Annotated in this window: 412 protein-coding genes, 4 tRNA genes and 5 pseudogenes (1 of these 421 cut by a window edge); 242 read left to right on the forward strand and 179 right to left on the reverse strand. The window is 74.0% G+C overall.

Annotated elements, in window-relative coordinates; all coding sequences use genetic code 11:
* Positions 1–577: 577 nt before the first annotated feature.
* The 14 genes from CP974_RS17605 to nuoN are packed head-to-tail and all read left to right on the forward strand — an operon-like array spanning position 578 to position 16,703.
* Complete coding sequence (locus CP974_RS17605; RefSeq protein ID WP_031129910.1) at positions 578–937, forward strand: NADH-quinone oxidoreductase subunit A; 360 nt, start codon at positions 578–580, stop codon at positions 935–937.
* 20 nt (positions 938–957) lie between these two features.
* Positions 958–1,512 carry a NuoB/complex I 20 kDa subunit family protein gene (locus CP974_RS17610; RefSeq protein WP_031129909.1) on the forward strand — a complete coding sequence of 185 codons (555 nt, stop codon included), beginning with the start codon at positions 958–960 and terminating at the stop codon, positions 1,510–1,512.
* Entirely contained in the window at positions 1,509–2,330 is an 822-nt protein-coding gene (locus tag CP974_RS17615; RefSeq protein WP_051839183.1) for an NADH-quinone oxidoreductase subunit C, read from the forward strand. The genes CP974_RS17610 and CP974_RS17615 overlap by 4 nt, the downstream gene beginning before the upstream one ends.
* A complete protein-coding gene (locus tag CP974_RS17620) occupies positions 2,327–3,661 on the forward strand; it encodes an NADH-quinone oxidoreductase subunit D (protein ID WP_031129907.1) in 1,335 nt (444 codons plus the stop codon). Before CP974_RS17615 ends, CP974_RS17620 begins: the two co-directional genes overlap by 4 nt.
* A 26-nt stretch (positions 3,662–3,687) precedes the next feature.
* Positions 3,688–4,530 carry an NADH-quinone oxidoreductase subunit NuoE gene (nuoE, locus tag CP974_RS17625; protein WP_051839181.1) on the forward strand — a complete coding sequence of 281 codons (843 nt, stop codon included), beginning with the start codon at positions 3,688–3,690 and terminating at the stop codon, positions 4,528–4,530.
* Complete coding sequence (gene nuoF, locus CP974_RS17630) at positions 4,527–5,876, forward strand: NADH-quinone oxidoreductase subunit NuoF (protein WP_031129905.1); 1,350 nt, start codon at positions 4,527–4,529, stop codon at positions 5,874–5,876. The genes nuoE and nuoF overlap by 4 nt, the downstream gene beginning before the upstream one ends.
* A complete protein-coding gene (locus CP974_RS17635; RefSeq protein WP_031129904.1) occupies positions 5,873–8,398 on the forward strand; it encodes an NADH-quinone oxidoreductase subunit G in 2,526 nt (841 codons plus the stop codon). Before nuoF ends, CP974_RS17635 begins: the two co-directional genes overlap by 4 nt.
* Positions 8,395–9,762: an NADH-quinone oxidoreductase subunit NuoH gene (gene nuoH / locus CP974_RS17640; protein ID WP_031129902.1), complete on the forward strand. Its 1,368-nt coding sequence runs from the start codon at positions 8,395–8,397 to the stop codon at positions 9,760–9,762. Before CP974_RS17635 ends, nuoH begins: the two co-directional genes overlap by 4 nt.
* Positions 9,752–10,405: an NADH-quinone oxidoreductase subunit NuoI gene (gene nuoI / locus CP974_RS17645; protein WP_031129901.1), complete on the forward strand. Its 654-nt coding sequence runs from the start codon at positions 9,752–9,754 to the stop codon at positions 10,403–10,405. The genes nuoH and nuoI overlap by 11 nt, the downstream gene beginning before the upstream one ends.
* On the forward strand, positions 10,402–11,229 hold the full coding sequence (locus tag CP974_RS17650) for an NADH-quinone oxidoreductase subunit J (protein WP_031129899.1): 828 nt from the start codon (positions 10,402–10,404) through the stop codon (positions 11,227–11,229). The genes nuoI and CP974_RS17650 overlap by 4 nt, the downstream gene beginning before the upstream one ends.
* Complete coding sequence (gene nuoK, locus CP974_RS17655) at positions 11,226–11,525, forward strand: NADH-quinone oxidoreductase subunit NuoK (RefSeq protein WP_031129898.1); 300 nt, start codon at positions 11,226–11,228, stop codon at positions 11,523–11,525. Before CP974_RS17650 ends, nuoK (CP974_RS17655) begins: the two co-directional genes overlap by 4 nt.
* A gap of 14 nt (positions 11,526–11,539) precedes the next feature.
* On the forward strand, positions 11,540–13,480 hold the full coding sequence (gene nuoL / locus CP974_RS17660; protein ID WP_031129897.1) for an NADH-quinone oxidoreductase subunit L: 1,941 nt from the start codon (positions 11,540–11,542) through the stop codon (positions 13,478–13,480).
* A 5-nt stretch (positions 13,481–13,485) separates the two neighbouring features.
* Positions 13,486–15,057 (forward strand): NADH-quinone oxidoreductase subunit M, encoded by a 1,572-nt coding sequence (locus CP974_RS17665; protein WP_031129896.1) that lies wholly within the window; start codon positions 13,486–13,488, stop codon positions 15,055–15,057.
* Positions 15,054–16,703 (forward strand): NADH-quinone oxidoreductase subunit NuoN, encoded by a 1,650-nt coding sequence (gene nuoN / locus CP974_RS17670; protein ID WP_031129895.1) that lies wholly within the window; start codon positions 15,054–15,056, stop codon positions 16,701–16,703. Before CP974_RS17665 ends, nuoN begins: the two co-directional genes overlap by 4 nt.
* Before the next feature lie 184 nt (positions 16,704–16,887).
* Here nuoN and CP974_RS17675 read toward each other — a convergent pair whose 3' ends face one another.
* Complete coding sequence (locus CP974_RS17675) at positions 16,888–17,436, reverse strand: hypothetical protein (RefSeq protein ID WP_031129893.1); 549 nt, start codon at positions 17,434–17,436, stop codon at positions 16,888–16,890.
* 404 nt (positions 17,437–17,840) lie between these two features.
* Here CP974_RS17675 and CP974_RS17685 point away from each other — a divergent pair, with 404 nt between their 5' ends.
* Together CP974_RS17685 and CP974_RS17690 are read left to right on the forward strand one after the other, a co-directional pair.
* Entirely contained in the window at positions 17,841–18,755 is a 915-nt protein-coding gene (locus CP974_RS17685) for a helix-turn-helix transcriptional regulator (RefSeq protein WP_031136647.1), read from the forward strand.
* A 212-nt stretch (positions 18,756–18,967) separates the two neighbouring features.
* Positions 18,968–19,795: a dioxygenase family protein gene (locus CP974_RS17690; RefSeq protein WP_031136645.1), complete on the forward strand. Its 828-nt coding sequence runs from the start codon at positions 18,968–18,970 to the stop codon at positions 19,793–19,795.
* Between the two features lie 120 nt (positions 19,796–19,915).
* Here the strand turns inward: CP974_RS17690 and fahA are convergent, their stop codons facing one another.
* Positions 19,916–21,151, reverse strand: coding sequence for a fumarylacetoacetase (gene fahA, locus CP974_RS17695; protein WP_031136643.1), 1,236 nt, complete (start codon positions 21,149–21,151; stop codon positions 19,916–19,918).
* Positions 21,152–21,834: 683 nt separating this feature from the next.
* On the opposite strand from fahA, the gene CP974_RS17705 reads away from it, so the two are divergent.
* Together CP974_RS17705 and CP974_RS17710 are read left to right on the forward strand one after the other, a co-directional pair.
* Positions 21,835–22,845 carry a polyprenyl synthetase family protein gene (locus CP974_RS17705; RefSeq protein WP_031136827.1) on the forward strand — a complete coding sequence of 337 codons (1,011 nt, stop codon included), beginning with the start codon at positions 21,835–21,837 and terminating at the stop codon, positions 22,843–22,845.
* Positions 22,846–23,078: 233 nt separating this feature from the next.
* Positions 23,079–24,410: a LolA family protein gene (locus CP974_RS17710; RefSeq protein WP_031136825.1), complete on the forward strand. Its 1,332-nt coding sequence runs from the start codon at positions 23,079–23,081 to the stop codon at positions 24,408–24,410.
* Positions 24,411–24,565: 155 nt separating this feature from the next.
* Here CP974_RS17710 and CP974_RS17715 read toward each other — a convergent pair whose 3' ends face one another.
* The 8 genes from CP974_RS17715 to CP974_RS17755 form a co-directional block, all read right to left on the reverse strand.
* Entirely contained in the window at positions 24,566–25,960 is a 1,395-nt protein-coding gene (locus CP974_RS17715; protein ID WP_086731655.1) for a M28 family metallopeptidase, read from the reverse strand.
* 207 nt (positions 25,961–26,167) lie between these two features.
* Positions 26,168–26,623, reverse strand: coding sequence for a VOC family protein (locus tag CP974_RS17720; protein WP_031136821.1), 456 nt, complete (start codon positions 26,621–26,623; stop codon positions 26,168–26,170).
* Between the two features lie 310 nt (positions 26,624–26,933).
* Entirely contained in the window at positions 26,934–28,034 is a 1,101-nt protein-coding gene (gene rarD, locus CP974_RS17725; protein WP_085921301.1) for an EamA family transporter RarD, read from the reverse strand.
* 295 nt (positions 28,035–28,329) lie between these two features.
* Positions 28,330–29,382, reverse strand: a complete 1,053-nt coding sequence (locus tag CP974_RS17730; protein ID WP_031135986.1) for a 2-oxoacid:ferredoxin oxidoreductase subunit beta — start codon at positions 29,380–29,382, stop codon at positions 28,330–28,332.
* Positions 29,372–31,246: a 2-oxoacid:acceptor oxidoreductase subunit alpha gene (locus tag CP974_RS17735; protein ID WP_037939474.1), complete on the reverse strand. Its 1,875-nt coding sequence runs from the start codon at positions 31,244–31,246 to the stop codon at positions 29,372–29,374. Before CP974_RS17735 ends, CP974_RS17730 begins: the two co-directional genes overlap by 11 nt.
* A 598-nt stretch (positions 31,247–31,844) precedes the next feature.
* Entirely contained in the window at positions 31,845–32,504 is a 660-nt protein-coding gene (locus CP974_RS17740) for a response regulator transcription factor (RefSeq protein WP_506405961.1), read from the reverse strand.
* Positions 32,505–33,001: 497 nt separating this feature from the next.
* On the reverse strand, positions 33,002–34,333 hold the full coding sequence (locus tag CP974_RS17750) for a sensor histidine kinase (RefSeq protein WP_086731725.1): 1,332 nt from the start codon (positions 34,331–34,333) through the stop codon (positions 33,002–33,004).
* A 79-nt stretch (positions 34,334–34,412) separates the two neighbouring features.
* Positions 34,413–35,528: a sensor histidine kinase gene (locus tag CP974_RS17755; RefSeq protein ID WP_159311442.1), complete on the reverse strand. Its 1,116-nt coding sequence runs from the start codon at positions 35,526–35,528 to the stop codon at positions 34,413–34,415.
* Positions 35,529–36,036: 508 nt separating this feature from the next.
* Between CP974_RS17755 and CP974_RS17760 the strand changes: the two genes are divergently transcribed.
* The 12 genes from CP974_RS17760 (at position 36,037) to CP974_RS17815 (ending at position 47,614) form a co-directional block, all read left to right on the forward strand.
* Positions 36,037–36,429, forward strand: a complete 393-nt coding sequence (locus CP974_RS17760) for an NADH-quinone oxidoreductase subunit A (protein ID WP_031137128.1) — start codon at positions 36,037–36,039, stop codon at positions 36,427–36,429.
* A complete protein-coding gene (locus CP974_RS17765) occupies positions 36,420–37,022 on the forward strand; it encodes an NADH-quinone oxidoreductase subunit B (RefSeq protein ID WP_031137130.1) in 603 nt (200 codons plus the stop codon). The genes CP974_RS17760 and CP974_RS17765 overlap by 10 nt, the downstream gene beginning before the upstream one ends.
* Positions 37,019–38,239: an NADH-quinone oxidoreductase subunit C gene (locus CP974_RS17770; protein WP_150485827.1), complete on the forward strand. Its 1,221-nt coding sequence runs from the start codon at positions 37,019–37,021 to the stop codon at positions 38,237–38,239. The genes CP974_RS17765 and CP974_RS17770 overlap by 4 nt, the downstream gene beginning before the upstream one ends.
* A complete protein-coding gene (locus tag CP974_RS17775; RefSeq protein WP_031132302.1) occupies positions 38,236–39,204 on the forward strand; it encodes a complex I subunit 1/NuoH family protein in 969 nt (322 codons plus the stop codon). Before CP974_RS17770 ends, CP974_RS17775 begins: the two co-directional genes overlap by 4 nt.
* A complete protein-coding gene (locus CP974_RS17780; protein WP_031132304.1) occupies positions 39,204–39,767 on the forward strand; it encodes a NuoI/complex I 23 kDa subunit family protein in 564 nt (187 codons plus the stop codon). The genes CP974_RS17775 and CP974_RS17780 overlap by 1 nt, the downstream gene beginning before the upstream one ends.
* The gene (locus CP974_RS17785; RefSeq protein ID WP_051839497.1) at positions 39,764–40,549 is read left to right on the forward strand and encodes an NADH-quinone oxidoreductase subunit J family protein; all 786 of its coding nucleotides are present in this window, start codon (positions 39,764–39,766) and stop codon (positions 40,547–40,549) included. The genes CP974_RS17780 and CP974_RS17785 overlap by 4 nt, the downstream gene beginning before the upstream one ends.
* Positions 40,549–40,998 carry an NADH-quinone oxidoreductase subunit NuoK gene (gene nuoK, locus CP974_RS17790; protein ID WP_031132308.1) on the forward strand — a complete coding sequence of 150 codons (450 nt, stop codon included), beginning with the start codon at positions 40,549–40,551 and terminating at the stop codon, positions 40,996–40,998. The genes CP974_RS17785 and nuoK (CP974_RS17790) overlap by 1 nt, the downstream gene beginning before the upstream one ends.
* Entirely contained in the window at positions 40,995–42,986 is a 1,992-nt protein-coding gene (locus tag CP974_RS17795) for an NADH-quinone oxidoreductase subunit 5 family protein (protein ID WP_031132310.1), read from the forward strand. The genes nuoK (CP974_RS17790) and CP974_RS17795 overlap by 4 nt, the downstream gene beginning before the upstream one ends.
* Before the next feature lie 27 nt (positions 42,987–43,013).
* On the forward strand, positions 43,014–44,567 hold the full coding sequence (locus CP974_RS17800; RefSeq protein WP_031132312.1) for a complex I subunit 4 family protein: 1,554 nt from the start codon (positions 43,014–43,016) through the stop codon (positions 44,565–44,567).
* Complete coding sequence (locus tag CP974_RS17805) at positions 44,564–46,153, forward strand: NADH-quinone oxidoreductase subunit N (RefSeq protein ID WP_051839499.1); 1,590 nt, start codon at positions 44,564–44,566, stop codon at positions 46,151–46,153. The genes CP974_RS17800 and CP974_RS17805 overlap by 4 nt, the downstream gene beginning before the upstream one ends.
* Before the next feature lie 205 nt (positions 46,154–46,358).
* Positions 46,359–47,222, forward strand: a complete 864-nt coding sequence (gene htpX, locus CP974_RS17810) for a zinc metalloprotease HtpX (protein WP_031132316.1) — start codon at positions 46,359–46,361, stop codon at positions 47,220–47,222.
* On the forward strand, positions 47,219–47,614 hold the full coding sequence (locus CP974_RS17815) for a YccF domain-containing protein (protein ID WP_031132318.1): 396 nt from the start codon (positions 47,219–47,221) through the stop codon (positions 47,612–47,614). The genes htpX and CP974_RS17815 overlap by 4 nt, the downstream gene beginning before the upstream one ends.
* Positions 47,615–47,950: 336 nt before the next feature.
* Here CP974_RS17815 and CP974_RS17820 read toward each other — a convergent pair whose 3' ends face one another.
* From CP974_RS17820 to CP974_RS17835, 4 genes are all read right to left on the reverse strand, one after another.
* Entirely contained in the window at positions 47,951–49,204 is a 1,254-nt protein-coding gene (locus CP974_RS17820; protein ID WP_037938066.1) for an APC family permease, read from the reverse strand.
* A 304-nt stretch (positions 49,205–49,508) separates the two neighbouring features.
* The gene (locus CP974_RS17825; protein ID WP_051839501.1) at positions 49,509–50,204 is read right to left on the reverse strand and encodes an alpha-ketoglutarate-dependent dioxygenase AlkB family protein; all 696 of its coding nucleotides are present in this window, start codon (positions 50,202–50,204) and stop codon (positions 49,509–49,511) included.
* Positions 50,201–50,704, reverse strand: a complete 504-nt coding sequence (locus tag CP974_RS17830; RefSeq protein WP_031132324.1) for a methylated-DNA--[protein]-cysteine S-methyltransferase — start codon at positions 50,702–50,704, stop codon at positions 50,201–50,203. Before CP974_RS17830 ends, CP974_RS17825 begins: the two co-directional genes overlap by 4 nt.
* A 116-nt stretch (positions 50,705–50,820) precedes the next feature.
* A complete protein-coding gene (locus CP974_RS17835; RefSeq protein ID WP_031132326.1) occupies positions 50,821–51,309 on the reverse strand; it encodes a YajQ family cyclic di-GMP-binding protein in 489 nt (162 codons plus the stop codon).
* 189 nt (positions 51,310–51,498) lie between these two features.
* Here CP974_RS17835 and CP974_RS17840 point away from each other — a divergent pair.
* Positions 51,499–51,580, forward strand: a tRNA-Tyr gene (locus tag CP974_RS17840).
* Between the two features lie 225 nt (positions 51,581–51,805).
* On the opposite strand, the gene CP974_RS17845 is transcribed toward CP974_RS17840, so the two are convergent.
* From CP974_RS17845 to CP974_RS17860, 4 genes and pseudogenes are all read right to left on the reverse strand, one after another.
* Entirely contained in the window at positions 51,806–52,276 is a 471-nt protein-coding gene (locus tag CP974_RS17845; RefSeq protein ID WP_158100742.1) for an HNH endonuclease signature motif containing protein, read from the reverse strand.
* A gap of 39 nt (positions 52,277–52,315) precedes the next feature.
* Positions 52,316–53,244 (reverse strand): annotated as a pseudogene (locus CP974_RS17850) (SRA domain-containing endonuclease); the annotation flags it as partial.
* A 54-nt stretch (positions 53,245–53,298) separates the two neighbouring features.
* Entirely contained in the window at positions 53,299–53,955 is a 657-nt protein-coding gene (locus CP974_RS17855; RefSeq protein WP_031132332.1) for an SDR family oxidoreductase, read from the reverse strand.
* 650 nt (positions 53,956–54,605) lie between these two features.
* Entirely contained in the window at positions 54,606–55,838 is a 1,233-nt protein-coding gene (locus CP974_RS17860) for an amidohydrolase family protein (protein ID WP_031134757.1), read from the reverse strand.
* A 341-nt stretch (positions 55,839–56,179) separates the two neighbouring features.
* On the opposite strand from CP974_RS17860, the gene CP974_RS17865 reads away from it, so the two are divergent.
* The 8 genes from CP974_RS17865 (at position 56,180) to CP974_RS17900 (ending at position 60,824) form a co-directional block, all read left to right on the forward strand.
* A tRNA-Thr gene (locus tag CP974_RS17865) sits at positions 56,180–56,252 on the forward strand.
* A gap of 47 nt (positions 56,253–56,299) precedes the next feature.
* Positions 56,300–56,372, forward strand: a tRNA-Met gene (locus CP974_RS17870).
* Positions 56,373–56,461: 89 nt separating this feature from the next.
* On the forward strand, positions 56,462–56,626 hold the full coding sequence (gene rpmG / locus CP974_RS17875; protein WP_003948671.1) for a 50S ribosomal protein L33: 165 nt from the start codon (positions 56,462–56,464) through the stop codon (positions 56,624–56,626).
* 111 nt (positions 56,627–56,737) lie between these two features.
* Positions 56,738–57,193, forward strand: coding sequence for a MaoC family dehydratase N-terminal domain-containing protein (locus CP974_RS17880; protein WP_031134759.1), 456 nt, complete (start codon positions 56,738–56,740; stop codon positions 57,191–57,193).
* A gap of 8 nt (positions 57,194–57,201) precedes the next feature.
* A complete protein-coding gene (locus CP974_RS17885; RefSeq protein ID WP_031134761.1) occupies positions 57,202–57,630 on the forward strand; it encodes a MaoC family dehydratase in 429 nt (142 codons plus the stop codon).
* A 282-nt stretch (positions 57,631–57,912) separates the two neighbouring features.
* A complete protein-coding gene (locus tag CP974_RS17890) occupies positions 57,913–58,968 on the forward strand; it encodes a UDP-N-acetylmuramate dehydrogenase (protein WP_031134763.1) in 1,056 nt (351 codons plus the stop codon).
* A 267-nt stretch (positions 58,969–59,235) separates the two neighbouring features.
* A complete protein-coding gene (locus CP974_RS17895) occupies positions 59,236–59,769 on the forward strand; it encodes a SigE family RNA polymerase sigma factor (protein ID WP_051839832.1) in 534 nt (177 codons plus the stop codon).
* Positions 59,766–60,824 carry a hypothetical protein gene (locus CP974_RS17900; RefSeq protein WP_031134767.1) on the forward strand — a complete coding sequence of 353 codons (1,059 nt, stop codon included), beginning with the start codon at positions 59,766–59,768 and terminating at the stop codon, positions 60,822–60,824. The genes CP974_RS17895 and CP974_RS17900 overlap by 4 nt, the downstream gene beginning before the upstream one ends.
* 305 nt (positions 60,825–61,129) lie before the next feature.
* On the opposite strand, the gene CP974_RS17905 is transcribed toward CP974_RS17900, so the two are convergent.
* Positions 61,130–62,152, reverse strand: a complete 1,023-nt coding sequence (locus CP974_RS17905) for an adenosine deaminase (protein ID WP_031134769.1) — start codon at positions 62,150–62,152, stop codon at positions 61,130–61,132.
* Positions 62,153–62,308: 156 nt separating this feature from the next.
* Positions 62,309–63,535 carry a pyridoxal phosphate-dependent aminotransferase gene (locus CP974_RS17910; RefSeq protein WP_031134771.1) on the reverse strand — a complete coding sequence of 409 codons (1,227 nt, stop codon included), beginning with the start codon at positions 63,533–63,535 and terminating at the stop codon, positions 62,309–62,311.
* 753 nt (positions 63,536–64,288) lie between these two features.
* Here CP974_RS17910 and CP974_RS17915 point away from each other — a divergent pair.
* The 10 genes from CP974_RS17915 to CP974_RS17965 all read left to right on the forward strand — a co-directional run bounded on the left by CP974_RS17915 (position 64,289) and on the right by CP974_RS17965 (position 77,705).
* Positions 64,289–64,361, forward strand: a tRNA-Trp gene (locus CP974_RS17915).
* A 102-nt stretch (positions 64,362–64,463) separates the two neighbouring features.
* Positions 64,464–64,751 (forward strand): preprotein translocase subunit SecE, encoded by a 288-nt coding sequence (gene secE / locus CP974_RS17920; RefSeq protein WP_031132838.1) that lies wholly within the window; start codon positions 64,464–64,466, stop codon positions 64,749–64,751.
* Between the two features lie 77 nt (positions 64,752–64,828).
* Entirely contained in the window at positions 64,829–65,719 is an 891-nt protein-coding gene (nusG, locus tag CP974_RS17925; RefSeq protein WP_031132836.1) for a transcription termination/antitermination protein NusG, read from the forward strand.
* Between the two features lie 180 nt (positions 65,720–65,899).
* Complete coding sequence (gene rplK, locus CP974_RS17930; RefSeq protein WP_023587070.1) at positions 65,900–66,334, forward strand: 50S ribosomal protein L11; 435 nt, start codon at positions 65,900–65,902, stop codon at positions 66,332–66,334.
* Between the two features lie 79 nt (positions 66,335–66,413).
* On the forward strand, positions 66,414–67,136 hold the full coding sequence (gene rplA / locus CP974_RS17935; protein ID WP_031132834.1) for a 50S ribosomal protein L1: 723 nt from the start codon (positions 66,414–66,416) through the stop codon (positions 67,134–67,136).
* A gap of 146 nt (positions 67,137–67,282) precedes the next feature.
* Positions 67,283–68,284, forward strand: a complete 1,002-nt coding sequence (locus CP974_RS17940) for an SCO4651 family lipoprotein (protein WP_031132832.1) — start codon at positions 67,283–67,285, stop codon at positions 68,282–68,284.
* A gap of 406 nt (positions 68,285–68,690) precedes the next feature.
* Complete coding sequence (gene rplJ / locus CP974_RS17945; RefSeq protein ID WP_023587065.1) at positions 68,691–69,221, forward strand: 50S ribosomal protein L10; 531 nt, start codon at positions 68,691–68,693, stop codon at positions 69,219–69,221.
* Between the two features lie 111 nt (positions 69,222–69,332).
* Positions 69,333–69,716 (forward strand): 50S ribosomal protein L7/L12, encoded by a 384-nt coding sequence (rplL, locus tag CP974_RS17950; protein WP_031132830.1) that lies wholly within the window; start codon positions 69,333–69,335, stop codon positions 69,714–69,716.
* Positions 69,717–70,226: 510 nt separating this feature from the next.
* Entirely contained in the window at positions 70,227–73,712 is a 3,486-nt protein-coding gene (gene rpoB, locus CP974_RS17960) for a DNA-directed RNA polymerase subunit beta (RefSeq protein ID WP_031132828.1), read from the forward strand.
* Positions 73,713–73,808: 96 nt separating this feature from the next.
* Positions 73,809–77,705, forward strand: a complete 3,897-nt coding sequence (locus CP974_RS17965) for a DNA-directed RNA polymerase subunit beta' (protein ID WP_031132826.1) — start codon at positions 73,809–73,811, stop codon at positions 77,703–77,705.
* A gap of 145 nt (positions 77,706–77,850) precedes the next feature.
* On the opposite strand, the gene CP974_RS17970 is transcribed toward CP974_RS17965, so the two are convergent.
* The 11 genes from CP974_RS17970 to CP974_RS29690 all read right to left on the reverse strand — a co-directional run bounded on the left by CP974_RS17970 (position 77,851) and on the right by CP974_RS29690 (position 89,364).
* A complete protein-coding gene (locus CP974_RS17970) occupies positions 77,851–78,114 on the reverse strand; it encodes a hypothetical protein (RefSeq protein WP_031132824.1) in 264 nt (87 codons plus the stop codon).
* Positions 78,101–78,334 (reverse strand): hypothetical protein, encoded by a 234-nt coding sequence (locus CP974_RS17975; RefSeq protein WP_031132823.1) that lies wholly within the window; start codon positions 78,332–78,334, stop codon positions 78,101–78,103. The genes CP974_RS17970 and CP974_RS17975 overlap by 14 nt, the downstream gene beginning before the upstream one ends.
* A 273-nt stretch (positions 78,335–78,607) precedes the next feature.
* Positions 78,608–79,519 (reverse strand): peptidoglycan-binding protein, encoded by a 912-nt coding sequence (locus CP974_RS17980; RefSeq protein WP_031132297.1) that lies wholly within the window; start codon positions 79,517–79,519, stop codon positions 78,608–78,610.
* 185 nt (positions 79,520–79,704) lie between these two features.
* On the reverse strand, positions 79,705–81,150 hold the full coding sequence (locus CP974_RS17985) for a hypothetical protein (RefSeq protein ID WP_031132295.1): 1,446 nt from the start codon (positions 81,148–81,150) through the stop codon (positions 79,705–79,707).
* Positions 81,151–81,603: 453 nt separating this feature from the next.
* Positions 81,604–82,320 carry a hypothetical protein gene (locus CP974_RS17990; RefSeq protein WP_031132293.1) on the reverse strand — a complete coding sequence of 239 codons (717 nt, stop codon included), beginning with the start codon at positions 82,318–82,320 and terminating at the stop codon, positions 81,604–81,606.
* A 3-nt stretch (positions 82,321–82,323) separates the two neighbouring features.
* Positions 82,324–83,430, reverse strand: a complete 1,107-nt coding sequence (locus CP974_RS17995) for a hypothetical protein (RefSeq protein WP_031132291.1) — start codon at positions 83,428–83,430, stop codon at positions 82,324–82,326.
* Positions 83,431–83,438: 8 nt separating this feature from the next.
* On the reverse strand, positions 83,439–84,641 hold the full coding sequence (locus CP974_RS18000; RefSeq protein WP_031132289.1) for a hypothetical protein: 1,203 nt from the start codon (positions 84,639–84,641) through the stop codon (positions 83,439–83,441).
* Between the two features lie 236 nt (positions 84,642–84,877).
* Positions 84,878–85,813, reverse strand: a complete 936-nt coding sequence (locus tag CP974_RS18005) for a phage distal tail protein (RefSeq protein ID WP_031132282.1) — start codon at positions 85,811–85,813, stop codon at positions 84,878–84,880.
* Between the two features lie 112 nt (positions 85,814–85,925).
* Positions 85,926–87,221 (reverse strand): phage tail tape measure protein, encoded by a 1,296-nt coding sequence (locus CP974_RS18010; protein ID WP_031132279.1) that lies wholly within the window; start codon positions 87,219–87,221, stop codon positions 85,926–85,928.
* Positions 87,218–88,417: a phage tail family protein gene (locus tag CP974_RS18015; protein ID WP_031132278.1), complete on the reverse strand. Its 1,200-nt coding sequence runs from the start codon at positions 88,415–88,417 to the stop codon at positions 87,218–87,220. The genes CP974_RS18010 and CP974_RS18015 overlap by 4 nt, the downstream gene beginning before the upstream one ends.
* Positions 88,418–88,437: 20 nt before the next feature.
* Positions 88,438–89,364, reverse strand: coding sequence for a hypothetical protein (locus tag CP974_RS29690; protein WP_031132276.1), 927 nt, complete (start codon positions 89,362–89,364; stop codon positions 88,438–88,440).
* Between the two features lie 113 nt (positions 89,365–89,477).
* Between CP974_RS29690 and CP974_RS18025 the strand changes: the two genes are divergently transcribed.
* The gene (locus CP974_RS18025; RefSeq protein WP_031132273.1) at positions 89,478–89,864 is read left to right on the forward strand and encodes a DUF3592 domain-containing protein; all 387 of its coding nucleotides are present in this window, start codon (positions 89,478–89,480) and stop codon (positions 89,862–89,864) included.
* Here the strand turns inward: CP974_RS18025 and CP974_RS18030 are convergent.
* The 4 genes from CP974_RS18030 to CP974_RS18045 form a co-directional block, all read right to left on the reverse strand.
* Complete coding sequence (locus CP974_RS18030) at positions 89,857–90,228, reverse strand: hypothetical protein (RefSeq protein WP_037938047.1); 372 nt, start codon at positions 90,226–90,228, stop codon at positions 89,857–89,859. The genes CP974_RS18025 and CP974_RS18030 overlap by 8 nt on opposite strands.
* A gap of 65 nt (positions 90,229–90,293) precedes the next feature.
* Positions 90,294–90,584, reverse strand: a complete 291-nt coding sequence (locus CP974_RS18035; protein ID WP_031132270.1) for a hypothetical protein — start codon at positions 90,582–90,584, stop codon at positions 90,294–90,296.
* 94 nt (positions 90,585–90,678) lie between these two features.
* Entirely contained in the window at positions 90,679–91,275 is a 597-nt protein-coding gene (locus tag CP974_RS18040; protein WP_031132269.1) for a phage tail tube protein, read from the reverse strand.
* Positions 91,276–91,446: 171 nt separating this feature from the next.
* On the reverse strand, positions 91,447–91,854 hold the full coding sequence (locus CP974_RS18045) for a hypothetical protein (protein ID WP_031132267.1): 408 nt from the start codon (positions 91,852–91,854) through the stop codon (positions 91,447–91,449).
* Positions 91,855–92,220: 366 nt separating this feature from the next.
* On the opposite strand from CP974_RS18045, the gene CP974_RS18050 reads away from it, so the two are divergent.
* A complete protein-coding gene (locus tag CP974_RS18050) occupies positions 92,221–92,505 on the forward strand; it encodes a hypothetical protein (RefSeq protein WP_223844394.1) in 285 nt (94 codons plus the stop codon).
* A gap of 257 nt (positions 92,506–92,762) precedes the next feature.
* Here the strand turns inward: CP974_RS18050 and CP974_RS18055 are convergent, their stop codons facing one another.
* The 3 genes from CP974_RS18055 to CP974_RS18065 all read right to left on the reverse strand — a co-directional run bounded on the left by CP974_RS18055 (position 92,763) and on the right by CP974_RS18065 (position 94,281).
* On the reverse strand, positions 92,763–92,960 hold the full coding sequence (locus CP974_RS18055) for a hypothetical protein (protein WP_031132265.1): 198 nt from the start codon (positions 92,958–92,960) through the stop codon (positions 92,763–92,765).
* A 23-nt stretch (positions 92,961–92,983) separates the two neighbouring features.
* Complete coding sequence (locus CP974_RS18060; protein ID WP_051839496.1) at positions 92,984–93,775, reverse strand: hypothetical protein; 792 nt, start codon at positions 93,773–93,775, stop codon at positions 92,984–92,986.
* 179 nt (positions 93,776–93,954) lie between these two features.
* Positions 93,955–94,281: a WhiB family transcriptional regulator gene (locus CP974_RS18065; protein WP_223844393.1), complete on the reverse strand. Its 327-nt coding sequence runs from the start codon at positions 94,279–94,281 to the stop codon at positions 93,955–93,957.
* Positions 94,282–94,481: 200 nt separating this feature from the next.
* Between CP974_RS18065 and CP974_RS18070 the strand changes: the two genes are divergently transcribed.
* The 6 genes from CP974_RS18070 to tuf all read left to right on the forward strand — a co-directional run bounded on the left by CP974_RS18070 (position 94,482) and on the right by tuf (position 101,147).
* Complete coding sequence (locus CP974_RS18070) at positions 94,482–94,922, forward strand: helix-turn-helix domain-containing protein (protein WP_031132262.1); 441 nt, start codon at positions 94,482–94,484, stop codon at positions 94,920–94,922.
* A gap of 440 nt (positions 94,923–95,362) precedes the next feature.
* Positions 95,363–96,265 carry a hypothetical protein gene (locus CP974_RS18075; RefSeq protein WP_150485828.1) on the forward strand — a complete coding sequence of 301 codons (903 nt, stop codon included), beginning with the start codon at positions 95,363–95,365 and terminating at the stop codon, positions 96,263–96,265.
* A gap of 515 nt (positions 96,266–96,780) precedes the next feature.
* Complete coding sequence (gene rpsL / locus CP974_RS18080) at positions 96,781–97,152, forward strand: 30S ribosomal protein S12 (protein WP_003948652.1); 372 nt, start codon at positions 96,781–96,783, stop codon at positions 97,150–97,152.
* 2 nt (positions 97,153–97,154) lie between these two features.
* The gene (rpsG, locus tag CP974_RS18085; RefSeq protein WP_023587042.1) at positions 97,155–97,625 is read left to right on the forward strand and encodes a 30S ribosomal protein S7; all 471 of its coding nucleotides are present in this window, start codon (positions 97,155–97,157) and stop codon (positions 97,623–97,625) included.
* Positions 97,626–97,664: 39 nt separating this feature from the next.
* Positions 97,665–99,791: an elongation factor G gene (gene fusA, locus CP974_RS18090; protein ID WP_031134101.1), complete on the forward strand. Its 2,127-nt coding sequence runs from the start codon at positions 97,665–97,667 to the stop codon at positions 99,789–99,791.
* A 162-nt stretch (positions 99,792–99,953) separates the two neighbouring features.
* Positions 99,954–101,147 (forward strand): elongation factor Tu, encoded by a 1,194-nt coding sequence (gene tuf / locus CP974_RS18095; protein ID WP_031134103.1) that lies wholly within the window; start codon positions 99,954–99,956, stop codon positions 101,145–101,147.
* A gap of 394 nt (positions 101,148–101,541) precedes the next feature.
* Here tuf and CP974_RS18100 read toward each other — a convergent pair whose 3' ends face one another.
* On the reverse strand, positions 101,542–103,716 hold the full coding sequence (locus CP974_RS18100; RefSeq protein WP_037938601.1) for a PIG-L family deacetylase: 2,175 nt from the start codon (positions 103,714–103,716) through the stop codon (positions 101,542–101,544).
* Positions 103,717–103,915: 199 nt separating this feature from the next.
* Here CP974_RS18100 and CP974_RS18105 point away from each other — a divergent pair, with 199 nt between their 5' ends.
* Positions 103,916–104,506 carry a winged helix DNA-binding protein gene (locus CP974_RS18105; protein WP_223844392.1) on the forward strand — a complete coding sequence of 197 codons (591 nt, stop codon included), beginning with the start codon at positions 103,916–103,918 and terminating at the stop codon, positions 104,504–104,506.
* Positions 104,507–104,569: 63 nt separating this feature from the next.
* On the opposite strand, the gene CP974_RS18110 is transcribed toward CP974_RS18105, so the two are convergent.
* The 3 genes from CP974_RS18110 to CP974_RS18120 all read right to left on the reverse strand — a co-directional run bounded on the left by CP974_RS18110 (position 104,570) and on the right by CP974_RS18120 (position 110,763).
* Entirely contained in the window at positions 104,570–107,746 is a 3,177-nt protein-coding gene (locus CP974_RS18110; protein ID WP_150485829.1) for a poly(A) polymerase, read from the reverse strand.
* Positions 107,747–109,504 (reverse strand): RNA ligase family protein, encoded by a 1,758-nt coding sequence (locus CP974_RS18115; RefSeq protein ID WP_150485830.1) that lies wholly within the window; start codon positions 109,502–109,504, stop codon positions 107,747–107,749. It lies immediately after the preceding gene.
* Between the two features lie 116 nt (positions 109,505–109,620).
* The gene (locus CP974_RS18120) at positions 109,621–110,763 is read right to left on the reverse strand and encodes an FAD-dependent monooxygenase (protein ID WP_031137005.1); all 1,143 of its coding nucleotides are present in this window, start codon (positions 110,761–110,763) and stop codon (positions 109,621–109,623) included.
* Positions 110,764–110,943: 180 nt separating this feature from the next.
* Between CP974_RS18120 and CP974_RS18125 the strand changes: the two genes are divergently transcribed.
* On the forward strand, positions 110,944–112,023 hold the full coding sequence (locus CP974_RS18125; RefSeq protein ID WP_069977631.1) for a TetR/AcrR family transcriptional regulator C-terminal domain-containing protein: 1,080 nt from the start codon (positions 110,944–110,946) through the stop codon (positions 112,021–112,023).
* Here the strand turns inward: CP974_RS18125 and CP974_RS18130 are convergent.
* Entirely contained in the window at positions 111,989–113,164 is a 1,176-nt protein-coding gene (locus CP974_RS18130; RefSeq protein ID WP_051840013.1) for a hypothetical protein, read from the reverse strand. The genes CP974_RS18125 and CP974_RS18130 overlap by 35 nt on opposite strands.
* Before the next feature lie 140 nt (positions 113,165–113,304).
* Complete coding sequence (locus CP974_RS18135; RefSeq protein ID WP_031136185.1) at positions 113,305–113,859, reverse strand: ATP-binding protein; 555 nt, start codon at positions 113,857–113,859, stop codon at positions 113,305–113,307.
* A 134-nt stretch (positions 113,860–113,993) separates the two neighbouring features.
* Between CP974_RS18135 and CP974_RS18140 the strand changes: the two genes are divergently transcribed.
* The gene (locus tag CP974_RS18140; protein WP_051840011.1) at positions 113,994–114,872 is read left to right on the forward strand and encodes a helix-turn-helix domain-containing protein; all 879 of its coding nucleotides are present in this window, start codon (positions 113,994–113,996) and stop codon (positions 114,870–114,872) included.
* Positions 114,869–115,078, forward strand: coding sequence for a DUF397 domain-containing protein (locus CP974_RS18145; protein WP_031136181.1), 210 nt, complete (start codon positions 114,869–114,871; stop codon positions 115,076–115,078). The genes CP974_RS18140 and CP974_RS18145 overlap by 4 nt, the downstream gene beginning before the upstream one ends.
* Positions 115,079–115,136: 58 nt before the next feature.
* Here the strand turns inward: CP974_RS18145 and CP974_RS18150 are convergent, their stop codons facing one another.
* The 3 genes and pseudogenes from CP974_RS18150 to CP974_RS18160 all read right to left on the reverse strand — a co-directional run bounded on the left by CP974_RS18150 (position 115,137) and on the right by CP974_RS18160 (position 116,929).
* Positions 115,137–115,601 (reverse strand): hypothetical protein, encoded by a 465-nt coding sequence (locus CP974_RS18150; RefSeq protein WP_031136180.1) that lies wholly within the window; start codon positions 115,599–115,601, stop codon positions 115,137–115,139.
* A gap of 160 nt (positions 115,602–115,761) precedes the next feature.
* Positions 115,762–115,902, reverse strand: coding sequence for a hypothetical protein (locus CP974_RS30335; RefSeq protein WP_159029473.1), 141 nt, complete (start codon positions 115,900–115,902; stop codon positions 115,762–115,764).
* Positions 115,903–116,058: 156 nt separating this feature from the next.
* A pseudogene (locus tag CP974_RS18160) lies at positions 116,059–116,929 on the reverse strand (hypothetical protein).
* A gap of 211 nt (positions 116,930–117,140) precedes the next feature.
* On the opposite strand from CP974_RS18160, the gene CP974_RS18165 reads away from it, so the two are divergent.
* A complete protein-coding gene (locus CP974_RS18165) occupies positions 117,141–118,115 on the forward strand; it encodes a tyrosine-type recombinase/integrase (RefSeq protein WP_031135767.1) in 975 nt (324 codons plus the stop codon).
* 43 nt (positions 118,116–118,158) lie between these two features.
* Here the strand turns inward: CP974_RS18165 and CP974_RS18170 are convergent, their stop codons facing one another.
* Complete coding sequence (locus tag CP974_RS18170) at positions 118,159–118,935, reverse strand: isoprenyl transferase (RefSeq protein ID WP_031135770.1); 777 nt, start codon at positions 118,933–118,935, stop codon at positions 118,159–118,161.
* A 232-nt stretch (positions 118,936–119,167) separates the two neighbouring features.
* Here CP974_RS18170 and CP974_RS18175 point away from each other — a divergent pair, with 232 nt between their 5' ends.
* Complete coding sequence (locus CP974_RS18175) at positions 119,168–120,205, forward strand: methyltransferase domain-containing protein (RefSeq protein ID WP_031135772.1); 1,038 nt, start codon at positions 119,168–119,170, stop codon at positions 120,203–120,205.
* 170 nt (positions 120,206–120,375) lie between these two features.
* On the opposite strand, the gene CP974_RS18180 is transcribed toward CP974_RS18175, so the two are convergent.
* The 4 genes from CP974_RS18180 to CP974_RS18195 form a co-directional block, all read right to left on the reverse strand.
* Positions 120,376–123,432 (reverse strand): Tn3 family transposase, encoded by a 3,057-nt coding sequence (locus CP974_RS18180; protein WP_031135774.1) that lies wholly within the window; start codon positions 123,430–123,432, stop codon positions 120,376–120,378.
* Positions 123,433–123,874: 442 nt separating this feature from the next.
* Entirely contained in the window at positions 123,875–124,969 is a 1,095-nt protein-coding gene (locus tag CP974_RS18185) for an HTTM domain-containing protein (protein WP_037937104.1), read from the reverse strand.
* A 1-nt stretch (position 124,970) separates the two neighbouring features.
* Complete coding sequence (locus CP974_RS18190) at positions 124,971–125,645, reverse strand: DUF5819 family protein (RefSeq protein ID WP_085921641.1); 675 nt, start codon at positions 125,643–125,645, stop codon at positions 124,971–124,973.
* A 203-nt stretch (positions 125,646–125,848) separates the two neighbouring features.
* A complete protein-coding gene (locus CP974_RS18195) occupies positions 125,849–126,535 on the reverse strand; it encodes a hypothetical protein (RefSeq protein ID WP_140160905.1) in 687 nt (228 codons plus the stop codon).
* Positions 126,536–126,843: 308 nt separating this feature from the next.
* Here CP974_RS18195 and CP974_RS18200 point away from each other — a divergent pair, with 308 nt between their 5' ends.
* The 32 genes from CP974_RS18200 to truA all read left to right on the forward strand — a co-directional run bounded on the left by CP974_RS18200 (position 126,844) and on the right by truA (position 146,603).
* Positions 126,844–127,707: a hypothetical protein gene (locus CP974_RS18200; protein WP_140160906.1), complete on the forward strand. Its 864-nt coding sequence runs from the start codon at positions 126,844–126,846 to the stop codon at positions 127,705–127,707.
* A gap of 582 nt (positions 127,708–128,289) precedes the next feature.
* Positions 128,290–128,598: a 30S ribosomal protein S10 gene (gene rpsJ / locus CP974_RS18205; protein ID WP_003948644.1), complete on the forward strand. Its 309-nt coding sequence runs from the start codon at positions 128,290–128,292 to the stop codon at positions 128,596–128,598.
* A 13-nt stretch (positions 128,599–128,611) separates the two neighbouring features.
* Positions 128,612–129,256 (forward strand): 50S ribosomal protein L3, encoded by a 645-nt coding sequence (rplC, locus tag CP974_RS18210; protein WP_031129712.1) that lies wholly within the window; start codon positions 128,612–128,614, stop codon positions 129,254–129,256.
* Positions 129,257–129,263: 7 nt separating this feature from the next.
* On the forward strand, positions 129,264–129,914 hold the full coding sequence (rplD, locus tag CP974_RS18215; RefSeq protein WP_031129711.1) for a 50S ribosomal protein L4: 651 nt from the start codon (positions 129,264–129,266) through the stop codon (positions 129,912–129,914).
* Complete coding sequence (gene rplW / locus CP974_RS18220) at positions 129,914–130,237, forward strand: 50S ribosomal protein L23 (protein WP_031129709.1); 324 nt, start codon at positions 129,914–129,916, stop codon at positions 130,235–130,237. The genes rplD and rplW overlap by 1 nt, the downstream gene beginning before the upstream one ends.
* 41 nt (positions 130,238–130,278) lie before the next feature.
* Positions 130,279–131,115, forward strand: coding sequence for a 50S ribosomal protein L2 (gene rplB / locus CP974_RS18225; RefSeq protein ID WP_010473951.1), 837 nt, complete (start codon positions 130,279–130,281; stop codon positions 131,113–131,115).
* A gap of 12 nt (positions 131,116–131,127) precedes the next feature.
* Positions 131,128–131,409 (forward strand): 30S ribosomal protein S19, encoded by a 282-nt coding sequence (gene rpsS, locus CP974_RS18230; protein ID WP_004984529.1) that lies wholly within the window; start codon positions 131,128–131,130, stop codon positions 131,407–131,409.
* Between the two features lie 51 nt (positions 131,410–131,460).
* Entirely contained in the window at positions 131,461–131,808 is a 348-nt protein-coding gene (gene rplV, locus CP974_RS18235) for a 50S ribosomal protein L22 (RefSeq protein ID WP_031129708.1), read from the forward strand.
* On the forward strand, positions 131,808–132,635 hold the full coding sequence (gene rpsC, locus CP974_RS18240) for a 30S ribosomal protein S3 (protein WP_023587025.1): 828 nt from the start codon (positions 131,808–131,810) through the stop codon (positions 132,633–132,635). The genes rplV and rpsC overlap by 1 nt, the downstream gene beginning before the upstream one ends.
* 5 nt (positions 132,636–132,640) lie before the next feature.
* Entirely contained in the window at positions 132,641–133,060 is a 420-nt protein-coding gene (rplP, locus tag CP974_RS18245; RefSeq protein ID WP_017949658.1) for a 50S ribosomal protein L16, read from the forward strand.
* Positions 133,060–133,284 (forward strand): 50S ribosomal protein L29, encoded by a 225-nt coding sequence (rpmC, locus tag CP974_RS18250; protein WP_010473947.1) that lies wholly within the window; start codon positions 133,060–133,062, stop codon positions 133,282–133,284. Before rplP ends, rpmC begins: the two co-directional genes overlap by 1 nt.
* The gene (gene rpsQ, locus CP974_RS18255; RefSeq protein ID WP_031129706.1) at positions 133,284–133,568 is read left to right on the forward strand and encodes a 30S ribosomal protein S17; all 285 of its coding nucleotides are present in this window, start codon (positions 133,284–133,286) and stop codon (positions 133,566–133,568) included. The genes rpmC and rpsQ overlap by 1 nt, the downstream gene beginning before the upstream one ends.
* A gap of 100 nt (positions 133,569–133,668) precedes the next feature.
* Positions 133,669–134,037, forward strand: coding sequence for a 50S ribosomal protein L14 (gene rplN / locus CP974_RS18260; RefSeq protein WP_003956455.1), 369 nt, complete (start codon positions 133,669–133,671; stop codon positions 134,035–134,037).
* 2 nt (positions 134,038–134,039) lie between these two features.
* A complete protein-coding gene (gene rplX / locus CP974_RS18265) occupies positions 134,040–134,363 on the forward strand; it encodes a 50S ribosomal protein L24 (RefSeq protein WP_010473945.1) in 324 nt (107 codons plus the stop codon).
* Positions 134,363–134,920 carry a 50S ribosomal protein L5 gene (rplE, locus tag CP974_RS18270; protein WP_031129704.1) on the forward strand — a complete coding sequence of 186 codons (558 nt, stop codon included), beginning with the start codon at positions 134,363–134,365 and terminating at the stop codon, positions 134,918–134,920. The genes rplX and rplE overlap by 1 nt, the downstream gene beginning before the upstream one ends.
* Before the next feature lie 2 nt (positions 134,921–134,922).
* Positions 134,923–135,108, forward strand: coding sequence for a type Z 30S ribosomal protein S14 (locus CP974_RS18275; RefSeq protein WP_003956452.1), 186 nt, complete (start codon positions 134,923–134,925; stop codon positions 135,106–135,108).
* A gap of 235 nt (positions 135,109–135,343) precedes the next feature.
* On the forward strand, positions 135,344–135,742 hold the full coding sequence (gene rpsH, locus CP974_RS18285) for a 30S ribosomal protein S8 (protein WP_010473942.1): 399 nt from the start codon (positions 135,344–135,346) through the stop codon (positions 135,740–135,742).
* Between the two features lie 21 nt (positions 135,743–135,763).
* Entirely contained in the window at positions 135,764–136,303 is a 540-nt protein-coding gene (gene rplF, locus CP974_RS18290; RefSeq protein ID WP_010473939.1) for a 50S ribosomal protein L6, read from the forward strand.
* Positions 136,304–136,306: 3 nt separating this feature from the next.
* On the forward strand, positions 136,307–136,690 hold the full coding sequence (gene rplR, locus CP974_RS18295) for a 50S ribosomal protein L18 (protein ID WP_010473938.1): 384 nt from the start codon (positions 136,307–136,309) through the stop codon (positions 136,688–136,690).
* 41 nt (positions 136,691–136,731) lie between these two features.
* Complete coding sequence (gene rpsE / locus CP974_RS18300; protein ID WP_005313527.1) at positions 136,732–137,337, forward strand: 30S ribosomal protein S5; 606 nt, start codon at positions 136,732–136,734, stop codon at positions 137,335–137,337.
* The gene (gene rpmD, locus CP974_RS18305) at positions 137,337–137,519 is read left to right on the forward strand and encodes a 50S ribosomal protein L30 (protein ID WP_010473936.1); all 183 of its coding nucleotides are present in this window, start codon (positions 137,337–137,339) and stop codon (positions 137,517–137,519) included. Before rpsE ends, rpmD begins: the two co-directional genes overlap by 1 nt.
* 2 nt (positions 137,520–137,521) lie before the next feature.
* On the forward strand, positions 137,522–137,977 hold the full coding sequence (gene rplO / locus CP974_RS18310) for a 50S ribosomal protein L15 (RefSeq protein WP_031129702.1): 456 nt from the start codon (positions 137,522–137,524) through the stop codon (positions 137,975–137,977).
* Between the two features lie 484 nt (positions 137,978–138,461).
* On the forward strand, positions 138,462–139,781 hold the full coding sequence (gene secY, locus CP974_RS18315; protein WP_031129700.1) for a preprotein translocase subunit SecY: 1,320 nt from the start codon (positions 138,462–138,464) through the stop codon (positions 139,779–139,781).
* Positions 139,781–140,440, forward strand: coding sequence for an adenylate kinase (locus CP974_RS18320; RefSeq protein WP_031129699.1), 660 nt, complete (start codon positions 139,781–139,783; stop codon positions 140,438–140,440). The genes secY and CP974_RS18320 overlap by 1 nt, the downstream gene beginning before the upstream one ends.
* 173 nt (positions 140,441–140,613) lie before the next feature.
* On the forward strand, positions 140,614–141,450 hold the full coding sequence (map, locus tag CP974_RS18325) for a type I methionyl aminopeptidase (RefSeq protein WP_031129698.1): 837 nt from the start codon (positions 140,614–140,616) through the stop codon (positions 141,448–141,450).
* Positions 141,451–142,437: 987 nt separating this feature from the next.
* Entirely contained in the window at positions 142,438–142,659 is a 222-nt protein-coding gene (gene infA, locus CP974_RS18335) for a translation initiation factor IF-1 (RefSeq protein ID WP_003956442.1), read from the forward strand.
* A 58-nt stretch (positions 142,660–142,717) separates the two neighbouring features.
* Complete coding sequence (gene rpmJ, locus CP974_RS18340) at positions 142,718–142,831, forward strand: 50S ribosomal protein L36 (RefSeq protein WP_003956441.1); 114 nt, start codon at positions 142,718–142,720, stop codon at positions 142,829–142,831.
* Positions 142,832–143,021: 190 nt separating this feature from the next.
* Complete coding sequence (rpsM, locus tag CP974_RS18345) at positions 143,022–143,402, forward strand: 30S ribosomal protein S13 (RefSeq protein WP_031129697.1); 381 nt, start codon at positions 143,022–143,024, stop codon at positions 143,400–143,402.
* A 66-nt stretch (positions 143,403–143,468) separates the two neighbouring features.
* Entirely contained in the window at positions 143,469–143,873 is a 405-nt protein-coding gene (gene rpsK, locus CP974_RS18350; RefSeq protein WP_003948617.1) for a 30S ribosomal protein S11, read from the forward strand.
* 129 nt (positions 143,874–144,002) lie between these two features.
* Positions 144,003–145,025 carry a DNA-directed RNA polymerase subunit alpha gene (locus CP974_RS18355; RefSeq protein WP_023587013.1) on the forward strand — a complete coding sequence of 341 codons (1,023 nt, stop codon included), beginning with the start codon at positions 144,003–144,005 and terminating at the stop codon, positions 145,023–145,025.
* 98 nt (positions 145,026–145,123) lie between these two features.
* The gene (rplQ, locus tag CP974_RS18360; RefSeq protein WP_031129696.1) at positions 145,124–145,618 is read left to right on the forward strand and encodes a 50S ribosomal protein L17; all 495 of its coding nucleotides are present in this window, start codon (positions 145,124–145,126) and stop codon (positions 145,616–145,618) included.
* 121 nt (positions 145,619–145,739) lie between these two features.
* On the forward strand, positions 145,740–146,603 hold the full coding sequence (truA, locus tag CP974_RS18365; protein WP_031129695.1) for a tRNA pseudouridine(38-40) synthase TruA: 864 nt from the start codon (positions 145,740–145,742) through the stop codon (positions 146,601–146,603).
* Here truA and CP974_RS18370 read toward each other — a convergent pair.
* Complete coding sequence (locus tag CP974_RS18370; protein WP_308425554.1) at positions 146,568–147,782, reverse strand: chromosomal replication initiator protein DnaA; 1,215 nt, start codon at positions 147,780–147,782, stop codon at positions 146,568–146,570. The two genes, truA and CP974_RS18370, sit on opposite strands and share 36 nt — an antisense overlap.
* 55 nt (positions 147,783–147,837) lie before the next feature.
* On the opposite strand from CP974_RS18370, the gene CP974_RS18375 reads away from it, so the two are divergent.
* From CP974_RS18375 to glmM, 4 genes are all read left to right on the forward strand, one after another.
* Positions 147,838–149,514, forward strand: a complete 1,677-nt coding sequence (locus CP974_RS18375; protein WP_031129693.1) for an ABC-F family ATP-binding cassette domain-containing protein — start codon at positions 147,838–147,840, stop codon at positions 149,512–149,514.
* Positions 149,515–149,829: 315 nt separating this feature from the next.
* Positions 149,830–150,273 (forward strand): 50S ribosomal protein L13, encoded by a 444-nt coding sequence (gene rplM / locus CP974_RS18380; RefSeq protein WP_023587008.1) that lies wholly within the window; start codon positions 149,830–149,832, stop codon positions 150,271–150,273.
* A gap of 41 nt (positions 150,274–150,314) precedes the next feature.
* On the forward strand, positions 150,315–150,833 hold the full coding sequence (gene rpsI / locus CP974_RS18385) for a 30S ribosomal protein S9 (RefSeq protein ID WP_031129692.1): 519 nt from the start codon (positions 150,315–150,317) through the stop codon (positions 150,831–150,833).
* A gap of 131 nt (positions 150,834–150,964) precedes the next feature.
* Positions 150,965–152,323, forward strand: coding sequence for a phosphoglucosamine mutase (gene glmM / locus CP974_RS18390; protein WP_031129691.1), 1,359 nt, complete (start codon positions 150,965–150,967; stop codon positions 152,321–152,323).
* A 188-nt stretch (positions 152,324–152,511) separates the two neighbouring features.
* Here the strand turns inward: glmM and coaA are convergent, their stop codons facing one another.
* Entirely contained in the window at positions 152,512–153,675 is a 1,164-nt protein-coding gene (gene coaA / locus CP974_RS18395; protein ID WP_223844640.1) for a type I pantothenate kinase, read from the reverse strand.
* A 161-nt stretch (positions 153,676–153,836) separates the two neighbouring features.
* Here coaA and CP974_RS18405 point away from each other — a divergent pair, with 161 nt between their 5' ends.
* The 4 genes from CP974_RS18405 (at position 153,837) to CP974_RS18420 (ending at position 157,978) form a co-directional block, all read left to right on the forward strand.
* Positions 153,837–154,133 (forward strand): type II toxin-antitoxin system Phd/YefM family antitoxin, encoded by a 297-nt coding sequence (locus CP974_RS18405; RefSeq protein WP_031129689.1) that lies wholly within the window; start codon positions 153,837–153,839, stop codon positions 154,131–154,133.
* A gap of 80 nt (positions 154,134–154,213) precedes the next feature.
* The gene (gene glmS / locus CP974_RS18410; RefSeq protein ID WP_031129688.1) at positions 154,214–156,061 is read left to right on the forward strand and encodes a glutamine--fructose-6-phosphate transaminase (isomerizing); all 1,848 of its coding nucleotides are present in this window, start codon (positions 154,214–154,216) and stop codon (positions 156,059–156,061) included.
* On the forward strand, positions 156,058–156,426 hold the full coding sequence (locus CP974_RS18415) for a holo-ACP synthase (protein ID WP_031129687.1): 369 nt from the start codon (positions 156,058–156,060) through the stop codon (positions 156,424–156,426). Before glmS ends, CP974_RS18415 begins: the two co-directional genes overlap by 4 nt.
* 4 nt (positions 156,427–156,430) lie before the next feature.
* Positions 156,431–157,978, forward strand: coding sequence for a bifunctional ADP-dependent NAD(P)H-hydrate dehydratase/NAD(P)H-hydrate epimerase (locus CP974_RS18420; protein WP_037937093.1), 1,548 nt, complete (start codon positions 156,431–156,433; stop codon positions 157,976–157,978).
* Between the two features lie 165 nt (positions 157,979–158,143).
* Here the strand turns inward: CP974_RS18420 and CP974_RS18425 are convergent, their stop codons facing one another.
* Positions 158,144–159,460 carry an epoxide hydrolase family protein gene (locus CP974_RS18425; RefSeq protein ID WP_031129685.1) on the reverse strand — a complete coding sequence of 439 codons (1,317 nt, stop codon included), beginning with the start codon at positions 159,458–159,460 and terminating at the stop codon, positions 158,144–158,146.
* Positions 159,461–159,521: 61 nt separating this feature from the next.
* Here CP974_RS18425 and CP974_RS18430 point away from each other — a divergent pair, with 61 nt between their 5' ends.
* Together CP974_RS18430 and CP974_RS18435 are read left to right on the forward strand one after the other, a co-directional pair.
* Positions 159,522–160,484, forward strand: coding sequence for a helix-turn-helix transcriptional regulator (locus CP974_RS18430; RefSeq protein WP_031129684.1), 963 nt, complete (start codon positions 159,522–159,524; stop codon positions 160,482–160,484).
* A gap of 89 nt (positions 160,485–160,573) precedes the next feature.
* Entirely contained in the window at positions 160,574–161,182 is a 609-nt protein-coding gene (locus CP974_RS18435) for an SMI1/KNR4 family protein (protein ID WP_051839150.1), read from the forward strand.
* 48 nt (positions 161,183–161,230) lie between these two features.
* On the opposite strand, the gene CP974_RS18440 is transcribed toward CP974_RS18435, so the two are convergent.
* From CP974_RS18440 to amcB, 4 genes are read right to left on the reverse strand one after another with little or no spacing between them, the layout of a single operon-like run.
* Positions 161,231–161,947 carry a hypothetical protein gene (locus tag CP974_RS18440; RefSeq protein WP_140160841.1) on the reverse strand — a complete coding sequence of 239 codons (717 nt, stop codon included), beginning with the start codon at positions 161,945–161,947 and terminating at the stop codon, positions 161,231–161,233.
* Positions 161,948–161,959: 12 nt separating this feature from the next.
* Positions 161,960–162,649, reverse strand: a complete 690-nt coding sequence (locus CP974_RS18445; RefSeq protein WP_078915433.1) for a pentapeptide repeat-containing protein — start codon at positions 162,647–162,649, stop codon at positions 161,960–161,962.
* Between the two features lie 55 nt (positions 162,650–162,704).
* The gene (amcA, locus tag CP974_RS18450) at positions 162,705–162,887 is read right to left on the reverse strand and encodes a multiple cyclophane-containing RiPP AmcA (RefSeq protein WP_107066997.1); all 183 of its coding nucleotides are present in this window, start codon (positions 162,885–162,887) and stop codon (positions 162,705–162,707) included.
* Positions 162,865–164,100: a cyclophane-forming radical SAM peptide maturase AmcB gene (gene amcB, locus CP974_RS18455; protein ID WP_078915432.1), complete on the reverse strand. Its 1,236-nt coding sequence runs from the start codon at positions 164,098–164,100 to the stop codon at positions 162,865–162,867. Before amcB ends, amcA begins: the two co-directional genes overlap by 23 nt.
* A 169-nt stretch (positions 164,101–164,269) precedes the next feature.
* Here amcB and CP974_RS18460 point away from each other — a divergent pair, with 169 nt between their 5' ends.
* Complete coding sequence (locus CP974_RS18460) at positions 164,270–165,490, forward strand: helix-turn-helix domain-containing protein (RefSeq protein WP_174887814.1); 1,221 nt, start codon at positions 164,270–164,272, stop codon at positions 165,488–165,490.
* 101 nt (positions 165,491–165,591) lie between these two features.
* Here CP974_RS18460 and CP974_RS18465 read toward each other — a convergent pair whose 3' ends face one another.
* The 5 genes from CP974_RS18465 to CP974_RS18480 all read right to left on the reverse strand — a co-directional run bounded on the left by CP974_RS18465 (position 165,592) and on the right by CP974_RS18480 (position 168,427).
* Entirely contained in the window at positions 165,592–165,999 is a 408-nt protein-coding gene (locus CP974_RS18465; RefSeq protein ID WP_031129678.1) for a hypothetical protein, read from the reverse strand.
* 41 nt (positions 166,000–166,040) lie between these two features.
* Entirely contained in the window at positions 166,041–166,226 is a 186-nt protein-coding gene (locus CP974_RS18470) for a hypothetical protein (RefSeq protein ID WP_031129677.1), read from the reverse strand.
* A gap of 228 nt (positions 166,227–166,454) precedes the next feature.
* Complete coding sequence (locus tag CP974_RS18475; RefSeq protein ID WP_051839146.1) at positions 166,455–166,763, reverse strand: hypothetical protein; 309 nt, start codon at positions 166,761–166,763, stop codon at positions 166,455–166,457.
* A complete protein-coding gene (locus CP974_RS29695) occupies positions 166,760–166,897 on the reverse strand; it encodes a hypothetical protein (RefSeq protein WP_158100711.1) in 138 nt (45 codons plus the stop codon). The genes CP974_RS18475 and CP974_RS29695 overlap by 4 nt, the downstream gene beginning before the upstream one ends.
* A gap of 318 nt (positions 166,898–167,215) precedes the next feature.
* Entirely contained in the window at positions 167,216–168,427 is a 1,212-nt protein-coding gene (locus tag CP974_RS18480) for a helix-turn-helix domain-containing protein (protein WP_031129675.1), read from the reverse strand.
* 235 nt (positions 168,428–168,662) lie between these two features.
* Here CP974_RS18480 and alr point away from each other — a divergent pair, with 235 nt between their 5' ends.
* From alr to tsaE, 3 genes are all read left to right on the forward strand, one after another.
* Complete coding sequence (alr, locus tag CP974_RS18485) at positions 168,663–169,847, forward strand: alanine racemase (RefSeq protein ID WP_051839144.1); 1,185 nt, start codon at positions 168,663–168,665, stop codon at positions 169,845–169,847.
* Between the two features lie 107 nt (positions 169,848–169,954).
* Complete coding sequence (locus CP974_RS18490) at positions 169,955–171,145, forward strand: alpha/beta fold hydrolase (protein WP_031129673.1); 1,191 nt, start codon at positions 169,955–169,957, stop codon at positions 171,143–171,145.
* 10 nt (positions 171,146–171,155) lie between these two features.
* On the forward strand, positions 171,156–171,797 hold the full coding sequence (gene tsaE, locus CP974_RS18500) for a tRNA (adenosine(37)-N6)-threonylcarbamoyltransferase complex ATPase subunit type 1 TsaE (protein ID WP_223844639.1): 642 nt from the start codon (positions 171,156–171,158) through the stop codon (positions 171,795–171,797).
* A gap of 699 nt (positions 171,798–172,496) precedes the next feature.
* Here tsaE and CP974_RS18510 read toward each other — a convergent pair.
* A complete protein-coding gene (locus tag CP974_RS18510; protein WP_078915725.1) occupies positions 172,497–173,075 on the reverse strand; it encodes a L,D-transpeptidase in 579 nt (192 codons plus the stop codon).
* A 102-nt stretch (positions 173,076–173,177) separates the two neighbouring features.
* On the opposite strand from CP974_RS18510, the gene tsaB reads away from it, so the two are divergent.
* The 5 genes and pseudogenes from tsaB (at position 173,178) to CP974_RS18535 (ending at position 176,787) form a co-directional block, all read left to right on the forward strand.
* Positions 173,178–173,831 (forward strand): tRNA (adenosine(37)-N6)-threonylcarbamoyltransferase complex dimerization subunit type 1 TsaB, encoded by a 654-nt coding sequence (tsaB, locus tag CP974_RS18515; RefSeq protein ID WP_031133513.1) that lies wholly within the window; start codon positions 173,178–173,180, stop codon positions 173,829–173,831.
* A gap of 20 nt (positions 173,832–173,851) precedes the next feature.
* Positions 173,852–174,418: pseudogene (locus CP974_RS18520) on the forward strand (GNAT family N-acetyltransferase); the annotation flags it as partial.
* 175 nt (positions 174,419–174,593) lie between these two features.
* A complete protein-coding gene (gene tsaD / locus CP974_RS18525; protein WP_031133510.1) occupies positions 174,594–175,700 on the forward strand; it encodes a tRNA (adenosine(37)-N6)-threonylcarbamoyltransferase complex transferase subunit TsaD in 1,107 nt (368 codons plus the stop codon).
* Positions 175,697–175,960, forward strand: a complete 264-nt coding sequence (locus tag CP974_RS18530; protein ID WP_031133508.1) for a hypothetical protein — start codon at positions 175,697–175,699, stop codon at positions 175,958–175,960. The genes tsaD and CP974_RS18530 overlap by 4 nt, the downstream gene beginning before the upstream one ends.
* A gap of 149 nt (positions 175,961–176,109) precedes the next feature.
* Positions 176,110–176,787 (forward strand): hypothetical protein, encoded by a 678-nt coding sequence (locus tag CP974_RS18535; protein WP_037938389.1) that lies wholly within the window; start codon positions 176,110–176,112, stop codon positions 176,785–176,787.
* Here the strand turns inward: CP974_RS18535 and CP974_RS18540 are convergent.
* The gene (locus CP974_RS18540) at positions 176,714–177,919 is read right to left on the reverse strand and encodes a class I SAM-dependent methyltransferase (RefSeq protein ID WP_051839672.1); all 1,206 of its coding nucleotides are present in this window, start codon (positions 177,917–177,919) and stop codon (positions 176,714–176,716) included. The genes CP974_RS18535 and CP974_RS18540 overlap by 74 nt on opposite strands.
* 255 nt (positions 177,920–178,174) lie before the next feature.
* Here CP974_RS18540 and CP974_RS18545 point away from each other — a divergent pair, with 255 nt between their 5' ends.
* The 3 genes from CP974_RS18545 to groL all read left to right on the forward strand — a co-directional run bounded on the left by CP974_RS18545 (position 178,175) and on the right by groL (position 181,401).
* Positions 178,175–179,092 (forward strand): polysaccharide deacetylase family protein, encoded by a 918-nt coding sequence (locus CP974_RS18545; protein WP_031133503.1) that lies wholly within the window; start codon positions 178,175–178,177, stop codon positions 179,090–179,092.
* A 253-nt stretch (positions 179,093–179,345) separates the two neighbouring features.
* Positions 179,346–179,654 (forward strand): co-chaperone GroES, encoded by a 309-nt coding sequence (gene groES / locus CP974_RS18550; RefSeq protein WP_017949608.1) that lies wholly within the window; start codon positions 179,346–179,348, stop codon positions 179,652–179,654.
* 118 nt (positions 179,655–179,772) lie between these two features.
* On the forward strand, positions 179,773–181,401 hold the full coding sequence (gene groL, locus CP974_RS18555; RefSeq protein ID WP_031133501.1) for a chaperonin GroEL: 1,629 nt from the start codon (positions 179,773–179,775) through the stop codon (positions 181,399–181,401).
* A gap of 130 nt (positions 181,402–181,531) precedes the next feature.
* Here the strand turns inward: groL and CP974_RS18560 are convergent, their stop codons facing one another.
* Positions 181,532–181,936: a YybH family protein gene (locus CP974_RS18560; protein WP_051839669.1), complete on the reverse strand. Its 405-nt coding sequence runs from the start codon at positions 181,934–181,936 to the stop codon at positions 181,532–181,534.
* Between the two features lie 111 nt (positions 181,937–182,047).
* Between CP974_RS18560 and CP974_RS18565 the strand changes: the two genes are divergently transcribed.
* Positions 182,048–182,935 carry a LysR family transcriptional regulator gene (locus tag CP974_RS18565; protein ID WP_031133498.1) on the forward strand — a complete coding sequence of 296 codons (888 nt, stop codon included), beginning with the start codon at positions 182,048–182,050 and terminating at the stop codon, positions 182,933–182,935.
* Between the two features lie 128 nt (positions 182,936–183,063).
* Here CP974_RS18565 and CP974_RS18570 read toward each other — a convergent pair whose 3' ends face one another.
* On the reverse strand, positions 183,064–183,837 hold the full coding sequence (locus tag CP974_RS18570) for an SDR family NAD(P)-dependent oxidoreductase (RefSeq protein WP_069977669.1): 774 nt from the start codon (positions 183,835–183,837) through the stop codon (positions 183,064–183,066).
* 267 nt (positions 183,838–184,104) lie between these two features.
* On the reverse strand, positions 184,105–184,812 hold the full coding sequence (locus tag CP974_RS18575; protein WP_069979869.1) for an MOSC domain-containing protein: 708 nt from the start codon (positions 184,810–184,812) through the stop codon (positions 184,105–184,107).
* 109 nt (positions 184,813–184,921) lie between these two features.
* Here CP974_RS18575 and CP974_RS18580 point away from each other — a divergent pair, with 109 nt between their 5' ends.
* Positions 184,922–185,863, forward strand: coding sequence for a LysR family transcriptional regulator (locus CP974_RS18580; protein ID WP_031136108.1), 942 nt, complete (start codon positions 184,922–184,924; stop codon positions 185,861–185,863).
* A gap of 32 nt (positions 185,864–185,895) precedes the next feature.
* On the opposite strand, the gene CP974_RS18585 is transcribed toward CP974_RS18580, so the two are convergent.
* Positions 185,896–186,210 (reverse strand): WhiB family transcriptional regulator, encoded by a 315-nt coding sequence (locus tag CP974_RS18585; protein ID WP_031136106.1) that lies wholly within the window; start codon positions 186,208–186,210, stop codon positions 185,896–185,898.
* 368 nt (positions 186,211–186,578) lie between these two features.
* Here CP974_RS18585 and CP974_RS18590 point away from each other — a divergent pair, with 368 nt between their 5' ends.
* From CP974_RS18590 to CP974_RS18605, 4 genes are all read left to right on the forward strand, one after another.
* Positions 186,579–187,190, forward strand: coding sequence for a response regulator transcription factor (locus CP974_RS18590; protein ID WP_003948568.1), 612 nt, complete (start codon positions 186,579–186,581; stop codon positions 187,188–187,190).
* Between the two features lie 248 nt (positions 187,191–187,438).
* On the forward strand, positions 187,439–188,044 hold the full coding sequence (locus CP974_RS18595; protein ID WP_031136104.1) for a sigma-70 family RNA polymerase sigma factor: 606 nt from the start codon (positions 187,439–187,441) through the stop codon (positions 188,042–188,044).
* A gap of 265 nt (positions 188,045–188,309) precedes the next feature.
* Positions 188,310–189,815, forward strand: a complete 1,506-nt coding sequence (gene guaB / locus CP974_RS18600) for an IMP dehydrogenase (RefSeq protein ID WP_031136102.1) — start codon at positions 188,310–188,312, stop codon at positions 189,813–189,815.
* A 363-nt stretch (positions 189,816–190,178) separates the two neighbouring features.
* On the forward strand, positions 190,179–191,303 hold the full coding sequence (locus CP974_RS18605) for a GuaB3 family IMP dehydrogenase-related protein (RefSeq protein WP_031132841.1): 1,125 nt from the start codon (positions 190,179–190,181) through the stop codon (positions 191,301–191,303).
* Positions 191,304–191,539: 236 nt separating this feature from the next.
* Here the strand turns inward: CP974_RS18605 and CP974_RS18610 are convergent, their stop codons facing one another.
* The gene (locus CP974_RS18610) at positions 191,540–192,103 is read right to left on the reverse strand and encodes a hypothetical protein (RefSeq protein WP_031132843.1); all 564 of its coding nucleotides are present in this window, start codon (positions 192,101–192,103) and stop codon (positions 191,540–191,542) included.
* 321 nt (positions 192,104–192,424) lie between these two features.
* Complete coding sequence (locus CP974_RS18615) at positions 192,425–193,669, reverse strand: nucleotide sugar dehydrogenase (protein WP_031132845.1); 1,245 nt, start codon at positions 193,667–193,669, stop codon at positions 192,425–192,427.
* A 251-nt stretch (positions 193,670–193,920) separates the two neighbouring features.
* Here CP974_RS18615 and CP974_RS18620 point away from each other — a divergent pair, with 251 nt between their 5' ends.
* The 7 genes from CP974_RS18620 to CP974_RS18650 all read left to right on the forward strand — a co-directional run bounded on the left by CP974_RS18620 (position 193,921) and on the right by CP974_RS18650 (position 209,959).
* Positions 193,921–195,627: a glycerol-3-phosphate dehydrogenase/oxidase gene (locus tag CP974_RS18620; RefSeq protein WP_031132847.1), complete on the forward strand. Its 1,707-nt coding sequence runs from the start codon at positions 193,921–193,923 to the stop codon at positions 195,625–195,627.
* Positions 195,628–196,196: 569 nt separating this feature from the next.
* Positions 196,197–198,584 (forward strand): serine/threonine-protein kinase, encoded by a 2,388-nt coding sequence (locus CP974_RS18625; protein ID WP_031132849.1) that lies wholly within the window; start codon positions 196,197–196,199, stop codon positions 198,582–198,584.
* Positions 198,585–198,727: 143 nt separating this feature from the next.
* Positions 198,728–201,742, forward strand: coding sequence for a serine/threonine kinase C-terminal domain-containing protein (locus CP974_RS18630; RefSeq protein WP_031132852.1), 3,015 nt, complete (start codon positions 198,728–198,730; stop codon positions 201,740–201,742).
* Positions 201,743–201,905: 163 nt separating this feature from the next.
* Positions 201,906–203,615, forward strand: coding sequence for a serine/threonine-protein kinase (locus CP974_RS18635; RefSeq protein ID WP_031132854.1), 1,710 nt, complete (start codon positions 201,906–201,908; stop codon positions 203,613–203,615).
* Positions 203,616–203,828: 213 nt separating this feature from the next.
* A complete protein-coding gene (locus CP974_RS30710; RefSeq protein ID WP_261344844.1) occupies positions 203,829–206,039 on the forward strand; it encodes a serine/threonine-protein kinase in 2,211 nt (736 codons plus the stop codon).
* 124 nt (positions 206,040–206,163) lie between these two features.
* On the forward strand, positions 206,164–207,861 hold the full coding sequence (locus tag CP974_RS18645; protein ID WP_031129258.1) for a succinic semialdehyde dehydrogenase: 1,698 nt from the start codon (positions 206,164–206,166) through the stop codon (positions 207,859–207,861).
* Between the two features lie 235 nt (positions 207,862–208,096).
* Complete coding sequence (locus tag CP974_RS18650) at positions 208,097–209,959, forward strand: GMC family oxidoreductase N-terminal domain-containing protein (RefSeq protein ID WP_031129259.1); 1,863 nt, start codon at positions 208,097–208,099, stop codon at positions 209,957–209,959.
* 47 nt (positions 209,960–210,006) lie between these two features.
* On the opposite strand, the gene CP974_RS18655 is transcribed toward CP974_RS18650, so the two are convergent.
* Positions 210,007–211,476 (reverse strand): FAD-binding oxidoreductase, encoded by a 1,470-nt coding sequence (locus CP974_RS18655; protein ID WP_078915380.1) that lies wholly within the window; start codon positions 211,474–211,476, stop codon positions 210,007–210,009.
* 166 nt (positions 211,477–211,642) lie between these two features.
* Between CP974_RS18655 and CP974_RS18660 the strand changes: the two genes are divergently transcribed.
* A complete protein-coding gene (locus CP974_RS18660) occupies positions 211,643–212,458 on the forward strand; it encodes a nucleotidyltransferase domain-containing protein (protein WP_031129261.1) in 816 nt (271 codons plus the stop codon).
* A gap of 121 nt (positions 212,459–212,579) precedes the next feature.
* Here the strand turns inward: CP974_RS18660 and CP974_RS29700 are convergent, their stop codons facing one another.
* Entirely contained in the window at positions 212,580–213,596 is a 1,017-nt protein-coding gene (locus CP974_RS29700) for an LPXTG cell wall anchor domain-containing protein (RefSeq protein ID WP_158100716.1), read from the reverse strand.
* 319 nt (positions 213,597–213,915) lie between these two features.
* On the opposite strand from CP974_RS29700, the gene CP974_RS18675 reads away from it, so the two are divergent.
* Genes CP974_RS18675 through CP974_RS18690 form a run of 4 tightly spaced genes read left to right on the forward strand, consistent with a single transcriptional unit; the run spans position 213,916 to position 217,465 of the window.
* A complete protein-coding gene (locus CP974_RS18675) occupies positions 213,916–215,652 on the forward strand; it encodes a YwqJ-related putative deaminase (RefSeq protein ID WP_150485831.1) in 1,737 nt (578 codons plus the stop codon).
* Positions 215,653–215,665: 13 nt separating this feature from the next.
* On the forward strand, positions 215,666–216,139 hold the full coding sequence (locus CP974_RS18680; protein WP_031129264.1) for an SUKH-3 domain-containing protein: 474 nt from the start codon (positions 215,666–215,668) through the stop codon (positions 216,137–216,139).
* Positions 216,117–216,521, forward strand: coding sequence for a YwqJ-related putative deaminase (locus tag CP974_RS18685; protein WP_248287918.1), 405 nt, complete (start codon positions 216,117–216,119; stop codon positions 216,519–216,521). The genes CP974_RS18680 and CP974_RS18685 overlap by 23 nt, the downstream gene beginning before the upstream one ends.
* Positions 216,521–217,465, forward strand: coding sequence for an SUKH-3 domain-containing protein (locus tag CP974_RS18690; RefSeq protein WP_223844526.1), 945 nt, complete (start codon positions 216,521–216,523; stop codon positions 217,463–217,465). The genes CP974_RS18685 and CP974_RS18690 overlap by 1 nt, the downstream gene beginning before the upstream one ends.
* 368 nt (positions 217,466–217,833) lie before the next feature.
* On the opposite strand, the gene CP974_RS18695 is transcribed toward CP974_RS18690, so the two are convergent.
* Entirely contained in the window at positions 217,834–218,289 is a 456-nt protein-coding gene (locus tag CP974_RS18695; RefSeq protein ID WP_031129267.1) for a chorismate mutase, read from the reverse strand.
* Positions 218,290–218,612: 323 nt separating this feature from the next.
* Between CP974_RS18695 and guaA the strand changes: the two genes are divergently transcribed.
* On the forward strand, positions 218,613–220,211 hold the full coding sequence (gene guaA / locus CP974_RS18700; protein ID WP_031129268.1) for a glutamine-hydrolyzing GMP synthase: 1,599 nt from the start codon (positions 218,613–218,615) through the stop codon (positions 220,209–220,211).
* A gap of 138 nt (positions 220,212–220,349) precedes the next feature.
* Here the strand turns inward: guaA and CP974_RS18705 are convergent, their stop codons facing one another.
* Together CP974_RS18705 and CP974_RS18710 are read right to left on the reverse strand one after the other, a co-directional pair.
* Positions 220,350–220,619: a hypothetical protein gene (locus CP974_RS18705; RefSeq protein ID WP_031129269.1), complete on the reverse strand. Its 270-nt coding sequence runs from the start codon at positions 220,617–220,619 to the stop codon at positions 220,350–220,352.
* A complete protein-coding gene (locus CP974_RS18710) occupies positions 220,606–221,991 on the reverse strand; it encodes a PspC domain-containing protein (protein WP_031129271.1) in 1,386 nt (461 codons plus the stop codon). The genes CP974_RS18705 and CP974_RS18710 overlap by 14 nt, the downstream gene beginning before the upstream one ends.
* Before the next feature lie 165 nt (positions 221,992–222,156).
* On the opposite strand from CP974_RS18710, the gene CP974_RS18715 reads away from it, so the two are divergent.
* From CP974_RS18715 to CP974_RS18730, 3 genes are all read left to right on the forward strand, one after another.
* Positions 222,157–223,443 carry an ATP-binding protein gene (locus tag CP974_RS18715; RefSeq protein WP_031129272.1) on the forward strand — a complete coding sequence of 429 codons (1,287 nt, stop codon included), beginning with the start codon at positions 222,157–222,159 and terminating at the stop codon, positions 223,441–223,443.
* Positions 223,440–224,141: a LuxR C-terminal-related transcriptional regulator gene (locus tag CP974_RS18720; RefSeq protein ID WP_031129273.1), complete on the forward strand. Its 702-nt coding sequence runs from the start codon at positions 223,440–223,442 to the stop codon at positions 224,139–224,141. The genes CP974_RS18715 and CP974_RS18720 overlap by 4 nt, the downstream gene beginning before the upstream one ends.
* Positions 224,142–224,701: 560 nt before the next feature.
* On the forward strand, positions 224,702–225,835 hold the full coding sequence (locus CP974_RS18730; protein ID WP_051839037.1) for an alpha/beta hydrolase: 1,134 nt from the start codon (positions 224,702–224,704) through the stop codon (positions 225,833–225,835).
* 627 nt (positions 225,836–226,462) lie between these two features.
* On the opposite strand, the gene CP974_RS18735 is transcribed toward CP974_RS18730, so the two are convergent.
* Entirely contained in the window at positions 226,463–227,566 is a 1,104-nt protein-coding gene (locus CP974_RS18735) for a C40 family peptidase (RefSeq protein ID WP_031129276.1), read from the reverse strand.
* A 261-nt stretch (positions 227,567–227,827) separates the two neighbouring features.
* Between CP974_RS18735 and CP974_RS18740 the strand changes: the two genes are divergently transcribed.
* Together CP974_RS18740 and pcrA are read left to right on the forward strand one after the other, a co-directional pair.
* Positions 227,828–228,181: a hypothetical protein gene (locus CP974_RS18740; RefSeq protein ID WP_031129277.1), complete on the forward strand. Its 354-nt coding sequence runs from the start codon at positions 227,828–227,830 to the stop codon at positions 228,179–228,181.
* A 345-nt stretch (positions 228,182–228,526) separates the two neighbouring features.
* Positions 228,527–230,992: a DNA helicase PcrA gene (gene pcrA, locus CP974_RS18750; protein WP_069977697.1), complete on the forward strand. Its 2,466-nt coding sequence runs from the start codon at positions 228,527–228,529 to the stop codon at positions 230,990–230,992.
* 219 nt (positions 230,993–231,211) lie between these two features.
* On the opposite strand, the gene CP974_RS18755 is transcribed toward pcrA, so the two are convergent.
* Positions 231,212–232,888, reverse strand: coding sequence for a M23 family metallopeptidase (locus CP974_RS18755; protein WP_031129279.1), 1,677 nt, complete (start codon positions 232,886–232,888; stop codon positions 231,212–231,214).
* A 781-nt stretch (positions 232,889–233,669) separates the two neighbouring features.
* Here CP974_RS18755 and icmB point away from each other — a divergent pair.
* Positions 233,670–234,083 carry a coenzyme B12-dependent isobutyryl CoA mutase small subunit gene (icmB, locus tag CP974_RS18765; RefSeq protein ID WP_031129281.1) on the forward strand — a complete coding sequence of 138 codons (414 nt, stop codon included), beginning with the start codon at positions 233,670–233,672 and terminating at the stop codon, positions 234,081–234,083.
* Between the two features lie 642 nt (positions 234,084–234,725).
* Here the strand turns inward: icmB and CP974_RS18770 are convergent.
* Together CP974_RS18770 and CP974_RS18775 are read right to left on the reverse strand one after the other, a co-directional pair.
* Positions 234,726–236,540 carry a DUF5691 domain-containing protein gene (locus CP974_RS18770; protein WP_107426912.1) on the reverse strand — a complete coding sequence of 605 codons (1,815 nt, stop codon included), beginning with the start codon at positions 236,538–236,540 and terminating at the stop codon, positions 234,726–234,728.
* Positions 236,541–236,560: 20 nt separating this feature from the next.
* On the reverse strand, positions 236,561–237,901 hold the full coding sequence (locus CP974_RS18775) for an SWIM zinc finger family protein (protein ID WP_223844525.1): 1,341 nt from the start codon (positions 237,899–237,901) through the stop codon (positions 236,561–236,563).
* A gap of 147 nt (positions 237,902–238,048) precedes the next feature.
* Here CP974_RS18775 and CP974_RS18780 point away from each other — a divergent pair, with 147 nt between their 5' ends.
* From CP974_RS18780 to CP974_RS18795, 4 genes are all read left to right on the forward strand, one after another.
* Positions 238,049–238,468, forward strand: coding sequence for an MmpS family transport accessory protein (locus tag CP974_RS18780; protein ID WP_031129285.1), 420 nt, complete (start codon positions 238,049–238,051; stop codon positions 238,466–238,468).
* Between the two features lie 600 nt (positions 238,469–239,068).
* Positions 239,069–240,229, forward strand: coding sequence for an ATP-binding protein (locus CP974_RS18785; protein WP_031128673.1), 1,161 nt, complete (start codon positions 239,069–239,071; stop codon positions 240,227–240,229).
* Positions 240,226–242,754, forward strand: coding sequence for a DUF5682 family protein (locus CP974_RS18790; protein WP_181018067.1), 2,529 nt, complete (start codon positions 240,226–240,228; stop codon positions 242,752–242,754). Before CP974_RS18785 ends, CP974_RS18790 begins: the two co-directional genes overlap by 4 nt.
* On the forward strand, positions 242,751–244,157 hold the full coding sequence (locus CP974_RS18795; RefSeq protein WP_223844524.1) for a VWA domain-containing protein: 1,407 nt from the start codon (positions 242,751–242,753) through the stop codon (positions 244,155–244,157). Before CP974_RS18790 ends, CP974_RS18795 begins: the two co-directional genes overlap by 4 nt.
* Before the next feature lie 9 nt (positions 244,158–244,166).
* Here CP974_RS18795 and CP974_RS29705 read toward each other — a convergent pair whose 3' ends face one another.
* Positions 244,167–244,658 (reverse strand): hypothetical protein, encoded by a 492-nt coding sequence (locus CP974_RS29705; protein ID WP_159029480.1) that lies wholly within the window; start codon positions 244,656–244,658, stop codon positions 244,167–244,169.
* A 589-nt stretch (positions 244,659–245,247) separates the two neighbouring features.
* Between CP974_RS29705 and sucC the strand changes: the two genes are divergently transcribed.
* Positions 245,248–246,426: an ADP-forming succinate--CoA ligase subunit beta gene (sucC, locus tag CP974_RS18805; protein WP_031128680.1), complete on the forward strand. Its 1,179-nt coding sequence runs from the start codon at positions 245,248–245,250 to the stop codon at positions 246,424–246,426.
* A 24-nt stretch (positions 246,427–246,450) separates the two neighbouring features.
* Positions 246,451–247,341 carry a succinate--CoA ligase subunit alpha gene (gene sucD, locus CP974_RS18810; protein WP_031128682.1) on the forward strand — a complete coding sequence of 297 codons (891 nt, stop codon included), beginning with the start codon at positions 246,451–246,453 and terminating at the stop codon, positions 247,339–247,341.
* 443 nt (positions 247,342–247,784) lie between these two features.
* Here sucD and CP974_RS18815 read toward each other — a convergent pair whose 3' ends face one another.
* Positions 247,785–250,094 carry an FtsX-like permease family protein gene (locus CP974_RS18815; RefSeq protein ID WP_031128683.1) on the reverse strand — a complete coding sequence of 770 codons (2,310 nt, stop codon included), beginning with the start codon at positions 250,092–250,094 and terminating at the stop codon, positions 247,785–247,787.
* Complete coding sequence (locus tag CP974_RS18820) at positions 250,091–250,801, reverse strand: ABC transporter ATP-binding protein (RefSeq protein WP_031128684.1); 711 nt, start codon at positions 250,799–250,801, stop codon at positions 250,091–250,093. Before CP974_RS18820 ends, CP974_RS18815 begins: the two co-directional genes overlap by 4 nt.
* 159 nt (positions 250,802–250,960) lie before the next feature.
* Here CP974_RS18820 and CP974_RS18825 point away from each other — a divergent pair, with 159 nt between their 5' ends.
* From CP974_RS18825 to CP974_RS18835, 3 genes are all read left to right on the forward strand, one after another.
* Positions 250,961–251,779 (forward strand): sensor histidine kinase, encoded by an 819-nt coding sequence (locus tag CP974_RS18825; RefSeq protein ID WP_223844523.1) that lies wholly within the window; start codon positions 250,961–250,963, stop codon positions 251,777–251,779.
* Complete coding sequence (locus tag CP974_RS18830; RefSeq protein WP_031128687.1) at positions 251,776–252,495, forward strand: response regulator; 720 nt, start codon at positions 251,776–251,778, stop codon at positions 252,493–252,495. Before CP974_RS18825 ends, CP974_RS18830 begins: the two co-directional genes overlap by 4 nt.
* A 271-nt stretch (positions 252,496–252,766) precedes the next feature.
* On the forward strand, positions 252,767–253,297 hold the full coding sequence (locus CP974_RS18835; protein ID WP_031128689.1) for an NUDIX hydrolase: 531 nt from the start codon (positions 252,767–252,769) through the stop codon (positions 253,295–253,297).
* 265 nt (positions 253,298–253,562) lie between these two features.
* Here the strand turns inward: CP974_RS18835 and CP974_RS18840 are convergent, their stop codons facing one another.
* On the reverse strand, positions 253,563–254,465 hold the full coding sequence (locus CP974_RS18840) for an RNA polymerase sigma factor (RefSeq protein WP_031128690.1): 903 nt from the start codon (positions 254,463–254,465) through the stop codon (positions 253,563–253,565).
* Between the two features lie 662 nt (positions 254,466–255,127).
* Here CP974_RS18840 and CP974_RS18845 point away from each other — a divergent pair.
* A complete protein-coding gene (locus CP974_RS18845; protein ID WP_174887783.1) occupies positions 255,128–257,095 on the forward strand; it encodes a cell division protein PerM in 1,968 nt (655 codons plus the stop codon).
* Positions 257,096–257,248: 153 nt separating this feature from the next.
* On the opposite strand, the gene CP974_RS18850 is transcribed toward CP974_RS18845, so the two are convergent.
* The 4 genes from CP974_RS18850 to CP974_RS18865 form a co-directional block, all read right to left on the reverse strand.
* On the reverse strand, positions 257,249–258,349 hold the full coding sequence (locus CP974_RS18850) for a hypothetical protein (protein WP_031128694.1): 1,101 nt from the start codon (positions 258,347–258,349) through the stop codon (positions 257,249–257,251).
* 60 nt (positions 258,350–258,409) lie between these two features.
* The gene (locus tag CP974_RS18855; RefSeq protein ID WP_031128696.1) at positions 258,410–259,003 is read right to left on the reverse strand and encodes a DUF4291 domain-containing protein; all 594 of its coding nucleotides are present in this window, start codon (positions 259,001–259,003) and stop codon (positions 258,410–258,412) included.
* An 82-nt stretch (positions 259,004–259,085) separates the two neighbouring features.
* Positions 259,086–259,952 (reverse strand): MBL fold metallo-hydrolase, encoded by an 867-nt coding sequence (locus tag CP974_RS18860; RefSeq protein WP_078915337.1) that lies wholly within the window; start codon positions 259,950–259,952, stop codon positions 259,086–259,088.
* A gap of 390 nt (positions 259,953–260,342) precedes the next feature.
* On the reverse strand, positions 260,343–261,062 hold the full coding sequence (locus CP974_RS18865; protein WP_031128699.1) for a hypothetical protein: 720 nt from the start codon (positions 261,060–261,062) through the stop codon (positions 260,343–260,345).
* A 338-nt stretch (positions 261,063–261,400) separates the two neighbouring features.
* Between CP974_RS18865 and purN the strand changes: the two genes are divergently transcribed.
* Both purN and purH read left to right on the forward strand, forming a co-directional pair.
* Positions 261,401–262,039, forward strand: a complete 639-nt coding sequence (gene purN / locus CP974_RS18870; RefSeq protein WP_031128701.1) for a phosphoribosylglycinamide formyltransferase — start codon at positions 261,401–261,403, stop codon at positions 262,037–262,039.
* Positions 262,026–263,579, forward strand: coding sequence for a bifunctional phosphoribosylaminoimidazolecarboxamide formyltransferase/IMP cyclohydrolase (gene purH / locus CP974_RS18875; RefSeq protein WP_031128703.1), 1,554 nt, complete (start codon positions 262,026–262,028; stop codon positions 263,577–263,579). The genes purN and purH overlap by 14 nt, the downstream gene beginning before the upstream one ends.
* A gap of 67 nt (positions 263,580–263,646) precedes the next feature.
* Here the strand turns inward: purH and CP974_RS18880 are convergent, their stop codons facing one another.
* From CP974_RS18880 to CP974_RS18890, 3 genes are read right to left on the reverse strand one after another with little or no spacing between them, the layout of a single operon-like run.
* Entirely contained in the window at positions 263,647–263,997 is a 351-nt protein-coding gene (locus CP974_RS18880; RefSeq protein ID WP_031128705.1) for a DUF397 domain-containing protein, read from the reverse strand.
* 25 nt (positions 263,998–264,022) lie between these two features.
* On the reverse strand, positions 264,023–264,223 hold the full coding sequence (locus CP974_RS18885; protein ID WP_031128707.1) for a DUF397 domain-containing protein: 201 nt from the start codon (positions 264,221–264,223) through the stop codon (positions 264,023–264,025).
* A complete protein-coding gene (locus CP974_RS18890; RefSeq protein WP_031128708.1) occupies positions 264,129–265,043 on the reverse strand; it encodes a helix-turn-helix domain-containing protein in 915 nt (304 codons plus the stop codon). Before CP974_RS18890 ends, CP974_RS18885 begins: the two co-directional genes overlap by 95 nt.
* 117 nt (positions 265,044–265,160) lie before the next feature.
* Between CP974_RS18890 and CP974_RS18895 the strand changes: the two genes are divergently transcribed.
* Together CP974_RS18895 and CP974_RS18900 are read left to right on the forward strand one after the other, a co-directional pair.
* Positions 265,161–265,421, forward strand: a complete 261-nt coding sequence (locus tag CP974_RS18895; protein WP_078915338.1) for a hypothetical protein — start codon at positions 265,161–265,163, stop codon at positions 265,419–265,421.
* Complete coding sequence (locus CP974_RS18900) at positions 265,406–265,636, forward strand: hypothetical protein (RefSeq protein WP_031128711.1); 231 nt, start codon at positions 265,406–265,408, stop codon at positions 265,634–265,636. The genes CP974_RS18895 and CP974_RS18900 overlap by 16 nt, the downstream gene beginning before the upstream one ends.
* A gap of 69 nt (positions 265,637–265,705) precedes the next feature.
* Here CP974_RS18900 and CP974_RS18905 read toward each other — a convergent pair whose 3' ends face one another.
* Positions 265,706–266,260: a hypothetical protein gene (locus CP974_RS18905; protein ID WP_031128712.1), complete on the reverse strand. Its 555-nt coding sequence runs from the start codon at positions 266,258–266,260 to the stop codon at positions 265,706–265,708.
* 243 nt (positions 266,261–266,503) lie between these two features.
* Here CP974_RS18905 and CP974_RS18910 point away from each other — a divergent pair, with 243 nt between their 5' ends.
* The 9 genes from CP974_RS18910 (at position 266,504) to CP974_RS18950 (ending at position 279,650) form a co-directional block, all read left to right on the forward strand.
* Positions 266,504–267,358, forward strand: coding sequence for a bifunctional methylenetetrahydrofolate dehydrogenase/methenyltetrahydrofolate cyclohydrolase (locus CP974_RS18910; protein ID WP_031128713.1), 855 nt, complete (start codon positions 266,504–266,506; stop codon positions 267,356–267,358).
* 795 nt (positions 267,359–268,153) lie between these two features.
* Positions 268,154–268,438 (forward strand): DUF3017 domain-containing protein, encoded by a 285-nt coding sequence (locus CP974_RS30715; protein ID WP_231717386.1) that lies wholly within the window; start codon positions 268,154–268,156, stop codon positions 268,436–268,438.
* 363 nt (positions 268,439–268,801) lie between these two features.
* Positions 268,802–269,947 (forward strand): helix-turn-helix domain-containing protein, encoded by a 1,146-nt coding sequence (locus CP974_RS30720; protein ID WP_031128715.1) that lies wholly within the window; start codon positions 268,802–268,804, stop codon positions 269,945–269,947.
* 196 nt (positions 269,948–270,143) lie between these two features.
* Positions 270,144–271,133, forward strand: coding sequence for a malate dehydrogenase (locus tag CP974_RS18925; RefSeq protein ID WP_031128716.1), 990 nt, complete (start codon positions 270,144–270,146; stop codon positions 271,131–271,133).
* Positions 271,134–271,604: 471 nt separating this feature from the next.
* On the forward strand, positions 271,605–273,113 hold the full coding sequence (locus tag CP974_RS18930; protein WP_031128717.1) for an aldehyde dehydrogenase family protein: 1,509 nt from the start codon (positions 271,605–271,607) through the stop codon (positions 273,111–273,113).
* A 302-nt stretch (positions 273,114–273,415) separates the two neighbouring features.
* Positions 273,416–275,047 (forward strand): GMC family oxidoreductase, encoded by a 1,632-nt coding sequence (locus CP974_RS18935; protein ID WP_078915340.1) that lies wholly within the window; start codon positions 273,416–273,418, stop codon positions 275,045–275,047.
* Positions 275,044–276,177, forward strand: a complete 1,134-nt coding sequence (locus tag CP974_RS18940; protein ID WP_078915341.1) for a quaternary amine ABC transporter ATP-binding protein — start codon at positions 275,044–275,046, stop codon at positions 276,175–276,177. The genes CP974_RS18935 and CP974_RS18940 overlap by 4 nt, the downstream gene beginning before the upstream one ends.
* Complete coding sequence (locus CP974_RS18945; protein ID WP_140160830.1) at positions 276,174–278,519, forward strand: ABC transporter permease; 2,346 nt, start codon at positions 276,174–276,176, stop codon at positions 278,517–278,519. Before CP974_RS18940 ends, CP974_RS18945 begins: the two co-directional genes overlap by 4 nt.
* A gap of 114 nt (positions 278,520–278,633) precedes the next feature.
* A complete protein-coding gene (locus CP974_RS18950) occupies positions 278,634–279,650 on the forward strand; it encodes an ABC transporter substrate-binding protein (protein WP_078915713.1) in 1,017 nt (338 codons plus the stop codon).
* A gap of 42 nt (positions 279,651–279,692) precedes the next feature.
* On the opposite strand, the gene CP974_RS18955 is transcribed toward CP974_RS18950, so the two are convergent.
* Both CP974_RS18955 and CP974_RS18960 read right to left on the reverse strand, forming a co-directional pair.
* Positions 279,693–280,412, reverse strand: coding sequence for an isocitrate lyase/PEP mutase family protein (locus tag CP974_RS18955; RefSeq protein ID WP_031133257.1), 720 nt, complete (start codon positions 280,410–280,412; stop codon positions 279,693–279,695).
* A 59-nt stretch (positions 280,413–280,471) separates the two neighbouring features.
* Entirely contained in the window at positions 280,472–281,041 is a 570-nt protein-coding gene (locus tag CP974_RS18960) for a carboxymuconolactone decarboxylase family protein (RefSeq protein WP_031133258.1), read from the reverse strand.
* Positions 281,042–281,088: 47 nt separating this feature from the next.
* Here CP974_RS18960 and pdxR point away from each other — a divergent pair, with 47 nt between their 5' ends.
* From pdxR to CP974_RS18975, 3 genes are all read left to right on the forward strand, one after another.
* Complete coding sequence (gene pdxR, locus CP974_RS18965; protein ID WP_031133260.1) at positions 281,089–282,528, forward strand: MocR-like pyridoxine biosynthesis transcription factor PdxR; 1,440 nt, start codon at positions 281,089–281,091, stop codon at positions 282,526–282,528.
* Positions 282,529–282,711: 183 nt separating this feature from the next.
* Entirely contained in the window at positions 282,712–283,008 is a 297-nt protein-coding gene (locus tag CP974_RS18970; protein WP_031133261.1) for a hypothetical protein, read from the forward strand.
* A gap of 20 nt (positions 283,009–283,028) precedes the next feature.
* Positions 283,029–284,210, forward strand: coding sequence for a glutathionylspermidine synthase family protein (locus CP974_RS18975; RefSeq protein WP_031133263.1), 1,182 nt, complete (start codon positions 283,029–283,031; stop codon positions 284,208–284,210).
* Between the two features lie 199 nt (positions 284,211–284,409).
* On the opposite strand, the gene rocD is transcribed toward CP974_RS18975, so the two are convergent.
* Positions 284,410–285,618, reverse strand: coding sequence for an ornithine--oxo-acid transaminase (gene rocD / locus CP974_RS18980; protein ID WP_031133265.1), 1,209 nt, complete (start codon positions 285,616–285,618; stop codon positions 284,410–284,412).
* 234 nt (positions 285,619–285,852) lie between these two features.
* Between rocD and glyA the strand changes: the two genes are divergently transcribed.
* From glyA to CP974_RS19000, 4 genes are all read left to right on the forward strand, one after another.
* The gene (gene glyA, locus CP974_RS18985) at positions 285,853–287,193 is read left to right on the forward strand and encodes a serine hydroxymethyltransferase (RefSeq protein WP_031133267.1); all 1,341 of its coding nucleotides are present in this window, start codon (positions 285,853–285,855) and stop codon (positions 287,191–287,193) included.
* Between the two features lie 79 nt (positions 287,194–287,272).
* The gene (gene trpS / locus CP974_RS18990; RefSeq protein WP_031133269.1) at positions 287,273–288,286 is read left to right on the forward strand and encodes a tryptophan--tRNA ligase; all 1,014 of its coding nucleotides are present in this window, start codon (positions 287,273–287,275) and stop codon (positions 288,284–288,286) included.
* Between the two features lie 121 nt (positions 288,287–288,407).
* Positions 288,408–289,004 carry a 2'-5' RNA ligase family protein gene (locus tag CP974_RS18995; protein WP_031133271.1) on the forward strand — a complete coding sequence of 199 codons (597 nt, stop codon included), beginning with the start codon at positions 288,408–288,410 and terminating at the stop codon, positions 289,002–289,004.
* A 48-nt stretch (positions 289,005–289,052) separates the two neighbouring features.
* Positions 289,053–290,048 (forward strand): YihY/virulence factor BrkB family protein, encoded by a 996-nt coding sequence (locus CP974_RS19000; RefSeq protein ID WP_051839628.1) that lies wholly within the window; start codon positions 289,053–289,055, stop codon positions 290,046–290,048.
* Here the strand turns inward: CP974_RS19000 and CP974_RS19005 are convergent.
* The gene (locus CP974_RS19005) at positions 290,014–291,288 is read right to left on the reverse strand and encodes a D-alanyl-D-alanine carboxypeptidase family protein (RefSeq protein ID WP_031133274.1); all 1,275 of its coding nucleotides are present in this window, start codon (positions 291,286–291,288) and stop codon (positions 290,014–290,016) included. The genes CP974_RS19000 and CP974_RS19005 overlap by 35 nt on opposite strands.
* Positions 291,289–291,349: 61 nt before the next feature.
* On the opposite strand from CP974_RS19005, the gene CP974_RS19010 reads away from it, so the two are divergent.
* The 3 genes from CP974_RS19010 (at position 291,350) to CP974_RS19020 (ending at position 294,952) form a co-directional block, all read left to right on the forward strand.
* Complete coding sequence (locus CP974_RS19010; protein ID WP_031133276.1) at positions 291,350–291,601, forward strand: SCO4848 family membrane protein; 252 nt, start codon at positions 291,350–291,352, stop codon at positions 291,599–291,601.
* Positions 291,602–291,613: 12 nt separating this feature from the next.
* Entirely contained in the window at positions 291,614–293,215 is a 1,602-nt protein-coding gene (locus tag CP974_RS19015; RefSeq protein ID WP_085921225.1) for a metallophosphoesterase, read from the forward strand.
* A 177-nt stretch (positions 293,216–293,392) separates the two neighbouring features.
* Positions 293,393–294,952: an ABC transporter substrate-binding protein gene (locus CP974_RS19020; RefSeq protein ID WP_031135009.1), complete on the forward strand. Its 1,560-nt coding sequence runs from the start codon at positions 293,393–293,395 to the stop codon at positions 294,950–294,952.
* Here the strand turns inward: CP974_RS19020 and CP974_RS19025 are convergent.
* The 7 genes from CP974_RS19025 to CP974_RS31010 form a co-directional block, all read right to left on the reverse strand.
* Positions 294,939–295,706 (reverse strand): TetR/AcrR family transcriptional regulator, encoded by a 768-nt coding sequence (locus CP974_RS19025; RefSeq protein ID WP_051839855.1) that lies wholly within the window; start codon positions 295,704–295,706, stop codon positions 294,939–294,941. The two genes, CP974_RS19020 and CP974_RS19025, sit on opposite strands and share 14 nt — an antisense overlap.
* 87 nt (positions 295,707–295,793) lie before the next feature.
* Positions 295,794–295,982, reverse strand: coding sequence for a ferredoxin (locus CP974_RS19030; RefSeq protein ID WP_031135013.1), 189 nt, complete (start codon positions 295,980–295,982; stop codon positions 295,794–295,796).
* A gap of 291 nt (positions 295,983–296,273) precedes the next feature.
* Complete coding sequence (locus tag CP974_RS19035; RefSeq protein WP_031135015.1) at positions 296,274–297,032, reverse strand: succinate dehydrogenase iron-sulfur subunit; 759 nt, start codon at positions 297,030–297,032, stop codon at positions 296,274–296,276.
* Complete coding sequence (gene sdhA / locus CP974_RS19040; protein WP_031135017.1) at positions 297,032–298,786, reverse strand: succinate dehydrogenase flavoprotein subunit; 1,755 nt, start codon at positions 298,784–298,786, stop codon at positions 297,032–297,034. Before sdhA ends, CP974_RS19035 begins: the two co-directional genes overlap by 1 nt.
* Before the next feature lie 24 nt (positions 298,787–298,810).
* Positions 298,811–299,290 (reverse strand): succinate dehydrogenase hydrophobic membrane anchor subunit, encoded by a 480-nt coding sequence (locus CP974_RS19045; protein WP_031135019.1) that lies wholly within the window; start codon positions 299,288–299,290, stop codon positions 298,811–298,813.
* Between the two features lie 8 nt (positions 299,291–299,298).
* Entirely contained in the window at positions 299,299–299,679 is a 381-nt protein-coding gene (gene sdhC, locus CP974_RS19050) for a succinate dehydrogenase, cytochrome b556 subunit (RefSeq protein WP_031135021.1), read from the reverse strand.
* 147 nt (positions 299,680–299,826) lie between these two features.
* The gene (locus CP974_RS31010; protein ID WP_162530971.1) at positions 299,827–300,756 is read right to left on the reverse strand and encodes a 2-oxo-4-hydroxy-4-carboxy-5-ureidoimidazoline decarboxylase; all 930 of its coding nucleotides are present in this window, start codon (positions 300,754–300,756) and stop codon (positions 299,827–299,829) included.
* A 198-nt stretch (positions 300,757–300,954) separates the two neighbouring features.
* Here CP974_RS31010 and CP974_RS19060 point away from each other — a divergent pair, with 198 nt between their 5' ends.
* Both CP974_RS19060 and CP974_RS19065 read left to right on the forward strand, forming a co-directional pair.
* Complete coding sequence (locus CP974_RS19060) at positions 300,955–302,556, forward strand: beta-N-acetylhexosaminidase (RefSeq protein WP_085921169.1); 1,602 nt, start codon at positions 300,955–300,957, stop codon at positions 302,554–302,556.
* A gap of 95 nt (positions 302,557–302,651) precedes the next feature.
* Positions 302,652–303,236, forward strand: coding sequence for a hypothetical protein (locus CP974_RS19065; protein WP_031135975.1), 585 nt, complete (start codon positions 302,652–302,654; stop codon positions 303,234–303,236).
* Between the two features lie 81 nt (positions 303,237–303,317).
* Here CP974_RS19065 and CP974_RS19070 read toward each other — a convergent pair whose 3' ends face one another.
* The 16 genes from CP974_RS19070 to CP974_RS19145 form a co-directional block, all read right to left on the reverse strand.
* Positions 303,318–305,279 (reverse strand): hypothetical protein, encoded by a 1,962-nt coding sequence (locus tag CP974_RS19070; RefSeq protein ID WP_031135973.1) that lies wholly within the window; start codon positions 305,277–305,279, stop codon positions 303,318–303,320.
* Between the two features lie 176 nt (positions 305,280–305,455).
* Positions 305,456–306,064 carry a pyridoxamine 5'-phosphate oxidase family protein gene (locus tag CP974_RS19075; protein ID WP_078915869.1) on the reverse strand — a complete coding sequence of 203 codons (609 nt, stop codon included), beginning with the start codon at positions 306,062–306,064 and terminating at the stop codon, positions 305,456–305,458.
* 164 nt (positions 306,065–306,228) lie between these two features.
* Positions 306,229–307,047 carry a dimethylargininase gene (gene ddaH, locus CP974_RS19080; RefSeq protein ID WP_031135969.1) on the reverse strand — a complete coding sequence of 273 codons (819 nt, stop codon included), beginning with the start codon at positions 307,045–307,047 and terminating at the stop codon, positions 306,229–306,231.
* Positions 307,048–307,182: 135 nt separating this feature from the next.
* On the reverse strand, positions 307,183–308,577 hold the full coding sequence (locus CP974_RS19085) for an ATP-grasp domain-containing protein (protein ID WP_150485832.1): 1,395 nt from the start codon (positions 308,575–308,577) through the stop codon (positions 307,183–307,185).
* A gap of 16 nt (positions 308,578–308,593) precedes the next feature.
* Complete coding sequence (locus CP974_RS19090; RefSeq protein WP_051840002.1) at positions 308,594–309,889, reverse strand: MFS transporter; 1,296 nt, start codon at positions 309,887–309,889, stop codon at positions 308,594–308,596.
* Positions 309,886–311,421 (reverse strand): ATP-grasp domain-containing protein, encoded by a 1,536-nt coding sequence (locus tag CP974_RS19095; protein ID WP_051840003.1) that lies wholly within the window; start codon positions 311,419–311,421, stop codon positions 309,886–309,888. Before CP974_RS19095 ends, CP974_RS19090 begins: the two co-directional genes overlap by 4 nt.
* Before the next feature lie 117 nt (positions 311,422–311,538).
* Positions 311,539–312,792, reverse strand: a complete 1,254-nt coding sequence (locus tag CP974_RS19100; RefSeq protein WP_031136133.1) for an ATP-grasp domain-containing protein — start codon at positions 312,790–312,792, stop codon at positions 311,539–311,541.
* Positions 312,793–312,921: 129 nt separating this feature from the next.
* Positions 312,922–313,863: a hypothetical protein gene (locus tag CP974_RS19105; RefSeq protein ID WP_031131894.1), complete on the reverse strand. Its 942-nt coding sequence runs from the start codon at positions 313,861–313,863 to the stop codon at positions 312,922–312,924.
* 2 nt (positions 313,864–313,865) lie between these two features.
* Entirely contained in the window at positions 313,866–314,603 is a 738-nt protein-coding gene (locus tag CP974_RS19110; RefSeq protein ID WP_031131893.1) for an SDR family oxidoreductase, read from the reverse strand.
* Between the two features lie 137 nt (positions 314,604–314,740).
* Positions 314,741–315,445 (reverse strand): SDR family oxidoreductase, encoded by a 705-nt coding sequence (locus CP974_RS19115; RefSeq protein ID WP_031131891.1) that lies wholly within the window; start codon positions 315,443–315,445, stop codon positions 314,741–314,743.
* On the reverse strand, positions 315,442–316,257 hold the full coding sequence (locus tag CP974_RS19120; RefSeq protein ID WP_051839444.1) for an HAD family hydrolase: 816 nt from the start codon (positions 316,255–316,257) through the stop codon (positions 315,442–315,444). Before CP974_RS19120 ends, CP974_RS19115 begins: the two co-directional genes overlap by 4 nt.
* Complete coding sequence (locus CP974_RS19125; RefSeq protein WP_051839442.1) at positions 316,250–317,272, reverse strand: hydroxymethylglutaryl-CoA lyase-like TIM-barrel protein; 1,023 nt, start codon at positions 317,270–317,272, stop codon at positions 316,250–316,252. The genes CP974_RS19120 and CP974_RS19125 overlap by 8 nt, the downstream gene beginning before the upstream one ends.
* Positions 317,269–317,655: an L-rhamnose mutarotase gene (locus CP974_RS19130; RefSeq protein ID WP_031131886.1), complete on the reverse strand. Its 387-nt coding sequence runs from the start codon at positions 317,653–317,655 to the stop codon at positions 317,269–317,271. Before CP974_RS19130 ends, CP974_RS19125 begins: the two co-directional genes overlap by 4 nt.
* Complete coding sequence (locus CP974_RS19135) at positions 317,652–318,569, reverse strand: dihydrodipicolinate synthase family protein (RefSeq protein ID WP_031131884.1); 918 nt, start codon at positions 318,567–318,569, stop codon at positions 317,652–317,654. The genes CP974_RS19130 and CP974_RS19135 overlap by 4 nt, the downstream gene beginning before the upstream one ends.
* The gene (locus tag CP974_RS19140) at positions 318,566–319,687 is read right to left on the reverse strand and encodes an NAD(P)/FAD-dependent oxidoreductase (protein ID WP_031131883.1); all 1,122 of its coding nucleotides are present in this window, start codon (positions 319,685–319,687) and stop codon (positions 318,566–318,568) included. The genes CP974_RS19135 and CP974_RS19140 overlap by 4 nt, the downstream gene beginning before the upstream one ends.
* Positions 319,680–321,107, reverse strand: coding sequence for a lysine N(6)-hydroxylase/L-ornithine N(5)-oxygenase family protein (locus CP974_RS19145; RefSeq protein ID WP_078915608.1), 1,428 nt, complete (start codon positions 321,105–321,107; stop codon positions 319,680–319,682). The genes CP974_RS19140 and CP974_RS19145 overlap by 8 nt, the downstream gene beginning before the upstream one ends.
* A gap of 519 nt (positions 321,108–321,626) precedes the next feature.
* Here CP974_RS19145 and CP974_RS19150 point away from each other — a divergent pair.
* From CP974_RS19150 to CP974_RS19165, 4 genes are all read left to right on the forward strand, one after another.
* Complete coding sequence (locus CP974_RS19150; RefSeq protein ID WP_037937926.1) at positions 321,627–322,628, forward strand: helix-turn-helix transcriptional regulator; 1,002 nt, start codon at positions 321,627–321,629, stop codon at positions 322,626–322,628.
* Positions 322,629–323,030: 402 nt separating this feature from the next.
* The gene (locus CP974_RS19155; protein ID WP_037937924.1) at positions 323,031–323,384 is read left to right on the forward strand and encodes a cupin domain-containing protein; all 354 of its coding nucleotides are present in this window, start codon (positions 323,031–323,033) and stop codon (positions 323,382–323,384) included.
* Positions 323,385–323,747: 363 nt separating this feature from the next.
* Positions 323,748–325,340: a methionine--tRNA ligase gene (locus CP974_RS19160; protein WP_031131876.1), complete on the forward strand. Its 1,593-nt coding sequence runs from the start codon at positions 323,748–323,750 to the stop codon at positions 325,338–325,340.
* Entirely contained in the window at positions 325,333–327,450 is a 2,118-nt protein-coding gene (locus tag CP974_RS19165; protein ID WP_078915606.1) for an FAD-dependent oxidoreductase, read from the forward strand. Before CP974_RS19160 ends, CP974_RS19165 begins: the two co-directional genes overlap by 8 nt.
* 54 nt (positions 327,451–327,504) lie before the next feature.
* Here CP974_RS19165 and CP974_RS19170 read toward each other — a convergent pair whose 3' ends face one another.
* A complete protein-coding gene (locus tag CP974_RS19170) occupies positions 327,505–327,933 on the reverse strand; it encodes a nuclear transport factor 2 family protein (protein ID WP_031131873.1) in 429 nt (142 codons plus the stop codon).
* 712 nt (positions 327,934–328,645) lie between these two features.
* On the opposite strand from CP974_RS19170, the gene CP974_RS19175 reads away from it, so the two are divergent.
* Together CP974_RS19175 and CP974_RS19180 are read left to right on the forward strand one after the other, a co-directional pair.
* Complete coding sequence (locus CP974_RS19175) at positions 328,646–329,323, forward strand: RNA polymerase sigma factor (RefSeq protein ID WP_031131871.1); 678 nt, start codon at positions 328,646–328,648, stop codon at positions 329,321–329,323.
* The gene (locus CP974_RS19180; protein ID WP_051839438.1) at positions 329,323–330,489 is read left to right on the forward strand and encodes a hypothetical protein; all 1,167 of its coding nucleotides are present in this window, start codon (positions 329,323–329,325) and stop codon (positions 330,487–330,489) included. The genes CP974_RS19175 and CP974_RS19180 overlap by 1 nt, the downstream gene beginning before the upstream one ends.
* A gap of 938 nt (positions 330,490–331,427) precedes the next feature.
* Here CP974_RS19180 and CP974_RS19185 read toward each other — a convergent pair.
* Positions 331,428–332,384 carry a L,D-transpeptidase family protein gene (locus CP974_RS19185; RefSeq protein ID WP_037938789.1) on the reverse strand — a complete coding sequence of 319 codons (957 nt, stop codon included), beginning with the start codon at positions 332,382–332,384 and terminating at the stop codon, positions 331,428–331,430.
* 249 nt (positions 332,385–332,633) lie between these two features.
* Between CP974_RS19185 and CP974_RS19190 the strand changes: the two genes are divergently transcribed.
* From CP974_RS19190 to CP974_RS19200, 3 genes are all read left to right on the forward strand, one after another.
* Positions 332,634–334,214 carry an acyl-CoA mutase large subunit family protein gene (locus CP974_RS19190; protein WP_031134650.1) on the forward strand — a complete coding sequence of 527 codons (1,581 nt, stop codon included), beginning with the start codon at positions 332,634–332,636 and terminating at the stop codon, positions 334,212–334,214.
* A 176-nt stretch (positions 334,215–334,390) separates the two neighbouring features.
* The gene (gene leuE, locus CP974_RS19195; protein WP_031134648.1) at positions 334,391–335,065 is read left to right on the forward strand and encodes a leucine efflux protein LeuE; all 675 of its coding nucleotides are present in this window, start codon (positions 334,391–334,393) and stop codon (positions 335,063–335,065) included.
* Between the two features lie 149 nt (positions 335,066–335,214).
* The gene (locus CP974_RS19200; protein ID WP_031134646.1) at positions 335,215–336,033 is read left to right on the forward strand and encodes a MerR family transcriptional regulator; all 819 of its coding nucleotides are present in this window, start codon (positions 335,215–335,217) and stop codon (positions 336,031–336,033) included.
* Between the two features lie 231 nt (positions 336,034–336,264).
* On the opposite strand, the gene CP974_RS19205 is transcribed toward CP974_RS19200, so the two are convergent.
* Positions 336,265–337,602 (reverse strand): polysialyltransferase family glycosyltransferase, encoded by a 1,338-nt coding sequence (locus CP974_RS19205; protein ID WP_031134644.1) that lies wholly within the window; start codon positions 337,600–337,602, stop codon positions 336,265–336,267.
* On the reverse strand, positions 337,599–338,585 hold the full coding sequence (locus CP974_RS19210; protein ID WP_031134642.1) for a glycosyltransferase family 2 protein: 987 nt from the start codon (positions 338,583–338,585) through the stop codon (positions 337,599–337,601). The genes CP974_RS19205 and CP974_RS19210 overlap by 4 nt, the downstream gene beginning before the upstream one ends.
* Positions 338,586–338,751: 166 nt before the next feature.
* On the opposite strand from CP974_RS19210, the gene CP974_RS19215 reads away from it, so the two are divergent.
* The 5 genes from CP974_RS19215 to CP974_RS19235 all read left to right on the forward strand — a co-directional run bounded on the left by CP974_RS19215 (position 338,752) and on the right by CP974_RS19235 (position 345,189).
* Positions 338,752–340,320 (forward strand): DUF6716 putative glycosyltransferase, encoded by a 1,569-nt coding sequence (locus tag CP974_RS19215; protein ID WP_223844597.1) that lies wholly within the window; start codon positions 338,752–338,754, stop codon positions 340,318–340,320.
* Positions 340,317–341,714, forward strand: coding sequence for an acylneuraminate cytidylyltransferase (locus tag CP974_RS19220; protein ID WP_150485833.1), 1,398 nt, complete (start codon positions 340,317–340,319; stop codon positions 341,712–341,714). Before CP974_RS19215 ends, CP974_RS19220 begins: the two co-directional genes overlap by 4 nt.
* Positions 341,711–342,601 (forward strand): N-acetylneuraminate synthase family protein, encoded by an 891-nt coding sequence (locus tag CP974_RS19225; protein WP_031137228.1) that lies wholly within the window; start codon positions 341,711–341,713, stop codon positions 342,599–342,601. Before CP974_RS19220 ends, CP974_RS19225 begins: the two co-directional genes overlap by 4 nt.
* Positions 342,598–343,773 (forward strand): hypothetical protein, encoded by a 1,176-nt coding sequence (locus CP974_RS19230; protein ID WP_223844596.1) that lies wholly within the window; start codon positions 342,598–342,600, stop codon positions 343,771–343,773. Before CP974_RS19225 ends, CP974_RS19230 begins: the two co-directional genes overlap by 4 nt.
* Before the next feature lie 192 nt (positions 343,774–343,965).
* Complete coding sequence (locus tag CP974_RS19235; protein WP_031133208.1) at positions 343,966–345,189, forward strand: M20 family metallopeptidase; 1,224 nt, start codon at positions 343,966–343,968, stop codon at positions 345,187–345,189.
* An 82-nt stretch (positions 345,190–345,271) separates the two neighbouring features.
* Here the strand turns inward: CP974_RS19235 and CP974_RS19240 are convergent, their stop codons facing one another.
* The gene (locus tag CP974_RS19240; RefSeq protein ID WP_031133210.1) at positions 345,272–345,610 is read right to left on the reverse strand and encodes an XRE family transcriptional regulator; all 339 of its coding nucleotides are present in this window, start codon (positions 345,608–345,610) and stop codon (positions 345,272–345,274) included.
* Complete coding sequence (locus tag CP974_RS30360; protein WP_031133212.1) at positions 345,607–345,969, reverse strand: type II toxin-antitoxin system RelE/ParE family toxin; 363 nt, start codon at positions 345,967–345,969, stop codon at positions 345,607–345,609. The genes CP974_RS19240 and CP974_RS30360 overlap by 4 nt, the downstream gene beginning before the upstream one ends.
* A 434-nt stretch (positions 345,970–346,403) precedes the next feature.
* Between CP974_RS30360 and CP974_RS19250 the strand changes: the two genes are divergently transcribed.
* The 7 genes from CP974_RS19250 (at position 346,404) to CP974_RS19280 (ending at position 354,134) form a co-directional block, all read left to right on the forward strand.
* Positions 346,404–347,453 (forward strand): BMP family lipoprotein, encoded by a 1,050-nt coding sequence (locus CP974_RS19250; protein WP_031133214.1) that lies wholly within the window; start codon positions 346,404–346,406, stop codon positions 347,451–347,453.
* A 387-nt stretch (positions 347,454–347,840) separates the two neighbouring features.
* Positions 347,841–349,382: an ABC transporter ATP-binding protein gene (locus tag CP974_RS19255; protein WP_031133216.1), complete on the forward strand. Its 1,542-nt coding sequence runs from the start codon at positions 347,841–347,843 to the stop codon at positions 349,380–349,382.
* Positions 349,379–350,488 (forward strand): ABC transporter permease, encoded by a 1,110-nt coding sequence (locus CP974_RS19260; protein WP_031133219.1) that lies wholly within the window; start codon positions 349,379–349,381, stop codon positions 350,486–350,488. The genes CP974_RS19255 and CP974_RS19260 overlap by 4 nt, the downstream gene beginning before the upstream one ends.
* Entirely contained in the window at positions 350,485–351,756 is a 1,272-nt protein-coding gene (locus CP974_RS19265) for an ABC transporter permease (protein WP_031133221.1), read from the forward strand. Before CP974_RS19260 ends, CP974_RS19265 begins: the two co-directional genes overlap by 4 nt.
* Positions 351,753–352,157 (forward strand): cytidine deaminase, encoded by a 405-nt coding sequence (locus tag CP974_RS19270; RefSeq protein ID WP_031133223.1) that lies wholly within the window; start codon positions 351,753–351,755, stop codon positions 352,155–352,157. The genes CP974_RS19265 and CP974_RS19270 overlap by 4 nt, the downstream gene beginning before the upstream one ends.
* A 255-nt stretch (positions 352,158–352,412) precedes the next feature.
* A complete protein-coding gene (locus CP974_RS19275; protein ID WP_031133225.1) occupies positions 352,413–353,690 on the forward strand; it encodes a thymidine phosphorylase in 1,278 nt (425 codons plus the stop codon).
* Positions 353,691–353,783: 93 nt separating this feature from the next.
* Positions 353,784–354,134: an STAS domain-containing protein gene (locus tag CP974_RS19280; protein WP_051839626.1), complete on the forward strand. Its 351-nt coding sequence runs from the start codon at positions 353,784–353,786 to the stop codon at positions 354,132–354,134.
* Here the strand turns inward: CP974_RS19280 and CP974_RS19285 are convergent.
* The 3 genes from CP974_RS19285 to CP974_RS19295 form a co-directional block, all read right to left on the reverse strand.
* Positions 354,067–355,131 (reverse strand): sigma-70 family RNA polymerase sigma factor, encoded by a 1,065-nt coding sequence (locus CP974_RS19285; RefSeq protein ID WP_085921523.1) that lies wholly within the window; start codon positions 355,129–355,131, stop codon positions 354,067–354,069. The genes CP974_RS19280 and CP974_RS19285 overlap by 68 nt on opposite strands.
* 79 nt (positions 355,132–355,210) lie before the next feature.
* Positions 355,211–355,921: a L,D-transpeptidase family protein gene (locus CP974_RS19290; protein ID WP_031133228.1), complete on the reverse strand. Its 711-nt coding sequence runs from the start codon at positions 355,919–355,921 to the stop codon at positions 355,211–355,213.
* A gap of 372 nt (positions 355,922–356,293) precedes the next feature.
* Entirely contained in the window at positions 356,294–357,607 is a 1,314-nt protein-coding gene (locus CP974_RS19295; protein ID WP_078915861.1) for an MFS transporter, read from the reverse strand.
* A gap of 63 nt (positions 357,608–357,670) precedes the next feature.
* On the opposite strand from CP974_RS19295, the gene CP974_RS19300 reads away from it, so the two are divergent.
* Entirely contained in the window at positions 357,671–358,633 is a 963-nt protein-coding gene (locus CP974_RS19300) for a LysR family transcriptional regulator (protein ID WP_031135827.1), read from the forward strand.
* Between the two features lie 229 nt (positions 358,634–358,862).
* Here CP974_RS19300 and CP974_RS19305 read toward each other — a convergent pair whose 3' ends face one another.
* Positions 358,863–359,636, reverse strand: coding sequence for an alpha/beta fold hydrolase (locus tag CP974_RS19305; protein ID WP_051839969.1), 774 nt, complete (start codon positions 359,634–359,636; stop codon positions 358,863–358,865).
* Between the two features lie 133 nt (positions 359,637–359,769).
* Here CP974_RS19305 and CP974_RS19310 point away from each other — a divergent pair, with 133 nt between their 5' ends.
* The gene (locus tag CP974_RS19310) at positions 359,770–360,927 is read left to right on the forward strand and encodes an adenosine deaminase (protein WP_031135831.1); all 1,158 of its coding nucleotides are present in this window, start codon (positions 359,770–359,772) and stop codon (positions 360,925–360,927) included.
* A 134-nt stretch (positions 360,928–361,061) separates the two neighbouring features.
* Positions 361,062–361,385 (forward strand): hypothetical protein, encoded by a 324-nt coding sequence (locus CP974_RS19315; RefSeq protein ID WP_031135833.1) that lies wholly within the window; start codon positions 361,062–361,064, stop codon positions 361,383–361,385.
* Between the two features lie 136 nt (positions 361,386–361,521).
* On the opposite strand, the gene CP974_RS19320 is transcribed toward CP974_RS19315, so the two are convergent.
* From CP974_RS19320 to afsQ1, 5 genes are all read right to left on the reverse strand, one after another.
* Positions 361,522–361,722 carry a PspC domain-containing protein gene (locus CP974_RS19320; RefSeq protein WP_031135834.1) on the reverse strand — a complete coding sequence of 67 codons (201 nt, stop codon included), beginning with the start codon at positions 361,720–361,722 and terminating at the stop codon, positions 361,522–361,524.
* 89 nt (positions 361,723–361,811) lie between these two features.
* Complete coding sequence (locus CP974_RS19325) at positions 361,812–362,405, reverse strand: VanZ family protein (protein ID WP_031135836.1); 594 nt, start codon at positions 362,403–362,405, stop codon at positions 361,812–361,814.
* A 606-nt stretch (positions 362,406–363,011) separates the two neighbouring features.
* Positions 363,012–363,443: a hypothetical protein gene (locus tag CP974_RS19330; protein ID WP_308425536.1), complete on the reverse strand. Its 432-nt coding sequence runs from the start codon at positions 363,441–363,443 to the stop codon at positions 363,012–363,014.
* A 244-nt stretch (positions 363,444–363,687) separates the two neighbouring features.
* Entirely contained in the window at positions 363,688–365,340 is a 1,653-nt protein-coding gene (locus tag CP974_RS19335) for an ATP-binding protein (protein WP_051839970.1), read from the reverse strand.
* Between the two features lie 2 nt (positions 365,341–365,342).
* The gene (afsQ1, locus tag CP974_RS19340) at positions 365,343–366,020 is read right to left on the reverse strand and encodes a two-component system response regulator AfsQ1 (RefSeq protein WP_174887765.1); all 678 of its coding nucleotides are present in this window, start codon (positions 366,018–366,020) and stop codon (positions 365,343–365,345) included.
* 190 nt (positions 366,021–366,210) lie between these two features.
* Here afsQ1 and CP974_RS19345 point away from each other — a divergent pair, with 190 nt between their 5' ends.
* Entirely contained in the window at positions 366,211–366,939 is a 729-nt protein-coding gene (locus CP974_RS19345) for a SigE family RNA polymerase sigma factor (protein ID WP_031135844.1), read from the forward strand.
* 384 nt (positions 366,940–367,323) lie between these two features.
* On the opposite strand, the gene CP974_RS19350 is transcribed toward CP974_RS19345, so the two are convergent.
* Positions 367,324–367,962 (reverse strand): hypothetical protein, encoded by a 639-nt coding sequence (locus CP974_RS19350; protein ID WP_031133546.1) that lies wholly within the window; start codon positions 367,960–367,962, stop codon positions 367,324–367,326.
* A gap of 119 nt (positions 367,963–368,081) precedes the next feature.
* Here CP974_RS19350 and CP974_RS19355 point away from each other — a divergent pair, with 119 nt between their 5' ends.
* On the forward strand, positions 368,082–368,417 hold the full coding sequence (locus CP974_RS19355) for a hypothetical protein (RefSeq protein ID WP_031133548.1): 336 nt from the start codon (positions 368,082–368,084) through the stop codon (positions 368,415–368,417).
* Positions 368,418–368,636: 219 nt separating this feature from the next.
* Here CP974_RS19355 and CP974_RS19360 read toward each other — a convergent pair whose 3' ends face one another.
* The 3 genes from CP974_RS19360 to deoC are packed head-to-tail and all read right to left on the reverse strand — an operon-like array spanning position 368,637 to position 372,006.
* Positions 368,637–369,548 (reverse strand): aldehyde dehydrogenase family protein, encoded by a 912-nt coding sequence (locus CP974_RS19360; RefSeq protein ID WP_031133550.1) that lies wholly within the window; start codon positions 369,546–369,548, stop codon positions 368,637–368,639.
* Positions 369,548–371,050, reverse strand: a complete 1,503-nt coding sequence (locus CP974_RS19365; RefSeq protein WP_031133551.1) for an aldehyde dehydrogenase family protein — start codon at positions 371,048–371,050, stop codon at positions 369,548–369,550. Before CP974_RS19365 ends, CP974_RS19360 begins: the two co-directional genes overlap by 1 nt.
* Before the next feature lie 5 nt (positions 371,051–371,055).
* Entirely contained in the window at positions 371,056–372,006 is a 951-nt protein-coding gene (gene deoC / locus CP974_RS19370) for a deoxyribose-phosphate aldolase (protein ID WP_078915728.1), read from the reverse strand.
* A 528-nt stretch (positions 372,007–372,534) separates the two neighbouring features.
* Here deoC and helR point away from each other — a divergent pair.
* From helR to CP974_RS19385, 3 genes are all read left to right on the forward strand, one after another.
* A complete protein-coding gene (gene helR, locus CP974_RS19375) occupies positions 372,535–374,724 on the forward strand; it encodes an RNA polymerase recycling motor ATPase HelR (RefSeq protein WP_051839677.1) in 2,190 nt (729 codons plus the stop codon).
* A gap of 132 nt (positions 374,725–374,856) precedes the next feature.
* Entirely contained in the window at positions 374,857–375,267 is a 411-nt protein-coding gene (locus CP974_RS19380; RefSeq protein WP_031133557.1) for an Imm10 family immunity protein, read from the forward strand.
* 320 nt (positions 375,268–375,587) lie between these two features.
* Entirely contained in the window at positions 375,588–375,938 is a 351-nt protein-coding gene (locus CP974_RS19385) for a peptidase inhibitor family I36 protein (protein ID WP_031133559.1), read from the forward strand.
* 472 nt (positions 375,939–376,410) lie between these two features.
* Here the strand turns inward: CP974_RS19385 and CP974_RS19390 are convergent, their stop codons facing one another.
* The gene (locus CP974_RS19390) at positions 376,411–376,692 is read right to left on the reverse strand and encodes a chaplin family protein (RefSeq protein ID WP_051839679.1); all 282 of its coding nucleotides are present in this window, start codon (positions 376,690–376,692) and stop codon (positions 376,411–376,413) included.
* Positions 376,693–376,994: 302 nt separating this feature from the next.
* Positions 376,995–377,948, reverse strand: a complete 954-nt coding sequence (locus tag CP974_RS19395) for a helix-turn-helix transcriptional regulator (protein WP_031133561.1) — start codon at positions 377,946–377,948, stop codon at positions 376,995–376,997.
* A 96-nt stretch (positions 377,949–378,044) separates the two neighbouring features.
* Between CP974_RS19395 and CP974_RS19400 the strand changes: the two genes are divergently transcribed.
* Positions 378,045–378,776 carry an SDR family oxidoreductase gene (locus tag CP974_RS19400; RefSeq protein WP_031133563.1) on the forward strand — a complete coding sequence of 244 codons (732 nt, stop codon included), beginning with the start codon at positions 378,045–378,047 and terminating at the stop codon, positions 378,774–378,776.
* 122 nt (positions 378,777–378,898) lie between these two features.
* On the forward strand, positions 378,899–379,423 hold the full coding sequence (locus CP974_RS19405) for a hypothetical protein (protein WP_031133565.1): 525 nt from the start codon (positions 378,899–378,901) through the stop codon (positions 379,421–379,423).
* Positions 379,424–379,463: 40 nt separating this feature from the next.
* Here the strand turns inward: CP974_RS19405 and CP974_RS19410 are convergent, their stop codons facing one another.
* Positions 379,464–379,919: an ATP-binding protein gene (locus CP974_RS19410; RefSeq protein ID WP_223844465.1), complete on the reverse strand. Its 456-nt coding sequence runs from the start codon at positions 379,917–379,919 to the stop codon at positions 379,464–379,466.
* 145 nt (positions 379,920–380,064) lie between these two features.
* Between CP974_RS19410 and CP974_RS30725 the strand changes: the two genes are divergently transcribed.
* Positions 380,065–381,453, forward strand: coding sequence for a helix-turn-helix domain-containing protein (locus CP974_RS30725; protein WP_031137216.1), 1,389 nt, complete (start codon positions 380,065–380,067; stop codon positions 381,451–381,453).
* Positions 381,454–381,543: 90 nt separating this feature from the next.
* On the opposite strand, the pseudogene CP974_RS19420 reads toward CP974_RS30725, so the two are convergent.
* Positions 381,544–381,900, reverse strand: a pseudogene (locus CP974_RS19420) (ATP-binding protein); the annotation flags it as partial.
* Positions 381,901–382,055: 155 nt separating this feature from the next.
* On the opposite strand from CP974_RS19420, the gene CP974_RS19425 reads away from it, so the two are divergent.
* The 3 genes from CP974_RS19425 to CP974_RS19435 all read left to right on the forward strand — a co-directional run bounded on the left by CP974_RS19425 (position 382,056) and on the right by CP974_RS19435 (position 383,832).
* Complete coding sequence (locus CP974_RS19425; protein WP_031133655.1) at positions 382,056–382,934, forward strand: helix-turn-helix domain-containing protein; 879 nt, start codon at positions 382,056–382,058, stop codon at positions 382,932–382,934.
* On the forward strand, positions 382,931–383,140 hold the full coding sequence (locus CP974_RS19430; RefSeq protein WP_031133657.1) for a DUF397 domain-containing protein: 210 nt from the start codon (positions 382,931–382,933) through the stop codon (positions 383,138–383,140). Before CP974_RS19425 ends, CP974_RS19430 begins: the two co-directional genes overlap by 4 nt.
* 170 nt (positions 383,141–383,310) lie before the next feature.
* Complete coding sequence (locus tag CP974_RS19435; protein WP_031133659.1) at positions 383,311–383,832, forward strand: cupin domain-containing protein; 522 nt, start codon at positions 383,311–383,313, stop codon at positions 383,830–383,832.
* A 160-nt stretch (positions 383,833–383,992) separates the two neighbouring features.
* Here the strand turns inward: CP974_RS19435 and CP974_RS19440 are convergent, their stop codons facing one another.
* On the reverse strand, positions 383,993–384,331 hold the full coding sequence (locus CP974_RS19440) for a hypothetical protein (protein WP_174887768.1): 339 nt from the start codon (positions 384,329–384,331) through the stop codon (positions 383,993–383,995).
* Between the two features lie 270 nt (positions 384,332–384,601).
* Between CP974_RS19440 and CP974_RS19445 the strand changes: the two genes are divergently transcribed.
* From CP974_RS19445 to CP974_RS19455, 3 genes are all read left to right on the forward strand, one after another.
* A complete protein-coding gene (locus CP974_RS19445; RefSeq protein ID WP_031133663.1) occupies positions 384,602–385,258 on the forward strand; it encodes a hypothetical protein in 657 nt (218 codons plus the stop codon).
* A gap of 451 nt (positions 385,259–385,709) precedes the next feature.
* Complete coding sequence (locus CP974_RS19450) at positions 385,710–386,255, forward strand: DUF3291 domain-containing protein (protein WP_031133664.1); 546 nt, start codon at positions 385,710–385,712, stop codon at positions 386,253–386,255.
* Between the two features lie 138 nt (positions 386,256–386,393).
* Positions 386,394–386,987: a PH domain-containing protein gene (locus CP974_RS19455; protein ID WP_031133666.1), complete on the forward strand. Its 594-nt coding sequence runs from the start codon at positions 386,394–386,396 to the stop codon at positions 386,985–386,987.
* 209 nt (positions 386,988–387,196) lie between these two features.
* Here the strand turns inward: CP974_RS19455 and CP974_RS19460 are convergent, their stop codons facing one another.
* The 3 genes from CP974_RS19460 to CP974_RS19470 all read right to left on the reverse strand — a co-directional run bounded on the left by CP974_RS19460 (position 387,197) and on the right by CP974_RS19470 (position 390,673).
* On the reverse strand, positions 387,197–388,867 hold the full coding sequence (locus tag CP974_RS19460) for a phospho-sugar mutase (protein WP_031133668.1): 1,671 nt from the start codon (positions 388,865–388,867) through the stop codon (positions 387,197–387,199).
* 396 nt (positions 388,868–389,263) lie between these two features.
* Positions 389,264–390,088 carry a purine-nucleoside phosphorylase gene (locus CP974_RS19465; RefSeq protein WP_031133670.1) on the reverse strand — a complete coding sequence of 275 codons (825 nt, stop codon included), beginning with the start codon at positions 390,086–390,088 and terminating at the stop codon, positions 389,264–389,266.
* Positions 390,089–390,235: 147 nt separating this feature from the next.
* The gene (locus CP974_RS19470) at positions 390,236–390,673 is read right to left on the reverse strand and encodes a gamma-glutamylcyclotransferase family protein (protein ID WP_031133672.1); all 438 of its coding nucleotides are present in this window, start codon (positions 390,671–390,673) and stop codon (positions 390,236–390,238) included.
* 562 nt (positions 390,674–391,235) lie between these two features.
* On the opposite strand from CP974_RS19470, the gene CP974_RS19475 reads away from it, so the two are divergent.
* From CP974_RS19475 to CP974_RS19490, 4 genes and pseudogenes are all read left to right on the forward strand, one after another.
* On the forward strand, positions 391,236–392,675 hold the full coding sequence (locus tag CP974_RS19475; protein WP_031133674.1) for an NAD(P)H-quinone dehydrogenase: 1,440 nt from the start codon (positions 391,236–391,238) through the stop codon (positions 392,673–392,675).
* Positions 392,676–392,951: 276 nt separating this feature from the next.
* Positions 392,952–393,869, forward strand: a complete 918-nt coding sequence (locus CP974_RS19480) for a DeoR/GlpR family DNA-binding transcription regulator (RefSeq protein ID WP_031133676.1) — start codon at positions 392,952–392,954, stop codon at positions 393,867–393,869.
* 204 nt (positions 393,870–394,073) lie between these two features.
* Positions 394,074–394,430 (forward strand): annotated as a pseudogene (locus CP974_RS19485) (transposase); the annotation flags it as partial.
* Positions 394,431–394,622: 192 nt separating this feature from the next.
* A complete protein-coding gene (locus CP974_RS19490) occupies positions 394,623–395,846 on the forward strand; it encodes a glycosyltransferase (protein ID WP_031133936.1) in 1,224 nt (407 codons plus the stop codon).
* A gap of 172 nt (positions 395,847–396,018) precedes the next feature.
* Here CP974_RS19490 and CP974_RS19495 read toward each other — a convergent pair whose 3' ends face one another.
* The gene (locus CP974_RS19495; RefSeq protein ID WP_031133938.1) at positions 396,019–396,822 is read right to left on the reverse strand and encodes an MmyB family transcriptional regulator; all 804 of its coding nucleotides are present in this window, start codon (positions 396,820–396,822) and stop codon (positions 396,019–396,021) included.
* 134 nt (positions 396,823–396,956) lie between these two features.
* Here CP974_RS19495 and CP974_RS19500 point away from each other — a divergent pair, with 134 nt between their 5' ends.
* Entirely contained in the window at positions 396,957–397,490 is a 534-nt protein-coding gene (locus CP974_RS19500) for a hypothetical protein (RefSeq protein ID WP_223844464.1), read from the forward strand.
* Between the two features lie 11 nt (positions 397,491–397,501).
* Here the strand turns inward: CP974_RS19500 and CP974_RS19505 are convergent, their stop codons facing one another.
* Together CP974_RS19505 and CP974_RS19510 are read right to left on the reverse strand one after the other, a co-directional pair.
* Positions 397,502–398,065, reverse strand: coding sequence for a TetR/AcrR family transcriptional regulator (locus CP974_RS19505; RefSeq protein ID WP_031133942.1), 564 nt, complete (start codon positions 398,063–398,065; stop codon positions 397,502–397,504).
* A gap of 469 nt (positions 398,066–398,534) precedes the next feature.
* Entirely contained in the window at positions 398,535–400,298 is a 1,764-nt protein-coding gene (locus CP974_RS19510; protein ID WP_031133944.1) for an acetyl/propionyl/methylcrotonyl-CoA carboxylase subunit alpha, read from the reverse strand.
* Positions 400,299–400,673: 375 nt separating this feature from the next.
* Between CP974_RS19510 and CP974_RS19515 the strand changes: the two genes are divergently transcribed.
* Positions 400,674–401,147, forward strand: coding sequence for a hypothetical protein (locus CP974_RS19515; RefSeq protein ID WP_051839714.1), 474 nt, complete (start codon positions 400,674–400,676; stop codon positions 401,145–401,147).
* Between the two features lie 34 nt (positions 401,148–401,181).
* On the opposite strand, the gene CP974_RS19520 is transcribed toward CP974_RS19515, so the two are convergent.
* The 4 genes from CP974_RS19520 to CP974_RS19530 form a co-directional block, all read right to left on the reverse strand.
* On the reverse strand, positions 401,182–401,784 hold the full coding sequence (locus CP974_RS19520; RefSeq protein WP_031133948.1) for a nucleoside triphosphate pyrophosphatase: 603 nt from the start codon (positions 401,782–401,784) through the stop codon (positions 401,182–401,184).
* Between the two features lie 156 nt (positions 401,785–401,940).
* Positions 401,941–402,069, reverse strand: coding sequence for a morphogenic membrane protein MmpB (mmpB, locus tag CP974_RS30730; RefSeq protein ID WP_085921180.1), 129 nt, complete (start codon positions 402,067–402,069; stop codon positions 401,941–401,943).
* 269 nt (positions 402,070–402,338) lie between these two features.
* Positions 402,339–402,551 (reverse strand): acyl-CoA carboxylase epsilon subunit, encoded by a 213-nt coding sequence (locus tag CP974_RS19525; RefSeq protein ID WP_031133950.1) that lies wholly within the window; start codon positions 402,549–402,551, stop codon positions 402,339–402,341.
* A 22-nt stretch (positions 402,552–402,573) separates the two neighbouring features.
* Complete coding sequence (locus CP974_RS19530; protein ID WP_031133952.1) at positions 402,574–404,163, reverse strand: acyl-CoA carboxylase subunit beta; 1,590 nt, start codon at positions 404,161–404,163, stop codon at positions 402,574–402,576.
* A 120-nt stretch (positions 404,164–404,283) separates the two neighbouring features.
* On the opposite strand from CP974_RS19530, the gene CP974_RS19535 reads away from it, so the two are divergent.
* The 5 genes from CP974_RS19535 to hutH all read left to right on the forward strand — a co-directional run bounded on the left by CP974_RS19535 (position 404,284) and on the right by hutH (position 410,769).
* Positions 404,284–405,147 carry a biotin--[acetyl-CoA-carboxylase] ligase gene (locus CP974_RS19535; protein ID WP_031133954.1) on the forward strand — a complete coding sequence of 288 codons (864 nt, stop codon included), beginning with the start codon at positions 404,284–404,286 and terminating at the stop codon, positions 405,145–405,147.
* 448 nt (positions 405,148–405,595) lie between these two features.
* Positions 405,596–406,735, forward strand: coding sequence for an adenylate/guanylate cyclase domain-containing protein (locus CP974_RS19540; protein WP_031136690.1), 1,140 nt, complete (start codon positions 405,596–405,598; stop codon positions 406,733–406,735).
* Positions 406,736–406,771: 36 nt separating this feature from the next.
* Complete coding sequence (locus CP974_RS19545) at positions 406,772–407,605, forward strand: enoyl-CoA hydratase/isomerase family protein (RefSeq protein WP_051840084.1); 834 nt, start codon at positions 406,772–406,774, stop codon at positions 407,603–407,605.
* Positions 407,606–407,708: 103 nt separating this feature from the next.
* Positions 407,709–409,082 (forward strand): GGDEF domain-containing protein, encoded by a 1,374-nt coding sequence (locus CP974_RS30370; protein WP_223844463.1) that lies wholly within the window; start codon positions 407,709–407,711, stop codon positions 409,080–409,082.
* A 145-nt stretch (positions 409,083–409,227) separates the two neighbouring features.
* Positions 409,228–410,769, forward strand: a complete 1,542-nt coding sequence (gene hutH / locus CP974_RS19565) for a histidine ammonia-lyase (protein WP_031132232.1) — start codon at positions 409,228–409,230, stop codon at positions 410,767–410,769.
* A 144-nt stretch (positions 410,770–410,913) separates the two neighbouring features.
* Here the strand turns inward: hutH and CP974_RS19570 are convergent, their stop codons facing one another.
* Positions 410,914–411,252, reverse strand: a complete 339-nt coding sequence (locus CP974_RS19570) for a hypothetical protein (RefSeq protein WP_031132233.1) — start codon at positions 411,250–411,252, stop codon at positions 410,914–410,916.
* A gap of 106 nt (positions 411,253–411,358) precedes the next feature.
* Here CP974_RS19570 and CP974_RS19575 point away from each other — a divergent pair, with 106 nt between their 5' ends.
* Positions 411,359–411,727 carry a hypothetical protein gene (locus CP974_RS19575; RefSeq protein WP_162887745.1) on the forward strand — a complete coding sequence of 123 codons (369 nt, stop codon included), beginning with the start codon at positions 411,359–411,361 and terminating at the stop codon, positions 411,725–411,727.
* Positions 411,728–412,003: 276 nt separating this feature from the next.
* Positions 412,004–413,275, forward strand: coding sequence for a L,D-transpeptidase (locus CP974_RS19580; protein ID WP_031132235.1), 1,272 nt, complete (start codon positions 412,004–412,006; stop codon positions 413,273–413,275).
* A gap of 216 nt (positions 413,276–413,491) precedes the next feature.
* On the opposite strand, the gene CP974_RS19585 is transcribed toward CP974_RS19580, so the two are convergent.
* From CP974_RS19585 to CP974_RS19615, 7 genes are all read right to left on the reverse strand, one after another.
* The gene (locus CP974_RS19585) at positions 413,492–413,884 is read right to left on the reverse strand and encodes a hypothetical protein (RefSeq protein WP_031132236.1); all 393 of its coding nucleotides are present in this window, start codon (positions 413,882–413,884) and stop codon (positions 413,492–413,494) included.
* A gap of 92 nt (positions 413,885–413,976) precedes the next feature.
* A complete protein-coding gene (locus CP974_RS19590; protein ID WP_150485834.1) occupies positions 413,977–414,396 on the reverse strand; it encodes a hypothetical protein in 420 nt (139 codons plus the stop codon).
* Positions 414,397–414,954: 558 nt separating this feature from the next.
* The gene (msrA, locus tag CP974_RS19595; protein WP_031132238.1) at positions 414,955–415,632 is read right to left on the reverse strand and encodes a peptide-methionine (S)-S-oxide reductase MsrA; all 678 of its coding nucleotides are present in this window, start codon (positions 415,630–415,632) and stop codon (positions 414,955–414,957) included.
* 61 nt (positions 415,633–415,693) lie between these two features.
* Complete coding sequence (locus CP974_RS30735) at positions 415,694–416,776, reverse strand: hypothetical protein (RefSeq protein WP_051839488.1); 1,083 nt, start codon at positions 416,774–416,776, stop codon at positions 415,694–415,696.
* The gene (locus tag CP974_RS19605) at positions 416,773–417,948 is read right to left on the reverse strand and encodes a hypothetical protein (protein ID WP_051839491.1); all 1,176 of its coding nucleotides are present in this window, start codon (positions 417,946–417,948) and stop codon (positions 416,773–416,775) included. Before CP974_RS19605 ends, CP974_RS30735 begins: the two co-directional genes overlap by 4 nt.
* Positions 417,949–418,053: 105 nt before the next feature.
* Positions 418,054–419,643: a M48 family metalloprotease gene (locus tag CP974_RS19610; protein ID WP_031132241.1), complete on the reverse strand. Its 1,590-nt coding sequence runs from the start codon at positions 419,641–419,643 to the stop codon at positions 418,054–418,056.
* Between the two features lie 269 nt (positions 419,644–419,912).
* The gene (locus CP974_RS19615; RefSeq protein ID WP_031132242.1) at positions 419,913–421,019 is read right to left on the reverse strand and encodes a hypothetical protein; all 1,107 of its coding nucleotides are present in this window, start codon (positions 421,017–421,019) and stop codon (positions 419,913–419,915) included.
* A gap of 295 nt (positions 421,020–421,314) precedes the next feature.
* Between CP974_RS19615 and CP974_RS19620 the strand changes: the two genes are divergently transcribed.
* On the forward strand, positions 421,315–422,469 hold the full coding sequence (locus CP974_RS19620) for a cystathionine gamma-synthase (protein ID WP_031132243.1): 1,155 nt from the start codon (positions 421,315–421,317) through the stop codon (positions 422,467–422,469).
* A 37-nt stretch (positions 422,470–422,506) separates the two neighbouring features.
* Here the strand turns inward: CP974_RS19620 and CP974_RS19625 are convergent, their stop codons facing one another.
* The 3 genes from CP974_RS19625 to CP974_RS19635 form a co-directional block, all read right to left on the reverse strand.
* Positions 422,507–422,764 carry a hypothetical protein gene (locus CP974_RS19625; protein ID WP_031132244.1) on the reverse strand — a complete coding sequence of 86 codons (258 nt, stop codon included), beginning with the start codon at positions 422,762–422,764 and terminating at the stop codon, positions 422,507–422,509.
* 13 nt (positions 422,765–422,777) lie between these two features.
* The gene (locus tag CP974_RS19630; protein WP_031132245.1) at positions 422,778–423,329 is read right to left on the reverse strand and encodes a sigma factor-like helix-turn-helix DNA-binding protein; all 552 of its coding nucleotides are present in this window, start codon (positions 423,327–423,329) and stop codon (positions 422,778–422,780) included.
* Positions 423,330–423,574: 245 nt separating this feature from the next.
* Positions 423,575–424,090: a MarR family winged helix-turn-helix transcriptional regulator gene (locus tag CP974_RS19635; RefSeq protein ID WP_031132246.1), complete on the reverse strand. Its 516-nt coding sequence runs from the start codon at positions 424,088–424,090 to the stop codon at positions 423,575–423,577.
* A 122-nt stretch (positions 424,091–424,212) separates the two neighbouring features.
* On the opposite strand from CP974_RS19635, the gene ilvA reads away from it, so the two are divergent.
* From ilvA to CP974_RS19650, 3 genes are all read left to right on the forward strand, one after another.
* Positions 424,213–425,445, forward strand: a complete 1,233-nt coding sequence (gene ilvA, locus CP974_RS19640; RefSeq protein WP_031132247.1) for a threonine ammonia-lyase — start codon at positions 424,213–424,215, stop codon at positions 425,443–425,445.
* A 432-nt stretch (positions 425,446–425,877) separates the two neighbouring features.
* A complete protein-coding gene (locus tag CP974_RS19645) occupies positions 425,878–426,984 on the forward strand; it encodes an ATP-binding cassette domain-containing protein (RefSeq protein WP_078915528.1) in 1,107 nt (368 codons plus the stop codon).
* Positions 426,981–427,850: an ABC transporter permease gene (locus tag CP974_RS19650; RefSeq protein ID WP_031130535.1), complete on the forward strand. Its 870-nt coding sequence runs from the start codon at positions 426,981–426,983 to the stop codon at positions 427,848–427,850. The genes CP974_RS19645 and CP974_RS19650 overlap by 4 nt, the downstream gene beginning before the upstream one ends.
* 178 nt (positions 427,851–428,028) lie before the next feature.
* Here the strand turns inward: CP974_RS19650 and greA are convergent, their stop codons facing one another.
* Entirely contained in the window at positions 428,029–428,526 is a 498-nt protein-coding gene (gene greA, locus CP974_RS19655) for a transcription elongation factor GreA (RefSeq protein WP_031130533.1), read from the reverse strand.
* Between the two features lie 210 nt (positions 428,527–428,736).
* A complete protein-coding gene (locus CP974_RS19660; protein ID WP_031130531.1) occupies positions 428,737–429,138 on the reverse strand; it encodes a DUF4307 domain-containing protein in 402 nt (133 codons plus the stop codon).
* Between the two features lie 95 nt (positions 429,139–429,233).
* Here CP974_RS19660 and mca point away from each other — a divergent pair, with 95 nt between their 5' ends.
* Both mca and CP974_RS19670 read left to right on the forward strand, forming a co-directional pair.
* Positions 429,234–430,115 carry a mycothiol conjugate amidase Mca gene (gene mca / locus CP974_RS19665; RefSeq protein ID WP_037937574.1) on the forward strand — a complete coding sequence of 294 codons (882 nt, stop codon included), beginning with the start codon at positions 429,234–429,236 and terminating at the stop codon, positions 430,113–430,115.
* On the forward strand, positions 430,108–430,341 hold the full coding sequence (locus CP974_RS19670; RefSeq protein ID WP_037937571.1) for a hypothetical protein: 234 nt from the start codon (positions 430,108–430,110) through the stop codon (positions 430,339–430,341). Before mca ends, CP974_RS19670 begins: the two co-directional genes overlap by 8 nt.
* Before the next feature lie 140 nt (positions 430,342–430,481).
* Here CP974_RS19670 and CP974_RS19675 read toward each other — a convergent pair whose 3' ends face one another.
* The 4 genes from CP974_RS19675 to CP974_RS19690 form a co-directional block, all read right to left on the reverse strand.
* Positions 430,482–431,021: a hypothetical protein gene (locus tag CP974_RS19675; protein ID WP_031130526.1), complete on the reverse strand. Its 540-nt coding sequence runs from the start codon at positions 431,019–431,021 to the stop codon at positions 430,482–430,484.
* An 89-nt stretch (positions 431,022–431,110) separates the two neighbouring features.
* On the reverse strand, positions 431,111–433,087 hold the full coding sequence (locus tag CP974_RS19680) for a hypothetical protein (protein WP_031130524.1): 1,977 nt from the start codon (positions 433,085–433,087) through the stop codon (positions 431,111–431,113).
* The gene (locus tag CP974_RS19685; RefSeq protein ID WP_031130522.1) at positions 433,084–434,247 is read right to left on the reverse strand and encodes a 5'-methylthioadenosine/S-adenosylhomocysteine nucleosidase family protein; all 1,164 of its coding nucleotides are present in this window, start codon (positions 434,245–434,247) and stop codon (positions 433,084–433,086) included. Before CP974_RS19685 ends, CP974_RS19680 begins: the two co-directional genes overlap by 4 nt.
* A gap of 4 nt (positions 434,248–434,251) precedes the next feature.
* Positions 434,252–434,992: an NUDIX hydrolase gene (locus CP974_RS19690; RefSeq protein WP_031130520.1), complete on the reverse strand. Its 741-nt coding sequence runs from the start codon at positions 434,990–434,992 to the stop codon at positions 434,252–434,254.
* 412 nt (positions 434,993–435,404) lie between these two features.
* On the opposite strand from CP974_RS19690, the gene CP974_RS19695 reads away from it, so the two are divergent.
* Positions 435,405–437,444, forward strand: a complete 2,040-nt coding sequence (locus tag CP974_RS19695; protein ID WP_031130518.1) for a thioredoxin domain-containing protein — start codon at positions 435,405–435,407, stop codon at positions 437,442–437,444.
* Between the two features lie 66 nt (positions 437,445–437,510).
* Here CP974_RS19695 and CP974_RS19700 read toward each other — a convergent pair whose 3' ends face one another.
* On the reverse strand, positions 437,511–438,476 hold the full coding sequence (locus CP974_RS19700) for a helix-turn-helix domain-containing protein (RefSeq protein WP_078915527.1): 966 nt from the start codon (positions 438,474–438,476) through the stop codon (positions 437,511–437,513).
* 103 nt (positions 438,477–438,579) lie between these two features.
* Between CP974_RS19700 and CP974_RS19705 the strand changes: the two genes are divergently transcribed.
* On the forward strand, positions 438,580–439,275 hold the full coding sequence (locus CP974_RS19705) for an SDR family NAD(P)-dependent oxidoreductase (protein ID WP_031130515.1): 696 nt from the start codon (positions 438,580–438,582) through the stop codon (positions 439,273–439,275).
* A 260-nt stretch (positions 439,276–439,535) separates the two neighbouring features.
* Here the strand turns inward: CP974_RS19705 and trhA are convergent, their stop codons facing one another.
* Entirely contained in the window at positions 439,536–440,225 is a 690-nt protein-coding gene (gene trhA / locus CP974_RS19710; protein ID WP_031130513.1) for a PAQR family membrane homeostasis protein TrhA, read from the reverse strand.
* A 196-nt stretch (positions 440,226–440,421) separates the two neighbouring features.
* Here trhA and CP974_RS19715 point away from each other — a divergent pair, with 196 nt between their 5' ends.
* Positions 440,422–442,245: a phosphoenolpyruvate carboxykinase (GTP) gene (locus tag CP974_RS19715; RefSeq protein WP_031130511.1), complete on the forward strand. Its 1,824-nt coding sequence runs from the start codon at positions 440,422–440,424 to the stop codon at positions 442,243–442,245.
* A 290-nt stretch (positions 442,246–442,535) separates the two neighbouring features.
* On the opposite strand, the gene CP974_RS19720 is transcribed toward CP974_RS19715, so the two are convergent.
* Positions 442,536–442,928 (reverse strand): SCO4983 family protein, encoded by a 393-nt coding sequence (locus tag CP974_RS19720; protein ID WP_031130510.1) that lies wholly within the window; start codon positions 442,926–442,928, stop codon positions 442,536–442,538.
* A 121-nt stretch (positions 442,929–443,049) separates the two neighbouring features.
* Positions 443,050–444,261, reverse strand: coding sequence for a pyridoxal phosphate-dependent aminotransferase (locus tag CP974_RS19725; protein ID WP_031130508.1), 1,212 nt, complete (start codon positions 444,259–444,261; stop codon positions 443,050–443,052).
* 173 nt (positions 444,262–444,434) lie between these two features.
* On the opposite strand from CP974_RS19725, the gene mptB reads away from it, so the two are divergent.
* The gene (gene mptB / locus CP974_RS19730; protein ID WP_031130506.1) at positions 444,435–445,907 is read left to right on the forward strand and encodes a polyprenol phosphomannose-dependent alpha 1,6 mannosyltransferase MptB; all 1,473 of its coding nucleotides are present in this window, start codon (positions 444,435–444,437) and stop codon (positions 445,905–445,907) included.
* A 176-nt stretch (positions 445,908–446,083) separates the two neighbouring features.
* Here mptB and CP974_RS19735 read toward each other — a convergent pair whose 3' ends face one another.
* A complete protein-coding gene (locus CP974_RS19735; protein ID WP_031130504.1) occupies positions 446,084–447,718 on the reverse strand; it encodes an N-acyl-D-amino-acid deacylase family protein in 1,635 nt (544 codons plus the stop codon).
* 19 nt (positions 447,719–447,737) lie between these two features.
* Entirely contained in the window at positions 447,738–449,207 is a 1,470-nt protein-coding gene (locus tag CP974_RS19740; RefSeq protein WP_223844462.1) for an alanine racemase, read from the reverse strand.
* 231 nt (positions 449,208–449,438) lie between these two features.
* On the opposite strand from CP974_RS19740, the gene CP974_RS19750 reads away from it, so the two are divergent.
* The 3 genes from CP974_RS19750 (at position 449,439) to CP974_RS19760 (ending at position 452,005) form a co-directional block, all read left to right on the forward strand.
* A complete protein-coding gene (locus CP974_RS19750; protein ID WP_150485836.1) occupies positions 449,439–450,632 on the forward strand; it encodes a sugar kinase in 1,194 nt (397 codons plus the stop codon).
* Complete coding sequence (locus tag CP974_RS19755; protein WP_031131527.1) at positions 450,629–451,387, forward strand: IclR family transcriptional regulator; 759 nt, start codon at positions 450,629–450,631, stop codon at positions 451,385–451,387. The genes CP974_RS19750 and CP974_RS19755 overlap by 4 nt, the downstream gene beginning before the upstream one ends.
* A gap of 168 nt (positions 451,388–451,555) precedes the next feature.
* Positions 451,556–452,005, forward strand: coding sequence for a RidA family protein (locus tag CP974_RS19760; RefSeq protein WP_051839385.1), 450 nt, complete (start codon positions 451,556–451,558; stop codon positions 452,003–452,005).
* Between the two features lie 89 nt (positions 452,006–452,094).
* On the opposite strand, the gene CP974_RS19765 is transcribed toward CP974_RS19760, so the two are convergent.
* On the reverse strand, positions 452,095–453,447 hold the full coding sequence (locus CP974_RS19765; RefSeq protein ID WP_031131523.1) for a M14 family metallopeptidase: 1,353 nt from the start codon (positions 453,445–453,447) through the stop codon (positions 452,095–452,097).
* A 572-nt stretch (positions 453,448–454,019) separates the two neighbouring features.
* Here CP974_RS19765 and CP974_RS19770 point away from each other — a divergent pair.
* On the forward strand, positions 454,020–455,357 hold the full coding sequence (locus CP974_RS19770) for an Nramp family divalent metal transporter (protein WP_051839383.1): 1,338 nt from the start codon (positions 454,020–454,022) through the stop codon (positions 455,355–455,357).
* A 72-nt stretch (positions 455,358–455,429) separates the two neighbouring features.
* On the opposite strand, the gene CP974_RS19775 is transcribed toward CP974_RS19770, so the two are convergent.
* Positions 455,430–455,927, reverse strand: the 3' end of a protein-coding gene (locus CP974_RS19775; RefSeq protein WP_031131519.1) for a chitinase. It continues 1,194 nt past the right edge of the window; the window shows 498 of its 1,692 coding nt (coding positions 1,195–1,692); its start codon lies off the right edge, out of view; it ends in the stop codon at positions 455,430–455,432.

Here is a 455,927-nt window from a genome sequence, read left to right on the forward strand (position 1 = left end):
ATCATGGGTTATCCGCGAAACGCCCGAATTGCCGCCCGCCTACCACTGGTTGGCGAAGTTGGCCAACCCCGCTTCTTCGTGCGCCCGTGCGAGGTGGCGCACGTCACATTCGTGTCCGCGGTGCTTGCGCTCCGCGCTCGTGAACGGGTGCACGCGTCCACCTCCGTCCCGTCGCGCCCCTCGCGCGGGTGGGGTGAGCCCCTTTATCACCCGGACGCGTCCAACTCGAATTTGCGTGTACCGGCCATGGCTTGATAGGGCAAGGCCCCTCCCACCAGCGACGACGGGAGGAAATATCACCTATCGTGGCTACTCGATCACGTCTGGTGCGAAGATCGCCGCCGCGTCGGGTTCATGATCCTTCGCCAGGTGGTGGAGATCACAAAGACGTTGGCGTACCCCGTGTCGCAGATCACAGATCGACGGGCATAGGATGCGTTGCAGTCGGGCTTGTGAACTGCCTCACATGTAAGCGATCTTCCGGGGGTCCCCGATCACCCGGGGACTCCTTCCGAGGCGGCGAGACGGATGCCCGGTGCGGTCCAACGGTCAAGGACGACTGGAAGGAGCGAGGAGCGTGAATGCGTACACGCCCATCCTCGTGCTCGGCGCCCTAGGGGCAGCGTTTGCGATCTTCTCCGTGGTCATGGCCACGCTCATCGGCCCGAGGAAGTACAACCGGGCGAAGCTCGAGGCGTACGAGTGCGGGATCGAGCCGACCCCGACGCCGGCCGGAGGTGGCCGCTTCCCGATCAAGTACTACCTGACGGCGATGCTCTTCATCGTCTTCGACATCGAGATCGTCTTCCTCTACCCCTGGGCGGTCGCCTTCGACTCCCTGGGGCTTTTCGGGCTCGTGGAGATGCTCCTCTTCGTGCTCACCGTCTTCGTCGCCTACGCGTACGTGTGGCGGCGCGGCGGCCTGGAGTGGGACTGAGGGGCTGAAGGGGCACAGTCATGGGACTCGAAGAGAAGCTGCCGAGCGGATTTCTGCTGACGACGGTCGAACAGGCCGCGGGATGGGTGCGCAAGGCGTCCGTCTTCCCCGCGACCTTCGGCCTCGCCTGCTGCGCCATCGAGATGATGACGACCGGCGCCGGGCGCTACGACATGGCCCGGTTCGGGATGGAGGTCTTCCGCGGCTCGCCGCGCCAGGCCGACCTGATGATCGTCGCCGGCCGGGTCAGCCAGAAGATGGCCCCGGTCCTGCGCCAGGTCTACGACCAGATGCCCGACCCGAAGTGGGTCATCTCCATGGGCGTCTGCGCCTCCTCCGGAGGCATGTTCAACAACTACGCGATCGTGCAGGGCGTCGACCACGTCGTACCGGTCGACATCTACCTGCCCGGCTGCCCGCCCCGCCCCGAGATGCTGCTGGACGCGATCCTCAAGCTCCACCAGAAGATCCAGACGTCCAAGCTCGGCGTCAACGCGCGCGAGGCGGCCCGTGAGGCGGAGGAAGCGGCGCTCAAGGCCCTCCCGACGATCGAGATGAAGGGGCTGCTCCGGTGACCGACCAGTCCAACCGGCCGAACCCGGACCCGAAGCCGGGCCAGGACCCGAAGCCGGGCCGGGACCCGAAGCCCGGCCCGGGCCCGGACCCGTCCAGCCGGCCCAACCCGGAGCGGGAGCTCTCCGCGCAGAACCTCCCCGGCCAGCGCGGCGACCACGGCGAGGAGATCCGCGTCCAGCGCGGGATGTTCGGCGCCGGAGGCGGCGGCGACACCTCCGGATACGGCGGCCTCGTCCGCTCCATCCGCCTCCCCGGCCCCTCCACCCGGCCCTACGGCGGCTACTTCGACGAGGTCGCCGACGAGCTGGAGGGCGCGCTGGAGGAGCAGGGGCTCCTCCCCGAGAACGCGATCGAGAAGACGGTCGTCGACCGGGGCGAGCTCACCTTCCACATCGCGCGCGAGCACCTCGTCCGGGTCGCCCGCACCCTGCGCGACGACCCCGCGCTCCGCTTCGAGCTGTGCCTGGGCGTCAGCGGCGTCCACTACCCCGGCGACAAGGGCCGCGAGCTGCACGCGGTCTACCACCTGCGCTCGCTCACCCACGGGCGGCGCCTGCGCCTGGAGGTCGGGGCCCCCGACGCCGACCCGCACGTCCCGTCGCTCGTCGAGGTCTACCCGACCAACGACTGGCACGAGCGCGAGACGTACGACTTCTTCGGGCTGGTCTTCGACGGCCACCCCGCCCTCACCCGGATCATGATGCCGGACGACTGGCAGGGCTTCCCGCAGCGCAAGGACTACCCCCTCGGCGGCATCCCCGTCGAGTACAAGGGCGCCCAGATCCCGGCTCCGGACCAGCGGAGGTCGTACTCGTGACCACCCCCAAGGCAACCCCGCCCGCGGAGCCCCGCGAGACCACCGAGGGCACCGTCTACACCGTCACCGGCGGCGACTGGGACGAGGTCGTCCAGTCCGCGGCGAAGGCCGACGACGAGCGGATCGTCGTCAACATGGGCCCCCAGCACCCCTCCACCCACGGCGTGCTCCGGCTCATCCTGGAGATCGACGGCGAGACCGTCACCGAGGCCCGCTGCGGCATCGGCTACCTCCACACCGGCATCGAGAAGAACCTCGAGTACCGGACGTGGACCCAGGGCACCACGTACGTGACGCGCATGGACTACCTGACGTCGTTCTTCAACGAGACGGCGTACTGCCTCGGCGTGGAGAAGCTGCTCGGCATCGAGGAGCAGGTCCCCGACCGGGCCACCGTCATCCGCGTCCTGCTCATGGAGCTGAACCGGCTCTCCTCGCACCTGGTGTGCATCGCCACCGGCGGCATGGAGCTGGGCGCCACCACGATCATGATCTACGGGTTCCGGGACCGCGAGATGATCCTGGACCTCTACGAGCTGATCACCGGCCTGCGCATGAACCACGCGTTCATCCGCCCCGGCGGCCTCGCCCAGGACCTCCCGCCCGGCGCCGTCGAGCAGGTCCGCGAGTTCGTCCGCACCATGCGCAAGAACCTCCCGGAGTACGACAAGCTCGCCACCGGCAACCCGATCTTCAAGGCCCGCATGCAGGACATCGGGTACCTCGACCTCGCCGGCTGCATGGCCCTCGGCGCCACCGGGCCCATCCTGCGCTCCGCCGGGCTCCCGCACGACCTGCGCCGCGCCGAGCCGTACTGCGGGTACGAGACGTACGAGTTCGACGTGCCGACCGCCGACACCTGCGACTCCTACGGCCGGTTCCTGATCCGGCTGGAGGAGATGCGCCAGTCGCTGCGGATCATCGAGCAGTGCCTCGACCGGCTCGCCCCCGGCCCGGTCATGGTCGAGGACAAGAAGATCGCCTGGCCCGCGCAGCTCGCCCTCGGCCCCGACGGACTCGGCAACTCCCTCGACCACATCAAGAAGATCATGGGCACCTCCATGGAGGCCCTGATCCACCACTTCAAGCTGGTCACCGAGGGCTTCCGGGTCCCGCCCGGCCAGGTGTACGCGGCCGTCGAGTCCCCCAAGGGGGAGCTGGGCGCCCATGTCGTCTCCGACGGCGGCACCCGCCCCTACCGGGTCCACTTCCGCGACCCGTCCTTCACCAACCTCCAGGCCATGGCGGCGATGTGCGAAGGCGGCCAGGTCGCCGACGTCATCGTCGCCGTCGCGTCCATCGACCCCGTGATGGGAGGCGTCGACCGGTGACCGACGTGACTGCGACGAGTCTCGGCATGCCCGAGCTCCCCGCCCCCGACTACCCCGCCGACGTACGCGCCCGGCTCGAGGCGGACGCGCGGGAGGTGATCGCCCGCTACCCGGACTCCCGCTCCGCGCTGCTGCCGCTGCTCCACCTCGTGCAGTCCGAGGAGGGGCACGTCACCCGCACCGGCATGCGCTTCTGCGCCGAGACGCTGGGGCTGACCACCGCCGAGGTCACCGCCGTCGCCACCTTCTACTCGATGTACCGGCGCAGGCCGAGCGGCGACTACCAGGTCGGCGTCTGCACCAACACGCTCTGCGCCGTCATGGGCGGCGACGCCATCTTCGAGGAGCTGAAGGCCCACCTCGGCGTCGGCAACCAGGAGACCACCGACGACGGCAAGGTCACCCTGGAGCACATCGAGTGCAACGCGGCCTGCGACTTCGCGCCCGTCGTGATGGTGAACTGGGAGTTCTTCGACAACCAGACCCCGGACAGCGCCCGGCGGCTCGTCGACGACCTGCGCGCCGGCCGCCCCGTCACCCCGACCCGCGGCGCGCCGCTGTGCACCTTCAAGGAGACCGCCCGCGTCCTCGCCGGCTTCCCCGACCCGCGCCCCGGCGCGGTCGAGGCGGGCGGCGGCGCCGGCCCGGCCTCCCTCGTCGGCCTGAAGCTCGCCAAGGGCGAGGCCCTGCCGCCCCGCGTCGTCCACCCGCGCGGCGAGAACGCCGAAGCGGACCGCCGGGGCACGGCGCCCCACGACGGGCCCGAGCCGGGCGCCCGCCACCTCAGCTCGCACGACGCACCGCAACAGACCTCCGCGTCCGACCCGAAGCACCCGGCGGGCCCGGTCAGCGAGGAGGGGGAGGGATGACCTTGGCACCCGACATCGGGGAGACCAGCCCGGAGAAGCTGCTGTCACCGGTCCTGTCCGCCTTCTGGGACGAGCCGCGCTCCTGGACCCTGGACACCTACCGGCGCCACGACGGCTACGAGGGGCTGCGCAAGGCCCTCGCCATGGATCCCGACGACGTCATCGCGTACGTCAAGGACTCCGGGCTGCGCGGGCGCGGCGGCGCCGGCTTCCCCACCGGCATGAAGTGGCAGTTCATCCCGCAGGGCGACGGCAAGCCCCACTACCTCGTCGTCAACGCCGACGAGTCCGAGCCCGGCACCTGCAAGGACATCCCCCTCCTCTACGCCAACCCGCACGCCCTCATCGAGGGCATCGTGATCGCCTGCCACGCGATCCGGTCCGCGCACGCCTTCGTCTACCTGCGCGGCGAGGTCGTCCCCGTCCTGCGCCGCCTCCACGAGGCCGTCCGCGAGGCCTACGACGCCGGCTACCTCGGCCGGGACGTCCTCGGCAGCGGACTGGACGTCGACCTCACCGTGCACGCCGGAGCGGGCGCGTACATCTGCGGCGAGGAGACCGCCCTGCTGGACTCGCTGGAGGGCCGCCGCGGCCAGCCCCGGCTGCGGCCCCCCTTCCCCGCGGTCGCCGGCCTGTACGCGTGCCCCACCGTCGTGAACAACGTCGAGTCCATCGCGTCGGTTCCCGCCATCCTCCACCGGGGCAAGGACTGGTTCCGGTCCATGGGCAGCGAGAAGTCCCCCGGCTTCACGCTGTACTCGCTCAGCGGCCACGTCGCCGCCCCCGGCCAGTACGAGGCGCCCCTCGGCATCACCCTGCGCCAGCTCCTCGACATGAGCGGCGGCATGCGCCCCGGCCACCGCCTCAAGTTCTGGACCCCCGGCGGCTCGTCCACGCCGATGTTCACCGACGAGCACCTCGACGTGCCCCTCGACTACGAGGGCGTCGGCGCCGCCGGGTCCATGCTCGGCACCAAGGCGCTCCAGTGCTTCGACGAGACCACCTGCGTCGTCCGGGCCGTCACCCGCTGGACCGAGTTCTACGCCCACGAGTCGTGCGGCAAGTGCACCCCCTGCCGCGAGGGCACCTACTGGCTGGTCCAGCTGCTGCGCGACATCGAGGCCGGCAAGGGGGCCATGTCCGACCTCGACAAGCTCGCCGACATCGCCGACAACATCAACGGCAAGTCGTTCTGCGCCCTCGGCGACGGCGCCGCCTCGCCGATCTTCTCCTCCCTGAAGTACTTCCGCGAGGAGTACGAGGCGCACATCACCGGCCGGGGCTGCCCCTTCGACCCGGCCAAGTCGACCGCCTGGGCGGACAACCACGTGGAGGTGACGGCATGACCGTCATGGCATCGAACCCCGCCGGCGGCGGGGCCGCCCCGGTGCCGCCGGAGGACCTGGTCACGCTCACCATCGACGGCGTCGAGGTGTCCGTCCCCAAGGGGACGCTGGTCATCCGCGCCGCCGAGCAGATCGGCGTCGAGATCCCCCGGTTCTGCGACCACCCCCTCCTCGACCCGGCCGGCGCCTGCCGCCAGTGCATCGTCGAGGTGGAGGGCCAGCGCAAGCCCATGGCCTCCTGCACGATCACCTGCACGGACGGGATGGTGGTGCGGACCCAGCTCACCTCCAAGGTCGCCGAGAAGGCCCAGGTCGGGGTGATGGAGCTGCTGCTCATCAACCACCCGCTGGACTGCCCCGTCTGCGACAAGGGCGGCGAGTGCCCGCTGCAGAACCAGGCGATGTCCCACGGCCGGGCCGAGTCCCGCTTCGAGGGCCGCAAGCGCACCTACGAGAAGCCCGTCCCCCTCTCCACCCAGGTCCTCCTCGACCGCGAGCGGTGCGTGCTGTGCGCCCGCTGCACACGCTTCTCCCAGCAGATCGCGGGCGACCCGATGATCGAGCTGGTCGAGCGGGGCGCCCTCCAGCAGGTCGGCATCGGCGAGGGCGACCCCTTCGAGTCGTACTTCTCCGGCAACACCATCCAGATCTGCCCCGTCGGCGCGCTCACCTCCGCCGCGTACCGCTTCCGCTCCCGCCCCTTCGACCTGGTCTCCAGCCCCTCCGTGTGCGAGCACTGCGCCGGGGGCTGCGCCACCCGCACCGACCACCGGCGCGGCAAGGTCATGCGGCGCCTCGCCGCCGAGGACCCGGAGGTCAACGAGGAGTGGCTGTGCGACAAGGGGCGCTTCGCGTTCCGGTACGCGCAGACGCGGGACCGGCTCGCCACGCCCCTGGTGCGCGGCGACGACGGGGCGCTGCGCCCCGCGTCGTGGCCGGAGGCCCTGGAGGCCGCCGCGCGCGGCCTGGTCCGGGGCCGCACCGGCGTGCTGACCGGCGGTCGGCTCACCGTGGAGGACGCCTACGCGTACGCCAAGTTCGCGCGCGTGGCGCTCGGCACGAACGACGTCGACTTCCGCGCCCGCGCGCACAGCGCCGAGGAGGCCGACTTCCTGGCCGCCCGCGTCGCGGGACGCGGCCGGGACCTGGACGGCGGGGGCGTCACGTACACGGCGCTGGAGCAGGCGCCCGCCGTGCTGCTGGCCGGCTTCGAGGCCGAGGAGGAGGCGCCCGGGATCTTCCTGCGGCTGCGCAAGGCGTGGCGCAAACGCGGGCAGCGCACGTACGCGATCGCCCCGTACGCCACGCGCGGCCTGGGCAAGGCGGGCGGCACGCTGCTGCCCGCGGCGCCGGGCACGGAGACCGAGTGGCTGGACGCCCTCGCCGCCGGGGACGGCCTCGACGGGCCGGGCGCCGACGCGGCCGGGGCGCTGCGCGCGGAGGGCGCCGTCATCGTCGTCGGCGAGCGCCTCGCGGGCGTCCCCGGTGCGCTGACCGCCGCCGTGCGGGCCGCCACCGCGACCGGCGCCCGCCTGGTGTGGGTGCCGCGGCGGGCCGGCGAGCCGGGCGCCGTGTGGGCGGGCGCCCTGCCGTCGCTGCTGCCCGGCGCCCGGCCCGCCACCGACCCGCGCGCCCGCGAGGAGGTCGCCGCGGTGTGGGGCGTGCGGGAGCTGCCGCACCGCTACGGGCGGGACACCGGGCGGATCGTGGAGGCCGCCGCGACCGGCGAGCTGCCGGCGCTGCTCGTCGGCGGCGTCGACGTGGCGGACCTGCCGGACCCGCGGCGCGCGCGCGAGGCGCTGGACGCGGCGTTCGTCGTGTCGCTGGAGCTGCGGCCGGGCGAGGTCACCGAGCGGGCCGACGTGGTCCTGCCGGTCGCCGCGGTCGCCGAGAAGGCCGGCACGTTCCTCAACTGGGAGGGCCGGGTCCGGATGTTCGACGCGGCGCTGAAGCCGCAGCACATGACGAGCGCGCTGCCGCCGACCGACGCGCGGGTGCTGCACATGCTCGCGGACGCCATGGACGTGCACTTCGCGCTGCCGGACCTGCCGGCCGTGCGGCGCGAGATGGACCGGCTCGGCGCGTGGGACGGCGAGCGCGCCGAGGACCCGGTCGAGGCGCGGCTGCCGCTGCCCCGCGCCGGCGAGGGCGAGGCCGTCCTGGCCGGCCACCGGATGCTGCTCGACCTGGGCCGCCTCCAGGAGGGCGACGAGGCGCTGGCCGGCACGCGGCACGCGGCGCTCGCCCGGCTGTCTCCCGCCACGGCCGCGGAGACCGGCGTCAAGGACGGCGACCCGCTGCGGGTGACGGGGCCGGGCGGCTCCGTGACGCTGCCGCTGCGGGTCACCGAGATGCCGGACCGGGTCGTGTGGCTGCCGCTGCGCTCCACCGGCGACGGCGTCCTGTCCGACCTGGGCACGGTGCCGGGCCGCCTGGTCCGCATCGCCCCGGCCGCCGCTCCCCTCGACCCCGCCTCCCCCCTCGCCCCCGGATCGACGGACACCTCGGAGGTGCGCGCGTGAACACGGCCCTCCTCGCGGCCGAGGACCTCTCCCTCTTCGGCCGCGACCCCTGGTGGCTCGTGGCGCTGAAGGCGGTCTTCTGCTTCGCCTTCCTCATGGTCACGGTGCTGATCTCGATCGTCATGGAGCGCAAGGTCGTCGCCTGGATGCAGCGGCGCATCGGCCCCAACCGGCACGGCCCCTGGGGCATGCTCCAGTCGCTCGCCGACGGCGTGAAGCTGATGCTGAAGGAGGACGTCGTCGTCAAGCGCGCGGACAAGGTCGTCTACGTCCTCGCGCCGATCCTCGCCGCGATCCCCGCCTTCATGGCCATCGCGGTCATCCCCTTCGGTCCCGCGGGCAACGAGGTCTCCATCTTCGGCACGCGGACCACGATGCAGCTCACCGACCTGCCGGTGGCCATGCTGTACATCCTGGCGATCGGCTCGCTGGGCGTGTACGGCTTCGTGCTCGGCGGCTGGTCGTCCGGGTCGACGTACCCGCTGCTCGGCGGCATCCGCTCGGCCGCCCAGGTCATCTCGTACGAGATCGCCATGGGCGTCTCGTTCGCCTCGGTGTTCCTCTACGCCGGGTCGATGTCGACCTCCGCGATCGTGGACGCCCAGGGCGACCGGTGGTTCGCGGTGCTCCTGCCGGTGTCGTTCCTGATCTACATGGTGACGATGGTCGGCGAGTCGAGCCGGGCGCCGTTCGACATGCCGGAGTCCGAGGGCGACCTGGTCGGCGGCTTCAACACCGAGTACAGCTCCATCAAGTTCGCGATGTTCATGCTCGCCGAGTACGTCCACATGGTCACCGTGTCGATGATCGCGGTGACGCTGTTCCTCGGCGGCTGGCGCGCCCCGTACCCGGTCTCCGCCTTCTGGGAGGGCGCCAACCACGGCTGGTGGCCGATGCTGTGGTTCGTCGGCAAGGTCGTGGCGTTCATCTTCTTCTTCGTCTGGCTGCGCGGCACGCTGCCCCGCGTCCGCTACGACCAGCTGATGAAGCTCGGCTGGAAGGTCCTCATCCCCGTCTCGGTCGTGTGGCTGATGCTCGTCGCCACCGTGCGCGCCCTGCGCAACGAGAACGTCCAGTTCCAGTCGATCGTGCTGTACGTGGCGGGCGCCGTCCTCGCGGTGCTGCTGCTGTCCTTCGTGGCCGACGCGTTCCGCGGCCGGAAGGCGAGGACGGCCGGGGAGGAGCCCGCGGAGGGCGCGGGCGGCGGGTTCGACCCGATGGCCGGCGGCTACCCGGTGCCCCCGCTGCCGGGGCAGACCCTGCCGCCGGTGCCGCGGCGACGGCCGCGCGGTGAGCGCGAGCTGATGGTCAGTGGCGCCACGGAAACCGCGAGTGACGGAAAGGAGACGGACGGTGTCTACTGAGTCATCCCGTGGGGACACCCCGGGAACGCCCTTCCAGAACCCGGTGGCCGGCTTCGGCGTGACCTTCAAGGCCATGTTCAGGAAGCGGCTGACGGAGCAGTACCCGGAGCAGCGCAAGACGACGACGCCCCGCTTCCACGGGCGGCACCAGCTCAACCGGCACCCGGACGGGCTGGAGAAGTGCGTCGGCTGCGAGCTGTGCGCCTGGGCCTGCCCCGCCGACGCCATCTACGTGGAGGGCGCGGACAACACCGACGAGGAGCGCTACTCGCCCGGCGAGCGGTACGGCCGCGTCTACCAGATCAACTACGCCCGCTGCATCCTGTGCGGGCTGTGCATCGAGGCGTGCCCGACGCGGGCGCTGACGATGACCAACGAGTTCGAGCTGGCCGACAGCTCCCGGGAGAACCTGATCTACACCAAGGAGCAGCTCCTCGCGGGCCTCCAGGAGGGCATGGTCGACACGCCCCACGCCATCTTCCCGGGCATGGACGAGCAGGACTACTACCGGGGCCTGGTCCACGAGGCCGCGCCCGGCACGGTCCGCCAGACCGCAGTCAGCCAGGGCGAGCAGCCCCCGCAGGAGGCGGCGTCGGACTTCGGCGGCACGGAGCCCGCGTCCGGGAAGGTGGTCGGGAAATGAGCGCGCACACCCTGGCCGCCGCCTACACCACCTCGACCGGCGAGGCCGTGCAGTTCTGGATCCTCGGCACGGTCGCCGTGGTCGGCGCGCTCTGCACGGTGCTGATGCGCAAGGCCGTGCACAGCGCCCTGTGCCTGGCCGGGACCATGATCGTCCTGGCGGTGTTCTACCTCGCCAACGGGGCGTACTTCCTGGGCGTCGTGCAGATCGTCGTCTACACCGGCGCCATCATGATGCTCTTCCTCTTCGTGGTGATGCTCGTCGGTGTCACGGCCGCCGACTCGCTGAAGGAGACCATCAAGGGACAGCGCTGGCTGGCCCTGCTGTGCGGGCTCGGCTTCGGCGCCCTGCTGATCGCCGGCATCGGCCGCGCCTCCCTGGACACCTTCAACGGGCTGGGCGCGGCGAACGCCGGGGGCAACGTCCAGGGCATCGCGGCGCTGCTGTTCACCAGGTACGTCTTCGCCTTCGAGATCACGGGCGCGCTGCTCATCACCGCCGCGGTCGGCGCGATGGTGCTCACCCACCGGGAGCGCACCGAGCGGGCCCCGACGCAGCGGGAGCTGGCCGAGCGCCGGGTGCGCGAGGGCAGGCAGCTCCCGCCGCTCCCGGCGCCCGGGGTGTACGCCCGGCACAACGCCGTGGACATCCCCGGCCTGCTGCCGGACGGCACCCCGTCGGAGCTGACGGTCAACCGCACGCTGCGGGCGCGCGGTCAGGTCCGCGACGTGTCGGAGCAGGCCCTGGAGGACCTGCGGGCGCTGGAGCAGCGCGCCGACGAGCGGCTGGGCCGCCGGCGGGACGGAGAGGAGGCGGCCAAGTGAATCCCGTCAACTACCTCTATCTCGCCGCCCTGTTGTTCACCATCGGCGCCGCCGGTGTGCTGATCAGGCGCAACGCGATCATCCTGTTCATGTGCGTGGAGCTGATGCTCAACGCCTGCAATCTGTCGCTGGTCGCGTTCTCCCGGATGCACGGCAACCTGGACGGCCAGATCCTCGCCTTCTTCACGATGGTCGTGGCCGCCGCGGAGGTCGTGGTCGGGCTGGCGATCATCGTGTCCCTCTTCCGCGTCCGCCACTCGGCCTCGGTCGACGACGCCAGCCTGATGAAGCTGTAAGGGGTCGCTGAATCGTGGAGAACCTGATCGCGCTGCTCGTCGCGGCGCCTCTGCTCGGAGCGGTCGTCCTGCTGTGCGGCGGCCGGCGGCTGGACGGGGCCGGGCACTGGCTCGGCACGCTGCTCGCCGCCGCCTCCTTCGTCGTCGGCGCGGTGCTCTTCGCCGACATGCTGGGCAAGGGCGCCGACGACCGGGCCCTGAACCAGCGGCTGTTCAGCTGGGTGCCGGTCGAGGGCTTCCAGGCGGACATCGCCTTCCAGCTCGACCAGCTGTCCATGACGTTCGTCCTGCTCATCACCGGTGTCGGCACGCTCATCCACGTCTACTCCATCGGCTACATGGAGCACGACGAGCGCCGCCGCCGCTTCTTCGGCTATCTGAACCTCTTCCTCGCGGCGATGCTGCTGCTCGTCCTCGCCGACAACTACCTGCTGCTGTACTTCGGCTGGGAGGGCGTGGGCCTCGCCTCGTACCTGCTGATCGGGTTCTGGCAGCACAAGCCGAGCGCGGCCACGGCCGCGAAGAAGGCGTTCCTGGTCAACCGGGTGGGCGACATCGGCCTCTCGGTCGCCATCATGCTGATGTTCACCACCTTCGGGACCTTCGCCTTCGGGCCGGTGCTCGGCGCGGCGGGCGAGGCGTCCGAGGGCATGCTGACGGCCATCGGGCTGATGCTGCTGCTCGCCGCCTGCGGCAAGTCCGCGCAGGTGCCGCTCCAGTCCTGGCTGGGGGACGCGATGGAGGGCCCGACCCCGGTGTCGGCGCTCATCCACGCGGCGACGATGGTCACCGCCGGCGTGTACCTGATCACCCGCTCCGGCGCCATCTTCAACGGGGCGCCGGACGCGCAGCTCGCCGTCGTCGTGGTCGGAGCGGTGACGCTCCTGTTCGGTGCGATCGTCGGTTGCGCGAAGGACGACATCAAGAAGGCCCTCGCAGGCTCGACGATGTCCCAGATCGGCTACATGATCCTCGCCGCCGGCCTGGGCCCGATCGGCTACGCCTTCGCCATCATGCACCTGGTGACGCACGGCTTCTTCAAGGCCGGGCTGTTCCTCGGCGCCGGGTCGGTCATGCACGGCATGAACGACGAGGTCGACATGCGCAAGTACGGCGGCCTGCGGACGTACATGCCCGTCACCTTCGCCACCTTCGGCCTCGGCTACCTGGCGATCATCGGGTTCCCCGGCCTGTCGGGCTTCTGGTCCAAGGACCGGATCATCGAGGCGGCCTTCGCCAAGGGCGGCACCGAGGGCTGGATCCTCGGCGCGGTCACCCTGCTGGGCGCCGGGATCACCGCGTACTACATGACCCGCGTGATGATCATGACGTTCTTCGGCGAGAAGCGCTGGCAGCCCGCGCCCGACCCGGAGACGGCCGCCGACGTGGAGCCCGGCGCGCAGGCCGCGCCCGGCGCGATGCCGCATCCGCACGAGTCCCCGAAGTCCATGACCGTCCCGATGATCCTGCTGGCCTTCGGCTCGGTCTTCGCGGGCGGCCTGTTCTCGCTGAACAGCGCCTTCGTCAACTGGCTCAAGCCCGTCACGGACTTCGAGCACGGCCACCCGCCGATCGGCGCGGGCGTCATCACGGCGGCGACCGTCGTCGTCCTGCTGATCGGCGCCGGCACCGCCTACGCCCAGTACGGCCGCAGGCCGGTGCCGGTGGTCGCGCCGCGCGGCTCGCTGCTCACCCGGGCGGCCCGCCGCGACCTCCTCCAGGACGACTTCAACCACGTCGTCCTGGTCCGCGGCGGCGAGCACCTGACGCGCTCGCTGGTCTACGTCGACCACACGCTCGTCGACGGCGTCGTCAACGGCACCGCCGCGGCGATGGGCGGCCTCTCCGGCCGCATGCGCAAACTGCAGAACGGCTTTGCCCGCTCCTACGCGGTCTCGATGTTCGGAGGTGCTGCGGTGCTGATCGCCGCGACCCTGCTGATGAGGGCGGTGTGACCGCAATGTCCTTTCCCCTCCTGACGGCCACGGCGGCGCTCCCGGCGATCGGGGCCGTCGTCACGGCCGCCGTCCCCGCCGCGCGGCGCACCGCCGCGAAGTGGACCGCCCTGCTGTTCTCCCTGGGCACGCTGGCGCTCGCCGCGGCCGTCCTGGTCCGCTTCGACCCGGGCGGCGAGCGCTACCAGCTCACCGAGTCGCACGCCTGGATCGGCGACTTCGGCGTCCGGTACGAGCTGGGCGTGGACGGCATCGGCGTGGCGCTGCTCGCGCTGACCGCGCTGCTGGTGCCGTTCGTGATCCTCGCCGGATGGCACGACGCCGACCCCCAGGGCGCCACCTCGAAGCGGTGGCGCCCCACGCAGGGCTTCTTCGCCCTGATCCTCATGGTCGAGGCGATGGTGATCCTCTCCTTCGAGGCCACCGACGTCTTCCTGTTCTACGTCCTCTTCGAGGCCATGCTCATCCCGATGTACTTCCTCATCGGCGGCTTCGGTGACCGCGCCCACGCGGGCGGCGACGACAGGGCGGCCGCCCAGCGGTCGTACGCCGCGGTCAAGTTCCTCCTCTACAACCTGGCCGGCGGGCTGATCATGCTCGCCGCCGTGGTCGGGCTGTACGTCGTCGCGGGGAACTTCTCGCTCCCCGAGATCGCCGCCGCCCGCGCGAGCGGCGAGCTGGACATGGCGACCGACACGGAGCGGCTGCTGTTCCTCGGATTCTTCTTCGCCTTTGCCGTCAAGGCGCCGCTGTGGCCGCTGCACACCTGGCTGCCCAACGCGATGGGGGAGTCCACGGCGCCCGTCGCGGTGCTCATCACGGCCGTCGTCGACAAGGTCGGCACGTTCGCGATGCTCCGCTTCTGCCTCGGCCTCTTCCCCGAGGCGTCGAAGTGGGCCACCCCGGTGATCATCGTCCTCGCGCTGGTCAGCATCGTCTACGGGGCGCTGCTCGCGGTCGGCCAGCGGGACATCAAGCGGCTGATCGCCTACGCGTCGATCTCCCACTTCGGCTTCATCGTCCTCGGCATCTTCGCCATGACGAGCCAGGGCCAGAGCGGCGCCACGCTCTACATGGTCAACCACGGCATCTCGACGGCCGCCCTCATGCTGGTCGCCGGATTCCTGATCAGCCGGCGCGGCTCCCGCCTGATCGCGGACTACGGCGGGGTGCAGAAGGTCGCCCCCGTCCTCGCGGGCACCTTCCTCGTCGGCGGCCTGGCCACCCTGTCGCTGCCCGGCCTCGCCCCGTTCGTCAGCGAGTTCCTCGTGCTGGTCGGCACGTTCGCCCGGTACCCGGCCGCGGGCGTCGTGGCCACCACCGGCATCGTCCTGGCCGCGCTCTACACGCTCGTGCTGTACCAGCGGACGATGACCGGCCCGGTCAAGGAGGAGGTCCGGGCCATGCCCGACCTGCGCCCGCGCGAGCTGGCCGTGATCGCCCCGCTGATCGCGCTCCTCCTCTTCCTCGGCGTCTACCCGAAGCCGCTCACCGACATCGTCAACCCGGCGGTGCGGCACACCATGTCCGACGTACAGCAGAAGGACCCCCGGCCCGATGTGGAGGCGGCCAAGTGAGCACTACGGACTTCCACAGCCTGTGGACGACGGCCGCCGAGCCGCTCGGCGCCATCCCCGCGCCGAAGATCGAGTACGCCCAGCTCGCCCCCGTCCTCATCGTGGTGGGCGCGGCCGTCGTCGGCGTGCTGGTGGAGGCCGTCGTCCCGCGCCGCGCCCGCCACCACGCGCAGCTCCTCCTCAGCGTCGCGGCGCTGGCGAGCGCCTTCGCCGCCGTCGTCGGTCTCGCCCTCACGGGGCACGCCACGACCCGTGCGGGGATCTCCGCGATGGGCGCCGTCGCCGTCGACGGCCCGGCGCTGTTCCTCCAGGGCACGATCCTGCTGACCTCGCTCGTCGCGGTCTTCACCTTCGCCGAGCGGCGGCTCGACCCGGCCCGGCACGGCCACCGCGTCGACTCGTTCGCCGCCGAGGCCGCCGCCGCGCCGGGCAGCGACCACGAGAAGGCCGCCGTGAAGGCCGGGTTCACCACCACCGAGGTGTTCCCGCTGCTGCTGTTCGCCGTCACGGGCCTGCTGGTCTTCCCGGCCGCCAACGACCTGCTGACCCTCTTCGTCGCCCTGGAGGTGCTCTCGCTGCCGCTGTACCTGCTGTGCGCGGTCGCCCGCCGCAAGCGGCTGCTGTCGCAGGAGGCCGCGGTCAAGTACTTCCTGCTCGGCGCCTTCGCCTCCGCGTTCCTGCTGTTCGGCGTCGCCCTGCTCTACGGGTACGCGGGCTCCCTCTCGTACGCCCGGATCGCCGACGTCGTGGGCGGCGCGGTCGGCTCGGTCGACCCGGCGCTCGCCGCGACCATGGGCAACGACGTCCTGCTGCTCATCGGCTTCGCGATGGTGCTGACCGGCCTGCTGTTCAAGGTCGGCGCGGTGCCGTTCCACATGTGGACGCCCGACGTGTACCAGGGCGCCCCCACACCGGTCACCGGCTTCATGGCCGCCGCCACGAAGGTCGCCGCGTTCGGCGCGATGCTGCGGCTGCTCTACGTGGTCCTGCCGGGGCTGCGCTGGGACTGGCGGCCCGTCATGTGGGGCGTCGCCATCGTCACGATGCTGGCGGGCGCGATCGTCGCGATCACGCAGACCGACATCAAGCGGCTGCTCGCCTACTCCTCCATCGCCCACGCCGGGTTCATCCTGGCGGGTGTCATCGCCGCGACGCCGTCCGGTGTCTCCTCCGTGCTGTTCTACCTGGCCGCGTACTCCTTCGTGACGGTCGGCGCGTTCGCCGTGGTCACGCTGGTGCGGGACGCGGGCGGCGAGGCGACCCACCTGTCCCGGTGGGCGGGTCTCGGGCGGCGCTCGCCGCTGGTGGCGGCGGTCTTCGCGGTGTTCCTGCTCGCCTTCGCCGGCATCCCGCTGACCTCGGGCTTCTCCGGCAAGTTCGCCGTGTTCAAGGCGGCGGCGGAGGGCGGCGCCGGCGCGCTGGTCGTGGTCGGCGTGATCGCCTCGGCCATCGCCGCGTTCTTCTACATCAGGGTGATCGTGCTGATGTTCTTCAGCGAGCCGCACCCGGAGGGGCCCACCGTCGCCGTGCCGTCGCCGCTCACCATGACGGCGATCGGCGTGGGCGTCGCGGTGACGCTGGTGCTCGGCTTCGCCCCGCAGTACTTCCTGGACCTCGCGGGCCAGGCGGGGGTGTTCGTCCGGTAGCGGGGGGCCGCGCGGAGGGCCGCAGGGGCCGGCCGCGCGGGAGGCCGGGCGCGGCGGTCCGGCGGGAGGGCCGTAGCGGGCCGGCCGCGTGGAGGAGGGCCGGGCGGGACGCGGTGGCGCGTCCCGCCCGGCCCTCACCCGTTCGCGCGGCGTCCCGTGCTCCCCTCGGGCCGTGACGGCGCGGTCAGCTCTGCGAGGGGCAGGTCACGTCGGGGTTCCACTCGTGGAACAGGCCCTTGGGGTTGGGCTTGTGCAGCCAGACGTGCAGGTCGTAGTGGACCTTCATGCCCTCCACCACGCCGGGCGACGGGCCGATGAACGGCTGCCCGAACATCGACGGCCGGTCGTCGTCGGTCGCCAGGTCCTGGTCGGCGTCCTCGACGAACCACTCCACGCCCACCAGGGTCATCGACCCGTCGGCGCCCTTCTCGTACATGAGCGCGGCCGGCTTCGTCGGGTCGGTGAGGTTGTTGTACGCCGGGTTCACGTAGTGGTAGCCCATGGCACCCTCGCCGGCGAGGGCGACGCAGTCGCGGAACGGCACGTAGCCGTCCTCCAGGGCCTTCTCCAGCCGGTGGTACTTCAGCGTCGTGCCGTACGCGGTCAGCAGGTCGGCGCGTACGAGGGGGTCGTCCTCGGGGGCGGCGGCGGCCGGGCTCACCGGCCCGGCCAGCAGTGTGAGCGGGACCAGTACGGCGAGAGCGGCGGCGGCCAGGGGCCCTTTCGGCTTCATGCGGTGCTCCTCGTCGGAGTGGGGGCTGGGTGGGGGCTGGGAGGTGGAGGCGGTGGTGGGGGATCGGGGTGGAGGGGGGAAGGTGGGGTGGGGGGCGGCGGGGACGGAGGCGGGGCGGGGGCCGGGGCCGGCCGGTTCCGCGCCGGACGCGCGAGGGGCGCCCGGCGGTCCGGGCGGCCCTGCCCGGCCCCGCCCCCAGCAGCTTCCGCCGGGCCGCGCCGGGCCGCACGCGGAGTCGGCCATCGGGCGGAAAGGCACCCTGTCCCGCCGCGCCCCGCCGTGGCAGGGTGACCGCGTCGATTGGTACGGACCAATCGGCGTGCGAGAGCGGCGACGGACCGCGGCCGACGCACCGGCCCGGCCCCGCGCCGTCCGGACCGGAGCGAGGAAGGGCGCGGGCGACCATGCGCGGCACGACGGTGTTACCCGGGGAGAACGACGCGGCCGGACGGCCGGGGGCGCTGCCGATGCACCGCCTTGAGGTGCCGATGCGCGACGCGGTGCCGTTCGCGATCGGCACGTTCGACTCGATCGGCCCCATGGCCCGCGCGGCCTTCCCGCACCGGCACACCTTCTACGAGATCGTCCACGTCACCCGCGGACGCGGCACCCATGTGACCGACCTCGCCCACTGGCCGCTGCGCCCGCCGCACCTCGGCTTCCTCGTACCCGGCCAGGTCCACCACTGGGAGGACGCGGCCGGGGTCGACGGCTCCGTCGTGCTGTTCACGGAGGACTTCCTGCTCGACCACCCCGGCGACCGCGACCTGCTGCGCCTCCTGGCCGAGCGGCCCTGGCCGACCCTGGGCGGGTCCGGCGCCGCCGGGGCCGACCGGCTCCTCGCCGACCTGCACGAGGAGTACGCGCGGGGCGCCGACGCCTGCCCGTCCGTGCTGCGGGCGCTCCTGCACGTGCTCGTCGTCCGGGCGGCGCGGCTGTACGGCATCGGGCCGGCCGGCCGGCGCCGCCCGCCCGGCGCGCGGCCGGGCGCCGTCGCCGGTGAGTTCACCCGGCTGATCGGGCTCGGCGACCCGGCCCTGTGGTCGGTGCGCGCGTGCGCGGCGCGCATCGGGGTCACCCCCGGCCACCTCACCGACGCCGTCAAGGCCGCCACCGGCCGTACGCCGGGCCAGCTCGTCCGCGAGGCCCGCGCGCACGAGGCCAAACGGCTGCTGGCCCGCACCGATCTGACCGTGCGGCAGGTAGCGGGCCGCGTGGGCTTCGACGACGCCGCCTACTTCTGCCGCTTCTTCCGCCGGGAGACCGGGGTGAGCCCCGGCGACTTCCGGCGCGGCGCGGAGGTGCGCGGGGGCGCGTAGAGGCGGGCGGGGCGGGTGTGCGCGGGGCGTGGGCTGCGCCGGGGCGGGACCGGACGGGAGGGGACGGGCGGGGCGGGGCGGTGTGGGGGACGCGGGCGCGCCCGGGATATTCACCATGACGACCGGGTCCAGTCCATCGCCCGCCCGTCGCGCGGTGCGTAGGTTCGGTGCCGTTCCCCTGACCCCCCCTCCCGCCCCCACGAGGAGCAGGCATGGACGACCACGACGAGCCCCGCACCGCCCACCCGTCCCGCAAGGCCGTGCTCCGCGCCGCCCTGGCGGCCGGTGTCGCCGCCCCCGCCCTGCTGATGGGCGTGCCCGCGCTGGCCCGTACGAGCGCCGCCTCCCCCGGCGCCCGCCTCGCCCTGACGCCCACCTGCGACGACGGCGACGACCCGACGCCGCCGCAGATGGAGGGCCCCTACTTCAAGCCCAACTCGCCGCGCCGGACCTCGCTGCTGGAGGCGGGCACGCCCGGCGTCCGGCTCACCGTCTCCGGGTACGTCTTCGGCCTCGGCTGCCAGGCGATACCGGGCGTGCTGCTCGACTTCTGGCAGGCCGACGTCAACGGCGCGTACGACAACACCGGTTACCGCTTCCGGGGCCACCAGTTCACCGACGCGCAGGGCGCCTTCCGCCTCACCACCATCGTGCCGGGGCTGTATCCGGGGCGCACCCGCCACATCCACGTCAAGGTGCAGGCGCCCGGCCACCCGGTGCTGACCACCCAGCTGTACTTCCCCAACGAGCCCCGCAACGCGACGGACTCGCTGTTCGACCCGCGCCTGCTGATGACCGTGCGCGACGCGGGAGGCGCCCGGGAGGCGGCGTTCGACTTCGTGCTGAACGTGCGGCAGTCGCCCGGCCCGAGCCCCACCGCCACGACCCCGCCGCCCGGCGGCACCTGGGCGGTGGGCACGGCGTACCGGGCGGGCGACCGGGTGACGTACGGCGGGCGCGGCTACGTCTGCCTCCAGGCGCACACCGCCCAGCCCGGCTGGGAGCCGTCCAACGCGCCCGCGCTGTGGCGCGCCGAGTGACCACCAAGAGGTGCGGCTGACCGGGGAAGGGCGGCCGCACGGTCCGGCACCCGGAGCCGGGGTGCCGGGCCCCCGCCGTGCCGGCCGGCCCGTCGAAGGACGGACCGGCCGGCACGTGCGTCAGACCGCCGGGGTGATCCGGCCCGTGACCTCGCCGAGGCCGACCTTGGTGCCGTCCGGGCCCGGCGCCCAGGCGGTCAGCGTCACCTCGTCGCCGTCCTCCAGGAACGTCCGCTTGCCCGTCGGCAGGTCGAGCGCGTCCCGCCCGTTCCAGGTCAGCTCCAGCAGCGAGCCGCGCTGGTGCACCTCCGGGCCGCTCACCGTGCCGGAGCCGTACAGGTCGCCGGTGCGCAGGGACGCGCCGTTGACCGTCATGTGCGCGAGCTGCTGCGCCGCCGTCCAGTACATGGTGGAGAACGGCGGCTCGGCCACGACCTCGCCGTTGATCCTCACCGTGATGTGCAGGTCGTACCCGCCCGGCTCGTCCTCGTCGGCGTCGTCCAGGTACGGCAGCAGCGGGAGGTCGCGTGCCGGAGGGGCCACGCGGGCCGCGTCCAGCGCCTCCAGCGGCGTCACCCACGCCGACACCGAGGTGGCGAACGACTTGCCGAGGAAGGGACCCAGCGGCACGTACTCCCACGCCTGGATGTCCCGCGCCGACCAGTCGTTGAGGAGCGTCAGCCCGAAGACGTGCTCGCGGTAGTCGCCGAGCGCGACCGGGCGGCCCCGCTCCGACGGGGTGCCGACGACGAAGCCGACCTCCGCCTCGATGTCCAGCTTCACCGACGGCCCGAAGACCGGCGCCGGGTCGGCCGGGGCCTTGCGCTGCCCGGAGGGGCGCACCACGTCCGTGCCGGACACGACGACGGTGCCGGACCGCCCGTGGTAACCGATCGGCAAATGCTTCCAGTTGGGCGTCAGCGGCTCGCCGTCCGGGCGGAACATGCGGCCCACGTTGGACGCGTGGTGCTCGCTCGCGTAGAAGTCGACGTAGTCGGCGACCTCGTACGGCAGGTGCAGCGTCACCGCGTCCAGCGGGTACAGCAGCGGCTCCACGTCGGCGCGGTGCGCGGGCGACGTCAGCCAGGCCGTGAGGGCCCGGCGCACGTCGCGCCAGACCGTCCGCCCCGCCGCCATCAGCGGGTTGAGCGACGGCTGGGCGAGCAGGCCGGCGTACGACGAGCCGAGCGCGTGCGCGGCGGCCCCGGCGTCCAGGACGTGGCCGCCGATGCGGACGCCGATCCTGCGGCGGGCCGGTTCGTCGGCGGTGGAGAACACGCCGTACGGGAGGTTGTGCGGGCCGAAGGGGTCCCCCTCGGCCAGGTCGAGCGGGCTCGGTTCGGGCTGCTCGGACATCGGTGCTTGCCTCGCTTTCCACGTGTGTGGGGGACACGTTACGGCCGGGGCGTGTGCTTCTTACAGGTACCGCCGGGGACGACCTCGTCACCCTCCCGGCAGCCGGGGCCCGGCGGTCCGCGGCGGACGGTCCTGGTGGGTCGCGCCGGGCCGCGCGGGGGCGTGCGGAGCCGTGCCAGGGCATGCGGGGCCGTGCCGAGTCGTGCCGGGGCGGGCCGTGCCGGGGCGGGCGGGGGCGTGCCGGGCTCTGCCGGGTCGTGCCGAGGCTGGCGGGGTTCCGCCGCTGGGCGGGGCGTGGCTCGCGGTGGGCGGGGGCGGGCTCGGGGTGAGTGGCGGCCGGGGCTCGCAGCGGGTGGGGAGCCGGCTCACAGGGGGTGAGGGTGGTGGCTCGCAGCGGGCGGGGGAGGTGGCTGGGAGGCATCGGTTCCGGGGTGGGTTCCGGGGCCCGGCCGTGATCGGAAGGGGGGAATCCGAGTGATACGCCTCACATGAAAGCGGCGTCGCACGCCCCCCGGGGGCGTCCTGCATGCGGCTAATTCGGGCGAATATGCTGTTCTCGCGCACCCCCGAGGGTGGCGGGAAGGTGCCCACGGCGATCCAAACGGGACCGGATACGCTGACGTGAGTGAATCCAGCGACACATCGACAATCCGTGTGATCGTCCGCAGACAGGAGACCCCCTCGTGACCGCAGTCGGGCCGTTCGGGCTGAGCGTGCGGGACCAGGCTCTCGAAGCCGATGTCCAGACCGGGTTGGCGGCTGTCGAGGCGGGACTGCTCGACGCCACCAAGAGCGACGTGCCGTTCATCACGGAGGCGGCGCAGCACCTGGTACGGGCGGGCGGCAAGCGGTTCCGGCCGCTCCTCGTGATGCTCGCCGCGCAGTTCGGCGACCCGCACGCGCCCGGCGTCGTCCCGGCGGCCGTGGTGGTCGAGCTCACCCATCTGGCCACGCTGTACCACGACGACGTGATGGACGAGGCGCTGGTGCGCCGGGGCGTCGAGAGCGCCAACACCCGCTGGGGCAACTCCGTCGCGGTCCTCACGGGCGACTTCCTCTTCGCGCGCGCGTCGCACATCCTCGCGGACCTGGGCCCGGAGGCGGTGCGCATCCAGGCGGAGGCGTTCGAGCGGCTGGTCACGGGCCAGATCCTGGAGACCGCGGGGCCCCGCGAGGGCCAGGACCCGGTCGAGCACTACCTGGACGTCATCGCCGGCAAGACCGGCTCCCTGGTCGCCGTGTCCGGGCGCTTCGGCGCGATGACGGCGGGCGCGGGCGAGCGGTTCACCGAGGTCCTGACGCAGTACGGGGAGCGGCTGGGCGTGGCCTTCCAGCTCGCCGACGACGTACTGGACATCGCCTCGGACTCCCACGAGTCGGGCAAGACCCCCGGCACCGACCTGCGCGAGGGCATCGCCACCCTGCCGGTCCTCCACCTGCGCGCCCTGGCCGAGCAGCACGGCCGCGCCGAGGACGTGGAGCTGGTCGCGCTGCTGGAGGGCGACCTCGCGGACGACGCCCGCCACGCCGAGGTGCTGCGCCGGCTGCGCGTCCACCCCGCGCTGGAGCTGGCCCGCCGCGACACGGTGCGGTACGCGCAGGAGGCGCGGGCCATGCTGGCGCCGCTGCCGGAGGGGTACGCGAAGGCCGCGCTGGCCGAACTCTGCGACCTCGTGGTGCACCGGGCGGGCTGAACGGGGCCGCCCGCGCGCGGTGCGGGGCGCCAGGCCCGCCCCCGTCCCCGTGGTGCGGGGCCGGTGGCCCGTGGACGGGGCGACCTACGGGGTGCCGTGTGGGGTGCCGCATGGGGGAGGTCCCTGAGGGCGGGTCATCCCAGAGAGGTACGCCGGGTTGGTGCCGGGGTCTGACGCTTTCGCGCCGTCGTACGGGTGGAATGGTTCCACCAGACCACGGAGGTAGAGCGGACATGGCACCGAACGACAGCGACGCACAGACCCAGCGGCCCGCGCGCCGGACAGTGGCGCGCTACGCGGTCCCGGTCGCGGTGGCGGGAGTGGCGGCGGCGACCATCGGGCTCGTCCCCGCGCTCGCGGCGGCCGGCGACCCGGACCTGCCGGAGATCACGGCGCAGCAGCTCGTCGAGCGGATCGCCGCGTCGGACGTGCAGCAGGTGTCCGGCACGGTGAAGGTCACCACGGACCTCGGCCTGCCGTCGATCGCCGGCCTCGGCGACCTGATGGGCGGGGACGCCGCCGCGAAGTCCGCCGACGCGCAGCTCATGCGGCTCGCGTCGGGGACCCACACGCTGAAGGTCGCCGCCGACGGCCCCGACCGGCAGCGGCTCACCCTTCAGGACGGCGACGAGGAGTTCACCCTCGTGCGCGACGGCGCCGAGACGTGGGCGTACGACAGCCGGTCCGGCGAGGTCCACCACGAGAAGGACCGGGCGGCGGACGGCGGCGCCCACGGCCGGGGCGCCGCGGACGGCGCGGGGGAGGGCGGGGCCGGTCAGCCGCCGGTCACGCCGAAGGAGCTGGCCGTCCAGGCGCTCGCGGCGGTGGACGGTACGACGTCGGTCACCGTCGAGGGCACGGCGCGGGTGGCCGGGCGCGACGCGTACCAGCTCGTGGTGAAGCCGCGCCAGAGCGGCTCCACCATCGGCGCGGTGAAGGTCGCGGTCGACGCGGCGAACGGCGTGCCGCTGAAGTTCACCCTCCTTCCCAGCGCCGGGGGCGCCGCGGCGGTCGACGTCGGCTTCACCAAGGTGGACTTCTCCAAGCCGGACGCGTCGGTGTTCACCTTCACCCCGCCGAAGGGCGCCAAGGTCGTCGAGGGCGGCGCGGAGGGCGCGGCCGGCGGGCCCGCCGCCGGGCTGAAGGAGAAGGACCGCGAGGCCCTGGAGCGGGACCTCGGCGAGCTGGAGGGCCTGGACGGCCTGCTGGGCGGCGGCGCCGCCTCGGGCGTGAACGTCATCGGCGAGGGCTGGACCACGGTCGTCGAGCTGGGCGGCCCGGCGGGCGCGTCCGAGGGCGGTGCCAAGGCCGGAGGCGGTGCTTCGGCCGAGGGCGGCGCGAAGGCCGGTGGCGGCGCGAAGGCCGGTGGCGCGCCGGAGGAGCTGCCCGCGGCGGCCCAGCAGTTCCTGGACGGGCTGGGCACCCGGGTCAGCGGCGAGTTCGGCTCCGGCATGGTCTTCAAGACCCGTCTGGTCAACGCGCTCATGACGGACGACGGCCGGGTGTACGCCGGTGCGGTGACCCAGTCGGCGCTGGTCGCCGCGGCGAACCAGGCCGCGAAGTAGCCGGAGGGCCCGTACGGGACGGACGCGGGTCCACCACCGCCACGGTGGTGGACCCGCGTCCGTGACCGCGCCATCCGGCGCGGCGGACGGCCTGGCGCGGCTGTGGCCGCCTCAGCAGCTTGGCCGCCTCAGCCGCCTCAGCGGCCTCAGCGGCCTCAGAAGGTCAGCGAGAAGCCGTTGATGTAGCCGGTGTCGTAGCGGGCCGTGTCCTGGACCCGCAGCGACCAGGTGCCGTTGGCGGTCTCGGACGACGCGTCGACGGTGTACGTCTCCCGGACGTTGTCGGCGGAGTCGCCGCCGCTGGCGTTCTTCAGGCGGTACGCGGTGCCGTCCGGGGCCACGAGGTCGACGACCAGGTCGCCGCGCCAGGTGTGGACGATGTCCACGCCGACCTTCAGGGCGGAGGGCGCGTTGCCGGTGCGGCCCGTGACGGTGACGGACGAGGTGACGGCGGCGCCGCCGTCCGGGATCGGCACGTCGGTCGTGTTCTGGTAGGTGTCCCCGGCCGGCGGCTCGGACGTGCCGGCCGACAGCGTCCACACGGCGTGCGCGGCGGCGTCGCTGTTGCGGTCCAGCGCCGTGTCGTTGATGTTCGACGTGTTGTCGCACGACGAGTGGTAGCAGCGGTCGAAGGACTGCCCGGCCGTTCCGCCCCACTTCTGCGCCTGGGCGCTGGTCTTGGTGCGGCTCGCGCCGGTGAAGAGGCCGCCGACGGGGACGCCGGCGTTCTTGAAGGGCGCGTGGTCGGAGCGGCCGTCGCCCTCGGTCTCGATCTCGGTGGGGACGCCGAGGCCGGCGAAGTAGTCCTTGAAGGTCTTCTCGATGACCGGGTCGTCGTCGTAGACGAAGTAGCCCGCGTTGGGCGAGCCGATCATGTCGAAGTTCAGATAGCCGCTGATCTTGGAGCGTTCGGTGCTCGGCAGGTTCGCCACGTAGTGCTTCGAGCCGACCAGGCCCAGCTCCTCGGCGCCCCACCAGGCGAACCGCAGGTGCTTGGCCGGCTGGTAGCCGGCGCGGGACACGGCCAGCGCGGTCTCCAGGACGGCGGCGGAACCGGAGCCGTTGTCGTTGATGCCGGCGCCGGAGGAGACGGAGTCCAGGTGGGCGCCCGCCATGACGACCTGGTTCGGGTCGCCGCCCGGCCAGTCGGCGATCAGGTTGTAGCCGGTGGCGCCGTTGGACGTGAACTGCTGGAGGCTCGTGGTGAACCCGGCGGCGTCCAGCTTCGCCCGCACGTAGTCGACGGACGCCTTGTAGCCGGGGCGGCCGTGGGCGCGGTTGCCGCCGTTGGCCGAGGCGATCGACTGGAACTGCGTGAGGTGCGCCTTGACGTTGGCCAGCGGGATGTCCGGTGCCGCGGCGGCGTTGGCGGTGGTGGTGGCCGCGGTGCGGGTGGCGGGGGCCGCGGAGGGTGCGGCGCTCGCGGCGGGAGCGGCGGTGGCGACCAGCCCGGCGAGGGCGAGGACGGCCGCGGCGGCGGTGGCGGCGGGGGCTGCTGCGGTGCGTCTCGGGGAGCGGGACGCGGATATGCGGGACGCGGAGTGCTTCATGTGGGGGCTCCGGATTCCGTGCGGGGATGGGGGACGGAACGTGCGAGACGCCCCGCGAGGGCTGGTCGCGGGGCGCTGGAGCGGTGGTGCGTGACCGGTGGGCGCCGCTGGGCGTCCATCCGTGCGGGGTTGAATGTACAGCGACAATTCAGCCGGGCGTCAAGAGCGCGTTCCGGTCGCCGCGGTTCGCATATCGGATGGTTCGGGCTAGTGCACGCAGAACTCGTTGCCCTCCGGGTCGGCCATGACGGTCCACCGCCCGCCCGGTTCGTCCACCTCCCGCAGGACGGACGCGCCCAGTCCCTCCAGCCGGGCGACCTCTGCCGCGCGGTCGCGTTCGGGGCCCGCGTGCACGTCGAGATGGAGGCGGTTCTTGGTCGTCTTCGCCTCCGGCACCCGCTGGAACAGCAGCCGGCGCCCCCGCCCGGTGCCCGTCGCCTCCTCGTACGGGTCGTCCGGATGGCGGACGGCGGCGAGATCCCGCCAGGCGCGCCGCCCGCGCACCTCGACGGTCGCCTCGGCCGGGGCGCGCCCGGCCGCGAGGAGGCGCTCGACGAAGGCGCCGTGGTCCTCGACCGTGTAGCCGAGCGCCGCCGCCCAGAAGTCCGCCTGGGCGTGTGGGTCGGTCGCGTCGACCACGAGTTTCCAGTGGAGTGCTGTCATGCGACTGTTCGTAGCCGGTGCGGGGCGGGGACGCAACGGGGTTGATCCCGGCGGGTGACCGCGAGGGGGCGTGAGGCGGAGGGGTGGCGGGAGCCGCGCCGGTGGGGGCGGTACCGGGGTGATCGGTGGGGGCGGTACCGGTGGCTGCGCGCCCGCCCCCGCGCCGGCGGGGGGCCGGCGCCGTGGGGCGGTCGCGCGTGGGTGGTGGGGGCGGCGGGGGGCGGGGCTGCCGGCCGCCGTCGCGCGGGGCCCGGCAGCGCTGCTCGGTGGCGCGTACGGGCGCCGGGTGCCGCGAGCGTGGGGCGCGCGCTCAGGGGCGCGGCGCCTCCGTGGCCGTCGCCGGCGCGGGGCCCGGCTCGGCGCCCGGCACCGCGAGCTCCGGGACCTCGGGGCCCGGCAGTGCGGCGCCCGGCAGTGCGGCGCCCGGCAGTGCGGGGCCGTCCGGCGCCGCGGTCGGCGCGGGTGCCTGGGCCCTGGCCGCCGCGCGGGCCGTCAGTCGCGCCGCCTCCGCGCGGGTGCGGTGCGCGGTGCGCAGGGCGTCCCAGGTCAGCAGCGTCAACGCCAGCCACACCAGCGCGAACCCGGCCCACCGCTCCGGCGGCATGGCCTCCCGGAAGTACAGCACCCCCACCAGGAACTGGAACACCGGCGCCAGGTACTGCAGCAGCCCCAGCGTCGACAGCGGCACGCGGATCGCCGCCGCGCCGAAGCACACCAGCGGCACCGCCGTGACCAGGCCCGTCGAGGCGAGCAGCGCCATGTGCCCGACGCCGGCCGTGCCGAACGCGGCGTCGCCCCGCATCCCGAGCCACACCAGGTAGCCCGTGGCCGGCAGGAAGAGCATGGCCGTCTCGGCGCCGAGCGACTCCAGGCCGCCCAGGTTCACCTTCTTCTTGACCAGCCCGTACGTCGCGAACGAGAAGGCCAGCACCAGCGAGATCCACGGCGGCCTGCCGTATCCGATCGCCAGCACCACCACCGCCGCGAAGGCGATGCCGACCGCCGCCCACTGCGCCGGCCGCAGCCGCTCCTTCAGCAGGACGACGCCCATGGCGATGGTGACCAGCGGGTTGATGAAGTACCCGAGCGACGACTCGACCACGTGCCCGGCGTTCACGGCCCAGATGTAGACGCCCCAGTTGAGGGTGATGACCGTGGCCGCGAGCGCGATGAGCCCCAGCTTCCCCGGCTGCCGCAGCAGCACGGGTATCCATGCCCAGCGCCGCACGACCAGCAGCGCCAGTACCACCGCCACCAGCGACCACGCCATGCGGTGGGCCAGGATCTCCACCGCGCCCGCCGGTTCCAGCAGGGGCCAGTACAAGGGGAACAGCCCCCAGATGCCGTAGGCCCCGATCCCGTAGAGAAGTCCCGCCTTCTGGTCGCCCGTGCCGCCGCTCCTCGCCGCCACTCGCCGCTCCACTTCCTGTCCGGACGTCACCGTCCCGCGCCGCGCTGTCCGTCCGAAGGTAGCGCCGGACCGGAGGGTGTGTCATGCCCGTATCGCGATACGGTCATGACGCGGGTGTGGTCGTGGACACGGCGAACACGGCGAAGCCCGGCCCCGACCCCCTCGGGGTCCGGGACCGGGCTTCGGGTGAAGGCGGCCGGTGGTCGTCGGGCGGAGACCGCCCGGGTGCCGTCGGCGAACCACCGGCCGGGGGCCGGCGGCCGGGTGCCGTCGGCCGACGGACGCCCGGGTGCCGTCAGCCCACCACCGTCCACGTGTCGCCGCCGGCCAGCAGGGTCGCCAGGTCGCCCTTGCCGCGCTGCTCGACGGCCAGGTCGAGCTGGTCGGCCATGAGCGTGTCGTAGACCGGCCGCTCGACGCTGCGCAGGACACCGATCGGCGTGTGGTGCAGCGTGTCCGCGTCGGCCAGCCTCGACAGTGCGAACGCCGTCGTCGGGGAGGCGGCGTGCGCGTCGTGGACGAGCACCCGCGCCTCGTTCTCCGGCGTCACGGCGACCACCTCCAGGTCGCCCGTCGCCGGGTCGCGGACGACGCCCTTCGACCCGCCGGGGCCGAAGCGGATCGGAGCGCCGTGCTCCAGGCGGATCACCGCGCTCTCCGCCTGCTCCTTGTCCTTCAGCACGTCGAAGGCGCCGTCGTTGAAGATGTTGCAGTTCTGGTAGATCTCCACGAGCGCCGTGCCGGGGTGGTCGGCGGCCTGCCGCAGGACCTCCGTGAGGTGCTTGCGGTCCGAGTCGACCGTCCGGGCGACGAAGCCGGCCTCCGCGCCCAGCGCCAGCGACACCGGGTTGAACGGGGCGTCCAGCGACCCCATCGGCGTCGACTTGGTGATCTTGCCGACCTCGGAGGTGGGCGAGTACTGGCCCTTGGTCAGTCCGTAGATCCGGTTGTTGAACAGAAGGATCTTCAGGTTGACGTTGCGCCGCAGCGCGTGGATCAGGTGGTTGCCGCCGATGGACAGCGCGTCGCCGTCACCCGTGACGACCCACACCGACAGGTCGCGGCGCGAGGCGGCCAGGCCCGTGGCGATGGCCGGGGCGCGGCCGTGGATGGAGTGCATCCCGTAGGTGTTCATGTAGTACGGGAAGCGGGACGAGCAGCCGATGCCGGAGACGAAGACGATGTTCTCCTTCGCCAGCCCCAGCTCGGGCATGAAGCCCTGCACGGCGGCGAGGACCGCGTAGTCGCCGCAGCCCGGGCACCAGCGGACCTCCTGGTCCGACTTGAAGTCCTTCATGGACTGCTTGCCCTCGGCCTTGGGCACCAGGGTCAGGGCTTCACTGGGCATCGATGGCCTCCTTGAGGGCCTCGGCGAGCCGTTCCGCCTTGAACGGCATCCCGTTGACCTGCGTGTGGCTGCGCGCGTCGACCAGGTACTTCGCGCGGATCATCAGGGCGAGCTGCCCGAGGTTCATCTCCGGGACGACGACGGTCTCGTACCGCTTCAGGACCTCGCCGAGGTTCGCCGGGAAGGGGTTGAGGTGGCGCAGGTGGGCCTGCGCCACGGCGTCGCCGCCCGCGCGGACCCGGCGGACGGCCGCCGTGATCGGTCCGTACGTCGACCCCCAGCCCAGCACCAGCGTGCGGGCCGTGCCGTCCGGGTCGTCGACCTCCAGGTCGGGCACGGCGATCCCGTCGACCTTGGCCTGCCGGGTGCGGACCATGAAGTCGTGGTTGGCCGGGTCGTACGAGATGTTGCCCGAGCCGTCCTGCTTCTCGATGCCGCCGATCCGGTGCTCCAGGCCGGGCGTGCCGGGCAGCGCCCAGGGCCGTGCCAGGGTCTCGGGGTCGCGCTTGTACGGCCAGAAGACCTCCGTGCCGTCGTCCAGCGTGTGGTTCGGGCCCGTCGCGAAGGTGACGCCCAGGTCCGGCAGGTCCTCCACGTCCGGGACGCGCCACGGCTCCGAGCCGTTCGCCAGGTACCCGTCCGACAGGAGGAACACCGGGGTCCGGTAGGCCAGCGCGATCCGCGCGGCCTCCAGCGCGGCGTCGAAGCAGTCGGCCGGGGTGCGCGGCGCGACCACCGGCACCGGTGCCTCGCCGTTGCGCCCGTACATGGCCTGGAGCAGGTCCGCCTGCTCCGTCTTGGTCGGCAGGCCGGTGGACGGGCCGCCCCGCTGGATGTCCACGATCAGCAGCGGCAGCTCCAGCGACACGGCCAGGCCGATCGTCTCGGACTTCAGCGCCACGCCCGGCCCGGACGTCGTCGTCACCGCCAGCGCGCCGCCGAACGCCGCGCCCAGCGCCGCGCCGATCCCGGCGATCTCGTCCTCCGCCTGGAAGGTCCGCACACCGAAGTTCTTGTGGCGGCTCAGCTCGTGCAGGATGTCCGAGGCCGGGGTGATCGGGTACGAGCCGAGGAAGAGCGGCAGGTCCGCCTGGTGCGAGGCCGCGATCAGCCCGTACGACAGGGCGAGGTTGCCCGAGATGTTGCGGTACGTGCCGGGCGGGAACGCGGCGGTGGCCGGGGCGATCTCGTACGAGACGGCGAAGTCCTCCGTCGTCTCGCCGAAGTTCCACCCCGCGCGGAACGCGGCGACGTTCGCCTCCGCGATCTCCGGCTTGCCGGCGAACTTGCGGCGCAGGAACTGCTCGGTGCCCTCCGTCGGCCGGTGGTACATCCACGACAGCAGGCCGAGCGCGAACATGTTCTTCGACCGCTCCGCCTCCTTGCGGGACAGGCCGAAGTCCTTCAGCGCCTCGATGGTGAGGGTGGTCAGCGGCACCGGGTGGACCCGGTAGCCGTCCAGCGACCCGTCCTCCAGCGGGGAGGTGGCGTAGCCGACCTTGGCCATCGCCCGCTTCGCGAACTCGTCGGTGTTGACGATGATCTCGCCGCCGCGCGGCACGTCCGCGATGTTCGCCTTCAGCGCGGCCGGGTTCATCGCGACCAGGACGTTCGGGGCGTCGCCCGGCGTGAGGATGTCGTGGTCGGCGAAGTGGAGCTGGAAGGACGACACACCCGGCAGCGTCCCGGCGGGGGCCCGGATCTCGGCGGGGAAGTTCGGCAGCGTCGACAGGTCGTTGCCGAAGGAGGCCGTCTCCGAGGTGAACCGGTCACCCGTGAGCTGCATGCCGTCGCCCGAGTCGCCCGCGAAGCGGATGATCACCCGGTTCAGCCGGCGGATCTCCTTCTCGGGGACGTGCCGCACCGGGGCACCGTCCGGCCCCGCGCCGCCGGTCTCCGTGCCCTCCGGCTCCGCGGCGGGGAGGGTGCCCGTGGGGTGGTCCCCGGTGGGGCGGGCTTCGGCGGGCGGGGCTTCGGCCGGGCGGGTGCCCGCGGGCCGGGCTGGGGCGGAGTCGGTTCCGGCGGGACGGGTTCCGGCGGGGTGGTCGCCGGCGGGCGCCTCTTCGGCCACCAGGGCCTCCCCGGCCACTCGGACCTCGTCGGACACTCGGGCCTCGGCGGCGCCGCGGGACCCGTGTGCCGCCTCGCCTGTCTGCTCGGCCGGGCTGCTGACCTGGCTGGTCACTGAACTGGACCTCCCTCGAGACAAGGGGTCTCCCCGCCGTCGGCGGGAGAGCGCTCCGAAAACGGCCGGACGACGACCGGCCGTTCCACGCCCCACCCTACGTCGGTAAGGGTTCCCTTCCTTGGACAGCTCGAATAGTGGACGCCACCATGGGGCGCCCGTTTGTCCTGGAACATCATGCTTTGTTCCCCCCTGCGTTCCACCGGAACGGCACTCCCGGCCCGGTCTTTGGTCCTAGGCCCTCCGGGGGCCGCCTGCGGTGTCGGGGCCGTCGCGATCAGGAGTTCAGGTAGGTCAGGACCGCGAGCACCCGGCGGTGGTCCCCCTCGCTCGGGGAGAGCCCCAGCTTCAGGAAGATGTTCCCGACGTGCTTCTCGACCGCCCCGTCGCTCACCACGAGCTGCCGCGCGATCGCCGAGTTCGTCCGCCCCTCGGCCATCAGACCGAGGACCTCCCGCTCGCGCGGCGTCAGCCCCGCCAGGACGTCCTGGCGGCGGCTGCGCCCCAGGAGCTGGGCCACCACCTCGGGGTCGAGCGCCGTACCGCCCCGCGCCACCCGCACCACCGCGTCCACGAAGTCCCGGACGTCGGCGACCCGGTCCTTCAGCAGGTACCCGACGCCCCGGCTGCTTCCGGCCAGCAGCTCCGTCGCGTACCGCTCCTCCACGTACTGCGACAGCACCAGCACCCCGACGCCCGGGTGGTCCGCGCGCAGCCGTACGGCCGCCCTGACGCCCTCGTCCGTGTGGGTCGGCGGCATCCGCACGTCCGCCACGACCACGTCCGGCGGCGTGCCGTCGGCCGCGAGCGCGTCCACCGTCTTGAGCAGGGCGTCCGCGTCGCCGACCCCGGCGACGACCTCGTGCCCGCGGTCGGTCAGCAGCCGGGTCAGGCCCTCTCTGAGCAGCACGGAATCCTCGGCGATGACCACCCGCACCCTGTCGTCCACGGCCTCGCAGCCCCCACTCCCGATCCGGTCCCGGACGGCGGTGTCCACCGCCGCCGCCACCAGCATCTCAGCACCTTGCGCCGTGTGGGTGAACACGTTCAACCGTGTCCGGCCGCGTTCAACCGCGTACCCGCGCGTTCAACCGTGTCCGGGCCGGGCGCCCGGTACGACCCGTGCCGTCCACCGCGCGTTTTCGGCCGCGCTCCGCACCGCCCCTCGGTCCGGTGCCCGGCCGCGACGCGCCGCGCTCCCGGCCGCTTCTCGGCCGCGCTGTCCCGCCGTGGTCTCGGCCGTGGTCTCGGTCGTGCCCTCGGTCGTGCCCTCGGCCGTGGTCTCGGCCGTGGTCTCGGTCGTGCCCTCGGCCGTGGTCCCGGTCGTGCCCTCGGCCGTGGTCTCGGCCGTGGTCCCGGTCGTGCCCTCGGCCGTGGTCTCGGCCGTGGTCTCGGTCGTGCTCGCTCTCGGCCGCCCGTCTCCTGGTCGCGTGCTCAGCGGCGCCAGGGCAGCTCGGCGGTGATCGTGGTGGGTCCGCCGTCGGGGGAGTCCACGACGAGTACCCCGTCGACGGCGTCGAGGCGTTCGGCGAGTCCGGCGAGGCCGGTGCCGCGGGCGGGGTGGGCGCCGCCGTGGCCGTTGTCGGTGACCTGGAGGAGGAGCCGGTCGCCGGTGCGCCAGACGTCGACGGTGGCGCGGGTGGCGCGGGCGTGCTTGGAGACGTTCTGGAGCAGCTCGGAGACGGTGAAGTACGCGATGCCCTCGATGGCGGCGGCGGGCCGGGCGGGCAGGTCCACGCTCACGGCGACCGGCACGGCGCACCGCGAGGCGAGGGAGGACAGGGCGGCGTCGAGCCCCCGGTCGGTGAGGATCGCCGGGTGGATGCCGCGGGCGAGGTCGCGCAGTTCGCGGAGGGCGAGCTTCACCTCGCCGTGGGCTTCCTCGACCATGCGGGCGGCGGCTTCGGGGTCCTCGGTGGCCTTCTCCTTGGCGAGGCCGAGGTCCATGGCGAGGGCGACCAGGCGGGCCTGGGCCCCGTCGTGGAGGTCCCGTTCGATGCGGCGCAGATCGGCGGCGGCCGTGTCCACCACCACGCCCCGGTCCGACTCCAGCTCGACCACCCGGGTGGCCAGCGGCGACGGCCCCAGCAGGCCCCGCACCATCAGGCCGTCCACCGCCGCGAGGCCCCGCACCAGCCACGCCGCCGGATACACCAGGGCGAGCCCGACGAGCGAGGTCACCGCCAGCTCGCCGGCCGAGTCCAGGACGTAGCCGCGCGTCCCGTCGCCGTACAGCTGGATGCCGTCCACCCCGGCGTGCAGGGGCAGCGCCCACTGCCACAGCGGGTAGGTGAGCAGCGCCCACGCCACGCTCCAGGCGGTCACCGCCAGGGAGAACGCGACCACCGCCCACGGCAGGTGCAGCACCGCGTACAGCAGGTGCCGCCACGAGGCGCCGCTCTTGAGGAGCGCCCACATGGCGCCCGTCGAGCCGGTGCCCGGCGTGGCGCGGGCCGGCTCCGGAGCGGCGACGCGCACTCCGAGGAGGGCGCGGGCCCTGGCCCGTTCGACGGTCCCGAAGCCCCGGCACATGGCCAGTCCCAGGGCCAGTACGGGCACACCGACGAACGTGACGACCAGTCCGGCGCCGAGCGCGAGGGCCGTCACGGACAGGGAGAAGTAGCAGACGCTCAGCGGCAGGCCGACCACCAGGTGGCCGAACGCCCGCCAGGTGCGCCCCGCCAGCGGGACGCCCAGCCGGGCCAGGGGACGGGGGACGCGCGTGCGCGGCGGGCCGTCGGTGCGGGGGCCGTAGGCGAGGGCCATGGTCGGGGTTTCCGTTTCTGCTCGAGTGGGTGCGGATACGGCCGGTGCCCCGGCCCGGTACGGCGTGCGCGGCGCGTCCTCAGCCCCGTGCGCCGTCCTTCCGGCGGCTCCGCCAGGGCAGCTCGGCGGTGATCGTGGTGGGTCCGCCGTCGGGGGAGTCCACGACGAACAGCCCGTCGACGGCGTCGAGGCGTTCGGCGAGTCCGGCGAGGCCGGTGCCGCGGGCGGGGTGGGCGCCGCCGTGGCCGTTGTCGGTGACCTGGAGGAGGAGCCGGTCGCCGGTGCGCCAGACGTCGACGGTGGCGCGGGTGGCGCGGGCGTGCTTGGAGACGTTCTGGAGCAGCTCGGAGACGGTGAAGTACGCGATGCCCTCGATCGCCTCCGCCGGGCGCTCCGGCAGGTCCGCCGTCACGGTCACCGGCACCGTGCAGCGTGAGGCGACCGACGACAGGGCCGCGTCGAGCCCTCGGTCCGTCAGCACGGCCGGGTGGATGCCGCGGGCGAGGTCGCGCAGTTCGCGGAGGGCGAGCTTCACCTCGCCGTGGGCTTCCTCGACCATGCGGGCGGCGGCTTCGGGGTCCTCGGTGGCCTTCTCCTTGGCGAGGCCGAGGTCCATGGCGAGGGCGACCAGGCGGGCCTGGGCCCCGTCGTGGAGGTCCCGTTCGATGCGGCGCAGATCGGCGGCGGCCGTGTCCACCACCACGCCCCGGTCCGACTCCAGTTCCGCGACCCGCCGCTCCAGCTCGTCCGACGGGCCCAGCAGACCCCGCACCATCGCGCGGTCGGCGTTCGCCATCACCCGGGCCAGGTACGGCAGCGCCGGCCACAGCACCAGCACCGCCACCAGCGTCACCGCGAACGTCACCACGCCCCACGGCAGCCGTACGAACCCGTACAGCATCGTCCGCCACGCCACCGCGTCCCGCAGCGCCGCCCACACCGCCGCCACCGGCCCGCCGCCCGGCCGATGCGGCAGCCGGCTCGGCTCCTCGACCCGCACACCGAGCAGGCCCCGGGCCCGTGCCCGTTCCACTCGGCCGACCAGCCGGGCCCCGGCCAGCCCGGCCGCCAGCAGCGGCAGCCCGACCACCGTCACGGACAGCGCGGCGCCCACGGCCACCGCGACCGTCACGTACACGAAGGCGAGGAGGGACAGGGGGAGGTTCAGCAGGAGGTGGCCGACCTCCTTCCACATCGCGACCCCGAACCCGACACGCGCCGCAGCGCCCGCAGGAGCCGCACCCCCCGGAGCCCCCGCACCCCCCGGAGTCCCCGCAGCCCCCGCAGAAGACACCGCTCCCGCAGAAGACACCGCTCCCGCAGAAGACACCGCCCCCCGAGGCTCCGCGGGAGACACAGGCCCCTCAGTCCCCTCGAGCCCGCCTCGCCCCGCCGCCCCTCCCGGCCCCGCCGCCTCTCCCCACCCCAGCGGTCCTCGCGGTCCAGGACGGGAAGGGGGAGCCGGAGTGGGAGCCGGGGCCGGCCCCGGCCGGTCGCTGCGCATGGTCATGGCGTCCAGCCTGCCGGGCCGCAAGCGGGCGGCGCCATGGGGTACATGGGTGGCGTGCGGTGGGGATAACCCCACCCCCGCCGAGGCACGACTGATTACCCCGCGTGTGCCAGGGCCTAGACTCCCGTGCGTACAGGACGCATCGCCGCATCGACGGACCGGCGCCCGCAGGGGCAGGGAGAGAGGGACGGACGTGCCGGAACAGACCGGGCTCGCGGCCGACTACTTCCAGAGCTACTCGGTCGTCGGGCTCCTCGCCGTGATCGGCGTGCTCTTCGTGGCGGTCGCCTTCGCTGCCGGGCGGCTGCTGCGCCCCGTCGTGCCGACGCCGGAGAAGCTCCTGACGTACGAGTGCGGCGTCGACCCCGTGGGGGAGGGCTGGGCCCACACCCAGGTCCGCTACTACGTCTACGCCTTCCTCTACGTGATCTTCGCGGTCGACTCGATCTTCCTCTTCCCGTGGGCCACCGTCTTCGCCGAGGCGGGGTACGGCGCGACCACGCTGGTCGAGATGTTCATCTTCCTCGGCTTCCTGGCCGTGGGACTGCTCTACGCGTACAAGAAGGGCGTCCTGACATGGACGTGACTCCGTCCGAACCGGTGCTCCTGCCCGAGCCGCGGCGACTGGGCGTGCTGTCCCGGCTGGCGCCCGAGCCGATGAAGGTGGTCCTGAACTGGGGCCGCCGCTACAGCCTGTGGGTCTTCAACTTCGGGCTGGCCTGCTGCGCCATCGAGTTCATCGCCGCCTCGATGGCCCGCCACGACTTCATCCGGCTCGGCGTCATCCCCTTCGCGCCCGGCCCGCGCCAGGCCGACCTGATGATCGTCTCCGGCACGGTGACCGACAAGATGGCGCCCGCCGTGCGGCGGCTGTACGAGCAGATGCCCGAGCCGAAGTACGTGATCTCCTTCGGCGCCTGCGCCAACTGCGGCGGGCCCTACTGGGACTCGTACTCCGTCACCAAGGGCGTCGACCAGATCATCCCGGTCGACGTGTACGTACCGGGCTGCCCGCCCCGGCCCGAGGCGCTCCTCCAGGGCATCCTGAAGCTCCAGGAGAAGATCGCCCGCGAGTCCCTGGGCGAGCGCTACGGCACCGGGGCGTCCCGTCCCTCCGCCGCCGCGCTGCGCAGCGGCCTCGTCACCCCGCCGCCCGCACCCGAAGGCGGGGACCGGTGAACGCCTACGACTCCCTGCCCGAGGCCGTCACCGACCTCTTCGGGGCGCAGGCCACGGCCGAGCGGGCGTACGACCTGCTGACCGTCGACGTGCCCGCCGCCTCGTGGATCGCCGCGCTTCGGACCGCCCGCTCCACCCTGGGCTGCACCTACTTCGACTGGCTGAGCGCCGTCGACGAGCCCGGCACCGGCTTCCGGGTGTGCGCGCACGTCGCCGCGCTGGAGAGCGGCCGGGTGCGGCGCCTCCTGCTGCGGACGACGGTGCCGCACGACGCCGCCGCCCTGCCGACGGCCGTCGGCGTGTACGCGGGCGCGGCCTGGCACGAGCGCGAGACGACCGAGATGTTCGGCGTGACCTTCGAGGGCCACCCGAACCCGGCGAAACTGCTGCTCCCCGACAACTTCGAAGGCCATCCCCTCCGCAAGGACTTCGTGCTGGCCGCCCGCGTCGCCAAGGCGTGGCCGGGTGCCAAGGAGCCCGGCGAGCCGGAGCACGGCGGGACCAAGCGGCGCCAGATGCTGCCGCCCGGCGTGCCCGACCCCAACGACTGGGGCCCGATGAAGGGCCAGCTCCCGCCCGCTCCGGCCCGTCCCGCCCGCACGGCCCGCGCGGGTGCGGCGGGCGCGGCCGACCGGCCCCCGCGCCGTACCCGTACGGCCTCGCAGGGCTCCGCCGGCCAGGCACCCACCCCGCCCACGACCACCCCCACCGAGGCGCCCTCCTCGACCACCCCCACGGAGGCGCCCCCCTCGACCACCCCCACCGAGGCGCCCCCCACGACCGGTCAAGGCCCGGCCGCCCCCGGCCCGGCGGCCCCCCGCCGCGCCCGCTCGGCCTCCGAGGGCTCGGCCACGCAGCGCCGCGCCCGGTCGGCGAGCGAGGGCTCGGCCACGCAGCGCCACAGCCGCTCGGCCTCCGAGGGCTCGGCGAGCCGGCGCGAACCGGGCACCCCGGCCCGCCCCCGGCCCCGCTCCGCGGACGCCCCCTGGAACAACCCGCGCCCGGCGTTCGACACCCCGCCCTCCGACCGGCCCGACGCCCCGGCCCCCGACCACCCCTCCGGCGCCGACGAACCGAAGCCCCCCGCCGCCCCCCGGACGCCGGTGGCCCCCCAGCCCTCCGACGCCACCCCCGACGAGACCCCCGAAGCCACCCCCAACGCCACCCCCGAAGCCCCCGAAGCCGACCGGCGGCACCCCGAAGGAGACGACGCGTGAACGACGTACTCGACGTCGCCCTCCGCCTGCTCGTCGTCTTCGCCGTGTTCCTCGTCCTGCCCCTCGTCGTGGGCCAGACCGAGCACAAGGTGATGGCGCACATGCAGGGCCGCCTCGGCCCCATGTACGCGGGCGGCTTCCACGGCTGGGCGCAGCTCGTCGCCGACGGCGTGAAGTTCGCGCAGAAGGAGGACGTGGTCCCGGCCGACGCCGACCGCAGGGTGTTCCAGCTCGCGCCCGCCGTCGCCCTCCTCCCGTACCTCCTCGTCCTCGTGGCCATCCCCGTCGGGCCGGGCGAGGGCGCGGTCGGCGTGGTCGTCGACGCCGGCGTCTTCTTCGTCCTCGCCGTCATGGGCGTGGGCGTGCTCGGCTCGCTCATGGCCGGCTGGGCGTCGGCCAACAAGTTCTCCCTCCTCGGCGGACTCCGCACCGCCGCGCAGCTCCTCGCGTACGAGCTGCCGATGCTGCTCGCCGCGGCGTCGGTGGCCATGGCGGCCGGCACCGTGTCGCTGACCGGCATCCTCGACGCGTTCCAGTGGTGGTGGCTGCCCTGGCAGATCATCGGCGCCCTGGTCTTCTTCGTCGCGGGCCTCGCCGAGCTCCAGCGCCCGCCCTTCGACATGCCGGTCGCCGACTCCGAGATCATCTTCGGCGCGTACACCGAGTACACCGGCCTGCGCTTCGCCTTGTTCCTGCTCGCCGAGTACGCGGGCATCGTCGTCCTGTGCGGTCTGACCACCGTCCTCTTCCTCGGCGGCTGGCACGGGCCCTTCGGCGCCGACGGCCTGGGCTGGGTGTGGACGCTCCTGAAGACCGCCGTGCTGGCCTTCGTCGTGATCTGGCTGCGCGTGAGCTACCCGCGGCTCCGTGAGGACCAGCTGCAGAAGCTCGCCTGGACCACGCTCGTGCCGCTCGCCCTCGCCCAGATCGCCCTCACCGGCGTCGTCAAGGTGGTGACCCAGTAATGCCTCCGATCCCCGGCTCCGGCCTCGCCAAGGGCCTGGCCGTCACCCTCCGGACGATGACGAGGAAGAGCCACACCGCGCAGTACCCCGACGTCCAGCCGGAACTCCCGCCCCGAACCCGCGGTGTGATCGGCCTGTTCGAGGAGAACTGCACGGTCTGCATGCTGTGCGCCCGCGAGTGCCCCGACTGGTGCATCTACATCGACTCCCACAAGGAGACCCTGCCGCCCGCCGCGCCGGGCGGCCGCGAGCGCAGCCGCAACGTCCTCGACCGCTTCGCGATCGACTTCTCCCTCTGCATGTACTGCGGCATCTGTGTCGAGGTGTGTCCTTTCGACGCGCTGTTCTGGTCACCGGAGTTCGAGTACGCGGAGACGGACATCCGCGAGCTCACCCACGAGCGGGACAAGCTCCGCGAGTGGATGTGGACCGTCCCCGAGCCCCCCGCCCTCGACCCGGGCGCGGAGGAGCCGAAGGAAGTGGCCGCCGCCCGCAAGGCGGCCGACAAGCTCGCCGCCCAGCGCGCCGCCGAGGAGCGCGCCACCGAGGAGGGCCCCGCATGACGCCCCCCGCAGTGCCCGCGCTGTCCCTGGCGGCGCCCGGCTTCCTCTCGCCCACCGGCACGGAGGTCGCGTTCCTCCTCGTCGGCGTCGTCACCCTCGCCGCCGCCGTCATCTCGGTCACCACCCGGCAGTTGGTGCACGCCGCGCTGTGGCTGGTCGTGGCCCTCGGCGGCATCGCCGTCGAGTACCTGCTGCTGACCGCCGAGTTCATCGCCTGGGTCCAGGTCCTCATCTACGTCGGCTCCGTCGTCGTGCTCCTCCTCTTCGGCCTCATGCTCACCAGGGCGCCCATCGGCCGCTCCCCGGACGCCGACTCCGGCAACCGGCCCGCCGCCCTGGCCGTGGCCGTCGCCGCCGCGTCCGCTCTCGTGTGGGTCGTCGTCGACGCCTTCCGCACCACCTGGATCGACCTCGACGGCCCCGCCCAGGGCACCACCCGCGTCTCCGGCGAGACGCTGTTCCGGAACTGGGTGCTCCCCTTCGAGGCGCTCTCCGTCCTCCTCCTCGCCGCACTGGTCGGCGCGATCGTGCTCTCCCGCCGCAAGGACGACCAGGGCTCCCACCCCGCCCCCGTCGGCGGCCCCCGGCCCGCCCCGAGCCACGGCGCCCGGGACCGCGCCGAAGCCGGCAACGGAACCCGGCCCACCACCCCGGCCACAGCCAAGGCCACCGCCCCGGACGCAGCCCCGGCCACCACACAGCCCACCGCCCCGGACGCAGCCGACGACACCGCCCCGGCCGCCACCAAGAACACCGCCCAGGACGCGGAGGGCAAGCGCTGATGCACCTCGCCTACCCGGCGGTCCTCGCCGTGCTCCTCTTCTGCACCGGCCTCTACGGGGTCCTCGCCCGCCGCAACGCGATCCTCGTCCTCATGTCCGTCGAGCTGATGCTCAACGCGGTCAACCTCAACCTCGTCGCCTTCGACGTGTGGCTCCGCGACGCCCTGCACGCGGGCCAGGCGCTGACCCTCTTCACGATCGCCATCGCCGCCGCCGAGATCGGCATCGGCCTCGCGATCGTGCTGATGGTCTACCGCAACCGGGGAACGGCCGACATCGACCGCCTCCGCGACAACGCTGAGCCCCCCGGCCAGGACCCCGGCCCCGGTCCCGGCCAGGACCCCGGCCCCGGCCAAGGCGCGGGCCCGGCGCCGGGTGCCCCCGGCGCCCCCGGCGCCGACCAGGCCGCCCACGAGCAGACCGGCAAGAAGGCTGAGGCCACCCCGTGACCACCACGACCCTCGCCGTCCTCGTCCCCCTCCTCCCGTTCCTGGGCGCCGCCGCCGGCCTCCTCCTCGGCCGCACCGCACCCGGCTTCACACGCCCCCTCGCCGTCCTGCCGACGGTCGCCGCGCTCGTCCTCGCCGTCCTCGTCGCCGTGCGGCAGGGCGGCGGGAAGGCCGTCGACGCGGCCACCCAACTCACGCCGACCGGCTCCGTCCCGATCGAACTGGCCCTCCACCTGGACGGGTTCGCCGTCCTCACAGCGGTCCTCGTCGGGCTCGTCGCGTCCTGTGTGCAGATCTACTCCACCGGCTACCTGCGCGACGACCCGCGCTACCCCTCGTACGCGGCGCTCGTCTCCCTCTTCACCTCCGCGATGCTGCTCGTCGTCTACTCCGGCGACCTGATGGTGCTGCTGGTCGGCTGGGAGGTCATGGGCGTCTGCTCGTACTTCCTCGTCGGCCACTACTGGGAGACCCCCGAGGCACGGGCGGCCTCGCTGAAGGCGTTCCTCGTCACCAAGCTCGGCGACGTCCCGTTCCTGATCGGCCTGTTCGCGCTCGCCGCCGACGCCGGCACCTTCCGGATCACCGGCGTCCTCGGCTCCGTCGCCGCGGGCGGCCTCGACCACCCCACCGTCGTGGCGCTGCTCCTCCTCGCCGGCGTCGCGGGCAAGTCCGCGCAGTTCCCGCTGCACACCTGGCTCCCCGACGCCATGGCCGGCCCCACCCCGGTCTCCGCGCTGATCCACGCCGCGACGATGGTCGCCGCCGGTGTCTACTTCGTCGCGCGCCTCCTCCCCGTCTTCGCCGCCTCCGCGGCGGCCATGACCGTCCTCGCCGTGATGGCCGCGCTCACCATGGTCGGCTCGGCCCTCGCCGCGCTCGCCCAGGACGACATCAAGCGCGTCCTCGCGTACTCGACGATCGGCCAGCTCGGCTACATGACCGGCGCGCTGGCCGTCGGCGACCGCGGCGCCGCCGTCTTCCACCTCCTGTCCCACGGCGCCTTCAAGGCGCTGCTGTTCCTCGCCGCCGGCGTGGTCATCCACGCCGCGGGCACCAACTCGCTGGCCGCCATGTCCCGGATGAGCGGCCTCGCCCGGCGCATCCCCGACGCGTACTGGACGATGACGGTCGCCCTCCTCGCGCTCGCCGCCATCCCCCCGTTCGCCGGGTTCTTCTCCAAGGAGGCCGTCCTCGTCGCCGCCGAGCACACCGCCCTCGGCGACCGGGACGTCTCCACGGCCGCCGCGGGCTGGACCGTGCTCGTGGCCGGACTGCTCACCGCCCTCCTCACGGCGGCCTACGCCGCGCGCCTGTGGCTGCTCGCCTTCCACGGCCGGGGTATCGAGGCCCCCGACCACGGGCGCCAGCCCCTCTCCATGAACGCCGTCCTGTGGGTGCTCGCGGTCCCCTCGCTCGCCTTCGGCCTGACCGTCACCTCCCTCGACGACTGGTTCGACGGCAACGCCCTCACCCCGACCACCACCACCTCGATCCTCGGCACGGGCCTCGCCCTCATCGGGGGCCTGGTCACCTACGCGGCCTGGCGCCGGGGAGCCGCCCGCGCCGCGCGGGTCCCGATCGGGGCCGTCGCGGCCCACCCCGACGCCGAGCCGGCCCTCTCCGAGGCCGAGGCCATCGCCACCCACACCCCGGCCTACGGGTCGATCGCCTCCGCGCCCGACCCGGGCGACCCCGGACGGCTCCTCCTCGGCCCGCTCCACCGGCACGCCGCCTCCGGCTTCCACCTCGACGCCGTGTACACCGCCCTGTTCGTACGCCCCGTCCGCGCGGCCGCCTCGCTGGTCCGCTTCCTCGACCGCGAGGTCGTCGAGACGTACGTACGGGGAGCGGGCGCCACGGCCGGCCTGCTCGGCGCGGCCGTGCGCCGCGCCCAGACCGGCAACGTGCAGTCCTACCTCGGCGTCCTGCTCGCCGGATCCGTCGTCCTGGCGGTCGCCGCCGTCCTCGTCGCCGCCGGAGCGTGAGCCGTGATCGATATCAGCGAATCCGTGATGCAGTTCCTTCTCGCGTTCACCGTCGCGGGGCCGCTCATCGGCGCCGTCGCGGCCCTCCTGCCGGCACCGCCCGGACTGAAGGGGAAGTCACCCGACCAGGCCGTGCTCCGCCACGGCGTCACCGTCACCGGCGTGATCCTCGTCGCGGCCCTCGCCCTCGCGCTCGGCTTCGACCACGACCAGCCGTCGAGGATGCAGGCCACGACGGACATCAGCTGGATTCCCGCACTTGACGTGCGGATCCACCTCGGTGTCGACGGCATCTCCCTCCCCCTTCTCGTCCTGACCGCGCTGCTGACCTTCCTCTGCGCGCTGTACAGCTACTTCAAGCCGCCCGCCGGCCCTTCCCCGAAGGGCTTCGTGGCGCTGCTCCTGGTCCTCGAGTCCGGCACGCTCGCCACCTTCGCCGTCCTCGACCTGATGCTGTTCTTCCTCGCCTTCGAGACGGTGCTCATCCCGATGTACTTCCTCATCGCCCGGTGGGGCGGCGAGGGGCGGCAGCCCGCCGCCTGGAAGTTCATCCTCTTCACCCTCCTCGGCTCGGTCGTCATGCTGCTCGGCCTGCTCCTCGTCGGACTCAAGGCCGGCACCTTCGACATGGTGGCACTCGCCACTGACAACGGCCGCGGCCTCAGTGCGTCCCTGCAGGTCATCGCCGTTCTCGCGATCGGGATCGGGCTCGCGGTGAAGACCCCGATGTGGCCGCTGCACAGTTGGCTCCCGGACGCGCACACCGCAGCGCCGACCGTCGGCTCCGTCCTCCTCGCCGGCGTCCTGCTGAAGATGGGGACGTACGGTTTCGTGCGCATCGTCCTGCCGGTGGCGCCGGAGGGCATGCACGTCTTCGCCCCGTACCTCGCCGCGTTCGCCGTCGCCGGGATCGTCTACGGGTCGCTGGCCTGCCTGGCCCTCGCCAGGCCCGGGGCGAAGGGCGACCTGAAGCGCCTCATCGCCTACTCCTCCGTCGGCCACATGGGCTTCGTCCTCCTCGGCATCGCCTCCATGACCCCCACCGGCGTCAACGGCGCGCTCTTCGCCAACATCGCCCACGGTCTGATCACCGGACTCCTCTTCTTCCTCGTCGGAGCGATCAAGGACCGGTACGGCACCGCCGACCTCGACACCCTCGCCGGCGCCACCGGCGCCGCCCTCTACGGCCGCGCCCCCCGCCTCGGCGGACTGCTCGCCTTCGGCGCCGTGGCCTCCCTCGGCCTGCCCGGCCTCGCCGGCTTCTGGGGCGAGATGCTCGCCATGTTCGGCGCGTTCCAGCCCGCCGAGGGCCTCAGCCGGCCCGCGTTCCTCACCTACACGGCCGTCGCCTGCTTCGGCACGCTCCTCACCGCCGCGTACCTCCTCGTCGTCGTCCGCCGCGTCTGCATGGGCGCCAAGCCCGCCGCCGACTCCCCGCCGCTCGCCGACGTCCAGGGGTACGAGTTCGCCGCGTGGACCCCGCTCGCCGCGCTCACCGTCCTCGCCGGACTCTGGCCCGCGGTCCTCCTCGGGCTCACCGACCCGGCCGTGCAGCAGCTTCTCGCAGGAGGCAAGCCGTGACCGCCGCACCCGTGAACCCCGCCGTCCTGGCGGCGGCGCCCGCCAACGGCGACCTGGTGCAGACCGTCGACTGGGCCGCGATCGCCCCGCCGGTCATCGCCGCGGCCGTCGCCCTGGCCGTCCTCGTCGCCGACCTGTTCCTGCCGAAGGCCCGCAAGGAGGTCCTCGCCTGGGTCTCCGTGGCCGGCCTCGCCGCCGCGCTCCTCGCCCTCGCACCCCTGCGCTCCGGCGACCGCTCCACGTTCTGCCTCGTCCAGGAACCCGGTGCGTGCAGCTACACCGCCGACCACTTCACCCTCGCCGTCCAGGTGCTCGTCCTCGGCGGCGCCCTCCTCACCGCCCTGCTCTCCGTCACCGAGACCAGGGAGGAACTGCCCGCCGGCGAGTTCTGGTTCCTGCTGCTGGCCTCCACGGCCGGCGCCGCCCTGCTGCCCGCCTCCCGCGACCTGGCCACCCTCGTCGTCGCCCTGGAGGTCGCCTCCCTGCCCGCGTTCGCGCTCGTCGGCCTCAGGCGCGGCGACCGGATGTCCGGCGAGGCGGCGCTGAAGTTCTTCCTCTCCTCGGTCACCGCGACAGCCGTCACCCTCCTCGGGGTCAGCTTCGTCTACGCCGCCACGGGCACCCTCCACCTGACGGAGATCGCCCGGCAGCTGGACGACGTCCCCGCGCAGCTCGGCACCCTGGCCGAGGCGGGGGTCGCCCTCACCCTCGTCGGCTTCGCCTTCAAGACGGCCGCCGCCCCCTTCCACTTCTGGGTGCCCGACACGTACGTCGGCGCCCCGCTTCCCGTCGCCGCGTACCTCTCCGTCGTCGGAAAGGCCGTCGGCTTCACCGGCCTCGTCCTCGTGACCGTCGTCGCCTTCCCGTCGTACGCGGACGTGTGGGGCCCCGCCCTCGCCGTGCTCGCCGCGCTGACCATGACCGTCGGCAACGCCGCCGCGCTGCGGCAGGTCTCCACGCGCGCGCGGAGCGCCGTACGCCTCCTCGCGTGGTCGTCCGTCGGCCAGGCCGGCTACCTGCTCGTGCCGATCGCCGCCGCCGCGTACTCCAGCGACATCCAGATCGGTGCGACCGTCTCGTACGCGCTGATGTACGCCGTGGTGAACCTGGGCGCCTTCGCCGTCGCCGCGCTGGTCGCCCGGACGCACCCGGCGAACCGGATCGCCGACTACCGGGGCCTGTACGCCACCCGGCCGCTCGCCGCGCTCGCGCTGGCGTTCTTCCTGCTGTGCCTGGCCGGCCTGCCGCCCGGCGTGATCGGCCTGTTCGCCAAGGTGGTCGTCTTCGCCGCCGCCGTCGACGCCGGCCTCGGCTGGCTCGCCGTGGTCATGGCCGTGAACGTGGTCGTCGCCCTGTACTACTACCTGCGCTGGACGGCCGTCCTCTTCCGCGCCCCGGACGGCGCCACGGAGGTCCCCGGCACCGCCCGGCCCCGCACCGAGGGCGCCCGGGCCACTGCGCCCGCCCTGCGGCTGCGCGCCCCCGCGCCGGTGGCCGCCGCGGTGGCGCTGACGGCCGTCGCCGCCCTGCTGCTGTCGGGCTACCCGCAGTGGGTCCTCCGCTTCGCGGCGACCAGCCTCTTCTGACCCCGTCCGACCGACCGGCTGCCCCGCCCCGCCCCGGCCGGTCGGTGCGGCGCACCGCCTCACCCGAACGGCGCAGGGCCGCCCCGCCGTACCGCAGGGAACCCGCCACTCCCGCCTGGCGTTGACCAGTACGGGAGGGTCCACTGAAGAGAGTGGAGCGACATCAGCGAAAGGTTCCCCTGCCGCACCGTTTGGAGGGCGTACCGTGCACCGCCGGCACAACGGGCTCAGGACCGCCGTACTCCTCGGAGGGCTGTCCGCGCTGATCATTCTGATCGGCGGCTTCTTCGGGCGCACGGGTCTCATCGTCGCCGTACTGATCGCCCTCGGCACCAACGCGCACGCCTACTGGAACAGCGACAAGCTGGCCCTGCGCGCGATGCGGGCCCGCCCGGTCAGCGAGTTCGAGGCCCCGCAGCTGTACCGGATGGTCCGTGAGCTGTCCACGCAGGCCCGGCAGCCGATGCCGCGCCTCTACATCTCGCCCACACAGGCCCCCAACGCCTTCGCGACCGGGCGCAATCCCCGCAACGCGGCCGTGTGCTGCACGGAGGGGATCCTGCGGCTCCTGGACGAGCGCGAGCTGCGCGGCGTCATCGGACACGAGCTGAGCCACGTCTACAACCGGGACATCCTGATCTCCTCGGTCGCCGGGGCGCTCGCGTCCGTGATCGTCTTCCTGGTGAACTTCGCCTGGCTGATCCCGGTCGGCCGCTCCGACGACGAGGAGGGGCCCGGCCTCCTCGGCATGCTGCTGATCATGATTCTGGGCCCGATCGCCGCCTCGGTCATCCAACTGGCGGTCAGCCGCTCCCGCGAGTACGAGGCGGACGCCTCGGGCGCCCGGCTCACCGGTGACCCGCTGGCCCTGGCGAGCGCGCTGCGCAAGCTGGAGGCGGGCACGCAGCGGCTGCCGCTGCCGCCCGAGCCGCGCATCGAGACGGCGAGCCACATGATGATCGCCAACCCCTTCAGGCCGGGCCAGGGCATGGCCCGGATGTTCTCCACCCACCCGCCGATGGCGGAACGCATCGCCCGGCTCGAACAGATGGCAGGACCCCGCCCGTGAAGACGATCCTCAACATCATCTGGCTTCTGCTCGCCGGCCTGTGGCTGTTCCTGGGCTACCTGCTGGCGGGCGTGCTCCTCTGCATCACCGTCATCGGCATCCCGTTCGGCCTGGCCGCCTTCCGCATCGGCGGGTACGCGCTCTGGCCGTTCGGCCGCACGGTCGTGGACCGCCGCGACGCGGGCGCCCCGTCCCTCGTGGGGAACGTGCTGTGGTTCCTCCTCGCCGGGTGGTGGCTGGCGCTCGGCCACATCGCCACGGGCATCGCCCAGTTCGTCACGATCATCGGCATCCCGCTCGGCATCGCCAACTTCAAGCTGATCCCGGTGGCGCTCTTCCCGCTCGGCCGCGAGATCGTCTCGACGGACCGGCCCTTCACCGACCGCTGGTAGGGAGTTGTCCACAGGCGGAGCGGAATGTCGGCGGCATGGTCCATGATGGGCACATGAGCGACTACACAGAGTTACTGTCCCCTGCTCCGGAAGCCCCGCGCTCCTCCGCCCCCGCCGCGACCGAGCGGCCCGCGCCCCACCACCCCGCCGGCCGTGTCACCCGGGCACGGAGGCCGCCGTGGGCCTGGAGCGCACCGCCCCGGCATCCCGCCACCCGGCCGTCTCGTCAGCTCGGCGACCACACCCCAGGACCCGCGCCTGCACCACGCCACCGGTGCACACCCTCGCCCCCGGCCGTCGGGCGCCACGCGTCAGCCGCCAGAGGAGCCGGTACGGCTACCGGGTGCGCCCCCGGGCCTCCCCGGACCCGGCGCGCAGGGCGTACAGCACCGCGCCCACCGCCAGGACGCCCGCGCCCGCCAGGACCGACGACAGGGGCAGGGCGAAGGCCAGCACGAGGCAGCCGGCCAGACCGCACGCCGCCACGAGCCGCACCGGCGACCACCGCGACACGAGGGTCCAGGCCGACGCGTTGGCGATCGCGTAGTAGACGAGGACGCCGAACGACGAGAAGCCGATCGCGCCCCGCAGGTCCGCCGTCGCCGCCGCCACGGCGACGACCAGCCCCACCACCAGCTCGGCGTGGTGCGGCACCTGGTGCCGGGGGTGCACGGCGGCGAGCGTACGGGGCAGGTGCCCGTCCCGTGCCATCGCCAGCGTCGTCCGCGACACACCGAGGATCAGCGCCAGCAGCGACCCGAGCGCGGCCACGGCAGCACCCACCCGCACCACCGGCACCATCCCGTCGACCCCGGCCGCCCGCATCGCCTCCGCGACCGGCGCCGCCGCCTCACCCAGCCGCACGGGACCGAGCACGGACAGAACGGAGACCGCCACACACGCGTACACGACGAGCGCGATCCCCAGCGCCACCGGAATGGCCCGCGGAATGGTCCGCCCCGGGTCCCGGACCTCCTCCCCGAGCGTCGCGATCCGCGCGTACCCGGCGAAGGCGAAGAACAGCAGCCCCGCCGCCTGCAGCACCCCGCCCGGCGTGGTACCGCCGTCCGGTGCCAGCCGCCCGGCGTCGGCCGCACCGGACCCGAGCGCGCACACGACCACGGCCGCCAGCACCGCCAGGACCACCGCCACGATCGACCGCGTCATGAGCGCCGACTTCTGGACGCCGCCGTAGTTCACGGCGGTCAGGGCCACCACGGCGGCCACCGCGACCGCGTGCGCCTGCGCCGGCCACAGGTACGCCCCCACGGTCAGGGCCATCGCGGCGCACGACGCCGTCTTCCCGACGATGAACGCCCAGCCCGCCAGATACCCCCAGAAGGGACCCAGACGCTCACGCCCGTAGACGTAGGTGCCGCCCGACGCGGGGTGGCGCGCGGCCAGCCAGGCCGACGCCATCGCGTTGCAGTACGCCACGGCACCCGCCAGAGCCAGCCCGACGAGGAGCCGGCTCCCGGCCGCCGCGGCGGCCGGCCCGAGCGCCGCGAAGATCCCGGCGCCCACCATCGAGCCCAGCCCGATGACGACCGCGTCGAACACTCCCAGAGACCGCCGCAAAGTCACCGCCACACGCCGCACCCTACCGATCCCCCCGAGCCCCAACCGCCCCGCCCGGCACGCGGACACACGACACCCACCCGGCGGCCCCCGCGCGTCGACGGCGCGCACCGCGAAGGCCCCGTGGCCACCGACGGGCACACCCGCAGCCCCCTGCACCGAACAGCACCCAGGAGGCCCCACGTGCACAGACAGACCCACCCGCAGCCACCCTGCACCGACAGGAGTCCACCCGGCACCCGCCGGCCGGAGACCGCCGCCGGGCAGAGGCCGACAGGAGGAGACCGTCAGGAGGAGACCGCCCGCCGGAGGCCCGTCAGGCAGCCCCGCCCGGAGGGGCCGATGCGGCCCCGCCCCCACCGAGTCCGGTCTCCCGCAGCGTGATGTTCAGCCGCCCCGTGCGGGGCCCCACCGAAGGGTCGCCCGTCCCCGGATACACCTTCGGCACCCCGTGGTACGCGAACCGCGACGGCCCGCCGAACACGAACAGGTCCCCGGACTCCAGCCGCACATCGGCGTACGGGCGCCCCCGCCCCCGCGTGTTGCCGAACCGGAAGAGGCACGCGTCACCGATGCTCAGCGACACGACCGGGGCCGGTGACCGCTCCTCGCGGTCCTGGTGCATGCCCATCCGGGCGTCCCCGTCGTAGAAGTTGACCAGCGCCGCGTCCGGACGGTAGGAGCCGGCGTCCCCGTACGCGGCGGCGACGGCCTCCCGCCCGAGGCCGACCAGCCAGTCGGGGAAGGGGGCGACGGGCGCCCCGTTCACGTCGTCGGCGGTCCTCGAGTAGCGGTACGGCAGCCAGTGCCAGCCCAGGCACACCGTCCGCACCGACATCACCCCGCCGCCCGGCAGCGCGGTGTGCCGGATCGGCACCGGTCCGACGGCCCACGCCCGGCATGACTCGACCAGTTCCCGCTGCCGCCTCCGGGAGAGCCACCCCGGCACGTGCACCGCGCCGGGCGCGACCTCCGCCCGCCCCCGGCCCAGCGGGAACAGCGCGTCCGTCACCGTACGAGCGCACCCTCCAGGCCGAGCAGCAGCCCCTTGCGCTCGGGCCCCGCCGCGTACCCCCGCAGCGAACCGTCCGCGCCGATCACCCGGTGGCAGGGCCGCACCACCAGCAGCGGATTGCGCCCGATGGCCGTCCCCACCGCCCGCACCCCGGCCCCGGAGACACCGACGCGCGCCGCGATCTCCCCGTACGTGGTCGTCTCGCCATACGGGATCGAGTCCAGTACCTGCCAGACCCGCCGCTGGAACGGCGTCCCCGCACCAGCCGCCGCCAAGGGGAGGTCGAAGTCCTTCACCCGCCCGGCGAAGTAGCCCTCCAGCTGCGCGGCGACGCGCGCGAACCGCTCCGGGGCATGGCGCCAGCCGTCCCGGACGGCCACCGCGCCCCTCTGCTCCGGCAGCGACAACGAGGCCAGGGCGGCGGCCCCGTCCGCGGTCTCCTCGCCCACCAGCAGCATCGTCCCCAGCGGCCCGTCCACTCGCGCGTACACAGTCATGCCTTCAGTCTGGACCGGCCGCCCGTCCGGTGCTGGCGGGTTTCCGACACGAGGCACGAGTCGGGGGCGGACCGGCCACCCGGCCGCGTCCGCCCCCGTCCCGCCCGCCGACCGGGTCAGCGGTAGTTCACGAACTGCAGCGCGAAGTCGAAGTCCTGGCCCTTCAGCAGCGCGATCACGGCCTGCAGGTCGTCCCGGCTCTTGGAGCTGACCCGCAGCTCCTCGCCCTGGACCTGCGCCTTGACGCCCTTGGGGCCCTCGTCGCGGATGAGCTTGGCGACCTTCTTCGCGTTCTCCTGGGAGATGCCCTCCTGGATGGTCGCGAAGATCTTGTACTCCTTGCCGGACAGCTGCGGCTCACCGGCGTCGAGCGACTTCAGCGAGATGCCCCGCTTCACCAGCTTGGACTCGAACACGTCCAGGATCGCCTTGACCCGGTCCTCGGAGTTCGCCTGCATCAGGATCTTGTCGCCGGACCAGGAGATCGACGCCCCGACGTTCTTGAAGTCGTAGCGCTGGGAGATCTCCTTCGCCGCCTGGTTGAGGGCGTTGTCGACCTCCTGCCGCTCGACCTTCGAGACGATGTCGAAACTGGAGTCGGCCATGTCCTGTGGCTCCTTGCCTCGGTGTGGGAGTGCGGCGGCCCAGCGCCGACCGCCGCCCCAAGCCTAGCCATGCTCACCCGGCCCCAGCGCTGATCGAATCCGGTGGCGGACCACCCCCGGGGATCAGGTATTGTTTACGTCGTTGCCAAGGAGCGCCGCCGAAGGCGGGGCTTCAAGGAGACATCCCATGGCGGTGTGCCCGAGTGGCCAATGGGAGCGGACTGTAAATCCGTCGGCTTAGCCTACCCAGGTTCGAATCCTGGCGCCGCCACTGGAAGTAAACGGCCCCTGACCAGCGGAAACGTTGGTCAGGGGCCGTCTGCGTACCCCAGAGCAGCTACCTCGCAGCCCCGCCCCCTAGCCCCCGTCGGTACGGTCGAGTGCCAGCTGCAGGGGCGTGGGGGCGGGGAGGGCATGGTGCCTCACGGCGGGCGATTCGCCGCGTGATCTCAGACACGGCACTCGCCTAACGCGGTGCCAACACACAGGCGAGCCGCTACCGCGAGAACGACTTGTGGCGGAGTCGAGCTTCTGCCAGCAGCACCTTCTGTAGCTCGCGACGGTTCTTGCCGCGGGTTTTCAGGGCGTGGCAGTTCGGACAAAGAGCGATCATGGCCTCGGGTACGTCTGGCCCACCACGTGCGAGATCGTGGACGTGGTCCACTTCGAGGAGCGGCGCGTCCGCTTCCGTCCGTTCCGTTGGATGACCGAGGCAGGTCGGGTTCTCGCAGAGACCGCCGCTCCGCAGGATCACCGCTTCCCTTGCGGGAGCCGATCGGAGGAAACGCTCGACCGTGGTCAGGGTTGAGCGACGCGTGCGGCTCTTGGCGCGCTCATGAGCTGCCCTGGCCAAACGCTTGTATCGCTCGTAACTGTCGAGCCGGACGGTCCCGGAGTCGACCTGAGCAGCAAGCGCGACCCCCTCAGTGTGGTCGTGGACCTGACCCGTGTCCTCATGGAGTGCCATCACCACGCTAGCCGGCCAGGTGTGTTCGAGCGGAGAAGGTACGGGAGCCAAGACCCAGACGAACTCCTTCCTCCGCAGGCCGTCCTCCCCCTCCCCCCAGCGCATCCATCGCTGGACGATCACTGCCCATGTCTCGAAGGTCCACTGTCCTCCGTACGGCCGGTGCCAGTACCGCAGCGCCCTCGCTCCCGCTGATACTCGGCCATGGCCTTGTTTCCACCGGTGAGCTCCTGATGACCTGACAGGCCGTCGCCGGTGTAGGCGATCCAGTTCACCTCAGGTATGCGGCCATCTGCATACGGGCCCTTCTCATCGGAGTAGACCGTCAGGATGCCGTCCGCAAGCGGCGTTATGCCGCGGACTCGGTTGCCGCCGTACGAATCTGCGATGGCACGTCGGTCTACGAACGTCTCGCCGACGAGCGGACGCAGTGCCGTTGTCTCCCGACCTGCCATCAGGTCCGCCAAGCCCACGTCCTGCAACAGTCCCGCCGGGACCGGTCTGAAGTACCGCAGCAGCAGGCTGCCGACTGCCCACGCAGCCAGCTCCGGGTCTGCTACCAGGAGGTCGTAGACGCCCTTTGGGAGCCCGGCGAGTGGGTTCGCCTCGTCGAGGGACGACAGCAGAGGCCTACGTCCCTTGCTGGTCATGGTCAGCGACTCCGCCTCCTCGACCTCCCAAAGCCCGTCGTTACGCAGGGCCCAGAAGGGGAACAGAGCCGCCTCGCGACTGCTGCTGGTCACGCCCCCGTGCGTGACCAGCAAAGGCCCCACGGCATCGCGCACAACCGACCAGCGTTGCTGCCGGGGCATGCCCCGCACAGCCTCACCGATCGCCCAAAGCACCAGGAACGGCCGGTGCAGGGCCTCACCCTTGCTCCGTTGTGCCGGCTTCAACGCGCCGATCAGGCGAATCACTGCACGTCTGTCCACGGTCTGCGCTACCTCCCCGAGTACCAGCAGACCCATCACACCAGACGCCACCGACAATCCCTGACTCACACTCGGGAAGCCTCAGCAGCCTCAGTTGCCGGCCACCGCACGGACCGCCACCGAGACCGGGGTGTCGCCCGACACGGCTTCCAGGGTCAGGCCCGCGGTCGCCGGGGTGTCCAGCAGTTCGGCGAGGAGCGCCGCCACGTCGTCGCGCGGGATGGGGCCCCGGCCCGTCGACGCCTCCAGACGGACCAGGCCCGTGCCCGCGTCGTCCGTCAGCATGCCGGGCCGCAGGATCGTCCAGTCCAGGGCGGCCTTGCCGCGCACGTGCTCGTCCGCCGCGCCCTTCGCGCGCAGGTACGCGTCGAAGACCTCGTCGCCCTCGTGCGCCGCGTCCGCGCCCATGGACGAGACGACGACGAACCGGCGCACCCCCGCCCGCTCCGCCGCGTCCGCGAACAGGACGGCCGCGTCCCGGTCCACGGTCTCCTTGCGGGCCGCCCCGCTGCCCGGCCCGGCACCCGCCGCGAAGACCGCCGCGTCCGCGCCCTGCAGCACCGCGGCGACCATCTCCAGGGACGCCGACTCCATGTCCAGCACGACCGGTTCGGCGCCCGCCTCCCGTACGGCGTCAGACTGCTCCATCTTGCGGATGATGCCCGCGACCTCGTGCCCGCCCGCCGTCAGCAGGCGCTCCAGGCGCAGGGCGATCCGACCGTGTCCTCCAGCGATGACAATGCGCATGCCTCCGACCGTACGGCCCCCACCCGCGCACCGCCCAACGACGGGCCGCCCGCCCCGCGTCCGGACGGGTCAGGGGCGCCCCGGCACGCCGACGCGGCCGCAGTCGAAGCCCCGAGCCGCACCTCGCCATACCGCCCCGCAACCGCCCCGCGGTTCGGCCCCGGCCGGGCCACGTCCAGGCCGCCTCGACCGCCGCCCCGGCGAGCCGGCCGCCCCGCCCCCGGCCGCGCCGAGCGCCGAACCGCAGCCGTACCCCGGCCGCGCCGCCCCGCCGGGCAGGCGGCCTGCTGAGCCGCCCTCAGCCCCGCCTACCCGGATCCGCGTCCAGCCGCGCGCGTACCTCCGGTCGGCCCCCACCGGGCCCCACCGCCCACCACATAGCCGCACCGGCCCCCACCGGGCCCCCAGCCCCACCGCCCATCACGTAGCCGCACCGGCCCCCACCGGACCCCCGGCCCCACCGCCCATCACGTAGCCGCACCGGCCCCCACCGGACCCCCGGCCCCACCGCCCATCACGTAGCCGCACCAGCCCCCACCGGACCCCCGGCCCCACCGCCCATCACGTAGCCGCACCAGCCCCCACCGGCCCCCACCGGGCCCCAGCCCCCACCAGCCCCACCAGCCCCACCAGCCCCATCACCCCACCCCTCACGGGCGGGCCTCCGGCCGGGACTGCCGGGGCAGGTCCAGGGCCGCCGCCGAGTCGCAGTACTCCCGCACCGCGCTCGTACGCGCCACCACCCGGCCCCGGTGCACCACGACCCGGCTGTACGCCAGCGACAGCACCCCCGCCAGCCGCTCCCCGCGCACCGCCAGCAGCTCCGCCGGGAACCCGGCCTCCACGCGCACCGGCGGCAGCCCCAGCGCCTCCCGCGCCTCCCGGCTCACCGCCCCGTACGCCTCCGCCGGCCGCAACCCGCCCTGCGACACCAGCAGGTACGCGGCCTCCAGCGGGTCGCCGCGCCCCACCGGGTTCGCCACGTCCCGCAGCGCGCCGCCGCCCGCGGCCACGCGCACCCCCGCCGACCGCAGCAGCCGCACCGGCGCCGGGCCCCGCACGTCCGTGCCCGCGCAGCCGCCCTGCGGCAGGCACGTCACCGTCACCCCGGCCGCGGCCAGCCGGTCCGCCACCCGACCCCGCGCCTCCGCCGGCAGCCGCGACAGCGACCCGCACGGGCCGATCGCCACCCCCGGCCGCAGCCCGCCCGCCATCGCGGCCAGCCGTGCCAGCCGCGCCGGGTCGTCCCCGTCCGTGTGCAGGTCGACGGCGCAGCCGTGCTCCGCGGCGACCTCCAGCACCGCCTCCGCGTACCCCGCCGGGTCCGGGTCCAGGTCGGGGCGGCCGCCCACCGCCGACGCGCCCATCTTCACCGCGTCCCGCAGCATCGCCAGCCCGTCCGCCCCGGCCACCCCCGTCAGCAGCCGCGGCACCGCCACCGTCGCCAGGTCCACCAGCCCCCGCAGGGAACGCCGCGCCTGCAGGACGGCCTCCAGCGCCGCCAGTCCCTGTACGTCGCCGATCCGCACGTGCGCGCGCAGCGCCGTCGCCCCGTGGCCGAGCTGGAGCAGCGCGGCCTCGGTGGCGCGCCGCTGGACGTCCTCGGCCGCGTACGAGACCGGGCCCGGCGCGTCGGCGCTGAGGGCCGTGTCGGCGTGTGCGTGGGGCTCGGCGGGCGCCGGCAGCAGCAGGTACCCGGAGAGGTCCACACGGGTGCCGTGCGCGCCGAGGCTGCCGGGCGTGCCGACGGCCTCGATCCGCCCGCCGCTCAGCCGCACGTCGACGGTCCGCCCGTCGTCCAGGCGGGCGCCGCACAGCAGCAGCGTGGTCGTGTCGGTGGTGGCACCCTCGGGCGGCCGCGGCTGCTGGCTGTCGGAGGACATCGGGCTCCTGGGGAGGTCAGGGCGGGTGTGCGGCGACCGCGGGGGAAGATCGCGAGGCGGTGAGCCGAGCCTAGGGCGCAGCCGTCACGGCTTCGCGGAGGAGCGCATTAGTCGTACTGCGCGTGGGTCCACTTCGCGCGCGGGGCGCCGTACGTCGTGGTGGTCCACCTCCCCCGCGGGGCGCCGTACGTCGTGGGGGAGCACCCCGCGCGCGGGCGCCGCGCGAGCGGGTCGACGGCCGCCCTTCCGCCCCCTCCCGCCCCCGTCCGGTAAGCCGCGGGGGGACCCCTGGGAACGGATTTGGGTGAACGGCCGAGGACCGTGTAATGTCTTCATCGCTCGCCCCAATAGCTCAGTCGGCAGAGCGTCTCCATGGTAAGGAGAAGGTCTACGGTTCGATTCCGTATTGGGGCTCTGGTGTAGGAGATCCTCACCTTCGGGTGAGGTGATCCATACATCAAAGCGGTGTAGCTCAGTCGGTAGAGCAAGCGGCTCATAATCGCTGTGTCACCGGTTCAAGTCCGGTCACCGCTACTCCCAGTAGCCGATTGTGGGGTCGGTCCTTCGATCGGCTACTCTTTTCTGCGTTCCATCCGTCCATCCGTCCGTCAAGGAGCACTCACGTGGCTGCCACCGACGTCCGCCCGAAGATCACGCTGGCCTGCGTGGAGTGCAAGGAGCGGAACTACATCACCAAGAAGAACCGGCGCAACAACCCGGACCGTCTTGAGATGAAGAAGCACTGCCCGCGTTGCAACGCGCACACCGCGCACCGCGAGACGCGCTGAAACAGGCTCGTACACGAGGCCGTCCCCACCGGGGGCGGCCTCGTGTCGTTTCCCCGGCACGGGCCGGGACCGCAGCAAGGCACAGACAGGACAGCAGGAGGTACCGGGTACATGGCGCTCGACCAGTCCTTCGTCGGGCGGAGCTATCCGCCCACCGAGCCGCCCTACGAGGTCGGCCGGGAAAAGATCCGCGAGTTCGCCGAGGCCATCGGTGACGCGAACCCGGTCTACACCGACGCGGAGGCCGCGAAAGCGCTCGGATACCCCGATGTGATCGCCCCCCCGACCTTCGTGTTCGCCATCACGTTCAAAGCGGCCGGACAGGTGATCGCCGACCCGCAGCTGGGGCTGGACTACAGCCGCGTCGTGCACGGCGACCAGAAATTCGCGTACAGCAGGCCCGTACGGGCGGGGGACCGGCTGACGGTCACCTCCACCATCGAGGCGGTCAAGTCGCTCGCGGGCAACGACATCGTCGACATCCGGGGCGAGGTCCACGACGAGTCGGGCGAGCACGTCGTGACGGCGTGGACGAAGCTCGTGGCGCGTGCGGCAGAGGAGGCGTGAGGAACACCATGGCGGCGAAGGTCTCTTTCGACGAGGTCGAGGTCGGTACGGAACTGCCGGCCGGCGCATTCCCCGTGACGCGTGCCACGCTCGTGCAGTACGCGGGCGCGTCCGGTGACTTCAACCCCATCCACTGGAACGAGCGGTTCGCCCGCGAGGTCGGCCTTCCGGACGTCATCGCGCACGGCATGTTCACCATGGCCGAGGCCGCGCGCGTCGTCACCGACTGGGCGGGCGACCCCGGCGCCGTGGTCGAGTACGGCGTCCGCTTCACCAAGCCGGTCGTCGTGCCGGACGACGGCGAGGGCGCGGTGATCCACGTCACCGGCAAGGTGGCGGCCAAGCTCGACGACCGGTGCGTCCGCGTCGACCTGACGGCGATGAGCGCCGGCCAGAAGGTCCTGGGCATGTCCCGCGCGGTGGTCCGGCTCGCCTGAGCCGCCCGGTGCCCGGCCGTGGCCCGCCCGCCGGTTCCGGCCCTGGCCCAGGGCTCGCGTCCAGGCGCTCTGATCCAGGGGCCATGGGCCAGGGGCCCGGCCCCACGGCCTCGGCCTCCTCGGCCTTCTCGGCCCCCTCGGGGCCGCCCGCGCCGCCGTACCACCGCCCACACAGGCCCCCGCGCCCCCGCGTCACCGTCCCCGCCCGTCCCCGCCCGTCCGCGCCCCCTCCGCCACGTGCCGGGGCACGGGCGGTCGGGGCGGGGGCCGTAGGCTGGGCGGGTGCAGGTAACCCATGACGCTCCGCTCGCCCCGCTGACCACGTTCCGGCTCGGGGGGCCCGCCCGGCGGCTGATCACCGCCCGTACCGACGACGAGGTCGTCGCCGCCGTGCGCGAGGCCGACCGGACCGGTACGCCGCTGCTGGTCATCGGCGGCGGGTCCAACCTGGTCATCGGCGACAAGGGATTCGACGGCACCGCCCTGCACATCGCCACCCGGGGGTTCTCCCTCGACGGCACGCGGCTGGAGCTCGCCGCCGGCGAGGTGTGGTCCGACGCCGTCGCCCGCACGGTCGAGGCCGGACTCGCGGGCGTCGAGTGCCTGGCAGGCATCCCCGGTTCGGCCGGCGCGACCCCGATCCAGAACGTCGGCGCGTACGGCCAGGAGGTCGCCTCCACGCTCACGGAGGTCGTCGCGTACGACCGGCGCGCCGAGGAGACCGTGACGCTGACCGGCGCCGAGTGCGCCTTCTCGTACCGGCACAGCCGCTTCAAGGCCGAGCCCGACCGGTACGTCGTGCTGCGCGTCCGGTTCGAGCTGGAGGACGCCGGGGGGATGAGCGCCCCCATCCGGTACGCGGAGACCGCCCGCGCCCTCGGTGTGGGACCCGGCGACCGCGTCCCCGTGGCCGCCGCCCGCGAGACCGTCCTCGCCCTGCGCGCGGGCAAGGGCATGGTCCTCGACCCCGATGACCACGACACGTGGTCCGCCGGGTCGTTCTTCACCAATCCGATCCTCGACGACACCGCGTACGCCGCCTTCCTCGACCGCGTGCGCGACCGCCTCGGCCCGGACGCGGCCCCGCCCGCCTACCCCGCCGGCGAGGGCCGGACCAAGACGTCGGCGGCCTGGCTCATCGACAAGGCCGGCTTCACCAAGGGGTACGGCGCCGGGCCCGCCCGCATCTCCACCAAGCACACCCTCGCCCTCACCAACCGGGGCGAGGCCACCACCGAGGACCTCCTCGCCCTCGCCCGCGAGGTCGTGGAGGGCGTCCGGGACGCGTTCGGCGTCACGCTGGTCAACGAGCCGGTGACGGTCGGCGTCAGTCTCTGACCCCACCCCGCCCCACCCCCGCCCCGGCGTACCGGGGCGCGCCCTCCGCCGGTCCGGCACCTGACCGCCGTACCCAGGACCGCCCGCCCTCGGCCGCCCCCGCGTCCGCTCGCCGCCGCCCCTGAGGGGCGTCCCCCCGACGGCCTCCGCCCCGGAAAACCGATGGAACCCGCCGGCTCCCCCAGGTTGTCGAGTGGGTGACAGGGTTCCTCAGCGTCCGCGCGGCGCGAGCCGGGACCACCACACGCCGGCCGAGGGGGATCACCGGTGAGGACAGGGCCGCCAGGGGCGGACGACCAGGGCTTCACGGACTTCACCACCACGTCGTACGCCTCGCTCCTGCGCACGGCCCGCCTGCTGACGGGCGACCGGCACACCGCCGAGGACCTGGTGCAGGCCGCGCTGGTCAAGGTGTACCTGCGCTGGGGGCGGTCCGCGAGCTGGGCCAGCCCGCAGGCGTACGCGCGCAAGGTCGTGGTGAACCTGTACGCGACCTGGCGGCGACGCCGCTGGCACACCGAGACCCCCCACTCCGGGGACGAGGCGGCCGCGGCGGCGGGCGCCCCGGACATGGCGGGCGGTGCGGAGGCGCGGTTGGAGCTGGCCCGGGCGCTCGGCTCGCTGCCCCGCGCCCAGCGAGCCGTGGTGGTGCTCCGCTTCTACGAGGACCTGTCGGTGGAGGAGACGGCCGCCCTGCTCGGCTGTTCGCCCGGGACGGTCAAGAGCCGGACCAAAAGGGCCTTGGAGCGGCTGCGTGCCTCGGGCGCGCTCGCCGGTTACGCGGGAAGGGGCACGCGATGACCCACGAGGACGAGGACGAGCTGCGGCGGGGCCTGCGGGAGCTCGCCGACACGGAGGGGCCGGCCACCGGCGCCCCGCCGACCGGCGCCGTGGTCGCGGCGGCCCGCCGCACCCGCCACCGGCGCCGGGCGCTGACCGCCGCGGCGGCGACCATGGTGGTCGTGGCCGGCTCCGTGCTGGGCGTGCGCTGGGCGGGCGCCGCCCATGACCGCGCGCCCACGGCCTCCGGCACGGCGCCCGGCGATACGGCGGCCACGCGTACGACCGCGCCCGACGCGGCGTCCTCGCAGCCGGGCGGGGACGGGGTCGCGCCCCTCCCGGCCGTATCCGGGCCCTATCCGCCCCAGCCGCGCTCCAGGGAGGGGGAGCCTCTGGACAGCGGCCCGCGCGAGCCCGTCGAGAACGTCCGCTACCGCTACGACGTGTCCGCCGCCTGCGGTTTCCGGTACGTCGCCTTCGGCGGCAGGGTGTGGGAGGCGGAGGGGGCGGACCACGCGTACTCCTGGCTCACGGACCGCGCGCACGGGTTCATCCGTCTGACCGCCGACCCCCGGACCCGCACGCCCGTCGCCGTCTTCGAGCCCGACGGCCCCGACCCCGACCGGGGGACGCGGGTCTATCGGCCCCGTGCCACCGCGCCGGCCTGCCTCGCCGACGAGCCCCGGCGCGCGTACTCCGACGCTCCGGCCGCCACGATCGGCCCGGCGGAGCCGGTGGAGGGCGCCCGCTACGCCTACGACTGGAGCACGGCGTGCGACAAGCGGTACCTGGTCTTCGGCGGGCGGCTGTGGAAGGCGGAGGGGGCGACCGCGCCGGGCGCGCTCGAGTGCCTGGCCAACGACCTGCCGCAGGTGGCCCACGTCCGGCTCGTCGCCGGGCGGGTCCTGGTCACCACGGAGGACGCGCCGCTGTCGGACAGGTCCCGCACCCACGGCTACCGCCCGGTCGACCGGCTGGACGCCGCCGAGCGCACCCGGTGCCCGGCCCTGCCCGCCCTCCAGCGCCTCGCCCGCCAACAGACCGAGGACCGGCCCGCGGCGAAGCCCACCCGGTGAGCCGCCGAGCCCTGATCCCGCAGCCCCCGGTACGCCCCCCGGTCCGGCGGTGGGCGGCCCGTCCGGTCGGTACGCCGCCCCCTCACGCCTGCCCCGCCGGCCGGGCCGGCGCCGGGGGCGGAGCCGCCCGGCGCGCGGGCGCCGCCCGCCACGCCCGTACCGCCCCGCGGCAACCCGGTCCCCTCGACAGCCGTGGCCCCCGCAATCGCCGCGGACCGCCCCGCACCGACCACGGACCGCGCCCCCTCGGCCGTACCGCGGGACGGCCCCGACCGGTCACCGGCCACGCGGCGGTCGCCCCCGCCTCACCCCTCCGCGAGCCAGTCGTCGATCCCCGCCAGCAGCTTCGCGCGGACGTCCTCCGGGGCCACGGAGGCCCGCACCGACTGCCGCGCCAGCTCCGCCAGCTCGGCGTCCGCGAAGCCGTGGTGGCGCCGCGCGATCTCGTACTGGTCCGCCAGTCGCGCGCCGAACAGCAGCGGGTCGTCCGCGCCCAGCGCCATCGGCACCCCCGCGTCGAAGAGGGTCCGCAGCGGCACGTGCTCGTGGCGCTCGTACACGCCGAGCGCCACGTTCGACGCCGGGCACACCTCGCAGGTCACGCCCTTGTCGGCGAGCCGCCGCAGCAGCCGGGGGTCCTCCACCGCCCGCACGCCGTGCCCGATGCGCGTGGCCCGCAGGTCGTCCAGGCAGTCCCGCACCGAAGCGGGGCCGGTCAGCTCGCCGCCGTGCGGCGCGGCCAGCAGCCCGCCCTCCCGCGCGATGGCGAACGCCCGGTCGAAGTCCCGCGCCATCCCGCGCCGCTCGTCGTTCGACAGGCCGAACCCGACGACACCCCGGTCCGCGTACCGCACCGCCAGCCGGGCCAGGGTGCGGGCGTCCAGCGGGTGCTTCATCCGGTTGGCCGCCACCACGACGCGGATGCCCAGACCCGTGTCCCGCGAGGCCGACTCGACCGCGTCCAGGATGACCTCCAGCGCCGGGATCAGCCCGCCCAGCCGAGGCGCGTACGAGGTGGGGTCCACCTGGATCTCCAGCCACCCCGCCCCGTCCCGCACGTCCTCCTCGGCGGCCTCCAGCACCAGGCGCCGGATGTCCTCCGGGGCCCGCAGGCACGAGCGGGCGATGTCGTACAGCCGCTGGAACCGGAACCAGCCGCGCTCGTCGGTCGCCCGCAGCTTCGGCGGCTCCCCGCCGGTCAGCGCGTCGGGCAGGTGGACGCCGTACTTGTCGGCCAGCTCCAGCAGCGTGGTGGGGCGCATCGAGCCCGTGAAGTGCAGGTGGAGGTGGGCCTTCGGCAGCAGTTTCAGATCGCGGACGTGCTCCATCAGCAGATCCTGCCGCAGACCGGCGCCCCGAAACAGCCCCTTTCGCCGAACGGGTAGGGGCGGGAACGAAAAAACGGGGAACGAAAAAAACGGGCCCCGGCCGGAGGAGCCGGCCGGGGCCCGTTTCGGGTACGTCCCCTCGACGTCGAAGGGTGGTCAGTCGCGCGCCTCCGCCAGCAGCTTCTGAATCCGCGACACGCCCTCGACCAGGTCCTCGTCGCCCAGCGCGTACGACAGGCGCAGATAGCCCGGCGTGCCGAAGGCCTCACCCGGAACGACGGCCACCTCGGCCTCGTCCAGGATCAGCGCGGCCAGCTCCACGGAGGTCTGCGGGCGCTTGCCCCGGATCTCCTTGCCCAGCAGCCCCTTCACCGAGGGGTACGCGTAGAAGGCGCCCTCCGGCGTCGGGCAGACCACGCCGTCGATCTCGTTGAGCATCCGCACGATCGTCCGGCGGCGCCGGTCGAACGCCTCGCGCATCTCCGCGACCGCGTCCAGGTTCCCGGAGACGGCGGCGAGCGCGGCGACCTGGGCGACGTTGGAGACGTTCGACGTGGCGTGCGACTGCAGGTTCGTCGCGGCCTTCACCACGTCCTTCGGGCCCACGATCCACCCGACGCGCCAGCCGGTCATCGCGTACGTCTTGGCGACGCCGTTGACCACGACGCACTTGTCGCGGAGCTCGGGCACGAGGGCGGGCAGCGAGGTGAACTCGGCGTCGCCGTACACCAGGTGCTCGTAGATCTCGTCGGTCAGCACCCACAGGCCGTGCTCGACGGCCCAGCGGCCGATCGCCTCGGCGTCCTCGCGCGCGTAGACCGCGCCCGTCGGGTTGGACGGGGACACGAAGAGGACGACCTTCGTCCGCTCGGTCCGGGCCGCCTCCAGCTGCTCCACGGAGACGCGGTACCCCGTCGTCTCGTCGGCGACGACCTCCACCGGCACGCCGCCCGCGAGCCGGATCGACTCGGGGTACGTCGTCCAGTACGGGGCCGGGACGATGACCTCGTCGCCCGGGTCGAGGATCGCGGCGAACGCCTCGTAGATCGCCTGCTTGCCGCCGTTGGTGACGAGGATCTGCGACGGGTCGACCTCGTACCCGGAGTCGCGCAGCGTCTTCGCGGCGATGGCGGCCTTCAGCTCGGGCAGGCCGCCGGCGGGCGTGTAGCGGTGGTACTTGGGGTTGCGGCAGGCTTCCACGGCCGCCTCGACGATGTAGTCGGGCGTCGGGAAGTCGGGCTCGCCGGCGCCGAAGCCGATCACCGGGCGCCCGGCGGCCTTGAGGGCCTTGGCCTTGGCGTCGACGGCGAGGGTTGCGGACTCGGAGATCGCACCGATGCGGGCGGAGACCCGGCGCTCGGTCGGGGGAGTAGCAGCGCTCATACGGCCATCGTCCCAGACCCGCCGAACGCCCGGCACACAGGATTCACCCCCCGGACACCCGTCCGCGCCCCGCCCCGGCCCCTGCCCCGCGCCGTACCCGGAGCCGCGCCGTCCCGAGCCCGCGCCCACCCCGCCCCGGGCCCGCGCCCACCCTGCGGGCCCGCGCCCCGCCCCGCCGCTGGGTCCCGCCCCGCCCCGAGGCTCCGCGCCGTCCCGGGCCCGCGCCCCGCCCCGGGGCCCCCGCCCCGAGGCGGCGCACCTCGATCAGCCGCACCGCCCGATACCCATCCGCCCGATACCCATCCGCCCGGCGCCCGTCTCGGCCCGCCGCCACCGCGCGCCCGGAAGCCGCCCCACCTGCCGGACGCCGTCCGGTCAGCCGTACCGCCCGGAGGCCGCCGACGGCCTCCGGTTCACGACCGTCCTCCGTCCTCGCCAGCCGGCACAAGGCCGCCCACCCCCGCCCTCCCCGCCGCGTGCCCCGCCCGCGCCCACCAGCCGTCCCGCGGGTTCCGGTCACGCTCCGGCGCGGGTCGCGAGACGGCTCCACCGGCCCCGGCGCGCGCGTCGGCGAGGCGCCGGAGACCGGGGGCGCGCGTGGTCGGCCGGGGCGGCCCGGAGGGCGGCGCGAAGTCGTGCGGGGCTATCTGTTCGACGCGGAGCCCCTGACCACGTACACTCTCTGCTCGTTGGCCCTCGCCGACCACACCGTGAGCATCACGGCGGATGCGGTAGGTTGGGGGAGAACGACAAAGGGTCGTAGCTCAATTGGTAGAGCACTGGTCTCCAAAACCAGCGGTTGGGGGTTCAAGTCCCTCCGGCCCTGCTACACACACCGCCAGGATGTGTGCGCAGGTATGTACTTCATTGCACCGCCGTGCGGCTCCACCCGGGCGCGGCACGGCCGACCCGGAATCAGGTGAGAGACGTGACGGACGCCGTAGGCTCCATCGACATGCCTGATGCTGAGGACGAAGCTCCGGAGTCCAAGAAGAAGACCCGCAAGGGCGGCAAGCGCGCCAAGAAGGGCCCGCTGGGCCGTCTCGCGCTCTTCTACCGCCAGATCGTCGCGGAGCTGCGCAAGGTCGTCTGGCCCACTCGCAACCAGCTGACCACGTACACGACGGTTGTGATCATCTTCGTCGTCATCATGATCGCCATGGTGACCGGCATCGACTTCGGCTTCCAGGAAGCAGTCAAGTACGTCTTCGGCTGATTCCCGCGGAGGGCGCCCACCCCGGCGCCCCTTTTCGCATGTACCACCCCATCTGTATCCAGGAAGAAGCAGCCACCGTGTCTGACCCGAACCTGAACGAGTCCGCCCAGGACGAGCTCGACGTCGTCGAGGCGGCCGACGAGGACCAGGCGGAAGCTGCGGACGCCGCTGTCGGCGAGGCCGCCGAGGACGTCGAGACCGTCCGTGACGAGGACGCCGAGAGCGACGAGGACGCGGACGCCGAGGCCGCCGAGGCCGACCAGGACGACGACGCGCAGGACGCCGAGGCCGCCGACGAGGCGGACGAGGACGAGTCCGGCACCGCCGACGAGGCCGAGCCGGCCGAGGCCGTCGACCCGGTCGCCGCGCTCCGCGAGGAGCTGCGCGGCCTGCCCGGCGAGTGGTACGTGATCCACACCTACGCGGGCTACGAGAAGCGCGTGAAGGCCAACCTGGAGCAGCGCGCCGTCTCGCTCAACGTCGAGGACTTCATCTACCAGGCCGAGGTCCCCGAGGAAGAGATCGTCCAGATCAAGAACGGCGAGCGCAAGAACGTCCGGCAGAACAAGCTGCCCGGCTACGTGCTCGTCCGCATGGACCTGACGAACGAGTCCTGGGGCGTCGTGCGCAACACGCCCGGCGTCACCGGCTTCGTGGGCAACGCCTACGACCCGTACCCGCTGACCCTGGACGAGATCGTCAAGATGCTCGCCCCGGAGGCCGAGGAGAAGGCCGCCCGCGAGGCCGCCGAGGCCGAGGGCAAGCCGGCCCCCGCCCGCAAGGTCGAGGTCCAGGTGCTGGACTTCGAGGTGGGCGACTCCGTCACCGTCACCGACGGCCCGTTCGCGACGCTGCAGGCCACGATCAACGAGATCAACGCCGACTCGAAGAAGGTCAAGGGCCTCGTCGAGATCTTCGGTCGCGAGACCCCGGTCGAGCTGAGCTTCGACCAGATCCAGAAGAACTGACAGCGGTCGGTTCTCGGTCAGTCCTCGGGCAGGTCAGAGCGGCGGTCTCCGCCCTCTGACCTGCTCGGTTTTTGGACGCGCAGCCATACCCGTTATCGTTGTGCGGTATGCCTCCATCCGGATGATGTCGTACGACATCGGATGGCGGCCGAACACTCTCACTAGGACCCGGAGAGAGCTATGCCTCCCAAGAAGAAGAAGGTCACGGGGCTTATCAAGCTCCAGATCCAGGCCGGCGCCGCCAACCCGGCCCCGCCGGTCGGCCCCGCGCTGGGTCAGCACGGCGTCAACATCATGGAGTTCTGCAAGGCCTACAACGCCGCGACCGAGTCGCAGCGCGGCTGGGTCATCCCGGTGGAGATCACGGTCTACGAGGACCGCTCCTTCACCTTCATCACCAAGACGCCCCCGGCGTCGCGGATGATCCTGAAGGCCGCGGGTGTGGAGAAGGGCTCCGGCGAGCCGCACAAGACCAAGGTCGCCAAGCTGACGAGCGCCCAGGTCCGCGAGATCGCCACGACCAAGATGCCCGACCTCAACGCGAACGACCTGGACGCCGCCGAGAAGATCATCGCCGGCACCGCCCGTTCCATGGGCATCACCGTCGAGGGCTGATCAGCCCCCGTCCGACCTCTTGTGGAAGGGCCACGCGCTGGCCCGGACCACGACTCCACATCCGAAAGCAGGAGAAGAAGTGAAGCGCAGCAAGGCTCTCCGCGGCGCGGACGCCAAGGTCGACCGGGAGCGTAACTACGCCCCCCTCGAGGCCGTCCGTCTCGCCAAGGACACCGCCACCACCAAGTTCGACGGCACCGTCGAGGTCGCCTTCCGCCTGGGTGTCGACCCGCGCAAGGCCGACCAGATGGTCCGTGGCACCGTGAACCTTCCGCACGGCACCGGCAAGACCGCCCGGGTCCTGGTCTTCGCGACCGGTGACCGTGCTGCGGCCGCGGAGGCCGCGGGCGCCGACATCGTCGGCTCCGACGAACTGATCGACGAGGTCGCGAAGGGCCGTCTGGACTTCGACGCCGTCGTCGCCACCCCGGACCTCATGGGCAAGGTCGGCCGCCTCGGCCGCGTCCTCGGCCCGCGTGGTCTGATGCCGAACCCGAAGACCGGCACGGTCACGATGGACGTCGCCAAGGCCGTGACGGACATCAAGGGCGGCAAGATCGAGTTCCGTGTCGACAAGCACGCGAACCTGCACTTCATCATCGGCAAGGTGTCGTTCGACGAGACCAAGCTGGTCGAGAACTACGCCGCGGCGCTGGAGGAGATCCTCCGTCTGAAGCCGTCCGCCGCGAAGGGCCGCTACATCAAGAAGGCGACCCTGACCACGACCATGGGCCCCGGCATCCCGCTGGACGCCAACCGCACCCGCAACCTCCTCGTCGAGGAGGACCCGGCCGCGGTCTGAGCCTGGCGGCTCGCTCGGTTGTCTGAAAACCGGTCCCCGCCCCTCTCCGGAGGGGCGGGGACCGGTTTCTTTCGTGCGCGGCTGTCAGTGCCGTGCGCTACGTTCGGAACGACTGACGATCGCACGCACTTTCGCAGGGGTGGGGCATGAGGGTTTCCGTAGGCAGGCGGCTGGGCGTCTCCGTGACGGCGGTGGCGGTCCTGGCGGCCGTGGCGGGCTGCCAGGGCGGGGACGGGGCGGACAAGGGCGGCAAGAAGGCGGCGGCGGACGCCCCGGCCGCGGCGGAGCCGCAGTGGTCCTCGGCGCTCCAGGTCATCCAGGCGGCGTACGAGAAGACGGCGGCCGCCAAGTCGGCGCGGGTGCGGCTGACGATGACCATGCCCGAGAGCCCCGCGGGCGGGGCCGGCGCCGCGGGCGTCGCCGGGCTGGGCGCGGGCGGCACGATGGAGATGAGCGGTGTCGTGGGCTGGGACCCCGGCACGATGGACATCACCATGACCGGGGACGGCCTGCTGGGCGGCGGCGAGGGCTCCTCCGCGGGCTCCCGGCTGGTCATGGTCGACGACGTGATGTACATGGACATGGGGGACGAGGCCCCGGCCGACCTCGGCGGCAAGCGGTGGCTGAAGCTCGACTTCAAGGCGCTCGGCGAGAAGACCGGTGACGCGGCCCTCCGCAAGCAGCTCACGGGCAGCCTGGAGAGCATGAACCAGGACCCGGCCAAGCAGCTCGCCATGCTCCTCGACTCGCCGCACCTCAAGCACGTGGGCCCGGAGAAGGTCGGCGGCGTCCAGACGCAGCACTACAAGGGCACGCTGACCGTCGACGAGATGGTCGCCGCCAACAAGTCGCTGGCCGTCCTCTCCGAGAAGGAGCGCGCCGACCTGGTCGCCTCGATGAAGGAGAGCGGCCTCACGGCGTACGACACCGACGTCTGGGTCGACGCGGACGGCTACCCCGCCAAGATGGACATCGGCATGGTGACGCCGGAGGGGAGGATCGAGGTGACCGCGACCTACTCGGACTACGGCGCCAAGGCGGCCGTCCAGGCCCCGCCGGCCGGGGAGACCTTCGACTTCATGGAGATGATGGAGAAGCTCTCCGAGGCGATGGAGGACGGCGCGGACGCGGACAGCTCCGCGGCCTGACCCCACCCGGTCCGACCTGATCCCCCGGCCCGGCCCGATCCCGGGCCCCCGGACCGCCCGGACCGGGGGGCTCCGCCGTTCCGGCCGTTCCGGCCGGTTCGGGCGGCCCCGCCGGGCGGGCCTTCAGCCGGTCCGGTTCCGCCGAAGCGGTCGATTTGCCCGAGGGCAGCCGGTCCCGTACTCTTCCATGGAAGCCAAAGACCGCTGGTCGTAGCTGTGCCCCCAGGGGCGCAGTCACCGAAGGATCCGCTAGCTACGGACGGCCTGCGCAGGTGACATGGATGTACTCCCGGACTGCCGTCCGGTCGAGTCACGCCCCGTGCGCCTGCGCCGGGGCGTTTCGTTTTGCCCAGTCTCCTTTCTTCAGCCATCGCGGTCCGAATCACCCGGAAGGAGGCCGAGGCTCATGGCGAGGCCCGACAAGTCTGCTGCGGTTGCCGAGCTGACGGACAAGTTCCGCAGCTCGAACGCCGCCGTGCTGACCGAGTACCGCGGTCTCACCGTGGCACAGCTCAAGCAGCTGCGCCGTTCGCTCGGTGAGAACGCCCAGTACGCCGTGGTGAAGAACACGCTGACCAAGATTGCGGCCAACGAGGCCGGGATCACGTCGCTGGACGACCAGTTCACTGGTCCGACGGCGGTCGCCTTCATCACCGGTGACCCGGTGGAGTCGGCGAAGGGTCTTCGTGACTTCGCCAAGGACAACCCGAACCTGATCATCAAGGGCGGTGTCCTTGACGGCAAGGCGCTGTCCGCCGATGAGATCAAGAAGCTTGCGGACCTCGAGTCCCGCGAGGTTCTGCTCGCCAAGCTGGCGGGCGCCATGAAGGGCAAGCAGTCCCAGGCTGCCGCGCTCTTCCAGGCGCTCCCGTCGAAGCTCGTCCGCACCGTGGACGCGCTGCGCGCCAAGCAGGCCGAGCAGGGCGGTGCCGAGTAACTCGGCTCGCACATTGACCGCCGCCTGACGGCGACGGTCACAGCGGGCCCCACGTACGCCCGCCACACATGTACATCCGGCACCAGCCGAATTAGTGGAAGGACCGCCATCATGGCGAAGCTGTCTCAGGAAGACCTGCTCGCGCAGTTCGAGGAGATGACCCTCATCGAGCTCTCCGAGTTCGTGAAGGCGTTCGAGGAGAAGTTCGACGTCACCGCCGCCGCCCCGGTCGCCGTGGCCGCCGGTGTCCCGGGTGCCCCGGCCGCCGAGGCCGTCGAGGAGAAGGACGAGTTCGACGTCATCCTCACCGGCGCCGGCGACAAGAAGATCCAGGTCATCAAGGTCGTCCGTGAGCTGACCTCCCTGGGCCTGAAGGAGGCCAAGGACCTCGTCGACGGCACCCCGAAGCCGGTCCTCGAGAAGGTCAACAAGGAGACCGCCGACAAGGCTGCCGAGGCCCTCAAGGGCGCCGGCGCGGGCGTCGAGGTCAAGTGACCTCCTGCGGGTCTCCTGACTCGCGCTGACGCCCTCTGAGGCGTCCCCAAGGGCGATCACCCATCCGGGTGGTCGCCCTTCGGCGTCCCCGCGACGCCTGTCGTCCACCCGTACGGGGACCGAGTATGGTGATCTTCGCCGTGCGCCCCGCGGGACGGGGGGCCTTGACGAACCGCACGCCGCGCGTAATTCTCAGGACGCGTCGTCACACGATCCGTATCCGAGGCATGGATCGACGACCGAACGGGCAGTATCGATGTGCGCCGAGGCGCGAGGTGCCGCGGAGATGAGAACAACGAGGGTCGCGAATTGCTCGCCCTGGACATCAGTGGGCCAAGTGGCTACACTGACCCTTTGCGCTGCCTGTTAGCTGCTCCCTGCCCGTCACCAGGGGCATCCCCTTGCGAGAGCACCGTTGACCGAATGCCCTGACCTGGGATTTCGGGTCTTCTTGCTCGGCTTGGGACCGGTACGCGCGTAGTGAGTCCGAGCCCTCGGAAGGACCCCCTCTTGGCCGCCTCGCGCAACGCCTCGACCGCGAATACGAACAACGGCGCAAGCACCGCCCCGCTGCGCATCTCCTTTGCAAAGATCAAGGAGCCCCTCGAGGTTCCGAACCTCCTCGCGCTGCAGACCGAGAGCTTTGACTGGCTGCTCGGCAACGCCGCGTGGAAGGCTCGTGTCGAGGCGGCTCTCGAGAACGGACAGGACGTCCCCACCAAGTCCGGTCTGGAAGAGATCTTCGAGGAGATCTCGCCGATCGAGGACTTCTCCGGGTCGATGTCGCTGACCTTCCGCGACCACCGCTTCGAGCCCCCGAAGAACTCCATCGACGAGTGCAAGGAGCGCGACTTCACGTACGCCGCGCCGCTCTTCGTCACGGCCGAGTTCACCAACAACGAGACCGGCGAGATCAAGTCCCAGACGGTCTTCATGGGCGACTTCCCGCTCATGACCAACAAGGGCACCTTCGTCATCAACGGCACCGAGCGTGTCGTCGTGTCGCAGCTCGTCCGCTCGCCGGGTGTCTACTTCGACTCCTCCATCGACAAGACGTCCGACAAGGACATCTTCTCCGCCAAGATCATCCCCTCCCGGGGTGCCTGGCTGGAGATGGAGATCGACAAGCGCGACATGGTCGGTGTCCGCATCGACCGCAAGCGCAAGCAGTCCGTGACCGTCCTCCTCAAGGCGCTCGGCTGGACCACCGAGCAGATCCTGCAGGAGTTCGGCGAGTACGAGTCCATGCGCGCCACCCTGGAGAAGGACCACACCCAGGGCCAGGACGACGCGCTGCTCGACATCTACCGCAAGCTCCGTCCGGGCGAGCCCCCGACGCGTGAGGCCGCGCAGACGCTGCTCGAGAACCTCTACTTCAACCCGAAGCGCTACGACCTGGCCAAGGTCGGCCGCTACAAGGTCAACAAGAAGCTCGGCGCCGACGAGCCGCTGGACGCCGGCGTCCTGACCGTCGACGACGTCATCGCGACGATCAAGTACCTGGTCAAGCTGCACGCGGGCGAGACCGAGACCGTCGGTGAGAACGGCTCGACGATCGTCGTCGAGACGGACGACATCGACCACTTCGGCAACCGCCGCCTGCGCAACGTCGGCGAGCTCATCCAGAACCAGGTCCGCACGGGTCTGGCGCGGATGGAGCGCGTCGTCCGCGAGCGCATGACCACCCAGGACGTCGAGGCGATCACGCCGCAGACCCTGATCAACATCCGGCCGGTCGTCGCCTCCATCAAGGAGTTCTTCGGCACCAGCCAGCTGTCGCAGTTCATGGACCAGAACAACCCGCTGTCCGGGCTGACGCACAAGCGTCGTCTGTCCGCGCTCGGCCCGGGTGGTCTCTCCCGTGAGCGGGCCGGCTTCGAGGTCCGAGACGTGCACCCGTCCCACTACGGACGCATGTGCCCGATCGAGACCCCCGAAGGCCCGAACATCGGTCTGATCGGCTCGCTCGCCTCCTACGGCCGCGTCAACGCCTTCGGCTTCGTCGAGACGCCGTACCGCAAGGTCATCGACGGCCGGGTCACCGACGAGGTCGACTACCTGACCGCCGACGAGGAGGACCGCTTCGTCATCGCCCAGGCCAACGCCGGCCTGACCGAGGACATGCGCTTCGCCGAGAACCGCGTCCTGGTGCGCCGCCGCGGCGGCGAGGTCGACTACGTCGCCGGGGACGACGTGGACTACATGGACGTCTCGCCGCGCCAGATGGTGTCGGTCGCGACCGCCATGATCCCCTTCCTCGAGCACGACGACGCCAACCGCGCCCTCATGGGCGCGAACATGATGCGCCAGGCCGTGCCGCTGATCCGCTCGGAGGCCCCGCTCGTCGGCACCGGCATGGAGTACCGCTCCGCCGTCGACGCCGGCGACGTGGTCAAGGCCGAGAAGGACGGTGTCGTCCAGGAGCTCTCCGCGGACTACATCACCGTCGCCAACGACGACGGCACGTACATCACGTACCGCCTGGCCAAGTTCGCCCGCTCCAACCAGGGCACCTCGGTCAACCAGAAGGTCGTCGTCGCCGAGGGCGACCGGGTCATCGAGGGCCAGGTCCTCGCCGACGGCCCGGCCACCGAGAACGGCGAGATGGCGCTCGGCAAGAACCTCCTCGTGGCCTTCATGCCGTGGGAGGGCCACAACTACGAGGACGCGATCATCCTGTCGCAGCGCCTCGTGCAGGACGACGTCCTCTCCTCGATCCACATCGAGGAGCACGAGGTCGACGCCCGTGACACGAAGCTCGGCCCCGAGGAGATCACCCGGGACATCCCGAACGTCTCCGAGGAGGTCCTCGCCGACCTCGACGAGCGCGGCATCATCCGCATCGGTGCCGAGGTCGTCGCCGGCGACATCCTGGTCGGCAAGGTCACCCCGAAGGGCGAGACCGAGCTGACCCCGGAGGAGCGCCTGCTCCGCGCGATCTTCGGTGAGAAGGCCCGTGAGGTCCGCGACACCTCGCTGAAGGTGCCGCACGGCGAGACCGGCAAGGTCATCGGCGTGCGCGTCTTCGACCGCGAGGAGGGCGACGAGCTGCCCCCGGGCGTGAACCAGCTGGTCCGCGTCTACGTGGCGCAGAAGCGCAAGATCACCGACGGAGACAAGCTCGCCGGCCGCCACGGCAACAAGGGCGTCATCTCCAAGATCCTGCCGATCGAGGACATGCCGTTCCTGGAGGACGGCACCCCCGTCGACATCATCCTCAACCCGCTCGGTGTGCCGTCCCGAATGAACCCGGGACAGGTCCTGGAGATCCACCTCGGCTGGCTCGCCAGCCAGGGCTGGGACGTCTCCGGGCTCGCCGACGACTGGGCCCAGCGGCTCCAGTCCATCGGCGCCGACCGCGTCGAGCCCCGCACCAACGTCGCGACCCCGGTCTTCGACGGTGCCCGCGAGGACGAGCTGGCCGGCCTGCTGGAGCACACCCTCCCGAACCGCGACGGCGACCGCCTGATGCTGCCGTCCGGCAAGGCGCGCCTGTTCGACGGCCGCTCCGGCGAGCCGTTCCCGGACCCGATCTCGGTCGGGTACATGTACATCCTCAAGCTCCACCACCTGGTCGACGACAAGCTGCACGCCCGGTCGACCGGCCCGTACTCGATGATCACCCAGCAGCCGCTGGGCGGTAAGGCTCAGTTCGGTGGCCAGCGCTTCGGTGAGATGGAGGTGTGGGCGCTGGAGGCTTACGGCGCCGCGTACGCCCTCCAGGAGCTGCTGACCATCAAGTCCGACGATGTCACCGGCCGCGTGAAGGTCTACGAGGCCATCGTCAAGGGCGAGAACATCCCGGAGCCCGGCATCCCGGAGTCCTTCAAGGTGCTCATCAAGGAGATGCAGTCCCTGTGCCTCAACGTGGAGGTGCTGTCCTCGGACGGCATGTCCATCGAGATGCGCGACACCGACGAGGACGTCTTCCGCGCTGCGGAGGAGCTCGGCATCGACCTGTCCCGGCGCGAGCCGAGCAGCGTCGAAGAGGTCTGACGGGTCGGCCGGCCGGACCACGCGAGGTCCGGCCGGCCTCCCAGCGACCCGTACAGACCATTGATTGACACGAACCCTGAGAGGGATTGACGCATAGTGCTCGACGTCAACTTCTTCGACGAGCTGCGGATCGGCCTGGCCACCGCGGACGACATCCGGCAGTGGTCCCACGGCGAGGTCAAGAAGCCGGAGACCATCAACTACCGCACCCTGAAGCCCGAGAAGGACGGCCTCTTCTGCGAGAAGATCTTCGGCCCGACCCGGGACTGGGAGTGCTACTGCGGCAAGTACAAGCGCGTCCGCTTCAAGGGCATCATCTGTGAGCGGTGTGGCGTCGAGGTCACCCGCGCCAAGGTGCGCCGCGAGCGGATGGGCCACATCGAGCTCGCCGCCCCCGTCACCCACATCTGGTACTTCAAGGGCGTCCCGTCCCGGCTGGGCTACCTGCTGGACCTCGCCCCGAAGGACCTGGAGAAGGTCATCTACTTCGCGGCGTACATGATCACGTACGTCGACGAGGAGCGCCGCCAGCGCGACCTGCCGTCGCTGGAGGCCCACGTCTCCGTCGAGCGCCAGCAGATCGAGCAGCGCCGCGACGCCGACCTGGAGGCCCGCGCCAAGAAGCTCGAGACCGACCTGGCCGAGCTGGAGGCCGAGGGCGCCAAGGCCGACGTGCGCCGCAAGGTCCGCGAGGGCGCCGAGCGCGAGATGAAGCAGCTGCGCGACCGCGCCCAGCGCGAGATCGACCGCCTCGACGAGGTGTGGAACCGCTTCAAGAACCTCAAGGTCCAGGACCTCGAGGGCGACGAGCTGCTCTACCGCGAGCTGCGCGACCGGTTCGGCACCTACTTCGACGGCTCGATGGGCGCCGCCGCGCTGCAGAAGCGGCTGGAGTCCTTCGACCTCGACGAGGAGGCCGAGAAGCTCCGCGAGATCATCCGTACGGGCAAGGGCCAGAAGAAGACCCGTGCGCTCAAGCGCCTCAAGGTCGTCTCCGCCTTCCTCCAGACCAGCAACAGCCCCAAGGGCATGGTGCTGGACTGCGTCCCGGTGATCCCGCCGGACCTGCGTCCGATGGTGCAGCTCGACGGTGGCCGCTTCGCGACCTCCGACCTGAACGACCTGTACCGCCGCGTCATCAACCGCAACAACCGCCTGAAGCGGCTTCTCGACCTCGGCGCGCCCGAGATCATCGTGAACAACGAGAAGCGCATGCTCCAGGAGGCCGTCGACGCGCTCTTCGACAACGGCCGACGCGGCCGCCCGGTCACGGGCCCCGGCAACCGTCCGCTGAAGTCGCTGTCCGACATGCTCAAGGGCAAGCAGGGCCGCTTCCGTCAGAACCTGCTCGGCAAGCGCGTCGACTACTCGGCCCGTTCCGTCATCGTCGTCGGCCCGCAGCTCAAGCTGCACCAGTGCGGTCTGCCCAAGGCGATGGCGCTGGAGCTGTTCAAGCCGTTCGTGATGAAGCGCCTGGTCGACCTGAACCACGCGCAGAACATCAAGTCGGCCAAGCGCATGGTCGAGCGCGGCCGCACGGTCGTGTACGACGTGCTGGAAGAGGTCATCGCGGAGCACCCGGTTCTGCTGAACCGCGCGCCCACGCTGCACCGCCTCGGCATCCAGGCCTTCGAGCCGCAGCTGGTCGAGGGCAAGGCCATCCAGATCCACCCGCTCGTCTGCACCGCGTTCAACGCGGACTTCGACGGTGACCAGATGGCCGTCCACCTGCCGCTCTCCGCGGAGGCGCAGGCCGAGGCGCGCATCCTGATGCTCTCCTCGAACAACATCCTCAAGCCGGCCGACGGCCGTCCGGTCACCATGCCGACCCAGGACATGGTGCTGGGCCTCTTCTTCCTCACCACGGACGAGGAGGAGCGCGAGGTCAGGGGTGAGGGCCGCGCCTTCAACTCGACCGCCGAGGCGATCATGGCCTTCGACGCCCGCGAGCTGTCGCTCCAGGCGAAGGTGGACATCCGCTTCCCGATCGGCTCCGTCCCGCCCCGCGGCTGGACCCCGCCGGTCGACGAGGAGGGCGAGACGGGCTGGCAGCAGGGCGACAGCTTCCGGCTGCGCACCACCCTGGGCCGCGCGCTCTTCAACGAGCTGCTGCCCGAGGACTACCCGTTCGTCGACTACACGGTCGGCAAGAAGCAGCTCTCCGAGATCGTCAACGACCTCGCCGAGCGCTACCCGAAGGTCATCGTGGCGGCGACGCTCGACAACCTGAAGGCGGCCGGCTTCTACTGGGCCACCCGCTCCGGCGTCACCGTCGCCATCTCGGACGTCGTCGTCCCGGAGGCGAAGAAGGAGATCGTCCGCGGCTACGAGGCGCAGGACGAGAAGGTCCAGAAGCAGTACGAGCGCGGTCTGATCACCAAGGACGAGCGCACCCAGGAGCTCATCGCGATCTGGACCAAGGCGACCAACGAGGTCGCCGAGGCCATGAACGAGAACTTCCCGAAGACGAACCCGATCTTCATGATGGTGAACTCGGGCGCTCGAGGAAACATGATGCAGATGCGCCAGATCGCGGGTATGCGCGGTCTGGTGTCGAACGCCAAGAACGAGACGATCCCGCGTCCCATCAAGGCGTCCTTCCGCGAGGGCCTGTCCGTGCTGGAGTACTTCATCTCCACGCACGGTGCCCGCAAGGGTCTGGCCGACACCGCCCTGCGTACCGCCGACTCGGGTTACCTGACCCGTCGTCTGGTGGACGTCTCGCAGGACGTGATCATCCGCGAGGAGGACTGCGGCACCGACCGCGGTCTGAAGCTGCGGATCGGCGTGACCGAGGACGGCGTGCTGCGCAAGGCGGACGACGTCGAGACGTCCGTGTACGCGCGGATGCTCGCCGAGGACGTCGTCGTGGACGGCAAGGTCATCGCGCCGGCCAACGTCGACCTGGGCGACGTGCTCATCGACCAGCTCATCGCGGCGGGTGTCGAGCAGGTCAAGACCCGCTCGGTCCTCACCTGCGAGTCCGCGGTCGGCACGTGCGCCTACTGCTACGGCCGGTCGCTGGCCACCGGCAAGCTGGTCGACATCGGTGAGGCGGTCGGCATCATCGCCGCCCAGTCCATCGGTGAGCCCGGCACCCAGCTCACGATGCGTACCTTCCACACCGGTGGTGTGGCCGGTGACGACATCACGCAGGGTCTGCCGCGTGTCGTCGAGCTCTTCGAGGCCCGTTCCCCCAAGGGCATGGCGCCGATCGCCGAGGCCTCCGGCCGCGTGCGGATCGAGGAGACCGAGAAGACCAAGAAGATCGTCATCACCCCGGACGACGGCAGCGACGAGACGGCGTACCCGATCTCCAAGCGCGCCCGTGTCCTGGTCGGCGAGGGCGACCACGTCCAGGTGGGCCAGAAGCTCACCGTGGGTACCGAGAACCCGCACGACGTGCTGCGCATCCTCGGCCAGCGGGCCGTCCAGGTCCACCTGGTCGGCGAGGTGCAGAAGGTCTACAACTCGCAGGGCGTGTCGATCCACGACAAGCACATCGAGATCATCATCCGGCAGATGCTGCGCCGGGTGACGATCATCGAGTCCGGTGACGCGGAGCTGCTGCCGGGCGAGCTCGTGGAGCGCTCGCGCTTCGAGCAGGAGAACCGTCGCGTGGTCCAGGAAGGCGGCCACCCGGCCTCCGGCCGTCCGCAGCTGATGGGTATCACCAAGGCGTCGCTGGCGACGGAGTCGTGGCTCTCCGCGGCGTCCTTCCAGGAGACGACCAGGGTCCTGACGGACGCGGCGATCAACGCCAAGTCCGACTCCCTGATCGGCCTCAAGGAGAACGTCATCATCGGTAAGCTCATCCCGGCCGGTACGGGTCTGTCCCGCTACCGCAACATCCGGGTCGAGCCGACCGAGGAGGCCAAGGCCGCGATGTACTCGGCCGTCGGCTACGACGACATCGACTACTCGCCGTTCGGCGCCGGCTCCGGCCAGGCCGTTCCGCTGGAGGACTACGACTACGGTCCGTACAACCAGTAAGCGAGTCGTCGCCTGACCGAAGGGCGGTCACCCCGTGCGGGTGGCCGCCCTTCGGCGTGTGCGGAGGCGGCGGGCCCGGTCGCCCGGTGTCTCCGGGGCGGCCGTGCCGTGAGGGCGGCGGGCCGGTGGGCGTGGGCGGGGCCGGTCAGTGCGCGGCGAGCTGCCAGAGGGTGAGGAGGAGGCCGGCGCTCGCGGTCAGGGCGGCGATGCTCGCCAGCGGCCAGCGGGCCCGTTCCAGGGCGTCCAGGCGGGACTCCATGTCGGCGAGCTGCTTGTCGGTCTGGTCGCTGCGCTGGACGAGCAGGGCGAGCGAGCCGTCGACGCGGGCCAGCCCCGCCTCCAGGGTGCCGCGCATCCGCTCCAGCTCGATGGCGACGGTGAGCGGGTCGTGCGGGTCAGTCTCGCCCATCGGCGCCTCCCGGTGCGGTGCGCAGCCAGGACGGCAGGAGGCGCTGGACGGTGTCGAGGGCCATGATCCGGGTGAGCGCGCCCGCGACGGCCAGGGCCCCGGCGACCCAGGGCAGGGTCTCCGGGAGGTCGGCGGCGTCGACGACCGCGGGCAGCACGACGGCGATGCCGACGGCGGTTTGCAGGACGGTGCGGGCCGTGCGCTTGGCGGCCTCGGACATGGTGGTGCTCCTTACGGGGTGGGGCCGCGTGGCCTGTGGGGCGGTGCGGCGGGGCCGGGCGGGTGGGGCGGCGGGGCCGGACCCGGCCGGGTGGGGCTGCGGTGCGGGTGCGGGGCCGGGGGTGTGGGGCATGTGGTGGTGGGGTGCGGGGCCGGGGGTGTGGGGCATGTGGTGGGGTGAGGGGGCCGGGCCGATGGGTGCGGGGCGGAGGGGCGTCAGGGTGCGGGGCGGAGGGGCGTGGGGCGCCGGGCCCGGCGCCCCCGTGGGGCGGGATCAGGCGGTGTACGGGACCTTCAGCACGTTCCACGAGGTGGCGCCCGGCCAGCCGTCGGCGTCGGCGCCGGTGTAGCCGAGCTTGCGCTGCCAGGCCGCGTACGACCGCCGGTCGGCCTCCGACCAGCGGGGTCCCGGGCCGACCCGGTAGCGGCCGCAGCCCTCGGCCACCAGGCGGCGGCCCATCGCGGTGATGATCGGCGAGTCGGGGTGCGACCGGAAGAACGCGGCGCCCGGGAACGGCTGGTGGCGGGGCGTGGCGGGTCTCGGAGCGGTGGGCTTCTGCGGGGCGGGGGCCGCGCCGAGCCGTCGCTGGACCCGCTCGCGCAGCCCGGCCATGGCGAAGCCGCGCGGGTCGATCTTGTGGGCGGACCACTCCAGGTGGCCGATGACGGAGCGGGCGCCCCAGCCGTGCGCCCGGCACAGGGCGGCGCCGACCCGTTCGACCGCGTCGAGCTGGGCGGCGGGCCACGGGTCGGAGCCGTCGCCGAGGTTGACGCACTCGAAGCCGTAGAAGCGGGCGTTCCCGTCGACGGCGCCGGGGCTGCCCTGGTGGGCGCGGGGGAGGGGCGGGCGGTCCCGGTACGTCTCGGTGATGACCGCCTGGAGCACGGAGGGGTCGCCGCCGCCGGCGTGGTTGGCGCGCCCGCCGCCGACGAGGTGGACGGTGCCGTCCTTGGCGATCACGCCGTGGCACAGGGGGCCCGGCAGGCCCGCGTACCCCCGTGCGCACAGGTCGACGGAGGCGGCGGTGCCGCTGGTGACGGTGTGGTGGATCATCACGCCGTTGACCGGGCCCCAGGCGCCGGCCCGGTTGCGGTGGTGGGTGCGCCAGCCGGGGCGCTCGACGACGCGGACGCCCTCGGCGCGCAGGGCGGCGAGGAGCCGGTCGGGGGAGAGGGGGGCTGCCATGGGCGTCCTTCCTGGGGAGGTGGGAGGGGTGGGGGGCGCGCCGGGCCCGGGGGAGGCCCGGGGGCCCCGGCCGGTGGTGGCCGGTGCGGGGCCCCCGGCGCGGGGCCCCCGGCGCGGGGGCGCGGGGCGCGTGACGCTGGGGGGTGGGCGTGGGCGTGGGCGTGGGCGCGGGGCGCTGGGGTGCGTCAGGCGAGCGCCGCCCAGATCGCGTTGGAGTCGGCGACTACCGTCGACGGGGTGAACGAGGCGGGCAGCGAGGTCTGCCCCGTGGTCGCCAGCCGTCCGTGGCGGATGAAGGCGCCGGGCATCCGGGCGCTGCCGCCCGGCGCCTCGCCCATGGACGCGCCGCGCAGGAAGCCCGGCCCGCCGTTGGTCGGGTTCGGGCCGTTGACCAGCAGCGCCACCCAGTAGTTGCCGGGTGCGGCGGCGTACGGGGTGCCGAGCGGGAGGACGAACGTCTTCCCCTCGGTCGCGGTGAGCAGGCCGTTCAGCGCGGCCGTCTGGCCGACCTTGGTCCCGGAGCCGGTGTACAGGCCGGCGAAGGAGGCCGCCGCGAGGGTGCCGCCCGCGTACCCGGCGACGTAGAAGACGACGTTCCGCACGGTGGTGGCCGCGTGCAGCGGGACGCCGATCAGGTAGACCCAGCCGTTGATGCAGTACTGCACGGTGTTGCCCGAGGAGGCGGCCGGGTCGAACGCCCAGCAGGAGAAGCCCATGGCGGCGGGGGACCAGGTGCCCGCGGCGGACACGGAGTCGACGTAGCCGCGCCGTACGAGGTGGTCGGCCGCCGACGGGTCGGCGCCGGTGGCGGGCGGGGTCGCGAAGGTCTTGGCGCCGGTCACCGTCTGGTCGCCGGTGACCAGCACGGCGTCGCCCTCGGCGACCGCCGACAGGTCGGCGGCGGTGAGCTGGACGGCTCCCGTCCGGCCGTTGACGGTCTTCACCGGGGCCGCGTCGAGGCCCAGGTAGCGGGTGTCGGCGGCGGCCGGTGTCAGGGCGCCGAGGTCGGCGGCGGTGACGGTGACGGCGCCGGTGCGGCCGTTGACCGAGGAGACGGCGCCCGCGAGGTCGGGGAGCTGCGTCCCCGGCACCTTGCCGTCGGGGCCGAGGCTCGCCACGCCGCCGGCCGCGCCCGCCTGGTTCGCGGCGATGGCGGAGACGTCCTGCGCGGTGAGGGTGATGTCCGGTGCGGTGAACCCGTTGACGGAGCGGACCGGGCCCGCCGGGCCGGCCGGACCCATCTGCCCGGCCGGGCCGGGCGGCCCCGGAACGGCCACGTAGTGGGGGGTGTTCGGGTCGGCCGGGGCCGCGTCGGCCAGGTCGACCGCCGGCTGGGCGGCGGGCAGCGCGAGCTGGTACACGCGGGTGCGGCCGAGACCGGCGAGCTTCTCGGTCACCTGGTAGGTCCAGTCGACCGGGTTCCAGCCGGGGGCGTCGGTGGCGGGCAGCACCACGTCGATCCGGCCCTCGCCGTCGAGGCGGGCGACGGTCGGTCCGCCGACGAAGACGTCGGCGGCGGCGTGGGTGAGCAGGGACGGCGGGCGGAACTCGACGGAGCCGCCCATCGGGGAGCCGTCCGGGGTCAGGTAGCGGGCGGTGACCCGGACGGTGGGGATGGATTCGGGGAGCACGAGGGGTCCTCCTTGGGGTGTTACGGGTGCGGGACCCGGCCGGGGCGGCTCGGTGCGGGGGTGGGGGTGGGGGTGCGGTCGGACTGACGGGGGCCGGTGGCGTGGGCGCCGCCGGGGTGCCGGCGGGGTGCCGGTCGCGGGGCGACGGGCTGCCGGCCGGGGGAGGGGCGGCGGGCTGCCGGTCGCGGGGGGACGCGCAGCCGTTCGCGGGGTGGGGTGTCGCCCCGTGTCGCCCCGCGTCGGGCGGCGCCGCGTGGCGCCGCGTGGCCCACCGGCCTCGGACTGGTGGGCGGAGCCCGATGGGCGGTGCCTGGTGGGCCCAGCCTGGTGGGTCGAGCCGAGTGGCGAGGTGGTGAGCCCGGGGGCGCGGCCGGGGGCCGGGGTGCCGGTGTCGTACGGCCGGGGGTGGAGGGCGGCCCGGCCCTGGAGCCGCGGGGCCGGGCCGCTCCGGGGTCAGGACTGGACGCCGTACAGCGCGAGGGGGCGGCAGCGGACCGTGTCGCCCGCCGCGGCGACCCTCGCCTGGATCTCGAAGGTGACCGTCGCGCTGAACCCGGCCGCCAGCGACTCCCGGAACTCCAGGTCGGCGCCGGGCCCGCCCGCGGGCCCCACCTGGACCCCGTCGACGAGGAGGCGCACCTCCGCGCCCGCCGGGCCCCGCACGGCGATCCGGGCGTACAGCCTCGGGTGCTGGGAGATGGCCGGGCCGCTGTAGAGCGTGGTCCAGGAGGTGTTCCCGGTCGCCTCCCAGCGGGCCGTGTCGACCGGCCGGGGCAGCGGGTACGGGATGTACGGGCGGGCCAGGCCGCGCTGCGCGGCGTCGTCGGCGACGACGACGTTGCCCCGCCGGTCGAAGATCTGCACCGGCTGGGTCTCCAGCCGGTCCGGCGCGGTCGTCCGCACGGTCAGCGCCATCGACCCGTCGTCCCGGCGGACCATCAGGCCCTGCTGCGGGGTGTCCGGGCCGCGGTCGGGCTGGACCCGGCCCATGTGGATCAGGTCCTCCCCGTCGGCGGTCCGGACGCGCAGCCGGCCGCCGCCGCCGATGACGACCTCGCCGTCGCTGATCTGGTTGAGGGCCGGGGTGGTGTTCGCGCTGCCCATCAGGTCCCTGACCTGCCGCTCCAGGGCGCGGATGCGGTCCAGCAGGTCGGTGGGGATGATCGCCAAGGGTTACACCCCTTCCAGGTAGAGCGTCGCCGTCTCCGGCTTGGTGCGCTGCGGCGGGTTCACGGCGAGGCCGACGATCCGGTAGTGGGCGTCGAGCCCGTCCTGGTGCCACAGGTCGGTGACGCGCAGCCGGATCCGGGCCCCGAGCAGCGCCGGGGTGATCCGGCCGTCGAGGACGACGGTCAGTTCCGGGATCTGCTCGGGCCGGCGCTGCCGCGCCAGCTCGGCCCTGGCCAGGGAGCGGAGGGTGGCCGTGTCCGTGACCCCGGTGTGGTCCGAGGTGCGCTCCAGCCGGGGCCACCCGGCTGCCAGGTCGGCCGGCTCGCTCTCCACGGCCGTCACGGGCAGCGAGTCCCGGGTCTGGTCGGTGTTGGCGGACTCGCCGCGCGCCACCCACACGTTCGCCTGCACGGTCGCGTCCGTCGGCAGGCTGTACGACAGGACGGAGCCGGGGTGGTCCAGGACGATGTCGGCCTGGCTCGTCTCGATCCGCGGGTGCCCGAGCTGGAGGCGCTTGACGCGGCGGCCCTGGCCGTCGCGGTAGCAGTGGACGCGCCACTCGAAGCCGTCCGCGAGCTGGGCCAGCTTGTCGAGAAGCTCCCGGACCCGGGTCAGGGCCGTGTAGCCGGACGCGAAGTCGCGGTGGACGCCGGACATCTCGGCGCCCAGGCTGATCCCGATGTCGCCGCCCTCCTGCTCCTGGGCGTGCGCCACCAGGGCGCGGGCGATGTCGAACTGGTCGGCCTGGAGGAGCAGCAGGTCGGCCGAGAGGATGCGGTGGTCCAGGTACGAGTCGAAGGTGCCGGCCTGGAACTGCACCGTCATCCGGCCCTGCTCGTCGGCGGCGGGGGTGCAGGTCCACAGCACCCCGCCCCACCAGACGTCCCCGTCCCGCTCCAGCCAGACCGCCGTGCGGCCGGGCCTGAGGGCCTCCTTGGCGCGGGCGGCCAGGGCCGGCTCGGGCAGGGGGACGGTGGCCGTCAGGGAGCCGGGCTTGCCGATGAAGTCGTCGAACTTGGCCTCCGTGAGCGGCAGGGCGTCGAGCACCTGGTCGGTGCGCAGGTCGCAGAAGACGGCCCGGTAGACGGGCGTGGTGACGGCTCGGCTCATGGGGCGGCTCACAGCACCGGGTCGACGCGGACGAACCGGTTGTCGAACCACGCCTTGTTGCCGGTGGCCGACGAGCAGTACGCGCCGACCGCCGTGTACACCGTGTGCGGCTTGAGCCCGTTGACCCGGAAGGTGTGCGTGACGGAGTGCAGGGTCTTGCCGGTCGTGTGCGCGGACCGCACCTCGTGGGCCGAGACCACGACGGCGCCGGCCAGCCGGATGGTGGCGCTCATCTTCGACCAGCCGGTGTCGACCGGGTTGTTGCCGAGGTAGCCGACGGTGACGAGCACGGTGCCGGAGACCGGCGTGGTGAACGAGGCGGAGACGGTCGGTCCCGTGGTGTCGGTGAGGGCCTCCACCCAGCCGGTGGAGGAGCAGTAGCCGCCGTCGTTGTTGTACGCCCAGCCGGAGGACGGCACGATCGGCCGCCACACCGCGCCGTCCCAGCGCTGGAGGCTGCCGCCCTCGTCGCGGTACTGGCCCGCGTACTCGCCGGCCGCCAGCGCGCCCTGCGGGGCGACGCCGCCGACGTGCCGCGGGTACGACACCCAGCGGGTGCCGTCCCACCGCTGGAGGTGGGAGGCGTTGTCGCGGTACTGGCCCGCGTACCCGCCCGGGATGTCGCGGTTCCACGACTCGGCGAGGATGCCGCCGACGGCGACCGTGGGGTGGCGCAGGTCGTACACGGCCTTGGACCAGTCCAGGCCGCCGGTGCCGACGGACGCCCCGGCCGGGACGTGGACGCTGGCCAGCGCGAGCGCGCCCTCCGGCACCGGCAGCGGCTCCGGGGCGGGCGCGGGCGCGCCCTTGAGGATCTCCAGGACGGCCTCGGTGCGCCCGGAGGCGGGGTCGAACTGGGCGTCGTACACGCGCAGCAGGACCAGGTCGACGCGCGGGTTGTTGGCGTCGCCGTCGTCGAAGGTGATCTGCGAGTAGTCGGTGACGACGACCGGGTAGGCACCGGCCGCGGGGGAGCCCTGGACGACGGCCCGGCCCGGTGCGACGTTCGCCGTCATCCCGGCGGTGTCACCGTAGACGTACAGGCCGTCCATGATGTACCGGCCGTCCTTGGAGCCGGGGACGACGCCGGAGACGGTCGTCAGCGCGCCGCTGGGGGCCATGGTGCCGGTGGGGGCGAGGCGGGTGTCGGAGCGGGTCTGGCCGGACTCGGTCGCGGTGCGGTTGACCAGCCATGCGCTGCGTACGGGCATGTTGTCCTCCTGTGGGTGCGGTGACGTGCGGTGGGGTGGCGTGCGGTGGGGTGGCGTGCGGTGGGGGCGGCACGCGGTGCGGTGGCGTGCGGTGGCCTCGCGGGGCGGGGCGGTGCGGTGCGGTGGCGTGCGGTGCGGGGGTCGGGGGGCGCGGGGCCGCGGACTTCGGGGCGCGCGGGGGAGCATGAGGGCCCCGGCCTACGGACCGTCGCCCCGGAGGGGCGGCCGGGCGGCCGTCACCAGTGGGCGTCGCGCCAGCGGACCGTGACCGAGGCGCTCGGGTCGGGCGTCAGGTCCTCGGAGCGGAAGGCGAGCGTCGTACCGCCCGGCTCCAGCCGGAACAGCTGCTCCGGCATCGAGGTGGACGTCGCCGTGTAGAGCCGGGACGCCGTGCCGTTGAGCAGGACCGTGCCCGCCTCGGTGTCGACGGTGAGGACCTCGCCGGCGCCGAGCACGATGTCGTACTGGAGCTGGCCGCCGTCACCGAGGCGGCTCAGGGTCGGCCGGCGCACCGGGCCCCGGAACTCGATCACCGGGTGCGCGGCGGCCCCGCCCTCGTTGACGGCGGTGAAGCTGCCCGCCCCGGCGTCGCCGCCCCACTCCACCGGCCACTCCAGCCCGCTGCCGGCCTCGTTCTCCCACTCCAGTCCGGGCTCGGGCACCGGCAGCAGGGCCTGCCCCTCGCGCCTGACCGTGCTGAAGCGGCGCGGGTCGGTCGCCGTCCACTGGAGGCTGGCCTTGCCCGTGCCCTGCCGCAGGTACGCGCGGTCCTGGGGGACCACCCGGCGGCTGACCCGGGCGCGTACGGCGAGCGTCTCGCCGTGCAGGCGCACCGCGAGCCAGCGCTCCCCGCCCTCCGGCCCGGTGGCCGCGCGGAACGCGGCGGTGGTGCCGGCGGCCTCGGCCGCGGTGGGCGGTACCAGCCAGACGGTGGCCGTCACCAGGCGCGGCTGCGCCCAGACCGCGCCGGGCCAGGCGCCGTGCCGGTCGGGCCGGGGGACGTCACCCGTGTCGAGGGTGGGCAGGTCGTCCCAGCCGGTGATGCCGGAACGGTCGATCTGGTACGGCGTGCCGGGGCCCATCAGCAGGCCGGCCCACTGGATCTGCCCGTCGCGGGTGATCAGTGAGCCGGGCGCGGCCTCGTTCGTGTACGCGGTCGTGGTCTCGGCCATGGCGGGCCGTCACCTCGCTTTCGTCGGGACTTTCGTCGGGGCTCGTCGGGGCTCTCGTCTGGGCGCGTCTGGGCGCGCCGGGGCTCGTCGGGACTCTCGTCGGGCCGTGCCCTCAGGCCGCGGTCCGGTGCAGGAACAGCAGGTCCTCGGCGATGGCGAGGGCGCTGCGGCCCTCCGGTTCGCGGTAGGCGTGCAGCCGGGCGCGGTGCGGGGGGCGGGGGGCGTCCGCGGGGCCCGCCCGGTGCCCGGCCTCGGCCGGCCTGAGCCGGTCGAGCGAGGAGAGGGGGCGTACGGCGGATGCGCCGTCGCGCCCGGGGTCGACGACGCCGCCGTCCGCGAGCTGCGGGATCCTGTCGAGGTCGACGCCGAACTTCTTGCCGAGGAACTCGCCGCTGAGACTGTTGAGACCGTCGATGACCTGGTTGGCGAAGGCGATCAGGCCCTTGATGGGGCCGGTGATGACCCCGGCGAGCGCCTGGAGCCCGGTGGAGACGAAGTCGCCCATGCCGCCGAGGGTCCTGGAGATGGCGTCCCGCACACGGGTGAACATCGCGGGGACCTTGCCGGTGATCCAGTCCAGGACGGGCCGGAGGGCCGACCGGAAGGCGTTCCAGGGGCGGCGCACGAGGTCGCTGAGGGCCCGGGTGGCCCGGGAGACGGCGCCCCCGGCCTTGCCGAGGTCCCCGGAGACGGCGGCGCCGACGACCGTGGCGACGGTCGTGACGACGACGCCCACGGCCTTGAAGTACGAGCCGACGACGGTGCCGTAGAAGGTGACGACGGGGCCGAGGAACTTCGCGATCCCCTGGAAGGTCTTCAGGACGTGGCCGAAGACCTGCTTCATGATCTTCTGGCCGGTCTCGGTGTGCATGGCGTACTCGACGATGGCGGCCACGACCGGCACGATGATGCCGGCGAGGAAGCCGAACGGGTTGGCGCGCATGGCGACGTTGGCGGCCATCATGGCCGCCGCGGCGGCGCCGAGGCCGATGCCCAGGACGGTCATGACCCTGGAGAGCGGGCCGGTCGCCCTGCCCAGGAGGCCGGCCACACCGCCGAACGAGCCGGCGCCGGACGCGAGCGACCTCAGCGGCGCCGCGGCGCCCCTGGCCTGGCCCCCGCCGCGCCTGACCCGCGTGCCGGTGGCGGCGGCGGTGCGGCCGGCCTTGGTGAGGGACCGGTCGGCACTCTCGGCGCGCGCCTTGGCCTGCTGGACCTGGGCGGCGGCGGACGCGGCGGAGGGGCGGACGCGGTCCAGGGCCGCGGAGCCCCGGCCGAGTCCGCCGCGTACGCCGGCCGTCGCGCGGGTCGCCGCCCGGACCTGGCCCCGGAAGGAGGAGAGCGCCCCGGAGAGGCCCCGCAGGTGGGGAGTGATCCCGTTCACCTGGGCGGCCAGGGCGGCGCTCATCCGCGCGCCTTGGAGAGGAACAGCAGGGCGGAGGCGGTCTCCCGCAGGTCGCTGGAGGTCGCCTCGTAGTAGTTCTCGATCCGGAAGCCGTGCTCCGCGCCGGCACCGGAGTCGACCGACCGGGCGCGGGCCGCCCGCGCGGTGTGGCGCAGCAGCCGGTCGAGCTTGGACAGCGGCAGGACGGCCTCGGCCTCGCCGGCCTCGGCGACGATGGCGTGGACGCCGCCGCGCCGGGGCTGGACCACGCCGCCCTCGGCGAGCAGCGGGATCCTCGGCAGGCTGACGCCGAAGGACTTGCCGCCGACGAAGGGCACCCAGCCGGGGATCGAGACCCTGATGCCGTTGAGCTTGCCGATCGCGCCGTTGATCAGCCCGATGACGGCGTTGATCGGGCCCTTCACCGCGCCCTTGATCTTGCCGAAGGCCCGGGCCGCGATGTCCTGGAGGCCGCCCCAGGCGCGCGAGAGCTTGTCCTTGACGGCGGTGAAGGCCCGCGGGACGACGTCCCTGATCCAGTTCACCACCGGCAGGATGACGCGCTTGATGCCGTTCCAGACGCCGGAGACGACGGACCGCACGCCGTTCATCACCGAGGTGATGACCTTCTTGATGGCGTTGAACGTGGACGAGACGACCTTGGACACGGCGTTCACGACCACGGTGACGGACTTCTTGATGCCGTCCCAGACCGTCTTGATCAGCTTGCCGGCCGCCTTCATGATCGGGCCGATGGCCTTCATGACGGCGGTGACGACCTTCTTGACGGCGTCGAAGGCGACCTTGAGGACCTTCTGCATCGTCTTGGAGCGGGCGGCCATCTCGACCACCTTCTCGATGAGCGGCATGAACAGCTCCATGAGCCGGGCGATGAAGTTGCCCTTCATGGACTTGTTGAGGCCGTTCATCCCCTTGGACGCGGTGTCGGCGCCCTTCTTGAACCCGCCGATCTGCGTCCCGCTGGTCATGCCGGTCCTGCCGGCCTTCGCGAGGGACCTGTCGGCCTTGTCGGCCGCCGACTTGAGCTGGTTCAGCTCGCGGGCGGACCCCTGTGCGGCGGTCCGGATGTTCTTGAGCCCCTGCTCACCGCGCGCGGCGCCGGAGCGCAGCCCGTTCATCGCCCGGTCGGTGGCGGTGGACTTGGCCTGGAAATCCTTGAGTGCGTTGGATGCTCTGCCGAGTGAGCGTACGAGAGACATGAGCCACCGGTTTCTGCGTGTCAGCCGCCGTCGGCGGCGCGGGATGTGTCATCCAGGCCCCGCCGGAGCGCACCGAGGTCGCCGGTGGCCCCGCGGACGTCGGGCCGGACCTGGTTGGCCGTCCGTGTGACGGGCCCGAGGGGGTCGGAGGGCGGACGGGGCGTCGTCGGCCGCCTGGCGCGGCGGCGGGTGGGCGGGGTGCGGGCGGGGTCACCGCCGGCACCGGGCTCCGGACGGGCGGCCGCCTGCCGTCGCTCCTCCTCGCGCCGCCGCTCGGCCTCGCGTTGGCGCTCCTCCTCCGCACGGCGAGCCGCCTGCTGCCGTTCGGCCTCGCGTTGGCGCTCCTCCTCGGCGCGCTGCGCTTCCTGGCGCTGCCGCTCCTCCTCGGCGCGGCGGGCCTCCTCGGCACGGCGGCGCTCCTCCTCGGCGCGGCGCCGTTCCTCCTCGCGCATCCGGAGGCGCTCCTCGGGTGACTCCCACCGCTGGTCGGGCGGCAGGCTCTGGCGCCTCTGCTCCGCCTCGCGCGCGAGTTCCTCGCCCAGTGCCCGCTGCTCCCGGCGGCGCGCGATGGGGGGCGGCATGAGGATGCCGTTTCGGCTGTAGTCCCACCCCCATCTGTTTTTCATCATCTCCTCAAGGCTCCACAGCGACGGAAGGGCGGCGTTCAGTACCGCCCATCCGGTCACCAGGGGAACGAGCTCCGCCTTGAAGGAGGTGAATTCAGACTTCAGTCCGTTGAGTTCGGTGGGAACGCGCCAGACCCAGTCCTTGAAGAATTTCTCGTCCTCTTTCTTCTGATCGTCCTTCACCTGGTCCGAGTATCTTGCGACCGCGGCGTTGATCTCCTTCTGGACATCGGCGGTCGTGGTGACGTCCGTGGTGTCCTCGGCGATGCCGTGGCTCTTGAGTCGGGCGGTGAGTTCCGCCTCGGTGATGTAATCCGCCACGTGAGACCTCCCGTGGGTGGCGTGGTTGTAGACTGCGCCCCGTTCGGCGGGACGGGCACATCCGGGGGGTTTCCGTGCATCTGGCGATATCGGGGTATGCGACAGCCGCTGAAGTGATCCTGCTTCTCTGTCTTCCGCTCACCGCGCTGGTCCTGCTGTCCCTTCCGGCGCAGTTGCGCGACCGTCGTCTGAAGCGCCGCGGAATCGAGGCGGAAGCCGTCTGCGTGGAGCGGATCAGGACCAGCGGGGTCACCGTCCATTACGTCCGGTGCCATTTCCGGACGGAGACCGGAATCAAGATCGCCGCGAGGATCAACAGCCCCCGGCCCGCCCCCGAGGTCGGCCAGGGCTTCCCGGTCGTGTACGACCCGCGCAAGCCGTCGGACGCGGCGTCGGCGCAGTACCTGGCGGGCCGGGAGGCGAGGCTCGGCTACGTCTTCCAGGCGGCCCTGGCGGTACTGGTCGCCGCCGCCGTGCTCCTGCTCACGGTCTTCAGCTGAAGAACCGGGCCAGTTCCGCCGGGCTCGGCGGGTCCGGGGCCCGGTCCCGGTCCGGGGCCCCGGCGGGGGCGGGCGCCGTCGGCCGGGGGGCGTCCACGGAGCCGGCAGCCCCGTCGCCCGGCCTCGGTACCGGTACCGGGCGCTCCGGCGGGTCGGCGTCCTCGTCCGAGTGGACCGAGGCGAACATCCAGTTCGCCGCGGCCAGGTGGTCGACGACGGCGGCCAGCAGGTAGTCCGTGGTCGACCAGTCGGCCGCCTCGCCGTCCGTCTCGCTCAGCAGGGCGCTGTCGCGTGGCATGTGCTTGACCAGCACCGCGAGCCGGCGTGACGAGAGCCGGCCGCGGTGCCAGTCCAGCAGGTCCACGCCGTAGTGCCGCAGGAGGTCGGCTTCGAGGGCCTCGGCGTGTTCGGTGACGAACGCGTCGAGGCTCAGCCTTCCCCCAGGCCGAGCCCGGTCTCCTTGCCGTAGGCGTTCAGGATCGCCCCGATGTCCTGCATCGTGACGTCGTGCTTCTCGAAGCGGGCGAACTGCTCGGCGCCGAGCAGCAGCTTCAGCAGGCCGTCCACGTCGTCGTCGTCGAGCCGGCGCAGCGCCTTGGCCGTCGTGCGCGAGAGCTCGGTGGGCAGCTCGAAGGTGTCGCCGTCGAGCTCGAAGGACCAGCCGCGGCCGAGCGCTTCCAGGCGCTGGGCGCGGGCGGCGTTGACGTTGAACGAGGCCATGGTGTCTCCGTATCTCTGTGACGGTGCTGTGCGGTGCGAGTGGGGCGGGTGCCGGGCGGGAGCGGAGGGCTCCCGCCCGGCACCGGGGTGGTGATCAGGCGGTGGCGTACGCCGGGTCCTTCATCACGAAGGTGGCCAGCGGCTCGCCGTCGCCGGACGACAGCGCGGTGAAGGTGACGCCGAGCGACGCGGCCGCCTTGCGGGCGAGCTTGATGTCGTCGGTGGCCGTGACCTGGCCGCGCGGGATGACGAAGCGGTAGGTCACGTCCTTGCCGTCGGTGAACTCCAGGCCGAGGGCCCGCTCGTCGAAGGTCGGCCCGTCCGGCACGTCGAAGGTGAAGACGCCCTGGTTGTCGGCGCCGCCGGGAACGATGTCGGTCTTGCTGCCGCCCATGAAGAACGGCAGCGTGTCCTCGTTGAACTGGAGCATGGAGAACTTCAGCGTCAGGTCGCGGTCCGAGTAGACGAACCGGGCCGGGCTGATGGACTGCCACGTCTCGACCGGGTCGAGCTTGTCCTTCTTGGAGAAGGTCACGCCGTCGGTCGTGGTGTACCCGAGGTCCACCCAGCTGCTGTCCCAGTCGGTGGACGGGGTGGCGGAGAAGGTGGTCGGGAGGGCGGCGCCCAGCGGGGCGACCAGGACCCGTCCGGTGCCGGCGACGCGGATCTCGGAGGCGGAGTTGCCTGCCATGGTGTGCTCCTTGGAGAGGTTCGGTTGGTGCGGTGGGGTCGCCGTGGGTACGGCGAAGGCCCCGCCGGGGCCGGCGGGGCCTGTCTGTGGGTACGGCCGGCGGTCGCCGGTCCGTGGGGGCGCGGGTACGGGCGGAGGCCCGTACGGCGCGGGTGCGGGTGCGGGCCGGGGTCAGCTCGTGCGCACGGAGAGCTGGATCACGCAGAGGTAGCGGTTCGCAGCCGTGTAGACGTAGTCGGGCAGCCAGCGCGGGCCGTCGGCCTCGGCGGCGTCGGTGATGACCGAGGTGCCCAGGACGGTGCCGGCGCATCGCAGCAGCACCGCGCGGGCCGCGTTGGCCAGGACGTGCGCGGCCGTCTTGTCCGGGCCGTACACCTCCAGCTCGATCATCGGCCGGTCGACGTGGAGGTCGTCGACCCAGGCGCCGCCGCGACGGGAGACGATCACGGCCCGCTGGGTGCCGTCGAAGCCGGGCGGCGGCGACTCGTCGACGATCGCCCCCGCCAGCTCCGGCCGGTCGGAGAGGAGGTCCACGACGATGGCCTCCACATCGGGGAAGGTGCTCGGGGCTGAGCTCATGACGGGGAATCACTCCTGTTCGTACGGGGCGGCCGGGCGCCCGGCCGCGTGACCGGACACTGCGGTGAGCGGGCGGTGCCGGGAGAGGGCCCGTGACGGCGCTCGGACACGGACAGTGCCCGGACACACGGGCGGCGGAGCGGTGCCCTGGAGGGATGCGGGCACAGCTCCGCCGCTGCATCCATAGTGATTGAGATCGTGCGAGCGCGCAACTTGTTCGCGCCGAGCCGTGCCTCGTGGGCGCCTTCCGGGTGGTGTGACGGTGCGTCGGAGGCGTACCCTCATGGTTTCGAACAGGCATTCGAAGAAGACGTTCGATGAGGGCGAATGGCAGCTCGCTGTACGAACGGGGAACGGCAGGTGCGTGTGTCCAGCAGTGCCGGCAGTGCTCATGAGCGGCTGACCGACGTGGTCGCCGCCGTCCTGGAGGTCGCCGCGGAGGCGGGCGGGACCGGGGCCTACACGGATGAGACCGCGAGAGTGCTCACCGCGGTGATCGGGAAGATCGGGGCGCGGATCTCGGCCGACGCCGAGGTGCACGGATTCGCGGGCGGCTGGCAGGAGGCCGTCGCCCACCTGGGCAGAAGCCACCCCGATCCGGATGACGCGCGGGTGCTGCCCATACGCCCGGACGGGGACGACGAGCCCTGACGGCGGCGACGCCCCTGACGCGGCGCGCGCACGCGGTGCGCAGCCGGCACCCGCGGTGCGCCCGCACCGCGCTGGTGCCCGGCGTCAGCGGTGCGCCCGCAGCGAGAAGAGGCGGCCACCCCCGGGTCGGGGGTGGCCGCCTCTCTCGGTGCGGCGGGTGATCCGCCGGGCCCGGCCCGCGGGCCGTCCGCCGCCTGCCGGTCGTCGGCGGGCCGTCGGTCGTCAGTGGGCCGTCGGTCGCCGGCGGGTCGTCGGCGTCAGCGGGCCGGGGGCTTTCGCCGGGCCGCCCGCTCCGCCGCGAACACGTCCTCCAGCCGGTAGAGGAGCGCCCGCCCGCGGCGCCCGGACGGGGCCAGGTGGCCGAGCTGGACCCACTTGCGGATGGTGGCCGGGACGACCCCGGCCTCCGTCGCGGCGAGGTCACTGCTGATCAGCGTGTCGGCGGTGACGGTCATGTGCGGTCTCCTTCGGTCGGTGGTCATCCCCGGTCCCCCCGGGAAGCGCGCCTCGGGGCGTCCGGACGGCGCCCGGGGCCCGGCCGCGCGTCCGCCGTCTCGTCCATGGAGGCGTCGATCTCGGCCCGGTCCGCCCCCGCGGCGCCGGCCAGGGCCTCCCACGCGTCCTCGTGCCAGACGTGCCGGTACGCCGGGTCCGTACGGCAGTCGCACGCGGCCGCGTCGCACCGGCAGGCCGGGTTCACGCAGAGCACCGCGCGGCGGGCGGGGAAGGCGCGCAGCGACACCGAGTCGCACCACGGGCAGCGGCCCCGCACCCGGACGACCGACTCCGAGTCGCCCAGCACGCGCGCGCAGCGGCGGGCCATCCGGCGCGACTCGTCCCGTACGTGGGCGGCGAGCGCGGGGTGCGCGGCCACCTCGCCCAGCAGCCCCGCGATCCGGGCCAGCCGCTGCGGAACCCGCGCGTGGCGCGGCCGGCCGAGCCCGAGCTTGTCGTGCACGGCCTCGTCCAGCTCCACGACCCCGTCGGTGATGTCCCGTACGGCGTCGGAGACATGGAGGCGCAGGGGCGCGGCCGAGTACCCGGGCGCGGTCAGGCCGTGCCGCTTCTCCACCAGCAGCGCGTCCCGCCGCTCCGCGCGGATGCGCTCCGCCGCCTCGGGCGAGGGGGCCCGCCGCGCCGGGGCGGCGGCGGGGGAGGGGCGGCCGGGGGCCAGTTCGGTCAGCAGCTCGGGGAACTGCCTGAGCAGCGCCTCGATCCAGAGGGCCGCGTCCTGGACGGTGCGTGCGGCGGTGGTCGTCGGTTCGGCCATGGAGTGCTCCCAGGGTGGTGACGTGGAGTGAGGCGCGGGGTGCCGGACGGGCGCCGGGCGGTGATGGGCGCTGGGCTGGGTCGCGGCGCGTACGGGAGGGGCGGGCCGGGCCTGAGCGCGGGCCGTGGGGGGCGCGCCTGAGGGGCGGGCGGCGGCGCGGGGCGAGCCGTGCGGCGCCCTCAGGCGGCGCGGGCCCCGCCGGTCCCGCCGGTCCCGCCGGTCCTGTGGGTCCCGTCGGTGTCACGGCGGAGCCGGACCGGGCGGCCGTTGCGCCAGAGCCGCCCCCCGCTCACGCCGTCGAACCAGCTCTCGGCGGGTGCCACCGCCTCCAGGCAGCGGCGTACCACCGGGCACCGGCCGCAGGCCGCCAGCGCGGGTGCGGCCTCCGCCTCGCGGCGGGCGAACACGACGTGCGGGGGCAGCCCCGAGCACGCGGCCGCGGCCCGCCAGCCGAAGAACTCCATGACCTCGGACGGCGGCGGGGACGGGTGCGGGGCGGACGGCATGCGGGGCTCCTGAGCGCGGTGGGAAAGGGGACCGGAGAGAGGTCGCGGACACGCACCCTGCCATGTTGCGTGCGAGCCCGCAACTAACTTCGTGTTCCGGCCTTCCCGGAATCTGCACGATGCGTGCGTTCGGGCACGTAATTCCGTGCGCGCAAGCGCGATACTCTGGGCCTCGCTTCGGAGGGAGGCGACCCCACACCATGACCGCCAGTGACCTGGAACAGTTCGCCGCCTGGATCGAGGAACTGATCCGCCGCCGCGGCTTCGACATCGACAGTCCGCGCGGGGGAGGCAAGTCCCGCCTCGCGGACGAGGCCGGCGTCCACCGCGCGGCCATCACCCGGCTGCTGCAGCGCCAGAGCATGCCGGACCTGGAGACGACCCGGCGCCTCGCGCACGTGCTCGGCGTGCCGGTGCGCGACATGCTCATCAGGTCCGGGCGGCTCACGGAGGACGACCTCCCGCTGCCGCAGGCCGACGAGGCGCCGCCGCAGGGCGCGGGGGAGGGCCGCCGCCTGACGCTGGAAGAGGCCGCGGCGGGGCTGGGCGTGCCGGCGGACCAGCGCGAGATGTTCATGAAGGTGGCCGGCCAGTTCCTGCCGCCCGCCCCGGCGCGCCGCGCGCCGCTCGCCAAGGAGTGAGCGGGTGCCGGGCGGCCCGCCACCGCCCGGCCCCCGCCCCCCGGCGCCCGCCCCCCCGGCCCCCGCCGCCCGCCGTTCGGCCCCGTGTTCCCGCCGCCGTCCCGGCCCCGGCCCCGGCTCTGGCGACCCGGCGCGGCCCGGCGCATCGTCACCGTCCACCATCCCGCCCGGGACCACGGGACCGGCGGGAACGCCCGCCACCGCCGCCGCCCGGCCGCGCGCTCCGGACCGTCGGACCGCGCGGCCGGTCCGTGTACCCGCAGTGACCGCCTCCCCGCGTCCCGGTAAGCTGCCCCGGTCTGTCCACTGCTGTTTACACAGGCCGTGGCCCGCACCCGAGCCGCGCGTCTCATGCCACGGGCGAACGCGCATGCGTCGCTCGGGAATGCCTGCGACGCTGGGTGGGCCGGCGGCAACGGGACACGGAGAGAGACGCGTTGATGGTCGAGGGCGAAGGGTGTCCACCGCTCGCGGGCGGTGACGCGGACGACGGCCGCTCCGGCCGCGACGGCTGCCCGGCGGAGGAGCCGTGCCGGGACCCCGCCGACCCCGCCGCTCCGGAACGGACCCGCGAGGGGGAGTCGCCACCCCCGCCCCCGCCCGACGGCTCCCCCGACGACTCCCCTGACGGCCTGCCGGGCCTGCCGGGCCTGCTGGGCCTGCTGGGCCTGCTCGGGCGGCTGCTGGAGGGCCACGCCCCGGACGAGATCGCCCTGCTGCTCCGCGAGGAACTCGAACGCCGCGAGTTCAAGGCGTACGCCGACGGCTGGCGCGACGCCGCCCTCCACTTCACCCCGCTCGTGGAGGAAGCCCGCGCCGCGCGGGGCCGCCCCCTGCGCCTGGTCGACCGGACGCGCGGCCGGGGCTCCGTCATACCGTTCCCGCGCGACCGCCGCCTCCCCTACGCAGCCGACCCGGACCCCGCACCGAAGCACCCGGACCCCGCACCGAAGCGCCCGGCGCCCGGCCACGGCCGCAAGCACGGGTACGAGGCGGCGGGCGACGGCGCGACGACCGAGGAGCCGGCCTCGCGGACCGCAGCCGAACCACCCCCCACCGCAGCGGCGGCCCCGCCGGACGCACCCACCACCCCCACGGCCCCCGCCGCGCCCGGCCGTGCCGACCCGGCGGGCCCCGGTCCGGCCGCCGCCCCCGCCTCGCCCCCGGCCGGGAGCGATGAAGCGTCCTCCTCGGCGCCCCGCCACGCGTTCGTCCCCAAGAGCCGCGGTTCGAAGGTCCCCACCATCCCGAGGATCGCCACCCCGCGCCGCCCCCGGCGCGGCCAGCCCGGAGGGGGCGGGCGCGCCCGGCAGCCCTCCGTCCCCGAGGACGAGGGAGCGTGAGTACGCCCGCCGCTCCCGCCCTCGTACGGCCCGCGTGCCGCCCGGCCCCGCTCGCGTGCGCCGCCTCCCGGTGACGTGCCGCCCGGCCCCGCTCGCGTACCACCGCGCCCCGGCCCCGTACGGCCCGCGTCCCGCCGCCCGCCCACGGCCCCTGTACCACCCGTCCGCGTCCCGCCCCGCCCCCGTACCGCCGCGTCCCGCGTCCCGCCGCCCGCCCGCGCCCCCGCGGCCCCGTCTCCAGGCCCCCCGTGCCGCCCCCGGGGTGGCCGGTGCTGCGCGTGGGCATTTGTTTTGACCCAGGTCCGTACGGTAGGTACGCTCAGACCTTGTGCCTGGGGTGTGCCTGGGCTCGTGTGCGTGTCCTCAACCGCACGGCGAGTCCGCCGACGGCCACCGCGATCTGCGCCCATGTCCGCCTTCCGGCGGGAGTCCGCACGATCCGACACACCCGACCGCGTGGGTCGGCAAAGTTCCAGGTTAGCTTTACTACACGGCACACAGAAACCGGAGAAGTAGTGCCTACGATCCAGCAGCTGGTCCGGAAGGGCCGGCAGGACAAGGTCGAGAAGAACAAGACGCCCGCCCTCGAGGGTTCCCCTCAGCGTCGCGGCGTCTGCACGCGTGTGTTCACGACCACCCCGAAGAAGCCGAACTCGGCCCTCCGCAAGGTCGCGCGTGTGCGTCTGACCTCCGGGATCGAGGTCACGGCTTACATTCCGGGTGAGGGACACAACCTGCAGGAGCACTCCATCGTGCTCGTGCGTGGTGGCCGTGTGAAGGACCTGCCGGGTGTTCGCTACAAGATCATCCGCGGCTCGCTCGACACCCAGGGTGTCAAGAACCGCAAGCAGGCCCGCAGCCGCTACGGCGCCAAGAAGGAGAAGTAAGAATGCCTCGTAAGGGCCCCGCCCCGAAGCGCCCGGTCATCATCGACCCGGTTTACGGTTCTCCTCTGGTGACCTCGCTCATCAACAAGATTCTGCTCAACGGCAAGCGTTCCACCGCCGAGCGCATCGTCTACGGCGCGATGGAGGGCCTTCGCGAGAAGACCGGCCAGGACCCGGTCATCACGCTGAAGCGCGCCCTCGAGAACGTCAAGCCGGCCCTCGAGGTGAAGTCCCGCCGTGTCGGTGGCGCCACCTACCAGGTGCCGATCGAGGTCAAGCCCGGTCGCGCCTCCACTCTCGCGCTGCGCTGGCTCGTGGGCTACTCGCGCGCCCGCCGCGAGAAGACCATGACCGAGCGCCTGATGAACGAGCTGCTGGACGCCTCGAACGGCCTCGGCGCCTCGGTCAAGAAGCGCGAGGACACGCACAAGATGGCCGAGTCCAACAAGGCCTTCGCGCACTACCGCTGGTAGTCGCAACCCACATCGAGACCGAGAGAAGACTGAAGCCTTATGGCTACCACTTCGCTTGACCTGGCCAAGGTCCGCAACATCGGGATCATGGCCCACATCGACGCGGGCAAGACGACCACCACCGAGCGCATCCTCTTCTACACCGGTGTCTCTTACAAGATCGGTGAGGTCCACGACGGCGCTGCCACGATGGACTGGATGGAGCAGGAGCAGGAGCGCGGCATCACGATCACGTCCGCCGCGACGACCTGCCACTGGTCGCTCGAGGACGTCGATCACACCATCAACATCATCGACACCCCGGGTCACGTCGACTTCACCGTCGAGGTGGAGCGTTCGCTCCGCGTCCTCGACGGCGCCGTGACCGTGTTCGACGGTGTGGCCGGTGTGGAGCCGCAGTCCGAGACCGTGTGGCGTCAGGCGGACCGCTACGGCGTTCCGCGTATCTGCTTCGTCAACAAGCTGGACCGTACCGGCGCCGACTTCTTCCGCTGTGTCGGGATGATCTCGGACCGCCTGGGCGCCCAGCCGATCGTCATGCAGCTCCCGATCGGTGCCGAGGCCGACTTCAAGGGCGTCGTCGACCTGGTCCGCATGAAGGCCCTGGTCTACTCCGCCGAGGCGGCCAAGGGCGAGATGTACGACATCGTCGACATCCCGGAGGACCTGGTCGAGCTCGCCGAGGAGTACCGCGGCAAGCTGGTCGAGGCCGTCGCCGAGAACGACGAAGAGACCATGGAGCTGTACCTGGAGGGCGAGGAGCTCTCCGAGGAGCAGCTGTACGCGGCGATCCGTCGTATCACCATCGCCTCCGGCAAGGGCACCGGCACCACGGTGACCCCGGTGTTCTGCGGCACCGCGTTCAAGAACAAGGGCGTCCAGCCCCTGCTCGACGCCGTCGTGCGCTACCTGCCCTCCCCGGTCGACATCGAGGCCATCGAGGGTCAGGACCCGAAGGACGCCGAGGCGGTCATCAAGCGCAAGCCGTCCGACGACGAGCCGCTGTCGGCGCTGGCGTTCAAGATCATGAGCGACCCGCACCTCGGCAAGCTCACCTTCGTCCGGATCTACTCCGGTCGCCTGGACTCCGGCACCTCGGTGCTGAACTCCGTCAAGGGCAAGAAGGAGCGCATCGGCAAGATCTACCGCATGCACGCGAACAAGCGTGAGGAGATCGACTCGGTGGGCGCCGGCGACATCATCGCCGTCATGGGTCTGAAGCAGACCACGACCGGTGAGACGCTGTGCGACGAGAAGTCCCCGGTGATCCTGGAGTCCATGGACTTCCCGGCGCCGGTGATCGAGGTCGCCATCGAGCCCAAGTCCAAGGGTGACCAGGAGAAGCTGGGTGTCGCCATCCAGCGTCTCGCGGAGGAGGACCCCTCCTTCCAGGTGCACACCAACGAGGAGACCGGCCAGACCGTCATCGGCGGTATGGGCGAGCTTCACCTCGAGGTGCTCGTCGACCGCATGAAGCGCGAGTTCAAGGTCGAGGCCAACGTCGGCAAGCCGCAGGTCGCGTACCGTGAGACGATCCGCAAGGCCGTCGAGCGCGTGGACTACACCCACAAGAAGCAGACCGGTGGTACCGGTCAGTTCGCCAAGGTGCAGATCGCGATCGAGCCCATCGAGGGCGGCGACGCCTCGTACGAGTTCGTGAACAAGGTGACCGGTGGCCGCATCCCGAAGGAGTACATCCCTTCGGTCGACGCCGGTGCGCAGGAGGCCATGCAGTTCGGCATCCTCGCCGGGTACGAGATGACCGGCGTGCGCGTCACGCTGCTCGACGGCGCCTACCACGAGGTCGACTCCTCCGAGCTCGCCTTCAAGATCGCCGGCTCGCAGGCCTTCAAGGAGGCCGCGCGCAAGGCGTCCCCCGTGCTCCTCGAGCCGATGATGGCCGTTGAGGTCACCACGCCCGAGGACTACATGGGCGATGTCATCGGTGACATCAACTCCCGCCGTGGCCAGATCCAGGCCATGGAGGAGCGTGCCGGTGCCCGTGTCGTCAAGGGCCTGGTGCCGCTGTCGGAGATGTTCGGCTACGTCGGCGACCTCCGCAGCAAGACCTCGGGTCGCGCAAGCTACTCGATGCAGTTCGACTCCTACGCCGAGGTTCCGCGGAACGTCGCCGAGGAGATCATCGCGAAGGCCAAGGGCGAGTAACTCCACCGAGTTCACGCTTTAGGCTTGTCACCGGATACACCGGGGCGTTCCACCGCACACCGTGCGAGCGGAACGGCGGAGCGCCCCGGGGCCGGCATCCCAGCAAAGATCACCTGGCGCCGATGAGTAAGGCGTACAGAACCACTCCACAGGAGGACCCCAGTGGCGAAGGCGAAGTTCGAGCGGACTAAGCCGCACGTCAACATCGGCACCATCGGTCACATCGACCACGGTAAGACGACCCTCACGGCCGCCATTACCAAGGTGCTGCACGACAAGTACCCGGACCTGAACGAGGCCTCGGCCTTCGACCAGATCGACAAGGCTCCTGAGGAGCGCCAGCGCGGTATCACCATCTCCATCGCGCACGTCGAGTACCAGACCGAGTCGCGTCACTACGCGCACGTGGACTGCCCGGGTCACGCGGACTACATCAAGAACATGATCACCGGTGCCGCTCAGATGGACGGCGCCATCCTCGTGGTCGCCGCCACCGACGGCCCGATGCCGCAGACCAAGGAGCACGTGCTCCTGGCCCGCCAGGTCGGCGTTCCGTACATCGTCGTCGCCCTGAACAAGGCCGACATGGTGGACGACGAGGAGATCCTGGAGCTCGTCGAGCTCGAGGTGCGTGAGCTCCTCTCCGAGTACGAGTTCCCGGGCGACGACGTTCCGGTCGTCAAGGTCTCCGCTCTGAAGGCGCTCGAGGGCGACCCGGAGTGGGCCGAGTCGGTCCTGAACCTGATGAACGCCGTCGACGAGGCCATCCCGCAGCCGGAGCGCGACGTCGACAAGCCGTTCCTCATGCCGATCGAGGACGTCTTCACGATCACCGGTCGCGGTACGGTCGTCACCGGCCGTATCGAGCGTGGTGTCCTGAAGGTCAACGAGACCGTCGACATCATCGGCATCAAGACCGAGAAGACCACCACCACGGTCACCGGCATCGAGATGTTCCGCAAGCTGCTCGACGAGGGCCAGGCCGGTGAGAACGTCGGTCTGCTCCTCCGTGGCATCAAGCGCGAGGACGTCGAGCGCGGCCAGGTCATCATCAAGCCGGGCTCGGTCACCCCGCACACCGAGTTCGAGGCGCAGGCCTACATCCTGTCCAAGGACGAGGGTGGCCGCCACACGCCGTTCTTCAACAACTACCGCCCGCAGTTCTACTTCCGTACCACGGACGTGACCGGCGTCGTGACCCTCCCCGAGGGCACCGAGATGGTCATGCCGGGCGACAACACCACCATGTCGGTCTCGCTGATCCAGCCGGTCGCCATGGAGGAGGGCCTGAAGTTCGCCATCCGTGAGGGTGGCCGGACCGTCGGCGCCGGCCAGGTCACCAAGATCGTCAAGTAAGTTCCTTGACGGCCTGATCGGCTGACCTGGTCACTCCCGGGAGACCTGGAGCGACAGAGGGGCCCCGCACCGAGAGGTGCGGGGCCCTTCGTCATGCCCCCCGCGAGGTCCCACGGGCCGGGTGCGATCCGTCGGGTGGGATCCGTCGGGTGCGGCCCCCGTCGGGTCGGGGGCCGCAGGGTGGGGCGGCGCGCCGCCGGGTGCGGTGCGGCCTGCCGCCGGGGGCGTGACGCGTCAGGGGGGCGCGACGCGCCGGGGCCGGGCGTGGGGCGTCAGGGGGCGCGGCCGGTACGAGGGGGGCCTCCGCGGGGTGGCCGGGCAGGGCGGGCGCGGTCCGCGCGGGGCGCGACGCGCCCGGGGTGACGGGTCGCGCTGGTGTGCGGGGGCGTACCCGTCAGGCGGTGTCCGTGTGGGAGGCCCACGACCACGGGTAGGCGTCCGCGCCGATGCCCACCGCCAGGGCGCCCTTCGGCCCCAGGTGCGGGGTCGCCGGCCCGAGCGCGACCACGCCCCGCGTCCGCACCGCGTCGCGCCCCGCCACGTGCAGCCGGACGCGCCCGGCCAGGTCCCGGCCCAGCAGCACGGGCCCCTTCGGCGTGCCGACCGCGACGACCGGGCCGTACCCGTCGAAGGCGGGCGCCGCGAGCCGGGCGCCGTCCGGCCGTACGGCCGTCAGCTCCCGTGCCTCGGGCCGCCGGTAGTACAGCGCGAGCCCCCCGTCCGGCGTGGCGGCCGTGTCGACCGGGCCGCCCGGCACCGGCAGCGCGGGCCCGTCCGCGCGGAAGACCACCGGCCCGCCGGACCGCTCCTGCGCCCAGTGGTGGACGCGGTCCCGGCCCGTCGCGAACAGGTGCACGCGCCCCCGCCCGTCGACCGCCGCCGACAGCCCGTCCTGCACCTCGGCGCCGTCGAGGCCGCGCCAGGGGCCCCAGGTGCCGTCGGCCTCCCGGACCCGTGTGCTGACGCCCTTCCCGGCGTCCCGTACGAAGAGGTGGACGCGGCCGTCCGGGGCGGTCACCGCCACCGGCACGCCGATCCGCCGCCCCCGGTCGTCGTCCCGCTCCGGGTTGCCGAGCCCCGACCAGGCCAGGAACGGCCCGCCGGGGGAGCGCTGCTCCAGGACGGCGACCTCCCGCCGGTTGGCGCCGCCGTGCCCGCCGAGCGCGGCGAACCGCAGCCCGAACAGCAGTTGCCGCCCGTCCAGGAGGGTCGCCGCGCCCAGGGCGGGCGCGAGCGGACCGCCGCCGAGGTCGTCCGGCTCGGTCCACTGCCCGCTGCCCGGCTCCGTCTCCCGCCAGCGCACCGCGCGCAGCCCCAGCACCCCGTAGACGGTCAGCCGCCCGTCGGGGCCGGTCGCGACGACCGGGCCGGTGCCGGGGTGGCGGTGGTGGGTCGAGCGGACCCATCCCTTCTTGTTGGTGAGCGGGCGCCTGCCGCCGACCATGTAGTCGCCGCAGCCGGCGGCGTTGCCGCACTGCCAGGAGGGGTCGCCGCCGTACGGGACGAGGTGCGCGGCCTTCTCGCGCAGCACCGGCTCGGGGAGGTTCTTCGGCCAGTGGCGGTTGTAGTACCCGCGGAACGAGGTGGTGGTGAAGGCCGGTATGGCACCGCCGTCCGCCGTGGCCTCGGCGACCCAGCGGACCAGCGCCGCCCAGCTGAAGGAGGCGACGGCGGTGTGGTCGCCGTGGTCGGAGTAGCCGGGCTGCTCGGAGTCCTTCTTGCGGGTGGCCTCGTCGCTGTGCTGGATGTCGGGGTCGGGGTCGAGGGTGTGGACGACCGTGGGGCGGTAGCGCTCCAGCAGCCCGACGAGGACGTCGACCAGGCCGTCGTAGTCGTAGGTGTCGGCGCGGCGGACGGGCGAGTCGGTCGCGATGACGGTGCGCAGGCCCAGTGCGCGGTCCTCCCACAGGCTGGGGAGCGCCATCCAGCGGCGCGGGGCGTGCATCGCCAGGTTGAGGAAGACCAGTTCCACGCGGCGGTTGCCGTGGGCGAGGGTGTTGATCTCGGCCTGGCGGTCGCCGCGCAGGGTCGCGACGCCCTTCTGCCAGGGGGTGAACCGGTCCAGGCCGATCATCTGCGCGTACGCCTGGCGCAGGCCCTGGTGGCGGGCGGAGGAGTAGTCCTCCTTGTCGGCGACGGTCTCGCCGGTGCGGCCGGGGATGTGGTTCTTGCCGTTGTGCTCGCCCGCGGTGACGTACACGCAGACCAGGGGGACGCCCGCGTCGACCATGCGCTGGCAGTCCGGGTTCATGAAGTACAGGTCGTCGTCCGGGTGCGCCATGATCTGCATGAGCTGCGCGCGGCGCGAGCCGGTGATCGGCATGCCGGGGGCCGGGTCCGCGGTGGGGCCGCCGCGGCGCGGCGCGGGGACGGAGCAGCCGCCGAGGGCGCCGGCGAGGGCGGTGGCCCCGGCGAGCCCGAGGGCGGCGGCGAGGGTGCGGCGACGGGTGGGACGGGGACGCCTCGGGGCCGTGCCGGGGGCGGTGTCGCCGGTGTGGTCGGCGGGGGAGGGGGCGCCGGTCGTACGGGAGACGGCAGCGTGAGGTCGGCCCCCCGGTATCTCGTTCACTTGTGCCCCTGTACTGCTGCTGCGGTGGTCTTCTGCCGTCGGCGGGTGGGAGCGCTGGTCGATGCGCTGCCCGCGCGGTCATCTAGACGGATTATCGGCACCTCGGGTTGCCCTGGACGCAGCAGGGTGTTCGACTCCGCGTGCTCGCCCTTCGAACGGCGTTGACCTCAAGCCGACTTGAGGTCATAGCGTCCGGTTCATGACTTCCACCACAGTCGCCGCCGCCACAGCCGTCCCTGGCACCACGACCGCCCCTGCCGGCCCCGCCGCCGCAGGCTCCACCGGGGTCGCCCCCGCCACGGACGGCACGACCAAGGTCGCCCCCGCCCCGGCAGACCCCGCCGCCACGGACGAGGACCTCGCCGCCCAGCCCATCGGCTACTGGAGCCACGTCGTCCACAAGGCCGTCATCCGCCGTCTCCGGGATGCCATGGCGGACCTCGACCTCACCCAGCCCCTCTGGTGGACCCTCAACCGCCTGGCCGCCGCCGGACCGGGCGGCGCCTCCCGCGAGGAGCTGGCCGCCGGACTGGTGGCGCTGGCCGACGACCCCGACGAGATCCCGCGCATCCCGGCCCGGCTGGCGTACCGGGGCTGGACGACGGAGGACGAGGGGGGCGTGCTGCGCCTGACCGGCGAGGGCGCCGCCGCGCACGCGCGGACGCGGGCACTCGTCACCGACGTGCGGGCGCGGCTGCACGAGGGCGTGACCGACGAGGAGTACGCCGCGGCCCTGCGCGTCCTGCGGCGGATCGCCCGCAACGCCGAGGCCGGTGACGGCGGGGCGTAGGGCGCGGTGACGCGGGCGGGGCTTCGGGCCGGTCGGCGCGGGGCCGGGGCTCCGGCGGGACGATCAGCCCAGGGTGGGGACGTCCCCACCGTCCGCCCAGGTGAGCGTCACGCCCGGAAGGCCGCGCAGCCGGCGGCCGGCCACGTCCGCGAGGGCGGCGGCGTCCGGCGGCTCGGCGCCCAGGCCGATCGCGTACGCCACCGAGTCCGGGCCCTGCGCGTACGGGCGCGGCCACGCGTGGGCGTCCGGCGCGCCCGCCTCCGCGAGGGCGGCGAGCAGGGCGCGCGTACGGCCCCGGACGCGCCCCTCCAACGGGCCGCGCGGCACGGTCACCACCGCCCAGGCGGCGTGGCGGCGGTGCATCGGCGGCGGGTCGAGCAGCCGGGCGTCCGCCTCGCCGCCGGCCTCCAGCAGCTCCCACGCCCGGTACAGCTCCCGCACCAGCAGGTCCCGGCCGCCGGGCGTGACCTGGTCGGTGCAGGGGCGGCGCGGGTACGTGGGCGTGGTCACCGCGACGGGGAGGCCCGAGGCGCCGGGCGCGGTCGTCCCGTCCAGGGGCTCCTCGTCCACGGGGGCGGCGGCGTCCACGGGGGCGGCGTCCACGGGGGCGGCGTCCACCGGGAGCCGCCAGTCCCAGGCGGCCCAGGTCGCGAAGAAGCTCCGCAGCAGTGCCCGCGGACTCGCGGCGTCCCCGGCCTCCGCCTCCCGCACGGTACGGGCGGCCAGCAGCGCCCAGGCCAGGCCAGGCAGTCCGCCGAGCGGCGCCGCGTCCAGCCCGCGCGCCCGCGCCCACGCCTTCACCTCCCGCGCGAGGCGGGCGAAGTCCGCGTGCCGGTCGCCGACGTACGCCCGTACGGCGTCCGCGTCGGCGACGGCGCTGAGCGCGACGGCGGCCGGCTCGCCCAGTTCGGCGCGGCGCGCCACGGCGTCGCGGGGCGGCACCGCACCGGTGGGCACGACGGCCAGGTCGACCCCGAGCCCCCCGTGCGCCTCGAAGCGGAACCCCGGTACGCGCGCCCCGACGACCTCCCGCACGGGGCCCGCGCCCGCGGGCAGCGCGGCGGCCACCCGCTCCCGCAGGTCCGCGAGGTCCGGGGCGCCGGGGACGGCCGCCACGAGGTCCAGGTCGGCGCCGGGCAGGTCGCACCCCATGCGCCGCGACCCGACGACGTGCACCTCGGCGCCGGGCAGCGCCCGGCCCACGGCCCGGAGGACGCGCTCGACGGCGTCCGCAGGGGCGGAGGCGCTCGGGGCGGAGGTCGCCGCTGGGGCGGGTGCCCGTCCGACGCGCCCCGAGACGGCGGCCTCCCCGCCCGCGGCTTCCGCGCCCGCGGCCTCCCCGCCTGCGGCTTCCGCCTCCATGCCGCATCCGCCCACGGCGTCCCCGGCACGCCCGTCCCCGGCACGCCCGCCACCGGCGCCGGCGGCGCCCCCGTCCGGGAGGCCGGTCCCGGCGGGGTACGGGGCCCCGTCGTCGTACCAGCGCACCTCGCCCGTGCCGAGCGACACCACCGCCCGCACCCGCATGGGTTCGCCGCCGCGCCGGGACAGCAGCGCCACCTCCGCGACGGGCGCCGTGAGCGGGCCGCCGAACCGGTCCTCCGCCGCCCGCGCCACCGCCTCGGGATCGGCCGTCCGGCCGAGACTCAGGTGCGGGGTGAAGCCCCGCCGGTGCCCCCGGCAGCGGGGGAAGCGCTGCTCCAGGGCGCGCCGCAGCTCCCGCCACGGGGCCTCGCCCCCGGCGCCCGGGTCCAGCCACACGGTGGCGCCCTCGCGGTGCCCGAAGGTGTGGACGCCCTGGAGCCGCGCCTCGAAGGGCGCGACGCCCCGCACCGCCTCCGCCACCAGTTCCGCCGCCCGCTCGAACCGCGCCTCCGGGACGAACCCGAACAGCAGGTTCACGTGGGGCGGCCACCGCCGGATCTGCGGGTCGTGTGCGCGGCGCACATCCTGGATCGGCGGCCACAGCGCGGCGGGCGGCAGCCACGCGACCGCCGTCCTCGGGGTCGGCCGCACGTCGAGCGCGCCCGGCGCGCCCGCCCCGTCGAGGGCCAGGTCGACCAGCACGCCGTAGTGGTCGGAGACGTACAGCCCGCCGGGCCCCGGCTCGCGGCCGGTCAGCTCGGCGGTGTCCACCCGTGCGCGCTCGGCGCGCAGGAGGACCCGGTCGAGGCGGGCCGCCCGCCCGGACAGGGACGACACGGCGGCCAGCGGGTTGGCGCCCGGATCGAAGGTCGGCGTCCGGTCGGCGGGCCCGTGCGCCTCGGTCCAGGCGTCGCGCATGCCCAGGGCGGTCTCCGGCAGGTCGCCGCCGTCGTTGAAGTCGCCGACCAGCACGAGGTCGCCCGCGACGGCGGCGAACCCCTCGGCGAGCCGCGCCAGCTCGGCGTTCCGCCGCCCGGCGCCGTCCTGCGAGTGGTCGCTGCTCAGGTGGGTGGCCGCCACGGTCAGCGGCCGCTCGGCACCGGTGTCCACCACCATGGCCGTGACCGCCTTGTGTGGCCCGAGCACATGGATGGCGGCCTCCCGGACCGGCAACCGGCTGAGCAGCAGCAGCCCGCACTCGCCGACGTCCGGCCCGGCCGGGTCGGTGCCGAGCACGTACCGCTCCCGCACCCACGGCGCCGCCAGCAGCAGGCGCAGCAGCGCGGGTTCCGCCTCCTGGAGGGCGATCACGTCCGCGTCGGCGTCGCGCAGGGCGTCCAGCAGGAGCGGCCGGCGGCGCGCGGTGTCGATGAGGTCGCCGTCGTACCGGTCCCACAGGGTGTTCCAGGTCAGCACCCGCAAGCCCCCGCCCCCGCCGGACGCCCCGGCCCCGCCCCCGCCGGACGCCCTGCCGCCACCGGACGCCCCGCCCCCGGCCACGTCGGCCGCCTGGACCTCGGAGTCCCCGCCTCCGCCGGACGCCCCGCCCCCCGCGACCCACCGCCCGGCCCCCGCGTCCCACACGTGCGGCTGCCGTGCCGTGAAGAAGGGCGAGCGCAGCAGCCGGGCCTCCCGCACCCGCCCCGCCCCCGAGGCGTCGATCCGGTCCACCCCGGTCGCCCGGTCCCAGACGACCTCGCCGTCGGCCTCGAAGAACAGCACCCGGTGCCACGGGATGTCCCCACCCGGCACGAACGCCGCCAGCGGCACCCGCTTCGGCTCCGCCCCGCGCTGCATGACGCCCATCACGAAGCGCGCCGGGTCGAACCGGGAGTCCCAGCGAACCCGGTGGTAGATCTCGTCGCTCGTGCGCATCTACGCCTCCTCCTCCACGGTGCCACCGGCGCCGACGTACCAGGTGCGGTGCGCCTGGCCCGGGTACGGCGGCACGAACCGGCGCAGCTGCGCCTCCAGGACCCCGGCCGGCACCGGGTGCTCGCGCACCGCGTTGCGCCGGACCAGCTCGGCGTCGTCGACCAGTGCCACCACGTGCGTGACCAGCGCGTCCCGGCGCCGGGCGACCGCGTGGACCAGGGACCGCTGGTGCGGGTTGAGCGAGGTGGCGTCCCACACGACCGTGCCGCCCCGCGCCAGCGCCGCGTCGAGCCGCTCCAGCCCCGCGCGCACGATCGCGCCCCCGTCCCGCTGGTCGGCCCGGTCGCCGCGCTCCTCGCGCAGCGCGTCCAGCGACACGTGCGCGTCCGCCCCGGTCAGGCCCCGGGCGAAGGTGCTCTTGCCGCTGCCGGACGGCCCCACCAGGTGCACCAGGTGCGGAAACGTCCCGTCGCGCAGCCGCCAGGTGGCGGCGACGGCCTCCTCGGGGCTGCCGACCCTGCCGAGGGCGTACAGCTCCCGCGCCTCGGCCAGGCACCGGGCGGCGGCGTCCTCGGCGAGCCCCCGCAGCGCCGCGCGGAACGCCCCGTCGACCGCCCCGGTGTCCCCCAGCTCCCCGGCGTGCAGCGCGGACCACTCCACCTGGTCCCGCTCCGCCGGGCCGGGCGCCAGGGCGGCGGCGACGGCGTGCAGGACGTCCAGGTCGGCGGCGTGCGACAGCCGTACGAGCCCGCCCCGGCGCTCCTCGTCCGGGTACGGGCGCCACAGCCGGGCGTGCAGCCCCACCAGGTCGGCGACGCGCCGCGCGAGCGGCAGCCCCAGCGCGGGCGCGAGCCGTCCGGCCAGCAGGCCCCGCCGTTCGTCGTGCAGCAGCGCGGCCAGCACCCCGGAGAGCCGCCGGTCCCCGAGCCCTCCGACCCGCGCGGCGACCCCGGCGGCGGCCTCCGCGTCCGCCCCTGCCCCCGCCCCCGCCCCCGCGTCCACGTCCGCCCCCGCCCCCGGCCCCGCGGCGTCCCGCTCCGGCAGGCCGACGGCACCGAGCGCCCCCCGCCCGTCCACGGCACCGAGCAGCGCCCCGACGTCCACGGCGCCCCCCGACCGCACCTCCCACAGGGCCGCCGCGGGCCCCAGCCGGTTCGGCGTCACGGCGGTGTGCATCCAGTGCGTGCCGGTCCGTACGTGCCCGGGCCGCACCCACTTGGCGACGCGCCGCCCGAACTCCTCGGCCATGAACCCGTCGGCGGTCCGCACGACGTACCCCTCCGTCGTCCGCGTGTCGACCGCCAGCCGCCGCAGCGCCCGCTCGTCGAACACGCCCCGCCACAGCACGCGCGGGACCGGCACGCCCAGCTCGCGCAGGAAGGCGACGGTGTGGTCCCAACCAGGGCACCACCCCAGCTCGTCCCACACGGAGAACCCGTAGAAGTAGCTGTCCAGACCGTCGTACGGGATGGAGTGCCGCGCGTACATGTTCTCGCCGCACACCCTCCACCCCTCCGGTATGGCGTGTGCGATACGCCCGTGCAGCGCCTTCACCCAGGCCCGCGACGGATGGTGGGCGGAGTCGAGGGACCGGGCGTGCAGCCCGTCGGCGTACAGGGTGGTGTTCTCGCCGTCCAGCTTCTCGGTGACCACGACCTCCCGCCCGGCGAACCCGGACAGGTCCCCGACGCGCACGTCGTCGCCCGACGCTCCGGGCGACCACGGCAGGTGCGGCGTACGCGGATAGTGCGTGCGCATGGCGGATCGGCCCCCCGGTGACGAAATGGTGCCCGGCAACTGTAGGAGCCGGGATCACCACCGCTCGACCCATTAACGCCCCCGCGCCTCGCCCGGAACGGCTCCGGCCCGGGGCGCTACGCGTCGCGCCCGTCGCCGCCCTCGTCGAGCACGATCGCGCTCTTCGCCCGCTCCATCGACTCCTCCGACGCCGGACCGCCCGGGGCCTCCGTCGCGAGCGCCTGGTTCGCGGCGACGAAGGGCCGCATCCGCCCCTCGTAGCGGGCGAACGCCGCGGAGTGGTCACCACCCGCTTTCGCCAGCTCGCCCGCCAGGACGTAGGCCCCCACCAGGGCCAGGCTGGTGCCCTGCCCGGAGAGCGGTGACGCGCAGTAGCCGGCGTCGCCCAGCAGCACGACGCGTCCGCGCGACCAGTGGTCCAGATGGACCTGGGCCATCGCGTCGCAGTAGAAGTCGCCGGCCTTGCGGGCGTACGCCGCCAGCTTGCGGCCCTCGGCCCAGCGCAGCCTCTCGGCCCGCTCGACGACGAGCCCGCGCAGCCACTCCGCGTCCCTGTGGTCGCCGGCCATGCGGGGCGACTCGAAACCGAACGCCACGCGCAGTCTGCTGTTCCCGGACACCGTCATCGCGGCGAAACCGGCGCCGCCGTCCCGCAGCCACACCTGCCAGTCCTCCAGGCCGAGGAAGTTCTCGGCGGTGAAGACCGACAGGTACTGGCCCAGGTGGCGGTTGAACTGCTCCTCGGGCCCGAAGACAAGCCGCCGCACCCCCGAGTGCAGCCCGTCGGCGCCGACGACGAGGCCGAAGACCCGGTCCGGACCGTTCACGAAGGCGACCCGCACCCCTTCCGCCGACTCCTCGATCGCTTCGACCGCGTCCCCGTAGACGTACTCGACGCCTTCCCGCGTGCTCCCTCGCAGCAGCCGCACCAGGTCGTCGCGCATCAACTCGACGTCCGGATCGGCGAGCCGCCCGCTGCTCAGGGTGTACTCGGTGCTGCGGTGGACCTCCTCGCCGTCGGCGTTCAGCACCGACATCCCGCGCATGTGCGTGCGGTGCGCGCGGACCTCCTCCAGGAGCCCCATCCGGTCGATCACGTCGAGCGCCACGCCCCGCACGTCGATCGCCTGACCGCCGCTGCGGGGCGCCGGCGCCCGCTCGACCAGCGTCGGCGCGTAGCCGTGCCGGCGCAGCCAGTACGCCAGCGCGGACCCGGCGACCCCGGCGCCGGAGATGAGTACGGTCTGTGCGATCTGCATGAGGACCCCTCCCGTGTACGGATGCGTACGGCGTAAGCGGCCCTGAACGTACGTCGGGGGCAAGCTCGCGTCGCCCCCTGTACTAGGGCAGTTGGCCGCCCGACCGCAGTCCCCCTGCTAGCGTCTGCCCTAGTACAGTCGGCAGCCGGCGGCGCGGCCCGGGTGACAACGGGGGTTCACATGTCCGGCGAGGTCACCGAGCCCCCCTACCGGCGGATCGCGGCGGACATCCGCCGCCGGGTCGTCGAGGGGGAGCTGTCCCCGGGCGACCGCGTCCCGTCCACCCGTCGGCTGGCGGAGCAGTGGGGCGTCGCCCTGGCCACCGCCACCAGGGCGCTGATGGAACTCCGTCTGGAGGGCTACGTGGAGACCCGACCCCGTGTGGGTACGGTCGTGGCCCCGCACCGACCCGCCTCCCGGCCGGTCCAGCGCCCCCAGCCCCCACCTGAGCCCCAGCCCCACCACAACCCCCGCCCCCGGCACGCCGCGAACCGCACGGCCGCCACCCCGTCCCCGCGCCCGGTCGAGCGCGCGACGCCCGAGGACCCGGACCCGAACTCGGACCCGAACCCGGACCCGGACGCCGAACTCACCCGGGAGCGCGTCGTCCGCGCCGCGATCGAGATCGCCGACACCGAGGGCCTGGCCGCCCTCTCCATGCGTGGCGTCGCCGCCCGGCTGGGCGTGGCGGCGATGTCGCCGTACCGCCATGTCGGGGGGAAGGCCCAGCTGGTGTCCCTGATGGCCGACACCGCGTACGGCGAGTGCGGCTACCCCGCCACGCCTCCGCCCGGCTGGCGTGCCCGCCTCGAACTCGGCGCCCGTACGCTCTGGCGCCTCCACCGCCGCCACCCGTGGCTGGCCCACCTCAGCCCGCTCGGTCGCCCGCCGCTGCTTCCGAACCTGCTGGCGCACGGCGAGTGGTTGCTCGGCGCACTGGAGGGGCACGGGCTGGACGTGGTCACGATGATGGACATCCACGTGCTCGTCTTCGCCCACGTTCAGGGCATGGCCGTCACTCTGGAACGCGAGGCGCAGGCGCAGGCGGCCACGGGCAGGACGGACGACGAGTGGATGGCCACCCAGCAGCCCACCCTCTCCGCCCTCGCCGCGTCCGGCCGGTACCCGGCCTTCTCCCGCACCCTCGGCGGCCTGCGGGACGGCGACTACGACCTCGACCTGGACGCCCTCTTCGAATTCGGCCTCACCGCTCTCCTCGACGGCCTCACCCCCTTGGTGGAGCGCACCGGGCTGCGGTGACCGTCACCCCTCTCTCACGTTCCTCCGCCACGAGCACGCGGCAGCCGCCGCACACGCCTGGTGCGGGTGCTCGGTACGCCCGGTCGCAGACGTCGCAGTTCTGGAGCGGGTGCGGCGGGCTGACGGGGCCCGCCACGGCAGGCGGGAGGTCGGCGGTGAGCCGGTGGGCCAGGAACGCGGCCGGGTAGCGCAGCGGCTCGCCGGGCAACCGCAGCAGGGCCTGCCGTACGCCCTGGGGGGTGACGTCGCGTTCCAGCCAGGCGGCGACACCGGGGGCCAGCTCCTCGGTGTCGCGCGCGGACAGGACGAGGCGCGGGTCGTGGCGGTGGAGGCCGGCGAGCAGTTCGGTCGCGGCCTTGAGGAGCGACGCGGCGGGGAAGGCGGGCTGCGGTACGCGAAGGGGGACGCGGGCCCGGCGCGGCGGCCGGACGGGCTTCGTACCGCACGGTGGGGCGGGCGCGTGACCGGGCTCCCGGACGGCGACCGATCCGGGCACCGAGGGCCCCGCCGGACCCCTGCCGGCCACGGACTCGACCACGTACGCGGTGACGGACTCCGCCGAAGCTCCCGGCTCAGGCTCCGCCGGGGGCGCCGCCAGGGACTCCGGCCCAGGCTCCGGCCCAGGCTCCGCCATGGCCTCCGCCGCAGGCTCTGCGGCGGGCTCCGCCACGGGCGCCGGAGCAGACGGGGCCGTTCGCGCCGCCGGTGCCGGTGCCGGTGCCGGGGGCGGGGGCGTCCGGGGGACGGCTTCCCCGGCCCTGCCCCAGGCGGAGGGCTGGTTGCAGGAGAGCGTCCGGGTGGTGATCCGGCCGTCCGGCCTTCGCTCCCGTACCCGCCGCAGGTAGCCGTGGGCCTCCAGCTCGCGCAGGGCGCCCGCCACGCGCTGGGCGCCCTCCGGGAAGCGCGCCGCGAGGGTCTTGATGTCGATCCGGGCGCCGGTCGGCAGCGACTGGATGTGCACCGCGAGCCCGATGGCGACGAGCGATAACGCCGCGTGCTGGGCCAGGTGGTTGCCGACCACGGTGAAGCGGGTGGTGTGCCGGGTGTTGACGTGGATGATCCCGGACGAGTGGTCTCCGGGCCGCTTTCCGGCAACGCGGAGCGGGGTGTGCGACGACGCGCTAAGGTGCTGAGCATCCATCAGGAAGCTGTTCTCTTCCTCGTTGGCCAGGCCCCCGCCCGGGACTCCACATCCCGGCGGGGGCCGACGCATATGCCGGGTGGTGTTGCGCTGAGCGTAGAGCGCGCGCCCCCGTTTTTGGCCAGCCGGTTTGACCAGGTTCACCCGACGGGGTGAGCCCGCCCGTGGGGCGGGAGGGGCGGGGCGGGGAAGGGGTCCTTTTCTCTGTCCGTTCCTTGCACAAGACCGCTGGAACCACCGGAACTTGGCCGCCCGTGCTCCGGTGGAAGGTCGAGTTCCGCCCACACCGTCTTGCGGGGCACCGACCCCGTCTCGGCCCCCCAGCGGTCGGCCAGGGCGTCGACGATCAGCAAGCCGCGCCCGCTCTCGTGGTCGGGCGGGGGCTCCTGGAGCGGGGCGGTGGGCAGCCGGTCCGCGCGGGTGTCGGTCACCTCGACGCGCAGGGTGCGCCCGGCGCCGGTGAGGCGCAGGGCGAGCTGGAACCGCCGCCCCGGCACCCGGCCGTGCAGGGCGGCGTTGGACGTCAGTTCGGCGACGACCTGGAGGGCGTCGTCGGCCACGTCCCGCGTCGCGTCCTGGTCCGCCAGCCACTGGGCGGCGAGCTCCCGGGCCAGCCGGGCTCCGGCACGGGAGGGGTGCAGCTGAATGCTGAGATCCCCTTCCAGGGCAAGGGGTTGGGGGCTCCTGTGGTTCATGTCACAGATCCTGGCGATGCCTCACTCCGGGTGACCAGTGATTCTCCGCATGCGTACAGTCACTGTCGGTGGCGCGCCGTCCCTCGTCGGGACCGTCGGGGCGCGCCCGCGGTCGTACGTCGGAGGTGAGGCGGTTGGCTACGGAAGTGAACGGGGAGCAGCGGCTCGGGGAGGGCGTGGACGACCCCGGCTGGGAGGTGGACCCGGACGACGAGTCCGGTGCCGCGGTCGTCGCCACGGTGGGGCGCCAGCTCCGGCTGCGCCGGGAGGCCGCGGGCCTCAGGGCGGCGGAGTTCGGCCGGCTCATCGGGTACGGGGACGACCTGGTCTACAAGGTCGAGGCGGGCAAGCGGATCCCCCGGCCGGAGTACCTGGACAAGGCGGACAAGGCCCTGGGGGCGGGTGGCCTGATCGCCGCGATGAAGAGGGACGTCGAGGGGGTCCGCTACCCCAAGGAGGTCCGTGACCTGGCGAAGCTGGAGGCGCGGGCGGTCGAGATCGCGGTGTACGCCGGCAACGGCATCCACGGCCTGCTCCAGACGGAGGGTCATGCCCGCGTGCTGCTGGAGACCCGGCAGCCTCCGTACTCGGAGGACGAGGTGGAGCGAGGGGTGGCGGCCCGCATGGCCAGGCGCTCGGTCTTCGACCGGTCGCCCTCCCCCTCCCTCAGCTTCGTCTTGGAAGAGGCGGCGCTGCGAAGGCCGATCGGAGGCAGAATGGAGTGGCGTCAGCAGCTCCAACGCCTCCTGGAGGTGGGGAGGTTGCGCAGCGTCTCACTCCAGGTGATGCCGACCGACGTGGAGGCTCATCCGGGTTTGGACGGCGGCATCGAGGTGCTGAAGTTCGCGGACGGCAAGGCGGTCGGGCGCTCCGAGGGCGCGTTCCACGGCCGCGCGGTGTCGGCTCCGAAGCAACTCCGGATCCTTGAGCTGCGCTATGGCATGATCCGGGCCCAGGCTCTCACCCCACGGGAGTCGCTGGCCTTCATCGAACACGTGCATGGGGAGGCATGATGCGCATAGCTTCTGCCGGGGACCGCCCGTCGCTGGAGTGGCACAAGAGCAGCTACAGCAGCAGCGGCAACGAAGCCACCTGCGTCGAAGTCGCGGAGACCCCCGGCACCGTCCACGTCCGCGACTCCAAGGACACCGACGGCCCCCGCCTCGCCGTCGGCCCCCGTGCCTGGGCCGGCTTCGTGGCCTACGCGGCCGGGCGCTGACCTCCCGGACGCCGGCGGTCCCTCGGCGGGCACCGCCGGCGTCCGAAAGGGAGCGTGGCTACTTGAGCTTGTACGAGCAGGGCTTGGGGATCTTGCCGTTGCCGTTGTCGGCGACCCTCTGGCCGTTCACGGTGATCGTGCAGGAGGCGGCGGTCAGCATGCCGTTCCCGTCGCTCACGGTGCCGGGAGTGACGATCACCAGGCGGCCGACCTCCTTCTCGGCACCGACCGGCGTGATGGTCGCCGTCTTCTTCCAGGGCAGCGTGACCGTCTCGGTCTTGGAGTCGTCGAGGCTGTACATGACCATGGTCGACCCGGTGCCGCCGACCTCGATGGTCACCTCGTACGACGTGTCCCCGCCCTTCGCCCGGCCCTCGCCCGAGCCCTCGGGCTTCCCGGCCGTCGGCGAGGCGTCCGGCGTACCGGCGGCCCCGCCGCCCGGGCCCTCGGCCGCTCCGCCACCGCAGCCCGTGAGCAGGCCCACGGCCACCACCAACGACACCGCGGCCATCGTCTTGCGCATGCTTCCCCCGTGATCTTCGATCGTCGCATTCGAGCAGGTGATCCTAGGCGCCGCTCGCTCCTCCACGGCCCACCGGGGCACCCGCCATCACATGATCACCACATGGCCCGGCCGGGGCTGTGGGTGCCTGAGAGCCACCGGGCGCCCGCGGCACCGCCCGTCACTCGTCCCCGAAGACTTGCCCCGCGGCGGCTGCGGCGAAGGCGCGCCGGAACCAGTCGCGCATGACGTGCGGGTCCATGCGGCGGGTGATGCGCCCCCGGACCGCTTCGGGCACCAGGATGCCGCGCTGCTCCAGCACGGTCAGGATGTCCTCGGCCGCCCGCCCGGCCTCACCCTGCGCGCGGATCTGTTCCGAGAGGGGCGAGGTGGAGAAAGGAGAGGTCCACGGCCACCAGGTTCCTTCACATCTCCGAGGCCGGGCGCTTGCCCGGGCCCAGTGCTGAGCCGCGGCACGCTACTCGTCGCAGAAGAGCTCATCGGTGCTGGAGGCGGTGACAGCGCGTACCAGCCACAGGTGCAGGAGTTCGAGGCCCTGGGTGTCGGTGATGCGCTCACGCACAACCTCGGGCACCTCCAGACCACGCTGCTTCAGCACGGTCAGGACGTCCCGCGCCGCCCGCCTCGCCTCACCCTGCGCGCGGATTTCCTCCGAGAGGGGCGAGGTGTAGAAGGAGAGGTCCACGGCCACCAGGTTCCTCCAGATCTCCGAGGCCGGGCGCTTGCCCAGGCCCTGTGCGACGAATTCGATGACAGGGTTGACGAGGCTTTCCGGTTCGTCCCGCAGCGCGGTGGACAGTGCCTTCAGTATGGCACCGACCTCCGGGTCGGACGCGTGGGTGATCGCGGACAGGGCGGTGAGGGACAGGTCCTTCCGTGCGTCGGCGGCATCGGTGATCACGGGCATGTTGTGCGGGCCGACCACCAGCGGATGCACCAAGAGCGTCGTCCAGCCTGCAGGGCCGATGCGCACCGGCACGGCCGCCCAATCGGCCGTCGCACGGTCCTGGCAGACGACCAGCAGCAGGGGCGGGAGTCCGTACTTCTCGTACAGATACGTGACGTAGTACGCCCAGCTGCCGGGCTTCCCCGGGTCCTTCCTGCCCTGTGCCTCGACGGCGACGAGGAAGCCGCCGTCCGACTCGGTCTCGAAGTGCAGCAGGGTGTCGACGCGGCGTTCGACGGGCCGGGACTCGGTGATCCGTCGGCAGGATCCGGACAGAGTGCGGCCGGGGCAGATCGATGCCGAGCACTTCCGAGACGCGGGAGAAGAGCTCCGGGTACTCCTGGAAGATGCGGTGCATCGCCTCGTGGGGTGAGCTGACCACAGGTCGGGGGTTGAGGAACATCCGAACGAAAACCGGCGCTAAGGATCAGTCGGCCCAGGTGGGCGGCTGACGGAGCGTCGGCGGGCGGACTCGTCTGAAGTCTTCCCGCAGATAACACCCCAATATCTGCGGTAGCTTGATCCGTCACCTGCGGTGACGCTCTCCGGGCCGTACGTGAAGCGGCCCTGTTATCTGTGGCAAGGGGGAAGCGATGCCCACCGTCGTACAGCTGCCGACCGGCAAGGCGCTCAGCGTCCGGGCCGCGGCGGACGTGTTCCTGGACTCGCTCGGCAACCCGAACACGGTCCGCAACTACGGGATCGGGGTGGGCAAGACCGCCGAACGGCTCGGCGAGTCCAGACCGCTGGCCTCGGTCGCGGACGACGAGATCGGCGAGGCGCTCGAACTGCTCTGGGGTACTTCCGCGGTGAACACCTGGAACTCCCGGCGCGCGGCGGTGTTGTCCTGGCTCGGCTGGTGCCGGGAGCGTGGCTACGACGGCCCCGCCGTTCCGGCCTGGGCGAAACGGCTCGCGGTGCCGGACTCCGAGACCCCGGCCCGCTCCCGCATGGCCATTGACCGGCTGATCGCGCGGCGTGAGGTGCACCTGCGGGAGAAGACACTGTGGCGGATGCTCTACGAGACCGCCGGGCGCTCGGAGGAGATCCTGGGCGTGAACATCGAGGATCTGGACTTCGCCGGCCGCCGCTGCCCGGCCAAGGCCAAGGGGGCGAAGTCGAAGTCCCGCCGCCGAGGCCAGGTCCGTGAGGACTTCGTGCTGGAGACCCTCTATTGGGACGCCGGTACCGCCCGGCTCCTGCCCCGGCTGCTCAAGGGCCGCACCCGTGGGCCGGTGTTCGTCACTCACCGCCGCCCCGGTCCGGGAAAGGTCGTCAGCCCTCGTGACATCTGCCCGGACACCGGCTTCGCCCGGCTGTCGTACGGGCAGGCCCGCGCACTGCTGGACCACCACACTGCGGTCCGCGGAGTGGGCACGGGCTGGGACCTGCATGAGTACCGCCACTCCGCTCTGACCCACCTCGGTGAGCAAGGCGCGAGCCTGCTGATGCTGATGGCGAAGTCCCGGCACAAGAAGCCGGAGAACGTCCGCCGCTACTTCAAGCCGTCCCCGGAGGCGATCGCCGAGCTCACGAGCCTGCTTGCTCCGGGTAACAGCAGCAGGTGAACGCCAGTTCTCGGTCGGGTCCGGGCGAGGCTGTGTGCCTGTGTCATGCGCCGTAGCGGCGTTGCCGGGCCGCATAGCTGCGCAGGGCACGCAGAAAGTCGATCTCTCGGAAGGCGGGCCAGTAGGCCTCGCAGAAATACAGCTCCGAGTAGGCACTCTGCCAAAGGAGGAAGTTCGACATGCGCTGTTCTCCGCTGGTGCGGATGACGAGGTCTGGGTCAGGTTGTCCTGCCGTGTAGAGGTGACGGGTGATGTCGTCCATCGTCAGGCTTGCTGCGAGGTCTTCGAGGGTGGTTCCGGCTGCTGCCTGTTCGTGGAGCAGTTCGCGCACGGCATCGATGACTTCCTGCCTTCCGCCGTAGCCGATGGCAAGGGTCACCTGTGATCCGGTGGTGCAGCGGCGGGTCGCCTCTACCGCTTCCTTGAGGGCGTGGGCCGTGGAGTCAGGCAGGGCGTCGAGGGTTCCTGCTATGCGAACCTGCCAGCGGGCGTCAGGACGAGCGAGATGAACTGCCACCACCTGCTCAATCACCTGCATGAGAAAGGACACCTCGGTGTCGCCGCGGCGCTGCAAGTTCTCCGTGGAGCAGACGAAGACCGTCACGTGTTTGATGCCGGCCGTCTCGCACCAGGACAGCACGCTCTCCACGTGTTCGGCACCGTATCGATGGCCGATGCTTGGGTTGGCCATGCCCATCTGGCGGGCCCATCTGCGGTTTCCGTCCATGATCAGGCCGATGTGCTTGGGCAGCGGCCCCGCTGCCGTCTGCCGCCGCAGCCGACGGGCGTACAGGGCGTAGAAGAGGTCGGCGGTGCGCATCGTGAGACCTTTCGCATGGTGTCCAGGGCAGACAGAAGTTCTTGGTGCACTGCAGAGGTCGGTTCGTCGCGGTCTCCGGCGGCGTCCGTGGTACTGCCCGGAGGAACCAGGCCGGGCACTTGCGCAGTCGGCGTCCGTCGTTTCACCGCTACGGAATACTACGTGTCACGTACTACGTGCTGTGTAGCATCATGGGAACGCATTCCAAAGGTCGACCACACCTGGAGAAGCCATGCGCACCAACGACGCCCAGATGCTCGTGCTGTGCGCACTGGCCGACGGGCCGCTGCACGGGTACGCCATCAACGCTGCCATCGAGCAGGTCTCCGGTCACCGCCTCGGACCCGGGAGCCTCTATGGAGCCTTGGCCCGTCTGGAGGCGAAGCAGCTGGTGAGGCCCCTGGAGGAAAAGGGCCGCCAACGCCCGTTCTGCCTCACGCCCGCGGGGCGGGAGCTGCTTGAGCGTGAGGCGCACTCCATGGCCCGCCTGTCCGGACGTGTATTTGAGAGCGCTGTTCCTGACGAGGTCAGCTACCTCGATCAACTGGCCACGACGGACGCGGCGCGTTCTTACAAGAGCGTCATGCTCGACGCACTGGATGCCCGGCCCGGTGAGAGCGCACTCGATCTGGGCTGCGGACCGGGCACAGATCTCGGCACTCTCGCCAAGGCGGTCAGCCCGTCGGGCAGGGTGATCGGCATCGACTCCAGTCAGGAGATGGTTGAGCAAGCACGCAGGCGTACGGAGAATCTGCCTGCGGTCGAGGTAGAGCTAGGCGATATCCACACGCTCCCGCTCGAGGACGGCAGCATCGACTGTGCCCGGACCGACCGCGTGCTCCAGCACGTGGCGGACCCGGCCCAGGCACTTGCAGAGGCCCGGCGTGTCCTTCGCCCAGGCGGCAGACTTGTCATGGGCGAACCTGACTGGGATTCGCTGACCATCGACTACCCCGACCTTGAGGTCTCGCGTGCTTACACTCGCCACGTGACGGACAAAATCGTACGCAACGGGGTCATTGGCCGTCAGCTGGCCCGGCTTGCGCTGGATGCGGGGTTCGCCGTACCGACCGTCGTCCCGATCACCTCGGTCTTTCGTGATGCTCAGGCCGCCGACCAGGTCCTCGGTCTTCAGCGCAATACTGAGCGCGCGGTGTCCGCGGGCTACCTGCCCGCCCTGGCATCGCAGAGGTGGCTTGACCATCTCGCTACGGGGCCCTTCTTCGCCGCAGTGACGCTGTACGTCGTCGTCGCGCAAGCCACCCCGTAGTCCTGGGTGCCGGCCGACCGCCTCTGCTACGGACTGGCCATTCTCGCCTTGGACAGGGTCGTGCTGCCCGTCTTCGTCGATGGCCCTCAGCGGGGCTGCCACCTGCTGACATGCCCACGGTCCGGCCCCCGGAAAGTCCTGGAAGCCGGACCGGGTCTCATGTCCCACCGTCACATGTCGTCGGTGGCGGTCTTGTCGCGCAGGGGGCGCAGGCCGCCGGGCAGGTCGGGAAGCTGGAAGGAGTACCGGCCGAGCATATTGATGTGATGCCGCACGAACGGTGAGAGGCGGGCGACGTCCTCGTCGCGGACGTCGAAGCCGTCCGCCCGCAGCTGGTTCACCGCGGCGTCCATGTACCGGGTGTTGAACAGCACGAGGGCGTTGAGGACAAGGCCGAGGGCGCCGATCTGGTCCTCCATGCCGTCTTGGTAGCGCTGGTACAGCTGCCCCTGCTTGCCGTGGAAGATCTTCCGGGCCAGCGCGTGGCGGCCTTCCTGGAGGTTGGCCTGCACCTTGATTTGGCGGCGGTAGCCGGGCTCGTCGGCCAGGCGCAGGATGTGCAGGGTCTTCGCGATCCGCCCGTAGTGGGCGATCGCGTCGCCGAGCGGGGTGGGCCGCCCGTCGCGGGAAAGCATCCGGATGACGTCGTAGGCGCGGACGGCTCCGGTGTGGATGGAGCCGATGATCCGCAGGATGTCCTCCCAGTGCCGTTCGATGCGGGCGAGGTCGATCCGGCCACGGGCGGCGTCCTGGAAGGCGCCGTAGTCGGCCGTGCGATCGACGCGCCACATCTTCTGATCTGGCAGGTCAGCGAGCTGCGGGGCGTAGGCGAACCCGGCCAGGGTCAGCAGTCCGAACACGATGTCGCTGTAGCTCGCGGTGTCGGTGACGATCATCTCCGGGCGCTTGCCGCCGTCGCGGTCATAGAGGACGTCCAGCACGTACAGGGAGTCGCGCGGGGTGCCGGCCACGACCTTCCCCCCGAGCCCGGCGGCCTGGTCGTTGATCATGTTGAGCCAGGTCGCACCGCCCCGGCGCCCGAAGTACTTCGGGTTCGGCCGCGCGTACACCGACGGCACGGGGACGACGAACCGCATTCCGTCCACCGAGGCGACCAGGCCCCCGCCCCACGTCTGGGCGAGCGGGATGGACGCCTGGTGCTCAATGAGGGTCGCGTTCGCGGCCCGGTACGTCGCCAGCCGCAGATACGTCTGGTCGACGTGGGACAGCCGCCCGTACTTCAGCGGGTCCGCGCCGCCCATCACCGGGGTGTAGCCGACGTTGCAGCCGTGGGCGACCAGCAGCGCGGCGATCGTAACGTTCAGGTCCTTCAGGCGGGCCTCGCCGGCGGTGACCGAGGTGAACGCCTGGTCGGCGCCGGTCCAGGAGAACACCTCCAGCAGCACCTCGGGCAGGTCCACTCTCGGCAGCATCGCGTTCACCGCAGCCCGCAGCTCCAGCAGGGAGGCCGGTTCGGGCTCCGGCTCCAGAGCGGCGAAGTGCAGGCGGCCGTCGTCGTCGAAGACGATCTGCGCGCTGTCCGGGACCCGGGCGGCGACCTCCCGGTAGGTGCCGTCGAGCAGCGCGGCCCGCGCCGCCAAGTGCCCGTCCGCCTCCCCGGGCAGGTTCAGCGAGGCCAGCACGGTCGGCCGCGCCTGCTGCCACGCCTGTCCGGCCAGCAGCTTCGCCCGCGGGTCACCCCACTTCGAGGAGTTCTTCGCGAAAACCTGCTTGCTGCGAAGCATCCGGTGCAGGTGCTCCAGCACGCAGAACGTGTACGCCTTCCAGTCCACCGTGCCCGGCTCCAGATGCGGCGCCGCCAGGACCAGGCGCCGCCACGAGCCGGTGAGCAGGTCCGCGTCGATCTCGGCCGGGCCAACCTTCTTGCGGCCCATCAGCTCCGGCAACGACAGCAGCGCGCCCAGTACGGCCTCACCCTCCGGGGTGGCGTCGAAGTCCACCACGCTGACCAGCAGCTTCAAGAACGGGCGGACGGTGCCGAACCGGTTGATCAGCATGGCCCGCCATGCCTCGTCGGCATCCGAGTCCAGCGGCGGGGTCAGCTCGAACAGCGCGGCGATCGCCGCGGCCAGCTCGTGCCGGGGCACCACCTGCTCGATGGCCGCCCACATCCCTTCCAGGCTCTCCACTTTCGGCGGAGCGATCTCCCCGGTGTCGGTGTCGACCTGCTCGCTCGTGGTGTCGAACACGACCTGGAACGCGGTCGCCAACTTCGCCGACGCCCGCTCCACGCGCGGCAGAGACTTCAGCTTCTCCTTCGCGCTCTCGCGCTCCGCCCTGGCCAGCAGCTTCGTCGCGATCAGCACCTCCAGCAGGTCCAGCGCGTCGTCCACCGCCCGCGACGTGAGGTACACGGTGGTGGCCAGCAGCGTCGCCAGGCGGCGAGCGTCGGAGTGCCGGCGCAGCAGCGACGCCTTGCCGTCCACCCCGTACCGGGACAGCTCCGCCAGCCGGCGCGGCGGTATCCGCGACACATCAACGGCGCCCATTCCGAACGCGGCGATCTCCTCCGCCCGCTCCAGCGCCCGCTTCATCTGCGGACCCGACACCCGCACCGGCCCGCGCCTCAGCCGGTCCAGCTCCGAGACCCGCTCCCCGGGCGGCACCGTCAGCAAAGAGTCCAGCACCGCCCGCTGCCCGGTGCTCAGCATCCCGTGCAGGCTGTCCCACAGCCGCTGGTTCGCTGCTTCCCGCACCGAGGCCACCAGCCTCGTCAGCGTCGTCACCCCAGGCAGCAGCACCCGCCGCTCCCTCAGCCACCCGGCTGCCGCGTCGAACAACGCCTTCGGCCCCTCGCCCGTCGTCCAGGCCCGCGCGTCCACCCATTCCCGCAGCTCGCCCTCCGCCTCGGCGAACTCCCGGTACTCCAAGACCCGCCGCAGCTCGCGCACGTGCTCCAGCCGGGTGTTCTCCCGCTCGCCGTACTCCTTCAGCACCGACGGATCGCCGATGTCGAGCTGCTCGGCGAGGTAGTCCACGACCTCCGGCGGCACGTCCGCCGGGTCGTCAAGGAACACGCCGAGATAGCGCACGGTTGTGAGCTGGGCCGCGAACCCCAGGCGGTTGTGGGCCCGCCTCTTGGGCTCGATCAGCTCCCGGTCCGCGTCGTCCAGGAAGAAGAACCGCTCCAACTCCGTACGGGACGGCGCCCCGCGATACGCCGCGTACGCGGCAGCCTGCTCATCCGTCAAAAACTCGACCGGCACCCCGGGCCTCCAGACAGTCGATCAACACGACTGCCGAAGGTTCATCCCTCACAGAAGACCAGGTCAAAGCACATGTCAGCACCAGGCGGGCTTAGCGCCGGTTTTCGTTCGGATGTTCCTCAACCCCGAGGTCTCCTGTTGGCGTGGTGCGGGCGGGGAAGGCACGCCGGGCAGGCGCCTGCGCCCCGGCAGGGGGGGCGGCCGGTGTCTGGGGCATATGTCGCCATGAGCCTAGGATGCGCAACTGTTCCCAGGGCAAGCCCAGTTGGTTGGCTTCGCCCAGTCGGGTGACGCCTCTCGCCCTCCCTCAGCCGACCGGCGTCGGCTCGGCCGTGGCCGCCGGCGGGCGCCCCGCCTCGCCGGACCCCGCCGAGACAGAGGGGCCGGAGCGGCCGGAAGGCGCCACCGGGGCGGACCGGCCGCGGCGGGTGAGGCGCGCGCACTAGGCGCCCAGCCGGGTCAGGAACGAGGTGGGCAGGAACACCAGGTCGCACACGATCATCACCAGGGACAGGAACGGGATGCCCAGCAGCACCGCGATGCCGGCGTGCTCGGCGATCATCACGGCGAGCAGGGCGTTCTTGAGCCGCCGGTTGGCGAGGGTGAAGGGGAACGCCACCTGCACCGCCACGGTCAGGTAGGTGAGCGCCAGCACCAGCAGCGCGTTGCCCGCCAGGGCCGCCGACAGCCACGGCCACGGGGCGAAGTAGTCCAGGTGCAGCGCGTAGTACAGGGCGCTGCCCTCCTGCCACCGCGTGCCCTGGATCTTGTACCAGCCGGCGGTCGCGTAGATCAGGCAGACCTGCGCGCCGATCACCACCATCCCCGCGTTGTGCGCCATCGCGGCGCAGCCGTCGAGGACGGACCGCAGCTCCCGCGCGCCGGAGGCGCGGTGCACCACGTACCAGAGGCCCTGCACGGCCCACAGCAGCCACAGGGCCAGCGGCCAGCCGACCGGCGGCGGGAAGCCGAACGCCCAGAACAGCAGGGCGCCGAGCACCGCCCACAGCGCCACCCCCACCGGGTCGCGGGAACCGGCGCCGTCCCCGGCGGAGCGGCGGGCGCGGCGGGCCCGCCGGGCGTCGAGCGACCACACCTGGGCGCAGCGGATGAGCACCAGGTAGATCACCATGATCCGGAGGATGTTGTCGCCGCCGTCCCCGACCAGGGGGTTGCGGTTCTCCAGGGAGACCAGCCCGACCATGAGCAGCACCGCCGTGGCGCGGGTGCGCCAGCCGGCCATGACGGCGAGGGCCGCCAGGACCGTCACGGTGTAGACGATCTCGAACCAGAGGCGCCCGCCCCACCAGCCGAGGACGCTGAAGGTGCCCTCCTCCTGGATGAGCGTAAGCGCCAGGTCGTACGACAGGGGGCTGCGGTCCCCGTACAGGACGCGGCGGTGCGGCCACTCGCGCAGCAGGAACGCCGCGATCACGGCGGCCAGGCCGATGCGGAGGACCGCGGCCTGGTAGGTGGCCCGGGGGACCAGGACGGCGCGTGCGAGACGGGCCGGGCGGCCCGGTGCTTCGGTGGTCAACTCACAGCTCCCTGTAGTCCTGGTCGCTCACCGGCCACCACGGCAGCAGGCGGTAGGTGGTGGTGTCCGGGCTGCCCTCGCTGCTCCACGACGGCGGGGGCACGGGCGTGAAGCGTCCGCCGACCTGCACGGCGACGATCGGCCTGCCCTGCCACTCCCGGCCGAGGCGCTGGAGGACCACCCGCTTGAGGTACGCCTCGGAGAGCGGGCCGAGCGCGCCCCGCGTGGGCTTGTCCTTGAGGGTGTGCGTGTTGACGTAGCCGTCCCAGGCGCGGCGGAGCATGTTCTGGTGGACGTGGCTGGGGGCCGGGTTCCCGGTGATCGCCTCGATGTCCTCGGCGGTGAGGTTCACCCACTCGGAGACCTCGCCGTCGCCCGCCCCGCCGTCCGTGCGCAGCCGTACGCCGACGGCCTCGTCGCGTTGCAGGGGGTTGGGTGCGAACAGCTTCCAGTCCTGGCCGAACTCGGGCTGCACGTACGCGTCGACCGCCGCGCGGTGGCGGGCGGTGACGGCGTTGTGCGGGGCGAGGCTGAAGAAGACCATGCCCAGGTGGAGCAGGGCCGCGCCGGTGAGCAGCAGACCGGCGGCGACGAGCGTGCCCACCGCCCAAGGCGGCCGGGGCGAAGCGGCCTGCGCGCCCTTCGCCGGGCACGTACGGGGGTGCGGCAGTTCCATCCGCGTTCCCTTCGTGAAATCCGATGAAAGAATCGAATGAAGTCAGATGAAGTCCGACGAGAATCGATGAGGTAAAAGAAGACCTGCTGAGCGGTGATGCAATCCGATGATGGGGACACCCGAATCCGCGCCGTTCCGGGGGCCGGAACGGTGGAAAGGCCCGTGCGATGGAACGCGGAGATCCACCGCACGGGCCGACCCGTCTAGAGCGGGCAGTTGTCGACGCGGACGCCGGTGTAGTTGATGTCCGGGTGCAGGGAGCTGAGCAGGTCCGCGATGCGGTTGGTGTCGTCACCGCCGTAGTACTGCGGGTTCTGCAGGGTGTAGATCAGCGTCGGGTCGATCGGGGCGCCGGCGTTGATGCCCGCCTGCGTCCGGGTGGGCAGGTCGCCGCCGAACTGCGAGCTGTAGGTCTCGTTGCCGGTCAGACCGGTCGGGCCCCACGCCTCCGGGTAGTTGTTCCGCCAGAAGCCCGGCGAGCACCACTCGGGCTCCCCGGGGGTGGTGGTGCCGTTGGTGGTGGGCGGCACGGTGGTGCCGTTGGTTCCGTTGGTGCCGATCAGGCCGATCAGCCCGTTGGTGAGGTTGACGCCGCCCAGGACCGTCGGGGCGAAGACGGCGTTCTGGGTGCAGTACCCGAAGGTCTTGCCCTTGCAGTTGTGGTTGACGTCGTGCTTCGAGTTGTCGATCTTGTACGTGGTCTTGCCGCCCTTGCCGCCCTTGCCGTCCTTCTCGGCGCTCCGCTGCGCCGGGGGCGCGGGCGCGGGCTTCTTCGCGGCGGCACGGGTCAGCCCCGGGTGCTCCCAGTCGATCGCCTGCGACATCGTGGCCGTGCCCAGGGTGAGGGCGCCCACGGAAACGGCGACCATGAGGGCTCGAATGGACCGCATGAATTTCCTTTCTGTTCGGACTTTGCTCGCTCAGCTCGGTCGAAAGGAAATTGCGGCCACTGTTGCCGGGAGGAAAGCGACGCGTCGGGCGACACGGAAAGAAGGGCCGAACGACGTCGCTTTCCGAGAGAACTCCCTGCACGCGGTCGCATCATGCGAAGAGAAGCCCGCACTGGCCGGACGTCCGAGCGCGATCCGGCCGACGGGCCTCCGCTCGGCGGCCCGTCGGGCGCACCTCATCACCTGATCATCACATTGCGCGGTCAGGGCTTGTCGTGACCACCCCGCCCCCGTGGGATGTCCGAGTCGTGAGGAGACGGGCGAGCGAGGCGGGCGGCAGTGGGACGAGCGGGCGGGAGGCGGCGGCCGGAGCCGGGAGCGGACGGGGGCGAACTGGGCGGGGCGCCGTCGCGGGCGGCCGGGGGCGGCGCCGACCGTACGCCGCGTCCGCCGCCGCCCTCGTCGCCGCGGCCGCCGCGGTGCTGGCGCTCGCCCCGGAGCCCGTCTCCGGACGGCCGCCATGGGGCGGCGGCGCGGCAGCCGATGTCGCGCTCGACGCGCATGAGGGGCACGTGGAAGGCGGGTACGCGTACCCGACGCTCGACGAGCCGTTCCTGGGGACGGCCGCCGCGGGCTGGGACGACGGCGCCCGGGGCATCCGTCCACCCGGGGCGCGGGCGACCGGCGGCATGACGGCGGAGGAGGTGGCCGAAGCGCTGCGGCTGACGAGGGACTTCCTGATCGCGTCCAATCCCGCCGCCGCGGTGGTGCGGGGAGGGCATCCGCAGCGCGCGCTCGTCAAGACCCGCGGGGACATGGCGTTCGAGAAGGGCGAGGGGGACGGCGAGGTGGTGGTCCGCGCCGACCACACCTTCGTCCATCCGCTCGTGCAGACCCATCCGGGGGCCGAGGACGTGACCCACACCGTGGTGCGGAGGCGGTTGGCCGTGTCGCTCATGGACCCCGACCTCTGGGAGGTGACCCCGGGCACGCTGCGGGTGATCGAGTCGCGTCCCGAGATCGTGAACGCCGGGTGCGACACGGCGGACGGCTTCATCCACCCGGTCTTCCCCAGCGACCTGCTCGGCCGGACCCCCTCGCCGGCCGTCACCGGCTTCGATCCCTACGACCGGGACCGGGAGATCCCGGACGCGCCGGACGCCCCCTGCTGAGGCGGGACACGGCGCTCCGGCTCGCGGCCGGGCCGCCGTCCGCCGCGTCGGACCTGACGGCGCCGCTCGCGGGTGGGGGCGCCTCACGCCCGCCCCGCCCGCCACCCGGACCCGTGGCGGACCCTCTCGCCGCCGTGCCGGGCCCCGCCGGGCCCCTCGCCCGTCCCGCGCCCCGGGACGCCCCCGCGCGCCCCGGTTTGATCGTCCAGGGCCTCGGGGTATTCTCTTCGGCTCGATTGGCGTACGCGAGGCCCCGTGTGGCAGACTGTCCGGGTTGCTCGGTTGAGTGCCGATGCTGCGCGCCTCCCGCCGGGAGGACCGGAAGCGAGTCCCACAGTACTCGTCGTCCCTGCGTGGGGCGGAAGTACGGGAATCTTCCGGGAAGTGTCAGCGGGGCGCCGACCAGGCACCCGGTGGGTGTCTTCCCCCGGACCGCGGTCCCAGGCCCGCACCCCCTTGGTTGGGAAATCCTTCGGGAGATCTTCGTAGAGGGAGTGCGACACGCCCGACCGCGTGGGTCGGAGAAGACAGAGAGCCCACCAGGTTCCAGAGCGTTACGAGAGACAGGACTACTGAGTAGCCATGGCGGGACAGAAGATCCGCATCCGGCTCAAGGCCTACGACCACGAGGTCATCGACTCCTCGGCGAAGAAGATCGTCGAGACGGTGACCCGCACGGGTGCGTCGGTCGCGGGCCCGGTGCCGCTGCCCACTGAGAAGAACGTGTACTGCGTCATCAAGTCGCCGCACAAGTACAAGGACTCGCGCGAGCACTTCGAGATGCGGACGCACAAGCGCCTCATCGACATCCTCGACCCCACGCCGAAGACGGTTGACTCGCTCATGCGCCTCGACCTGCCGGCCGGCGTCGACATCGAGATCAAGCTCTGAGGTGACGCGCGAGATGGCTAAGAACATTAAGGGCGTCCTGGGCGAGAAGCTCGGCATGACCCAGGTCTGGGACGAGAACAACCGGGTCGTCCCGGTGACCGTCGTCAAGGCCGGTCCCTGCGTCGTCACCCAGGTCCGCTCCAACGACACCGACGGCTACGAGTCGGTCCAGATCGCCTTCGGCGAGATCGACCCGCGCAAGGTGAACAAGCCCCTCAAGGGCCACTTCGCCAAGGCCGACGTCACCCCGCGCCGCCACCTGGTGGAGATCCGCACCGCTGACGCCTCCGAGTACACCCTCGGTCAGGAGATCACCGCCGCGGTCTTCGAGGCGGGCGTCAAGGTCGACGTCACCGGCAAGAGCAAGGGCAAGGGCTTCGCCGGTGTCATGAAGCGCCACAACTTCCGTGGCCTGGGCGCCGGACACGGCACCCAGCGCAAGCACCGCTCGCCCGGTTCCATCGGTGGCTGCGCCACCCCGGGCCGCGTGTTCAAGGGCCTCCGCATGGCGGGCCGCATGGGCAACGAGCGGGTCACCACCCAGAACCTGACCGTCCACGCCGTTGACGCGGAGAAGGGTCTGCTGCTCATCAAGGGCGCGGTCCCCGGTCCGAACGGCGGCCTCGTCCTGGTCCGTACCGCGGCCAAGGGGGCCTGAGGTAACGATGAGCACCATTGACATCCTTTCGCCGGCAGGCGACAAGGCCGGGACCGTCGAGCTCCCCTCGGAGATCTTCGACGCGAAGACCAGCGTTCCGCTGATCCACCAGGTCGTCGTCGCACAGCTGGCCGCTGCCCGCCAGGGCACGCACAAGACCAAGACCCGTGGCGAAGTCCGCGGCGGTGGCAAGAAGCCCTACCGCCAGAAGGGCACCGGCCGCGCCCGTCAGGGCTCGACCCGCGCTCCGCAGTTCGCCGGTGGTGGCGTCGTCCACGGCCCCGTGCCGCGTGACTACTCGCAGCGGACCCCCAAGAAGATGAAGGCCGCCGCCCTGCGCGGTGCCCTCTCCGACCGGGCCCGCCACTCCCGCATCCACGTCGTCACCGGCGTGGTCGAGGGTGAGATCTCCACCAAGGCCGCCAAGACGCTGTTCGGCAAGATCTCGGAGCGCAAGAACCTGCTCCTGGTCGTCGAGCGCTCCGACGAGGCCGCGTGGCTCTCCGCCCGCAACCTGCCCCAGGTGCACATCCTGGAGCCGGGCCAGCTGAACACGTACGACGTGCTCGTCTCCGACGACGTGGTCTTCACCAAGGCCGCTTTCGAGTCCTTCGTGTCTGGCCCCCAGACCGCTGAGACCGAAGGGAGCGACGCCTGATGAGCGAGGCCGTCGTCACCAGCAAGACCTTCACGGACCCGCGTGACATCCTCGTCAAGCCGGTTGTCTCCGAGAAGAGCTACGCGCTGCTGGACGAGAACAAGTACACGTTCGTCGTCGACCCGCGCGCGAACAAGACCCAGATCAAGCAGGCCGTCGAGGCGGTCTTCTCGGTCAAGGTCACCGGGGTCAACACGATCAACCGGCAGGGCAAGCGCAAGCGCACCCGCACCGGCTACGGCAAGCGCGCCAACACCAAGCGCGCCATCGTGACCCTTGCCGAGGGCAACCGTATCGACATCTTCGGCGGTCCGACCGCCTAAGGGCGGTCTGGATCGTCCGAATATCGGACGAGGACTGAGAAATGGGTATCCGCAAGTACAAGCCGACGACTCCGGGCCGTCGTGGCTCCAGCGTCGCCGACTTTGTCGAGATCACGCGGTCCACGCCGGAGAAGTCGCTGGTCCGCCCCCTGCACAGCAAGGGCGGCCGTAACAACACCGGTCGTGTGACCGTCCGCCACCAGGGCGGTGGCCACAAGCGCGCCTACCGAGTGATCGACTTCCGTCGTCACGACAAGGACGGCGTGCCGGCGAAGGTCGCTCACATCGAGTACGACCCGAACCGCACCGCGCGCATCGCGCTCCTGCACTACGCGGACGGCGAGAAGCGCTACATCATCGCCCCCCGTGGCCTGAGCCAGGGCGACCGGATCGAGAACGGTCCCGGCGCCGACATCAAGCCCGGCAACAACCTGGCGCTGCGCAACATCCCGGTCGGTACCACGATCCACGCGATCGAGCTCCGTCCCGGTGGCGGCGCCAAGTTCGCCCGCTCCGCCGGTGCCTCCGTGCAGCTGCTCGCGAAGGAGGGCTCGATGGCCCACCTCCGCATGCCGTCCGGTGAGATCCGCCTGGTCGACGTCCGCTGCCGCGCCACCATCGGCGAGGTCGGCAACGCCGAGCAGTCGAACATCAACTGGGGCAAGGCCGGCCGCAAGCGCTGGCTGGGCGTTCGCCCGACCGTCCGCGGTGTGGCGATGAACCCGGTCGACCACCCGCACGGTGGTGGTGAGGGCAAGACCTCCGGTGGTCGCCACCCGGTCTCCCCGTGGGGTCAGAAGGAGGGTCGTACTCGTTCTCCCAAGAAGGCGAGCAACAAGTACATCGTCCGCCGCCGCAAGACGAACAAGAAGCGCTAGGAGCGGGTTTAGATGCCGCGTAGTCTCAAGAAGGGGCCCTTCGTCGACGACCACCTGATCAAGAAGGTGGACGCCCAGAACGAAGCCGGCACCAAGAACGTCATCAAGACCTGGTCCCGTCGCTCGATGATCGTCCCGGCCATGCTCGGCCACACGATCGCGGTGCACAACGGCAAGACCCACATCCCGGTGTTCGTCACCGAGTCGATGGTCGGCCACAAGCTCGGCGAGTTCTCGCCGACGCGCACCTTCCGGGGTCACGTCAAGGAAGACCGGAAGTCGAAGCGCCGCTAACCAGCGGGGTGAAAGACCATGACGAACGTGTCAGACACTGAAGGGACAACCATGGAAGCCAGGGCCCAGGCGCGGTACATCCGCGTCACGCCCATGAAGGCCCGCCGCGTGGTGGACCTCATCCGTGGCATGGACGCCACGGAGGCTCAGGCGGTCCTGCGTTTCGCCCCGCAGGCCGCGAGCGTGCCGGTCAAGAAGGTGCTGGACAGCGCCATCGCGAACGCCGCGCACAACTACGACCACACGGACGCCTCGTCGCTGTTCATCAGCGAGGCGTTTGTGGACGAGGGTCCGACCCTGAAGCGGTTCCGGCCGCGCGCCCAGGGCCGCGCCTACCGGATCCGTAAGCGGACCAGCCACATCACCGTGGTCGTCAGCAGCAAGGAAGGAACCCGGTAATGGGCCAGAAGGTAAACCCGCACGGGTTCCGGCTCGGCATCACCACCGACTTCAAGTCGCGCTGGTACGCCGACAAGCTGTACAAGGACTACGTCAAGGAAGACGTCGCCATCCGTCGGATGATGACGTCCGGCATGGAGCGCGCCGGCATCTCCAAGGTCGAGATCGAGCGCACCCGTGACCGCGTCCGCGTGGACATCCACACGGCGCGTCCGGGCATCGTCATCGGCCGCCGTGGCGCCGAGGCCGACCGCATCCGCGGCGACCTCGAGAAGCTCACCGGCAAGCAGGTCCAGCTGAACATCCTCGAGGTCAAGAACCCCGAGGTCGACGCCCAGCTCGTGGCCCAGGCCGTTGCCGAGCAGCTGTCCTCCCGCGTCTCCTTCCGCCGCGCCATGCGCAAGAGCATGCAGTCGGCGATGAAGGCGGGCGCCAAGGGCATCAAGATCCAGTGCGGTGGCCGCCTCGGCGGCGCCGAGATGTCCCGCTCGGAGTTCTACCGCGAGGGCCGTGTGCCGCTGCACACGCTCCGCGCGAACGTCGAGTACGGCTTCTTCGAGGCCAAGACCACCTTCGGCCGCATCGGCGTGAAGGTCTGGATCTACAAGGGCGACGTCAAGAACATCGCCGAGGTTCGCGCCGAGAACGCCGCAGCCCGCGCCGGCAACCGCCCGGCCCGTGGCGGTGCCGACCGCCCGGCCCGCGGTGGCCGCGGTGGCGAGCGTGGCGGTCGCGGCCGCAAGCCGCAGCAGAACGCCGCTGCCGAGGCCCCCAAGGCCGAGGCCGCTGCCGCTGCTCCGGCTGAGAGCACCGGAACGGAGGCCTGACCGAAATGCTGATCCCCCGTAGGGTCAAGCACCGCAAGCAGCACCACCCGAAGCGCAGCGGTATGTCCAAGGGTGGTACGCAGGTTGCGTTCGGCGAGTACGGCATCCAGGCCCTGACTCCGGCGTACGTGACCAACCGCCAGATCGAGGCGGCTCGTATCGCGATGACCCGCCACATCAAGCGTGGCGGCAAGGTCTGGATCAACATCTACCCGGACCGCCCGCTGACCAAGAAGCCCGCCGAGACCCGCATGGGTTCCGGTAAGGGTTCCCCGGAGTGGTGGGTCGCGAACGTCAAGCCCGGTCGGGTGATGTTCGAGCTGTCCTACCCGAACGAGAAGATTGCGCGTGAGGCGCTTACCCGCGCTGCTCACAAGCTTCCGATGAAGTGCCGGATCGTTCGGCGCGAGGCAGGTGAGGCGTGATGTCGGCCGGTACCAAGGCGTCCGAGCTGCGCGAGCTGAGCAACGAGGAGCTTGTCGGCAAGCTCCGCGAGGCCAAGGAAGAGCTGTTCAACCTCCGCTTCCAGGCGGCGACCGGGCAGCTCGAGAACCACGGCCGGCTGAAGGCCGTCCGCAAGGACATCGCCCGGATCTACACCCTCATGCGTGAGCGTGAGCTCGGCATCGAGACGGTGGAGAGCGCCTGATGAGCGAGAACAACGTGACTGAGAAGACTGAAGCGCGCGGCTTCCGCAAGACCCGCGAGGGTTACGTCGTCAGCGACAAGATGGACAAGACCGTCGTCGTCGCCGTCGAGGACCGCGTCAAGCACGCCCTGTACGGCAAGGTCATCCGCCGTACGAACAAGCTCAAGGCGCACGACGAGCAGAACGCCGCGGGTGTCGGCGACCGCGTCCTCCTCATGGAGACCCGGCCGCTGTCCGCGACGAAGCGCTGGCGCGTCGTCGAGATCCTCGAGAAGGCCAAGTAAGCACTTGAAGGGGTAACCCTTCAGGTTCGTTCCGCCAGGCTCGGCGCCCCGTGGGTTCGCCCACGGGCGCCGGGAACCGGCAGACAATCAGGAGATAGACGTGATCCAGCAGGAGTCGCGACTGCGTGTCGCCGACAACACTGGTGCGAAGGAGATCCTTTGCATCCGTGTGCTCGGTGGCTCCGGTCGCCGCTACGCGGGCATCGGTGACGTCATCGTCGCCACCGTCAAGGACGCGATCCCCGGTGGCAACGTGAAGAAGGGTGACGTCGTCAAGGCGGTCATCGTTCGCACCGTCAAGGAGCGCCGCCGCCAGGACGGCTCGTACATCCGCTTCGACGAGAACGCCGCCGTCATTCTGAAGAACGACGGCGACCCTCGCGGCACCCGTATCTTCGGCCCGGTCGGCCGTGAGCTGCGCGAGAAGAAGTTCATGAAGATCATCTCGCTCGCGCCGGAGGTGCTGTAAGCATGAAGATCAAGAAGGGTGACCTGGTCCAGGTCATCACCGGCAAGGACAAGGGCAAGCAGGGCAAGGTCATCGCGGCCTTCCCCCGTGAGGACCGCGTCCTGGTCGAGGGTGTCAACCGGGTCAAGAAGCACACCAAGGCGAACCAGCCGGGCCGCGCCTCGCAGGCCGGCGGCATCGTCACGGTCGAAGCCCCCATCCACGTGAGCAACGTTCAGCTCGTCGTGGAGAAGGACGGCAACAAGGTCGTGACCCGCGTCGGTTACCGCTTCGACGAGAACGGCAACAAGATCCGCGTTGCCAAGCGGACGGGTGAGGACATCTGATGGCTACCACCACGACCCCGCGTCTCAAGACGAAGTACCGCGAGGAGATCGTCGGCAAGCTGCGTGACGAGTTCAGCTACGAGAACGTCATGCAGGTTCCGGGCCTCGTCAAGATCGTGGTCAACATGGGTGTGGGCGACGCCGCCCGCGACTCCAAGCTGATCGAGGGCGCCATCCGCGACCTCACCACGATCACCGGTCAGAAGCCGGCCGTCACCAAGGCCCGCAAGTCCATCGCGCAGTTCAAGCTGCGCGAGGGTCAGCCGATCGGTGCCCACGTCACGCTCCGTGGCGACCGCATGTGGGAGTTCCTGGACCGCACCCTGTCGCTCGCGCTCCCGCGCATCCGCGACTTCCGCGGCCTGTCCCCCAAGCAGTTCGACGGCCGTGGCAACTACACCTTCGGTCTCACGGAGCAGGTCATGTTCCACGAGATCGACCAGGACAAGATCGACCGGGTCCGGGGCATGGACATCACCGTGGTCACCACGGCGACCAACGACGACGAGGGTCGTGCCCTCCTCCGTCACCTCGGCTTCCCGTTCAAGGAGAACTGACCGTGGCGAAGAAGGCTCTGATCGCTAAGGCCGCCCGCAAGCCGAAGTTCGGTGTGCGCGCGTACACCCGCTGCCAGCGCTGCGGCCGGCCCCACTCCGTCTACCGCAAGTTCGGCCTGTGCCGCGTGTGCCTCCGTGAGATGGCTCACCGCGGCGAGCTGCCGGGCGTGACCAAGAGCTCCTGGTAATCGACCCGTTGGGTTGATGCCAGGCTCTCGGTAAGCAGACCGGTCGGCAGGGGCCCCTCCTCACATGCCGTAGGCTTGTGGGGTTGGGCGCCTGCCGCCCGGACGCCCGCGGGCCGAGCCCGCTAGATAACGCTTACTACGCCGTAGGTCCCCGCACCGCACCCGTCCCGCCCATGAGCGGGGAGAGGGATGGCGCATACAGGAAACCCCGGCGAGAGAGGCCGAAGGCCAATTCATGACCATGACTGATCCGATCGCAGACATGCTTACGCGTCTGCGGAACGCGAACTCGGCGTACCACGACACCGTGACGATGCCGCACAGCAAGATCAAGTCTCACATCGCGGAGATCCTCAAGCAGGAGGGCTTCATCACGGGCTGGAAGGTCGAGGACGCCGAGGTCGGCAAGAACCTCGTCCTCGAGCTCAAGTTCGGCCCGAACCGCGAGCGCTCCATCGCGGGCATCAAGCGGATCTCGAAGCCCGGTCTCCGGGTCTACGCGAAGTCCACCAACCTGCCGAAGGTCCTCGGCGGCCTGGGCGTGGCGATCATCTCCACGTCCCACGGTCTCCTGACCGGCCAGCAGGCTCAGAAGAAGGGCGTGGGTGGGGAAGTCCTCGCCTACGTCTGGTAGTCGGGAACGGAGGAAAAGCCAATGTCGCGTATCGGCAAGCTCCCCATCACGGTTCCCGCCGGCGTGGACGTCACCATCGATGGCCGTACGGTCGAGGTGAAGGGCCCCAAGGGCACCCTGACCCACACCGTCGCCGCGCCGATCGAGATCGTCAAGGGTGAGGACGGCGTCCTGAACGTCACCCGCCCGAACGACGAGCGTCAGAACAAGGCCCTGCACGGCCTGTCCCGCACGCTGGTGGCCAACATGATCACCGGTGTGACCCAGGGGTACACCAAGGCGCTCGAGATCAGCGGTGTCGGTTACCGCGTCGCCGCGAAGGGCTCCAACCTGGAGTTCCAGCTCGGCTACAGCCACCCGATCCTCGTCGAGGCGCCCGAGGGCATCTCGTTCAAGGTCGAGTCGCCGACCAAGTTCTCGGTCGAGGGCATCGACAAGCAGAAGGTCGGCGAGGTCGCCGCGAACATCCGCAAGCTGCGCAAGCCCGACCCGTACAAGGCCAAGGGCGTGAAGTACGCGGGCGAGGTCATCCGCCGCAAGGTCGGAAAGGCTGGTAAGTAAGCCATGGCATACGGCGTGAAGATTGCCAAGGGCAAGGCCTACAAGGGCGCTGCTCTGAAGCGTCGCCACATCCGCATCCGGAAGAAGGTCTCGGGTACCGCTGAGCGTCCGCGCCTGGTCGTCACCCGGTCCAACCGTGGGATCACCGCCCAGGTCATCGACGACATCGCGGGTCACACCGTGGCGTCGGCGTCGACCCTGGACGCGTCCATCCGCGGCGGCGAGGGCGACAAGTCGGCCAAGGCCCAGCAGGTCGGCAAGCTCGTCGCCGAGCGCGCCAAGGCCGCCGGTGTCGAGGCTGTCGTGTTCGACCGTGGCGGCAACAGGTACGCGGGGCGCATCGCCGCCCTGGCGGACGCCGCCCGCGAAGCCGGCCTGAAGTTCTGAGCCGGTTCCGTAGCTAGCGGAAACAGAGAGAGGTAATTCCAATGGCTGGACCCCAGCGCCGCGGAAGCGGTGCCGGTGGCGGCGAGCGGCGGGACCGGAAGGGCCGTGACGGCGGCGCTGCTGCCGCCGAGAAGACCGCGTACGTTGAGCGCGTCGTCGCGATCAACCGCGTCGCCAAGGTTGTGAAGGGTGGTCGTCGCTTCAGCTTCACCGCGCTGGTCGTGGTGGGCGACGGTGACGGCACCGTGGGCGTCGGTTACGGCAAGGCCAAGGAGGTGCCGGCCGCCATCGCCAAGGGCGTTGAGGAGGCCAAGAAGCACTTCTTCAAGGTCCCCCGTATCCAGGGCACCATCCCGCACCCGATCCAGGGCGAGAAGGCCGCGGGCGTCGTCCTGCTCAAGCCGGCTTCCCCCGGTACCGGTGTGATCGCCGGTGGCCCGGTGCGCGCCGTGCTCGAGTGCGCCGGCGTGCACGACATCCTGTCGAAGTCGCTCGGCTCCGACAACGCGATCAACATCGTGCACGCGACCGTGGCGGCCCTCAAGGGCCTGCAGCGTCCCGAGGAGATCGCGGCCCGCCGCGGTCTGCCGCTCGAGGACGTCGCCCCCGCGGCCCTGCTGCGTGCGCGTGCGGGGGCGGGTGCGTAATGGCTCGCCTCAAGATCACGCAGACGAAGTCGTACATCGGCAGCAAGCAGAACCACCGCGACACCCTGCGCTCCCTTGGCCTCAAGGGCATCAACACGCAGGTCGTCAAGGAGGACCGCCCCGAGTTCCGCGGCATGGTGCACACCGTCCGCCACCTCGTGACGGTCGAGGAGGTCGACTGATCATGGCGGAGAACAACCCGCTCAAGATCCACAACCTCCGTCCCGCCCCGGGCGCCAAGACCGCCAAGACCCGTGTCGGTCGTGGTGAGGCGTCGAAGGGTAAGACGGCCGGTCGTGGTACCAAGGGCACGAAGGCCCGCTACCAGGTTCCGGAGCGCTTCGAGGGCGGCCAGATGCCGCTGCACATGCGCCTCCCGAAGCTGAAGGGCTTCAAGAACCCGTTCAAGACCGAGTACCAGGTCGTGAACCTGGACAAGCTCGCCTCCCTCTACCCCGAGGGTGGCGAGGTGACGGTCGCCGACCTGGTCGCCAAGGGCGCGGTTCGCAAGAACCAGCTCGTCAAGGTGCTGGGTCAGGGCGAGGTCTCCGTGGCGCTGCAGGTGACGGTCGACGCCGTCTCCGGCTCCGCCAAGGAGAAGATCACCGCTGCGGGCGGCTCGGTCACCGAGCTCGTCTGAGCCCCGGCAAAGGCCCGGTAGGACGCCGCGAGGCGCCTTACCGGGCCTTTCCCTTGCCGCCGGACCTCCGCCCCCGCCCTCGGCCCGTCTCGGCCCCGCGTACCCGCCGGGCCGCTGCGGGGCGGGGTGGGCGGGTGCCGTACCATACGCGGCCCGCTCGGCCCCCGTACCCCCCTGAGCCGCTGGTCCAGGCCACTGGCGGCGGCCCGGCGCGGGGTGGACCACTCGGCCCCGCGGGGGCCCCGCCGCAGGCCGGGCGGGGTCCCGCCTGGGGGTGAATGTGGGGGTGGGGCCCGGCGCCCGGGCCTTCGGGTTCGGGCCGTGGGGCGCCGCACATGTTTCCCGTGTGCCGCATGGCCGGGTAGGGTGGCGCCATTAATCTTCGGGCGGCACTGTGCCAGCACAGTGCCGCCTTGCCAAGTAACCGATGTTTCTTCAAACCCGTCGCCTCTGACGCGCTAGCTCGGGGGTCGCAGGAGGCACCGTGCTCACCGCGTTCGCCCGGGCGTTCAAGACGCCCGACCTGCGTAAGAAGCTGCTCTTCACGTTCGGCATCATCGTGCTCTACCGGCTCGGTGCGCACATCCCCGTGCCCGGTGTGGACTACGGGAACGTCCAGCAATGTGTCAACCAGGCCAAGCAGGGCAACAACAACCTGCTCGGGCTGATGGACATGTTCAGCGGTGGTGCCCTGCTGCAGATCACGATCTTCGCGCTCGGCATCATGCCGTACATCACGGCGAGCATCATCCTTCAGCTGCTGACCGTGGTCATCCCGCGCCTCGAGGCCCTGAAGAAGGAGGGCCAGTCCGGGCAGGCGAAGATCACGCAGTACACGCGCTACCTGACCGTCGCCCTGGCCATCCTCCAGGGCACCGGTCTGGTCGCCACCGCCAAGAGCGGTGCGCTGTTCTCCGGATGCAGCGTCGCCAACCAGATCGTCCCCGACCAGTCGATCTTCACCATCATCGTCATGGTGATCACCATGACCGCCGGCACGGCCCTCGTCATGTGGCTCGGCGAGCTGATCACCGACCGCGGCGTCGGCAACGGCATGTCGATCCTGATGTTCATCTCGATCGCCGCCGGCTTCCCCGGCTCGCTGTGGGCCATCAAGGAGAGCGGCAAGCTCGCCAAGGGCTGGATCGAGTTCGGCACGGTCATCCTGATCGGCTTCGTGATGGTCGCCCTGGTGGTCTTCGTCGAGCAGGCCCAGCGCCGCATTCCGGTCCAGTACGCGAAGCGCATGATCGGCCGCCGGTCGTACGGCGGCACGTCGACGTACATCCCGCTCAAGGTGAACCAGGCGGGTGTGATTCCTGTCATCTTCGCCTCGTCGCTGCTCTACATCCCGATTCTGATCGTCCAGTTCGCGGGCACCAGCACGTCGGGGTGGTCTGCGTGGATTCAGCAGCATTTGGTGGACGGCAAGCCCATCCACACGGTGATCTACTTCTTCCTGATCGTGTTCTTCGCCTTCTTCTACGTCGCCATCTCCTTCAACCCCGAGGAAGTGGCCGACAACATGAAGAAGTATGGTGGCTTCATCCCGGGTATCCGGGCCGGTCGACCTACTGCTGAATACCTGAGCTACGTGCTCAACCGGATCACTTGGCCCGGCTCGCTGTATCTGGGCCTGATCGCTCTTGTGCCGACGATGGCGTTGGCGGGCTTCGGCGGTGCGAACGCCAACTTCCCGTTCGGCGGGACGAGCATCCTGATCATCGTGGGTGTGGGGCTGGAGACCGTGAAGCAGATCGAGAGCCAGCTCCAGCAGCGCAACTACGAAGGGTTCCTCCGCTGATGCGAATCGTCCTCGTCGGACCGCCTGGTGCGGGCAAGGGAACGCAGGCCGCGTTCCTCGCCGGGAATCTGTCGGTTCCGCACATCTCCACGGGCGACCTGTTCCGGGCCAACATCAGTCAGGGCACGGAGCTGGGCAAGCAGGCCAAGGCGTACATGGACGCCGGCAACCTGGTGCCCGACGAGGTCACGATCGGGATGGCCAAGGACCGCATGGAGCAGCCGGACGCCGAGCACGGCTTCCTGCTGGACGGCTTCCCGCGCAACGTCGCCCAGGCCAAGGCGCTGGACGCGATGCTGCAGTCGGCCGACATGAAGCTGGACGCCGTCCTGGACCTGGAGGTCCCGGAGGACGAGGTCGTCAAGCGGATCGCCGGCCGCCGCATCTGCCGCAACGACAGCGCGCACGTCTTCCACGTGACGTACTCCGCGCCGAAGCAGGAAGGCGTCTGCGACGTCTGCGGCGGCGAGCTGTACCAGCGCGACGACGACTCCGAGGAGACCGTCCGCACGCGGCTGGAGGTCTACCACACGCAGACCGAGCCGATCATCGACCACTACCGGGCCCAGGGCCTCGTGGTCACGATCTCCGCGCTCGGCAAGGTCGACGAGGTGACCGAGCGGGCCATGGCCGCGCTCCGCGGCGAGAACGCCGCGTAGGTCCCTGCCCGACCTGCCGCACGGCCCCACGTACGTCCCGCGCTTCGGCCGCGGCGCCCGGTCCCGGGCGCCGCGGCCGAAGCCGTTGCACGGGCCCGCCCGTATCGTGGTACGGGGGCCCGCCCACCCACCGTCATCCACCGTCGAGTAGTCCGAGAGAGGCGTTTGCCGTCATGGTGCAGATCAAGACCCCGGAGCAGATCGCGAAGATGCGCGAGGCGGGGCTGGTCGTCGCGGCCATCCACGCGGCGACGCGCGAGGCGGCCGTGCCCGGCGCCACCACCAGGGACCTGGACGAGGCGGCCCGCAAGGTCCTCGCCGAGCACGGCGCGAAGTCGAACTTCCTCGGGTACGGCGGCTTCCCCGCCACGATCTGCACCTCGGTCAACGAGGTCGTCGTCCACGGCATCCCCAGCGACGAGGTCGTCCTCAAGGACGGCGACATCATCTCCATCGACGCGGGCGCCATCGTCGACGGCTGGCACGGCGACGCCGCGTACACCGCGTTCGTCGGCTCCGGGCACGCGCCCGAGCTGCTGGAGCTGTCGCGGGTGACCGAGGCGTCCATGTGGGCCGGGATCGCCGCCATGAAGAACGGCAACCGGCTCGTGGACATCTCCCGCGCCATCGAGACGTACATCCGCCGCCAGCCCAAGCCCGGCGGCGGCAAGTACGGGATCATCGAGGACTACGGCGGCCACGGCATCGGCAGCGAGATGCACATGGAGCCGCACCTGCTGAACTACGTGGCCCGCAAGCGCGGCAAGGGCCCCAAGCTGGTGCCCGGCTTCTGCCTGGCGATCGAGCCCATGGTCTCCCTCGGCACGCCGCGCACGGAGGTCCTGGAGGACGAGTGGACCGTCATCACGACGGACGGCACCTGGTCCTCCCACTGGGAGCACTCCGTCGCCCTGACGGAGGACGGCCCGCTCGTGCTGACCGCGCCCGACGGAGGCAAGGCCCGGCTCGCGGAGCTGGGCGTCACCGCGGCCCCGGACCCGCTGGGCTGACCGCCCGCCGCACCTGACCCGCCGGGGCCCCGCCGGGGTGCCCTCGGCCGTGCCCGTCCCGCCGTGGTGTCCCGCCGGGGTGGCCCCGCTGTGCCGGTCCCGCCGGGGTCACCCCCGGATGCGTCTGTCCCGCCGGGGTGCCATCCGGACGTGTCCGTCCCGCCGGGGTGCCCCCGCTGTGCCGGTCCCGCCGGGGTCACCCCCGGATGCGTCCGTCCCGCCGGGGTGCCCCCGCTGTGCCGGTCCCGCCGGGGTCACCCCCGGATGCGTCTGTCCCGCCGGGGTGCCATCCGGACGTGTCCGTCCCGCCGGGGTGCCCCCGCTGTGCCGGTCCCGCCGGGGTCACCCCCGGATGCGTCTGTCCCGCCGGGGTGCCATCCGGACGTGTCCGTCCCGCCGGGGTGCCCCCGCTGTGCCGGTCCCGCCGGGGTCACCCCCGGATGCCTGTCCCGCCGGGTGCCATCCGGACGTGCCCGTCCCGCCAGGGTGCCCCGCGCTGTGCCGGACTCGCCGCGCGTGTCCCGCCGGGGTGCCCCCGCCGAGCCGGCACGGGCGGGTCGGGGCCTCCGCGGGCGCGTCTGCGGGACGCCCCCGCCCTCGCCCCGCCGGACGCCCCCGGCCCGGCAACGGCGCTCGGCCCGGTACCGGCCCCCGGCCCGGCACCGCCCACCGGTACCGGCCGCCGGCGCCGGGAGGGGGCTCGGCCCCGGACCCGGCGGCGACCCCGCGCGCCCCTTCCGGCGGCGGCCCGGCGGCCTCTCCGGTGGTCGCCCCGGCACCTTCCGCGGCGCCCTCGGGCCAGGGCCGCCCCGACGGCCCCCGGCCCCGCCCGCACCCCGCCGGCTTAGTGATCTCGGGGAGTGGGCAGGCTGGAGGATTCGTCTTTTCTCGACCCCTCGCGTAGACTGATGCGTCGGCTCTCGTGTACCAGCGTGCCCGCACGCGGCAGCGAAAGTCGATCAAGGTAGCCGATTCGAAGGGCGAAGCGTGGCCAAGAAGCAAGGTGCCATCGAGATTGAGGGCACCGTGATCGAGTCCCTGCCGAACGCCATGTTCAAGGTGGAGCTCCAGAACGGTCACAAGGTCCTCGCGCACATCAGCGGCAAGATGCGGATGCACTACATCCGTATCCTCCCGGATGACCGGGTCGTCGTGGAGCTCTCTCCCTACGACCTGACGCGTGGCCGGATCGTCTACCGCTACAAGTAGATCTTGTCCGCGCCCCGTCCGCGGGGTGCTGGCACTGACCCGGAGAACCTCACATCCCATGAAGGTCAAGCCGAGCGTCAAGAAGATCTGCGACAAGTGCAAGGTGATCCGCCGCCACGGCCGGGTCATGGTCATCTGCGACAACCTGCGCCACAAGCAGCGCCAGGGCTGAAGCACGCCGACCTACACCTACCTGCACCTCGCAGCTCACGCGCGACGCAAGTAACCCGTACATACGCAGTGCCCGCCGGGCCGTTCCGGCTGGCGACACCTCCGGCGGGGGCCGGGGACCTGGTCCGTACCTCGTACGGCGGCCGGGAGACGGCACTGCGGAAGACCCCCGATCACACAGGAGCCAGTGAATGGCACGCGTTTCCGGTGTCGACATCCCGCGCGACAAGCGCGTGGAGGTCGCACTCACCTACGTCTTCGGCATCGGCCGCACCCTGGCGCAGGAGACCCTCGCCGCCACCGGTGTGAACCCGAACACCCGCGTTCGTGACCTGTCCGAGGAGGACCTGGTCAAGATCCGCGAGTACGTGGACAACAACATCAAGACCGAGGGTGACCTCCGTCGCGAGATCCAGGCCGACATCCGCCGCAAGGTCGAGATCGGCACGTACCAGGGTCTGCGCCACCGCCGTGGCCTGCCGGTCCGCGGCCAGCGCACCAGCACGAACGCCCGTACCCGCAAGGGCCCGCGTCGCGCGATCGCCGGCAAGAAGAAGCCGGGCAAGAAGTAGTCCGCAGCGGACGATCTGTCCACGGTCTTCGCTGTAGGACCGACCACCTCCCGTAGGAGTTAAGAGATGCCCCCCAAGGGACGTCAGGGCGCTGCCAAGAAGGTGCGCCGCAAGGAAAAGAAGAACGTCGCTCACGGCCACGCGCACATCAAGAGCACGTTCAACAACACGATCGTGTCCATCACGGACCCGACCGGCAACGTGATCTCCTGGGCCTCCGCCGGCCACGTCGGCTTCAAGGGCTCGCGCAAGTCGACCCCGTTCGCCGCGCAGATGGCCGCCGAGTCGGCCGCCCGCCGCGCGCAGGAGCACGGCATGCGCAAGGTCGACGTCTTCGTCAAGGGCCCGGGCTCCGGTCGTGAGACCGCGATCCGCTCCCTGCAGGCGACCGGCCTCGAGGTCGGCTCCATCCAGGACGTCACGCCGACCCCGCACAACGGCTGCCGCCCGCCCAAGCGGAGGCGCGTCTGACCTCAGGTGCTGACGCATCTGCGGTCGATGTGAGTGACGGGCGGCAGGCCCCCAGGGGCGTGCCGCCCGTACCCTTGCACTAACCGAGGACGTCAAATAGCGGGCGTCCACGACTGAAGGAAAACCACCATGCTGATCGCTCAGCGTCCCTCGCTGACCGAAGAGGTCGTCGACGAGTACCGCTCGCGGTTCGTCATCGAGCCGCTGGAGCCGGGCTTCGGCTACACGCTCGGCAACAGCCTCCGCCGCACGCTCCTCTCCTCGATCCCGGGTGCGGCCGTCACGTCCATCCGCATCGACGGCGTCCTGCACGAGTTCACCACCGTGCCGGGTGTCAAGGAGGACGTCACCGACCTCATCCTCAACATCAAGCAGCTGGTCGTGTCCAGCGAGCACGACGAGCCCGTCGTGATGTACCTGCGCAAGCAGGGCCCGGGCCTCGTGACCGCCGCCGACATCGCCCCGCCGGCCGGTGTCGAGGTGCACAACCCCGACCTGGTCCTCGCCACGCTCAACGGCAAGGGCAAGCTGGAGATGGAGCTGACCGTCGAGCGCGGTCGCGGCTACGTCTCCGCCGTGCAGAACAAGCAGGCCGGCCAGGAGATCGGCCGCATCCCGGTCGACTCCATCTACTCGCCCGTCCTCAAGGTCACCTACAAGGTCGAGGCGACCCGAGTCGAGCAGCGCACCGACTTCGACAAGCTCATCGTCGACGTCGAGACCAAGCAGGCCATGCGCCCGCGCGACGCCATGGCGTCCGCCGGCAAGACCCTGGTCGAGCTGTTCGGTCTCGCCCGCGAGCTGAACATCGACGCCGAGGGCATCGACATGGGCCCGTCCCCCACGGACGCCGCCCTCGCCGCCGACCTGGCGCTGCCGATCGAGGAGCTGGAGCTCACGGTCCGCTCCTACAACTGCCTCAAGCGCGAGGGCATCCACTCCGTGGGTGAGCTCGTCGCCCGCTCCGAGGCGGACCTCCTCGACATCCGCAACTTCGGTGCGAAGTCGATCGACGAGGTCAAGGCGAAGCTGGCCGGCATGGGCCTGGCCCTCAAGGACAGCCCGCCCGGATTCGACCCGACCGCCGCCGCCGACGCCTTCGGCGCCGACGACGACGCGGACGCCGGCTTCGTCGAGACCGAGCAGTACTGAGCCGCACGGCTCGGGTGACAACTGCCCGCAGGCGTCCGCCTGCGGGGCCCTGACCCCGGTACCTGACACGGCCGGGGCAGATCACAAGGAGAAACACCATGCCGAAGCCCGCCAAGGGTGCCCGTCTGGGCGGCAGCGCCGCGCACGAGAAGCTGCTTCTCGCGAACCTCGCGAAGTCGCTGTTCGAGCACGGCCGCATCACCACGACCGAGGCCAAGGCCCGCCGCCTGCGTCCGGTCGCCGAGCGCCTGATCACCAAGGCGAAGAAGGGCGACATCCACAACCGTCGCCTGGTGCTGCAGACGATCACGGACAAGGGCATCGTCCACACGCTCTTCACCGAGATCGCCCCGCGCTACGCCGAGCGTCCGGGTGGCTACACCCGCATCACCAAGATCGGCAACCGTCGTGGCGACAACGCCCCGATGGCGGTCATCGAGCTGGTCGAGGGTGAGATCGCCAAGAAGGCGACCGTCGCCGAGGCCGAGGCCGCGACCAAGCGCGCGGTGAAGGAGGCCGACGAGGCCGCCGCGTCCGAGGCCCCCGCCGAGGACACCGCCGAGGCTCCGGCCGAGGAGAAGAAGGAGGCGTGAGCCTCCCGCCCCCGCCCAGGCGGGGGTGTGGGCCGGCGCCACCGCGACGGCCACGGACGGGCCCGTACCCCTCGGGGGCGGGCCCGTCTCGCGTACGCAGCACTTGGAGAGGATCGGTCGCGTGAGCGATGAGGTGGAGCCCGGCTTCGTACGGGTGCGGCTGGACCTGTCGTACGACGGCAGGGACTTCCACGGCTGGGCCAAGCAGGCCGGCGGGCAGCGCACCGTGCAGGGCGAGATCGAGGACGCGCTGCGGACCGTCACGCGGTCCCCGCGCACGTACGAGCTGACCGTCGCCGGGCGGACCGACGCCGGGGTGCACGCGCGCGGGCAGGTCGCCCACGTCGACCTGCCGCAGGACGTGTGGGCCGAGCACCGGGACAAGCTGCTCCGGCGGCTCGCCGGGCGGCTCGCGCACGACGTGCGGATCTGGCGCGTTGCGGAGGCGCCGGCCGGGTTCAACGCGCGGTTCTCCGCGATCTGGCGCCGCTACGCGTACCGGGTCACCGACGATCCGGGCGGCGTCGACCCGCTGCTGCGCGGGCACGTCCTGTGGCACGACTGGCCGCTCGACCTGGACGCCATGAACGCCGCCGCCGAGCGGCTGCTGGGCGAGCACGACTTCGCCGCGTACTGCAAGAAGCGCGACGGGGCGACGACCATCCGCACCCTCCAGGAGCTGCGCTGGGAGCGGCTGCCGAGCGGGGTGCTGGAGGCGACCGTCCGGGCCGACGCGTTCTGCCACAACATGGTGCGCTCGCTGGTCGGCGCGATGCTGTTCGTCGGCGACGGGCACCGGCCGGTGGAGTGGCCGGGGAAGGTGCTGGCCGCCGGGGTGCGCGACTCGGCCGTCCACGTCGTGCGGCCCCACGGGCTCACCCTGGAGGAGGTCGGCTACCCGGCGGACGAGCTGCTGGCCGCCCGCAACCGGGAGGCCCGCAACAAGCGCTCACTGCCCGCCGGCGGGCGCGGTGGCTGCTGCTGACGCCTGGGCCCGGCCGCGGGCGTGGATCTGGCTGACGGTGAAGGCCGCCAGGTCGTCGCTGGTCCTGAAGACGGCCGTGTCGGACTGGGTGACCTTCTTGCCGCTGGTGAAGCCGGCCTGCGTGAAGTAGGCGTAGCGGCCGAGCGCGTTGGAGCGGCGCAGGCAGACCGTGGCGCGGCAGAAGTCGCCGACGCCGTCGCCGGCGAGCGGGACGATCCCGCCGCGGGCACCCTCCTTCGCCTTCAGCGCCGCGGCCTGGTCGGCGAAGAGGGCGACGCCGACGGTGACGGCGACGCCGTCGCGGGTGTACGTGGCGCGGATGACCCGGGTGCAGCCGTGCTGCTCCAGGACGGCGCCGAGGCCGCCCTTGCCGACGGAGGCGCACTGCGTGGTGGAGCCGGTGGCGCCCTTGGTGTAGACGCGGTCGCCGAAGGTGAGCTTCTTGCCGGGGAACAGGTCCTGCGCGCTGAGCGGCGCCTTGTCCTTGGCGGCCGAGGAGATGAAGTCCATCGGGTCCGGCGGGGGCGGCGGGGCCACGGAGGAGAACGAGGGCTGCGGGCCCGCGGCGTCGGTCGGCAGCTCGGCGCCGCCGGGCAGCGAGGCCGAGCCGCTCGCCGCGCCGGTGGGGCCGGGGGAGCCCTTGTCGGTGGAGACGACCGCGACGGCGACGACGGTGGCGATGGCCGCGGTGGCGAGGACGCCGCCGCCCGCGAGGAGCCAGCGCCTGCGGCGCTGCCGGGCCTCCGACTCCTCGGCGAGCGCGCTCCAGTCCGGGGTGGCGTCGTCCTGGCCGCCGAACGCGGGCGCCTGGCCGAAGGCGGGACCCTGGCCGAACGCGGGCGCCTGGCCGGCGGGGGGCTGCTGGGCGTGCGGGTGGGGGTAGCCGTAGGCCGGCCGGTCATGGCCCTGGCTCCGGGGGTCGCCCTGGGCGTGCGGGTAGCCGTAGCCGGGCTCGCCCTGGCCGTGCGGGTAGCCGTAGCCGGGCCGGCTCTGGTCGTGGGCCGGGCCGTGGCTCTGGTGGTGCGGGTATCCGTAGGCCGGTCCGTCCTGGGGGTGGGGGTAGCCGTAGCCGGGCCCGCCCTGGCCCTGCGGTGCGCCGTCCCCCCGGTGCCCCTCCCCGTACGCTCCCCGGCCGTCGTCCGGCTGGTCCTGCGGCCCCCGCTGTCCCCCATAGCTCATGCCGCGCATCCTAAACCGGTTGGGTCCGGCGCCGGTCGGCGGCCACAATGCGCCCATGGGACATGTGGAGGTCGCGCACCTCGAGTACTACCTGCCGGACGGGCGGGCGCTCCTCGGCGACGTGTCGTTCCGGGTCGGCGAGGGGGCCGTCGTCGCCCTCGTCGGTCCGAACGGCGCGGGCAAGACGACGCTGCTGAGGCTGATCTCCGGTGAGGCGCAGCCGCACGGCGGCACGGTCGCGGTGAGCGGCGGGCTCGGTGTGATGCCGCAGTTCGTGGGGTCCGTACGGGACGAGCGCACCGTCCGCGACCTGCTGGTCTCGGTGGCGCCCCGGCGCATCCGGGAGGCCGCCGCCGCGGTCGACGAGGCCGAGCACCTGATCATGACCGTGGACGACGAGGCCGCGCAGATGCGGTACGCGCAGGCGCTCAGCGACTGGGCGGAGGCGCGCGGCTACGAGGCCGAGACCCTCTGGGACATCTGCACCACGGCGGCGCTGGGCGTCCCGTACGAGCGCGCCCAGTTCCGCGAGGTGCGCACGCTCAGCGGCGGCGAGCAGAAGCGGCTGGTGCTGGAGGCGCTGCTGCGCGGCCCCGAGGAGGTGCTGCTGCTCGACGAGCCGGACAACTACCTCGACGTACCGGGCAAGCGGTGGCTGGAGGAGCGGCTCGGCGAGACCCGCAAGACGGTGCTCTTCGTCTCCCACGACCGGGAGCTGCTGGCGCGGGCCGCGCAGAAGATCGTGGCCGTCGAGCCCGGCCCGGCCGGGGCGGACGTGTGGGTGCACGGCGGCGGCTTCGCGACCTTCCACGACGCGCGGCGGGAGCGGTTCGCCCGCTTCGAGGAGCTGCAGCGGCGCTGGGAGGAGAAGCACGCGCAGCTCAAGCAGCTCGTCAACACGCTGAAGAACAAGGCCGCCTTCAACGACGGGCTGGCCTCCCGCTACCAGGCGGCGCAGACTCGGCTGCGGAAGTTCGAGGAGGCCGGGCCGCCGCCCGAGCCGCCGCGCGAGCAGGACATCCGGATGAGGCTGCGGGGCGGCCGGACCGGGGTGCGGGCGGTGGAGTGCCGGGGCCTGGAGCTGACCGGGCTGATGAAGCCGTTCGACCTGGAGGTCTTCTACGGGGAGCGGGTGGCCGTGCTGGGGTCGAACGGCTCCGGCAAGTCGCACTTCCTGCGGCTGCTGGCGGGCGACGCGACGGTGGCGCACTCCGGGGCGTGGAAGCTGGGCGCGCGGGTCGTGCCGGGCCACTTCGCGCAGACCCATGCCCTCCCGTCGCCCGGCCGCCACCCCTCATCGACGGCGCTGCGCGCCGACGGCGGTCCCCCCGAGCTCGAGGGCCGCACGCTGGTCGACATCCTGTGGACCGAGCACGCCAAGGACCGGGGCGGCGCCATGTCCACCCTGCGCCGCTACGAGCTGGAGAAGCAGGGCGACCAGGTCTTCGGGCGGCTGTCGGGCGGGCAGCAGGCGCGCTTCCAGATCCTGCTGCTGGAGCTGTCGGGGTCGACGGCGCTGCTGCTGGACGAGCCGACGGACAACCTGGACCTGGAGTCGGCGGAAGCCCTCCAGGCCGGGCTGGAGGCGTACGAGGGCACGGTGCTGGCGGTGACGCACGACCGCTGGTTCGCGCGCTCCTTCGACCGGTACCTGGTCTTCGGGGCGGACGGCGTCGTACGGGAGACGGCGGAGCCGGTGTGGGACGAGCGGCGCGTGGAGCGCAGTCGGTAGGGCCCGGTGAGGGGCGGTGCGGCGGGCGTCGGACGCGCCCGCCGGCGGCGGTCCGCCGGGCGTGATCGGCGCCCCTCCGGCGGCCGACATCCCCCGACCCGTTTTGACCCGCGTGGGGGACGCCGCGTATTCTTCTGGTTTGTTATGCGTACTGGCTCACTCGATCTCACGTGAGAGGCCGTTACGCCGGTCCACCGGGCCGATGACCAGCGACCTGCACTCGGTTTGCGTCACCGACGTGTGGTCATGGCTGTCGTGATCGTCCGTGGTGGCCTTGACAAGGACCCACTCACTGAAGAAGCGAAGGCTACGACCGTGCGTACGTACAGCCCCAAGCCCGGCGATGTCACCCGCCAGTGGCACGTCATCGACGCCCAGGACGTCGTCCTGGGTCGCCTGGCCACCACCGCCGCCACGCTCCTCCGGGGCAAGCACAAGCCGATCTACGCGCCGCACGTCGACGCTGGTGACTTCGTCATCATCATCAACGCCGACAAGGTGCACCTCTCCGGCAACAAGCGGACCCAGAAGATGGCGTACCGCCACTCCGGCTACCCGGGCGGTCTGCGCTCCGTCCGCTACGACGACCTCCTGGCGAACAACCCGGAGAAGGCCGTCGAGAAGGCCGTGAAGGGCATGCTCCCGAAGAACTCCCTCGGCCGTCAGATGCTCTCGAAGCTGAAGGTCTACGCGGGCGAGAACCACCCGCACGCTGCGCAGCAGCCGGTTCCGTTCGAGATCACCCAGGTCGCGCAGTAAGTCCGGCCACCCCCTAAGACGAAAAGAATCTGAGGAGCATCGTGGCCGAGACCACTGTTGAGAACCCCATCGAGGGCGAGGAGACCTACGCCGAGGTCACCACCTTCGAGTCCGAGGTCCCCGTCGAGGGCGAGTACACCTCGGAGTCCCTGGCGTCCCGCTTCGGCGAGCCGCAGCCGGCCGCCGGCCTGGGCCGCCGCAAGAACGCCATCGCCCGCGTCCGGATCGTCCCGGGCACCGGCAAGTGGAAGATCAACGGTCGCACCCTCGAGGACTACTTCCCGAACAAGGTGCACCAGCAGGAAGTCAACGAGCCCTTCAAGGTGCTCGAGCTCGAGGGCCGCTACGACGTCGTCGCCCGCATCGCGGGTGGCGGTGTCTCCGGCCAGGCCGGCGCCCTGCGCCTCGGCGTGGCCCGCGCCCTGAACGAGGCGGACGTGGACAACAACCGCGGCCCGCTCAAGAAGGCCGGCTTCCTGAGCCGCGACGACCGCGCGGTCGAGCGGAAGAAGGCCGGTCTGAAGAAGGCCCGCAAGGCCCCGCAGTACAGCAAGCGCTAAACACCGCGCCTGCTCGGTCTGCTCGTACGTACGCCCCGGCGGCACTCCCGTGCCGCCGGGGCGTACGTTTTCCCTTGGTCCATTGGTCCATCGCTCTATCGCTCTATCGGCAAGTCTTTCGGAGGACGGTTGTGGGACGACTCTTCGGCACGGACGGCGTGCGCGGTGTCGCCAACGCGGATCTGACGGCGGAGCTCGCGCTCGGCCTCTCCGTGGCGGCGGCCCACGTGCTCGCCGAGGCGGGCACCTTCGAGGGCCACCGGCCCACCGCGGTGGTCGGCCGGGACCCGCGCGCCTCGGGCGAGTTCCTGGAGGCCGCCGTCGTGGCGGGCCTCGCCAGCGCCGGGGTGGACGTGCTGCGGGTGGGTGTCCTGCCGACGCCGGCCGTCGCCCACCTGACCGGGTCGCTCGGCGCCGACCTCGGCGTCATGCTCTCGGCGTCGCACAACGCCATGCCGGACAACGGCATCAAGTTCTTCGCGCGCGGCGGCCACAAGCTCGCCGACGAGCTGGAGGACCGCATCGAGTCGGTGTACCGGCAGCACCGCACCGGTGAGCCGTGGGACCGGCCGACCGGCGCCGGCGTGGGCCGCGTCCGCGACTACGGCCGGGGCGCCGAGGACTACGTCGCCCACCTCCTCTCCGTCCTGCCCAACCGCCTCGACGGGCTGAAGGTCGTCCTGGACGAGGCGCACGGCGCGGCCTCCCACGTGTCGCCCGAGGCGTTCCGGCGGGCCGGGGCCGAGGTCGTCACCATCGGCGCCGACCCGGACGGGCTCAACATCAACGACGGCTGCGGCTCCACCCACCTCGACCTGCTGAAGGCGGCCGTCGTCGAGCACGGCGCCGACCTGGGCATCGCCCACGACGGCGACGCCGACCGCTGCCTGGCCGTGGACCACACCGGCACGGAGGTCGACGGCGACCAGATCCTCGCCGTCCTGGCCCTGGCCATGCGGGAGGCCGGCACGCTGCGTGGTGACACCGTTGTCGCCACCGTCATGTCGAACCTGGGCTTCACGCTCGCCATGGAGCGCGAGGGCCTGCGCCTCGTCCAGACCGCGGTGGGCGACCGCTACGTGCTGGAGGAGATGAAGGAGCGGGGCTACGCGCTGGGCGGCGAGCAGTCCGGGCACGTCATCGTGCTGGACCACGCCACCACCGGCGACGGCACCCTGACCGGGCTGCTGCTGGCCGCGCGGGTCGCGGCGACCGGGCGGCGCCTCGCCGACCTGGCCGGTGTGATGGAGCGCCTGCCGCAGGTCCTGATCAACGTCAAGGACGTCGACAAGAGCCGGGTGAAGACCTCCGCGGAGCTGGGCGTCGCCATCGCCGACGCCGAGCGGGCGCTGGGCGCCACCGGCCGCGTGCTGCTCCGCCCCTCCGGTACGGAGCCGCTCGTACGGGTGATGGTGGAGGCCGCCGACATCGAGCAGGCCCGGACCGTCGCCGGGCAGCTCGCCGACGCGGTGAAGGCCGCGCTGGGCTGAAGGCCCCCGCCGGGCCGGATGCCCCGCCGGGCCTGAGTGCCCCGCCCGTGAGAGCGCCCCGCACGGTCCTGTCCGGACCGGGCGGGGCGCTCTCGTGTGCGGGCCCGGCTTCCGGCTCGCGTACTTCCGGCTCGGGCGCCGGCCGACGGGGCGCCGGTCGGCGGGGGGCCGGGCGGTGGGCCCCGGCGTCAGAGCTTGCGCAGCGAGAGCCGCTGGACCTTGTGGTCCGGGCCCTTGCGGACGACGAGGTTGGCGCGGCCGCGGGTGGGGGCGACGTTCTCCAGGAGGTTCACCTTGTTGATCGTCCGCCACATCGTGCGGGCGTACTCCAGCGCCTCCTCCTCGCTGACCTGCGTGTACTTGCGGAAGTACGACGACGGGTCCTGGAAGGCGGTCTCCCGCAGCTTGCGGAAGCGGTTCAGGTACCAGCGCTCGATGTCCTCGGGGCGGGCGTCCACGTACACCGAGAAGTCGAAGTAGTCGGCGAGGCCCACGCGGGTGCGGCCGTCCTTGCCGGGCAGGGCCGGCTGGAGGACGTTGATGCCCTCGACGATGAGGATGTCCGGGCGGCGCACCGTGAGGCGCTCGCCGGGCACGATGTCGTAGATCAGGTGCGAGTAGACGGGCGCCGAGACCTCGTCCTTGCCGGCCTTGATGTCGGCGACGAACCGGGTGAGCGCCCGCCGGTCGTACGACTCGGGGAAGCCCTTGCGGGACATCAGGCCGCGCGCCTGCAGCTCCTTCATGGGCAGCAGGAACCCGTCCGTCGTGACCCGCTCGACGCGCGGGTGCTCCGGCCAGCGGGCGAGCAGCGCCTGGAGGAGGCGGGCGACGGTCGACTTGCCGACGGCGACGGAACCGGCGACGCCGATGACGAACGGGGTGCCGCGCTGGGCGCCCTTCTCGCCGAGGAACGTGTTGAGCGCCCCGCGCAGGTCGGCGGAGGCGCCCACGTAGAGGTTGAGGAGCCGGGAGAGCGGCAGGTAGACGTCGCGGACCTCGTCCAGGTCGATGACGTCGCCGAGCCCGCGGACCCGCTCGACCTCGTCGGCGGTGAGCGGCAGCGGCGTCTTGTCCCGCAGGGCGCTCCACTGGTCCCGGGTGAGATCGACGTACGGCGTCGTCTCGGCCCGCCGTGACCCACCGGACGCGGGGCCGGAGCCGGACGCGGGCGCGGGGCCGGACGCCGGTGCGGGCGCCGGTGCGGGCGCCGGGTCGGGGGTGGGTGCCGCGTCGGGGGCGGGTGCGGGGTCCGGTGGGGAGCCCGCGGGAGGGCCCGTCGAGGGGCCCGGCCGGGGCTCGCTGCCGGGCGGGCTGCCGGGTGTGCTGCTTCGTGGCGGCGAAGTGATCACCCAGCCATTGTCGTGCGTCCGGCGGCGCCGTGGGGGGTGTGCTCGGTCACGTGGGTGGCCGGTGCCGCGGGCCTGCCGGTACGGGACGGAGACCCGGCGGCCGGGCCGCGAAAGTCGGTGCCGTACCCGGGTCCGGAACGGAGCGAGGAGAGGACGGGGCCATGCCGATCGGCGCGGGCGGGGACGGGGAGGGGAACGGGGACGTACCGCCGCCGGTGCGGGGCGGCGGGGCCGTGCCGCCGGTGGGGCGGGGTGCGGGCGGTCCGGAGCCGGGGTGCCCCGTGTACCCGCAGGACGACGCCGGACGGCACGCCCGGGACGGCTTCCAGAGCGGCGAGGAGACCGCCTATCTGCTGCGCTCGCCCGCCAACGCCCGCGCCCTGCTGGAGTCCATCGCGGAGCTGGACGCCGGGCGGGGCCTGGTCGGGGAGCCGGCGGATGCCGGGGACGGCGGGTGAGTCAGCCGTACCCCGCCCGGTTGCGCCAGGTGGGCCTGGTTGGCGGGGGTGCGGTGGGGGTGGGGTCGTAGGCTGCCGCCATGTGCGGAATCGTGGGATACGTCGGCGGGCAGTCGGCGCTGGATGTGGTCGTCGCGGGGCTGCGGCGGCTGGAGTACCGGGGTTACGACTCGGCCGGGGTCGCCGTCCTCGCCGACGGGGGGCTCGCCGCCGCCAAGAAGGCCGGCAAGCTCGTCAACCTCGACAAGGAGCTGGCCGCCCGGCCCCTGCCCAGCGGGTCGACCGGGATCGGGCACACCCGGTGGGCCACCCACGGCGGGCCCAGCGACACCAACGCCCACCCCCATCTGGACAACGCGGGGCGGGTCGCCGTCGTCCACAACGGCATCATCGAGAACTTCGCCGCCCTCCGGGCCGAGCTGGCCGAGCGCGGCCACGACCTGTCCTCCGAGACCGACACCGAGGTCGTCGCCCACCTCCTCGCGGAGGCCCACTCGTCCACCGCCGACCTGGCCGAGGCGATGCGGCAGGTCTGCCGCCGCCTCGAAGGGGCGTTCACCCTCGTCGCGCTGCACGCCGACGAGCCGGACGTCGTCGTCGGCGCCCGGCGCAACTCGCCGCTCGTCGTCGGCGTCGGCGAGGGCGAGGCGTTCCTCGCCTCCGACGTGGCCGCGTTCATCGAGCACACCCGCGACGCGATCGAGCTGGGCCAGGACCAGGTGGTCGAGGTGCGCCGGGACGGGGCCGTCGTCACCGACTTCCACGGGGCGCCCGCCGAGGTGCGCTCGTACCACGTCGACTGGGACGCGTCCGCCGCCGAGAAGGGCGGCTACGCCTCCTTCATGCTCAAGGAGATCGCCGAGCAGCCGAAGGCCGTCGCCGACACCCTGCTCGGCCGGATCGACGCCGAGGGCTCCCTCACGCTGGACGAGGTCCGCATCCCGGCCGCCGTGCTGCGGGAGGCCACCAAGGTGGTCATCGTCGCGTGCGGCACCGCCTTCCACGCGGGCCTCATCGCCAAGTACGCCATCGAGCACTGGACCCGCATCCCCTGCGAGGTGGAGCTGGCCAGCGAGTTCCGCTACCGGGACCCGATCCTCGACCAGGGCACCCTGGTCGTCGCCATCTCCCAGTCCGGCGAGACCATGGACACCCTCATGGCGGTGCGGCACGCCCGCGAGCAGGGCGCCCGCGTGCTGGCCATCTGCAACACCAACGGCTCCACCATCCCCCGCGAGTCCGACGCCGTGCTCTACACCCACGCCGGGCCGGAGGTCGCCGTCGCGTCCACCAAGGCGTTCCTCACCCAGCTCGTCGCCTGCTACCTCGTCGCCCTGTACCTGGGGCAGGTGCGCGGCACCCAGTGGGGCGACGAGATCCGCGCCGTCGTCCGCGACCTCGCGCGGATCGCGGAGGACGTGGAGCGGGTCCTTCAGACCATGGAGCCGGTACGGGAGCTGGCCCGGTCCCTCGCCGGCCACGACACCGTCCTCTTCCTCGGCCGGCACGTCGGCCACCCGGTCGCCCTCGAAGGCGCCCTGAAGCTGAAGGAACTGGCCTACATGCACGCCGAGGGCTTCGCCGCCGGCGAGCTGAAGCACGGCCCGATCGCCCTCATCGAGGAGGGCCTGCCGGTCGTCGTCGTGGTGCCCTCGCCGCGCGGCCGGTCCGTCCTCCACGGCAAGATCGTCTCCAACATCCAGGAGATCCGCGCGCGCGGGGCCCGCACCATCGTCATCGCGGAGGAGGGCGACGAGGCCGTCGTGCCGTACGCCGACCACCTCGTCCGCGTGCCCGCCACGCCGACGCTCCTGCAGCCCCTCGTCTCCACCGTGCCGCTGCAGGTCTTCGCCTGCGAACTGGCGACCGCGCGCGGCAACGAGGTCGACCAGCCGCGCAACCTCGCGAAGTCGGTCACCGTCGAATGATCATCGGGGTGGGGATCGACGTCGCCGAGATCGACCGCTTCGCGGAGGCGCTGGAGCGCACCCCGCAACTGGCCGAACGGCTGTTCATCGAGCGGGAGCTGTACCTGCCGAGCGGGGAGCGGCGGGGCGTCGCCTCGCTCGCCGCGCGGTTCGCCGCGAAGGAGGCCGTCGCCAAGGCCCTCGGCGCGCCCGGCGGGCTGCACTGGACGGACGCCGAGGTGTACGTGGAGGCGAGCGGGCAGCCCCGGCTGCGGGTGCGCGGCACGGTCGCCGCGCGCGCCGCCGAACTGGGCGTGCGGCACTGGCACGTGTCGCTCAGTCATGACGCGGGGGTGGCGTCCGCCGTGGTGATCGCGGAGGGTTGAGCGCATGCGTACCGCGTATCGCGTCCAGGACGTACGGGCGGCCGAGGCCGCGCTGATGGCCCGGCTCCCCGAGGGGGCCCTGATGCGGCGGGCGGCGGCCGGTCTCGCCGCCGCCTGCGCCGGACTGCTGGGGCGGGTGTACGGGGCGCGGGTCGTCCTCCTCGTCGGCAGCGGCGACAACGGCGGTGACGCCCTGTACGCCGGGGCGCGGCTCGCCCGGCGCGGCGCCGGCGTGTCGGCGGTGGCCCTGGGCGGGCGGGTCCACGAGGCCGGGCTGGCCGCGCTGCTGGCGGCCGGGGGGCGACTCGCCCCCGACCCGTACGCCGCGCTGGCCCGCGCCGACCTCGTGCTGGACGGCATCACCGGGATCGGCGGGCGCGGCGGGCTGCGCCCGGAAGCCGTGCCGGTGGTGCGGGCCGCGCGGGAGTCCGGCGCCGTCGTGGTGGCCGTGGACCTGCCGAGCGGGGTGGACGCCGACACCGGCGCCGTGGAGGGCGAGGCCGTCCGGGCCGACGCGACCGTGACCTTCGGCGCGTACAAGCCGGGGCTGCTGGTGGACCCGGCGCGCGCGTACGCGGGCGCGGTGCGGCTGGTCGACATCGGCCTCGGCGGGCTGCTGCCGGCCGCCGCGGAACTGGAGGCGCTCCAGCACGCGGACGTGGCGCGGCTGCTGCCCGTCCCCGGCGCGGAGAGCGACAAGTACCGGCGCGGGGTCGTGGGCGTCGTCGCCGGGTCGGCGCGCTATCCGGGCGCGGCCGTGCTGGCCGTCGCGGGCGCGCTGCGCGGCGGGGCCGGGGCGGTGCGGTACGTGGGGCCGGCGGGCGGCGCGGTGCTGGCCCGGTACCCGGAGACGCTGGTCCACCCCGGTCCGCCCGGCGGGGCGGGGCGCGTCCAGGCGTGGGTGATCGGGCCGGGCCTCGGGGACACACCGGGCGTGGACGACGTGCTGGCGTCCGACGCGCCGGTCCTCGTCGACGCGGACGGGCTGCGGCTGCTGGACCCGGCGGCGGTGCGGGCGCGCCCGGCGCCGACCCTGCTGACCCCGCACGCGGGCGAGGCCGCGGCCCTGCTGGGCACCGCCCGCGACGAGGTGGAGGCCCGGCGGCTGGAGGCCGTGCGGGAACTGGCGGGGCGGTACGGGGCGACGGTGCTGCTGAAGGGCTCCACCACGCTGGTCGCCGACCCGTCGCCCGGCGTGCCGGTGCGCGTGAACCCGACCGGTACGCCCTGGCTGGCGACGGCGGGCAGCGGTGACGTGCTGTCGGGGCTGACGGGCTCGCTGCTGGCGGCCGGGCTGGCGGCGCGTGACGCGGCGTCGGCGGGCGCGTACCTGCACGGGCTGGCGGCGCGGCGGGCGGCGGCGCGTGGGGTGTATGGGGCTGATGGGGCTGATGGGGCGGGGGCTGATGGGTCGGGGGCGGTCGGGGCTCATGTGGCGCACGGGGCGGGGCCCGCTCCCGCCGCCGGGGCGGCGCCGCTGACGGCCCACGAGGTGGCGGAGGCGCTGCCGGGCACGTGGCGGGACGTGCAGGGGGGCGGGGGCCGGGGCTGAGGGCCCGTACGCCCCGGGCGGTGCCCGGCGTACGGCCAGGGCGCCGTGTCCGCCGGCTCGGGCGCGTGTCCGCCGGCTCGGGCGCCGCGTCCGCCGGCCAGGGCGCCGCGTCCGTCGGACCGAGGGGGCGCTCCCGCACCGCGCGGGGCGCGGGAGCGCCCGCCGTCAGCGGAGCCCGGCGAAGAACGCGCGGACGTCGCCGACGAGGAGGTCCGGGGCCTCCATGGCGAGGAAGTGGCCGCCCCGGTCCAGCTCCGTCCACCGGACGACGTTGTGGTCGCGCTCGGCCCAGCGGCGGATGGTCACGTCGTGGGTGGAGAGCAGTACGGCGGTGGGCACGGTCCCGCGCGCGGCGGCGGCCCAGTCCTCGTGACCGTCGCCCCAGCCTCCGCCGTCCGCGCCGCCCCACCCGGTGCCGCCCGCGTCGGCGCCCCCGGTGTCCCCGGTGCTCCAGCCCTCGCCGTCCCCGCCGTCGGCGCCGTCCCCGCCGTCGGCGCCGTCCCCGCCGTCGGCCCCGTCCCCGCCCCAGGCGCTCGCGGAGATCTCCTCGTAGTAGATCTGGGCGGCGGAGGCGGCGGTGGCGGTCAGCCAGTACAGCGAGACCTGCGTCAGGACGCGGTCCCGGTGGATGCTCTCCTCGGGCAGCGCGTCCTCCGGGTCGGTCAGCTCCTTGTACTTCTCCACCATCCAGGCGAGCTGCCCGGCGGGGGAGTCGGTGAGGGCGTAGGCCACCGTCTGCGGGCGCTTGGAGTTGCACTGCAGGTAGCCGTCGTTGAAGTTCTCCATCCGGTGCAGGCGCCGCCGCTCGGCCTCCGTCAGGCCGTCCCTCTCGCCCTCCGCGCCGACGGGGAACGTGAGCAGGGCGTTGACGTGGACGCCGATCACCCGGTCCGGCGCCTGCCGGGCCATGTGCGGGGCGACCCAGGAGCCCGTGTCGTACCCCTGGACGCCGTAGCGGGTGTAGCCGAGGCGCTCCATCAGCCGGGTGAACAGCCCGGCCATCCGGGACGTGTCCATGCCCGGCCCGGCCAGCGGGGTGGAGAAGCCGAACCCCGGCAGCGAGGGGATGACCAGGTGGAAGGCGTCGGTCGCGGCGCCGCCGTGCGCCTCCGGGTCGGTCAGCGGCCCGATGACGTCGAGGAAGTCGGCGACCGAGCCGGGCCAGCCGTGCAGCAGCACCAGCGGGGTGGCGTCGGGCCGGGGGGAGCGGACGTGCAGGAAGTGGACGTTCTGCCCGTCGAGGGTGGCCGTGTACTGGGGGAGGGCGTTCAGCTCGGCCTCGTAGGCCCGCCAGTCGTAGGCGGTGCGCCAGTGGTCGGCCAGCTCCTTCAGGTACGCCACCGGGACGCCGCGGCTCCAGCCGACGCCGGGCAGCTCGTCGGGCCAGCGGGTGGCGGCCAGCCGGGCCCGCAGGTCGTCGAGCCGGTCCTGCGGGACGTCTACGCGGAAGGGGCGGATGCCGTCGGGTGTGTTGTTCTCCATGGCGGCGACGCTAGGACCGGGTTAGGCCGGATACGGTCCCAACCTCCGGCAGGCTGGGGGCATGCTGGAGACCTCCGGGCGGCTGCTGAGGCTGCTCTCCCTGCTGCAGGCCCACCGCGACCGGTCCGGGGCCGAACTCGCCGCACACCTCGGCGTCAGCCGCCGCACCCTGCGCCGGGACGTGGAGCGGCTGCGCGCGCTCGGCTACCCGGTGCACGCCGACCGGGGCACCGCGGGCTACCGGCTCGGCGCCGGGACGACCCTGCCGCCGCTGCTGCTCGACGACGACGAGGCCGTCGCCGTGGTCGTCGGCCTGCGCACGGCGGCGGGCGGCTCGGTCGCCGGCATCGAGGAGGCCTCGCTGCGCGCGCTCACCAAGCTGGAGCGGATGCTCCCGGCGCGGCTGGCGTACCGGGTGAGCACCCTGCACACCGCCACCGTCCGGGCCGGGACCGCGCCGGCCCCGCGGGTCTCCGCGGACACGCTGATGGCCATCGCGGAGGCGGTCCGCCGCCGTGAGCGGCTGCGCTTCGAGTACGCGAGCCCCCGCGGCGGCCGGGGCGTGCGGGAGGCCGAGCCGCACAGCCTCGTGAGCTTCGACCGCCACTGGTACCTGGTCGCCTGGGACACCGGCCGCGCCGACTGGCGCACCTTCCGCGTGGACCGGCTCACCCCGCGCACGCCCACCGGCCCGCGGTTCGCCCCCCGCGAGCTGCCCGGCGGCGACGTGGCCGCCTACCTGGCCCACCGGCTGTCGTCGCGCACCTGGCCGTACCAGGCCACCGTCACGCTGCACGAGCCCGCCGCGGCGGTCGCCGACCGCGTCTGGCCCGGCATGGGCGTGGTCGAGCCGGTCGACGAGGAGAGCTGCCTGCTGCACCTGGGCGCGGAGAGCCCCCGGGACCTCGCGTGGATGGTGACCTCGGTCGACGCGGACTTCACGCTCACCGAGGCGCCCCCCGAACTCGCCGACGCCCTGCGCGCCCAGGCGGCCCGCTGCCTGGACGCGGTACGGGACACGTAGGCCGCGCCGGTGGGCGCCGCCGCCCGCGGGCGTGGGCGGCGGTGGCACGGCTGCGTAAGATTCCCTCGTTCTCAGGGGTGGGAGGGATCGTGGGGGAGCACCCGCACGTCACCGCGCTGACGCGGATCATGCCGCCGGTCAACGGGGCGGACGAGGGCGTCGACTGGGCCGCCGCCGAGGAGCGGTGGGGCGTGCCGTTCCCCGCCGACTACCGGGACTTCATGGCCCGGTACGGCGGCGGCTCCATCAACGGCGAGGCCGTGGTCCTGCTGCCGCTGCCCGAGCAGGGCCCCCGGTGGGCCCCCGCCGACCTCGCGGAGGAGACCGCGAACGTCCGGCACACCTGGCGCGCGGAGGGCGGCCGCGAGGCGCTGGACGCCGACCCCGGGCACCTGCTGGCGTGGGGCGTCACGGCCGGACCGGACATCCTGTGCTGGCTCACCGAGGACCCGGACCCGGAGCGCTGGCCGGTCGTCGTGTGCGGGCGGCACACCTCGCCGACGTTCGCCGTCCACCCGTACGGCATGGCGGAGTTCCTGTACCGGCTGCTGGCCGACGAGTACGAGGACCCGCCGGTCAGCCTGGTCTTCTGGGACGGCGCCCCGGCCCGCTTCGTGCACTGGCGCGAGGAGCAGCGCCGCTTCCTGGCGGGCCTCGACCGCGTCACCGGCGACCCCGACCCGTACGCCGAGCCGTAGCGGCGGACCACGACCGGCGGGGGCCCGGCCCGTACGGGCCGCGCGGCGTCAGACCAAGGAGGGCAGTGTGCCGGACGGCCACCGCCCCAGCCAGAACGCCACCGCGGACGGCCTGTCCTGGCCCTCGGTCGAGCCGTCGTGCAGCAGGTACTCCGTCGGTGCGATGTAGCCCTCACCGGGATTGATCCGGACACGAAAGCAGCGGATCGGGTGGCCGGCGGCGACGTGCGTCCGGTAGTCGTCGGTGTGGGGATGGCGATGGGCGTGGTCCCCCGGGTGCACGGCCCGGCAGACGGCCTGGGCGTCCAGGTCCCCGAGGACGATGTACCGGATGCCGGGGCCCAGATTGAGCGCGAGGCGGCGTCGACCGAACGGCTTGCGTCCGTAGGTCAGCTTGTCCCAGTTGTCGAGGTGCAGCCCGATCAGACGGCCGTCCCGGTAGTTGTCCGTGGTGGTGAGCATGCCCGGTCTGGCGAGGGTCTGGCCGAGGTACCGCGCGTTTGCATCACCCAAGGGGGCCACCAGGTGGTCCAGGCTGTGGCCGGTCGGAGAGGGAGGCCGGACGATCTCCACAAGGGTGCTCGGCGGTGTCCAAGACCGTGCGAGCAGTCCATTCCCCGCTTCCTCGGTGAGCGGCTGCCACAGCCCGGATGGGATCACCGCCCCGTCTTCGAACTCCGGCCCGCCATCGGCGGTGCGGGCATCGGCCATGTCGCAACGTGCGCGGAGGGCGGCCAGATCGCTGACAGCGATGCGCAAGGGCATGGGTCCTCCCTGTCAGTCGTCTCCGACGGTGATGTCGAGTTCGCGCACAAGGGCTTCCGCGAGTTCGACCTGCTGGCCGTGGCCGATGCGCGCCTTGGCGAGGTTCCCTGCCCCGAGAATGTCCGACAGGTCGTTGCCGCGCAGATCTGTGTCCTGATACCGGCCGGCCCCGAATCCGGTCCGTTTCATCGGACACGCGGAGAACACGGTGCCGGACACGTCGCAGTCCGTGAAGACGGCATCGTTGAGGACACAGTCGACGAATGCGACGGGGCCCGTGACCCGGACCTTCTGGAACGTCGCGTAGTCGAGCTTGCACGACTCGAACAGGACGTCGTCCAGCGTGATACCGACCAGCGCGGCGCCCATCAGCCGGCAGTCCTTCAGCACGACGCGGGTCAGCTTGCTGTCGCTCCAGCGGGCGGAGCCGAGATCGCTGCCGACGATCTCGACGCCGTGGAGGTTCACGGCCTCGAAGTCGACCCGCTGCGAGCGGACGCCGTACATGCGGCCGGTGATGAGCTGGGTGTCGGTCAGTTCGAGCGAGCGCAGCTCGGCTTCCCCGTACATGAAGTCCCGGACCATGCCGCGAGGACTGTCCAAGCTCGCGACGCCGGCCAGATACAGGCCCGGCTCGTCCAGCTCGGGCAGGGTGACGGTGACGTGGCCGAGGGTGCGGGTGGCCATGGTGGTGCTCCTCATCGTGGTGACAGGGCGGCCCCGCTTGGTTGGCGGGACCGCCCGGATGGTGGGCCGGCTACTTGTTCTTCCAGTTGTCCCAGCTCGGCCGGTTGTCGAAGACGGGCGAGGTGTTGTCCCATGTCGGCCGGTTGTCGAAGGCGGCGAGGGGCTTGGGGCTCGCCACTTGCAGGAGGGTCGCGAACCCGAATGCCGAGTCCAGCACGAGTGCGGTGGCGTCAGCAGGTGTTTTCGCGGACATGTCGCGTGACTCCTTCGAGTAGGGCGATCTTGGAGGTGGTGCAGTAGCGGGTCGTGGTTCCGTCCATCCGGCCGCCGTGCTCGAAGTACCTGTTGGCCGGGTGGGCGCCGCCGCAGAAGGCGAAGGTCGGGCAGGTGGCGCGGCAGGCGTCCACCCCGCGCCAGAACTCGGTGATCCAGGGGGTACGTTCTTCGGCTTCGGCCACGAGGACATCGAGTGCGTCGCGCAGGACGTTGCCGGTGGTGAAGTCGCCGAACCGGCCGTCGGAGAACCCGGCCAGCTCCGGGGAGAGCATCACCACACCGCCGTCGTAGCCGATGGTGGGCAGCGGATCCCAGGGCGAGGCGGCCGGGTGGGGGGTGGTGGGTCGACCGCCGATGACGGCGTCGGCGAAGTTGAGGACGCGCTGGATCTCGCGCAACCGGATGACCGGGCGAGCACGCCAGGCGTCCGCGAGAGCCGCCCAGAACTCCGCTGCTCGCTCCGGGTCGATCTCCTTGACGCCGACGTTGACGCCCTCCTGCTCTTCGACGTTGACGCCGAGGGTGTCGACGCCGAGATCGGCGAAGAACGTGTAGAGGCGGGCGGCCTTGTCAGGGTTCGGGTCCGAGACGACGGCGATGGCGGAGAAGGGGATGCCGTGTCGACGTAAGCGCGCGATACCACGCATGGTGACGCCGAATCCCGGGTGCCCAGCGAGGGTACGGCGGTGGGTGTTCATGCCCTCTGGGCCGTCGATGCTGACGCCCACATGGACGTCGTGTTCCAGCAGGAACGCGCACCAGGCGTCGTCGACGAGAGCGGCGTTCGTCTGCACGCTGTGCCTTACCCCGTGGAAAGGGGCCATGAGAGCGGCCAGATGCTCACGTCCGGCCGCGAGCGGCTCGCCTCCGTGCCAGACGACCTCGAAGGCGGGATCGTCAGCGCCCCACGCGTTGACCGGCCTGGCCACGGCTTCGGCGACGTGCACCGGCATCAGGTGCTTCCTCTTGCGCAAGGGCAGATAGCAGTACGTGCAGTCCATGGGAAGGCACTGCGTGGTGGGCTGCATGATCACCGAACGCGGGACGGTCGCGAGCCGTGGGGTGCCAGGCACGGTGCTCCTCTGGGTCGGGCTGGAGCTCCGACCGGGTGCACCCGGCCGGGGCTCGGGGACCGGGTGGGGCGGTCCACCGGCACCCGGCGAGTCGCGGGGAGGCGAGGAAGTGGTCATGGCCGTTCTCCTTCCGGCACGGGGCGGCCCGACTTGTGCACGGCGGTGCACAGGCCGCTGGAGGGGGGTGTGCTCCCCGACATGGTCCTCGGGGCGCCATGACCACCTTGGCGAGGAGAAGCTTCCCGATCCACTGCCGCGCCCTATAGGGCCGTCCTATATTTCAGGGGTGGCTGCGGAGCTGAACGTGTGGGCGCATCCTGAGCTGCGGTCCGCAGTGGCGGGGGAGGACTGGGCGGCGGTGCTGCGGGTGTGGAGGGGGCTGACCCGCAGTAGTCAGAGCGTGCTCGGTGCCCGCATCGGGCTGGCTCAACCCGACGTGTCCGCGATCGAGAACCGGCGCCGGGCGGTGACATCGGTCGAAGTGCGGCAGCGCATCATCGACGGCTTGGGCGTCCCGCTCGAACTCCTCGGCGGCCCGGCAGCGGAGATGCCGCTGCCCTCGCTCGTGCTGCCCCATATGGTCACGGAGGCAGGAACGGACCGGCTGGCCCGGATCGCCTCTGGTGGGCTGCGTCTCGACGCGGCGTCCCTGGACGAGATGGACCGCTTACTGGCAGTGCACCGGCGGGCCGAGGACACCCTGGGCTCGCGGTTGATGAACGGTGTGGTGCTCGCGCAGTTTCGGGCCGTGGCCGGGCTGTACGACCAGGCGCGCGGGCCGCTCGCGGACCGGCTCGTCAAGCTCATGGCGGAGTACGCCCAGTTCCTCGCGTGGATGGCCCAGGACCAGGACAACGCCCCCGTGGCGCTCGGCTGGTTCGACCGGTCGTACGACTGGGCGCTCGAATCCGGATACGGGGACATGGCGGCCACCACCATGAGCATGAAGGCCCACCTCGCCTGGTCCCAGGGCCAGGGCAAGCGGTGTGTCCGACTTGGGGAGGCCGCGGCCTCGACGGCGGGAGCGAGCGAGGCGACGAGGGCCATGGCCGTCCAGATGGCAGGACGCGGACACGCCCTCGCAGGCGACGCCGACGAGGCGTACCGGCGGTTGGACGATGCTCGGCGGATCATTGCCGAGGCCACCGACGCGCCTCCGTGGCTGTACTTCTACGGCGAGTCCTGGTTCGCGGCGCAGCGCGGCATGGCGGAACTGCACCTGGGACAGTGGTGCCGTGCGGCCGAGAACCTGAAGGCGGGGCTGGCCGGTTTCGCCCCGGCCTACCGCCGGGACCGCGCCTGGTACGGGGCGTGTCTGGCCCGTGCGTACGCGGGCGCCGGGGAGGCGGAGGCGGCCCTGGGCGCCGCGCTGGACGTGATCAGCGACGCTTCTGAGATCGGGCGGCCCCACGCCTGGCAGGAGTTGCACCGGGCCGCCGGGGCGCTGATGCGGCACCGCGCCCACGAGGGGCGTGCGCTGTACGAAGCGCTGGCCTCGCTCGACTGAGGGTGGGCGCCCCGACACGCAGAGGGCGAGGCGGGGCGGGGGCCACGTACGCGGGTACCTCGACACCGTCCGCTCGGCTGCGAGCGGTCCCCGGTGCGCGGTCAGAGGACGCGGGCGAAGATGCGCGCGCCGTTGTGGAAGGTGAGCGTGAGGCCCTTGCGCGTGCCCGACTCGGGGCGCGTCGACCAGCGTTCGATGGTCGCGACCTCCGGGGACTCGGCGTGTGCGAGGGCCGCGGCCAGCCACGCCTCCGGATCGTCACCGGCCTGCGGGCCGGGCCCGGCGGCCGGTGGCGTGCCGGTCACCGGCTCGTCCGCGAAGCCCTCGTGCTTGGCCCCCTCGGGCAACTGCCCGGTGAACTGCCAGCGCGTCTCGCCGCCGTCACGGGTGATGGCGACGCCGTACGGGTGGCGGGTGTCGCCGGCCTCGGCGAGGGTCTGCACGCGGGTGGCGGTGGGCTGGTTCTTGACGACGTCGATGACCAGGTCGGTGAATCGGGCGGGACGCATGTTCCGGTCTCTTGTCCTCTCGTCGCGACGACTTGCCCAGGCTATGCGTCCACCGGCCGGTACACCTGCCGCTCGCCGTGCGTCATCACCCACGGGCGCGCCCGGCCCCGCAGGTGCAGCACCCGGCCGCCCGGCCCGTACGCCCGCATGTCCTCGACCTGGTACACGCGGTCGTCCTCCAGCCGCACCCAGTCGCCGGTTCGGACGCCGAGCGGACTCACCGTCACCGGGGCCGTGCCGGGGGGGCTGCCGCAGCGGCTCGCTCCGCGAGGACGCCGCCGGGGCCACCAGCGCGCAGCGCCGCGCCACGGCCCGCCACGCGGACCCGGTCCCGCCGTGCAGGTCCAGGACCCCTGCCCGGTGGTCCCGGACCGTGCCGACCCGGCCCCGGTCCTTGTCCCACACGACGTCGCCGACGATGTACACGCTCGTCTCCCTTCCGCCTCCGGGCGGGTTCAGCAGTCGCGGCCCTGCCAGGTGTGCAGGCCGTCGTGGTCCTCGTACAGGGCGCATCCGTCCGCGCCGTCCTCGCTGAGCGACGGGCAGTCGGGCAGCTCCACCAGCCGGGGCGCCCGGCCGGTGGACCACTCCGCCCACACCGCGCTGTACGCGAGGCCGAGCAGGCACCCGCGGTGCGGCCGGCCGCCGTGTCCGGTGGTCTCCATGCAGTACACGCCCGGCTCGGGAGTGATCTCGCCCGCCCATCGGCGGGTGACCTGCTCCGCGAGGTCGTACGGCAGATCCGTGTGGTGCCAGCACGTCACCGGGGCTCCTCGGCGTCCGCGCGCTCGGCCGCGACCTCGCGCGCCCAGGCGGCGGCCCGCTCGGCGGCGATCCGCGCGAGCCCGACGTCGAGCGCGCGGATCTCGTGGAGGGTGGGTACGCGTACCTCAGGCACCGTCCCTGCCGGGTCACCCCATGCGGGGATCCGCCCGCCGCTGCGTACGGGCGTCGGGCTTCGTGGTTCCCGCGCTCGGCGGGCGAGGTCATCGACGGCCACGGCGTCAGCGGCGACCCCGTCCGGTTCCAGCCCGGCTGCGGCAGCGGAGAGGCGCCGGCGGCGGCTCCTGTCGCCGGGCGTGCGTCGGGGCGCGGGCGCCGGCAAGGCGTTCACGTTCATGCACCCATGGTGAGGTGGTGGTCGCTCACCGTGAAGTGATGGTGCGTAGGACTCTCGGCGGGACCGTGTGCGCCGCGGTCCTACGCTCCGTAGGGGTCAGGAGAGCAGCGGGACCCCGATCGCTTCGCCGATGCGCCGTACGCGTGCCGTCGACACGCGGGCCAGGCGGCGCGCGATGACGCCCGGCAGGGCCTGGTGCCGTACCCACTCGGGGGCGTCGAGCCCCACTTCGACCAGGGTGTCGCCCGCCTTCTCGTACCGCCCCGTCCCGCACTGGGCGAGCGCCACGTCGAGCCGGTAGCGGTTGCGGGCGATCCTGGTCATGGACGCGGGGAGCGTGCGCATCTCCGGATGGGAGGCGAGCTCCAGGGCCCGGTGGTACTGCTTCAGCGCCACGTGCACGCCGACCGCTTCCGCCCTGGTCGCGGTGGGGCCGAAGTGGGTGCCGTGCAGGGTCACGTCGGTACCGAGCCGCGCCGCCGCAGCGTGGGCCTGCGCCAGGTAGTCGTCGGCGAGGCCGGCGTTCTCCTGTCGCGACGCGGCCACGGCCGCCGAGACCATCAACCGCCCGTACGCGGCCAGGTGCTCGCGCCTCGGCCGGCTGAACGACGGTTCGACGGTGAGGGCGGCCCGCTCCGCGACCGCGGCGGCGCGTGGCAGGCGGGCGCCGCGCAGATGCACCCATGACAGCGTGGAGTCGAGCAGCGCGGTCATCACCGGGTCGTCGGCCTCGCGGGCGAGGTACCGGGCGGACGTGAGCGCGCTGAGGGCGAGGTCGCGCTGTCCCAGGCCCGTGGCGCAGGACGCGGCGACGCGGTAGGTGCCGGCGAGGATCACGCCCAGGCGCGCACGCTCGGCGCCCGTGGCGGTGTCGTAGCGCGCCTGACCCTCCATCAGCACCTGTGTGGCGTACGTGCTGACGCCCGCGTTGTCGCCGTTCCAGTAGGCCGCCCACGCGAGGTCGCGGGCCCTGCTCAGCTCCTCCGCCGTGCTGGGGGCGTCGATGCCGTCCCACTCCCCGAGCGCGCTCTCGTGCACGGCGTCGGAGAGCCGGCGGAGCGCGGCGCGGTCGCTCTGGCGCATGCCGCGGCGCGGTGCCTGCTGTCCGAGGATCACGGCCACGTCGGTGTCCAGCGCGTGCGCCAGCCTCAACAGCGATCCGACGGACAGCTCCCCGCGGTCCTGCTCGGCCTTCTGCACCAGGGCCACGGACAGACCGGCCGCCTCCGCCAGGCCCTGCTGGGTGAAGTCTCTGCCCCGAAGGGCCTTGATCCGCATTCCGGTGGTCAGGTCGGCCCAGTTGGTCACGGTCACCCCAGGTGTCGCGGTCGCCTCTCGATGGTAGGGCGACGACGGCGGTCGCGGGCGCCCGATGGCGACAGTGCTGCGGGTCTCGTCGGCGTGGAGCCGGACCGGTCGAGGTCGCGGGGCGTGGGTGAGGGGCGCGGCGCCCGTCGGGGGTGAGCGGCGGGGGCCGGGGCGTGAGGTGGGCGACAGGGTGCGGAGCCCTGGGTTCCGGGGGGCACCTGAGACACTGGGCCCGATGAGTACCACACCGCAGCCCCGCGCCACCTGTGAGCCCGAGCGCCCCGAGACCCGCGCCCGCGCCGAGATCGACCTCGCCGCGCTCCGCGCGAACGTCCGCGCGCTACGGGAGCGGGTCGCGCCCGGCGGTGCCCGGCTCATGGCCGTCGTGAAGGCCGACGCCTACGGGCACGGCGCCGTCCCCTGCGCCCGTGCCGCGCTTGAGGCGGGGGCCTCCTGGCTCGGTACGGCGACGCCGTTCGAGGCGCTCGCGCTGCGCGCCGCCGGGATCGACGCCCCGCTCCTGAGCTGGCTGTGGACGCCCGGCGGGCCGTTCCGCGCGGCCGTGGAGGCCGGGATCGACATCGGGGTGAGCGGACTGTGGGCGCTGGACGCGGTCGTGGAGGCCGCGCGCGCCGCGGGCCGCCCCGCCCGGGTGCAGCTGAAGGCCGACACCGGCCTGGGCCGCAACGGCTGCCTGGCGGACGACTGGCCGCGCCTCGTCGGCGAGGCCCTGAAGGCGCAGGCCGACGGGCACCTGCGGGTCACCGGCCTGTGGTCCCACTTCGCCTGCGCGGACGAGCCGGGCCACCCCTCGATCGGCGCCCAGCTGTCCCGCTTCCACGACATGCTGGAGTACGCGGAGAAGGCGGGCGCCGAGCCGGAGGTGCGGCACATGGCCAACTCGCCCGCCACCCTCACCCTGCCCGAGACCCACTTCGACCTGGTCCGCACGGGCGTGGCGATGTACGGCATCTCGCCCAGCCCCGAGCTGGGCACCCCCGCCGACTTCGGGCTGCGGCCCGTGATGCGGCTGAGCGCCGCCGTGGCCTCCGTGAAGCAGGCGCCCGCCGGCCTCGGCGTCAGCTACGGCCACCACTACGTCACCGGGCGCGAGACCCACCTCGCCCTGGTGCCGCTCGGCTACGCGGACGGCGTCCCCCGCCACGCCTCGGGCCGGGGGCCGGTCCTGCTGGGCGGCGCCGTGCGGACGGTGGCCGGGCGGGTGGCGATGGACCAGTTCGTACTGGACCTCGGGGACGACAAGGCCGAGCCCGGCGACCGGGCGGTGCTGTTCGGGCCCGGCGACGACGGCGAGCCCACGGCCGAGGACTGGGCGCGGGCGGCCGGGACCATCGCGTACGAGATCGTCACGCGCGTCGGCTCCCGCGTGCCGCGCGTCCACCTCCACGAGCGGGAGTAGCGGGGGCGGCCGTGGCGGAGACCGGTACGGGGACGGGTAAGGGGATCGTGTCAGGGTCCGGGGGCAGGGCCGGCGCCAGGTCCGGGGCCGGGGCTGCGGCTCGGGCCGTGGCGGTCGCGGCGGCCGGCGCGGGCGGTGCCGCGCTGGGCGACGCGGCCTCGGCCGCGGGCCACGCCGCCTCGGGCGCGGCCGACTGGCGGCGGCGCGCCGGGCTCGCCGGCGCCGCCCTCGGTGTCGCCGCCGCGGGCGCCGCCGCCGGGGTCGCCCTCGAACGGCTCACCGTGGGCCGGGGCATGCGCCGCAAGGCCCGTCTGGCGCTCGACGCCGCCGCCCCGTACGGCGCCCTGCGCGGCGCTCCCGGCACCGCGACGGCCGACGACGGCACGCCCCTGCACTACGAGACCGAGGAGCCCGACACCACCGAAGGCGGCGGCGCCGTGCCGACCGTCGTCTTCAGCCACGGCTACTGCCTCAACCAGGACTCCTGGCACTTCCAGCGCGCCGCCCTGCGCGGCCGGGTGCGGGCCGTCTACTGGGACCAGCGCGGCCACGGCAGGTCCGGCCGGGGCGCCGGCCCCGTCTCCATCGACCGCCTCGGGCGCGACCTGCGGGCCGTCGTCGACGCCGCCGCGCCCGAGGGGCCCCTGGTGCTCGTGGGGCACTCCATGGGCGGGATGACCGTGATGGCCTTCGCCGACCAGTACCCGGAGCTGGTACGGGACCGGGTGGCCGCCTTCGCCTTCCTCGGCACCTCCTCGGGACGGCTCGCCGAACTGACCTACGGCCTGCCCGCCCTGCCCGCCCACGCCGTGCAGCGCGCCCTGCCCGGCGTGCTCCGGGCGCTCGGGGGGCGGGCGGAGCTGGTGGAGCGGGGGCGGCGGGCGACGGCCGACCTGTTCGCGGGCCTGATCAAGCGGTACGGCTTCGGGTCGCGGGACGTGGACCCGGTCGTCGCCCGGTTCGCCGAGCGGATGATCGAGGCGACGCCCATCGACGTGGTCGCCGAGTTCTACCCGGCGTTCGCCGAGCACGACAAGGCCGACGCGCTCGCGGCGCTCGCGGAGACGGGCGTCCCGGTCCTCGCCCTGGCGGGCGCGAGGGACCTGGTGACGCCGCCGTCCCACACCGAGGCCGTCGCCGCGCTGCTGCCGGGCGCCGAGCTGGTCGTCGTCCCCGGCGGCGGGCACCTGGTCATGCTGGAGCACCCCGACACGGTCACCGCCCGGCTGGTGGAGCTGCTGGCGCGGGCCGGGGTGCCGGCCCTGGACGACCCGGGGACGGCGGGCCGCAGCGGTTAGGTTTGCAGGTATGGAAGCTGCGCACACCGATGTGACCGGGGGCTCCGGCACCCCCGGCCCCGCCCCCACCCCGGCCGCCCCGGCCGCCACCGCCCCGGCCGCCACCACCCCGGCCCCGTCCGCCCCGGCCGGCACCCCGGCCCCGTCCGGCACGCCCGGCACGCCCTCCCCGGCCGCCACCGCCCGTCTCACCGTGCACTCGCCCGACGAGATGCGGGACCTCGGCCGCGCCCTCGCCCGGCTGCTGCGCCCGGGCGACCTCGTGATGCTCACCGGCGAGCTGGGCGCCGGCAAGACGACCCTGACGCGCGGCCTCGGCGAGGGCCTCGGGGTGCGCGGCGCGGTCACCTCCCCGACCTTCGTCATCGCCCGCGTCCACCCGTCCCTGACCGGCGGCCCGGCGCTGGTGCACGTCGACGCGTACCGGCTGGGCGGCGGCCTGGACGAGATGGAGGACCTGGACCTCGACGTCTCGCTCCCCGACTCCGTCGTCGTGGTCGAGTGGGGCGACGGCAAGGTCGAGGAGCTGACCGACGACCGGCTGCACGTGGTGATCGACCGGGTCGTCGGCGCCACGGACGACGACCGGCGCGAGGTGACCCTCACCGGCGTGGGAGCCCGCTGGCAGGGCGTGGACCTGGCCGCGCGCTGAGCGTGCGCGTCCGCGAAGCGGTACCGCGGGCGCCGCTCCCGCCGTACTTTCCGACAAGGTGTCGGTAAATTGTTGCGCCGCGCCTCCGGCCCGTGGTCACATGGAGACCAGTCGGTGGTTAGGTTTACCTTACCCACCTCGCCAGCGGAGGCAGGAGGCAACCATGCCGCAGCAGCACCCGGCCCTGCGGGAGCCGTCGGAGGTTTCCATGCGCGACCTGCTGGCGTCCTGCGCGGCGGCGGCGGCCGTGTCCACCCCACCCCGCCCGGCCCCGGTCCCGGCCGCCCGTCCGCGCCCCGCCGACGGACCCGGCGGCCCCGGTGGCCCTGGTGGCCCTGGTGGCCCTGGTGGCCCTGGTGGCTCCGGCGGAGGCACGCCGTCCGTGGACGCACCGTCCGGCGAGGGCCGCACGCCCGGCCGGGGCCGGGGCGGCGAAACGCCCCGCGCCGCCTGACAGCGGTCACGGGGCGTACGAGGGCGAGGGGCCGGAGGCGGCCCGCTGGCGGCCCGAGGGGGCCAGCCCGAACCCATGTCCGGGGCCCAGGCCCCGAAGCGCAGGTCCGGACTCGGACCCTGGGTCATGGCCCAGGCCGCTGCCCCAGAGCCAGGCCGCTGCCCCAGAGCCAGGTCAAGACAAGGCCGAGGCCCAGGGCCAGGCCGAGGCCCAGCGCGGGTTCAGGCCCGGTGCAGGCCCAGGGCTCAGGGGATGACGACGACCGGCGCGTTGACCGTCGCGAACGTCCACAGCGCGTCGCCGTCCGCCCGCGCCATCCGCACCCCGCCCGTACGGCGGCTCGGGTCCGGGCTGGACATGGAGCCGTCCACGGCGGCGCTGAAGCCGACCGTCACCCCGTCGACCGTCGCGAACCGCACCACGTGCTCCACCTGCACCCCGTCCGAGCCGCGCACCGAACCGGACCGGGAGGTCACCGCGTACGTGCCGGGCGCGGGGCTGACCGCGCTCGGCATCACCGGGAAGGTGCGCAGGACCTTGCCGCCCTCGTCGACCAGCCACACCCGGCGGTCGGCCAGCGCGTACACGACCCGCTCGCCGGAACCGGACTGCGGCGGCAGCGCCAGGGGGTCCTTCGCGGGCTTGCCCGGCGCGCCCGGCGCGGAGGGGCCGGCGGACGCGGACGGCGAGGGGGAGCCGGTGGCCTTCGTCCCCGACCGGAGGTCGGCGGGGGCGGCGGCCGACGCCTGGTAGGCGAGGAAGCCGACCGCCGCGAGCGCCGCCGCCGTGAGCCCGGCCACGAATCCCGAGCTGCTCCTTGCCACGCTGCTCCACCTCTCATACGACGTATCGGTGTGACCGTAGCACCAGCGTCCGGCCGGTACGGGGGCGCCGTGCCCGCCCCGCGGGCGCCGTAGGCTGTTCGCGTGCTGTTGCTCGCCATGGATACCGCCACCCCCGCCGTCACCGTCGCCCTCCACGACGGGCGGTCGGTCCTCGCCCAGTACGCGCAGGTCGACGCCCGGCGCCACGGGGAGCTGCTGCTGCCCGCCGTCCACCGCGTCCTCGGCGAGGCCGGCCGGGAGCCGGCCGCCGTCACCGGCATCGTCGTGGGCGTCGGCCCCGGCCCGTACACCGGGCTGCGCGTCGGCCTGGTCACCGCCGTCACCTTCGCCTCCGCGCTGGGCGTCCCCGTCCACGGGGTGTGCACGCTCGACGGGCTCGCCTACGCCTCCGGCATCGACGAGCCGTTCGTCGTGGCGACCGACGCCCGCCGCAAGGAGGTCTACTGGGCGCGGTACGACGACCACCGCACCCGTACGACCGAGCCGTCCGTCGACCGGCCCGCCGACATCGCGGAGCGGGTCGCGGGTCTCCCGGCGGTCGGCGCCGGGGCGCGGCTGTACGGGGAGGTGTTCGGGGAGGCCCGCGACCCGGAGCACCAGTCGGCCGCCGCCCTGGCCGCGCTGGCCGCCGAGCGCCTCGCGGCCGGCGAGGAGCTGCTCGAGCCCCGCCCGATGTACCTGCGCCGCCCCGACGCGCAGGTGCCGAAGAACTACAAGGTGGTCACGCCGAAGTGACCGGGCCCGTGCTGCGCGAGATGCGCTGGTGGGACATCGCGCCGGTGCTGGAGCTCGAACGGGAGCTGTTCCCGGAGGACGCCTGGTCCGAGGGGATGTTCTGGTCGGAGCTGGCCCACGCGCGCGGCCCCCGCTCCACCCGGCGGTACGTCGTCGCGGAGGTGCCGGCGGACGCCGGGGCGGGCGGCGCCGCGGCGGCCGGTACGGGGCTGGCCGGGGCGACCGGACCCGGTGGGCCGGCCGTGGCCGGGCGTCCGGCGCGGATCGTCGGGTACGCGGGTCTCGCGGCGGCCGGCGGGCTCGGCGACGTCCAGACCATCGCCGTCGCCCGCGACCAGTGGGGCACCGGCCTCGGCGCCCGGCTGCTGACCGAGCTGCTGCACAACGCCACCGCCTTCGAGTGCGCGGAGGTGCTGCTGGAGGTACGGGTGGACAACACCCGCGCGCAGCGGCTGTACGAGCGCTTCGGCTTCGAGCCGATCGGGTTCCGGCGGGGCTACTACCAGCCGGGCAACGTCGACGCGCTCGTGATGCGGCTGACCGTCCAGGACCCGGCGGAAGCGCCGGACGCCGGGCCCCCGGCCGACCCGGCCGACCCGGCCGACCCGGACGGGCCCCTCGAAGCCGACGCGGCCCCCGAGGCGCCCGGAGCCCTGGAGGGCCCCGAGGCCCCCCGGCCCCGCCCGACCCCCGAGGCTCCCCGGCCCCACCCGACCGACCCGACCGACCCGACCGACCGGACCACTGAGAGCGCTGAGACCCATGGCTGACGAACCCCTCGTCCTCGGCATCGAGACCTCCTGCGACGAGACCGGCGTCGGCATCGTCCGCGGCACCACCCTGCTGGCGAACGCCGTCGCGTCGAGCGTGGACGCGCACGCCCGCTTCGGGGGCGTCGTCCCCGAGATCGCCTCCCGCGCCCACCTGGAGGCGATGGTCCCCACCATCGAGCGCGCCCTGAAGGACGCCGGAGTCTCCGCGCGCGACCTCGACGGGATCGCCGTCACTGCGGGCCCCGGCCTCGCGGGCGCGCTGCTCGTCGGCGTCTCGGCGGCGAAGGCGTACGCGTACGCCCTGGGCAAGCCCCTGTACGGGGTGAACCACCTGGCCTCGCACATCTGCGTCGACCAGCTGGAGCACGGCCCGCTGCCCGAGCCGACGATGGCCCTGCTGGTCAGCGGCGGCCACTCGTCGCTGCTCCTCGCGCCGGACATCACCTCCGACGTCCGCCCGATGGGCGCCACCATCGACGACGCGGCGGGCGAGGCCTTCGACAAGATCGCCCGCGTGCTGAACCTGGGCTTCCCCGGCGGCCCCGTCATCGACCGGCTCGCGCGGGAGGGCGACCCCTCCGCCATCGCGTTCCCGCGCGGACTGACCGGGCCGCGCGACCCCGCGTACGACTTCTCCTTCTCCGGCCTCAAGACCGCCGTCGCCCGCTGGGTGGAGGCGAAGCGGAACGCCGGCGAGGAGGTGCCCGTACGGGACGTGGCCGCGTCCTTCCAGGAGGCGGTCGTGGACGTGCTGACCCGCAAGGCCGTGCGGGCCTGCAAGGACCAGGGCGTCGACCACCTGATGATCGGCGGCGGGGTCGCGGCCAACTCCCGGCTGCGCGCCCTCGCCGAGGAGCGCTGCGAGCGGGCCGGCATCCGGCTGCGGGTGCCGCGCCCCGGCCTGTGCACCGACAACGGCGCCATGGTCGCCGCGCTCGGCGCCGAGATGGTCGCCCGCAACCGGCCCGCCTCCGACCTGGGGCTGTCAGCCGACTCGTCGCTGCCGGTCACGGACCCCCACGTGCCGGGCAGCCACGGCCACGATCACGACCACGACCACCTGCACGAGATCAGCAAGGAGAACCTGTACTCGTGACGGTCACGCTGATGTGGGAGGCCCGCGCCGAGTCCGGCCGGGGCGCCGAGCTGCTGGAGTGGGCCCGCGCCCAGCGCCTGCGCGCCGAGCCGCTGCGCCGCGAGACGTTCACGGCCGAGCCCGACCGGGTCCTGGTGATGACCTGGTGGGACGCCCCGGGGACGGACGCGGACGTGCCCGAGCTGCCGGAGCCGCCCGCCGGACTGCTGACCCGGCCGGTCCACCGCTGGCGCTTCGTCTCCCGCGACGTGACGCCGTAGCCCCGCCGTCCGCGAGGTCCCGCCTCGGCCCCCGGTCCCGCGAGGTCCCGCCTCGGCCCCCGCGCCGCGAGGTCCCGCCGTGGTCCTCGCGCCGGTCCGGGCGGCCCCCCCCTCGGTCCGGCCGGCCCGGTGCTGGTTAGCCTCGGCCCGTGACGTCCCGCGCCCTGCCCCCGCCCCCGCCGCCCCCGCACCTGCGCGCCTGGCCCCACCGGGAGGCGCTGCTCGCCGACCGGGACCGGGCGCTCGGCGAGCTGGGGCGTCAGATGCTCGGCGCCGGCAGGCTGACCCTGTTCCTGCTGTGGCTGCTGCTCCTGGAGGCGGGCTGGGGCCTGCTCGGCGCCGCGCTCGCCGTGTTCGCCGACGCCCTTGACCCGTTCGGCCTCCTCCTGGGCCTGGTCCTGGCGCTGGCGGGCGCCGGGGCGCTCGTACCCGCCGCGTACTTCCACGTCGCCGGGGTGCGCCGGGACGCGGCGGCGCACCGGCTGTTCGCCCGCTGGGCCTCGCTCGACCGGGCGCCCGGCCCGGACGCCCGCCACCGGGCGCCGGGGCTGAGCCTCGCGTGGCTGCTGGTGTCGTTCGCGCTGTGCGCCGCGGGGCTGGGGATCTGCCTCGCGGTGCCCGCGGGCGCCCGGCCGGGCGAGGACTCGTACACCGGTGTCGCGTACGGGATGGGGGCCGGGCTCCTGCTGTGGCTGAGCGGCCTGGCGGGCGCGGCGAAGGCGGTGGCCCACTACCGGCTGGCCGTGCGGCTCCTCAGTCCCGCCCGTCCGGCGCCGGCTTCGCCGGGTGGCCGATCAGCATCACCGGAGCGCCCGCCGCGCGCGTGAGGAAGACCGTCGCCGCGTTCGGCCCCTTGGGCTTCACCCGGCGGCGCACCTCCTCCGGCTCCACCGCCGAGCCGCGCTTCTTCACCGTCAGCGTGCCCACCTCGCGCTCCCGCAGCAGCGCCTTGAGCCGCTTCAGGTGGAAGGGCAGCGCGTCGGTGATCTCGTACGCGGTGGCGTACGGGGTCGGCCGCAGCTCGTCGGCCGTGACGTACGCGATGGTCTCGTCCAGCAGTCCGCCGCCCACCCGCGCGGCGACCTCCGCGACCAGGTGGGCGCGGATGACGGCGCCGTCCGGCTCGTACAGGTAGCGGCCCGCCCGCCGGACCGGCGGCGGGGGCGGCGGCTCCGTCACGGCGAGGGTGGCGCCGGACGGCAGCAGGGTCGCCCGTACGGAACCGGGGGCCGTGCCGAACCACAGCACGGCCTCCTTCACGTCCCCGCCGTCGGAGATCCACTCGGCCTCGGCCTCCGGCGGCACCACCTCGTGGGGGATGCCGGGCGCGACCTTCAGGGCGGCGTGCCGGGCGCGCCGGGCCGTGTCGACCGCCCACGACAGGGGCGGCGAGTACGCCTCGGGGTCGAAGATCCGGCCGCGCCCGCCGCGCCGCGCGGGGTCCACGAACACCGCGTCGTACGGGGAGGTGTCGACCTCCGTCACATCGGCGCAGCGCACCTCGATCAGGTCGGCGAGGCCCAGCGCCTCGGCGTTGGCGCGGGCGACGGCCGCGGTGAGCGGGTCGCGGTCGACGGCGAGCACGCGGACGCCCGCGCGGGCCAGCGCGATCGCGTCGCCGCCGATGCCGCAGCACAGGTCGGCGACGCTGCGCACGCCGAGCCGGGCGAAGGCGGCGGCCCGGTGCCGGGCGACCGAGGCGCGGGTGGACTGCTCGACGCCGGCGGGCGTGAAGAACATCGCGTACGCGTCGTCCGCGCCGAACTTCGCCACCGCCCGCTGCCGCAGCCGCGCCTGCCCGAGGGCCGCCGACACCAGTTCCGCCGGGTGGTCGCGGCGCAGCCGGGAGGCGACGGCCAGCTCCTGGGCCGGGTCGTAGTGGCGCAGGTCGGTCAGGAGACCCCGGCCCTCGTCGGTGAGCAGGGCGGAGAAGGCGGCGAGATCGGTCACCCGTCCCATTCTGGTCCAGTGTGGGCCGGCCGGGGGACGGCGCCCGGCCCGGCGGCGGTGTCGCCGTGGTGCCGGGGCGGCGCGCTGACAGGATGCGGCGCCATGCAGCTTGTACGACAAAATCACCGTTCATCCGAAAATCCGACGAAAGCGGGGGCCGGGACACGGACGCGAGCCCGGACCAGGGCGCAGGCGCGGAGCAGGGCGCAGACCCGGACCCGGACCCGTACCGGGGCCCAGGCCCGTACCCGCGCCGGCTTCGGGGTGGTCGCGGCCCTCCTCGTCGCCGCCCTCGGCACGGCCTGCGCGGCGGAGGGCACCCCCGCCCCCGGCGCCCCGCCCGGCCAGGGCGGCGCCGGGACCGGCCAGGCCCCGGCGGCCGGGGGGCGGGGCGAGCAGGCCCCGCAGGCCCGGCCGGAGACCGCGTCCGGCGCGCTCGGGGCGTACGTCGAGAGGTTCCGCAAGGCCCAGGCGCAGCGGGCCGCCGTCGCCCGCCGCTGGGGCCTGAAACAGACGCCGCTCCTGCCCCCCGACCCGCCCGAGGTCAAACCGGAGATCACCTTCCGGAAGGGCTTCGGCGTCGGCGACCCCAGCCTCCCGCCCGTCTTCACCACCGTCCCCACCAAGGACCGCGTCGTCTTCCTCACCATCGACGACGGCTCCGACAAGGACCCCGAGCTGCTGCGGATGATGGCGGAGCTGGACATCCCGTACAGCGCGTTCCTCAGCGACTACCTGGTCAAGGAGGACTACGGCTACTTCAAGCGCATGCAGGGCCTCGGCGTGGCCCTGCACAACCACACGCTGACCCACCCGTACATGCCGGCGCTGTCGTACGAGGAGCAGAAGCGGCAGATCTGCGGCCAGCAGGACACCATCGAGCGGCAGTTCGGCAAGCGCCCCACGCTGTTCCGCCCGCCGTACGGCAACTACGACTCCGACACGCTGCGCGCCGCCCGCGCGTGCGGCATCAAGGCGGTGCCGCTGTGGTCGGCCGAGGCGTTCCCGGACCGCATGGAGTGGCGCGAGTGGGACCGCGACCTGCACCCCGGCGACATCGTGCTCACCCACTTCCGGGGGCGCGGCGAGTGGAAGGGGTCGATGGCCGACATGATCCGCCGGGCCATGGACACCATCACCGAGCGCGGGTACGCCGTGGCCCGCCTGGAGGACTACGTGTGAGACGCCGCGCCCGGCGGCCGGCGACCCGGCTTCCGTCGTCGCACGTCAGTGCGGGTCCGGGCGCGGCGCGCGGTCGTCGACTGGCACTCCGCTTGACCGAGTGCTAACCGCGGTCATAGTCTCGGCTCTGGCACTCCCCGCAGGAGAGTGCCAACACAGCGACGGGCAGGTCCGGCACCCGCGACGACGGATCCACCTGGTCGCCACCTCAGACAGTTGACCCCGTGAGATCTCCGAAGGGGGAGGTCGGATCGTGACGACCACCAGCTCCAAGGTTGCCATCAAGCCGCTCGAGGACCGCATCGTGGTCCAGCCGCTCGACGCCGAGCAGACCACGGCCTCTGGCCTGGTCATCCCGGACACCGCGAAGGAGAAGCCCCAGGAGGGCGTCGTCCTGGCCGTCGGTCCGGGCCGCTTCGAGAACGGCGAGCGCCTGCCGCTCGACGTCAAGACCGGCGACGTCGTGCTCTACAGCAAGTACGGCGGCACCGAGGTGAAGTACAGCGGCGAGGAGTACCTCGTCCTCTCGGCCCGCGACGTGCTCGCGATCGTCGAGAAGTAATCCACCACGTGCCGTGAACCGCGCCCCTGGCCCCCGCTGCTGTGCTGCCGCACGTGCGCCGGGCGGCGAGGGGCGCCGTTCTTTCTCCATCCAGTACCGAGAGGGCTGAATCGCTCCCATGGCGAAGATCCTGAAGTTCGACGAGGACGCCCGTCGCGCCCTTGAGCGCGGCGTCAACAAGCTTGCCGACACCGTCAAGGTGACGATCGGCCCCAGGGGTCGCAACGTCGTCATCGACAAGAAGTTCGGTGCGCCGACCATCACCAACGACGGCGTCACCATCGCCCGCGAGGTCGAGGTCGAGGACCCGTACGAGAACCTCGGCGCCCAGCTCGTGAAGGAGGTGGCGACCAAGACCAACGACATCGCGGGTGACGGCACCACCACCGCCACCGTCCTGGCCCAGGCGCTGGTCCGCGAGGGTCTGCGCAACGTCGCCGCCGGCGCCTCCCCGGCCGCCCTGAAGAAGGGCATCGACGCCGCGGTCAAGGCCGTCTCCGACGAGCTGCTCGCCACGGCCCGCCCGATCGACGAGAAGTCCGACATCGCCGCCGTCGCCGCGCTGTCCGCCCAGGACCAGCAGGTCGGCGAGCTGATCGCCGAGGCCATGGACAAGGTCGGCAAGGACGGCGTCATCACGGTCGAGGAGTCCAACACCTTCGGCCTGGAGCTGGACTTCACCGAGGGCATGGCGTTCGACAAGGGCTACCTGTCGCCGTACATGGTCACCGACCAGGAGCGTATGGAGGCCGTCCTCGACGACCCGTACATCCTGATCCACCAGGGCAAGATCGCCGCCATCGCGGACCTGCTCCCGCTCCTGGAGAAGATCATCCAGTCCGGTGGCTCCAAGCCGCTGCTGATCATCGCCGAGGACGTCGAGGGCGAGGCCCTCTCCACGCTGGTCGTCAACAAGATCCGCGGCACGTTCAACGCCGTCGCGGTCAAGGCCCCCGGCTTCGGCGACCGCCGCAAGGCGATGCTCGGCGACATGGCCGCCCTCACCGGCGCCACCGTCGTGGCCGAGGAGGTCGGCCTCAAGCTCGACCAGGTCGGCCTGGACGTGCTGGGCACCGCCCGCCGCGTCACCGTCACCAAGGACGACACCACGATCGTCGACGGCGGCGGCAAGTCCGAGGACGTCACCGGCCGCATCGCCCAGATCAAGGGTGAGATCGAGACCACCGACTCGGACTGGGACCGCGAGAAGCTCCAGGAGCGCCTCGCGAAGCTCGCCGGCGGCGTGTGCGTCATCAAGGTCGGCGCCGCCACCGAGGTGGAGCTGAAGGAGAAGAAGCACCGCCTGGAGGACGCCATCTCCGCGACCCGCGCCGCGGTCGAGGAGGGCATCGTCTCCGGTGGCGGCTCCGCGCTGGTTCACGCCGTCAAGGTGCTCGAGGACAACCTGGGCAAGGAGGGCGACGAGGCCACCGGTGTCGCCGTCGTCCGCCGCGCCGCCGTCGAGCCGCTGCGCTGGATCGCCGAGAACGCCGGCCTCGAGGGCTACGTCATCACCTCGAAGGTCGCCGAGCTCGACAAGGGCCAGGGCTTCAACGCCGCCACCGGCGAGTACGGCGACCTGGTCAAGGCCGGCGTCATCGACCCGGTGAAGGTCACCCGCTCGGCGCTGGAGAACGCCGCGTCGATCGCCTCCCTCCTCCTCACCACCGAGACCCTCGTGGTGGAGAAGAAGGAGGAGGAGCCGGCGGACGCGGGCCACGGCCACGGCCACGGTCACTCGCACTGACGCTCCCCCTCCCGGTCCGCGCGGACCCGGCCCCGAGCCGTCCCCGCGCGCCCCGCACGACGAGGCCCGGCGCCCCCCGAGGGGGGCACCGGGCCTCGCCCGTTCTCCCGCCCGGCCGGCCGGGCCCGGCTCAGGCGCGCGGCGGGGTGAACTCCGGCTGGTCCAGCACCCGCAGCCAGCTCCCGTCGGGCTGGCGCCGCACCACCTGAGCCCGCGCCCCCGCCCCGTCGCGCGGCGGCGTCGAGGTGAGCGCGAGGTCACCGCCGACCAGCGTGGGCAGCGGCGGCTCCGGCTCGAAGCGGGGCCGGTCCGCCAGCACCCGCTCCCACAGCGCCCGGATCGCCTCCCGGCCGACCGTCGTGCGCCCCGGCGGGTACGCCATCACGGCGCCCTCCTCGTAGAGCGCCGCCACCCCGGTCGCGTCCCCGGCGTTCGACCGCTCCACGAACAGGCGGGTGAGGTCCTCGGGCCGCACGGCCTTCTCGTACCGCTCGTACGGATCGACCCGTTCATCCCGTTCGTCCCGCTCTCGCATGGCGCGTTCCTCCTGACTTCCGGCTGCCGGCTTTCGGCGTCCCGTCCAGCCTCGCCAGCCGGCGATCAGAAGTCCAACGCATGTTCGCGCTGGAAACTAGAATCAGCGGTCATGGAGCTCAGGCAGCTGGAGTACTTCGTCGCGGTCGCCGAGGAGCGGAACTTCACCCGCGCCGCCGAGCGGGTGCACATCAGCCAGTCCGGCGTCAGCGCGCAGATCCGCAGACTGGAGACGGAGCTGGGCGCGGAGCTGTTCGACCGCTCCACCCGCACCGCCACGCTCACCCCCGCCGGGGAGGCCGCCCTGGCGCACGCCCGCGCCGCGCTCGCCGCCGCCGGGGCGCTCGGCCGGGCGGTGGACGAGGTCACGGGCCTGGTCCGGGGCCGCCTCGCGCTCGGGATGGTCGTCGGCTGCACGATCACCCCGCTGTTCGACGCGCTCGCCTCCTTCCACGAGGCGCACCCCGGAGTGGAGGTCCTGCTGCGGGAGGCGGACTCGGACCTGCTGGTCGACGCCGTCCGCGCGGGCACCCTGGACGTGGCGCTGGTCGGCACCCCGGACCCGCCCCCCGAGGGGCTGCGGGCGCACGTCCTCGTCCGGGAGCGGCTCGTGGTCGCCGTCCCGGCCGGGCACCCCCTGGCGGAGCGGCCGGGCGTCGCCCTGCGGGACCTCGCCGACCATCCGGTCGTCTGCATGCCGCCGGGCACCGGCCTGCGCGCCGTCCTCGACCGCGCCTGCGCCGACGCGGGCGTACGGCCCGCCCTCACCCTCCAGGCGGGCGCGGCGGACGCCGTCGCCGACCTGGCCGCGCGCGGACTGGGCGTCGCCGTGCTCAGCGAGTCGATGGCCGCCGCGTACGGCGACCGGCTCACCTCCCGCGTCATCGAGGACGCCCGCGACCCGGCGCTGCTGGCCCTGGTCTGGAAGGACGCCCCCGCCCCGGCGGTCCGCGCCTTCCTGGCCCACGGCCGCAGGGCCTTCGGCCGGCCGGCCGGCTGACCGCCCCGGGCGCCCGCCGCCGGCCCCGCCCTGCGCGCCGGCCCGTACGCGCCCGCCGTACGTGCCGGCCCGTACGCGCCGTACGCCCCCGCCCTGCGCGCCGGCGTGCGCCCCCGCCGGAGGCGCGCCTACCGGGGTCCGTACTTGCGGCCCGCGCGGGAGCTGATGCCGCCCAGCAGGCCGCGCGGGGTCAGCTTCACCACGCCCATCAGCGCCTTGTAGCGCGGGTCCGGGACGGACAGGGTCCGGCCGCGCGCCAGGTCCGCGAGCGCGTCCGACACGACCTTGTCGGCGTCCAGCCACATCCAGCCCGGGATGCCGTCCGTGCCCATCCCGGCCCGCTGGTGGAACTCCGTCCGGACGAAACCGGGGCACAGCGCCATCAGCCGCACCCCGCTGCCCGCCAGGTCCCGCGCCGCGCCCTGGGTGAACTGCACGACCCACGCCTTCGACGCCCCGTACGTCCCGCGCGGCACGAAGGCGGCGACGGAGGCCACGTTGACCACGCCGCCCCGCCGCCGCTCCCGCATCGAGGCCGTCGCCGCGGCCGTCAGCCGCAGCACCGCCTCGCAGTGCACCTTCATCATGCGCAGCTCGTCGGCCATCCCCACTTCGAGGAAGCGGCCCTTGTTGCCGAAGCCGGCGTTGTTGACCAGCAGGTCCACCGGCCGCTTCGGGTCGGCGAGCCGCGCCTCCACGGCCGCGATGCCCGCGTCCTCGGCGAGGTCCGCCGACAGCACCTCCGCCTCGACGCCGTGCCGGTCGTGCAGTTCGGTCGCCTGCTCGCGGAGCCGCTCCGCGTCGCGGGCGACCAGGACCACGTCATGGCCGTCGGCCGCCAGCCGCCGCGCGAAGGCGGCCCCGATACCCGCGGTCGCGCCAGTAATCAGTGCACTCGTCATACGCGGCACGTTAGTGCCCCGCCGCCTCCCCACCGGCACCGCCCGCAGCGGCGGGCCCGCGCGTCCGGCGCCCCGCCCCCCCCGGCCCCGACCCCGCGACCGCCCGCCCCGCGACCGCCCGCCGCCCGGCCACCGCCCCGCGACCGCCCGCCCCCCGGCCCCACCCGGCCCTGCCCGCCCCCCCGGCCACCGCCCCCCGGCCCTGCCCGCCGCCCGGCCCCGCGACCGCCCGCCGCCCGCCCCCCGGCCCCGCGACCGCCCGGCCCGTCAGGCAACCGGTTCCGCGACGGCGCCCCCCTCACCGCCCGCCCCGCCCGTGCCCGCCGCGTACCTCAGTGCCGCCTCCCGCAGCTCCGGGTGGGCCGCGGCGCCCGCCGCCAGCACCTCCGGCAGCAGTTCGCGCCGCGTCGTCTGCGCCCGGAAGGCCAGCGCCACCGTCACCCCGTGGTCCGGCCGGTGCACGACCTCCACCCGGTCGCCCGACCGGATCTCACCGGGCTCCACCACCCGCAGGTACGCCCCCGGCGCGCCCCGCTCGGTGAACCGCCGCACCCACCCGCGCTCGCCCAGCCACCCCGCGAAGGTCCGGCACGGCACCCGCGCGTCCGTCACCTCCAGCACCAGCGAGGCGCCGACGAGCCAGCGCTCCCCGAGCAGCGCCCCGTCCACGTCGACGCCCAGCGTGGTCAGGTTCTCGCCGAACGAGCCGTTCGCCAGCGGGCGCCCCAGCTCCCGCTCCCAGCGGTCCAGCTCCTCCCGCGCGAAGGCGTACACCGCCTGGTGGGAACCCCCGTGGTGGCGCCGGTCGCACACGGCGTCCCCGGCCACGCCCCCGCCGCCGACGCCCTTGGGCCCGGGGTCCGCCACCCGTACGGCCCCCTCCACCGGGACCTTGGCTATGCCCGTCTCGCCGCTCGGGGCGTTGGTGTAGTCCGCCTTCCGGGCGCGTCCCGCGTTGACCGTCAGCACCCGCATCGCCGTGATCTCACTCATGGCGGCACGCTAGCGGCCACCGCCCGGCCCGGTCATCAAAGAATTCGCACGGCATTCCTTGCCGAGCTAAAGCGAGCCTTATAGTCGAGGGGTGATCGAAGCCCGTCACCTCCGTGTCCTGCGCGCCGTCGCCGCCACCGGCTCCTTCTCCGCCGCCGCCCGCGAGCTGGGGTGCACACAGCCGGCCGTCAGCCAGCAGATGAAGGCCCTGGAGGCGTCGGCCGGCACGCCGCTGCTCATCCGCACCGGCCGCGAGATGCGCCTCACGCAGGCCGGCGAGGCGCTCGTACGGCACGCGGCGGGCATCCTCGCCGGGCTCACCGCCGCCGAGGAGGAGGTCGCCGCCATCGCGGGCCTGCGCGCCGGCCGGGTCCGGCTCGTGTCCTTCCCGAGCGGCAGCTCCACCCTGGTGCCGACCGCCCTCGCGGCGCTGCGCGCGGCGCACCCCGGCACCCGGGTCTCCCTCGTGGAGGCCGAGCCGCCGCGCTCCGTCGAGATGCTGCGCGAGGGCGACTGCGACATCGCGCTCGCCTTCCGGTACGCGGGCGGGGGTGCCGAGTGGGACGACCTGGTCGTCCGGCCGCTGCTCACCGACCGGCTCGTCGGCCTGGTCCCCGAGGGCCACCGGCTCGCGGGCGCGGACGCCGTGGCCATCGGCGACCTGGCGGGGGAGCCGTGGATCGCGGGCTGCCCGCGCTGCCGCCGCCAGCTGGTGGAGGTGTGCGAGGACGCCGGGTTCACCCCGCGCATCGACTTCGCCACCGACGACTACCCGGCCGTGGTGGGCCTGGTCGGGGCGGGCCTCGGCGTCGCCGTCCTGCCGGAGCTGGCCGTCGAGTCCGTACGGCCCAGGGGGGCCCGCACGGTCGCGGTGGAGCCGCCGGTGGAACGGGAGATCGTCGCGCTCACCCTGCCGGACCTGGCGCAGGTACCGGCCGTCGCCGCCACCCTGGACCGCCTGGCGGAGGCCGCCACGCGCGCGCAGGACCTGGGTCCGGCGGGCGCCGCACGGGGCCGCGCAGGGCCTTGCTGAAACGTTCCTTCAGTTCGCGCGGACGGCGCGCGTCAGTGGTGTCCCGCCGTCGACGAGGTGACCAGCCGGGTGCGCGCCCGGCCCATGAGCTCCTCGCGCTCGTCCTCCGTGAGGCCGCCCCATACGCCGTAGGGCTCGCGCACGGCCAGCGCGTGGGCCGCGCACTCCGCGCGCACCGGGCAGCGCATGCAGACCTCCTTCGCCGAGTTCTCACGCGCGCTCCGTGCCGCGCCGCGCTCTCCCTCCGGGTGGAAGAACAGCGAACTGTCGACCCCCCGGCAGGCCGCGAGCAACTGCCAGTCCCACAGGTCGGCGTTGGGTCCGGGAAGGCGGGAGAAATCTGCCATGGCGCATGTCCCCTTGATGCCGGTACTGAGCTTACTGAGCGGACTACTTGTCGCAGTAGATGTAAATATGACTCATTGCGAATCTAGCTACAGACACCGCCAAAGGGAAGGAAAAGCCGCTAAATGGGGCATAGCTCTGTGTGGAGCGGCGGTGACCTGCGGTGCTCTGCTCTGTACGCGCCTCCTCACGCAGCGTGGTGGGGTGGTGCGCCGACCCGTAACTCTTTCGAGTGACCATCGTTGAGAGTGCGGAGGCGGTTGAAAGAAGAAGCGCTCGGGCAGCCGTCCGAGGGCGTCAACCGCACAGGTGACGATTCGTAACCAGCCTGGAGGCCCAAGGTGACGCGCATCAGCTGCGGAGGACGGCCATGACATCCGTTCTCGTCTGCGACGACTCCCCGCTTGCCCGAGAAGCGCTCCGCCGCGCCGTCGCCACCGTGCCCGGTGTCGAGCGCGTCACGACGGCGGCCAACGGCGAGGAAGTCCTCCGCCGCTGGGGCGCCGACCGCTCGGACCTGATCCTGATGGACGTGCGCATGCCCGGCCTGGGCGGGGTGGAGACCGTCCGCCGGCTGCTCTCGGCCGACCCCGGCGCGCGGATCATCATGCTCACGGTCGCCGAGGACCTCGACGGCGTCGCCCTCGCCGTCGCCGCCGGCGCCCGCGGCTACCTGCACAAGGACGCCTCGCGCGCGGAGCTGCGGGCCACGGTCACCCAGGCCCTCGCCGACCCGACCTGGCGGCTCGCCCCGCGGCGGCTGCGCTCGGCCGAGATGGGCGCGGCGCCGACGCTCACGGCCCGGGAGATCCAGGTGCTGGAGGGCATGAGCCACGGCCGGTCCAACGCCGAGATCGGGCGCGAGCTGTTCCTCTCCGAGGACACGGTCAAGACCCACGCCCGCCGCCTGTTCAAGAAGCTCGGCGCCTCCGACCGGGCCCACGCGGTCGCGCTCGGGTTCCGCTGGGGCCTGGTGCGGTAGCGGGCCACGGGCCGCGACGTGGCCGTTTCGGTCCCCGTCCGCCGGCCGGCGGACGGGGCGGCGCAGGCCCGATGTCTGTTTCCTGCGCGATGCCGCATCCTTGAGGGGTGGAGTTCCTCGGGGACGAGTCGATCGAGCGGGAGGGGAGGGCGCAGGAGATGACTTCCGGCGCACCTGCTCATAACGCTTCGGTGCACAAGGCTGGACGCGGTGCCTCGGAGCCGATGCGGCCAGGGCACCATGGACCGATGCGCGACGACCAGACGCCGGCCCCCCCGACGCCCCCCGCCGGGCCGGGGGCGATCGGGTCGCTCGTGCACCGCGCGGTGGAGGGCGACGAGCAGGCCACGCACGACCTCCTGGCCCACGTCCACCCCCTGGCCCTGCGCTACTGCCGCACGCGGCTGAGCCGGCTCCCCGGCGACGCCCGCCACTTCGTGGAGGACCTGGCGCAGGAGGTCTGCGTCGCCGTCCTCATGGCCCTGCCCCGCTACAAGGACACGGGCCGCCCGTTCGAGGCGTTCGTCTTCGCCATCGCCGGGCACAAGGTCGCCGACCTCCAGCGCGCCGCCATGCGGCACCCCGGCTCGACCGCCGTGCCCTCCGACGAGATGCCCGAGCGCCCCGACGACTCCCTCGGCCCCGAGGAGCGCGCCCTCCTCAGCGACGACGCCGAATGGGCCCGGCGCCTGCTCGCCAACCTCCCGGACCACCAGCGGGAGCTGCTCGTGCTGCGCGTCGCCGTCGGGCTCACCGCCGAGGAGACCGGGCAGATGCTCGGCATGTCCCCCGGAGCCGTCCGGGTCGCCCAGCACCGCGCGCTCAGCCGCCTGCGCGCCCTGGCCGGCCAGTAGCGGCGCGGCCCCGCCGGCCCACGGCGCGGCGCCCGGCGGCGGGTCCGTCCGGTACGGGCCGCGTCCGCGCGGGGCGTGCCGCTCCGTCCGGTACGGGTCGGGCACCCGCGTGGGGCGTGCGGCACCGGCGGCGCGGGCGGCCCTATGGCGGATGTCATACGTGGGAACGTACAAAGCCACCGGGTGATCTTGCTCGTGGAATGAGACACGCCTGTAGGCCGTTAGCATGGACATCCGCACCGATCAAGGCCATGGGGAAGGTGTCATGACTGCAAACGTCGACGGAGTGCCCGAGAAGTTCGCCGCGCTCGGGCTGACCTACGACGACGTGCTGCTGCTGCCGGGCGCGTCGGACATGGCTCCCGACCAGATCGACACCTCCTCGCAGCTCTCGCGCAACGTCCGGGTCAACATCCCGCTGCTCTCCGCCGCGATGGACAAGGTCACCGAGTCCCGGATGGCCATCGCCATGGCCCGCCAGGGCGGCGTCGGCGTCCTCCACCGGAACCTGTCGATCGCCGACCAGGCGAACCAGGTCGACCTGGTGAAGCGCTCGGAGTCCGGCATGGTCACGGACCCGATCACGATCCACCCGGACGCCACGCTCGCCGAGGCCGACGCCATCTGCGCCAAGTTCCGCATCAGCGGCGTGCCGGTCACGGACCCCGCGGGCAAGCTGCTCGGCATCGTCACCAACCGCGACATGGCCTTCGAGACCGACCGCGCCCGCCGGGTGCGCGAGGTCATGACCCCGATGCCGCTGGTCACCGGCAAGGTCGGCATCTCCGGCGTGGACGCCATGGAGCTGCTGCGCCGCCACAAGATCGAGAAGCTGCCGCTCGTCGACGACAACGGCCTCCTCAAGGGCCTCATCACCGTCAAGGACTTCGTCAAGGCCGAGAAGTACCCGAACGCGGCGAAGGACAAGGAGGGCCGCCTCCTCGTCGGCGCCGCCGTCGGCGTGGCGGGCGACGCGTACGAGCGCGCCCAGGCGCTCATCGAGGTGGGCGTCGACTTCATCGTGGTCGACACCGCCCACGGCCACTCCAAGCTGGTCGGCGACATGGTCGCCAAGATCAAGTCCAACTCCGGCGTCGACGTCATCGGCGGCAACGTCGCCACCCGCGACGGCGCCCAGGCCCTCGTCGACGCGGGCGTCGACGCCATCAAGGTCGGCGTCGGCCCCGGCTCCATCTGCACCACCCGCGTCGTCGCCGGCATCGGCGTCCCGCAGGTCACGGCGATCTACGAGGCGTCGCTCGCCGCCAAGGAGGCCGGTGTCCCGGTCATCGGCGACGGCGGCCTGCAGTACTCGGGCGACATCGCCAAGGCGCTGGTCGCGGGCGCCGACACGGTGATGCTCGGCTCGCTCCTGGCCGGCTGCGAGGAGTCGCCCGGCGAGCTGCTGTTCATCAACGGCAAGCAGTTCAAGTCGTACCGGGGCATGGGCTCGCTCGGCGCCATGCAGTCCCGCGGCGACCAGCGGTCCTTCTCCAAGGACCGGTACTTCCAGGAGGGCGTCGCCTCCGACGAGAAGCTGGTCCCCGAGGGCATCGAGGGCCAGGTGCCCTACCGCGGCCCGCTCTCCGCGGTCGTCCACCAGCTCGTCGGCGGCCTGCGCCAGTCGATGTTCTACGTCGGCGGCAGCACCGTCCCCGAGCTCCAGGCGCGCGGCCGGTTCGTCCGGATCACCTCGGCGGGGCTCAAGGAGAGCCACCCGCACGACATCCAGATGACCGTCGAGGCGCCCAACTACAGCAGCAAGCGCTGACCCGCGGGCGCCCGCGCCCGCACGTACCGCCGCGAGGGCGGCCCGGCCACGCACCGACCGGGCCGCCCTCGCGCGCGTCCGGGCGACTCCGGGCGGCGGGGGCGGGCGTCGGGGCGTCCGGGCCGCGCGTCCGGCGTCCGGGCCGCGCGTCCGGCGTCCGGGCCGCGCGTCCGGGGCGCTGCCGGACTGCGCCGCGGGCCCGCGGGCCGTACGCCTCCGCGCGCGCCGGGGCGCCGCCGCTCGTACGCCCCCGCCGGGGCCGTCACCGCCCGCCGCCCGCCCGCGCCGGGGCGACCGGGCCGCCCCCCGCGCGTGCGTCGGGGATACTGGTAGGCGCAGACGCAGAGGGAAAGGCCACACATCGTGACTGAGATCGAGATCGGGCGCGGCAAGCGCGGCCGCAGGGCGTACGCCTTCGACGACATCGCCGTCGTACCGAGCCGGCGCACGCGGGACCCGAAGGAGGTCTCGATCGCGTGGCAGATCGACGCCTACCGCTTCGAGCTGCCCTTCCTGGCCGCCCCGATGGACTCGGTCGTGTCGCCGCGGACCGCCATCCGGATCGGCGAGCTCGGCGGCCTGGGCGTGCTCAACCTGGAGGGCCTGTGGACCCGCCACGAGGACCCGCAGCCGCTGCTCGACGAGATCACCGAGCTCGACGGGGAGACCGCGACCCGCCGTCTGCAGGAGATCTACTCCGCCCCCATCCAGGAGGAGCTGATCGGGCGGCGCCTGAAGGAGGTCCGCGACGCCGGTGTCGTCACCGCGGCGGCGCTCTCCCCGCAGCGCACGGCCCAGTTCTCCAAGGCCGTGGTCGACGCGGGCGTCGACATCTTCGTCATCCGCGGCACGACGGTCTCCGCCGAGCACGTCTCCGGCGCCGCCGAGCCGCTGAACCTGAAGCAGTTCATCTACGAGCTGGACGTCCCCGTCATCGTCGGCGGCTGCGCCACCTACACGGCGGCCCTGCACCTGATGCGCACGGGCGCGGCGGGCGTGCTGGTCGGCTTCGGCGGCGGCGCGGCGCACACCACCCGCAACGTCCTCGGCATCCAGGTCCCGATGGCCACCGCCGTCGCCGACGTGGCCGCCGCCCGGCGCGACTACATGGACGAGTCCGGCGGCCGGTACGTGCACGTCATCGCCGACGGCGGCGTGGGCTGGTCCGGTGACCTGCCGAAGGCCATCGCGTGCGGCGCCGACGCCGTGATGATGGGCTCCCCGCTGGCGCGCGCCACGGACGCGCCCGGCAAGGGCCACCACTGGGGCATGGAGGCCGTCCACGAGGACGTGCCGCGCGGCAAGCTGGTCGACCTGGGCGTCGCCGGGACGACGGAGGAGATCCTGACCGGTCCCTCGCACTCGCCCGACGGGTCGATGAACTTCTTCGGCGCGCTGCGCCGGGCCATGGCGACGACGGGCTACAGCGAGCTGAAGGAGTTCCAGCGCGTCGAGGTGACCGTCGCGGACTCGCAGCACAGCCGCTGACCCGGCCGCCCGTACCGGGGCCGCGCCGACCCGGGCTCCCGTAACGGGGCCGCGCCGACCCGGCCCGCCCGTACCGGGGCCGCGCGCCCGGGGACCCGGCGCATGCGCGAGGGGCCCGCACCGGATCGTCCGATCCCGGTGCGGGCCCCTCGCCGTGCGCGTCCGCGCGCGGTGGCGGCCGGTGGCCCGGCGCGGCGCGGTGAAGCGCCCCGCCCGGCCGGGGTGGGCCGGTGCCGCTACGCGGCGCCCTTCTTGGCGCCCGCGAAGCCGGTCAGCGCGCCGATGCCGAGGAAGACGTACGTCATGCCGTCCGCGGCCATCTTCCACAGCTCCATGACCTCGCCGAAGTTCTGGAAGAAGATCTCCGTGAAGGAGCCCTCGCCCAGCTTGGAGAGGATGACCGCGATGGTGACGAGCTGGCCCAGGTAGACGGCGCCGGCCGCGAGGACCACCGAGGCGCCCTGGAGGAGGGGGTTGCGCCCGCCGACCTTGCCGGCGGCGAAACCGACGAGCAGGCCGACGCCCACCGCCGCGTAGCCGATCTCCCGCTCGATGGCGCCGCCGATGCCGCCGTACACGCCCGCGCCGACCAGGGCGGCGACCAGCGCGGCGAGCAGTCCGAGGCCGACGTTGTCCCGCGCGGGCGCCGGGGGCTGCACCGGGGCCCCGTACTGCGGGAAGGGCTGCTGCGCGGCGGGGCCGGTGCCCGGCCCGCCGGGGTACGGCTGCTGCGCGGCGTCGCCGCCCGGCCCGCCGGCGTACGGGTTGCCACCGGGCGGCGGCGGAACGGACTGGCTCATGCTGGGAATCCCCCCTGGTCGGAACCGGCGGCCGGGCTTCTGACGTGTGCACGGCCGCGCGCGAATCAGAGGCGGACACTAGCAGCCCCCTGTGACAGGGAGCCCGGCGATTTCCGACCGTGACCGGCCCGGAAGCAAGCCGAGACCGGGCACCCGGCCGGGCGGGAGGCGGACGGGGCCGGGGGCCGGCCGGGGCCGCGGAGGCGGACGGGTCGGGGGCCCGGCCGGGTCGGGGTGCCGGAGGGGGGCGGGGAGGCGGCCGGGGCGGGGTGCCGGACGGTCCGGGAGCCGGACGGGCGGGTCGGGGGCCGCGCGGTCGGGTCAGAGGCGGTGCGCCGCGCCGACCGGGGTGGCGCCGCGCGTGTCGAGCAGCAGCTGCGCCTTCACGGCCAGGCCCTGGAGGTCGTACGTGCGGTGGTGCTGGAGCAGGATCGTCAGGTCGGCGCCCGCCGCGGCCTCGTACAGGGAGTCCGCGCGCGGGACGGGCAGGTCGCGCACCCGCCACACCGGCGCGTACGGGTCGTGGTAGCTGACCGCCGCGCCCATGTCCATCAGCCGCTGGGCGATCTCCGGCGCCGGGGAGCCCTCCCGGTCGGCGAGGTCCGGCTTGTAGGTGATGCCGAGCAGCAGCACCCGCGCGCCGCGCACGGACTTGCCGTGCTCGTTGAGGAGGGTGGCGCAGCGCTGGGTGACGTACTGCGGCATGCGCTCGTTGATCTGGCCCGCCGTCTCCACCAGGCGCAGGGGGCGGTGGGCGCCGACCGTGTCGACGGGGGTGCCGTGGCCGCCGACACCGGGGCCCGGCCGGAACGCCTGGAAGCCGGACGGCTTGGTCTCGGCGCACCGGATGACGTCCCACAGGTCCACGCCGAGGTCGTGGCAGAGCACGGCCATCTCGTTGACGAGGGCGATGTTGACGTGCCGGTAGTTGGTCTCCAGCAGTTTGACCGTCTCGGCCTCGCGGGTCCCCCGCGCGCGGACGACCTTGTCGGTGAAGCGCCCGTAGAAGGTGGCGGCGGACTCGGTGCAGGCGGGGGTGAGGCCGCCGATCACCTTGGGGGTGTGGGCGTAGCCGTGGGCCCGGTCGTCCGGGTCGAGACGGGCGGGGGAGTACGCGAGGTGGAAGTCGCGCCCGGCGCGCAGCCCGGAGCCCTCCTCCAGGAGGGGGCGCACCACGTCCTCGGTGGTGCCCGGCGGTACGGGCGACTCCAGCAGGACGGTCGTGTGGGGGCGCAGCCGGGCGGCGAGCGCGCGGGCGGCGCCGGTGACGGCGGTCAGGTCCAGGGTGCGGGGCGCGGCGGCGGGCGGAGTGGGCGCGCAGATCACGGCGGTGCGGACGCGGCCCAGCTCGGCGGGGTGTGTGGTGGGGCGGAAGCCGCAGGACAGCATGCGGCGGATCTCGGACGGGGTGAGGGAGCCGTCGACGGGAGGGCGCCCGGCGGACAGTTCGGCGACGGCCCGCGGGTCGGTGTCGTAGCCGATCGTGTCGATACCCGCGGCGGTGGCGGCCTGGGCGAGGGGCAGTCCGAGGTGGCCGAGGCCGATGACGGCGAGGTCTGCGGGCATGGGCGTGAGCCGTCCTTCCCAATAGCCGTAAGGGGGCGGTACGCGCAAGTCCTGTGGACAGAACGAGCGGACGCACAGTCAGACTAGGCGTAAATATGACCGTTATGCGGTATTGCGCGCCCGTGATCGCCCGAGTGTTGTCCCCGTTGTCCACAGGTGGCGCGGGGCCGGTGGCCGATGTCGGCGGCCGGGGACAGAATCGAATCCGTGAGCCCGAGCACACAGGGGGACGGCGGCGACGGGAGGCAGCGGTGAGGACAGCGAGACTGGGACCCGCGGAGCGGGCCGCGGCCCTGGCGGCCATGGCCGAGCGCGAGCTGGACGTGCTGGTCGTGGGCGGTGGCGTGGTCGGGGCCGGGACGGCGCTCGACGCGGTGACCCGTGGCCTCGCCACAGGCCTGGTGGAGGCCCGCGACTGGGCGTCCGGGACGTCCAGCCGGTCCAGCAAGCTCATCCACGGCGGCCTGCGCTACCTGGAGATGCTCGACTTCGCGCTGGTGCGGGAGGCCCTCAAGGAGCGCGGCCTGCTGCTGGAGCGGCTGGCGCCGCACCTGGTCAGACCGGTGCCGTTCCTCTACCCGCTGCGGCACCGGGGCTGGGAGCGGCTGTACGCCGGATCGGGCGTCGCCCTGTACGACGCGATGTCCGTCTCCTCCGGCCGCGGCCGGGGCCTGCCCCTGCACCGCCACCTGTCGCGCCGCCGCGCCCTGCGGGCCGCCCCCGCCCTGCGCCGGGACGCCCTGGTGGGCGCCCTGCAGTACTACGACGCCCAGGTGGACGACGCCCGCCACGTCGCCACACTGGTGCGCACGGCCGCGGCGTACGGCGCGCACACGGCGAACCGGGCCCGCGTCGTCGCCTTCCTCCGCGAGGGCGAGCGGGTCGTGGGCGCCCGCGTGGCGGACGTGGAGGCCGGCGGCGAGTACGAGATCCGCGCCCGCCAGGTCGTCAACGCGACGGGCGTGTGGACCGACGACACGCAGGCGCTCATCGCGGAGCGCGGCCAGTTCCACGTCCGCGCCTCGAAGGGCATCCACCTGGTCGTCCCCAAGGACCGCGTCCACTCCACGACTGGCCTGATCCTGCGCACCGAGAAGAGCGTCCTGTTCGTCATCCCCTGGGGGCGCCACTGGATCATCGGGACGACCGACACCGACTGGGACCTCGACAAGGCCCACCCCGCCGCGTCCAGCGCCGACATCGACTACCTCCTGGAGCGGGTCAACGGCGTCCTGGCCACCCCGCTCTCCCGCGACGACGTGCAGGGCGTCTACGCGGGCCTGCGGCCCCTGCTGGCCGGGGAGTCCGACGCCACCAGCAAGCTCTCCCGCGAGCACACGGTCGCCCACCCCGTGCCCGGCCTCGTCGTCGTCGCGGGCGGCAAGTACACGACGTACCGGGTCATGGCGAAGGACGCGGTGGACGAGGCGGTGCACGGCCTGGACACGCGCGTCGCGCCGTGCGTCACGGAGGAGGTGCCGCTGCTGGGCGCCGAGGGGTACCGGGCGCTGTGGAACGCCAGGGCGCGGATCGCCGCCCGGACGGGCCTGCACGTCGTGCGCGTCGAGCACCTGCTCCACCGGTACGGCACCCTGGTGGACGAGCTGCTCGACCTGATCGCCGACGACCCCTCGCTGGGCGAGCCCGTCGCGGGCGCCGACGACTACCTGCGCGCCGAGATCCTCTACGCGGCCTCCCACGAGGGCGCCCGGCACCTGGACGACGTCCTGACCCGCCGGACCCGCATCTCCATCGAGACCTTCGACCGGGGCACCGGCTGCGCCCGCGAGTGCGCCGAACTGATGGCGCGGGTCCTCGGCTGGGGGGAGGACCAGGTCGCCAAGGAGGTGGAGCACTACGAGAAGCGGGTCGAGGCGGAGCGGGAGTCCCAGCGGCAGCCGGACGACCAGACGGCCGACGCCGCCCGGCTCGGCGCCCCGGACATCGTCCCCCTGTAGGGCCCGCCGGAGCGTGGCCGCGGCCGTGGGCGTGGACCCGGCGGGCGGGGTGGTCGGAGGTGGCCGGGGGGCTGCCCGTCGAGCGGGGCCGAGGGTGGCCCGTCGGGCGGGCGGGGCCGGGGGTGGTCTGTCGGGCGGGGCCGCCGGCCGGGTCGGCCTGCCCCGGCCGACCCGGCCTGACCCGGCTGGCTCCGGACCGTGTCGAACCCGCCTCGGACCGTCTCGGACCGTCTCGAACCGAACGGTGCCGAGGGCGCCGTCACGGCTCCGCGGGACACGCTTTCGCCGGGGCCGGACCGGCTGTGACCAGGGGCGACGGCTCCTGGTCGGGCTCCAGGGCGAGGTGACGTACCGTCAGTCGACGGATGGCCAGAACCAAGGGCACCGTGAGTCTCGTCCTGCACTTCGGTATGGCCCGGCACCCTCCCCGGCCGTCATCCTCGCGGACGCCGGACCCGGGACAACCCCCGGTCCCGGAGTGAGGGACAATGAAGGTTCCACCAGGGCGGGTTACCGCATCGCGCGGACGCGGCAGGCGCGGGCGAGGAACAGGATCGCAGAGGGGACGCATGTCGGGAGCGGAGCAGTCGCGGGACGCGGCGCGGCAACCTCAGCGGGGCGCCGACGGCGAAGGCACGACCTCGAAGGACGCGACGGTGAAGGGTGAGGGCGGTGCCCTGCCGAAGGGCGCGGCCGAAGGCGACGCCGTGCGGGGCGCCACGGACGGGAGCGACGCGAAGGGCGGCGACGCGAAGGGCCAGGGCGCGCCGGACGCGGGTGCCGCGCCGCGGCAGGCGGCTCCGGCCGCCGGGACCGGCGGCGACGGGGACCGCGGCGGTACGAGCCGTGCCGACGCGGTCCGTGACGGCACGACACGCGAGGACGCGGCCCGCGACGGCGGGACGCGCGAGGACGCGGCCCCGACGGGCGAGGCGGGCACCGGAGGTTCCCGCCCGGCCAAGGCGGCGGCCAAGGCGGCGGACACGGCCAAGGCGGCGCCGGCGGCCGGGCCCGACATGGCGAAGAAGCCCGTGCCGCCCCATGTGACGACGGAGGGCCGGCTGCTCGCGGGCCGCTACCGGCTCGGCGCCGTCCTCGGGCGCGGCGGCATGGGCACCGTGTGGCGCGCCGTCGACGAGACCCTCGGCCGCACCGTCGCCGTCAAGGAGCTCCGCTTCCCCAACGCCATCGACGAGGACGAGAAGCGGCGCCTCATCACCCGGACCCTGCGCGAGGCCAAGGCCATCGCCCGGATCCGCAACAACAACGCCGTCACCGTCTACGACGTGGTGGACGAGGACGACCGGCCCTGGATCGTCATGGAGCTGGTCGAGGGCCGCTCCCTCGCCGAGGTCATCCGCGAGGACGGCACGCTCACCCCGCACCGCGCCGCCGAGGTCGGCCTCGCCATCCTCGACGTGCTCCGCTCGGCGCACCGGCAGGGCATCCTCCACCGCGACGTGAAGCCGTCGAACGTGCTCATCGAGGACGACGGCCGCGTCGTCCTCACCGACTTCGGCATCGCCCAGGTCGAGGGCGACCCGTCCATCACCTCCACCGGGATGCTCGTCGGCGCGCCCTCCTACATCTCGCCCGAGCGGGCGCGCGGCCAGCGGCCCGGCCCCGCCGCCGACATGTGGTCCCTCGGCGGCCTCCTCTACGCGGCCGTGGAGGGCCACCCGCCCTACGACAAGGGCTCGGCCATAGCGACGCTCACGGCCGTCATGACCGAGCAGCTGGACCCGCCGAAGAACGCGGGCCCGCTCGACAAGGTGATCTACGGGCTGCTCGCCAAGGACCCGGCGCAGCGCCTCGACGACGCGGGCGCCCGCGCGCTCCTGAACGGCGTGCTGCGGCAGACCGCCGCCACGGCCGCCCCCGCGGGCCCCGAGCCCCAGGAGGCGACCCGCGTCGTCCCGCTCCCGCCGGTCCCCCCGCCCGGTCCGGCCGCCCCGGACACGACCGCCGCCACCGCGGCCGGTGACGCCCCGGCCGGCGACGCGACCGCCGAACGGCTGCGCGGCGCCCTGCGCTCGGTGCGCAACGCCGCCGCTGCCGCCTCCGCCAACCGCCAGGCCAGGCAGCCCGCCAAGCCGGCGCGCCCCGGCCCGGCCGCCCCGGCCCGGGCGTCCCTCACCGACGTGGTGCCCCGGCGCACGCTGGTCACCATCGCGGTCGTGGCCGTGCTCGCGGTCGTCGCCACCGTCCTCGCGGTCGCCCTCAGCGGCCGTGACGACACCACCGCCCAGGGCGGTACGCAGGGCGGCGACAAGGCGGCCACGGCCGGCACCACCGGCGGCTCCACGGACGGCGCCGGCACCACCGGCAACGGCGGCGGCCCCGACGGCGGGAGCGGCGAGCAGCAGGACGGCGGCCAGGACGCGGGCGGCGCCGACTCCGGCACGACGGCGGGCCAGTCGGGCTCGGCGGGCACGGGCGGCTCGGCGGGCACGTCCGGTACGGGCACGCCGTCCGCCTCCCCGGGCACCGCGCCCCCGGTCCCGGCCGGGTACAAGACGGTCACCGACGCCCGGTTCCACTTCTCCATGGCGATGCCCGAGGACTTCCGCATGACCGGTGTCGCGGGCCGGAACTCCGGTGGCATCTACAGCGCCTCGGGCGGCTTCCCGCGCGTGCAGGTGGACTACACCGACAGCCCCGGCGCCGACGCCGCCGCCGCGTGGAGCGCCGCCATGGGCGCCGTCGCCGCGACCAGCAGCGGCTACCGGCACCACGGCATCAAGCCCGTCTCGTACAACGGCTATCCGACGGTCGCCGACTGGCAGTTCGAGCGGAACCAGGGCGGCACGCGCGTACGCGTCCTCAACCGGGGCTTCAAGGTCGACGCCGACCACGGCTACGCGATCATGATCTCCTGCAAGTCCACGGAGTGGGACGGACCGGAGTGCACCGCGCTGCGGAACACCGCGTTCGCGACGTTCCGGCCCACGGACTGACCGGCGGCACGTATCGTGAGAGCGCGCGGACGGAACGAAGCCGCACCACGCGGGTAACCGCACAGGCAAGGACCAGGATCGGCGGCCGTTCGCACGATTCCGTGCGAACGGCGGAGCCGGGGGGACAGCGCGGGGGAGGCGTCGTGGAGGACTACGCGGGAAGGGTGCTCGCCGACCGCTACCGCCTGCCCGTCGTCCCCGACGGCACGGACGGCTACGAGGACGCGGACGGCTACGGCCGCGGGGACGCCTACGGCCACGGGGACGGCCACGGCCACCCGGACGAGGCCGGGTACGCCGGGGCGTACGGGCCGGTCGAGACCCGTGCGTTCGACACCTACAGCGGCCAGGAGGTCATGGTCCGGCAGCTCCCCCTGCCGGAGACCGTGGACGCCGAGGTCGTGGACGCGGACGGCGCCTACCACCGCCCCTACGGGCACACCCCGAGGCGCTCGGCCGACCGCGTCGCCGCCGACCCGAACGTCCGGCGGGCCGTCGAGGCCGTCCAGGCCGTCGCCCGCATCCCGGACCACCCGCGCCTCGACCAGGTCTTCGACGTCTTCACCGAGGACGGCTCGCTCTGGATCGTCAGCGAACTGGTCGCCGGCCGGCCGCTGGCCGCCCTCGTCCACGCCGAGCCGCTCACCCCGTACCGCGCCGCCGAGATCGCCAACGACGTGCTCACGGCGCTGCGCACCCTCCACGCCCACGGCTGGACGCACCGCAACATCACCACCCGCACCGTCCTCGTCTGCGACGACGGCCGCGTCGTCCTCAGCGGGCTCGCCACCGGGGCCGCCGAGGAGGCGCTCTGCGGCTACGCGCCCGTGCCCGCCCCGGACGACGACATGGACGCCCCCTACGGGGAGGACGCCGACACCCCCTACGAGGACATCCCCTACGGCGACGGCGAGGGCGACGGCGCCCCCTACGGGCGCCCTGGGCGTGACGCCGTGGGGGGCGGCTACGCGCACGACGCCGACGGCGCCGAGCCGTACGGTGACTTCGCCGACGCGGACGACACGTACGACGCGGCCGACGAGTACGGCGAGCGGGGCGTGGACCGCGGGGACGCGGCGTACGGCGCGGGCGACGCGGAGCCGCACGGCACCCGACGCCCGTCGCTCCCCGCGCCGCTCCCGCCCGGCCCGCCCGCCCTGCCGAGCGGCTACGAGCCCCAGTACGTCGCGCGGGCCGCCGACCGCTTCGCGGACGACCACGAAGGCGACGAGCACGACCCGTACGACGCCCACGACGGCCCCGGCGCCCCCGTCCCGTACGGCACCCACGACCCGTACGCGGCGCACGGCCCGGACGGCGGGCGCCGCCCCTACGGGAGCCCGGCGCGCGCCCCCTACGCCGACGCGCCGGAGCACATCCCCCACGGCGACGGCCCCGAGGACGCCCCCTACGGCGACGGCCCCTCGGGCGGGGCCGACCGGGGCGCAGCCTGGGACGGGCAGGACGGGCAGGACGGGCAAGGGGGGCACGGGAGGCGCGGGGGCGACGGCTCCGCGGGCCGGCCGCCGCGCGCGCTCCTCGCCGGCACCTGGCGGGACGGCCCCGTCCCGGCGGGCGGCGGCTCCCCGTACGGCGGCGGCTCCCCGTACGGTGACGGCCCCTCGCGCGACGGCGGCTCCCCGTACGGCGAGGTGGCCCCCTACGGGGGCGCCCGCGCCGCCCTGGACGCCGACGCCCGGCGCACCGCCCCGCCCTCCGACGCCACCGCGCACACCGGTACGGCCGGACAGGCCCGGCAGGCCGTGCCGGGCGCGCAGGCCGGGCCGGGCCGCGGGACCGGCGGGCCCGCCGGGGCGGAGCAGGAGGGCGCCGAGGCCGTCTACCGCGGCCCCACCACGCCGCTCGCCGCCGAGCGCGCCCGCCAGACCAGGATCGCCGTCGTCGGCGCGGTCACCGAGCGGTGGGCGCCCGAGCAGGCGGGCCCCGTGTACGGGACGTGGCGGCTGGCCCCGCCCATCGGCCCGGCCACCGACCTGTGGGCGCTGGGCGCGCTGCTGTTCCGCGTCCTCGAAGGCCACGCCCCGTACCCGGAGGACAACGCCGCCGAGCTCGTCCAGATGGTCTGCTCCGAGCCGCCCGCCTTCGCGGAGGAGTGCGGCGCGCTGCGCCCCGTCGTCGAGTCGCTGCTGCGCCAGGACCCCACCGAGCGCCCCGACTTCGAGGAGCTGCGCGGCTGGCTGCGCTCCCTCGTCCGCTCGGCGCCCGAGCCCGAGGCGGGCGCCTACGTGGTGCCCATGCCGTCCGACGCGGCCCGGCTGCCCATCGTCCGCCGCCGCGGCGACCTGGTCCGCAGGCGCCGCACCCGTACGCGCCCGGCGTCCCGCTCGGCCGCCCGCTCCGCGTACCGGGCCGCCGAGGCGCCCGCCCCGGCCGCGCCCTCCCGGCACCGCCGCGAGAAGGCCAGGGAGCGGCACCCCGGCGGCGGCAACCCGCGCGCCCTCGGGCGCACCCTCCTGCTGCTGATACTCCTCGGCCTCGCCGGGGCCGTCGCGTACGCCGTGGCGTTCATGCCCGAGGCCGGCCGGACGGACGGGTCGCAGCGCCCCACCGGCACCGCCCGCCCCACCGCGAGCGCCGCGCACGGGCCGACCCCGCCCGCCGCCGGTGCGCCCGACCCGCAGACCCCGCGGCCCAGCCGCCCGGCGCCCTCCACCAACGCCGGGACGCCCACCGCGCCCGCCCTGCCGGAGGGGTACGTCGTGCGCGACGACCCGGAGGGCTTCCGGGTCGGCGTCGACCAGACCTGGCGCCGCAGCCCCATCAACGACATCGGGCAGGTCCGCTACTCGGAGGGCGACTACACGCTGATCATCGTGCCGGGCCGCGACACCGTCCGCACGGCGGGCGCGGACCCGCTGGAGTACCAGCGCGCCAAGGAGCGCGAGCTCCAGCCGTGGCGGGACTCCACCTGGTCCACCGCGACCGGTCTGCGCCGCGTCGACGTGGGCCGCCAGGCCATGGCCGAGGGGCAGTTCACCTGGCAGGACGCCAACGGCCGCCAGGTGTACGTGCGCAACCTCGCCCTCCTCGTCGGCGACCGCTACCACGTCGTGCAGGTCATCGGCCCCGAGACCGAGCGGGACAGGGTCACCGAGATCTACGAACAGGCCACCAAGAGCTACCAGGTGACGCGCTGACGCCACGTCACCACACCCGTAGGGGTGACGCACAGTGGCGAATTCACGCCATTCAGCGGGGCCCGTGTCACGGAGCTGTCTCCGTGGCCGCCCCGAGGTTCCCCGCGCCGTGCACCCTCCGTAATCTTGCTCCGAAGCGGTGGGGCGGGCTGGGCGGAGACACGTGGAACAGACGCAGGGCATGGGCGGGGGGCTGGTGCTCGCGGGGCGCTACCGGCTGGGCGAGACGATCGGCCGGGGCGGGATGGGCAAGGTGTGGCGGGCCCACGACGAGGTCCTCCACCGCACCGTCGCCGTCAAGGAGCTGACGGCCGGCCAGTACGTCTCGGAGGCGGACCGGGTCGTCCTGCACGCCCGTACGCAGAAGGAGGCGCGGGCCGCCGCCAGGATCACCCACCCGGCGGTCGTCACCGTCCACGACGTCCTCGAACACGACGACCGGCCGTGGATCGTCATGCAGTACGTCGACGGCCCCTCCCTCGCCGACTCGGTCAAGTCCGCGCCGGATGGCCGGATATCGCCCCGCGAGGCCGCCCGGATAGGTCTGCACGTGCTAGGCGCGCTGAGCGCCGCGCACGCCGCCGGGGTGCTGCACCGGGACGTCAAGCCGGGCAACGTCCTGCTCGCCCGCGACGGGCGGGTGCTGCTCACCGACTTCGGCATCGCCGCCATCGAGGGCGACTCCACCATCACCCGCACCGGCGAACTCGTCGGCTCCATCGACTACCTGGCCCCGGAGCGGGTGCGCGGCTCCGATCCCGGCCCGGCCTCGGACCTGTGGGCGCTGGGCGCCACGCTGTACACGGCGGTGCAGGGGCAGTCGCCTTTCCGCAGGTCGTCGCCTATCAGCACCATGCAGGCCGTGGTCACCGAGGAGGCCGGCCCGGCCGCGCACGCGGGCCCGCTCGCCCCGGTGATCACCGCACTGCTGCGCAAGGACCCCGCCGACCGGCCCGGCGCCGCCGAGCTGGAGCGCATGCTGATCGAGGCGATGGAGGGCCGCACACCGACCGCCGCCCAGGCGTACGTACCGACGCTGTCCGTGTCGCCGGAGGAGCTGCGCGAGGTGGCCGACGGCATCGCCGGGACGTCCGGCGCTCCCGGCGCCTCCGCCGGGTCCGCCGCGGGGGCTTCGCACGGCTCCGGCGCCTCCTCCGGCCGGGGACCGGGCGGGGGCCCTGGCCCCGGGTACCCGGCGCACGGCCCCGGGGCCACCGTCCGCGCGGGGGCGGGCCGGCTGCGCAGGGCGGCGCTGGTGGTGCTGCTCGCGGGGGCGGTCGGCGCGGGGGCCGGGTTCGCCGTGATGCGGTACGCCGACCACGCCGGCACGGCGGGCCCCGCCGCTCCCGCCGCGGGCGCCACCGCCGGGGCCGCGCCGTCGGCCGAGGCCGCCGCCGGGGACCCGCGGGACGGCCGGCTGCCCGCCGGATGGCGGCGCGTCACCGACCCGCTCGGCTTCAGCCTCGCCGTACCGGCCGGCTGGGAGCGGCGGGCTGACGGGGACCGGGTCGACTACACACCGGACGGCGGCAGGCGGCTGCTTCGCGTCAGTGTCGACTCCGAGCCGGATTTCGAGAGCCTTTTCCGGCACATGCTCGACGTGGAGAAGAGCCTGCGGAAGCGGCTGCCGGAATACCGCCGGGTCACACTCGTCCAGAATACGTTCCGTGATCGGACGGAATCCTGTCTCTGGGAGTTCACCTGGCACGAGAAAAGGACACACCCCGGTAAGCGCCACGCGATAGACCAGGTGTACTACACGGACGACGGAACCGAGTACGCGCTGTACATGTCGTCGCCCGAGGAGGACTGGGCGACCACGCGGGAGCAGTTCGGCATCGTGCTGCGCCACTGGCGACCCGCCGAGGGGTGACCTCCTCGGCGCGAGCGGAGGAGATGGGCCGTGTCGGTCGGAGGGTCGAGATCCGAGGAGCAGGGGGAGCGCGAGGAGCGCGGTGACCGCGCGGACCGGGAGGACCGCCCGGACCGGGAGGACCGCGGGGGGCGGGGAGAGCGGGCGGAGCGGGAGGGGGCGCGCGGGTCGTGGCCGCCCCCGTACGGACGGGCGCGTGAACAGCGGCGGATCATGGGCCGCTACCGCCTGGAGGCACGGCTGGGGCGCGGCGGCATGGGGACGGTGTGGCGCGCCCACGACGAACTGCTGGGCCGCCGGGTCGCCGTCAAGGAGCTGTACGCGGACGCGGGCGGGGGCGGCTCGGGCGGCGGGGCCGGTGGCGTGGGCGGTGCCGGGGGCGGTGCTGGGGGCGGTGCCGACACGGACCTGGACGCCACGCTCCGGGAGGCCCGCGCCGTGGCCCGCGTGCACCACCCGCACATCGTGTGCGTCCACGACGTGGTGGAGGAGGACGGTGTCGCGTACATCGTCATGGAGCTGGTCGAGGGCGTGTCGCTCGCCGAGCGGATCGCCGCGCGGGGCCCGGTCGACGCGCCCGAGGCGGCCCGCATCGGCCTGGCGCTGCTGTCCGCGCTGCGCGCCGCGCACGCGATCGGGGTGCTGCACCGGGATCTGAAACCGGCCAACGTTCTGGTGGAGGACGCCACCGGCCGGGTGGTCCTCAGCGACTTCGGGATCGCCCAGCTCGCCGGGGCCACCACCCTGACCGAGGCGAACATGTTCGTCGGCTCGCCCGAGTACACCGCCCCGGAGCGGATGCAGGGCCGCCAGGCGGGCCCGGCGGCGGACCTGTGGTCGCTGGGCGTGCTGCTGTGCGCCGTCATGACGGGCCGTTCGCCGTTCCACCGCGACTCGCTGGGCGGGGTGCTGCACGCCGTCGTGGAGGCGGAGATCCGGCCGCCCGCCGCGACCGGGCCGCTGCTCCCCGTCGTACGGGGGCTGCTGGAGCGCGACCCGGCACGCAGACTCGGCGTGGCGGAGGCGGAGCGGCTGCTCCGGGCGTACGTCACGGGCGGTGCGGGCGTGGCGCCGGGGGCGGGGGTGCCGGGGGTGCCGCCCGGGGCCGGAGGGCCGGGGTGGCCGGGGGGCGGCGGGCCTGCCGGGGTGCCGGGTGCCGTGGTCCCGGGTGCGGGTGTGTCCGGTGTGCCGGGCGCCGGGCCGGGGGTGCCGCTGGGCGGGGCGGGCCCGGTGGACGCGCCGGCCGCGCACGACCGGCCCGCCGAGGGGGAGGGGGACCTGGCGGCCGGGCAGGGGGACGCGCCGACCGGTGCCCGCTCGCACGCCGTGCCGTCCCCGAGGGCCCGCGACCGGGTCAGGTACATGGCCAGGGTGCTGCCCGGCAGGTCCTCCCCGTCCGCGCGGGACGCCCCCGCGGCCCGCACCGGACCGGAGGCGCCGGCCGCCGCCACCCCGGCCCCGGTACCGGAGGCGCCGGTCGCGGCCGAGGTGGCCGTCGCGCGGGAGGTGCCGGACGTCCCCGAGGCGGCGGGCGCACCGGGGCCGACGCCGCTGGGCGTGGCCGGAGCGGTGGATCGCGGCCCCGCCGTGCCCACCCTGCCGGTGCCGCCGCCCGCCGGGGCCGAGCCCCAGGACGCCGTACTGCCGGACGCGGTGCTGCCGGACGCCGTACCGCCGGACGCGGTGCTGCCCGATGGCGTAGCGCCTGATCCGGTACCGGCCGAGGCTCCGCTCCCGCCGGACCCCGCCCGCCCGGCCAACCCGCCCGGACCGCCGCTCACCGGACCCCGCCACGGATCGCCGCGCACAGGGCCGGAGGACCCGGCGAGGTCCCCCTACGGGGCCCCGCACACCGACCCGCCGCCCGCGCGCTCCCCCTACGGGGCGCCGCGCCCGGGGCCCGACCCCGCAGGGCCGTCTCATGGGGCGCCCCCCACGGGATCGCACACCGACCCGCCGCCCGGCGCATCCCCCTACGGGGCGCCGCCCACCGACCCGTCACCCCCCGCACCCCCCTACGATCCACCCCCCACCGGCGACGCGCGGTACCCCGCCCCGTACGGTCCGGTCGGCACCCCCTCCCCCTACGGCACCCCGCCCGCCGGGGCGCCCCCCTACGGCGCGGCTCCGCCCCCCGCCCCGCTCCGGGGCCGGTCCGGCGCCTCCCCCTACGGGACGCCGCCCCCCGACCCGGCGCACCCCGCCCCACACGACCCGCGTCCCGCCCCGCCCGCCGACCCCCACCGCCCCTACGGGACACCCCCCGATGCCGCCCGGCAGCCCGCCGACCCGCCCCCCGGAGCGGCCGGGCGGAACACGCGCGCGGCGGCCGGCCCCGCCGTGGCGCCGCTCGTGGCGGCCCTGGTCGCCGCCGTCGCCGTCGCGCTCGCCCTCGGAGTCGTACTCCTCCTCACCAGCCGTTGATCTCATCGACAACGCCCTGATCAGGGCTTATTTGCCAGTGAACACTGGCGTGATGCGGATATCCGGCGAAAAGCCGTTACCGCCGGGTATCCAAAGGGGGTGCGCCCCGCATACCCTCGCCCCCATGACGGACACGCAGGCCCCCGCCCACACCACCGGAACGACCACGTCCACCTCCGCGTCCTCCCCGGCCGGCGCCCCGTCGCCGGCCCCCGCCTCCGGCGGCGCGAACCCGGGCCCCACGAACCCCGTGGCCCCCGCGCCCGCCGGCGCGCGCACCGCCGAGGACGTGGTGACGCCCCAGCTGGTCGCCCAGCTCGGCCGGGGCGTCGTCGGTTCGGGGCGGACCGCCAACCACACCCCGTTCACCGGGGAGCGGCTGGCCGAGCTGCCCGAGTCCACGCCCGAGGACGTGGCGGAGGCGTTCGCCCGCGCCCGCGCCGCCCAGACCGCCTGGGCGGCCACCCCGGCCCGCCGCCGCGCGGCCGTCCTGCTCCGCTTCCACGACCTGGTGCTGGAGCGGCAGGCGGAGGTCCTCGACCTCATCCAGCTCGAGACCGGAAAGGCCCGCCTGCACGCCCACGAGGAGGTCCAGGCCGTCACCCTCGCGGCCCGCCACTACGGGCTCAAGGCCCCCGCCTACCTGCGCCCCAAGCGCCGCACCGGAGCCGTGCCGGTCCTCACCAAGGTCACCGAGCTGCGCCAGCCGCGGGGCGTGATCGGACAGATCGCGCCGTGGAACTACCCGCTGGAGCTGTCCGTCGGCGACGCGCTGCCGGCCTTCGCCGCGGGCAACGCCGTCGTCATGAAGCCCGACACGGAGACCGCGCTGACCGCGCTGTGGGCACGCGACCTGCTGATCGAGGCGGGGCTGCCGGACGGGGTGTTCCAGGTGGTCCTCGGCGACGGCCCGGTCGTCGGCCCGGAGGTCGTCCGGCACGCCGACTACGTCTCCTTCACCGGCTCCACCCGCACCGGCCGGGAGGTCGCCCGCGGCGCGGCGGACCGCCTCGTCGGCGTCTCCCTCGAACTCGGCGGCAAGAACCCCATGCTGGTCCTGCGGGACGCCGACGTGGAGAAGGCCGCCGCGGGCGCCGTCCGCGCCTGCTTCTCGTCGGCCGGGCAGCTCTGCATCTCCGTCGAGCGGCTGTACGTCCACGAGTCCGTCGCGGACGCGTTCCTGGAGCGGTTCGTCGCCCGCACCAGGGCCATGCGGCTCGGCACCTCCCTCGCGTACGGCGCCGACATGGGCTCCCTGGTCGGCGCCCGGCAGCTGGAGGCCGTCACCCGGCACGTCGAGGAGGCCGTCGCCAAGGGCGCGCGGGTGCTCGCGGGCGGGGTGGCCCGGCCCGACGTCGGCCCCTTCTTCCACGAGCCGACGATCCTGGACGGCGTCGACCCGTCGATGGCGGTGTGCGCGGAGGAGACCTTCGGGCCGGTCGTCTCCGTCTACCGCTTCACCGACGAGGACGAGGTGATCGAGCGCGCCAACGACACGGCGTACGGCCTCAACGCCAGCGTGTGGACGAGGGACGGCCGCCGCGGCCTCGCCGTCGCCGCCCGCCTCCGCGCCGGCACCGTCAACGTCAACGAGGGCTACGGCGCCGCGTACGGCAGCGTCCAGGCGCCCATGGGCGGCATGAAGGACTCGGGCCTGGGCCGCCGCCACGGCTCCGAGGGCATCCTCAAGTACACGGAGGCCCAGACGGTGGCCCAGCAGCGCGTGATGCCGCTGGCGCCGGCGTTCGGGATGGACGACGAGAGGTACGCGGCGTTCATGACCCGCAGCCTGAGGGCCATGAAGGCGCTGCGCCTGCGCTGACCCCGGAGGCCCGGCCCGGTCCCGCCCCGGCCGGGCCATCCCCCGGCCGGGCCATCCCCCGGCCGGGCCATCCCCCGGCCGGGCCATCCCCCGGTCGCGTTCGCCCCCGCCTCATCCACCCCGCCTCATCCACCCCGCCTCATCCACCCCGCTTCACCCACCCCGCCTCACCCACCCGACCTCACCCACCCCCGCCCCCTCACCCCCCTTGCAGCCCTTCGGTACGAGGAGAGCCATGTCCGAGGTCCCCCCTGCCCAGAACCAGCCGGAACCCGCGCGCGACCCCCTCGGCGCCCCGGCGTCCCCGGCGTCCCCGGCGTACGACTACGACGTCCTCGTCGTCGGCTCCGGCTTCGGGGGCTCCGTGGCGGCCCTGCGCCTCACCGAGAAGGGCTACCGCGTCGGCGTCCTGGAGGCGGGTCGCCGCTTCACCCCCGACACCCTGCCCAAGACCTCCTGGGACCTGCGCAACTACCTCTGGGCCCCCGCCCTCGGCCTGTACGGTCTCCAGCGCGTCCACCTGCTCGGCGACGTCATGGTCCTCGCGGGCGCCGGCGTGGGCGGCGGCTCCCTCAACTACGCCAACACCCTCTACGTACCGCCGCCCGCGTTCTTCCAGGACCGGCAGTGGGCCGGGATCACCGACTGGCAGGACGAGCTGGCCCCGTACTACGACCAGGCCAAGCGCATGCTGGGCGTCCGGCTCAACCCGACCACGACCCCGTCCGACGTCCACCTCAAGGCCGCGGCCGAGGCCATGGGCGTCGGCGACACCTTCCACATGGCGCCCGTCGGCGTGTTCTTCGGCGACGGCGCGGACGCCGACGGCGCCACCCGGGCGGCCCCCGGCGAGGAGGTGCCCGACCCGTACTTCGGCGGCGCCGGGCCCGCCCGGCGCGCCTGCACCGAGTGCGGCGAGTGCATGACCGGCTGCCGCCACGGCGCCAAGAACAACCTCACGCAGAACTACCTCCACCTGGCGGAGCGGGCCGGCGCCGTCATCCACCCGATGACCACCGTCACCGCCCTGACCGAGGACGGCTCCGGCGGCCACCTCGTCCGCACCGTCCCCACCGACCGGCGCCGCCGCGGCACCCCGCGCACCTACCGCGCCCGGTACGTCGTCGTCGCGGCCGGCACCTACGGCACGCAGACCCTCCTGCACCGCATGAAGGACCGGGGACTGCTGCCGCGCCTCTCCGACCGGCTCGGCGAGCTGACCCGCACCAACTCCGAGGCGCTCGTCGGCTCCCAGACCACGGACCGCCGCTACCGCAGGCGCCACGGCGCCCCCCTCGACTTCACCCGCGGCGTCGCCATCACCTCGTCCATCCACCCCGACGCCAGCACCCACATCGAGCCCGTCCGCTACGGGCGGGGCTCCAACGCCATGGGCGCCCTGTCGATCCTCCAGGTCCCGTACGCGAGGCACCGCGTCGCCGCCTGGCTCGGCAACGTCGCCCGCCACCCCCTCCAGGCCCTGCGGTCCCTGTCCAACCGGCGCTGGTCGGAGCGGACCATCATCGGCCTCGTCATGCAGTCGCTGGACAACTCCCTCACGACGTACCGCAAGCCCGGCGGCATCGGCAAGGGGCTGCTCACCGCCCGCCAGGGCCACGGCGCGCCCAACCCGAAGCAGATCCCCGAGGCGACGCGGGCCGCCACCCTGATCGCCGAGGAGATCAACGGCTTCGCCGGCTCCAACGTCGGCGAACTGATGGGCACCCCGCTCACCGCCCACTTCCTGGGCGGCTGCGTCATCGGCGCGACCGAGCGGGACGGCGTGATCGACCCGTACCACCGGCTGTACGGGCACCCCGGCATCCTCGTCGTGGACGGCGCGGCGGTCTCCGCCAACCTCGGCGTCAACCCGTCCCTCACCATCACCGCCCAGGCGGAGCGCGCCATGTCCCTCTGGCCCAACAAGGGCGAGCCCGACCCGCGCCCCGCCCAGGGCGCGCCCTACCGGCGCGTTACACCCGTCGAGCCGAAGCGCCCCGCGGTGCCGGCCGACGCCTTCGCCGCCCTGCGCCTGCCCTTCCTGGGCCTGCCCAAGGTGCCCCCGCGGGCCCCGGGCACCGACCCGGCCGGGCGCTGACCCGCGGACAGGCAGCGGGTCGCGCACCCGTCCTTCCCGCGGCACGGTCAGCTGGGCGGCGGCGCGAGCGGTGCGATGTTCGCGTTGTGGCGGAAGAGGTTGCCCGGGTCGTACGCCGCCTTCACCTCCGCGAGCCGCCGGACGTTCCCGCCGTAGCCCTCCCGGAGGAGCTGCTCGCCCTCCTCCAGGAAGCCGGGGAAGTTGAGGTACACGCCGCCGGAGGAGAAGGACCGCAGGTCGGTGAAGGTGTCGCGCACCCAGGACACGTTCCGCGCCGTGTCCGCCTCCTCCTGCCAGTTCGCCTCGATGCCGAGCAGGTAGGGGGCGCCGCGGTTGGCGAAGGCGGTCTCCCGCTCGCCGACCCGCGCCATCGCGCCGCCCTGGTACCAGACGTCGAGGGTCGAGTACGGCGACGGCGCCTCGGCGGCCCGCCCGGCCAGCCGGTCGATCAGCTCGTCGCCCAGGCCCGGCGTGTTCACGGACTTCCAGTAGTAGCGCCAGCCGTCCGGGTAGTCGCCGTCCAGGAAGCTCTGCGCCTCCAGGTAGGTGGTGGGGCCGCTGAGGTCGCGGATCGGCTCGGCGGCCTCCCGCAGCGGCCGCAGCACCCGCTCCCCCTCCGCAGGGTCGCCCGGGAACAGCGCGGCGACGCCCACGAACGGCTCCCCGTGCGCCTTCTCCGGGAACTCCTCCGCCGCGGGGACCCGGCCGAGCACCCCGAGCGGAGCCACCTCCTCGGGCGCCTCGGACAGGTACCGCTCGCAGGACCGCAGCACCTGCCGGGCGCGGTCCGCCGGGTAGAACACGAAGCAGAGGAAGACCTCCGGGCCGACGGGGTGCAGCCGGTACTCGAAGGAGGTCACGACGCCGAAGTTCCCGCCGCCGCCGCGGATCGCCCAGAACAGGTCCTCGTGCTCACCGGCCCCGGCGGTGAGCAGGTTCCCGTCGGCGGTGACCACCCTCGCGGACACCAGGTTGTCGCAGCTCAGCCCGTACCTGCGGCGCAGCCACCCCATGCCCCCGGACAGGGTGAGGCCCGCGATGCCCGTCGCCGACACCACTCCCAGGGGCGTGGCGAGCCCGTGGGCCTGCGTCGCGCGGTCGACGTCCCCCAGCGTGCAGCCGCCCTCGGCCCGCACCGTGCGGGCCCCGGCGTCGACCTCGACGCCCGTCATCTCCGACAGGTCGATGACCAGCCCGTCGTCGCACAGCGCGTGCCCGGCCACGCCGTGCCCGCCGCCGCGCACCGCGGGTGAGAGCCCGTTGTCACGGGCGAAGTCCACGGCGGCGGCCACGTCGTCGTCGCCGCGGCAGCGTGCCACCAGCGCGGGCCGCCTGTCGATCACGCCGTTCCACAGTCTTCGGGCGGACTCGTAGTCCGGCTCACCGGGCCGGACGAGCCGTCCTGTCAGCCGCGCGGCGAACGCGTCGACGGATGCGGCCGGTATGCCGCCGGCCCCGCCGTCCGCCACCGCGCCGTTCCCCGCGCTCCCGCCGTCGGAGCCGCGCCTCGCGCTCATGGTGGCCACCTCCCGCTTCCCAGCATCACGCCGGACGGGACGGCACGCCATCCGTGCCCGCAGGCGCCGCCTTGCCCGGCGGGGGCCGACGGACAAGGCGAGACCTCTGACGCGGACGCCGGGCAAACGGGTCGTGTCCGTGGCCCCGTGTCAGCAGACTGAGCCCATGGACCGCCTGGAGGAGATCGCGCATCGGCTGGTGGAGGTCGGCGGCGTCGTCGCCGTGTGCCTGGGAGGCAGTCGGGCGCGAGGTACGCACAGCCCCGACTCCGATGACGACCTGGGCCTGTACTACCGGCCGCCGCTGGACACCACGGCACTGCGTCTGCTGGCGGCGGAGCTGACCGGTGAGCCGGTGGAGATCACCGAGCCGGGCGGCTGGGGACCGTGGGTGGACGGTGGCGGCTGGCTGGTCGTCGACGGCCGTCGCGTCGACTGGATCTACCGGGACCTGGACCGTGTCCACCGCGTCTGGCAGCAGTGCCGGGCCGGGCACTTCGAGGTCGGCGTCCAGCCCGGCCACCCCCTGGGGGTGTACTCCCACGCCTATGCCGGTGAAGTGGCCCTTGGGCGTGTCCTCGCCGACCCCGGAGGCGAGCTTCAGGCCTTGCGAGAGGAGACGCGCCACTATCCGGAGCCCCTGCGCGCAGCGCTCATCGGCAACGCGCGGTGGGAGGCACCGTTCATCCTGGCCGGCGCCCGCAAGGGAGCGTCCCGCGGTGACGCCTTCCACGTCGCCGGCTGCCTCTTCCGCGCGGTCGGCCTCCTCGTGCAGGCGCTCCACGCCCATGCCGGGTGCTGGCTGCTCAACGAGAAGGGTGCCGTGCGGGCCGCGGGAGGACTCACCGCCGCGCCCGCGGACTTCGCCGGACGGGCGCAGGGGTTGTTCTCCGCGCTCGGGACCACTCCGGAGACGCTCGCCGCCGCGCTCGATGACGCCGACCGGCTGGTCGCCGAGGTGTGCGGTGCCCTCGCCGGGTGACCGGCACCTCGATCACGGGATGCGCGGTGAGGCCGCCGCGTCCCGGACCGCGCGACGACACAGAAAGGCGCTGCGCCCCCCTCCGAGCGCAGCGCCTCTCCGGTCCTGTGTGGTGCCTGCCCTACGCGGCGGCACCGTTCTGGCGGCGCTTCAGCGCGAAGACGACGCCGGCGCCCGCGACGATGGCGATGCCGCCGGCGATGCCGATGGTCGGCAGCATGTCGCTGGAGCCGGTCTCGGCGAGCGTGCCGGTGACGGGCAGCTCGGCGAGCTCGCCCTGCGGCTTGGTGTCGGGCTTGTGCTCGCCCTTGCCCGGCTTGCCCGTGGCGTCGTCCACGTCACCCGGGTCGGTGCCCGCGGCGAGGATGTCGAAGACGTAGACGGTGTCGTCGCCGTACTCGCAGAGGCCGTCCTTGGTGATGCTGACGCCCGAGGAGACGACCACGCCGAAGCCGTCGGGGGCCTTGCCGTCGACCTTCAGGCGCATCTTGGCCTCGCTGTACTCGCCCTCCTTGAGGGCGTTGGAGGTGCCGAAGTAGCCGTCCTCCTCGTCGATGTCCACCCACGAGCCGCCGATGTACGCCTGGACGGTGACGAAGCGAGACATGTCGGCCTCGTCCTCGGCGTCGAAGGCCGCCGCGTACAGGTAGGCGTCGACGCCCTCGACCGCGTGGCCGGACTTGTTCTCGACGCGGAAGGTGAAGTCCTTCCAGCCGGAGCCCGCGACGACCTTCGACGGCAGCCCGCGCAGCTCGGTGCGGACGCCCTCGTTCTCCTCGTACTCCTCGCACTGGTCGGTCGGCGCCGTCGTGGAGGGCGACGGGGACGGGGTGGCGCTGCCGGACGGCGCCGGGGCGGAGGCGCTCCCGCTGGGCTCGCCCGCCTTCGGCTCCTCGCCCTTCGGCTCCTCGCCCTTGGGCTCCTCGTCCTTGGGCTTGCCGACGGACGGGGCCTGCTCCGTCTCGTCCTGGGAGGGCACCTGCTCCTCGGCCGGGGTCTCCTCGGCAGCCGGGGCCGGGGAGGACTCCGCCGTCGACGGAGTGACGCCCGCCGCGTACGCGGCCGGGGCCATGAGGAAGGCGGCGGGCGTGATGACGGCGGTCGCGGCGGCGACGGCCATGGCGCGGCGAAGCTTCAAGTCAAGACCTCGTGGTCTCGGGCGTGCCACCGGATATGGCACGGACGTGGTGTCGGGCCGCCGTCGCACACGACGGGCACGGCCCTGGGTTTCGCCTACATGACCTGCGGTGGCGACCATTGGTTGCCCTGAAACTCACAGGTTCCTTATGTGGGCTGCGTCACGTGTCACTCCAGGCGCCCTCCGGGGTCGGGCGCGCGACGACCAGAGCCCGCCACGGCGGGCCGGGCCCCTGGCCATGGGGCTGTCCACATCGTGGAGGGTGATCAGCCTGAAACCGCCTGGTCCCTCTCGGTGGCTCGTGTCAGACTTTTTGGCCTTGTTCGTTGCTGAAACGGCTTCACAGGGGAGAGCGGGGGCTTTTGCGGTGGGCTACACCGTTCCTGAAGGCGTCGACACGATGCTCGACGTCGTTGGCGTGGGGTGGCCCAACGTCGACGAGGACGCGTACCGCGACATGGCGCAAGCCTTACGCGAGTTCGCCGACGACGCGGACGACGATGCCGGAGTCGCCTACGGCCACATCCAGACCCTGCTGTCCAGTGGCCAGGCCGAATCGCTGGCGGCCCTGGACAATCACTGGTCGAAGGTGCAGGGCAAGCACAAGGATCTCGCCAAGGCAGCACGTCTGGTTGCGGGCGCGCTTGACCGTGTCGCCGACATCATCGTCGCCAGGAAGATCGCAGCTGTCGGAGAACTGGCCGACCTCTGCGCGACCGTGGGTATCACCCTGGCGCTGGCGCCCATCACCGCCGGCCTGTCGACACTGCTGGCCGGGGCCAAGATTGCAGCGACTCGCGTCGCCTTCAAGCGCATTCTGAAGGAGATGGTGGAGGCGGCCGTCGCTGAGATCGTCGCACTGCTGACCGAGCCCGCGGTCGTCGCAATCGAGAACGTTGTCGCAGATCTCGCGATTCAGGCAGCGCTCACCGCAACCGGAGCCCAGGACGGGTACGACGTCGGTCGGACGAGGCAGGCCGCCGAGGGCGGACTGCACCTGAACTCGGCTGGCGTTCCCGCTGGGCCGCCACTCGGCACCGGGCCGAAGATCGACCACGATGCTCATGGCAAGGCCGGGATGCATCTCGCCGCCGTACAGGTCACCATGCGATCTCGCGCAGGCAGCAAGCTCGGCAAGGCGAAAGGGCATCACGGTCGAGCCAAGGGGAGGGATCCTCTGACCGCTGTCCTTGACACCGCCGTCGAAGGTGTCACGGAGAAGCTCGCCAAGGCGCTCGATGATCTCGGTGACCACGTGGGCAAGAAGGTCCCTGCTGCCATCGCCGAAAGCTCCAGGACGCACAGGGGGACCGACGGTGATGTCCGCGACCGTATCAAGGCGATCTCCGCGCAGGGCGGTGGAGGGAATGGAGGTTCCGGTAGCGGAGGTGGCGGGGGAGGTGGCGGGGGTGGCAACGGCGGCGGGGGCGAGTTCGACGGGCCCAACGGCAGGGAGATCTCACCGCAACCGGGTTGGCACGGCAAGAGCGCAGGTAAAATGAAGCACCACCGGCGCGACGCGCTCGATGTGAACCATCTCAGTGAGGAGCAGCAGCGGGCCGCCCTGCTCCGGGAGACGCGCGCCTTGGCCGACGACGCTCAGCAGCAAGAGGCGGGACACAATCCGCCCGGTAAGGACCGCTTGGTGAAAGCGTGTGCAGGTGGACTTCTGCATGACGGGGTGCTCACTACTCACTCGAGTTCCACCAAGAGGCACGGCCAGACACAGCTCGATATCCATCCGGCGCTCAAGAGCGTTCTTGACCATGTGGAAGAGCAGATCCGCGCGGATGGCGAGAACCCGGGTGCCGGTCACGGCAAGTGCGCGGAGATCGCCCTCGTGTCGGACCGGCTACGAGGTCTGGAGAGCAGAGACGGCAGAGTCATCGGCAATCAGGAAGACATTCGTAGTGCGATGAGCGGAGCGCTCGTCTACTCTCTGCAGATCGGTGAACAGGATTCACCTACCGGCTTGAAGGGGCACGGCGACTACAAGGAACCCTGTAGATCGTGCTCAAGGATTCTCCCGTTGATCGGTGTTACGGCACACAGGTAGAGCGAGGCGAACCATGCCCATCCTGTCCTCGGCTCAAGAGGTGGACGCGTGGCTGACGGAGGCCGGCTGGCAGCCGGGTCGTGACGTGCTTGGCAAGGCGAATGAAGCAATTGCGGAGGTGGTGGGCCGGTATCGTTCCTACGGGGTGGAGATCAGTCCTTCCCCGCCTGCTCTTGCTTTCATCAGGGAGCACTGCTTCTTGCGCGCCGTCATGGACACTGCCCCGGAGAACTATGCCGTTTTCACGCCGCACCTTGTTTTCAAGGGGGACGCCGAGGAAGTAGCCGAACTCGCCGCAGATCTGGGCGTGGGGCTGTTTCCGATCGGCTATGACACTTACGACGGCTCCACCATCCTCATGGACGAGAAGGGTCGCTTCTTCTTCTCTCATCACACTGGCGTGTATTACCTTGGGAGTGAGAAGTATGAGGCGTTGATGAGTTTGATGAGCAGTGAGATGGAAGATGCGGAGAACTACTTTGTCTGACCTTGTTCCCGGTGTTGCGGCGTCATTGCTGATCCGCGGACGTATCTACAGTCAGACGAATTTCGGCGGTGAGGGTGAACCCAGACTCCACCCTGCGGTGCGGGACTTCTTCGAAAGTCTGCCCGTGGAACAGCGTGAGCCGTTCATTGGATACTGCGCCGAGTCTGCGCTGATCTCGGACCAGTTGTGGGGTATGGATCGCGGGCGTGTCGACCAGGAGGTGACGACGCTGGACGAAGCTGTCGCCCATTTCGCTGGTGCCGCCCTCGCCGCGAAGAAGATCCGCAGTCTCGGTGACCCGGAGCACGGCACTCCCGCGCAGGTGTGCCGTTCCTGCTCGGCACTACTCGGCCGGCTCGGCGTTGATGTCATCGAATCATGATGCGGCGGGGGAGTTCTCTGGTCGCGGCTGGGTGGTACGAGGGGCGTGACGTGCAGGAGGCCGCCATGTCGGCCGTCTTGCGTACGGTCACCCTCGTCGAGCCGGTGGCCGATGGGGCGCGGTGGGAACTGTTCCCCGCCGCAGAGCGGGCCTTGCGCGAGTTCCACGGTCTGAACCTGCGGCCGAGCGGACCGGGTCGCGATGTTGCGGCCACTGGGTGCGTGGTCGACCCGGCCGAGGCAAGGCACGCTTTCCGTACTTGCATCCGCCTCGGCGCGTCCACGGGCTCCCGGGTGTTTCCATTCGGCCGGACGGACGCCGATGCGTTGCTCGCCGTCGACGAGGAAGGGCGCCTGTTCTCCGTCGGACATGGCGGGAGCTGGCATCTCGGTGACACCGTGCGCGAGGGCTTGATCGCGTTGACGGAAGGCTTTGCTCCACGCAGGGTCGCGCCACGGCGCTGGACGTGGACCGTACCGTCCGCGTCGGGCACGCCGCCCCTCGTCTCCGCCGTGCGCACTGCTCTGGTGGCTGTCTATGTCCTTCACCGCCGTCAGGTGTTCAGCGCCCGCAGTCTGAGGCTGACCGTCACGACACTTCGCGGGATCGGCCTGAAGGCCGTCGACCGGCCGCTTCCACTACCAGCCGGCTCGTTGGAGCGGAGCGCTACGCCGCTCGTGGCGGAGATGCAGTCGTTGATCGAGGCACAAGGGTGTACCGCACAGGGTGTCGAGCTCAGGGTGACCGTGAGCGCGCCGCCCCGCACGACCGTCCCATTGGCGTCAGTCTGCTGCGCCGTGCGCACGGGGCATTCTGCGCAGGCCCCGTCCATGGCGGAGATCTCACTCGCCGCGGGGGCTGGCGCGTCGGTCGGCCGAGCGCGGGCACTTCTCCAGGCGTGTGTTGAGGACTTCGCTCGGTATGCAGGGCAGCCGCCTTCGTGAGAGGCCGGCCGGCCGCCGGGTGTCGACATCTCCCATGCCCTCTGCACGGCTGCTCCGCGGCTCACTGCTGCACCGCCGACCTGGAACGCTCGTGAACGAGGAGATGGACGGCGAGGCGGATGCCGCAGTACGCATGGGGGCGGTCGGCGCCGGGCGTCCCCGGAGCCGGCCGCCCCTCGGGTGACCGGGCTGCTGTCCCCTGCCGTCCGGTCACACACGCCGGAGTGCGGTCCCACGGCGCACACGCGGTGCGCCACACCCTCCGGCGAAGTCGCGCTCTGGCGCGGACACCGGGACCAACGACCCGGTGTGGTCCGGGTCACGCACCGTACGGGTGACGTGCGGGCGCGGTGGCGGGCCGCCCGCGATCAGACGCGGCCCCGGCACAGCTCCAGCACGTTCATCGACAGGGCCGTGCCGGGCTTGCCCAGGGCGTCCCGGTAGCGGCCCAGGATCTCCATCTCGCGGGCGAGGTTGACCCGGCGCCCGCCGGAGCCGATGCGCGCCTCCTGGATGACGGCCGAGACGGCCATGCGCTCCTGGATGAGCCCGATGATCCGGTCGTCGAGCGCGTCGATGCGCTCACGGGCGCCCGCGATCAGCTCGGCCGCGTCGTCCGAGCGCGCGCCGGTGTTCTCGGCGGCGGTCCTGGGGTCGGCCTTGGACGCGGCCCGGGGCGTGGTTCCGGCGGCGGCCTGGGGGTGGGGCGCCGCGGGGGCCCCGGGCCTGGAGGCCGCCGAGGCCGTCGTGGCACGGGCGACAGGGGCAGCGGAGGCAGCAGGGGCGGCGGGGGCGGTGCGGGCGGGGGTGGTCGTCGGGGTCATCGCTGGGGCTCCTCGTGTCTGGTGGAGGCCCCGGAACGGCGTACGGCCCGGTGGAGACGACAGACGCCCCGGGCCTTGTCGGCCCGGGGCGCCTGGTGAAGTCGTCAGTTGCTCAAGCAGCACGACCACGGCAGCCGGACCAGCCGGTGCCATAGGTAAAGACGAAGGTCGAGTGCGTGCGCATGGCGGACAGTATGACCCGCCGGTCCCCGCCGGGGCCAGCCGCGACCCGGACGGTTCGTATGGTGAGACGAAAGGAGGGTCGGCCGCGCCGGTAGAATTGACTGATACCGACCCCCTCCCACCGCCGGAAGGCCGCCGTAGTGTCATCAGCGACCCCCGCTGCCGCCTCGCCCGACACCAACCCGGACGTAGTCCTCGTTGTCGACTTCGGCGCGCAGTACGCCCAGCTCATCGCCCGTCGTGTCCGTGAGGCCCGGGTCTACAGCGAGATCGTCCCGTCCACCATGCCGGTGGCCGAGATGCTCGCCCGCAATCCCAAGGCGATCATCCTCTCCGGTGGCCCGTCCTCCGTGTACGAGGAGGGGGCGCCCCGCATCGACCGCGCGCTCTTCGAGGCCGGGGTCCCGGTCTTCGGCATGTGCTACGGCTTCCAGCTGATGGCCACGACGCTCGGCGGCACGGTCGACAACACCGGCTCCCGCGAGTACGGCCGTACGCCGCTGCACGTCACCAGGAGCGGTTCGACGCTGTTCGAGGGCACGCCCGACGAGCAGTCCGTGTGGATGTCCCACGGCGACGCCTGCTCGGCCGCGCCCGAGGGCTTCGCCGTCACCGCGTCCACGGACGTCGTCCCGGTCGCCGCCTTCGAGAACGACGAGAAGAAGCTGTACGGCGTGCAGTACCACCCCGAGGTGGTGCACTCCACGCACGGCCAGCAGATCCTCGAGCACTTCCTCTACCGGGGCGCGGGCATCAAGCCGTCCTGGACCACGGGGAACGTCATCGACGAGCAGGTCGCCGCCATCCGCGAGCAGGTCGGCGACAAGCGGGCCATCTGCGGTCTGTCCGGCGGCGTCGACTCCGCCGTGGCCGCCGCGCTGGTCCAGCGCGCCATCGGCTCCCAGCTCACCTGCGTCTACGTCGACCACGGCCTGATGCGCAAGGGCGAGACCGAGCAGGTGGAGAAGGACTTCGTCGCCGCCACGGGCGTCCAGCTCAAGGTCGTCGACGCGCAGGAGCGCTTCCTGAACGCGCTCGCCGGGGTCACCGACCCCGAGGAGAAGCGCAAGATCATCGGGCGTGAGTTCATCCGCGTCTTCGAGCAGGCGCAGGCGGAGATCATCGCGGAGGCGTCGGGCGACCAGCCCGTCGAGTTCCTGGTGCAGGGCACGCTCTACCCGGACGTGGTGGAGTCCGGCGGCGGCACGGGCACGGCCAACATCAAGTCCCACCACAACGTGGGCGGCCTCCCCGAGGACCTCGAGTTCAAGCTGATCGAGCCGCTGCGCAAGCTGTTCAAGGACGAGGTCCGCATGGTCGGCCAGGAGCTCGGCCTGCCGGAGGAGATCGTCCAGCGCCAGCCGTTCCCCGGCCCCGGCCTCGGCATCCGCATCGTCGGCGAGGTCACCAAGGAGCGCCTGGACCTGCTGCGCGAGGCTGACGCCATCGCCCGCGAGGAGCTGACGGCCGCCGGTCTGGACCGCGAGATCTGGCAGTGCCCCGTCGTGCTGCTCGCGGACGTGCGGTCCGTGGGCGTGCAGGGCGACGGCCGCACGTACGGTCACCCGATCGTGCTGCGCCCGGTGTCGTCCGAGGACGCCATGACGGCCGACTGGACGCGCATGCCGTACGACGTGCTGGCGCGCATCTCGACGCGGATCACCAACGAGGTGAAGGACGTCAACCGCGTCGTCCTCGACGTCACCAGCAAGCCGCCGGGCACCATCGAGTGGGAGTGACCTCCGGGTGACCCCGACAGCCGTCCGGTGAAGCCGCCGCCCGCGTCCGTGGGCGGCGGCTTCACCGTTCCGCGCCTGCGACGGGCGTGCCGGGCCTGGGGCGGGCGTGCCGTCGGGGCCGCCTCGCGGCCCGCCCGCCTATCCGGTGGCGCGGCCGGCCCCGGTGGGCGCGCCGGCCGCGCGGGCCGTGCCGTCCGCGGGGGTGGAACGGGCCGTACGCCGCCGCCGGACCCGGTGGCCCACCCAGCCCGCCAGCGCGGCGAGCGGCAGCCCGCAGGACAGCAGCGGCACCACCGCGTACCAGGGGGCGTCCCAGGAACCCGCCGCGTCCCCCAGGTACACCGCCGCGACGGCCAGACCCGTCACCCCGGCGACCAGCCGGCCGGGACGGAACTCATGAAACGGCACGGGCCACCTCCACCTGTCCGACGGCGACGCTCAGGTCCAGTACCAGCGTGCCGCCCGGTGCCACGGAGGGCGGCGGCGGAACGGTCCGCGTGACCTCCCGGTCCGCCGCGACCGCGTCGCCGCTGGAGGGCCAGCCGTGGGCCGGGACCGCGTCGCGTCCCTCGGGCAGCCGCACCTCGCCCAGACCGACCCGCGCACGCACCTTCACGGTCACGTCGGCGGGCACGGTGACGTCCAGCCGGCCGGCGCCCGCCTCGGCGGCCACCCGGACCATGCCGCCGCGCGGCACGTCCACGGCGCCCAGGTCCAGCGTGCCGACCCCCGAGTCGATCGCGTAGCGGGGCCGTACGTCCGCCAGGGTCGCCGGGGCCCACTCCGTCCGCGCCCACACCGTGCCGATCTGCGGCGGCACCGCCGACGCGGCGGCCAGCAGCAGCGCCGTCACCACCGTCATGAACACCGTCCCCGCACCGGTGCGGCCCAGCAGCGAGCCGACCGCCAGACCGAGCCCGAACACGACGAGCGCCGCCCCCAGGCCGAACTGGAGGCTCACCCCCAGCGGGTGCGCGCCCCACGCCGCGGCGGTGCCGGCGCATCCCGCCAGGACGGCGAGCACCAGGACGAGGCCGCCGATGGACCGCGGCCCGCGCGGCGCGGCGGCCGGAGCGTCGCCCGGCGCGGGCGCCGCGGTCGCGGGCAGCGCCCCCCAGGCCCGGTGCGGGTCCTTGGCCAGCCCCGCGTGCGGGCCCTCGGTGGGGCCCCACAAGTAGCCCATCGGCACAGGCCCCGTCGACCCGTCCTTGACTATCGGGTCGCGCCACCACGACGGGGCGCCCGGCGGGGGCGGCGCCTTGGTCTCCGGCGGGGCCTTCGTCTCCGGCGGGGCGTCCGGGCCGACCGGGTGCGCCGGGTCTGCCGCGGGCTCGCCCGGCGCGGCCAGCCGCCGCCGCTGCGACCAGGCGGCGGCCCCGCTCACCCCGCACACCAGGAGCGTGGCGAAGCCGATCGTCCCGCCGTTGCCCCCCACCATCGACAGGAAGAGTCCGCAGCCGACCAGGGCCATCAGCATCGCCACGAGCGACGCGCCGTCGACCCGGCCGGTCAGCAGCCGCCGTGCCTCGTTCTCGTCCTCGCCGTCCGCCGTGACGAACAGCCAGGCGAAGCCGTAGAAGATCAGGCCGATGCCGCCGGCCGCCGCGAGCACGCCCGTCGCGACCCGGAACACGACCGGGTCGAGGTCGAAGTGGCGCCCCAGGCCGCCGCACACCCCGGCCACGATCTTCTGCCGCCGCGTGCGGCGCAGCGGCGCGGGGTGCGGCGGGTGGTGCCCGGGGGCCTCGGGCGCCTCCGGGGTGGGCGTCGGACTCGTCATACGACCATGGTGACCGGCCGCCGCCGCCGGCGGCACCCGTGACGACCCTGGCCGGACCCTGATATTCCCGGCCCCGTCCCACGGGGCCGGGCCAGGGCGTTGTCAGGGTCCGGGTCAGGGCAGACCCTGATGTCCCGAGGGACGGAGGCGTGTGACGATCGACGCATGCCAGTCGCCGTCCGCGTGCCCGAGACCACCGACGATCCGCCCGTGCGCAAGCTCTACCGCAGCGCCGACGGGCGGATGCTCGGCGGCGTCGCACGCGGTCTGGCGGGGCACCTCGGACTGCCCGTCGTGTGGGTGCGGCTCGCCTTCCTCGGACTGTTCCTCGCGCACGGCCCGCTCGGCGTCCTGCTGTACGCGGCGTTCTGGATCGCCGTACCGCTCGGCGTGGGCGGCCGGTCCAGCGAGCCGAGGACGCTGTTCGAGACCACCGCGGACGGGCGCCGCCGCCTGCGCAAGCCCGACCGGGGCCAGGCCGTCGCGCTGATCGCCCTGCTGGTCGGCGCGGCCGTCTTCGCCGGGACGGTCGACCTCGGCGGCGACGCCAACCGGTACGTGTGGCCCACCCTCCTCGTCGGGGTCGGCGTCGTCCTGGTGTGGCGTCAGGCGGACAACGCCCGCCGTGCCCGGTGGACCGAACCGGGCAGCCGCAAAAGGCTGTTCCAGCTCGCGCGGGGTCTCGCCGGGGTGGCGCTCGTCGGCCTGGGCGTCACCGTCTTCCTGGTGGTGCGCGGCTCCGCCGCCCAGCTCGGCACGGCGCTGACCGCCGCGATGGCGGTGCTCGCCGGCATGGCCCTGCTGGCCGGGCCCTGGCTCATACGGATGTCGCAGGACCTGTCCGAGGAGCGGACCATGCGCATCCGCGCCCAGGAGCGCGCCGAGGTCGCCGCGCACGTCCACGACTCCGTCCTGCACACGCTGACGCTGATACAGCGCAGCGCCGACGACGCGGCCGAGGTCCGCCGCCTCGCCCGCGCCCAGGAGCGCGAGCTGCGGAACTGGCTGTACCGGCCCGAGGGCACGGGCAAGGACGAGGCGGACGAGCCGGAGACCGTCGCCGACGCGGTCCGCAGGGCCGCCGCCGAGGTGGAGGACAAGCACGGTGTGCCGCTGGAGGTGGTGGTCGTCGGCGACTGCCCGCTCGACGAGCGGCTGGCCGCGCAGATGCAGGCCGCGCGCGAGGCGATGGTCAACGCCGCCAAGTACGGTGGCGGGGGCGGAGCCGTGCAGGTCTACGCGGAGGTGGAGGGCCGCACGGTCTTCGTCTCCGTACGGGACCGGGGGCCCGGCTTCGACCTCGACGCCGTGCCGGAGGACCGGATGGGCGTACGGGAGTCGATCATCGGCCGGATGCGGCGCAACGGCGGCTCCGCGCGCGTGCGGACGGCCCCCGGCGAGGGCACGGAGGTCGAACTGGAGATGGACAGGGCGGAGGAGACGGACGGATGACGACGACGGGCGTACAGGAGGCCGGGGAGACGGCCGAGCGCCGGGTGCGGGTGGTGCTCGTCGACGACCACCGGATGTTCCGCACGGGCGTGCAGGCCGAGATCGGCCGCACGGACGAGACCGGGGTGGAGGTCGTCGGCGAGGCCGCCGACGTGGACCAGGCCGTCGCCGTCATCCACGCGGCGCGTCCCGAGGTGGTCCTGCTCGACGTGCACCTGCCGGGCGGCGGCGGGGTCGAGGTGCTGCGCCGCTGCGCCGCGCTGACGGCCGCCCCGGAGGATCCGGTGCGGTTCCTGGCGCTCTCCGTGTCCGACGCGGCGGAGGACGTCATCGGCGTCATCCGGGGCGGCGCGCGCGGATACGTCACCAAGACCATCACCGGCGCCGACCTGATCGCCTCGATCTTCCGGGTGCAGGAGGGCGACGCGGTGTTCTCGCCGCGCCTGGCCGGGTTCGTGCTGGACGCGTTCGCCTCCACCGACGCGCCGCCCGTCGACGAGGACCTGGACCGGCTCACGCAGCGGGAGCGGGAGGTGCTGCGGCTCATCGCGCGCGGCTACGCCTACAAGGAGATCGCCAAGCAGCTGTTCATCTCGGTGAAGACGGTCGAGTCGCACGTGTCGGCGGTGCTCCGCAAGCTCCAGCTGTCCAACCGCCACGAGCTGACCCGCTGGGCGACCGCCCGCCGCCTGGTGTGACACGCCGCCCGCGCGGCGGCGACGCGAGCGCGGCGGGCGCCGGCCGGCCGTGCGCCCCTGCCCCTGTCTGGGCGGGGCGGTCTGGGCGGGACGGTCCGGGCCGGGGAGGCCGGGTGGTTCGGGGACGGGGGTGTCCGGCGGTCCGGGGAGCGGGTGGCCTTCGCGGATCACACGGGCGCGGTGACCCGGGCGCGGTCGGACGCGAGACGCGCTGACCTGAGCGAGGGCGACCCCGGCCCGGGCGACCCCGGGCCGGGCGACCCCGGCCCGGACGACCCCGGCCCGGACGACCCCGGCCCGGACGACCCCGGGCCGGGCGACCCCGGCCCGGACGACCCCGTCGCGGGTGGCCCGGGCGGGGGCGGAGCTGGGCGGGCGGGCCACGGAGTCCGGTGGCCCATCCCTCGGCGGGCCCTCGGGCCCCTGGGCGGGTCCCCGGGTCCGTCAGGGGCTCGGGGGGCCTCGTTCCGGTGGATTGGGGCGGCATGCGCCGGTGTGTGGCGTGATCGGTGGACCGCGGTGGCAACCCGCCGCATCCGCGGGCCCTCCTACTGGCCGTGATGAGCCTGACGGGTACACCCTTCCTCGTGACGGCGGTCGTGCTCGCCGTCCTGGCGGTCGCGCTCCCCTTCGCGCTGTGGAGCCGGGTCCGGGGTCCGCTCCTCGTACGGGGCCTGGCGCGGCTGCTGATGATCGGCTTCGCCCAGGTGACCGCGATGCTGGTGGTCCTCGTCGCGGTGAACAACGCCAACGGCCTGTTCAGCGACTGGGACGACCTCCTGGGCCGGGAGGACCACGTGGCCGCCGCCCCCGACCTGGGCCGGGACGGGCTCGGCGGACGCCGGATCGCCGACCTGCCGAAGACCGCGCAGTCCTTCCGCCCCGCCTCGGCGGTCGCCGACGGACGGGTCCGCACCACGCTCCTCAAGGGCCAGGTGTCGGGCGTCAGCGCCGAGGTGTACGTGTGGCTGCCCCCGCAGTACGACGACCCCGCCTACCGGCACGTCAGGTTCCCCGTGGTGGAGCTGTTCTCCGGCTACCCCGGCACCCCGTCGTCGTGGTTCGCGGGGCTGCGCGTCACCGAGCAGCTGGAGCCGTTGATGCGGGACGGCACGGTGGCCCCCTTCATCCTCGTCGCGCCCCGCACCAAGCTCCTCGGGGACGCCGACGCGGGCTGCGCCAACGTGCCCGGCGTCGTCAACGCCGCGACATGGGTGAGCGTGGACGTGCGCAAGATGGTCACCGACCACTTCCGCGCGGTCGCCACCGCCGACGGCTGGGCGACCGCGGGCTTCTCGGCCGGCGGCCACTGCGCGGCGAAGATCGCCGTGGCGCACCCGGACCGCTACCGGTACGCGGTGAGCATGTCCGGCTACAACGACCCGGCCGCCGAACCCGACTCGATCACCGGCAGGGATCCGGCGCTGCGCCGCGCCAACGACCCGCTCACCCTGCTGCGGCAGGCCCCCGCGCCGCCCCGCCTGCACCTGCTCGTGACCGGCGACGGCGACGACGGGTACCGCCAGGGCCTCGACCTGCGGGCCGCGGCCCAGTCACCGACCCGGGTGGAGGTCCGCCGGGTCACCGGCGGCCACCGCACCTCCACCTGGGCGGCCGAGGTCCCCGCCGTCTTCACCTGGCTGACCGCCCGGCTGGAAGGCGCGGGCCGAGCGGCGCTGACCCCCGGCCGCTGACCGCAGCTGAGGGCCGCTCGGCGACCGCGGCCCGGTGCCGGTGGCCGCCCCGTGCCGACCGGCTGGCCGCAGCCCCGGTGACCGGCCGGGGCGACCGCCGACCGCCGCCCGCCGCCCGGCGGGCCGGGGGCCGGGGGCCGTGCCCTCGTGGGCCCCGCCCGACTCGGCGGCGCCCGGCGTCCGGCCGTGGTGTCCGGCCCGAGCGGCGACCGGTGGCGGCCTCGCGCCCGACCGGCACCCGACGCCCGACCGGCCGCCCGGCCGACCGGCATCCGGCCCCCGACCGCATTCGGCGGGCCCACGTCCGGCACCCGACCGAAACCAGGCCCCCCGACCGAAACCCGGCTGCCGCCCGGCGCCTGGCTGCCGCGGCGACCGCCTGCCCGCCGACTGGTGGGGGCCTGCCCGGCCTGCCCCGGAAACGGCCCGGTGGCGCCCGGCTGCTGCCTGGCACCCGATGCCCGTCCGACCCCCGACCGGCCTCCGGCGCCATGCTGCCGTCCGGGTCCGGCCGGTGGGGCCCGGACGGCAGCGGGCGGCGGGGGGCCGGTGGGGCCCGGACGGCGGTGCCCGGCGGGGCCTGCCCGGCCGGCTCCGGGACCCGTCCGGTGGCCGGGCGGTGGCGGGTCAGGCCACCCGCGTGGCGCCCGCCCAGGGCATGTCGTCGATGGACGCGAGCCGGACCGTCGAGCCCGTGCGCGGGGCGTGGATCATCCGGCCGTCGCCGACGTAGATCCCGACGTGGCTGACGCCCGGATAGAAGAAGACCAGGTCACCGGGGGCGAGCTGGGCGCGGGAGATCCGCTGCCCGGCGTTGATCTGCGAGTAGGTGGTCCGGGGCAGCGACACCCCGGCCGCCCGCCACGCGGCCTGGGCCAGCCCCGAGCAGTCGTACCCCGACGGCCCGGTCGCGCCCCACACGTACGGCTTGCCGATCGCCCCGTACGCGTACGAGACGGCCCGCGCCGCGCGCGAGGTGGGCGCTCCCACACCGGCCGGCGCCGTCCGCGCGCCCCCGCCCGTCCGGCCGGCGCGGTCGGCCCCCGCCCCGGCACCGCCGCCCGGACCGGAACCGGCGGTACCGGTCTCCCGCGCGCGCGTGGCGGCCTCGTACGCGGCCCGCTCGGCGGCGGTGAGGCGGGCCAGCAGCTTCTCCGCGGCGGCCAGCCGGTCCTGTACGGCGGCCTTCTGGCGGCGCAGCTCCGCCTCGTGGCCCCGCAGCTCGCGGAACCGGTCGCCCGCCTCCGCGCGGAGCCGGTCGATGGCGACGCGCTGGCCGCGCAGGCCCGCCAGCGTGTCGGCCTGCCGCTCGCCGATCCGCTCGGCGAGCGCGGCGCCCCGCAGGTACCGGTCGGGGTCGGAGGAGAGCGCCAGCTGCAGGGCCGGGCTCAGCGCGCCGGCGCGGTACTGGGCGGCGGCGGTGGCGCCGAGCGCGTCCCGCCCGGCGTTGACGCGCTCCGTACGGCGGGCGGCCTCGTCGCGCAGGGCGTCGATCCGGGCCCGTGCCGTGTCCGCCTGCTCCTTGGCGCCGTTGTACTGCTCGGTCGCCGCCTCCGCCTCCCGGTGGAGCCGGTCGACCTGGGCCCTGACCTGGGTGGCGGTGGGGCGCGGGTCGGCGTGCGCGGGGCCCTCGAAGGCGGTGGCGGTCGCGGCCCCGGCCAGGGCCAGGGTGGCGGCCGTGCGGCCCGCCTGTGCGCCGAACGCGGGCCTCGGCTTCCGATGCGCTGCCACGGGGGCGCTCACTTCCCTTCGGTGCTGTGCTGCGGACGGCGGCACCGGTGGGACCGGGCCGTCCGGAGGAGGACGCTAGGGGTGCGACCGGGGGAGAGGCGGCGGGGTGACCGGAAGTGGCCGCAGCTGTCGGTTGCGGGACGACTCGCAGTCGGAATCGGACAATCGGAATCACACCTTCCGCATGGGTCGTGACCGTTGCGGCGAAAGCGGTGGACCTGCCTGAGGGGCGGTGGTAGGGCCACGGCTAGGCTCCGCCCCATGAACGTCCTCATCAACGTCTTCGTCGCCCTCCACGTCATCGGCATCGCCGCCCTGCTCGGCGGCTTCCTGACCCAGATGAAGGCGATCGGCGCGGGCACGGCCCGCATGGTTCCGGCCATGCTCCACGGCGCGCTGACCATGCTCGTCACCGGCATGGTGCTCGTCGGCCTCAACGAGGCCCAGGGCGCCGCGCTCGACCACGTCAAGATCGGCGTGAAGCTGGCGCTGCTGGTGGTCATCCTCGGCCTGGTCTACGTCAAGCGCGACGACGAGCGCGCCGGCAAGGGCGCCTTCGCGGCGGTCGGCGCCCTGACCATGGCGAACGTCTTCATCGCCACCCTCTGGACCTGACGGCCGCCCGCGCCCCGACCGGACAGCCCCGCCCCCGCGCCCGGACCAGGCGCGGGGGCGCCCCCGCGCCTGGACCGCCTTCCGAGCCGGCGGCCCCCGCCCCCGCGTCGGCCCGCCCTCCGTGCCGGCGGACCCCGTCCCCGCACCGGACCCCGCCGCTCCCGCCCGGCCCCGGCCCCAGGCGCCCGCGTGCGCCCCGAGGCGCCCAGGTGGGCGCCCGAGGTGGCCCCGGGCGCCCCGAGTCCGGGGCCACCCGGCTCGCCGCCCGTGACCGGCCGGTGGCGCACCGCGAGGGGCGGCGTTCCGGCCCGGGCTGTCAGTGGGGCCGCCTAGACTCGGTAGGCGATGAGCAGCCTCTTTGACGACAGCTTCCTGGCGGACCTCCGCGACCACCGCGCGGAGGAGCCGCCGCCCCCCGAGGACTCCGAGGTCCCCCCGGCCGTGGAGGAGGTCCCGTACGACCTCTTCGAGGGGAAGTTCGACGTGCCCCCGGCCCGCGACCCGTACTACCGGGACGGCTCCCCGCGTCCGGTCGTCGACCCCGGCGCCCTGCTCGACGGGTTGAACGAGCAGCAGCGGGCCGCCGTCGTCCACCACGGGACGCCGCTGCTCATCGTCGCGGGCGCGGGCTCCGGCAAGACCCGCGTGCTCACCCACCGCATCGCGCACCTCCTCGGCACCCGGAGCGTGCACCCCGGCCAGATCCTGGCCATCACGTTCACCAACAAGGCCGCGGGCGAGATGAAGGAGCGCGTCGAGCAGCTCGTCGGCCCGCGCGCCTCCGCCATGTGGGTCATGACGTTCCACAGCGCGTGCGTCCGCATCCTGCGCCGGGAGTCCAAGCGACTGGGCTTCACCTCGTCGTTCTCGATCTACGACGCCGCCGACTCCAAGCGGCTCATGGCCCTGGTCTGCCGCGACCTGGACCTCGACCCGAAGCGGTACCCGCCGAAGTCCTTCAGCGCCAAGGTCTCCAACCTCAAGAACGAGCTCATCGACGAGGAGACCTTCGCCGACCAGGCGACGGACGGCTTCGAGAAGACCCTCGCCGAGGCCTACCGCATGTACCAGGCGCGGCTGCGCGAGGCCAACGCCCTGGACTTCGACGACATCATCATGACGACGGTCCACCTGCTCCAGGCGTTCCCCGACGTCGCCGAGCACTACCGCCGCCGCTTCCGCCACGTCCTCGTCGACGAGTACCAGGACACCAACCACGCGCAGTACACGCTCGTGCGCGAGCTGGTCGGCCAGCCGGGCGGCGACGACGACCCGGTCCCGGCCGAGCTGTGCGTCGTCGGCGACGCCGACCAGTCGATCTACGCCTTCCGCGGCGCGACCATCCGCAACATCCTCCAGTTCGAGGAGGACTACCCGGACGCGACGACGATCCTGCTGGAGCAGAACTACCGCTCCACCCAGACCATCCTCTCCGCCGCCAACGCCGTCATCGAGCGCAACGAGAGCCGCCGCCCCAAGAACCTGTGGACCCAGGCCGGCGAGGGCGCCCGCATCACCGGCTACGTCGCGGACACCGAGCACGACGAGGCGCAGTTCGTCGCCGACGAGATAGACCGGCTGACCGACGCCGGGGAGGCGAAGGCGGGCGACGTCGCCGTCTTCTACCGGACCAACGCCCAGTCGCGCGTCTTCGAAGAGGTCTTCATCCGCGTCGGCCTGCCCTACAAGGTCGTCGGCGGTGTCCGCTTCTACGAGCGCAAGGAGGTCCGCGACGTCCTCGCGTACCTGCGCGTCCTCGCCAACCCGGAGGACGCCGTCCCCCTGCGCCGCATCCTCAACGTGCCGAAGCGCGGCATCGGCGAGCGCGCCGAGGCCATGATCGAGGCCCTCGCCCTGCGCGAGAGGATCACCTTCCCGCAGGCCCTGAAGCGGGTGGACGAGGCGTACGGCATGGCGGCCCGCTCGGCGAATGCCGTGAAGCGGTTCAACACCCTCATGGAGGAGCTGCGCACGGTCGTCGAGTCCGGCGCCGGTCCGGCCGTGGTCCTGGAGGCCGTCCTGGAGCGCACCGGCTACCTCGCGGAGCTCCAGGCGTCGACGGACCCGCAGGACGAGACGCGGATCGAGAACCTCCAGGAGCTCGCCGCGGTCGCCCTGGAGTTCGAGCAGGAGCGCGGCGAGGACGAGGGCGCGGGCACGCTCGCGGAGTTCCTGGAGCAGGTCGCGCTGGTCGCGGACTCGGACCAGATCCCGGACGGCGACGAGGACGGCGACGGGGTCATCACGCTGATGACGCTGCACACGGCGAAGGGCCTGGAGTTCCCGGTCGTGTTCCTGACCGGCATGGAGGACGGCGTCTTCCCGCACATGCGCGCCCTCGGCCAGACCAAGGAGCTGGAGGAGGAGCGCCGCCTCGCGTACGTGGGCATCACCCGCGCGCGGGAGCGGCTGTATCTGACGCGTTCCGCGATGCGCAGCGCGTGGGGCCAGCCCGCGTACAACCCGCCGTCGCGGTTCCTGGAGGAGATCCCGCCGCAGTACGTGGAGTGGAAGCGCACGGGGAGGACGGCCGCCGCGCCGTCCGGCGCGCCGGGCCCGGCGTCGGGTGTGGCCGCGTCCCTGTCGGCGTCCCGCGCCCGCTCGGGCCCCTCCGGCTTCGCCACGCGCCGTGCGGCGGACAAGCCGGTGATCTCGCTGTCCGTGGGCGACCGGGTCACGCACGACCAGTTCGGCCTCGGCACGGTGACGGCGGTGACGGGCACGGGCGGCGACGCCCAGGCGACGATCGACTTCGGCGACGACAAGCCGAAGCGGCTGCTGCTGCGCTACGCGCCGGTGGAGAAGCTGTAGCCCCGTCGGACGTGAGCCCCCGGTGCGGTGGTCCCGGGGGCCGGCACCCGCGGGGCCGGGACCTCAGGGGCTCGAACCCGCAGGGGCTCGAGCCTGCGGGGCCGGGACCTCCGGGTGTGAGCCCCGGCGGGTACTGTGGCGGCCCGGCCGCGGTCGCGCCGTGGGCCCGCAGGGGCGGGCGGGCCCCGTGGGCCCCTGGGGGCGCGTTGCGCGGGTGGGTCAGCCGGTGGGGCTGAGGCCGTGGCTGCGCAGCCACGCCTCCGGGTCGATCGCGGCGCCGCCGCCCGGCCGGACCTCGAAGTGCAGGTGCGGGCCGGTGGAGTTGCCCGAGTTGCCCGAGTAGGCGATGACGTCGCCCGCCTTCACGGAACCCGAGCGGATCTTGGCGCTGCTCAGATGGCAGTACCAGGTCTCCGTGCCGTCCTTGGCGGTGACGATCACCATGTTGCCGTACGCGCCGTTCCACTGCGTCCGCACGGTGCCGTCCGTCGCGGCCATCACCGGCGTGCCGTACTGGACGGGGAAGTCGATGCCGGTGTGCAGCGACATCCAGTTGACGCCCGACTGGCCGTAGCCGGCGCTGAGCTGGCGGAGCGCCACGGGCAGCGCGAACTTGGGGCGCATGGCCTCGCGGCGCTTGGCCTCCTCCTCGCGCTTCTTGCGCTCCGCCTCCTGGCGGGCCTTGAGGTCGATGCGCTCCTGCGTGCGGCTGGCGCGGTCGCCGAAGTCGAGGGCCTCGGCGTCGAGCGCGGCGAGCTGGGTGTCGAGGGCGCTGTTGGCGACGGCGGGCTTCACGGACGCCGGGTCGGCGGCGGTGACGGCCTTGCCGTCGTCCTTCTGCTCGGTGCCGGTGAGGCCGCTGACGGACGCGGCGGCGATCCCGGCGACGCCCATGACGCACGCCGACGGCACGGCGACGGTCAGCAGCGCCGAGCGCCGGGCGGGGGTGCGGCGCCGGCCGCGGCTGCCGCCGGCGCGGCGGGCCGTGCGGGCCGAGGCGGCGACGGCGACCGGCTCGTCGAGGGCGTCGAGCGCGTCGGCGTCGTCCGCGTGCTCCCGGTCGTCGGGTCCACCCAGGTCGTCGAGCACCTCGAAGGTCTGCGTGGACGGCCCGTCGCCGTCGAGGTCGTCGGGGAGGTCCTCGGCGAAGTCGCCCGCCGGTTGGGCCGGGAGGCCCTCCGCGTCGGAGTCGCCGCCGTAGGTGGTGCCGGTGTCGCCGTCCGCCTCGGCGGTGGGCTCCGCCTGCTCGGCCCGCGGGCCGTCGTCGGCGGGGGAGTAGTCGTACTGCTCCGGGACGAACGCCGCGGTGGCGCGGGTCTCCTCGGAGGCGTGGTTCCACGCGGTGGCGTCGTAGGCGCCGGTCTCGTAGGAGGCGGGGGCGTACGCGGCGGTGTCGAATGCGGCGGTGTCGAATGCACCGGTCGTGTCCGTCGTGCCGGTTGTGTCCCAGGCGCCCGGGGCGGACGCGTCGCCGCCGGCGGCCTGGCCGTACCACTCACCGGTCGTCCCGTAGGTGGGGGCGGTCGCGGCCGCGTACTGCTGGTCGCCCTGCTCCTGGCTCCAACTCGCCGCGCCCCACTGGCCGGATGTGGCGGACGGGTCGGCGTAGGCGGTGTACGCGGAGGTGGTGGACGCGGTGGTGTCGGACCACTGGGCGGTGTCGTACTGGCCGCCGTGCCCGGCGTCGTAGCCGCCGTAGAGGGGGTCGGCCGTCTGGTGGGCTCCGGTGTCGTACGAGGCGGGGGCGTGGGTGCCGGTGCCGTAGGACCCGGTGCCGTACGCGGCGGTCTGGTAGCCGCCGTCGTAGCCGTTCTCACTGGTCGTGTAGGTCGTGAAGCTGCCCGTGGCATACGCGTCGTCTCCGACGTAGCCGGCGTGGGGGTGCTGGTCGTTCACCAACTTCTCTCTCGCCTCGGCAGCAGGACCAGTTCCGGGCCGACCCTGACGGGCACCCGGAGGGGAAGCAGTGGGCGCGACTGTACCCGGCGGTATGCGCAACCGACAATCTTCGGTGGGGTTTACGCCTCACGGAACGGGGCATTCGGACGCCTTTCGGCGGAGCGCACACCGAGCCTTGGCCGTACGTTCGAAACACGTTCGATCTGTGGTGGCGACTTCACGCCGTGGCCATGTGGCCGGAAGGCGACCCCCGAGCGGAAACGGAAGCCCGAGCGGAGCCATGCGGAAGGCGGCGGCGATGGGCTTCACATGGGCGCGGGTCCTCGCGTCGGGGAGCGGACGGGCGCATGCGGAAGCGGTGGGGCGGATCGCGTGCGTGGGGCGTGCGGAAGCGGTGGGGCGGATCGCGTGCGTGGGCGTGCGGGCCGCGCGCGGAGGTGCAGCGGTGGTGGGCGGCAGGCGGAGGGGCGCGTGCGAGGGGCGGCTCCGGCCCTCGTACACCTCGGGCGGGGCCGCGCCCGAGGGTGGGGATGCGTCCTACGCCCCTGCCGCGCGGCTGACGGTACGGGGGTACGACGACCTCGTCGCGGCTCCGGATCGGCTCGCGCGCCGGCGGCGGCCCCTGGCCCGCCCGATGGGGAACGACGCGCGGAGAACAATGCCCACGTGTGATTTCCCCCTCCCTCTTGACCGTGAAACGGCCGGTTGCGGGATGCTGGCGATAACGTTCGTTCACCTCCCCGGCACACAGGTACGGGGGACGCATGTGGAGGCAGTGATGGGTGTGACCGGTCCGATCCGCGTGGTGGTGGCCAAGCCGGGTCTCGACGGCCACGATCGCGGTGCGAAGGTGATCGCGCGGGCGCTGCGTGACGCCGGTATGGAGGTCATCTACACCGGCCTCCACCAGACGCCGGAGCAGATCGTGGACACCGCGATCCAGGAGGACGCCGACGCGATCGGGCTCTCGATCCTCTCCGGCGCCCACAACACGCTGTTCGCGCGTGTGCTGGAGCTGCTGAAGGAGCGCGACGCGGAGGACATCAAGGTCTTCGGCGGCGGCATCATCCCGGAGGACGACATCCCGCCGCTCAAGGAGAAGGGCGTCGCCGCGATCTTCACGCCCGGCGCGACGACGGCGTCCATCGTGGACTGGGTCAACGCCCACGTCCGCCAGCCGACCGGGGCCTGACACCACCCGGCGTGAGGGAAGGCGCCCCGGCGGGGCGCCCCCACCCGTGCCCGCCGGGCGCCGTCCCCGGCCCGGCACCCGTGCCCGGCCGGCCCCCGTCCCGGCCCGGCCTTCGCGCGCCCTCGGCCGTGCCTCCTCTCCGCCGCCGGCCCTACCCCGTCCCGTCCTCGCGGCCGGGACTCCGCCGTCGGCCGGTGGTCCATCCGCGCGCCCGCGCCCGTCTGGGCGCTGTCAGCCGAGCGCCTCTCCCGCTGACCCTCGCTGCCGTCGTGCCCGGTCCGTCGCGCTCCCCGTACCGGCCGGGTCGGGTAGGCGCCTTCCCCGTCCGGGCGGTCGGGTGACCCGCTGATCGCCCTTCGCGCGGCCTTTCCGCCGGGCGCCCGCGCGCCGGTCGCCGTCCACGGGGGCGTTCTCCGCCGCGTGCCCCGTCGAGCGCCCTGCCGGGAGCCGCGCTGCCAAGCGGGGCCCGGCAGCCCGGACCAGGGTGTGCCGGGAGCCGCGCCCGGGGGCTGGAGACCGCCCCCGCACGGCCCTTCCACCGTGGGCTCCCCGCCGCCCGGCGCCCCGTCGGACGCCGCCCCGCAGGGGACGGCGGGCCGGGGCGCCGCGCGGCCTTGGCACGGCGGCTCCGTCCGGTGCCGCTCAGCCCGTCCGGCCCGCCAGCTCCTCGTGCATCGCGGCGCGCAGGCGCAGGGTCGCGACCAGCCGCTGGAACGCCTCCGCCCAGTACCCCCCGGCGCCCGGCGCCGCATCCCCGCCCTCGTCCGACGCCGCCGTCATCGACTCCAGCCGGCCCGCCTCCGCCGGATCGAGGCACCGCTCCGCCAGCCCCATCACCCCGCTGAAGCTCCAGGGATAGCCGCCCGCCTCGCGCGCGACGTCCAACGCGTCGACCACCGCCCGGCCCAGCGCCCCCGACCACGGCACCGCGCACACGCCGAGCAGCTGGAAGGCCTCCGGCAGGCCGTGCGACGCGACGAACGCCGCCACCCACTCCGCCCGCTCGCCGTCCGGCAGCGTCGACAGCAGCGCCGCCGACGACGCGGCGCCGGGCCCTGCCGAGGGCGGTGCCGACGCCGGGCCCAGCAGCACCCGCGACCACGCCGCGTCCCGCTGCCGCACCGCCGCCCTGCACCACGCGGCGTGCAGCTCGTCCCGCCAGTCGTCCGCCACCGGCAGGGCGACGACCTCCTCGGGCGTCCGCCCGCCGAGCCGCTCCCCCCACACCGCGAGCGGCGCCGCCTCCACGAGCTGGCCCAGCCACCAGGACCGCTTGCCCCGGCCGGCCGGCGGCTGCGGTACGACACCGTCGCGCTGCATCGCGGCGTCGCACTCGTGCGGCGCCTCCACCGCGACCGTCGGCTGCCCCGCCGTGTGGTCGAGGCCCACGCAGCTCGCCGCCCGCGCGGCCATCCGCGCCGCGTACGCCGAGCCGGGCAGTGCCGACAGCAGCTCCGCCGCCGCGGAACGCACATTGCGGCTCCGGTCCGACAGCGCGCCCTCCAGGAACTCCTCGTCGGCCGGGGACAGGCCCGTGCGCAGCGAGTCGAGGAACATCAGCCGGTCCTCGGCCCGCTCCTTCGCCCACGTCGAGGCCAGCAGCCGCAGGGCCGCGCCCGGGTCGTGCGCCCGTACGGCCCCCAGCAGCGCGACCCGCTCCGCGAACAGGCCCTCCTCCCACAGCCGCCGCACGCCCCCTGAGTCCTCGGGCGCGGGCAGCGCCGTGCCTCCGGACGCCCCGCGCAGGGCGAACCTCCACTCCGGGTTGAACCCGGCCAGCCACAGCGCGCGCGGCCCACCGAACGCCAGGGCCTGCGGGCGCAGATCGGTACGGGACCGCGCCGCGTCGAGCAGGGCGGGCAGGGCCGCGGCGGGCGCCCGGTAGCCGTACGCGTCGGCGGCGGCCAGCCACTGCGGCAGCAGCTCCGTCAGGTCCGGGGCGGCGCCCCGGCGACCGCCCCCGCCCGCCGACGGCCGGTCCGCGAGGAGCTGCGCCAGTCGCCGCGCGGCGGCCTCGGGGAGCGGAGGCCGCGCGTCGCCCGGCGCGGGCGGCGGCAGGGGCGCGGCGACGGCCGGGACGAGCCCGGCCCGCCGCCGCACGGTCTGCACGGCCGCCGCGCCCAGCAGCGCGAGCGGCGGGTCCAGGGGCTGCCCGGTGCTCCCGGGGCCGGTGCCCTGCCTACGGGTGCCCTCCTTACCGGTGCCCTCGGTCCTGGCGTCCACGGCTCCGGCATGCCCGTCCCCCGCGTCCACGGCTCCCGCATGCCCGTCCCCCGCGTCCACGGCTCCGGCGTCCAAGGCCCCGGTGCCCTCAGCCGTGGCGCCCCGCTGCCGGGGCCCCTGCGGGGCGGTGGCCCCGGCAGCGGGCGGCCGGGTACGGGCCCCGGGCGGGAGGGGGCGGCGGTCCGTGCCCAGGAGGGCCGACGTGACGAGGTCTTCCCAGCTCATCGTGGTCATGTCGTCTGCTCCTCGATCCGTCAGGTGAGCGATACCGTGCCGGGGGCGTCCGGCGACCAGGCGGCCAGCGGCGTGAACCCCCGGTGCCCGCACTCGCCGAACACGGTGACCGGCCCGCCGCCCGACACCGCCGCCAGCCGCCACAGCCCCGCCCCGGCCGTCGCCGACCCGGTCACCGGCAGTGCCGCGGCCCCGTCCGCCTGGGCGAGCTGCCAGCCCTCCGCCGCGGGCACCGGCACCACGTCCCGCAGCGTCACCGGCCACGAGTCCAGCCACGGATCGTCCCGCAGCGCCAGCCCGTACGCGTCCAGCGCGTCCTCGACCGTCCCGCCGGGCGGCGGCGCCTCACCCGGCACGGGGGCGGCGAACCTCTCGCCCAGCTCCGCCCGCAACTGCCCCGCCCCGGGGTGGGGGAACAGCTCCGCGTCGATGACCAGCCCCACCGCGAGCGCCAGGTCCGGCGCCCGCCCGGCGGCCCCGAACGACAGCAGCAGCGCCGTGCGCCCCGACTCCCGCCCGTACAGCCAGATGCGGCGGGTCGTCAGCCGGCCGTCGGAGGTGTCGTACTGGGAGAGGACCAGCCACCGGTCCCGCACGGCCGGGCCGCGCCCCGGCACCGGCAGTCCCACGCGGGTCCGGACCGTCGCCGCCAGCGGCTCCGGGAGCCGGTCGACGCCCAGCCACGCCCGGTCCAGCAGGTGCGTCAGCGCGCTCTCCTCCAGCAGCCGCGCCGGCCAGCCCGGACCGGAAGCCGGTATCGCGCCCAGCTCCCGCACCCGCGCGGCCAGGCCCGGCGCCTGGGCGTCCACCATGCGGCGGGCCGTCTCCTCCCACAGCCCGTACCCCGCCTGCCCGGCGGAGGCCAGGCCGCCGCGCACCAGGTCCGCCAGGCGCTGCTCCAGCTCCTCCGCACCCGCCGTGGCACGGGCCGCCCTGGCCGCCGCGCGGCGCCGCGCCGCCTCCTCGTCGGCCGTCCCGCCCGCGGCCTCGCGCTGCCGCACAGCCCGCGCCCGAGCCCCCCGGCTCTCCAGCCACGACCGCACCCACTCCGGGGCCTCCGCCCCCGCCGGCACGGCGCCCGGGTCGGCGGCCCACAGCAGCAGCAGCCCGAGCGCGTGCTTGCACGGGAACTTCCGGCTCGGGCAACTGCACTTGTACGCCGGGCCCGCGATGTCCACCACCGTCTGGTACGGCCTGCTCCCGCTGCCTCTGCACAGCCCCCACACCGCGCCGCCCTCGCCGCACCCGGTCGCGGACCACGGCCCGGCGGCGCCCAGCTTGCTTCCCGCTTTGCGCGAGGCGGCGTCGGGAGCCAGAGCCAGCACCTGTTCCGCCGTCCAGCGCACCCCCTGATCAGTCATGCCACCGACCGTAGGACCCGCCACTGACAACGACGCCGGCACGCGGCCCCGTCCGGCCGGGCCCGCGGCGTCCCGGACCCGCCGGGGGAGCGGGCGCACCGCGCTCGTACCGTTGTCCCACCACACACGAACTCCGGGGGGAATCCCATGAACCGCATCAGCCGGTCCGCCGTCGCCGCCCTGGCCGCCGCGGGCCTCGCGCTCGCCCTGGGCGCCTGCTCGCAGGCGGCCGACGAGGCCGCCGAGCGCGTCGACAACGCGATGAACGAGACGTACCAGGTGACGTACGAGGTGACCGGCTCGGGCATCGAGTCGATCAGCTACAACGGCGGCGGGGGCGACGCGATGAACCCGAAGCTCGAGACCGTGGAGAAGCCGACCCTCCCGTGGACCAAGACGGTCACGCTCAAGGGCATCGAGGCGCCGCTCGTCACGCCGGTCGCCATCCAGGGCGGCGCCGAGGCCACCTGCAAGATCACCCACGAGGGCAAGGTGCTGAAGGAGGCCACCGGCAAGGGCGCGGGCGCCACGCTCAGCTGCGTGGCGATCTCCCCGATCGCCGACTGACCGGGGCCCTCGGGGCCTGCCCCCGGCACCCCGGACCCGGTGTCCGGGTGACCCCGGACCCGGCGTCCGGCTCAGCCCGGAATTCGGCGTCCGGGTGACCCGGACCCAGAGTCCGGGTCACCCGGGCGCCCGGCACTCCGGCCGCCCCGCACGACGCGGGGCGGCCCACGGCCCCGCCGGTACCGGTCCGTCGGCACCGGCCCACGGGCCCCTCCCCCCAGCCCCGGAGACACCGCCCACCGGCCGTCGGCACCGCCCACCGCCCACCGGCCGTCGGCACCGCCCACCGGCCGTCGGCACCGGTCAACGGGCCGTCGGCACCGGCCCACAGTCCACCGGCAACGGCCCTCCAGCCCTCCGCTCACCGGCACCGGGCTCACGGCCACCGGCCCACCCGGCCCCACTCGTCCCCACCCGGCCTTGCGCTCCCCCCACCCAGCCCCACGCGCCCCGCCCGGACTCGCCCCCACCCCCGTCAGCGCCCGTCGACTGCGGCCTTGTTCGCGCTCCGACCTGCGCGGACGAGTGATTGTCAGTGGCGTGGTGCACGGTGGATTCCAGACCCGGTCGAACGAATCGAACGATCTGGAGGGGGATCCCATGACCGTGCCCGCGACCACCGAGGCAGACCACGCCCGAGCCGGTTCCGCGACCGACGCGCAAGCCCGTCCCGAGGCCGAGGCCGAGGTGCTGCGGCCGCACGCGGAGGACGCGTTCGCCCATGAGTTGGAGGCGCTCGCCGCGGCCGACGACCGGCCGCGCCCGGAGCGCTGGCGGCTCTCCCCGTGGGCGGTCGCCACCTACCTGCTCGGCGGCACGCTCCCCGACGGCACGGTGATCACACCCAAGTACGTCGGACCGCGCCGCATCGTGGAGGTCGCCGTCACCACCCTGGCCACCGACCGCGCGCTGCTCCTGCTCGGCGTGCCCGGCACGGCCAAGACATGGGTGTCGGAGCACCTCGCGGCGGCCGTCAGCGGCGACTCGACGCTCCTCGTCCAGGGCACGGCCGGCACGCCCGAGGAAGCCATCCGGTACGGGTGGGACTACGCCCGCCTCCTCGCCCACGGCCCCAGCCGCGAAGCCCTCGTGCCCAGCCCCGTCATGCGCGCCATGGCCGAGGGCATGACGGCCCGCGTCGAGGAGCTGACCCGCATCCCCGCCGACGTCCAGGACACGCTCATCACGATCCTCTCCGAGAAGACGCTGCCCGTCCCGGAGCTGGGCCAGGAGGTGCAGGCCGTGCGGGGCTTCAACCTCATCGCCACGGCCAACGACCGCGACCGCGGCGTCAACGACCTGTCGAGCGCCCTGCGTCGCCGCTTCAACACGGTGGTCCTGCCGCTCCCCGCGACGCCGGAGGCGGAGGTGGACATCGTCTCCCGCCGCGTCGAGCAGATCGGCCGCTCCCTGGACCTGCCCGGCGCGCCCGACGGCATCGACGAGATCCGCCGCGTCGTCACCGTCTTCCGCGAGCTGCGCGACGGCGTCACCACCGACGGGCGCACCAGACTCAAGTCCCCGTCCGGCACGCTCTCCACCGCCGAGGCCATCTCCGTCGTCACCAACGGGCTCGCCCTGGCGACCCACTTCGGCGACGGCGTGCTGCGTCCCGCCGACGTCGCCGCCGGCATCCTGGGCGCCGTCGTCCGCGACCCGGCAGCCGACCGCGTCGTCTGGCAGGAGTACCTGGAGACCGTCGTCCGCGAGCGGGACGGCTGGAAGGACTTCTACCGCGCCTGCCGGGAGGTGTCGGCGTGACCGGACCCCTGCTGCTCGGGGTGCGCCACCACGGGCCGGGGTCCGCACGCGCGGTACGGGCCGCCCTGGACGCGGCCCGCCCCGACGCCGTGCTGATCGAGGGCCCGCCGGAGGCGGACGCGCTGCTGCCGCTCGCCGCCGACGCGCGGATGCGCCCGCCCGTGGCCCTGCTGGCGCACGCCGTGGACGACCCCGGCCGGGCCGCGTTCTGGCCGTTCGCCGCCTTCTCCCCCGAGTGGGTGGCCGTCCGCTGGGCGCTTGACCACGGCGCGGCCGTCCACTTCTTCGACCTGCCGGCCGCCCACTCGCTCGCCATGATGGGCGACCCCACGTGGTCCGACGAGGAGGACGACGAGGGCGGCGACGACTCCGGCGAGCAGTCCGCCGACGTGAGGCGCGACGGGCCGGGCCGGGATCCGGGCCGCCAGGGCGAGCCGGGCCGGGCGCCGGGTCGGGGGCCGCGGCCGGGGCTGCGCGTCGACCCCCTCGCCGTGCTCGCCGAGACCGCCGGGTACGACGACCCGGAGCGCTGGTGGGAGGACGCCGTCGAGCACCGCGCCGCGGGCACGGGCGACCCGCTCGCCCCGTTCGCGGCCGTCGCCGAGGCCATGACGGCGCTGCGCGAGACGTACGGCCACGGCGGCACCGCCCGCGACCCCGTCCGCGAGGCGCACATGCGCCTGCGGCTGCGCGCCGCGCGCAAGGAGCACGGCGACGCCGTCGCCGTCGTCTGCGGCGCCTGGCACGTCCCGGCGCTCGCCGCCAAGCACACGGTGACCGCCGACCGCGCCCTCCTCAAGGGCCTGCCGAAGGTGCGGGCGGAGACGACGTGGGTCCCCTGGACGCACCGCCGCCTCGCCCGCCGTTCCGGGTACGGCGCCGGCATCGACTCGCCCGGCTGGTACGGGCACCTGTTCGCCGTCCCGGACCGGCCCGTCGAGCGGTGGATGACGAAGGCCGCCGGGCTGCTGCGCGACGAGGACCACGCCGTGTCCACCGCCCACGTCATCGAGGCCGTCCGGCTCGCCGGGTCCCTCGCCGCGATGCGCGGGCGCCCGCTCGCGGGGCTCTCCGAGACGACCGACGCCGTCCGCGCGGTCATGTGCGACGGCTCCGACGTGCCGCTCGCCCTGATCCGCGACCGGCTCGTCGTCGGGGACGTCCTGGGCGAGGTGCCCGAGGGGGCGCCCGCCGTACCGCTCCAGCGGGACCTCGACCGCCTCCAGCGGAGCCTGCGGCTCAAGCCCGAGGCGGCCGAGCGGGAGGTCGACCTCGACCTGCGCAAGGACACCGACGCGGCCCGCAGCCGCCTCCTGCACCGGCTGCGCCTGCTCGGCGTCGAGTGGGGCGCGCCGGAGCGGGCCCGCGGGACGGGCACGTTCCGGGAGAGCTGGCGGCTGCGCTGGGAGCCGGAGCTGCGCGTACGGGTCGCGGAGGCCGGAGCGTGGGGGACCACGGTGCTGTCCGCCGCCACGGCGAAGGCGGTGTCGGAGGCCGCGTCCGCCACGGCCCTCGCCGACATCACCGCCCTCGCCGAGCGGTGCCTCCTCGCGGACCTGCCCGAGGCGCTTCCGCTGGTCATGAAGGCCCTCGCGGACCGCGCCGCCGTCGACACCGACGTGAGCCGCCTCGCCGGCGCCCTGCCCGCCCTCGCCCGCGCCCTGCGCTACGGCGACGTGCGGGGCACGGAGACGGCAGCGCTCGCGGAGGTCGCCACGGGCCTGGCCCTGCGCGTCTGCGTCGGCCTGCCGCCGGCCTGCGCCGGGCTCGACGCGGACGGCGCCGCCGAGATGCGCGGCCACGTCGACGCGGTCCACACGGCGATCCGGCTGCTCCCGGACACGGGCGGGGGCGCCGCCGGTACGGAGGGGGGCTCGGACTCGGCCGACGGCAGGGGCACCGGCACCGGCCCGACCGCCGGCCCGACCGCCGACTCGGTCACCGGCCCCGCCACCGGTTCGGGTACGGGGGCCGAGGGGGTCGTGGCGAGGTGGGCGGACGTGCTGGAGAGGCTCGCGCGCCGCGACGCCGTCCCCGGCACCCTGCGCGGGCGGGCCGCGCGCCTGCTGCTCGACGACGGGCGGCTCGCCGAGGACGAGGCGGCTCGCCTGATGGGCCTCGCCCTGTCACCCGGCACGGCGCCCGCGGACGCCGCCGCCTGGGTCGAGGGCTTCGCCGGTGCGGGTGGCGACGGCTCGGGGGGCCTGCTGCTCGTCCACGACGAGCGGTTGCTCGCCCTGGTCGACGCGTGGCTGACGGCCGTGCCCGCCGAGGCGTTCACGGACGTGCTGCCCCTGCTGCGGCGCACGTTCGGCGCGTACGAGCCGGGTGTGCGCCGCACGCTGGGCGAACTGGTCCGGCGCGGTCCCGCCGGGGGCGGCGGGACCGCGCCCGCGGGTGAGGGCGCGCCCGGTTTCGGGCCCGGCCTCGACGCGGCCCGTGCCGACGCGGTGCTGCCCGTGCTGGACCTGCTGCTGGGACACCGGCAGCCGACCGAGGAGGAGTGCGCGGGGGTGCCGGGATGACAGCGACGGCAGGCGGCGCCGAGCGGGCGGAGACCGGCGCGCACGCGCCGGCGGACGGCGAGGAGCGGGCGGGATTCGGGGTGCGGGCGGTGGTGGACGGTGCCGAGCAGGCGGGATTCGGGGCGCAGGGGGTGCTGGACGGTGAGGAGCGGGCGGTGCTGGACGGCGAGGAGCGGGCGGGGGGTCCGGTGGACGTGACGGCAGGCGGCGAACGGTTCGCGGGAGGCGGCGCGGGGGCCGTGGCGGCGCCCGACGGAGACGAGCGGCTGCGGCGCTGGCGCCTGGTGCTCGGCGGGGGAGCGGCGGACGGCACGGGCCACACGCTCACGGGCACCGACGCGGCCATGGACGGCGCGTTGAGCGCCCTGTACGGCGGTTCGGGGAGCGACGCCGACCGGCGGGGCCGGCGTGACCGGTCCGCCGGGCTCGGGGGGTCGGCGCCGTCGGTCGCGCGCTGGCTCGGCGACATCCGCGCGTACTTCCCCAGCTCCGTCGTCCAGGTCATGCAACGCGACGCCATCGACCGGCTCGGCCTCTCGGCGCTGCTGACGGAGCCGGAGATGCTGGAGGCCGTCGAGGCGGACGTGCACCTGGTGGGCACGCTGCTCTCCCTCAACAAGGCCATGCCGGAGACGACCAGGGAGACGGCGCGGGCGGTCGTCCGCAAGGTGGTGGACGACCTGGAGAAGCGCCTCGCCACGCGCACCCGCGCGACCCTCACCGGGGCCCTCGACCGCAGCGCCCGCGTCAGCCGGCCCCGGCACCGGGACATCGACTGGGACCGCACCATCCGGGCCAACCTCAAGAACTACCTCCCCGAGTACCGCACGGTCGTCCCGGAGCGGCTGATCGGTTACGGGCGGGCCTCGCAGGCCGTGAAGAAGGAGGTCGTGCTCTGCATCGACCAGTCCGGTTCGATGGCGGCGTCGGTCGTGTACGCGTCGGTGTTCGGCGCGGTCCTGGCGTCGATGCGGTCCATCGCCACCCGGCTCGTCGTCTTCGACACGGCGGTGGTGGACCTCACCGATCAGCTCGACGACCCGGTGGACGTGCTGTTCGGCACCCAGCTCGGCGGCGGCACGGACATCAACCGGGCGCTCGCCTACTGCCAGTCGCAGATCACCCGGCCCGCCGACACCGTGGTCGTGCTGATCAGCGACCTCTACGAGGGCGGCATACGCGACGAGATGCTGAAGCGGGTAGCGGCGATGAAGGCGGCCGGGGTGCAGTTCGTGGCGCTGCTCGCCCTCTCCGACGAGGGCGCGCCCGCGTACGACCGCGAGCACGCGGCGGCCCTGGCCGCCCTGGGCGCCCCGGCCTTCGCCTGCACCCCGGACCTGTTCCCGGAGGTGATGGCGGCGGCCCTGGAGAAGCGCCCGCTGCCCGTCCCGGACGTGGCCTGAGCGGCCGGCTCAGACCTCGTAGTAGGAGATCGAGACCGTCGTCCCGGAGCCGGTCGGGCTGACCTGGACGGTCAGGCCCTGGCCGTCCTTGCGGGCCAGCAGGTGGACGCTGGTGTCCCCCTCGTACTTGGAGGTGATGTCCCAGCCCTCGTCCTGGAGGAGCTTGATGTAGAACTGGCCGACCTCCTTCACCGGGTCGTCGGTGCGCAGCATCGCGAAGCCCGGGGCCTCGGTGACGACGTCGGCGCCGGGGTACGCGCGGACGGGGCCGGTGCTCTCCCCCGCCGCCGGGCTGCTCGTCCGCCCGGTGGGGGAGGCCGTCGGGGATCCGGTGGCGGTGGGCGAACCGGTGGGCGAACCGGTGGGCGATCCGGTGACCGTCGCGGTCGCCGTGACGGTGGCGGCGGGCTCGCCGTCGCCGTCCGAGTCGCCGCAGCCGGTGGCGGCCAGCGCGAGCGCGGCCAGTCCGGTCACCGCGACGAGGGGGAACCTTCTCTGCACGACTGCCTCCTGCGCATCGGGTGGACCGCCGGGCCGACCACCGGTCCGACCGCCGAGCGGACCCAAGCGGTGGGCGGCCCGCGCGCCGGACCGGCTGCCGGCGGCGCACGGCACGGGTCCAGCCTGCACAGCGGCGTCACACCCCGCAACCGGGGGTGGGCGGAGAGTGAAGGGCGGCTCGGCGGTGGCCGGGTCGGCGGCCGTCACCGACCGGCGGGCGGCCGGTTCCCACCGCCGGGTGCCCGCCGGATGCCTACCGGGCGCCCGTCGGGTGGCCGACCGGCGGCCCGCGGGCGGCCTCCGGCCGGTGCGCGCCGCGAAATCCGCAGGACAGGGCGGTCGCGGCGGGGTCCGGAGGCCCCGGAAAGGGTTGCGGTCTGTGACGGGTATCACCGCTCGGGTGTGATCTGCGATTTAGGGCCGCACCGCCTCCGGGGATAACCTGCGAGACGGACATGCCGCGTCCACGGACACCGTGTACGCCTCCCTTGTGACAGAGCAGTCACGTTGCCCTCCGCCCGCCAGACGGGCGCGCGGCACGCCCACGCATGACAACGAACCGCGATCACCAGAAAAGGGACGGACGCGCGTGGACCTGTTCGAGTACCAGGCGAGGGACCTCTTCGCCAAGCACGGTGTACCGGTGCTGGCCGGTGAAGTCATCGACACGCCTGAGGCGGCGCGCGAGGCGACGGAGCGGCTGGGCGGCAAGTCGGTCGTCAAGGCGCAGGTCAAGGTCGGCGGCCGCGGCAAGGCCGGCGGCGTCAAGCTGGCCGCCGACCCGCAGGACGCGGTCGAGAAGGCCCAGCAGATCCTCGGCATGGACATCAAGGGCCACACGGTCCACAAGGTCATGATCGCCGAGACCGCGCCGGAGATCGTCGAGGAGTACTACGTCTCGTACCTCCTCGACCGTACGAACCGCACCTTCCTGGCCATGGCGTCCGTCGAGGGCGGCATGGACATCGAGGAGGTCGCGGCCACCAAGCCCGAGGCCCTCGCGAAGGTCCCGGTCGACGCCAACGAGGGCGTGACGATCGAGAAGGCCCGCGAGATCGTCGCCCAGGCGAAGTTCCCGGCCGAGGTCGCCGAGAAGGTCGCCGAGGTCATGGTGACCCTGTGGAAGACGTTCGTCGCGGAGGACGCCCTCCTCGTCGAGGTCAACCCGCTCGCGAAGGTCGCCTCCGGTGACGTCCTCGCCCTCGACGGCAAGGTCTCCCTGGACGCCAACGCCGACTTCCGCCAGCCCGGGCACGAGGAGCTGGAGGACAAGGCCGCCGCCAACCCGCTCGAGGCCGCCGCCAAGGCGAAGGGCCTCAACTACGTCAAGCTCGACGGCGAGGTCGGCATCATCGGCAACGGCGCGGGCCTGGTCATGTCCACCCTGGACGTCGTCGCGTACGCCGGTGAGGCGCACGGCGGCGTGAAGCCGGCCAACTTCCTGGACATCGGCGGCGGCGCCTCCGCCGAGGTCATGGCGAACGGCCTGGAGATCATCCTCGGCGACCCGGACGTCAAGTCCGTGTTCGTCAACGTCTTCGGCGGCATCACCGCCTGCGACGAGGTCGCCAACGGCATCGTGCAGGCCCTGGAGCTGCTCAAGTCCAAGGGCGAGGACGTCACCAAGCCCCTGGTCGTGCGCCTCGACGGCAACAACGCGGAGCTGGGTCGCAAGATCCTGTCGGACGCCAACCACCCGCTCGTGCAGCGCGTGGACACCATGGACGGCGCGGCCGACAAGGCCGCCGAGCTCGCGGCTGCGAAGTAAAAGGGACGAGGTCACAGACACACCATGGCTATCTTCCTCACCAAGGACAGCAAGGTCATCGTCCAGGGCATGACCGGCGCCACGGGCATGAAGCACACCAAGCTCATGCTCGGTGACGGCACCAACATCGTCGGCGGCGTGAACCCGCGCAAGGCCGGCACGACCGTCGACTTCGACGGCACCGAGGTCCCGGTCTTCGGCTCGGTCGCCGAGGCGATGGAGAAGACGGGCGCCGACGTCTCCGTCCTCTTCGTGCCGCCGGCCTTCGCGAAGGCCGCCGTCGTCGAGGCCATCGACGCGGAGATCCCCCTCGCGGTCGTCATCACCGAGGGCATCGCCGTCCACGACTCCGCCGCCTTCTGGGCGTACGCGAAGGCCAAGGGCAACAAGACCCGCATCATCGGCCCCAACTGCCCCGGCCTCATCACGCCGGGCCAGTCGAACGCGGGCATCATCCCCGGCGACATCACCAAGCCGGGCAAGATCGGTCTCGTGTCGAAGTCCGGCACGCTGACCTACCAGATGATGTACGAGCTGCGCGACCTCGGCTTCTCGTCGTGCGTCGGCATCGGTGGCGACCCGGTCATCGGCACCACCCACATCGACGCCCTGGAGGCCTTCGAGGCCGACCCGGAGACCGAGCTGATCGTCATGATCGGTGAGATCGGCGGCGACGCGGAGGAGCGCGCGGCCGACTTCATCAAGGCGAACGTGACGAAGCCGGTCGTCGGCTACGTCGCCGGCTTCACCGCGCCCGAGGGCAAGACCATGGGCCACGCCGGCGCCATCGTGTCCGGCTCGTCCGGCACCGCGCAGGCGAAGAAGGAGGCCCTGGAGGCCGCCGGCGTCAAGGTCGGCAAGACGCCGACCGAGACCGCCAAGCTCGCCCGCGAGATCCTGAACGCCCAGGGCTGACGCGCCGCCCGCGCAGGACGCCCGTCGGCGGACGGCCCGCACTGAGGGGCCGGGGCTGACGGCTGAGGACTGACGGCTGAGGGCTGACGGCCAGGGCCTGACGGCCAGGGCCTGACGGCCAGGGCCTGACGGCTGAGGGTTTACGCCCGCCTGATGCCCGTGCCTCCGCGCAGGGCGCCCCGCGGTACGCCACCGAAGCGGCCCGCCTCCCCGTACGTCACCGTGCGGGAGGCGGGCCGCTTCGCGTTCGAGGCGGCCACGACGTCCGGGTGGTCCGGCGCGCCAGGCCGTCCGGCGAGAGAGGGCGTAGGGCAGGGGAGGCGTGTGCTCCGCCTGGGGGGCGGCCGGGATCATGCGGCGCATGGTCCGTAGAGCCGGCCGGCCGTCGGCTGACGCCGTCGGCCGCCTTGGACCGGTTCCAGAGGCCGGTGCCGACGGGTGATCTACTCGGTGTGCAGCACCGAGGCGATGGTCATCCGGGCCGCCGACCGGGCCGGGACCAGAGCGCCGAGGACTGCGATCACCACACCCGCCAAGAGCATCGCGGCCAGCTGCGGCGCGTGCCACACGTCCTTCATGTGCGCGGGGAAGTCGACCACCCCGACATGGTCCACGACGAGGCGGTGCGCCACGATCCCGAGCGGGATGCCGAGCATCCCGCCGACCGCGCCCAGCCCGGCGACCGAGGTCACCGTCATCACCACCACCTGCCGGGGGGTCATCCCGATCGACTTGAGCATGCCCAGGTCCCGGCGCCGCTCACGGGTGTTCAGGAGAACGGTGTTGAAGACACCGAGCGACGCGACGAGCGTCAGCAGCACCGTGAACACCGTCGAGAAGGTGATGACGGTGGCGGTGCCGGCGTTGCCGGAGTCCGTCACCGACGCGTGCAGGCCCGGGTCGAGCGCCGCGACCGCCTCGGCGTAGGCGCGCGTGTCGGCGCCGGGGGCGAGCCGCACCGTGTACTCGATGGCGTGGGCGTCCGGTGCGAGCCGGGCGAGGGTCTCCCCGGTGGCCTCCAGGGCCCGGGCGTTGCCCTCGATGAGCTGACCCACGACGGTCGCGGTGATCTTCCTGCCGTTCAGCTCCAGCGTGACCCGGTCACCGAGCTTCGGCCCGCGCTGGGTCAGGAACGCCGGGCCGGCCACGATCTCGCCCGCTGCGGACGGCGCCCGGCCCTTGACGATGGTGTGCTCGTACAAGGAGTTGTCGCCGCGGTAGAAGTCGGCGAAGACGGGCTGGGTCTGCCCGGTCATGTTCACCTGGGACAGCGCGCGGGCCCGTACCCCCTCCGCACCCGGCAGGGACCGCAGCCGTGCCTCGATCTGCGCGTCACTGAGCCGGGGCGGGGTCCGGTCGTTGCCCGACCCCCCGGTCGTCACGTGGATCCTGGCGCCTCCGTCCTCCCGCCCGACCTCGCCGTACGCCACCATCGTGCTGGTCAGTCCGGTCGACAGGGCCACCGTGGTGACCCCGAGGACTATGGCCGCCATGGTCAGCAGGGTGCGGCAGGGGCGGGCGAACGGCTGGCCGAGGCCCAGACTGACCGGGCGCGGCAGCCGGGTGGCGCCGAGCATCCGCTGGACGCGCAGCCCGCGCCCGGTTCGCGGCGCGTTGCCCGCGCTGATCGCCCGTGCGGCGGGCAGCCGGTGGGCGCGCAGCGCGGGGACCAGCGCCGCCAGCAGGACGAGGGCAGGCATGCCCACGAGACAGACCACGGACACCCACGGGCTGATGCCGCCGACCGAAGCCCGGCCCACGTCGATGCCGGTGAACGCGACCTTCAGGATCGGCCCGGCCAGCACGTTGCCGGCCAGGGTGCCCAGCACGCAGCCCACCACCGCCGGTACGGAAAGCATCGTCAGGTAGACGGCGACGACCTGGTTCGGGGTGAAGCCCAGGGCCTTGAGCACCCCGATGTGCCGGTACCCGGAGACGACCGCCCCGCTGACCACGTTGCCGACGATCAGGGTGGAGACGAGCACGCCGAGGATGCCGAAGAGCGTCATGAACGGGAGGTAGGAGTCGGCCAGCGCGGAGAAGGCCTGCTTGAGGGTGAGGTAGGTCTGTGCGCCGGTCAGCGAATCCTCGGGCAGCCCCGTGGTGGCCCGCGCCAGCGAGGCGCTCAGCCGGGCCTCCGTCGAGGAGTCCGTGAAGCGGTACAGCATCTGGGCGGAGGTCGGGTGCAATGCGGCCATCTGCTCGGGCGAGACCCAGGCGCTCGCCGACTTGCTCATGCTGGTGGCGAACCCGACGACGGTCAGCGTCGCTCCGCCGGGGGTCTCCAGCCTGGTGCCGAGGAGCGCGGTGCCGGGGGAGCCCTGGGCGGACCAGTTGACGACGATCTCGCCGGGTGCGGTGGCCCAGTGGCCCTCGAGGAGCTCGATCCGGTCCACGGGGCCCGCCGGATCGGCCCGGCCCACCACCGTGAGGGTGCCGCCCGCCATCCAGAGCCAGTCCTCGGGGATGTCGACGACGGCCTGCCCGAACGGCCCGGCCGCGGCCTCCACCCCGGGCTGCCGGGCGGTCCGCGCCAACTGCTCCCGCGAGACCTTCGTGGTGTCGAAGGCCGCCACCGTATGAGCACCGCGCTGTTCGGCGTAGGCCCTGTCGAAGGGGCCCGAGGCGGCGCTCAGCAGCGCCAGCGCGAGCAGGACGGTCGTGGTGGAGCAGAGCACGACGAGCCCGATCACGAAGGTCTGGAGCCGGCGGCGCTGCACGGCCGCGCGCGAGGCTCTCCATACGGCGCTCACGCGGTCGCCTCCAGCGTGCTCTCGCGGGCGACCCGGCCGTCGGCGACTTCGATCAGCCGGCTGGCGCAGCGGGTGGCCAGCTGCGGGTCGTGGGTGACGATCAACAGGGTCTGGCCGATCTGGTTGAGGTCGATCAGCAGATCCATCACCTGCTCGCCCGACCGGCTGTCGAGGGCGCCGGTCGGCTCGTCGGCGAGCAGCAGGGCCGGGCGGTTCATCAACGCCCGTGCGACGGCGACGCGTTGGCGCTCTCCACCGCTCAGCGTCGCCGGATGGTTGTTCCGGCGCTCGGCGACACCGAGTTCGTCCAGGAGCTCCAGGGCACGGCGGCGCGCCTGCCGGGTCGAGGTGCCGGTCAGCTGCGCGGCCAGCGCGACGTTGTCCAGGACGGGCAGATCGTCGATGAGGTTGAAGAACTGGAAGATCATGCCGACGTTCCGCCGCCGGAACAGCGCCAAGCCGGTCTCGTTCAGTTTCCCGAGGTCATGACCATGCACCTCGACTGTTCCCGAGGTCGGCCGGTCCAGGCCTGCCACCATGTTGAGCAAGGTGGACTTGCCGCAGCCGGAGGGGCCCATGACGGCGACCGCGTCGCCCGCCCTGATCTCCAGCGACAGGCCGTCCAGGGCCTTCGCGTCGCCGTACTCCTTGTGCACGCCGTCCAACCGCACCACCACGTGCCGGGCGTTGTCGTGATCAGTCGTCATGGCTCGAACCTAGGAGGGAGTCCGCGGACAGGGCGTCACCCCCCTGGTGTATCCGTCCGGGCAGGTCATCCTGGGGATGTACGGAGCTGCATCCGGGCGCCGATGTGCGGCACGTCGTGCGGCTGCGAAGATGATCCGGTGTGGGGATCCGGGACGATCTTGCTGGTCATCGCCCTGGCGGCGGCAGTTGGCGCCGCCGGGTGTCTGGGCGTGGCGGTGGTCCGGGCGCGGCGGCTGCACCGGGCGGCCATCGAGGAGCGCGGCTGGCTGCTGGAGCGGGAACGCGAGAGCGCCGCGCGGATCGCGGTGGACGCCGAGCGGGCCAGGATCGCCACCGAGCTCCACGACATCGTCAGTCACAACGTGAGCCTCATGGTGGTCCAGGCCGGGGCCGCCCGCGAGGTGCTGGCCACGATGCCGGACGACGCCGCGGCGGCGATGAGCGCCGTCGAGACCGCCGGGCGGAACACGATGACCGAGCTGCGGCACCTGCTCGGCCTGCTCGCACCCGCGCAGAACGGCGACGACGAGCCCTACGGCATGGACCTGTCACCGCAGCCGAGCTTGAGCCGACTCGGTCCGCTGATCGACCGGATCGCCTTCGCCGGCCTGCCCGTGGAGATGCGCATCTCGGGTGAGCCGCGTCCGCTGCCGACGGGGATCGATGTCACCGCTTACCGGATCATCCAGGAGGCCCTGACCAATGCCCTCAAACACGGGGACGGAGCGAAAGCCGAGGTGACGGTGCGGTACGCGGACCACTACCTGCGCGTCGAGGTGCTGAACAGCGGACCGAGCGTCCTGTCGGGCGGCCGGCCCGCGGGGAGAGAGCCGGTCCCGGGCCGGGCAGACGGAACGGGACGCGGGTTGCTCGGCCTGCGGGAGCGGGTCGCCGTCTACGGCGGCGACCTGGACGCCCGCCGCCGCCTCGGCGGCGGCTACCGCGTCCGCGCCCGGATCCCGCTGGACCGGCCATGACGACACACACCGAACCCGCCCCTCGCGTCGTGATCGCCGACGACCAGGAGCTGGTCCGCACCGGCTTCCGCCTGATCCTGACCGCCCGCGGCATCGACGTGGTGGGCGAAGCCGGCGACGGAGCCGAGGCTGTGGCCGCCGTGCGGAGGCTGCGGCCCGACGTCGTACTGATGGACATCCGGATGCCCGCCATGGACGGTCTGGAAGCCGCCCGCCGCATACTCGCGCAGGACCCGGACTGCCGGGTGATCATGCTGACCACCTTCGACCTCGACCACTACGTCTACGCCGCCCTCGCCGCCGGAGCCAGCGGATTCCTGCTCAAGGACGTCACCCCCGCCCATCTGGCCGCCGCCGTACGGCTGGTCGACACCGGGGACGCCCTGCTCGCACCCTCGATCACCCGCCGCCTGGTGGAGCGCTTCGCCCCCGGCGCCCCCGGGACCGGTCCGGGCCCCGCCACCCCGGCCGTCCACCGAGACCTGGCCGCACTGACGCCACGCGAGCGGGAGGTGCTGACGCTCGTCGGGCGGGGTCTTTCCAACTCCGAACTGGCGCAGCGACTGACGCTCAGTGAGGCGACGGTGAAGACCCACGTGGCCCGGATCTTCGCCAAGCTGACCCTGCGCGGCCGGGCCCAGGCCGTCGTCCTCGCCTACGAGACGGGACTCGTCTCACCGGGCGAGTCCGCGGACACCGCCAACCCCCGCCGATAGCCGGCGATCCGGAGATCGAGCATGATCAGCCGGAGCGACAGTCCGGTGCCGCCCCGCCGGACGGGCGGCCGCGCCGGACGGCGGCACCCCGGAGACGTACGGGCGGCCCCGCCGGACGGCGGCGGACGGAGACGTACGGGCGCGTACGGCCGCAAGTACGTCCGGCCGCACGTACGTCCGGCATCACGTACGTCCGGCATCACGGACATCCGGCACCACGTACATCCGGCATCCGGAAGGGAGCCTCATGACCTCCACGCCCCGCGGGGACATGCGCTGGATCGTCCACGGCGAACGCGCCCTGCACGACACCCCCTGGGTGCGGCTCCGCTCGCTCGACGTGGAGCAGCCGGACGGCGCGCGCACCGACTACCACGTCGTGCGGCTGCGCGACCTCGCGGTCACGGCGGCCGTGGACGAGCGGCGGCGGGTCCTGATGATGTGGCGCCACCGCTTCGTCACGGACACCTGGGCCTGGGAGCTCCCCATGGGCCTGGTGGAGGACGGCGAGAGCCCGGCGCGGGCCGCCGCCAGGGAGCTGGAGGAGGAGACGGGCTGGCGCCCCGGCCCGCTGCGGGAGCTGGTGTACGCCCAGCCCGCGGCCGGGATCACCGACTCCCAGCACTTCGTGTTCCGCGCGGACGGGGCCCGGCGCGTGGGCGAGCCCACGGAGCGCAACGAGTCCGACCGACTGGAGTGGATCGACCTGGCCGACCTCCCCGGCATGATCGCCCGGCGGGAGATCGTCAGCAGCGCGACCCTGGTGGGCGTCATGGCCCTGCTGCTGGACCCGCGTCCCTGAGCGGGGCCTGTACGGGCCCGAAGACGCCGGTCCGGCCGGCCCCCCGCCCCCCGTGCGCGGTACGTACGGACGGGGGGAGCCGGTACGCGTGCGGCCGGTCGAGCGGCACCGTTACGCCGGGAGAGCGGTACCCGCCGGTGAGCGGCACGCGCACCGGGGGGCGGAGGCCCGGTCGGGCCGCCGGACCGAGCCCGGTCGGTCCCAGGGGTACGGGCCCGCCACGTGGGCGGCGCGGGGCGCCCCCGCACCGGACGGGCCCGGCGGGTCACTGGGGGAGGGGCACCAGGCGGGCCGGGCCGGTCACCGGCTGCTCGTCCAGCCGGGCGCGCAGCACCGGGTCCGGCGGGGCGAGCCGCTCGGGGCCGCTCAGGACGGGGACGCCCGCCACCGCCTGGCCGGGCGCCAGGGGCGGCTCGTACCGGGTCGGCGCCGTGGCCAGCGTGAACGCGGTCGCCGCCGCGATGAGCGCCGACAGCGCGACCGTACCGCGCGTCCACAGCCACACCCGGCGCTCCCCGCCCGCCCGCACCGCCCTCGGTGTGCCCAGCACGGTCGCCGCGCCCAGCTCCAGCAGCTCCGCGAGCCCTTCCCGCAGCACGTCCGGGTCGGCCAGGGCCGGGACCCGCTCGGCGACCGCCCGCCGCGCGTGCAGCAGCCGGCGGGCGGCGGCCGGACTGCTGGCCTCCGTCTCGGCGGCCACCTCCGGCAGACCGGCGCCCAGGCCGTCGTAGAGGAGCAGGGTCCGGCGGTACGGGGGAGGCAGCTCCAGCAGGGCGTCCCGCAGGGCCCGCGCCCCGGCGGGCCCGGCGGGCGGGTCGGGCTGCCGGAGCGAGCGGCGCCAGCGGTGCCAGGGGGAGAGGGCGTAGTCGTGGGCGACCGCCCGCACCCAGCCGGCCGGGTCGCGGTCGACGGCCACCTCCGGCCAGCGGTCCCACGCCTGGTGGAACGCGTACTCGACGGCCTCCCGCGCCAGCCGCCGCCGCCCGCACAGGACGTACGCCTGCCGTACGAGCCCGGGGGCGGCGAACGCGTACAGCGCGTCGAACGCCTCGAGCGGGGTCGCGGGCACGCCCGCCGCCGGCACCGGGTGGGCCTCCGCCGCGTCGGGCGGCGGGTCCAGCGTCGCCGCCGTCCCGTTCGCCTCGCCGCCGATCGTGCCCTGCGTCATCGCCTGCCTCCGCGCACACCGTCCGTAGCGGATAGGTACATAAACGTATATTGAGCGACACAGCGGGCATCCGCCTGTTACACGATGACAGCGCGTGTCGTTGGCAGCATGCTCGCGTGACCGACTCCGTGTCCGATTCCGCCGCCGAATCCGCCGCCGAGACCGCCGATCCCGCTGGTTTCGCCGCCGAGACCGCTGCGACCGCCGAGACCGCCAGAACCGCCGATACCGTGGCCGATCCCCCCGCCGGGGCCCTTGGCCCGAACGGCCTCCGAGCCGTCCCCGCCGCGCCGGGAGACGCTGACGACGGGACCGGGACCGGGACCGGGACCGGGACCTGGGCCGGGACCTGGGCCGATGCCGGGGCCGGGGCCGGGGCCACGAGGGCACCCGGTCCGGCGGGCGCGGCCCCGGCGGGTACGCCCGAGGCCGTCGCCGGTGCGCCCGAGGCGGGTGCGCCCGAGGCGGGTGAACCCTTCCCCGCCACGTCGTCCGCCGGTCCTGCCGGGCTGCCTGGTGGGCCGGACGGGTCTGACGGCGCCGCCGAACCGGACGGGCCCGGTGGTCCGGGCGATGCCGGTGAGGCCGACGGGGGTCCGCCGGACAGCGCGGCGGGCGGGGGCGTCGTGCCGGTGGGGCCGGTCGACGCGGGCGGGGGCGGCATGGCCGCCGGTCGGGGCGGGCCCGGCCGGGTGACGGTCGTCGAGGCGCCGCCCGTCGTGTACGGCGTCCGGCCCGCCGCCGCGGCCGCGGTGGCCCTGTCCCGGGGGGCCGTCGCGGCGGGGCTGGGCCTGGGCGCGTTCACCGTGCTGGTCATCGCCGCGTGGATCAGCGCCCCGTACCCGGACAGCGGCCCGTCCGGTGCGCTGCACGTGGCGGCGGGACTGTGGCTGCTGGCCCACGGGGCGGAGCTGGTACGCCCGGAGACCCTGTCCGGCGGTCCGCCCGCCCCCGTCGGCGTGGTGCCGCTGCTGCTGGCCGCCGTGCCGGTGTGGCTCGCGTACCGGGCCGCGCGCGACGCGCTCGAACCGGTGGACACGCGGCCGAGGCCCGCGCCCGCGGGGGCGGTGTGCGCGGTGTCGGCCGGGTACCTGGTGGTCGCCGGGGCCGCCGCGCTCTACGCGCTCGGCGGGCCCCTGGAGGCGCGCCCGCTGAGCGTGGCCGGGCACGTCCCGGCGGTCGTGGTGCTGGCGGCGGCGGCCGGGGCGTGGAGCGCGTACGGGCGTCCGCTCGGGCCGTTGCCGCAGTGGCTGCCCGGCTGGGCGCGGCGGGCCCCGGCGCGCTCGCGGACCGTGGCGGCCGTGCGGGCGGCGGGCGGGGCGCTGGCGGCGCTGCTGGCCGGGGGCGGCCTGCTGGCGCTGGCGTCGCTCGCGTGGCACTGGGAGGCCGCGTACGCGTCGCTGGAGGGGCTGTCGGGCGGCTGGGCCGAGCGGGTGGCGGTGCTGCTGCTGGCCCTGGCGCTGCTGCCGAACGCGGCGGTGTGGGGTGCGGCGTACGGGCTGGGGCCGGGCTTCGCGCTCGGGACCGGCGCGGTCGTGACCCCGCTGGGCGTGGCGGGGGCCCCGGCCGTGCCGGACTTCCCGCTGCTGGCCGCCGTGCCGGGCGGGGCGCGGGGCGAGTGGGTGACCTGGGCGGCGGCGGCCGTGCCGCTGGTGGCGGGCGTGGTGGCCGGGTGGCGGACGGCGGAGGAGGCCGCGCCGCCGCTGGCCCGCCGTGCCGAGACCTGGAGCGCTGGCCGTACGGCGGGGTCGGCGGCCCTGGCGGCGCTGCTGTGCGGGGCGGCGACGGCGGGGCTCGCGGCGGCGGCGTCGGGGCCGCTGGGGGTGGGGCGGCTCGTGGCGTTCGGGCCGGTGTGGTGGCAGGCGGGCGGGGCGGCGCTCGCGTGGACGGCGGTGGTGGGCGTCCCGGTGGCACTGGTACTGCGGCTGTGGCGCAGCCGGGGCGGTGAGGGCGCCGGTGGCGAGGGCCCCGGTGGGGCACCCGGCGGTGAGCGCCCCGGCGACGGTGTGCGGGCCGGCCGGTACGGGGGCGCGCGCCGGGGCGGGGACCCCCGTCCGGGGGAGGGCGCCCGGGGGGCCGCGCCGGGTGGACCGGCACCGAGGGGGCGGGGCCGCCACCGGAAGCCCTCCACGGCCGCCCCCCGGCCACCGCACCCGGCCGACGCCCGCCGGGCCCCGTACCCCTCCGGCCCCGACCGCGCCCCGCAGCCCGCCGAGCCCTGGCAGGGGGCCGCGCACACGACGGCCGCCGCGCCGGGGACGGGGAAGCCGGACCGGGCGACCGAACTCGACCGGGGTACCGAACCGGACCGGGGTATCGAACCGGGCCGGGGTACCGAACCGGACCGGGGCGCGGCACCGGGCCGGGGCGCGGCACCGGGCCGCCGGTGGGCCGTCCGCCGCTGGTTCCGCCGCCGGACGCCCCCGCCGGAGCCGACGGCCCCGGAGGCCGCCCGCCCCGACACCCCGTACGACGTGGAACAGGACCCGCTCCCCTTCGCCGCCCCGCCCCCCGTCGGCGCCCCGCCTCCTGCCGCCGCCGCGCCTCCCGTCGGCACCCCGCCACCGACCGGGCCCGCGCCGGCCGAGTCCCGCCCGGCCCGCCCGGCGCCGGGAGCGGCCCCGGACTGATCGGTGCCGTCGGCGGACGCCGACGCCGCGCGACCCCGCCGCAGGAACCGCGTCCCCCGGTGTCCGCCCGGGGAGGTCCGGGCAACGGCGGCACCTCGCTCCGGGGCACCGTCCCCCGCCCCGGAAGACCGGTGCGCCGGAACGCTCACGGCCTCACTGGAAGCTGAGCCGGTGGGGGTGCGCGGGGTCGCCGGGGCAGGTGTGGACGCGCAGGTGACCGCGGCCGAGGTAGACGCCGACGGGATCGATCACGCGCGGGTCGTCGGCGGAGGCGCGGTCCTCCAGCGGAAGCCAGCTTCGCGAGGCGCCGTCGCACTCCCACGTGGCGACCGTGAGCAGGGGCGGCATCGGGGTCCCGCACCGGAGGCAGTCGACCGGTGCGGGGTCCGTCAGGTGCCAGGAGGCGAAGCCGCCGACCTTCCAGCCCGGCGCGATGGACAGGTCGCTCATGTAGTCGACCTCGTCCGGCTCCTGGGCGCGGGCGGCGGCCATGGCCGCCTCGTACTCCTCGTACGTGGCGTAGCCGACCGTCTCGGCGGAGTCGTACGCGTCCTCGGTGTGCTCCTGGGCGTCCTCGGCGTCGAGGAGGCCCTCCTCCCACTCGGTGATCTCCTCCTGGAGTTCGTCGTCCAGCAGCCCGAGGTACTCGTGCTCGACGACCTGCTCCGGGTGGACGACGCACGGGGTGGGAACGCACTCGGCACGGCCCGCGACCGGCGGTTCGGGCTGCGGTTCGAGCACGGGGCCGACATCGGCGGCCCGGCGCCACTTCAGGACCACGTCGATCGTGCGGTCCGGACCGTGGACCTCGAACGGGCACCAGAACACCTGAAGCAGGTCACAGCCCTCGGGCCCGGCGTCGGCGAGGTCCGGGACGTCCCGCTTGTACAACTGGGCGACGGCCAGCAGCGGCAGCGGGTCCTCGTCCCGCAGTTCCGGTGCGTGGTCGGCGACGGTCATGCCGGCGAGCAGCCGCTGCTCCTCCTCGGTGAGATCGCGTCCCCGCGCCGCCTCGTGGACGCTCCGCCGGAGGTGCACGTCGGAGAGGAGGTGGCCCGTGCCCTTGGGATGGACGGCGGTGCACTCGGGCCACGGCTCGCCGGCCGGCCACAGCAGGGGCCCCGCGACCGAGCTCTCCTCCGCCTTCGGCGCACCGTGCCGCGGGTGCAGGCGCGTCGCCGTTCGCCGGTGGGCGGCGAGCGCGGGGAAGACCGCCTCGACGTCGACGGGGCGCGGGGGCGTGGTGCGGGTCATGCGGTCCTCCAGTGCTTCTCGGCTCGGCGCCGAACCCGTCGAGTCTGCACTGGCGGCGGCTCAGCGGTGCAGGTGGGCCAGGGCTCCTTCGGGCACCGGGTAGGGCCGCTCCGCCGGGAGGAGGCGCCGTGCGGCGGCCAGGTCCCCGTTCCGCACGTGGTCGTGCACCGTGTGCGCGAGTGCGGTGACGTCGGTGACGGAGACCGTCCACTCGTCCGCGTAGCGGTGTGCGGCTTCCCCCGCGAGGCCGAGTTGCAGCGAGCGGTGCGGGAGCGGTCGCAGCCGCAGGTCGCGTTCCGGGTCCCACTGGACCCTGGCCGGAGACCGCTTCAACCGGCGCTTCCAGGTCGCGCGGTCGGGATGCAGCCCGTGCTCGTAGTGGGACAGGCAGGCGTGCGCCAGCGCCCACTCGAAGCCTTCCCGGGTGATCTCGACGGCGAGGACGGTCTCCTGGCCCTCCTTGGAGCCCCATCCGCAGCGGTACATCATCCAGAGGAACGACGGCTTGATCCAGGTCATCCGGTCGCGCCGCCAGACCGCGGGGAAGCGGCCGTCCCGTGCCGCGGGGAGGCCGATCTCCGGCCTGTACGCCTGGTAGACGGTGACCGTGGAGGCCGTGTGCAGGGCGCGGATTCGGTACTTGGGTTCGTCCACGGTGACCAGCGTGGCGGCCCCGCCCGACGCACGCGACCGAATTGCGGTTCGGTGCCGTTCTCCCGTCGGCGCACACGTGGGGTCAGGTCGGCAGGCGGAGGACGTGTGACAGGCCGGCCCGGTGGAAGGCCGCTGCCACGTCGGCCGGGCCCTCCGTGAAGTGGGACCAGCTGTCCGTATGGGCCGCGACCACCCGTCGGGCGCCCAGTACGCGGGCGGCCTCCACGGCCAGGGCGCTGTCCAGGGTGATGAGCGCCCCGTCCCAGAAGACGGAGCGGGCCGCCCCCAGGAACAGCACCGCCGTGTCCACCGGGCCGAACCGCGCGGCCACCTCGCGCACCGCGTCCAGCGACGCGTTGTCGCCGCTCACGTACAGCGCGGGCAGGTCCTCGGCCGTCAGGACGAAGCCGACCACCTCGCCCAGGACGGCCTCGGCCCCCTCGGGGCCGTGCAGCGCGGGCGTGGCCGTCACCGTGAGGGTGCCGCCGTCCGGGCGCGGCAGGTCGACGGAGTCCCACGGCGCCAGGCCGCGCGCGGCGCCGCCGAGGCGGGTGGCGCCGCCGGGGGTGGTCAGGACGAGCGGCACCCCGGCCAGGAACGCGCGGCCCGAGTGGTCCAGGTTGTCCGGGTGCTCGTCGTGGGAGAGCAGCACCGCGTCGATCCGCCCCAGGTCGGCCGGGACCGTCCGGGGCGGCGCCGTCTTGGTCAGGACCGCCCTGCCCATGACCGGGTACTCGCCCGGGGGGTCGAACGTCGGGTCGGTGAGGAGCCGCAGGCCGCCGTACTCGACGAGCGTCGTGGGGCCGCCGAGGACGGTCACCGGTATCCGCTCGGCGGGGAGCGAACGCTGGGACGGTAGGGAGGCGGCGGGGACGGGGGTGCCGGTGGGGATGGGGGTGCCGGTGGGGACGGAGGTGCCGGTGGGGGCGGGGGTGTCGCTGGTCGCCATGGGGAACCTCACGGGCTTCGGGATGGCTGTCCGTGAGTACCGTTCCCGTGCCCCCGCGGTGGGGAACGGCCGCGGCCGCGCGAGGCGCGAAAGCGCTCGTGGCTGCCGGAATCCGCCGTATCCGCCGGCCCCCGTCGCACCCCGCCGGCCCCCGTCGCACCCCGCCGGCCCCGTCGTGTCCCGCGGCCCCCGTCGTGTCCCTCTGGCCCCGGCCGTCCGCCCGCTCCCCGCCGTCCCGTCCTGCGTGTACGGGGTGCGCGGCGCGCGCCGGGCGCGCGCGTGGGCCGCCGTCGGCGTCCCGTGCGCCGCCAGGGCGGCCGTACGAGCACCGGCTCGGCCCGTCGGCGCCGGGCTACGCGACGCGCGGCCGGCTCCGCCCCGGCCGGGCCGTCAGACCTTGACGCCGATGAGGTCGCGCAGCGGGCTCGGCAGCTCCTGGTTGCAGGCGACCTGGCCGTCCTTCGTCAGGGCGTCGTCCACGCAGGTGTAGAAGTCCCGGTACGCGAGCTGGAAGGCGAACACCGTCGCCACGATGACCAGCGCCAGCGAGCCCGTGATCAGGCCGCTCACCGCCGCCGTCGTCTGGGACTTCACCGCCGGCTGGGCCGCCTCGCCCCGGTCCCGGTTCCGCTCGCGCAGCGAGCTGACGCCCCAGTACAGGGCGAGCGCGCCCAGCAGCAGGCCCAGCTCGGGGAAGTCGAAGACCGCGAAGAAGAAGCCCCACATGCCCGCCAGCAGCGCGTACCGGGCGCGCCGCTGCGTCGGGTCCGTCGGGTCCCACCGCAGCTGCGGGCCCTCCTGCTGCGGGCGGTTCTGGTTCTGGTTCTGGTTCTGGCGGGAGGGGGCGCCGCCGAAGCCGTCCGAGGAGCGGCCCGGCTGGCGCGGGCTCCACCGGCCGCCCCAGCGCCCGTCGCCCCCCTCGCCCCGGCCGCCACCCTCACCGGAGCCGGAAGTACCGGACGAGCCGCCGGACCCGGACGAGCCGCCCGTGTCGCCGGAGCCCTCGTCGCCCGCCGGGCGGCGCGGCTGCCAGGGCTGCTCCGGCGCGCCCTCCGGCGGCGGCGCGAACGGGTTGCTGTCGTCGGTGGGCTGGGGGCCTCGGTCGGGCATGTGGTGAACGTCTTCCCCTGGTCGTCGTGATCCGTCCGTCCCCCACCCGTCCGCGAGGCGACGCGGCACGGCGCGGCGCGGACGTCCGGCGCGCGTCGCGCGCCGCGTGGCATCAGGTGCCGCGGGGAACGGTTCCTCACCAGACGCTACCGCCCGGCCCGGCCCCCGTCCCGTGGGGGAGGTGCGGTGTGCCGGTATCGTTGCTGACGGCCGGCGCGTTCGTAGAGTTCCCCGTATCGGAGCACACGACGCGTTCGTACGTCCATACAAGCGGGCACCGCGTCCGCCTCCACAGCACTACCCGCACGTCGAACCGCCCACGCGAAAAGAGTCCCCCCGTGGCCCCCGCCGCCCCCGCCGCCACCCGTGTCGTCGTCCTGGTCTCCGGCTCCGGCACGAACCTCCAGGCCCTCCTCGACGCCATCGCCGCCGACCCCGAGGGGTACGGCTCGCGGGTCCGCGTCGTCGCCGTCGGCGCCGACCGCACCGGCATCGCGGGCCTGGAGCGGGCCGAGCGCGCCGGGCTCCCGACGTTCGTGTGCCGGGTGAAGGACCACGCGTCGCGCGAGGAGTGGGACCGCGCGCTCACCGAGGCCACCGCCGCGTACGAGCCTGACCTCGTCGTCTCGGCCGGCTTCATGAAGATCGTCGGGAAGGACTTCCTGGCGCGCTTCGGCGGGCGCACGATCAACACCCACCCCGCCCTGCTGCCCAGTTTCCCCGGTGCCCACGGAGTGCGGGACGCGCTCGCGTACGGCGCGAAGGTCACCGGATGCACCGTCCACTTCGTCGACGACGGGGTCGACACCGGCCCGATCATCGCCCAGGGCGTGGTCGAGGTGCGGGACACGGACGACGAAGCCGCTCTCCACGAGCGCATCAAGGAAGTCGAGCGCACGCTGCTCGTCGAGGTCGTGGGGCGTCTCGCCCGGCACGGCTACCGCATTGAGGGACGAAAGGTTCATGTCGGTGAATAAGCCCATCCGTCGCGCGTTGATCAGTGTCTACGACAAGACGGGGCTGGAGGAGCTGGCCCGCGGCCTGCGCGACGCGGGCGTCGAGCTGGTCTCCACGGGCTCCACGGCCGCGAGGATCGCCGCCGCCGGTGTCCCGGTCACCAAGGTCGAGGAGCTGACCGGCTTCCCCGAGTGCCTGGACGGCCGCGTCAAGACCCTGCACCCGCGCGTCCACGCCGGCATCCTCGCCGACCTGCGCCTCGACGCGCACCGCGAGCAGCTCGCCGAGCTGGGCGTGGAGCCGTTCGACCTGGTCGTCGTGAACCTCTACCCGTTCGAGGCGACCGTCGCGTCCGGCGCCGCCCCCGACGAGTGCGTCGAGCAGATCGACATCGGCGGCCCCTCCATGGTTCGCGCCGCCGCCAAGAACCACCCGTCCGTGGCCGTCGTGACCTCCCCCGCCCGGTACGGCGACGTCCTCGCCGCCGTCGCGGCGGGCGGCTTCGACCTGGCCGCCCGCAAGCGGCTCGCCGCCGAGGCGTTCCAGCACACCGCCGCGTACGACGTGGCCGTCGCCTCCTGGTTCGCGTCCTCGTACGCCCCGGCCGACGAGTCGGCGTTCCCCGACTTCACGGGCGCCACCTACGCCCGCCGCAGCGTCCTGCGCTACGGCGAGAACCCGCACCAGGGCGCCGCCCTCTACGTCGACGGCGAGGGCGGCCTCGCCGAGGCCGAGCAGCTGCACGGCAAGGAGATGTCCTACAACAACTACACGGACACCGACGCCGCCCGCCGCGCCGCCTACGACCACGACGAGCCGTGCGTCGCGATCATCAAGCACGCCAACCCGTGCGGCATCGCGATCGGCGCGGACGTCGCCGAGGCCCACCGCAAGGCCCACGCCTGCGACCCGCTCTCCGCGTTCGGCGGCGTCATCGCCGTGAACCGCCCGGTGTCCGTCGCCATGGCCGAGCAGGTCGCGGAGATCTTCACCGAGGTCATCGTCGCCCCCGACTACGAGGACGGCGCGGTCGAGGTCCTGGCCCGCAAGAAGAACATCCGCGTGCTGCGCTGCCCCGGCGCCCCGTCCGCGCCGGTCGAGGTCAAGCCCATCGACGGCGGCGCGCTGCTCCAGGTCACCGACCGCCTCCAGGCCGACGGCGACGACCCGGCGAACTGGACCCTCGCCACCGGCGAGGCCCTGTCCGAGGCCGAGCTGGCCGAGCTGGCCTTCGCCTGGCGCGCCTGCCGGGCCGTCAAGTCGAACGCGATCCTCCTCGCCAAGGACGGCGCCAGCGTCGGCGTCGGCATGGGCCAGGTCAACCGCGTGGACTCCGCCAAGCTGGCCGTCGAGCGCGCCGGCGAGGAGCGGGCGCGCGGCTCGTACGCCGCGTCGGACGCCTTCTTCCCGTTCCCGGACGGGCTGGAGATCCTGACGGCCGCGGGCGTCAAGGCGGTCGTCCAGCCGGGCGGCTCCGTCCGCGACGAGCAGGTCGTGGAGGCCGCGCGGAAGGCGGGCGTGACCATGTACTTCACGGGCACGCGCCACTTCTTCCACTGAGGCCGCAGTACGCCGCAGGGGCCGCCCGACGTCGGGCGGCCCCTGCGGCGTACGGGGACGTGTGCCGCTACCCGAGCGCCCCGAGGAACGCCGCCCAGGCCCGCCCGGTCACGACGATGCCGGGCCGCGCGGGGTCCTTGCTGTCGCGCACGGGGACGAGACCGGGCAGGCCGGCCCCGACCTCCACGCAGTCGCCGCCGCCCTGATTGCTGTAGCTGGACTTGCGCCACTGCACGAAGGCGCCCCACGTCTGGTCGCCGACGACGAGGGCGGGGCGGTGCGGATGCTTGCTGTCGCGTACGGGGACGACGCCGGTGAAGCCGTCGGCGACCTCGACGCAGTCGCCGCCCGCTTGGTTGCTGTGGCTGGACTTGCGCCAGGTGGCCGAACCGAGGTCAGGTCGGGAGAGACGGGCCATGGACGTTACCTCCCTGGGAGTGCGGCTACTTGAGCGAGCCGACGAACGCGCTCCAGGCACGGTCGGAGACGACCAGGCCGGGGCGGGTGGTGTCCTTGCTGTCGCGTACGGGCACGACGCCGGTGAAGCCGTCAGCGACCTCGACGCAGTCCCCGCCCTGCGTGTTGCTGTAGCTGGACCTGCGCCAGGCGGCGACGCTGAGATCGGGTAGGGAGACGTGGGTCACGGTAGCTCTCCTCCATCACGTTACGGATCAGGCGGGCCGACGCCTGCGGCGACAGTGCCTGAGCCAGCAAATGATCGAATGCTAGGGCGTAGTTGTGGACTCGCCCAGAGGATTCGACCAGCTCTCCGGAGTGTGAGTTCTCCAGATAGGCGACACTTGGTCTGTCGAGGAACGACAGCACGGTGAGCGAGCCGCCCAGGACCGGATGCGCACCACGGTCGTAGGGCAGCACTTGCAGCGTAACGTTGGCCAACCCCGCTGATACAGACAGCAGATGGCCAAGCTGCTCCCGCATCACGTCAGGGCCGCCGATGGGTCGCAACAGCACCGCTTCGTCGAGGATCGTCCATAGAACCGGTGGGTCGTCGCGGTACAGCAGGGTCCGTCTACTCAGGCGAGCTCTGAGCATGCTCTCCAGGCGGCTCATGGACGGCACGGCGACCGTCAGCAGCTCCCTTGCATAGGCGGGCGTCTGCAAGAGGCCCGGCACGGTGTGAGCCATGTACTTCTGGATCTTGCACGCCTGCTTCTCCAGCAGCATGTACTTCCGCGCCCAGTCCGGGATCGGGGTACGGACCACGTGGAGCCACAGGTCCACCAGGTCGCCGTCGGCGGCCAGCAGGCGGTCCAGGGCCTCCGCGACCTGCTGGGTCGGGGTCTCCGTGCCCAGCTCGAAGCGCGCGATCATGCTGTGGGCGATCGGGATCATCCCGCCCAGCTGTCGCTGCGTCAGTCCGGCGCTCATGCGTAACTTTCGCAACTTCGCACCGAACAGCGCCGAAAGGGACTCGCTCGGGTCGAGTGGTTTGGCTGTGGGCATGGTTGTTCCCCGGTTTCCGCTCACCGCGTCGAAAGTCGTGACCCCTGGTGAACGTACCGCTACCCGCCGATGCTGGGAGTGCGGAACAGCGAACCGGACCGGAAAGGGGTAACGCACGTGGGAATCGCCGAACGCAAGGCGTCGGGGGAGCGGATCAGGGAGGCGGAGGAGGCGCGGGACGCCTTGCGTGCCGCGCTTTCCGGGGTGGGCGTCACACTGCCCTCGCTGGGGCTGGACTGCGTCTCGCTCGCCGCCGACCCGCCGTACCCGCTTGTGGAGTTGGGGCGGTGCGCGCCCCGGACCGCGCTGCGGCTGGCGGAGGCGCTGACGGGCGCGGCCGGTGCGTCGGGCGGTGCGGCCGGATGCGGGGCGCGGTGATGCCGCTCGTCGTGCGGACCCTGGAGGTGACGGGAGATCAGGTGCGGGTCGGTGACGTGATCGCGGTGGGCGGGCTGCCGCACACGGTCAGCGACGTGCGGCAGGTGCGGCCCGACCGGCGGCGGCTGGAGTTCGAGGACGGCAACGCGTACGTCCTCGGGGGCAGGCGCGCCATCCAGGTGGTGCGGACCTCGCCGTACGCGGTGGACGTCTGAGGGCGCGTACGGCGAAGGCCGTGGCCCGCGCGGCGGGCGCGGGTCACGGCCTTCGTGCGGACCGGTGGGTCAGTGGCGCGGGCGCTTGAACCACGCCGCCGTGTCGCCCTTGGCGGCGAACACGATGAGCAGGATCGCGAAGACCATCGTGCCGATGCCGATCGGCATCTGGAACAGACCGCCGACGATGGCGAAGGACGCCCAGACGATCGCGCAGGTGCGGACCGCGCTGCCGCCGCTCGCCCACTTCAGGGCGATGACCAGGCCCAGTGCGGCGAAGACCAGCGCGAAGACGGCGAAGACGACGACGATGCCCTTGCCGATGTCCGACGCCAGCTCGGCCTCGGTGCCGGTGGCACCGGTCTGGTTGACGGCGTCCTCGACGGCGCCCATCTGCGTGAACGCGTAGATGGCGAAGAAGAGCTGGAGGGCGATGATCACCCACACGAAGATGCGGCCGGCCTTGGCGCCGCTCGGCATCTCCATCGGGGGCGCGGCGTAGCCGGCGGGCTCACCGTACGCCGGGGCCTGCGGGTAGCCGTAGCCCGGCTGGGCCGGCTGCTGGCCGTAGCCCGGCTGCGCGGGCTGCTGGCCGTAGGGGTTGTTCGGGTCGCCGAAACTCATGGCGGATTTCCTCCGAGGGGTGTGCGGGGACGCGCGGCCCGCGCGGAGGAACTGTGTGTGCACTCATGTACGCGCCGCCTTTGTCCCCCCGGCACTGCCCGCGGCATTGCGCCGTCATCGTGGTATTACCGTCTGCTTTTTGTCCAGTCGGAATCGGCGAACGTTGTGCACATGCAACCTCTCCGGCCGGGCTCCGGCACCCGTAATTGGAAGAGGACGGGGGTCATCCGCGAGTATGGGCACATGAGCGCCCAGATTCTCGACGGCAAGGCCACGGCCGCAGCGATCAAGTCCGATCTGACCGTCCGCGTGGCGGACCTGAAGGCCAGGGGCATCACGCCGGGGCTCGGAACGCTGCTGGTCGGCGAAGACGTCGGCAGCCAGAAGTACGTGGCCGGCAAGCACCGCGACTGCGCCCAGGTGGGCATCGCCTCGATCCAGCGGGAGCTGCCCGCGACGGCGACGCAGGAGGACATCGAGGCGGTGGTCCGCGAGCTGAACGAGGACCCCGCGTGCACCGGCTACATCGTGCAGCTCCCGCTGCCGAAGGGCGTGGACACCAACCGGGTGCTGGAGCTGATGGACCCGGCGAAGGACGCCGACGGCCTGCACCCGATGAACCTGGGGCGACTGGTGCTGGGTGAGCCCGCCCCGCTGCCGTGCACGCCCGCTGGCATCGTGACGCTGCTGCGGCGCCACGGCGTGGAGATCGCCGGTGCGCACGTGGTGGTCGTGGGGCGCGGGGTGACCATCGGCCGGCCGATGCCGCTGCTGCTGACGCGGCGCTCCGAGAACGCGACGGTGACGCAGTGCCACACCGGTACGCGGGACCTCTCCGCCCATCTGCGGCGGGCCGACATCGTGGTCGCCGCCGCGGGCGTACCGCACCTGATCAAGCCCGAGGACATCAAGCCGGGCGCCGCCGTGCTCGACGTGGGCGTCAGCCGCGACGAGAGCGGCAAGATCATGGGCGATGTGCACCCGGGCGTGCGCGAGGTCGCCGGCTGGGTCGCCCCCAACCCGGGCGGCGTCGGCCCGATGACCCGCGCCCAGCTCCTGGTGAACGTCGTCGAGGCCGCCGAGCGCGCGGCGCTCTGAGCATCCGGAAGGCCCAACCCCATGCCGAACGACGGAACCGCCCCGGCCGGCTCCGCCCAGCCGGGCGCGCCATCCGCCGAGGACGCGGCGTCCGCTGAAGGTGCGGCGTCCTCCGAGGGCGCTGCGCCCGCCGGAGGCGCCTCGTCCGATACGGCCGCCCTGTCCGCCGAGGGCGCCCCGTCCGCGGGGGGTGCCCCGCCTGCGGAGGGGGCCCCGTCCGCCACGGGTGCCTCGTCCGCCACGCGTGCCTCGTCCTCCGGGGGTGCCCCGTCTTCCGGGGGTGCCCCGTCCGTCGCGGCCCCGGTCGCAACGGACGACGCGGTCGGACCGGAGCGTCAGGACGGCCCGGCGGCCTCCCCGGCGCCCGCGGCCCCCTCGGGACCGGAGGGCGGGACCGACCCCGCCGGGGCGGACCCCGCCGGAGCCGTCGTCGCCGGTGCCGTGACCGTGTCCCGGCGGCCGGGCGGGAAGCCGCCCGAGGGCGAGCGGGCCAGGGCGTCCAGCGGGGGTGGCGGTCCCGCATCCGCATCCGCATCGTCCGCGCCCGGCGGGCCGGACCGGGAAGCCGCAGGGGCTGCGGGAGCCGGGGGAGCCGAGGGAGCCGGGAAGTCCGCCGGGTCCGAGAGGTCCGACGGGCCCGACGGGCCCGACGGGTCCGACGGGTCCGGCGGGTCCGACGGGGGAGCCTCGCGGCGGCCGCCCGCCGTCACCGAGGGCATCGTCCGGCCCGAGGGCGGCGGCCGGGCCGCCCCCGGCGACGCCCCCGCGCCCGCCCGCCAGTGGCCGCTGCTCACCGTGCTCGGGCTCACCCTGCTCGGACTGGTGGTCATCGGGATCGACCCGTTCCCGCACGCCCCCCGCATCGGCGCGCTCCTCGTGGGCGTCGCGCTGCTGACGGGCGCCGGGATACGGCGCGCCCTGCCGTCCGTCGGGATGCTCGCCGTACGGTCCCGGTTCACCGACATGATCACGTACGGGGTGCTGGGCGGCGGCATCGTGCTCTTCGCCCTGATGACGCAGCCGCACCCGTGGCTGGAGATCCCGTTCCTGAAGGAAGTCGTCCGCTTCACCGTCCGCTGACGGGCCGCCCCGCCGCGCGGTGACGGGCCGCGCGGTGACGGGTCCGTCGCCGTGCCGTGTCCGGCCGGGCGTGCCGAGCCGGGCGGTGGTGTCCGGGCGGGGCGTCTGGACGGCGGCGCCCGTCCCCTCCCCCGAGTACAGGACGGGCCCCGCACGCATCAACAGCGTCATGCCCGCGCCAAGATGGATCAAGGTCTGTCCTGCTCCTGTGGCACGGAAGTGACCATTCCGGAACGGTGTGCGCACCGGGCCACAACTGGGAAACCACCCGCCGGAACTGCCATCCTGGGCGCGCGCGTCCGCGGGTGCGGCGCGCCGGGCGTCCGGGTGGTCCGGGCGGCCGGGGACGAGATGGGGGGAGCGATGCCTCGCTGGAAGGCGCTGCCGGAGGAGCTGGACCCGCGGATAAGGGAGTTCACCGGCACGCTGCGCAGGCTGGCCGACCGCGGCGGGCTGGACGCCGCCGCGCTCGCGGACCGCACCGGGTACAGCGGGTCCGCCTGGGAGCGCTACCTGGACGGGGAGCTTACCGCCCCGAGGGAGGCCGTCCTCGCCCTGGCCGAGGCGACCGGCACGGACCCGGTGCACCTGCTGACCCTGTGGGAGCTGGCCGAACGCGCCTGGCGCCGCGCCGAGAAGCGCCGCGGCCCCACCCCGGCGGGCGGCGCCCGCCCCGCGGGAGCCCGCCCCGCCTTCCCGACGGTGGTCCCCGGTCCGGTGGTCCCCGGTCCGGTGGCCCCGTGGCCGGTGGTGCCCGGCCCAGCGGCGGCCCCTCGCGCGGAGGCCCGCCCCGGCCGCCCCGGAGCGGCGTACGGCACCCCCGGTACCCCCGGCAGCCAGGCGTACGGCACCTCCGCCCACCGCCCCGGCGCCCCCGTCCCCGGCGCCCGGCGGCCCGGGGCCGTGCCCGCGCCCGGCCCCGCACGCGGACGCGCCGGACAGGGCGGGCACGGCGGACAGGGCGGGCAGGACGGGCACGGCGGGTACGGCCGTACCGTGCTCATGTTCTTCGCCGGCGCCGTCGGCACCCTCCTCGTGTTCGGCGCGGCCGTGCTGCTGTACGGGATCGGCGGCGACGGCGCGTCCGGGGCGGCCGGCGGGTCCGCGTCCGCCGGCGCCAAGCCCGCCGCGCCGCCCGCCGGCAACCGCGCCGCGCCCAGTCTCCCCGTCGGCGTCGGCTGCTACCGGGGCGCCTGCGACGGACAGGACCCGCACACCATGGGCTGCGGCGGCGCGTACGCCTCCACGGTCGCGTCCACCATCGTCGGCGGCGCCCTCGTGGAGGTCCGCCACAGCACCGTCTGCGAGGCGTCCTGGGCCCGCGTCAGCCGCGCGGCCCCCGGCGACACCGTCGAGGTCACCGCCGCCGGGGCGACCGCCGCCCGCGCCGCCCGGGCCGACGCCGACGGCGACGCGTACACCCCGATGGTCGTCGTCCCGGCGGGTACCGGCGCGACCGCGTGCGCCACGCTGCGGGGCGGCGCGACCGGCTGCACGGACGCCCCGTGACCGCGGGGCCGCCACCCGTCCGGGTGAGCTGGACCACAAGGGGGCGAGGGTTCAAGGGGGGCGGGGTCGGATAGCCTGACCGCTGGATATCTCCACGTCGAGAGAGTGCGCGGCGACCCCGGGCACCGGCGGCGCGGAGGACGTCCGCCACCCGGGGCAGGGACCCCCACCGCCAGTCGTCTTACGGAGATCGCACATGACCCGCACTCCCGTGAATGTCACCGTCACCGGCGCGGCCGGCCAGATCGGCTACGCGCTGCTGTTCCGCATCGCCTCCGGTCACCTGCTCGGCGCCGACGTGCCGGTCAAGCTGCGCCTCCTGGAGATCCCGCAGGGCCTGAAGGCCGCCGAGGGCACCGCCATGGAGCTCGACGACTGCGCCTTCCCGCTGCTGCGCGGCATCGACATCACCGACGACCCGAACGTCGCCTTCGACGGCGCGAACGTCGCCCTCCTCGTCGGCGCCCGCCCCCGCACCAAGGGCATGGAGCGCGGTGACCTCCTGGAGGCCAACGGCGGCATCTTCAAGCCGCAGGGCAAGGCCATCAACGACCACGCCGCGGACGACATCAAGGTCCTCGTCGTCGGCAACCCGGCCAACACCAACGCCCTCATCGCCCAGGCCGCCGCGCCGGACGTCCCGGCCGAGCGCTTCACCGCGATGACCCGCCTCGACCACAACCGCGCGATCTCGCAGCTCGCCGCCAAGACCGGCGCCGCCGTCTCCGACATCAAGCGGCTGACGATCTGGGGCAACCACTCCGCGACGCAGTACCCGGACATCTTCCACGCCACCATCGGCGGGAAGAACGCGGCCGAGGTCGTCAACGACGAGAAGTGGCTGGCCGACGAGTTCATCCCGACCGTCGCCAAGCGCGGCGCGGCCATCATCGAGGCCCGCGGCGCGTCCTCCGCCGCCTCCGCCGCCAACGCCGCCATCGACCACGTCCACACCTGGGTCAACGGCACCGCCGAGGGCGACTGGACCTCCATGGGCATCCCGTCCGACGGCTCGTACGGCGTGCCGGAGGGCCTCATCTCCTCCTTCCCCGTCACCTGCGAGAACGGCACGTACAAGATCGTCCAGGGCCTGGACGTCAACGAGTTCTCCCGCGCCCGCATCGACGCGTCGGTGCAGGAGCTGGCGGAGGAGCGCGACGCGGTGCGCGGCCTCGGCCTCATCTGACCCGCTGACCGGCCCCACACGGGCCGGACCGCGTCACGGGACCGGCCCTCCGTACGGGGCCGGACCCCGCGTCCGTACCGGGGCCACGCGCCCGTACGGATCCGCCCGCAGCACCGGAACGCCCCCGGACGGCCACGCGCCACCGGGGGCGTTCCGCCGTCTCCGGCCGGTGCGTCCGGTGCGTCCGGTGCGTCCGGTGCGTCCGGCCCGGCCCGGCCCGCCGGGCCGGGTCTCGCACCGCTGGGCCGACCTGTTCCGGCTCCGCCCGGCCCGGCTCCCTCCGGCTCCGCCCGGCCGCGGTCCCGGCCCGCCGGGACGACCCGTTCCGGCCCCTCCGGCGGTGCCCGTGCATGCCTGGTCAGGCGTGACCCCCGCCACTTTCGCGCATGCTTCCCGCTTCCCCGGGCAGGGGCTCGGCTCGCCGGTCACGGACGGTCCTGACCGCACCGGGTACGGAAGGCAACACGAGCAGTGTCGGAGCACCGAGAGAACAGCATCTTCGTGGCGGGGGAGTGGCGGACGGCCGCTTCCGGAGCCACCCGAGAGGTCCACGACCCCGCCGACGCGACGGTCCTCGCGGTCGTCGCGGAGGGCGGGCGCGAGGACGCCGACGCCGCGATCGCCGCCGCACACGAGGCGTTCGGCGACGGCCGGGGGCCCTGGCCCGCGACCCCGGTCGCGGAACGGGCCGCCCTGCTGCGGCGCGTGGCCGACCTCCTCCAGCGCGACCGCGAGGAACTGGGCCTGCTGGAGAGCCGGGACGCGGGCAAGACCCTCGAAGAGGGCCGCGTCGACATCGACTGCGTCACCGACGCCTTCCGCTACTTCGCCGACCTGGTCGCGGCCGAGGGCGCCGGCCGCGTGGTCGACGCCGGGTCACCCGACCTGCACAGCGTGGTCGTCCACGAGCCGGTCGGCGTGTGCGCGCTCATCACGCCCTGGAACTACCCGCTGCTCCAGGCCAGTTGGAAGATCGCGCCCGCCCTCGCCGCCGGGAACACCGTCGTCGTCAAGCCGAGCGAGATCACCCCGCTGACGACGATCGCCCTCATGCGGCTCCTCGCCGAGGCCGGTCTGCCCGCCGGGGCGGCCAACCTCGTCACCGGCCCCGGCGACCCCGTCGGCGCCCGCATGTCCGAGCACCCCGACGTGGACCTGGTCTCCTTCACCGGCGGCCTGGTCAGCGGCACGAAGGTGATGCGCGCCGCCGCCGACACGGTCAAGAAGGTCGCGCTGGAACTCGGCGGCAAGAACCCGAACGTCGTCTTCGCCGACGCCTGCGCCACCGCCGAGGGCTTCGACACCGCCGTCGACCAGGCCCTGAACGCGGCGTTCATCCACAGCGGCCAGGTCTGCTCGGCCGGCTCCCGGCTGATCGTCGAGGAGTCCCTGCGGGAACGTTTCGTCGCCGAGCTGGCCCGCCGCGCCGAACGCATCCGCCTCGGCCGCGGCACCGACCCGGACGTCGAGTGCGGCCCCCTCGTCTCGGCGGCCCAGCTCGCCCGTACCGAGGAGTACGTCGCCTCCGCCCTCGCGGAGGGCGCCGTCCTTCGTGCCGGTGGCGAGCGCCCCGCCGAACCGGGCCTCGCCGACGGCTGGTTCTACCGGCCCACCGTCCTCGACCGCTGCCACCGCGGCATGCGCGTCGTCCGCGAGGAGGTCTTCGGGCCGGTCCTCACCGTCGAGACCTTCCGCACGGAGGACGAGGCCGTCGCCCTCGCCAACGACACCGAGTACGGCCTGGCCGGCGGCGTCTGGACCGCCGACGCGGGCCGCGCCCGCCGGGTCGCCGGGCGGCTGCGGCACGGCACCGTCTGGATCAACGACTTCCACCCGTACCTGCCCCAGGCCGAGTGGGGCGGCTTCGGCAAGAGCGGCGTCGGCCGCGAACTCGGGCCCGCGGGCCTCGCCGAGTACCGCGAGAGCAAGCACGTCTACCAGAACCTGGCCCCGCGCCCCGTGCGCTGGTTCAAGGGCTGAGCGGGCCGCCCCGGCCGAACCCCGGGCGCCCCGGCCCCGCCGGGCGCGCCCGTCCCCGGCCGGCCCGCGCGCCACGCGTCCCGTGCCCGCCGTCCCACCGGTACGCGACGCGCGCCACGCGTTCCGTGCCCGCGCCCTCCGCGGTCCCGCGCACCGGGCACACCGGCCCGCGCACCGGGCCCGCGGGCACGTGGGCGGTTCCGGGCGCGCGACCGGCGCCGACCGGCGCCCGACCACCACGGCGGCGCCCGACCCCCGCACGTCACGCCAACACGTCACGTCACGCAGGAAAGCACTCACCCATGAACACCACCCCCGAGAGCACCGCCTCCGAGAGCACCGCCCCCGAGAGCACCGTCCCCCGGCCGACGGCCGCCGAGCGGCCCGACCCGGGGCCCGCCACCTCCGGCACCCCCACCGAGTACGACTACGTCATCGTCGGCGGCGGCACCGCGGGCTCCGTCATCGCCCACCGCCTCACCGCCGACCCCTCCGTCACCGTCGCGGTGATCGAGGGCGGCCCGGACGACCGCGACCGGCCCGACGTCCTCACGCTCCGCCGCTGGCTGGGGCTCCTCGGCGGCGACCTCGACTACGACTACCCCACCGTCGAGCAGCCGCGCGGCAACTCCCACATCCGCCACAGCCGCGCCCGCGTGCTGGGCGGCTGCTCCTCCCACAACACGCTCATCTCGTTCAAGCCGCTCCCGTCCGACTGGGACGAGTGGTCCGAGGCGGGCGCCGAGGGCTGGCACGCCGCCGCCATGGACCCGTACTACGACCGGCTCCTCAACCACATCGTCCCCGTCGACGAGAAGGACCGGAACCCCATCGCCCGCGACTTCGTCGACTCCGCGCAGCGCGCGCTCGGCGTCCCGCGCGTCGAGGGCTTCAACCGCGAGCCGTTCCACGAGGGCGCCGGCTTCTTCGACCTCGCCTACCACCCGGAGGACAACAAGCGGTCCTCCGCGTCCGTCGCCTACCTCCACCCCGTCATGGACGAGCGCACCAACCTCCGCATCCTGCTGGAGACCTGGGCGTACCGGCTGGAGCTGGACGGGACCCGCGCGCGCGGTGTGCACGTCCGCGCGGCCGACGGCACCGAGACGCTGCTGACCGCCCGCCGCGAGGTGGTCCTGTGCGCCGGCGCCGTCGACACGCCCCGCCTGCTGATGCACTCCGGCATCGGCCCGAAGCGGGACCTGGAGGCGCTCGGCATCCCCGTCGTCCACGACCTGCCGGGCGTCGGCGAGAACCTGCTCGACCACCCCGAGTCCGTCATCGTCTGGGAGACCCACGGGCCCATCCCCGACAACTCCGCCATGGACAGCGACGCCGGGCTGTTCGTCCGCCGCGACCCCGCCGAGCCGGGCCCGGACCTGATGTTCCACTTCTACCAGATCCCCTTCACCGACAACCCCGAGCGCCTGGGCTACGAGAAGCCCGCGCACGGAGTGTCGATGACCCCGAACATCCCCAAGCCGCGCAGCCGCGGCCGCCTCTACCTGACCAGCGCCGACCCGGAGGTGAAGCCCGCGCTGGACTTCCGGTACTTCACCGACGAGGACGACCACGACGCGCGCACCCTCGTGGACGGCATCCGCCTCGCCCGCGAGATCGCCCGCACCGAGCCGCTCGCCGGGTGGCTGAAGCGCGAGGTGTGCCCCGGCCCCGAGGTGACCGGCGACGAGGAGCTGAGCGAGTACGCCCGCAAGGCGGCCCACACCGTCTACCACCCGGCCGGGACGTGCAGGATGGGCGCGCCCGACGACGAACTGGCCGTCGTGGACCCGAGCCTGCGGGTGCGCGGGGTGGAGGGGCTGCGCGTCGCCGACGCGTCGGTGTTCCCGACCATGACGGCGGTCAACCCGATGGTGGCGGTGCTCATGGTCGGGGAGAAGGCCGCCGAGCTGCTGGGCGGTGACGCCCGATGAGCGCCCACGCCTCCGCGGCCCCCGCCTCCCGTAGCGCCTTCGCCTCCCGTACCGCCCCCGCCGACCCGTCCGCCGGTCCCGGCACGCCGGTCTTCGCGGTCCGCGACCTGTGGAAGGTGTTCGGCCCCAAGGCCGAGCGCGTCCCCGGCGACGCGGCCCTCGCCGACCTGCCCCCGGCCGAGCTGCGGGCGCGCACCGGCTGCACCGCCGCCGTCCGGGGGGTCTCCTTCGACGTCCACAAGGGCGAGTCCTTCGTCGTCATGGGCCTGTCCGGCTCCGGCAAGTCGACCCTCGTGCGCTGCCTGACCCGGCTGATCGAACCGACCTCCGGCACCCTGGAGATCGACGGCGACGACGTGCTCGCCATGGACCGCGCCCGGCTGCGCGAACTGCGCCGCCGCCGCGCCGCCATGGTCTTCCAGCACTTCGGCCTGCTCCCGCACCGCTCCGTCCTCGACAACGTCGCCTACGGCCTGGAGATCCAGGGTGTGGGCCGGGCGGAGCGGCGCGAGCGCGCCGCCGGGTTCGTCGCCAAGGTGGGCCTCGCCGGGCTGGAGCACCGCAGGCCCGGCCAGCTCTCCGGCGGGCAGCAGCAGCGCGTCGGCCTCGCCCGCGCCCTGGCCGTCGACCCGGAGGTGCTGCTCTTCGACGAGCCGTTCAGCGCCCTCGACCCGCTGATCCGCCGCGACATGCAGGAGGAGGTCGTACGGCTGCACCGCGAGGAGGGCCGCACGATGGTCTTCATCACCCACGACCTCGGCGAGGCGCTGCGCGTCGGCGACCGGATCGCCCTCATGCGCGACGGCCGCGTCGTCCAGCTCGGCACGCCCGAGGAGATCGTCGGCGCGCCCGCCGACGACTACGTGCGCGACTTCGTCCGGGACGTGCCGCGCGAGCAGGTCGTGACCGTCCGCACCGCGATGCGCCCGGTCACCGCCGACGACGCCGCGCACGGCCCGGCGGTGCCGCCCGGTGCGACCGTCGCCGAGGCGATCACGGCCGCCGCGCACGGCGGCGGCGCCCCGGTGCGCGTCGTCCAGGACGGCCGCTGCCTGGGCGTGGTGGACCCGCAGACCCTCCTGGGGGTCGTCGCGGGGGTCGCGGCTCCCGGCGGGAGGGCGGCCGCATGAGTTCCACCACCGCCCCGAAACAGGGACCGGGCGGCAGGCGCCCCGCGCGGCACGCCGACCCGGACCGCACCGGCCGCCCCGCACCCGCCGACCGCACCGCGACCGGCGCCCCGGAGGCGGGCGCGCACGACGGGCCCCCCACGACCGTCGTCCGCGCCCGCGCGGCGGACCGCCCGGAGACCGCGACCGAGGCCGGTACCGCGACCGAGGCCGGTACCGCGACCGAGGCCGGTACCGCGACCGGCGCCAGGACCGGGCCCGGTACCGGCGCCGAGCCCGCCCACGTCCCCGCCCCCGCCCCCGCGTCCGGCACCGGCTCCGGCACCCGGGTCGCGACCGGCGACGCGGGTGCCGGCACCGCTGCCGCGCCCCGCGACGCGACCGGAACGGCCGGGAGCCGGGCTCCGGGCCACCGCCCCGGCCGGTGGCGGCGGTTCGCCGCGGCCGGGCTGCCGCTCGTCGCCGTCGTCGTCGCCGGCGCCCTCCTCCTCGGGGGCGGCGGCTGGCCCGCCGGGCTGACCGTGGACATCTCCGGGCCGCTCGACGGCGCCAACCGGTGGGTCCTCGACCACCGCGACACCCACCCCCTCTTCCTGTACTTCCTGCTCCACCTCTCCAACACGGCCACCGACGCCGTGGACGTCGTCTACGAGGCGCTGGCCGCCATGGGCTGGCCGGGCGTGCTGACCGCCGGGGTGCTGCTGGCCTGGCGCGCCGCGGGCTTCGGCCGGCGCGGCGCGCGGGTCGCGGCGGTGGCGCTCGTGGCGCTCGCCGCGTGCGGGCTGCTCGGCATGTGGGACGCCACGCTGCTCACCCTCGCCCTGATGGTGGTCGCCGTGGCCGTGGCCGCGCTGCTCGGCGTGCTCATCGGCCTGGCCGCCGGTCTCTCGGACCGCGTGGACCGCCTGATGCGCCCGGTGCTCGACACCATGCAGGTGCTGCCCGCCTTCGCGTACCTGCTGCCGTTCGTGCTGGTCTTCGGCACCGGCACGCCCGCCGCGCTGTTCTGCACGGTCATCTACGCGGCGCCGCCCATGGCGCGGCTCACCGCGCTCGGCCTGCGCTCCGCCGACCCCGGTGTCCTGGAGGCCGCCGCGTCGCTCGGCGCGAGCCGCCGCCAGCGGCTGTGGACCGCCCGGCTCCCGCTGGCCCGCCGCCAGATGCTGCTCGGCCTCAACCAGACGATCATGATGGCGCTCTCCATGGTGGTCATCGCCGCTCTCGTCGGCGCGGGCGGCCTGGGCGAGGAGGTCTACTCGGCGCTCTCCACCGTCGACGTGGGCAGGGCCCTCGCCGCGGGCATCCCGATCGTGCTGATCGCCGTCTGGCTGGACCGCACCACCGCCGCCGCGGGCGACCGGCTCGGCGAGGGCGAGGGCGCCTCCGGCCGCCGGGGCACGCCGCGCGGCGGAGCCGCCTGGGCGCTCGCCGCCGCGGGCACCCTCGCGGCCGTGCTCGCGGGCCGGGCGCTCGGCACGCGCTGGCCGCGCGACTGGACGTACGACATCTCCACCCCCGTCAACCAGGCGCAGGACTGGGTGGTCGGCCACCTGTCCACGGGCGTGCCGCTCGTCGGCGGCACCCAGGTCTGGTCGGACGCCTTCACCCTGGGGCTGCTCAACCCGCTGCGGGACGGCCTGCAGGGGATGCCCTGGTGGGCCCTGCTGCTCGTGGTCGCCGTGCTGGCCCGGCTGGTCGGCACCTGGGCGAGCGCACTGACCGCGACCGCCGCGCTCGCCGCGACCGGGGTGCTCGGCGTGTGGACGAAGTCCCTCGACACCCTGTCGCAGGTCGTCGCCGCCCTGGTGGTCACCCTCGCCGTCGGCGTGCTCACCGGTGTGGTGTGCGCCCGTGTGCGGGCGGTCGAACGCTGGCTGCGGCCCGTGCTGGACACGCTCCAGACGATGCCGCAGTTCGTGTACCTGATCCCGGTCGTCGCGCTGTTCGGGGTCAGCCGCGCCGCGGCGATCATCGCGGCGGTCGTGTACGCGCTGCCCGCCGTCATCCGCATCACCACCCAGGGCGTGCGCGAGGTCGACCCGGCGGCGCTGGAGGCGGCCCGCTCCATGGGCGCCTCCGCCCGGCAGCAGCTCTTCCAGGTGCAGCTCCCGCTGGCCCGCCCGGCGCTGAAGCTGGCCGTCAACCAGGGCGTCGTGCTCGTCCTCGCCGTGGTCGTCGTCGGCGGCCTCGTCGGCGGCGGCGCGCTCGGCTACGACGTGGTGAAGGGTCTCTCGCGCGGCGAGATGGGGCTCGGCATGACCGCCGGACTGGCGATCGTCTGCCTCGGCCTGGTCCTCGACCGCCTCACGCAGCCCGCCGCGCGCGAGCGGCGCGGCAGCTGAGCCTCCCGCGTCCGGCCCGCCGACCGGAAGCCTCCCGCGTCCGGCCGGCGGGCCACCGCCCGCCTCCCCCCTTCCCCCCTTCCCCTTCCGCCCCCGCCCCCGAGGAGCACCCCCATGCCCAGAGCCGGCGCCCACCCCGCCCGCCCCGCCCGCCCCGCCCGTGCCCGTACGGGTGCCGGGCGCGCCGTCCGGGCCGCGACCGCCGTCGCCACCGCCCTCGGCGTGCTGGCCCTCGGCGGCTGCGGCGCCGCCGAGACCGGCAGGTCCCAGCAGGCCGGCAACGGCGGCAACACCGTCACCCTGACCGTCCCCTCCTGGGTCGGCGCCCAGGCGAACGCGGCCGTCGCCGCGTACCTCCTGGAGAACGAGCTCGACTACGAGGTCAGGACGAAGCAGCTCGGCGAGGTCCTGGCCTGGGACGCCCTGTCCAAGGGCGACGTCGACGCGATCCTGGAGGACTGGGGCCACCCCAAGGAGGAGAAGCGGTACGTCGAGGAGAAGAAGACCGTCGTCAGCGGCGGCGACCTCGGCGTGACCGGCCACATCGGCTGGTACGTCCCGAAGTACTTCGCCGACGCCCACCCGGACGTGACGGACTGGAAGAACCTCGACAGGTACGCGAAGGACTTCGCGACCGCCGAGAGCGGCGGCAAGGGCCAGATCCTGGAGGGCTCGCCCGACTACGTCACCCACGACGACGCGATCATCAAGAACCTCGGGCTCGACCTGAAGACCACGTACGCGGGCTCCGAGGCGGCGCAGATCACCGCGATCAGGAAGTACGCCGAGGAGAAAAAGCCGTTCCTCACCTACTGGTGGACCCCGCAGTGGCTGAACGCCCAGGTCGACCTGGTGGAGGTGAAGCTGCCCGCGTACGAGGAGGGCTGCGACGCCGTCCCGGAGAAGGTCGCCTGCGGCTACCCGGAGACACCGCTGCGGAAGTACCTGAACGCGGACTTCGCGAAGAACGGCGGTGAGGCCGCCGAGTTCCTGAAGAACTTCACGTGGACCACCGAGCAGCAGAACGAGGTCGCGCTGATGATCGCCGACCGGAAGCTCTCGCCGGAGGCGGCGGCGGAGAAGTGGGTCAAGGACAACGAGGCCACCTGGAAGGCGTGGCTCCCCAGGTGACCCCGTGACGGCCCCCGCCCGGCGCCGCCCGGCCCGGCCGTTTCAGCCGGTGACGGTCCCGTCCTCCCGCAGCGCGGCCGCGATGTCCCGCAGGGCGCGCGTCGCCCGGCGGTGCAGGTGCGGTCCGTACGTGACCCGGGAGGCGCCCAGCCGCCCCAGCTCGGCCGGCGCCGGGCCGCCTGGCGCGGCGAGGGCGTTGAGCGGCACGTCCACCTCCGCGCGCAGCACCGGCAGTACCTCCGGCGGCGCCTTCAGCGGGTACACGCCGTCCGCGCCCGCCGCCGCGTACAGGCGGGCGCGGCGCACCGTCTCCGCCACGTCCCCCGCGCCCCGCACGTACGTGTCCACGCGGGCGTTGAGGAAGACCTCCCCGCCGACGGCGGCGCGGAACTCCGCCAGCCACCGCGCGTGCGCCCCGGCGTCCCGCAGCCCGTCCGCGTCGCCGTCCTCCAGGTTCACCCCGGCGACCCCGATGTCGAGGACGCGGGCCGCCAGCTCCCTCGCAGGCAGCCCGTAGCCGCCCTCCAGATCGGCCGAGACGGGCACGTCCACGGCGCGGACGATCCGGGCCACCGCGGCGAACATCTCGCCGGCGGGCGTGCGCCCGTCCTCGTACCCCAGCGACGCCGCCACCCCCGCGGACGGCGTCGCCAGCGCCGGGAACCCGGCCTCGGCGAGGACACGGGCGCTCGCCGCGTCCCACGGGCCGGGCAGGACCAGCGGGTCCCCGGGCGCCCGGCCGTGGTGCAGCGCCCGGAACACCCGGCCGGGCCCCGCACCGGCTCCGGCAGCGCCGGGCCCCGGCGCCGCGCCCGCCCGGGTCACGCGTTGTGGCCCTTGAACTGGCCCGGTGTGTAGTGGCCGGGGACCGAGCGGCACGTCACGGCGATCCGGTTCCACGAGTTGATCACGATGATCGCGGAGATCAGGTGGGCCAGCTCGGCCGGGTCGAAGTGGGCCGCCGCCCGCTCGAAGACCTCGTCCGGGACGAAGCCCTCCGTCAGGAGCGTGACCGACTCGGCCAGTTCGAGGGCGGCCAGCTCCTTCTCGGTGTAGAAGTGCCGCGACTCCCGCCAGGCGCTGAGCTGCACGATCCGCGCCACGTCCTCACCGGCGGCCAGCGCGTCCCTGGTGTGCATGTCCAGGCAGAAGGCGCAGTTGTTGATCTGCGAGCTGCGGATCTTGACCAGCTCGACCAGCACCGGGTCGAGGCCCTGGTGGGCGGCGGCGTCCAGCCGGACCATCGCCCGGTACACCTCGGGGGCCAGCTCCGCCAGATTGAGCCGGGCCGGGTGCTCGGGGGCGTAGCCGCCGGTCGCGGGGGCGGCGCCCGCGTGGCTGTCCTCGGGGGTGGCGTCCCGCTGGTCCTGCTGCGTGTTCGTCGTCGTCATGTCCTCGACGCTACGCCGGTGTTGGCGCCCCGGTATGGTCCACTTCCATGACGGAATCGCGGGCCATTTCCGCTGCGTTCGGCGGCGTCGACCTCCATCTGGACATCCGGGGCTCCGGGGTGCGCGCCGGGCTGATGGGCGCCCTGCGCGACGCCGTGCGGACCGGGCGCCTCGCCCCCGGCACCCGGCTGCCGTCCTCCCGTACGCTCGCCGCCGACCTGGGCGTCGCCCGCAACACCGTCGCCGACGCCTACGCCGAACTGGTCGCCGAGGGGTGGCTCACCGCCCGCCAGGGTTCCGGGACCCGTGTGGCGCCCCGCGCCGCCGCCGCGCCCGCCCGGCGCCCCGCGTCCGCCGCCGCCCTGCCGTGGCAGCGCGCCCGCCCCCGCCCCGGCCGGCCCCTGCACACCCTCCACCCCGGCACGCCCGACCTCGCCTCCTTCCCCCGCTCCGACTGGCTCAAGGCCGCCCGCCGCGCCCTGCTGAACGCCCCGCACGAGGCGTTCGGCTACGGCGACCCGCGCGGCCGGCCCGAGCTGCGCGCCGCCCTCGCCGAGTACCTGGCCCGCTCGCGCGGCGTGCACGCCGAACCTGACCGGATCGTGGTCTGCTCCGGCTTCGCCCAGGCGCTCATGCTGCTCGCCACCGTCCTGCGGGGCCGCCGCGTCCGGGAGGTCGCGGTCGAGTCGTACGGGCTCGACGTGCACTGGGGCGCCCTCACCGCCGCCGGGCTGCGCACCCCGGCGCTGCCGCTCGACGGGGACGGCACCCGCGTCGAGGCGCTCACCGCCGGGGGCGGGCCCCGCCCCGGCGCGGTACTGATCACGCCCGCCCACCAGTTCCCGCTGGGCGGCGCCCTCGCGCCGGAGCGGCGCAGCGCGCTGGTCGACTGGGCCCGCACGTCCGGCGGGCTGGTGCTGGAGGACGACTACGACGGCGAGTTCCGGTACGACCGGCAGCCCGTCGGCGCCCTCCAGAGCCTCGACCCCGAGCGGGTCGCGTACCTGGGCACCGCCAGCAAGTCCCTCGCGCCCGGCCTGCGGCTCGGCTGGATGGTCCCGCCCCGGCACCTGCTGGAGGAGGTGCTGGCGGCGAAGGGCGACATCGAGTGGGCGACGAGCGCGCTGGACCAGCTGACCCTGGCCGAGTTCCTGTCCTCCGGCGCGTACGACCGGCATGTGCGCGGCACGCGGCTGCGGTACCGGCGCCGCCGCGACCAGCTCGTGGCGGCGCTCGCCGAACGGGCGCCCGGCGTGCGGGTCACCGGCATCGCCGCCGGGCTGCACGCCGTGCTCACCCTCCCGCCCGGCACCGAGCGCGCCGTCCTGCGCGCCGCCGCGCTCCAGGGCCTCGCCCTCCAGGGCCTGGACGCCTTCCGCCACCCCGACACCCCGCCCGGCCGCGACGCCCTCGTGGTCGGCTACGCCACCCCCACCGACAGCGCCTGGCCCGGCGCCCTGGACGCCCTGTGCAGGGTCCTGCCCTGAGCGCGGGGCCCACCGGCCCGCCTCCGGCGGCGCGGCCGCGGCCTCCGGGTCCGTCCGCCGTCGCGCCGCCACCCCGGAACGCCGCCCTCCGCGCCCGCCCCTCCCTTCGGCCGGCCGGAAGGGCACGGCTAAGGTGTCCGGCGTTCGACGCGTTCGCTTGACAGGAACACGGGGGAGAGAGAAATGCGCAGGTTCCGTTCGAGTCATGTCGTCCTGGGGGGCATGGGGGCGCTCGCGCTCACCCTGACCTCCTGCGGGAGCTCCGAGCCCGACCGGCGGTGTGTCGACCGGGTCACCCGCGACGTCCTGCCCGACTACAGCTGCAGCGACAACCGGGGCAGCGGCGGCAGCGGCGGTGGCGGCGGTGGGTCGTACTACTACGGCGGGTCCACCCGCAGCGGCAAGGTCGAGGGCGGCAGCTTCGACAAGGCGGCCGTCCAGCGCGGCGGCTTCGGCTGCTCGGGCAGCGGCGGCGGCTGAGCCCGGAGCCGTACGCACCCATGGAACGCCACACCATCGAGCCCCGCCCCGACTGGCAGCGCATCGTCGAGGAGCAGGGCTGCGTCTACCCGCTCACCCGCCACCCCGACGGCACGCTGCGCCCCTACTGGGACGAGAGCGCCTACTACTCCTTCACCCTGCCTGAGGTCGAGGCGCTGGAGGAGACCGTAGAGGAACTGCACGGCATGTGCCTGGCCGCCGCCGCGCACATCGTGGAGCAGGAACGTTTCGCCGAGCTGGGCATCACCGACCCGCGGCTCGCCGCGCTGGTCGCCGAGTCCTGGCGGCGCCGTGCCGAACTGCCCTCCCTGTACGGGCGGTTCGACCTGCGCTACGACGGGACGGGCCCCGCCAAGCTGCTGGAGTACAACGCCGACACGCCCACCTCGCTCGTCGAGGCGGCCAGCCCCCAGTGGTTCTGGATGGAGGACCGCTTCCCCGGCGCGGACCAGTGGAACTCCCTCCACGAGCGGCTGGTCGACGCCTGGCGGCGGCAGGCCCGCCTCCTGCCGCCCGGCCCGCTGCACTTCGTCCACTCCGAGGGCGACGAGATCGGCGAGGACCTGATGACGGTCGCGTACCTGCGCGAGACCGCCGAGCAGGCCGGCATCGCCACCGACGCGCTGTCCGTCGAGCAGATCGGCTGGGACCGGCTGGCCGGCCGCTTCGTGGACGACCGGCTGCGCTTCATCCGCAGCTGCTTCAAGCTGTACCCGTGGGAGTGGCTGGTCACCGACCCGTTCGGCCCGCACGTCCTGGACACCCTCGACAACGGCGGCGGCACCGGCAGCACCTGCTGGATCGAGCCCGCCTGGAAGATGCTGCTGTCCAACAAGGCGCTCCTCGCCGTCCTGTGGGAGCTGTACCCCGGCCACCCCAACCTGCTGCCCGCCTACCTCGACGGCCCGCGCGAAACGGCCGCCGACGGCGGGTACGTCGCCAAGCCGCTGCTGGGCCGCGAGGGCGCCGGGGTCACCGTCCACGAGCCGGGCGCCGACCCCGTCGTACGGCCCGAGCCGTGCTGCTACCAGGGCCTCGCCCCGCTCCCCGACTTCGACGGCAACCGGGTCGTGCTCGGCGCCTGGGTCGTGGAGGGCGAGGCGGCCGGGCTCGGCATCCGCGAGTCGTCCGGCCTCGTCACGGACGGGTACGCGCGCTTCCTGCCGCACGTCATCCGGTGACCCCGCCGGGCCGGTGACCCCGCCGGCCCGGCGCGGCGCGGCCCGGCGCGGCACACAGCCCGGCCCGGCCCGGCGCGGCCCGGCCCGGCGCGGCACACAGCCCGGCGCGGTCCGGCGCGGCCCGGGAACCCGTACCGGATGCCCGGCGCCGCACGGCCCGGCCGGGCGGCGGACGCCCGCAGCGGCCCGCGCCCCCCGCTCAGCTCCCCGCCAGGACCTCCCGCAGCCGCTCCAGACCCCAGTCCAGATCCTCCTTGGACACCATCAGCGGCGGAGCCAGCCGGATCGTCGAGCCGTGGGTGTCCTTGACCAGCACGCCCCGCTCCATCAGCCGCTCCGACACCTGACGGCCCGTCCCCACGGCCGGGTCCAGGTCCACCCCCGCCCACAGTCCGCGCCCGCGCACCTCGCGCACGGCGCCCCCGCCCACCAGGAGGCCCAGCTCGCGGTGGAGGTGCTCGCCCAGCTCCGCGGCCCGCCGCTGGTACTCGCCGGTCCGCAGCATCGCCAGCACCTCCAGCGCCACCGCGCAGGCCAGCGGGTTCCCGCCGAACGTCGAACCGTGCTCGCCCGGCCGGTGCACCCCCAGCACGTCCGCCCCCGACACCACCGCCGACACCGGCACGACCCCGCCGCCCAGCGCCTTGCCGAGCACGTACACGTCCGGCACGACGCCCTCGTGGTCGCAGGCGAACGTCCGCCCGGTGCGGCCCAGGCCCGACTGGATCTCGTCCGCCACGAACAGCACGCCCCGCTCGCGGGTCACCCGCCGCACGCCCGCCAGGTAGCCGGGCGGCGGCACCAGCACGCCCGCCTCGCCCTGGATCGGCTCCAGCAGCACCGCCACCGTCTCGTCGGTCAGCGCCGCCTCCAGCGCCGCCAGGTCCCCGTACGGCACGACGTCGAAGCCCGGCGTGTAGGGGCCGTACGCGTCCCGGGCCTCCGGGTCCGTCGAGAAGCTGACGATCGTCGTCGTCCTGCCGTGGAAGTTGCCCGCCGCCACCACGATCCGCGCGGCGCCGTCCGGGACGCCCTTGACCCGGTAGCCCCACTTGCGGGCGGTCTTCACGGCCGTCTCCACCGCCTCCGCGCCGGTGTTCATCGGCAGCACCGTCTCCATGCCGCAGAACTCCGCCAGCTCCCGGCAGAACGCTGCGAACCGGTCGTGGTGGAAGGCGCGCGACGTCAGCGTCACCCGGTCGAGCTGCGCCTTGGCGGCGTCGATCAGACGGCGGTTGCCGTGCCCGAAGTTGAGCGCCGAGTACCCGGCGAGCAGGTCGAGGTAGCGGCGCCCCTCGACATCGGTCATCCAGGCGCCCTCCGCCGTCGCCACGACCACGGGCAGCGGGTGGTAGGTGTGGGCGCTGTGCGCCTCGGCGGCGGCGATGGCGTCCTGCGTTGCCGACACGGGGTCTCCGTTCGTCGTCGTACGGCCGGTCCTCTCCATGGTCGCTCTCCACGGCCGCTCGCCATGCGGACGACGGGGCCCCGGCGCGGCGGCGGCGGATAGGGTGGACGGCACGCGCGGCGACTGGCGTACGGGGAAGCGACCCCGGGGGAGCCGTGCGCGGCAGACCGCACGGGGCGCCGCCCGCCTGGGCCCCCGGGGAGACAGACGAGCTGCCCACCCCGGAGGAACGCCATGACGCGCCCGCCCACGCCCGCCGCCACCCCCGCGCCGGAAGCCCCCGCCGCCCCGGCCCCCGCGCCGGAAGCCCCCCTCGCGCCCGCGCACCCCGCCCTCGCCGCCGCCGACCCGGAGCTGGCCCGCCTCGTCGCCGCCGAGGAGCGCCTCCAGGCCGACACGCTGCGCCTCATCCCCAGCGAGAACTACGTCTCCGCCGCCGTCCTGGAAGCCTCCGGCACGGTCCTGCAGAACAAGTACAGCGAGGGCTACGCCGGCCGCCGCTACTACGAGGGCCAGCAGGTCATCGACCAGGTGGAGCGGCTCGCCACGGACCGCGCCAGGGCCCTCTTCGGCGTCGACCACGCCAACGTCCAGCCCTACTCCGGCTCGCCCGCCAACCTCGCCGTGTACCTGGCCTTCGCCCAGCCCGGTGACACCGTCATGGGCATGGCACTGCCCATGGGCGGCCACCTCACCCACGGCTGGGGCGTCTCCGCGACCGGCAGCTGGTTCCGGGGCGTCCAGTACGGCGTGCGCCGCGACACCGGGCTGATCGACTTCGACGAGGTCCGCGACCTCGCGCTCAGGGAGCGCCCGAAGGTCATCTTCTGCGGCGGCACGGCGCTGCCCCGCACCATCGACTTCGCCGCCTTCGCCGGGATCGCCCGCGAGGCGGGCGCCGTCCTCGTCGCCGACATCGCCCACATCGCGGGACTCGTCGCGGGCGGCGCCCACCCGTCGCCCGTGCCGCACGCCGACGTCGTCTCCACCACCACCCACAAGACCCTGCGGGGCCCGCGCGGCGCGATGCTGATGTGCCGCGAGGAGCACGCGAAGGCGATCGACAAGGCCGTCTTCCCCGGCCTCCAGGGCGGCCCGCACAACCAGACCACCGCCGCCATCGCCGTCGCCCTCCACGAGGCCGCCCAGCCGGCCTTCCGGGACTACGCCCACCGGGTCGTCGCCAACGCCCGCGCGCTGGCCGCCGCCCTCCTCGACCGCGGTTTCGACCTGGTCTCCGGCGGCACGGACAACCACCTGGTCCTCATCGACCTCACCGGCAGGGACGTCCCCGGCAAGACCGCCGCCAAGGCCCTGGACCGGGCGGGCGTCGTCGTGAACCACAACACCGTCCCGTACGACCCGCGCAGGCCCTTCGACCCGTCCGGCATCCGCATCGGCACCCCGTCCCTCACCTCGCGCGGCCTCGGCACCGAGCACATGGCCGCCGTCGCCGACTGGATCGACCGGGGCGTCGCCGCCGCCCGCACGGGCGACGAGGACGCCCTCGCGGTGATCCGCGCCGAGGTCGCGGACCTCATGGGCCGCCACCCCGCACCCGGTGTCCCCGCCTGACACAGGCGCCCCGCCCGCGGTCGGCCGGTTGTCCACAGGCCGTCCCCAGCTGCCCGCCGGACCTGAGAGAATGAGCGGCATGGCCTCTGCTGACCCTCGTGTGCTCTCCGGAATCCAGCCGACCGCGGGCTCCTTCCACCTCGGCAACTACCTCGGCGCGGTCCGCCAGTGGGTCGCGCTGCAGGAGTCGCACGACGCCTTCTACATGGTCGTCGACCTGCACGCGATCACCGTGCCGCAGGACCCGGCCGAGCTCCGTGCCAACACCCGCCTGGCCGCCGCCCAGCTCCTCGCCGCCGGACTCGACCCGGAGCGGTGCACGCTGTTCGTGCAGAGCCACGTCCCGGAGCACGCCCAGCTCGCCTGGGTGATGAACTGCCTCACCGGCTTCGGCGAGGCGTCGCGGATGACGCAGTTCAAGGACAAGTCCGCCAAGCAGGGCGCCGACCGCGCCACGGTCGGCCTCTTCACGTACCCGATCCTCCAGGTCGCCGACATCCTGCTCTACCAGGCCAACGAGGTCCCGGTCGGCGAGGACCAGCGCCAGCACATCGAGCTGACCCGCGACCTCGCGGAGCGGTTCAACACCCGCTTCGGCGACACGTTCACCGTCCCGGCGCCGTACATCCTCAAGGAGACGGCGAAGATCTACGACCTCCAGGACCCGACGGCGAAGATGTCGAAGTCCGCCGCGACGCCCAAGGGCCTGATCAACCTCCTCGACGACCCGAAGGCCACCGCCAAGAAGGTCAAGAGCGCCGTCACCGACACGGACACCGTGATCCGCTTCGACCCGGAGGGCAAGCCCGGCGTCAGCAACCTCCTCACGATCCTGTCGACGCTCACCGGCACCCCCGTCGACGACCTGGTCAAGGGGTACGAGGGCAAGATGTACGGCGCCCTGAAGACGGACCTCGCCGAGATCGTGGTCGACTTCGTCACACCGTTCAGGACCCGCACGCAGGAATACCTGGACGACCCGGAGACGCTGGACTCGATCCTCGCCAAGGGCGCCGAGAAGGCCCGCGCCGTCGCCGCGGAGACCCTCGCCCAGACCTACGACAAGGTGGGCTTCCTGCCCGCCAAGCACTGAGGCCGGACGGCTCTGGCCACCGGAGCGGCGCAGGCGCCACACTGGCGGGCGACCCGCGGGCCCGACCGCCCGCCCGGGACCGCCCGCCCGGACGACACGACCGAAGGATGAGGAGAACGACGTGGGGACCGTAACGCTCGGCGTTTCGATCGCGGTCCCGGAGCCCTACGGCAGCCTGCTCCAGCGGCGGCGCGCGGGCTTCGGCGACGCCGCGGCCCACGGCATCCCCACGCACGTCACGCTCCTCCCGCCGACGGAGGTGGACGCCGGGCGGCTGCCGGAGATCCGGTCCCACCTGGCCGCGGTCGCCGCGGCCGGGCGGGCCTTCCCCATGCGGCTGAGCGGCACGGGCACCTTCCGGCCGCTCTCCCCGGTCGTCTACGTCCGGGTCGTGGAGGGCGGCGAGGAGTGCGCCCGGCTCCAGCAGCACGTCCGGGACGCGTCGGGCCCGCTCGTCCGGGAGCTGCAGTTCCCGTACCACCCGCACGTCACGGTCGCGCACGGCATCGCCGAGGAGGCGATGGACCGGGCGTTCGAGGAGCTGGCCGGCTTCGAGGCGGCGTGGACGGTCAGCTCGTTCGCCCTGTACGAGCAGGGCGCGGACGCGGTGTGGCGCAAGCTCCACACGTACGAGTTCGGCCGCCCCGGCCCGGCCCGCACGATCCCCGCCCAGGGCGCCCCGGCCGACGACCCGGCCCCCGCCCCGTACGGGGGCTGAGACCCGGCCCGCGCGGTGGGCGGGGCGTTCGGTGGTAGGCGTAGCGCCATGGACTGGCTGACCAAGCTCCCCGTCATCGGCCCCTGGGCCGCCCGGCTGACGCGCACCCACGCCTGGTACGCCTACGAGACGCTGGACCGCGTCCACTGGGCGCGCCTCGCCGCGGCGATCACCTTCATCAGCTTCCTGTCGCTGTTCCCGCTGATCACCCTGGGCGCCGCGATCGGCGCCGCCCTGGTGGGCGACGAGCGGCTGCGGACCGCCCAGGACAAGATCAGCGAGCAGGTGCCGGGCATCTCCGACCAGCTCGACCTCGGCTCCCTGGTCGAGAACGCCGGCACGGTCGGGCTGGTCGCCGGCGCCGTGCTGCTGTTCACCGGCATCGGCTGGGTCGGCTCGCTGCGGGAGTGCCTGCGCGCCGTGTGGGGCCTGGACGGCGCCGACGACGGCAACCCGGTCGTCCGCAAGGGCAAGGACGCGCTGCTGCTGCTCGGCCTCGGCGGCACCGCGCTCGTCTCGCTCGCCGCGTCCACGCTGGGCGCCACCGCCGTCGGCTGGGGCGCCGACCGGCTGGGCGTCCCCGAGGGCGGCGCGGGCGGTGCCCTGCTCCAGGTCGCCGCGCTCCTCGTCGCCGTCGTCGCCGACTTCCTGCTCCTGCTGTACCTGCTGACCCTGCTGCCGGGCGTGGAGCCGCCCCGCCGCGACCTGGTGGCCGCCGCGCTGATCGGCGCGGTCGGCTTCGAGCTGCTCAAGCTGCTGCTCGGCGGCTACATGCGCGGGGTCGCGGGGAAGTCGATGTACGGGGCGTTCGGGGTGCCCGTGGCGCTGCTGCTGTGGATCAGCTTCACCGCCCGGCTGCTGCTGTTCTGCGCCGCCTGGACCGCCACGGGAGACCGCCGCGGGTCCGCCGAGGACGCCGGCGGCAGCCCTCCCGGCGGCAGCCCCTCCAGCGCGGGCCCGCACCCCGCCGCCGGCTCTCCCGCCGGTCGCTCCGCCGAAGGCCGTCCCGCTACTGGCCCTTCCGCGCCGGCCACCGCCGATTGATCAGGAACGCCCCGCCCGCCACCGCCGCCAGCACTCCGGCGACGACCGCCAGCGCCGTCCCCGCCCCGCCCGAGCCGGCCTTCGCGGTCCCGGCGACGGCGGCCTCCGCGGCCTCCCCGGTGGTGTTCGGCCGGTTCACGTCCGGCCGCGCGGGCGAGGCGCTCGGCGCCGTACCGGTCCGCGCGGACCTCGGCGGGACGAGCTGCCCCACCGGCCGCACCTTGCCGGCCGCCGCGAACCCCCAGTCGAGCAGCCGCGCGGACTCCTTGTAGACGGCGTACGGCTCCTTCGACGACGGGTTCATCACCGTCACCAGCAGCACCCGGCCGCCCCGCTCGGCCACCCCGGTGAACGTCGAGCCGGCATGGGTCGTCGTGCCGTTCTTCACGCCGGCTATGCCCTTGTACGGAGCCACGCCGTTCGCGCCGGTCAGCAGCCGGTTGGTGTTCTGGATCTCGAACGTCGGGCGCTTCTTGCCGGGCGTCTCCTCGCCGGGGAACTGCGTCCGCACGGTCGAGCAGTACGCGCGGAAGTCCGCGTTCTGCATGCCGCTGCGGGCTATCAGCGTCAGGTCGTACGCGGACGACACCTGGCCCGGCGCGTCGTACCCGTCCGGGGTCACCACGTCGGTGTCCAGCGCCTGGAGCTCGTCGGCGCGGGCGTTCATCTCCCGCACCGTCTTGGCCATGCCGCCGTTCATCTCCGCCAGCGCGTGCACGGCGTCGTTGCCGGAGCGGAGGAACACCCCGAGCCACAGGTCGTGGACGCTGTAGGTCTGCTTCTCCTTGATGCCGACCAGACTGGAGCCCTCGCCGAGGCGGGACAGCTCGCCGGAGGCGACCAGGTGCCGCCGGGTCTTCGGGAGCTTCGGCAGCAGCGTGTCCGCGAAGAGCATCTTCATGGTGGACGCGGGCGCCAGCCGCCAGTGGGCGTTGTGCGCGGCGAGCACGTCGCCGCTCTCCGCGTCCGCGACGATCCACGACCGGCCGCTCAGCTCCTTCGGGAGGACCGGAGCCCCGTTCGCCAGGTCCACCCGCGTGCCCGGCACGCCCAGCCGGGCCCCGCCCACCGTCGACATCCGCGCGGGCGGCTTCGGCTGCGGCGCGGGCTGCGGCGAGGGCGCGCCGGGCGGGGCGGCGGGCGGGGCGGCGGGCGGTGCGGCGAGTGCGGGGCCGGCGGCGGCGAGGGGGAGCAGCACGGCGGTGGCCGCGGCGACGGCGGCCTTCTTGAGAGCATGCACGTTCGAGAACGTACCGGCACCCGGCGCCTGCGCCGACACCCGGGCACCCGATACTGGACCCATGAGACTCAGCCGTCCCGTCTCCTGGTTCCTGCTAGCGTTCGGAGCCTGGTCCTGGGCCATTTGGATCACTTTCGTCAAGAACCTGTGGAACGACGCGAGCGGCCTCGCCTTCGACGACGCGGGTGACCCCACCGGGTACTTCTGGGTTCATCTTCTGCTGGCCGTCACGTCCTTTCTCCTGGGGACGGCCATTGGTGTGATCGGGTTGCGCGGCCTGCGCGCCCTCCAGCGCGAACGCGACGGGAAGTAGGGCGCCGTGCTGGTGGTACTCCTGGTGGTCGCCCTGGTGCTGACCGTCTACTTCGGCGCGCACTGGTACGTGTGGCGCCGCCTGGTGCGCGACGTGACCCGGCCGGGCGGCGCGGCGCGCCGGGCGGGCACGGCAGCGGCCGTGGTGCTGCCGCTGCTGTCGCTGGCCGCGCTCACGTCCGGGAGGCTGGGCATCCCCTTCCCGCTGCAGCAGGCCCTGGCCTGGCCGGGGTTCATGTGGCTGGCCCTCATGCTGTACCTGGTCCTGACGCTGCTGGCGACGGAGCTGGTGCGGCCCCTGCTGGTGCGCCTGCCCGCGCGGGGCGCCCGCCGCGCCCGGCCGGGCGCCGGTGCGGAGGCGGGGGCGGCGGGGGCGGAGCCCGCGGCGGCCGGCCGGCCGCCGGCCGGCCCGGTGGCGGGAGCCGCTGGGGCGGGATCCGCCGTGGCGGCGGGGTCCGTGGCGGCGGGGACGGCGCCGGCCGCGGCGGCCCCGGTGGCCGCGACGGCGGCGAAGGCCCCGGAGGCCCCGGAGGCCGTTGGCACGCTGGAGCCCCCGAAGACCCCGGATACCCCGAGGGCCCCGGACATCCCGAAGACCCCGGACACCCGGGAGACCCCGGACACCCGGACGACCCCGGACACCCCGAGGGCCCCGGAGCCCCCGAAGGCCACCGGGACCCCGGACGGCACCCCCGAGGGCTCCGACGCCCCCGGGGCCCCGGAGACCTCGGCCGCCCCGGCCACCGCCGCGCGGCCCGGCGCCGGGCTCACCGGGGCGGGGCCGGGGATGGCGCGGCGGCGGTTCGTGTCGCGGGTGCTGGCCGGGACCGCCGTGGCGGTGGCCGCCGGCACGGTCGCGGGCGGCACCCACTCCGTCCTGCGCGGCCCCTCCGTCAAGCGTGTGACGGTGCCGCTCGCCAAGCTGCCCCGCTCGGCCCACGGGTACCGCATCGCCGTCGTCAGCGACGTCCACCTCGGCCCGACCCTGGGCCGCGCCCACGCGCAGCGGATCGTGGACGCGGTCAACTCCACCCAGCCCGACCTCGTCGCCGTCGTGGGGGACCTCGTCGACGGCTCCGTGGAGAACCTGGGCCCGGCCGCCGAGCCGCTCGCCCGCTTCCGGGCCCGGCACGGCAGCTTCTTCGTGACCGGGAACCACGAGTACTTCTCGGGCGCCGAGCAGTGGGTGGACGAGGTGCGCGACCTCGGCATGCGCCCGCTGCGCAACGAGCGCGTGGAGATCGCCTCCGGGTTCGACCTGGCCGGCGTCAACGACGTGGCCGGGGAGAACTACGGCGACGGACCCGACTTCGCACGCGCCCTGGGCGACCGGGACCGGGCCCGCGCCGCCGTGCTCCTCGCCCACCAGCCGGTGGTGGTGCACGACGCCGTGCGGTACGGCGTGGACCTCCAGCTCTCCGGCCACACCCACGGAGGCCAGATGTGGCCCGGCGAGTTCCTGGCCGGTCTGGCGAACCCCACCGTCGAGGGGCTGGAGCGGTACGGGGACACGCAGCTGTACGTGTCGCGCGGCGCGGGCGCCTGGGGCCCGCCGGTCCGGGTCGGCGCCCCCTCCGACATCACGGTGGTGCAGCTGGCCTCCCGCGACGCCTGAGCCCCGGGGCCGCGCCCCCCGGCGCCGCCCCGCCTCACCCCCTTCGCCCCCATCCCCTGCCCCGCAGGTGGTGGGGGCGTTGTGATGGACAAGTGAAGGTCCACCCTTCCGCAGGTGAACAGACTGTGGTTGAGTTTGCGCCATCGCACAGGGGAGGGCGTGAAAGGAATCACGGCTATGCGATCGATCCGTATCCGGATCATCATGATTTGTACTGCCCTGGTGGCGGCCGGGATAGGGGCCTGGCTGCTGCTGCTCACACCGGACAAGGGGAAGAACCAGCCAATCTCCGTCGGCACGACCGACGAAGTCACCTCACTCGACCCGGCCGGCGCGTACGACGCCGGCTCCTGGGCCGTGTACAGCAACGTCTACCAGTCGCTGCTGACCTTCGGGCCGGGCTCGCAGACCCCGGTCCCGGACGCCGCCGAGAAGTGCGGCTTCACCGGCACGTCGCTCACCACGTACACCTGCACGCTCCGGGACGACCTGCGGTTCTCCAACGGCCGCCCGGTGACGGCGCGGGACGTCGAGCACTCCTTCGAGCGGATGCTCGGCATCGCCTCGGACGTCGGGCCGGCGGCGCTGTTCCCGAAGCTGGAGAGCGTCACCACCCGGGGCCGCGAGGTCGTCTTCAAGCTGAGCGCCGGCGACGCGACGTTCCCGCTGAAGCTCGCCACCGGCGCGGGCGCGATCGTCGACAGCGCCAGCTATCCGAAGGACCGGCTCCGCGACGCCCCGGCCGTCGACGGCTCCGGGCCGTTCGTGCTCGCCGAGTACCAGCCGGGCGTCCGCGCCCTGCTGGAGCCCAACCCGCACTACCGGGGCGCCATGCAGCGGCCCACCACGCCCGTCGAGGTGCGGTACTACGCGGAGGGCGAGCAGCTCGCCTCGGCCTGGCGCTCCGGCGACGTCCACGTGACCCACCGCCAGCTGCCGCCGCGGATGGTCGCCTCGTTCGACCCGGGCAAGGAGGGCGTGCAGATGACGGAGGCCACCTCGGCGGAGATCCGCAGCATCGTCTTCAACGTCCGCAAGGGCTCGCCGATGGCCGAGCGGGCGGTACGGCAGGCCGTGGCCTCCGTGGTGGACCGCGCCCGCATCGCGAGCGGCCCCTACCACTCGACGGTGGAGCCGCTGTACTCCATCATCCCGCGCGGCTTCGTCGGGTACAGCACGCCGTTCTTCGACCGCTACCCCGAGGGCGGCGACGCCGTGGAGCGGGCGCGCGAGCTGCTGCGGGAAGCGGACGTCGAGACACCCGTCGGCTTCACCTACGGGCACCGGACGGGCGAGACCTCGGCGGCGGAGGCGGCCGAGCTGCGCCGCCAGCTGGAGGCGACCGGGCTGTTCCGGGTGAAGGTCGTCGCCGCCGACTGGAAGGAGTTCCAGAAGGGGTACGCGAGCGGGGCGTACGACGCGTACGGGCTGGGCTGGCTCCCGGACTTCCCCGACTCCGACAGCTTCGCCCAGCCCCTCGTCGGCCGGGGCAACGCCCTGCAGAACGGCTACGCCAGCGAGGAGACGGACCGGCTGATCGCGATCACCCAGCGGTACGACGACCGCTCCAGGGCCGTGCTCGCCTTCAAGCGGCTCCAGGAGCACACGGCCCAGGACGTGCCGCTCCTGCCGCTGTGGCAGAAGAAGGACTACGTGCTGAGCCGGGACGTCGCCGGCTCCCAGTACCTGTCCGACGGCACCGGCGTCTGGCGCCTCTGGCAGCTCAGCTGGCTGTAGCCCCCGCTGTGTTCCCGCCGGGCGCGGGGGTCGCGCCGTCCGCGACCGCGTCCTTCTCCCGCGCCTCCCCCGCGCCCGGCATGAACTCGGCGATGACCTCGTGGGCCTGCCGCACCAGCGGCCGCAGCACCCGGAACCGGGAGAGCGCGACCGCCCGCGCCACCAGCGGCGCCGTCCGCTCCACGAGCCGGCGGCTCCGCTCGGCGCCCTCGCTCCGGTCGTACACCCAGAACAGCACCAGCCCCATCTGCGCCAGCCACAGCAGGTGCGGCAGGTCGTCGGCCAGTTCCGGCGCGACCTTCGTGTCGGAGCCGCGCAGCACCCGCTCGTGCACGGAGACGGCCGCGCGCCGCGCGTCGGAGGACTCCGGCGAGAACGGGCTCAGCGGGCTGTCCGGGTCGGCGGCGTTCTTGAAGAACTGCGCCGCGAACCGGTGGTACGGCTCCGCCACGTCCAGCCACGTCAGCATCGCGTCGCGGATGCGCGCGGCCAGGTCCGCGTCCCCGTCCAGCACGGGCCGGACGGCCGTCTCGTGCTCGGCGGCGATCCGGTCGTAGAAGCCCTGGACCAGGTGCTCCTTGGAGGCGAAGTAGTAGTAGGCGTTGCCCACGGAGACGCCGGCCTCCTGGGCGACGGCCCGCATCGTCGTCTTGTCGTAGCCGCGCTCCTCGAAGAGCCGGAGCGCGGTCTCGAGGATGAGGGTGCGCGTCTGCTCGCTCTTGGGCGCCTTGGCGGCCGGCTTCCGGTCCTTCACAGCCCCCGAGCCTAACGGCCCGCACGCGCCCCGCCGCCGCCCACCCGAGCCGGTACCGGGCCCGCCCCGGAGCCGGGGGCGGGGCCGTCAGGTCTCGTGGAGGGTGATGGCGCGGACCGGGCAGGCGCGGGCGGCCTCGCGGACCATCGGGTCGGCCGGGTCGTGGCCGGGCAGCAGGGCGCTGAAGCCGTCCTCGTCGTGGGTGAACACCCCGGGGGCCGCGAGGGCGCACTGGCCCGCCCCCATGCAGCGGTCGTGGTCGATGGAGATGCGCATGCCCCTCACCCTCCCCGCCGGGCGGTCGCGGTCACGCCCGGCCCGCCCCGTGTCGCCCGGTTGCCCCGCGATCTCCTCCGCGAGGACCCGCGGGCGCACCTCCGCCGCACCCCGTGGCCGGGGGCGGCCCGCACCCGGCCGCGTGCGGGCCGGTCCCGTCCGCGCACCGGCCCGAGGACGCGGAAGGCCCGCCCCGTACGGCTGTACGGGGCGGGCCTTCCGTCCGGGCCGTCCGGGGCCGGGCGGGCGCGGGGCGCCTGGGCGCCGGAGCGTCCGGGGCCCCGGCGGCCGTCAGTAGCGGCGGGTGATCAGCGCGCGCTTGACCTCGGCGATCGCCTTGGTGACCTCGATACCGCGCGGGCAGGCGTCCGTGCAGTTGAACGTGGTGCGGCAGCGCCACACGCCGTCCTTGTCGTTGAGGATCTCCAGCCGCTGCTCCCCGGCCTCGTCACGCGAGTCGAAGATGAAGCGGTGGGCGTTGACGATCGCGGCCGGGCCGAAGTACTGGCCGTCGTTCCAGAACACCGGGCACGACGAGGTGCAGGCGGCGCACAGGATGCACTTCGTCGTGTCGTCGAAGCGCTCGCGGTCCTCGGCGGACTGCAGGCGCTCACGCGTCGGCTCGTTCCCGGACGTGATCAGGAACGGCATCACGTCCCGGTACGCCTGGAAGAACGGCTCCATGTCGACCACGAGGTCCTTGAGGACCGTCATGCCCTTGATGGGCTCGACCGTGATCGGCTTCTCCGGGTTGATGTCCTTGATCAGCGTCTTGCAGGCCAGCCGGTTCTTGCCGTTGATCCGCATGGCGTCGGAGCCGCAGATGCCGTGCGCGCAGGAGCGCCGGAAGGTGAGCGAGCCGTCGACGTCCCACTTGATCTTGTGGAGACCGTCGAGCACGCGCTCCTTCGGGTCGATCTCGATCTGGAAGTCCTGCCACTGCGCCTCGTCCGAGATCTCGGGGTTGAAGCGGCGGATCCGGAACGTGACCGTGATGTAGGGGGAGGCGTCGGACGTGGCGCCCGTCTTCTCCAGGGTCGGGGTAGCCATCAGTACTTACGCTCCATCGGCTGGTAGCGGGTCTGGACGACCGGCTTGTAGTCGAGGCGGACGGTCTCGGTGCCGTCGTCGCCGACCTCGCGGTACGCCATGGTGTGGCGCATGAAGTTGACGTCGTCGCGGTTCGGGTAGTCCTCGCGGTAGTGACCGCCGCGGGACTCCTTGCGGGCCAGCGCCGAGACGGCCATGACCTCGGCCAGGTCGAGCAGGTTGCCCAGCTCGATGGCCTCCAGCAGGTCGGTGTTGAACCGCTTGCCCTTGTCCTGGATGGCGACGTTCTTGTAGCGCGCGCGCAGCTCGCCGATCTTCTCGACCGCCGTCTTGATCGTCTGCTCGGTGCGGAACACCATGACGTTGGCGTCCATGGTCTCCTGCAGCTCGCGGCGGAGCTCCGCCACCCGCTCGGTGCCCGTGGAGTTGCGCAGGCGCTCGACCTGCTCCGCCACGAAGGACGCCGGGTTCTCCGGCAGCTCGACGTAGTCGGCCTTGGCGGCGTACTCGGCGGCGGCGATGCCGGCGCGGCGGCCGAAGACGTTGATGTCGAGCAGCGAGTTGGTGCCCAGGCGGTTGGCGCCGTGCACGGACACGCACGCGACCTCGCCGGCCGCGTACAGGCCGGGGACGACGGTGGTGTTGTCCGCCAGGACCTCGCCCTCGACGTTGGTCGGGATGCCGCCCATCGCGTAGTGCGCCGTCGGCTGGATCGGGATCGGGTCCGTGTACGGCTCGATGCCCAGGTACGTACGGGCGAACTCGGTGATGTCGGGCAGCTTCGCATCGAGCTGCTCCGGCGGCAGGTGCGTCAGGTCCAGGAAGACGTGGTCGCCCTCGGGACCGCAGCCGCGGCCCTCGCGGATCTCCGTGTAGATGGAGCGGGAGACGACGTCGCGGGAGGCGAGGTCCTTCATGACCGGCGCGTACTTCTCCATGAAGCGCTCGCCGTCCTTGTTGCGGAGGATGCCGCCCTCACCGCGGGCGCCCTCCGTCAGCAGGATGCCCATGCGCCAGATGCCCGTCGGGTGGAACTGGAAGAACTCCATGTCCTCCAGCGGCAGCCCGCGCCGGTAGCAGGCGGCCTGGCCGTCACCGGTCAGGGTGTGGGCGTTGGACGTCACCTTGAAGAACTTGCCGGTGCCGCCGGACGCGTAGATCACGGACTTCGCCTGGAAGACGTGGATCTCGCCGGTGGCCAGCTCGTAGGCGACCACACCGGCGGACTTCTTGACGCCGTCGACCTCGGTGATCAGCTGGTCCAGGACGTAGAACTCGTTGAAGAACTCCACGCCCTCCTTGACGCAGTTCTGGTACAGCGTCTGGAGGATCATGTGGCCGGTGCGGTCCGCGGCGTAGCAGGACCGGCGGACCGGGGCCTCGCCGTGGTTGCGGGAGTGGCCGCCGAAGCGGCGCTGGTCGATGGTGCCGTCCGGGGTCCGGTTGAACGGCAGGCCCATCTTCTCCAGGTCGAGGACGGCGTCGATGGCCTCCTTCGCCAGGATCTCGGCGGCGTCCTGGTCGACCAGGTAGTCACCGCCCTTGACCGTGTCGAAGGTGTGCCACTCCCAGTTGTCCTCCTCCACGTTGGCCAGCGCGGCGGCCATGCCGCCCTGCGCGGCGCCCGTGTGGGAGCGGGTGGGGTAGAGCTTCGTCAGCACGGCGGTGCGGCTGCGCTTCGTCGCCTCGATGGCGGCGCGCATGCCCGCGCCACCGGCGCCGACGATGACGGTGTCGTACTTGTGGATCTTCATGGTGTGGATTACCTCAGCCCGTGCCTAGCGGATGTTCGGGTCGAAGGTGAAGATCACCAGCGTGCCCAGAAGGATGGTGAACACCGTCGCGGTGTACAGCAGGCCCTTGAGCCACAGGCGCGTGTTCGGGCGCTCGGCGTAGTCGTTGATGACGGTACGCAGGCCGTTCGCGCCGTGCAGCATCGCGAGCCAGAGCATCAGCAGGTCCCAGACCTGCCAGAACGGGGACGCCCAGCGGCCCGCCACGAAGGCGAAGCCGATCTTGGAGACGCCGCCGTCCAGCACGAGCTGGATCAGCAGGTGGCCGATGACGAGGACGACGAGGACGACGCCGGACAGGCGCATGAACAGCCAGGCGGCGAGTTCGAAGTTGCCGCGCGTCGACTTCGGCGTCCGCTTGGTGCGCTTGCGGGGCGGCTCGATCAGCGGGGCCGGGTTGTCGACGTCGTACAGGCTCACACCCTCGACCGGGCCGACGGACGTCTTGGTGAGGTCAGCGGACATGTCTGGCGTCAGCTCCCGAACAGTTCGCGTGCGGCGTGGCCGAGGACGGGGTAGATGGCGCCCGCCATCAGCACGATCCAGATGCCCATGACGGTCCAGAGCATCTGCTTCTGGTAGCGCGCGCCCTTGGACCAGAAGTCCACGGCGATCACACGCAGGCCGTTGAGCGCGTGGAAGAGGATGGCGGCCACGAGGCCGTACTCCAGCAGCGCGACGATCGGCGTCTTGTAGGTCGCCACGACGTCGTCGTAGGCCTCGGGCGAGACTCGGACGAGAGCGGTGTCCAGTACGTGTACGAACAGGAAGAAGAAGATGAGGACGCCGGTGACTCGATGAGCCACCCACGACCACATGCCTTCCCGGCCGCGGTACAGCGTTCCAGCCGGCACGGAAAAACCCTCCGGGAGCGGGGATCAGGGTCGGCCGGCTTCTCTGTCGGTCAGACCCGGCCGGGTACGGTCCACCGGCCCCGGTCATGGTAGCGACGACTTGTCGGTTCCCTCACGCGGGGTCCGTATGTGTGATCAAACAGCCATTCAAACAGCCACGGACGGCCTACTGTAGCCGGTCAAACCGCCCTTCTCGGTGACAAGGTGGATAAGTCTCGCGCGCGTCACCCGGCGGAGCTCCTCGGCCGAGGCGACCCGCTCCTCCTCCGGTTCGTTGTCCAGTCGTGACCTGATCCCGCCCAGGACCCGGTCCAGGTGCTCCTCGGGGCGGTCCGTGTCGAGGCAGACGACGAAGGCGTGGCCGAAGCGCGCCAGGTACGCCTCGTGGGCGTGGCGCAGCGCGGTGTGCGCCGACCACGGCGTGCCGGGCGGCAGCCCCGGCGGCGTCTCGTCGCCCAGCGCCTCGTCCAGATCGGCGCCCGACATGTCGTACGCCGCCTCGTCGGCCGCCGCCAGCAGCGCCTCGACCGTCGGGTACGGGCGGTGGGCGGCGACCCGGCGCGCCCAGCGGCGGCTCCCGCAGCACGCCAGGAGGACCGCCTCGGCGGCGGCCTCGGGCGCGGTGTTGAACCGCGCCAGCGGGTCCGCGGGGCGGGCGGCGGCGCGGGTCTGGCCCGGTATGGCCGCGGTGGGCGCGGAGGCGGTCGGGGCACCGGTGAGGGGTTCGCCGGTGAGGGGGTCGCGGGACAGCGGGGGCTCCTCGGGAGAGGGGGTGATGGGGGCGGACTGGGGGTGGAGGGGCGGCGGACCGGAGGGTGGAGGGGCGCGGGCTGGGGGCGGAGGGGTGACGGACTGGGGGTGGCGGGCGGAGGGGCCGCTGAGGCGGGTGGCGGGCCGGGGGGTGGGGCGGGGGTCGCGGTGGCGGGCGGGCCGCGTGGCCGGTGCGGGGGCCGGGCCGTGGGGTGGTGGCGTGCGGAAGTCGTGCGGAACGTGTGGGGGAAGGGACGCAAGATTACCGAGCGTGAGCGACAGTGGTCCGAAGCCTTTCCGTATTTCACTCGGAAGGCGGAGTTTCATGGCAAGGATTGGACGCACTCGGCGCGTCGGTACCGGGACCCGGAGTTCCCGGAGGAGGAGGCCCCCGTGACCGCCCGCAAGGAACCCCCGATACCCCGGTCCTCCCGGACCCGGCGCCCGGCCCCGCCCGGGGCGCCCGCGTCCCGCGCGTCCTCCCGCGTCCGGCGCCCTGCGGGGGCCCGGCCGGGGCGGGCCCGGCTGGGGGCCGCGGGCGCGGTGCTCGCCCTCGTCGCGGGCCTCGCCGGGTGCGGCGGGGGCGGCGGCGACGGCGGGGCGGCCAGCCCCGGTGCGGCCACCGGCGCACCGCGCTCCACCGGTACGCCGTCCTCCCCCGAGCCCAGCCCCACCCGGACCTACCCGCTGTCCACCGCGCCCCGCACCATCCCGGCCGTGCGGGAGCACGTCCCCGCGCGCGGGCCCGGCTGGCGGCCCGGACCCGGCAGCGGCGTGGCCGTCGCGCCCGGCAGCGGCGCCCTCGCCGACGAGGCGCGGCTGCTCGCCCGCGAGCTGGGCATCGCGGACCGGGGCGAGGCGCCGGCCCGCGCGGGCGACATCGAGCTGGCCCTCGTCGGGGGCGGCGGGGCGGCGGCGGCCCCGGAGTCGTACACGCTGACGACCCGCGGTGGCCGGGTCCGTGTCACCGGGCCCGACGAGGCGGGCGTCTTCTACGGCACCCGGACCGTCAAGCAGGCCCTGCGCTCCGGCGGCGCCGTGCCGGAGGGCGTCGTCCGGGACCGCCCGGACCGCCCGCAGCGCGGCCTGATGGTCGACATCGCCCGCAAGCACTTCACGGCCGCCTGGCTGGAGGCCCGCGTCCGCGAGATGGCCGACCTGAAGCTGAACCAGCTCGGCCTGCACTTCTCCGACGACCAGGCGTTCCGCATCGCGTCCGACAGCCACCCCGAGGTGGTGGCCCGGCAGCACCTCACCAAGGCCGAGGTCCGCCGGATCATCGCCCTCGCGGAGAGCCTGCACATCACCGTGATCCCCGAGATCGACTCGCCCGGCCACCTCGGGGCCGTACTGGACGCCTACCCGTCCCTGCGGCTGCGCGACGCGCGGGGCGCCGTCGCGCCCGGCGCCATCGACATCGCGAAGCCCGAGTCGGCGCGGCTCGTCGACGAACTGCTGCGGGAGTACGCCGAGCTGTTCCCCGGCCGGTACTTCCACGTGGGCGCCGACGAGTACCGGGCGCTGATGGCCTCCGACCCGGAGGCGTCGTACCCGGCGCTGGCCGCCGAGGCGCGCCGCCGGTTCGGCCCCCAGGGGCGGGTCCAGGACCTGGCGACGGTCTGGCTCAACGGCCGGGCGGCGGTCGTGCGGGAGGCCGGGAAGCAGCCCAAGGCGTGGAACGACGGGTTCTTCCGGGGCGGGGTCGTCGCGGCGGACCAGGGCGTCGAGGTCGAGTACTGGACGGGCCGCGAGATCGGCGCCCGGCCGCCGGTCGAGTACCTGCGGGAGGGGCGGAAGGTCGTCAACGTCAACGACCGGTACCTCTACTACGTGCTGGGCGAGCCCAACCAGTTCACGTACCCGACCGGCCGGGAGATCTACACGACCTGGACGCCGCTGGTGCTGCGCGGCACGCAGGCCGTGCCGGCGCGGTACTCGGGGCAGATCCTGGGCGGCCGGTTCGCGGTGTGGTGCGACCTGGCGAACGCCCAGACGCAGGACCAGGTGGCGGCGGGCATCCGCATGCCGCTGCGGGCGCTCGCGCAGAAGGTGTGGGACCCGCGCGAGCCGGCCCTGTCGTGGGCGGACTTCTCGGCGCTGGCGGAGCGGGTGCGCGCGGGCGCCTGAGCCGGTACCGAGATGATCTTCTCCGCCACGGGGGGTGACGCTTTCCCGGTGGGCGGCGCTGTAAGGGGAAGTACCGCGTCCGCGAGGGAGACGTCATGAGTCCGACCACGAGCACCACCCCGAACCTGGTGGAACTGATCGCGCGGGCCGACGAGCGGGGGCTCGCCGCCGCCGCGCTGGCCTGCCTCGACCGCTGCCTGCCGCTGCTCGCGCCGGAGGCCACCGACCAGCTCCGCCCGCTGTGGCTGGGGGTCGCCCGCGCGGGCGACGGCTGGCCCGACCGGCTCGCCGAGGCCCGGTCCGCCGTGGCGGCGGTCGCCGCGCCGGTGGACACCGAGGAGGCCGCCCTCGTCCGGCGCATGCTGGACGGGGCGCCCGGCACGTGGGCGTCCGGGCCGCTGCGGGAGTGGGCCGACACGTGCTCCCTCGCCGCGCTGGAGCTGCACCACCGGCTGTGCGCCGCGCCGTCGCCGGGCCTCGCCGAGGTGCTGGAGCGCTGCCGCACGGGCGGGCCCGAGGGCGTGGGCCCGCTGGCCGACGGGGAACTGCGCCGCCAGGTGCGGGTGCTGGAGGTCCTCGCGGACGGTGCGGCGGGCGGCCTGCGCCGGGCCCTGGACCTGGCCGCCGAGGGCCGCCGCGTCGTGCAGGCCGTACGGTCCCGGCGCGCCCGCACCGCGTAGCCCGGGGGGCGTGCCGCGACGGGGCGGCGCGTCCGTACCGCCGCTGCCGTCACCGCCGTCACCGCCCGGCCCGGACCGCCCCTACAGCAGCAACAGCACCGCCGCGCCCCACAGGGCCGACACGGCGGCGACCAGCGGGCCCAGCGGCATGCCCTGCTGGGACGGGCCGGCCTCCTCCAGGGGGCGCAGCTCCGGCCTGCGCAGCAGCGCGTGGGCCTCGTCGGCGGCGCGCGGCCCGTACGGCTCGCGCCCGAGCCGCCGCTCCATCCACGGCCAGCCGACGGGCGAGAGGGTCACCTCCGTGTCGCGCTCCCGTACGACGACGAGGTCGCCGCCCCGGTTGTGGCGCACCGCCTCCACGTCGCCCCACAGGACCCGCCGCACCCGCCACGGGCCGGCGATCCACAGTCCGTCCCGGTCGGCGGTGATCCGCCAGTTCAGCACGGTCGACGCGGACGTCACGACGAAGAACAGGCCGATCAGCGGGAACACCGACAGCCACGAGACGTCGTCCTCCAGCAGCGCCCACACCCCGCCCGCCTGCGCCAGCAGCAGGACCCCGCCGACGGCGCGGGAGACCCCGTTCGCCCCCCAGGTGCGGGGCGCGGTGGACGGCTCCAGCGTCGCGGCGACCTCGTCGACGGGCCGCCGGCCGGGCCGCTGCCCGCCGCCCGGCCGCCCCGCCCGGCCGTCCGGCGCGGGGCCCGGCAGGCCGCCGCCGAGAAGGCCCCGCACGGCCGGTCTCACGGCGGTGACGCTGCACTCGACGGCCACCTCGTCGGGGTCGTCGCCGTCGGGCGCGACGAACGCCAGCTCCGTCCCGGTGTAGGGCAGGCCGTAGAGGACGGCCTCGCGCACCGGGGGCGGCGGGTCCTCGCCCTTCAGGATCGCGCCGACCCTGCGCAGCCCCTCGGCCAGCTCGTCGTCGCCGTCGGCCCCGTCGTCGTCCTCGCCGTGCGGGCCGCGCCGCCCGTCGCCCTGCCCGTCCCTCCCGTTCTCCTCGTCCTCCTCGTCCTCCTCGAAGGCGTGGAGGGAGTGGAAGTGCAGCAGGGGCCGTTCGGCGGCCGGGTCGTCCGCCGCGTACACCCACGTCCTGCCGTCGTCGTGGCCCTCGCGGACCAGCACCCGCAGGACGGGCAGCGGGCCCTGGTGCAGCTGCCGGGACCTGGTCCGCCCGTCGACGCCGTTGGCGAGGAACGCGAGACCGCCGACCAGCCCGGCCAGGACCAGCAGTTCCCAGCCGACGACGTCGTACGGCTCCGCCGCCAGCCGCGCCCAGTCGCCGTCGACGAGCAGCTCGGCCCGGCTGTCGACGGGATACCGCTCGGGGTAGTAGGTGTCCACCCGGTGGACCCGGTCGCCGACGGCGACGGCGATCACCAGCTCGTCCTCGTCGGAGAGGGTGACCCTGCCGCTGACCGGCGCCAGCCCGGCGGCCCGCCGCTCATGGGCGTCGGCCACCTGCTGCGCCTGCCAGAACCCGTACACGGCGACCGCCAGCAGCGGCGCGGCCAGCACGAACGACAGCCGCCCGCGCCGGAACCGCAGCGCGGCCGGCGGCACGGGGTGGGCGGCCGGCCCGGCCGCCTCGGCGGCCAGCGCCCGCTGGCGGGCCGCCACGGCGAGGCGGTGCAGCAGCCCGGCGGCGGTGAAGGCGAGCGCCCCGACGAAGGCCAGCCACCACGGCTCGGCCAGCATCGAGCCCGACCAGCCCTCCTCCAGGTGCCCGAGCAGCACCACGGCGAGGCCGAGCAGGGCGAGCCGGGGCTGGCGCACCACCCAGTAGAGGGTGAGCAGCAGCGCCGCGAAGACGCCGGTGCCCGCCCAGTCCGCGCCGCACGGCTCGGCCGGCGTGCAGACGGGGTCGGGGAACGCGACGGCCATCCACACCGTCGTCAGGGCGAGCAGCAGCACGGCCCACAGCGGGTGCGCCCAGGCGCCCGGCACCGTGGCGAGCCAGCGCCGGGCGTCGGCGGACCGCCAGTCGGCGACCCCGGGCGGTATGCGGTCGGCGGGGAGCGGGAGGGGCGACGCGGTGTTCACCCGCGCATTATCCCGGGCGGAAGGGGCCTGTTCGACGGGTTTCGGGCGTGGTGGGCCCGGTCGGTCGATCGGTCGATCGGCCGGGCCCGGCAGTCCGGCCGTCGCGGGCCGTCCGGCCGACGGCGATCGTCCGGCCGTCGGCGGGGTGTCGGGTGCGGGGTGTCGGGTGCGGGGTGTCAGGTGCGCGGGGAGGCCAGGTGCTCGGGCAGGGCGATCCCCTCACGCAGGGCCTCGTCGGGGACCGGGGTGCCGAACCGCGTGGTGACGGGCAGCACGCCCGCCCACACGTCCAGCTCGGCGTCCGGGCCGTCCCCGTCGTCGGGCCCGCCCTCGCGCATCTTCACCGACGCCTCCTCCAGGGAGAGGGCCAGCAGCGCGGTCGCGGCGAGCTCCTTGCGGCTCGGCCGCCGCGCGTAGTCCCACTGCCCGGGGGCGGCCTGCTCCGTCAGGAGGCGCAGACCGGCGAGCTTCTCCTCCGGGTCGGTGACCGGCCGGGGCGTTCCGTAGACCATCGCGCAGCGGTAGTTGACGCCGTGCTCGAACACGGACCGGGCCAGGACCAGGCCGTCCACGTGGGTGACCGTCACGCACACCGTGGTGCCGGGCGCGGCCACCAGGCTCCGGCTGGCCACGGAGCCGTGGAAGTACAGGTGGTGCCCGTCGGCCCCGTAGACGGTGGGGACCACCATGGGGTGGCCGTCCACCATCACGCCGACGTGGCACAGGAAGCCGGCCGCCAGCACCTCGTCGAGCACGGCGCGGTCGGTGCGCCCCTTCTCCCGCATGCGGCGCAGCCGGGTGCGCTCGGTGTCGGACAGGGCCTTGGTCAGGGGAGTGCGGTTCACTGGGACCCGTTTCGCGGAGGGCCGCCCGGCGTGCGGGCGGGAGGGGGACAGGCGGGGGAGGGGAGCGGCGGGCGGTGGCCGTGGTGCCGAGGGGGCGCGGGCGGTCACTCGCCGCGCAGTTCGAGGGTGCAGCACTTCACGCTGCCGCCCGCCTTGAGCAGTTCGGTGAGGTCCACGCCCACCGGGCGGAACCCGCGCTCGCCCAGCTGCCGGTGCAGACCCGTGGCGGCCTCCGGCAGCAGCACGTTGAGGCCGTCGGAGAAGGCGTTCAGCCCGAAGACGGCGGCGTCCTCGGGGGAGGCGAGGACCGCGTCGGGGAACATCTCGCGCAGCACGGAGCGGCTGCCGGCCGTGAACGCCTCGGGGTAGTACATGATCTCGCTGTCGGAGAGCACGGCCAGCGCGGTGTCCAGGTGGTAGTGGCGCGGGTCGACCAGGCGCAGGGTGGTGACCGGCAGCCCGAAGAACTCCTGCGCCTCGACGTGGGAGCGCGGGTCCGTGCGGAAGCCGGTGCCCGCCAGGATGCGGCGCCCCACCGTCAGGTAGTCGCCCTCGCCCTCGTTGATGTACTCCGGCCACAGCACGTCCCGGTAGCCCCGCCGGACGAACCAGTCGAGGTAGGCGGGGCCCTCGGCGGTGCGCTCGGCGTGGCGGAAGCGCGCGCCGAGGACCTTCCCGTCCACCACGGTCGCGCCGTTGGCCGCGAAGACCATGTCGGGGAGGCCGGGCAGGGGGTCGATCACCTCGACCGTGTGCCCGAGCGAGAGGTACAGCTCGTGCAGCCGCTCCCACTGGCTGACGGCGCGCGCGGTGTCGACCGGCTTCTCCGGCTCCATCCACGGGTTGATGGAGTACGAGACGCCGAAGTGGGACGGGCGGCACATCAGCAGGCGGCGCGGGGTGGCGGTGCGGGACACGGACACGACGGGTTCTCCTTCGCGGTGCTGTCCGGGGCGGTGCGCCCGGCGGGCGGTGCCCTTGTGGGGCGGTGGGGCGGTGCGGCGCGGGTGGCCGGGCGGGGGCCGGGCGCGTACGGCGTGCGGAGGGGGGTGGACCCCTCAGAGGGAGGGCGGGGGCGGGGGCGGGGACGTGGGGGCGGGTGTGGGCGAGGACGCGGGTGTGGGCGGGGACGAGGACGTGGAGGCGGACGCGGGTGCGGGTGCGGGCGCGGACGCGGGCGGCGAGGACGGCGGCTGCGGCGGTGCGACCACGACCCGGATCGACCGGGCGGCGGCCTGGGCCCGCTGCCGGGCGGTCTCGCCGGTGCTGCCGCCGGCCATCACGTAGCCGACGCGGTCGCGGCCCGAGCGCGGCGCGCGGACGACCGGGCCGGGGCCCACGAGGAGGTGGACGGCGAGCACCCCGAGGCGGTCGGCGGCCTCGGCGACCCCGTCGACGCGCTCCACCCGGCCGGGCTCGGCGGTGACGAACCAGGTGCAGGCGCCCGCGGAGGGCCGGGCGGGCAGCTCCGCGGTGGGCTCCTGACCGCGCATCAGCCGCAGGTACTCCCGGACGATGTCGAAGTCCCAGGCGCTCTCGATGAGGTCGATGATCCCGCCGCCCGGCATCCGGCCCGCGCACTCCACGAGATGGGGGACGCCGTCCACCAGGATCCACTCGCAGTGGACGAAGCCGGTCCCGAACCCGACGGTCCGCAGCAGGGTCTCGGTCGCGGAGTACAGCAGTTCCTCCACGGCCGGGTCGGGGGCGCCGGGCACCACGTGGCCCAGCTCCACCGGGCGGTCCCCGGGGAACAGGGACTTGGCCGTGACGTTGCGGAAGAACGCCCCGCCGTCCCGTACGAGCAGCTCCACGCTGTACTCGGGCCCCTCCAGGAAGGTCTCGGCGAGCATCCGGGCCGGTACGGCGCTCTGCGCGGCCATGGCGTCGTGCTCCGCCAGCACGCACTCCCGCCACGCCTCGTCCACCTGCTCGGGTGCGCGGACGATCCGCGTGCCGATGGAACCCTGGCGGTTGGCCGGCTTGAGGACCACGGCCGTGCCGGTCAGCGCCATCAGCCGCCGGACGTCGTCGGGGTGCTCCACGGGCCGGGAGAGCGGGCCGCGTACGCCGCTGCCGGCCACGGCCTGCCGCAGCAGCCACTTGTCCCGCAGCCGGTCGGCGGCGTGCGGGCCGGCGCCGGGCAGGCCGTACAGCTCGGCGAGGCGCGCGGCGAACGGCACCGCGTACTCGATGCCGGGGATGACGGCCGCGGGCGGGCGGCCCCGGTACTCCCGGTGGAACCGGGAGGCCGCGTCCGGGTCCTCGTACTCGATCTCGACGAGCTCGCAGGCCGCCTCGGCCCCGGCGAGGACCTCGGCGAGGTTCTTCTCCCGCGCGGCGCCGGGGGTGTCGAGGAAGACGGTGGTCCCGTGGCCGTGGTGGCGCGCGGCGACGCTCTTCCAGCCTGCCGTGTAGCCCACGATGAGGATCGGGCGGTCGTCGGACTGCATCACTGAGCGGTTCTCCCTAGGGGGTGGTGGACGGGGGAGGGGTCCCGGGCCCGGAGCGCATGGCGGCGGCCGCCGCCGCGGCGGACAGCAGCCCCAGGGCTCCCCACAGCGGCCAGACCCCGTTCCCGAGCGCCTCCCAGCCGAACGTCCCGAGCACCGGGCCGAGCGCACCGCCCAGGCCGAACGCCGTCTGCGAGAGGGCGAGGTAGCGGGCCTTGCCCCCGGGCGGCGCCAGCTTCGCCGGGTACGCCCACATGGTCGCCCCGCCGGTCATGGTCCCGACGACGCCCACCAGGGTGGCCGCGACGAGCAGGACCGCGGAGTCGGGGATGACGTACAGGGCCCGGCCGGCACCGAGCAGCAGCAGTCCGGTGCAGACGGCGATCCATCCGGGCCAGTGCTGGGTGAAGCGGGTGACCAGCAGCTCCAGGGCGATGACGGCGCCCGCGGAGAGGGTGATGAGCCAGGTGTAGGCGGTGGCCGAGTAGCCGGCCTCGGTCATGGACAGGGGCAGGCCCACGAACGACTGGATGAACACCACCGAGCTGAGGAACATCGACACCAGGAACAGCACGAACCGGCCGTCCCGCACGATCGCCCCGTACCCCGGCCCGCGCGACCGCCTCCGCGCGGTGCCCTCACCGGCCCCCGCCCCGGCCCCGGCGCCTTCCGCGCCGCCCGTCCCGGCGTCCTTGGGGACGGCGACCAGGGCGATGACCGCGTAGGCCAGGGACGCCAGCCCGCTGACCCAGAAGAGCAGGTTCCACGAGACGAGGATCAGCCACGCGGCGAACAGCCGGCCCACCGTGGCGCCCAGGTTGAGGGCGATGCGGTTCATCGAGAAGACCATGACCTGGCGTTCCTCGGGGACCAGATCGCTCAGCAGGCTCATGGAGGCCGGGCGGTACGCCTGCACCATGGCCCCCGACAGGGCGAGCACGGCGACCAGGACCGGGAAGGCGTCGATCCACGGCACGACCGCCGTGAGCAGCGCCGTGCAGGCCATGGAGAGCGCGATGGTCCTGCGCGGCCCCATGCGGGTGGCCAGCTCGGCGCCGAACGCCACCCCGGCGATGGTGCCGGCGCCGTACGCGGTGAGGGCGTTGCCGGCCTGGGCGGTGGAGTGGCCGCGCCAGACGAGGTAGAGCACCAGGAAGGGCTGCACGAAGCCGCCCACCTGGTTGACGAAGACGCCCAGGAGCAGGAAGCGGACGGCGGGCGGGCTGTGGCGCAGGGTGCGCACGGCGCCCCACTTGCCGGTGTCCCCGTCCCCGGGCGGCTGCTCGTCCTTCGCGGGCGCCGGCCCCGTCATCGCACGGCCCCGCCGGGTGCGGCGCCCGCGACCGGCGCGGGCCCTTCCGGCGCGGAGGCCGCCTGGGGGGTGGTCCCGTCCGGCGCGGTCCCGCCCGGCGCGGCTCCCTCCGGCGCGGCTCCCTCCGGCGCGGTCCCGCCCGGCGCGGCTCCCTCTGGGGCGGCTCCCTCCGGCGCGGTCCCGTCCGGGGCGGCTCCCTCCGGGGCGGGCGACGGGGGCGCCGTGGACCAGGCCAGCTCGGGGCCCGCGTCCGGGTCGAACGCCGGGGCCGGGCTGTGGTCGAGCCGGACGGCCGCACGGGCCAGCGCGACGCTCTCCTCGCACTCCTCGACGGTGTCCGCGACGCAGATCGCGTACGCGTAGCGGGAGATGTAGCCGCGCGGCGGCAGCCGCAGCACGTCGCCCGGCTCGGCCAGCGCCGCGGCGTGGTGCAGGCCCGGGACGGCGCCCTCCTCGGGCAGGCGCACCGCCTCGACCGTGCAGTCCTCCGCCGGGTACGAGAAGTGGACGGCGGCGACCCGGCCGCCGGCGCGGCCCTCCCCGGCCGGCTCGGGCCCCGCCGCGTCCACCGGGAGCCCCAGCGCCGCGCGGGCACCGGCGCGGCCCGGGTCGACACCGCCGGCGAGGCGGCCGAGGAGCGGGATGAGGCCGCCCCCGAGGCGGGCGTTGACCTCGATGAGGCGCGGGCCCTTCGCCGTCAGCCGCAGCTCGGTATGGGTGAGGGAGCCGGTGGCGCCGAGCGCCCGGTGCACGTCGGTGAGGAAGGCGAGCAGCTCCGGCGAGGTGAGCAGCGGGTCGGCCGCGTCGACGAGGTGCCCCTCCTCCTCGAAGTACGGCGGCATGGCCACCCGCTTGCGGGCCAGGACGAGCGGCCGGTAGACGCCGTCGGCCAGCAGGCCGTCGACGCTGATCTCGGGGCCGTCCGCGTACTCCTCCACCAGGACGGGCGCGTCGTAGGTGGGCACCCCCGGGTAGCTGGGGGCGGTCGCCTCGCGGTAGGCGCGGGCGAGGTCGGCCGGTCCGGGGACGTGGACGACGCCGAGGCTGCCGGCGAGCCCGCGCGGCTTGAGCACCACCGGGTAGCCGATGGCCTCGGCCGCCCTGGCCGCCTCGTCGAGGGACGGCACCGCGGCGAACCGCGGCTGCCCGACCCCCGCCTCGGCGAGGCGGCGGCGGGTGCGCCCCTTGTCCCGGCAGACGCTCACGGCCTCCCGGGACATGCCGGGCAGCCCGAGCGCGTCCACGATCGCGGCGGCCGGCTCGACCAGGGCCTCGGTGTAGCACAGGACGCCGTCGACCGGCCGGGTGGCCGCGAGGGCGGTGGCCGCGTCGACCAGCGCGCGCGGGTCGGAGGTGTCGACCAGGGTGGAGCCCGCCAGGTAGGGCGTCTGCCAGGAGGGCTCCCGGCTGTCGAACAGCCACAGCGGGTGCTCGCGCGCGGCCCCGGCGAGCAGGTACTCCCGGTACAGGCGTATGCCGCTGCCGACCACGACGAGCACGCCGTCGCGCGGCGCGTCAGGGCGTGTGTTCATCGTCTGCCATCCGTGGGTCGTGTCGTCCGCGGACCGGGTCGTCCGCGGGCCGTGAAGCGGGCCGGGCCGCCCTCCGGGAGTGGCGGGCCGCGGTGCCCCGCGCGGGGCGGGGCGGGGTCAGCGCAGGGTGTAGAAGCCCTCCCCGTCGAGTTGGCGGATGGAGCCGTGGTCCCGGTGCACGACCTCCTCGACCTCGTGCGCCAGGTCGACCAGCAGGGGGATCGTGAAGTCGTTGACGGTCCGCCGCAGCCGCCCGCCCGGGGCCACCGCCGTCCTCAGCTCGTGGAAGCTCTCCAGGTCCCGCACCCGCGGCAGCAGGGGGTAGTCGACGAGCTCGCCGGAGCGGGGCGCGATCAGGCCGATCGACGCCACGTACCGCTCGACCCGGTACGGCTCGCCGGCCCGGTCGAGGAAGGCGTCCGGGGCGAGGTAGGCGTCGGCCGTCCACTCCAGCTGGCTCTCCCCGAGCGCGGTGCGCACCAGCGTGGGCAGGCTCCCGCCGCACAGCCGGGCGCCGGTCTCGATCAGGCGGGGCCCGTCCGGGGTGAGCTTCAGCTCGGTGTGCGCCGGGCCGTTCGCGATGCCGAGCGCGTCCAGCACCGCGAGGGCGTACGGGACGAGCAGGTCCTGCACCTCGCCGTGGCGCGGCATCAGGTGCGCGCCGTCCAGCAGGTCGCGGACGCCGTTGGCGTGGATGTGGGTGGTGCGCCAGATGTCGCACACGTGGTGGTGGCCGTCCACGCTGACCGTGTTGACGTAGTACTCGGTGCCGAAGAGGTACTCCTGGAGCAGGACCGCGTCGTTGCGGGAGGCCACGACGTTGTCCTGGCCCAGCACCGCGCGGAAGGCGGCCCGGGTCTCGTCGGCGGAGTCGCAGAACTGGACGCCCTCGCCGGCGGCGCTGCGGACCGGCTTGACGACGATCCGCCCGCCGGTCTTCGCGTGCCAGGCGACGGCCTCCTCCTCGTCGGAGGTCACCAGCTGCTCGGCCGCGCGCAGCCCGGCCGCCTTGACCGTCTCCACCATGCGGTGCTTGTCGCGGCGGGCGCTGCTCAGCGCGGTGCCGTTGGTGCGCAGCCCGAGGGCCTCGCTCAGCGCGTCGGCCAGCTCCACCCCCACCTCGGCGCCGGGCAGCACGGCCACCGGCCGGTGGGCGGCGAGGGCGCGGGCGGTCTCCGCCGGGTCGCCGCGGTGCACGAGGTCCGCGGCGAAGTCGCCGGGCACGAAGTCCGCCGCGTTGATCGCGGGGATGCTCGGGGTGCTCCGCACGTGCACGACGGTGTGGCCGCGCCCGCGGAGCACGGGGGCGAGGCGGCTGGCCGAGGAGTAGGCGTCGACGATCGCGACGGTCGGCTGGTCGGGCTGGGACACGGTGTTCCTTGGCGTGGAGGCGCGTCCGGAGGACGGGCGGGCGGGGTGGGGGACGGGCGGTCGGGGGTACGGGGCGGTCGGCGGGGCGGGGCGGGGCGGGGGACGGGGGCGGCGTGCGGGGGACGGAGGTCAGCGGGGGGCGAGGACGAAGACCCCGGCGCGGTTGCGCTCCTGGTAGTGCGCGATGTCGGCCAGGACGGTGGCCTCCTCGTCGTGGCGCAGCAGCAGCTGGAGGACGGCGCTCTCGTCCTGCGAGGGGCTGAGGAGGTCGCCCGGACGGGGGGCGCACTCCGTCCCCGCGTAGGAGGGGCGTCCGACGAGTCCGGCGAGGTCCGTGATCTCCTCCAGCCGCCCGTGCGCGCGGACGAGGAAGGAGTAGTCGGCGACGAAGCCGGGGGAGCCGGTGTCGGCCAGCGCCACCGGCCGTCCGGTGGCGAGCGCGCCCGCCTGGCCGGGGACGCCCAGCAGGTCGCACAGCTCCGGCAGCGGGGAACCGGCCTGCCTGCGCGCGTACTTGACGACCTTCGTCTGGTCCTCGCCGACGACCAGCTCGAAGTGGACGGGGCCGTCGGCGGCGCCGCTCGCGGTGACGACCGGCTGCAGCTCCCCGGTGAGCCGGGGCAGCAGCGGGGCCGAGGGGGCGAGGTTGATGACGCTGGTGATGAGGCGGCGGGGCCCCTCGTCGAGGGTGAAGCAGCGCCAGCAGTCGGTGAGGACGAGCCGCCCCTCGTGCACCACGCCGTTGGCGAAGTGCGGGACGCCCGCCGCCTCGGGGTGCGCCACCACCCGGGCGCCCGGCCGCTCCCACAGGTGGGCGGTGGCGCCGGCGGGCAGCGGGGCCGACGGGCGGTGGAAGAGCGCGGAGCCCGTGTCGTCGGAGACGTCGGGCCGTACGACGGTGGTGCCCCGGACCGCGGCGAGGTGCGCCGCCAGCTCGGCGGGGCCCTCCAGGACCGTCAGGTCCAGGGCGAGCGCGGGGCGGGCGGCGGCGACCGCCGCGTTCTGGGCGGCCTTGCCGGCCGGGGCGCCTTCCGCGGCGCCCCGGCCGGGGGCCGGCTGGGCTGTGGCCACGGTCAGGACGCCTGCTCGAAGTGGAAGGACCGGATGAAGCAGTCGCGCGGCTGGCCGACCGCGAAGAGCACGCACTCGGACAGGGACTGGGACGTCAGCATCCCGTCCGCGGTGCGCGGCGCGTCCTCCCAGGCGTCCGACAGCGGGTCGGTGTTCCGGAAGTCCGGCGGGTACAGGGAGATGACCCGCACCCCCTCCGGGCGCAGCCGCTTGGACAGCACGTCGGCGAAGCCGGCCTGCGCGTGCTTGGCGGCGTAGAACGCGCCGTGCGCGCTGGAGCGGTGGGCGCCCGGCACGCCGCAGACGGAGACCATGTTGACGATGTCGGGCCGGTCGGAGGCCCGGAGCAGCGGCAGGAAGGCGCGGACGGCCAGGACGGTGCCCGTGGCCCCGGAGGAGATGGTGTCGATGACGTCCTCGTCCGAGGCGGCCAGCAGGTCCGTCCCCTCCAGCCAGCGCGCCGCGTTGTTGACGAGCACGTCGACGCGGTCGGTCAGCGCGCCGACACCGGCGGCGAAGGCGCGGATCGAGGCGGGGTCGGTGAGGTCGCAGGCGAAGGCGTGGACGGAGTCGTGGCCGAGGGCGCGGATCTCGTCGCGGGTCTTCTCCGCCGCCTCCAGGGTCCGCGCGGAGAGGTAGACCTCGGCGCCCTCCCGGGCGAAGAGGAGGGAGAGGGTACGGCCGAAGTCGCGTGCGGCGCCGGTGATGACGACGCGCAGGCCGTCGAAGCGGTGGGTCATGGCGGTGTCCAGGTGTGGTCGGTGCGGGACGGTCGGCTGGTCCCCGGGGGCTGTGGCTGGTCCGTGGCGGACCCTGGCCGCTCCGGGGCGTCGGTACGGGGAGTGGGCCGGGGCGTCGGTACGGGCGGGCGGGCCGCTCAGACGCCCGACGGCGCGGGGAAGGACAGCCCGCCGCCGGACGGCTCGTGGGGGAGCCGGTGCAGCAGGTAGTCGACCGCGTCGCGGGCCCAGGCGTCGGGGGCCGGGTACGCGTGGTGCTCGTCGGGCAGGCAGGTGGCGAGCATGGCGGTGTCCACGGCGCTGTGCGGGGCGACCGCCACCACCTTGACGTGCTCGGGGACCTCCTTGGCCACCGCCTCCACATAGCCCTCGACGGCGAACTTGCTCGCGGTGTAGGCGGCGAGGTGCTCGCGCGGGTTGCGGCCCCAGCCGGAGGAGACGGCCACGAAGGTGCCGCCGGCGGCCAGCAGCGTCGGCAGGAAGGCGTGGGCCATGGTGTGGACGCCGTCGACGTTGACCCGCATCAGCGCGCTGAAGTCGGCCGGGTCCACCTCCCAGACCGGCCGCTGCGGGTGGATCGTCCCGGCGTTGGCGATGACCAGGAGAGGCGCCCCGAGCTCGGCGACGGTGGTACGGGCCCACCCGGCCACCGCCGCGGCGTCGGTGACGTCCACCGCCTCCACGAGGTGGCCGGGGCCGAGCGAGCGGCGCAGTTCGGCGACCGCGCCGGCGGATCGCCCGCAGCCGGACACGGGGTGCCCCGTCTGGGCGAAGCGCAGGGCGAGCGCCCTGCCGATCCCCTGGGTGATGCCGGAGATCACCACAGGGCGCCTGTCACTCACGGTGTTTCGTCTCCCGTCGGGTCATGCGGGTGGTGCCAGTCGTGCGGGTGGTGCCGGTCGTACCGGTCGTGCGGGTGGTGCCGGTCGTGCGGGTCGCGAGCGGTCGTGGAGGCGTGGCGCACCTCCCCGTCGGGGGTGAGGTCCCAGACGAGCCGCGACCGCCCGGCCGCGGCGCCGGCCAGCACGTCGCCGGCGCCGAGGAAGGCGTACCGCTCGACGAACAGGAAGCCGGTGCCGGCTTCCGAGGCGGCCAGCAGGTCCTGGCGGGCGTCGCCCACGAGTACGGTCCGGTGCGGGGCCGAACCGGTCGAACGGAGGATATCCGCAAGGCGTTTGGCCTTGGGAAGCTCACCGCCGAGCACGCTGCGGAAGGCCGAAAGAAGACCGTGGTCGGCCAGGACCTTCTGCGCTTCCGAGGTCAGCGTGCCGGTCGCCACGTGTAGGTCCGCGCCCCGGCCGGCGAGCTCCCGGACGAGCTCGCCGGCGCCCGCGCACAGCGGCGCCGTCCGGTACCGCTCGGCGAGCAGTTCGGCGTAGCCGGTCGCGTAGCGCGCCAGGAACTCCTCGAACTCCGGCCCCTCGCCGTCCCCGCCGAGGCGGCCCCGGTGGAAGGCGGCGAAGTGCTCGCGGCGGGACCGGCCGAAGGTGCGCCGGAACTCCTCCAGGAAGTCCTCGACGACGACCGGCCCGAAGTCGGCGAGGGCGGCCCGCATGCAGGCCACCTTCACCTCGTTCGAGTCGACGAGCACCCCGTCGAGGTCGAACGCCACCGTCTCGTGGCCGGCCAGCCAGCCGAGCAGCCGGTCAGCCATGGCCGAGCGCGTCGGCCAGGGCGCCCTCCGAGAAGGTGGAGGCGCCCGCGGCGGCCAGGGCCCGCAGCGCCCGCAGCTTGCCGTCGAGGCCGTGCGCCTGCGCCTGTTCGAGGCGCTGCACGTAGCTGGGGTGCACGCCGTGCATCCCGGCGAGCGCGTAGAGCGGGCCGGCCCCCCACCGGTGCTTGTCGTGGAGCGGGAGCAGGTGGCGCGCCGTCGTCTCCAGCAGGGAGGCGAGCCGGTCGGCGTCGGCCCCGAGGGCGGCGAGCAACTGCTCCGTACGGGTGTTGCCGGCGCCGCGCCCCATGCCGAGGACGGTGGCGTCGAGCCAGGTGGCCCCGGCCCCGGCGGCGGCCAGGGTGTTGTGCAGGGCGAAGCCCTGGTTGTCGTGGGCGTGGACGCCCACCGGCGCCGTCTGCCCGGCGGTGAACCGGCCGATCAGGTCCGCGACCCGCCCGGCCCGCATGGAGCCCAGCGAGTCGGCCACGTAGACCGCGGTGAGCGGGCCCATGCCGGCGACCGTGCCGACGAGTTCGCCGATGCGGGCGTCGTCCAGCAGGTCGATCTGCATCAGGTTGAGGCAGACGCCGAACCCCGCGTCGCGCAGCGAGGCCACCAGGTCCGCGGCGGCGGCGGTGCGGTGGGAGTGGACCGCCACGCGTACCAGCTCCACGGGCAGGGACGCGGCGGCCAGCCGCTCCGCGAGGCGGGGCCCCGGGTCCGGCTCGCCGGTCAGCCGGGCGGCGTCGACCATCACCGCGTAGCGCAGCGACGGGTGGCCGGCCAGCGTCGCGGCCAGGCCCGGGGGCAGCCCGTCCGGCAGCCTCCCGTACGGGCCCCGGTCCGTCTCGGCCAGCTGGGCGTAGCCCAGCTCGACCACGTCGACGCCCGCGGACGCACAGGCGGCCAGGTAGTCCTCGACCAGCGTCCCGTCGAAGTACCAGTCGGTGTAGTACCCGCCGTCGCGCAGGGTGCAGTCGAGGACGGTCAGCCGGGAGCGGTCCGGGCCGGTCACTCGTCTTCCAGGTCGGGCAGGACGCCGGTGAAGTCGACGTGGTGGATACGGCGCATGGGGGCCCAGTTGAGCTTGCCGTCGTTGCCGGGGTGGCGCTCCAGCAGGCCGCCGTCGGCGTGCATCATGTCGTCCCACTCCTGGACCCTCGGGTGCAGGTCGTTGGCGCGCAGGAAGTCGCGGACCGGCTCGAAGTGGTCCTCCGCCTCGACGTACATGAAGAGGGTGAGCGGGTCGATGTGGAAGATCTGCAGCTTGCGGACGCCGATGGTGTCGAGGGCGCCGCCGGGGCCGACGATCTCGGGCCACACCTCGCGGTGCAGGGCGATGTACTTCTCGGCGGCGGCCTCGTCCTTCAGGCGGATGGTGAAGGCGTGGTTCTTCATCGGGACAGCTCCTTGGCGAGTGCGAGAAGGTTCTCGTAGGTGTGGTGGACCTCGGTCCAGGTCTCGTCGTCCAGCGTGTGGCCGCTGGGGCCGCGGACGAGGGTGTTCCTGGCGAGCCCGCGCTCCTTGAGGAAGCGCTTGGCGATCGACAGGTAGTAGTCGGTGCTGTTCATCATGTGACACATGAGGTAGGAGAGCGGATGCCCGATCCGCTCGGCCTCCTCGCGCCTGCCCTCCTCGAGCAGGCGCCACAGCACGACGACGATCTCGGCGATCTCGGTGGCGGGGATGGTGCCCACCAGACCGCGCCGGTGGCAGTCGAGCAGCATCATGCCGCCGTCGCCCTCGAAGATCCGGGCCCGCCCCCCGGTGGCGTCCCTCAGCTGGCTGACCCGCGGCGGGGTCGGCTGGGCCTCGGGCTTGTACAGCACGCGCTCCTCGCCGTACTCCTCCAGCAGCCGCGCCTGCGCGGCGATGCTGAGGGGCTGCTTGGCCAGGCTCTTCGCGTGGTGCACGATCACCGGGATGTCGACCGACTCGATGACGCGGCGGTAGTAGCCGACCATCGCGTCGTCGTCGAGCGCGACCGTGGCCGGGTGCATGACGAGCAGCGCGTCGACGCCGGCCTCCTGCGCGTGGCGGGAGTACTCCACGGCCGCCTCGGCGGTCTCCGCGCCGGTGCTCATCACGGACACGCCGCGGCCGGCCGCCGCCTTCGCGCACAGCTCGGCGACGCGCAGCCGCTCGGCGTGGGTGAGCCGCAGCACCTCCGAGACCTGGCCGACGACGAAGCCGTCGCACCCGACGTCGAACATGTGCTCCGTCTGGACGAAGAAGGCGTCCTCGTCGAGGGCCCCCCGCTCGTCGTACGGCATGAGGATGACCGGGAGGACCCCCCGGATGGGCTGGGTCATGACACGCTCCTGTGCTGGGCGTCGGTGGACGTTTCGGGGCGGGGGACATCGGTGCCGGTGATCCGGCGGGCCACTTCGGCCCCGGTCCACGGGGCCATCTTGAAACCGCCGCCGTTGAAGCCGGTGGCGAGCAGCACACCGGGGGCGCCGGGCAGCGGGCGCACCCAGTTCCCCTGGCCGGGGGCGTGGCACTCGGCCGCGCGCAGCCCGCCGCCGCCGCTGCCGCCGTCGAGCCACCGCCATCTGCGCCCGCCGGCCCGCTCGATGAGGCGGGAGTGGGCGGGGTCGACGCGCTGCGGTTCCGCCGTGCAGCGCCGGCCGGTGGGGTGCCCGACGTAGACACCGCCGGAGTCCGGGTCCGGCCTGCCGTTGATCTCGTGGACGTCGTCCATGAAGGCCGGCTGTCCGGCCGGCGGGGTGGCGGGGTGCCGCAGGTCCACCTGGATCGCCTGGTTCCACAGGTCGTGGGGCAGGCCCCAGGAGGTCAGCAGCTCGGGCGTCCACGCGCCGGTGGCCAGGACGACCGTCCCCGCGAGGAGGGTGCCCGCGTCGGTGCGTACGCCGCGGACGGCGCCGCCCCGGCGGAGCGGCTCGTGGACGCGGACCCCCTCGACGAGCCGGCCGCCCTTGCGCCGGCCGGCGCGCAGCCAGGCCCGGGTGACCTCGTCGGCCTCCAGGTAACCGGACTCGGGCTCCCACACGGCCCCGGCGGACCCGTCGTGGAGAAGCGTCCCGAAGCGGCGCGTCACCTCGTCCGGTTCGAGCCACCGGGCCGGTGCGCCGGCGGCGGCGATCCGCGCCGCCTCGGCGCGGGCGGCCGGCGCCCGGCCGGCGCTCGGCCAGTAGAGGAAGCCGCAGGTGTGGAAGCGCACGTCGAAGCCGGTGTGCCGGGCGAAGGCGTGGAAGTACCGCCAGCCGTACAGCGCCCGGTCGGTGAGCTCGGGGGTGTCGTGGTAGCAGCGCACCACGCCGCCGCACCACGCGGTGGTGCCGCTGCCGCCGCGCCGCTCGTCGACGAGCGTCACCGCCACGCCCCGGGCGGCCAGTTCGTGGAAGACGGCGGCGCCGACGACCCCGGCGCCGACCACGACCACGTCGGTGGAGGGCAGGTCACTCATGGGCACCGCTGAGGGCCGCCGGGCGGTCGTCGGCCGTGGTGCCCGCCGGGCTGTGGTCCGCGGTGGTGCCCGCCGGGCGGTCGTCGGCGGTGGTGCCCGCCGGGCGGTCGTCGGCGGGGGCGCCGTCGCGCAGGATCGAGTCGAGGATCTCACCGGCCCGCACGGCCACCATCGACAGCAGCGACGAGGTGATGCCGTGGGTGTGCTCGGTGCCGCCCTGGGTGTAGACGCCGGCCAGGACGGACGGGTCGGTCTGCACGCGGTAGTCCCGCCGCACCTTCAGGCGCCCCTCCTCGTCGCGGAGGAGACCGCAGCCGCCACCGAACAGCTCGGTGATGTCGTGCGGGGCGTAGCCGGTCGCGAAGACCACGGCGTCGGCGTCGAGTTCGCGCTGCTCGCCGGTGGCCAGGTCCGTCATGGAGACCGTGACGGCGTCGGCAGTCTCGCGCACCGCGGTGACCCGGGAGACGTTGAGGATCCGCAGCCGCTGCTCGCCGCGCACCTTCTCCGCGTACTCCCTGCGGTACAGCTCCTCGATGAGGTCCAGGTCCACCACCGAGTAGTTGGTGTTGCGGTGGTAGTCCATCAGCCGCGCCTTGACCCGGTCGTCGGCGGCGTAGTAGACGTCCACGGCCTCCGGGTCGAAGATCCGGTTGGCGTAGGGGCTGTCGTCGGCGGGGCTGTAGCCGAAGCGCGAGAGGACCGCGCAGACCTCGGCGGACGGGTACGTGCGGTGCAGGTACTCGGCGCACTCCGCCGCGCTCTGCCCGGCGCCGACCACCACGAACCGCGCGGGCGCGGCGCCCTCCTTGAACTCCGCCGTGTGGTGCAGGAGTTCACCGCTGTGCCAGACCCGATCCGAGGCGGCCACGCCCTCGGGCAGCCGGGGCTGGAGGCCGCAGGCGACGACGACGTTCCGCGCCCGGTGGACGACCTCCCGGCCGTCGCCGCCCCGGACGGCCACCTCGAACAGGCGCGTCTGCCCGTCGGTGGTCACGGGGCGCACGGCGGTCACCTCGGAGCCGTAGCGCACCAGGTGGCCGACGCGCCCGGCGGCCCACTCGAGGTAGTCGTGGAACTCCTCCCGGGTGGGGAAGAAGGTCTTCTGGTTGATGAAGTCGACCAGCCGCCCGCGCTCGTGGAGGTACGACACGAAGCCCGCCCGGCTCACCGGGTTGCGCAGGGTGGCCAGGTCCTTCAGGAACGACACCTGCATGGTGGCGCCGTCGATCAGCAGACCGCGGTGCCAGCCGAACGTCTGCTTCCGCTCCAGGAAGAGCCCGGTGACCCTCTCGCCGGGCGCCGCCGCCTCGTTGTGCTCGTCGAGGGCGATCGCCAGAGCGAGGTTGGCGGGGCCGAAGCCCACCCCGACGACGTCGTAGACGTGATCGGGATCCACGTGTGACTGCGGTGCAGACATGTCCATCCTTATGAGTTCCGCGCTCCGGTGACCGGACATGCGCAGAGGAAGCAGAGCAAGCAGGGGAATACCGGAGGTGCCGTGCGGCCGGACCGGCGGTGCCCCCGCATTCCGGCGTACAGTCCGGAAGCGGACGCGGAAGTGCATTCGGCGGTGATGTCCGGCCGGTCACGCGAACGGTGTCAGGAACCCCACGCGGAATCGGAATCCGCGGTTTCCGCCGCCTTCGGCTCCAGGAGGTCGTATGCCGTGGAAACGTCGTGGCGCGCGTGTGGCGCGGCGCTCGCGAGTCTGTGAATCCGTACCTGTCCCATGCGCTGTCCCCCATCAGGCGAGCATCAGACGAGCTATAGAGAGCTATAGAGAGCTATGGAGAGCTATGGAGAGCAATAGACGAGCAATGGACGAGCAATAGACCGCGATCTTGCGGTGAGCGTCATCGTGTACCGGAATACTCCCGTCACTCAAGGTCGGTTAGGGTTCGTGATCGTGAACTGCGGGATCACGAAGGTCGGACAAATGCGTGCGCGCGCCTGCGAACCGGATGAATCGTCGTGCCTGCTCTGTGCCCGGGGGCTGGCCGTGTACCGGGAGGCCGTCGGCAACGGCAGCCTGTCCGCCGAGCGGGCGGTGGAGTGCGTGGTCCGGCTCGGGTTACTGCGGCCCGCACCCGGCCAGGACGGGCGGCTGGTGCCGGTACCGCCGGCGGGCCCGCTGGCCCAGGCCCTGCGGCCGCACGAGGAGAGCATCGCCCAGAGCAGGACCTCGATCGCCGCCATCCAGGCGGCCTTCGCCTCCGCGGAGGTCGCCTACTCGGAGCTGAGCCATCCGGAGAGCGCGCAGCTGACGCTGCTGACCGGCCCCACCGCGATCAGCGCGGTCCTCGGCCGCGCCGTGGAGTCCTGCGAAGAGGAGCTGATCACCGTCCAGCCCGGGGGCGGACGGGCGGAGGGGTACCTGGCCGAGGCCCTGCCGCGCGACCTCGGCGCCCTGGCGCGCGGGGTGCGCCAGTACACGCTCTACCAGCACACCGTCCGCACCCACCGGCCCACGCTGGAGTACATCCGGCGCATCGTCGCCGCGGGCGGGGAGGTCCGCACCACCTGCGAGGTCGACGAGCGGCTCATCGTCTGCGACCGGCGGGTGGCCTTCATTCCCGTCGACGACCAGCGCAGCGAGGCGGCGCTCATGGTCCGGCACCCGGCGGTGGTCCGATTCCTCGTCCGGGGCTTCGAGCGGCTCTGGGAACGCGGCATCGAGATGACCGAGGAACCGGCGCCGGGCCGCCCCCCGGCCATGGTCTCGGACCTTCAGAAACGGATGCTCCATCTGCTCGTCGGCGGCCATACGGATGCCTCCATGGCGAGCCGGCTCGGGGTGAGCACGCGCACCGTCTCCGAGTACATCCGCAAGATCTCGCAGCAACTGGGAAGTTCCAGCCGAGCGCAACTCGGATATCTGATAGCCACCAGCGGACTTCTCGACCAGGGCTTCCCGGAACGCGACGGCGAGGCCCTTTGAAACAGGCGCCTTTCCCTTTCGCGGCCGTGTGCTATGGTCCGGCTCGGGCGATGCCGAGGGTGAATGCGGGCAGCGCCGCCGAACACTCCGGTACAGCGGATGTGTTCACGCCCCGCCCGTTTCGGCACGGCAGCGCGCGGGGCGCACGGCCGCCCGTTCCACCGCCGCCGGCGCTCCGCTCTCGGCCCGGGTCCCCCGGACCGCCCGGACCGCCCGGACGTCCCGTCATGGAGGCGGCGGCCTCCGCTCCCCTCGTCGCCCGCGCTCCCCACCACCGCGGCACCTCCGGTTCTCCGGCCCCGCCGCCCCGCCCGCCGCCTCGCCCCGTCCGGCGGCGGGCCCGTCTCCGCACACCGGTGCCTGCGGCATCGGACAGCGCTTCCGCACGGTTGTGAGGTTCCCTTGATCACGAAGATCCGCATGTCCCCGTCGGCCGCCTCCGAGGAGTTCGGCATGGCGTGCCAGCGACTCATCCCCTGGCAGGGCGCCGAGGGCGAACAGGAGCCGCCCGTCGGTGCCATGGCGTGCTTCCTGCCCGCGGGCGGCAGCTCCGACCCGGACTGCCACGACCAGGACGAGGTCATGATCGTCCTCTCCGGCTCCGGCACCCTCGACCTCGCCGGTGAGACGACCGCCTTCGAGGCGGGGGACCTGCTGGTGCTGCCGCGCAACCTCAGCCACGTGGTCCACAACCCCACCGACTCCGTCCTGACCTGGGTGTCCGTCTACTGGCCGCTGCACGAGCCCAAGGCGTAGGCCGGGCACGCACAGCCGCCCCGCCCGCCCCCGGCCGCCGGGCCCGCCGGTGCGCCCGGCCCCCGGCGGGCCGCGCCGGTCGGGCCTGCGTCGGCCCGTGCCGGCCCGCGCCCGAGCCGACCGCGCCGCGCCACCCCGCGTACCCCCACCCGTCCACGCGCCCGTCCACGCGCCCGACAGCCGTCCGCGTCTCCCGGCCCGCCGCGCCCGCGAGCCGTCCCTGCCCAGGGACCACCCGCGCCCGCGTGCCATCCGAGCCCGGGAGCGGCCCACGCCCGCGTGCCGTCCGCGACGGCCCGCACCCCACCCCGACCACGTCCGAGCCTCCCGGCCCACCGGCCCCGTGAAAGAAGGAAGCGTCGCATGACCACCCGCACCTGGATCACCGCGACACCGCCCACCCCGAACGGAGACCTCCACGTCGGCCACCTCGCCGGCCCGTACACGGCCGCCGACGTCCTGCGCAGGTTCCTCACCGCCGACGGCGCGGACGTGCGCCTCACCACCGGGCTCGACGACCACCAGGGCTACGTCGCCGTACGGGGGATCAAGGACGGCGGCCGCAAGCCGGAGGAGGTGGCCGACCACTACGGCGCCTCCGTCACCCGCACCTGGAAGGCCGCCGCCGTCGAGTTCGACCACATCGTGCGGCCCCGGCGGGACGCCGGGTACCAGCAGTTCGTCCAGTCGTTCTTCAGCGGGCTGTACGAGGCCGGCCACATCGTGCCGCGCACCCGCCCGCTGCCGTACTGCGCCTCCTGCGAGCGCTGGCTGTACGAGGGCTACCTCGTCGGCGGCTGCCCCCTGTGCGGCGCGTCCAGCAACGGCAACGCCTGCGAGCCCTGCGGGCGCCCCAACGAGTGCGGTGACCTCACCGACCCCCGCTGCGTGCCCTGCGGCGCGCCCGCCGAGCTGCGCGACGCGACCCGCCTGTACTTCCCGCTCGCCCCGTTCGCCGAGCGGCTCGCCGCCTTCTGGGCCGAGGTCGACATGCCGCCGCACCTGCGGGCGCTGTGCGAGCGGATGCTCGCGGACGGGCTGCCCGAGATCGCGGTCAGCCACCCCGCGGACTGGGGCGTGCCGGTGCCGGTCGACGGCTACGAGGACCAGCGGATCTTCGTCTGGTGCGAGATGGCCCCCGGCTACCTCTGGGAGCAGGACCCGCGGGGCGGGACGCTCCCCGAGACCGGGCCCGTCCAGTTCTTCGGCTTCGACAACGGCTACTTCCACGCGGTGCTGTTCCCCGCGCTCTTCCTCGCGCACGACGAGGCCACCCCGCTGCCGCGGGCCTTCGTCGTCAACGAGTTCTACCAGCTGGACGGGTTGAAGTTCTCCACCAGCCGCCGCCACGCGGTCTGGGCGCACGAGGCCCTCGCCGCCTGCGGGGCCGACGTGCTGCGCCACCACGTCCTGGCCGACCGCCCCAACGGCCGCGAGACCAGCTTCAACCTCGAAGCACTCGAACGCACCCGGCACCACCTCGCCACCCTGTGGGACGGCTGGCTGGGGCGGCTGCTGACGGCCGTGGAGCGGGACTGCGGCGGCCGGGTACCCGAGGAGGCCCCCGCCGGGCGCGCCTGGGAACTGCTCCGAGGGCGGCTCCACCGGATCGCGGACGAGCTGCGCGAGGCGTACGGCGTGACCGGCTTCGACCCCCGCCGCGCCGTCGCCCTCCTGGACGAGGCGGTGGCCTGCGCCGCCGACTTCGGTCACGTGCACGCCCACGAGCGCGCCCGCCCCGACGGCGCCGCCGCCCACCGACGCGCGCTCGCCGCCCAACTCGCCGTGGCTGCCGCCCTGTCCGCGTGGGCGGCGCCCGCGCTCCCGGTGGGGTCGGCGCGGCTCGCCGCACTGCTCGGCGTGCCCGCGAACGGCCGGGTGGACGCGTCGGCCCTCGCCCCGCTCCCCGCCGGACGGGCCGTCACCGCGCCCATCGGGGCGGTCTTCGGTGGGTGAGCGTCACGGGACGCCGGTCCGCGTGGCGGTGGTGGGCCCCTTCAGCGGCCCCCGCGCCGCCTGGGGGGAGCTGCTCACCAGGGCCGTCCGGGCCCGCACCGGGGCCGGCGCGATCGTCTGGGAGGCCCACGACGACCTGGGCGACGCCGACCGGGCCGCCCGGGTGGCCGAGGCCGTGGTCGCCGACGGCGGGTACGCGGCCGTCATCGGCCACTTCAACAGCATGGGCGCCGCCCGCGCCCTCCCGCACTACCGGGCCGCCGGACTGCCCCTGCTGCTGCCGCTGGCCACGATGCCGGGACTGCTGGACGGCACGCGCGGCGCCCTGCGCTGGTGCCCCGACGACACCGGCCAGGTGGCGGCGATCCACCGGGCGGCCGCCGAACTGGGCCTGGGGACACCGTCCGTGACGCACGACGGGAGCGCCTACGGGCGCGCTCTGGCCCGCCGCTTCGAGGCATGGGCCACCCCGTCCGGCACAGGGTCCGGCCTGCCGTCCGGCACCCCGTCGAGCACTCCGCCGGACACGTCCCCGGACTCATCGCCGGACGCGTCCCCGGCCACGGTGTCGCACGGGGAACCGGGCCCGGCGCCGGACCCCGCATCGCCGCCGGGCGGGGACCCGGCCCCGCGGGCGACCGTCGTCTGCGGAACCCACTTCGGAGCCGCCGCCACCGCCCGGAGCCTCGGCGAGCGGGGCCTCGCCGGCGCCCGGTTCTTCACGGACGACTGCGCCGTCGAGGACTTCGCCCGGCTGCTGGGGCCCGAGGGGGCCGGCGACGCCCGTGTGGTCGCCCTGCGCGGGGGACCCGAAGCCCAGGTGGAGGCGGCGTTCGACTGCCTCGTACGCGCCCTGGGGGAGGAACCGGACGCGCGCGGCGAGCGGCTCCTGGAGGTCCTGCGCCGGCACGCGTGGATCGCCTTCACGGACCACGGCGACCCCGTGGACGCGGCCGACGCGGCGGGCTGGGAGGTCGTGCCCGTGCGCGACCTCGTACACCGGACCGCGCGGACGCCCCGGCCCGTGGCCACGGACGTCGTGGTCGTCGGCGCGGGGGTGGTGGGAGCGGTCACCGCCGCCGCGCTCGCGGAGCAGGGGCTCTCCGTCGCCCTCGCCTCTCCCGGCCCGGACGCCCCTTCGGCCACCGCCTGGTCGGGTGGCCTGGTACGGGCCTACGACCCGGACCCGGAGCTGCGGGCCCTGGCCGTCCGCAGCCACCGGCTGCTGTGGGGCGGGGACCCGCGGCGGGCCGCCGCGTGCGGCTTCCACCGCACCGGCTCGCTGGTCCTGCTCGGGCGGGCCGACGTGGACGAGGCGCGGCGGGGCCTCGCCGAGCTGCGGGCGCAGCGGATCGAGGCGGAGCTGCTCGCCCCGGCGGAGATCCACCGGCGCTGGCCGGACCTGGCCCTCGGCGACGAGGTGGCGGCCGGGCTGTTCGAGCCCGGCGGCGGGTACGCCAGTCCCGCGGCGACGGCCGCCTTCCACCGCACCGCGGCGGTGCGGCACGGGGCCATGGTGCTGCCGTACGGCCCGGTGCGCACCCTCGGCCCCCACCCGGACGGGGTGGAGGTGGGCACGGCGGCGGGGACCGTAGTCGCCGGGCAGGTGGTGGTCGCCGCCGGTGGCGGCGCCCCGGAGCTGCTCGGGGAGCGCCTGACGGCGCGGCTCGGCCCCGTCGCCCCGCGCACCAAGCGCATCCGGTACGCCTTCTTCGCCTCCGGTGGCCGCGAGGTCCCGGCCGTCAACGACCTGACGACCGGGATGTGGGGCCGCCCCGAACGGCACGGACCGCTGTCGGGGACGCATCTGACGGGGCGGCCGGTCGAGGAGTGGGACGTGCCGCCGACGGGCGGGGAGGTGCTGGACGACGCCCAGGTGGCCCACATCCGGGAGGGGGCCGCCCGCCGGTGGCCGTGGATCGCCGACGCCCCGTTCCGCGGCGGGCGGTACGGGGCCGACCTCTACCACCCGGACGGCCCGCTGCTGGGGCACCTGCCCGGCGACCCGCCGGTCGTCGCGTCGGTCTGCTGGTCGGGGGGCGGGTTCAAGACCGCGCCCGGAGCGGCCGAGCGCACCGTGGAGCTGGTCCGCGCGGCGCTCGGGAGGTGACCCGGCGCACGGTCCGCCGGCCGGCTCGCCGCCGGCCGGCGGACCGCCGGGCCGTCAGAGGTACTCGCCCCAACCGCCCTGCGCCATCGTCTGGAACGCCCAGACGCCGTCCCGCCTGATCAGGATGTCGGCGTACCGCAGCCTCCGCTCCTCGCCCCCGGCGGTCATGGTCGAGTCGGTGAAGACGACGGCCATGGAGGGGGAGAGGAAGACGGGCGTCCGCGTCGACTCGAAGGAGATGTCGCCGCCGCCCTCGCCCATCACGCCCGTCATGGTGGCGACGAACCGGTCGCGGTCCCACTGCGCCGACCGCCCGTCGCCGTGCGCGTCGTCGCTGACGAGGTTGAGCGGGAAGACGGCCATGTCGGCCATCCCCTCGATGTCGCGCCGCGCGCTGCGGGCGTCGTACTCGGCGAACCACGCGTTCAGCCCGGCACGGTCCTCGGCGGTGGGCACGTATCCGGTCTCGGGCAGAAGGGTCACACGGGCTCCTCACGATGCGGTGGTCAACTTTGACTAGAGCAAGGTATCCCCGGAGGGCTGTCTAGTCAAACTTGAATACTGTCTTGGTCGTAGTGACGTGGACCACATCTCTCTCCAGGGGGTCACGGTGGAGCGCCCAGAGCCGGGTCCACGCGGCCGCGTTCCGCCGAAGTCGGGGTGTGCTCCCGCCGGGCGAGGCGACGTTCCGGAGAGGGGCGCGGCGGGGCGCTCTCATGGCGCCGGCTCCCGGCCCCTTCCGCGTCCCCGTCCCGGATCCCGGCAGGGGGGGCGAACGGTGCGGGAGAAGGGCGAGGAGGGCCGCCGGGGGAGGCGGGAGGGCCGTGCAACGGCAGCGGGGGAGCGGAGCCTTGTGGCCGCCGCCGTGCGGGAGACCGGGCGGTGGGGTGCGCTCGCGGGCCGCGGGCCCCGCGCTCGGGGCGGGGCGGGGCGGGGCGGCACGTCCTGGAACGGAAAGACGACCGGGGCCGCCACCCCCCACAGGAGAGGCCCCGGTCGTCGTCCGCGGGTCCGCAGGACGGCCCCGTATTCCTTACAGCGCCGGGGGTGCGTTTTCTGTCACACCTCACCGCGACCCCGGCCCGTTGCATGTTGTACAAACGTGGACGAGATACGGCAGCAGCACGTACCGTGCTGCTTCGCGCTGGGCGGACCGGCCTGGTGTGCCCTGCCGCGAGACGAACGGGTTGTGGGAGTGCTGGGGGACGACGCGGAGCTGACCGCCGCGGTGCTCGCGGCACAGGACGGGGACGAAGACGCCTTCCGTACTGTGTACCGCGCTGTGCACCCGCGGTTGCTCGGATACCTACGGACGCTGGTCGGGGACGGGGAGGCCGAGGACGTCGCGTCCGAGGCGTGGCTCCAGATCGCCCGCGACCTCGGCCGTTTCAGCGGCGACGCCGACCGCTTCCGCGGCTGGGCGGCGCGGATCGCGCGCAACCGCGCCCTCGACCACCTGCGCATGCGCGGTCGCAGGCCCGTCCAGGGGGGCGACGAGACGGAGCTGACCGACAAGCCCGCCGACTCCGACACGGCCGGGGAGGCGATGGAGGCCCTCGCCACCGGCCGCACGATGAACCTGATCGCGCAGCTCCCCCAGGACCAGGCGGAGGCGGTGATCCTCCGGGTCGTCGTCGGCCTCGACGCCAAGAGCGCCGCCGAGGCGCTCGGCAAACGGCCCGGCGCGGTCCGAACCGCCGCCCACCGCGGGCTCAAGCGGCTCGCGGAACTGCTCGGCGCGGGCGACCCGCCCGGCGCCGCGCTGAGCGCCGTACCACCGCAGCCCGGACCCCGTGCCGGGACCGGCGCACAGACCCCGGACGCGCGCCGTGCTGTGACGCATTCGCGCCCGCGGACGCAGAAGGACATGTGATGGCCGACGAGCGGAATGAGTGGCTCGACCACGAGGCGGCGGAACGACTGCTGCGGGGCGAGCCGGTCGACGCCGACGACGACTACACACGGTGGCAGGCCGAACGCCTGTCGCGAGCGCTCGACAGCGCACGGGGCGTGCCCCTCCCGGCGGGCCCCTCGGGCGAGCTGCCCGGCGAGGAGGCCGCCCTCACGGCGTTCCGCGCGGCCCGCGCGGGGCGCGCGGCGGCGCCCCGCGCCGGCGCGGGCTCGGACCTGGGCTCCGTACGGATAGGGGGCGCCCCACGCCCGGCGCGCCGCAGCGGACCGCGCGGCTGGCTGCGCCCGGCCCGCTGGGGCCTCGCCGCCTCGGTCGCCGGACTCGCGGTGGGCGGCGTCGCCGTCGCGGCGAGCACGGGCGTCCTGCCCGCCTTCGGCGGCCACACCGCGCCCGGCCCCGCCTCGTCGGTCGCCGCTCCCGCGAAGCCGCCCGTGCCCGCCGCCCCGACGGACGCCCCCGGCGACTCCACCGGACCGGGGTCGCCGGCGAGCCCCGGCGGCACGCCGTCCACCACGTCGCCGCCCCCGTCGGCGCGTCCCGGTGGGAGCGCCACGGCCGGGCACGGCGCGCCCGATGACAACGATGGCGCCTCGCCGGGCCGCGCGGAGGCCGACTGGGGCCGCACGGCGACGAGGGCACCGGACGGCACCTGGTCCGCCGCGGTCACGCAGGCGTGCCGCGACCTGCGCGACGGCCGCCTCGACGCGGCGCGCCGGCACCAGCTGGAGCACGCGGCGAAGAGCAGCGGGGGCGCGCAGCGCTTCTGCGACCAGGTCCTGACGGGTGGCGGCCACCGGCACAGCGCCGGCACGCCCTCCTCCGGCACCGGGACGTCGTCCGGCGGCGGTTCGTCCTCCGGGAGCGGCGCGGGGGCCGGCCAGGGCGCGGACACGGGCAAGGGCGGCGGCAAGGGCGACAGCGGCAAGGGCGGGGAGGGCACGGGCGACCGCGGCAGCGCCGACCCCGAACGCAAGCCGGCGAAGCCGCCCAAGACCACGTCCGAGACGAGGCCGAAGCCCGGCAAGGCGGCGGCGAAGCCCGCGAAGAAGAGCGCCCCGGCGAAGCCCTCCGGCACCCGGCAGCACGCGTCGGCGGCCGGGTCCGCACCCGCCGCCCCGCCCCGCTGACACCCGATCCACTCGACGCCGTACGGGCTCGGGCGCCCGTGCCGCCCTCGCGTCCCCGTGCCGCCCTCGCGTCCCCGTGCCGCCGTCAGGTCCACGCGTGCCGCCGTCGCGTCCCCGGGTCGCCCGCGTTCCCGTCCACCCCGCGCGCGCCGTAGCCGTACGTGCCCCCGGCGCTGCCGTACCCCCGGCGCTTCCGCGCCCCCGCGCCCCGGTCCGGCGCCCCCGGCCGCGCCCCGGCGCCAGGGGCCCGCCTCCCCGAGCCGCACCCGGGTATTAGGCCGTGCCCGGCACCGAGCGGCGTCCCCAGCGGCGCCCCGGCGCCAGGGGCCTGCCTCCCCGAGCCGCAGCCGGGTACCAGGCCGTGCCCGGCACCGAGCGGCGCCCCCGGCCGCGCCCCGGCGCCAGGGGCCCGCCTCCCCGAGCCGCACCCGGGTACCAGGCCGCAACCGGCACCGAGCGGCGTCCCCAGCGGCGCCCCCGGCCGCGCCCCGGCGCCAGGGGCCCGCATCCCCGAGCCGCACCCGGGTACCAGGCCGCAACCGGCACCGAGCGGCGTCCCCGGCCGCGCCCCGGCGCCCACCCACCGGCCGCCCCGCCCCCGCCCCGGTGGCGCACCACCGCGTACGCCCGCGTCCCCGGCGCCGGCCCCGCGCCCTCACGCCACCCCGCGCGCGCCTCCGCGCTTCCCCACCACCCCGCGCCCACACGCCTCTGACCTGCGCTTTCCTCATCGCCGGGCGCAGGTGTGACACTTTTCGAGCCGGTGACGCAGTTATGAGTGAGCCGACTGGTCATCGGCGGCGCGACGAGCCGGGGTTCCCCCCGTACCTACGGCTCACGCGCGTATGGCGCGGGCGGGACACGTTCCCCCGGTCCCGCCCGCGCCCTTTCCCTTCGCTTCCCTCCGCCTCCCGGTGTCCGTGCCCGGGTCTCGCGGATCACCAGTGGACGACCACCTTGTCGCCCACCCGGACCTGCTCGAAGACCTTCGCCAGACGCGCCTCGTCGCGGACGTTCACACAGCCGTGCGAGGCGCCGTTGTAGCCGCGCGCCGCGAAGTCGGCCGAGTAGTGCACCGCCTGGCCGCCGCTGAAGAACATCGAGTACGGCATCTCCGAGTGGTACAGCGTCGACGTCCACGTCCGCTCCTTGCGGTCCACCTTGAAGGTGCCCTCGCGGGTCGGCGTGTTGACGGAGCCGAAGCGGACGTCCATCGCCGAGACGACCCGGCCGTCGATCATCCAGGCCAGCGTCCGGCTCTCCTTGCTGATGCACAGCACCCGGCCGGTCATGCACCGCGGGTCCGGGGTGTCGAGCGCGTTGCTGGTCGGCGGCCGCAGCTCGTTCGCCGTCGGCTTCCGGGTCATCCCGACGAGCTTCGTCCAGGTCGTCTCGTCCACCCAGCCCGTCGCCGCGAGGCCCCGCTTCGTCTGGAAGGCGGCGACCGCGTCGGCGGTCAGGGAGCCGTAGAAGGCGGTCGGGCCGCGGTCGAAGTACCCGACCTGCCGCAGCCGCGCCTGCAACTCGCGCACCTGCTCGTTCTCCATGCCCTTCGTCATCAGCACCTTCCCGCCGGACCGCGCGGAGGCGGACGCCGACGGCTTGTCGTCGCCGTACGAGGGGGAGGGAGCGGGCGAGGACGGGGCCGGCGAGGAGGCGGCGGGGGAGGGCGAGGCCGAGGCCGGGGCGGACGGCGACGCGCCCGCCGGGGACGACGCGCCCGCCGGGGACGGGGCGGCCGACGGGGACGCGGACGCCGAGGACGCCGGGGACGGCGCGGCCGGGGACGAGCCCGCGCCGGCCGCCCCCACGGCCTGGGCGGTGCAGCCGGTGGCCAGGGCGAGCGCGGCGGCGGCGAGCACGCCTCTCCGTATGGCGGTGATACGACGGTGCATGTCAGCCCCCGGGGTTCGATCGTGTGTAGGTAGGGATACTTCCCCGTCGCCACCGGTTGCCCGACACCGGGGTGGTGTGACGATGCCGTGACGAGACCGGGACCGCGTCCCGGCCCCGGGCCGGGTGGGGCCGGCCGGGGGCTGTGAGCAAGGTCCCAGCGTGCGGCTCTCCACCGGCCGCACGCCCGCCGCTACAGTCCGTCGCGAGGGTCGGTACCTGCGAGTAGGTCTATCGGGAAGGCACAGCACATGGCGCGCGAGTCGGAGTCGGGACTGCCCATCGAGCCGGTGTACGGGCCGGACGCCCTGGCCGGCTGGGAAGCGGCGGAGAAGCTGGGCGAGCCGGGCTCGTACCCCTTCACCCGGGGCGTCTACCCGACGATGTACACGGGCCGCCCCTGGACCATGCGCCAGTACGCCGGGTTCGGTACGGCCGTCGAGTCCAACGCCCGCTACAAGCAGCTCATCGCCAACGGCACCATGGGTCTGTCCGTCGCCTTCGACCTGCCCACGCAGATGGGCCACGACTCCGACGCCCCGATCGCGCACGGCGAGGTCGGCAAGGTCGGTGTGGCGATCGACTCCGTCGACGACATGCGCGTCCTGTTCGACGGCATCCCGCTGGACAAGGTCTCCACGTCCATGACGATCAACGCGCCCGCCGCGCTGCTCCTCCTGCTCTACCAACTCGTCGCCGAGGAGCAGGGCGTCCCCGCCGACAAGCTCACGGGCACGATCCAGAACGACGTGCTGAAGGAGTACATCGCGCGCGGCACGTACATCTTCCCGCCCAAGCCGTCGCTGCGCCTGATCGCCGACATCTTCCAGTACTGCAAGGCCGAGATCCCGAAGTGGAACACCATCTCGATCTCCGGCTACCACATGGCGGAGGCCGGGGCCTCGCCCGCGCAGGAGATCGCCTTCACCCTCGCGGACGGCATCGAGTACGTCCGCACGGCCGTCGCCGCCGGCATGGACGTGGACGACTTCGCGCCCCGCCTGTCCTTCTTCTTCGTCGCCCGCACGACGATCCTGGAGGAGGTCGCCAAGTTCCGCGCGGCCCGGCGGATCTGGGCGCGCGTGATGCGCGAGGAGTTCGGCGCCAAGAACCCCAAGTCGTGGATGCTGCGCTTCCACACCCAGACGGCGGGCGTCCAGCTCACCGCCCAGCAGCCGGAGGTGAACCTGGTCCGCGTCGCCGTCCAGGGCCTCGCGGCCGTGCTCGGCGGCACGCAGTCGCTGCACACCAACAGCTTCGACGAGGCCATCGCGCTGCCCACCGACAAGAGCGCCCGCCTCGCCCTGCGCACCCAGCAGGTCCTCGCCTACGAGACGGACGTGACGGCGACCGTCGACCCGTTCGCCGGGTCGTACGTCATCGAGAGGATGACCGACGAGGTCGAGGCCCTCGCGCTCGAACTGATGGGCAAGGTCGAGGAGCTGGGCGGCGCCGTCAACGCCATCGAGCGCGGCTTCCAGAAGAACGAGATCGAACGGTCCGCCTACCGCATCGCCCAGGAGACCGACAGCGGGGAGCGGGTCGTCGTGGGCGTCAACCGCTTCACGCTCGACGAGGAGGAGCCGTACGAGCCGCTCCGCGTCGACCCGGCGATCGAGGCCCAGCAGGCCGAGCGCCTCGCCAAGCTGCGCGCCGAGCGGGACCAGGCGGCCGTCGACGCGGCCCTCGCGGAGCTGAAGAAGGCCGCCGAGGGCACGGAGAACGTCCTGTACCCGATGAAGGACGCACTCAAGGCCCGCGCCACGGTCGGCGAGGTCTGCAACGCGCTGCGCGAGGTGTGGGGCACGTACGTCCCGACGGACGCGTTCTGACCCTCCCGCACGGCCACGCGGCGGCCACGCGGCGGCCACACGGCGGCCGCGTGGCGACGCACGGCGACGGCATGGCGACGGCATGGTGACGGCGCGGCGACGGCCGTGCCCGGCCGCCGTTCCAGTCGGCGAAATCACACGGCGGAGTGCCGCACGGCTGTGCGACACTCCGCCCCATGCTGGGTGTCACCGACCTGCCGACCTACCTGGCCGGCCTCCTCGTCATCGTCCTCCTGCCGGGCCCGAACTCGCTGTACGTGCTCTCCGTCGCCGCCCGCGGCGGGACACGCAGGGGCTACGTCGCCGCCTCCGGTGTGTGGTGCGGCGACACGGTCCTCATGACCCTGTCCGCCGCCGGCGTCGCCTCGCTGCTCCAGGCGAACGCCGTGCTGTTCGGCATCGTGAAGTACGCCGGCGCCGGGTACCTCACCTGGCTGGCCGTGGGGATGCTGCGGGCCGCGTGGTCGATGTGGCGGGGCCGCGGCGAGCAGGCCGAGGCGGTGCGGGAGGCCGTCCCGGAGCCGGACGGGGCGGTGCGCGCGGCGGGGCGGGAGCGGCCGTTCCGCAGGGCCTTCGTGATCAGCCTGCTCAACCCGAAGGCGATCCTGTTCTTCGTCGCGTTCTTCGTCCAGTTCGTCGACCCGGCGTACGCCTACCCGGCGCTGTCGTTCGTCGTCCTCGGCACCCTCGCGCAGGTGGCGAGCGTCCTCTACCTCTCCCTGCTGATCTTCGCCGGTACCCACCTGGCCGCCGCGTTCCGCCGCCGCAGGCGCCTGTCTGCGACGGCCACGTCGGCGGCGGGCGCGCTGTTCCTGGGCTTCGCCGCGAAGCTCTCGCTCGGCGGCGCCTGAGGGCCGGGGCGGCGTTCGGCCGGGCGGCCGGGCGGCCGGGCGGCCGGGTGGTCGGGCGGCCTTGCGGCCCTGGGCGGCCTCGCGGTCACGCCGCCGCCGCACCGCCCGCTTGACCCTGACACCGTGTGAGGCCGTGTCGTGGAGCCATCATGTTCACCATCGGAGACTTCGCCCGGCACGGCCGCGTGTCCGTCCGCATGCTGCGCCACTACGACGCCGTCGGACTGCTGCGGCCCGCCCACGTCGACCCGTTCAGCGGCTACCGGTTCTACGAGGCCGGCCAGCTGGCCCGGCTCAACCGGGTCATCGCGCTGAAGGACCTCGGCTTCACGCTCGACCAGGTGCGGTCGATCGTGGACGACGAGGTCGGCGCCGACGAGCTGCGCGGGATGCTGCGGCTGCGGCGGGCCGAGCTGGAGGAGGCGGTCGCCGCGGCCACCGCCCGGCTCGGGCAGGTCGAGGCGAGGCTCCGGGCCATCGAGAGCGAGGGACACATGTCCACCCACGACGTCGTCGTCAAGAGCCTTCCCGCCGTGCGGCTGGCCGAGCTGAGCGCGGTCGCCGCCAGCTACCAGCCCACCGACATCGGCCCCGTGGTCGGCTCCCTGTACCAGGAGCTGTGCGCCCGTCTGGAGGCCGCCGGGGTCACCGGCTTCGGCCCGGCCCTCACCTACTACGAGGACGCCCCGGACGGTGACGGGGCCGTCCGCGCCCACGCGGGCATGATCGTCCCGCCGGGGGCGACCGCCCCGGACGTGGACTTCGTCGAGCTGCCGCCCGTCGAACGCGCCGCGACCGTCATCCACCGCGGGCCCATGGAGGACGTGGTCTCCACGTACCAGACGCTCACCGCCTGGACCGCCGCCCACGGCCACCGCTCCACCGGCTACGCCCGCGAGCTGTACCTGGAGTCCCCGGACGACCGCACCCGCTGGGTCACCGAACTCCAGGAGCCGCTGGCCGACTGAGCGGCGCCGGGCCTCCGCGGCCGGGCGCCGGTCCGGCCCGGAGGCCGCGCTGGTCCGGGGGAGGCCGCGCCGGTCCGGGGGAGGCCGCGCCGGCCCGGCCCGGAAGCCGCGCGGCCTGTGGCCGCCGAGCACCCTGTGGCCGTCGGGCACCCTGTGCCCGTCGTGCGGTCCATGGCCGTCGCACGCCCTGTGGCCGCCGCGCCGCCGGACGGGCAGGTCCGGGCCGCCCGGCTAGGAGGCCAGGCGGCGGCCCAGGGCGCGCAGGCGCGGGGAGCGGCGCAGGGCCCGGCGGGCCAGGGCGCGTGCCGTGCGGTTGCCCGAGGCCGCCAGACCGCCCGGCAGGCCCAGGGCGGTGAGCCGGCGGCGGCGGAAGTACCGCGCCACGTGCGCCGGGTCGGCGCCCGCCAGGTGCCGCTCGGCCACCGGGCGCAGGTCGGGGCGCACCCGGGGGCGCATCGCGTACCCCACCGCCCCGACCAGCGCCTCCACCTCGGCGTCCACCCGCCGCACCGGCCCGGCCGCGCCCGCGTCCAGGTCGGGCAGGAGGACGTCGGCGAGGGTCACCGGCACCCGGTTGCCGTTCTCGTACGGGGTGAGCCGCTCCAGCAGCATCCCGGTGCCGGTCCGCGCCACCGGGATGCCGTGGAAGCGGGCGGCCGTGAACAGCGCCGTGGAGAAGCACCCCGCCACCAGGTCGGGCCGCGCCCGCCGGAACACCACCTCCGCCAGGACGGGCCGCTCCAGCACCGTCAGCTCCGCGCCCCGCTCCCGCGCCTCCCGCTCCAGCGTCCGCGACCAGGACGGCGGGGCCACCGGGTGCGGCTTGAACACCAGCCGCCGGTGCCCGAGCGCGACCGCGCCCCGCACCATCCGCACGTGCAGCTCCTCCTCCTCGGCGGGGGAGAGGATGTCCAGCGCGGCGAGGTACTGGCCCAGCAGCAGCGCACCGCCGCCCCCCTCCGGCACCTCGGGCGGCTCCCCGGACGCGGCCAGCTCGTCCAGCACCCCGGTGAACGCGCCGTCCGGCACCACCACCGGCTCGGCGCCGTACTCCGCCAGCAGCAGCGGGCGCAGCCCCGGTACGAGATCCGGGTGCAGCACCCGCCGCACCCGCTCCCCGACCAGCGGGTCGAGCCGCACCCGCGTCGGGCCGTACGTCATCAGGCCGTCCGCGTACACGTCCAGCGGGGCGTCCTGGAAGACCTGCGCCAGCGCCAGGGCGGGCGCCACCTGCAGCGACTCCACCACCAGCTCCACGTGCCCCGCGCCCAGCCCCCACAGCAGCCGCAGGTACCGCTCCCACAGCGGCACGTCGTCGGGGCGGGGGGTCCAGCCCGCCGGGTGCAGCGGCGCGACGGCCTCGTTCCACGAGCGCACCTCGTCGAACCGGCCGCGCAGCCGCTCGAAGCCCGGCATCCGGTCCGGCGGCAGCGCCGCCTCCGGCACCGCCGAGTTGTCGGCGACCAGCAGCACCCGCCGCCCGGCCGCCGGGAGGAGCCCCGCGTCGAGGGCGGCGGCGAGCGTCGCCGCGCCGTACAGGCTGGAGGCGTACAGGAGCTGGACCGTCATGCCCGCACCCCCGCGCCCACCAGGGCGGGCCGCCGCCGCAGCCTGCGCAGCACGGCCGCCCGCCGCGGGTCCATCCCGTCCAGCGCCTCCGCCAGCGCGTCCTGCGGCATGCGGCGCAGCGCCGCCGCGCTCCACGCGCGCAGCTTCCGCGCGACGACCGGTTCGTAGCGGTCGGAGGCGCCCACGTGGTGGGCGATGATCGCGCAGTAGGTGCGCACCGCTTTCGGCATCAGCAGATCCGCTTCCGGGTCGTTTCCGGTTTCCTCGAGTACCTGGTCGAAAGCGCGGATGAAATCCAGTTGGCGGATGTCCCCGATCTGGGTGAGGGACGAGGCGACGCCGCGCCGGTAGAAGATTCCCGGCATTCCCCCGGCCACCGCGAAGGATTCCGCCTCGCGGTGCAGCCGCCAGATCCACGGGCGGTCCTCCGCCGTGCGCAGCCCGTCCGTGAAACGCAGCAGCCCGCGCTCCGCGAGCCGCCGGTGGTACATGCCGGCCCACGCGTACGGGTAGTCGACCGAGGTCGACCGGTCGGCCGGCAGGATCGCGTCGCGCGGTCGCAGTACCTCGCCCCGGCGGCCCACCGGGACCCGCTGCAGCGACCGCTCGCGGCCGGTGCAGCGGACATGGTCCGTACGGACGAAGTCGCACCCCAACTCCTCGATGACGGACAGGACTTGCGCGTAGTGGCCGGGTGCCAGCCAGTCGTCCCCGTCGAGGAAGGCGAGGTACTCGCCGCGCGCCGCGTCCAGGCCCGTGTTGCGGGCGGTCGCCAGCCCGCGGTTGCGTTCGTGCCGCAGCAGCACCGCGCCCGGCACCTCCCGCACGGCCCGGCGCAGGATCTCCGGCGTGCCGTCCGTGGAGCAGTCGTCGACCAGCAGGAACTCGAAATCGTCGCGGGCGTTGGCGCGCAGGCTTCGGAGGGCGTCGGGCGCGTATCTCTGCACATTGAAGAACGGCACGACGACGGAGAGCTTGACCACCCGCCGGAGATTAGGCGGCGGGCCCCGCATTCCTTTCGACGGCGGAAGGGATGCGCGGTGAACAGTGGGCGGCGCGGTGCTGAACCGGACGGCCGCCGGACGCTGTTCACCGTTTGTTGCGGTCGAGTTGGGCCGCGCTGCGAAAGGGATTCCTAACGTCCTCGGCGTGCCTTCGCCCACACTCCGGATCGCCGTCGTGGCGGATTCCGACACCCGCTGGAAATGGGGCGCGCTCACCGCGCGCCGGATCGCCCCGGCCCCGGCCCCGCCGCTGTCCCCCGCCCCTTCCCCGGCCCCGCTGCCGTCCTCGTCCCCCTCGTCCTCGTCCTCGCCCCCGTCCCCGTCCTCGGCCTCGGCCCCGCTGCCGCACGGCGCGGCGGCCGGTCCGGCGCGGGCGGGCGCAAAGGAGGCCGCCGGCCCGGTAGGGGCCGGTGGGGAGGGGGCGGGCGCGGACGGGGCCGGCGCCCCGGGGCCGGACGCCGTCGTCACCGGGTACGTGCTGCGCGGGCGCGCCACGCCGACCGCGCGGCAGCTCGCCGAGGCCGGGCTGGGCACGCCCCGCGAGGTGACGGGCGCGGAGTTCCTGCGGGCGGTGCGGGAGGAGGCGTACGACGTGGTCGTGCTCGCCCTCGTCGGCGGCGCCGTACAGGCGATGCTCCACGGGCTGGCCGCCGCGGCCCCGCGCCGCCGCCCGGTCGTCGTCACCGGATACGTGGGCGTCGTCTACGAGAAGCTCGCCGACGGACTGCTGCTGCGGCACGGCGCGGACCTGGTCCTGGCGAACTCCCCGTACGACGCCCGCCGCTTCCGGGCCGTGTACGAGGGCGTCGGCGCCGACCCCTCGGCCGTCGTGCGGGCCGCGCTGCCCTTCCTCGGCGGGGCGCCGCACCGGCCGGTACCGGGGCGGCACACCGTCGTGTTCGCCGCCCAGCCCTCGGTGCCGGCGACGCGGGCCGACCGGATGTACCTGCTGCGCCGGCTGGCCGGCCACGCGCGGCTCCACCCGGACCGCGAGGTGCTGCTGAAGCTCCGCTCCAAGCCGGGCGAGCACACCACGCACATCGAGGAGCTGCCGTACCAGAGGCTCGCCCGGAGCCTGCCCCAGCCGCCCAACCTGCGCCTGGTGTACGGGAACATGGGCCGGGTCCTGGACGTCACGGACCTGCTGGTCACCGTCTCCTCGACGGCCGCCCTGGAGGCCCTGCACCGGGGCGTGCCGACCGCCGTCCTCACCGACCTGGGCGTGCGCGAGGCGCTCGGCAACCACCACTTCATCGGCTCCGGCCTGCTCACCTCCTGGGACCGCCTGGACGCGGGCGACGAACCGGTGCCGGACCCGGCGTGGCTCGCCGACCAGGGCGTGAGCCCGCCCGCGCCGGGCGGCCCGGCCCCGGACGCCGTCGCGGCGGGCGGCGGCGCGGACGACGCGTTCGCGGAGGCCCGCGCGCGGGTGGCCGCGCTGCTGGCGCGCGACACGCTGCCGCCGATCGCGCCGTACTACACCCGCGCCTCCGCCCCCGGCTACCTCCCCGGCATCCTGGCCCGCCACCGCCTGGACGCCTCCGGTACGGAGCCGGTGCCCGGCGTGCCCGGCGCGCCCGGCACGCGGGCGGGGCGCGGGGCGGGCCGGGTGCGCCGGGTCCTGCGCGACGCGGCGCGCGAGGCGGCGCGGGGCGCGTACCGGCACGGCGTCCAGCACGTGGCGCCCGTCATCCGCCGCCTGGGGGAGCTGTGACGGCCCCGCGCACCGTCCTGGCGGTGATCCCGGCGCGGGGCGGCTCCAAGGGCCTCCCCGGCAAGAACCTCGCCCCGGTCGGCGGCGTGCCCCTGGTCGCCCGCGCCGTGCGGGCCTGCCTGGCGGCCCGGCGGGTCACCCATGTGGCGGTGTCCACGGACGACCCGGAGATCGCGGCGGTCGCGTCGGGCGCCGGCGCCGAGGTGGTCGCCCGCCCGGCCGCGCTGGCCGACGACACGGCGACCAGCGAGGCGGCCCTGCTGCACGCGCTGGACGCCCACGAGGCCCGGCACGGCCGCCCCGCCGACGTGGTCCTGCTGGTCCAGTGCACCAGTCCGTTCGTCACGCCCGGCGACGTGGACGGCGTGGCGGCGCAGGTACTCGACCACGGCGCCGACACCGCCCTGACCGTCGCCCCGTCCCACGGCTTCCTCTGGCACGAGACCTTCCCGACCGGCACCCCGCCCCGGCCCCCGGCCCCGAGCCCGCACACGGCCGCGACCGCACCCCCGAGCCCGCACACGGCCGCGACCGCACCCCCGCCCCAGCACACGGCCGCGACCGCACCCCCGCCCCAGCCCGCACCCCCGCCCCAGCCGCCCACCCCCGTCCCCCACGCCGAAGGCGTCAACCACGACAGGGCGCACCGCCCCCGCCGCCAGGACCGGCGCCCCGAGTACCTGGAGACGGGCGCCGCGTACGCCATGGAAGCCGCCGGGTTCCGTACGCACGGGCACCGCTTCTTCGGCCGCACCGCCCTCGTCCCCACCGACCCGGCCCGCGTCCTGGAGATCGACGACCCGCACGACCTGGCACGCGCCCGCGCGCTGGCGCCGCTCCTGGACCCGGTGGACACCCCGACCCGCGCCGACGTCGACGCGGTCGTCCTCGACTTCGACGGCACCCAGACCGACGACCGCGTCCTCGTCGACTCCGACGGCCGCGAGCTGGTCGCCGTCCACCGGGGCGACGGCCTCGGCGTGGCCGCGCTGCGCCGCGCCGGACTGCACCTGCTGATCCTCTCCACCGAGAGGAACCCGGTCGTCGCCGCCCGCGCCCGCAAGCTGCACGTCCCCGTCCTGCACGGCATCGACCGCAAGGACGCCGCCCTCAAGCACTGGTGCGAGGAGTACGGCGTCGACCCCCAGCGGGTCCTCTACGCGGGCAACGACGTCAACGACCTGCCCTGCCTGGCCCTCGTCGGCTGGCCGGTCGCCGTCGCCGACGCCCACGCCGCCGTACGGGCCGCCGCCCGCGCCGTCACCACCGCGCGCGGCGGCGCCGGAGCCGTACGCGAGATCGCCGCCTGGCTCCTGGGCCCCGCCCTGGACACCACCGCCCACCCCCCGCCGCCCGGCACCCCGTCCCGCCTCCCGCAAGGAAAGCGACCATGAAGCACCAGCCCACGCGCACCCTCGGCAGCCGCACGGTCGGCCCCGACCACCCCGTCTACGTCACCGGCGAGATCGGCATCAACCACAACGGCGACCTCGACAAGGCCCTCGCCCTCGTCGACGCCGCCGCCGACGCCGGCTGCGACGCCGTGAAGTTCCAGAAGCGCACCCCGGAGATCTGCACGCCCCGCGACCAGTGGGACATCGAGCGCGACACCCCCTGGGGCCGCATGACGTACATCGACTACCGGCACCGCGTCGAGTTCGGCGAGACCGAGTACCGCGCCATCGACGAGCACTGCCGGGCGCGCGGCATCGCCTGGTTCGCGTCCCCGTGGGACACCGAGGCCGTCGCCTTCCTGGAGAAGTTCGACCTGCCCGCCCACAAGATCGCCTCCGCGTCCCTCACCGACGACGAGCTGCTGCGCGCGGTCCGCGCCACCGGCCGTACCGCGATCCTGTCCACCGGCATGTCCACGCCGCGGCAGATCCGGCACGCCGTCGAGGTGCTCGGCTCCGAGAACATCCTGCTCTGCCACGCCACCTCCACCTACCCGGCGAAGGCGGAGGAGCTGAACCTCCGCGTCATCGAGTCCCTGCGCCGCGACTACCCGAACATCCCCATCGGCTACAGCGGCCACGAGACCGGCCTCCAGACCACCCTGGCCGCCGTCGCGCTCGGCGCGGTCTTCGTGGAGCGGCACATCACCCTCGACCGCGCGATGTGGGGCTCCGACCAGGCGGCCTCCGTCGAGCCGCAGGGCCTCACCCGCCTCGTCCGCGACATCCGCACCATCGAGGCGGCCCTCGGCGACGGGGTGAAGCGGGTGTACGACTCGGAGCTGGCGCCCATGAAGAAGCTCCGCAGGGTCCTGGCCCCGGCATGACCCCGACCCCGCCCCGGCCCCCCGCCGCCGGCCCCCCGCCCGAGCCGCCGACCCCGGCCCCGCCCCCGCCGCCCGCGTCCCCCGGCCCCACCCCCACCCCCGTCGTCGCCCTGGCGGAGAGCCCCGTCCAGGTCCTCAACGTCCTGGAGTGGCGGTACGCCCACCCCGGCGGGGGCGACGGACCGCTCACCCTGGTCGTCCTCCCGCCGACCGACCCCATGTCGCGCGGCCAGTTGCGCCGCATGGCGCAGCTCGCCCGCGACGAGGACGTCACCGTCCGCTGGCACGACGCGCGGGGCGGCGCCGCGCGGCGCGGCGGCCCCGTCCGCACGCTGCGCGACCTCGCGCCGCTGCTGCGGGGGGCCGACGGGGCCGGCCACGTCCTGGTCGGCGACCCGTTCTCGCGGTACGTGCAGCTCCTGCTCGGGGCGTTCCCGCCGCGCCGGGTCACCGTCGTCGACGACGGCACGGCGACCATGGAGTACGCGGCCCAGCTCTCCCGCGGCGAGCGCCTGGTGCGCTGGCACCGGCGGGGCAGCCTGGGCCCGCGCGAAGCGGCGCTGGCCCCGCTCACCGCGCTGGCCCGCCGCAGGCTGGCGCCGGGGCGGCGCCGCACGGTCGAGATCTTCACGGCCCTGCCGGTCGAGGCGCCCGAGGGTACGGTGGTGAGCGGCAACCGCTTCGCGTGGACGCGGGCCCGCTTCGGCCCGCCCCGGCTCACGGCGGGCGCCGATCTGGTGGGCACGTCGCTGGTGGAGACCGGCGTGGTCGACCCGGACCGGTACGTGGAGGCCGTGGCCGCCCTGACGGCGGCGCACGGCGTGACCCGCTACTTCGCGCACCGCCGCGAGAGCGTCACGAAGCTGCACCGCATCGCCACCACGACGGGGCTGGAGATCGTCCGCCCCGAGCTGCCGCTGGAGCTGATCGCGCGGCGCGGCCCCCTCGGCCGTACGGTGCTCAGCTTCCCGTCGACGGTCGTGCACACCCTCCCGGCGGCCCTCGCCGGCACGGGCGTCACGATCACCGTGTGCGACGTGGCGCCGGAGTGGCTGCGCGCGGGCGCCCCGCCCAGGGCGCGCGGCTTCCTCGCGGCGGTGACGGAGACGGCGCGCACGGCGCACGGACTGTCACTGACCGGGGCGCGACTCCGGAGCGCGGTCGACTGTTAACCCTTGTTAACGGTCCGGGCCCGGACCCGCCCTGGATGATCGATCGGCGACCGAAATGCGTGAGCTTACCCACTGCCGACCCCCCTCATGCCCGGTCAACGAGGTTTCTTTCCCTCTAACGGGCTGAAGTTTTGTAGATCACACGTAAGTTGAGGGGCAAAGACGCCTACCCTGTGATGGGTGAACAAGTTGATGTCCCGCGAGCCCGAAGCCGACGTCCCCGACGAATCCTCCCTCCCTGGTGTGCTGCCCGAGGCACTCTTCACCGAGCTGGTCGCCTTCCGCCGGGATTTGCACATGCACCCGGAGCTGGGCAACCAGGAGTTCCGCACCACCGCCGCGCTCAAGGCGCGGCTGGAGGCCGCCGGGCTGCACCCGCGGGTCCTCCCCGCCGGCACCGGACTCATCTGCGACATCGGCACCTGGGACGGCCACCGCCCCATGCTGGCGCTGCGCGCGGACATCGACGCCCTGCCCATCCCGGACACGAAGGCCGACTGCCCGTACCGGTCGACCGTCCCGGACCGCGCCCACGCCTGCGGCCACGACGTCCACACCACCGTCGTCCTGGGCGCCGGGCTCGTCCTCGCCGACCTGCACCGCCAGGGTCTGCTGCCCCGGCCCGTGCGGCTGCTCTTCCAGCCGGCGGAGGAGGTGCTGCCCGGCGGCGCCGTCGACGCGGTCGCGGCGGGCGTCCTGGACGGGGTCGGCCGGATCATCGCCGTCCACTGCGACCCGCGGGTCGACGCCGGCAGGATCGGGCTGCGCGTCGGACCCATCACGTCCGCGTGCGACCGCCTGGAGGTGACCCTCGACGGCCCCGGCGGCCACACCGCCCGCCCGCACCTGACCACCGACATGGTCACCGCCGCCGCCCGCGTCGCCACGGACGTCCCGGCCGTCCTGGCCCGCCGCATCGACGCCCGGTCCGGGCTGGTCCTCACCTGGGGCCGCATCGAGGCCGGCCACGCGCCGAACGTCATCCCCCAGCACGCCGAGCTGGGCGGCACGGTCCGCTGCCTCGACATCGACGCCTGGCGCGGCGCACCCGACCAGGTGTACGCGGCGATCGACGAGGTCGCGACCCTGCACGGCGCCAAGTCGCAGATCAACTACGTCCGGGGGGTCCCGCCGGTCGTCAACGACGAGGTCGTCACCGGGCTGCTCCGCGAGTCCATGGAGCGCCGCCGGGGCCCGTACTCGGTGGAGGACACCGAGCAGTCCCTGGGCGGCGAGGACTTCTCCTGGTACCTGGAGCACGTCCCCGGCGCGATGGCCCGCCTCGGCGTGCGCAACCCGTCCGACACCACGCACCTGGACCTGCACCGGGGCAACTTCGACGTGGACGAGTCCGCGATCAAGGTCGGCGTCGAACTGTTCACGGCGGCGGCCCTCATCGACGCGGGCGGCGCGTAGCACCTCCCCGCCGGGCGGTGCCGCACCGCCACGGCAGCCGTACGGCGGAGGGGGTCCACCCGCGGTGGGCCCCTCCGCCGTGTCAGGCAACGGTGTACTCGGCGTCCCCGAAGTCCGCCACCACCCGCAGCCTGCCGCCCAGCGCCTCCACGTAGGCCCGGAGCGTCGCCACCTCGGTGCGGTCCGCCGCACCGTGCTCGATGGCGGAGACCCGCGGAGCGGACACGCCCATGCTGGACGCCACGTCCCGCTGCGTCAGCGACTGCTCGCGCCGGATCTCCGCGAGCCGGTACGCGCGGACCTCGGCCCTCAGCCGCTCCATGTCCGCCCGCTTCTCGTCCGCGGAGCGAACCGGCAGGCCCGCGGCCTCCCGGCGCGCGCGCATGGCGCGCTTCGTCTCCTCCCAGCCGACGGTGCTCATTCGTACTCCCTGGTGTCGAGTTCCGCGAGGTGCTCCCCGTAGCGCTTCTCAGCGAGTGGGATGTTGCTGTCATACCAGCGCTGCCGGCTCCCGGCCTTGTCCCCGGCGAGCAACAGCACAGCTCGTCGTACCGGGTCGAAGGCGAACAGGATGCGTACCTCGCTCCTTCCGGACGAGCCGGGCCGCAGTTCCTTCATGTGGTGCTGCTCGGAGCCCCTGATCCGGTCGACGAGCGGCCGACCGAGCGTGGGCCCGAACTCCGCAAGAGCGTCGATGGCGTCCTCCACTTGCCGGGCGCTCCGTCCATCGATGACGGCCAGCTTCTCCAACCATGCTGAGACCTCTGCGACGAGGACCACTTCCCATTGACCCGTGCCCTCGAAGTTAACGCAAGCGTTAAGCCTTGATGTTGTGATCCGTGTGCTTCCCTCGATAGGGGGATACGCCTCGCGGGGCGCGCGGTGTCGCTTGGCGGGAGGGCCGCGGGCTTTCCGGGCCCCGCGGCTCTGGTGCGGTGCCCCACCCCCGCCCCTTGGCCGGATCCCGTCGCCGCCCTCCTCGTGGGGAGCCCCGGTCGCCGGCCGTCGCCGGGGCGACAACCCGTGGTCGGCGGGACACGCTGGGGTGACCCCGTACCGTGGGAACCCTGCCGGAAGGGGGCCTGCGGGCGGCCTGTTCGCGACGAATCGATAACGGCTTCCGTACAGGGCTTTATCTGACATCTACGCGCGTTACGATCGCCCGCGAAACCAGCGCCGGAAGAGGCGCTTCGGTCAGGTCGAAGGAGCCCCCCTTGCGCCGGATCACCAGGATCGCCACCGCGGGTATCGCATCCGCGGCGCTCGCGCTCAGCGTGACCGCTTGTGGCAGTGACAAGAAGTCGGACACCGCCGGCGACGCGAAGGGCGGCAAGGCCGCCATCGCGTACGACATCGGCGGTCGCGGCGACCAGTCGTTCAACGACGCCGCCTACGCCGGTCTCGCGAAGGCCGAGAAGGAATTCGGCATCAAGGGCACGGAGGCCGAGCCCAGCGAGGGCGAGGGCGACCCGGACAAGGTCCAGCGCCTCACCTCGCTCGCCCGTGCCGGCAACAACCCGGTCATCGGTGTCGGCTTCGCCTACGCTCCGGCCATCGCCGAGGTCGCCCCGAAGTTCCCGGACACCACCTTCGGCCTGATCGACGACACGTCGAAGACCGGCAAGAACATCGCCAACCTGGTCTTCAACGAGGAGCAGGGCTCCTACCTGGCCGGCGTCGCCGCCGCCAAGGTGACCAAGTCGAACACGGTCGGCTTCATCGGCGGTGTCGAGACCCCGCTCATCAAGAAGTTCGAGGCGGGCTTCGTCCAGGGCGTGAAGGACACCAACAAGAACGTCAACGTCAAGGTCCAGTACCTGACGCAGCCGCCGGACTTCGGTGGCTTCTCCAAGCCCGACCTGGGCAAGGCCGCCGCGCAGGGCCAGATCGACGCGGGTGCCGACGTGGTCTACGCCGCCGCCGGCCTCGCGGGCTCCGGCTCCATCGAGGCCGCCGCCAAGGCGAAGAAGTGGGCCATCGGCGTCGACTCCGACCAGTACAAGCAGTCGGGTCTCGCCGCGTACAAGGAGTACATCCTCACCTCGGTGACGAAGGACGTCTCCGGTGCGGTGTTCAACCTGATCAAGTCGGTCCAGGACGGCAAGCCGCAGAGCGGCGAGGTCCGCTACGGCCTCGACGCCAACGGCGTGGGCCTGTCCACCTCGAACCCGGCCTTCACCGAGATGACCGAGGTCATCGCCGCGGTCGACAAGGCCAAGGCCGACATCGCCGCCGGCACGATCAAGGTCAAGACCGCCCCGTAACCCGGTCACGCGGTCAGGGCCCGGTCCAGGGGTCCGGACGGGCGGTGTCCCACCGCCCGTCCGGACCCCGGATCACGTCCTGGCCAAGGGTTGTGGCATCAGGGATCGCTACGCGCGTAGAAGCCTCTCCGGCGCGATAACTTCGGCCAGACCAGAGCCCGCACGAGCCCCACAAGAGCCCCACCCGAGCACACCCGAGCACGCGAGAGCCCAACGAGAGCCCGCCGAGCCCAGCCGGGCCCCCAGCAGGTCCCTCCGCCGCCCACCCGCCGCTCACCGAAGCCGTACAGCAAGTCCCGAAGCCCCGCCGTGCCCGCCCGTCCCCCGCTTCCTTCGCTCCTTTCTCGCCAAGGAGAGTGCGTCATCAACGCGTCCAGCCCCCCCGCCGTGGAACTGCGCGGCATCACCAAGCGCTTCCCCGGCGTCGTCGCCAACCACGACATCGACATCACCATCCGCAAGGGCACGGTCCACGCCCTCGTCGGTGAGAACGGTGCCGGCAAGTCGACCCTGATGAAGATCCTCTACGGCATGCAGAAGCCGGACGAGGGCACCATCACCATCGACGGCGAGCAGGTGTCCTTCGCCAGCCCGGCCGACGCCATCGCCACCGGCATCGGCATGGTCCACCAGCACTTCATGCTGGCGGACAACCTGACGGTGCTGGAGAACGTCGTCCTCGGCAGCGAGAAGCTGTACGGCATCGGCTCCCGCGCCCGCGACAAGATCATGGAGATCTCGGACGCCTACGGGCTGAACGTCCGCCCCGACGTGCTCGTCGAGCACCTCGGCGTCGCCGACCGCCAGCGCGTCGAGATCCTCAAGGTCCTCTACCGCGGCGCCCGCACGCTCATCCTGGACGAGCCCACGGCGGTCCTCGTCCCGCAGGAGGTCGACGCGCTCTTCGACAACCTGCGCGAGCTGAAGGCCGAGGGGCTCACGGTCATCTTCATCTCCCACAAGCTGGGCGAGGTGCTGTCCGTCGCCGACGACATCACCGTCATCCGGCGCGGCACGACGGTGGGCACGGCCGACCCCAAGTCCACCACGCCCAAGCAGCTCGCCGAGCTGATGGTCGGCAGCGAGCTGCCCTCGCCCGAGACCCGCGAGTCGACGGTGACCGACGTGCCGATGCTCCGGGTCGAGAACCTGCGCCTCGCGCAGACCGACCCCGACGGCGTCGTCCGCGAGGTCCTCGGCGGGATCGACTTCACCATCCACAAGGGCGAGGTCCTCGGCATCGCCGGCGTGGAGGGCAACGGCCAGACCGAGCTGATCGAGACCCTGATCGGCATGCGCGTCCCCGACGGCGGCGTGATCACCCTGGACGGCGCGGACATCTCCCGCACCCCCACGCGCAAGCGCCGCGAGGGCGGCATCGGCTACATCCCCGAGGACCGCCACCGGCACGGCCTGCTGCTGGAGTCCCCGCTGTGGGAGAACCGCATCCTCGGCCACGTCACCGAGGCGCCCAACAGCCGGCGCGGCATCCTCGACCCGAAGGCGGCCCGCGCGGACACCGAGCGGATCGTCCGCGAGTACGACGTGCGCACCCCCGGCATCGAGGTCACCGCGGCGTCCCTCTCCGGCGGCAACCAGCAGAAGCTGATCGTCGGCCGGGAGATGAGCCACCGGCCGAAGTTCCTGATCGCCGCCCACCCCACCCGCGGGGTGGACGTCGGCGCGCAGGCGCAGATCTGGGACCAGATCCGGGAGGCGCGCCGCGAGGGTCTCGCGGTGCTGCTGATCTCCGCCGACCTGGACGAGCTGATCGGGCTCTCCGACACCCTGCGGGTGATGTACCGCGGCCGCCTCGTCGCGGACGCCGACCCCGCCACGATCACCCCCGAGGAGCTGGGCTCCGCCATGACGGGCGCCGCCGCCGGGCACCTTGAGCACAACCACGACGCGGACGGTGAGGGCCGATGAAGAAGTTCGACAAGGACAAGGTGCTGCTGGGCATCGCGGGCCCCGCGCTCGCGCTGGCCGTCGCCTTCGTCCTCACCACGCTCGTCCTGCTCGTGTCGGGCCTCGACCCGATCGAGCCGTACAGCCTGATGGTGCAGGAGGCGGAGTACCCGGACATCCAGGTCCTCATCCTCAACCAGACGGGCACGTACTACCTGGCCGCCCTGGCCGTGGCCATCGGCTTCCGGATGAACCTGTTCAACATCGGCGTCGACGGCCAGTACCGCCTCGCGGCGATGCTCGCCGCCGTCGTCGGCGCCTCCGTGGAGCTGCCCGGTCCGCTGCACGTCCTGCTGATCGTGCTCGTCGCGGTCTTCGTCGGTGCCTTCTGGGCCGGCGTCGCCGGCTTCCTGAAGACCACCCGCGGGGTCAGCGAGGTCGTCTCCACGATCATGCTGAACGCCATCGCGACCAGCCTCATCGCGTGGATGATCCTCCCCGCCAACCTCGGCGAGCAGGTCGCCGGCTCCAACGACCTCACCACCGGCATCATCCCGGAGTCCGGGTGGATGACCGGCCTGGCGGTCGAGGGCGGCAACATCTACGGCTTCACGTTCGTCGCCTTCGCGCTCGGCGTCGTCTACTGGTTCGTGCTGGGCCGCACCCGCTTCGGCTTCGACCTGCGCGCCACCGGCGCCAGCGAGTCCGCCGCCCAGGCCAGCGGCGTGGACGCCAAGAAGATGGTGCTCACCGCCATGCTGATCTCCGGCGGCGTCGCGGGCCTCACCGGCCTGCCCCTGCTCCTCGGCCAGACCCACACCTACAGCCTGGCCTTCCCGGCCGGTGTCGGCTTCACGGGCATCACCATCGCCCTGCTGGGCCGCAACCACCCGGTCGGCCTCTTCTTCGCCGCGCTGCTGATCTCCTTCCTGCAGAAGTCGTCCGCCTCCCTGGACCAGTACGGCTACCCGAAGGAGATCACCACGATCATGCAGGGGCTGATCGTGATCGCCGTGGTCGTGTCGTACGAACTCGTCCGGCAGTACGGGCTCCGCCGGCAGCAGCGCAAGGTGGGCGAGGAGCTCGCCGCCCAGGCCCGCAAGAACAAGGAGGACGTGGCGGCATGAGCGAGTCCACGAGCACGGTTACCCCCGCGGCCACCGCGCCGCGGAAGGGCGGCGGGCGCCGCAAGCTGTCCCTGCCCGTCATCCTGCTGATCATCGCGGCCGGCCTCGCGCTGTTCTCGCTGGTCCGGATCGTCAGCGGCGCCGACGACCTGACCTCGGTCGGCCAGGTCTCCGGCGCCCTGCAGCTCGCCGTGCCGATCGGCCTCGCCGGCCTCGGCGGCCTGTGGGCCGAGCGGGCGGGCGTGGTCAACATCGGCCTCGAGGGCATGATGATCCTCGGCACCTGGTTCGGCGCCTGGGCCGGATACCAGTGGGGCCCGTGGACCGGTGTCGTCATGGGCCTCGTCGGCGGCGCGCTCGGCGGGCTGCTGCACGCGGTCATGACGGTGACCTTCAACGTCAACCACATCGTCTCCGGTGTGGCCATCAACATCCTCGCCCTGGGCGCCACCCAGTACCTGTCGGACTTCACGTTCGCCGAGGCCCCCGGCGGCTCCTCCAAGCAGTCCCCGCGCATCGAGGCGATCGACCGGATCACCGTCCCCGGGCTCTCCGACTGGCTCGCCGACCTCCAGGCGCAGCACTGGTTCTTCGTCTCCGACCTGGCCGGCGTGCTCGGCGGCCTGGTCACCAACCTGTCGCTGCTCACCGTGGTCGCGCTGCTGCTGGTCCCCGCCACCTGGTGGATCCTGTGGCGCACCGGCTTCGGCCTGCGGCTCCGCTCGTGCGGCGAGAACCCGGTCGCCGCCGAGTCGCTGGGCGTCAACGTCTACAAGTACAAGTACATCGCCGTCCTGGTCTCCGGCGCCCTCGCGGGCCTCGGCGGCGCGTTCCTCGCGATCGTGTCGACCGGCATCTACCAGGAGGGCCAGACCGGCGGACGCGGCTTCATCGGCCTCGCGGCGATGATCTTCGGCAACTGGATGCCGGGCGGCCTCGCCCTCGGTGCCGGCCTGTTCGGCTTCACCGACAGCCTCAAGCTGCGCGGCGGCGCCGAGAACGTCCACGCCATGCTGCTCCTGCTGGCGATCCTGCTGGTCCTGGCGGTCTTCTGGACGCTGTACAAGAAGAAGTACGTCGCGGCGGCCGTCTCCGCCGTCGCCTCCGCCCTGCTCTTCTTCTGGTACGCCATGACGGAGACGCTGCCCAGCCAGTTCGTCGACGCCGCGCCGTACGTCACGACGCTGCTGGTGCTGGCCCTGTCCGCGCAGCGGCTGCGGATGCCCAAGGCCGACGGCATGCCGTACAAGAGGGGCCAGGGCAAGTGACCGGCACCCCGGAGCCGCCCTACGACTGGGAGGCCCTGCGCGCCGCGGCACGGGACGCGATGTCCCGCGCGTACGCGCCGTACTCGGGCTACCCGGTCGGGGCGGCGGCCACCGTGGACGACGGCCGCACGGTCACCGGCTGCAACGTGGAGAACGCCTCGTACGGCATCGGCCTGTGCGCCGAGTGCGGGCTCGTCTCCCAGCTCCAGGCCACGGGCGGCGGACGGCTCACGCACTTCGTGTGCGTGGACGGCCGCGGCGAGACGCTCGTGCCCTGCGGGCGCTGCCGCCAGCTCCTGTACGAGTTCGGCGGCGGGGGACTGCTGCTGGACACCCCGGACGGGGTGCGGACGCTCGACGAGATGCTGCCGCAGGCCTTCGGCCCGGCGCACCTCTCCTGACCGCCCGGCCGGGTGGCCGCGCGGACCGCGTGACCACCCGGCCGCACCGGCCATGTGACCACCCGGCCGCACACCGGCCGTGTGACCACCCGGCCGCACCGGCCGCGTGTCCGTGCGGCCACGGGCCGGGCCCGCGCCGGTCCCGGCCCGGCGGCGGCGCCCTCCCCCTCCACGAAGAGGGGGAGGGCGCCGCCAGCCTCCGCGTCTATGCGTGTAGACGCTTCGTCGTAGCCCGCTGGAAGGAACACTGAGCCCATGGACGCGATTTCCGTCATCCGCACGAAGCGGGACCGGGGCGAGCTGACCCCGGAGCAGATCGACTGGGTCATCGACGCGTACACGCGCGGCGAGGTCGCCGACGAGCAGATGTCGTCCCTCGCGATGGCGATCCTGCTCAACGGCATGAACCGGGCGGAGATCGCCCGCTGGACCGCCGCGATGATCGCCTCGGGCGAGCGCATGGACTTCTCCTCGCTCTCCCGCCCCACCGCCGACAAGCACTCCACCGGCGGCGTCGGCGACAAGATCACGCTGCCGCTCGCCCCGCTCGTCGCCGCCTGCGGCGCCGCCGTGCCGCAGCTCAGCGGCCGTGGCCTCGGCCACACCGGCGGCACCCTCGACAAGCTGGAGTCCATCCCCGGCTGGCGCGCCCTGCTCTCCAACGAGGAGATGCTGCACGTCCTCGACACGACCGGCGCCGTCATCTGCGCGGCCGGCGACGGCCTGGCCCCCGCCGACAAGAAGCTGTACGCCCTGCGGGACGTGACCGGCACCGTCGAGGCGATCCCGCTGATCGCCTCCTCGATCATGTCGAAGAAGATCGCCGAGGGTACGGGCTCGCTCGTCCTCGACGTGAAGGTCGGCTCCGGCGCCTTCATGAAGAACATCGACGACGCCCGCGAGCTGGCCTCCACCATGGTCGGGCTCGGCACCGACCACGGCGTGCGCACGGTGGCCCTGCTCACCGACATGGCGACGCCGCTGGGCCTGACGGCGGGCAACGCCCTGGAGGTCCGCGAGTCCGTCGAGGTCCTGGCCGGCGGCGGTCCCGCCGACGTGGTGGAGCTGACGGTCGCCCTCGCCCGCGAGATGCTCGACGCGGCCGGCCTCAAGGACGCCGACCCGGCGAAGGCCCTCGCCGACGGGTCCGCCATGGACGTGTGGCGCCGCATGATCGCCGCACAGGGCGGCGACCCGGACGCCGCCCTGCCGGTCGCCCGTGAGCGGCACGTCGTCACCGCCCCCGAGTCGGGCGTCCTCACCCGCCTCGACGCGTACGCCGTCGGTGTCGCCGCCTGGCGCCTCGGCGCGGGCCGCGCCCGCAAGGAGGACCCGGTGCAGGCCGGCGCCGGTGTGGAGCTGCACGCCAAGCCGGGCGACACGGTCACCGCGGGCGCGCCGCTGCTGACCCTGCACACGGACACGCCGGAGAAGTTCGACTACGCCCTGCGGTCGCTGGAGGGCGCCTGGGACATCGCCCCGGCCGGCACCGCGTTCACCCCGTCGCCGATCGTCCTGGACCGCATCGCCTGACGCGGGCCTCCACCGCCCCGCGCCGGGCGCGTGCCCGACCCCGGCCCCCGTCCCGCCCGATGAGTTCCGGGCGCGGCGGGGGTCCTGGTCTGTGTGGAGGACACCGAACCGATCGTTCTGCGCGTCGGCGGGCCGGTCGCGCCCGCCGACGCCCCGCGCCTGTGCGCCGAGCTGACCGCGCTCCTCGACGGCGCCCCGCCGGGCCGGCCCGCCGTCGTCGACGCGGCCGGGCTCGTACGCCCCGGCCTCGCCGCCGTCGACGCGCTCGCCCGGCTCCGGCTGACCGCCGGCCGCCTGGGCCACCCCCTGACCGTGTGGAACGCGCCGCCCGACCTGCGGGCGCTGCTGGCGCTGACCGGGCTGGCGGACCGGCTGCTCAGCCCTCCAGCCGGTCCGGGAGGCCGAAGAGGGGGAACCACCGCTCCACGTCCAGGAACGACGTGATCCCCGAGACCTTGCCGTCCCTGGTCTCGACGACCATGAGCGCCCACGGGGTGAACCCGCCCCCGGGGTCCGGGTGGTAGTGCGCGAACGCCGGTGTGCCGTTGGCGGTCGTCGGCACCAGGCGCGAGCCCCGGCAGACCGAGCCGACGCCCAGCATCCAGCCGACGATGTCGTCGTGGCCGCGCAGCCACAGGTCGTAGGGCGGCATGGAGAGCGTGGCGTCCTCGTGGAGCAGGGCCGTCAGCGCCGCCATGTCGTACGACTCGAACGCCGCCAGATACCGGTCGAGGAGCCGGCGCTGCCCCTCGTCGAGCGGGTCCGCCGGGTCGGTGCGCTGCGGATCGCGGGCGGCGAGCGTGGCGCGGGCGCGCTGGAGGGCGCTGTTCACCGAGGCCACGGAGGTCTCCAGCAGCTCGGCGACCTCGCTCGCCCGCCACGCCAGCACCTCCCGCAGGATCAGCACGGCCCGCTGCCGGGCCGGCAGGTGCTGGAGCGCCGCGACGAAGGCCAGGCGCACCGACTCGCGGGCGAGGGCCGCCTCGGCCGGGTCCGCCGGCTGCGGCAGCACCCGCCCGTCGGGCACCGGCTCCAGCCAGGTGACCTCCGGCCGGGCGGTGAGCTGCGCCTGCGCGACGGGCGTGGCCGCCGTCAGGTCGATGGGGCGGGCGCGGCGGTTGCCCGCGTTCAGCGCGTCCATGCAGACGTTCGTCGCGATCCGGTACAGCCAGGAGCGCAGCGACGAGCGGCCCTCGAACCGGTCCAGGGCGCGCCAGGCGCGCACCATCGTGTCCTGGACCGCGTCCTCCGCCTCGAAGGCCGAGCCGAGCATCCGGTAGCAGTAGCCGGTCAGCTCCGTCCGGTACTCCTCCAGCCGGTCCTGGAGAGCGGCGTCCCCGGCCGCCCCGTCCACCGGGCCCGCCGGACCCGCCCGGCCACCGGCCGGTTCCGTCGGGTCGACCGGCGTTCCCACCGTCGAGCCCGCTGTCGCGTCCACCATCGCGTCCACCCCTGTCGCGCTGTGCCTGCCTGCCCTCCGGAAGCTACCGGAGGGCACTGACAACGCGGTCGGGCGGCGGTCACGTGCCGGGCTTGCGCCCGTACACGAACACGTCGTCACCGTTCCTCAGCAGGTTCCAGTATGCCTTCGCGTCGGCCGACCGCATGTTGACGCAGCCCCCGGAACCGGGCGGGTTGTACATGGACTTGTCCGTCGCGTGGAACGCCTGCCCGCCGTCGAAGAACTGCGAGTACGGCATCCACACCTTGTAGATCGTCGACCAGTGCTTGAGGCTCCGGTGGTAGACCTTCTTCGCGCCGGTGCGGGTCTCCGCGCCGTCCCGGCCCGTGCGGACCGGCACCGGCCCGTAGACGAGCTTCCGGCCGTCCTGGACCCAGCTGAGCTGCCGGGTCAGGTCGACGCAGGCGATGCGGCCCTTGTTCACCGGGCAGGCGCCCGCCTTGTTCGGGTTCTTCCCCGCGGCCCGCTGCTTGAGGATCGTGTCCATCGTGCGCCAGGTCAGCGGCCCGGCGTACCCGGCGGCCGGGGTGATCCCGTGCGTCCGCTGGAACGACCGGATGGCCGTGCAGTCCGCCGGGGACTGCTTCCCGTCGACCGGCCGGCCGAGGAAGCTCTCCACCTGCTTCTGGTACGGCCCCGTGCCCGCCGTGCAGGACGCCGCCGCCTGCGCGGTGCCCGCGCCGACCCCCAGCGTCAGCGGCACGGCCATTCCGGCCACGCCCAGTGCGACGCCGGTGCGCCGCCGCCATGCCCCCACTTCGACCCGCATGCTCCCGCTCCCCTCCCGTGTACGCGCTTCTGGCGTCCCGTAGGACGCTCGGGGCGGGGCGCCGGTTACGTCGCGGGACGACTCTTCTCCGCTCTTTCCGTCCTGCCCGGGACAGGGGGAGCGGACGGGGAGCGGAGGGGGCGCCCGGAGGCGCGGGGACACCGGGGCGCACGCCGTGCGAGCTGGGCGCCCGAGCGGACCTCCGGGCCGCGGGAGGGCCCGTACGGCCCGGTCGCCGCGGGTGCGCGTCCCGGCGGGCCGGCAGGCGTACGCGAACGGGCCGCCGCGGGGCGCCGCCTCAGCGGGGCCCGCCCGCGCCGCCGGCCGCCGCCGTGCGTCCCGGCCGGCGGGGCCGCACGCGTCCCGGGCGCCTCAGCGGGGCCCGCCCGCCGCGACGACCGGCGTCCGCCGCCGCGCCACCCGGTCGCCCTCGCCCCGCCCCGGCCGCGCCCGCTCCGCCACGCGCGCGCGGTGCGTGCCGTACAGGGTCAGGGAGACGACGCCGACCACCGCGACCAGGCCCAGCAGCACCGTGGCCGACCAGCCGCCCGCGTGGTAGGCGACCGCGCCGAGCGTCCCGCCCGCGCTGCTGCCCAGGTAGTACGCCGACTGGTACAGCGCCGACGCCTGCGCCCGCCCGGTGGTGGCCGTCCGGCTCACCGACGACGAGGCGACCGCGTGGCCGGCGAAGAACCCGGCCGTGATCAGCACCAGGCCCGCCAGCACCCCGGCCAGCGACCCGGCCAGCGACAGCAGCAGCCCCGCGGCCGTCGTGGCCACGGCCAGGTACAGCGCCCCGCGCCGCCCCATGCGCCCCACCAGCCGCCCGGCGGCGGCCGACGACACCGTGCCGACCAGGTACACCAGGAACACCGAGCCGACGACGCCCTGCGGCAGCGAGAACGGCGCCTCCACCAGCCGGTAGCCGATCACCGTGTACACGGCGCCGAACACCGTCATGAACAGCGCGCCGATCGCGTACAGCCGCAGCAGCAGCGGGTCCGACAGGTGCCCGCGCACCGTCCGGCCGATCGCCCGCGGGTCCAGCGGCGACGGCGTGAAGTGCCGGGCGGCCGGCAGCAGCAGCCGGTACGCGACGGCGCACACGGCGGCCAGCAGCCCCACGGCGGCGAGCCCCGCCCGCCAGCCCCACAGCTGCGCGGCCCAGCCGGTCACGATCCGGCCGCTCATCCCGCCGATGCTGTTGCCCGCGACGAACAGCCCGATCGCCGCGACCAGCGCCCGCGGCCGCACCTCCTCCGCCAGGTACGCCATCGCCGACGCCGGCACGCCGGCCAGCGCCGCGCCCTGCACGGCACGCAGCGCGACCAGCCACTCCAGGCTCGGCGCGAACGGCACCAGCAGGCCCACGGCCACGGCCGTCACCAGCGACCCGGTCATCATCGCCCGCCGTCCGAACCGCTCGGACAGGGCGCTCAGCGGCAGTACGCACAGCGCCAGCGCGCCGGTGGCGGCCGAGACCGTCCAGCTCGCCGCCGACGCGGTCGCGCCGAAGTCGGCGGAGACGGCCGGGAGGAGGGCCTGGGTGGAGTAGAGGAGGGCGAACGTCGCGACGCCCGCCGCGAAGAGGGCGAGGCTCATGCGGCGGTGGCCGGGGCGTCCGGGGGCGAGGCGGGAGTCGGCGTCCACGGCTGCCGTGGACGCCTCGGTACTGGCGGGAGACATGCCCCGAACGTACGGAGACGGACCTTCATGCGTCCAATGCACGGAACGGCTTTAATCGTTCCCATGCTGCATGAGTACAGGTCACAGCCGCGGCTGTCACTGAACAGTAACGAAGAAGAAATGGGCCTGCTGCTCGCCCCTCGCCTGGCGTACTTCGCGGCCGTCGCCCGGCACGAGCACGTGACGCGCGCCGCGCACGAGACGGGGGTCCCGCAGTCCACCCTGTCGCGGGCCGTGGCCCGGCTGGAGGAGGACCTGGGCGTCACCCTCTTCGCCCGCAAGGGCCGCGCCCTGTCGCTGACCCCGGCGGGCCGCACGTTCCTGCTGTCGGTGGAGCGGGCGCTGGGCGAGGTGGAGCGGGCCGCCGAGGCGGTGCGCGCCGACGTGGACCCGACGGCGGGGCGCGTCGCCTTCGGGTTCCTGCACACCATGGGCTCGGAGACGGTGCCCGCGCTGCTGCGGGCGTTCCGCGCCGACCACCCCAAGGTCCGCTTCACGCTCGTCCAGAACTACGGGGAGGCCATGATCGAGCGCCTCCGGGCGGGCGAGCTGGACCTCTGCCTGACCTCGCCGGTGCCCGACGCCCCGGACCTGGTGGGGCGCCGCCTGGACGAGCAGCGGCTGCGGCTCGTCGTGCCGGACGACCACCGGCTGGCCGGCCGCAAGCGGATCCGGCTGGCGGAGGCGTCCGACGAGGTGTTCGTGACCCTGGAGCCCGGCTACGGGCTGCGCCGCATCACCGACGACCTGTGCGCCGAGGCGGGGTTCCGGCCGCGCGTGGCGTTCGAGGGGGAGGAGGCCGAGACGCTGCGCGGGCTGGTCGCCGCGGGGCTGGGCGTCGCCCTGCTGCCGCCGCCCGCGGTGCCCCGGCCGGGCGTCGTGGAGCTGACGGTGACGGCGCCGCGCGCGGTGCGCGAGATCGGCGTCGCCTGGCAGGCGGGGCGCCCGGACACGCCCCCGGTGGCGGCCTTCAAGAAGTTCCTGCTCTCCCGCCGCGGCCGGCTCCTGGGCGTGGCCGAGCAGTAGCGCACCGGGCGCGCGGCGGCGGGCGGTGCGGGGCAGTGCGGGGCGCGGCGGCGGGGCGATCGGGCGGCCCCCGGCATCCCGCGGCGCCGTACGGGTACCCGCACCGCATGTCCAGGTACGACGGCCCCCGCCCCCGCAGGACGCGGACGCCCGAACCCCTCGCGGCGCCCGTGACCGGGCGGCCGCGGAAGGCCCCGGCACCCCCCGCCCCCGCCGCGCCCCCCGCGCCTCAGGGCCGCAGCGAGCGGCCGAACCCGGCCGCCAGCGGCATCCGCAGCCCCAGCGGCGGCGGCGCCGCGAACGCGTCGGTGACCGGCCGGCTGTACGGGCGGTCGAAGAGGGAGCCGAGCACGAAGTCGGCCGCCAGGGACAGGACCTCGTCGTGGTGCTGGCGCAGCGCGTGCCCGTCCGAGTGGACCTCGAAGCGGCAGGTCGACCGGTTCGCCTTCTTGGCCCGCACGGCCAGCCGGTAGGAGAGGTCCGGATGGGCGGTCGCGTCGGTCGTGCCGTGCACGATCATCACCTGACGGCCCGCCAGCTGCCGCACCGGCTCCGGCTCCGCCGCCACGTCGTCCTCCGGCAGCCACGGCGCGAGCGCCAGCACCGACGCGACCGCTGCGTGCCCGGCCGTCCGCAGCGCGGCCCGCCCGCCCATACCGTGGCCCACCAGGCAGACCGGCACGTCCCCGTGACGGCGCACCACCTCCGCGACCGCCCACCGCGCGTCCTGCGCGAGCAGCGCGTCGGCCCCGTTCCAGCCGCGCCCCCGGTACCGCACCACGTGCGCGGCCAGCCCGTCGCCCCGGCCGGCCCGCACCAGGCGCCGCGCCAGCGGCAGCAGCGCGGCGCGGTGCAGCGGCGAGGCGCGCCGCGCCGACTCGGGCGCGCCGTCCGGCAGGAGCAGCACCACCCCTCCCACCGCCGTCGCGTCCGACCCGCCGAGGGACCGCCCCAGACGCGGCTGCCGACCGCCGCCGGGCCCAACAAGTGCGTGGTGTGCCATGGCAGAACAGTCTCAGAAGAGGAGGTGTACGCCACCCGTACACGCGGTCACTGTTCCGTATCGAGTGAACGCGGAGCCGGCGGGCCGCCCGCGCCCGCCGGACGCCCGCCGACCCCCGGAAGAAGGACCCCACATGACCATCCGGTACCCCGCCACCCCGACCGCCGACCAGATCCGCCGCGCGCCGAAGGTCCTGCTCCACGACCACCTCGACGGGGGCCTGCGACCCGGCACGGTCGTCGACCTCGCCCGCGCCCGCGGCTACGAGGCACTGCCCGAGACCGACCCCGAGCGGCTCGGCCGGTGGTTCCGCGAGGCCGCCGACTCCGGCTCGCTGGAGCGCTACCTGGAGACCTTCGCCCACACCTGCGCCGTCATGCAGACCCGCGACGCCCTCTTCCGGGTCGCCGCCGAGTGCGCCGAGGACCTCGCCGACGACGGCGTCGTCTACGCGGAGGTGCGCTACGCCCCGGAGCAGCACCTGGAGGGCGGCCTCACCCTCGACGAGGTCGTCGCCGCCGTCAACGAGGGCTTGCGCGAGGGCGAGCGCCGCGCCCGCGCACGCGGCCGGCGCATCCGCGTGGGCGCGCTGCTCACCGCGATGCGGCACGCCGCCCGTTCCCTGGAGATCGCCGAACTCGCCAACGCCCACCGCGACGACGGCGTCGTCGGCTTCGACATCGCGGGCGCCGAGGCCGGCCACCCGCCCACCCGCCACCTCGACGCCTTCGAGTACCTCAAGCGGGAGAACAACCACTTCACGATCCACGCCGGGGAGGCGTTCGGGCTGCCGTCGATCTGGCAGGCCATCCAGTGGTGCGGCGCCGACCGCCTCGGCCACGGCGTGCGGATCATCGACGACATCCGGGTCGCCGACGACGGCACCGTCACGCTCGGCCGGCTCGCCGCGTACGTGCGCGACAAGCGCATCCCGCTGGAGATGTGCCCCAGCTCCAACCTCCAGACCGGCGCCGCCGCCTCCTACGCCGAGCATCCGATCGGCCTGCTCCGCCGCCTCCAGTTCCGGGTCACCGTCAACACCGACAACCGTCTGATGTCCGGCACCAGCATGACCCGGGAATTCGAGCTGCTGACCGAGGCATTCGGCTACACGCTCGACGACATGCGGTGGTTCACCGTCAATGCGATGAAATCAGCATTCATTCCTTTCGATGAACGACTGGCCATGATCAATGACGTGATCAAGCCCGGATACGCCGAACTGAAGTCCGAATGGCTGTTCCGGCAGAACGGCTCCACCAGCGCATCCGGCCAGCGAGAGGCCCCATAAGGGCGCCCTCCGTGCGATAGGGGAACGGCCGCGCATTCCCGACCCGGCCCCCTTCGGTGTTTGCGGGCCGCCCCGCGTGCTGGCTAGGTTGCGGAACCGCTCATGCCCCCGATTCCCCCCAAGGACGAATTTCGATGAAGCAGTCCGCTGCCAAGTCCCTCGGTGTCGCCGCGCTCGGCGCCGCTTTCGCCGTCTCCGCTGCCGGCAGCGCCTCCGCGCTCACCGCCGTCCCCACCGGACCCGTCCTGGCGACCGCCACCCAGGCCCTGCCGGTCGCGCAGACCGTCTCCACCCTGCCCGGCGGCTCGGGTGAGACCGCCACCATCGCCGAAGGCGTCCTCGACGCCGTCACCGGCGCCGCGCCCGCCGTCCCCGTCAACACCCCGCTCGACCCGGTCGTCGGCCTCCTCGGCGGCCTCCCCGTCGGCGGCGCCCTCCCCGTCGCCGGCCTCGGCTGACCACCCCGCACACAAGCCGGCGGTGGGCGCGCGCCCGAGAGGCGCGCGCCCACCGCCGTATGTCGTACGGGTCATGCCGGATGTACCGGACGTGCCGGCGGGGAGCGCCGGAGGCGCCGGCCGGCCGCGGCGGGCCCTACCAGGCCGTGCTCGCGGGCTTCTCGGCCGGCAGCAGCATCCACAGCGCCAGGTAGAGCAGGAACTGCGGCCCCGGCAGCAGACAGGACACGACGAACATGACCCGCATCGTCGTCGCCGAAGTGCCGAAGCGCCGGGCCAGCGCCGCGCACACTCCGCCGATCATGCGTTCGTCACGGGGGCGGGCAAGTGCGGCCATGGTGGGCTCCTTCGTCAGGGGCTTCGCGGAAGCCGCTCCGGCTTCCGGTGCATTCATCCTCCCCCGCCTACCCCGGACAAAGCATCGGACTACGGGGCGATCCCGACCCTGGGAATCCTCGGGGTCGCCCCCTGAGGGGCATCCTCCCGACGCAGGGCACCGCCCCTCCGCCGCCTCCTCCCCGAGGCGGGCTCCGCCCCGGCCCCCGCACGCGGTCCCGCCACCCCGCCGCCCGGCGCCGCGTCCAGCCTGCGGCGCAGCCGCGCCCGCCACGCCGGAACCACCGCCACATGCGCCAGCGCCACCCCAGCGGTGTTCAGCAGCACCGCGTCCACATCCACCACCCGGCCCGGCACCGCCGTCTGCAACAGCTCGATCCCGAGCGACACCAGCGCACCCGCCGCCACCGTCCGCACCAGCGAAGCCCACCGCGCCACGTCCAGCCGCGCGTCCGCCAGCGGCAGCAGCACCCCCAGCGGCGCCAGCAGCACCAGACCCTCACCGATCCGCCGCGCCGCCTCCGCCGGACCCAGCGCCAGATCGGCCTTGATCCCCGCCAGCGGCTCCAGATTCGCCGCCGTCACCCACATCACGTCCAGCGGCCGCAGCGTCAGCCACCCCACGAGCAACAGATGGACGAAGAGAAGAGCGAGCCCCGCCACGCGGTAGCGGATGGCGGCCATGCCGCCCGAACCTTGACGCTGCACGCCCCCCAAGACGCACCCCCCGGCAGGATCGGTTCCTCTTTCTTTCTGAGGCGCGTTGCGCCTCCGGGGCGCTGTGAGCGGGTCCCGAGCCGCCCTCCGTGCTCGGCCCTCCTTCGTCGGGCGCTGCGCGCGGACGTCGTCTCGGCACCCGCGCGCCCCTTCGGCTCCACGCGCGGCCCCGTGCCGTGCCCGTCAGGCGCCCCGTCGCCCCGGCCCGCGGTCGGCCTTCTGGTCTCGTGCCGTGCCCTCGGGCGTCCGTCGCCCCGGCCCGCGGTCGGCCTTCTGGTCTCGTGCCGTGCCCTCGGGCGTCCGTCGCCCCGGCCCGCGGTCGGCCTTCTGGTCTCGTGCCGTGCCCTCGGGCGTCCGTCGCCCCGGCCCGCGGTCGGCCTTCCGGCCCCGCGCCGCGTCCGTCAGGGGCCCGGCCCTGCCCCACACGGCTTCCGGCCCCGCATCGCCTCCACCGCGTCACGGCCCCCGGCGCAGCTCTGCCCACCCGGCAACACCACCCACCACCCACACCGCCCCCACGACCCAGCAGCGGGGAGGTCCCGTCCCGTCGGCGGCAGCCGAAGGCGAGCCCCCTCAGGGCGCCCGGGTCGGCAGGGGGGACTCGGGGCGGGCCTTCACCGACGCGTCGCAGACGTACCGCCGCACCGGATAGTCGCCCGGCCCGCCCAGGGGCACCGTGCCGCGCACCGACGCCGCGCCCCACTCGCCGTACGTGCAGACGATCTGCGCCAGCGCCGCCGGCGGCAGGTCCTCGGGCTGGCGGCTCAGCCGCAGCGAACCCTCCGGGTCGCCCGCCCGGCCCGCCGCCACCTTCAGCGGCTCGTCCAGGTACGTCGTGAAACCGGCCTGCCGCTCACGCTCCGACGGCCGCTCCCGCAGCGCGTCCAGCAGCGCCTGCGCCGTCTCCACCCGCGCGTCCTCGCCCGACGCGCCGCCCTCCGGCCGCACGGTGCGGGACACCGGTTCCAGGCCCGACGCGCACACCAGGTACACCCGCGTCGGCACCCCCGCGTCCTGCGGGGCCGCCTCCGGCAGGCTGCACGGCACCCGCGACGGCGCGCCGCCCGCGTCGACCGGTACCGACGTCGTACGGATGCCGCACCCGGCGGTCAGCGCCGCCAGTACGGCCGCCGAGGCCAGCGCCCGCCGGCCCCGGCCGGTCCGGGGCCCGGCAGCCCGGCGCCCCGCGAGCCGGAGTCCCGCGGCCCGGAGTCCGGCAGCCCGGCGCCGGTCCGTCCGTGCCGCCGCGTCAGCCACGCGCTCGCCGCTCGCCACTGTCCCGCTCCCCGTCGTCCCCTGAACCGTCGTTCCCCCGGCCGTTCCCCCGGCCGTCGCGGCCGGTGCCGCCCTCCCCGGCGCCCCCGTCACCGCCCTCCCCGTCGCCCGCCGCGGCCGACGAGCCGTCGCGGGGCAGCCGCAGCGTGAACACCGCGCCGTCCCCGTCCGGCGAGTTGGCCGCGGTGATGTCGCCGCCGTGGACCAGCGCGTTCTCCATCGCGATCGAGAGGCCGAGCCCGCTGCCCTCCGAGCGGGGCCGGGACGCGCTCGCCTTGTAGAACCGGTCGAACACGTGCGGCAGCACGTCCTCCGGGATGCCCGGCCCGTGGTCGCGCACCCGCACGATCAGATCGTCGCCGGACGTCCGCACCGACACCCGCACCGGCGAACCGCCGTGCTTCAGCGCGTTGCCGATCAGGTTGGCGAGTATGACGTCCAGCCGGCGCGGGTCCAGCCGCCACACGATGCCCCGCTCGGCGTCCAGCTCCACCGCGTCCAGCCACGCCCGCGCGTCGATGCACGCCGTGACCTGGTCGGCCACGTCCACGTCGTCCAGGACCAGCTTCGCCGTACCGGCGTCGAACCGCGTGACCTCCATCAGGTTCTCCACCAGCGTGTTCAGCCGCCGCGTCTCGCTGATCACCAGGGTCACCGCGGGCGCCACCATCGGGTCCAGGCTGTCCTGCTCCTCCTCCAGGACCTCCGTCACCGCCGTCAGCGCCGTCATCGGCGTACGCAGCTCGTGCGACATGTCGGCCACGAACCGGCGGCTGGACTCCTCCCGCGCGCTCATGTCCGCGACCTTCTTCTGCAGGCTCTCCGCCGCGCCGTTGAACGTCCGGGCCAGCTCCGCCAGCTCGTCCGTGCCCGACACCCGCAGCCGCGTGTCCAGCTTGCCCTCGCCCAGCCGCCGCGCCGCCTCGCCCAGCCGGTGCACCGGCTTCAGCACGGTCGTCGCCGCCACCTGCGCCAGCAGCGCCGACCCCAGCAGGGCCAGCAGCGTCGCCACGCCGAGCGACCAGCCGAGCGAGGCGAGGTCCTGCCGCTCCGGCTCCAGCGACTTCAGCATGTACCCGGTCGGCCCGCCGCCGATCACCCGCGTCCCGCCCACCAGGTACGGCGTGCCGCGCAGGTTCGTCCGCAGCCAGAACACGTGGTACGAGTGCCGGTTGCCCGCCGTGAGCTCCTGCTCCTCGTCGACCGCGGCCCGCAGCGACGCCGGCACGTCCCGCAGGGTGAACCGGTCCGGGTCCGAGACCCCCACGATCGGCTTCCCCGCGTCCCGCTCGCCCAGCAGCACCACGCTGTACCCGCCGCCGCCCTGCGCCATCAGTTCGGCGGTGTGCCGCAGCTCCTCCTGCGTGGGCCGCAGCGGCAGCGCCGCCGCCCGGTTCTGCATCTCCTGCTTGAAGTCGCCGAGCGCCGCGTCCTGCGTACGCGTGAGCACCGCCTCGCGGTTCAGCCAGTACGCGATCCCCGACGCCGACACCGCCGCCGTCAGCGCGACCAGCCCGAACACGACGATCAGCCGCACCCGCAGACTCGTCCACCGCCGGCCCGCGCCCGGCGCTCCCCGCCCGCCCCTCACGGCACCGTCCGGCGTGCCGTCCCGCTCCCCGCGCATGCTCACGCGGGCGCGTCGAGCCGGTAGCCGACCCCGCGCACCGTACGGATCAGGGTCGGCGACGACGGCACGTCCTCCACCTTCGCCCGCAGCCGCTGCACGCACGCGTCCACCAGGCGCGAGTCGCCCAGGTAGTCGTGCTCCCACACCAGCCGCAGCAGCTGCTGCCGCGACAGCGCCTGGCCCGGCCGGCGGCTCAGCTCCAGCAGCAGCCGCAGCTCGGTCGGCGTGAGCTGCAACTCCTCGCCGTTCTTCGTCACCGTCATCGCGGACCGGTCGATGACCAGCGCCCCGAAGGTCGCCGAGTCCGTCGTCTCCCGCTCGCCGCGCCGCAGCACGGCCCGGATCCGGGCGTCCAGCACCCGGCCCTGCACCGGCTTCACGACGTAGTCGTCCGCTCCCGACTCCAGACCGACGACCACGTCGATGTCGTCGCTGCGCGCCGTCAGCAGGATGATCGGCAGCTGGTCCGTGCGCCGGATGCGCCGGCACACCTCGAAACCGTCGATACCGGGCAGCATCACGTCCAGGACGATCAGGTCCGGCCGCTGTTCCCGGAGCAGTTTCAGGCCGTCCTCACCCGTCGCCGCGGTGGCCACGCGGTGGCCCTGGCGGGACAGCGAGAGTTCGAGGGCCGTGCGGATGGCGTCGTCGTCCTCGATCAGCAACAGGAAAGGCACGGCGTCATTCTGTCCCATGGGAGGAGACGAGTTCGACCTGTGAGCGCTCCCACGGCGCCTCCGGTACCGGACCGGTATGCCGAAGACCCCTGTGACACGCCTGTGACAGTCGACAGACACCGTCATGAACTGGCCTCGGCAGTCTTCTTTCCACACCGACGAGCCGACTCCACGACGACAGGGGGGCGTGATGAACGCAGTGCAGCACAGCACCACCTCGAACGCAGTTGTCACCCGTCTCCACGATGTCGCGCGGAGCACCGAGAGGTCCGGTGCCGAGAAGTCCGGCACCGAGGGGGCTTCCGCGCTCGGAGGTGGGCGGGGATGCGGCCGCGCCGCCGGACGCCCGCACAAGGCGCCCTACATGGTCGCCCTGCCCGACGGGCGGAAGCCGGGCGCGGAGGCCGCGTTCACCGCCTACGTCAAGGAGCGCCGCGCCTCCCTGTACGCCACCGCCTACCACCTGACCGGTGACCGGCACGAGGCCGAGGACCTGCTGCAGAGCGCGCTGTTCTCGACGTACCGCGCCTGGGACCGGATCAGCGACAAGGCGGCCGTCGGCGGCTACCTGCGCCGCACGATGACCAACCTGCACATCAGCGCCTGGCGGCGGCGCAAGCTCAACGAGTACCCGACGGAGGAACTGCCCGAGACGGTGGGCGACTCCGACGCGATGCGCGGCACGGAGCTGCGGGCGGTGCTCTGGCAGGCGCTCGCCCGGCTGCCCGAACTCCAGCGCACCATGCTGGTCCTGCGCTACTACGAGGGACGTACCGATCCGGAGATCGCGGACATCCTGAACATCAGTGTCGGCACGGTGAAGTCGAGCATCTGGCGGTCGCTCCGCCGGCTGCGCGAGGACGAGGTCCTCAGCTTCGGCCGTGACCAGGAGGAGTCCTTCGGTCAGCTCGTGGCCTGAGGGCCGGGGGAGGACCGGGGGAACGGGGCCCACGGGGGACGTGGGGCCCACGGGGGAACGGGGGACGCGGAGTCTCGGGGATCACGGGGGGATCCTCGGGACTCCCGGACCCGCGGGGGGACGGGGGAGCACGGGGGACAGGGGGGAACAGGGGGGAAACAGGGGGGACAAGAGGGTGCCCACGGGGGACACGGGGGCACCACGGGGGTAACACCGCGCCGGACAAGCTGGGGGGCTTGTCCGGCGCACACCTCTGTCCGGACCGCGTCCGGGCCCGCGCGGACCGGGCCCTGGTGCTCGTACGGCCCCCGCCCCGCTCCGCACGGGCCCTCGGTTCTCCCGGGGGCCCGCCCGCACGGCGCGCCGCTGCGCGCCTACCGCGCCCTACGCCGGTTCCGGGGCCCTCGGTGCCCGGTGGCGGCCCGCCGCCGCGGCCGCGAGACGCCCCAGCGCCTCGTCCCTGGCGCACGGGTGGGCGCCCAGCGCCGTCTGCCGCGCCACGATCGACCGCTCGGCGCGCATCAGCCGCCAGCCCCTGCGCAGCAGGAACGGCACCGACTTGCGGCCCTCCCGCAGGTCCCGCAGCAGCCGGCGGCGGAACGTCGTGGACGGCCGGCCCCGCAGGCACAGCGCGTCCGCCAGCACGCCCAGCTCCTCGCAGCGCCGCACGATGTCGGCGGCGAAGATGCCCTCCGCGACGAACAGCGGCGTACGGGCGATGTCCAGGGGCTCGCGGCCGACGCGGGAGCTGGTGGCGATGTCGTACACCGGGACCGTCGTACGGCCCGTCGCGCACAGCTCCGCGATGGCGGCGACCGCCGCGTCCGCGTCCCACGAGCCGGGGGAGTCCCAGTCGATGTCCGTGCTCCCCGGCACGAGCGGCAGCGTCGGGTCGCCGGCCTCCTTGTAGAAGTCGTCCAGCCGGAGCACGGGGAGGCCGGCGCGGGCGGCGAGGGAGGACTTGCCGGAGCCGGAGGGGCCCGCGAGCAGCACCACGCGGGTCGGGATCGGTAGGGAACTCACGGGACACCAGTGTGAACCATTGGCCCCATCGGGGGACCTCGCAGGTGACCCGTTGGTATCGAGATCACACCTCCCCTACGGTGTGTGCCCGACCGAACACCCTCCAGGCAGGAACCTCCATGAACCCCTTGCTGAAGGCCGGGCTCGCCGCCACGGCTCTGGGCGCCGCCCTGGGCGCCGCCGGGAGCCCCGCGCACGCCGCCGACCTGCCGCGCACCGACCCCGAGGCGGCCGTGCGCACCCTGAACGACGTGCTCCCGCACGTGGTGGGCCCGGTGAAGCACGCGAAGCTCAACCCGCTGGCGGGCACGGGCGTGAACCCGCTGGACAACGGGGTCGGCACGCAGATCGCCGACTTCCGGCCCGTCGACACCGCGTCCACGACCGGCTCGCTCGCCGGTGTCCAGGACGTACCGGTCGTCGGCCCGCTCCTGGGCGGCCTCCTCCCCGGCTGAGCCCGCCTCCGCGCCGTGGGGCCCGCCCGCCCGCACCCCTTCCGGCGCTCGCGGCGCCCGCGGTGCTTCCGGCGGCCGCTGGCGGCTCGCGGCGCTCGCGGCGTGCTCGGCGCGTGACGTGCGACGGCCCCGTCTCCCCCCGGACGGAGGGAGACGGGGCCGTCGCGCGTGAGGCGGCCGGCACGGCGGAGGGGGTGCCGTGACGGCCGCCTCGCGGGGTCAGTACGCCGAGCCGGACACGCCCAGGGAGCCCGTCGGGTGCCAGACCGTCTTGGTCTCCAGGAACGCCGTCAGGCGCCCCGTGCCCGGGTCGGCGGTCCAGTCGGCGCCGCCGTCCACAGGCTGTGGACGCAGGACGCGCTTGAGGTTGTCGGCCGCCGCGACCTCCAGGTCGCGGGCCAGCTCGGCGCCCGCCCCCGTCAGGTCGATGGCGTTGACGTCCTGGTGCGCGGCGAGCGGCGTGGCGATCTCCGCCGTACGGCCCGACAGGATGTTCACGACCCCGCCCGGCACGTCCGACGTGGCCAGCACCTCGGCCAGGGACAGCGCGGGCAGCGGGGCCCGCTCGCTGGCCACGACGACCGCCGTGTTGCCGGTGGCGATCACCGGGGCGAGGACCGAGACCAGGCCCAGCAGCGACGACTCCTGCGGGGCGACGACCGCGACGACACCGGTCGGCTCCGGCGACGACAGGTTGAAGTACGGCCCCGAGACCGGGTTGGCGCCGCCCACGACCTGCGCCACCTTGTCGGTCCAGCCCGCGTACCAGACCCAGCGGTCCACGGCGGCCTCGACCGCCTCGGCGGCCTTCGACTTCGACAGGCCCTCCGCGTCCGCCACCTCGCGGACGAACTGGCCCCTGCGGCCCTCCAGCATCTCGGCGACCCGGTACAGGATCTGGCCGCGCAGGTACGCCGTCGCCCCGGACCAGCCGCCGAACGCCTTGCGGGCGGCGACGACGGCGTCGCGGGCGTCCTTGCGGGAGGCGAGCGGCGCGTTCGCCAGCCACCTGTCCTTGCTGTCGCTCACCTCGTACACCCGGCCGCTCTCACTGCGGGGGAACTTGCCCCCGACGTACAGCTTGTAGGTCTTGAAGACGCTCAGGCGGTTCTGCTCGTCGGTGCTGCTCATCAGCGCTCACCCTCCGGGCTCGACGGGGCGAGGTACGCCTCCAGGCCGTGCCGGCCGCCCTCGCGGCCGTAGCCCGACTCCTTGTAGCCGCCGAACGGCGACGTCGGATCCAGCTTGTTGAACGTGTTGGCCCAGACGACACCGGCGCGGAGCTTGTCGGCGACCGCGAGGATGCGGGAGCCCTTCTCCGACCAGATGCCGGCCGACAGGCCGTACTGGCTGTTGTTCGCCTTGGCGACGGCCTCCGCGGGCGTACGGAACGTCAGCACCGACAGGACGGGGCCGAAGATCTCGTCGCGGGCGATCGTGTGGGCCTGTGTGACGCCCGTGAAGAGCGTCGGCGCGAACCAGTAGCCCGTCGAGGGCAGCTCGCAGGCGGGCGACCAGCGCTCTGCGCCCTCCGCCTCGCCGGTCTCCGCGAGCGCCTCGATACGGGCGAGCTGCTCCGCCGAGTTGATGGCGCCGATGTCGGTGTTCTTGTCCAGCGGGTCGCCGAGGCGCAGCGTGGACAGGCGGCGCTTCAGGGCGTCCAGGAACTCCTCCTGCACGGACTCCTGCACCAGCAGGCGGGAGCCGGCGCAGCAGACCTGGCCCTGGTTGAAGAAGATGCCCGTGACGATGCCCTCGACGGCCTGGTCGACCGGCGCGTCGTCGAAGACGATGTTGGCGCCCTTGCCGCCCAGCTCCAGCGTGAGCTTCTTGCGGGTGCCCGCGACCTGGCGGGCGATGGCCTTGCCGACGGCGGTGGAGCCGGTGAACGCCACCTTGTCGACACCCTCGTGCTCGACCAGCGCGGCGCCCGCGTCCCCGTAGCCGGGGACGATGTTGACGACGCCCCGGGGCAGGCCGGCCTGGCGGCAGACGTCCGCGAAGAACAGCGCGGACAGCGGGGTCGTCTCGGCGGGCTTGAGGACGACCGTGTTGCCCGCGGCGAGCGCGGGGGCGATCTTCCAGGCCAGCATCAGCAGCGGGAAGTTCCACGGGATGACCTGGCCGGCGACGCCCAGCGGCCTCGGGTCGGGGCCGAGGCCCGCGTGGCTCAGCTTGTCGGCCCAGCCCGCGTAGTAGAAGAAGTGCGCGGCGACCAGCGGGAGGTCGTGGTCGCGCGTCTCCCTGATCGGCTTGCCGTTGTCCAGGGTCTCCAGGACGGCCAGCTCGCGCGAGCGCTCCTGGATGATCCGCGCGATGCGGAACAGGTACTTGGCGCGCTCGGAGCCGGGCAGCGCCGACCACTTCGCGAACGCCTTGCGGGCGGCCCTCACGGCCCGGTCGACGTCCTCGGCGCCGGCCCGCGCGACCTCGGAGAGGACTTCCTCGGTGGCCGGGGAGACCGTCTTGAAGACCCTGCCGTCGGCGGCGTCGGTGAACTCCCCGTCGATGAACAGGCCGTACGACGGCGCGATGTCGACGACCGAGCGGGACTCGGGGGCGGGCGCGTAAGCGAACCCGGAGGAGCCGGACGCGGACGCGGATGCGGAAGCGGAAGCGGGTGCAGATGCCATGGTGATCAGTCCACCGTCACGTAGTCGGGGCCGGAGTACCTTCCGGTGGCCAGCTTCTGACGCTGCATCAGCAGGTCGTTGAGCAGGCTCGACGCGCCGAAGCGGAACCAGTGCGCGTCCAGCCAGTCCTCGCCCACGGTCTCGTTGACCAGGACCAGGAACTTGACCGCGTCCTTGGAGGTGCGGATGCCTCCCGCGGGCTTCACGCCCACCTGGACGCCCGTCTGGGCGCGGAAGTCCCGCACGGCCTCCAGCATCAGGAGGGTGTTGGCGGGGGTGGCGTTGACCGCGACCTTGCCGGTCGAGGTCTTGATGAAGTCCGCGCCCGCGAGCATGCCGAGCCAGGAGGCGCGGCGGATGTTGTCGTACGTGGACAGCTCGCCGGTCTCGAAGATGACCTTCAGCCGCGCGGGGCCGGCGGCCTCCTTGACGGCGCGGATCTCCTCGTACACCTTCATGTACTTCCCGGCCAGGAACGCGCCCCGGTCGATCACCATGTCGATCTCGTCCGCCCCGGCGGCGACGGCGTCGCGGGTGTCCGCGAGCTTCACGTCGAGCGCGGCCCGGCCGGCGGGGAAGGCGGTGGCGACGGAGGCGACCTTCACGTCCGTCGCGCCGGCGGCGGCCAGCGCGGACTTGGCGGTCGCCACCATGTCGGGGTAGACGCACACCGCGGCCGTGTGCGGCGTGGTGCGGTCGGTCGGGTCGGGGCGGACGGCCTTGGCGGCGAGCGCCCGGACCTTGCCCGGGGTGTCCGCGCCTTCGAGCGTCGTCAGGTCGATCATCGAGATGGCCAGGTCGATGGCGTACGCCTTGGCCGTGGTCTTGATCGAGCGCGTACCGAGCGCGGCGGCACGCGCCTCGAGGCCGACGGCATCCACGCCGGGCAGCCCGTGGAGGAAGCGGCGCAGTGTGCTGTCGGACGCGGTCACGTCAGCAGGTGCATTGGTGGGCATGGTCACCAGCTGAGCATATCTACGCGCGTAGCGGCCTGTACAGCCCCCGTCGGCCGGGGCCTGCGGTGGAGCGGGCGTGGTGGTGGGGGAGGGCGGCGAAGGCGCAGGTGGGCGCGGTCCGCGTGAGCCCGGTCACGCGGCGCGGACGGGGGCGGCCGAAGGACTGAGGGGGAGCCGGCGGGCGGGGCGGGTGGGCGCGGGGGCGTACCGCCGTGCCGAGCAGCGCGCCGGATGGCCCGGCGCATCGCCGTACCGCCGTCTCGCCGGGTCGCCGTACCGCCGCATCGCCGGGTCGCGTGCCGGACCGCCTGCCGGGCTGCCCGCCGGGTCGCGTGCCGGACCGCCTGCCGGATTCTCGTACCGGACCGCGTGCCGGCCGATCACGCGCCGAACAGCAGAAAAGGCGGGAGTCGTGCTCCTCGCCACTCTCAACGTATAGCGCACCGGGGGGCTTGCGGCAAGGCCCCGGTGAGGGCGCACAATCGCAGCTCCATACCGGATGCGGCAGGATTGCGAGATTCACGAACCATGAGCGCTTATGTCCAGGGTGAGGCACGCGCCGTGCGTGCGTTCGACCTGCCGGGCCGTCTCGCCCGCAAGGCCGACCCCGCGCTGATCGCCCGCGACGAGGAGCACTTCGCGGCGATCGGGGCCTGCCTGGAGCAGACGATCGGCGAGCTGTCCGACCGCCTCGACGCCGAGCGCCGGGCCCCCGGCGGCGCCGGGCGGGAGGCGATGGAGCGGGACATCGAGATCCACCGGCTGACCGCCCGGCTGCGCGCCCTGCGGCGGTTCGGTCTGGACCTGTGCCTCGGGCGGATGGTCGGCGCCGACGGCGGCGAGCCCCTCTACGTCGGCCGGCTGGGCCTCACCGACAGCGCCGGGCGCCGGCTGCTCGTGGACTGGCGCTCGCCCGCGGCCGAGCCGTTCTTCGCGGCGACCCACGCCGACCCCATGGGCCTGGCGAGCCGCCGCAGGTACCGCTGGACCGGCGGCCGGATCACCGACTACTGGGACGAGGTGTTCACCGCCGACGGGCTGGAGGGGAACGCGGCCCTGGACGACCAGTCCGCGTTCATCGCCAGCCTGGGGGCCGACCGGTCGGACCGGATGCGGGACGTGCTCGCCACCATCCAGGCCGACCAGGACGCCGCCATCCGGTCGGGTTCGCGCGGCGCCCTCGTCGTGGACGGCGGGCCGGGCACGGGCAAGACCGTCGTCGCCCTGCACCGCTCCGCGTACCTGCTGTACTCCGACCCCCGGCTCGGCCACCGCCGGGGCGGCGTGCTGTTCGTCGGCCCGAGCCGGCCGTACCTGGCGTACGTCGCCGACGTGCTGCCCGGCCTCGGCGAGGAGGGCGTGCGCACGTGCGTACTGCGGGACCTCGTCGAGGAGGGCGCGCGGGCCGTCCCCGAGAGCGACCCGGACGTGGCCCGCCTCAAGGCGTCCGCGGACATGGTGAGGGCCGTGGAGAAGGCCGTCGCGTTCTACGAGACGCCGCCCGCCGAGGGCATGACGGTCACCACGCCGTGGGGCTCGCCGCGGCTGGAGCCCGAGGACTGGGCGGAGGCGTTCGGGGCGGCGGAAGCCGGCGTGCCGCACAACGAGGCGCGGGAGCGGATCTGGGACGAGCTGGTCGGGATCCTGCTGGACCGGTGCGGCGAGGACGTGCCGCCCGCGCTGTTCCGCCGGGCGCTGCGGCAGGACGCGGAGCTGAACGGGGCGCTCGGGGCGGCGTGGCCGCTGATCGAGGCGGCCGACCTGGTGGGCGACCTGTGGTCGGTGCCGGCGTACCTGCGGATGTGCGCGCCCTGGCTGAGCCGCGAGGACGTGGCGCGGCTCCAGCGCGCGGAGCCGGGTGCGTGGACGGTGTCCGACCTGCCGATCCTGGACGCGGCGCGGCAGCGGCTCGGCGACCCGAGGTCGGCCGTGCGGGAGCGGCGGCGCAAGGCGGCCGCCGCCGCCGAACGGGAGCGCATGGCGGCGGTCATCGACAACGTCATCGCGGCCGACCCCGACGGGGAGGGCGCCGTGACGATGCTGCACGGGCAGGACCTGCGGGACACCCTCGTCGACGAGTCCGCGCTGCCGACCGCCGAACCGGACGCGCTGGCCGGGCCGTTCGCGCACATCGTGGTGGACGAGGCGCAGGAGCTGACGGACGCGGAGTGGCAGATGCTGCTGTCGCGCTGCCCGTCCCGGAGCCTGACGGTCGTCGGCGACCGGGCGCAGGCCAGGCACGGCTTCACCGAGTCCTGGCGGGAGCGGCTGGAGCGGGTCGGCCTCGACCGGGTGGAGATCGCCTCCCTGAGCGTCAACTACCGCACGCCGGAGGAGGTCATGGCGGAGGCGGAGCCGGTCATCCGGGCGGTGCTGCCCGACGCCAACGTGCCGGTGTCCGTCCGCAGCAGCGGTGTCCCCGTGGCGTACGGCTCCGCCGACGAGCTGGACGACGTGCTCGCCGACTGGCTGGGCACGCACCCGGACGGCGTCGCGTGCGTCATCGGCGCCCCCGGTTTCCGCGGCGCGCCCCGCGTCCGGTCGCTCACCCCGGAGCTGTCGAAGGGCCTGGAGTTCGACCTGGTGGTCCTCGTGGACCCGCAGCGGTTCGGGACGGGGCCCGCGGCGGCCGACGGCGGGGCCGTGGCGGGCGCGGTCGACCGCTACGTGGCGATGACCAGGGCGACCCAGCGCCTCGTCGTCCTGACCAGCGACTGAGCGGAGCCGGCCCGGCGCCCTTTACTTCTGCCCGGGGGCGTGCTTGCCTGCTTCGGCCTTCTTCCTTGCCGTTGTGGCACAGGAACCCCTACTGCGCGGCGTGCCCGACTACCACCTTGATAGAGATTCGTCATGACGTTCCGCTTCACCGCCCGCGTTGCGAGCGCGGAAATCGACCCCGACGGCTATTTCATCGAAGCCGGGCTCGCGGAGTGCGAGGACGGTCCTGGCTTCCACCTGGCGTTCATGGCAGGTGGGGAAGAACCCGATGACCAGGAGATCGCCTTGGGAATGGACACCCATTGCCTGGTCACGGCGGGGCAGGGAACCGCCTATGGCTGCGTGCGCGAAGCCGTCCTGGAAGGCAATGTCCTCCGCGTCATGCTGGACCCCGAGGCGTTGGAAAGCCTTCGGTTGGAGGACAGTGAGATCGAAGCAGTCATCGAGGCACCGGCTCAAAAGGTGTCCCGGTTCCTGGAGACTCTTGCTCAGGTGCTCGCCTATGGGCGGGCGGACGCCGCGCCTGCGCGAGTAGCCGTCTGATGTGAGAAGAGAGACCACACCGCGCTTGACGGTCGGCATCGCCAAGACGCCCGCTGCCCGCCGAGCGCTGTCCGCCACGGCGCCGGGCGGGGTCGGCCGAGGCGCCGGGGGTCTCGCCCGGTGGTGGTCCGGGGGCGGGGGCGCGGCGCCGGTGCGTGTTCTCGCCATCTCGCCGTCGGGGACGGCCACCCGCTGCCACCGCGGGCTACTTTGAGTGGGCGGCCGGGTGACCGCACCGCACGGCGCGCGGCGTCGACGCGCGCCCGTCCGCGGCGCCGTTCGCCCGACCGGACCTGGTCAATCGAATCAAGGGAGGCACAGTGTCCGTCCTGCGCAAGACCCTGGTCATGGCCGCGGCCCTGGCCGGTGTACTCGTCACCGCCCACCCGTCCTCCGCCGCCCCCGTCCCCGCCCGCGAGCTGGCGGGCAGCTGGCACGCCTACGCCTCGACGGGCTTCTCCGGCCTGGACCGGTGGTTCTCCGGGAACACCGGCGAATGCAAGTACGTCGGCGACAGCTGGAACGACCGCATCCGCTCCGCCCGCACGGAGAGCGCCACCCGCGTGGAGCTGTGGGACAACTGGAACTGCACGGGCGGCGCGATCGTCATCGACCGCACCGGCTACGGCAGCATCGGCGCCTGGGTCAGCGCCTACCGCGTCGCCAACTAGCACGTGCCCGGCCGGCCATGTGACGGTTCGGAACGCGTGTCGTCGTCCCGGGCGCGGGTGGGGGCGGCGAACCGATCGACGCCGGGTGGGAACGGCCCCGGCCGTTCCCACCCGGTCAACACAGGCGTCGTGACAGGTGATCGAAGGCAGCACCTGTGGTCGCCTGACAGGACCTGGGAACGCCTGCGCAGTGCGTTCAGGCCGACGTCGGCGCGCTGGGGAGATCGACCGGGGCGTCTCGGAGGACGCCACCGTCGTGCAGGCCCATCGTCACGCCGTCGATTCCGGCACCGGAACCGACCGCCGTACGCCCGGAGGGGCGCGCCCGGCGGAAGGCCGCCTGACCCTGGAAGCGGCAGGGGCAACAGCGTGAACGGGCGCCGCGACCCCGCACGCCCGGCTCGATGGGCGATGCGGCCGGACAGTCCCGGCCGCAGCCGTCACGGGATCGTCGCGACCAGCGCGCCCACCCCTAGAGGGGGATCAGGTCGGCGTCGATGGGCACACTGAGGGGGATGTTGCGTTGGTTGACCAACCCGAGCCCGGTGTCGGCGCCGCCGCACTGGTTGAAGGGGCTGCCGAGAGGCAGCCCGGCGAGATTTCCGTTGGCGGCTCCGGTGCCGTGGGTGGTGATCCCGTCGGCTCGGGTCCCGTGGTGGTTGGCGCAGTCGGTGCCGAAGGCGGGTGACAGGACGTCACCTACGCCACCGGCCCAGGCTGGGGACGCCATCTGGGCGGCCCCCAGGAGAGTCACCGTCGCAACGGCTCCGCGAGTCAGAACGCGAGTCATCATGGGTTGCTCAACGACGGCGCACCGCGGTGGGTACGACCTTCCGACCTCTCGGGTCGATCATGTGATTGGCCAGGCTAAGCCGATCGAGGGGGCATTTCGTCGCCTCCGCTCGGACCATCCCGGTCCGCCCCGACGGCCACACAGGCTGGGCTGGGCCGGGGAGCCCGCACGGGGGCCGGCACGCCACGAGAGGCGTGGAAGCGCAGGCCCGAGCGGGGCCTCACCCCCGGACGAGAGGCCCATCGGCGTCCGCAAGCGGCGGCTCACACCGCGTTCGCGCAGTGCCGGGAGACCTGCCGCAGCGCGTCCAGCAGCTCGGGCGGGCCCTCCACCGAGAAGGGCAGGCCCAGCGCCGCGAGGTACACGGCCAGCCTCAGCGGTGTGGCCGCGCCGATGTGCAGGAGGCACCGCTCGCCGTCGAGGTCCTCCACCCGGGCCACCGGCGGCACCAGTTCGCCGACCCGCGCGGCCGGCGCGCGGACGGTCGCCACCGTGCGGCAGGGGCCCAAGGCCGAGGCCACGCCCCGGGTCACCATCTCGGCTGCCTCACCCGGCCGCAGGGGCCGGCCCGTGAAGGTCGGGCCCGGCGGCGTACGGGGTGTCAGCCGGTCCACGCGGAAGGTCCGCCAGCCGTCGCGCTCCACGTCCCACGCCACCAGGTACCAGCGGCGTCCGGTCGACACGAGCCGGTGCGGTTCGGTGTCGCGCAGGGTGGCCGTGCCGTGGTGGTCGCGGTAGTCGAACCGCACCCGCCGCCGCTCCCGGCAGGCGGCGGCCAGCGCCGCCAGCACGTCCGGATCGACGGGCGGGCCGCCGCCGGGAAGCGGCACCGTGGACGCCGCCAGAGCGGACACGCGGGGTCGCAGCCGGGCGGGGAGCACCCGTTCGAGCTTGCCGAGCGCGCGGAGCGCGGTCTCCTCGATGCCCTCCACCGCCTGGGCCGTGACGGTACGCAGGCCGATCGCCACCGCGACGACCTCCCCGTCGTCCAGCAGCAGCGGCGGCAGCCGGGCGCCCGGCCCCAGCCTGTACCCGCCGGCCGTACCGGACGTCGCCGTCACCGGGTAGCCGAGGCCGCGGAGCCGTTCGACGTCGGAGCGGACCGTCCGTGTGCTGACGCCGAGCCGCCCGGCCAGCTCCGGGCCCGGCCAGTCGACGCGGCTCTGGAGCAGTGACAGCAGCCGCAGCAGGCGCGCGGCGGGATCTCTCCTCGTCATGCGGCCCAGTCTCGCGCGCGTCGCGGAAGCCCGGTTTCCGCGAGGGCTGCCATGGTGTGCCCGCGTCGTACAGCACACGTACCGAAGGGGATCTTCATGCAGGCGGCAGTGGTGACGGGCGGGTCGCGCGGGATCGGGCGCGCGGTGGTCGAACGGCTCGCGGGCGACGGGGCCACGGTGGTGTTCGCCTACGTCTCCGACGAGCGGGCGGCCCGCGAGGTGGAGGAGGCATGCGGCGGGAGGGCCGTCGCCGTACGCGCCGACGTGGCGCGGCCCGAGGAGGTGGAGCGGCTGTTCGCCACGGCCGACGGGGTCTTCGCCGACCATGGCGCGGGACCGCTGTGGGCCCTGGTGAACAACGCGGGCGTCATCGACCACACTCCGGTCGGCGCGCTGACGGCGGAGGCGTTCGACCGGGTGATGGCGGTCAACGCGCGCGCCGCGTTCCTCGCGGTACGGGAGGCGGCCCGCCGGATGGGCGACGGCGGTCGGATCGTCACGGTCTCCTCCACCGGCACCGCGTGGCCCAGCGCGGGCGAGGCGGTGTACGCGGCGAGCAAGGCGGCGGTCGAGCAGCTGACCCGCGTGGCCTCACGGGAGCTGGGGCGGCGCGGGATCACGGTCAACGCGGTGTCACCCGGACCCACCGACACCGACATGCTCCGCACCGGTGCCTCCCCGGAGGCGGTGGCGGGCGTGGCGCACATGACGGCACTGGGCCGGGTGGGCACCCCCGCGGACATCGCGGCCGTGGTGGCACTGCTGCTCAGTCCCGACGCGGCCTGGCTCACCGGCCAGAACCTCGTCGCCGACGGCGGCCTGGTGTGACGGAGCCCGCCGTCGCGGGCCACGGACCGCCCGGTGGATGACCACTGGACCCGCCCGCCCCCTCGCGTCGTAGGGTGCGCTGCGCCGACGCGGTCGGCGCGCTCGGCGGAGGGGGACGGTGCATGGCTGACCTGTACGAGATCTGGCAGCGGGCCGAGGTGGCGCGCAGGCTCGACGTGCTGTCGGGCTTCGTCGCGATGTGCGTGGCGGGGGACGGTGACGCGCGCCGCCGTCTCGCCCGGCTGGCCGACGGCGCGGAGGCGGCCCTCGCCGCATCGCCCCCCGATCTGGAGCTCGCCCAGCGGCACCTGGACGCACTCGTGCGGTGGGCCGACACGGAGTGGGCCGACCACCCCTACCGCCCCGTGGAGGCCCGCCCCGACGAGGCCGACCGGCAGACGCGGGACTATGCCAAGGACCTCCGGCACGGCGCCCTCCCGGACCCGGTCCGGGACGAGATGGGCCGGATCGAACTGGGCCTGGAGGTGCGGTTCCTGGCCCTGTGCCGCCGCCCGGACCTGGACTGCCGGGCCCGCGAGGACGTCTTCTACACCGCCGGGCGCGCCGCCATGGCCCTCGACCTGGGCCACCTGGAGGCGGCGGAGCGGGAGCTGCGGCGCATGGAGCGGGTGGGGTGCGAGGGGTAGCGGGGAGCGCCGGCGCGACGGTCACGCGAGCGCCCTGACCTCACTCGGACGCGGAACCGGACGAGACCCGGCCGAGGTCCAGTTCGGCCCAGACGGTCTTGCGGGGTGCCGGGCCTTCGGCGAGGCCCCACCGGTCGGCGAGTGCGGTGACGATCAGCAGGCCGCGGCCGTGCTCGCTGTCGGGTGGGGGTACCCGGGGGACGGGTACGGCTTCGGCGCGCGTGTCGGTGGCCTCGATGCGCAGGACGTGGCCGTCGTCTTGCAGTTGCAGGACCAGGAGGAACTTCCGGCCGGGTACGCGTCCGTGGACGGCCGCGTTGGCGGCGAGTTCGGCGACGATCTGGAGGGCGTCGGCGGCCTGTTCCCGGTGCACGCCGTGGTCGCGCAGCCACGCGGCGGCCAGCTCCCGCCCGAGCCGCGCACCCGCCCGCGAGGAGGGCAGCTTCATCTGCATGCTGCTCGGCCGCGTGAGGAGGTCAGGGAAGTCGTGGTTCATGCGCACGAGGAGACCGCGCCCGGACCCGTCGGCGACAGGCGCGACCGCGCACCGCGTACCTCGTTTGCACGCTGTGCAAAGGACGTACAACCGGGCCCGTCCCAAGGCGCCTCGCCGGGAGACTGGGTCCCGCAGGAGGTGAGCAGTGGACAGCACTCATCCGATCTGGCGCTCAGCGGCCATGCGTGACGCCCTCACCCGCCGGGACGCCGGCGCGATCGTCAGGCTGACCCGCCGCGCGGCGGACATCACGCTCGCCGAACTGGGCCGGCAGGTCGGTTACACCGCCGCCTCGCTCTCCCGGATGGAACGGGGCAAGCAGCCGCTGCGAGACGTCCTGCTCCTCCAGCGGCTCGCCGACTGCCTGGACATCCCGCCGCGCCTGCTCGGGCTCGCACCGCGCCACGAGCACGAGGCGTCGGACGGGCCCGGCGCCACTAGGGTGGGGACGCACGCCCTGTCCGGCGAAAGGGGAGACGACCCGGTGCGACGCCGACAACTCCTGGCGACCCTGGCCGCAGCCACCACCAGCACCGTCCTCGCCCCGACGTCTGCCGCGCAGGCCCAGCCCCGCCACCAGCCGAGTATGTCCGGCCTGGTGGACCTCCTGCTCCACCGCCCTCACGGGGCCGACCCCACCGCCGACCCCACGCCCGCCACCGTCACCGCGGCGGTCCGCGCCTCCCGGCAGGACTTCGGCGCCTGCCGCTACGACGCCCTCGCCCGTGCGCTGCCGAGCCGGATCGCACTCGCCCAGGCCCTCGGCGCGAGCGGACACACCGAGCAGGCGGCGACCGCCGTCGCCGAGCTCTACACCACGGCGACCCGGCTCTGCATCAAGCTCGGTGAGGACGGCCTCGCCGCCGTCACCGCCGACCGTGCCCTCACCGCGGCGCTCGGCGGCGCGGACGCCCTCACCGTCGCCGAGGCGCACCGCATGGTCTCCTCCGCCTGGCGCCGCCAAGGGCACCATGCCCGCGCCGCCGACGTCGCCGTCGCGGCGGCCCGGCAGCTCGCCGCCGACCGTACCTGCGACGTGACCGAGCGGCTTTCCGTACAGGGCGATCTGTACGCCACCGCCGCCTACACCGCCGCCAAGCAGGGCGACCGGCACACCGCGCACGTCCTCATCGCCGAGGCCGAGGCGACCGCCCGGCAGCTCGGTCACGACGCGCAGCTCCGGGGCAGCGTCTTCGGCCCCAGCCAGGTCCTGCTGCACAGGATCTCCGTCAGCCATCTACTCGGTGACGCCGGTCAGGCCATCGAGCACGCCCGTCGCGTGGACCCCGCCGCGCTGCCGACCACCGAGCGGCAGGCCCGGTACTGGATCGACGTGGCCCGCGCCTTCGGCCAGTGGGGCAAGCCCGACCGCTGCTACCGGGCCCTCCTGGCCGCCGAACGGGCCGCCCCCCAGGAGGTCCGACGGGGCCCGGTCCGGGCCCTGACCGCCGGGCTCCTGCGCCACGACCGCACCCTCCCCGGCGTACGCGCCTTCGCCCACCGCACCGGCGCCCTCACCGCCGGCACGGCCTGACCTCCGTTCCGGATCCGCACACCCGAGGTCCAGTTCGGCCCAGACGGTCTTGCGGGGTGCCGGGCCTTCGGCGAGGCCCCACCGGTCGGCGAGTGCGGTGACGATCAGCAGGCCGCGGCCGTGCTCACTGTCGGGTGGGGGCACCCGGGGGACGGGTACGGCTTCGGCGCGCGTGTCCGTCGCCTCGATGCGCAGGACGTGACCGTCGTCTTGCAGTTGCAGGACCAGGAGGAACTTCCGGCCGGGTACGCGTCCGTGGACGGCCGCGTTGGCGGCGAGTTCGGCGACGATCTGGAGGGCGTCGGCGGCCTGTTCCCGGTGCACGCCGTGGTCGCGCAGCCAGGCGGCGGCCAGCTCCCGCCCGAGCCGCGCACCCGCCCGCGAGGAGGGCAGCTTCATGCTCAACTCGCCTGTGGGCGGGGGCAGAACGGTGTCGGTGTGGTTCATGTCACAGATCGTGGCTGCGGAGTCATCGTGTCCGCCAGTGATCTCGTGCGTGCGTACAGTCACTGTCAGGTGCCGGACGGCGCCTGTCCTGCCTGTCGACGGAGGTGCGCGGGCAGGGCGTGCACGGTTGCGGTGGTACGTCGGAGGTGAAGCGGTTGACGGCGGAAGTGAACGGGACCCAGCGGCTCGAGGTGGACGCGGACGAACCGGGCTGGGAGGTCGACCCGGACGACGAGTCGGGCGCGGCCGTCGTCGCGACGGTGGGGCGACAGCTGAAGCTGCGCCGCGAGGCCGCCGGTCTGAGGGCCGGGGAGTTCGGGCGGCTGATCGGCTACGGGGAGGACCTGGTCTACAAGGTCGAGGCCGGCAAGCGGATCCCGCGCCCCGAGTACCTGGAAAGGGCGGACAGCGCCCTCAAGGCGGGCGGCCTGATCGCCGCGATGAAGGCCGACGTGGAGGAGGTCCGGTACCCGAAGAAGATCCGCGACCTGGCGAAACTCGAGGCCAGGGCGGTGGAGCTGTTGTCGTACGGAAGCCACGCGCTGCACGGACTGTTGCAGACGGAGCAGTACGCGTGGGCCCTGCTGGGCACGCGCAAGCCGGCACTGTCCGAGGACGAGCTGGACCGTGCGGTGGCGGCGCGAATGGCCCGGCAGGAGATCTACGAGCGTTGCCCGAAGCCGGAGTTGAGCTTTGTCCTGGAAGAGATGACACTGCGCCGCCCCATTGGGGGAACAATGGTGCACCGCCGCCAGCTCGAACGTCTGTTGGAGGTGGCGCGGATGCGTAACGTCGCGATCCAGGTCATGCCGAACGACCGCTGGGAGCACTCAGGGACGGGCGGCAGGATCCAGATTCTCAAGTTCGGGGACGGCTCGGCGGTGGGGCGTACCGATGACGAGTACGGCGGACGCCCCGTCACGGCTCCGGCCCAGTTGCGCGTCCTTGAACTGCGTTATGGCACCATCCGGGCGCAGGCGCTCACGCCCAGGGAGTCGCTGGCCTTCATCGAGGACATGTGGGGAGAGGGATGAACCGCAGGAGTCACGCCGACGAACCCGACGGGCTCGTCTGGTTCAGGAGCAGCTACAGCGACACCAGCAATCCCAACGACTGCGTCGAGATCGCCGGAACCGCCGGCACCGTCCACATCCGCGACTCCAAGAACGTCGCGGGCCCCCGTCTCTCCGTGGCGGCGGAGAGCTGGGCCGGGTTCGTGGCGTACGCCTCCGGGCGCTGAACACCTCGTGCGTGCCCCGCGCCGGTCGGCTGGGTGCGGGGTGGCGGGAGGCGTACCCTCCGCCGTACCCAGCCGCCGGGCACGCCCGTACGGTGGCGCCTGATTGGCCCATGCGGTCCGGTCCGGATTGGCCAGGGCCAGCGGTCACTTCCGGTCCTAGGGTCGTGTCCATGAGCGACGACACGCGCATCCCGCCCGCCACCACCGCGCCCCTCCAGGCGGTACTGACCCGCCGCACGGACGCCGAGACCTGCGCCGACCCGAGCAGTGTGATGACCCTGCTGGGCGAGTCGGACGGCGCCCAGGGCGGCTTCACCGCCTACCGGTCCAGCTTCGCCGAGGGGGCGGCGGGGGCGCCGGCGCACTTCCACACCAAGGCCACCGAGCTGTTCTTCGTGATCAGCGGATCGTTGCGGGTGCTGGTGGGGGAGGAGGTCACCGTCCTGAACGCGGGCGACTTCCTGGCGGTGCCGCCCCACACCCCGCACGCCTTCGCCGCCGCGCCCGGTGCTCAGGCGGACGTCCTGTTCGTGTTCACCCCCGGCATGGGCCGCTTCGACTACCTGCGCCTGCTCGGGCGGGTGATGCGGGGCGAGGCCGATCCCAAGGAGATCGCGGAGTCCGCGGACCGCTTCGACAACCACTACGTCGACAGCCCCGTCTGGCGCGCCGTTCCGGACGGCTCCGCCTGACCGGCGGCACGGCGGCGCGCGTCCGTACGCCACCAGCCCGGCCCTCGCGGCTCGCGGGGCCCGGCACCGACGCGCCCTCCCGCAAGCGGCGGCCGGCCGCTCCGGGAGGGTGCCGGAACCAGCGGGGCCCGGAAGCGGGCCGCTGAGCGCCGGGCCGCCGTCAGCAGGTGGCGGCGCTGGAGATCCTGATGCCCGTCAACGTACCGGTGGAGACGGTGAAGCTGCGCTTCGGGGGGATGCAGGTCGTGGAACCGCCCGACCAGCGGATGTAGGCGACGTCGTCATTGCGGGTGTTCTGGACCACCAGGTTCGGGCCGGACGGCCGGGACGGCAGGTTCTGCCAGGTGCTGGTGACGTCCTTGAACTGGCCGATCTTCACGCCGTTCTTGAAGAGGCACACATACGGATAGCTGCAGGTGTCCGCCGCCGCCCGCGCCGTGACGGCTCCAGGCGACGCCTGCGCCGTCCCCTGCGTGGCCAGGGAGACCCCGCCGGCCATGGCGATGGTCATCGCCACGGCTCCGATACCGCGTACTGCTTTCACGCCAGAACCCTTCGCTTGGATACGTTTCGGGCTTGCATGGCCGTACTCGCGCATTCTCCGACAGCTCGGCACGAGGCGCCCAGAGGCATCTCGGTCAACCGGTCGGCGCATGGGGTTGAGGGCGTCTCGTCGGTTCCACCTGCTCGATCGGCTCCCAACCGGCATGATGGGTACGCCAGTTGAGCGCGCCTTTCGGACAGGGCGCGGGTGCGGAGGGGGACACGGATGAGGCGAGCCGGGCAGGCGGCCGTGGGGCTGGTGCTGTTGCTGTCCCTCGCGGCGGCGGGGTGCTCGGGCGCGGACGGCGGCGGGGGCGCCGGTGGCGGTGACAAGGGCCGGAGCACGGCCCCCTCCACCCGCATGCACGTGCTCACCCGCACCCCCTGCGCCCTGCTCGAGGAGAAGCCGCTGGTGGACGGCATGACGTTCCGCGCCGGCACCGACTCCCTGCGTACCGAGCCGCGCGAGGACTCGTCCCAGGACGGCACGCCGCAGACGTACCGGCAGGTCTCCTGCCACGAGACGAACGGCAGGGCCGCGCAGGGCGGCGACCTGTGGCTCCTCAGCACGAGCGCGGACCTGTACGAGCGGGTCGGGCCGGCCTGCCACAGGAAGCGGGTCAAGGAGGACCTGGACCGGGCGCAGCACCGCGACCCGGTCGCCCTGGGCGGCTCCGCGTACTGGCGGAGCATCGAGGAGAACGGCCGCCCGGGCCGCGAGCTGGTCCTGTGCGACGGGAACCTCCTGCTGGAGGTCACCGCCTTCGCCCCGTACGGCAGCGAGCGCGACAGCGTCGACCGCACCCTCGGGAAGGTCGTCGAGGCGGCGGCCCGGCTGATGGAGGAGGGCCTGCGCGACCCGTCCTCCACCCCGGCGCCGTAGCGCGGCGTCGCGCGTGCGGGCGGGGGACGGCGTCGGTCGAGGCCGACCTGAACGGCTCGAGTCACGGCCGGGCTGCCTCGCGGGCCGATAGCGGTGCGTGACTGTAGCCCTCGTGGCCCTCGTAGCCCCCGTGGCCCCCGCAGCCCCCGCAGCCCCGTGGCGCGCGGCCGTGGCCTGCTCCGCCCGTCACCACCACCGTCACCCCCGCACCGGCCGAGCCCCGCGAAGCCCGGTGCGAGAGGCCATCCGAGCAGGCAAAACGCAACTTCGACACGGCCCGTGGCAGGCGGCTACCTTCGCCCCCGTCTTCCGCGACCGCCCACGGTCGCGGGGGCGTTCCCTCAGGCCGGTCACCCCGACGCGACCGCGTCGGCCACGCCCCACAGCCCTCGCAGCCGGGCGCCGGCCACCGCACCGGGTCCACCTCGGGCCCCCACCCAGGGAGAGACGCATGCCCCGTCTCGTGCTGTACACCTTCGGCGTCCTGAAGTCCCCCCTCGCCGACCCCGCGCCCCTCACGCGCGAGTTCTACGACCGCGGCGAGGCCGTCTACCGGCAGATCGGCCGGCACCCCGGGTACCTCGCACGCGCCGAAGCGGCGGACGGCGACCGGGGCGTGCTCTTCGGGGCGGACTGGGGCCCGTGGGGGGAGTTCGCCGTACCGGCCTGGTACGGCAAGGGCCGTGCGGCGGACACCACCGCCCTCGCAGCGACGCTCTCGCTCTGGACCGGCCCGCGCGCCGCCTTCGACGCCGTCTACACCGGCCCGCACCGAGAGGCGCTGAACAGGCGCTACGACTGGTTCGAGCGGTCGGACCATCCGAACCACGTGATCTGGTGGGTCTCCGACGACGTGACGCCCACCTGGCAGGACGGGGTGTCCCGGCTGGAGCACCTCCACGCCCACGGTCCCGCGCCGCACGCCTTCACCTTCCGTCACGCGTTCAGCCCGGAAGGGACCCCGACCAGGACCGACGGCACCGGGCACGACCACTGAAGGTCCCCCGCGACCGCCCGCCCGAGCGGGGGCGGGGTGCCCCGAAGCTCCACCGGGTCGGCGCCGGGCCCTGCGGCCGGGGCGGGGTCGGGGGCCGGTGTGTGGGGGCGCTGGGGGGCGTGAGGCACAATCGGGGCCATGACGAGCCCCGCACAGCCGCCCGGAGAGTCCGGGAAGCCCTCCGAGTCCGCCTCCGCCGACCGTGTCTACCGGTCGCCGATGGCCATGGTGGGCGGTGTGCTGCTGCTCGGCATCGGGCTGTGGATGGGCGGCGACGCCGTGTTCCGCGGGGACGGGCTCACGCCGTGGACCGCGCTCGCCGCGCTGCTGCTGGGCGTGCCGCTCGTCGCCGCCTTCACCTTCCGGCCCGCCGTCTACGCCGGTAACGACCGGCTGCGCGTCCGCAACCCCTTCCGTACCGTCGTCGTCCCCTGGGCCGCCGTGGCGGAGCTGAGGTCGACCTACTCGACCGAGGTCGTCACCCGCGACGGCGCCAAGTACCAGCTGTGGGCCGTGCCCGTCTCCATGCGGCAGCGCAAGCTGAACGTCCGCAGCGGCGGCAAGCACCTGGTCGGCTCCGAGGCCACCGTCGAGGAGCTGCGGACGCTCGCCGAGCAGAACGCCGTCCGCCCCACCGCCAAGGGCGACCCCGAGGTGCGGTGGGCGTACGGGTTCATCGTCCCCGCCCTCGTCGGGCTGGTCGCGCTCGTCGTGCTGCTCGCCCTGGGCTGAGGCGCACGCGCCGGGCGGCAGGCGCCCGGGGGCGGCACAGAGGCGGCACGTGGCCAGGGGCGGTACGCGCCGAGAGCGGTACGCGTCCAGAGCGGTACGCGCCGAGAGCGGTACGCGTCCAGAGCGGTACGCGCCGAGGGGCGCCGGGTCCTCCCGGCGCCCCTCGGCACATGTCGCGCGTACGGTGCGCGCGCCCCCGCCCGTACGGGTCAGATGCCCGCCGCCCGCGCCAGGTCCCGCTTCAGCGACCCGAGCGTGCGCGCCGCCCGCTCCCGCGCGTCCGCCAGCGACGCGGCGTCCGGCACCGGGACGACGACCTCCAGGTAGCACTTCAGCTTCGGCTCCGTACCGCTCGGCCGCACGATGACCCGCGCCCGGTACTCGCCCTCCAGGTGGTACCGCAGCCCGTCCGTCGGCGGCAGGTCCCCGGCGCCCCGCGCCAGGTCCTCCGCCCGCGTGACGGCCAGCCCCGCCAGGACCGTCGGCGGCGCCTCCCGCAGGCGGCGCATCGCGTCGGCGATCACGCCCAGGTCCTCGACGCGGACCGACAGCTGGTCCGTGGCGTGCAGGCCGTGCGCGACGGCCAGGTCGTCCAGCAGGTCCGTCAGCGTGCGGCCCCGCTCCTTCAGCTCCGACGCCAGCTCCGCGACCACCAGCGCCGCCGTGACACCGTCCTTGTCGCGTACGCCCTCGGGGTCGACGCAGTAGCCGAGCGCCTCCTCGTAGCCGTACCGCAGGCCCTCGACGCGGGCGATCCACTTGAAACCGGTCAGGGTCTCGGCGTGCCCCACGCCCGCCGCCGCCGCGATCCTGCCCAGCAGGGACGACGACACGATCGACTCGGCGAACACGCCCTTCGCGCCCTTGCGCACCAGGTGCTCCGCGAGGAGCGCGCCCACCTCGTCGCCGCGCAGCATCCGCCACCCGGCCTCGGCCGACGCGTCCGGCACGGCCACCGCGCAGCGGTCGGCGTCGGGGTCGTTCGCGATCACGATGTCCGGCCGCGCCTCCCGCGCCTTCGCGAACGCCAGGTCCATGGCGCCCGGCTCCTCCGGGTTCGGGAACGCCACCGTCGGGAAGTCCGGATCGGGCTCCGCCTGCTCCTCCACCAGGACCGGCGCGGGGAAGCCCGCCCGTTGGAACGCGGCCAGCACCACGTCCCTGCCCACGCCGTGCATCGCCGTGTACACGACGCGCGCGGTGCGCGGGCCGCCCGGCGTCAGCACCGCGTCCGTACGGGCCAGGTACGCGTCCAGCACCTCGTCGCCCAGGACCTCCCAGCCGTCCTCGGCGCGCGGCACGTCCGCCAGCGACCGCACGGCGGCGATCTCCGCGGCGATCTCCGCGTCCGCGGGCGGCACGATCTGCGAGCCGTCGCCCAGGTACACCTTGTAGCCGTTGTCGCGGGGCGGGTTGTGGCTCGCGGTCACCTCGACGCCGGCGACCGCGCCCAGGTGCCTTATGGCGTACGCGAGGACCGGCGTCGGCAGCGGGCGCGGCAGCAGCGCCGCCCGCAGGCCCGCCGCGACCATCACGGCGGCCGTGTCGCGGGCGAAGTCGGCCGACTTGTGGCGGGCGTCGTAGCCGATCACCACGAGGCCGTCGGACTCCCCCTTGGCCCTCAGGTACGCGGCCAGGCCCGCCGCCGCGCGGATGACGACCGAGCGGTTCATCCGCATGGGCCCCGCGCCCAGCTCGCCGCGCAGCCCGGCCGTGCCGAACTGCAGCGTGCCGGAGAAGCGGGAGGCCAGCTCGCCGAGGTCCCCGTCCGCGAGCAGCCGCGCCAGTTCGCCGCGGGTCTCCTCGTCCGGGTCCTCGGCCAGCCACGCCTCGGCCTGCGCGAGGAGGTCCTGCTGGTCCTGCGGCGGGTTCTGCTGCACGGGGTCTGCCTCTCTGGTGTCGTCGTACGCGGGTCGCCTGCGGGCTTCCGCGCGCTCGCCGCCCCGCCCGAGGGGTGGTCGGTGCGGGAGGCTGTCGCGCGGGCCGCGCCGTGGGGCCGCGTGGGGGTGTGCGGGGGACTCGTACCCCGTGACCGCCGTTGCCCGACATCGCCCCGGGCGTGCGCCGGGCCGGGGCGCCGGCGGGCGGCGGCGACGGGTGCCCGCCCGGAGGGGCGTGGCGGAGGGGGCCGGTCCCTCACGGGTGCGAGGGGGCCGGGCCTGCCGGGCGCCTTCGGGGCCGGGCGCCCGGGGGCCTGCCGGTCCCCGGGTGCGCCCGGGGAAGGGCACGTGCCCCCGGGGGCGCCGCGCGGGGGCACGTGCCCCGCGCGGGGTGCGTCAGATGCGCTCCAGGACGCGGGTGAGCAGTTCGCCCATCCGCGCGGCCGAGTCGCGGCCCGCCTGGAGGACCTCCTCGTGGTTGAGCGGCTCACCCGAAAGGCCCGCGGCCAGGTTGGTGACGAGGGAGATGCCGAGGACCTCCGCGCCCGCCTCGCGCGCCGCGATGGCCTCCAGGACCGTGGACATGCCCACCAGGTCGCCGCCGAGCACCCGGACCATGTTGATCTCGGCCGGGGTCTCGTAGTGCGGGCCGGGGAACTGGACGTAGACGCCCTCCTCCAGGGACGGGTCCACCTCCTTGCACAGGGCGCGCAGCCGCGGCGAGTACAGGTCGGTCAGGTCCACGAAGTTCGCGCCCTCGATGGGGGAGGCCGCGGTGAGGTTGATGTGGTCGCTGATCAGGACCGGCTGGCCGGGGCGCATGCCCTCGCGCAGGCCGCCGCAGCCGTTGGTGAGGACGACGGTGCCGCAGCCCGCGGCGACGGCGGTGCGCACGCCGTGGGCGACGGCGGCGACGCCGCGGCCCTCGTAGTAGTGCGTACGGCCGAGGAAGACCAGCGCGCGCTTCTCGCCCACGCGGTACGAGCGGACCCTGCCGCCGTGGCCCTCGACGGCCGGCGGGGGGAAGCCCGGCAGCTCGGTGACCGGGAACTCGGCCTCCGGGGCGCCGAGCGCGTCGGCGGCCGGGGCCCAGCCGGAGCCCATCACGAGGGCGACGTGGTGGGTCTCGGCGCCCGTCAGCTCGCGCAGGCGCGCGGCGGCGCCCCGGGCGGCGGTGCGGGGGTCGTCCTGGCGGTGGTCCGGGGTAACAGATGCGTTCACGCGGATGAGGGTAACCCGTCTGGGCCTACGCGCGTAGATGACGGGGCCTACGGTGTTCGGATCGTTGCCTTGTGGCTTCCGACGAGGCCGGTGCCGGGGCGGGCGACGCACCCGCCGCCGGGCCTCGCGCGCACCGCGCGGACGCCCTCAGCAGGGGCGTTTGCGCAGCTCCATGACGTAGTCGTGGGGGGCGCCCGCCGACTCGGCGGCGTCCGCGATCTCGCCCAGGTACCGGGCGGAGGGCAGGCCGCCCTCGTAGCCGTTCAGCACGTACACCCAGGCGGGCTCCTCGCCGTCCAGGGTGTGCACCCGCACCCGCATGCGCCGGTAGATGTCGAGGCCGACGCCCTCCCAGCGGTCCAGGGAGTCCTCGTCCATGGGGGCGATGTCGTAGAGGGCGACGAAGACCTGCGAGCGCGGGGCCTCCACGATGGTGGCGAGCGCTCCCTCCCAGCCCATCTGCTCCCCGCCGAACGTGAGCCGCCAGCCGTTCAGCCAGCCCGTGCCGCGCAGGGGGGAGTGCGGGGCGCGGCGGGTCATCAGCCGCGCGTCGAGGTTGCCGGCGTACGCGGCGTAGAGCGACATGGGATCGAGGGTACGGGAGGCCCCACCCCGCGTGCTCCTTCTTCCAGGCTCGCTGCGGCACCTCTCTCCAGGCTCTCTGCGCCTCCGGGGCACCTCTCTCCAGGCGCGCTGCGCCTCCGGGGCACCTCTCTCCAGGCTCGCTGCGCCTCCGGGGCGCTGTGAGCGGGTCCCGAGCCGCCGCCCGTGCTCGGCCCTCCTTCGTCGGGCGCTGCGCGCGGACGTCGTCTCGGCACCCGCGCGCCCCTTCGGCTTCGCTCGCGGTGGTGGGGGGTGGGGGGCGGCCGTCAGCAGGGCGCCTGGCGTTTGCGCGGCTCTTCGGCTTCGCTCTCGGGTGGGGTGGCCTTCAGGGGGTGCGTCCCCGCCTTCTCGCCCTCCTCGGCGGGGGACGCCTTCCGGCGTGGCGCACCCGGGGTGGGTGGGGGGTGGGCGGTGCGGAAGAATGTCGGGGGATCGAACAGTGCGGGACAATGACGTACGTACTCCCATCCCATGAGGACAACCCCGACCCCTGGGCCCACCCGTCCGCGGGGTCGCCGTGACGAGAGCGCGAGGCGTGACCCCAGTGACCCGGATCGTGATCATCGGTGGCGGACCCGGCGGATACGAGGCGGCCCTGGTGGGCGCCCAGCTCGGCGCGGAGGTGACCGTCGTCGACTGCGACGGCCTCGGCGGAGCGTCCGTCCTGACCGACTGCGTCCCTTCCAAGACCCTCATCGCGACCGCCGAGGTCATGACGACCTTCGACTCCTCCTACGAGGAGCTGGGCATCATCGTCGCCGACGACACCCCGCACGTGGAGCACTCCGCGCGGGTCGTCGGCGTCGACCTCGGCAAGGTGAACCGCCGGGTGAAGCGCCTCGCGCTCGCCCAGTCGCACGACATCACCGCCTCCGTCACCCGCGCCGGCGCCCGCGTCATGCGCGGCCGGGGGCGGCTCGACGGGGCGCAGGACCTCGACGGCTCCCGCCGGGTCGTCGTCACCGCCGCGGACGGCACCGAGGAGACCCTCGTCGCCGACGCCGTGCTGATCGCGACGGGCGGCCACCCCCGCGAGATCCCCGACGCCCAGCCCGACGGCGAGCGCATCCTGAACTGGACGCAGGTGTACGACCTGGACGAGCTGCCCGAGGAGCTCATCGTGGTCGGCTCCGGCGTGACCGGCGCCGAGTTCGCGGGCGCCTACCAGGCGCTCGGCTCGCGGGTCACCCTGGTCTCCTCGCGCGACCGCGTGCTGCCCGGCGAGGACCCGGACGCGGCGGCCGTGCTGGAGGACGTGTTCCGCCGCCGCGGCATGAACGTGATGGCCCGCTCCCGCGCCCAGTCCGCCAAGCGCGTCGGCGACCGGGTGGAGGTCACCCTCGCCGACGGCCGGGTGATCTCCGGTACGCACTGCCTGATGGCGGTCGGCGCCATCCCCAACACGGCCGGCATGGGCCTGGAGGAGGCGGGGGTGCGCCTCAGGGACTCCGGCCACATCTGGACGGACAAGGTGTCCCGCACGTCCGCGCCCGGCGTCTACGCCGCCGGTGACGTGACCGGCGTGTTCGCCCTCGCCTCGGTAGCCGCCCAGCAGGGCCGCATCGCGATGTACCACTTCCTCGGCGAGACGGTCGCCCCGCTCGACCTGAAGACGGTCTCCTCGAACGTCTTCACCGACCCGGAGATCGCCACCGTCGGCTACACCCAGGCCGACGTGGACGCCGGGAAGATCGACGCCCGCGTCGTCAAGCTGCCGCTGCTGCGCAACCCGCGCGCCAAGATGCAGGGCATCCGGGACGGCTTCGTCAAGATCTTCTGCCGTCCGGGCACGGGCATCGTCGTCGGCGGCTGCGTCGTCGCCCCTCGCGCGAGCGAGCTGATCCACCCCATCTCGATCGCGGTCGACAACAATCTGACGGTCGAGCAGATCGCCAACGCGTTCACCGTGTACCCGTCGCTGTCCGGCTCGATCGCCGAGGTGGCGCGGCAGCTGCACACCCGGAAGACCACAGCGGAGTCCTGACCGCGGAGTCCTGGCCGCGGGGCCTGATCGCGGGGCCTGACCGAGGGGGTGTGGCCGGCTGCCGACCGGGCCGCCGGGGGACAACTCCCGGCAACACCGGGCACGTGGGGGTGCCGACCGGTCAGGGATCGCTCACAGACGGGGCCGCCTATAGCACTTGGCGACCCCGTCTGTTCGCACATTCTCCGAATCGGCCCATACGGCTGCAAAGCGCCGGTCGCTGGGGTTACTGTCAGTTTCGTGTTCGCTGCAGAACGTCGTCAGTTGATCCTTGAAATGGTGCGCGCCAACGGGGCGGTATCGCTCCGTGAGCTCGCCCGCGTCGTCCAGACCTCCGAAGTGACCGTACGGCGTGACGTGCGGGCGCTGGAGGCCGAAGGACTCCTCGACCGCCGGCACGGCGGTGCGGTGCTGCCGGGCGGTTTCACCCGCGAGTCCGGCTACCCGCAGAAATCCCATCTCGCCACCGCGGAGAAGACCGCCATCGCGGACGTCGCCGCCGGGCTCGTCCAGGAGGGCGAGGCCATCGTCGTCGGCGCGGGTACGACGACGCAGGAGCTGGCCCGCCGCCTCGCGCGCGTCCCCGGGCTCACCGTGGTGACCAACTCCCTGCTGGTCGCCCAGGCCCTGGCGCACGCCAACCGCGTCGAGGTCGTCATGACCGGCGGCACGCTGCGCGGCTCCAACTACGCGCTCGTCGGCAGCGGCGCCGAGCAGTCCCTGCACGGGCTGCGCGTGTCGCGGGCGTTCCTGTCCGGCGCCGGACTCACCGCCGAGCGCGGCCTGTCCACGTCCAACATGCTCTCCGCGAGCGTCGACCGGGCGCTGGTGCAGGCGGCGGCCGAGGTCGTGGTCCTCGCCGACCACACCAAGCTCGGTACGGACACGATGTTCCAGACCGTTCCCACCGACCTGATCACCCGCCTGGTGACCGACGACCCGCCCCCGCACGACGACCGGGCCGCCATGGAGCTGCAGGCCCTCGCCGACCAGGGCGTGCAGATCACCGTCGCGGGCGGCGGACCGGGGGCGGCCGGCGCGGACACCCCCCGGCCGGCCCGCCACCAGCGGCGGGACGTCCCGCTCCCCGGCCAGCGCGGCGCCCGCCCTCCGGGCCCCCAGCTCCGCAGCGCCCCCCTGCCCCCGGACACCGCGGAGCGCCAGGCCCGCGTGGCCGACCTCCGGCGCCGCTGAACCCGCGGGGCGGGGCCGGGCGGGCCCGCGGGGCGGATGGCGGGCGGGTGCGGGGCCGGGGCTCCCGGGGTGGGCCGTACGCGGCCCGCGCGTGGCCCGCGCCGCCCCTACGCGGCCCGTACGCGCCCCTGAGAACTCCCCACGGAATGATCTTCGAGGTGGTCAGAGCACTCCGGAACCGACATTCCGGGGGCGTGGGGTGGCGCGGCCAAACGGGGGTCCAAGGCCGGACGAAGCCCCGTTGACCGGGGCAGGGTCGGCAGCAGCCACCACCTGATCACCGACGCCACCGGCATCCCGCTCGCCGCCACCCCGACCGGCGGCAACCGCAACGACGTCACCCGGCTGATCCCGCTGCTCCAGGCCGTGCCGCCGGCGCGGGGCAAGCGTGGCCGCCCCCGGCAGCGCCCGGACGTGGTGCTGGCTGACCGCGGCCACGACCACCACGGATACCGCCGCATGGTCTGGGACCTCGGTGTGAAGCCGTTGATCGCCCGCCGTGGCACCGAGCACGGTTGCGGGCATGGAACCCAACGGTGGCTCGCGGAGCGCGCGTTCGCCCACACTGGCTCCGCCGCCTGCGCATCCGCGGGAGGTCGTCCGATCACCGCGGACGGCAGAGGCCAAAGGCAAGGAGATCTCAACTCCCCGCCGTGCTCAACGTATAGCGCACCGGGGGGCTTGCGGCAAGGCCCCCGTCAGGCCGCAGAATCGCCGACCGAGGCCAGTACCTGCAGAAACGGGAGTCGCGTAGTGCGTGTGTTGTTGTCGACGTATGGGTCGCGCGGGGATGTCGAACCGCTGGTGGCGCTGGCGGTGCGGTTGCGGGAACTCGGCGCGCAGGTGAGGGTCTGCGCGCCGCCGGACGAGGTCTTCGCCCGGCTGCTGGCCAGGGCCGGCGTGGAACTGGTGCCGGTCGGCAGGCCGATGGGCACGATGACGGCGCCGTCGACGGAATCGGCGGCCTCCCGGCGCGTGACCGAGCTGGCCGCGCAGTTCGGCGCGGTCGCCGCAGCCGCCGAGGGATGCGACGTTCTGCTGGCGACCGGTCTCGCGCACTTCTCCTCGCGGTCGGCGGCCGAGAAACTCGGCATCCCCTACGTGTACGCGACCTTCTGCCCGTTCCTGCTGCGGTCGCCGCACCAAGCGCCCCCCGCGCTGCTGGCGGGCCAGTCGTTCCCGCCGGAGGTGACCGACAACCGGGCGCTGTGGGACATGAACGCCCGGACCTTCAACGCGCTGCACGGCGAGGCGCTCAACGCCCACCGGGCCTCGGTCGGTCTGCCGCCGGTGGAGGACGTCTACGGTTTCATCTTCACCGACCGGCCGTGGCTGGCGTCGGACCCGGTCCTGGGTCCGTGGCGGGAGACCCCGGAGCTCGACGTCGTGCATACCGGGGCGTGGGTCCTGCCCGACGAACGCCCGCTGGCGGACGACCTGCTGGCGTTCCTGGACGCGGGCACACCTCCGGTGTTCGTCGGCTACGGCAGCATGCGCGGCGTCTCCGCGGACATCGCCCGGGTGTCCATCGAGGCGATCCGCGCGCACGGCCGCCGCGCGCTCGTCGGCCGCGGCTGGGCCGAACTGGCTCCGATCGACGACCGGGACGACTGTTTCGTCGTCGGCGAGGTCAATCAGCAGGCACTGTTCGGCAGGGTGGCCGCCGTCGTGCACCACGGCGGCGCGGGTACGACGACGACGGCCGCCCGGGCCGGAGCGCCGCAGGTGGTGGTGCCCCAGGCGGGGGACCAGCCCTACTGGGCCGGCCGGGTGGCCGCCCTGGGCATCGGTGCGGCACACGACGGCTCGGCTCCCACCACCCAGTCCCTGTCAGCCGCACTCGGGACGGCCCTCGGCCCCGAGACCCTCGCGCGGGCACGGGCCGTGGCCGGCGGCATCCGCACCGACGGAGCGGCAGTGGCCGCGAGACTGCTGCTCGACACCGTCAGCCGAGAAAGGCCGTCGGTGCCCGCGTGAACCCCCACACGGGATCACCGAGCCGGGGAGGTGCCCGGTGCCGGGCCGCACCGCCGGCGCGGCACGCTCGAAGAGACCGGCATACCCGGCGGCCTTCCGGTCGACGCCGGATGCTCACCAGCGCGCGGCAGCGCCGGCTCCAAGACCGTTCGGTGAGGCGTTCCAAGCGGGGTCACCAGGTGGCGGCGAAGGCGCGGAGGCGGGCCTCCGTCTCCTCGTCGACCGGGAAGAAGGTCTCCACCGCCAGCTCCGACAGCGTCACGTCCGCCGGCGCGCCGAACGTGGCGATCATGCTGAAGAAGGCCATCTCCCCGAAGGGCGTCCGCAGCCGCAGCGGGGTGACGATGCCCGTCGGGTCCACGCCGCTCGGCGCCGGGCCGGAACCCGGCGGCGGAGGGTAGGCGGACACCTCCTCGTACAGCGCCCGCAGGTCGGCGCGGCCGGTGGTGGCGACCTGGTGCCCCAGGCGGGCGAGGGCGTGGGCGCGCACCTCCGGGAAGTTCGGGCACCGCGGGGCCAGGCCCTCCGGGTGGAGGATCAGCCGCATCACGTTGCCGCCCGACTCCGTCAGGTGCGGCGGCGCCGAGCCGAGCAGCAGTGCCATCGCCCGGTTGCCGTCGACGACGTTCCACAGGCCGTCCACGGCGGCGGCCGGGTACGGGTCGTGGCGCTCCAGCATGGTGCGCAGCGCCGCGCGGGCCATCGACATGCGCTCCCCGTCCAGCGGGCTCTCCCGGTACGCGGGCGCGTAACCGGCGGCCAGCAGCAGCCCGTTGCGCTCCCGCAGCGGGACCTCCAGGTGCTCCGCGAGGCGCAGCACCATCTCCCGGCTCGGCCGGGCACGGCCGGTCTCCACGCATGACAGGTGCCGCGTCGACGTGTCCGCCTTCAGGGCCAGGTCGAGCTGGCTCAGCCGCCGGCGCCGCCGCCATTCGCGCAGTAACCGCCCGACGCCGGGCGGGTCTTGGGTCTTCACGGCACCCACCGTACGCGGCGCCCGCGCGCCGTCCATGACCTCGCGGGTCATGGAGCGGGTGACCCGCCTCGTGCCACGGTGGCGCCACCGCCCGATCGAGGAGGAGGAACCGCGATGACCCGAGGAGAACCGTGATGACCCACACCCCGTCCCCGCACCACCCGCCGCCCCCCGAGACCCCCTCGCCCCCGCACCGCCCGTCGCCTTCGTACGTTCCGCGCCCGCATGGCCCGTCCGGGCACGGCCCGTCCGGGCCCCCGGCCGACGCGGCGCGCTTCCTGCGCCGCGTGCTGCGGGTCGACGGCGTGAGCACCGCCGTGACGGGGGCCCTGCTGGTCGCCGCCGTCGTACCGCTCACGGCCCTCACGGGCATGCCGCGGCCCTTCGCCGTGGCGTTCGGGATCTTCCAGCTCTGCGGCGCGGCCGGGCTGCTGTGGATCGCCCGCCACCCGGTCCCGCGCCCCCCGCTCGTCCGGGCCGTCGTCGCCGTCAACGCCGCCTCGGCCGTCGCCTGCGCCGCCCTGGCGCTCGGCGGCGTCCTGCCGCTCAGCGCCTTCGGCGTCGTCTTCCTGCTGTTCGGCGCGCTGATCGTCAGCGTGTACGCGGTACTGGAGTGGGCCGGGCTCCGCAGGGCCCGGGGGGCGGGTGACGGGGGCGGGGCACGCTGACCGTACGCCCGTCAGGTCCGCACACCGCGCAGGGTGAGGGTGAGCAGGCGGTCGGCGAGGGCGGGGTCGCCCGGGTTCTGCTCGGCGGCCAGGGCTATCGCGTTGGTGAGCTGCAGCAGGTCGCCGATCGACACGTCGCCCCGCACCGCGCCCGCCTCCTGGGCGCGGGTCAGCAGGCGCGCGCCCGCCTCGCGCAGCGGGTCGTTGCACTGCGACAGCGCCGACTTCGGGTCGCACGACGCCGACATCAGCGCCCGCGCCAGCCCCCGGTACTCACCCGCGTGGGTGACGATCGCGCGCAGCCACTCCACCAGCGCCGCGCACGGCTCGTCCGCCCGCGCCAGCTCCCGCGACCGGGCCAGCAGATCCGTCACCGCGTCCTGGAACACCGCGTTCATCAGGGCGTGCCGGTTCGGGAAGTGGCGGTACAGCGTGCCGATGCCCACACCCGCGCGGCGCGCGATGTCCTCCAGCGCCGCGTCCGTGCCGTGCTCCGCGAAGGCGGCGCGGGCCACGCCCAGCAGCCGCTCGTGGTTGCGGCGGGCGTCGGCGCGCATGGGCCTGGTCGTCGTCATCCGGCGCTCCTCCCTCGTCCCTCCAGCATGCCATCGGGCGTACGCCCGGTACGACGAGGGCGGGCGACCGGGTACGGCGAGGGGGCGGCGGCCCGGTGCGACGAGGGCGGGCGGCCCGGTGCGGAGAGGGCGGGCGGCCCGGTGCGGTGAGGGCGGGCGGCCCGGTGCGGTGAGGCCTGGCGGCCCGGTGCGGTGAGGGCGGGCGGCCCGGTGCGGAGAGGTCCGGCGACCGGGTGCGACGAGGGCGGGCGGCCCGGTGCGGAGAGGTCCGGCGACCGGGTGCGACGAGGGCGGGCGGCCCGGTGCGGAGAGGGCGGGCGGCCCGGTGCGGTGAGGCCGGGCGGCCCGGTGCGGAGAGGTCCGGCGACCCGGTGCGGGAGCGGCGCGGCCCCTCACGGACCGGCCCGCACGGGCGAGGGCCCCGCCGGTCGGTCGGCGGGGCCCTCGGTCACAGCGTACGGCGTCGGTGTCAGTCCTTGATCTCGCAGATGACGGCGCCCGAGGTGACGGACGCGCCGATCTCGGCGGACAGGCCCTTGACGGTGCCGGCGCGGTGGGCGTTGAGGGGCTGCTCCATCTTCATGGCCTCCAGGACCACGATGAGGTCGCCCTCCTTGACCTCCTGGCCCTCCTCCACGGCGACCTTGACGATGGTGCCCTGCATGGGGGAGGCCAGGGTGTCGCCGGAGGCGGCCGAGGCGGCCTTCTTCTTCGCGCGGCGCTTGGGGCGGGCGCCGGCGGCCAGGCCCGTGCGGGCCAGGCTCATGCCCAGGGTGGAGGGCAGGGAGACCTCCAGGCGCTTGCCGCCGACCTCGACGACGACGGTCTCGCGGCCGCTCTCCTCCTCGTCCGCCTCGGTGTCGGCGGGCGCGGCGAAGGGCTTGATGTCGTTGACGAACTCGGTCTCGATCCACCGGGTGTGGATGGCGAAGGGGCCCTTGGCGGGCGCGAAGGCGGGGTCGGCGACGACGGCGCGGTGGAAGGGGATGGCGGTGGCCATGCCCTCGACCTGGAACTCGGCCAGGGCGCGGCGGGCGCGCTCCAGGGCCTGGGTGCGGGTGGCGCCGGTGACGATCAGCTTGGCCAGCAGGGAGTCCCAGGCCGGGCCGATGACGCTGCCGGACTCGACGCCGGCGTCGAGGCGGACGCCGGGGCCGGTGGGCGGGTCGAAGAGCGTGACGGTGCCGGGCGCGGGGAGGAAGCCCCGGCCGGGGTCCTCGCCGTTGATGCGGAACTCGAAGGAGTGGCCGCGCACCGGCGGGTCGTCGTAGCCGAGTGCCTCGCCGTCGGCGATGCGGAACATCTCGCGCACCAGGTCGATGCCCGTGACCTCCTCGGTGACGGGGTGCTCGACCTGGAGGCGGGTGTTGACCTCCAGGAAGGAGATGGTGCCGTCGTTGCCGACGAGGAACTCCACCGTGCCGGCGCCTACGTAGCCGGCCTCCTTCAGGATGGCCTTGGACGCCCGGTACAGCTCGGCGTTCTGCTCCTCGGTGAGGAACGGCGCCGGGGCCTCCTCGACGAGCTTCTGGTGGCGGCGCTGCAGGGAGCAGTCGCGGGTGGAGACGACGACCACGTTGCCGTGGGTGTCCGCCAGGCACTGGGTCTCGACGTGGCGGGGCCGGTCCAGGTAGCGCTCGACGAAGCACTCGCCCCGCCCGAAGGCGGCGACGGCCTCGCGGACGGCGGAGTCGTAGAGCTCGGGGACCTCTTCGAGGGTGCGGGCGACCTTCAGACCGCGCCCGCCGCCACCGAACGCGGCCTTGATCGCGATGGGCAGCCCGTGCTCCTCGGCGAAGGCGACGACCTCGTCCGCGCCGGAGACCGGGTCGGGCGTGCCGGCCACCAGCGGCGCGCCGGCGCGCTGGGCGATGTGCCGGGCGGCGACCTTGTCGCCGAGGTCCCGGATGGCCTGCGGGGGCGGGCCGATCCAGATCAGGCCCGCGTCGATGACGGCCTGGGCGAACTCGGCGTTCTCCGACAGGAATCCGTAACCGGGGTGGACCGCGTCCGCGCCCGAGTCCTTGGCCGCTCCGAGCACCTTGGCGATGTCCAGATAGCTGGTCGCCGGGGTGTCACCGCCCAGGGCGAACGCCTCGTCCGCCGCACGGACGTGCAGGGCGTCCCGGTCCGGATCGGCGTAGACGGCTACGCTCGCGATCCCGGCGTCCCGGCAGGCACGGGCGACACGGACAGCGATTTCGCCACGGTTGGCGATGAGCACCTTGCGCACGATGGCTCCCTCCATTCCCAAAACACGCTGAGTTTAGGGACTGCCGACACGACGTTTCGACTGTTCCCCGCTCGTGAGGTTGCCCACACGGAGCGTTATCCGGGGCCCGGTCGGGTCCCGGAACCCCTGTCCTGCCTCGGTACGCAGGGCTTCTGCACTGCACAGTAGCCGCGCGGTGTGTCGAAGGTCTCTGTTCCGGGGTCCAGCGCGGCGTCCAGTTTCTTTGTGGGGTCCCTACGAATGGGCGAATGATTCTTTGCCGTGTCGTCCGCGGCCCTTGCCCAGGGGTTTACTGGCCAGTAGCCTGCGCGATGTCGTCCGTACCGCCGGTAACGGCTGCCGGTGCGCCGGCGGACGGGCTGGGGGGTGTCCGGCATGAAGCGCGGACCGGTGGCGCTCACGGCCGGCGCCGTGCTGCTCGGCGAGGCGGTCGGGGCCGTACTGCTGCACCTCGTCCTCGCGTCCGTCCTGTCCGGCCAGCGGATGTCCCTGGCGGGCCTCGACCCGGACGCCATGGTCATCGGCACCCGGGCGATGGGCGGCGTCCTCGGCGCCTACCTCGCGCTGTGCGGCGCGGTGCTGCTCCGGGCGGGCGTGCGCCGCGCCGCCCCCGGCCGCTGGGCCCGCGTCCTCCTCGTCACCTGCGCGGTGACCCACGGCGTGCTGGGCGCCGTGGCCGTGGGGCTGGTGGGCTGGGGGGCCTTCGCGTGGCTGGTGGGGGTGATGGCGCTCGTGGTGCTGTGCCTCGTCGCGTACGGCGGGGACGGGGTGGGGGGATCGTACGAGGAGGGGGCGGGCCGCCCCGCCGGCGAGGACGGCCCGGCGGGCCGGGCCCCGCTGGCCGGGTGACGGCCCGGCGGGGCGCCGGGAGCCTGGCGGGCCGTCAGGTCCACAGGTCCGTGACGGCCACGTCCAGGCGGCGCAGGAGGCGGCGCAGCAGCGGCAGCGACAGGCCGATGACGTTGCCCGGGTCCCCGTCGATGCCGTCGATGAACGGTGCGGACCGCCCGTCGAGCGTGAACGCGCCCGCCACGTGCAGCGGCTCCCCGCTGGCGACGTACGCGGCGATCTCCTCGTCCGTCGGGTCGCCGAAGCGCACCAGCGTGGACGCCGTCGCGGAGGCGTACCGCTTCGCCGCCGTGTCGTGGACGCAGTGCCCGGTCTGGAGGACGCCGACCCGGCCGCGCATGGACTTCCAGCGGGCGACGGCCTCCTCGGCGTCGGCCGGCTTGCCCAGCGCCCGGCCGTCCAGCTCCAGCACCGAGTCGCAGCCGACGACCAGGGCGCCCGACGCCTCGGGGCGGGCGGCGACCAGCGAGGCCTTCGCCTCGGCCAGCGCCAGGGCCAGCTCGGCGGGGGTCGGGGCGGTCACCCGGCTCTCGTCGAAGCCGCTGACGACGACCTCGGGGGAGAGCCCGGCCTGCCGCAGCAGTCCGAGGCGGGCGGGGGAGGCGGAGGCGAGGACGAGACGACGCTGAGCACTCATGCCGCCATCGTATGCAGCCGCCCCGGCACCGGCCCGCCCGCGCCCACGGGGCCGGTGCCGGGTGGCCCGGCGCCCGCCGGGCCCGTGCCCGGGTGCGGCGCCCGCCGGCCCGGCGCACCGCGTTCGCCGACGTTCGCCGACGTACGTCGGCGTCCGTCAGCGCAGGCCGGCGGCCAGCATGCCGATCAGCATGGCCAGGGCCAGCAGCGTGCCGGCCCGGCGGAGCATGGCCTGCATGGCCCGCATCTCCTCGGGCGGTTCGTTCTCGGGGTCGGACCACAGCATCCTTCGATCCTGCGGACCACGGCCGCGCCCCGCCTGAGTACGCGTACTCAGGCGGGGCGGACGAACGGACGGCACCGGTCCCTGCGGTACTCCGCGGCCCCGCGGTGCTCCACGGCCCCGCGGTTGTCCGCGGCTCCGCGGTGCTCCACGGGCCGACGGCCCGTGGGGCACACCGGCCCGCGGAGCGCCGCACGGACCGGCGGGTCACACGGGCCCGCGCGCCGCAGGGACAGGGCCGCACGGACCGGCGGGCGCCGCACGGCGCGGCCCTACACGGGCCAGTAGGTCCGCGTCCAGGAGCGCGGGCCCGGGGACGGCGGCAGGGCCCGCGCGATGCGGGTCGGCGCCGACCAGGCGTCCGGGGTGCGCGGGCGCGTGCCCGCCGCCCCGGCGGCGGCCGTCGCCGCCGCCCGCGCCCTGACCACCGCCAGGGCGGCGGCGAGCTCCTCGGGGGTCGGGTTGCCCCGCAGGACCTTGATCATCGAAGCTCCTCACCGGGACGGGCTACAGGGGGATGTTGCCGTGCTTCTTCGGGGGCAGGTTCTCCCGCTTGGTGCGCAGCTGGCGCAGGCCGCGCACGATCTGCGCCCGCGTCTCGGACGGCATGACCACCGCGTCGATGTAGCCGCGCTCGGCCGCCGTGTACGGGTTGAGCAGCGTGTCCTCGTACTCCTGGATGAGCCGGGCGCGCAGCGCCTCCCGCTCGTCGTCCGGGGCCGCCGCGAGCGCGCGCCGGTGCAGGATGTTCACCGCGCCCTGCGCGCCCATGACGGCGATCTGCGCGGTCGGCCACGCCAGGTTCAGGTCGGCGCCCAGGTGCTTGGAGCCCATCACGTCGTACGCGCCGCCGAACGCCTTGCGCGTGATGACCGTGATCAGCGGGACGGTCGCCTCCGCGTACGCGTAGATCAGCTTCGCGCCGCGCCGGATGATGCCGCCGTACTCCTGGTCGACGCCCGGCAGGAAGCCGGGCACGTCGACGAAGGTGAGGACCGGGATGTTGAACGCGTCGCAGGTGCGGACGAAGCGCGCCGCCTTCTCGCTCGCGTTGATGTCCAGGCAGCCGGCGAACTGCATCGGCTGGTTGGCGACGACGCCCACCGGGAAGCCCTCGACGCGGCCGAAGCCGGTGACGATGTTCGGCGCGAACATGCCCTGGGTCTCCAGGAACTCGCCGTCGTCCAGGACGTGCTCGACGACCGTGCGGATGTCGTACGGCTGGTTCGCGGAGTCCGGGACGAGCGTGTCCAGCTCGCGGTCCTCGTCGGTGAGGGCGAGGTCGGCCTCCTCCGGGTACGACGGCGGCTCCGACAGGTTGTTGGACGGCAGGTAGGACAGCAGCGACTTCACGTAGTCGACGGCGTCCTTCTCGTCCGCCGCCATGTGGTGCGCCACGCCCGAGGTGGTGTTGTGGGTGCGGGCGCCGCCCAGCTCCTCGAAACCGACGTCCTCGCCGGTCACCGTCTTGATGACGTCGGGGCCCGTGATGAACATGTGCGAGGTCTGGTCGACCATCACCGTGAAGTCGGTGATCGCCGGGGAGTACACGGCCCCGCCCGCGCACGGCCCCACCACCAGGCTGATCTGGGGGATCACCCCGGACGCGTGGGTGTTGCGGCGGAAGATCTCGCCGTACATGCCGAGCGCGCTGACGCCCTCCTGGATGCGGGCGCCGCCGGAGTCGTTGATGCCGATGACCGGGCAGCCCGTCTTCAGCGCGAAGTCCATCACCTTGATGATCTTCTGGCCGAAGGTCTCGCCGAGGGCGCCGCCGAAGACGGTGAAGTCCTGCGAGAAGACCGCGACCGGGCGGCCGTCGACCGTGCCGTAGCCGGTGACGACGCCGTCGCCGTACGGGCGGTTCTTCTCCAGGCCGAAGTTGGTGGACCGGTGCCTCGCGAACTCGTCCAGTTCGACGAAGGAGTCCTCGTCCAGCAGGAGGGCGATCCGCTCGCGGGCGGTCAGCTTGCCCTTGGCATGCTGCTTCTCGACGGCACGCTCGGAACCCGCGTGCGTCGCCTCCTCGATTCGGCGCTGCAGATCCGCGAGCTTCCCCGCGGTCGTGTGAATGTCGGTGTCTTGACGCTCGGACATCGGGATGCGGCTCCCTGCCTGGTCACGTGTGGTCACGGGCTGCGTTGGCTACTGGCCCGTAGCGTATCGGCGGGGATGCCCTTCGGCAGTGCGGTCTTTGCCACACCTAGGCTGGGTTGCATGACGCCCTCCCATGGTCCAGGAACAGGTCCCGCGAGCCGCTGGAGCGATCTGGAACGGCCCCCGCTGAACGCCCCCGCGCTGCGCCGGGCGCTGCTGCGGCCGGGCTCGCTGTGGACCTCCGTCGACCTCGTGCCCGGTACCGGCTCCACCAACACCGACCTCGCCGCCCGCGCCGCCTCGCTCGCGGAGGGCGCCGTGCTGGTGGCGGAGGAGCAGACCGCCGGGCGGGGCCGCCTCGGCCGGACCTGGACGGCGCCCGCCCGCTCCGGGCTGTTCTTCTCCGTACTCCTCAAGCCCGACGTGCCGGCCCGGCGCCTGGCGTGGCTGCCGCTGCTGACCGGCGTCGCCGTCGCCACCGGGCTGGCCCGCGCCGCCGGGGTGGACACGGCGCTGAAGTGGCCCAACGACCTGCTGGTCACCGTCGGCGGCGAGGAGCGCAAGGCCGGCGGGATCCTCGCCGAGCGGGCCGGGGACGACGGGGTCGTCGTGGGCGTCGGCGTCAACGTCACCCTGCGCGCCGACGAGCTGCCCGTCCCGGCGGCCGGTTCGCTCGCCCTCGCCGACGCCGTGTGCACCGACCGCGACCCGCTGCTGCGGGCCGTGCTGCGCTCCCTGGAGGAGTGGTACGGCAGGTGGACCGCCGCCTCCGGCGACCCGGACGCCTCCGGGCTCCAGGCCGCCTACGCGGCGGGCTGCGCCACGCTCGGCCGGGCCGTGCGGGCGGAGCTGCCCGGCGACCGGACGCTGACCGGCCGGGCCGCCGCGATCGACGGCGAGGGGCGGCTGGTGGTGGCCCTCCCGGAGGGCGGGCGCGAGGCGGTGGGCGCGGGCGACATCGTCCACCTGAGGCCGGCGGACTGAACCGGGGCGGGGGCGGCGGGGCGTCCGTCCGGGGCGTCGTCCGTCCGGGGCGGCGGACCGGGCCGGGGCGGGCGGCCTGGGTCCGGCGGGATGGGGCCGGGGGCGGCGGGATGGGGCCGGGGGCGCCGGACCGGGGCGGTCGGGGGCCGTGGGGCCGGCGGACCGGGCCGGTCGGGGGCGGTGGGCCGTACGGCCGGGTGGGCGGACCGGGCCGGTCGGGCTCGGCGGGCGGGCGGTGGGGCGGGCCGTGGGCCCTCGGGCAGGGGCGGGCGGGGTGGTGGGCCGGACGCGCTCGCCCGCCGGGACGTGAGCCAGGGCACACCTGCCGTATCGTTGAGGCGACCCGCCGACCGGCGTGCGCCGAGGTGGTCGACAAGGGGGTCGACATGCGGGTCGGCGACAGAACGGCAGGCAGGGCAGTGCGTACGGATCGGGCAGGAGGCGGCCGGTGACCGTCGACGACCACAACGAGGGCGGCGCGGAGTACCCCACCCCCCACCATGTCGTCGACCACACGGCGGAGCCGACCGACAACCCCCTCGCCATCCGGCTGGAGCAGCTCATCCTCGGCGCCGAGCGGCGCTACACCCCCTTCCAGGCGGCCCGCACGGCGGGCGTCTCCATGGACCTCGCCTCCCGTTTCTGGCGGGCCATGGGCTTCGCGGACATCGGCCAGGCCAAGGCGCTGACCGAGGCCGACGTGCTGGCGCTGCGGCGGCTGGCCGGCCTGGTGGAGGCGGGGCTGCTGAGCGAGCCGATGGCCGTGCAGGTGGCCCGGTCCACGGGGCAGACGACGGCGCGGCTCGCCGAGTGGCAGATCGACTCCTTCCTGGAGGGCCTGACCGAGCCGCCCGAGCCCGGCATGACCCGGACCGAGGTGACGTATCCGCTGGTCGAGCTGTTGCTGCCGGAGCTCCAGGAGTTCCTGGTGTACGTGTGGCGGCGGCAGCTCGCCGCGGCGACCGGCCGCGTGGTGCAGGCCGGCGACGACGAGGAGATGGTGGACCGGCGGCTCGCCGTCGGCTTCGCGGACCTGGTCGGCTTCACCCGGCTGACCAGGCGGCTGGAGGAGGAGGAGCTCGGCGAGCTGGTCGAGACCTTCGAGACGACCTGCGCCGACCTGGTCGCGGCGCACGGCGGACGGCTGATCAAGACGCTCGGCGACGAGGTGCTCTTCGCCGCCGACGACGCGGGCACGGCGGCCGAGATCTCGCTGCGGCTCATCGAGACGCTGAAGCAGGACGACATGATGCCCGCGCTGCGCGTCGGCATCGCCTTCGGCACGGTCACCACCCGCATGGGGGACGTGTTCGGCACGACCGTGAACCTGGCGAGCCGGCTGACCTCGATAGCGCCCAAGAACACCGTCCTCGTCGACGGGGACTTCGCCGAGGAGCTGTCCCGTACGGGGGAGGCGCCCGCGTCGGAGGCGCAGGCGGCGGAGGAGGCGGCCCGCGCGGAGAAGGAGGGCACCACCGCGCCGGTGTACCGCTTCGCGCTCCAGCCCATGTGGCAGCGGCCGGTCCGGGGCCTCGGCGTCATCGAGCCCTGGATGCTCTCGCGGCGGGAGCCTAAGATCCCCCGTTAGACGAATGAACGGTCGTTAACCGGGAGGGTGGGCGCCATGTCCGAGCAGCAGCCGGAGCAGCGGGACGGGGAGCGGGAGCGGGACGGGGTGCGGTACGGCGAGCACGTCGTCGTGCGCCGGCACGGGTACGTGGCCGAGCTGGTCCTCGACCGGCCGAAGGCCATGAACGCGGTCTCCACGGAGATGGCCCGCTCGATCGCCGCCGCCTGCGACGCGCTGGCGGCCGACCCCTCCGCGCGGGTCACCGTCCTGACCAGCTCCCACGACCGGGCCTTCTGCGTCGGCGCCGACCTGAAGGAGCGCAACTCCTTCACCGACGCCGACCTGATGCGCCAGCGGCCGACCGCCCGCGCCGCCTACACGGGCGTGCTGGAGCTGCCCATGCCGGCCATCGCGGCCGTGCGCGGCTTCGCGCTGGGCGGCGGGTTCGAGCTGGCGCTCGCCTGCGACCTGATCGTCGCCGACGCGACGGCCGTCGTCGGGCTGCCCGAGGTCTCCGTGGGGGTCATCCCCGGCGGCGGCGGTACGCAGCTGCTCCCGCGCCGGGTCGGGGCGGCCCGCGCCGCGGAGCTGGTCTTCACCGCCCGCCGGGTGCCGGCCGCCGAGGCCGCGGGGCTGGGCCTCGTCGACGAGCTGGTCGAGGACGACGCGCGCGGCGCCGCCCTGGAGCTGGGCGCGCGGATCGCGGCGAACTCGCCGGTCGGGCTGCGCGCCGCCAAGCGGGCCCTGCGCCTGGGGCACGGGCTCGACGTGCGGGCCGGTCTGGAGGTGGAGGACGCCGCGTGGCGGTCCGTCGCCTTCTCCGGGGACCGCCGGGAGGGCGTGGCCGCGTTCAACGAGAAGCGTGCGCCGCGCTGGCCGGGGGAGTAGACATCGACAGGGGTCCTGGGGTCGGTGGGGCCCCCGGGGCCACCTGGCGTAAAGATTTCCCGTTCATGGGTTAAAAATACTGATCTCTCCCTAAGCTGAGGGAATGGGTGAGGATGTCCGGCTGCGGGCCGTGGTGGCGCTCGCGCAGGGGATGGCGGCGGCGCACACGCCGCGCGAGTGCTGGCGGGCCGCCGCGCTGGGCGCGAGCCAGGCGCTCGGCGGTACGTTCGCGGCGCTCTCGGTCTGGGAGCGGGACCTCGGGCGCCTGAGGGTCCTGGTCAACGCCGGGCAGCGGGCGCCGGGGGAGGAGGAGTTCCCCGAGGCGGAGGCGTACCCGGTGCACCGGTTCTCGGAGATCACCGAGTTCCTGCACGAGCGGTGGGCGGGCGGCGGGGAGCCCGACGCCTGGGTCGAGACGGCCGACGGCGGCCCGGCCTGGCCGGCCGCGGACCCGGGTGCGTGGCCGGGGACGGTTCCGGGGACGGAGCCGGGGACGGAGCCGGAGTCGGGGGCGGTGCCAGGGCCGGAGTCGGGGACGGAGCCGGAGTCGGGGGCGGTGCCAGGGTCGGAGTCGGGGTCCGGGCCGGGGCCGGGGCCGCGGCCGGGGTCGGGGTCCGGGGCCGGGTCCGGGTCCGGGTCGGCGTCGCGGTCAGGAGCAGGGCCGGGACCGGGCACGGGTCCGGGGTCGTGGTGGCGGGTCGCCGCGCTGCGGCGGCGCGGGCGCGGCAGCTGCGTCATCGCGCCGATCGTGCTGCACGGCCGGGCCTGGGGCGAGCTGTACGTGGCCCGCCCCGCCGGGGCGCCCGTCTTCGACCGCGCCGACGCCGACTTCGCGACCGTCCTCGCCTCGGTCGTGGCCGCCGGGCTGGCCCAGACCGAGCGCCTGGAGGAGGTCCGCAAGCTCGCCTTCACCGACCCGCTGACCGGGCTCGCCAACCGCAGGGCCGTCGACGCGCGGCTCGACGAGGCGGTGGAGCGGCACCTGGCCGACGGCTCGGTGGTCAGCCTGCTCGTCTGCGACCTGAACGGGCTCAAGGACGTCAACGACACCCACGGCCACGCCGTCGGCGACCGGCTCCTGGAGCGGTTCGGGTCGGTGCTGTCGTGCGCCGGGGCGCGGCTGCCGGGCGCGCTTGCGGCGCGGCTGGGCGGCGACGAGTTCTGCCTCGTGGCGGTCGGCCCGGAGGCGGACGAGGTGGTCGCCGTCGCGGACGAGCTGTGCGTGCGGGCGGGCGAGCTGGAGTTCGGGCAGGGCGTCGCCTGCGGGGTGGCGTCGACCGGCGACCCGATCGGCCCGGTGCGCTCGGCCCGGCGGCTGTTCCGGCTGGCGGACGCGGCGCAGTACCGGGCGAAGGCGGCCCGCTCCCCGAAGCCGGTCGTCGCCGGGCGGGACGGGGCCGTCGTACGGCTCGCGGACGCGCCGCCCGCCGCGCCGCGCGACCGCCGCCGGTTCCGCGGCGCCCGCCCCGGAGGGTGAGGCGGGCGGCGCGGAGGCGCGGCGCCGCGCCTGGGCGCGGGTGGTCGCGGCGCGCGGCGGGCCGGGGCCTCATCGAGGCGGGGAGGGAGCGCCGGGAGAGGTAGTGACACGTTGCGATTCAATCCGTAGGGTGCTGAATATGGATATGCACACTGTCGTGGTGGGGACGTCCGGTACCACCGCCGCCGACGTCATCGCCGTCGCCCGCGACGGCGCCCGCGTCGAGCTCTCCCCCGAGGCCCTCGACGCCCTCGCCCGCGCCCGGGAGACCGTCGACGCCCTCGCCGCCAAGCCCGAGCCGGTGTACGGCGTGTCCACCGGCTTCGGCGCGCTCGCCACCCGGCACATCGGCCAGGAGCTGCGCACCCGGCTCCAGCGCAACATCGTCCGCTCGCACGCCGCCGGCATGGGCCCGCGCGTCGAGCGGGAGGTCGTGCGCGCCCTGATGTTCCTGCGCCTGAAGACCGTCGCCTCCGGCCACACCGGTGTCCGCCCGCAGGTGGCGCGGGCCATGGCGGACCTCCTCAACGCGGGCATCACCCCCGTCGTCCACGAGTACGGCTCCCTCGGCTGCTCCGGCGACCTCGCGCCGCTCTCCCACTGCGCGCTCGCGCTCATGGGCGAGGGCGACGCCGAGGGCCCCGACGGCACGGTCCGCCCCGCCGCCGAACTGCTCGCCGCGCACGGGCTCGCCCCCGTCGAGCTGCGCGAGAAGGAGGGACTGGCCCTCCTCAACGGCACCGACGGCATGCTCGGCATGCTCGTCATGGCCCTCGCCGACCTGGAGACGCTGTACAAGACGGCCGACGTCACCGCCGCGCTGAGCCTGGAGGCGCTGCTCGGCACCGACAAGGTCCTCCGCCCCGAGCTGCACGCCATCCGCCCGCACCCGGGCCAGGGCGCCGCCGCCGCCAACATGCTCGCCGTCCTGGAGGGCTCCGGCCTGGTCGGCCACTTCCAGGCCGACGAGGCCCCCCGCGTGCAGGACGCCTACTCGGTGCGCTGCGCCCCGCAGGTCGCGGGCGCCGGCCGGGACACGATGGCGCACGCCCGGCTGGTCGCCGAGCGGGAGCTGGCCGCCGCCGTCGACAACCCGGTCGTCCTGCCGGACGGCCGCGTGGAGTCGAACGGCAACTTCCACGGCGCCCCCGTCGCGTACGTCCTCGACTTCCTCGCCGTCGCCGCCGCCGACCTCGCCTCCATCGCCGAGCGCCGCACCGACCGGCTCCTCGACAAGAACCGCAGCCACGGCCTGCCGCCGTTCCTCGCCGACGACGCCGGCGTCGACTCGGGGCTGATGATCGCCCAGTACACGCAGGCCGCGCTGGTCAGCGAGATGAAGCGGCTCGCCGTCCCGGCCTCCGCCGACTCCATCCCGTCGTCCGCCATGCAGGAGGACCACGTGTCCATGGGCTGGTCCGCGGCGCGCAAGCTGCGCACCGCGATCGGCAACCTGCGCCGGGTCCTCGCCGTCGAGCTGTACGCGGCGACGCGGGCCATCGAGCTGCGCCACGGGCTCACCCCGGCGCCCGCCTCCCGCGCGGTCATCGACGCGCTGCGCGCGGCGGGCGTGGCCGGGCCCGGCCCGGACCGGTTCCTCGCCCCCGAGCTGGAGGCGGCGGACGCCTTCGTACGGGACGGCGGGGTCGTCGCGGCGGTCGAGCGGGTGACCGGCCCACTGGCGTGACCGGCCCGACGGCGTGACCGCGGCGGGCGGGCGCGTCACGGCGCCCGCCCCGCGTACGGCGGCTTTCGGCGGGCCCGCGTCCGCCCGGCGTGGACGTCCGGCGGGCCCGCGCGGCGTGGACGTCCGGCGGGCCCGCGCGGCGCCTCAGAGGACCGCGCCCGCCCCGCGCCGGGTCGCGTAGGCCACGAGGCCGACGCCGACGGCGAGGAAGGCCGAGCCACCCAGCACGTACGGGGCGGTCTCCACGCCGGCGCCCGTGTCGGCCAGTCTGAGCTCCTGCCCGGCCCGGCCCTCGGAGGACGGGCCGCCGGTGGCGCCGGCGGCACCGGCGGGCGCCGCGGCGAGCTGCCGCGAGACGTCCTGGCGGGGGTGGTGAGGGGCCGGTTCCTCACCGGTGGCGTTCGCCGAGGGGACGAACCACAGGGCACCGAGCAGCGTACCGGCGGCGGTGGCGGTCAGCAGGGGTCGGCGTGCGACGGACACAGATTCAGATCCCCTTGCGGAATCGAGAATTGGGTGTTGCGCAGATGCTAGTGAACACAGCGGGTCGTGGAAAAGCCGGGGCCGTGAGCGCCTTACGCTCCGTCATATGAGCGCTTCTGAGACCTCACGGTATGTGCGACTTCGGGTGGACCTGGTGCTGGAGGTGACCGAGCGGGACCAACTGACCGACGCCGCTCTGCGACGGATCAAGGACGACGAGTTCATGCCGGAGGAGGAGCGCGCGCACGCGCGGGCGGCCGTCCGCGAGGACGAAGCGGAAGCCCTGGCGTACCTCGTCGAGCCCTTCCAGCTCGTCGGCGAGGTGCCCGGCGTGGAGCTCGTCCAGGCGTCCTGGAGCAGCGAGCGGTCCGCCTACGACCCGGACGTCGACGCCTGGCACCTCGACGAGGAGGACTTCGACGAGGAGGACGCGGACGAGGAGGGCGGCACCGGGGCTCGCGCGCGCCTCCTGTGACCCCGGCGACACCCCCGGCTCCGGCGACTCGTCCCGCGAGGGCGGGGAAGAAGACGAGGGGCGGGACGCCCGGTACGTCCGCCCCGGAGATGTGACACCCTCGAGGCTCCGGCCCCGTCAGCGCACCCGCGCACGAGTGGCCGGGGCCACCCCTCCGTCCGGGAACCGGGGCCCGGACCGGCGCGTCGGTCAGTGGTGTTCCCCACACCCTGCGCCGATCTGGAACCGGAAGGGGTGATATGGGTGTTGTCGAGTGTTGGCAGGGAAACCGCGACGATGGAGAAGCGTGTGACGACGGACGGTAAGCGGCGGGGCCTGGTGGCCGCGTCCGCACTGCTCAGCGGTGTGCTGGTACTCACGGGCTGCAACAGCGGTGACGAGGCCGGCGCCGCCGGCGGCAGCAGTGAGAGTCCGAACAGCTCACAGGCCCAGGTCGACGAGGCGGCGGCGCAGAAGACCTCCCAGGCCCGAATATCGATCTCCCCGAAGAACGGCGCGATCAACGCGTCGATCAACAACGACGCCAAGGTCACGGTCGCCGAGGGCACACTCACCTCGGTCGCGATGACGGCCCCCGACGGCACGCAGGTCAAGGGCGAGCTCGCCGCGGACGGCAAGAGCTGGCAGCCCACCGAGCAGCTGGAGCGCGCGACCACCTACAAGATCGCCGCGACGGCGAAGGACTCCGAGGGCCGCGAGGCCCACGAGAACTCGTCCTTCACCACCGTCTCCAAGGCGAACAGCTTCATCGGAAACTTCACCCCCGAGGACGGCTCCACCGTCGGCGTCGGCATGCCGGTGTCGATCAACTTCAACAAGCCGATCAGCGACAAGAAGGCCGTCCAGGCGGGCATCGAGGTCTCCTCGTCCAGCGGTCAGGAGGTCGTCGGGCACTGGTTCAACTCCCAGCGCATCGACTTCCGCCCCGAGCAGTACTGGACCGAGAACTCCACCGTCACCCTGAAGCTGAAGCTCGACGGGGTGGAGGGCGCCGACGGCGTCTTCGGTGTCCAGCAGAAGACCGTCACCTTCAAGATCGGCCGCAACCAGGTCTCGACCGTCGACGTCGCCACCAAGACGATGAAGATCGAGCGGAACGGCAAGACGGTCAAGACGATCCCGATCTCCGCCGGCTCCCCGGAGACCCCGACCTACAACGGCCAGATGGTGATCTCCGAGAAGTTCAAGGAGACCCGGATGAACGGCGCCACCGTCGGCTTCACCGACGACGACGGCAAGGGCGAGTACGACATCAAGGACGTCCCGCACGCCATGCGGCTCTCCACGTCCGGGACGTTCATCCACGGCAACTACTGGGGCGCCGACTCCGTCTTCGGCAACGCCAACACCAGCCACGGCTGCGTCGGCCTCAACGACGTCAAGGGCGCGGGCGACCCGAAGCAGCCGGGCGCCTGGTTCTACGACAACTCGCTCATCGGCGACGTGGTGATCGTCAAGAACTCCAAGGACAAGACGATCGCCCCGGACAACGGCCTCAACGGCTGGAACATGAGCTGGGCCGACTGGAAGGCCGGCTCGGCCCTCTGACCCACCCGGCCCGGCACGGGAAGGCGGCGGCGCCCCGAGAGGGGGCACCGCCGCCTTTCCCGTGGGTGGCCCCAGGCCGCCGCGGCGACGGTCACCCCTCTGCGGGTGCCGCCCCGACCGGGCGGGTCCGGATCGCGCGCCTCACGTCTCACACGCCCGCCGAGCGGCGCACCGCGAAGCCGCTGCGCCGACTCGGCGGTGAGCGTCACGGGGACGCTATCGCTCGCCCCGACCGGAAGAGCGGGGGCCGCGGCCGGAGCCGCCGACGGTCTCGTGACCGCCCCCACTCTGGGAGGCCGCGTGCTGGTTCAGCACCTTCATGATCTCCGAGGCCAGCACATCTGCCAGCGTCGGTGCGAGGGATTCCGCCAGCGCGGTCGCCAGGGTCTGCGCGAGCAGGACCCGTTCCAGTTCCGTGGAGCGGGAAGGCGGCTGGGAAAGGAACGCCACGGCCGCTTCCATCAGGGCTCCCGCCAGTGGGTCCTTCCTGTGCTTGGCGCCGTTGCCGGCAGGGGGGATGCCGGCATCGCGCACGATCTCCTCGAAGATCTCGTCGACGAAAACCTCCAGGGGATCCCGTTCCGATTTGTCGCCGGACTCAGCTGCCATTGTGTTTCCTCAGGTCTTCGGTTGCCGTACGGGGCCTGCCCCCCGATGCCGGCGACCGCCGGAACCGGGGGGCAGAGTGTCGCTGCCTGCCGTCAGCGGCGCATGAGCGCCGCGAGGAGGAGGGGGTGCTGGATCAGCGGCTCGCCGCGCTCCTCGCGGCGGCGGCGCATGAGCGCTGCCAGGAGGAGGGGGTGTTCGATGATGGACTCCTCGCCGCGTTCCTCCCCGCGGCGGCGCATGAGCGCCGCGAGCAGGAGCGGGTGCTCGATGAGCGACTCCTCGCCGCGCTCCTCGCGGCGGCGGCGCATGAGCGCTGCCAGGAGGAGGGGGTGTTCGATGATGGACTCCTCGCCGCGCTCCTCCCCGCGGCGGCGCATGAGCGCCGCGAGCAGGAGGGGGTGCTCGATGAGCGACCCCTCGCCGCCCTCCCCGCGGCGGCGCGCGAGCGCCGCCAGGAGGAGGGGGTGCTCGATGATCGGTTCCTCGCCGCGCTCCTCACGCCGGGACAGCAAGGCTGCCATCAGAAGCGGGCCGAAGGCGGATTCCTCGCCGAACTCCTCTTGGCCCCCTCGGCCTTCTCACGAGTGGGAGTCTCCGTCGCTGCCGTCATGGATTCCTCTTTCCTCGACGCATGACTCGGCGGAGCGCTCGGCTGGCACAGTGCCCCGCGATCCGCCCTTCAGCGTGATCGTCGAGGTGCGTGAGACCGGCCGCATCTCGACTGTGCTCCGTCTGGCCGCAGGGCTCCGCCGGTGTTCCTGGCGGTGCCAGGGCCTGACGTCGAGGCGGGCCCAGCCGCGCATCCGGCGGCCGTGAGCGGGTCCGCCGGGCTGTGGCCCGCCCCGCCGGGAGTCCCCGCCCCGTGCACCACACCCAGCGGCTCGGGCTCCGGCACTGCCCGGAGCACCGCGACCGTCGGCCGTACCTTCGCCGGCTCACCGGTGAGACGACGACGCCCCCGGCCCGCGAGAGCGCGGGCCGGGGGCATCACGAGGAGGCGGCCGGACCAGTCGTCGACCGGGGCGATGCCGGTCAGGCGGGAGCGGCCCCGGTTCGCCTGGGACGGGGCGTCATGCCGGGCGGACACCATCGGCCCGCGCCACCCCCACCGGGCAGGAGACGCCCGTGCCGCCGATGCCGCAGTAGCCGGCCGGGTTCTTGTCCAGGTACTGCTGGTGGTACGGCTCCGCCGGGTGGAAGGGCAGGTCGGCCGCCGGGCGCAGTTCGGTGGTGATCGTGCCGTACCCGGAGGCGGTCAGGACCCGCTGGTACGCCTCGCGGGAGGACTCGGCCGCCGCAGCCTGGGCGGGGGAGTGGGTGAAGACCGCCGAGCGGTACTGGGTGCCCACGTCGTTGCCCTGGCGGTACCCCTGCGTGGGGTCGTGGGCCTCCCAGAAGACCTTCAGCAGCTCCTCGTACGTCACCTTCGCCGGGTCGTACACGACGCGCACGACCTCCGTGTGGCCGGTCAGGCCGGAGCAGACCTCCTCGTACGACGGGTTCGGCGTGGAGCCGCCCTGGTAGCCGACGAGCGTCGTCCACACGCCGGGCGTCCGCCAGAACGTCCGCTCCGCGCCCCAGAAGCAGCCCAGGCCGAAGTCGGCCACCTCCAGGCCCTCCGGGTACGGGCCGAGCAGGGGCGTGCCGAGGACGGTGTGGCGGTCCGGGACGGTGAACTCCGGCTCCGGGCGGCCCTTCAGCGCCTGCTCGGGCGTGGGCATCTCCGGCGTGCGGCGGTACAGGAACATGGCGGGTCTCCTCCGGAAGGGGGCTCCCAGGCACAACGTCCGCCGCCCCCTCCGGGATTCCTCAGCGCCCGCGCGCCCCGCGCACCGCCTTGTCCCGCCAGCGGCAGTAGTACGCGACCGGGTCCGTGTAGTCGGCCCACGGCCACGCGCCCACGTATCCGTCCACCAGACGGAACTGCTCCAGCGCCGCGTCGAAGCGGCCCTGCCGGGCCAGGAAGTACGCCAGCAGGTGCCGCGTCCCCGGCAGGTCCGGGTGGTCCGGCGGGGCCGCCGCCGCGTCCGCGAGCGCCGCGTCCACCAGCGCCACCAGCTCCGGCGCCCGGTAGTCGCGCGCCTTCCCCTCGCGACCGCGGTGCTCCCACCAGGCCAGCAGCGGCAGCGTCCGCAGCAGCGTGCCCGGCGGCGCGGAATCCGCCGCCACCCGCGCGAACCGCACCGCCAGCTCCTCGGAGCCGTGCCACTTGGCGCACCAGTACTGGAGCGCCGAGCGGTGCGCGCCGGGGTGGTGCGGGGCCCGGTCGGTGATCTCCTTCCAGATCCGGTGCATCTTCTTGTGCGGGTAGTTCAGGCCGAGCGCCGTGCTGATCTCGACGATGTACGGCGTGGGGTCCTCCGGGGCCAGCTCCGCGGCCCGCGCGACCTGGTCCCGCGACCGCGGCAGCACCTCGAAGAAGCCCGCGAACCGCTCCGCCGACGTGTTCTTCGCCCAGTCTCCGCCGCGCATCAGCCATGCCAGGCAGACCGTCGACGAGGCCCGCACCACGGCCGCGTCCGGGTCGTCCGGGAGGGCCGCCTCCCACGCCTCCAGCCACGCCCCGTCGCCCTCGGCGGCGGCCTCGCCGAGGAAGCCCGCGTACCGGGAGCGGCGCGACCAGTCGCGGCCCTCCCGCGTCGCGGCCATCAGCCGGGCCGCCGGCTGCCAGTCGCCCCGCGCGGCGGCGGCCAGCGCCCGCTCCAGCCCGGGGTCCGGGGCGGCCAGCATCGTGTTCTGCCGTGCCGCGGGCAGCAGGCCCAGCGCCTGGGCCTCCCGCTCCGCCCCGGCCTCGCCCCGCGAGGGCGCCGCGCCGTTGAACCGCCGGTACGCGGCGACGGACACGGCGACGGCGCCGGTGATCACCAGGATCCGTACGAGTTCCAGGCTCACGCGGGCACCTCCCCGGCACCGGCGGCGTCCCCGGCGCCGCCGGACCGCCCGGACGCGGCGGCCTCCGCGGCGTTCACGGCCGACTCGTCGCGCATCCGGCAGAACTCGCCGGCCGGATCGCCCCGGTACCGCCACGGCAGCGCGTCCACGTACCCGTCGACCAGCCGGAACTGCTCCAGCGCCGGCTCCCACCGCTCCTGGAGGTACAGGTAGTACGCGAGCAGGTGCCGCACCTCCGCGAGGCGCGGGTGGTCCGGGTCGGCGGCGGCCGCGTCGGCGAGCGCGGCGTCCACGGCCGCGTACATCTCCGGGGTGCGGTCCACGTCCGCCGAGTCCGAGTCGTCGTGCTCGAAGTGCGCGATCAGCGGGAACACCTTCATCAGCGTGCCCGGAGGCGCCGCGGCCGCCGCCTTCACCGCGAAGGCCCGCGCCAGCTCCTCGGAGCCGCGCCACTTGCCGCACCAGTACTGGAGCGCCGAGAAGTGCGCCTCGTAGTGGTGCGGGTCGCGGCTGGTGATGTCCCGCCAGATGCGGTGCATCTCCTCGTGCGGGTAGCCCAGGCCGATCGCCGTCCAGATCTCGCCCACGTACGGCGACGGGTCGCCCGGCACCGCCAGCTCAGCCGCCCGCGCGTGCTCGTGGCGGGTGCGGGCCAGCGTGCGGTGGAAGCCCTCGAACTGCTCCGAGGACGTGTACTGGGCGCGCTTCGCCCCGCGCACCTTCCACGCCAGGAACACCGAGCCGCGGGCCCGTACGAGCGCCGCGCCCGGATCGTCGGGGCGGGCCGCCTCCCAGGCCGCCAGCCAGGCGTCGTCCTCGGCGGCGACGTCGGCCAGCTTCTCCACGTACGCGGTGCGCCGCTCCCAGTCGCGGGCGGCGGCCGTCCCGTCCAGGAGGGCCGCGGACGGCTCCCAGTCGCCCGCGCGGGCGGCGGCGAGGGCGACGGTCAGCGCCTGCGGCTGCGGCGCGGACAGCTTGGTGTGCTGCCGCTCGGGGGCCAGCAGGCCGAGGGCGGCGACGCGCTCGGCGGCCTTCGCGGCGGCCTCCTCGGCGCCGGGGTCGGAGCGCCAGCCTTCGACGGCGCCCTCGATGATCGCCTTGAGGAAGTAGACGCCGGCCACCAGGACGAGGAGGGCGACGGGGGTCAGGACGACCCAGAGCAGGATCTTCACGTGTGGTGCCTCGGGGGCTCGGGGGGCTTGGGGGGCTTGGGGGCTTGGGGGGCTTGGGGGGCTCGGGGATGGTGGGTGGGGTGAGCGGGCGGGTGGGGGCGGCCGTCAGGCCGCCAGCAGCCGGCGCAGCGGGGCCGTGTCGGGGCGGTCGGCGACCGCCGCGTCGAGGGCGGCCGGCAGCTCGTCCTCGAGACCCGGCGGCATGCGCAGCGACGCGGGCCGCGACCAGGACAGCTCCCAGCGGGCGCTGCCGCGGTCGGCCAGCTCGCCCGCGACCATCCGCGCCAGGCCCCGGCGCAGCACCGGGCGGGCGAACTCGCGGGCCACGCGGCCCTTCGCCGCACCGGCCTCCTCGGACTTGGGCAGCCGGTCCGCGATCTCCCAGCCGACGCCCAGGTCGAGCGCGTTCAGCAGGGCGTCCAGCGAGCCGTCGCCGCCGGCCACCGCGGCGGTGGCGCGCCGCAGCGGCTCGGCCTCCCGCGCGGAGTGCCCGGTCATCGCGGTGTGCACCAGCTCAGGCCAGTCCACGCGGCGCATCCGCAGCGCCTGCGGGGTGAGCGTCGTCCGCTCGACGGCGACCATCGCCGTGCCGGGGTCGGACAGCAGCCCCAGCGCGGGCGTCGCGGGCTCGGACGCCCTGCCGTCGTCGGGCAGGGCCTCCAGGCGGGCGACGCGCTCGGCGATCGGCGGATGCGAGTCGTACGGGGACGAGGGCTCGTCCGGCAGGTCGCGGCGCAGCTCGGCCAGCTCCCCGGTGCGTGCGGCGAGCAGGTGGCGGAAGCCGCCGACCACCTCGCCGGGCGGCGGCAGCAGACCCGCGTCGACGCCGAGGGTGGCGTAGCAGTCCAGGTAGAAGCGGTGGGCGGAGTCCAGGGCGGGGAGCTCGCGCAGCGCCGACGCCGTCGCGTCACGGCCCGCGATGCGCGCGGCGGCCAGGTCGGCGGCCAGCTCCTGGCGGCGCGAGCCGGCGAGCGTGGCGCGCAGGTAGAAGTGGCCGTACGCCCGGTACAGCCGCGCCATGGCCCGGTAGGTGAGGCCGGCGCCGGTCGTGTCGACCTCCTTGGCCTTCCCGCCCTTGGCCACCTTCTTCGCGTTCTTCCTCTCCTGGCGCTCCCGCTCCTTGGCGACCTTGCCGCCGGCCCGCTCCTCGAAGTCGGCGATGGTGCGGGCGACCTGGACGCGGCCCCGGACGGTGATCGCGGACAGGCGGGTGTCGGAGTTGCCGTAGTGGCCCATCTCGTGGGCGAGGACGGCGCGCAGCTGTGCCTCGGTCAGCCCGGCCATCAGCGGCAGGCCCAGGTAGAGGCGGCGGGTGCCGCCGAGGAGGCCGAGCAGCCGGGCCTCCTCGGCGACGGCCGCGTTCACGTCGCCGGTCAGCCGGATCTCGTCGGGCGCGCGGGTGCCGACCTGCCGGGCCAGCTCCCGCACCTCCTGCCACAGGCGGGGCTCCTGCTCCCCGGTGACGGGGACGCCGTGCGCGGCCTCGCCCTTCGGGGTGCGCAGCATGAACATGCCCCGTACGACCGGCACGGCGAGCAGGGCGCTCACGACGTACACCTTCAGGGCGAGGCTGCTGGGCGCCCAGAGCGCCGCGGCCCAGTCGAGGCCCGCGAGGACGGCGAGCAGGGCGATGCCGAGCAGGTAGAAACCGGAGAGCAGGAGCAGGGCGCGCAGCGCGCGCACGGAAGCGCCCATCGGGCAGGTCCCCCCACGGGTGGAAAGAGGCATGACAAAGGGACGTGGGGGGAAGCGGAGTATCACCTGCCGGCGGGGCGGATCGCAACCGTGTTCTATGCGGTGGGACGCGCGGGCCGCCCGTTCACCGGGCCGCCCGCCCGTCCGCCGGGCCGCCCGTCCGTCCGACGGGCCGCCCGTCCGTCCGTCGGGCCGCCCGTCCGTCCGTCGGGCCGTCCGCCCGTCCGTCGGGCCGTCCGCCCGTCCGCCGGGCCCCGCCCGTCCGTCCGTCAGTGCGGCAGCGTCGCCGGGCTGCCGCCGTTCGCCTCGTACCCGGCCACCGCCAGCGCCCGGTACAGCGCGTACTGGGCCGCCGGGTCCTCGCTCACGGTCCACGGCAGCGCGCCCACGTGCCCGTCGACGTGCACGATCTGGTGCATGGCCTCGCTCCAGCGCTGCGCGCCCACCAGGAAGTGGATCAGCAGATGGCGTACGTGCGCCAGCATCGGGTCGTCCGGACGGGCCGAGTGCACCGCGTACAGCGCGCCCTCCATCGCCCGCGACACGACCTGCGTGCCGTAGAAGTCCCGGACCATCGTCAGGTCGTCCACGTGCTCCCACACCGCGAACAGCGGCAGCGCGGCCAGCAGCGAGCCCTGCGGGGCGCGCGCGGCGGCGGACTGGGCGAACCGGTCGGCGTCCGCGCGGGAGCCGTGCCACTTCTCGCACCAGTAGTGCAGCGCCGCGATGTGCGCCCCCATGTGCTGCGGGCTGCGGTCGATGACCTTCGCCCACACCTGGTCGAACTGCTCGTGGGTGTAGCCCAGGCCCCGCGCGACGGCCAGCTCCACGATGTACGGCACGGGGTCGCCCGGCGCCAGCAGCGCGGCCTCCCCGCACACCGTCCGGGCCTCCTCCAGGATGATGCGGAACTCGTCCGTGCCCACCGCCGCCGTACGCCACGCCTGCTGCACCAGGAACTCCGCGTGCACGGCCGCGCCGCCCGCGTCCTTCGGCGCCTCGGCCCGCCACGCCCGCAGCCACGCCCCGCCCTCGCCGGGGCGCTGCGCGAGCTCCAGCGACGCGGCGCCCGCGAACGCCTGCACCCGCTGCCAGCGCACCTCGCCCTCCTTGGGGGTGCCGGCCAGCAGCTGGGACGCGGCCCGCCAGTCCTGGGTGCGCTGCACCACGTCGAGCACGTCCACCAGGTCCTGGTCGGGGCCCGGCATGCGGACGTCCAGCAGTTCCTGCCGCACGAAGCCGTACGCGAGCGGGTCGGCCGCGTCGGGCGCGCCCGGCTCGGTCAGGCGGATCCCGCCGGAGCGGCGGCGCAGCAGCCAGGGCGCGGCGACCGCGGCGATCAGGCCGACTGCCAACAGGAACCAGAGAATCTCCACCATGCGCCCATTGTCCCGGACGGCCGCCGCACCCGGAGGCGCCGGCCCACCGGGGCGCCCGCGGACCCGCCGGGCCCCGGCGCCGCGTCCGCCCCGCGCACGCCGCCCCGTACCGTGCCGGGTCGCGTCCCCCCCGGCACACGCCGCCCCGTGCCGTGCCGGGGCGCCGCCCCACCGCGCCGGGGCGCCCCCGCGCACCCCGCCGGCGTCCGGGCGCTCCTGCGCACCCCGCCGGTGCCGGGGGCGGCCATGGCTCCGGGCGCGGTGCGCGGCGCGGCCGCACTACGCTCGCTCCATGAGCGACGAGCACATCCACCAGAACTTCGAGACCCGCGCCATCCACGCCGGCAACACCGCCGACCCGCTGACCGGCGCGGTCGTCCCGCCCATCTACCAGGTGTCCACGTACAAGCAGGACGGGGTGGGCGGCCTGCGCGGCGGCTACGAGTACAGCCGCAGCGCCAACCCGACCCGGACGGCGCTGGAGGAGAACCTCGCCGCTCTGGAGGGCGGCCGCCGCGGCCTGGCGTTCGCGTCGGGGCTCGCCGCCGAGGACTGCCTGCTGCGCGCGCTGCTCGTCCCCGGCGACCACGTGGTGATCCCGAACGACGCGTACGGCGGCACGTTCCGGCTGTTCGCGAAGGTCGCCTCCCGCTGGGGCGTCGAGTGGTCGGTCGCCGACACCTCCGACCCGGCGGCGGTGCGGGACGCGCTGACCGACCGCACCAAGGCGATCTGGGTCGAGACGCCGTCCAACCCGCTGCTCGGCATCACCGACATCGCGGCCCTCGCGGACGTGGCCCGCACGGCCGGGGTGAAGCTCGTCGTGGACAACACCTTCGCCTCGCCGTACCTCCAGCAGCCGCTGGCGCTCGGCGCCGACGTCGTCGTGCACTCGCTCACCAAGTACATGGGCGGCCACTCCGACGTCGTGGGCGGCGCGCTCGTCACGGCCGACGAGGCGCTCGGCGAGGAGCTGGCCTACCACCAGAACGCCATGGGCGCCGTCGCCGGCCCGTTCGACTCGTGGATCGTGCTGCGGGGCATCAAGACCCTGGCCGTCCGCATGGACCGGCACTGCGCCAACGCCGAGCGCGTCGCGCGGATGCTGGTGGAGCACCCCGAGGTGACGCAGGTCCTGTACCCGGGGCTCCCGGAGCACCCCGGCCACGAGGTCGCCGCGAAGCAGATGCGGGGCTACGGCGGCATGGTGTCGTTCCGCGTCGCGGGCGGCGAGGAGGCGGCCGTCGCCGTGTGCGACCGGGCGAAGCTGTTCACGCTCGGCGAGTCGCTGGGCGGCGTCGAGTCGCTGATCGAGCACCCGGGCCGCATGACCCACGCCAGCGCGGCCGGCTCCGCGCTGGAGGTCCCGGCCGACCTGGTGCGGCTCTCCGTCGGCATCGAGAACGTCGAGGACCTCCTCGCCGACCTGCGCCAGGCCCTGGGCTGACCCGCGGGGCGGCGGCCCCCCGTCCGGGGGCGCCGCGTCACCACGGCTCCAGCGGCGGCGTCGTCCCCATGGGCGGCGCCGCCCACGGCTGCGCGGTGTACGCCCAGGCCGCGAACGCCACGGCGGCGCAGCCCGCCAGGACCCACAGCGCCCAGCGCCGCCGCCGCTCCCGGCGCCTCATCCGCCTGCCGTACGCCTCGGCGCGCGCCCGCAGGTCCGGCGGGACGGGCGGCCGGGCGGCCGCGGCCAGCAGCCGGGCCACCTCCCGCTCCTTGCGGTCCCGCGCCCCGCTCACCCCGCCACCCCGCTCACCCCGCCACCCCGTCCGCCCCGGCCGTCCCGTCCGCCCCGGCGCGCCCGGCCGCCCCGGAGCCCGCAGCGGACCGGGACCCGGCGTCCGGCGCGGGGTGCGGGCGCGCGGGAGCGGGCGCGCTGCGCAGGGCGCCCACCCCGCGCAGGAACAGCTCCCGGACCCGCTCCGCGGACAGGCCCATCAGCGCGGCGGCCTGCTCCTCGTACAGCCCCTCGTGGAGCCGCAGCACCACCGCGAGCCGCTCGCGCGGGGCCAGCCGGGACAGCGGCCCGCCGCGCCCCCGCCGGTACCGCCGCGCCTCGCGCGCGAACCGCTCGGCCAGATCCCGGCGGGCGTACACGTACGGGTCGTCGCCGTACGGGTCGCCGCCGCGCAGCCGGTCCCAGTGGGCGTACGTCGTGCCGAGCGCGGCCGTCAGCAGCCGCAGGGCGTGCGGGTTGGCGCCGGGCGGCTGGACGGGCTCGCTCGTCAGGAGCGTCGCGACGTGCAGCAGCCGGCCCGCCGTCCCCGCCACGAAGGCGCCGAACCCTGAGTCGTCCGCGGCCACGCCCTCATCACAGACCGCCCGGCACCGGCCGTCAAGGGCCCGCGCACCGGCGGTGTGCGGGCGCCCCGTCTCCGAGGCCGGGCGTACGGCACGCCCAGGTCCGGGCGGTCCGGGCGGTACGCGGTCGACGCCCGGCGTACGGGACCCGGCGCCGGGCGGCCGACCGGCGACCGGACGGCCGACCGGTCAGGCGGCCGGGTCGCGGCCGGACGACCGGCCGGTGCCAGGCCGGTGTCAGGCCGGTGTCAGGCCGGGTCGGAGGGCTCGCGCGGCGCCGCGGGCTGGACGCGGCCCTGCCGGACCGACAGGGCCGAGTTGAAGCGCGTGAGCAGCGTGCAGAACGCCTCCCGCTCGTCGGCCGTCCAGCCCTCCGTCACCGTCGCCATCAGGTCGCGGCGGGAACTGCGCACCTCCTCCAGGCGGGCCTGGCCGCGCGGCGAGAGCTGGAGGACGACCGCGCGGCCGTCCTCGGGGTGCGACGTCCGCTTCACCAGGCCGGTGTCGACGAGCGGCGCGACCTGCCGGGTGACCGTGGAGGAGTCGATGCCCATCCCGGCCGCCAGCGCCTTCACCCCCATCGGGCCCTCCTGGTCGAGCCGGTTGAGCAGCAGATAGGCGGCGCGGTCCATCGAGTTGCGGAGCTGACCCGTCCCACCGAGGCGGGTCTGCTCGGCCCGCCGGGCGAAGACGGCCACCTGGTGCTGGAGGGCATCGAGGAGGCCGGTGTCGAGATCAGTCGTCATGTCCTGGGAAGTGGGCATGGCTGGGGGCTCTCTCGTGCGGCGGTCGTTTCGGTGGGGGACAGAGTACGCGGAGTGCAGCCCGTACGTACCGGCGCTGCGCGAAGGAGATGCCGTACTCCGGGAGCTGCGAGACTGGCGCCATGAGCTTCCGCACCGCCCGCCCCTCCCGGCACGTCATGCTCGACGACGTGAGGGGCGCCCAGAAGATGCTCTCCGGGGTCGCGCGGACGACCGCGCTGGAGGGCAGCAGGCACCTGTCGCGGCTGGTCGGCGCTCCCGTCCACCTCAAGTGCGAGAACCTCCAGCGGACCGGTTCGTTCAAGCTGCGCGGCGCGTACGTGCGGATCGCCGGGCTGCGCCCCGAGGAGCGGGCTGCCGGGGTGGTCGCCGCGTCGGCCGGCAACCACGCGCAGGGCGTGGCGCTGGCGTCGTCCCTGCTGGGCGTGCGGTCGACGGTGTTCATGCCGGTCGGCGCCCCGCTGCCGAAGGTCGCCGCGACCCGCGAGTACGGGGCCGACGTGCGGCTGCGCGGCCACGTGGTCGACGAGTCCCTCGCGGCCGCGCAGGACTACGCCCGCGACACGGGCGCGGTGTTCATCCACCCCTTCGACCACCCGGACGTCATCGCCGGGCAGGGCACGGTCGGCCTGGAGATCCTGGAGCAGTGCCCCGAGGTCCGCACGGTCGTCGTCGGCATGGGCGGCGGCGGCCTCGCGGCGGGCATCGGCGTCGCGGTGAAGGCGCTGCGGCCCGACGTGAGGGTGGTCGGCGTGCAGGCCCGCTCGGCCGCCGCGTACCCGCCCTCGCTGGCGGCGGGGCGGCCGGTGGCGGTGGACTGCGGGCCCACCATGGCGGACGGGATCGTGGTCGGACGGCCGGGGGACGTGCCGTTCGGGCTCGTCCAGGAGGTCGTGGACGAGGTCCGCACGGTCTCGGAGGACGCCCTGTCGTCGGCGCTGCTGCTCTGCCTGGAGCGGGCCAAGCTGGTGGTCGAACCGGCGGGCGCGAGCCCGGTCGCGGCGCTCCTGTCGGACCCCGAGGCGTTCGAGGGCCCGGTCGTCGCCGTGCTGTCGGGCGGCAACATCGACCCGCTGGTGCTCCAGCGGGTGCTGCGCCACGGCATGGCCGCGGCGGGGCGCTACCTCAGCCTGCGGCTGCGCCTGCCCGACCGGCCGGGCGCGCTGGCGAACCTGCTGGGCGTGCTGACGGTGGTGGACGCCAACGTCCTGGACGTCGGCCACGTCCGGACCGATCCGCGCCTGGGCCTGACGGAGGTGGAGGTGGAGCTCCACCTGGAGACGAAGGGCGCCGAGCACTGCGCCGAGGTGCGGCACGCCCTCCAGGAGGCGGGCCACACGATCCTCGGCGACTGACCGGGCGGGCGCGGGTGGCCGGGGCCGGCCCCGGCGGAGCCCCCGGCCGCACGCCCTCCGCGCGCCGCGCCCGCCGTACGCCCCACCCGGCGCCGCCCGCCGCACCGCCCGCCACGCGCCGCGCCGCACGCCGCGCCCACCGTCCGCCCCGCCGTACGCCCGCCGACCGTCCGCCGCACTCCGCGCCCACCGCCCGCCCCGCCGCACGGCCACCGTCCGCCCCGCCGTACGCCCACCGCCCGCCCCGCCCCGCGCCCACCATCCGCCCCGTCCCGCGCCGACAGTCCGCCGCACCACGGGCCCACCGTCCGCCCCGCCCCGAGCTGACCGTCCCGCCCCGCGCCGCGCTCACCGGGCCGCCGGGCCGACGCCTTCCTAAGCTGGGGAGGACCGGCATCACCCACAGTGCCCCGACCCGGCGGGAGTCATCACATGCCAGGCGCCATTCACGCCGAGGGTCTGGTGAAGACCTACGGCGACGTACGAGCTCTGGACGGCGTGGACCTCGACGTCCCCGAGGGCACCGTCCTCGGGCTCCTCGGGCCGAACGGCGCGGGGAAGACCACCGCGGTGCGCGTGCTCACCACGCTCTCGCGCCCGGACAGCGGCCGGGCCGTCGTCGCGGGGGTGGACGTCCTCAAGCACCCCGACGAGGTGCGCCGCTCCATCGGCCTCTCCGGCCAGTTCGCCGCCGTCGACGAGTACCTGACCGGCCGCGAGAACCTCCGGATGGTCGGCCAGCTCTACCAGATGACCGGCAAGGCGGCGAAGGCCCGCGCGGCGGAGCTGCTGGAGCGCTTCGGCCTCGCCGACGCCGCCGACCGGCCCGCCAAGACGTACTCGGGAGGCATGCGCCGCCGCCTCGACCTCGCCGCCGCGCTCGTCGTCTCCCCGCCCGTCATGTTCATGGACGAGCCGACGACCGGCCTCGACCCGCGCAACCGCCAGGCCCTGTGGGAGGTCATCCAGGAACTCGTCGCGGGCGGTACGACCCTGCTGCTCACCACCCAGTACCTGGAGGAGGCCGACCACCTGGCCCACGAGATCTGCGTCGTGGACCACGGCCGGGTCATCGCGCGGGGCACCGCCGACCAGCTCAAGGCCCGCACGGGCGGCGAGCGCGTCGAGGTCGTCGTGCACGCGCCCGGCGACCTCCCCGCCGCCCGCGCGGTGCTCGCCGGGTTCGGCCGGGGCGGCACCGTCACCGTGGACGAGCACACGCGCGGGGTCACCGCGCCCGTCAGCGGAGGCGCCAGGCTGCTCGTCGAGGTGATCCGGGAGCTCGACGCGCGCGGCGTGGAGATCGACGACATCGCACTGCGCCGCCCCACCCTCGACGACGTGTTCATCTCGCTCACCGGCCACGCCGCCGAGAACCGTGAGAACGCCGACGACCCGGACCGCCCTGACGACCCTGACCGCCCCGACCACTCCCACGGCCCCGACCATCCCCCCAGCCCCGACCGCCCCCACACCCCCGCCCGGCCCGACGACACCGGCACCCCGGCCACCGGCACCCGGAAGGAGCCCACGCAGTGACGACCGCCGCCACCGCCACCGACACCGCGCGCCCCGCCGCGCCCCGCCCGCGCGGCGGCGTCGCCCGGTCGCTCTCCGACTCCCTCGTGGTCGCCCGGCGCAACCTGATCCGGATGACGCGCATCCCCGAGATGATCCTCTTCAACGTCATCCAGCCGGTCATGTTCGTGGTGCTCTTCACCTACGTCTTCGGCGGCTCGCTGACGGTCGCCGGCACCACCGACCCGGACGTCTACACCAACTTCCTGATGGCCGGCATCTTCGCCCAGACGGTCACCTTCGCCACGGCCGGCTCGGCCGCGGGCATCGCCGACGACATGCAGAAGGGGATCATCGACCGCTTCCGCTCACTGCCCATGGCACGGGGTGCCGTCCTGACCGGCCGCACCGTCGCCGACCTCGTGCAGACGTCGATCACCCTGCTCGTCCTCGCGCTCGTCGCGCTGCTCGTCGGCTGGCGCCCCGGCTCCGCCGAGCCCACCAACGCGGCGAGGGTCCTGGCCGGCTTCGCCCTGCTGCTGCTCCTCGGCTACGCCTTCACCTGGATCGGCGCGCTCATCGGCCTGTCCGTGCGCACCCCGGAGGCGGCGACCTCGGGCGGCATCATCTGGCTCTTCCCCGTCACCTTCGTGTCGAACGCCTTCGTGGACTCCAGCCAGATGGCTCCGTGGCTGCAGCCCGTCGCCGAGTGGAACCCGTTCAGCGCGACGGTCCAGGCGTGCAGGGTGCTGTTCGGGAACCCCGGGGTCGGGGCGTCGGAGGCGTGGCCCATGCAGCACCCCGTGGCCGCGTCGCTCCTGTGGTCGGTGCTGATCGTCGTGGTCTTCCGCACGCTGGCCGTCCGCAAGTACCGCGCGGCCTCCTGACCCGCTCCGGGCCGGACCCCGACCGGCCGGGGCCCGCGCCCATGGCGAAGGGCCGGGCGCGGCACCATCGCGGTGCCGCGCCCGGCCCTTCACCGAGCGCCCGAGCGCCCGAGCGCCCGTATGTCCGTACGTCCGAGCGCCACAGGTGCCGGACGCACCTGCGCGCCGATGCGCCGGATCAGCCCTGGTACGGCTTGGCGTCCAGGATGCGGACCGACGCCGTCTTGCCGTTCGGCAGCTCGTACTCGGCGTCCTCGCCGACCTTCTTGCCGTTCACGCCCGAGCCCAGCGGGGACTGCGGGGAGTAGGTCTCGATGTCGGAGCTGGCGTACTCCCGGGAGGCCAGCAGGAAGGTCACCGTGTCGTCCTCGTCGCCGTCGAAGGCGATCGTCACGACCATGCCGGGAGCCACCACACCCGTCTCGGCGGGGGCCTCACCGACCTTCGCGTGCTCCAGGAGCTGGGTGAGCTGGCGCACCCGCAGCTCCTGCTTGCCCTGCTCCTCCTTGGCCGCGTGGTACCCGCCGTTCTCGCGCAGGTCCCCCTCCTCGCGCGCCGCGGCGATCTTCGCGGCGATCTCGGTTCGCGCGGGACCAGACAGGTACTCCAGCTCGGCCTTGAGCTGGTTGTACGCCTCCTGGGTGAGCCAGGTGACGTTGTCGCTGGTCTGGGTCACAGGTGCTCCTCGTCGGTGCCGGGTATACAAAGCATCGCCCTACCAGAAGCATGCGGCCTTACCGGGAGGGCGAAACCACGAGCCTAACAATTAGGCGCCCGGAAGGGGAGGACGAAAGTCACGGAATAACCGACTCCGCAGGTGGCACGGGGTGCCGTGAGCGGTCCGGCGGCCCCGCGGGGGGCGGTCGGCAGGCCCCGCGCGGGGGTGTCAGTCCGCGGTGCAGCCGAGCAGCTGGGCGGCCGTGGCCCGCTCCGTCGTACGGACCGCGACCACCTCGTCGATCCGCGCCGCGGCCTGGTCGAAGCGGACCTCCTTGCGGCCCACCTCCGCGCCGCTCTCCGCGAGGGCCCGCACCGTGCAGTACCCCTTCGCGCCGTCGGCCTTGCGCACCTCCAGGTGCACGTCCACCCGGTCCGCCGCCGCGATGTCGAACTTGATCATCTCGCCGCTGACCTTCTGGCCCGCGATGTAGTCGTAACCGAACCAGCCGATCAGCGCGAGCAGCCCGGCCCCGAGAACGGCACCGGCGATCTTGAGTCCGCGGTCCGCGCGCGCCTCGGCGGCGCGGCCGTACCGGCCCTCCGGGAGCCGCTCGCCCGTCACGCCCATGATCTTCCTCTCGTACGCCGAACGACGGAATATCCCCCGCGCCGATTCCGTCACTATAGAAGCCGAGCGACCTGACCAATCATTGAGGACCAGTCTTGACTGAGCAGCTGCGACTGATGGCAGTGCACGCCCACCCCGACGACGAGTCGAGCAAGGGCGCGGCCACCATGGCCAAGTACGTGTCCGAGGGGGTGGACGTGCTCGTCGTGACGTGCACGGGCGGCGAGCGCGGCTCCGTCCTCAACCCCAAGCTCCAGGGCGACCCGTACATCGAGGAGAACATCCACGAGGTGCGGCGCAAGGAGATGGACGAGGCGCGGCAGATCCTGGGCGTCCGGCAGGAGTGGCTCGGCTTCGTGGACTCCGGCCTCCCGGAGGGCGACCCGCTGCCGCCGCTGCCGCAGGGGTGCTTCGCGCTGGAGGACGTGGACGAGGCGGCCGGCCGGCTGGTCAGGTCGATCCGGGCGTTCCGCCCGCAGGTGATCACCACCTACGACGAGAACGGCGGCTACCCGCACCCCGACCACATCATGACCCACAAGATCACGATGGTGGCGTTCGACGGGGCGACGGACACCGACAAGTACCCGGAGGCGGAGTTCGGCCCCGCCTGGCAGCCGCTGAAGGTCTACTACAACCAGGGCTTCAACCGCCCGCGCACCCAGGCGCTGCACGACGCGCTGCTGGAGCGCGGCCTGGAGTCGCCGTACGGGGACTGGCTCAAGCGGTGGGAGGAGTTCCAGCGCGCGGAGCGCACGCTCACCACCTTCGTGCCGTGCGCCGACTTCTTCGAGACCCGCGACAAGGCGCTGATCGCCCACCGCACGCAGATCGACCCTGACGGCGGCTGGTTCCACGTCCCCATGGAGATCCAGAAGGAGATCTGGCCGACCGAGGAGTACGAGCTGGCCAGGTCCCTCGTGGACACCGACCTCCCCGAGAGCGACCTGTTCGCGGGCATCCGGGACAATGTCTGACATGAGCGCACACCAGGCACTGACCCAGCTCGTCCCCCTCGCCGCCGAGCTGGACGAGAACAAGGTGACGCCCGGCGTCCTCGGCTTCGTCGTCTTCGCCGTCATGGCCGTCGCCGTGTGGGCCCTGATGAAGTCGATGAACCGGCACATGAACCGGGTCGACTTCGAGGAGGCCCCGGAGCGGCCCGCCCCCGCCCGCCCGACCGGCTCCGCCCCCCGGGAGTAGCCCGCCCCACAGACCGCCGCCGCCGGGACGCCCGCCCCGGCGACGGCGGCCTGCGGGGCATGTCGTTGCGGTGCCCCGTCTGCCGCCGGCCGCCGCCACGGTCAGCCGTGGGGCGGGCCTGGCGTTGTCACCGTTTCTGCTCACCGCTCCGTGTAGCGCAGGAACTGCCAGCCCAGTACGGCCAGGGCGAGCGTCTGTGCGAGCGAGACGGCCACGAGTAAAGGGTGTGCAGCGCGAGAGCACCAGAACGCGGTCACGCAGATCATCGGCAAGGCCAGGTAGGTGAACAGGTCCACAGCGGTTTGAAGGCGCTTCCGTGTGGTGCGGTTCGCGTCGTCGCGGTGATAGGTCTCCCAGGCGAACACCGTGTCGCGGGCGGCGGTGAGCTCGGCCAGCCGTGGGCCCAGCTTGTCGCGGATGTAGCAGCCGATCGTCGAGATCTTCTCGTCGTTGACCAGGTAGGTCCAGCCCAGGACCAGCGAGATCACGGGGACGGCGAGCAGGAGGTGAGACTGCCCGCTCTCGACGGTGATCGCCGCAACCGCGGTAATGGCGGCGAGCGTGAAGTAGAGCAGATTGTCACGGAAGCCTATTCGGGTCTTCTGCTCTTCCTTGATGCGGTCGTATTCGGCCAGTAGGAGTTTGCCCTCGGTCACGTCGTCTGCGGGAGGCACAGCCATTCCTCATCTCGGGTCGGGGGTGGGCCGACGAGCGGGCGGGCAGGGAACCGGTGCTTCTGCTCCCTGCCCGCCCCGAGGTCGCGGAGCGCTCAGTCGGCGGCGTGGAAGGAGGGAATCTTGCCGGGGTTGTTTCGTTCGATCCAGCCCTTTCCGTCCGCCGCGATTCCCTCCAGGAGGCGGAAGGTGTGGACGAAGCCGGCCGCGTTGAGGTTGATCTCGGAGATTTCCTCGGCGTTCTCGTCCGGCGCCAGTTGATGGGCGTCGGCATCCTTGACGCGAATATTCCTGGCCGGTCCGTTGGTGAGGACGAGTTCCAGGTCGTAACCTGTGCGGATGTCCTCGGTCACCTGCACGGAGGACAGGGAATCGAAGCGGTAGTTGCTTCGCTGCTCGTTTCCGCGTTTCCCGTCGGTGAAATCGAATTCCGTGCTGATCTCGCGGACCCCGTCCTGCGTGACCAGGAACAGCCGGAAGCTGTGGCGTGAGTATCGCCAGGGGCCGCCCCTCGCGCGCCCCCGCTTGTAGGGGCGGGCCGGCGTGACCAGGATGGTGTGGGTGATCAGGTCGCGCCAGGTGAGCTGGTAATGCCGAAGGGCTTCGTCGATGAACAGGACCTTGTCGCAGGTGAGCCAGGTCTCCATCTCCGGCTCGGTGGGCCGCGTGGCGTCGAGGAGCGACTTCCATTTCCGGTAGGCGATCTGCCGCTCGGTCATGGAGTTCTCGTAGTTCCGGGTTTCCCTGGCCAGTCGGCGTTCTTCACGCCGGACCTCCAGCCACGAGGTAGCGGCCGCGCGCCCGGACCAGCCCACGCCGATCGCGGCCAGGACGGCGAGGGGCGTCTGCGACGTGCCGGCACCTGAGGCCGCTGTTCCGAGCATGTTCAGGGCCGCCAGGCCGAGAAGGGCGAGAGCGGCCACGGACACGGCCTTCGCCGTGGCCGGAGTCCGGTCCCGGGGGTGGTGATCGAACAGGGTGCCGCTGTTGTGGCGGTCGCGGGCGTCCTCGGCGAGGTGGCGGATCAACCAGTTGACCCGGTCCACCGCGATGCGGCTCTCCCGATAGAGGAGCGCTATCTCCGTGGCGAGGCTGCTGCGGACGTGGGCGGTATGTGCGAGCCAGTCGTGTGTGGTGAATCCATGGGGCGCGCGGATCGCGAAATAGTGGTCGAACGAACTCCGGACGCGCTTGGTGAAACCGTCCCCGGCGATGGCGGGATCGGAGACGGGGGGCTCGGTCGCAGCATCCGGCCTGGCCTCCTGGTACCACCATTCACGGCCGAAGCGGGCGGCGGTCCAGCTCGCACCGAGCACCACCAGCAACTCGAGAACTGCCTCGGCCGGGTCTGCGACCAGAGCCAGGATCCAGAGGAGCGCGCTGCTGACGGCGAACAGGGCCGCTCGGATGGGGAAGGCGGCCTGGGCGGCGTCAGCGGTGCTCGGGCGGGGCGGCAGGGCCCGGGGCCCGATCGGGTCGGGTTCGAAGTAGGCCCAGATTCGCCGTATCCGGTCGTTGCCGAAGCGATCCGCCTTGGCCCGCTCGCGGTTCTCCGCCCACAGATCGTCCTTCAGCCCTCCCGAGAGCACGAGGTCGAGGTGACGGAGGATCGCCTCGCTCTGGTGCAGCGGAAGGTCCCGTAGTCGCTCCAGTACGCGCCCTGTGTCGCCGCCGTCCGCGGCGCTGAGCATCGCCAGCAGCTCGAAGATGAGGTGCAGGGCGTCCTTCCACTCTCCCGCTGCGTAGGCGCGTACGAGCCCGGAGGCATGGTGCAGCCGCTGAACCTCTTCGGCGTCGAGGTCGTGGTAAGCGCGTGCACTGAGCATGGCGAGCACCCAGTGGAAGCGGACCTCCGCGTTGTCGTATCCGTGAGTGATCGCGTCGGTGAACATCTCGCGGGCACGGCTGGGGATGCCATTCTCCAGGAGCCGCACGCCGACCCTGTACTTCTCCTCAGGAGAGGCGTCGGGATGAACGAAGTACACATTGGAGTTGTGCACGGTCTCGGCCTGGATTCCGACGGTGGAATCGTATGCCGCCGAGTGGTGCGTGAAACCGTAGCCGTCGCTCATGCCAAGCCGCCCGCCGCATCGATCAGGGGCGTCAGCCTGTCCGCCAGTGGGGGATGCTCCGAGACGAGGCCGCGCAGCCTCTTGAGGGCCAGGACCGTCCGCTTGGACGATTCGGGAGCCTTCCTTGCCGCCGCCTGGCGGGCGGAGCCCAGATCGACCAGTGCCTCGCGGAAGGTGTCCTCGTCGAGAGCGCCCTCCGCGTGGTGCAGCATCAGGTCCGCGCGGAGACCGTCCAGCTCCGCGACCAGATCCTTCGGACTGGTGTCCTCGGGGTTCGCGTTGAGATAGACGTTGCTGCCCTGGACCGAGCTGGCCATGATGCCGACGGTGCTGTGATGGGCCGTGTTGCTGACGTGCCCGGCGGGTCGGCCGGCCGAGCGGTCCGCACCGGCCCGAGGGGTGGTGGACTGCTCCTGGTCGCTCACCAGTTCCACGGCCAGCCGTGTGGCGAAGGCCGCCGCGTTGGCCGCGGCCCGCGGCTGCTGGCTACGGTCCTTCGCGCTGCTCTTCGTGCCGTCCGCTCGATCGCTGATTCCCCGGATGATCGCGACCGGCGCGCCGTTGAGGTGACCGGCCTGGGCCACGCCCGCGGCCTCCATCTCGATGGCGAGGGCGTCGTTGTAGTGCTGCCGGATCCACCGGGCCTCGGCCGAGATCCTCGAGTTCTGCACGATCTCGCCGGCGGCGATCGCGCCGAAGCGCACCTGCGGTGCACGTCCCCGGCCGGGCCCTCCGTCAGTCCAGTCGTTCACGCGGGCCAGATGCGCGGCGAGCTGGCTGATGTCGTGTGGCGCCTCCCACACCCGGGGGCGGGCCTTGAGCCCGTCGTCCTCGCTGGTCCCGCCCTGGTAGGCGTACACATGCGTCGCCACCACCACGTCGCCCAGCCTGGCGCTGTCCCACAGGGCGCCGGCGACGCCGACGAACAACACGGCTACCGGCGAGAACTCCTGAATGGCGCGCTCAGCGATCACTGCGGCGGATTGATTCCCCTTGCTCGTCAGGCCGAGCGCGACACGGCACGAGGTGCCCCGCACGGTTCCCACCTCGAAGCGCGTCCCCCGCTCATGCCGGTGTAACCGGGGATCGGCCAGCCTCTGGTGTACGGCCTGGTACTCGAGGTTCAGGGCGGTGAGAACCACCACCAGGTCTTTCCGCATCTCTCTACCCTTCCGTTCCTGTGTTCTCGGCCGTCGTGGATGACGCGGGCCGGATCAGCGGCGGGAACAACGCGGCCTGCGGCCCGGCCCGGTACAGGCGTGCGGGCCGGCCTCCCGTCGCTTTTCGACTCGAACCGGCGGGCACGATGAACCCGTTCGCCGCTTTGACTTTCCGATAGAAATTGCGGGTGTCGATCTCGACACCCCAGACCGCCTCGTACACCTGCTGCAACTCGACAATGGTGAAGGTCTCTGCGCAGAAGGCTGTGGCAAGTGCCGAGAATTCGAGCTTGGTACGTGCCTGTTCTATGCCGTCCGTCGCGATCCGGCGGTGATCGAAGGCCAGCTCCACCTCACCGGACAGGATGGAGTCCGCGGGCACCCACGCGGCATCGGCGGCATCCGTACCCGCGACCGGGTCGGGGAGGCTCGGCGCGATCGCCAGGTGGGCCATGGAGACGACCCGCCCCCGTGGGTCGCGCCCCGGATCTCCGTACGTGGCGTACTGCTCGAGATGCACGCAGTCGGCGGTCAGGGAGGTTTCCTCCCTCAGCTCGCGATGGGCGGCGTCCAGGATGCCCTCGCCCTCGTGGTTCAGGAATCCGCCGGGCAGAGCCCGTATGCCCCGATAGGGATCCTCGCCGCGCTCCACGAGAAGGACGCACAGCCGACCTTCGCGCAGCGTCAGGATCACGAGGTCGACCGTGAGGAGTACGGACGGCGGTGACCAGCTGTCAGTTGGCATGCGCAGCACCGTACTTCAGTAACTGTCACTCACACAAGAAGGGGGGTTCGCGAGGCCCGTCCTTGCCGTGGCTGAGCATCGTCGTCACGCGCAGGGCCGCCGAGTGGGTCGGCCTGACGGCCGCCAGCAAGGGCGGAGGGTATGGCCTGAGCGTCTGAGAACGGGACCGTCCTGAAGCCCGTTGCGCCGACGAGTGCTCCACGGACCCGGGGAGCGGGCCGCCGTGGTGCGCGCGGTGCGGGGCGTTCCTCGAGCCCTCCCGGTCCACCGGTCGAGGGCTGTGGCGGTGCGGTGCCGCCAGTCGCCGGCCGGTCCAGCCGTGTGAACCCGGAGCCGGAGCCCTTCGGCCCGCTCGCGCGTCGCCCCTGTGGCGCATGGGCGGGGCGGAGGCGGTGTGCGCAAGGATGAGGGTATGCCGAACCGACTTGCGCAGGCCACGTCCCCGTACCTCCTCCAGCACGCGGACAACCCCGTCGACTGGTGGCCATGGGAGACCGACGCGTTCGAGGAAGCCCGGCGGCGCGACGTCCCCGTGTTCTTGAGCGTCGGCTACAGCGCCTGCCACTGGTGCCACGTCATGGCGCACGAGTCCTTCGAGGACGGCGACACCGCCGCGTACCTGAACGAGCACTTCGTGTCCGTCAAGGTGGACCGCGAGGAGCGGCCCGATGTGGACGCCGTGTACATGGAGGCCGTGCAGGCCGCCACCGGGCAGGGCGGCTGGCCCATGTCCGTGTTCATGACGCCGGACGGGGAGCCCTTCTACTTCGGCACCTACTTCCCGCCCGCCCCCCGGCACGGCATGCCGTCCTTCCGCCAGGTGCTTGAAGGCGTGCACCACGCCTGGACGAGCCGACGGGGCGAGGTGGGAGAAGTCGCGGGGAAGATCACTCGGGACCTTGCCGGGCGAGAGCTGAGTACGGGGGATGCCGGGACGCCCACCGAGGAGACCCAGGCTCTGGCCCTCCTCCAACTGACCCGGGACATCGATCCTGCGAGCGGGTGGTTCAAGGGAGACACCAAGTTCCCGCCGTCGATGGTGATCGAGTTCCTGTTGCGCCACCACGCGCGGGCCGGCTCCGTGGCAGCGCTGGAGATGGTGGAAGGGCTGTGCGGCGCGATGGCTCGTTCGAGCCTGTACGACCAGGTGGGAGGCGGATTCCACCGGTACGTGCTCACGCCGAGGGCCGGTGGGCCTTTGGTGCCCCACTTCGAGAAGATGCTCTATGACAACGCGCTCCTGTGCCGGGTGTACACGCATCTGTGGCGGGCCACCGGCAGTGACCTCGCGCGGCGGGTCGCGCTGGAGACCGCCGACTTCATGGTGCGCGAGCTGCGCACGCCCGAGGGCGGGTTCGCGTCCGCGCTGGACGCCGACTCCGACGACGGCACCGGGCGGCACGTCGAGGGCGCGTACTACGTGTGGACCCCCGCGCAACTGCGCGAGGCGCTGGGCGAGGACGACGCCGCGTACGCCGCGCGGCTCCACGGCGTGACCGAGGAGGGCACCTTCGAGGAGGGCGCCTCCGTGCTCCGGCTCCCGCAGGATGCCGGGGTCGCCGACGCGGAGCGGCTGTCCGGCATCCGCGCGCGGCTGCTCGCCGCGCGGGACCAGCGGCCCAGGCCGGGCCGGGACGACAAGGTGGTCGCCGCGTGGAACGGCCTCGCCGTCGCCGCGCTCGCCGAGGCCGGGGCCTGCTTCGACCGCCCCGACCTGGTGGAGCGCGCCACCGAGGCGGCCGACCTGCTGGTGCGGGTCCACCTCGACGAGGGCGGGCGGCTCGCCCGCACCTCCAGGGACGGGCGCTCCGGCGGGCACGCCGGGGTGCTGGAGGACTACGGCGACGTGGCGGAGGGCTTCCTCGCGCTGGCCGCCGTCACCGGCGAGGGGGTCTGGCTGGAGTTCGCCGGCCTGCTGCTCGGCATCGTGCTGGACCGGTTCCGCGGCGAGGGCGGCGAGCTGTTCGACACCGCGCACGACGCCGAGCCGCTGATCCGCCGCCCCCAGGACCCCACCGACAACGCGGCCCCGTCCGGCTGGACCGCCGCCGCGGGGGCGCTGCTGTCGTACGCCGCGCACACCGGGTCGGAGGCGCACCGGACCGCCGCGGAGCGGGCGCTCGCCGTGGTCGGGGCGCTCGGCCCGCGCGCGCCCCGGTTCATCGGCTGGGGCCTCGCGGTGGCGGAGGCGCTGCTGGACGGGCCCCGCGAGGTGGCCGTCGCCGGTCCGGCGGGCGACCCGGACCGGGCCGCCCTGCACCGGGTGGCGCTGCGGGGCACGGCGCCGGGCGCGGTGGTCGCGGTGGGCGAGCCGGACGGTGGGGAGTTCCCGCTGCTGCGGGACCGGCCGCTGGTGGACGGGCGCCCGGCCGCGTACGTGTGCCGCCACTTCACCTGCGAGGCTCCGACGACGGACGCGGACCGGCTCGCCCGGCAGCTCGGCGCCCGCTGACGGGGGAGGCGGCGGGAGGCGGCCGGTGGCGGCGGGGCGCGGGGCCGGGTGTCCGACGGTGCCGTCTCATGGGATCGGTTCCACCGGTGTCCGCCGCGCCCCGCCGCGGCACGCGGCGGCTGTGCCGCCCGACCGGTCCGGCCGGTCGGGTCGCGACGGCACCGGGAACGGTCTGGGTCGCGGAGGCGGAGAGCCGTCGGCGCCGACTCCGTTCGTGACCCGAAGGAACTCCAGCTTCTCGGCGTCGAGGGAGCCCGCGGCCACCGTGTAGACCAGGAGACGCACGTCGCAGCCCGGGACGGTGAGCACATCGCAGTCGCACACCACGTCGCCGACCCGGGGATGCACGACGGTCTTGCGGACCGACGCATGCAGACCGACCGCGCCCTCGTCCCACAGGCGGGCGAAGTCCGCACGGGTGGAGCGCAGTTCCTCCACGAGCTCGACCAGTCCACGGTCGTGGGGATAGGTGACGAGGGCCGCACGCAGGTCGGCGACGAGGGCGGAGTGCAGGATGTCGCCGTCCTGCCGCACGGGCCAGGCGGCGAGCCCCCTGGGCCCCGAGGCGAAGGCAGCCCGCACCAGATTCCGTTCGGTGTGTGTCCGTCCGCCGGGGTCGCCCAGCAGTGCTGCCCAAGCCGGAGTCCAGGACAGCAGGGTCCAGTCGGCGCTGAACACGCCCGCGGGCAGGTCCCCGAGACGCGCCAGCATCCGCTGGACCCCCGCCGGAACACGGGTGGAGATCGTCCCGTCGTGCGGGGGCAGGAGGCCGGCCAGCCGGTAGGCGTGATCGCGCTCCTCGGGCTCCAGGCGCAGCGCCCGGGCCAGGCTCGCGACGACCTGCGCCGACGGGTTCCTGGCGCGCCCCTGTTCCAGCCGCACCACGTAGTCGACGGAGAGCCCGGCGAGTTCGGCCAGTTCCTCGCGCCTCAGCCCGGCCGCGCGCCGTCCGGGCCGCGCAGTCCGCCCGATGTCCACGGGGGAAAGCCGGTCGCGCCAGCGGCGCAGCGCCGTGCCAAGGGTCTCGTCCACTCGGCCATTGTGTCCGCCGGGCGGCCGCTGTGCCTGGTACCGGCAGTCCTACCGTCGCGGAGGGCGCTGGTGCCCCGTCTCTCCCCCAGTCGAGAGTGAACGCATGACGACCACATTCATCACGGGTGCCAACAGGTCCCTCGGGTACGAGACCGCCCGCCGGCTGAAGGAGGCAGGCCACACCGTCATCGTCGGTGCGCGCGACCCCCGGCGCGGCCAGGCGGCCGCCGACGCACTCGGTGCCCGGTTCGTACGGATCGACGTGACCGACGACGCGTCCGTGGCCGCGGCCGCCGCCGACGTCGGGGCTCACGAGGGGAGCGTCGACGTCCTGGTCAACAACGCGGGAATCCTGGGCACCCACGACGCCGCCGACCAGATCACGGCCGCCGACGCCAGGGCGGTGTTCGAGGTCAACGTCGTGGGGATCGTCCGCGTGACGCACGCGTTCCTTCCCCTCCTGCGGAAGTCGGCGAACCCGGTCATCGTCAATGTGTCGAGCGGCATGGGCTCCTTCGCGGCCACCCATGACACCGGGCGCGTCGAGGGCCGGTTCGTGGTACCGCTCTACACGGCGTCGAAGGCTGCCGTGACCATGCTGACCACGCAGTACGCGAAGGCCTGGCCGGACGTGAAGGTGAACGCGGCCGACCCCGGCTACACGGCGACCGACTTCAACGGCCACAGCGGCCCGCAGACGGTGACCGAGGGGACCGACGCGATCGTCGCACTCGCCACCATCGGGAGGGACGGGCCGACCGGGGCCTTCCGTGACCGGCACGGCGCGATGGCCTGGTAGCGCTCCCGGACGGTTCGGAAGAAGACGGCCGGTCCCGCCTCTCCGCCGTGCCGGGGCCCGGCGCGGCGGGCCGGCCGGGAGACCTGTGATCCGGTTGACCGGCCCGGCCGGCGCCCCAGGGCGAGGAGGGCCGCACCCTCGTTCGGCGCGGTCGCCACCGTCCCGCTGCGCCCTGTCCGGGCGGCGCGAGACCGGGTCCGGCCGAGGACGCGACGAAGACGGTTCGGGCCCGGCCCGCGCGAGGAGGTGAGGCGTCCCGTCTAGCCGTGCTCGTACGCGACCAGGGAGATGCCCACGTAGTGCACCGCGAACGCCGCCAGCGTCAGGGAGTGGAACACCTCGTGGAAGCCGAACCAGCGCGGTGACGGGTTCGGGCGCTTCAGCCCGTACACCATCCCGCCGACGCTGTAGAGGACCCCGCCGACCACGACGAGGACCAGCACCGCGATGCCGCCCTCGCGCAGGAAGTCCGGCAGGAAGAAGACGGCCGCCCAGCCCATGGCGATGTAGCACGGTGTGTAGAGCCAGCGCGGGGCGCCGACCCAGAAGACGCGGAACGCGATGCCCGCAGCCGCGGCGGCCCAGACGGCCCACAGCAGCACCCGCGCGGTGGAGTCCGGGAGCAGGAGCAGCGTCAGCGGGGTATACGTCCCCGCGATGATCAGGAAGATGTTGGCGTGGTCCAGCCGGCGCAGCACGGCCGTGGCGCGCGGGCCCCAGTTCCCCCGGTGGTACAGGGCGCTCACGCCGAAGAGGAGGCACGCCGTGAGCACGTAGACGCCGCAGGCGATGCGGCCGCGCGTCGAGTCGGCGAGGGCGGTGAGCACCAGCCCGGCGATGAGGACGGCGGGGAACATCCCCGCGTGCAGCCAGCCGCGCAGCCGCGGCTTGAGGGGCGAGTGGCTCGGAGTGCTGTCGGCTTCGGACTGCTCGGTCACGGCGGCGGTCATGCCGGAATGCTACCGACGCCGCCGTGGGAGGGGGACACACGTGGCGATGCTCACGTGAGGGGCCCTCTGGACATATGCGCATTCCCGTCGGATGATCAAATGAGTGCGGTCGGCACCGGATGAGCGCGCACAACGCAGCGTCCGGGTCGCAGCCCCCACGGGGCACCAACCACAAACCCCTCAACAAGGAGCAACCGTGGCGCGCGAGAACGCGGCTCCCAGCACCGTCCCCACCCAGCACCAGGCCCTGCGGGCCTGGGTCGACGAGATCGCGGCGATCACGCAGCCGGACCAGGTGGTCTGGTGCGACGGCTCCGAGGCCGAGTACGAGCGCCTGTGCGAAGAGCTCGTGGCCAAGGGCACGTTCAGGAAGCTGGACCCGGTCAAGCGCCCCCACTCGTACTACGCCGCCTCCGACCCGACCGACGTCGCGCGCGTCGAGGACCGCACCTTCATCTGCTCCGAGAAGGAGGAGGACGCGGGCCCGACCAACCACTGGAAGGCCCCCGCCGAGATGCGCGAGGTCTTCGCCGGGGAGCAGGGGATCTTCCGCGGCTCGATGCGGGGCCGCACCATGTACGTCGTCCCGTTCTGCATGGGCCCCCTCGGCTCCCCGCTCTCCGCGATCGGCGTCGAGATCACCGACTCCGCCTACGTCGCGGTCTCCATGCGCACCATGACCCGCATGGGCCAGGCCGTGCTGGACGAGCTGGGCGACGACGGCTTCTTCGTCAAGGCCGTCCACACCCTCGGCGCCCCGCTGGAGCCCGGCCAGGCCGACGTCCCGTGGCCGTGCAACTCCACCAAGTACATCTCGCACTTCCCCGAGACCCGCGAGATCTGGTCCTACGGCTCCGGCTACGGCGGCAACGCCCTGCTCGGCAAGAAGTGCTACGCCCTGCGCATCGCGTCCGTCATGGCCCGCGACGAGGGCTGGCTCGCCGAGCACATGCTCATCCTGAAGCTGACCCCGCCGCAGGGCGAGGCCAAGTACGTCGCCGCCGCCTTCCCGTCCGCGTGCGGCAAGACGAACCTCGCGATGCTGGAGCCCACGATCTCCGGCTGGACCGTCGAGACCATCGGCGACGACATCGCCTGGATGCGGTTCGGCGAGGACGGCCGGCTGTACGCGATCAACCCCGAGGCGGGCTTCTTCGGCGTCGCGCCGGGCACCGGCGAGCACACCAACGCCAACGCCATGAAGACCCTGTGGGGCAACGCCGTCTTCACCAACGTCGCGCTCACCGACGACGGCGACGTGTGGTGGGAGGGCATGACCGAGGAGACGCCCGCCCACCTGACCGACTGGAAGGGCAACGACTGGACGCCGGAGTCCGGCACCCCGGCCGCCCACCCGAACGCCCGCTTCACCGTGCCCGCCTCGCAGTGCCCGATCATCGCGCCCGAGTGGGAGGACCCCAAGGGCGTCCCGATCTCCGCGATCCTCTTCGGTGGCCGCCGCGCCTCCGCCGTCCCGCTGGTCACCGAGTCCTTCGACTGGCAGCACGGCGTCTTCCTCGGCGCCAACGTCGCCTCCGAGAAGACGGCCGCCGCCGAGGGCAAGGTCGGCGAGCTGCGCCGCGACCCCTTCGCGATGCTGCCCTTCTGCGGCTACAACATGGGCGACTACATGGCCCACTGGATCAAGGTCGGCAAGAGCGCCGACCAGGCGAAGCTGCCGAAGATCTACTACGTGAACTGGTTCCGCAAGAACGACGCGGGCAAGTTCGTGTGGCCGGGCTTCGGCGAGAACAGCCGCGTCCTGAAGTGGATCGTCGAGCGCCTGGACGGCAGGGCCGGGGGCGTCGAGACCCCGATCGGCATCCTGCCGGCGCGCGACGCGCTCGACACCGACGGCCTCGACCTGCCGGAGGAGGACCTCGACTTCCTGCTCAAGGTCGACGCCGACGTGTGGCGCGAGGAGGCGGCCCTCATCCCCGACCACCTGAACACCTTCGGCGACCACACGCCGAAGGAGCTGTGGGACGAGTACCGGGCGCTCGTCTCCCGCCTGGGCTGACCCGGCCCCGCAGACCCGCGGCCGGGCCGACCGACAACGCCCTGACCTGTGGAGTCACCCGGCCGGGCCGCGGCCGGTGAGAACCCCCGGAACGGCACCCGCCGTTCCGGGGGTTCGTCTCGTCCCGGGGGCCGGGTTCGTCGTTCGTGGTGGGTGGGGGGTTCCGGCGCGGACGTGGTCTCCTCGCGGGTGCGGCCCGCGGGCGCTGCGGTGCCTCGCGGGTGCCGGTCGGGCGGTGCCGGTCAGGTCGTCGTGCGGGTCGGGCCGTGCCGGTCAGGTCGTCGTGCCGGTCAGGCCGTGCCGACCAGGCCGGCCGCGTCCAGGGCCGCCGCGTGGGCGTCCATGCGCTCGGCGGCGAGGATGGCGGCGGCGGTGTCGGCGCGGGAGGCCGCGACGACCAGGGCGCGTCCGGCGAGGGTGTGGGCGCGGCGGTGGAGCGCGGGGGTGTCCGCGCCGGTCAGCCCGGCGTGCCGGGCGGGCGGGGCGCCGCGCAGCCGGGCCACCTGCCGGGCGATGCGCTCGGCCGCGGCGCGGTCGCCCAGCTCGTCGGTGACGGCGAGCAGCGCCGCCAGGTGCCCGGCGAGCTGGATGTCCAGCTCCTCCTCGCGGGAGCGGTGCGGGAACCGGCCGTGGTCGTCGTCGGCCGTCCGGTGGACCGACTTGGTGCGGATCGGTTCGTACATGGGGACGGCCTCCTGCTCTTGGACAGGAGACCATCCTACATTGGAACCAGTCTAAAGTTGAGTTCGGGCCAAGGTTCGGGGCGCCGGGCCGCCGGGGTGCGGGGTGGGGCCGGCGGCGGCGTCAGTGCTGGCCGTAGCCGTCCAGGAAGGTGCCGATCCGGGTCACCGCGTCGACCAGCTCCGTGGTGTTCGGCAGCGTCACGATCCGGAAGTGGTCCGGCTCGTGCCAGTTGAAGCCCGTCCCGTGCACCACCATGATCTTCTCCGCGCGCAGCAGGTCGAGGACCATCTGCCGGTCGTCCTTGATCTTGTAGACCGCCGGGTCCAGGCGCGGGAACAGGTACAGCGCGCCCTTCGGCTTCACGCAGCTCACACCCGGGATGTCGATCAGCCGCTCGTACGCCGCGTTCCGCTGCTCCAGCAGCCGGCCGCCCGGCGCGACCAGCGCCTCTATCGACTGGCGGCCCTGCAGGGCGGCGGCGATAGCGTGCTGCGCCGGCATGTTGGCGCACAGGCGCATGTTGGCCAGGATCGTCAGGCCCTCGATGTACGAGGAGGCGTGCGCCTTGGGGCCGCACACCGCGAGCCAGCCGCTGCGGTAGCCGGCCACCCGGTAGTTCTTGGACATGCCGTTGAACGTCAGGCACAGCAGGTCCGGGGCGATCGCGGCGGTCGGGGTGTGGGTGGCGCCGTCGTAGAGGATCTTGTCGTAGATCTCGTCCGAGCACACGACCAGGTTGTGGCGGCGGGCGATCTCGGTGAGGCCGCGCAGCATCTCGTCGTCGTAGACGGCGCCCGTCGGGTTGTTCGGGTTGATGATCACCAGTGCCTTGGTGCGGTCGGTGATCTTCCGCTCGATGTCGGCCAGGTCGGGCATCCAGTCGGACTGCTCGTCGCACCGGTAGTGCACCGGCGTACCGCCCGACAGGGCGACGGACGCCGTCCACAGCGGGTAGTCCGGGGCGGGCACCAGGACCTCGTCGCCGTCGTCCAGCAGCGCCTGCATCGCCATCTGGATCAGCTCGGAGACGCCGTTGCCGAGGTAGACGTCCTCGACGGAGAGGTGGATGCCCTTGGTCTCGTAGTGGCTCATCACCGCCCGGCGCGCCGACAGCAGGCCCTTCGCGTCGCCGTACCCGTGGGCGTCGCGCAGGTTGCGCAGGACGTCCTCCAGGATGGCGGGCGGGCACTCGAAGCCGAAGGCGGCCGGGTTGCCCGTGTTGAGCTTCAGGATCCGGTGACCCGCCGCCTCCAGCCGCATCGCCTCGTCGAGCACCGGGCCGCGGATCTCGTAGCAGACGTTGGCGAGCTTCGTTGACTGGATGACCTGCATGCTCGGAGCTTACGGGCGCCCGGCGCCCGATGCCCCGTGTTTTGCGCCACGCCGCGTCCGGGTGCCGGGCGGTGCGGGGCCGCGTGGAGCTGCGTGGAGGCCGCCTGGGGCCGCGCGTGGGGGGCCGGCAAGGGCGGGTGGGTTTCCGGTGCGGGCGGGTAGGTTGGTCGCCCATGTGGTCCTTGAGGAGCGTCGCCGGATGCAGGCGGCTGGGCGCTGTCGGCTCGGTCGGGGTGGCCCTGGGCGGATGGGCCGCCGGAAGCATGCCGGCCCGCGACCCGTGGGGCCTGTGGTTCGCGCGGGCGCAGGACACCGCGCGGCCCGGCGTGCTCCTCGCCCTGGCCGGGCTCACCCTCCTGGTCGTCGCCTGGTGGAGGTACGGCCGCCTCGTCGCCGCCGGCGCCGCCGTCGGCGGCCGGGCCACCGCCGTGACGCTCGGCTGGTGGGCCGCGCCGCTGCTCCTCGCCCCGCCCCTGTACAGCGCCGACGTCTACAGCTACATCGCGCAGGGCGCCATGGTCGTCGAGGGCCACGACGTGTACCGCCTGGGGCCGTCGGTCCTGGCGCCCGACGGCATCGGCGGGGCCGCCGCCGCCAGCGTCGGGGGGCACTGGACGGACACCCCCGCCCCGTACGGCCCGGTGTTCCTGCTCCTCGCCGAGCTGGTCGCCGTCGTGACGGCCGGCAGCATCGTGCCGGCCGTGCTCGGCATGCGACTCGCCGCCCTGGCCGCGCTCGCCCTGCTGTTCTGGGGGCTGCTCCGGCTCGCGCCGCGCGGGTCCACCTCCGGCGCCCTGTGGCTGGGCGTCCTCAACCCGCTGCTCCTCGTCCACGTCGTCGGCGGCCTCCACAACGACGGGCTCATGGCCGGGCTGGTCCTCGCCGGCACCGCGCTCGCCGTGCGCCGGGGCCGCTGGGTCGCGGGCACCGTCCTCGTCGCCCTCGCCATGATGATCAAGACGCCGGCGGGGCTCGCGCTGCTGTTCATCGGCGTCGTCGTCGGCCGCGAGACGGCCGGCCCGCTGATACGGCGCGTCGCCAAGGGCGTGCTCGGCCCCGGCGCGGTCGCCGCCGGTGTCGCCGCCGCGGCGACGCTGGGCGCGGGCACCGGCTTCGGCTGGCTGCGCACCCAGAGCGTCGCCGGGACCATCCACACCGCCCTGTCCCTCACCAGCGACCTGGGCGCCGCCCTCGGCGAGTCCATGTACTACCTGTCCGGCGCCGAACCGGACCCGGTCAAGCGGGCCGTGCAGGCCATGGGCCTCACCCTGGCCCTCGCCCTCGTCGCGTACCTCGCCTCCTGCGTGGCGCGCGGCCGGGTGGACCCGCTGCACGCCCTGGGCCTCGCCTTCCTCGCGCTCGTCGCGCTCTCCCCGATGGTCCAGCCCTGGTACCTGCTGTGGGCCGTGCCGCCGCTCGCCGCCACCGCCTGGAACGGCCGCACCGGCCGCGCCGTCACCGTCCTGTCGGCCGGCCTGGTGTACGTCACCGCGCCGGACGGCCGCACCCCGGCGTACGGCTTCGCCCTGGCCGCCGTCGCCTGCGCGATCGGCGCCCACCTCCTGCTGCGCCGCTCCGACTTCGCGGGCGGGGTGTGGCTGCCGTCCCCGCGCCGCGCGGAGGAACGCGAACCCTCCCGGGCCTGAGGCCGGGGGGCGGTGCGGTGCGGGTCGGTGCGGGTCGGGGCGGTCGGGCTCGGCCGGGTCCGGTGCGGTCGGGGTGGTCCGGTAGGGGGGGCGGTGCGAGGGCGGCGGGTTCCTGGCGGTGCGGCCTGGGCGGGGCGGTCGGTACGAGGGGGCCGGTCCGGGCGGGGCGGGGGCGGTCAGGCCGTGCGGCGTACCGAGCGGCCCGCCAGCACGTCCGTGCGCCGCCCGTCGCGCACCGCGAACCGCCCGTTCACCAGCACGTGCGGTATCCCGACCGGCAGGGTGCGGGGCGCCGCGAACGTGGCGCCCGCCGCCACCGTCTCCGGGTCGAACAGCACCAGGTCCGCCCGGTACCCCTCCCGCACGAGCCCCCGGTCCGCGAGCCGCAGCCGCGCCGCCGGGCGGGACGTCAGGTGCGCCACCGCCTCCTCCAGCGACAGCACCCCCAGCTCCCGCACGTACCGCCCCAGGTAGTGCGGGAAGGTGCCGTACGCCCGCGGGTGCGGCTTCGCGCCGTGCAGGATGCCGTCCGAGCCGCCCGTGTGCACCCGGTGCCGCATGATCGCCCGTACGTTGCCCTCGTGCCCCACGTGCTGGAGCACCGCCGTGCCGAGCCGGTCGGCCAGCAGCAGCCGCCGCGCCTCCGCCCAGCCCGCCGGCCGCGACCCGACGTACCGCCCCAGCGCCGGGTCGGAGACGCCCGACACCTCCACCGTGCCCCAGTCCACCGGGACGCCGTGGCAGCCGTCCGACCCGGTCACCTCCAGCGCGTGCCCGATCCGCCCGGCCACCTCGTCGTCCCGCAGCCGCGCCAGCAGCGCCTCCGGGCCGCCCTCGTGCGCCCACCCCGGCAGCAGCGCCGCCAGCGTCGTGCACCCCGGCGTGTACGGGTACGAGTCGAGCGTCACGTCCACGCCGTCCGCCAGCGCCCCGTCCAGCAGCGCCAGCAGCTCGGGAGCGCGGCCCTCGTTCACGCCGAAGTTCAGGGTGGCGTGCGCCAGGTGCAGGGCGCAGCCCGTCTCCCGGGCCAGGTCCAGCATCTCCGCGTACGCCCCGAGCGCGCCCGCCCCGTACGAGCGGTGGTGCGGGCAGTGGTAGCCGCCGTACCCGGCGACGACCCGGCACAGCGCGGCCAGCTCGCCCCGGTCCGCGTACATGCCCGGCGGGTACGTGAGCCCCGACGACATGCCGACCGCCCCCTCCCGGAGGCCCTGGGCGACGAGCCGCCGCATCCGGTCCAGCTCGGCGCCGGTCGGCGGGCGGTCCGCCCACCCCATCGCGTACGCCCGCACCGTTCCGTGCGGCACCAGGTAGGCGGCGTTCACCGCGATGCCCTGCCCGCCGAAGCCCCGGTCGAGGCGGTCCAGGTAGTCGCCGACGGTCCGCCAGTCCGGGCCGGTGTCCGCGAGGTCGCCGTTCCAGCCCGCGATGGCCGCCCGGACCTCGTCCAGCGTCCGGTCGTCCACCGGCGCGTACGACAGGCCGTCCTGCCCGAGGACCTCCAGCGTCACGCCCTGCGCGACCTTCGCCTCGTGCGCCGGGTCCCGCAGCAGCGCCAGGTCGCTGTGGGCGTGCATGTCCACGAACCCGGGCGCCAGCACCAGCCCCGCCGCGTCCAGCGTCCGGGCGCCCGACAGCGGCCGTCCGCCCCCGCCCCGTCCGCCCCCGCCCCGTCCGCCCCCGCCCCGTCCCCCGCCGCCGCCCTCGCGGCGTACGGCGGCGACGCGGCCCCCGGAGACGCCCACGTCCGCCCGGTACGACGGCCCGCCCGTGCCGTCCACGACCCGGGCGCCCCTGATGACCAGCTCCACGACGGCCCCCGCCCCGGCCTCAGAAGAACGTGCGGACGTAGTCGACCGCCGTGCCGTCCGCCGCCACGACCGGGATCAGCGGCCACTTCTCGAACACCGTGCACGGGTGCGCGAGGCCCAGCCCCACCCAGTCCCCGACCTCCAGGCCCCCGCAGCCCTCCGGGGCACCGCCCGCCGTACCGCCCGCCGCGCCGTCGGCGCCCCCGACGGGGGCCGGGTCCGCGCCCCGTGCCCGGGCCGCCGGGTCCGCCCCGTCCGCCGGGGCCGTGCGCAGCCACACGTGCTGGTCCGACAGGGCCGTCACCGCCAGCCCCTCCGCCGGGCGGACCACCCCGTCCCGGCCGGACCGCACCAGCAGCGGTACGGGCAGAGCCAGGTCGTACGACACGTCCCGCTTGCCCGCGTTCAGGAACGCCTCGCCCGGCGTGGGCCGGGACACCACCTGCGCCCACAGCAGGAACGCGGGCGCCAGCGCGCCCTCGTCCGGCACCCGGTTGAACGGCGTCAGCCGCTCGTAGTGGCCGTGGTCGTGCGACACGTACGCCCCCGAGCGCAGCAGCTTCAGGACCGGCGCCGACAGCTCCGGCACCTCGGCGAAGACCTCCGCCACCGCGTCGAACCACTCGCTGCCGCCCGCGCTGAGGACGATCTCCTCCGCGTCCGCGAACAGGCCCCGGCCGTCCAGCTCCGCCGCCAGTGCCACCAGTCGCCGCAGCCACGCCCGTACGGCCCGCGGGGACGCGTCCGGCACCTGCGCCTCGTACCCGGCGACGCCGACCAGGCGCAGCGACGCGGCCCGCGCCGCCGCCCCGGCCACCTCCAGCGCCGCCGCTTCGGTGCGCACCCCGGTCCGGGCGCCCTCGCCCGCCGCGAGCTCGACCACCACGTCCACCGGCCGGGCCGCCCCGGCCAGCGCCTCGTCCATCAGCTCGACGCCGCGCACCGAGTCGACGTAGCAGACGAAGCGGAACCCCGGGTCGTCCGCGAGCTGCCCGGCCACCCAGCGCAGCGCCGCCGCGTCGACCAGCTCGTTGGCGAGGAACACCCGGCCCACCCCGAACGCCCGGCACACCCGCACCTGGTGGGGGACGGCCACGGTGATGCCCCAGGCCCCGTGCGCCAGCTGGCGGGCGAACAACCGCGGCGCCATCGTCGTCTTCCCGTGCGGCGCGAACGCCAGGCCGTGGCGCGCCGCGTACGTCCCGAGCAGCGCCAGGTTGTGCTCCAGCGACTCGGCGGAGAGCGTGAGCAGGGGGGTGGTGAAGCCGCCGGTGAAGACGTTCCGCCGCTGGGCGGCCAGCTCATCGGCCGTCAGGCCGTCCGCGTCGGGCGGGAGGCCCTTGAAGCGGTGGTCGAGGCGCTCGTCGCCCAGCCGCGCGGCGAGGGCGCCGGGCGTGGAGGGGGAGGGGGTGGAGCCGGGGGAGGGGGCGGCTCCGGGGGTGGAGCCGGGTGCGGAGCCGGGTGCGGGTGGCTGGGCGGCGGCGGCCATGGGGCCTCCCTTTCGTTGCGCATGGTGCAACGGTCGTTGCGGGTCGTGCTCGTCGGTGTCTAGCATCCGGGCGGACGGCGGGTCAATGGTCCCGGGCGGAAGGCGGGCCGGACAGCGGTGGGCCGGCCGGGCGGACGGGCGGGTGGACCGACGGGCGGGCCGACGGACGGGCGGGCGGGCGGACGGGCGGACTGAAGGACGGGCGGACTGAAGGACGGGCGGGGGAGGGCGATGGGCGGGTCGGGGCGGGAGACGGACGGGCCGGGCGGGGCCGTGGGGCCGCCGCCGGGGCGGGCGGTGGGCGGTGCGGTGCGCGGTGGTACGGCGGGAGCCCCCGACGTGGTCTGCCTGGGCGAGTCCATGGTGGCCTTCCTGCCGTCCCGGCCCGGCCGGCTCGCCGACGTGCCGGCGTTCACCCGCGCGGTGGGCGGCGCCGAGTCCAACACCGCCTGCGCCCTGGCCGCCGCCGGGCACCGGGTGCGCTGGATCAGCCGGGTCGGCGCCGACGGGTTCGGCGACCACCTGGTGGCCGCCGTCGCCGCGTACGGGGTGGACGTGTCGGGGGTGCGCCGGGACCCGCACCGGCCGACCGGGGTGTACTTCCGCACGGCCGCCGACCGCGCCGGCGCCGCGCACGAGGTGGTCTACCACCGGGCCGGCTCGGCCGCGTCCGCGATGTCCCCGCGGAACATCCCGTACGAGGAGGCGACGGCCGGGCGGGTGCTGCACCTGACCGGCATCACCCCGGCGCTCTCGCCCGGCTGCCGGGACCTCGTGGCCGCGCTCACCGCCCGGCGCCCCGGCCGGCCCCTGGTCTCCTTCGACCTGAACCACCGCCCGTCCCTGTGGCCCGACCCGGCGACGGCGCGGCGCGTCCTGCTCGAACTGGCGCGCGGCGCCGACCTGGTGTTCGCGGGGGAGGACGAGGCGGCCGACGCGCTGGACCTGCACGGCCCGGACGCCGTGCGGGAGGCCCTCCCGGAGCCTGCGGTGCTGGTCGTCAAAGCGGGCGCCGCGGGGGCGACCGCGTTCGCGCGCGAGGCGGTGACCGGGCACGACGTACGGGTGCGGGTGCCCGCGCCGCGCGTGGAGGTCGTCTCGTACGCCGGGGCCGGGGACGCCTTCGCGGCCGGGTACCTCGACGCGGCCCTGCGCGGCCTGCCGCTCGCGGCCCGGCTGGCGCACGGCCACCGGGCGGCGGCGGCCGTCCTCGCCGTGCCGGGCGACCTCGCCCCGCCGCCCGGCCCCGCCGCGCCCGTACCCGTGCCCGCGCCCGCCCCGCCGGTGGCGGGACCCGCGGCGGCGCCCGCGACGGGACCCGGCGGGCGGGTGGGCGGCGGGGGAGCGGACTGCGGGAGACTGCGTCCAGGACCCCGGCGGCCACAGACGGGGCCGGACGACGACGAGGAGGTACGCACGCGATGAGCCAGACCGTCGACCGGGCGCTGAGCATCCTGCCGCTGCTCGCCCGGGGCCCCGCCGACCTGGGGCAGGTCGCCGCGCGGCTCGGCGTCCACAAGTCGACCGCCCTGCGCCTGCTGCGCACCCTGCACGAGCACGGCCTCGTGCACCGGCAGCAGGACCAGCGCTACCGGCTCGGCGCCCGCCTCTTCGCGCTCGCCCACGAGGCCGCCGAGAGCCTCGACGTGCGGGAGGTCGCCCACCCGCACCTGGTCCGGCTCAACGAGGAGACCGGCCACACCGTCCACCTCGCCGTCCGCGAGGGCGACGAGGTGCTGTACATCGACAAGGTGGAGAGCCGCTACCCGGTGCGGATGTACTCGCGGATCGGCCGCCCCGTCGCCGTCACGGTGGCCGCCGTCGCCAAGGTCGTCCTCGCCGACCTGCCCGAGCCGGAGCTGCACGCCCTGACCGCCCGTCTCGACTACCCCCGGTACACGCCCCGTTCGACGCCGGACGCCGCCGCCTTCCGCGCGGAGCTGGCGACCGTACGCGAACAGGGCTGGGCCGCCGACCTCGGCGGCCACGAGGAGTCCATCAACTGCGTCGCCGCCCCGGTGCGCGGCCCCGACGGCCGCGTCGCCGCCGCCCTGTCGGTGTCCGCGCCCAGCGTGGTCGTCACCGCGGAGGAACTCCTCGCCCTCCTCCCCCGCGTGCGCGCCGCCGCGCGCGCCGCCGGCGACGACTACCGCGGTACCGCACCCCCGAAGACCACGTAGACGAGCGAGAGAGCCGAGAGGGACGAGAGAGGCGAGATGAGCGAGAACGACGAGATGACCGGGACGGACGGCATGAGCGGGATGAGCGGGGCGAACGAGGCGAGCGGGCCGGACGCGACGGGCGTGACGGGCGTGACGGGTGCGGCGGGCGTGACAGGTCCGACGGATGTGGCGGGCAGGGCGGGTGCGCCGGGCGCGGGCGCCGGGCGGGGCGGCACGGGCGGGAAGACCGCCGTCACTCCGCCCACCCACGCCGCCCCGCCCGCCCGCTTCTCGCACGGCGTCCGCAAGGGCGGCATCCTCCAGGTCGCCGGACAGGTCGGCTTCCTCCCGGCCGCGCCCGGCGAGCCGCCGGCCGTGGCGGGCCCCACGCTGCGCGAGCAGACCCGCCAGACCCTCGCCAACGTCGAGGCGGTCCTCACCGAGGCGGGCGCGACCTGGGACGACGTGGTCATGCTGCGGGTGTACCTGACGGACGTGGCCCACTTCGCCGAGATGAACGAGGTCTACGACGCGTACCTGGCGGACGTGGCGGTGCCGCCCGCCCGCACCACGGTCTACGTCGGCCTGCCGCAGGGGCTCCTCGTCGAGATCGACGCCCTCGCCGTACTGGACTGACGGCGAGGGCGCGGGGCCGGAGGCCGGGGGCGGGCGGGCCCGCCCACCCCCGGTCACCCGGTCACCCGGTCACCCGTCACCCGGTCACGCTAGGAGGCCGCGCAGTACTGCTGCTGCTTGCCGATCGACCGGTACATGCAGTCGGCGTTCTCCAGCAGCTGGAGCACCGCGTCGCGGTTGCGGGACGTCTCGCGCTCGATCACCTCGTCGGGCGGGTAGAAGCCGCCGCCGGAGGTGCCGCGCGGGTACATCTCGAAGGTGTAGCCGAAGATGCGCTGGTCGCCCCAGAGCCAGTCGTCGATCGACCCGTCGGTGACGTACAGGTCGCTGGACTGCTGGGGGGTGTAGCCGTTGCTGGCGGCCATCTTGCGGCCGACGGCGGCGAAGGCGTCGCGGTCGTCCTGGGTCATCCCGGGCGCCGTGTCGGAGTACGTCCAGCCGAACGGCCACAGGACCAGCTCGCTGTAGGTGTGGAAGTCGATGGCGGCCCGGATCTGCTGCCTGCCGCCCACCACGCGGGAGCGGACGAAGTCGGCGACGACCTTCACCTCGGGCGCCGACTCGGGCGCGGAGCCCCGGTAGGTGGCGGAGCTCGGCGAGCCGGAGGAGCCGTTGCAGCAGCCCCACTTGTAGTCCCAGTTGCGGTTCATGTCGGTGCCGACGTACGAGGAGCCGGGGTTGGGCTGCCGGTTCTTGCGCCAGCTCCGGTACGAGCCGGTGGCGATGTCGTACTCGCCGCCGTCCGGGTTGAGGTCGGGCACGATCCAGATCTCGCGGCCGTTGACGGCGTTGGTGACGCGGCTGTCGGTGCCGTAGCCGGCGCCCAGCTCGCGCAGCAGGTACAGGGCCATCTCGACGGTGAGGTGCTCGCGGGCGTGCTGGTGGTGGGTGAACAGCACCTCGGGCTCGTTCTCGTCGGTGGCCACGTTGTCGCTGACCTTGATGGCGACGATGTCGCGGCCCTGGTACGACCGGCCGATCACGCGCTTGCTCATGATGTCCGGGTACTGCCGGAGCCGCTGGTCGATCTCCGCCGTCATCTCCGCGTAGTTGTGGTAGCGGGAGTCGGCGGACGGGAAGTCCATCGGCGTGACCGCGCCTGCGCCGCTGCGGTCCGGCGGGCCGGGCAGCGCCTCCAGCCGGTGGCCCAGGGCGCGCAGGCGGCGGGCCTGCTGGGCGTTGGCGCTGACCACGACCGAGTGGGCGGCCACCTCGTCGAGGGAGACGCCGGTGGCGGCGAGGGCGGCGCGTTCGGCGGGCGTGGAGGGGCCGTGGATCTCGTACTGGCGGATGACCTCCTCGACGGCGTCCGGGGCGGCCTGGGCGGGCGGTGCGGCGGCCGGTCCGGGGGTGCTGGCGGCGGCGGTGAGCGGCGCCACGACGGCGAGGGCGAGTGCGGCCGCGAGGGTGACGGACCGTCCGCCGGTGATGCGTAGTCGCATGCTGGCTCCTGGAGTGGGGGTCGGGGTGGGTGTCCCCGTGCGACGCAGGGTCGCGGGTATGGCATGAGCGCGTCAAGAGTGAACTTCGGTCACCGAGGGAAGGTCTGCCGCGTCACACGTACACGTCACACGTACACGTCACGCGTCCACCTCGCGCATCACGCGTGCGGGTCGCGCGTGCGGGTGACGCGCCCCCGCACCGCCGCGCCCGGAGCGCCGGCGTGCGGGTGCGTGGATGACGTGCTCATGATCGACCGACAGTGAAGAGGGGCGGACGGCAGATGGCGGACACGACGGACACGGCGGGCACCGCGCCCGGCTCGGGGGCGCGCGACGGCGGCGGGCGGGCGCCGGGCGGAGGCAGACCGGCGGCCGGACACGGCGGGAACGGCGGGAAGGGCGGGAACGGCGGAGACGGCCGGGCGGGGAGCGGCGTGGGCGCTCCGGCGGCCGGAGGCGACGGGCACGGCGGAGACGGCCGGGCGGCGGGAGCCGACGGCGGGGGCGCTGCGGCGGGAGGCGGCGGGGGCCGCCCGGCGGAGCGCGGCGGGGCTCCCGCCGGGCCGCCCGCGATGCGGCGGGCCGGCTGGCGGTACATCGGCCCCGGCATCGTCGTCGCCGCGACCGGCGTCGGCGCGGGCGACCTGGTCGCCACGCTCGTCGCGGGCGGCAAGTACGGCTACACCCTGCTCTGGGCCGCCGTCCTCGGCTGCCTCATCAAGATCTCGCTCGCCGAGGCGGCCGGCCGCTGGCACCTCGCCACGGGCCGCACCCTGCTCGACGGCTGGCGCTCCCTGGGTGCCTGGACGACCGTCTACTTCGCCGGGTACGTCGGCGTCTGGGGCTTCGTCTACGGCGCCGCCGCCATGTCCTCCACCGCGCTGCCGCTCGCCGCGCTCTTCCCCGGCGTGATGGGCCTGAAGTGGTGGGCCGTGCTGTGCGGGGTGGGCGGGCTGCTGTTCGTCTGGTTCAACCGGTACGCCGTCTTCGAGAAGGTCATGACGGCGCTGGTCGGCGTCATGTTCCTGGTCACCGTCTACCTGGCCGTGCGGGTCGGGCCCCGGCTGGACGACCTCGCCGCCGGGCTCGTGCCCGCGCTGCCGGACGGCTCGCTCCTCTACACCCTGGGCCTGGTCGGCGGCGTCGGCGGCACGATCACCCTCGCCGCGTACGGCTACTGGGTGAACGCCAAGGGCTGGCGGGACACGGGGTGGATGCGCGTGATGCGGTTCGACAACCGGGTGGCCTACCTGACGACCGGCGTCTTCGTGGTGGCCATGCTGGTGGTCGGCGCCGAACTGCTGCACTCCTCGGGCATCGCCGTCGCCAAGGGCGACCGGGGCCTGATCGACCTCGGTGGGGTGCTGGCGGAGCGGTACGGGACGGCCACGGCGAAGCTGTTCCTGGTGGGCTTCTTCGCCGCGTCCGTCACGTCGCTGATCGGCGTGTGGCAGGGCGTGAGCCTGCTGTTCGCGGACTTCGTGGCCCGTGTCCGGGGACGGGAGGGCGCCTCGGCGGCGCCGGAGGCCGCCCAGGCGCCGGGCGGCCCCGCGGGCGCCGGGGCCCCCGTCCCCGCGGGTGAGGGCGCCGGGGCCGCTGGGGCCGCGGGCGCGGGCGCGGACGCGGTGCCGGTGGAGCGGTCGGTGCCGTTCCGCGCGTACCTGCTGTGGCTGACCTTCCCGCCGATGTCGCTGCTCTTCCTCGACCAGCCGTTCGCGCTGGTCGTCGTCTACGGCGTGATCGGCGCCTTCTTCATGCCGTTCCTCGCGCTGACCCTGCTGTGGCTGCTCAACTCCCACCGTACGCCCCGCGCGTGGCGCAACGGGTGGCTCGCGAACACGATGCTGGGCGCGGCGGGCGTGCTGTTCCTCGTGCTGTGCGTCGAGCAGGTGCGCGACCTGCCCTGGTGACGACGGGCGGGCTCCGGCCGGGCCGTCGGGCGCCGCGCGTGAACGGCGCGGCGCCCGACGGTCGCGTACCGCCTACGGCAGGTTGTGGACGTGCGGGCCGACCGCGTTGGACCAGGCGTTGCCCGCCGTCGCGTCCCAGTTGGTCGACCAGGTCATGGCGCCGCGCAGCGACGGCCACGTCTTGGACGGCTTGAAGGAGCCGCAGCCGGTGCCGCGCGTCAGGCAGTCCAGGGCGTTCTTCACGACGGACGGGTCGACGTAGCCGCTGCCCGCGCCGCGCGGCGACGCCGGGACGCCGAGGCCGACCTGCGACGGGTCGAGGCCGCCCTCCAGCTGGATGCAGGCGAGCGCGGTGAGGAAGTCCACCGAGCCCTGGGAGTACACCTTGCCGTCGCAGCCGAGCATGGAGCCGCTGTTGTAGTACTGCATGTTGACGACGGTGAGGATGTCCTTCACGGCGAGCGCCAGCTTGAAGTACTCCGTGCCGGTGTTCTGCATGTCGATGGTCTGCGGCGCCATCGTCAGGACCATCTGCGGCCCCGCCTTCGCCGAGAGCTGGCGCAGCGCCTT

Source organism: Streptomyces fradiae ATCC 10745 = DSM 40063, assembly GCF_008704425.1.
Lineage (GTDB): Bacteria > Actinomycetota > Actinomycetes > Streptomycetales > Streptomycetaceae > Streptomyces > Streptomyces fradiae.

Coding starts and splice junctions, on each gene's coding strand:
- CP974_RS17610 (WP_031129909.1), top strand. CDS start 958: ATGGGACTCGAAGAGAAGCTGCCGAGCGGATTTCTGCTGACGACGGTC.
- nuoE (WP_051839181.1), top strand. CDS start 3,688: ATGCCCGAGCTCCCCGCCCCCGACTACCCCGCCGACGTACGCGCCCGG.
- nuoF (WP_031129905.1), top strand. CDS start 4,527: ATGACCTTGGCACCCGACATCGGGGAGACCAGCCCGGAGAAGCTGCTG.
- CP974_RS17635 (WP_031129904.1), top strand. CDS start 5,873: ATGACCGTCATGGCATCGAACCCCGCCGGCGGCGGGGCCGCCCCGGTG.
- CP974_RS17650 (WP_031129899.1), top strand. CDS start 10,402: ATGAGCGCGCACACCCTGGCCGCCGCCTACACCACCTCGACCGGCGAG.
- CP974_RS17665 (WP_031129896.1), top strand. CDS start 13,486: ATGTCCTTTCCCCTCCTGACGGCCACGGCGGCGCTCCCGGCGATCGGG.
- CP974_RS17675 (WP_031129893.1), bottom strand. CDS start 17,436: ATGAAGCCGAAAGGGCCCCTGGCCGCCGCCGCTCTCGCCGTACTGGTC.
- CP974_RS17685 (WP_031136647.1), top strand. CDS start 17,841: ATGCGCGGCACGACGGTGTTACCCGGGGAGAACGACGCGGCCGGACGG.
- CP974_RS17690 (WP_031136645.1), top strand. CDS start 18,968: ATGGACGACCACGACGAGCCCCGCACCGCCCACCCGTCCCGCAAGGCC.
- fahA (WP_031136643.1), bottom strand. CDS start 21,151: ATGTCCGAGCAGCCCGAACCGAGCCCGCTCGACCTGGCCGAGGGGGAC.
- CP974_RS17710 (WP_031136825.1), top strand. CDS start 23,079: ATGGCACCGAACGACAGCGACGCACAGACCCAGCGGCCCGCGCGCCGG.
- CP974_RS17715 (WP_086731655.1), bottom strand. CDS start 25,960: ATGAAGCACTCCGCGTCCCGCATATCCGCGTCCCGCTCCCCGAGACGC.
- CP974_RS17720 (WP_031136821.1), bottom strand. CDS start 26,623: ATGACAGCACTCCACTGGAAACTCGTGGTCGACGCGACCGACCCACAC.
- CP974_RS17730 (WP_031135986.1), bottom strand. CDS start 29,382: ATGCCCAGTGAAGCCCTGACCCTGGTGCCCAAGGCCGAGGGCAAGCAG.
- CP974_RS17750 (WP_086731725.1), bottom strand. CDS start 34,333: ATGGCCCTCGCCTACGGCCCCCGCACCGACGGCCCGCCGCGCACGCGC.
- CP974_RS17755 (WP_159311442.1), bottom strand. CDS start 35,528: ATGTGGAAGGAGGTCGGCCACCTCCTGCTGAACCTCCCCCTGTCCCTC.
- CP974_RS17765 (WP_031137130.1), top strand. CDS start 36,420: ATGGACGTGACTCCGTCCGAACCGGTGCTCCTGCCCGAGCCGCGGCGA.
- CP974_RS17780 (WP_031132304.1), top strand. CDS start 39,204: ATGCCTCCGATCCCCGGCTCCGGCCTCGCCAAGGGCCTGGCCGTCACC.
- CP974_RS17785 (WP_051839497.1), top strand. CDS start 39,764: ATGACGCCCCCCGCAGTGCCCGCGCTGTCCCTGGCGGCGCCCGGCTTC.
- nuoK (WP_031132308.1), top strand. CDS start 40,549: ATGCACCTCGCCTACCCGGCGGTCCTCGCCGTGCTCCTCTTCTGCACC.
- CP974_RS17800 (WP_031132312.1), top strand. CDS start 43,014: ATGCAGTTCCTTCTCGCGTTCACCGTCGCGGGGCCGCTCATCGGCGCC.
- CP974_RS17830 (WP_031132324.1), bottom strand. CDS start 50,704: ATGACTGTGTACGCGCGAGTGGACGGGCCGCTGGGGACGATGCTGCTG.
- CP974_RS17835 (WP_031132326.1), bottom strand. CDS start 51,309: ATGGCCGACTCCAGTTTCGACATCGTCTCGAAGGTCGAGCGGCAGGAG.
- CP974_RS17845 (WP_158100742.1), bottom strand. CDS start 52,276: ATGGCACTCCATGAGGACACGGGTCAGGTCCACGACCACACTGAGGGG.
- CP974_RS17855 (WP_031132332.1), bottom strand. CDS start 53,955: ATGCGCATTGTCATCGCTGGAGGACACGGTCGGATCGCCCTGCGCCTG.
- CP974_RS17860 (WP_031134757.1), bottom strand. CDS start 55,838: ATGTCCTCCGACAGCCAGCAGCCGCGGCCGCCCGAGGGTGCCACCACC.
- CP974_RS17880 (WP_031134759.1), top strand. CDS start 56,738: ATGGCGCTCGACCAGTCCTTCGTCGGGCGGAGCTATCCGCCCACCGAG.
- CP974_RS17885 (WP_031134761.1), top strand. CDS start 57,202: ATGGCGGCGAAGGTCTCTTTCGACGAGGTCGAGGTCGGTACGGAACTG.
- CP974_RS17900 (WP_031134767.1), top strand. CDS start 59,766: ATGACCCACGAGGACGAGGACGAGCTGCGGCGGGGCCTGCGGGAGCTC.
- CP974_RS17905 (WP_031134769.1), bottom strand. CDS start 62,152: ATGGAGCACGTCCGCGATCTGAAACTGCTGCCGAAGGCCCACCTCCAC.
- CP974_RS17910 (WP_031134771.1), bottom strand. CDS start 63,535: ATGAGCGCTGCTACTCCCCCGACCGAGCGCCGGGTCTCCGCCCGCATC.
- rplK (WP_023587070.1), top strand. CDS start 65,900: ATGCCTCCCAAGAAGAAGAAGGTCACGGGGCTTATCAAGCTCCAGATC.
- CP974_RS17940 (WP_031132832.1), top strand. CDS start 67,283: ATGAGGGTTTCCGTAGGCAGGCGGCTGGGCGTCTCCGTGACGGCGGTG.
- rplJ (WP_023587065.1), top strand. CDS start 68,691: ATGGCGAGGCCCGACAAGTCTGCTGCGGTTGCCGAGCTGACGGACAAG.
- rplL (WP_031132830.1), top strand. CDS start 69,333: ATGGCGAAGCTGTCTCAGGAAGACCTGCTCGCGCAGTTCGAGGAGATG.
- CP974_RS17970 (WP_031132824.1), bottom strand. CDS start 78,114: ATGGGCGAGACTGACCCGCACGACCCGCTCACCGTCGCCATCGAGCTG.
- CP974_RS17975 (WP_031132823.1), bottom strand. CDS start 78,334: ATGTCCGAGGCCGCCAAGCGCACGGCCCGCACCGTCCTGCAAACCGCC.
- CP974_RS17980 (WP_031132297.1), bottom strand. CDS start 79,519: ATGGCAGCCCCCCTCTCCCCCGACCGGCTCCTCGCCGCCCTGCGCGCC.
- CP974_RS17995 (WP_031132291.1), bottom strand. CDS start 83,430: ATGAGCCGAGCCGTCACCACGCCCGTCTACCGGGCCGTCTTCTGCGAC.
- CP974_RS18000 (WP_031132289.1), bottom strand. CDS start 84,641: ATGCCCGTACGCAGCGCATGGCTGGTCAACCGCACCGCGACCGAGTCC.
- CP974_RS18005 (WP_031132282.1), bottom strand. CDS start 85,813: ATGGCCGAGACCACGACCGCGTACACGAACGAGGCCGCGCCCGGCTCA.
- CP974_RS18010 (WP_031132279.1), bottom strand. CDS start 87,221: ATGAGCGCCGCCCTGGCCGCCCAGGTGAACGGGATCACTCCCCACCTG.
- CP974_RS18015 (WP_031132278.1), bottom strand. CDS start 88,417: ATGTCTCTCGTACGCTCACTCGGCAGAGCATCCAACGCACTCAAGGAT.
- CP974_RS18035 (WP_031132270.1), bottom strand. CDS start 90,584: ATGGCCTCGTTCAACGTCAACGCCGCCCGCGCCCAGCGCCTGGAAGCG.
- CP974_RS18040 (WP_031132269.1), bottom strand. CDS start 91,275: ATGGCAGGCAACTCCGCCTCCGAGATCCGCGTCGCCGGCACCGGACGG.
- CP974_RS18045 (WP_031132267.1), bottom strand. CDS start 91,854: ATGAGCTCAGCCCCGAGCACCTTCCCCGATGTGGAGGCCATCGTCGTG.
- CP974_RS18055 (WP_031132265.1), bottom strand. CDS start 92,960: ATGACCGTCACCGCCGACACGCTGATCAGCAGTGACCTCGCCGCGACG.
- CP974_RS18060 (WP_051839496.1), bottom strand. CDS start 93,775: ATGGCCGAACCGACGACCACCGCCGCACGCACCGTCCAGGACGCGGCC.
- CP974_RS18065 (WP_223844393.1), bottom strand. CDS start 94,281: ATGCCGTCCGCCCCGCACCCGTCCCCGCCGCCGTCCGAGGTCATGGAG.
- CP974_RS18070 (WP_031132262.1), top strand. CDS start 94,482: ATGACCGCCAGTGACCTGGAACAGTTCGCCGCCTGGATCGAGGAACTG.
- CP974_RS18075 (WP_150485828.1), top strand. CDS start 95,363: ATGGTCGAGGGCGAAGGGTGTCCACCGCTCGCGGGCGGTGACGCGGAC.
- rpsG (WP_023587042.1), top strand. CDS start 97,155: ATGCCTCGTAAGGGCCCCGCCCCGAAGCGCCCGGTCATCATCGACCCG.
- fusA (WP_031134101.1), top strand. CDS start 97,665: ATGGCTACCACTTCGCTTGACCTGGCCAAGGTCCGCAACATCGGGATC.
- CP974_RS18105 (WP_223844392.1), top strand. CDS start 103,916: ATGACTTCCACCACAGTCGCCGCCGCCACAGCCGTCCCTGGCACCACG.
- CP974_RS18110 (WP_150485829.1), bottom strand. CDS start 107,746: ATGCGCACGAGCGACGAGATCTACCACCGGGTTCGCTGGGACTCCCGG.
- CP974_RS18115 (WP_150485830.1), bottom strand. CDS start 109,504: ATGCGCACGCACTATCCGCGTACGCCGCACCTGCCGTGGTCGCCCGGA.
- CP974_RS18120 (WP_031137005.1), bottom strand. CDS start 110,763: ATGCAGATCGCACAGACCGTACTCATCTCCGGCGCCGGGGTCGCCGGG.
- CP974_RS18125 (WP_069977631.1), top strand. CDS start 110,944: ATGTCCGGCGAGGTCACCGAGCCCCCCTACCGGCGGATCGCGGCGGAC.
- CP974_RS18130 (WP_051840013.1), bottom strand. CDS start 113,164: ATGGATGCTCAGCACCTTAGCGCGTCGTCGCACACCCCGCTCCGCGTT.
- CP974_RS18135 (WP_031136185.1), bottom strand. CDS start 113,859: ATGAACCACAGGAGCCCCCAACCCCTTGCCCTGGAAGGGGATCTCAGC.
- CP974_RS18145 (WP_031136181.1), top strand. CDS start 114,869: ATGATGCGCATAGCTTCTGCCGGGGACCGCCCGTCGCTGGAGTGGCAC.
- CP974_RS18150 (WP_031136180.1), bottom strand. CDS start 115,601: ATGCGCAAGACGATGGCCGCGGTGTCGTTGGTGGTGGCCGTGGGCCTG.
- CP974_RS18165 (WP_031135767.1), top strand. CDS start 117,141: ATGCCCACCGTCGTACAGCTGCCGACCGGCAAGGCGCTCAGCGTCCGG.
- CP974_RS18170 (WP_031135770.1), bottom strand. CDS start 118,935: ATGCGCACCGCCGACCTCTTCTACGCCCTGTACGCCCGTCGGCTGCGG.
- CP974_RS18175 (WP_031135772.1), top strand. CDS start 119,168: ATGCGCACCAACGACGCCCAGATGCTCGTGCTGTGCGCACTGGCCGAC.
- CP974_RS18190 (WP_085921641.1), bottom strand. CDS start 125,645: ATGGAACTGCCGCACCCCCGTACGTGCCCGGCGAAGGGCGCGCAGGCC.
- CP974_RS18195 (WP_140160905.1), bottom strand. CDS start 126,535: ATGCGGTCCATTCGAGCCCTCATGGTCGCCGTTTCCGTGGGCGCCCTC.
- rpsJ (WP_003948644.1), top strand. CDS start 128,290: ATGGCGGGACAGAAGATCCGCATCCGGCTCAAGGCCTACGACCACGAG.
- rplC (WP_031129712.1), top strand. CDS start 128,612: ATGGCTAAGAACATTAAGGGCGTCCTGGGCGAGAAGCTCGGCATGACC.
- rplD (WP_031129711.1), top strand. CDS start 129,264: ATGAGCACCATTGACATCCTTTCGCCGGCAGGCGACAAGGCCGGGACC.
- rplW (WP_031129709.1), top strand. CDS start 129,914: ATGAGCGAGGCCGTCGTCACCAGCAAGACCTTCACGGACCCGCGTGAC.
- rplB (WP_010473951.1), top strand. CDS start 130,279: ATGGGTATCCGCAAGTACAAGCCGACGACTCCGGGCCGTCGTGGCTCC.
- rpsS (WP_004984529.1), top strand. CDS start 131,128: ATGCCGCGTAGTCTCAAGAAGGGGCCCTTCGTCGACGACCACCTGATC.
- rplV (WP_031129708.1), top strand. CDS start 131,461: ATGGAAGCCAGGGCCCAGGCGCGGTACATCCGCGTCACGCCCATGAAG.
- rpsC (WP_023587025.1), top strand. CDS start 131,808: ATGGGCCAGAAGGTAAACCCGCACGGGTTCCGGCTCGGCATCACCACC.
- rplP (WP_017949658.1), top strand. CDS start 132,641: ATGCTGATCCCCCGTAGGGTCAAGCACCGCAAGCAGCACCACCCGAAG.
- rpmC (WP_010473947.1), top strand. CDS start 133,060: ATGTCGGCCGGTACCAAGGCGTCCGAGCTGCGCGAGCTGAGCAACGAG.
- rpsQ (WP_031129706.1), top strand. CDS start 133,284: ATGAGCGAGAACAACGTGACTGAGAAGACTGAAGCGCGCGGCTTCCGC.
- rplX (WP_010473945.1), top strand. CDS start 134,040: ATGAAGATCAAGAAGGGTGACCTGGTCCAGGTCATCACCGGCAAGGAC.
- rplE (WP_031129704.1), top strand. CDS start 134,363: ATGGCTACCACCACGACCCCGCGTCTCAAGACGAAGTACCGCGAGGAG.
- rpsH (WP_010473942.1), top strand. CDS start 135,344: ATGACCATGACTGATCCGATCGCAGACATGCTTACGCGTCTGCGGAAC.
- rplF (WP_010473939.1), top strand. CDS start 135,764: ATGTCGCGTATCGGCAAGCTCCCCATCACGGTTCCCGCCGGCGTGGAC.
- rplR (WP_010473938.1), top strand. CDS start 136,307: ATGGCATACGGCGTGAAGATTGCCAAGGGCAAGGCCTACAAGGGCGCT.
- rpsE (WP_005313527.1), top strand. CDS start 136,732: ATGGCTGGACCCCAGCGCCGCGGAAGCGGTGCCGGTGGCGGCGAGCGG.
- rpmD (WP_010473936.1), top strand. CDS start 137,337: ATGGCTCGCCTCAAGATCACGCAGACGAAGTCGTACATCGGCAGCAAG.
- rplO (WP_031129702.1), top strand. CDS start 137,522: ATGGCGGAGAACAACCCGCTCAAGATCCACAACCTCCGTCCCGCCCCG.
- CP974_RS18320 (WP_031129699.1), top strand. CDS start 139,781: ATGCGAATCGTCCTCGTCGGACCGCCTGGTGCGGGCAAGGGAACGCAG.
- map (WP_031129698.1), top strand. CDS start 140,614: ATGGTGCAGATCAAGACCCCGGAGCAGATCGCGAAGATGCGCGAGGCG.
- rpmJ (WP_003956441.1), top strand. CDS start 142,718: ATGAAGGTCAAGCCGAGCGTCAAGAAGATCTGCGACAAGTGCAAGGTG.
- rpsM (WP_031129697.1), top strand. CDS start 143,022: ATGGCACGCGTTTCCGGTGTCGACATCCCGCGCGACAAGCGCGTGGAG.
- rpsK (WP_003948617.1), top strand. CDS start 143,469: ATGCCCCCCAAGGGACGTCAGGGCGCTGCCAAGAAGGTGCGCCGCAAG.
- CP974_RS18355 (WP_023587013.1), top strand. CDS start 144,003: ATGCTGATCGCTCAGCGTCCCTCGCTGACCGAAGAGGTCGTCGACGAG.
- rplQ (WP_031129696.1), top strand. CDS start 145,124: ATGCCGAAGCCCGCCAAGGGTGCCCGTCTGGGCGGCAGCGCCGCGCAC.
- CP974_RS18370 (WP_308425554.1), bottom strand. CDS start 147,782: ATGAGCTATGGGGGACAGCGGGGGCCGCAGGACCAGCCGGACGACGGC.
- CP974_RS18375 (WP_031129693.1), top strand. CDS start 147,838: ATGGGACATGTGGAGGTCGCGCACCTCGAGTACTACCTGCCGGACGGG.
- CP974_RS18405 (WP_031129689.1), top strand. CDS start 153,837: ATGCCGATCGGCGCGGGCGGGGACGGGGAGGGGAACGGGGACGTACCG.
- glmS (WP_031129688.1), top strand. CDS start 154,214: ATGTGCGGAATCGTGGGATACGTCGGCGGGCAGTCGGCGCTGGATGTG.
- CP974_RS18415 (WP_031129687.1), top strand. CDS start 156,058: ATGATCATCGGGGTGGGGATCGACGTCGCCGAGATCGACCGCTTCGCG.
- CP974_RS18420 (WP_037937093.1), top strand. CDS start 156,431: ATGCGTACCGCGTATCGCGTCCAGGACGTACGGGCGGCCGAGGCCGCG.
- CP974_RS18425 (WP_031129685.1), bottom strand. CDS start 159,460: ATGGAGAACAACACACCCGACGGCATCCGCCCCTTCCGCGTAGACGTC.
- CP974_RS18430 (WP_031129684.1), top strand. CDS start 159,522: ATGCTGGAGACCTCCGGGCGGCTGCTGAGGCTGCTCTCCCTGCTGCAG.
- CP974_RS18440 (WP_140160841.1), bottom strand. CDS start 161,947: ATGCCCTTGCGCATCGCTGTCAGCGATCTGGCCGCCCTCCGCGCACGT.
- CP974_RS18445 (WP_078915433.1), bottom strand. CDS start 162,649: ATGAGGAGCACCACCATGGCCACCCGCACCCTCGGCCACGTCACCGTC.
- amcA (WP_107066997.1), bottom strand. CDS start 162,887: ATGTCCGCGAAAACACCTGCTGACGCCACCGCACTCGTGCTGGACTCG.
- amcB (WP_078915432.1), bottom strand. CDS start 164,100: ATGACCACTTCCTCGCCTCCCCGCGACTCGCCGGGTGCCGGTGGACCG.
- CP974_RS18465 (WP_031129678.1), bottom strand. CDS start 165,999: ATGCGTCCCGCCCGATTCACCGACCTGGTCATCGACGTCGTCAAGAAC.
- alr (WP_051839144.1), top strand. CDS start 168,663: ATGAGTACCACACCGCAGCCCCGCGCCACCTGTGAGCCCGAGCGCCCC.
- tsaE (WP_223844639.1), top strand. CDS start 171,156: ATGGAAGCTGCGCACACCGATGTGACCGGGGGCTCCGGCACCCCCGGC.
- tsaD (WP_031133510.1), top strand. CDS start 174,594: ATGGCTGACGAACCCCTCGTCCTCGGCATCGAGACCTCCTGCGACGAG.
- CP974_RS18540 (WP_051839672.1), bottom strand. CDS start 177,919: ATGGGACGGGTGACCGATCTCGCCGCCTTCTCCGCCCTGCTCACCGAC.
- groL (WP_031133501.1), top strand. CDS start 179,773: ATGGCGAAGATCCTGAAGTTCGACGAGGACGCCCGTCGCGCCCTTGAG.
- CP974_RS18560 (WP_051839669.1), bottom strand. CDS start 181,936: ATGCGAGAGCGGGACGAACGGGATGAACGGGTCGATCCGTACGAGCGG.
- CP974_RS18565 (WP_031133498.1), top strand. CDS start 182,048: ATGGAGCTCAGGCAGCTGGAGTACTTCGTCGCGGTCGCCGAGGAGCGG.
- CP974_RS18570 (WP_069977669.1), bottom strand. CDS start 183,837: ATGACGAGTGCACTGATTACTGGCGCGACCGCGGGTATCGGGGCCGCC.
- CP974_RS18575 (WP_069979869.1), bottom strand. CDS start 184,812: ATGCGGGTGCTGACGGTCAACGCGGGACGCGCCCGGAAGGCGGACTAC.
- CP974_RS18585 (WP_031136106.1), bottom strand. CDS start 186,210: ATGGCAGATTTCTCCCGCCTTCCCGGACCCAACGCCGACCTGTGGGAC.
- CP974_RS18590 (WP_003948568.1), top strand. CDS start 186,579: ATGACATCCGTTCTCGTCTGCGACGACTCCCCGCTTGCCCGAGAAGCG.
- CP974_RS18595 (WP_031136104.1), top strand. CDS start 187,439: ATGCGCGACGACCAGACGCCGGCCCCCCCGACGCCCCCCGCCGGGCCG.
- guaB (WP_031136102.1), top strand. CDS start 188,310: ATGACTGCAAACGTCGACGGAGTGCCCGAGAAGTTCGCCGCGCTCGGG.
- CP974_RS18610 (WP_031132843.1), bottom strand. CDS start 192,103: ATGAGCCAGTCCGTTCCGCCGCCGCCCGGTGGCAACCCGTACGCCGGC.
- CP974_RS18615 (WP_031132845.1), bottom strand. CDS start 193,669: ATGCCCGCAGACCTCGCCGTCATCGGCCTCGGCCACCTCGGACTGCCC.
- CP974_RS18625 (WP_031132849.1), top strand. CDS start 196,197: ATGTCGGGAGCGGAGCAGTCGCGGGACGCGGCGCGGCAACCTCAGCGG.
- CP974_RS30710 (WP_261344844.1), top strand. CDS start 203,829: ATGGGCCGCTACCGCCTGGAGGCACGGCTGGGGCGCGGCGGCATGGGG.
- CP974_RS18645 (WP_031129258.1), top strand. CDS start 206,164: ATGACGGACACGCAGGCCCCCGCCCACACCACCGGAACGACCACGTCC.
- CP974_RS18650 (WP_031129259.1), top strand. CDS start 208,097: ATGTCCGAGGTCCCCCCTGCCCAGAACCAGCCGGAACCCGCGCGCGAC.
- CP974_RS18655 (WP_078915380.1), bottom strand. CDS start 211,476: ATGAGCGCGAGGCGCGGCTCCGACGGCGGGAGCGCGGGGAACGGCGCG.
- CP974_RS18660 (WP_031129261.1), top strand. CDS start 211,643: ATGGACCGCCTGGAGGAGATCGCGCATCGGCTGGTGGAGGTCGGCGGC.
- CP974_RS18680 (WP_031129264.1), top strand. CDS start 215,666: ATGCCCATCCTGTCCTCGGCTCAAGAGGTGGACGCGTGGCTGACGGAG.
- CP974_RS18685 (WP_248287918.1), top strand. CDS start 216,117: ATGCGGAGAACTACTTTGTCTGACCTTGTTCCCGGTGTTGCGGCGTCA.
- CP974_RS18690 (WP_223844526.1), top strand. CDS start 216,521: ATGCGGCGGGGGAGTTCTCTGGTCGCGGCTGGGTGGTACGAGGGGCGT.
- CP974_RS18695 (WP_031129267.1), bottom strand. CDS start 218,289: ATGACCCCGACGACCACCCCCGCCCGCACCGCCCCCGCCGCCCCTGCT.
- CP974_RS18710 (WP_031129271.1), bottom strand. CDS start 221,991: ATGACGAGTCCGACGCCCACCCCGGAGGCGCCCGAGGCCCCCGGGCAC.
- CP974_RS18715 (WP_031129272.1), top strand. CDS start 222,157: ATGCCAGTCGCCGTCCGCGTGCCCGAGACCACCGACGATCCGCCCGTG.
- CP974_RS18720 (WP_031129273.1), top strand. CDS start 223,440: ATGACGACGACGGGCGTACAGGAGGCCGGGGAGACGGCCGAGCGCCGG.
- CP974_RS18730 (WP_051839037.1), top strand. CDS start 224,702: ATGAGCCTGACGGGTACACCCTTCCTCGTGACGGCGGTCGTGCTCGCC.
- CP974_RS18740 (WP_031129277.1), top strand. CDS start 227,828: ATGAACGTCCTCATCAACGTCTTCGTCGCCCTCCACGTCATCGGCATC.
- pcrA (WP_069977697.1), top strand. CDS start 228,527: ATGAGCAGCCTCTTTGACGACAGCTTCCTGGCGGACCTCCGCGACCAC.
- icmB (WP_031129281.1), top strand. CDS start 233,670: ATGGGTGTGACCGGTCCGATCCGCGTGGTGGTGGCCAAGCCGGGTCTC.
- CP974_RS18770 (WP_107426912.1), bottom strand. CDS start 236,540: ATGACCACGATGAGCTGGGAAGACCTCGTCACGTCGGCCCTCCTGGGC.
- CP974_RS18775 (WP_223844525.1), bottom strand. CDS start 237,901: ATGACTGATCAGGGGGTGCGCTGGACGGCGGAACAGGTGCTGGCTCTG.
- CP974_RS18780 (WP_031129285.1), top strand. CDS start 238,049: ATGAACCGCATCAGCCGGTCCGCCGTCGCCGCCCTGGCCGCCGCGGGC.
- CP974_RS18785 (WP_031128673.1), top strand. CDS start 239,069: ATGACCGTGCCCGCGACCACCGAGGCAGACCACGCCCGAGCCGGTTCC.
- CP974_RS18795 (WP_223844524.1), top strand. CDS start 242,751: ATGACAGCGACGGCAGGCGGCGCCGAGCGGGCGGAGACCGGCGCGCAC.
- sucD (WP_031128682.1), top strand. CDS start 246,451: ATGGCTATCTTCCTCACCAAGGACAGCAAGGTCATCGTCCAGGGCATG.
- CP974_RS18820 (WP_031128684.1), bottom strand. CDS start 250,801: ATGACGACTGATCACGACAACGCCCGGCACGTGGTGGTGCGGTTGGAC.
- CP974_RS18830 (WP_031128687.1), top strand. CDS start 251,776: ATGACGACACACACCGAACCCGCCCCTCGCGTCGTGATCGCCGACGAC.
- CP974_RS18835 (WP_031128689.1), top strand. CDS start 252,767: ATGCGCTGGATCGTCCACGGCGAACGCGCCCTGCACGACACCCCCTGG.
- CP974_RS18840 (WP_031128690.1), bottom strand. CDS start 254,465: ATGACGCAGGGCACGATCGGCGGCGAGGCGAACGGGACGGCGGCGACG.
- CP974_RS18845 (WP_174887783.1), top strand. CDS start 255,128: ATGGCCGCCGGTCGGGGCGGGCCCGGCCGGGTGACGGTCGTCGAGGCG.
- CP974_RS18850 (WP_031128694.1), bottom strand. CDS start 258,349: ATGACCCGCACCACGCCCCCGCGCCCCGTCGACGTCGAGGCGGTCTTC.
- CP974_RS18860 (WP_078915337.1), bottom strand. CDS start 259,952: ATGGCGACCAGCGACACCCCCGCCCCCACCGGCACCTCCGTCCCCACC.
- CP974_RS18865 (WP_031128699.1), bottom strand. CDS start 261,062: ATGCCCGACCGAGGCCCCCAGCCCACCGACGACAGCAACCCGTTCGCG.
- purH (WP_031128703.1), top strand. CDS start 262,026: ATGTCGGTGAATAAGCCCATCCGTCGCGCGTTGATCAGTGTCTACGAC.
- CP974_RS18880 (WP_031128705.1), bottom strand. CDS start 263,997: ATGGCCCGTCTCTCCCGACCTGACCTCGGTTCGGCCACCTGGCGCAAG.
- CP974_RS18890 (WP_031128708.1), bottom strand. CDS start 265,043: ATGCCCACAGCCAAACCACTCGACCCGAGCGAGTCCCTTTCGGCGCTG.
- CP974_RS18900 (WP_031128711.1), top strand. CDS start 265,406: ATGCGGGGCGCGGTGATGCCGCTCGTCGTGCGGACCCTGGAGGTGACG.
- CP974_RS18905 (WP_031128712.1), bottom strand. CDS start 266,260: ATGAGTTTCGGCGACCCGAACAACCCCTACGGCCAGCAGCCCGCGCAG.
- CP974_RS18910 (WP_031128713.1), top strand. CDS start 266,504: ATGAGCGCCCAGATTCTCGACGGCAAGGCCACGGCCGCAGCGATCAAG.
- CP974_RS30720 (WP_031128715.1), top strand. CDS start 268,802: ATGCCTCGCTGGAAGGCGCTGCCGGAGGAGCTGGACCCGCGGATAAGG.
- CP974_RS18925 (WP_031128716.1), top strand. CDS start 270,144: ATGACCCGCACTCCCGTGAATGTCACCGTCACCGGCGCGGCCGGCCAG.
- CP974_RS18935 (WP_078915340.1), top strand. CDS start 273,416: ATGAACACCACCCCCGAGAGCACCGCCTCCGAGAGCACCGCCCCCGAG.
- CP974_RS18940 (WP_078915341.1), top strand. CDS start 275,044: ATGAGCGCCCACGCCTCCGCGGCCCCCGCCTCCCGTAGCGCCTTCGCC.
- CP974_RS18945 (WP_140160830.1), top strand. CDS start 276,174: ATGAGTTCCACCACCGCCCCGAAACAGGGACCGGGCGGCAGGCGCCCC.
- CP974_RS18950 (WP_078915713.1), top strand. CDS start 278,634: ATGCCCAGAGCCGGCGCCCACCCCGCCCGCCCCGCCCGCCCCGCCCGT.
- CP974_RS18960 (WP_031133258.1), bottom strand. CDS start 281,041: ATGACGACGACGAACACGCAGCAGGACCAGCGGGACGCCACCCCCGAG.
- pdxR (WP_031133260.1), top strand. CDS start 281,089: ATGACGGAATCGCGGGCCATTTCCGCTGCGTTCGGCGGCGTCGACCTC.
- CP974_RS18970 (WP_031133261.1), top strand. CDS start 282,712: ATGCGCAGGTTCCGTTCGAGTCATGTCGTCCTGGGGGGCATGGGGGCG.
- CP974_RS18975 (WP_031133263.1), top strand. CDS start 283,029: ATGGAACGCCACACCATCGAGCCCCGCCCCGACTGGCAGCGCATCGTC.
- glyA (WP_031133267.1), top strand. CDS start 285,853: ATGACGCGCCCGCCCACGCCCGCCGCCACCCCCGCGCCGGAAGCCCCC.
- trpS (WP_031133269.1), top strand. CDS start 287,273: ATGGCCTCTGCTGACCCTCGTGTGCTCTCCGGAATCCAGCCGACCGCG.
- CP974_RS19000 (WP_051839628.1), top strand. CDS start 289,053: ATGGACTGGCTGACCAAGCTCCCCGTCATCGGCCCCTGGGCCGCCCGG.
- CP974_RS19010 (WP_031133276.1), top strand. CDS start 291,350: ATGAGACTCAGCCGTCCCGTCTCCTGGTTCCTGCTAGCGTTCGGAGCC.
- CP974_RS19020 (WP_031135009.1), top strand. CDS start 293,393: ATGCGATCGATCCGTATCCGGATCATCATGATTTGTACTGCCCTGGTG.
- CP974_RS19030 (WP_031135013.1), bottom strand. CDS start 295,982: ATGCGCATCTCCATCGACCACGACCGCTGCATGGGGGCGGGCCAGTGC.
- CP974_RS19035 (WP_031135015.1), bottom strand. CDS start 297,032: ATGGCTACCCCGACCCTGGAGAAGACGGGCGCCACGTCCGACGCCTCC.
- sdhA (WP_031135017.1), bottom strand. CDS start 298,786: ATGAAGATCCACAAGTACGACACCGTCATCGTCGGCGCCGGTGGCGCG.
- CP974_RS19045 (WP_031135019.1), bottom strand. CDS start 299,290: ATGTCCGCTGACCTCACCAAGACGTCCGTCGGCCCGGTCGAGGGTGTG.
- CP974_RS31010 (WP_162530971.1), bottom strand. CDS start 300,756: ATGAAACTCCGCCTTCCGAGTGAAATACGGAAAGGCTTCGGACCACTG.
- CP974_RS19065 (WP_031135975.1), top strand. CDS start 302,652: ATGAGTCCGACCACGAGCACCACCCCGAACCTGGTGGAACTGATCGCG.
- CP974_RS19075 (WP_078915869.1), bottom strand. CDS start 306,064: ATGCGGGAGAAGGGGCGCACCGACCGCGCCGTGCTCGACGAGGTGCTG.
- CP974_RS19085 (WP_150485832.1), bottom strand. CDS start 308,577: ATGCAGTCCGACGACCGCCCGATCCTCATCGTGGGCTACACGGCAGGC.
- CP974_RS19090 (WP_051840002.1), bottom strand. CDS start 309,889: ATGACGGGGCCGGCGCCCGCGAAGGACGAGCAGCCGCCCGGGGACGGG.
- CP974_RS19095 (WP_051840003.1), bottom strand. CDS start 311,421: ATGAACACACGCCCTGACGCGCCGCGCGACGGCGTGCTCGTCGTGGTC.
- CP974_RS19110 (WP_031131893.1), bottom strand. CDS start 314,603: ATGACCCACCGCTTCGACGGCCTGCGCGTCGTCATCACCGGCGCCGCA.
- CP974_RS19120 (WP_051839444.1), bottom strand. CDS start 316,257: ATGGCTGACCGGCTGCTCGGCTGGCTGGCCGGCCACGAGACGGTGGCG.
- CP974_RS19130 (WP_031131886.1), bottom strand. CDS start 317,655: ATGAAGAACCACGCCTTCACCATCCGCCTGAAGGACGAGGCCGCCGCC.
- CP974_RS19135 (WP_031131884.1), bottom strand. CDS start 318,569: ATGACCCAGCCCATCCGGGGGGTCCTCCCGGTCATCCTCATGCCGTAC.
- CP974_RS19140 (WP_031131883.1), bottom strand. CDS start 319,687: ATGAGTGACCTGCCCTCCACCGACGTGGTCGTGGTCGGCGCCGGGGTC.
- CP974_RS19145 (WP_078915608.1), bottom strand. CDS start 321,107: ATGTCTGCACCGCAGTCACACGTGGATCCCGATCACGTCTACGACGTC.
- CP974_RS19150 (WP_037937926.1), top strand. CDS start 321,627: ATGCGTGCGCGCGCCTGCGAACCGGATGAATCGTCGTGCCTGCTCTGT.
- CP974_RS19160 (WP_031131876.1), top strand. CDS start 323,748: ATGACCACCCGCACCTGGATCACCGCGACACCGCCCACCCCGAACGGA.
- CP974_RS19180 (WP_051839438.1), top strand. CDS start 329,323: ATGGCCGACGAGCGGAATGAGTGGCTCGACCACGAGGCGGCGGAACGA.
- CP974_RS19185 (WP_037938789.1), bottom strand. CDS start 332,384: ATGCACCGTCGTATCACCGCCATACGGAGAGGCGTGCTCGCCGCCGCC.
- CP974_RS19190 (WP_031134650.1), top strand. CDS start 332,634: ATGGCGCGCGAGTCGGAGTCGGGACTGCCCATCGAGCCGGTGTACGGG.
- leuE (WP_031134648.1), top strand. CDS start 334,391: ATGCTGGGTGTCACCGACCTGCCGACCTACCTGGCCGGCCTCCTCGTC.
- CP974_RS19200 (WP_031134646.1), top strand. CDS start 335,215: ATGTTCACCATCGGAGACTTCGCCCGGCACGGCCGCGTGTCCGTCCGC.
- CP974_RS19205 (WP_031134644.1), bottom strand. CDS start 337,602: ATGACGGTCCAGCTCCTGTACGCCTCCAGCCTGTACGGCGCGGCGACG.
- CP974_RS19225 (WP_031137228.1), top strand. CDS start 341,711: ATGAAGCACCAGCCCACGCGCACCCTCGGCAGCCGCACGGTCGGCCCC.
- CP974_RS19230 (WP_223844596.1), top strand. CDS start 342,598: ATGACCCCGACCCCGCCCCGGCCCCCCGCCGCCGGCCCCCCGCCCGAG.
- CP974_RS19235 (WP_031133208.1), top strand. CDS start 343,966: ATGTCCCGCGAGCCCGAAGCCGACGTCCCCGACGAATCCTCCCTCCCT.
- CP974_RS19240 (WP_031133210.1), bottom strand. CDS start 345,610: ATGAGCACCGTCGGCTGGGAGGAGACGAAGCGCGCCATGCGCGCGCGC.
- CP974_RS19260 (WP_031133219.1), top strand. CDS start 349,379: ATGAAGAAGTTCGACAAGGACAAGGTGCTGCTGGGCATCGCGGGCCCC.
- CP974_RS19265 (WP_031133221.1), top strand. CDS start 350,485: ATGAGCGAGTCCACGAGCACGGTTACCCCCGCGGCCACCGCGCCGCGG.
- CP974_RS19275 (WP_031133225.1), top strand. CDS start 352,413: ATGGACGCGATTTCCGTCATCCGCACGAAGCGGGACCGGGGCGAGCTG.
- CP974_RS19285 (WP_085921523.1), bottom strand. CDS start 355,131: ATGGTGGACGCGACAGCGGGCTCGACGGTGGGAACGCCGGTCGACCCG.
- CP974_RS19290 (WP_031133228.1), bottom strand. CDS start 355,921: ATGCGGGTCGAAGTGGGGGCATGGCGGCGGCGCACCGGCGTCGCACTG.
- CP974_RS19295 (WP_078915861.1), bottom strand. CDS start 357,607: ATGTCTCCCGCCAGTACCGAGGCGTCCACGGCAGCCGTGGACGCCGAC.
- CP974_RS19300 (WP_031135827.1), top strand. CDS start 357,671: ATGCTGCATGAGTACAGGTCACAGCCGCGGCTGTCACTGAACAGTAAC.
- CP974_RS19305 (WP_051839969.1), bottom strand. CDS start 359,636: ATGGCACACCACGCACTTGTTGGGCCCGGCGGCGGTCGGCAGCCGCGT.
- CP974_RS19310 (WP_031135831.1), top strand. CDS start 359,770: ATGACCATCCGGTACCCCGCCACCCCGACCGCCGACCAGATCCGCCGC.
- CP974_RS19315 (WP_031135833.1), top strand. CDS start 361,062: ATGAAGCAGTCCGCTGCCAAGTCCCTCGGTGTCGCCGCGCTCGGCGCC.
- CP974_RS19320 (WP_031135834.1), bottom strand. CDS start 361,722: ATGGCCGCACTTGCCCGCCCCCGTGACGAACGCATGATCGGCGGAGTG.
- CP974_RS19325 (WP_031135836.1), bottom strand. CDS start 362,405: ATGGCCGCCATCCGCTACCGCGTGGCGGGGCTCGCTCTTCTCTTCGTC.
- CP974_RS19335 (WP_051839970.1), bottom strand. CDS start 365,340: ATGCGCGGGGAGCGGGACGGCACGCCGGACGGTGCCGTGAGGGGCGGG.
- CP974_RS19345 (WP_031135844.1), top strand. CDS start 366,211: ATGAACGCAGTGCAGCACAGCACCACCTCGAACGCAGTTGTCACCCGT.
- CP974_RS19355 (WP_031133548.1), top strand. CDS start 368,082: ATGAACCCCTTGCTGAAGGCCGGGCTCGCCGCCACGGCTCTGGGCGCC.
- CP974_RS19360 (WP_031133550.1), bottom strand. CDS start 369,548: ATGAGCAGCACCGACGAGCAGAACCGCCTGAGCGTCTTCAAGACCTAC.
- CP974_RS19365 (WP_031133551.1), bottom strand. CDS start 371,050: ATGGCATCTGCACCCGCTTCCGCTTCCGCATCCGCGTCCGCGTCCGGC.
- deoC (WP_078915728.1), bottom strand. CDS start 372,006: ATGCCCACCAATGCACCTGCTGACGTGACCGCGTCCGACAGCACACTG.
- helR (WP_051839677.1), top strand. CDS start 372,535: ATGAGCGCTTATGTCCAGGGTGAGGCACGCGCCGTGCGTGCGTTCGAC.
- CP974_RS19380 (WP_031133557.1), top strand. CDS start 374,857: ATGACGTTCCGCTTCACCGCCCGCGTTGCGAGCGCGGAAATCGACCCC.
- CP974_RS19395 (WP_031133561.1), bottom strand. CDS start 377,948: ATGACGAGGAGAGATCCCGCCGCGCGCCTGCTGCGGCTGCTGTCACTG.
- CP974_RS19400 (WP_031133563.1), top strand. CDS start 378,045: ATGCAGGCGGCAGTGGTGACGGGCGGGTCGCGCGGGATCGGGCGCGCG.
- CP974_RS19405 (WP_031133565.1), top strand. CDS start 378,899: ATGGCTGACCTGTACGAGATCTGGCAGCGGGCCGAGGTGGCGCGCAGG.
- CP974_RS19410 (WP_223844465.1), bottom strand. CDS start 379,919: ATGAACCACGACTTCCCTGACCTCCTCACGCGGCCGAGCAGCATGCAG.
- CP974_RS19430 (WP_031133657.1), top strand. CDS start 382,931: ATGAACCGCAGGAGTCACGCCGACGAACCCGACGGGCTCGTCTGGTTC.
- CP974_RS19435 (WP_031133659.1), top strand. CDS start 383,311: ATGAGCGACGACACGCGCATCCCGCCCGCCACCACCGCGCCCCTCCAG.
- CP974_RS19440 (WP_174887768.1), bottom strand. CDS start 384,331: ATGGCCGGCGGGGTCTCCCTGGCCACGCAGGGGACGGCGCAGGCGTCG.
- CP974_RS19445 (WP_031133663.1), top strand. CDS start 384,602: ATGAGGCGAGCCGGGCAGGCGGCCGTGGGGCTGGTGCTGTTGCTGTCC.
- CP974_RS19450 (WP_031133664.1), top strand. CDS start 385,710: ATGCCCCGTCTCGTGCTGTACACCTTCGGCGTCCTGAAGTCCCCCCTC.
- CP974_RS19455 (WP_031133666.1), top strand. CDS start 386,394: ATGACGAGCCCCGCACAGCCGCCCGGAGAGTCCGGGAAGCCCTCCGAG.
- CP974_RS19470 (WP_031133672.1), bottom strand. CDS start 390,673: ATGTCGCTCTACGCCGCGTACGCCGGCAACCTCGACGCGCGGCTGATG.
- CP974_RS19480 (WP_031133676.1), top strand. CDS start 392,952: ATGGTGCGCGCCAACGGGGCGGTATCGCTCCGTGAGCTCGCCCGCGTC.
- CP974_RS19500 (WP_223844464.1), top strand. CDS start 396,957: ATGACCCACACCCCGTCCCCGCACCACCCGCCGCCCCCCGAGACCCCC.
- CP974_RS19505 (WP_031133942.1), bottom strand. CDS start 398,065: ATGACGACGACCAGGCCCATGCGCGCCGACGCCCGCCGCAACCACGAG.
- CP974_RS19515 (WP_051839714.1), top strand. CDS start 400,674: ATGAAGCGCGGACCGGTGGCGCTCACGGCCGGCGCCGTGCTGCTCGGC.
- CP974_RS19520 (WP_031133948.1), bottom strand. CDS start 401,784: ATGAGTGCTCAGCGTCGTCTCGTCCTCGCCTCCGCCTCCCCCGCCCGC.
- mmpB (WP_085921180.1), bottom strand. CDS start 402,069: ATGCTGTGGTCCGACCCCGAGAACGAACCGCCCGAGGAGATGCGGGCC.
- CP974_RS19525 (WP_031133950.1), bottom strand. CDS start 402,551: ATGATCAAGGTCCTGCGGGGCAACCCGACCCCCGAGGAGCTCGCCGCC.
- CP974_RS19530 (WP_031133952.1), bottom strand. CDS start 404,163: ATGTCCGAGCGTCAAGACACCGACATTCACACGACCGCGGGGAAGCTC.
- CP974_RS19535 (WP_031133954.1), top strand. CDS start 404,284: ATGACGCCCTCCCATGGTCCAGGAACAGGTCCCGCGAGCCGCTGGAGC.
- CP974_RS19545 (WP_051840084.1), top strand. CDS start 406,772: ATGTCCGAGCAGCAGCCGGAGCAGCGGGACGGGGAGCGGGAGCGGGAC.
- CP974_RS30370 (WP_223844463.1), top strand. CDS start 407,709: ATGGGTGAGGATGTCCGGCTGCGGGCCGTGGTGGCGCTCGCGCAGGGG.
- hutH (WP_031132232.1), top strand. CDS start 409,228: ATGCACACTGTCGTGGTGGGGACGTCCGGTACCACCGCCGCCGACGTC.
- CP974_RS19575 (WP_162887745.1), top strand. CDS start 411,359: ATGAGCGCTTCTGAGACCTCACGGTATGTGCGACTTCGGGTGGACCTG.
- CP974_RS19580 (WP_031132235.1), top strand. CDS start 412,004: ATGGAGAAGCGTGTGACGACGGACGGTAAGCGGCGGGGCCTGGTGGCC.
- CP974_RS19585 (WP_031132236.1), bottom strand. CDS start 413,884: ATGGCAGCTGAGTCCGGCGACAAATCGGAACGGGATCCCCTGGAGGTT.
- msrA (WP_031132238.1), bottom strand. CDS start 415,632: ATGTTCCTGTACCGCCGCACGCCGGAGATGCCCACGCCCGAGCAGGCG.
- CP974_RS19610 (WP_031132241.1), bottom strand. CDS start 419,643: ATGGGCGCTTCCGTGCGCGCGCTGCGCGCCCTGCTCCTGCTCTCCGGT.
- CP974_RS19620 (WP_031132243.1), top strand. CDS start 421,315: ATGAGCGACGAGCACATCCACCAGAACTTCGAGACCCGCGCCATCCAC.
- CP974_RS19635 (WP_031132246.1), bottom strand. CDS start 424,090: ATGCCCACTTCCCAGGACATGACGACTGATCTCGACACCGGCCTCCTC.
- ilvA (WP_031132247.1), top strand. CDS start 424,213: ATGAGCTTCCGCACCGCCCGCCCCTCCCGGCACGTCATGCTCGACGAC.
- CP974_RS19645 (WP_078915528.1), top strand. CDS start 425,878: ATGCCAGGCGCCATTCACGCCGAGGGTCTGGTGAAGACCTACGGCGAC.
- CP974_RS19660 (WP_031130531.1), bottom strand. CDS start 429,138: ATGGGCGTGACGGGCGAGCGGCTCCCGGAGGGCCGGTACGGCCGCGCC.
- CP974_RS19670 (WP_037937571.1), top strand. CDS start 430,108: ATGTCTGACATGAGCGCACACCAGGCACTGACCCAGCTCGTCCCCCTC.
- CP974_RS19675 (WP_031130526.1), bottom strand. CDS start 431,021: ATGGCTGTGCCTCCCGCAGACGACGTGACCGAGGGCAAACTCCTACTG.
- CP974_RS19680 (WP_031130524.1), bottom strand. CDS start 433,087: ATGAGCGACGGCTACGGTTTCACGCACCACTCGGCGGCATACGATTCC.
- CP974_RS19685 (WP_031130522.1), bottom strand. CDS start 434,247: ATGCGGAAAGACCTGGTGGTGGTTCTCACCGCCCTGAACCTCGAGTAC.
- CP974_RS19690 (WP_031130520.1), bottom strand. CDS start 434,992: ATGCCAACTGACAGCTGGTCACCGCCGTCCGTACTCCTCACGGTCGAC.
- CP974_RS19695 (WP_031130518.1), top strand. CDS start 435,405: ATGCCGAACCGACTTGCGCAGGCCACGTCCCCGTACCTCCTCCAGCAC.
- CP974_RS19705 (WP_031130515.1), top strand. CDS start 438,580: ATGACGACCACATTCATCACGGGTGCCAACAGGTCCCTCGGGTACGAG.
- trhA (WP_031130513.1), bottom strand. CDS start 440,225: ATGACCGCCGCCGTGACCGAGCAGTCCGAAGCCGACAGCACTCCGAGC.
- CP974_RS19720 (WP_031130510.1), bottom strand. CDS start 442,928: ATGTACGAACCGATCCGCACCAAGTCGGTCCACCGGACGGCCGACGAC.
- CP974_RS19725 (WP_031130508.1), bottom strand. CDS start 444,261: ATGCAGGTCATCCAGTCAACGAAGCTCGCCAACGTCTGCTACGAGATC.
- mptB (WP_031130506.1), top strand. CDS start 444,435: ATGTGGTCCTTGAGGAGCGTCGCCGGATGCAGGCGGCTGGGCGCTGTC.
- CP974_RS19740 (WP_223844462.1), bottom strand. CDS start 449,207: ATGGCCGCCGCCGCCCAGCCACCCGCACCCGGCTCCGCACCCGGCTCC.
- CP974_RS19750 (WP_150485836.1), top strand. CDS start 449,439: ATGGGCGGGTCGGGGCGGGAGACGGACGGGCCGGGCGGGGCCGTGGGG.
- CP974_RS19755 (WP_031131527.1), top strand. CDS start 450,629: ATGAGCCAGACCGTCGACCGGGCGCTGAGCATCCTGCCGCTGCTCGCC.
- CP974_RS19765 (WP_031131523.1), bottom strand. CDS start 453,447: ATGCGACTACGCATCACCGGCGGACGGTCCGTCACCCTCGCGGCCGCA.
- CP974_RS19770 (WP_051839383.1), top strand. CDS start 454,020: ATGCGGCGGGCCGGCTGGCGGTACATCGGCCCCGGCATCGTCGTCGCC.